At 39.7% G+C, this 461,373-nt stretch carries 403 protein-coding genes, 5 pseudogenes, 3 riboswitches and 2 other annotated features (2 of these 413 only partly in view); of the genes and pseudogenes, 295 read left to right on the top strand and 113 right to left on the bottom strand.

Annotated elements, in window-relative coordinates; all coding sequences use genetic code 11:
• The 17 genes from MKY45_RS21980 to MKY45_RS21900 form a co-directional block, all read left to right on the top strand.
• On the top strand, window positions 1–218 hold the 3' portion of the coding sequence (locus MKY45_RS21980; protein ID WP_052484858.1) for a TRAP transporter small permease. The gene continues 298 nt to the left of window position 1, outside the view; 218 of the gene's 516 nt are visible here — the last part of the coding sequence; its start codon lies beyond the left edge, outside the window; its stop codon occupies window positions 216–218.
• A complete protein-coding gene (locus MKY45_RS21975; protein ID WP_212929207.1) occupies window positions 196–1,467 on the top strand; it encodes a TRAP transporter large permease in 1,272 nt (423 codons plus the stop codon). The genes MKY45_RS21980 and MKY45_RS21975 overlap by 23 nt, the downstream gene beginning before the upstream one ends.
• Window positions 1,468–1,486: 19 nt before the next feature.
• Window positions 1,487–2,563 (top strand): alanine racemase, encoded by a 1,077-nt coding sequence (locus tag MKY45_RS21970; protein ID WP_042528984.1) that lies wholly within the window; start codon window positions 1,487–1,489, stop codon window positions 2,561–2,563.
• A 17-nt stretch (window positions 2,564–2,580) separates the two neighbouring features.
• Window positions 2,581–3,759, top strand: a complete 1,179-nt coding sequence (locus tag MKY45_RS21965; protein ID WP_052484859.1) for a M20 family metallopeptidase — start codon at window positions 2,581–2,583, stop codon at window positions 3,757–3,759.
• Between the two features lie 4 nt (window positions 3,760–3,763).
• A complete protein-coding gene (gene thrC, locus MKY45_RS21960; protein ID WP_042528986.1) occupies window positions 3,764–4,948 on the top strand; it encodes a threonine synthase in 1,185 nt (394 codons plus the stop codon).
• A gap of 13 nt (window positions 4,949–4,961) precedes the next feature.
• The gene (locus MKY45_RS21955; protein WP_212929205.1) at window positions 4,962–5,933 is read left to right on the top strand and encodes a threonine ammonia-lyase; all 972 of its coding nucleotides are present in this window, start codon (window positions 4,962–4,964) and stop codon (window positions 5,931–5,933) included.
• A gap of 12 nt (window positions 5,934–5,945) precedes the next feature.
• A complete protein-coding gene (locus MKY45_RS21950) occupies window positions 5,946–6,710 on the top strand; it encodes a creatininase family protein (protein WP_341173402.1) in 765 nt (254 codons plus the stop codon).
• Between the two features lie 12 nt (window positions 6,711–6,722).
• Window positions 6,723–7,616 carry a dihydrodipicolinate synthase family protein gene (locus tag MKY45_RS21945; RefSeq protein ID WP_042528991.1) on the top strand — a complete coding sequence of 298 codons (894 nt, stop codon included), beginning with the start codon at window positions 6,723–6,725 and terminating at the stop codon, window positions 7,614–7,616.
• A 578-nt stretch (window positions 7,617–8,194) separates the two neighbouring features.
• Window positions 8,195–9,430, top strand: a complete 1,236-nt coding sequence (locus MKY45_RS21940) for an ROK family transcriptional regulator (protein WP_256705319.1) — start codon at window positions 8,195–8,197, stop codon at window positions 9,428–9,430.
• A 10-nt stretch (window positions 9,431–9,440) separates the two neighbouring features.
• Window positions 9,441–10,265 (top strand): sugar phosphate isomerase/epimerase family protein, encoded by an 825-nt coding sequence (locus MKY45_RS21935; protein WP_256705318.1) that lies wholly within the window; start codon window positions 9,441–9,443, stop codon window positions 10,263–10,265.
• A 9-nt stretch (window positions 10,266–10,274) separates the two neighbouring features.
• The gene (locus MKY45_RS21930) at window positions 10,275–11,258 is read left to right on the top strand and encodes a Gfo/Idh/MocA family protein (protein WP_256705317.1); all 984 of its coding nucleotides are present in this window, start codon (window positions 10,275–10,277) and stop codon (window positions 11,256–11,258) included.
• Window positions 11,259–11,471: 213 nt separating this feature from the next.
• Complete coding sequence (locus MKY45_RS21925) at window positions 11,472–12,734, top strand: ABC transporter substrate-binding protein (RefSeq protein WP_256705316.1); 1,263 nt, start codon at window positions 11,472–11,474, stop codon at window positions 12,732–12,734.
• A 32-nt stretch (window positions 12,735–12,766) separates the two neighbouring features.
• Window positions 12,767–13,687, top strand: a complete 921-nt coding sequence (locus MKY45_RS21920; protein WP_256705315.1) for a carbohydrate ABC transporter permease — start codon at window positions 12,767–12,769, stop codon at window positions 13,685–13,687.
• A gap of 14 nt (window positions 13,688–13,701) precedes the next feature.
• Window positions 13,702–14,514: a carbohydrate ABC transporter permease gene (locus tag MKY45_RS21915; RefSeq protein ID WP_042529005.1), complete on the top strand. Its 813-nt coding sequence runs from the start codon at window positions 13,702–13,704 to the stop codon at window positions 14,512–14,514.
• 23 nt (window positions 14,515–14,537) lie between these two features.
• The gene (locus tag MKY45_RS21910) at window positions 14,538–15,551 is read left to right on the top strand and encodes a Gfo/Idh/MocA family protein (protein WP_256705314.1); all 1,014 of its coding nucleotides are present in this window, start codon (window positions 14,538–14,540) and stop codon (window positions 15,549–15,551) included.
• Entirely contained in the window at window positions 15,548–16,525 is a 978-nt protein-coding gene (locus MKY45_RS21905) for a Gfo/Idh/MocA family protein (RefSeq protein ID WP_341173401.1), read from the top strand. The genes MKY45_RS21910 and MKY45_RS21905 overlap by 4 nt, the downstream gene beginning before the upstream one ends.
• A gap of 242 nt (window positions 16,526–16,767) precedes the next feature.
• Complete coding sequence (locus MKY45_RS21900) at window positions 16,768–17,535, top strand: 2OG-Fe dioxygenase family protein (protein ID WP_341173400.1); 768 nt, start codon at window positions 16,768–16,770, stop codon at window positions 17,533–17,535.
• 55 nt (window positions 17,536–17,590) lie between these two features.
• Here MKY45_RS21900 and MKY45_RS21895 read toward each other — a convergent pair whose 3' ends face one another.
• Window positions 17,591–18,553 (bottom strand): L-lactate dehydrogenase, encoded by a 963-nt coding sequence (locus MKY45_RS21895; RefSeq protein ID WP_332094059.1) that lies wholly within the window; start codon window positions 18,551–18,553, stop codon window positions 17,591–17,593.
• Window positions 18,554–18,767: 214 nt separating this feature from the next.
• Window positions 18,768–19,022: a binding site (T-box leader), on the top strand.
• Window positions 19,023–19,089: 67 nt separating this feature from the next.
• Here MKY45_RS21895 and MKY45_RS21890 point away from each other — a divergent pair.
• On the top strand, window positions 19,090–20,310 hold the full coding sequence (locus MKY45_RS21890) for an MFS transporter (RefSeq protein WP_289584496.1): 1,221 nt from the start codon (window positions 19,090–19,092) through the stop codon (window positions 20,308–20,310).
• A gap of 185 nt (window positions 20,311–20,495) precedes the next feature.
• Here MKY45_RS21890 and MKY45_RS21885 read toward each other — a convergent pair whose 3' ends face one another.
• The 4 genes from MKY45_RS21885 to pfkB form a co-directional block, all read right to left on the bottom strand.
• Window positions 20,496–20,999 (bottom strand): hypothetical protein, encoded by a 504-nt coding sequence (locus MKY45_RS21885; RefSeq protein ID WP_042529022.1) that lies wholly within the window; start codon window positions 20,997–20,999, stop codon window positions 20,496–20,498.
• A 178-nt stretch (window positions 21,000–21,177) separates the two neighbouring features.
• Window positions 21,178–22,116: a tagatose-bisphosphate aldolase gene (gene lacD, locus MKY45_RS21880; RefSeq protein ID WP_042529025.1), complete on the bottom strand. Its 939-nt coding sequence runs from the start codon at window positions 22,114–22,116 to the stop codon at window positions 21,178–21,180.
• Window positions 22,113–24,008, bottom strand: coding sequence for a fructose-specific PTS transporter subunit EIIC (locus MKY45_RS21875; RefSeq protein WP_341173399.1), 1,896 nt, complete (start codon window positions 24,006–24,008; stop codon window positions 22,113–22,115). Before MKY45_RS21875 ends, lacD begins: the two co-directional genes overlap by 4 nt.
• Window positions 24,009–24,025: 17 nt before the next feature.
• The gene (pfkB, locus tag MKY45_RS21870) at window positions 24,026–24,946 is read right to left on the bottom strand and encodes a 1-phosphofructokinase (protein WP_341173398.1); all 921 of its coding nucleotides are present in this window, start codon (window positions 24,944–24,946) and stop codon (window positions 24,026–24,028) included.
• A 129-nt stretch (window positions 24,947–25,075) separates the two neighbouring features.
• On the opposite strand from pfkB, the gene MKY45_RS21865 reads away from it, so the two are divergent.
• Entirely contained in the window at window positions 25,076–25,852 is a 777-nt protein-coding gene (locus tag MKY45_RS21865; RefSeq protein ID WP_042529032.1) for a MurR/RpiR family transcriptional regulator, read from the top strand.
• 379 nt (window positions 25,853–26,231) lie between these two features.
• Entirely contained in the window at window positions 26,232–27,476 is a 1,245-nt protein-coding gene (locus MKY45_RS21860; RefSeq protein WP_246529034.1) for a dicarboxylate/amino acid:cation symporter, read from the top strand.
• 1,285 nt (window positions 27,477–28,761) lie between these two features.
• On the opposite strand, the gene MKY45_RS21855 is transcribed toward MKY45_RS21860, so the two are convergent.
• From MKY45_RS21855 to panB, 6 genes are all read right to left on the bottom strand, one after another.
• Window positions 28,762–28,935: a hypothetical protein gene (locus MKY45_RS21855; RefSeq protein WP_256705306.1), complete on the bottom strand. Its 174-nt coding sequence runs from the start codon at window positions 28,933–28,935 to the stop codon at window positions 28,762–28,764.
• Between the two features lie 109 nt (window positions 28,936–29,044).
• Window positions 29,045–29,497, bottom strand: a complete 453-nt coding sequence (locus tag MKY45_RS21850) for a DUF2269 family protein (RefSeq protein WP_042529036.1) — start codon at window positions 29,495–29,497, stop codon at window positions 29,045–29,047.
• 62 nt (window positions 29,498–29,559) lie between these two features.
• Window positions 29,560–29,937 (bottom strand): YbaN family protein, encoded by a 378-nt coding sequence (locus MKY45_RS21845; RefSeq protein ID WP_341173397.1) that lies wholly within the window; start codon window positions 29,935–29,937, stop codon window positions 29,560–29,562.
• A gap of 207 nt (window positions 29,938–30,144) precedes the next feature.
• On the bottom strand, window positions 30,145–30,528 hold the full coding sequence (gene panD, locus MKY45_RS21840; protein ID WP_193064459.1) for an aspartate 1-decarboxylase: 384 nt from the start codon (window positions 30,526–30,528) through the stop codon (window positions 30,145–30,147).
• Window positions 30,521–31,381 carry a pantoate--beta-alanine ligase gene (gene panC / locus MKY45_RS21835; protein WP_341173396.1) on the bottom strand — a complete coding sequence of 287 codons (861 nt, stop codon included), beginning with the start codon at window positions 31,379–31,381 and terminating at the stop codon, window positions 30,521–30,523. The genes panD and panC overlap by 8 nt, the downstream gene beginning before the upstream one ends.
• Window positions 31,378–32,190 (bottom strand): 3-methyl-2-oxobutanoate hydroxymethyltransferase, encoded by an 813-nt coding sequence (panB, locus tag MKY45_RS21830; protein WP_042529042.1) that lies wholly within the window; start codon window positions 32,188–32,190, stop codon window positions 31,378–31,380. Before panB ends, panC begins: the two co-directional genes overlap by 4 nt.
• A 103-nt stretch (window positions 32,191–32,293) precedes the next feature.
• Here panB and MKY45_RS21825 point away from each other — a divergent pair, with 103 nt between their 5' ends.
• The 7 genes from MKY45_RS21825 to MKY45_RS21795 all read left to right on the top strand — a co-directional run bounded on the left by MKY45_RS21825 (window position 32,294) and on the right by MKY45_RS21795 (window position 42,040).
• Entirely contained in the window at window positions 32,294–33,154 is an 861-nt protein-coding gene (locus tag MKY45_RS21825) for an oxidoreductase (RefSeq protein ID WP_341173395.1), read from the top strand.
• A gap of 156 nt (window positions 33,155–33,310) precedes the next feature.
• Window positions 33,311–34,894, top strand: a complete 1,584-nt coding sequence (locus MKY45_RS21820) for a BCCT family transporter (protein ID WP_332094068.1) — start codon at window positions 33,311–33,313, stop codon at window positions 34,892–34,894.
• 132 nt (window positions 34,895–35,026) lie between these two features.
• The gene (locus MKY45_RS21815; protein WP_332094069.1) at window positions 35,027–35,968 is read left to right on the top strand and encodes a nucleoside hydrolase; all 942 of its coding nucleotides are present in this window, start codon (window positions 35,027–35,029) and stop codon (window positions 35,966–35,968) included.
• 1 nt (window position 35,969) lies between these two features.
• On the top strand, window positions 35,970–36,917 hold the full coding sequence (locus MKY45_RS21810) for a nucleoside hydrolase (protein ID WP_332094070.1): 948 nt from the start codon (window positions 35,970–35,972) through the stop codon (window positions 36,915–36,917).
• Between the two features lie 463 nt (window positions 36,918–37,380).
• A complete protein-coding gene (locus tag MKY45_RS21805) occupies window positions 37,381–39,222 on the top strand; it encodes a BglG family transcription antiterminator (RefSeq protein WP_256705298.1) in 1,842 nt (613 codons plus the stop codon).
• Window positions 39,223–39,241: 19 nt separating this feature from the next.
• Entirely contained in the window at window positions 39,242–40,111 is an 870-nt protein-coding gene (locus MKY45_RS21800) for a ketose-bisphosphate aldolase (protein ID WP_341173394.1), read from the top strand.
• A 21-nt stretch (window positions 40,112–40,132) separates the two neighbouring features.
• Window positions 40,133–42,040, top strand: coding sequence for a PTS fructose transporter subunit IIABC (locus MKY45_RS21795; RefSeq protein WP_289584491.1), 1,908 nt, complete (start codon window positions 40,133–40,135; stop codon window positions 42,038–42,040).
• Window positions 42,041–42,225: 185 nt separating this feature from the next.
• Here the strand turns inward: MKY45_RS21795 and MKY45_RS21790 are convergent, their stop codons facing one another.
• Window positions 42,226–42,813 (bottom strand): LysE family translocator, encoded by a 588-nt coding sequence (locus MKY45_RS21790; protein WP_042529051.1) that lies wholly within the window; start codon window positions 42,811–42,813, stop codon window positions 42,226–42,228.
• A 295-nt stretch (window positions 42,814–43,108) separates the two neighbouring features.
• Between MKY45_RS21790 and MKY45_RS21785 the strand changes: the two genes are divergently transcribed.
• Window positions 43,109–44,260, top strand: a complete 1,152-nt coding sequence (locus tag MKY45_RS21785; protein ID WP_212929254.1) for a M20 family metallopeptidase — start codon at window positions 43,109–43,111, stop codon at window positions 44,258–44,260.
• A gap of 105 nt (window positions 44,261–44,365) precedes the next feature.
• Entirely contained in the window at window positions 44,366–45,805 is a 1,440-nt protein-coding gene (locus MKY45_RS21780; RefSeq protein WP_042529056.1) for a YfcC family protein, read from the top strand.
• Between the two features lie 56 nt (window positions 45,806–45,861).
• Here MKY45_RS21780 and MKY45_RS21775 read toward each other — a convergent pair whose 3' ends face one another.
• A complete protein-coding gene (locus MKY45_RS21775; RefSeq protein ID WP_332094073.1) occupies window positions 45,862–46,749 on the bottom strand; it encodes a fructose bisphosphate aldolase in 888 nt (295 codons plus the stop codon).
• A 245-nt stretch (window positions 46,750–46,994) separates the two neighbouring features.
• Here MKY45_RS21775 and MKY45_RS21770 point away from each other — a divergent pair, with 245 nt between their 5' ends.
• From MKY45_RS21770 to MKY45_RS21745, 6 genes are all read left to right on the top strand, one after another.
• Entirely contained in the window at window positions 46,995–47,384 is a 390-nt protein-coding gene (locus MKY45_RS21770) for an RDD family protein (RefSeq protein WP_042529060.1), read from the top strand.
• Window positions 47,385–47,642: 258 nt separating this feature from the next.
• The gene (locus MKY45_RS21765) at window positions 47,643–49,184 is read left to right on the top strand and encodes a solute symporter family protein (RefSeq protein WP_289584490.1); all 1,542 of its coding nucleotides are present in this window, start codon (window positions 47,643–47,645) and stop codon (window positions 49,182–49,184) included.
• Window positions 49,181–50,941: a LytS/YhcK type 5TM receptor domain-containing protein gene (locus MKY45_RS21760; protein WP_193064467.1), complete on the top strand. Its 1,761-nt coding sequence runs from the start codon at window positions 49,181–49,183 to the stop codon at window positions 50,939–50,941. The genes MKY45_RS21765 and MKY45_RS21760 overlap by 4 nt, the downstream gene beginning before the upstream one ends.
• A complete protein-coding gene (locus MKY45_RS21755) occupies window positions 50,938–51,693 on the top strand; it encodes a LytR/AlgR family response regulator transcription factor (protein WP_332094075.1) in 756 nt (251 codons plus the stop codon). The genes MKY45_RS21760 and MKY45_RS21755 overlap by 4 nt, the downstream gene beginning before the upstream one ends.
• Before the next feature lie 416 nt (window positions 51,694–52,109).
• Window positions 52,110–52,457, top strand: a complete 348-nt coding sequence (locus MKY45_RS21750) for a DUF485 domain-containing protein (protein WP_042535655.1) — start codon at window positions 52,110–52,112, stop codon at window positions 52,455–52,457.
• Window positions 52,454–53,998 carry a solute symporter family protein gene (locus MKY45_RS21745; protein ID WP_193064468.1) on the top strand — a complete coding sequence of 515 codons (1,545 nt, stop codon included), beginning with the start codon at window positions 52,454–52,456 and terminating at the stop codon, window positions 53,996–53,998. The genes MKY45_RS21750 and MKY45_RS21745 overlap by 4 nt, the downstream gene beginning before the upstream one ends.
• Window positions 53,999–54,129: 131 nt before the next feature.
• Here the strand turns inward: MKY45_RS21745 and MKY45_RS21740 are convergent, their stop codons facing one another.
• Both MKY45_RS21740 and MKY45_RS21735 read right to left on the bottom strand, forming a co-directional pair.
• Complete coding sequence (locus MKY45_RS21740) at window positions 54,130–55,503, bottom strand: sensor histidine kinase (RefSeq protein WP_193064469.1); 1,374 nt, start codon at window positions 55,501–55,503, stop codon at window positions 54,130–54,132.
• A 58-nt stretch (window positions 55,504–55,561) separates the two neighbouring features.
• On the bottom strand, window positions 55,562–56,272 hold the full coding sequence (locus MKY45_RS21735; protein WP_341173393.1) for a response regulator transcription factor: 711 nt from the start codon (window positions 56,270–56,272) through the stop codon (window positions 55,562–55,564).
• Between the two features lie 211 nt (window positions 56,273–56,483).
• Between MKY45_RS21735 and MKY45_RS21730 the strand changes: the two genes are divergently transcribed.
• From MKY45_RS21730 to MKY45_RS21620, 23 genes are all read left to right on the top strand, one after another.
• A complete protein-coding gene (locus MKY45_RS21730) occupies window positions 56,484–57,251 on the top strand; it encodes an ABC transporter ATP-binding protein (protein ID WP_341173392.1) in 768 nt (255 codons plus the stop codon).
• Window positions 57,208–59,097, top strand: coding sequence for an ABC transporter permease (locus tag MKY45_RS21725; RefSeq protein WP_341173391.1), 1,890 nt, complete (start codon window positions 57,208–57,210; stop codon window positions 59,095–59,097). Before MKY45_RS21730 ends, MKY45_RS21725 begins: the two co-directional genes overlap by 44 nt.
• A gap of 1 nt (window position 59,098) precedes the next feature.
• Window positions 59,099–59,455, top strand: coding sequence for a YxeA family protein (locus MKY45_RS21720; RefSeq protein WP_193064471.1), 357 nt, complete (start codon window positions 59,099–59,101; stop codon window positions 59,453–59,455).
• Between the two features lie 660 nt (window positions 59,456–60,115).
• A complete protein-coding gene (locus MKY45_RS21715; RefSeq protein WP_341173390.1) occupies window positions 60,116–63,763 on the top strand; it encodes a GH32 C-terminal domain-containing protein in 3,648 nt (1,215 codons plus the stop codon).
• 138 nt (window positions 63,764–63,901) lie between these two features.
• On the top strand, window positions 63,902–65,704 hold the full coding sequence (locus MKY45_RS21710) for a cache domain-containing sensor histidine kinase (RefSeq protein WP_341173389.1): 1,803 nt from the start codon (window positions 63,902–63,904) through the stop codon (window positions 65,702–65,704).
• Window positions 65,682–67,277, top strand: coding sequence for a response regulator transcription factor (locus MKY45_RS21705; RefSeq protein ID WP_256705284.1), 1,596 nt, complete (start codon window positions 65,682–65,684; stop codon window positions 67,275–67,277). Before MKY45_RS21710 ends, MKY45_RS21705 begins: the two co-directional genes overlap by 23 nt.
• 14 nt (window positions 67,278–67,291) lie before the next feature.
• Entirely contained in the window at window positions 67,292–68,620 is a 1,329-nt protein-coding gene (locus MKY45_RS21700) for an ABC transporter substrate-binding protein (protein ID WP_256705283.1), read from the top strand.
• Window positions 68,621–68,805: 185 nt separating this feature from the next.
• A complete protein-coding gene (locus tag MKY45_RS21695) occupies window positions 68,806–69,426 on the top strand; it encodes a YesL family protein (RefSeq protein WP_256705282.1) in 621 nt (206 codons plus the stop codon).
• A gap of 306 nt (window positions 69,427–69,732) precedes the next feature.
• Complete coding sequence (locus MKY45_RS21690) at window positions 69,733–70,623, top strand: ABC transporter permease (protein ID WP_256706344.1); 891 nt, start codon at window positions 69,733–69,735, stop codon at window positions 70,621–70,623.
• A gap of 15 nt (window positions 70,624–70,638) precedes the next feature.
• Window positions 70,639–71,529, top strand: a complete 891-nt coding sequence (locus MKY45_RS21685; protein ID WP_256705281.1) for a carbohydrate ABC transporter permease — start codon at window positions 70,639–70,641, stop codon at window positions 71,527–71,529.
• Between the two features lie 23 nt (window positions 71,530–71,552).
• Complete coding sequence (locus tag MKY45_RS21680) at window positions 71,553–73,175, top strand: extracellular solute-binding protein (protein WP_256705280.1); 1,623 nt, start codon at window positions 71,553–71,555, stop codon at window positions 73,173–73,175.
• A gap of 450 nt (window positions 73,176–73,625) precedes the next feature.
• Window positions 73,626–74,615 carry a LacI family DNA-binding transcriptional regulator gene (locus tag MKY45_RS21675; RefSeq protein ID WP_256705279.1) on the top strand — a complete coding sequence of 330 codons (990 nt, stop codon included), beginning with the start codon at window positions 73,626–73,628 and terminating at the stop codon, window positions 74,613–74,615.
• Between the two features lie 104 nt (window positions 74,616–74,719).
• On the top strand, window positions 74,720–75,571 hold the full coding sequence (locus tag MKY45_RS21670) for an ROK family protein (protein ID WP_256705278.1): 852 nt from the start codon (window positions 74,720–74,722) through the stop codon (window positions 75,569–75,571).
• 248 nt (window positions 75,572–75,819) lie between these two features.
• Complete coding sequence (locus tag MKY45_RS21665) at window positions 75,820–77,244, top strand: glycoside hydrolase family 32 protein (RefSeq protein WP_256705277.1); 1,425 nt, start codon at window positions 75,820–75,822, stop codon at window positions 77,242–77,244.
• A gap of 64 nt (window positions 77,245–77,308) precedes the next feature.
• Window positions 77,309–78,556, top strand: a complete 1,248-nt coding sequence (locus tag MKY45_RS21660) for an oligosaccharide MFS transporter (RefSeq protein WP_256705276.1) — start codon at window positions 77,309–77,311, stop codon at window positions 78,554–78,556.
• Between the two features lie 253 nt (window positions 78,557–78,809).
• A complete protein-coding gene (locus MKY45_RS21655) occupies window positions 78,810–80,717 on the top strand; it encodes a beta-N-acetylhexosaminidase (RefSeq protein WP_256705275.1) in 1,908 nt (635 codons plus the stop codon).
• A 12-nt stretch (window positions 80,718–80,729) separates the two neighbouring features.
• Window positions 80,730–81,743 carry a lactonase family protein gene (locus MKY45_RS21650; RefSeq protein ID WP_256705274.1) on the top strand — a complete coding sequence of 338 codons (1,014 nt, stop codon included), beginning with the start codon at window positions 80,730–80,732 and terminating at the stop codon, window positions 81,741–81,743.
• 267 nt (window positions 81,744–82,010) lie between these two features.
• Window positions 82,011–83,627 carry an extracellular solute-binding protein gene (locus MKY45_RS21645; protein WP_193064477.1) on the top strand — a complete coding sequence of 539 codons (1,617 nt, stop codon included), beginning with the start codon at window positions 82,011–82,013 and terminating at the stop codon, window positions 83,625–83,627.
• Between the two features lie 177 nt (window positions 83,628–83,804).
• On the top strand, window positions 83,805–84,740 hold the full coding sequence (locus MKY45_RS21640) for an ABC transporter permease (protein WP_040978049.1): 936 nt from the start codon (window positions 83,805–83,807) through the stop codon (window positions 84,738–84,740).
• A gap of 15 nt (window positions 84,741–84,755) precedes the next feature.
• Entirely contained in the window at window positions 84,756–85,652 is an 897-nt protein-coding gene (locus MKY45_RS21635) for a carbohydrate ABC transporter permease (protein ID WP_042529099.1), read from the top strand.
• Window positions 85,653–85,686: 34 nt separating this feature from the next.
• On the top strand, window positions 85,687–86,301 hold the full coding sequence (locus MKY45_RS21630; RefSeq protein WP_341173388.1) for a YesL family protein: 615 nt from the start codon (window positions 85,687–85,689) through the stop codon (window positions 86,299–86,301).
• A gap of 96 nt (window positions 86,302–86,397) precedes the next feature.
• The gene (locus tag MKY45_RS21625; protein WP_193064478.1) at window positions 86,398–87,516 is read left to right on the top strand and encodes an amidohydrolase/deacetylase family metallohydrolase; all 1,119 of its coding nucleotides are present in this window, start codon (window positions 86,398–86,400) and stop codon (window positions 87,514–87,516) included.
• A gap of 180 nt (window positions 87,517–87,696) precedes the next feature.
• The gene (locus MKY45_RS21620; RefSeq protein ID WP_306432771.1) at window positions 87,697–88,410 is read left to right on the top strand and encodes a GntR family transcriptional regulator; all 714 of its coding nucleotides are present in this window, start codon (window positions 87,697–87,699) and stop codon (window positions 88,408–88,410) included.
• Between the two features lie 47 nt (window positions 88,411–88,457).
• Here MKY45_RS21620 and MKY45_RS21615 read toward each other — a convergent pair whose 3' ends face one another.
• A complete protein-coding gene (locus MKY45_RS21615; RefSeq protein ID WP_042529107.1) occupies window positions 88,458–88,820 on the bottom strand; it encodes a DUF488 domain-containing protein in 363 nt (120 codons plus the stop codon).
• A 164-nt stretch (window positions 88,821–88,984) separates the two neighbouring features.
• Window positions 88,985–90,430, bottom strand: a complete 1,446-nt coding sequence (locus MKY45_RS21610; protein WP_341173387.1) for a processed acidic surface protein — start codon at window positions 90,428–90,430, stop codon at window positions 88,985–88,987.
• 224 nt (window positions 90,431–90,654) lie between these two features.
• Here MKY45_RS21610 and MKY45_RS21605 point away from each other — a divergent pair, with 224 nt between their 5' ends.
• Window positions 90,655–91,377, top strand: a complete 723-nt coding sequence (locus MKY45_RS21605; protein ID WP_256705272.1) for a GntR family transcriptional regulator — start codon at window positions 90,655–90,657, stop codon at window positions 91,375–91,377.
• Window positions 91,378–91,420: 43 nt separating this feature from the next.
• Here the strand turns inward: MKY45_RS21605 and MKY45_RS21600 are convergent, their stop codons facing one another.
• The 4 genes from MKY45_RS21600 to MKY45_RS21585 form a co-directional block, all read right to left on the bottom strand.
• A complete protein-coding gene (locus MKY45_RS21600; protein WP_042529116.1) occupies window positions 91,421–92,110 on the bottom strand; it encodes an ABC transporter ATP-binding protein in 690 nt (229 codons plus the stop codon).
• A 1-nt stretch (window position 92,111) separates the two neighbouring features.
• Complete coding sequence (locus tag MKY45_RS21595; protein ID WP_341173386.1) at window positions 92,112–93,140, bottom strand: ABC transporter permease; 1,029 nt, start codon at window positions 93,138–93,140, stop codon at window positions 92,112–92,114.
• Window positions 93,141–93,372: 232 nt separating this feature from the next.
• Window positions 93,373–94,353, bottom strand: a complete 981-nt coding sequence (locus MKY45_RS21590; RefSeq protein ID WP_042529120.1) for a LacI family DNA-binding transcriptional regulator — start codon at window positions 94,351–94,353, stop codon at window positions 93,373–93,375.
• Between the two features lie 21 nt (window positions 94,354–94,374).
• A complete protein-coding gene (locus MKY45_RS21585; RefSeq protein ID WP_193064481.1) occupies window positions 94,375–95,874 on the bottom strand; it encodes a sucrose-6-phosphate hydrolase in 1,500 nt (499 codons plus the stop codon).
• 197 nt (window positions 95,875–96,071) lie between these two features.
• On the opposite strand from MKY45_RS21585, the gene MKY45_RS21580 reads away from it, so the two are divergent.
• A complete protein-coding gene (locus MKY45_RS21580; RefSeq protein ID WP_193064482.1) occupies window positions 96,072–98,012 on the top strand; it encodes a sucrose-specific PTS transporter subunit IIBC in 1,941 nt (646 codons plus the stop codon).
• Between the two features lie 115 nt (window positions 98,013–98,127).
• On the opposite strand, the gene MKY45_RS21575 is transcribed toward MKY45_RS21580, so the two are convergent.
• From MKY45_RS21575 to MKY45_RS21555, 5 genes are all read right to left on the bottom strand, one after another.
• Window positions 98,128–98,517 carry a hypothetical protein gene (locus MKY45_RS21575; RefSeq protein WP_193064483.1) on the bottom strand — a complete coding sequence of 130 codons (390 nt, stop codon included), beginning with the start codon at window positions 98,515–98,517 and terminating at the stop codon, window positions 98,128–98,130.
• A 71-nt stretch (window positions 98,518–98,588) separates the two neighbouring features.
• Window positions 98,589–99,974, bottom strand: coding sequence for a sensor histidine kinase (locus MKY45_RS21570; RefSeq protein ID WP_042529127.1), 1,386 nt, complete (start codon window positions 99,972–99,974; stop codon window positions 98,589–98,591).
• The gene (locus MKY45_RS21565; RefSeq protein ID WP_193064484.1) at window positions 99,974–100,651 is read right to left on the bottom strand and encodes a response regulator transcription factor; all 678 of its coding nucleotides are present in this window, start codon (window positions 100,649–100,651) and stop codon (window positions 99,974–99,976) included. The genes MKY45_RS21570 and MKY45_RS21565 overlap by 1 nt, the downstream gene beginning before the upstream one ends.
• A gap of 70 nt (window positions 100,652–100,721) precedes the next feature.
• Window positions 100,722–101,969, bottom strand: coding sequence for an ABC transporter permease (locus MKY45_RS21560; protein WP_193064485.1), 1,248 nt, complete (start codon window positions 101,967–101,969; stop codon window positions 100,722–100,724).
• Window positions 101,966–102,673 (bottom strand): ABC transporter ATP-binding protein, encoded by a 708-nt coding sequence (locus tag MKY45_RS21555; protein ID WP_042529131.1) that lies wholly within the window; start codon window positions 102,671–102,673, stop codon window positions 101,966–101,968. Before MKY45_RS21555 ends, MKY45_RS21560 begins: the two co-directional genes overlap by 4 nt.
• Window positions 102,674–102,891: 218 nt before the next feature.
• Here MKY45_RS21555 and csaA point away from each other — a divergent pair, with 218 nt between their 5' ends.
• On the top strand, window positions 102,892–103,224 hold the full coding sequence (gene csaA / locus MKY45_RS21550; protein ID WP_042529133.1) for a chaperone CsaA: 333 nt from the start codon (window positions 102,892–102,894) through the stop codon (window positions 103,222–103,224).
• A 138-nt stretch (window positions 103,225–103,362) separates the two neighbouring features.
• Here csaA and MKY45_RS21545 read toward each other — a convergent pair whose 3' ends face one another.
• Together MKY45_RS21545 and MKY45_RS21540 are read right to left on the bottom strand one after the other, a co-directional pair.
• Window positions 103,363–104,598 carry a serpin family protein gene (locus MKY45_RS21545; RefSeq protein ID WP_193064486.1) on the bottom strand — a complete coding sequence of 412 codons (1,236 nt, stop codon included), beginning with the start codon at window positions 104,596–104,598 and terminating at the stop codon, window positions 103,363–103,365.
• Between the two features lie 60 nt (window positions 104,599–104,658).
• Complete coding sequence (locus MKY45_RS21540; RefSeq protein ID WP_042529135.1) at window positions 104,659–105,240, bottom strand: TetR/AcrR family transcriptional regulator; 582 nt, start codon at window positions 105,238–105,240, stop codon at window positions 104,659–104,661.
• A gap of 166 nt (window positions 105,241–105,406) precedes the next feature.
• On the opposite strand from MKY45_RS21540, the gene MKY45_RS21535 reads away from it, so the two are divergent.
• Window positions 105,407–106,612, top strand: a complete 1,206-nt coding sequence (locus MKY45_RS21535) for an MFS transporter (protein ID WP_193064487.1) — start codon at window positions 105,407–105,409, stop codon at window positions 106,610–106,612.
• Between the two features lie 53 nt (window positions 106,613–106,665).
• Here the strand turns inward: MKY45_RS21535 and MKY45_RS21530 are convergent, their stop codons facing one another.
• Window positions 106,666–107,328, bottom strand: a complete 663-nt coding sequence (locus MKY45_RS21530; RefSeq protein ID WP_042529138.1) for a TerC family protein — start codon at window positions 107,326–107,328, stop codon at window positions 106,666–106,668.
• 376 nt (window positions 107,329–107,704) lie between these two features.
• Window positions 107,705–108,001, bottom strand: coding sequence for a DUF2653 family protein (locus MKY45_RS21525; RefSeq protein WP_193064488.1), 297 nt, complete (start codon window positions 107,999–108,001; stop codon window positions 107,705–107,707).
• A 503-nt stretch (window positions 108,002–108,504) separates the two neighbouring features.
• Here MKY45_RS21525 and MKY45_RS21520 point away from each other — a divergent pair.
• Complete coding sequence (locus tag MKY45_RS21520) at window positions 108,505–108,762, top strand: AbrB/MazE/SpoVT family DNA-binding domain-containing protein (protein ID WP_256705271.1); 258 nt, start codon at window positions 108,505–108,507, stop codon at window positions 108,760–108,762.
• A 77-nt stretch (window positions 108,763–108,839) separates the two neighbouring features.
• On the opposite strand, the gene MKY45_RS21515 is transcribed toward MKY45_RS21520, so the two are convergent.
• From MKY45_RS21515 to MKY45_RS21505, 3 genes are read right to left on the bottom strand one after another with little or no spacing between them, the layout of a single operon-like run.
• A complete protein-coding gene (locus MKY45_RS21515; protein WP_341173385.1) occupies window positions 108,840–109,874 on the bottom strand; it encodes a S66 family peptidase in 1,035 nt (344 codons plus the stop codon).
• 42 nt (window positions 109,875–109,916) lie between these two features.
• The gene (locus MKY45_RS21510) at window positions 109,917–110,540 is read right to left on the bottom strand and encodes a hypothetical protein (RefSeq protein WP_193064491.1); all 624 of its coding nucleotides are present in this window, start codon (window positions 110,538–110,540) and stop codon (window positions 109,917–109,919) included.
• A gap of 55 nt (window positions 110,541–110,595) precedes the next feature.
• Window positions 110,596–110,889 (bottom strand): hypothetical protein, encoded by a 294-nt coding sequence (locus tag MKY45_RS21505; RefSeq protein ID WP_193064492.1) that lies wholly within the window; start codon window positions 110,887–110,889, stop codon window positions 110,596–110,598.
• A 202-nt stretch (window positions 110,890–111,091) separates the two neighbouring features.
• Here MKY45_RS21505 and MKY45_RS21500 point away from each other — a divergent pair, with 202 nt between their 5' ends.
• Window positions 111,092–111,916, top strand: coding sequence for a helix-turn-helix transcriptional regulator (locus tag MKY45_RS21500; protein ID WP_193064493.1), 825 nt, complete (start codon window positions 111,092–111,094; stop codon window positions 111,914–111,916).
• Here the strand turns inward: MKY45_RS21500 and MKY45_RS21495 are convergent.
• Window positions 111,889–112,632: an MFS transporter gene (locus MKY45_RS21495; RefSeq protein WP_319022564.1), complete on the bottom strand. Its 744-nt coding sequence runs from the start codon at window positions 112,630–112,632 to the stop codon at window positions 111,889–111,891. The two genes, MKY45_RS21500 and MKY45_RS21495, sit on opposite strands and share 28 nt — an antisense overlap.
• Window positions 112,633–112,652: 20 nt before the next feature.
• Window positions 112,653–112,952 carry an MFS transporter gene (locus MKY45_RS21490; RefSeq protein WP_319022565.1) on the bottom strand — a complete coding sequence of 100 codons (300 nt, stop codon included), beginning with the start codon at window positions 112,950–112,952 and terminating at the stop codon, window positions 112,653–112,655.
• A gap of 308 nt (window positions 112,953–113,260) precedes the next feature.
• A riboswitch (TPP riboswitch) is annotated at window positions 113,261–113,364 on the top strand.
• Window positions 113,365–113,445: 81 nt separating this feature from the next.
• Here MKY45_RS21490 and MKY45_RS21485 point away from each other — a divergent pair.
• The 3 genes from MKY45_RS21485 (at window position 113,446) to MKY45_RS21475 (ending at window position 116,179) form a co-directional block, all read left to right on the top strand.
• Window positions 113,446–114,714: an acetylornithine deacetylase gene (locus tag MKY45_RS21485; RefSeq protein WP_193064494.1), complete on the top strand. Its 1,269-nt coding sequence runs from the start codon at window positions 113,446–113,448 to the stop codon at window positions 114,712–114,714.
• Between the two features lie 39 nt (window positions 114,715–114,753).
• The gene (gene tenA, locus MKY45_RS21480) at window positions 114,754–115,422 is read left to right on the top strand and encodes a thiaminase II (RefSeq protein ID WP_193064495.1); all 669 of its coding nucleotides are present in this window, start codon (window positions 114,754–114,756) and stop codon (window positions 115,420–115,422) included.
• A gap of 169 nt (window positions 115,423–115,591) precedes the next feature.
• Window positions 115,592–116,179, top strand: coding sequence for a YpjP family protein (locus MKY45_RS21475; RefSeq protein WP_042529152.1), 588 nt, complete (start codon window positions 115,592–115,594; stop codon window positions 116,177–116,179).
• A 116-nt stretch (window positions 116,180–116,295) separates the two neighbouring features.
• Here the strand turns inward: MKY45_RS21475 and MKY45_RS21470 are convergent, their stop codons facing one another.
• Window positions 116,296–117,006 (bottom strand): NAD-dependent protein deacylase, encoded by a 711-nt coding sequence (locus tag MKY45_RS21470; RefSeq protein ID WP_193064496.1) that lies wholly within the window; start codon window positions 117,004–117,006, stop codon window positions 116,296–116,298.
• Between the two features lie 157 nt (window positions 117,007–117,163).
• Here MKY45_RS21470 and htpG point away from each other — a divergent pair, with 157 nt between their 5' ends.
• The 5 genes from htpG to MKY45_RS21445 all read left to right on the top strand — a co-directional run bounded on the left by htpG (window position 117,164) and on the right by MKY45_RS21445 (window position 121,933).
• A complete protein-coding gene (gene htpG / locus MKY45_RS21465) occupies window positions 117,164–119,041 on the top strand; it encodes a molecular chaperone HtpG (RefSeq protein WP_193064497.1) in 1,878 nt (625 codons plus the stop codon).
• A gap of 480 nt (window positions 119,042–119,521) precedes the next feature.
• Entirely contained in the window at window positions 119,522–120,151 is a 630-nt protein-coding gene (locus MKY45_RS21460; RefSeq protein WP_193064498.1) for a TetR/AcrR family transcriptional regulator, read from the top strand.
• A gap of 52 nt (window positions 120,152–120,203) precedes the next feature.
• The gene (locus MKY45_RS21455) at window positions 120,204–120,614 is read left to right on the top strand and encodes a Spx/MgsR family RNA polymerase-binding regulatory protein (protein WP_193064499.1); all 411 of its coding nucleotides are present in this window, start codon (window positions 120,204–120,206) and stop codon (window positions 120,612–120,614) included.
• Between the two features lie 77 nt (window positions 120,615–120,691).
• Complete coding sequence (locus tag MKY45_RS21450) at window positions 120,692–120,994, top strand: hypothetical protein (protein ID WP_256705270.1); 303 nt, start codon at window positions 120,692–120,694, stop codon at window positions 120,992–120,994.
• A gap of 243 nt (window positions 120,995–121,237) precedes the next feature.
• Entirely contained in the window at window positions 121,238–121,933 is a 696-nt protein-coding gene (locus MKY45_RS21445) for a hypothetical protein (protein ID WP_193064501.1), read from the top strand.
• A gap of 42 nt (window positions 121,934–121,975) precedes the next feature.
• On the opposite strand, the gene MKY45_RS21440 is transcribed toward MKY45_RS21445, so the two are convergent.
• The gene (locus tag MKY45_RS21440; protein WP_052484869.1) at window positions 121,976–122,899 is read right to left on the bottom strand and encodes a YitT family protein; all 924 of its coding nucleotides are present in this window, start codon (window positions 122,897–122,899) and stop codon (window positions 121,976–121,978) included.
• Between the two features lie 277 nt (window positions 122,900–123,176).
• Between MKY45_RS21440 and alr the strand changes: the two genes are divergently transcribed.
• The 3 genes from alr (at window position 123,177) to MKY45_RS21425 (ending at window position 125,474) form a co-directional block, all read left to right on the top strand.
• Window positions 123,177–124,307: an alanine racemase gene (gene alr / locus MKY45_RS21435; protein ID WP_193064502.1), complete on the top strand. Its 1,131-nt coding sequence runs from the start codon at window positions 123,177–123,179 to the stop codon at window positions 124,305–124,307.
• Window positions 124,308–124,332: 25 nt separating this feature from the next.
• Window positions 124,333–124,641: an MGMT family protein gene (locus tag MKY45_RS21430; protein ID WP_193064503.1), complete on the top strand. Its 309-nt coding sequence runs from the start codon at window positions 124,333–124,335 to the stop codon at window positions 124,639–124,641.
• Between the two features lie 275 nt (window positions 124,642–124,916).
• Window positions 124,917–125,474, top strand: coding sequence for an NADPH-dependent FMN reductase (locus tag MKY45_RS21425; protein WP_193064504.1), 558 nt, complete (start codon window positions 124,917–124,919; stop codon window positions 125,472–125,474).
• 251 nt (window positions 125,475–125,725) lie between these two features.
• Here MKY45_RS21425 and MKY45_RS21420 read toward each other — a convergent pair whose 3' ends face one another.
• From MKY45_RS21420 to MKY45_RS21405, 4 genes are all read right to left on the bottom strand, one after another.
• Entirely contained in the window at window positions 125,726–126,379 is a 654-nt protein-coding gene (locus MKY45_RS21420) for a lysoplasmalogenase (protein ID WP_193065518.1), read from the bottom strand.
• A gap of 276 nt (window positions 126,380–126,655) precedes the next feature.
• Complete coding sequence (locus MKY45_RS21415) at window positions 126,656–128,254, bottom strand: glutathione ABC transporter substrate-binding protein (RefSeq protein WP_256705269.1); 1,599 nt, start codon at window positions 128,252–128,254, stop codon at window positions 126,656–126,658.
• A gap of 56 nt (window positions 128,255–128,310) precedes the next feature.
• A complete protein-coding gene (locus tag MKY45_RS21410; protein ID WP_193065520.1) occupies window positions 128,311–129,126 on the bottom strand; it encodes a MetQ/NlpA family ABC transporter substrate-binding protein in 816 nt (271 codons plus the stop codon).
• A 23-nt stretch (window positions 129,127–129,149) separates the two neighbouring features.
• Window positions 129,150–130,250: an iron-containing alcohol dehydrogenase family protein gene (locus MKY45_RS21405; RefSeq protein WP_256705268.1), complete on the bottom strand. Its 1,101-nt coding sequence runs from the start codon at window positions 130,248–130,250 to the stop codon at window positions 129,150–129,152.
• Between the two features lie 97 nt (window positions 130,251–130,347).
• A riboswitch (SAM riboswitch) is annotated at window positions 130,348–130,464 on the bottom strand.
• A gap of 252 nt (window positions 130,465–130,716) precedes the next feature.
• Here MKY45_RS21405 and MKY45_RS21400 point away from each other — a divergent pair.
• Entirely contained in the window at window positions 130,717–130,932 is a 216-nt protein-coding gene (locus tag MKY45_RS21400; RefSeq protein ID WP_042529178.1) for a hypothetical protein, read from the top strand.
• Entirely contained in the window at window positions 130,929–131,204 is a 276-nt protein-coding gene (locus tag MKY45_RS21395) for a YolD-like family protein (protein ID WP_042529180.1), read from the top strand. The genes MKY45_RS21400 and MKY45_RS21395 overlap by 4 nt, the downstream gene beginning before the upstream one ends.
• Before the next feature lie 76 nt (window positions 131,205–131,280).
• Here MKY45_RS21395 and MKY45_RS21390 read toward each other — a convergent pair whose 3' ends face one another.
• Window positions 131,281–132,063, bottom strand: coding sequence for a YibE/F family protein (locus MKY45_RS21390; protein WP_042529182.1), 783 nt, complete (start codon window positions 132,061–132,063; stop codon window positions 131,281–131,283).
• Window positions 132,060–133,172, bottom strand: coding sequence for a YibE/F family protein (locus tag MKY45_RS21385; RefSeq protein WP_419880325.1), 1,113 nt, complete (start codon window positions 133,170–133,172; stop codon window positions 132,060–132,062). Before MKY45_RS21385 ends, MKY45_RS21390 begins: the two co-directional genes overlap by 4 nt.
• A gap of 1,213 nt (window positions 133,173–134,385) precedes the next feature.
• Here MKY45_RS21385 and MKY45_RS21380 point away from each other — a divergent pair.
• The 5 genes from MKY45_RS21380 to MKY45_RS21360 all read left to right on the top strand — a co-directional run bounded on the left by MKY45_RS21380 (window position 134,386) and on the right by MKY45_RS21360 (window position 137,943).
• Window positions 134,386–134,586 carry a helix-turn-helix transcriptional regulator gene (locus MKY45_RS21380; RefSeq protein WP_193064805.1) on the top strand — a complete coding sequence of 67 codons (201 nt, stop codon included), beginning with the start codon at window positions 134,386–134,388 and terminating at the stop codon, window positions 134,584–134,586.
• Window positions 134,570–135,127, top strand: coding sequence for a peptide deformylase (def, locus tag MKY45_RS21375; protein WP_193064804.1), 558 nt, complete (start codon window positions 134,570–134,572; stop codon window positions 135,125–135,127). Before MKY45_RS21380 ends, def begins: the two co-directional genes overlap by 17 nt.
• Window positions 135,128–135,159: 32 nt before the next feature.
• Window positions 135,160–136,098 (top strand): aminoglycoside phosphotransferase family protein, encoded by a 939-nt coding sequence (locus tag MKY45_RS21370; RefSeq protein WP_256705264.1) that lies wholly within the window; start codon window positions 135,160–135,162, stop codon window positions 136,096–136,098.
• A gap of 81 nt (window positions 136,099–136,179) precedes the next feature.
• Complete coding sequence (locus tag MKY45_RS21365) at window positions 136,180–137,247, top strand: ABC transporter permease (protein WP_042529192.1); 1,068 nt, start codon at window positions 136,180–136,182, stop codon at window positions 137,245–137,247.
• 6 nt (window positions 137,248–137,253) lie between these two features.
• Window positions 137,254–137,943: an ABC transporter ATP-binding protein gene (locus tag MKY45_RS21360; RefSeq protein ID WP_193064801.1), complete on the top strand. Its 690-nt coding sequence runs from the start codon at window positions 137,254–137,256 to the stop codon at window positions 137,941–137,943.
• 52 nt (window positions 137,944–137,995) lie between these two features.
• Here MKY45_RS21360 and MKY45_RS21355 read toward each other — a convergent pair whose 3' ends face one another.
• The 4 genes from MKY45_RS21355 to MKY45_RS21340 are packed head-to-tail and all read right to left on the bottom strand — an operon-like array spanning window position 137,996 to window position 142,044.
• The gene (locus MKY45_RS21355) at window positions 137,996–138,826 is read right to left on the bottom strand and encodes an energy-coupling factor transporter transmembrane component T family protein (RefSeq protein WP_256705263.1); all 831 of its coding nucleotides are present in this window, start codon (window positions 138,824–138,826) and stop codon (window positions 137,996–137,998) included.
• On the bottom strand, window positions 138,817–140,532 hold the full coding sequence (locus MKY45_RS21350; protein ID WP_193064799.1) for an ABC transporter ATP-binding protein: 1,716 nt from the start codon (window positions 140,530–140,532) through the stop codon (window positions 138,817–138,819). Before MKY45_RS21350 ends, MKY45_RS21355 begins: the two co-directional genes overlap by 10 nt.
• A 56-nt stretch (window positions 140,533–140,588) precedes the next feature.
• Window positions 140,589–141,143 (bottom strand): ECF-type riboflavin transporter substrate-binding protein, encoded by a 555-nt coding sequence (locus MKY45_RS21345; protein WP_042529200.1) that lies wholly within the window; start codon window positions 141,141–141,143, stop codon window positions 140,589–140,591.
• Window positions 141,144–141,192: 49 nt separating this feature from the next.
• Window positions 141,193–142,044: an SAM hydrolase/SAM-dependent halogenase family protein gene (locus tag MKY45_RS21340; protein ID WP_042529202.1), complete on the bottom strand. Its 852-nt coding sequence runs from the start codon at window positions 142,042–142,044 to the stop codon at window positions 141,193–141,195.
• A 159-nt stretch (window positions 142,045–142,203) separates the two neighbouring features.
• Window positions 142,204–142,473: a binding site (T-box leader), on the bottom strand.
• 416 nt (window positions 142,474–142,889) lie between these two features.
• On the opposite strand from MKY45_RS21340, the gene MKY45_RS21335 reads away from it, so the two are divergent.
• From MKY45_RS21335 to MKY45_RS21295, 9 genes are all read left to right on the top strand, one after another.
• Window positions 142,890–143,849, top strand: coding sequence for a PstS family phosphate ABC transporter substrate-binding protein (locus tag MKY45_RS21335; protein WP_042529204.1), 960 nt, complete (start codon window positions 142,890–142,892; stop codon window positions 143,847–143,849).
• An 81-nt stretch (window positions 143,850–143,930) separates the two neighbouring features.
• Window positions 143,931–144,875 (top strand): phosphate ABC transporter permease subunit PstC, encoded by a 945-nt coding sequence (gene pstC, locus MKY45_RS21330; RefSeq protein ID WP_193064798.1) that lies wholly within the window; start codon window positions 143,931–143,933, stop codon window positions 144,873–144,875.
• 1 nt (window position 144,876) lies between these two features.
• Window positions 144,877–145,767 carry a phosphate ABC transporter permease PstA gene (pstA, locus tag MKY45_RS21325; RefSeq protein WP_042529208.1) on the top strand — a complete coding sequence of 297 codons (891 nt, stop codon included), beginning with the start codon at window positions 144,877–144,879 and terminating at the stop codon, window positions 145,765–145,767.
• Between the two features lie 49 nt (window positions 145,768–145,816).
• Window positions 145,817–146,650, top strand: coding sequence for a phosphate ABC transporter ATP-binding protein PstB (gene pstB, locus MKY45_RS21320; protein WP_042529210.1), 834 nt, complete (start codon window positions 145,817–145,819; stop codon window positions 146,648–146,650).
• A gap of 576 nt (window positions 146,651–147,226) precedes the next feature.
• Window positions 147,227–147,487 carry a hypothetical protein gene (locus MKY45_RS21315; RefSeq protein ID WP_042529212.1) on the top strand — a complete coding sequence of 87 codons (261 nt, stop codon included), beginning with the start codon at window positions 147,227–147,229 and terminating at the stop codon, window positions 147,485–147,487.
• Between the two features lie 149 nt (window positions 147,488–147,636).
• Window positions 147,637–148,227 (top strand): SDR family oxidoreductase, encoded by a 591-nt coding sequence (locus tag MKY45_RS21310; protein WP_341173497.1) that lies wholly within the window; start codon window positions 147,637–147,639, stop codon window positions 148,225–148,227.
• Between the two features lie 332 nt (window positions 148,228–148,559).
• Window positions 148,560–149,813 (top strand): argininosuccinate synthase, encoded by a 1,254-nt coding sequence (locus MKY45_RS21305; protein WP_193064796.1) that lies wholly within the window; start codon window positions 148,560–148,562, stop codon window positions 149,811–149,813.
• Window positions 149,810–151,201 carry an argininosuccinate lyase gene (gene argH / locus MKY45_RS21300; RefSeq protein WP_341173384.1) on the top strand — a complete coding sequence of 464 codons (1,392 nt, stop codon included), beginning with the start codon at window positions 149,810–149,812 and terminating at the stop codon, window positions 151,199–151,201. Before MKY45_RS21305 ends, argH begins: the two co-directional genes overlap by 4 nt.
• Window positions 151,202–151,320: 119 nt before the next feature.
• On the top strand, window positions 151,321–152,187 hold the full coding sequence (locus tag MKY45_RS21295; RefSeq protein WP_042529220.1) for a Cof-type HAD-IIB family hydrolase: 867 nt from the start codon (window positions 151,321–151,323) through the stop codon (window positions 152,185–152,187).
• A 41-nt stretch (window positions 152,188–152,228) separates the two neighbouring features.
• Here MKY45_RS21295 and MKY45_RS21290 read toward each other — a convergent pair whose 3' ends face one another.
• A complete protein-coding gene (locus MKY45_RS21290) occupies window positions 152,229–153,290 on the bottom strand; it encodes an NAD(P)/FAD-dependent oxidoreductase (protein WP_341173383.1) in 1,062 nt (353 codons plus the stop codon).
• Between the two features lie 611 nt (window positions 153,291–153,901).
• On the opposite strand from MKY45_RS21290, the gene MKY45_RS21285 reads away from it, so the two are divergent.
• On the top strand, window positions 153,902–155,770 hold the full coding sequence (locus tag MKY45_RS21285) for an ATP-dependent DNA helicase (protein WP_193064793.1): 1,869 nt from the start codon (window positions 153,902–153,904) through the stop codon (window positions 155,768–155,770).
• Between the two features lie 58 nt (window positions 155,771–155,828).
• Here MKY45_RS21285 and MKY45_RS21280 read toward each other — a convergent pair whose 3' ends face one another.
• On the bottom strand, window positions 155,829–156,458 hold the full coding sequence (locus MKY45_RS21280; RefSeq protein ID WP_042529223.1) for an NUDIX hydrolase: 630 nt from the start codon (window positions 156,456–156,458) through the stop codon (window positions 155,829–155,831).
• A 204-nt stretch (window positions 156,459–156,662) separates the two neighbouring features.
• On the opposite strand from MKY45_RS21280, the gene MKY45_RS21275 reads away from it, so the two are divergent.
• Window positions 156,663–157,457 (top strand): carbon-nitrogen family hydrolase, encoded by a 795-nt coding sequence (locus tag MKY45_RS21275; RefSeq protein WP_341173382.1) that lies wholly within the window; start codon window positions 156,663–156,665, stop codon window positions 157,455–157,457.
• Window positions 157,458–157,547: 90 nt separating this feature from the next.
• Here MKY45_RS21275 and MKY45_RS21270 read toward each other — a convergent pair whose 3' ends face one another.
• On the bottom strand, window positions 157,548–158,240 hold the full coding sequence (locus MKY45_RS21270; RefSeq protein WP_042529227.1) for a universal stress protein: 693 nt from the start codon (window positions 158,238–158,240) through the stop codon (window positions 157,548–157,550).
• A gap of 1,296 nt (window positions 158,241–159,536) precedes the next feature.
• On the opposite strand from MKY45_RS21270, the gene MKY45_RS21265 reads away from it, so the two are divergent.
• The 8 genes from MKY45_RS21265 to MKY45_RS21230 all read left to right on the top strand — a co-directional run bounded on the left by MKY45_RS21265 (window position 159,537) and on the right by MKY45_RS21230 (window position 166,793).
• Window positions 159,537–161,951 carry a Na+/H+ antiporter subunit A gene (locus MKY45_RS21265; protein ID WP_084612812.1) on the top strand — a complete coding sequence of 805 codons (2,415 nt, stop codon included), beginning with the start codon at window positions 159,537–159,539 and terminating at the stop codon, window positions 161,949–161,951.
• Window positions 161,938–162,360 carry a Na(+)/H(+) antiporter subunit B gene (locus MKY45_RS21260; protein WP_341173381.1) on the top strand — a complete coding sequence of 141 codons (423 nt, stop codon included), beginning with the start codon at window positions 161,938–161,940 and terminating at the stop codon, window positions 162,358–162,360. The genes MKY45_RS21265 and MKY45_RS21260 overlap by 14 nt, the downstream gene beginning before the upstream one ends.
• 2 nt (window positions 162,361–162,362) lie before the next feature.
• Window positions 162,363–162,695: a Na(+)/H(+) antiporter subunit C gene (locus tag MKY45_RS21255; protein WP_042529233.1), complete on the top strand. Its 333-nt coding sequence runs from the start codon at window positions 162,363–162,365 to the stop codon at window positions 162,693–162,695.
• Window positions 162,688–164,169, top strand: coding sequence for a Na+/H+ antiporter subunit D (locus MKY45_RS21250; RefSeq protein ID WP_193064789.1), 1,482 nt, complete (start codon window positions 162,688–162,690; stop codon window positions 164,167–164,169). Before MKY45_RS21255 ends, MKY45_RS21250 begins: the two co-directional genes overlap by 8 nt.
• Window positions 164,170–164,259: 90 nt before the next feature.
• Window positions 164,260–164,742, top strand: coding sequence for a Na+/H+ antiporter subunit E (locus tag MKY45_RS21245; RefSeq protein ID WP_341173380.1), 483 nt, complete (start codon window positions 164,260–164,262; stop codon window positions 164,740–164,742).
• Window positions 164,742–165,026, top strand: a complete 285-nt coding sequence (locus MKY45_RS21240) for a Na(+)/H(+) antiporter subunit F1 (protein ID WP_042529239.1) — start codon at window positions 164,742–164,744, stop codon at window positions 165,024–165,026. The genes MKY45_RS21245 and MKY45_RS21240 overlap by 1 nt, the downstream gene beginning before the upstream one ends.
• 19 nt (window positions 165,027–165,045) lie before the next feature.
• Complete coding sequence (locus MKY45_RS21235) at window positions 165,046–165,441, top strand: Na+/H+ antiporter subunit G (protein ID WP_244882410.1); 396 nt, start codon at window positions 165,046–165,048, stop codon at window positions 165,439–165,441.
• Window positions 165,442–165,554: 113 nt separating this feature from the next.
• Complete coding sequence (locus MKY45_RS21230) at window positions 165,555–166,793, top strand: cytochrome P450 (RefSeq protein WP_042529243.1); 1,239 nt, start codon at window positions 165,555–165,557, stop codon at window positions 166,791–166,793.
• Between the two features lie 124 nt (window positions 166,794–166,917).
• On the opposite strand, the gene MKY45_RS21225 is transcribed toward MKY45_RS21230, so the two are convergent.
• Window positions 166,918–167,937 carry an LLM class flavin-dependent oxidoreductase gene (locus tag MKY45_RS21225; protein ID WP_042529245.1) on the bottom strand — a complete coding sequence of 340 codons (1,020 nt, stop codon included), beginning with the start codon at window positions 167,935–167,937 and terminating at the stop codon, window positions 166,918–166,920.
• A gap of 298 nt (window positions 167,938–168,235) precedes the next feature.
• On the opposite strand from MKY45_RS21225, the gene rlmN reads away from it, so the two are divergent.
• A complete protein-coding gene (gene rlmN / locus MKY45_RS21220; RefSeq protein ID WP_042529247.1) occupies window positions 168,236–169,303 on the top strand; it encodes a 23S rRNA (adenine(2503)-C(2))-methyltransferase RlmN in 1,068 nt (355 codons plus the stop codon).
• Window positions 169,304–169,387: 84 nt separating this feature from the next.
• Window positions 169,388–169,873 carry a GNAT family N-acetyltransferase gene (locus tag MKY45_RS21215; protein WP_226895110.1) on the top strand — a complete coding sequence of 162 codons (486 nt, stop codon included), beginning with the start codon at window positions 169,388–169,390 and terminating at the stop codon, window positions 169,871–169,873.
• A 93-nt stretch (window positions 169,874–169,966) separates the two neighbouring features.
• On the opposite strand, the gene MKY45_RS21210 is transcribed toward MKY45_RS21215, so the two are convergent.
• Together MKY45_RS21210 and MKY45_RS21205 are read right to left on the bottom strand one after the other, a co-directional pair.
• Window positions 169,967–171,172 (bottom strand): ISL3 family transposase, encoded by a 1,206-nt coding sequence (locus tag MKY45_RS21210; protein ID WP_341172375.1) that lies wholly within the window; start codon window positions 171,170–171,172, stop codon window positions 169,967–169,969.
• Window positions 171,173–171,329: 157 nt separating this feature from the next.
• Window positions 171,330–172,577: a GGDEF domain-containing protein gene (locus tag MKY45_RS21205; RefSeq protein WP_042529248.1), complete on the bottom strand. Its 1,248-nt coding sequence runs from the start codon at window positions 172,575–172,577 to the stop codon at window positions 171,330–171,332.
• A gap of 603 nt (window positions 172,578–173,180) precedes the next feature.
• Between MKY45_RS21205 and MKY45_RS21200 the strand changes: the two genes are divergently transcribed.
• The 5 genes from MKY45_RS21200 to MKY45_RS21180 all read left to right on the top strand — a co-directional run bounded on the left by MKY45_RS21200 (window position 173,181) and on the right by MKY45_RS21180 (window position 179,788).
• The gene (locus MKY45_RS21200; RefSeq protein ID WP_042529250.1) at window positions 173,181–174,347 is read left to right on the top strand and encodes a ParM/StbA family protein; all 1,167 of its coding nucleotides are present in this window, start codon (window positions 173,181–173,183) and stop codon (window positions 174,345–174,347) included.
• 12 nt (window positions 174,348–174,359) lie between these two features.
• On the top strand, window positions 174,360–174,884 hold the full coding sequence (locus tag MKY45_RS21195; protein WP_042529252.1) for a hypothetical protein: 525 nt from the start codon (window positions 174,360–174,362) through the stop codon (window positions 174,882–174,884).
• A 1,220-nt stretch (window positions 174,885–176,104) separates the two neighbouring features.
• Complete coding sequence (locus MKY45_RS21190; protein WP_042529254.1) at window positions 176,105–178,333, top strand: ribonucleoside-diphosphate reductase subunit alpha; 2,229 nt, start codon at window positions 176,105–176,107, stop codon at window positions 178,331–178,333.
• Window positions 178,318–178,764 (top strand): flavodoxin, encoded by a 447-nt coding sequence (locus MKY45_RS21185; RefSeq protein WP_042529256.1) that lies wholly within the window; start codon window positions 178,318–178,320, stop codon window positions 178,762–178,764. Before MKY45_RS21190 ends, MKY45_RS21185 begins: the two co-directional genes overlap by 16 nt.
• Window positions 178,745–179,788, top strand: coding sequence for a ribonucleotide-diphosphate reductase subunit beta (locus tag MKY45_RS21180; protein WP_042529258.1), 1,044 nt, complete (start codon window positions 178,745–178,747; stop codon window positions 179,786–179,788). The genes MKY45_RS21185 and MKY45_RS21180 overlap by 20 nt, the downstream gene beginning before the upstream one ends.
• A gap of 90 nt (window positions 179,789–179,878) precedes the next feature.
• Here the strand turns inward: MKY45_RS21180 and MKY45_RS21175 are convergent, their stop codons facing one another.
• The 5 genes from MKY45_RS21175 to MKY45_RS21155 all read right to left on the bottom strand — a co-directional run bounded on the left by MKY45_RS21175 (window position 179,879) and on the right by MKY45_RS21155 (window position 185,826).
• Window positions 179,879–181,138, bottom strand: coding sequence for a hypothetical protein (locus MKY45_RS21175; RefSeq protein WP_193064788.1), 1,260 nt, complete (start codon window positions 181,136–181,138; stop codon window positions 179,879–179,881).
• 123 nt (window positions 181,139–181,261) lie between these two features.
• On the bottom strand, window positions 181,262–182,416 hold the full coding sequence (locus MKY45_RS21170; protein WP_042529262.1) for an N-acetylmuramoyl-L-alanine amidase: 1,155 nt from the start codon (window positions 182,414–182,416) through the stop codon (window positions 181,262–181,264).
• A gap of 239 nt (window positions 182,417–182,655) precedes the next feature.
• Window positions 182,656–183,198 (bottom strand): flavodoxin family protein, encoded by a 543-nt coding sequence (locus MKY45_RS21165; RefSeq protein WP_042529265.1) that lies wholly within the window; start codon window positions 183,196–183,198, stop codon window positions 182,656–182,658.
• Between the two features lie 470 nt (window positions 183,199–183,668).
• Entirely contained in the window at window positions 183,669–184,898 is a 1,230-nt protein-coding gene (locus MKY45_RS21160; protein ID WP_256705253.1) for an ABC transporter permease, read from the bottom strand.
• Window position 184,899: 1 nt separating this feature from the next.
• Window positions 184,900–185,826 carry an ABC transporter ATP-binding protein gene (locus tag MKY45_RS21155; protein ID WP_341173379.1) on the bottom strand — a complete coding sequence of 309 codons (927 nt, stop codon included), beginning with the start codon at window positions 185,824–185,826 and terminating at the stop codon, window positions 184,900–184,902.
• A 674-nt stretch (window positions 185,827–186,500) separates the two neighbouring features.
• Between MKY45_RS21155 and MKY45_RS21150 the strand changes: the two genes are divergently transcribed.
• The 3 genes from MKY45_RS21150 to MKY45_RS21140 all read left to right on the top strand — a co-directional run bounded on the left by MKY45_RS21150 (window position 186,501) and on the right by MKY45_RS21140 (window position 191,534).
• Window positions 186,501–187,016 (top strand): DoxX family protein, encoded by a 516-nt coding sequence (locus MKY45_RS21150; protein ID WP_042529269.1) that lies wholly within the window; start codon window positions 186,501–186,503, stop codon window positions 187,014–187,016.
• A gap of 166 nt (window positions 187,017–187,182) precedes the next feature.
• The gene (locus tag MKY45_RS21145) at window positions 187,183–188,376 is read left to right on the top strand and encodes an MFS transporter (protein ID WP_256705251.1); all 1,194 of its coding nucleotides are present in this window, start codon (window positions 187,183–187,185) and stop codon (window positions 188,374–188,376) included.
• Between the two features lie 5 nt (window positions 188,377–188,381).
• On the top strand, window positions 188,382–191,534 hold the full coding sequence (locus MKY45_RS21140; RefSeq protein ID WP_193064786.1) for a DEAD/DEAH box helicase: 3,153 nt from the start codon (window positions 188,382–188,384) through the stop codon (window positions 191,532–191,534).
• Window positions 191,535–191,603: 69 nt separating this feature from the next.
• Here the strand turns inward: MKY45_RS21140 and MKY45_RS21135 are convergent, their stop codons facing one another.
• Together MKY45_RS21135 and MKY45_RS21130 are read right to left on the bottom strand one after the other, a co-directional pair.
• Window positions 191,604–192,866, bottom strand: a complete 1,263-nt coding sequence (locus tag MKY45_RS21135; protein WP_256705250.1) for a hypothetical protein — start codon at window positions 192,864–192,866, stop codon at window positions 191,604–191,606.
• Between the two features lie 57 nt (window positions 192,867–192,923).
• The gene (locus MKY45_RS21130) at window positions 192,924–193,712 is read right to left on the bottom strand and encodes a serine hydrolase (RefSeq protein WP_042529276.1); all 789 of its coding nucleotides are present in this window, start codon (window positions 193,710–193,712) and stop codon (window positions 192,924–192,926) included.
• A gap of 271 nt (window positions 193,713–193,983) precedes the next feature.
• Here MKY45_RS21130 and MKY45_RS21125 point away from each other — a divergent pair, with 271 nt between their 5' ends.
• The 8 genes from MKY45_RS21125 to MKY45_RS21090 all read left to right on the top strand — a co-directional run bounded on the left by MKY45_RS21125 (window position 193,984) and on the right by MKY45_RS21090 (window position 201,941).
• Entirely contained in the window at window positions 193,984–194,973 is a 990-nt protein-coding gene (locus MKY45_RS21125) for a TAXI family TRAP transporter solute-binding subunit (protein WP_256705249.1), read from the top strand.
• A gap of 92 nt (window positions 194,974–195,065) precedes the next feature.
• Complete coding sequence (locus MKY45_RS21120; protein WP_256705248.1) at window positions 195,066–195,608, top strand: DUF1850 domain-containing protein; 543 nt, start codon at window positions 195,066–195,068, stop codon at window positions 195,606–195,608.
• Complete coding sequence (locus MKY45_RS21115; RefSeq protein WP_341173378.1) at window positions 195,601–197,595, top strand: TRAP transporter permease; 1,995 nt, start codon at window positions 195,601–195,603, stop codon at window positions 197,593–197,595. Before MKY45_RS21120 ends, MKY45_RS21115 begins: the two co-directional genes overlap by 8 nt.
• 171 nt (window positions 197,596–197,766) lie before the next feature.
• Window positions 197,767–199,107, top strand: coding sequence for an MATE family efflux transporter (locus MKY45_RS21110; protein ID WP_256705247.1), 1,341 nt, complete (start codon window positions 197,767–197,769; stop codon window positions 199,105–199,107).
• A 17-nt stretch (window positions 199,108–199,124) separates the two neighbouring features.
• Window positions 199,125–199,556 (top strand): hypothetical protein, encoded by a 432-nt coding sequence (locus MKY45_RS21105; protein WP_212928751.1) that lies wholly within the window; start codon window positions 199,125–199,127, stop codon window positions 199,554–199,556.
• A complete protein-coding gene (locus tag MKY45_RS21100) occupies window positions 199,546–200,208 on the top strand; it encodes a lysozyme family protein (RefSeq protein WP_256705246.1) in 663 nt (220 codons plus the stop codon). The genes MKY45_RS21105 and MKY45_RS21100 overlap by 11 nt, the downstream gene beginning before the upstream one ends.
• Window positions 200,209–200,382: 174 nt before the next feature.
• Window positions 200,383–200,760 carry a RidA family protein gene (locus MKY45_RS21095; protein ID WP_042529292.1) on the top strand — a complete coding sequence of 126 codons (378 nt, stop codon included), beginning with the start codon at window positions 200,383–200,385 and terminating at the stop codon, window positions 200,758–200,760.
• 11 nt (window positions 200,761–200,771) lie between these two features.
• A complete protein-coding gene (locus MKY45_RS21090; protein ID WP_256705245.1) occupies window positions 200,772–201,941 on the top strand; it encodes an iron-containing alcohol dehydrogenase in 1,170 nt (389 codons plus the stop codon).
• Window positions 201,942–201,985: 44 nt separating this feature from the next.
• On the opposite strand, the gene MKY45_RS21085 is transcribed toward MKY45_RS21090, so the two are convergent.
• Window positions 201,986–202,231, bottom strand: coding sequence for a YuzB family protein (locus tag MKY45_RS21085; protein ID WP_042529296.1), 246 nt, complete (start codon window positions 202,229–202,231; stop codon window positions 201,986–201,988).
• Between the two features lie 76 nt (window positions 202,232–202,307).
• Window positions 202,308–203,516 carry an MFS transporter gene (locus MKY45_RS21080; protein WP_256706343.1) on the bottom strand — a complete coding sequence of 403 codons (1,209 nt, stop codon included), beginning with the start codon at window positions 203,514–203,516 and terminating at the stop codon, window positions 202,308–202,310.
• 979 nt (window positions 203,517–204,495) lie between these two features.
• Here MKY45_RS21080 and MKY45_RS21075 point away from each other — a divergent pair.
• A complete protein-coding gene (locus MKY45_RS21075) occupies window positions 204,496–205,377 on the top strand; it encodes a DUF1002 domain-containing protein (protein ID WP_256705244.1) in 882 nt (293 codons plus the stop codon).
• Window positions 205,378–205,634: 257 nt separating this feature from the next.
• Window positions 205,635–206,501 carry a 3D domain-containing protein gene (locus tag MKY45_RS21070; RefSeq protein ID WP_256705243.1) on the top strand — a complete coding sequence of 289 codons (867 nt, stop codon included), beginning with the start codon at window positions 205,635–205,637 and terminating at the stop codon, window positions 206,499–206,501.
• A 467-nt stretch (window positions 206,502–206,968) separates the two neighbouring features.
• On the opposite strand, the gene MKY45_RS21065 is transcribed toward MKY45_RS21070, so the two are convergent.
• Entirely contained in the window at window positions 206,969–207,106 is a 138-nt protein-coding gene (locus MKY45_RS21065) for a hypothetical protein (RefSeq protein ID WP_175296993.1), read from the bottom strand.
• Window positions 207,107–207,423: 317 nt separating this feature from the next.
• On the opposite strand from MKY45_RS21065, the gene MKY45_RS21060 reads away from it, so the two are divergent.
• Together MKY45_RS21060 and MKY45_RS21055 are read left to right on the top strand one after the other, a co-directional pair.
• Complete coding sequence (locus tag MKY45_RS21060; RefSeq protein ID WP_193064778.1) at window positions 207,424–208,614, top strand: glycine C-acetyltransferase; 1,191 nt, start codon at window positions 207,424–207,426, stop codon at window positions 208,612–208,614.
• A 473-nt stretch (window positions 208,615–209,087) separates the two neighbouring features.
• On the top strand, window positions 209,088–210,038 hold the full coding sequence (locus tag MKY45_RS21055) for an L-threonine 3-dehydrogenase (protein WP_256705242.1): 951 nt from the start codon (window positions 209,088–209,090) through the stop codon (window positions 210,036–210,038).
• 154 nt (window positions 210,039–210,192) lie between these two features.
• On the opposite strand, the gene MKY45_RS21050 is transcribed toward MKY45_RS21055, so the two are convergent.
• A complete protein-coding gene (locus MKY45_RS21050; protein WP_256705241.1) occupies window positions 210,193–210,780 on the bottom strand; it encodes a TetR/AcrR family transcriptional regulator in 588 nt (195 codons plus the stop codon).
• Window positions 210,781–210,985: 205 nt separating this feature from the next.
• On the opposite strand from MKY45_RS21050, the gene MKY45_RS21045 reads away from it, so the two are divergent.
• The gene (locus MKY45_RS21045; RefSeq protein ID WP_256705240.1) at window positions 210,986–212,134 is read left to right on the top strand and encodes a DUF418 domain-containing protein; all 1,149 of its coding nucleotides are present in this window, start codon (window positions 210,986–210,988) and stop codon (window positions 212,132–212,134) included.
• Between the two features lie 264 nt (window positions 212,135–212,398).
• Here MKY45_RS21045 and MKY45_RS21040 read toward each other — a convergent pair whose 3' ends face one another.
• Complete coding sequence (locus MKY45_RS21040; protein WP_042529311.1) at window positions 212,399–214,024, bottom strand: ABC-F family ATP-binding cassette domain-containing protein; 1,626 nt, start codon at window positions 214,022–214,024, stop codon at window positions 212,399–212,401.
• Window positions 214,025–214,713: 689 nt separating this feature from the next.
• Between MKY45_RS21040 and MKY45_RS21035 the strand changes: the two genes are divergently transcribed.
• Window positions 214,714–215,292, top strand: coding sequence for a hypothetical protein (locus MKY45_RS21035; RefSeq protein ID WP_042529313.1), 579 nt, complete (start codon window positions 214,714–214,716; stop codon window positions 215,290–215,292).
• A 63-nt stretch (window positions 215,293–215,355) separates the two neighbouring features.
• Here MKY45_RS21035 and MKY45_RS21030 read toward each other — a convergent pair whose 3' ends face one another.
• The 4 genes from MKY45_RS21030 to rarD all read right to left on the bottom strand — a co-directional run bounded on the left by MKY45_RS21030 (window position 215,356) and on the right by rarD (window position 220,263).
• Window positions 215,356–216,015 carry a YpmS family protein gene (locus tag MKY45_RS21030; RefSeq protein ID WP_042529315.1) on the bottom strand — a complete coding sequence of 220 codons (660 nt, stop codon included), beginning with the start codon at window positions 216,013–216,015 and terminating at the stop codon, window positions 215,356–215,358.
• 17 nt (window positions 216,016–216,032) lie between these two features.
• Complete coding sequence (locus MKY45_RS21025) at window positions 216,033–216,932, bottom strand: SGNH/GDSL hydrolase family protein (RefSeq protein WP_244882322.1); 900 nt, start codon at window positions 216,930–216,932, stop codon at window positions 216,033–216,035.
• A 372-nt stretch (window positions 216,933–217,304) separates the two neighbouring features.
• Window positions 217,305–218,963 carry an O-acetylhomoserine aminocarboxypropyltransferase/cysteine synthase family protein gene (locus MKY45_RS21020; protein ID WP_042529319.1) on the bottom strand — a complete coding sequence of 553 codons (1,659 nt, stop codon included), beginning with the start codon at window positions 218,961–218,963 and terminating at the stop codon, window positions 217,305–217,307.
• Between the two features lie 93 nt (window positions 218,964–219,056).
• A riboswitch (SAM riboswitch) is annotated at window positions 219,057–219,155 on the bottom strand.
• A 196-nt stretch (window positions 219,156–219,351) separates the two neighbouring features.
• On the bottom strand, window positions 219,352–220,263 hold the full coding sequence (gene rarD, locus MKY45_RS21015; RefSeq protein WP_042529321.1) for an EamA family transporter RarD: 912 nt from the start codon (window positions 220,261–220,263) through the stop codon (window positions 219,352–219,354).
• Window positions 220,264–220,512: 249 nt separating this feature from the next.
• Between rarD and megL the strand changes: the two genes are divergently transcribed.
• The 3 genes from megL (at window position 220,513) to MKY45_RS21000 (ending at window position 223,862) form a co-directional block, all read left to right on the top strand.
• Window positions 220,513–221,691: a methionine gamma-lyase gene (gene megL, locus MKY45_RS21010; protein ID WP_341173377.1), complete on the top strand. Its 1,179-nt coding sequence runs from the start codon at window positions 220,513–220,515 to the stop codon at window positions 221,689–221,691.
• Window positions 221,692–221,877: 186 nt separating this feature from the next.
• Window positions 221,878–223,317, top strand: a complete 1,440-nt coding sequence (gene cls / locus MKY45_RS21005; protein WP_042529325.1) for a cardiolipin synthase — start codon at window positions 221,878–221,880, stop codon at window positions 223,315–223,317.
• Between the two features lie 29 nt (window positions 223,318–223,346).
• Window positions 223,347–223,862 carry an acyl-CoA thioesterase gene (locus MKY45_RS21000; RefSeq protein WP_042529327.1) on the top strand — a complete coding sequence of 172 codons (516 nt, stop codon included), beginning with the start codon at window positions 223,347–223,349 and terminating at the stop codon, window positions 223,860–223,862.
• Window positions 223,863–223,927: 65 nt separating this feature from the next.
• Here the strand turns inward: MKY45_RS21000 and MKY45_RS20995 are convergent, their stop codons facing one another.
• The 3 genes from MKY45_RS20995 to MKY45_RS20985 form a co-directional block, all read right to left on the bottom strand.
• Window positions 223,928–225,391: a PH domain-containing protein gene (locus tag MKY45_RS20995; RefSeq protein ID WP_052484870.1), complete on the bottom strand. Its 1,464-nt coding sequence runs from the start codon at window positions 225,389–225,391 to the stop codon at window positions 223,928–223,930.
• On the bottom strand, window positions 225,381–225,863 hold the full coding sequence (locus MKY45_RS20990) for a PH domain-containing protein (RefSeq protein ID WP_042529332.1): 483 nt from the start codon (window positions 225,861–225,863) through the stop codon (window positions 225,381–225,383). Before MKY45_RS20990 ends, MKY45_RS20995 begins: the two co-directional genes overlap by 11 nt.
• Window positions 225,864–226,415: 552 nt before the next feature.
• Complete coding sequence (locus tag MKY45_RS20985) at window positions 226,416–226,748, bottom strand: winged helix-turn-helix transcriptional regulator (protein ID WP_193064735.1); 333 nt, start codon at window positions 226,746–226,748, stop codon at window positions 226,416–226,418.
• Window positions 226,749–226,973: 225 nt separating this feature from the next.
• On the opposite strand from MKY45_RS20985, the gene MKY45_RS20980 reads away from it, so the two are divergent.
• Window positions 226,974–228,212 (top strand): aminopeptidase, encoded by a 1,239-nt coding sequence (locus tag MKY45_RS20980; protein ID WP_193064734.1) that lies wholly within the window; start codon window positions 226,974–226,976, stop codon window positions 228,210–228,212.
• 69 nt (window positions 228,213–228,281) lie between these two features.
• Here the strand turns inward: MKY45_RS20980 and recQ are convergent, their stop codons facing one another.
• On the bottom strand, window positions 228,282–230,444 hold the full coding sequence (recQ, locus tag MKY45_RS20975; RefSeq protein ID WP_256705238.1) for a DNA helicase RecQ: 2,163 nt from the start codon (window positions 230,442–230,444) through the stop codon (window positions 228,282–228,284).
• Window positions 230,445–230,963: 519 nt separating this feature from the next.
• Between recQ and MKY45_RS20970 the strand changes: the two genes are divergently transcribed.
• The 4 genes from MKY45_RS20970 (at window position 230,964) to MKY45_RS20955 (ending at window position 235,938) form a co-directional block, all read left to right on the top strand.
• A complete protein-coding gene (locus MKY45_RS20970) occupies window positions 230,964–232,769 on the top strand; it encodes a cation:proton antiporter (RefSeq protein WP_042529341.1) in 1,806 nt (601 codons plus the stop codon).
• 397 nt (window positions 232,770–233,166) lie between these two features.
• The gene (locus MKY45_RS20965) at window positions 233,167–233,496 is read left to right on the top strand and encodes a DUF3870 domain-containing protein (protein WP_042529344.1); all 330 of its coding nucleotides are present in this window, start codon (window positions 233,167–233,169) and stop codon (window positions 233,494–233,496) included.
• A gap of 179 nt (window positions 233,497–233,675) precedes the next feature.
• Entirely contained in the window at window positions 233,676–234,833 is a 1,158-nt protein-coding gene (locus MKY45_RS20960) for a DUF819 family protein (RefSeq protein ID WP_042529346.1), read from the top strand.
• 43 nt (window positions 234,834–234,876) lie between these two features.
• On the top strand, window positions 234,877–235,938 hold the full coding sequence (locus tag MKY45_RS20955) for a dipeptide epimerase (RefSeq protein WP_042529348.1): 1,062 nt from the start codon (window positions 234,877–234,879) through the stop codon (window positions 235,936–235,938).
• A 136-nt stretch (window positions 235,939–236,074) separates the two neighbouring features.
• Here the strand turns inward: MKY45_RS20955 and MKY45_RS20950 are convergent, their stop codons facing one another.
• On the bottom strand, window positions 236,075–236,260 hold the full coding sequence (locus tag MKY45_RS20950) for an SE1832 family protein (RefSeq protein WP_042529350.1): 186 nt from the start codon (window positions 236,258–236,260) through the stop codon (window positions 236,075–236,077).
• 11 nt (window positions 236,261–236,271) lie between these two features.
• The gene (locus MKY45_RS20945; RefSeq protein WP_193064731.1) at window positions 236,272–237,366 is read right to left on the bottom strand and encodes an AI-2E family transporter; all 1,095 of its coding nucleotides are present in this window, start codon (window positions 237,364–237,366) and stop codon (window positions 236,272–236,274) included.
• A 402-nt stretch (window positions 237,367–237,768) separates the two neighbouring features.
• Between MKY45_RS20945 and MKY45_RS20940 the strand changes: the two genes are divergently transcribed.
• The 3 genes from MKY45_RS20940 (at window position 237,769) to MKY45_RS20930 (ending at window position 240,447) form a co-directional block, all read left to right on the top strand.
• The gene (locus MKY45_RS20940) at window positions 237,769–238,590 is read left to right on the top strand and encodes a TerC family protein (RefSeq protein WP_042529354.1); all 822 of its coding nucleotides are present in this window, start codon (window positions 237,769–237,771) and stop codon (window positions 238,588–238,590) included.
• A gap of 151 nt (window positions 238,591–238,741) precedes the next feature.
• Window positions 238,742–239,191: an OsmC family protein gene (locus MKY45_RS20935; protein ID WP_341173376.1), complete on the top strand. Its 450-nt coding sequence runs from the start codon at window positions 238,742–238,744 to the stop codon at window positions 239,189–239,191.
• Between the two features lie 245 nt (window positions 239,192–239,436).
• A complete protein-coding gene (locus MKY45_RS20930) occupies window positions 239,437–240,447 on the top strand; it encodes an acyltransferase family protein (protein WP_042529357.1) in 1,011 nt (336 codons plus the stop codon).
• 59 nt (window positions 240,448–240,506) lie between these two features.
• On the opposite strand, the gene MKY45_RS20925 is transcribed toward MKY45_RS20930, so the two are convergent.
• Window positions 240,507–241,850 (bottom strand): YjiH family protein, encoded by a 1,344-nt coding sequence (locus MKY45_RS20925; RefSeq protein WP_341173375.1) that lies wholly within the window; start codon window positions 241,848–241,850, stop codon window positions 240,507–240,509.
• Between the two features lie 337 nt (window positions 241,851–242,187).
• On the opposite strand from MKY45_RS20925, the gene MKY45_RS20920 reads away from it, so the two are divergent.
• The 6 genes from MKY45_RS20920 to MKY45_RS20895 all read left to right on the top strand — a co-directional run bounded on the left by MKY45_RS20920 (window position 242,188) and on the right by MKY45_RS20895 (window position 244,877).
• Window positions 242,188–242,523 (top strand): phasin family protein, encoded by a 336-nt coding sequence (locus MKY45_RS20920; RefSeq protein ID WP_193064738.1) that lies wholly within the window; start codon window positions 242,188–242,190, stop codon window positions 242,521–242,523.
• A gap of 82 nt (window positions 242,524–242,605) precedes the next feature.
• The gene (locus MKY45_RS20915) at window positions 242,606–242,941 is read left to right on the top strand and encodes a CHY zinc finger protein (protein ID WP_042529363.1); all 336 of its coding nucleotides are present in this window, start codon (window positions 242,606–242,608) and stop codon (window positions 242,939–242,941) included.
• A 113-nt stretch (window positions 242,942–243,054) separates the two neighbouring features.
• Window positions 243,055–243,648: a lysophospholipid acyltransferase family protein gene (locus MKY45_RS20910; RefSeq protein WP_193064726.1), complete on the top strand. Its 594-nt coding sequence runs from the start codon at window positions 243,055–243,057 to the stop codon at window positions 243,646–243,648.
• A gap of 229 nt (window positions 243,649–243,877) precedes the next feature.
• The gene (locus MKY45_RS20905) at window positions 243,878–244,033 is read left to right on the top strand and encodes a hypothetical protein (RefSeq protein ID WP_175296994.1); all 156 of its coding nucleotides are present in this window, start codon (window positions 243,878–243,880) and stop codon (window positions 244,031–244,033) included.
• A gap of 104 nt (window positions 244,034–244,137) precedes the next feature.
• The gene (locus MKY45_RS20900) at window positions 244,138–244,455 is read left to right on the top strand and encodes a YwdI family protein (RefSeq protein ID WP_341173374.1); all 318 of its coding nucleotides are present in this window, start codon (window positions 244,138–244,140) and stop codon (window positions 244,453–244,455) included.
• Between the two features lie 50 nt (window positions 244,456–244,505).
• Window positions 244,506–244,877, top strand: coding sequence for a DUF423 domain-containing protein (locus MKY45_RS20895; protein ID WP_042529369.1), 372 nt, complete (start codon window positions 244,506–244,508; stop codon window positions 244,875–244,877).
• Window positions 244,878–245,259: 382 nt separating this feature from the next.
• On the opposite strand, the gene gerQ is transcribed toward MKY45_RS20895, so the two are convergent.
• The 3 genes and pseudogenes from gerQ to hemQ form a co-directional block, all read right to left on the bottom strand.
• A complete protein-coding gene (gene gerQ / locus MKY45_RS20890; protein WP_042529373.1) occupies window positions 245,260–245,691 on the bottom strand; it encodes a spore coat protein GerQ in 432 nt (143 codons plus the stop codon).
• 68 nt (window positions 245,692–245,759) lie between these two features.
• Window positions 245,760–246,185 (bottom strand): annotated as a pseudogene (locus tag MKY45_RS20885) (cell wall hydrolase).
• Window positions 246,186–246,312: 127 nt separating this feature from the next.
• Window positions 246,313–247,062, bottom strand: a complete 750-nt coding sequence (gene hemQ / locus MKY45_RS20880) for a hydrogen peroxide-dependent heme synthase (protein WP_042529375.1) — start codon at window positions 247,060–247,062, stop codon at window positions 246,313–246,315.
• Between the two features lie 489 nt (window positions 247,063–247,551).
• Here hemQ and MKY45_RS20875 point away from each other — a divergent pair, with 489 nt between their 5' ends.
• Together MKY45_RS20875 and pta are read left to right on the top strand one after the other, a co-directional pair.
• On the top strand, window positions 247,552–248,835 hold the full coding sequence (locus tag MKY45_RS20875) for an IS110 family transposase (protein WP_341035585.1): 1,284 nt from the start codon (window positions 247,552–247,554) through the stop codon (window positions 248,833–248,835).
• 410 nt (window positions 248,836–249,245) lie between these two features.
• Complete coding sequence (pta, locus tag MKY45_RS20870) at window positions 249,246–250,220, top strand: phosphate acetyltransferase (protein WP_445667631.1); 975 nt, start codon at window positions 249,246–249,248, stop codon at window positions 250,218–250,220.
• A gap of 116 nt (window positions 250,221–250,336) precedes the next feature.
• Here pta and MKY45_RS20865 read toward each other — a convergent pair whose 3' ends face one another.
• Complete coding sequence (locus tag MKY45_RS20865; protein ID WP_042529379.1) at window positions 250,337–251,176, bottom strand: lipoate--protein ligase family protein; 840 nt, start codon at window positions 251,174–251,176, stop codon at window positions 250,337–250,339.
• 167 nt (window positions 251,177–251,343) lie between these two features.
• Here MKY45_RS20865 and MKY45_RS20860 point away from each other — a divergent pair, with 167 nt between their 5' ends.
• The 10 genes from MKY45_RS20860 to MKY45_RS20815 all read left to right on the top strand — a co-directional run bounded on the left by MKY45_RS20860 (window position 251,344) and on the right by MKY45_RS20815 (window position 260,799).
• The gene (locus tag MKY45_RS20860; protein ID WP_341173373.1) at window positions 251,344–252,645 is read left to right on the top strand and encodes an HD domain-containing protein; all 1,302 of its coding nucleotides are present in this window, start codon (window positions 251,344–251,346) and stop codon (window positions 252,643–252,645) included.
• A 6-nt stretch (window positions 252,646–252,651) separates the two neighbouring features.
• Window positions 252,652–253,158 carry a YwgA family protein gene (locus tag MKY45_RS20855; RefSeq protein ID WP_042529382.1) on the top strand — a complete coding sequence of 169 codons (507 nt, stop codon included), beginning with the start codon at window positions 252,652–252,654 and terminating at the stop codon, window positions 253,156–253,158.
• A gap of 64 nt (window positions 253,159–253,222) precedes the next feature.
• Entirely contained in the window at window positions 253,223–253,732 is a 510-nt protein-coding gene (locus MKY45_RS20850) for a YwhD family protein (RefSeq protein ID WP_256705234.1), read from the top strand.
• Between the two features lie 316 nt (window positions 253,733–254,048).
• On the top strand, window positions 254,049–255,413 hold the full coding sequence (purB, locus tag MKY45_RS20845; protein ID WP_256705233.1) for an adenylosuccinate lyase: 1,365 nt from the start codon (window positions 254,049–254,051) through the stop codon (window positions 255,411–255,413).
• On the top strand, window positions 255,406–255,918 hold the full coding sequence (locus MKY45_RS20840; protein ID WP_341173372.1) for a GNAT family N-acetyltransferase: 513 nt from the start codon (window positions 255,406–255,408) through the stop codon (window positions 255,916–255,918). The genes purB and MKY45_RS20840 overlap by 8 nt, the downstream gene beginning before the upstream one ends.
• Before the next feature lie 19 nt (window positions 255,919–255,937).
• Complete coding sequence (locus MKY45_RS20835) at window positions 255,938–256,720, top strand: amino acid ABC transporter substrate-binding protein (RefSeq protein ID WP_341173371.1); 783 nt, start codon at window positions 255,938–255,940, stop codon at window positions 256,718–256,720.
• A 150-nt stretch (window positions 256,721–256,870) separates the two neighbouring features.
• Window positions 256,871–257,548, top strand: a complete 678-nt coding sequence (locus MKY45_RS20830; protein ID WP_042529427.1) for an amino acid ABC transporter permease — start codon at window positions 256,871–256,873, stop codon at window positions 257,546–257,548.
• A 12-nt stretch (window positions 257,549–257,560) separates the two neighbouring features.
• A complete protein-coding gene (locus tag MKY45_RS20825) occupies window positions 257,561–258,310 on the top strand; it encodes an amino acid ABC transporter ATP-binding protein (RefSeq protein WP_042529429.1) in 750 nt (249 codons plus the stop codon).
• Window positions 258,303–259,445, top strand: coding sequence for an amidohydrolase (locus MKY45_RS20820; RefSeq protein WP_341173370.1), 1,143 nt, complete (start codon window positions 258,303–258,305; stop codon window positions 259,443–259,445). The genes MKY45_RS20825 and MKY45_RS20820 overlap by 8 nt, the downstream gene beginning before the upstream one ends.
• Window positions 259,438–260,799 carry an MmgE/PrpD family protein gene (locus tag MKY45_RS20815; protein WP_341173369.1) on the top strand — a complete coding sequence of 454 codons (1,362 nt, stop codon included), beginning with the start codon at window positions 259,438–259,440 and terminating at the stop codon, window positions 260,797–260,799. Before MKY45_RS20820 ends, MKY45_RS20815 begins: the two co-directional genes overlap by 8 nt.
• A 62-nt stretch (window positions 260,800–260,861) precedes the next feature.
• Here MKY45_RS20815 and MKY45_RS20810 read toward each other — a convergent pair whose 3' ends face one another.
• Entirely contained in the window at window positions 260,862–262,874 is a 2,013-nt protein-coding gene (locus tag MKY45_RS20810) for a transglycosylase domain-containing protein (protein WP_341173368.1), read from the bottom strand.
• Window positions 262,875–263,176: 302 nt separating this feature from the next.
• On the opposite strand from MKY45_RS20810, the gene MKY45_RS20805 reads away from it, so the two are divergent.
• From MKY45_RS20805 to MKY45_RS20715, 19 genes are all read left to right on the top strand, one after another.
• A complete protein-coding gene (locus MKY45_RS20805) occupies window positions 263,177–263,608 on the top strand; it encodes a DUF1934 domain-containing protein (RefSeq protein WP_341173367.1) in 432 nt (143 codons plus the stop codon).
• 182 nt (window positions 263,609–263,790) lie between these two features.
• On the top strand, window positions 263,791–265,461 hold the full coding sequence (gene argS / locus MKY45_RS20800) for an arginine--tRNA ligase (protein WP_341173366.1): 1,671 nt from the start codon (window positions 263,791–263,793) through the stop codon (window positions 265,459–265,461).
• 195 nt (window positions 265,462–265,656) lie between these two features.
• The gene (locus MKY45_RS20795) at window positions 265,657–265,779 is read left to right on the top strand and encodes a hypothetical protein (protein WP_276325291.1); all 123 of its coding nucleotides are present in this window, start codon (window positions 265,657–265,659) and stop codon (window positions 265,777–265,779) included.
• A 156-nt stretch (window positions 265,780–265,935) separates the two neighbouring features.
• Complete coding sequence (locus tag MKY45_RS20790) at window positions 265,936–268,044, top strand: (Fe-S)-binding protein (protein WP_341173365.1); 2,109 nt, start codon at window positions 265,936–265,938, stop codon at window positions 268,042–268,044.
• An 88-nt stretch (window positions 268,045–268,132) separates the two neighbouring features.
• Entirely contained in the window at window positions 268,133–269,326 is a 1,194-nt protein-coding gene (locus MKY45_RS20785) for an acetyl-CoA C-acetyltransferase (protein ID WP_256705225.1), read from the top strand.
• A gap of 45 nt (window positions 269,327–269,371) precedes the next feature.
• Window positions 269,372–270,229, top strand: coding sequence for a 3-hydroxyacyl-CoA dehydrogenase family protein (locus MKY45_RS20780; RefSeq protein ID WP_256705224.1), 858 nt, complete (start codon window positions 269,372–269,374; stop codon window positions 270,227–270,229).
• An 11-nt stretch (window positions 270,230–270,240) separates the two neighbouring features.
• Window positions 270,241–271,383, top strand: a complete 1,143-nt coding sequence (locus tag MKY45_RS20775; RefSeq protein ID WP_445667630.1) for an acyl-CoA dehydrogenase — start codon at window positions 270,241–270,243, stop codon at window positions 271,381–271,383.
• Window positions 271,384–271,385: 2 nt separating this feature from the next.
• Window positions 271,386–272,525: an acyl-CoA dehydrogenase gene (locus MKY45_RS20770; protein WP_193064713.1), complete on the top strand. Its 1,140-nt coding sequence runs from the start codon at window positions 271,386–271,388 to the stop codon at window positions 272,523–272,525.
• Window positions 272,526–272,557: 32 nt separating this feature from the next.
• Window positions 272,558–273,163 (top strand): TetR/AcrR family transcriptional regulator, encoded by a 606-nt coding sequence (locus MKY45_RS20765; protein WP_042529447.1) that lies wholly within the window; start codon window positions 272,558–272,560, stop codon window positions 273,161–273,163.
• Window positions 273,164–273,222: 59 nt separating this feature from the next.
• Window positions 273,223–276,453 carry a fused isobutyryl-CoA mutase/GTPase IcmF gene (gene icmF, locus MKY45_RS20760; RefSeq protein ID WP_341173364.1) on the top strand — a complete coding sequence of 1,077 codons (3,231 nt, stop codon included), beginning with the start codon at window positions 273,223–273,225 and terminating at the stop codon, window positions 276,451–276,453.
• A gap of 675 nt (window positions 276,454–277,128) precedes the next feature.
• Window positions 277,129–277,629: a DNA-directed RNA polymerase subunit delta gene (gene rpoE / locus MKY45_RS20755; protein WP_193064710.1), complete on the top strand. Its 501-nt coding sequence runs from the start codon at window positions 277,129–277,131 to the stop codon at window positions 277,627–277,629.
• Window positions 277,630–278,070: 441 nt separating this feature from the next.
• On the top strand, window positions 278,071–279,675 hold the full coding sequence (locus tag MKY45_RS20750; protein WP_042529456.1) for a CTP synthase: 1,605 nt from the start codon (window positions 278,071–278,073) through the stop codon (window positions 279,673–279,675).
• A 567-nt stretch (window positions 279,676–280,242) separates the two neighbouring features.
• Window positions 280,243–280,608: a response regulator gene (locus MKY45_RS20745; protein WP_042529458.1), complete on the top strand. Its 366-nt coding sequence runs from the start codon at window positions 280,243–280,245 to the stop codon at window positions 280,606–280,608.
• 102 nt (window positions 280,609–280,710) lie between these two features.
• Window positions 280,711–281,565, top strand: a complete 855-nt coding sequence (fba, locus tag MKY45_RS20740) for a class II fructose-1,6-bisphosphate aldolase (RefSeq protein ID WP_042529460.1) — start codon at window positions 280,711–280,713, stop codon at window positions 281,563–281,565.
• A gap of 131 nt (window positions 281,566–281,696) precedes the next feature.
• Entirely contained in the window at window positions 281,697–282,338 is a 642-nt protein-coding gene (fsa, locus tag MKY45_RS20735) for a fructose-6-phosphate aldolase (protein ID WP_042529462.1), read from the top strand.
• 112 nt (window positions 282,339–282,450) lie between these two features.
• On the top strand, window positions 282,451–283,737 hold the full coding sequence (locus MKY45_RS20730; RefSeq protein ID WP_042529464.1) for a UDP-N-acetylglucosamine 1-carboxyvinyltransferase: 1,287 nt from the start codon (window positions 282,451–282,453) through the stop codon (window positions 283,735–283,737).
• A 1,048-nt stretch (window positions 283,738–284,785) separates the two neighbouring features.
• The gene (gene rho / locus MKY45_RS20725) at window positions 284,786–286,069 is read left to right on the top strand and encodes a transcription termination factor Rho (protein ID WP_042529466.1); all 1,284 of its coding nucleotides are present in this window, start codon (window positions 284,786–284,788) and stop codon (window positions 286,067–286,069) included.
• Window positions 286,070–286,231: 162 nt separating this feature from the next.
• Window positions 286,232–286,477, top strand: coding sequence for a type B 50S ribosomal protein L31 (locus MKY45_RS20720; RefSeq protein WP_042529468.1), 246 nt, complete (start codon window positions 286,232–286,234; stop codon window positions 286,475–286,477).
• Between the two features lie 222 nt (window positions 286,478–286,699).
• The gene (locus MKY45_RS20715) at window positions 286,700–287,323 is read left to right on the top strand and encodes a thymidine kinase (protein WP_042529470.1); all 624 of its coding nucleotides are present in this window, start codon (window positions 286,700–286,702) and stop codon (window positions 287,321–287,323) included.
• Between the two features lie 370 nt (window positions 287,324–287,693).
• Here the strand turns inward: MKY45_RS20715 and MKY45_RS20710 are convergent.
• A pseudogene (locus MKY45_RS20710) lies at window positions 287,694–288,764 on the bottom strand (RNA-guided endonuclease InsQ/TnpB family protein); the annotation flags it as partial.
• A 135-nt stretch (window positions 288,765–288,899) separates the two neighbouring features.
• Here MKY45_RS20710 and MKY45_RS20705 point away from each other — a divergent pair.
• From MKY45_RS20705 to MKY45_RS20670, 8 genes are all read left to right on the top strand, one after another.
• Window positions 288,900–289,310, top strand: coding sequence for a hypothetical protein (locus MKY45_RS20705; RefSeq protein ID WP_042529472.1), 411 nt, complete (start codon window positions 288,900–288,902; stop codon window positions 289,308–289,310).
• 320 nt (window positions 289,311–289,630) lie between these two features.
• Window positions 289,631–289,885 carry a hypothetical protein gene (locus tag MKY45_RS20700; RefSeq protein ID WP_042529474.1) on the top strand — a complete coding sequence of 85 codons (255 nt, stop codon included), beginning with the start codon at window positions 289,631–289,633 and terminating at the stop codon, window positions 289,883–289,885.
• A 257-nt stretch (window positions 289,886–290,142) separates the two neighbouring features.
• A complete protein-coding gene (gene prfA / locus MKY45_RS20695) occupies window positions 290,143–291,213 on the top strand; it encodes a peptide chain release factor 1 (protein WP_042529476.1) in 1,071 nt (356 codons plus the stop codon).
• 3 nt (window positions 291,214–291,216) lie between these two features.
• Window positions 291,217–292,080, top strand: a complete 864-nt coding sequence (gene prmC, locus MKY45_RS20690) for a peptide chain release factor N(5)-glutamine methyltransferase (RefSeq protein WP_193064709.1) — start codon at window positions 291,217–291,219, stop codon at window positions 292,078–292,080.
• 126 nt (window positions 292,081–292,206) lie between these two features.
• Window positions 292,207–292,800 (top strand): stage II sporulation protein R, encoded by a 594-nt coding sequence (gene spoIIR / locus MKY45_RS20685; RefSeq protein ID WP_193064708.1) that lies wholly within the window; start codon window positions 292,207–292,209, stop codon window positions 292,798–292,800.
• Between the two features lie 76 nt (window positions 292,801–292,876).
• Window positions 292,877–293,278, top strand: a complete 402-nt coding sequence (locus tag MKY45_RS20680; protein ID WP_042529482.1) for a hypothetical protein — start codon at window positions 292,877–292,879, stop codon at window positions 293,276–293,278.
• Between the two features lie 474 nt (window positions 293,279–293,752).
• On the top strand, window positions 293,753–294,781 hold the full coding sequence (locus tag MKY45_RS20675; protein WP_341173363.1) for an L-threonylcarbamoyladenylate synthase: 1,029 nt from the start codon (window positions 293,753–293,755) through the stop codon (window positions 294,779–294,781).
• A gap of 115 nt (window positions 294,782–294,896) precedes the next feature.
• Window positions 294,897–295,445: a manganese efflux pump MntP gene (locus tag MKY45_RS20670; protein WP_042529486.1), complete on the top strand. Its 549-nt coding sequence runs from the start codon at window positions 294,897–294,899 to the stop codon at window positions 295,443–295,445.
• A gap of 191 nt (window positions 295,446–295,636) precedes the next feature.
• On the opposite strand, the gene MKY45_RS20665 is transcribed toward MKY45_RS20670, so the two are convergent.
• Complete coding sequence (locus MKY45_RS20665) at window positions 295,637–297,103, bottom strand: alpha-amylase (RefSeq protein ID WP_042529488.1); 1,467 nt, start codon at window positions 297,101–297,103, stop codon at window positions 295,637–295,639.
• A 269-nt stretch (window positions 297,104–297,372) separates the two neighbouring features.
• On the opposite strand from MKY45_RS20665, the gene MKY45_RS20660 reads away from it, so the two are divergent.
• The 42 genes from MKY45_RS20660 (at window position 297,373) to MKY45_RS20455 (ending at window position 340,214) form a co-directional block, all read left to right on the top strand.
• On the top strand, window positions 297,373–297,972 hold the full coding sequence (locus MKY45_RS20660; RefSeq protein WP_042529490.1) for a low molecular weight protein arginine phosphatase: 600 nt from the start codon (window positions 297,373–297,375) through the stop codon (window positions 297,970–297,972).
• Between the two features lie 219 nt (window positions 297,973–298,191).
• On the top strand, window positions 298,192–299,574 hold the full coding sequence (locus tag MKY45_RS20655; protein WP_042535680.1) for a methyl-accepting chemotaxis protein: 1,383 nt from the start codon (window positions 298,192–298,194) through the stop codon (window positions 299,572–299,574).
• Window positions 299,575–299,665: 91 nt separating this feature from the next.
• On the top strand, window positions 299,666–300,214 hold the full coding sequence (locus tag MKY45_RS20650; RefSeq protein WP_042529492.1) for a TIGR01440 family protein: 549 nt from the start codon (window positions 299,666–299,668) through the stop codon (window positions 300,212–300,214).
• 70 nt (window positions 300,215–300,284) lie between these two features.
• Window positions 300,285–301,520: a serine hydroxymethyltransferase gene (gene glyA / locus MKY45_RS20645; RefSeq protein WP_193064737.1), complete on the top strand. Its 1,236-nt coding sequence runs from the start codon at window positions 300,285–300,287 to the stop codon at window positions 301,518–301,520.
• 237 nt (window positions 301,521–301,757) lie between these two features.
• Window positions 301,758–302,054, top strand: coding sequence for a hypothetical protein (locus MKY45_RS20640; protein ID WP_193064703.1), 297 nt, complete (start codon window positions 301,758–301,760; stop codon window positions 302,052–302,054).
• A gap of 17 nt (window positions 302,055–302,071) precedes the next feature.
• Window positions 302,072–302,701 carry a uracil phosphoribosyltransferase gene (gene upp / locus MKY45_RS20635; protein WP_042529494.1) on the top strand — a complete coding sequence of 210 codons (630 nt, stop codon included), beginning with the start codon at window positions 302,072–302,074 and terminating at the stop codon, window positions 302,699–302,701.
• A 170-nt stretch (window positions 302,702–302,871) separates the two neighbouring features.
• Complete coding sequence (locus MKY45_RS20630) at window positions 302,872–305,091, top strand: S8 family serine peptidase (RefSeq protein ID WP_341173362.1); 2,220 nt, start codon at window positions 302,872–302,874, stop codon at window positions 305,089–305,091.
• Between the two features lie 811 nt (window positions 305,092–305,902).
• Window positions 305,903–306,301: an ATP synthase subunit I gene (locus MKY45_RS20625; RefSeq protein ID WP_042529500.1), complete on the top strand. Its 399-nt coding sequence runs from the start codon at window positions 305,903–305,905 to the stop codon at window positions 306,299–306,301.
• A gap of 46 nt (window positions 306,302–306,347) precedes the next feature.
• Window positions 306,348–307,070: a F0F1 ATP synthase subunit A gene (gene atpB / locus MKY45_RS20620; protein ID WP_042529502.1), complete on the top strand. Its 723-nt coding sequence runs from the start codon at window positions 306,348–306,350 to the stop codon at window positions 307,068–307,070.
• 46 nt (window positions 307,071–307,116) lie between these two features.
• Complete coding sequence (gene atpE, locus MKY45_RS20615; RefSeq protein WP_040978261.1) at window positions 307,117–307,329, top strand: F0F1 ATP synthase subunit C; 213 nt, start codon at window positions 307,117–307,119, stop codon at window positions 307,327–307,329.
• Between the two features lie 189 nt (window positions 307,330–307,518).
• Entirely contained in the window at window positions 307,519–308,046 is a 528-nt protein-coding gene (locus tag MKY45_RS20610) for a F0F1 ATP synthase subunit B (RefSeq protein ID WP_042529504.1), read from the top strand.
• A complete protein-coding gene (locus MKY45_RS20605; RefSeq protein WP_042529506.1) occupies window positions 308,043–308,588 on the top strand; it encodes a F0F1 ATP synthase subunit delta in 546 nt (181 codons plus the stop codon). Before MKY45_RS20610 ends, MKY45_RS20605 begins: the two co-directional genes overlap by 4 nt.
• 18 nt (window positions 308,589–308,606) lie before the next feature.
• Complete coding sequence (atpA, locus tag MKY45_RS20600) at window positions 308,607–310,118, top strand: F0F1 ATP synthase subunit alpha (protein ID WP_042529508.1); 1,512 nt, start codon at window positions 308,607–308,609, stop codon at window positions 310,116–310,118.
• A gap of 80 nt (window positions 310,119–310,198) precedes the next feature.
• Window positions 310,199–311,059, top strand: a complete 861-nt coding sequence (gene atpG / locus MKY45_RS20595; protein ID WP_341173361.1) for an ATP synthase F1 subunit gamma — start codon at window positions 310,199–310,201, stop codon at window positions 311,057–311,059.
• Window positions 311,060–311,092: 33 nt separating this feature from the next.
• The gene (gene atpD, locus MKY45_RS20590; RefSeq protein WP_042529510.1) at window positions 311,093–312,490 is read left to right on the top strand and encodes a F0F1 ATP synthase subunit beta; all 1,398 of its coding nucleotides are present in this window, start codon (window positions 311,093–311,095) and stop codon (window positions 312,488–312,490) included.
• Window positions 312,491–312,572: 82 nt separating this feature from the next.
• Entirely contained in the window at window positions 312,573–312,971 is a 399-nt protein-coding gene (locus MKY45_RS20585) for a F0F1 ATP synthase subunit epsilon (RefSeq protein WP_042529512.1), read from the top strand.
• Between the two features lie 465 nt (window positions 312,972–313,436).
• Entirely contained in the window at window positions 313,437–313,688 is a 252-nt protein-coding gene (locus tag MKY45_RS20580) for a DUF1146 family protein (RefSeq protein WP_256705219.1), read from the top strand.
• A 48-nt stretch (window positions 313,689–313,736) separates the two neighbouring features.
• Window positions 313,737–314,534 (top strand): YwmB family TATA-box binding protein, encoded by a 798-nt coding sequence (locus MKY45_RS20575; RefSeq protein ID WP_052484873.1) that lies wholly within the window; start codon window positions 313,737–313,739, stop codon window positions 314,532–314,534.
• 36 nt (window positions 314,535–314,570) lie between these two features.
• Window positions 314,571–315,902, top strand: coding sequence for a UDP-N-acetylglucosamine 1-carboxyvinyltransferase (murA, locus tag MKY45_RS20570; protein ID WP_042529516.1), 1,332 nt, complete (start codon window positions 314,571–314,573; stop codon window positions 315,900–315,902).
• Window positions 315,903–316,242: 340 nt separating this feature from the next.
• On the top strand, window positions 316,243–317,067 hold the full coding sequence (locus tag MKY45_RS20565; RefSeq protein ID WP_042529518.1) for a M55 family metallopeptidase: 825 nt from the start codon (window positions 316,243–316,245) through the stop codon (window positions 317,065–317,067).
• A 160-nt stretch (window positions 317,068–317,227) separates the two neighbouring features.
• The gene (locus MKY45_RS20560; protein ID WP_042529520.1) at window positions 317,228–318,166 is read left to right on the top strand and encodes an ABC transporter permease; all 939 of its coding nucleotides are present in this window, start codon (window positions 317,228–317,230) and stop codon (window positions 318,164–318,166) included.
• Window positions 318,163–319,119 (top strand): ABC transporter permease, encoded by a 957-nt coding sequence (locus tag MKY45_RS20555; RefSeq protein ID WP_042529522.1) that lies wholly within the window; start codon window positions 318,163–318,165, stop codon window positions 319,117–319,119. The genes MKY45_RS20560 and MKY45_RS20555 overlap by 4 nt, the downstream gene beginning before the upstream one ends.
• Window positions 319,120–319,128: 9 nt before the next feature.
• Window positions 319,129–320,133 (top strand): ABC transporter ATP-binding protein, encoded by a 1,005-nt coding sequence (locus MKY45_RS20550; RefSeq protein ID WP_256705217.1) that lies wholly within the window; start codon window positions 319,129–319,131, stop codon window positions 320,131–320,133.
• 15 nt (window positions 320,134–320,148) lie between these two features.
• On the top strand, window positions 320,149–321,840 hold the full coding sequence (locus MKY45_RS20545) for a peptide ABC transporter substrate-binding protein (protein WP_256705216.1): 1,692 nt from the start codon (window positions 320,149–320,151) through the stop codon (window positions 321,838–321,840).
• Window positions 321,841–322,006: 166 nt separating this feature from the next.
• Window positions 322,007–322,921 (top strand): S66 peptidase family protein, encoded by a 915-nt coding sequence (locus MKY45_RS20540; protein ID WP_256705215.1) that lies wholly within the window; start codon window positions 322,007–322,009, stop codon window positions 322,919–322,921.
• A gap of 39 nt (window positions 322,922–322,960) precedes the next feature.
• A complete protein-coding gene (locus MKY45_RS20535; RefSeq protein WP_256705214.1) occupies window positions 322,961–324,082 on the top strand; it encodes a mandelate racemase/muconate lactonizing enzyme family protein in 1,122 nt (373 codons plus the stop codon).
• A gap of 1 nt (window position 324,083) precedes the next feature.
• Window positions 324,084–325,019 (top strand): C40 family peptidase, encoded by a 936-nt coding sequence (locus MKY45_RS20530; RefSeq protein WP_341173360.1) that lies wholly within the window; start codon window positions 324,084–324,086, stop codon window positions 325,017–325,019.
• A gap of 4 nt (window positions 325,020–325,023) precedes the next feature.
• A complete protein-coding gene (locus MKY45_RS20525; protein WP_256705212.1) occupies window positions 325,024–326,055 on the top strand; it encodes an ABC transporter ATP-binding protein in 1,032 nt (343 codons plus the stop codon).
• Window positions 326,056–326,627: 572 nt separating this feature from the next.
• Window positions 326,628–327,848 carry a stage II sporulation protein D gene (gene spoIID, locus MKY45_RS20520; protein WP_341173359.1) on the top strand — a complete coding sequence of 407 codons (1,221 nt, stop codon included), beginning with the start codon at window positions 326,628–326,630 and terminating at the stop codon, window positions 327,846–327,848.
• A gap of 272 nt (window positions 327,849–328,120) precedes the next feature.
• A complete protein-coding gene (locus MKY45_RS20515) occupies window positions 328,121–328,987 on the top strand; it encodes a M23 family metallopeptidase (RefSeq protein WP_042529539.1) in 867 nt (288 codons plus the stop codon).
• 501 nt (window positions 328,988–329,488) lie between these two features.
• Complete coding sequence (gene spoIIID / locus MKY45_RS20510) at window positions 329,489–329,818, top strand: sporulation transcriptional regulator SpoIIID (RefSeq protein ID WP_042529541.1); 330 nt, start codon at window positions 329,489–329,491, stop codon at window positions 329,816–329,818.
• A gap of 210 nt (window positions 329,819–330,028) precedes the next feature.
• Complete coding sequence (locus MKY45_RS20505) at window positions 330,029–330,616, top strand: TetR/AcrR family transcriptional regulator (protein ID WP_341173358.1); 588 nt, start codon at window positions 330,029–330,031, stop codon at window positions 330,614–330,616.
• A gap of 40 nt (window positions 330,617–330,656) precedes the next feature.
• On the top strand, window positions 330,657–330,779 hold the full coding sequence (locus tag MKY45_RS20500; RefSeq protein ID WP_256705208.1) for a hypothetical protein: 123 nt from the start codon (window positions 330,657–330,659) through the stop codon (window positions 330,777–330,779).
• Window positions 330,780–331,374: 595 nt separating this feature from the next.
• Window positions 331,375–332,661, top strand: a complete 1,287-nt coding sequence (locus MKY45_RS20495) for a purine-cytosine permease family protein (protein ID WP_341173357.1) — start codon at window positions 331,375–331,377, stop codon at window positions 332,659–332,661.
• A gap of 43 nt (window positions 332,662–332,704) precedes the next feature.
• Window positions 332,705–333,799, top strand: coding sequence for a DUF917 domain-containing protein (locus MKY45_RS20490; protein ID WP_341173356.1), 1,095 nt, complete (start codon window positions 332,705–332,707; stop codon window positions 333,797–333,799).
• A complete protein-coding gene (locus tag MKY45_RS20485) occupies window positions 333,799–335,364 on the top strand; it encodes a hydantoinase/oxoprolinase family protein (protein ID WP_341173355.1) in 1,566 nt (521 codons plus the stop codon). The genes MKY45_RS20490 and MKY45_RS20485 overlap by 1 nt, the downstream gene beginning before the upstream one ends.
• Window positions 335,365–335,615: 251 nt before the next feature.
• A complete protein-coding gene (locus MKY45_RS20480) occupies window positions 335,616–336,617 on the top strand; it encodes a rod shape-determining protein (RefSeq protein ID WP_341173354.1) in 1,002 nt (333 codons plus the stop codon).
• An 83-nt stretch (window positions 336,618–336,700) separates the two neighbouring features.
• Window positions 336,701–337,507 carry a flagellar hook-basal body protein gene (locus tag MKY45_RS20475; protein ID WP_341173353.1) on the top strand — a complete coding sequence of 269 codons (807 nt, stop codon included), beginning with the start codon at window positions 336,701–336,703 and terminating at the stop codon, window positions 337,505–337,507.
• A gap of 14 nt (window positions 337,508–337,521) precedes the next feature.
• A complete protein-coding gene (locus MKY45_RS20470; RefSeq protein WP_341173352.1) occupies window positions 337,522–338,340 on the top strand; it encodes a flagellar hook-basal body protein in 819 nt (272 codons plus the stop codon).
• A gap of 99 nt (window positions 338,341–338,439) precedes the next feature.
• Complete coding sequence (locus MKY45_RS20465) at window positions 338,440–338,769, top strand: DNA-directed RNA polymerase subunit beta (RefSeq protein WP_042529560.1); 330 nt, start codon at window positions 338,440–338,442, stop codon at window positions 338,767–338,769.
• A gap of 678 nt (window positions 338,770–339,447) precedes the next feature.
• On the top strand, window positions 339,448–339,867 hold the full coding sequence (gene fabZ, locus MKY45_RS20460) for a 3-hydroxyacyl-ACP dehydratase FabZ (RefSeq protein WP_042529562.1): 420 nt from the start codon (window positions 339,448–339,450) through the stop codon (window positions 339,865–339,867).
• A gap of 122 nt (window positions 339,868–339,989) precedes the next feature.
• Window positions 339,990–340,214, top strand: coding sequence for a hypothetical protein (locus MKY45_RS20455; protein ID WP_042529564.1), 225 nt, complete (start codon window positions 339,990–339,992; stop codon window positions 340,212–340,214).
• Window positions 340,215–340,365: 151 nt separating this feature from the next.
• Here MKY45_RS20455 and MKY45_RS20450 read toward each other — a convergent pair whose 3' ends face one another.
• The 3 genes from MKY45_RS20450 to MKY45_RS20440 all read right to left on the bottom strand — a co-directional run bounded on the left by MKY45_RS20450 (window position 340,366) and on the right by MKY45_RS20440 (window position 343,571).
• The gene (locus MKY45_RS20450; RefSeq protein ID WP_256705202.1) at window positions 340,366–341,574 is read right to left on the bottom strand and encodes a quaternary amine ABC transporter ATP-binding protein; all 1,209 of its coding nucleotides are present in this window, start codon (window positions 341,572–341,574) and stop codon (window positions 340,366–340,368) included.
• Window positions 341,574–342,431: an ABC transporter permease gene (locus MKY45_RS20445; RefSeq protein ID WP_212929177.1), complete on the bottom strand. Its 858-nt coding sequence runs from the start codon at window positions 342,429–342,431 to the stop codon at window positions 341,574–341,576. Before MKY45_RS20445 ends, MKY45_RS20450 begins: the two co-directional genes overlap by 1 nt.
• Before the next feature lie 144 nt (window positions 342,432–342,575).
• Window positions 342,576–343,571, bottom strand: a complete 996-nt coding sequence (locus tag MKY45_RS20440) for an ABC transporter substrate-binding protein (protein WP_193065083.1) — start codon at window positions 343,569–343,571, stop codon at window positions 342,576–342,578.
• Between the two features lie 712 nt (window positions 343,572–344,283).
• On the opposite strand from MKY45_RS20440, the gene MKY45_RS20435 reads away from it, so the two are divergent.
• The 3 genes from MKY45_RS20435 (at window position 344,284) to MKY45_RS20425 (ending at window position 348,692) form a co-directional block, all read left to right on the top strand.
• Window positions 344,284–345,150: an efflux RND transporter periplasmic adaptor subunit gene (locus MKY45_RS20435; RefSeq protein WP_256705201.1), complete on the top strand. Its 867-nt coding sequence runs from the start codon at window positions 344,284–344,286 to the stop codon at window positions 345,148–345,150.
• A 3-nt stretch (window positions 345,151–345,153) separates the two neighbouring features.
• A complete protein-coding gene (locus MKY45_RS20430) occupies window positions 345,154–348,225 on the top strand; it encodes an efflux RND transporter permease subunit (RefSeq protein ID WP_341173351.1) in 3,072 nt (1,023 codons plus the stop codon).
• A gap of 173 nt (window positions 348,226–348,398) precedes the next feature.
• Window positions 348,399–348,692: a hypothetical protein gene (locus tag MKY45_RS20425; protein WP_042529572.1), complete on the top strand. Its 294-nt coding sequence runs from the start codon at window positions 348,399–348,401 to the stop codon at window positions 348,690–348,692.
• A 64-nt stretch (window positions 348,693–348,756) separates the two neighbouring features.
• Here the strand turns inward: MKY45_RS20425 and zwf are convergent, their stop codons facing one another.
• The gene (gene zwf / locus MKY45_RS20420; protein ID WP_341173350.1) at window positions 348,757–350,232 is read right to left on the bottom strand and encodes a glucose-6-phosphate dehydrogenase; all 1,476 of its coding nucleotides are present in this window, start codon (window positions 350,230–350,232) and stop codon (window positions 348,757–348,759) included.
• A gap of 489 nt (window positions 350,233–350,721) precedes the next feature.
• Here zwf and MKY45_RS20415 point away from each other — a divergent pair, with 489 nt between their 5' ends.
• A complete protein-coding gene (locus MKY45_RS20415; protein ID WP_256705198.1) occupies window positions 350,722–351,630 on the top strand; it encodes an Rpn family recombination-promoting nuclease/putative transposase in 909 nt (302 codons plus the stop codon).
• Between the two features lie 135 nt (window positions 351,631–351,765).
• Here the strand turns inward: MKY45_RS20415 and MKY45_RS20410 are convergent, their stop codons facing one another.
• From MKY45_RS20410 to MKY45_RS20400, 3 genes are all read right to left on the bottom strand, one after another.
• On the bottom strand, window positions 351,766–352,209 hold the full coding sequence (locus MKY45_RS20410) for a threonine/serine exporter family protein (protein ID WP_332094117.1): 444 nt from the start codon (window positions 352,207–352,209) through the stop codon (window positions 351,766–351,768).
• Window positions 352,210–352,306: 97 nt separating this feature from the next.
• A complete protein-coding gene (locus MKY45_RS20405) occupies window positions 352,307–353,059 on the bottom strand; it encodes a threonine/serine exporter family protein (protein WP_042529579.1) in 753 nt (250 codons plus the stop codon).
• Window positions 353,060–353,218: 159 nt separating this feature from the next.
• Window positions 353,219–353,632 carry a hypothetical protein gene (locus MKY45_RS20400; protein WP_341173349.1) on the bottom strand — a complete coding sequence of 138 codons (414 nt, stop codon included), beginning with the start codon at window positions 353,630–353,632 and terminating at the stop codon, window positions 353,219–353,221.
• Window positions 353,633–354,020: 388 nt separating this feature from the next.
• On the opposite strand from MKY45_RS20400, the gene MKY45_RS20395 reads away from it, so the two are divergent.
• Window positions 354,021–355,130, top strand: a complete 1,110-nt coding sequence (locus tag MKY45_RS20395) for a glycosyltransferase family 4 protein (protein ID WP_341173348.1) — start codon at window positions 354,021–354,023, stop codon at window positions 355,128–355,130.
• Between the two features lie 47 nt (window positions 355,131–355,177).
• Here the strand turns inward: MKY45_RS20395 and MKY45_RS20390 are convergent, their stop codons facing one another.
• Window positions 355,178–356,488 (bottom strand): nucleotide sugar dehydrogenase, encoded by a 1,311-nt coding sequence (locus MKY45_RS20390; protein ID WP_341173347.1) that lies wholly within the window; start codon window positions 356,486–356,488, stop codon window positions 355,178–355,180.
• 151 nt (window positions 356,489–356,639) lie between these two features.
• Here MKY45_RS20390 and galU point away from each other — a divergent pair, with 151 nt between their 5' ends.
• The 13 genes from galU to MKY45_RS20325 all read left to right on the top strand — a co-directional run bounded on the left by galU (window position 356,640) and on the right by MKY45_RS20325 (window position 374,706).
• Window positions 356,640–357,518 carry a UTP--glucose-1-phosphate uridylyltransferase GalU gene (gene galU / locus MKY45_RS20385; protein ID WP_042529587.1) on the top strand — a complete coding sequence of 293 codons (879 nt, stop codon included), beginning with the start codon at window positions 356,640–356,642 and terminating at the stop codon, window positions 357,516–357,518.
• A 208-nt stretch (window positions 357,519–357,726) separates the two neighbouring features.
• The gene (locus MKY45_RS20380; RefSeq protein WP_264299304.1) at window positions 357,727–357,855 is read left to right on the top strand and encodes a hypothetical protein; all 129 of its coding nucleotides are present in this window, start codon (window positions 357,727–357,729) and stop codon (window positions 357,853–357,855) included.
• Between the two features lie 560 nt (window positions 357,856–358,415).
• Window positions 358,416–359,540: a glycosyltransferase gene (locus tag MKY45_RS20375; protein WP_042529590.1), complete on the top strand. Its 1,125-nt coding sequence runs from the start codon at window positions 358,416–358,418 to the stop codon at window positions 359,538–359,540.
• A 31-nt stretch (window positions 359,541–359,571) separates the two neighbouring features.
• On the top strand, window positions 359,572–360,696 hold the full coding sequence (locus MKY45_RS20370) for a glycosyltransferase (RefSeq protein WP_042529592.1): 1,125 nt from the start codon (window positions 359,572–359,574) through the stop codon (window positions 360,694–360,696).
• 15 nt (window positions 360,697–360,711) lie between these two features.
• Window positions 360,712–361,497, top strand: a complete 786-nt coding sequence (locus MKY45_RS20365) for a glycosyltransferase (RefSeq protein WP_042529594.1) — start codon at window positions 360,712–360,714, stop codon at window positions 361,495–361,497.
• A 439-nt stretch (window positions 361,498–361,936) separates the two neighbouring features.
• On the top strand, window positions 361,937–362,713 hold the full coding sequence (locus MKY45_RS20360; protein ID WP_042529596.1) for an ABC transporter permease: 777 nt from the start codon (window positions 361,937–361,939) through the stop codon (window positions 362,711–362,713).
• Window positions 362,714–362,868: 155 nt separating this feature from the next.
• Window positions 362,869–364,488, top strand: coding sequence for an ABC transporter ATP-binding protein (locus MKY45_RS20355; RefSeq protein WP_212929171.1), 1,620 nt, complete (start codon window positions 362,869–362,871; stop codon window positions 364,486–364,488).
• Between the two features lie 385 nt (window positions 364,489–364,873).
• Window positions 364,874–366,829, top strand: coding sequence for a glycosyltransferase family 2 protein (locus MKY45_RS20350; protein ID WP_341173346.1), 1,956 nt, complete (start codon window positions 364,874–364,876; stop codon window positions 366,827–366,829).
• The gene (locus MKY45_RS20345; protein ID WP_341173345.1) at window positions 366,810–368,942 is read left to right on the top strand and encodes a glycosyltransferase family A protein; all 2,133 of its coding nucleotides are present in this window, start codon (window positions 366,810–366,812) and stop codon (window positions 368,940–368,942) included. Before MKY45_RS20350 ends, MKY45_RS20345 begins: the two co-directional genes overlap by 20 nt.
• Window positions 368,929–370,263, top strand: coding sequence for an ATP-grasp fold amidoligase family protein (locus MKY45_RS20340; RefSeq protein WP_244882325.1), 1,335 nt, complete (start codon window positions 368,929–368,931; stop codon window positions 370,261–370,263). The genes MKY45_RS20345 and MKY45_RS20340 overlap by 14 nt, the downstream gene beginning before the upstream one ends.
• Before the next feature lie 44 nt (window positions 370,264–370,307).
• Complete coding sequence (locus tag MKY45_RS20335) at window positions 370,308–371,930, top strand: acylphosphatase (RefSeq protein ID WP_341173344.1); 1,623 nt, start codon at window positions 370,308–370,310, stop codon at window positions 371,928–371,930.
• A gap of 35 nt (window positions 371,931–371,965) precedes the next feature.
• The gene (locus tag MKY45_RS20330) at window positions 371,966–373,615 is read left to right on the top strand and encodes an acylphosphatase (RefSeq protein WP_341173343.1); all 1,650 of its coding nucleotides are present in this window, start codon (window positions 371,966–371,968) and stop codon (window positions 373,613–373,615) included.
• A 59-nt stretch (window positions 373,616–373,674) separates the two neighbouring features.
• The gene (locus MKY45_RS20325; protein ID WP_341173342.1) at window positions 373,675–374,706 is read left to right on the top strand and encodes a CapA family protein; all 1,032 of its coding nucleotides are present in this window, start codon (window positions 373,675–373,677) and stop codon (window positions 374,704–374,706) included.
• A gap of 66 nt (window positions 374,707–374,772) precedes the next feature.
• Here the strand turns inward: MKY45_RS20325 and MKY45_RS20320 are convergent, their stop codons facing one another.
• On the bottom strand, window positions 374,773–376,458 hold the full coding sequence (locus MKY45_RS20320; protein ID WP_212929164.1) for an ATP-binding protein: 1,686 nt from the start codon (window positions 376,456–376,458) through the stop codon (window positions 374,773–374,775).
• A gap of 553 nt (window positions 376,459–377,011) precedes the next feature.
• Here MKY45_RS20320 and MKY45_RS20315 point away from each other — a divergent pair.
• From MKY45_RS20315 to MKY45_RS20280, 8 genes are all read left to right on the top strand, one after another.
• Window positions 377,012–378,457, top strand: coding sequence for an acylphosphatase (locus MKY45_RS20315; RefSeq protein WP_289585409.1), 1,446 nt, complete (start codon window positions 377,012–377,014; stop codon window positions 378,455–378,457).
• A gap of 19 nt (window positions 378,458–378,476) precedes the next feature.
• The gene (locus MKY45_RS20310) at window positions 378,477–379,679 is read left to right on the top strand and encodes a YheC/YheD family protein (RefSeq protein WP_341173341.1); all 1,203 of its coding nucleotides are present in this window, start codon (window positions 378,477–378,479) and stop codon (window positions 379,677–379,679) included.
• 383 nt (window positions 379,680–380,062) lie between these two features.
• Window positions 380,063–381,514, top strand: a complete 1,452-nt coding sequence (locus tag MKY45_RS20305) for an acylphosphatase (protein WP_341173340.1) — start codon at window positions 380,063–380,065, stop codon at window positions 381,512–381,514.
• 350 nt (window positions 381,515–381,864) lie between these two features.
• Window positions 381,865–382,896 carry a CapA family protein gene (locus tag MKY45_RS20300; protein ID WP_212929160.1) on the top strand — a complete coding sequence of 344 codons (1,032 nt, stop codon included), beginning with the start codon at window positions 381,865–381,867 and terminating at the stop codon, window positions 382,894–382,896.
• A gap of 127 nt (window positions 382,897–383,023) precedes the next feature.
• Window positions 383,024–384,274, top strand: a complete 1,251-nt coding sequence (locus MKY45_RS20295; RefSeq protein ID WP_341173339.1) for a YheC/YheD family protein — start codon at window positions 383,024–383,026, stop codon at window positions 384,272–384,274.
• 151 nt (window positions 384,275–384,425) lie between these two features.
• A complete protein-coding gene (locus tag MKY45_RS20290) occupies window positions 384,426–385,886 on the top strand; it encodes an acylphosphatase (RefSeq protein WP_341173338.1) in 1,461 nt (486 codons plus the stop codon).
• A gap of 385 nt (window positions 385,887–386,271) precedes the next feature.
• Window positions 386,272–387,267, top strand: coding sequence for an ATP-grasp domain-containing protein (locus MKY45_RS20285; protein ID WP_341173337.1), 996 nt, complete (start codon window positions 386,272–386,274; stop codon window positions 387,265–387,267).
• A 54-nt stretch (window positions 387,268–387,321) separates the two neighbouring features.
• The gene (locus tag MKY45_RS20280; protein WP_341173336.1) at window positions 387,322–388,551 is read left to right on the top strand and encodes a YheC/YheD family protein; all 1,230 of its coding nucleotides are present in this window, start codon (window positions 387,322–387,324) and stop codon (window positions 388,549–388,551) included.
• Window positions 388,552–388,612: 61 nt separating this feature from the next.
• Here the strand turns inward: MKY45_RS20280 and MKY45_RS20275 are convergent, their stop codons facing one another.
• A complete protein-coding gene (locus MKY45_RS20275) occupies window positions 388,613–389,623 on the bottom strand; it encodes a YheC/YheD family protein (protein ID WP_341173335.1) in 1,011 nt (336 codons plus the stop codon).
• Between the two features lie 414 nt (window positions 389,624–390,037).
• Between MKY45_RS20275 and MKY45_RS20270 the strand changes: the two genes are divergently transcribed.
• Window positions 390,038–393,409 carry a peptidoglycan-binding protein gene (locus MKY45_RS20270; RefSeq protein WP_341173334.1) on the top strand — a complete coding sequence of 1,124 codons (3,372 nt, stop codon included), beginning with the start codon at window positions 390,038–390,040 and terminating at the stop codon, window positions 393,407–393,409.
• Between the two features lie 72 nt (window positions 393,410–393,481).
• Here MKY45_RS20270 and MKY45_RS20265 read toward each other — a convergent pair whose 3' ends face one another.
• From MKY45_RS20265 to MKY45_RS20255, 3 genes are all read right to left on the bottom strand, one after another.
• Window positions 393,482–393,622 carry a YvrJ family protein gene (locus tag MKY45_RS20265; RefSeq protein ID WP_084612819.1) on the bottom strand — a complete coding sequence of 47 codons (141 nt, stop codon included), beginning with the start codon at window positions 393,620–393,622 and terminating at the stop codon, window positions 393,482–393,484.
• Between the two features lie 137 nt (window positions 393,623–393,759).
• Window positions 393,760–393,972 (bottom strand): DUF2922 domain-containing protein, encoded by a 213-nt coding sequence (locus MKY45_RS20260; protein WP_341173333.1) that lies wholly within the window; start codon window positions 393,970–393,972, stop codon window positions 393,760–393,762.
• A 34-nt stretch (window positions 393,973–394,006) separates the two neighbouring features.
• Window positions 394,007–394,237 (bottom strand): DUF1659 domain-containing protein, encoded by a 231-nt coding sequence (locus MKY45_RS20255; RefSeq protein WP_042529621.1) that lies wholly within the window; start codon window positions 394,235–394,237, stop codon window positions 394,007–394,009.
• Between the two features lie 361 nt (window positions 394,238–394,598).
• Between MKY45_RS20255 and MKY45_RS20250 the strand changes: the two genes are divergently transcribed.
• The 3 genes from MKY45_RS20250 to MKY45_RS20240 all read left to right on the top strand — a co-directional run bounded on the left by MKY45_RS20250 (window position 394,599) and on the right by MKY45_RS20240 (window position 400,417).
• Window positions 394,599–395,162 (top strand): sigma-70 family RNA polymerase sigma factor, encoded by a 564-nt coding sequence (locus MKY45_RS20250; protein ID WP_341173332.1) that lies wholly within the window; start codon window positions 394,599–394,601, stop codon window positions 395,160–395,162.
• A gap of 334 nt (window positions 395,163–395,496) precedes the next feature.
• Window positions 395,497–399,180, top strand: a complete 3,684-nt coding sequence (locus tag MKY45_RS20245) for a peptidoglycan-binding protein (protein ID WP_341173331.1) — start codon at window positions 395,497–395,499, stop codon at window positions 399,178–399,180.
• Between the two features lie 160 nt (window positions 399,181–399,340).
• Window positions 399,341–400,417 (top strand): MraY family glycosyltransferase, encoded by a 1,077-nt coding sequence (locus MKY45_RS20240; RefSeq protein ID WP_341173330.1) that lies wholly within the window; start codon window positions 399,341–399,343, stop codon window positions 400,415–400,417.
• 127 nt (window positions 400,418–400,544) lie between these two features.
• On the opposite strand, the gene MKY45_RS20235 is transcribed toward MKY45_RS20240, so the two are convergent.
• From MKY45_RS20235 to MKY45_RS20220, 4 genes are all read right to left on the bottom strand, one after another.
• Window positions 400,545–401,783, bottom strand: coding sequence for an LCP family protein (locus tag MKY45_RS20235; protein WP_341173329.1), 1,239 nt, complete (start codon window positions 401,781–401,783; stop codon window positions 400,545–400,547).
• Between the two features lie 211 nt (window positions 401,784–401,994).
• Window positions 401,995–402,387: a glycerol-3-phosphate cytidylyltransferase gene (tagD, locus tag MKY45_RS20230; protein WP_289585075.1), complete on the bottom strand. Its 393-nt coding sequence runs from the start codon at window positions 402,385–402,387 to the stop codon at window positions 401,995–401,997.
• Window positions 402,388–402,646: 259 nt separating this feature from the next.
• Window positions 402,647–403,678 carry a YheC/YheD family protein gene (locus tag MKY45_RS20225; RefSeq protein ID WP_042529629.1) on the bottom strand — a complete coding sequence of 344 codons (1,032 nt, stop codon included), beginning with the start codon at window positions 403,676–403,678 and terminating at the stop codon, window positions 402,647–402,649.
• A 197-nt stretch (window positions 403,679–403,875) separates the two neighbouring features.
• Complete coding sequence (locus MKY45_RS20220) at window positions 403,876–404,988, bottom strand: C40 family peptidase (RefSeq protein WP_042529631.1); 1,113 nt, start codon at window positions 404,986–404,988, stop codon at window positions 403,876–403,878.
• A 756-nt stretch (window positions 404,989–405,744) separates the two neighbouring features.
• On the opposite strand from MKY45_RS20220, the gene nagA reads away from it, so the two are divergent.
• The 6 genes from nagA (at window position 405,745) to MKY45_RS20190 (ending at window position 413,666) form a co-directional block, all read left to right on the top strand.
• Window positions 405,745–406,935, top strand: coding sequence for an N-acetylglucosamine-6-phosphate deacetylase (gene nagA / locus MKY45_RS20215; RefSeq protein ID WP_341173328.1), 1,191 nt, complete (start codon window positions 405,745–405,747; stop codon window positions 406,933–406,935).
• 725 nt (window positions 406,936–407,660) lie between these two features.
• Complete coding sequence (locus MKY45_RS20210; protein ID WP_244882326.1) at window positions 407,661–407,783, top strand: transposase; 123 nt, start codon at window positions 407,661–407,663, stop codon at window positions 407,781–407,783.
• A gap of 653 nt (window positions 407,784–408,436) precedes the next feature.
• Entirely contained in the window at window positions 408,437–408,742 is a 306-nt protein-coding gene (locus MKY45_RS20205) for a hypothetical protein (RefSeq protein WP_341173327.1), read from the top strand.
• A 6-nt stretch (window positions 408,743–408,748) separates the two neighbouring features.
• On the top strand, window positions 408,749–409,450 hold the full coding sequence (locus MKY45_RS20200) for a YheC/YheD family protein (RefSeq protein WP_341173326.1): 702 nt from the start codon (window positions 408,749–408,751) through the stop codon (window positions 409,448–409,450).
• 545 nt (window positions 409,451–409,995) lie between these two features.
• Window positions 409,996–411,027, top strand: coding sequence for a YheC/YheD family protein (locus MKY45_RS20195; RefSeq protein WP_042529637.1), 1,032 nt, complete (start codon window positions 409,996–409,998; stop codon window positions 411,025–411,027).
• A 1,307-nt stretch (window positions 411,028–412,334) separates the two neighbouring features.
• Window positions 412,335–413,666 (top strand): UDP-glucose dehydrogenase family protein, encoded by a 1,332-nt coding sequence (locus tag MKY45_RS20190; protein ID WP_084612823.1) that lies wholly within the window; start codon window positions 412,335–412,337, stop codon window positions 413,664–413,666.
• Between the two features lie 667 nt (window positions 413,667–414,333).
• Here MKY45_RS20190 and MKY45_RS20185 read toward each other — a convergent pair.
• The 3 genes from MKY45_RS20185 to MKY45_RS20175 all read right to left on the bottom strand — a co-directional run bounded on the left by MKY45_RS20185 (window position 414,334) and on the right by MKY45_RS20175 (window position 416,350).
• A complete protein-coding gene (locus tag MKY45_RS20185) occupies window positions 414,334–414,708 on the bottom strand; it encodes a hypothetical protein (RefSeq protein WP_341173325.1) in 375 nt (124 codons plus the stop codon).
• Window positions 414,709–414,737: 29 nt separating this feature from the next.
• Window positions 414,738–415,403, bottom strand: coding sequence for a PadR family transcriptional regulator (locus MKY45_RS20180; protein WP_256705168.1), 666 nt, complete (start codon window positions 415,401–415,403; stop codon window positions 414,738–414,740).
• A gap of 368 nt (window positions 415,404–415,771) precedes the next feature.
• The gene (locus tag MKY45_RS20175) at window positions 415,772–416,350 is read right to left on the bottom strand and encodes a TetR/AcrR family transcriptional regulator (protein WP_042529640.1); all 579 of its coding nucleotides are present in this window, start codon (window positions 416,348–416,350) and stop codon (window positions 415,772–415,774) included.
• Between the two features lie 153 nt (window positions 416,351–416,503).
• Here MKY45_RS20175 and MKY45_RS20170 point away from each other — a divergent pair, with 153 nt between their 5' ends.
• On the top strand, window positions 416,504–417,190 hold the full coding sequence (locus MKY45_RS20170; protein ID WP_256705167.1) for an SDR family NAD(P)-dependent oxidoreductase: 687 nt from the start codon (window positions 416,504–416,506) through the stop codon (window positions 417,188–417,190).
• Between the two features lie 390 nt (window positions 417,191–417,580).
• Here the strand turns inward: MKY45_RS20170 and MKY45_RS20165 are convergent, their stop codons facing one another.
• From MKY45_RS20165 to MKY45_RS20155, 3 genes are all read right to left on the bottom strand, one after another.
• Window positions 417,581–417,949 (bottom strand): helix-turn-helix domain-containing protein, encoded by a 369-nt coding sequence (locus MKY45_RS20165; protein WP_332094471.1) that lies wholly within the window; start codon window positions 417,947–417,949, stop codon window positions 417,581–417,583.
• 164 nt (window positions 417,950–418,113) lie between these two features.
• Window positions 418,114–418,425, bottom strand: coding sequence for a helix-turn-helix domain-containing protein (locus MKY45_RS20160; protein ID WP_256705166.1), 312 nt, complete (start codon window positions 418,423–418,425; stop codon window positions 418,114–418,116).
• Window positions 418,426–418,591: 166 nt separating this feature from the next.
• Entirely contained in the window at window positions 418,592–418,984 is a 393-nt protein-coding gene (locus MKY45_RS20155; protein ID WP_042529646.1) for a helix-turn-helix domain-containing protein, read from the bottom strand.
• 260 nt (window positions 418,985–419,244) lie between these two features.
• On the opposite strand from MKY45_RS20155, the gene MKY45_RS20150 reads away from it, so the two are divergent.
• The 15 genes and pseudogenes from MKY45_RS20150 to MKY45_RS20080 all read left to right on the top strand — a co-directional run bounded on the left by MKY45_RS20150 (window position 419,245) and on the right by MKY45_RS20080 (window position 432,273).
• Window positions 419,245–419,961, top strand: coding sequence for a FadR/GntR family transcriptional regulator (locus MKY45_RS20150; protein ID WP_256705165.1), 717 nt, complete (start codon window positions 419,245–419,247; stop codon window positions 419,959–419,961).
• Between the two features lie 247 nt (window positions 419,962–420,208).
• Window positions 420,209–420,583: a TRAP transporter substrate-binding protein DctP gene (dctP, locus tag MKY45_RS20145; protein WP_341173324.1), complete on the top strand. Its 375-nt coding sequence runs from the start codon at window positions 420,209–420,211 to the stop codon at window positions 420,581–420,583.
• Window positions 420,547–421,227, top strand: coding sequence for a TRAP transporter substrate-binding protein (locus MKY45_RS20140; RefSeq protein ID WP_341173494.1), 681 nt, complete (start codon window positions 420,547–420,549; stop codon window positions 421,225–421,227). Before dctP ends, MKY45_RS20140 begins: the two co-directional genes overlap by 37 nt.
• Window positions 421,228–421,278: 51 nt before the next feature.
• Window positions 421,279–421,761 carry a PPC domain-containing DNA-binding protein gene (locus tag MKY45_RS20135; protein ID WP_256705163.1) on the top strand — a complete coding sequence of 161 codons (483 nt, stop codon included), beginning with the start codon at window positions 421,279–421,281 and terminating at the stop codon, window positions 421,759–421,761.
• A gap of 101 nt (window positions 421,762–421,862) precedes the next feature.
• The gene (locus MKY45_RS20130; protein WP_256705162.1) at window positions 421,863–422,783 is read left to right on the top strand and encodes an NAD(P)-dependent oxidoreductase; all 921 of its coding nucleotides are present in this window, start codon (window positions 421,863–421,865) and stop codon (window positions 422,781–422,783) included.
• Window positions 422,780–424,063: a TRAP transporter large permease gene (locus MKY45_RS20125; RefSeq protein ID WP_341173323.1), complete on the top strand. Its 1,284-nt coding sequence runs from the start codon at window positions 422,780–422,782 to the stop codon at window positions 424,061–424,063. The genes MKY45_RS20130 and MKY45_RS20125 overlap by 4 nt, the downstream gene beginning before the upstream one ends.
• Window positions 424,064–424,080: 17 nt before the next feature.
• Complete coding sequence (locus tag MKY45_RS20120) at window positions 424,081–424,593, top strand: TRAP transporter small permease (protein WP_256705160.1); 513 nt, start codon at window positions 424,081–424,083, stop codon at window positions 424,591–424,593.
• A gap of 33 nt (window positions 424,594–424,626) precedes the next feature.
• Window positions 424,627–426,018 (top strand): four-carbon acid sugar kinase family protein, encoded by a 1,392-nt coding sequence (locus MKY45_RS20115; RefSeq protein WP_341173322.1) that lies wholly within the window; start codon window positions 424,627–424,629, stop codon window positions 426,016–426,018.
• Window positions 426,019–426,042: 24 nt separating this feature from the next.
• On the top strand, window positions 426,043–426,333 hold the full coding sequence (locus MKY45_RS20110; RefSeq protein WP_341173321.1) for a class II aldolase/adducin family protein: 291 nt from the start codon (window positions 426,043–426,045) through the stop codon (window positions 426,331–426,333).
• 32 nt (window positions 426,334–426,365) lie between these two features.
• Window positions 426,366–426,566 (top strand): annotated as a pseudogene (locus MKY45_RS20105) (class II aldolase/adducin family protein); the annotation flags it as partial.
• Between the two features lie 300 nt (window positions 426,567–426,866).
• Window positions 426,867–427,178 (top strand): PTS sugar transporter subunit IIB, encoded by a 312-nt coding sequence (locus tag MKY45_RS20100; protein ID WP_256705157.1) that lies wholly within the window; start codon window positions 426,867–426,869, stop codon window positions 427,176–427,178.
• A gap of 3 nt (window positions 427,179–427,181) precedes the next feature.
• Window positions 427,182–428,423, top strand: a complete 1,242-nt coding sequence (locus MKY45_RS20095; RefSeq protein ID WP_256705156.1) for a PTS sugar transporter subunit IIC — start codon at window positions 427,182–427,184, stop codon at window positions 428,421–428,423.
• Window positions 428,424–428,442: 19 nt separating this feature from the next.
• Window positions 428,443–428,787, top strand: coding sequence for a PTS lactose/cellobiose transporter subunit IIA (locus MKY45_RS20090; protein ID WP_256705155.1), 345 nt, complete (start codon window positions 428,443–428,445; stop codon window positions 428,785–428,787).
• An 11-nt stretch (window positions 428,788–428,798) separates the two neighbouring features.
• Entirely contained in the window at window positions 428,799–430,244 is a 1,446-nt protein-coding gene (locus MKY45_RS20085; protein ID WP_256705154.1) for a glycoside hydrolase family 1 protein, read from the top strand.
• A 73-nt stretch (window positions 430,245–430,317) separates the two neighbouring features.
• Window positions 430,318–432,273 (top strand): BglG family transcription antiterminator, encoded by a 1,956-nt coding sequence (locus MKY45_RS20080; protein ID WP_341173320.1) that lies wholly within the window; start codon window positions 430,318–430,320, stop codon window positions 432,271–432,273.
• Window positions 432,274–432,409: 136 nt separating this feature from the next.
• Here MKY45_RS20080 and MKY45_RS23340 read toward each other — a convergent pair.
• The 3 genes and pseudogenes from MKY45_RS23340 to tnpA all read right to left on the bottom strand — a co-directional run.
• A pseudogene (locus tag MKY45_RS23340) lies at window positions 432,410–432,843 on the bottom strand (transposase); the annotation flags it as partial.
• Window positions 432,844–433,062: 219 nt separating this feature from the next.
• Window positions 433,063–433,298, bottom strand: a pseudogene (locus MKY45_RS20075) (IS66 family transposase); the annotation flags it as partial.
• Window positions 433,274–433,534, bottom strand: coding sequence for an IS66 family insertion sequence element accessory protein TnpA (gene tnpA, locus MKY45_RS23335; protein WP_417629147.1), 261 nt, complete (start codon window positions 433,532–433,534; stop codon window positions 433,274–433,276). The gene tnpA and the pseudogene MKY45_RS20075, both read right to left, overlap by 25 nt.
• A gap of 460 nt (window positions 433,535–433,994) precedes the next feature.
• Here tnpA and MKY45_RS20070 point away from each other — a divergent pair, with 460 nt between their 5' ends.
• From MKY45_RS20070 to MKY45_RS20050, 5 genes are all read left to right on the top strand, one after another.
• Window positions 433,995–435,287, top strand: a complete 1,293-nt coding sequence (locus MKY45_RS20070) for an ABC transporter substrate-binding protein (protein ID WP_256705151.1) — start codon at window positions 433,995–433,997, stop codon at window positions 435,285–435,287.
• A gap of 78 nt (window positions 435,288–435,365) precedes the next feature.
• Complete coding sequence (locus MKY45_RS20065) at window positions 435,366–436,280, top strand: carbohydrate ABC transporter permease (RefSeq protein WP_256705150.1); 915 nt, start codon at window positions 435,366–435,368, stop codon at window positions 436,278–436,280.
• Window positions 436,270–437,094, top strand: a complete 825-nt coding sequence (locus MKY45_RS20060) for a carbohydrate ABC transporter permease (protein WP_256705149.1) — start codon at window positions 436,270–436,272, stop codon at window positions 437,092–437,094. The genes MKY45_RS20065 and MKY45_RS20060 overlap by 11 nt, the downstream gene beginning before the upstream one ends.
• Before the next feature lie 14 nt (window positions 437,095–437,108).
• Window positions 437,109–438,245: an ABC transporter ATP-binding protein gene (locus MKY45_RS20055; RefSeq protein ID WP_341173319.1), complete on the top strand. Its 1,137-nt coding sequence runs from the start codon at window positions 437,109–437,111 to the stop codon at window positions 438,243–438,245.
• On the top strand, window positions 438,245–439,045 hold the full coding sequence (locus tag MKY45_RS20050) for a sugar phosphate isomerase/epimerase family protein (RefSeq protein WP_289585025.1): 801 nt from the start codon (window positions 438,245–438,247) through the stop codon (window positions 439,043–439,045). Before MKY45_RS20055 ends, MKY45_RS20050 begins: the two co-directional genes overlap by 1 nt.
• A 446-nt stretch (window positions 439,046–439,491) precedes the next feature.
• On the opposite strand, the gene MKY45_RS23330 is transcribed toward MKY45_RS20050, so the two are convergent.
• From MKY45_RS23330 to MKY45_RS20040, 3 genes are all read right to left on the bottom strand, one after another.
• Window positions 439,492–439,764 (bottom strand): transposase domain-containing protein, encoded by a 273-nt coding sequence (locus tag MKY45_RS23330; RefSeq protein ID WP_445667629.1) that lies wholly within the window; start codon window positions 439,762–439,764, stop codon window positions 439,492–439,494.
• Between the two features lie 20 nt (window positions 439,765–439,784).
• The gene (locus MKY45_RS20045) at window positions 439,785–440,636 is read right to left on the bottom strand and encodes a MurR/RpiR family transcriptional regulator (protein WP_256705146.1); all 852 of its coding nucleotides are present in this window, start codon (window positions 440,634–440,636) and stop codon (window positions 439,785–439,787) included.
• A 118-nt stretch (window positions 440,637–440,754) separates the two neighbouring features.
• Entirely contained in the window at window positions 440,755–441,810 is a 1,056-nt protein-coding gene (locus MKY45_RS20040; protein WP_332094455.1) for an NAD/NADP octopine/nopaline dehydrogenase family protein, read from the bottom strand.
• A 95-nt stretch (window positions 441,811–441,905) separates the two neighbouring features.
• Between MKY45_RS20040 and MKY45_RS20035 the strand changes: the two genes are divergently transcribed.
• From MKY45_RS20035 to MKY45_RS20010, 6 genes are all read left to right on the top strand, one after another.
• Window positions 441,906–442,937: an ornithine cyclodeaminase family protein gene (locus tag MKY45_RS20035; RefSeq protein WP_341173318.1), complete on the top strand. Its 1,032-nt coding sequence runs from the start codon at window positions 441,906–441,908 to the stop codon at window positions 442,935–442,937.
• Between the two features lie 42 nt (window positions 442,938–442,979).
• Window positions 442,980–444,392, top strand: coding sequence for a sodium/glutamate symporter (locus tag MKY45_RS20030; RefSeq protein WP_341173317.1), 1,413 nt, complete (start codon window positions 442,980–442,982; stop codon window positions 444,390–444,392).
• Between the two features lie 465 nt (window positions 444,393–444,857).
• The gene (locus MKY45_RS20025; protein WP_341173316.1) at window positions 444,858–446,912 is read left to right on the top strand and encodes a hydantoinase/oxoprolinase family protein; all 2,055 of its coding nucleotides are present in this window, start codon (window positions 444,858–444,860) and stop codon (window positions 446,910–446,912) included.
• 4 nt (window positions 446,913–446,916) lie between these two features.
• Entirely contained in the window at window positions 446,917–448,572 is a 1,656-nt protein-coding gene (locus MKY45_RS20020) for a hydantoinase B/oxoprolinase family protein (RefSeq protein WP_341173315.1), read from the top strand.
• Between the two features lie 63 nt (window positions 448,573–448,635).
• On the top strand, window positions 448,636–449,613 hold the full coding sequence (locus tag MKY45_RS20015) for a TAXI family TRAP transporter solute-binding subunit (RefSeq protein WP_289585027.1): 978 nt from the start codon (window positions 448,636–448,638) through the stop codon (window positions 449,611–449,613).
• Window positions 449,614–449,729: 116 nt separating this feature from the next.
• The gene (locus MKY45_RS20010; protein WP_341173314.1) at window positions 449,730–451,586 is read left to right on the top strand and encodes a TRAP transporter permease; all 1,857 of its coding nucleotides are present in this window, start codon (window positions 449,730–449,732) and stop codon (window positions 451,584–451,586) included.
• A gap of 665 nt (window positions 451,587–452,251) precedes the next feature.
• On the opposite strand, the gene MKY45_RS20005 is transcribed toward MKY45_RS20010, so the two are convergent.
• A complete protein-coding gene (locus MKY45_RS20005) occupies window positions 452,252–453,736 on the bottom strand; it encodes a xylulokinase (protein ID WP_341173313.1) in 1,485 nt (494 codons plus the stop codon).
• A gap of 609 nt (window positions 453,737–454,345) precedes the next feature.
• Here MKY45_RS20005 and MKY45_RS20000 point away from each other — a divergent pair.
• The 9 genes from MKY45_RS20000 to MKY45_RS19960 all read left to right on the top strand — a co-directional run.
• Window positions 454,346–454,690, top strand: coding sequence for an ArsR/SmtB family transcription factor (locus MKY45_RS20000; protein ID WP_256705137.1), 345 nt, complete (start codon window positions 454,346–454,348; stop codon window positions 454,688–454,690).
• Between the two features lie 16 nt (window positions 454,691–454,706).
• A complete protein-coding gene (locus tag MKY45_RS19995; RefSeq protein WP_341173312.1) occupies window positions 454,707–456,005 on the top strand; it encodes an arsenic transporter in 1,299 nt (432 codons plus the stop codon).
• Window positions 456,006–456,019: 14 nt separating this feature from the next.
• Window positions 456,020–456,439 carry an arsenate reductase (thioredoxin) gene (gene arsC, locus MKY45_RS19990; RefSeq protein ID WP_256705135.1) on the top strand — a complete coding sequence of 140 codons (420 nt, stop codon included), beginning with the start codon at window positions 456,020–456,022 and terminating at the stop codon, window positions 456,437–456,439.
• A gap of 497 nt (window positions 456,440–456,936) precedes the next feature.
• Window positions 456,937–457,275, top strand: a complete 339-nt coding sequence (locus MKY45_RS19985; RefSeq protein WP_256705134.1) for a hypothetical protein — start codon at window positions 456,937–456,939, stop codon at window positions 457,273–457,275.
• Between the two features lie 355 nt (window positions 457,276–457,630).
• Window positions 457,631–458,074, top strand: a complete 444-nt coding sequence (locus MKY45_RS19980) for an SRPBCC family protein (protein WP_212929062.1) — start codon at window positions 457,631–457,633, stop codon at window positions 458,072–458,074.
• A gap of 375 nt (window positions 458,075–458,449) precedes the next feature.
• Window positions 458,450–459,241 carry a MerR family transcriptional regulator gene (locus MKY45_RS19975; protein WP_341173311.1) on the top strand — a complete coding sequence of 264 codons (792 nt, stop codon included), beginning with the start codon at window positions 458,450–458,452 and terminating at the stop codon, window positions 459,239–459,241.
• On the top strand, window positions 459,234–460,169 hold the full coding sequence (locus tag MKY45_RS19970) for an ABC transporter ATP-binding protein (RefSeq protein WP_341173310.1): 936 nt from the start codon (window positions 459,234–459,236) through the stop codon (window positions 460,167–460,169). Before MKY45_RS19975 ends, MKY45_RS19970 begins: the two co-directional genes overlap by 8 nt.
• Window positions 460,166–460,936, top strand: coding sequence for an ABC transporter permease (locus MKY45_RS19965; RefSeq protein ID WP_256705131.1), 771 nt, complete (start codon window positions 460,166–460,168; stop codon window positions 460,934–460,936). Before MKY45_RS19970 ends, MKY45_RS19965 begins: the two co-directional genes overlap by 4 nt.
• A gap of 76 nt (window positions 460,937–461,012) precedes the next feature.
• Window positions 461,013–461,373 carry the 5' end (the start) of a hypothetical protein gene (locus MKY45_RS19960; RefSeq protein ID WP_256705130.1) on the top strand. It continues 719 nt past the right edge of the window, so only the first 361 of its 1,080 coding nucleotides appear in the window; its start codon is at window positions 461,013–461,015; its stop codon lies beyond the right edge, outside the window.

Raw genomic sequence — 461,373 nt, 5'->3', positions numbered from 1 at the left:
TTTTTTTCTCAGTATTGATGTTATTTTCAAGTTATAGATTATCGAATGATGTGGCAAACATTATGGAACCAATCATTAATGTTTCGAGATTTTGGCTATACTTTTCCATGGTTGTATCATTTGCCGGTAGTTCCTTAGTAATAATAGCACAGATTGTTCAAATTATATTGAATAAAGACAAGGAGGAGGAGCTCGATGATTTGGTTAATGATAATTAGTTTTTTCCTTCTCATCGTAATTGGAACTCCAATTGCGTTTGCAATGGGTGCTTCATCGATTTTTTTCATTTTGGTTGAAGGGATTCCGCTTTCTACTGTGGCACAGAGATTCTTTTCTAATACTCAATCCTTCGCTTTTCTGGCAGTACCCTTTTTTGTATTAGCTGGGAATTTGATGGTGTATGGAGGGATAGCTCAAAAATTAATTAACGTAGCAGACTCTTTGGTTAGAAGACTCCCGGGTGGGCTAGGATGCGTATCTGTTGTGACAAGTATGGGAATGGCCGGTGTATCAGGTTCGTCAGTAGCTGATGCGGCTTCTGTAGGAAGTGTATTGATTCCAGAAATGAAGAAAAAAGGATATTCTGCTTCTTTTTCAGCGGCTATTAATGCAACTAGCTCTGTTGTAGGTATTATTATTCCACCTAGCAGTACAATGATTATTCTTGCATGGTTAGCAAACCTTTCCGTAGCAGAAATGTTCTTAGCAGGTATCATTCCTGGATTTCTAATAGGTTTTACATACCTAGCCGTCACAATTATTATAGCAATTAGAAGAGGATATCCGAAGGGTGAAAAAACTACTGTTAAGGAAATTGTTTTATCATTTGTAAATGCTTTATGGGCATTATTGTTACCGCTAGTTTTAATAGCAGTAATTGTGATGGGGGTGGCAACAGCAACTGAGGCATCTGCAGTAGCAGCGATCTATGCAGCTATAATTGCGTTTTTTGTTTATCGTTCATTAAAATGGAGAGATTTTTTAGCTGCATTAAGAGATAGTGTATATTCTACGGCGTCAGTAATGATTATTGTTTGTGCAGCTTCTATTTTCACTTGGGTATTGATTAATGAAGGAGTCCCACAATTAATATCGAATGCTTTACTTGATTCTGGGTTGCCGAACTGGACTTTATTGATAATTATGGTGTTAATTATGTTTTTATTTGGAATGGTTATGGATTTAGTACCTAACTTGTTTATTTTTATCCCAATATTTTTTCCGATTGCAACTGGTATGGGGATGGAACCTATTCAATTCTCGTTGGTTATGTTGGTAACATTAGCATTAGGTCTATTTACACCTCCTGTGGGGACCACACTATTTATTTCATTACACTTAGCAAAAGTAGAAATGGAAGATACCATAAAAGATTTAATACCTTTTGGTGTAACAGGTATTGCAGTAGTAATGTTGATAACCTTTATACCCGAACTAACTTTATGGATTCCAAATTTATTCTTCTAGAGAGGAGTATGGATTTTATATGATTACCCCTTATGTGAAAATTAATTTAAATAAAGTAAAAGCCAATATTCAGTTTATGATTAATCAATTAAGAAAATATGATATTGATCATAGACCACATATAAAGCCACACAAAAATATTGAATTAGCTAAATTACAACTGGATATGGGAGCGATAGGAGTTACTTGTGCTTCTTTATCTGAGATGGAAGTCATGGTTAAAGGAGGGATAAAGAATATCCTTTTAGCTATGCCTTTAATAGGAGATGAACATTGGGAAAAGCTTTACAATGTTCTCCATAGCCATGATGTTGAGTTTATAACAATTGTTGACAGCAAACTTGGGATAGAAGGATTAGCGAAGGTGGGAGAACGTCTCGAACGCCCTCTTCATATCCTTGTGGATGTTGATAGCGGAGGTCATCGGGAAGGCATCCAATCGGAAGATGTATTATCTTTTGTGGAAGAAATAAACAGTAACCCATGGTTAACTTTTAAAGGTCTTTTTACTTACTATGGTCATATTTATCAATATGAAAATAGTTTGCATGCAAAACATGCCAAAAAAGAAGCTTCTATTCTAATAAGTGAAAGAGAAAAGCTAGAAAAACATGGTATAAAAGTGGACGTTTTATCAGGTGGATCAACTGTCTCATCCATGGAGGCTGAACAACTTGAGGGTATAACAGAATCCAGAGCAGGAAACTATATCTTTTTCGATATGAATGCGGTTCATTTAGGAATAGTAGAAATAGAACAGTGTGCACTTAAAGTTATAGCTAAAGTTGTTAGCAAGCCTTTACCCGGTAAAGCGACTATAGATGCAGGATCAAAAGCATTGACATCTGATCAGCCATTAAAAGGTGATGAATACGGCTATATATATAATAGACCCAATTTAAAGCTTCTAAAATTAAATGAAGAACATGGTTTTATTGAATATGATTCAAATAAAGAAAAATTGGAAATTGGAGATGAAATCGAAATAATTCCTAATCATGCTTGTGTTGTTCCCAATCTATTTAATCAAGTGTTTATAGATGATGGAAAAGGATTAAAATCAATAGAAGTGGATGCAAGAGGAAGAAATTATTAAAAAGGAGTCTTTCATACGTGTTGAATCTAACTATTGAAAAGCTTATAGACGATTATAATGAAAAGGAACAGATTAGAATTTTTAAAGAACTTGTTCAAATACCAAGCGAAAATCCAGGGAATTATGAAGAGGGGATAGCGAAAAAAATTCAAAATATATTAAATAATGAGGGAATAAAAAATAAACTTGTTTATATTAATGATAAAAGGCCAAATGTTTATGCGGAATTAGAAGGTTCAGTGGAAGGGAAAACTTTAATTTATAACGGCCATATTGATACAGTACCGGTAGGAGAAGGTTGGGAGCATAATCCTTTTAGCGCTTACGAAGATGAAGAAGGGTATATTTATGGGAGAGGCGCATCAGATATGAAGGCGGGAGTATCTTCCATGTTATATGCTGCTATATGTTTAAAAAAATCAGGCTATCCAAAAGAAGGAAAACTAATACTTTTTTTTAATATAGACGAAGAAATAAGTAATTTAGGAATGAAACAATTTTTAGAAGAAGATATTTCAGCGGATTATGCAATCATAAGTGAACCGACTAACCTTGATATTGCAATTGGACACCGAGGAACAGCAAGATATAATTTAAAAACGAGAGGAATTGCAGGTCACTCCTGTTATGTTGCGCATCCAGATAATGCAATCGAAAAAATGAATAGCTTGTTGCCTCTTTTATTTGATTGGGGAAGAAGAATAAAGAAAGAGAAGATAAATAAATTTTTAGGGAGCGCATTAAGTAATGTCACCACTATTCATGGTGGTACAGCAGGTAATATTATACCCGATGAGTGTATTGTGGAGATAGACAGAAGATTGCTTCCTGGGGAAACCATAGAGGAAGTAAATGAAGAATATACGAAAATATTAACCCACGAGGGCGAAGTAGATTTTGAACTGGAAAATTATATTTTTTTACCTGCTAGCCTGATTGAAAAAGATCATCATTTTGTGAAATTTATTTATGATACTACAAAAAAATATAATGAAAAAGTTAAAATTAAATCATTTGAAGCAACATGTGAAGCGCCTTTTTTTTCCATAAATAAAGGAATACCTACAATTATATTTGGGCCTGGCTCTTTAAGTCAAGCTCATGTTGTTAATGAACGTGTTCACAAATCAGAGGTAATCAAGGCTGGGAAACTATTTATTGAGATTTGTATAAGTCTATTAAACAATAAGGGATGATTATATGTCTTTGAATTACTTTTTAAGCTGTACTGAATGTAAAAGAGAATTTAATCCAAGACCTATTTATAATTGTCTGTCATGCAATGGAATTCTGGAAGTTCAATACAAAAACCTGACAAAGTCTATAGCTGGAATGAAACAAGAATATATTTTTCACGATGAAAAAATTGAAAGTCTTCTTGGAGAAGGAAATACTCCCCTGTTAGAGCTTAGTAAGACTTCTAATCGATTAAGAGAAAATAAGATTTTTGGCAAGTGTGAATTTATGAACCCGACAGGGTCTTTTAAAGACAGGCCTGTTGCGGCAGGCATACAGAAAGCTTTAGATTTTGGTTATAAAAAAGTAATTGTTGCATCAAGTGGAAACGGTGCAGCATCTGTTGCTGCCTATTCTGCTAAATTCGGTTTGAGCTCCACTATTTTAGTCCCGGAGGGTACACCTGATGAGAAAGTAAAACAATCTCAGTTTTACGGAGCTAATATTATTAAAGTTAAAGGACCATATAGTAATAGTTTTGAATTGGCTCTGAAATACAGTGAGGAAGAAAAAGTATATAATTTAACAACAACTTTTATCAATCCTTATACGTGGGAGGGAGATAAAGGTGTAGCTTATGAAATTAATCAACAATCAGATAATTGGCCTGATTATGTTATTGTTCCTATCGGTGCCGGACCACTGTTAGTCGGTATTTATAAAGGTTTTAAGGAGTTAAAAGAGATATATGGAAAAAATGACCCCATCCCCAAAATGGTTGGTATCCAAGCAGAAGGATGTTCACCAATTTCAAGAGCTTTTGAAAATAATGAAGTATATGTAATTTCTGAACCAGATCCTAAAACTATTGCTGGCGGGATTGGAGACGGTTTAAGAGGATATGCGAAGGATGGGACTTATACGTTGAATACGATTCGTAAATCCAATGGGGCATGTTTAAGTATTACGGATGAAGAAATCATAAGGGCACAAGAAAATCTTGCTAAGGATGAAGGGATATTTGTTGAACCATCTGGAGCAGCTGCACTTGCTGGGTTTGAAAAATTTTCAAAATTGGAAAATATAAAAAATGCTTCAGTAACATTGCTGTTAACTGGAAATGGGCTAAAGGATATGAATACTATTAATGAAAGTTATACCATTCCGATTATTGAACCAGTTATGGAAGAACTTAACCGATTGATTTAGGAGGATGCTTAACGTGCTAGGTCAGAGCTTAGAAAATCCTACAATTAATGATATTAAGAAAGCAGAAACAAGGATAAAAAAATATGTGGATGTGTCTACAAAAGTGATAACTTCAGAAATATTAAATATGAAGTATGGCTTTCCTATTTATATAAAACCAGAAGGATTACAGCCTACTGGTTCTTTTAAAATAAGAGGGGCATTAAACAAGATTTTAAAGGCAAAAGAAGATGGACAGGTTAGCCATTGTATTACCGCTTCAGCTGGGAACCATGCCATTAGTCTGGCATCTTCCAGCTTGCTGTTAGGCTTAAAATCCACGGTAGTAATGTCAGAACAAACGCCACAAATTAAAATTTTGACTTGTGAAAGACTAGGCGCAGAGGTTATTATTCATGGGGAAAATTATGATGAAGCTTACAAAGAGGCTCAGAAAATATCTAGTGAAAAAAACTATTATTATATACACCCCGTCGCAGATTGTGAAATTGTTGCAGGTCAAGGTACAATTGGCTTGGAGATATTGGAAGAGATGCCAGATATAGATCAAGTGATTGTACCAATTGGCGGTGGAGGCCTTATATCTGGAATAGCTATTGCTCTTAAATCATTAAAACCAGAAATGAAAGTTATAGGTGTACAGCCCGAAAAATCGAACGCTTATTACAAAAGTTGGAAAAGAAGCTATCTTGTTAACATAGAGAAGCCCAATACGATTGCAGATGGGCTTTCATTAAAACAACCTGAAAAATATCTATTCAATATGATGAAACATTGGGTAGATGATATTGTAACTGTGAAAGAAGATACAATTGAGAAGGCAATAAAGGAATTTTTATTTTTAGGAAAACTATTAGTTGAAGGAGCGGGAGCAGTTACTTTAGCTAGCATAATAGAAAGTAAAATCAATATAGAGAAAAAAACCGTTTTGATAGGAAGTGGCTCCAATATTGATGAGCAGCGTTTTAAAGCTTTACTAAATTAGGGGGTGATAATCTTGGATAAGTACTTATTAAGTGACTATACCACATATGAGCTACAGAATGTTATTAATAAAAAAGACCCCATAATAATTATTCCAGTTGGTGCACTGGAACAGCATGGCGCCCATTTACCTTTGGACACAGATATGGACTTGGTAGAAAAAGTTGCAAAATCTTTAGCGGAAAATTGTATACAAGATATAATAGTTACGCCAACTGTATGGACCGGGTTTTCTCACCATCATTTGGATTTTTGCGGTACCATAAGTATTAGACAAAAAACAATGGTATACGTTATTACTGATATTGTTGAAAGTTTATTGAAACATAAAATAAATAAGATTATATTACTCAATGGTCATGGTGGAAATATTTCAATTTTGAAAACTATTCTAGATGAAATCCAATTAAAGTATAAAAATCTTCAGATGGTGTATTTTACTTATTGGGATTTGCTTAGTGATAAGATAGATGAAATAAGACAGTCGCCAGTAAATGGAATGGCGCATGCAGGAGAACTGGAAACTTCATTAAAGTATTACTTTAATGAAGATGATGTGAGAAGGGATTCTATTCAAGATGTGATGTTGCCTGTTCAGCCGTTTCATAATGTAGATATGTTTGCTCCAAATAAAATTAGTATATACAAGCCCTTTGAAAGTTATAGTAAAGGCGGACAAATTGGAAAACCTTCTGTAGCAAATAAAGAAACTGGTAAAAAGATTGTAGAAAACCTATGTAAAGAATTTAGCGATTTAATAAACTTCTATTTTGTTTGAGGAGTTGAGAAAATGGATAAGTTCTCCGGGATTATTCCTCCAGTAGTAACGCCAATTAGTAAGGAAGGAAACTTTGACCAAGATGTAGCCAAGCTAATAATTGACTATTTAATTGATTCTAATGTAGATAGTCTGTTCTTTCTGGGAAGTATTGGCGAGTTTAGCCAAATGAGTTTAAAAATGAAAGAAGAAATTACAGATTTTGTTGTGAATTACGTAAATAAAAGAGTGCCTGTATTAATTGGTACAGGAAGCAATACAATTACTGAATCAATTCACTTAAGCAAGTTTGTGGAAAAAGTTGGAGGAGATGGTGTTGTATCTATTAATCCATACTATTTTAAATTGAATAATGTAGAGCTCTTAAATTATTTTGAATCTATAGCTGATAGTATTTCTATTCCTATGATATTATATAATTTCCCTGATAGAACTGGTCAGGATCTTTCCCCTTCTTTAATAAAGACGTTAGTAAAGAGGAATTCTAATATCGTTGGAATAAAAGAAACTGTTAACTCGATAACACATATAAAAGATGTTATCACTCAAGTTAAGAATGAGTTCCCATATTTCTCTGTTCTATGCGGGTATGATGAGCATTTAACTAGTACGTTATTTTTTGGAGGAGATGGTGGAATTATTGGTACCGGAAATATAGCCCCAGAATTATTTGTTGGATTATACGAGGCTTTTAAATCTAATGATTTAGAAAAAATAAAGATTTATAGTCAGCAGATTATTCAACTGACTAAGATATACAATCAGGATTATCAAATACTATCTGTGATAAAAGAAGGCCTTAAACTCAAAGGTTTTGATATACAGAGTGATTCTCTCGGACCGTATGAAAGTCTGAATCAAGAAAGTAAAAATTTTATAGAAAGAGCATTAAAAAATATATCCTAGTATTCAAAAATTGTGAAATGGTGATTATTGTATCACTTTAAAAGATAAGTAATAGATTTAAGTTTTATCAAAGTGTTGAATGACGAGCTAAGAAAAATAGAATATACAGTATTTTTCCTGAACTACCTCTATACTTGGATTTACCAAGTATAGAGGTAGTTTTTAATGATTTTATATCATTTTTGTCTACACCTATCGTTTTAAAAAAGATTGAGTAAAAAAAGATGGGGAAAATGATTCGGAAAAGATGGAGTTGTTTTAGTATTTTATTGCTCAGAATCTCAACCTCATTATGATGCTGCTATATCCTTCTCTGATCTGCTACTATAGCAGGCATTAATTAACTCAAATAATTGACTGATTAAAAAATTCTAAAAATTAATTGACAACGCTTACAATTAAATGCTATAGTTTCTATGCTTAATAATTCCATTGGAAAAAGTAATGTTTGTTCATATATTTAAAGTGAATTTATTCTTAAGGGTTTATAAAACAATAGCATTTAGCTTAGATGAATCTTGGGGGAATTCAAATTTATAAAAGCGATTATTTCAATATAGATAGGAATGTGAATAACTATGAAGAGGACTGGAGACCTGAAGCTGATACAAGAATTAAATCGTTCTATCATCTTAGAAACAATTCGAAAATATGGCTCTATATCGAGAAGTGAAATTGCTAAAAAGAATGAGCTCAGCCCTACCACTGTCACATCTGCTGTAGCTGAGCTCATCAATGAAGGCTATGTAGTAGAAGGTGGCACAGGAACGTCCAGTGGTGGGAGAAAGCCGATTCTTTTGAACTTTTCACCAGATAACCACTATTTAATCGGTGTATCTATTTCTTATTCTAAAATAACAATTGCGGATATGAATTTGGAAGCAAAGATAAATATGAAAAAGGTATATCCTACTAACGGTTATACAGGTGCAGATTTAATAAATTATCTGCTTCAATTATTGGAGGATTTCTACGCTGCACAGCAGGACGATAGACAATGTATTGGTATTTCGCTGATTATTCAAGGAATTGTTGATTCTAAAAAAGGTGTAGTCCATTATAATCCAGTTTTGTTATTAGAGGATGTTTACCTGCGGGATTCGGTTGAAGCGCATTTTAATCTGCCAACTTGGCTTGATAATGATACAAATGCATACGTTTTAGCTGAGAAGAATTTTGGTCATTTTCAAGAGGTGGAGAATCTCATTTATATAACGATTGGCGAAGGTGTTGGTTCCGGCGTTATTGTAAACAACATGCTGTCCCGCGGTGAAAGTGGAGGAGCTGGTGAATTTGGCCATACCAGTATTGATTATCATGGTGAGCTTTGCAGTTGTGGAAATAAAGGATGCATCGAAAATTATATAAGCTGGCCAGCTACATCGAAGAAAATAATGAAAGAGATTGAGGCAGGAAAAGAAACTATTTTAACAACTTATTTAACAAGTGACAAGCTGTTTATTACCCCGTCTGAATTTGTTGAAGCAGTGAATACTGGGGATAACTTGGCTGTTGCAATTAATGATGAAATTGCTGAATACTTATCAGCGGGAGTAGTTAATTTAGTTCACCTCTTTAATCCGGAAGTAATTATATTAGGTGGAGATGTTACCAACCAAAATCAAATATTGATAGACGCTGTACAGCAAAAAATCAAAGACAAAACGTTAAAAACGCTTTATCAAGATGTGGATATTACCACATCATCATTAGGAAAAGAATTTGAAATGGTTGGTGCTGCTTCTGTTTTACTTCAAGATAAATTTCAATTTAAGCTTACACATGACAATCGTGGATTAAAAACAAATTTGTAGGAGGAATCGTATGTTAAAGGGTATTAATCAATGGTGTTATCCGGAAGAGACTAGTTTGGAGAAAGTACTGGAATATAGCAAAGAAGCTGGTTTTGAAACAGTTGAATTAAATGTGAATCCCTCAGGTGGAATTGGTTTAACGGTGGACTCAAGGTCAGATGATGCCAAAAAAATTAAAAGTCTCATAGAAACATATGATTTGGAAATTAAAAGTATATCTACAGCATTATTATGGCAGTTTCCGTTATCTTCACCAGATGAGGCTGTCAGAGCACAGGGTAGAGCCATCGTTGAAAAGCAAATTGAATTAGCAGCTGCAATGGATGTGGATACAGTACTTGTTGTACCAGGCATTGTATCTGAGGAAGTTACTTATGATCAATGCTATCAACGCAGTCAAAAGGAGCTGCGGAAAGTGTTGCCGCTGGCAGAAAAGCACCAGGTACATATAGGGATTGAAAATGTGTGGAATAAATTTTTACTTTCTCCTCTAGAGATGTCCCGTTATGTGGATGAATTAGATTCTGAATATGCTGGCGTATATTTTGATATAGGAAATGTTCTTCAGTTTGGTTATCCAGAGCAGTGGATACGAATTTTAGGCAGCCGCATCTGTAAAGTTCATGTCAAAGATTTCAATACAAGCGTGGGAAATATTACAGGATTTGTTCCGTTATTAGCTGGAGATGTTAACTGGCAGGCAGTTAGCAAAGCATTAAAAGATTTAGGTTATAAGGGTCCGCTTACCGCAGAATTATCTCCATATAAGCTGGATACGAAAGCATTAGCAGCCGATACTGCCAAACATATTGAATTAATTATTGACGCAGGTTGATAGGAGGAGATGAAAATAAAGAAATTAAAAGCAGGGTTTATTGGAATAGGAGGAGTTGCAGCTACTCATTTAAATATTTTGAAAAAGCACAAAAGTGTAGATATTATTTCAGTCTGTGATATTGCCGAAGTAAATGCAGTTAGGGCAGCTGAAGAAATAGGAGCAAGAGCTTATACGGATACGGATGATATGTTAGAAAAAGAAACGCTGGATGTTGTTTTCCTTTGTGTTCCACCATTTGCCCACAAAGACTTGGAGCAAAAAATAGTGAGAAAAGGAATTCATTTAATGGTTGAGAAACCTGTCGGGCTAAATATGAAAGAGGTGTACGCGAAACAGGAGGTTATTCGGAAATCAGGTGTTATTTGCGCTACTGGTTATTGCTTACGATACTTGGATACTGTGCAGAAGGCCAAAGAATATTTAGCAGGTAAAGAAATAGCTATGGTACGCGGGTATTACCTATCTTCTTTTGTGGAAACTCCCTGGTACCGTACGATGTCAAAGTCAGGAGGACAATTGGTAGAGCAGGCTACGCATATCGTGGACCTTATTCGTTACTTAAACGGAGATTTTAAGAAGGTTTATGCCAATATGGCATTAAGAGTATCAGAGGATATTGAGGATATTGATATTCCAGATGTGAGTTCCGTCAACTTTACATTCGAAAATGGTGCTATTGGACATTTAGACTGTTCCTTCACTCAAAAGGACCATCGTATGGGCGTAGAATTATTAGGGAAGAATTTTCGCGTAATGATTGATGGAACAAAGCTTACTATCTTTGAAGAGGAGAATGTAATCACCTATAGTTCAGAAGTTGATTTCTATGAAGAACAAGATAATGCGTTTATTGAAGCGATTTTGACTGGAAGGACAGAAAACATTCTATCAGATTATACGAATGGCTTGAAAACTTTAGAGGCAACTCTGGCGGCTAATGAATCTCAAAAAACAGACAATGTAATTCCAATCACTAAAACAGGAAGCTGAATAAGTAATTCTGTTTTATCGAAGTGATAATCAATAGAGGCTGTCACCATGTTAAAAGATTTTGAAAGCGCTTCACGAAAGCGTGTGAATTTGCTATGAAGGAGGACATTCATTTTTTTCTGTCGAAGGCTGTGATTTGAAAATGCTGTCAAACAAGTTGTGGCTCATTATATTCCTGGCAAAACATTATTAAACCCTTTTGGAGGAGATAGAATGGGGAAAAGAGTATGCACCATATTTCTAATGATTACATTAGTCGGTATCTTAACAGGTTGTGGAAATGATACAGAAGGCGGCAGTAAAAAAACGCTGGAAGTAGCCTTGTGGGATGAAAACATAAGCGGTGCAGTGGATGCCTCTATTGAAGAATTTAATAAGGAGCATCCAGATGTTGAGGTGAACGTAACCTATACACCTTATGCCAACTATTTCACGAAATTACGAACCAGTATAGGGGGAGGGAGCGGACCAGATGTCTTTTGGATGAATGGACCTAATTTTTCTGAATATGCCTCTTATGGGCTAATCAAAGATTTGGAGCCATTTATTGAAGAAGATAGTGATTTTTCCAAGGATGCCTATTTCGATTCTATGATAGATTTATATTCTCATGAAGATCACTTATACGCTGCACCATATTTCTCGGATATTGTAGGTTTGTTTTATAATAAAAGACTATTTGATGAGGCTGGTTTGGAATATCCGGATGAAACCTGGACATGGGAGGATATTGAAGAAAAGGGAGATATCTTGGCTGATCGGGAGGAGGGAGTTTATGGATATACAGCCTATGTTGTAAGTAACCAGGCTGGCTATTATAACTTAATTCCACAGGCTGGCGGCTACATGATTGATGAAGACAAGACCCATTCAGGTTTTAATTCACCAGAAGCGCAAGAAGCGCTTACTTTTACACAGGATTTGATAGATAAGGGGATTTCACCATCTGTACAGACACAAATTGAAAACCATCCCCGCGATATGTTTATGTCAGGAATGATAGCAATGCATCCTGAAATCTCTGTGAACGCGGAGATGTTTTACAGTGAGCTTGGGGATGATTTAGGAGTAGCTCCATTACCGGCAGGAAAGGAAGAGGGCTCTATTGCACATGGGATTGGCTGGGCTATGAATGGGGACACCGAGGAAGAAGAATTGGCTTGGGATTTAATCAAGCATTTGACTGGCGAAAAAGGGAATCAGTTTATTGCTGAATCAGGCTTTAGTATCCCAGCTCAGGAATCCATGAGTGATTTATGGGTAGATTCCATGCCTGAATTGGATTTACAGGTATTTATCGACGCACAGGAAGTTTCATTTCCCTACCCTGTCTCCCAAAACACAATACAGTGGCAGGATATTGAGCAGGCAGAAATTCAAGGAGCATTTTTGGGCTATAAATCAATGAAGGAAGCTTTGGACAATGTTGCCAGAGAGATGGATATCATCTTGGAATCAGAACAGATAAATGAATAAAAATCTTTCTGTAAGAAGGGAGTTTCTAATGAATGAGTGATTCAAACGTGCTTATGAAACCGAAAAGAAGCAGGCGTAAGCGTAAGGAAGCGATGTGGGCTTATCTATTTATCGCTCCTGTTGTACTAGGGCTCTTCCTATTTTATTTGATGCCGGCTCTTGCTTCTTTTGGCTTGTCTTTCACTAGCTGGAATGGGATTAACCCTCCCGAGTTTATTGGTTTGGACAACCTGATAAGGCTGGTTCAAACAGATTCTTTTATCAGAAGCATGGTTAACACACTCGTATTTACGCTGGTTTCCGTGCCGTTAGCGGTGATGCTGGCCACGGGGATTGCCATATTGCTGAATCAAAAGATTAAAGGAATGATCGTCTATAGAACCCTTTATTTTCTGCCGGTGGTAACGATGCCGGTTGCTGTTGGGATGGTCTGGAAGTGGTTATACAACACAGATTATGGATTGCTTAATTATATACTAGGCTTACTCCATTTACCGCAGCCTGCATGGCTGTTCAATCCTAATATTGCGTTAATATCGGTTATTGTTGTGTATGTTTGGATGACAGTAGGAAACAACATTATTTTAATCCTGGCAGGTTTGCAGGGGATTTCAGAAACCTATTATGAAGCTGCCGAAATGGATGGCGCTTCAAAATTAAAACAATTATTTACGATAACCATTCCTCTGTTAACACCGACATTGTTCTTCGTGTTTATCACTGGAATAATCAGCTCTTTACAAGTGTTTGATCTGATATTCATCATGATCGGCGACAGCCATGTCTTATTAGAACCATTGCGTACACTTGTATATGGAGTTTATGAGTCAGGGTTTGAGTATTCGCAAATGGGCTATGCTTCTGCACAAGCATTTTTGCTGTTTTTAATGATACTACTCATTACTATTTTCCAGTTCGCGTTCCAAAAGAAATGGGTGCATTATGACGGATAATAAGGAGGAAGCGTATGAATAAGAAGTGGTTGATTCATTTGGTGCTGATTATTGGTGCAGTGATTATGGTAACACCATTTCTTTGGATGGTGTTAACTTCTCTAAAATCATTTGGAGAAGCAATGCAAGTGCCGATTACCATTTTTCCTGAAGAGTGGCTAGTAGAGAATTACCTTGACGTTTTTGCAAGTATCGATATGATGAGATATTACTTTAATACGCTGATGGTCACCTTAGGAAGAACATTGGGACAGTTAATTTTGTGCTCATTGGCTGCATTTGCCTTTGCAAGAATGGATTTTCCGGGAAAAAATGTCATATTTATTGTAGTCCTATCTGTTTTGATGGTGCCAATGCAAATTATTCTAATTCCAAACTACGGAATTTTAACGTCTCTGGGCTGGATTGACACCTTTTATGCTTTGATTGTTCCTGGTATGTTCAGCGCATTCGGCGTCTTCCTGTTAAGACAATTTTTCTTAGGAATACCGAAAGAGCTGGATGAGGCGGCAACGATTGATGGGTGTTCCTTTTTTGGAATCTATTGGCGCATTATTTTGCCGAACGCGACACCAGGATTAATTGCATTAGGTATATTTACGGTCCTCGCTTCTTGGAATGATTTTCTTTGGCCTTTAGTTATGACGAATTCAGAAGAAACGAGAATGCTGTCAGTAGGTATTGCAGCATTTCAGGGGCAATATTCGACGGATTATCCATTGCTGATGGCGAGTGCTGTACTATCTACTATTCCGATGCTGATTATGTTTGTTCTTTTACAGAAACATCTAGTTTCAGGAATTGCTTTACAAGGCGTTAGAAGATAATTAATAGAAAGAGGTGCACAAAAATGAATATTTTAGTTTTAGGTGCAGGGACAATGGGAAATGCCCACGCTGCTGCTTATACAGAAATGAAAGATGTAACATTATGTGGAATTGTTGATGTGAATTTTGAAAAGGCTGCTCAATTGGTTGACAAGTGTGGGACTAAAGCATTTTCTTCTTATGAAGAAGCGAAGCAGCAGATTGTGGATATTGATGTCGTATCTGTTTGTTTGCCTACTCCTTTACACAAAGAGACAGTCTTGCAAGCGGCGAGAGATAAATTTCACGTTATTTGCGAGAAGCCTTTGGCCCGCCATCTGGCTGATGCCAGAGAGATGATCGATTTCTGTGAACAGCAGGGAGTTCGCTTATTCGTAGGCCATGTGGTACGCTTTTTTCCAGAATATGTACAGGCGAAAGAAGTAGTAGATTCACAAAAAATAGGCCAGCCGGTAATTGCAAGAACAACGAGAGGAGGAGCATTTCCAAATGCCTCTAATGACTGGTATGCAAACTTTATTAAAAGCGGAGGTTTGATTTTAGACACAGTTATTCATGATTTTGATTTTTTAAGATGGTGCTTTGGAGAAGTAGAGCGTGTATATGCAAAAACAAGCAGAGGAAGAGCGGCTGGGAAATTAGAATATTCCTTAGTCACACTTCGATTTGAAAACGGAGTAATTGCTCATGTAGAAGGTACCTGGGCACATCAGAACTTCCATACGAAGTTAGAAATTGCAGGGAAGGAAGGGATAATTCAACATGATAGTACTTCGGTGAGCCCTGTCGTAGTAGAAAAAAGCGCATCAGTTGATGAGGTTGTAGGGGTAGCGGTTCCGTCCAGTCCAACGCAGTATAGTCCATATTATCTTGAAATAGAGCATTTTATTTCTTGTATTAAAGAAGGAAAGGAAGCGAGAGTGACCGCAGAAGACGCCTATAAAGCGCTAGAGATTTCATTAGCTGCTTTACAATCGATTGAGTCGGGAGAGCCGGTTTATCTTAAACAATTTTCCAGTTTGGAGGGGGTAAAATGAAGGTAGGTATTATTAGTTTTGCTCATGGACATGCGTATAGCTATGCAAATGCTTTAAACAATTTGCCGGAGATAGAGTTACATGGTATTGCTGATGAAGAGGAAGTGAGAGGGAAAGACGCAGCGGAACAGTTTAATACCAAATATTTTTCGGATTATCATGACTTATTAAAGGAACCGATTGATGCTGTGATTATTACATCAGAGAATCAAAAGCATTTTGAACACGTCAAAGCTGCAGCGAATCATGATAAGCATGTACTATGCGAAAAACCTTTGTCTTCTAATGTGAAGGATGCGGAAGAAATGATTAAGATTTGCCGGGAAAAAGGCGTGATTTTACAAACTGCATTTCCGGTAAGGTTTAATAAACCTGTGCAAAATGCGAAACAAACGATAGACACGGGGGATTTAGGGAATATTATTGCTGTTAAAGGTACAAATAGAGGGACTAATCCTGGAGGATGGTTTGTGCAGAAAGAGAAATCTGGCGGAGGGGCAGTTATCGATCATACTGTTCATGTAGTCGACCTTATTCGTTGGTTTACTAACGCAGAAGTAACAGAGGTATACGCTGAAATAGATGATAAACTATCCGAGGGGGAGATAGATGATACTGGGCTGTTAACCATGGAATTTGATAACGGTATGTTTGCGACATTGGATTGCAGCTGGTCTCGTAATAAGGATTATCCAACTTGGGGAGACGTTACCTTAGAAATAATAGGAACGAAAGGAACGCTCTCTGTGGATGCTTTTGCCCAGAAGCTGGATGTATATAGTTCAGAGGGCGTTAAATGGAATTTCTGGGGAGATGATATGGATGAGGGATTGATAGAGAATTTTATCCAGGCTGTCAAAGAAAACAAAGATCCATTTATTACAGGAGAAGATGGATTAAGAGCTTTGGAAGTAGCTATGGCTGCCTACCACTCATCCGCTAGAAAAACCGCAGTAATGCTAAGTGAATTATGATTTTAATGCTGACAAGACCTCACAAACTAGTTTCAATCTGTGGGGTTTTTCGCTTTTTGGTTTCATTTAACAAACGCTAAGTTTGAAAAGAGATTTCTGCAGTACCGATTCGGTAATTGCTAATATGGTTACATCATCTACATACCCCTTGCTCCATTTGTCTTTTCAACTCAAATCATCTAAAATAATAACTTGGATCCCATTTTTTAAGCAAACCGATGAAGATAAAAGGAGTAATATAGATGAGCAATTTAAAAAAGAATGGCTATGCGCGGTATGATTTAATGCAGCAATTAGACTATGAAGGAATAGAAGCAGATTACCAAGCTTTATTGGATTATTTCGAGGATCTGCCTATCGATGAATATGCAAAAGACTTAAATCGTTATAGAAGATATTCACGCGCTTTGGTATTGCCAACTTCTGGTCAGATTGAATGGCTGCCAACGCTGACGAAGGATGGGGAGGAATACTCTGCGTACTTCCAAGGGAAATTTAATCCGGAATATCCGGGTTCCTATCGGGAATTCCCTTGTATAGATAAGGAAATACAGAATAATAAGCTATTGGAAAAAATTATTCTGTTTGATTATCATGAAACGTTTTGGAAGGAAGAAGACCGGATTATGCCGATTCATGCCGGCGTACATTTTGTAAAGCTGTACGTACAAAATGATACGGATAAGGCTGTTTCTTCCCCGAACTGCTTTCATCAGGACGGAGAACCATTTACCTTTGCCCATTTAATTAAAAGAGAAAATGTCAAAGGCGGTACGAACGCTATTGGTATTCCTAAAGCGGCAGGAGAAACGTTTGATACAGTCAATCAGGATGATGTGATAGAGATTTTTGAGATTACCAAGCCTTTGGAATCTTATGGTGTGGAGGATTCGGCAGTTTCGCATTATGTCAGCCCGATTGAAAAAGGGGACGCGGAAGAAGCTGGAGTACGTTCTGTTATTTTAATTGATTATCAGCAAACTGTTGTTGCTGATGTAGATGATGAGTAAATAAAAAACGTAATGTGAGGCGGGAAAACCTTTCTCACATTACGTTTTTTAAACTTTATATGCGCTTAATCGCAGGCTCATAAATAGATTTCAACGTTTGAACACTATGAGCAAATTTTTCCTGTTCTTCTTCATTCATTGGCACTTCAATAATTTCACGGATGCCAGAACGGTTAATGATAGATGGAACACCGATGCATACGTCTTCTGCACCATATTGACCTTGTAAATAACTGCTTGTTGTCAACACGATATTTTCGTTTCTTAGAATGGCTTCGGTAATTCGTGCTAAGCTCATGGCAATACCATAGAAGGTAGCGCCTTTTTTCTCAATAATGTGATAAGCTGCATCCCGAACCTCTACAAAAATCTGGTCAAGGTCTTCTGCGTTATAATCGTCATGATTATCTAAATACGTTTGCAGGGGAACAGGACCAATGGTTACTCTGCTCCAAAGCGGGAGCTCTGTATCCCCGTGTTCACCGACAATATAGGCATGAACTGCTTTCGGAGAAATATCGAAATACTCTCCAAGCTTATAACGAAGACGGGAAGAGTCTAAGGTTGTTCCGCTTCCGACAACACGGTGAGCAGGGAAACCGCTGAATTCAATAACTGCTTGCGTTAAGACATCTACAGGATTGGTTGCAATGAGGAAAATACCGTCGAAGCCGCTCTCCATCACATCATCCACAATCCCTTTAAATATCTTCATGTTTTTTTCAACGAGGTCTAAGCGTGTTTCACCCGGTTTTTGGTTTGCTCCTGCACAAATACAAACAATATCTGCATCTTTACAGTCTTGATATTCTCCCAGCCAAACATTGGTTGGAGATGGGGCGAACGCTTTCCCGTGGTTGAGATCCCACACATCTCCAAGCGCTTTATCTGCGAATAAATCAATAATAGCTAATTCCTCTGTAATACCCTGGTTTATAAGTGAAAATGCATAACTGACACCGACAGACCCGGCTCCAATCAATACAACGCGATTTACTTTTCCATGATTTGCTGTCATTTTTAACACATCCTTTAAAGTAGTATACGAATCATTCTATACTTAAACAGTGAGCCATTACACAATTTAAGTCAATAGTTTTATAATATTTCGGAAATAGAAGTTTGAAACGAAACTTCGTTCAGTCGGAGTTTTTGTTCTTCTCTGTGATAAAATAACACTTGTCATTTTTATGGAACCATGTATAATATTTCTAAACTCGACATACATCCTATCAAAAGCGTTGAAGAGAAGAGTAAATATAAGGGAAGCATAACAGAGAACTCCGGAAGCTGAAAAGGAGGATGCGGAACTATATTGAAGCAAGCCTCGTAGCTGCACATTGGATTGTTATATGATGATGTGCCGGTGCTCCCGTTATCGAGAAAAGCAATGATTTGCTGTTGCTTATGGAGGTTTCTGCAGCGATGCAGAAACAGAATGAGGTGGCACCACGATCTTCTGTGATATAAGAAGTCCCGTCCTCAAAGTTGAGATAACTTTGAGGGCGCGGGCTTTTTTTATTTTATAAAAAAGCTTAAAAAAGGAGAGATGGAATGGAAGGGACTTGGGAAAGGTGGAAAAACACCTCATTATTGTTAACGGGAATTGGTGTATCTAATCTGGGAGCATGGATATACCTGATTGCATTAAATTTAATTGTTTTGGAAATGACGGGCTCTCCGCTTGCGGTTTCTGTGTTATATATTTTGATACCGTTGGCAGCAATGTTCACCAATTTTTGGGCCGGTACCATGATTGACCGTTGGAATCAAAAGAACATGATAATCGGATTAGATGTATTTCGGGCAGGCCTTATAGGTATACTTCCTTTTTTAGATTCCTTATTGCTCATCTATGTGTTGGTATTTGGAATTAATGTAGCCAGTGCGGTGTTTGAGCCGGCCTCTATTGTCTACATGACCAAATTGGTTCCAAAAGGAGACCGTCAGCGGTTCAATGCCCTTCGTAACTTTATTAATTCCTGCGGGTTTATTTTAGGACCGTCGATTGCAGGGGCATTGTTTATGGTCGGCAGTCCTTCCTTTGCTATATTTATAAATGCTGCTGCATTATGTATTTCTGCCATGATAATCCTTTTCCTTCCCAATTTGCATGAACAGGGAAAAATAAGTGATAGAATCGATATCCATTCTGTCATCCAGGATTGGAAGAAGATTCTTGCATATAGCGGCAATCACAAATATATTACCTTGATTTATATTCTGTTTGGGGGCGTAACAGTTTTTATGACAGGGCTGGACTCGTTAGAGGCAGCTTTTGCAATAGAGGTGCTATTGTTGGATGAAAGCACCTATGGCTTTTTAGTTAGTATTGCGGGCGCAGGGATTATAGCTGGTTCTTTGATAAATGCAATGTTTGCGAAGTACTTAAAAATTAATATGCTGATGGGGCTAGGGGTAATAGGTACGCCCGCTGGTTATTTGTTTTTTGCTTTCTCAACAGATTTTACAACAGCAGCAATCGGTTTCTTCCTGCTGACATTTGCGCTTTCTTTTGCCAACACGGGCTTCCTGACCTTTTATCAAAATAATATTCCTGTAGAGATTATGGGGCGTTTTTCAACGATTTTTGGACTAATCGAAGCGGCATGTATTATATTGTTGACATTAATTATTGGAATAGCAGCTGAAATGATGGACATTAGATTGGTTTATATCGTGGGTTCGTTCTTGTTTTTAGGTCTGGGTCTATTCTCCAATATGCTGGTGCAAGGAAAGAAGAAAAGAAAATATTATCAATTAAATGAAGGGTAATATATTTGTTTTTTCTGCAAGTAATGGTGTACGAGGTAATTAAAATAATATTATAATTACCTCGTACAAAGAGGGGAAACCTGTATAAACATATCATTATTTGCTTATGCAGGGACCTTCATTCGATATATTCAATAAGACTGGTCACAGAAAAGAAGACATCGATTATGCCGCAGCCGAGCAAACTAGCCTTCGTCTTCTTCAAAGAAAGCGTGAAAATAGGCATAAACAGCATTTTCCGTATCCAATACTTTGTATAGCCTTCCTTCCTGATCTGACGGAACAACCCGTATGTATTCATTGGAGAGGTATAGATAGAGCGTATCTCCATCAGACAGGTTCATTTCTGCGGTATATTCCGGGCTGTCGCTTGTAATCCGTCCGCCCTGATAAATATGGACATCTTCAATCAGCATTCGGGTGATATCATTTGATTGATCCAATACAATTTCTTTCTCATTCTCTGATTGTACAGGCTCATCGCTATCTAAGTGACTGGAGTCCGATTTTGTAAGACGAATCGAATCAACATGTCTCCGTTCCCCTTCCGTGGTCAGAACTTCTGTTAAAACAACGGGCAGATTTGTTGGCAGGGAAGTAAAGGATATTTTAAAGAAGAAAATAAGTGCAAGCAGGATAATGATGATAACAGCAAGGATGCTGCTGATAATAATGTATTTTTTAGGCATGGATTCCGCTCCTTATAATAGGAAGTTCAAAAATCAAAATGATCCGTTTAACACGTGCGATAATATCGTTCCATCGTTAGTAGCATGCAACAAACTGAATAATAACATACTATCAATAAGAAGCAGAAAGGATATGACGAAAAAACCCAGTGTGCACACTGAGCTTTTTCTACCTTTGTTAGGAAATAGATGTAGCTGTTTCTTGAACCACTTTATCCAGTTCCTGAATATTTTTAATGCCTTCTGTCTGCAGCCATTTCGCAGCAGCTTCTCCATCCACGTTTTTGAATTCAGATGTTGCGCCGCTCCAAGTTGCTCTGCCGCATAGAACACCGTTAAAGGCAGATTCCGCTTCTTTGGCAAAACGCAATGTTTCCTGGAATAATTCCGGTGTAACGCCTGCACTTAAAAAGATGAATGGCAGGCTGGTCGCTTCTGACTGTTCTTTGAAAACAGCTTTTGCTTCCGCTTGGGTTTGAGCTGTATCTCCTTCTGCATAGCCTTCCACAAAGTTCATATTGACAGGAACCTCTACTTTTAACACATCCACGTTAAATCTTGACTCGCTATAGCGTTTCATTGCTTCAATCACTTTTTTCGGTTTTACTTTAGCAAATTCCAATCCCTTTTCATTGCCAATCGAATCATCATAGGTAAGAATTTCTAAGAAAAATGGAATCTCCTCTGCGACACATTCACTGCCGACGCGTTCTACAAAAGCTTCTTTAGCTTCATTGATTTCTTTACTTTCATCTACATCCACATAGATCAATAATTTAATTGCGTCAGCGCCTGCAGCTTTCAGGTTTTTGACAGAGCAATTCGGAATTAAATCCGGAAAACGTCCAGGCTCTTGTTTGTCGTAGCCTGTTTGTTCATAAGCCAATATTAATCCGCAATTTTCATCTCTTTTCCTTGCTGCTGCTAATCCATATTCAGGGTCAAGCAGGATAGAAGAAGCGTAAGGAGTCAGTTCTTCAGAAACAATCTGTTTGAAGGCTGAAATCTGCTCGCCGGAAATATCCTCGCCCATCATTCTTCTTAGTGCACCACGCTGGTCAATAGCAAGTGCAGAAATAATCCCCTGATCATTTATGAGTTTTTTTAAATTTTTCATTTTTTAACGCCTCCAAGTAATAATTCTTTTATCTCCGCTTCGGATTGAGAAGCTTTTAGCTGGTTAATAAAATCTTGATTCATCAGTTTTCTGGAAAGAGCCGATAAGATATCTAAATGTTCGTTGCTGCTTCCATCTGGTACGAGAATACTGATAACAAAGTCTGTTGGTTTTCCGTCCATTGCAGGCCAATCAATGCCTTCTGTCAATTGAACGACCATTAATTTTGCTTGTTGGATTACTTCACTTTTCACATGAGGAATAGCGATTCCGTTTTCCATACCTGTCGAGCCTTCTGCTTCTCTTTTTTGCAGACCGCTTGCTACTTTTTCTGCATCTGTTGCAATATTTAATGCTGCAGCTTTATCTGCTATAAACGCCAGAACCTCCTCTTTTGAGTGAAGCTTTTGCTGCAGATGAATTTGGTTTGTTTCTAAAAGCTCCCCCTGTTCACGTGGCGCAGGTGTTTCTTGTTGTACTGGCGCAGCCGCTTGCTCAGGATTGCTTTTTCGTTGATGTCTTTTTTGTTCTAATGCCATTAAGAATCCGGAAATCACCGCACCAATCAGAATTGCCAAGACCCATAAGAAGGCATGAGTGACCACAGGCAGAACGATAAATCCGCCATGCGGTGCAGGGACTTCTACTTTAAACATATACGTCAGCATGGCAGCGATAGAAGAACCTACCATGATAATTGGGATAATGGTAAACGGACGTTTTGCTGCAAAAGGTATCGCGCCTTCTGTAATATGCGTTGAACCTAATAGAAAGTTGACATAGCCGGCACTTGCTTCTGCCTGGTTATAGCTGCGTCTCGCAAATAATACCGAGAATCCGGTTGCGAGCGGCGGAACGATACACGCCGCAGAAACACCTGCCATAAATAAGAAATTACCTTGTGCCAGAAGTGCTGTACCTGTTACATAGGCCGCTTTGTTGACGGGGCCGCCCATATCAAATGCACTCATAATACCTACAATCAACCCTAATAAGATCGGGTTAGAATCCTGGAAACTGCTTAGGAAGTCCATCATTCCCTGGTTGATTGCCTCCATCGGAACAGACAGATACCACATCGCAAATCCGCCGATAAAGATACCGAGAACCGGAATTAAAAAAATAGCTTTTAAACCATCTAATGATTTTGGCAGGTTCTTTAGTGCTTTCATAAGCAGTAAAACAAGGCCTCCAGCTAAGAAGCCGCCAACAATTCCTCCTAAAAATCCGGTGCCGTTTGTATCAGCAATCATACCGACAATAAAACCAATAATAAGGCCGGGTCGATTACCGATGGATTGTGCAATATAAGCACTTAAAACAGGAACCATCAATCCCATTGCTAATCCGCCGATGGTATTCATTTGTTCGGCAATAACATTATATTGAGACGATTCAGGGTCAGCTGAATAAATTCCAAACATAAAGGAAACAGCAATCATCACCCCGCCGGCAACAACTAAAGGAAGCATATGGCTGACACCATTCATCAGATGTACATAAAGCTGATGCCATATGCTGGCTGATTCTTGATTGCTGTCGTCATTCGATTGCGCCGCTTCACCCGAACCTTTATAGACCGCTACATTCCCCGATATAGCTCTATCTATTAATTCCTCAGGGTTTTTAATACCTTTTGAAACGGAAACATTGATTACTTTTTTGCCATGAAAACGGTCGATATCCACGTTTTTATCTGCAGCAATAATAATGACTTCTGCGTCTTTGATTTCTTGAGCAGTAAACTGATTTTCTGTTCCTCTTTGTCCATGTGTTTCGACTTTGATGGAAACGCCTTTTTCTGCTGCTGTTTTTTCAAGTGCTTCCGCAGCCATAAACGTATGCGCAATTCCTGTTGGACAGCCAGTAACGCCTAAAAAACGATATGTCATGATGTTCATCCTTTCTTTTAAATGGTTACTACTTGTACTTTTAAGTTTTGCATCAATTGATCGACATCCTCAAAATCGGTTAATCCAGAGCGGAAAGCCGTTGAAGAACCTGCCGCTACAGCTTTTTTCAATGCTGCTTCGGGGGAACTGGTCTGTAAGGTGCTGTAAAAGGCAGCCAGCATCGTATCGCCAGAGCAGGCGGTGTTCACGACATCCCCTTTTGGTGCTGGACAGTAGAGCATTGTGTCTTTATTAACAAAGTAAGCACCTTCGCCTCCCAGAGAAACTAATATATTTTGACAGCCTTGATCTACTAATTTTTGAGCTGCTCTCAATATTGCTTGTTCTGATTCGAGTTCCTCCTCTGGAAACAGGGCTTGCAGCTCTTCGTCATTCGGTTTGATCAAGTAAGGCCGGTAGTGAACTAATTCACTTAAGATCGGATGACTTATATCTAAAATCAATCGAAATCCAATATCAGAAGCATGCTTTGCGATGGAAACCAGAATGGATGGATTTACGCCTTTCGGCAGGCTGCCTGACACAAATAACACGTCATCCTTTGTAAATCTGGCAATTTTAGTTATTAATTCATCAATTTTTACATCTGTAATTTCCGGACCGCCATTAACAATTTTGTACTCACCCTGATTGGATTTTACAAATGCATTAATTCTTGTGACACCATCAACTTCCGTAAAATCAGTGTCGATATTCATTTGGTTTAGTTCATCCTGAATATAATGCCCGCTGAACCCTGCTATATAACCGATAGCTGTCGAGGGGACGCCAAGCTTTTTTAAAATAATGGATATATTGACTCCTTTGCCATTTGGCTGGAATTCATCGTATATGCTTCGGTTCACCTTATCCGGAAGAAAATCTTCCATTTCGATGAACATGTCAATCGCTGTATTTAACGTGCATGTATAAATCATGGTTCATCATCCTTCCTTACTTAAAGTATGACACGTCATGAAATGAAAATGTTTGCATTATATGTGGTATAGTTAGAAAATAGATGAAAAAGATTTCAAAAGGATATTCGAAAAGGGCGGGTGTTAAGCGTGAATTTCCAACAGCGGATTCAGCATTATTACAATGAATTAAGCAGCAGTGACAAGCATTTATTGGATTATATTGAATCACATCATGCGACAATGGGGGAGATTTCCATCACCCAGTTAAGTGAGAAAGCAAATGTTTCCACATCCACGATTGTCCGATGCATGAAAAAACTCCACTATCGGGGGTTTACAGATTTTAAATTTCAATTTGTTTCTGAGAAGTCACAGCAATTCCCGGGAGCATTGGAGAAAATAAAAAATATTGATTCTCAAATCCAATCTGCTATTTTCAAGAATCAGGAGGAAGTAACGAATACCATTAATTATCTGGATTCCTCCATTATCGAAGATGCTTTAGTTGCAGTGAAATATAGTAAAAAAATTACGATATTTGCCAGAGGCTTCTCGGAGCATATCTCCAATGAGATGGCGGTAAAGCTGCAGCTGCTGGAAAAGCATTGTGAAGAGCATACCGACCCGAATATTATTCGTATTAAATCGAAAAAGTTTACGCGTGATGATTTAGTTATCTTTGTATCGCTAAATGGGGAAACAGAAGAATTAGTAGAAGCGGCACAATTTTGCAAGCGAAATAATGTAAAAACGATTTTGCTGACGACAAATAAGGAAAGCAGTCTGTTTCAGTTATGTGATATTAATTTGCTGGGCTATAAGTCGAAGCAGAGCTTTTTCCCGGACTATGAGGTGCGTTCGCGTCTGCCGCTGCAGGTGCTGGCCCGGATATTTCTGGATGCTTATGTGATTCGGTTTAAGTAGTTTTTTTGGGGGGGAACTGGAGTTTAGTAGTAACAATCCAGTATAAGCTGAATAATTTAAAAAACTCGTGAATCAGATTGGTTAATGTTTTATATTAATAAAAACCATTAGAGAGCAGATAAGCATTTCCTAAATGTTAATGATTAGAACCGGAATATATGACATAAGATATTCATAAAATGTAGAAACACTCGTCATCTAGAGTGGGGCTACATTTTTTGGGTTATATGGAAACAAATTTTAATACTTTATGTAGTTATTAGTTGAATCTGGCAGCGACCGTTTCAGGTGATAGGCTTTAAATGGAATCATTTAGCTTTTTATTTTATGGTAGCGCTTTCTTTTTTGTGGAGTTCAATTTGATTAGAGAGGGTGTCTGATGATGAAAGCTAACAACCTAACCAGAAATATACTTATCGCATTAGTAGCTGGTGCCGTGGCCGGGATGGCTCTGACATTTGCTCCTGAAAGTTTTTTTGGTCCTTTGGACAGATATGTGCTGGACCCGGTTGGTCAAATATTTATTAATCTCATTATGATGCTGGTTGTCCCGTTGGTATTTGTGTCCATTGTTTTGGGGACGGCAGGTCTTGGCGAGCCGGCAAAATTGGGGAGAATCGGTGTTTTTACGATTACTTTCTTTTTAACAACTACGGCGTTTGCCATCAGTATCGGTTTAGCATTAGCTTACCTGGTAAAGCCAGGGAGAACGGGTATATTTGAAACATCTAACCTGGGTGACTTTACACCGAGCGAGGCACCGCCGATTATGGAAACATTAGTTAGTATCATTCCGGCTAATCCGATAGCGGCTATGTCTGCTGGGGAGATGCTGCAAATTATTGCCTTTGCCGTGTTTATCGGGGTGGCCTTAGCTTATTTAAATGAAAAGACAAAAGGTATTTTTAACTTATTTGAACAAGCAAACGATATTTTAGGCTGGCTTGTTATGCTGGTAATGCGATTTGCTCCATATGGTGCTTTTGCGCTTATTGCATCAGCAATTGGCGGTGCCGGACTGGATGCAGTTGATTCCATGTTAAGTTATATGTTAACCGTTATTGCAGGGCTGCTTCTACATGCGTTGCTTATTTACTCTCTGGCTATCTGGTTCTTGGGGCGAAGGAATCCAATTACATTCTATAAAGGCTTCTTTCCTGCGATGACAGTAGCATTTAGCACAGCCAGTTCCAATGCAACGCTTCCTGTATCGTTGAAAGCTGCACAAGAAAATCTTGGTGTAAAAAAAGAAATCAGCAGCTTTGTCCAGCCGCTGGGAGCAACCATTAATATGGATGGTACGGCAATTATGCAGGCTGTTGCGACCGTATTTATTGCCCAGGTATATGATTTGCCGCTTACGATGATTGATCTTTTAATGGTCGTGCTTGTTGCTACCTTAGCAAGTGTCGGTACGGCTGGTGTGCCGGGAGTTGGTTTGATCATGCTGGCCATGGTGCTGAATCAGGTCGGTCTGCCTGTGGAGGGTATCGCATTAATTATTGGTATCGACCGTATTCTTGATATGCTGCGAACATCTCTTAATATCTCTGGAGATGCGGCATGTGCGTATATTTTATCTGAACGGGAAAAGCGGAGAGAGAACAAGCAAGTGAAGGGCTAGGAATATAGAATAAAACCTTCTTCACTTATCTGTATCTTCTCAGGAATTGTTTTAAGAAGAAGTATTGTGGAAAAACAGCGTACTCCCAATAGAGAGTACGCTGCTTTTCCTTTATAAAGTCGACGGTATATTTTATCGCAGTGGGGGATGAAAAGAAAACCCCGCTGATTGCAGTTTCACTTTATATGAAAAAAGAGAGTATAAACCTGCATATATAAAAAACAATGGGAAGGATTGAAATAAAGAGGCCGACTCTTTTAATTTTAAATAAATAGTATAAAATGGCTCCCAAACCCCAGACAGCAATGAGTAAAAAGAAATTCAGGCCAAAATAATCATTATCTCCCTCAGCAATAGCTCTCCCCATGAAAAAGAAAGATAAGATGGTGGTGATAAATCCCGTTATGATGAAATAGAGCAGAAAGGAGCGATTGTTGCTTCCTTGTAATTTATTTTCTGAAGTAGACTTCATGTGAAATCCTCTCCTATTCAAGTGATTCGTTATAACTTTGTCCAAGAAGTTAAATGTTTTCCTATTTTTATTGTATACCCTCTAATTATTCTCTGTAAATTGATTGCATTTCATTCAAGATGAAGCTGGTAGAACCCTTTCTATTTGTAGGAATATTTGTGAAGTGTTACGGTGAAACGATAGGAATCATTTTATGGAGGGATCTGAATGAGTGGTAAACTAGATGGGAAAATTGCTATTGTAACTGGTGGAACCGGCGGAATTGTTAAAGCGACTGTAGAATTATTTTTAGAAGAAGGGGCTTTTGCATAATCAGGGTAACCGATTGTGTAGCAGTTCCTTCTTAATTCATGAAAATTTAATAGTTGGTGATTTAAAAAGAATAGGTGTAAATAGAGTTGGGGTTTACAGTCTTAAAATTAAATTTTTATTCATTTACATTAACTATTGGGAAATTCATGAAAAAAGCTAATCAGTAACTTTATTTTTTATAAATGTATAAATTATTCCTATAATAGAAATTAAAACTATAGCAATAATCCCGGTCGTTACTGTGTCTTGAAGAGCAAGCGCCAGGTCAGTCAACCAATGATAGATGAGAAGTAATGTAAATCCTATGATTGCACCGCATAATATTTTTGCAAGCGTCCTTAAATAGGCGATACATGTTCCCTCTTTAAATTAATCCTTTTTATTTACTTCCCTTTATTAATATATACAAACCCAATCAAAAGAAGTATTTAAGATTATTTTCTTCTTTCGATGTTATACATATTTAAAGCAATACGGTTATGCCCCATGGCTTTAAAGTTTTTAATCAAACCATCCTGCTTCCATATCCAGACCGTCTTCATTACTGTCGATGCTTTCTTCATAAATGACTTCATCCATTGTCATGTTTGGAGTGTAGTAAAAGAAATAATAAATGGCGCCGATGATTCCAATTAAAATGACAGCGGATATAGTTATCTTTATACTTTTTCCCACTATATACCGCCTTTTATATAAAAGTACCCTGCATCTTTCCTTTTTCAAACATGAAAAAAGACTGGGGGAATCCCAGTCAGATAGAAAAATAACCCTTTTTCCATAAAACTCAAAAAGGCTTGGTAATCATCAATGCAATAATAATTAAAAACAGCGTATTGATAAGATGCTCATAGAAAAATAGCCGTTTAGACAAAATGAAGTATTCTGCTGGAATGTCTTCTCCTTTATGCTCCTTCAACAATGCCTTAATCGGCTTAGAGCTGGAAACTAATACCGTCGGACCAGACACGAGAGCAAGTAAAAAAAGAATGAGGCTGATCCAAAACCATCCTTGCTGAAAGAGGTATGTATTTAAAAACCCCATCCATAATCCGGTAACGAGTAACAAGGTACCGCCAATCATGACGAATTGATGCAATTTGTTACGGAGGGCATACGCATGCCGCAGTTCTGTCATGTTAGAAGCCTTTTTAGCAATTGGCGTCATCACAAAACCAGGTCCCATCCCTAAAATGGCAGAAAAGATATGTATAAATACGAGTATTTCATAAAATGTCATACTGTCTGTCACCTCCAAATACAAACAGCATGCCATCCTTTATGGCAACAGGTACGCCATTTCTAGACAGCATGCTTTTGAAGTGTTTTTTGTTTCAGGATAAATCCTGTAAAGAAGGCTCCAATCAGTGCAAGCAGGATTTTTACGGCAACGAGTGGAACAACAAAAACGATGGTAAAGGATAAGGATAACCATAAAACCGATACAGCAGTGATTTTTACTTTTAATGGGATGCCTTTTCCTGCACGGTAATTTTTGATATAAGAGCCAAAATATTTATTTTCAAGCAGCCAATGATATAATCTTTCTGAGCTTTTCGCGTAACATGCTGCAGATAATAATAAAAATGGTGTCGTAGGTAATAGGGGTAAAATTATACCGATGATACCCAGTCCCAGTGATAAGGATCCGCAGCTGACAAAAAATGCTTTTTTCATCATAACACCTACTTCAGCTTTAAATGAAATGCTGCCAAGAAAAGCAGCCAATACGTTTTTTCATAAGAGATTACTTCTATTTTACAATATAATTCCTGCCTGTGAAGGAAAATAAAATGACTAATTTGTGTAGATTCTAGAGGACTCTGGGAAATGTGAAGTAACTGCAAAAAAAGGACTTACCAATCGGCAAATCCTTCAAAGCAGCAATTATAAAACCAGCTGATTTTCCTTCTCTTCAATCAATTCCACAATTTCATTCTTCTCATTCATCACAGCCACTTTAGGTGTATGTGTTTTTACTTCATCCTGATCTAACTGCACATAAGAGATAATAATAATCACATCATCAATCTGTACGAGCCGGGCTGCTGCACCGTTCAAGCAAATTTTTCCGCTCCCGCGTTCGCCGGCAATGACATAGGTCTCCAAGCGTGCCCCATTGTTATTGTTTACAATAGCCACTTTTTCATTTGGCAGGATATCAACAGCATCTAAAATGTCGGCATCAATCGTGATGCTGCCGACATAATTTAAGTTGGCTTCGGTCACGCGTGCGCGGTGAATCTTGCCATTCATCATTGTTCTAATCATGGTTGTCTCCTTTTAAAATAATGTTATCAATCAATCTGGCTTTGGAAAATTTCACAGCCAGGGATATAAAAATCTGACCGGTGATTTGCGGCTGCTCCACTAACTCCGGGTAACTGTAGACAGCAATATCCTCTACATTCCCAGAAGTGTTTTTGGTTAGATGGGCTTGGATGGTATTAATCAAAACCGCGCTGTTTCTTTCGCCGGTGTCATACAATTCTTTTGCTTTGATTAAGCTTTGGTATAAGTGAACGGCCTCTTTTCGTTCCTGTTCGGTTAAATAGACATTGCGGGAGCTTTTGGCAAGACCGTCTGCTTCCCGTATCGTATCAATACCGATAACTTCGATGGGGTGATTAAAGTCGGCAACCATTTTTTCAATAATGGCAAGCTGCTGGGCATCCTTTTTACCAAAATAAGCGAAATCGGGACGAATGATATTGAACAGCTTATTGACGACCGTTACAACGCCGTCGAAATGTCCTGGACGATTTGCTCCTTCCAGCACTTCAGCCATGCGGTTTACCTTTAAGGAAATAGCCAGCGGGTCCGGATACATCTCCTCTACACTTGGATAAAATACATAATCAACACTAAGCGGTTCTAGTTTTGCCTGGTCACTCTCGATATCTCTGGGATAGGCATCAAAATCTTCATTCGGACCAAATTGAAGCGGGTTTACAAATACACTGACGACGGTGACATCATTGTTTTCCAACGAGGTTTTTACCATCGTTAAATGGCCATCATGTAGGGCGCCCATTGTAGGTACCAGACCGATTTGCTTTTGTTCTTTTTTTAATGTTCGTATGATAGCGTTCATTTCTTGTATTGTTGTAATTCGTTGCGTCATGCGTCTACCTCATCCATAATTTGTTTCTTATACGTAAATTCAGGGGAAGGGAACAATCCTGCTTTTACTTCTTCATGATAAGCTTTTAATGCATCTACACCTGTTGTAAAGTCTCCATAACGCTTCACAAATTTTGGTTTGCGGTCGACGCCATAGTTTAACACATCATGATAAACAAGGACCTGTCCATCTGTATCTGCCCCGGCGCCAATGCCGATAACTGGAATGGATAACGTTTTTGTGATGGTCGCTGCCAGGTCACTTGGGATAGCTTCTAATACCAGCATCACGGCTCCGCTTTGTTCCATCAGCTTGGCATCTGCAATAAGCTCCTCAGCTGCTTCTTTGGATGCTGCCTGAAGCTTATAGCCGGTGATACCGAAGCTCTGCGGCGTCAGTCCGAGATGAGCAACGACCGGGATGCCGCTTTGGGTGCATCTTTTGATTAAGGGAGCAGTATGAGCTCCTTCCATTTTCAATGCATTCGCATTTGTTTCTTGATATAATTCCACTGCATTTTCCATATCTGTTTTATCATCTACACCAACTGTTCCAAAGGGCATATCTACGACCATAAAGGTATCTCTTGCGCCTCTGCGTACGGCTTTCGCGTGGTGTTTCATGTCCTGCATCGTCACCTGGACGGTGCTTTCATAGCCAAGGACGGTCATGCCGAGAGAGTCTCCGACAAGAATCGTCTCTATTCCAGCCTGCTCTGCCTGCTTCGCGCTTGGGTAGTCGTACGCTGTAAGCATTGTCATTTTTTCTCCGTTACTTTTCATGTTCATGAAATCATGAAGGAATTTCACTTCTAAATCACCTACTATTTTTATTGTTCTTCTTATTATAAAATTATCTGTATAGATTCACAATGGCAAGTTATTAGCTTGAGGAAAAGGTGGAGGATTAAAAATGGATACATTTGGAGTTATTGGTCCAGGTGCCGTTGGTTCTGTTATCGGGGAATCATTACATACCAGCGGCTATCAGGTGACTTTTTTGGGCAGGAAAGCAGGGGAAGTTTATATAGAAAGAGCGTCCGCATCGGAAACGGCTACTTTTCCTGTCGAAGCTATTTCTGAAGCGGAGACAGTGTTTGACTATTTATTTATCACTGTGAAAGGAACACAGCTGGAGGGGTTTATGCCTTATTTAGATAAGCTGACGCATGAAAATACAGTCTGTATTCTTTGTCAAAATGGTTATGGACAGTTAGATAAATTTCACATCCCCAATGCATACCAGGCGGTTGTCTATATTAGCGGACAGAAGAAAGAGCAGGTTGTTACGCATTTTCGTGACAGAATCTTGATTTTACCGGAAAATCCAGTGACGAAAAAATTAAAAGAGGTGATTGCCGCAAGTGACCTCGACATCCGATTAAGCCCGGATTATCGTTATGAGGTCTGGTATAAGCTCCTCGTGAATCTCGCAATCAACTCTGTTACTGCACTAAGCAGAAATACAGCGCTTATTTTAGAAGAGGAAAAAATACAGCTCTTATGTAAACGATTGATCCAGGAAGGCGTAGCTATTGCTGTGGCAGAGGGGATCCATTTTCAAGAGGGAATTACAGAGGAAATCATGCGCATCTATGCCGGATACCCGCCGTATATGGGGACAAGTATGTATTATGATATTATAGCCGGAAAAACAATGGAGACAGCTTATATACAAGGGTATTTATATGAAAAAAGTCAAACGTACGGCTTGGATACACCCTGTTTAGATGCAGTATACAGTTTATTGCTGGCAAGTGAGATAAGGGGATAAAATGAATCAATATATTAACCAAAATATGGTAAAGTGATTTTTTTGCCATACGTAGGTTTTGGAATTTTTCTTCTGTGGAATTACATAGACGTGAACGCAAACGCCATCTTAATAAATATATTTCTAATCAAAAAGTAACAGAGAGGAGAAATTAAAATGGACGTGCCGAAACGGCAGAAGAAAAAAAGCTTCGTTGAGAAGAAAATTGTTATCCCTTCTATCGTAATTATAGCGATTATCAGTGCCCTATTTGCAATGTACACGAGCGAGTCCATGGAATTATTGGATAATATTTTTAATACATTAGTGGATACCTTTAAGTGGGGGTATTTATGGTACGCCTTTCTCATTGTGATAGCTGCATTGTTATTTTCATTTTCTAAGTATGGAAAAGTAGTTTTAGGTGATCCGGCACAGAAACCGAGATACAGCTTATTTGAATATGCATCTATTTTAATTGCCATGGGTCTTGGTTCAACCGTTATGCGGACAGGTTTGACGCAATGGAGCGAGGTTGCGAATGATCCGCCGTTTGGTCTGGATGCGGGATCGATGGAAGCGATTCTTGCCGGGAATTCCTACAGTATGTTTTTATGGACCTTCCAGACCTTTGCCGTCTTTGTGATGGTAGCCCCGGCAATGGGGTATCTGCTGTATGTCCGGAAGAAACCGAGAATGCGTATTTCAGAAGCGTGCCGCGTGATATTCGGTGACAAATTTACAGACGGAATTGGCGGTATTGTCCTTGACGTTCTTTTCTTAGTCAGTATTTTGGCCGGAGGTGCAGTGACCTTAGGTCTTGGTACACCGATTGTTACGTATAACCTGGCAGAACTATTGAATATCGACGTCACCTTTCCTTTTACTCTTATTGTTACATTGGTATGGGTCTTGGGCTTCTCCATCAGTGCTTATGTCGGGATTGATAAAGGCATCAAACGATTAAGCACATGGAATATGTATCTGGCAGGAGCTTTTGCTGTCCTGATTATTGTCATTGGACCGGGAATCTTTATCATGAATTTCTTTTCAGATTCCTTACGCTATTTAATCTCTAATTATATGAATTTTTCACTATATACGAATTCGCTGGATTTAGAAAGCGGGACACATATTGAGAGTCATACTGTTTTCTGGTTTGCTTATAATGCAACCTGGGCTATGCTTCACGGTGTATTTGCAGCGATTGTGTCGAAAGGCAGAACGATAAAAGAAATGATTTTGACATATCTGATGGCGCCTATGCTGTTATCTTGGCTTGCAACAGGAGTTCTCGGCGGATTAAGTGTTCACAGACAAGTGACAGATACCTTGCCAGTGCTGGATATTGTGCAGAATCAAGGAATTGAGGCATCGATTCCGGCTGTCTTAAGTTCGCTGCCGATTTCAGCGATTGTTCTGATTCTTTTTACGGTTATCGCGACGATATTCCTGATTACTACATTAGATTCAACAACCTATACCGTAGCAACCTATATGTCTAATCAGGATATGTCAAAGTCTACACCGTATAAATCATTACGAATCTTAGTGGCAGTACTGATTACGGTTCTTGCTTTGACGCTGATGAGTGTAGGCGGCTTATCTCCGCTGGAAGTACTTTCGGGGCTGATGGGAATACCGATTATTATTATTCAGATTCTGACAGTCTTTGCAGCAAAGAAAATGATGGACGAGGACCGTGCCTGGGTGAAAAATGTCCGGAAAGCAAGGTATTCTACCACCCAACAAAAGGATTAACCAGCAAGGAGAAAATGTACGAATCGGTTCTTCAAAAAAATATAATCTTTTGTTGAGTCATGGTATGCTAGGTGGTAAAGAGCCTGGGTACGTTGGTTGCTCTTGAAACTTTAGTCAAAGAGGAGTTTAGCTATGCAAAAGAAAGTTTACTTAAACCATGACGGCGGAGTAGATGATTTAATTTCCCTGTTTTTATTACTACAAATGGAAGATGTGGAGCTGGCTGGTGTCGGCGTGATTCCGGCTGACTGCTATTTAGAGCCTGCTGTATATGCGAGCCGTAAAATTATTGACCGTTTTGGAAAAGGACAGGATGTAGAAGTGGCTGCATCCACTTCCCGCGGCAAAAATGACTTTCCAAAAGACTGGCGTATGCATGCATTCTTTGTAGATGCCCTGCCACTATTAAATGAGTCTGGAAAGATAGAAGCAAAGCTTGCAGAAGAAGCGGCACACGAGCATTTGGTGAATGTGCTTCGTAAGAGTGATGAAAAAGTAACGCTTGTGTTTGTCGGCCCATTGACCGATTTAGCAAGAGCTTTGGAAATCGCTCCAGATATCGAAGAAAAAATTGAGAAGCTTGTTTGGATGGGCGGAACATTCTTAGAAAATGGGAATGTGGAAGAACCGGAGCATGATGGAACTGCCGAATGGAATGCCTTTTGGGATCCGGAGGCTGTGAAAATGGTATGGGACAGTTCGATTGAGATTGACTTAATTGCTTTGGAAAGCACGAATATGGTTCCGCTGACGCCAGAAGTCAGAGATAATTGGGCTGCTGAACGCCGGGATATCGGAATTGATTTCCTTGGACAGTGCTATGCCATGGTACCGCCGCTCGTGCATTTTCAAACGAATTCAACATATTTCCTATGGGATGTTTTGACGACCGCAACGATTGGAAAACCGGATATGGTGAAGAAAAAAGAAGTGAAGAGTATTGTTCACCCGGATGGGGCCAGTCAGGGAAAAACAGAAATCTCAGAAGCTGGACGCCCTGTTCAGTTTGTTTATGAAGTGGATAGGGATGCGTTCTTTGATTATATTACAGCATTAGCAAGGCAGGAGAAATAAGATGAGAAAAATCATTATTGATACCGATACAGCCGGGGATGACACGATTGCCCTGTTGACCGCAATGCATCATTTTAAAGTGGAGGGTGTAACGATAACCGGCGGAAATGTGGAGTTTAATCAAGAGGTGGAGAATGCGCTCTATACGATTCAGGTTGCTAACCCGGAAGAAAAGGTCCCTGTCTATAAAGGTCTGGAACGGCCGCTGCTTGCAACAGGGCAGGAAAAGCACCGGACTGTAGAAGACGTTCATGGCGATGATGGCATGGGCGGTGCGCATTTTCCAAAGGCAGCACAGCGTCCGGAGGAAGGACATGCTGTTGATTTTATCATTGAGAAAGTAAAAGAATATCCGCGAGAAGTGAGTTTATTAGCGATTGCGCCGCTAACGAATATTGCAATGGCCATCAAGAAGGACCCTTCGATTATCAAGGATATTCCGCATATTTATATCATGGGTGGTACGAATAATACATTAGGGAATATCACACCGGCAGCGGAGTATAATTTCTATGTGGATCCGGAAGCGGCAAGACTTGTCCTGCATTCAGGCATTCCGATTACAATGGTTGGCTGGGATATGTGTATCGATTATTCCATCATGGATGACGAGGACCATGCGGAAATTGCCGGTCTGGAAACAGCTGGTTCCCAATTTTTTATAGATATTAATCAAGTGGTGATGCAGTTTAATAAATCTGTACACCGGCTGAATGGGACAACGCATCCGGATACATTGTTAGTGGCGGTTGCGGCAGACGAGCGTATTATGACGGAAGCGCATGATTATTATGTAGATGTCGAAACAAAGGGCGAGCTTACCAGAGGTTACAGTCTGGTGGATATCAATAACCGTCTGGAGAAAGCGCCCAATGTCCGTGTTTGTGAAGCAGTGGATCGTGAACGATTTAAGAAGAATTTGTTAAATGTTTTAGGGACGATTAAGTAGATAAGTAATGAAAAAGCCACGTCTTTCAGGAGAGAGACGTGGCTTTTTCATTACAGTAAAAACGATGTACAAGGGCGGTTAATTAAAAATTAAAAAATAGATCAGTACTCCCAGTGAGAAGCCCAAAATAAGCCGGATAGCTCTTTTCATAATCATTCTCCTCGCTCTGATGTATGTTCTTACTATCATTGTACTAAAGAGAGAAGATGATGCAAGGCTGGTAATGGTTTGGATCAGGATTTTTAATTATTAGATAGCAACCAAAGATCCGTCTGTAAAAGTTTTCATTCTTCCTGTGATAAATCCTCTTATTTCTGCAAAAATTATTTTGAGAAAAACAAACAAAATCCATTTTAATGAAAACGCCTACAGTATAAATTTCCTCCCTTATAGGAAATTTACCTAATATAGCGACTACTAAAATTATATTATAAATTAGATGTATAGGAAGGTTGGGATTAAGGTGAGTAAGAAGCACAATCAATTAATTAACTTTCTATCAACTCAGGAACAAGAGTATATACCAGCTGTGAAAATCGCTGAAGCTATTGGAGTAACAGATCGAACGATTCGAAATTATATCAAGGAGATAAATGAAAAATTTAATCAAATTTCTATTGTTTCTTCCCCGGAAGGCTATAAGCTTCAAACGGATGATATAAACATGTTGACAGTTAATGAAACTGATTTGGAAGAGACGTTGCTGGATTTTGAAATTATCCAATTTCTAATGAATAGAGATGATTATACTACTTATGATGAAATTGCGGATAAATTCTTCTATTCACCCCAAACAATTCGAAGCAGAATTCAGAAATTAACAATAGATATGGATAAGCTGGGAATTGATGTTGCAATAGATACAAAAGTATTTAAAGGTATTGTGTTGGTCGGCACAGAAATACAAAAACGTGTTTTATTGGAAAAACTTTTCACTTCTATTTCTGTAAAGAAGGAGGTCTACAAAGACTTTTTAACACAGAACTTCTGTGATTGGATTCATGAAGATGTTATAGAACGTGTTTTAAACTTAGTAGAAGAAATTAATATAAAATTTGATTTAAACTTAGAGTTTTTGATGTATAAAAAGATCTCCGTTCAATTGATTATTATGATTTCACGAATAGAACGCGGCAACCATGCTGCTATTGAATTAAGTGAGGAAACAGAGTTTAAAGAATTCAAAGAATTTGAAGTGGCAAGAGCTTTTTGTAACGGTATTCTCAAATATGCCATCGCTTCAGAAAATGAATGCATTTATTTAACAAATTATTTAATGTCGCTACACTTAGACTTGGAAGAGCCTAGGATAGAGAACAAAGACCTGCATACTGTAAAAAAGATTGAAAAGATATTATTCAATATAGAGCAGGTTTACCAAGTACCAACCTATTCTCAAAAGAAGTTTAAAACTAATATTTTAAATCATATTTACCGAATTATTTATCCGGTATCACATAACCTGCTTATCTATAATCCGTTTGTGAAGGAAACAAAATCAGAGTATTTTTTCTCATTTAGCATCGCTTCGAATATTGCATTGGAGATTGAAAAAGAATTCAATGTTGAAATTCATGATAGTGAAATAGCCTATTTAGCTTATCATATTCAAAATATTTTCGAATCTCAAGATAAGAAAAGAATAAAGACAATTATTTTATACAACAGAAATTACGAGCGTACAAAACTTCTTTCATCAAAAATAGCAACTTATTTTAACGAATTGGAAATCTATAAAATAGAGAAATGTACTCAAGACTATGCTTTTAATGAGAACTGTTTGTATATCGGCATCGATTTAGCATTTACTCCAAAAACTGAAAAGGAAGTTATTATGGTTCAAAACGGGCTTCAAAATGGAGAGATAAAAAAGATTCGATTTTTTCTTGAATCTCAAAATTCTATTATAGAACGTGCCAATATATATTGGATAGACGAAAATAATCTAGATCAAGTGATTCAAAAACTGCTTAAAAGCAATCAGCGAGAAGATTTTATTGAAGCTGTTATGAAAAGAGAAAAAATGTCTTATACATCTATGGGTAATTTAGTAGCTATTCCGCATCCTTATTTTGAGATACAGGAATATAAAGAGGAGGTAATCATTGGTATAAATCAGAAAGCAATTGAATGGGGAAACGAATTTGTTCAGTTAATTATTATTTATTTACCTTCTAATGATGTAGAAAGAAATGAATATATATTTACGGAGTTCTTTCAGAAAACGAAAAACATAACTGATGTTAAGAAGCTTGTTCAAATGAAGACAAAAGAGGAATTCGTAAATTGTTGGAATCAAATTTAAAAAACTTGGAGTGATGAAAATGTTATTAAATATGAAAAATTTATTAAAAACAGCTTATGAAAATCAATTTGCAGTAGGATCTTATAATGTAGCTAATAGTGAGTTTGTAAGAGTAGTGATAGAAGCAGCTGAGGAAAAAAAGGCACCTGCTATCATACAAATTCATCCTAACGAAATAGAATTGCTAGGAGATGAATTTATTGCTTATGTTAGGGAGGTTTGTCAGCGCACCTCTATACCGATAGCTATTCATTTAGATCACGGCGCTTCCGTTCAAGATGTGATGCGAGCTATTAGAAATGGCTTTACCTCTGTGATGATAGACGCTTCTCATGCTTCTTTTGAGGATAATATAGCGATTACAAAAGAAGTGGTGCAGTTGGCACATGCTGTGGATGTATCCGTGGAGGCTGAATTAGGAACAATTGGATCCAATGATAATAGTTCAGAGGGTGGAGCAGATGAAATCTTGTATACCGATCCTCAGGATGCAAAAACATTTGTCGAGGAAACAGGAGTTGACACGTTAGCTGTGGCTATTGGAACTTCTCATGGGCAATATAAACATGCTGGAAAACCAGAATTAAAATTAGAATTGCTAAAAGAAATTTATCAGCAAGTAGCAATTCCTTTGGTTCTTCATGGGGGAAGTGACAATAAAGATGAAGAAATCTCTCAGACGTATTTACATGGTGTTTCAAAAATCAATCTTTCTACAGATATGAAAAATGCTTTTTTCCAAGAAATGCGCAACTTCTTAACTAGTAATCAAGGTGCTTATGAACCAGATGTGATTATGCCGGGCGCTCGTAGTGCAGCAAAAGAAGTTGTAAAGAAAAAAATGGATTTATTTAATTCTACAAATCATGCGAACCTTTATTATAAATAAATAGTAGAGCGAGGGAGAGTAATGAAATTTATTGATATTCTCACGAAAGATAATATCATTTTAAATATAAATGGGAAAAATCAAAATGAAGTAATTGATGAATTGGTAGGAAGATTGGCTGACAATAACCTTACTAGTAATCCAGAAGAATTTAAACAGGCAATCTATAAAAGAGAAGGAGAAATATCTACAGCTGTTGGATACAGTGTCGCAATTCCTCATGCTAAAAGCAAAACAATTTCAAAGCCTGCTATTATATTTGGTAGAACACTAGAAGGGATAGATTACGGAGGTCAGCATACGAATCTTATATTTATGATTGCTGCACCTGAAAATGCTTCTGATGATCATCTTGAATTGTTATCAAGGCTATCCACTTTCTTGATGGATGAAACCTTTCGGGCGAAGTTGCTGGTTGCAATATCTACAGAGGAAATCATTCAAGTTATAACAGAATATGAACAACAAAAAAAGAGCGAAAATATAGATAAAAATGATAGCGATAAATATTTAATCGGGATTACGGGATGTATGACGGGCATTGCACATACGTATATGGCAGCAGAAGCGTTAAAAGAAGCAGCCCGAAAAAGAGGAATGAAAGCGAAAATACAGACGAATGGTGCCAATGGACCTGAAAATAGATTAACTTTGAAGGATGTTCAAGATGCAGATGCTATTGTATTGGCGCATGATGTGAATGTGGATACTTCTATATTTAAAGAAAAGAAGTATGTAGATGCGACTGTAAAAAAAGCTATTAACCATGCAGATGAGTTAATTGATCAAGCGCTGTCATATAATATAAAAGAAATGCGTGAAAATGATGCAGAAGTTGTACAAGAAAAGGCAGAAGATTCTGGTGATAAGGGTGGATTACAATTTTATAAGCATATTATGAGCGGCGTTTCCTACATGATTCCATTCGTTGTTGTTGGCGGAATATTTATAGCTATATCCTTTATGTTTGGAATTTATGCCGCAGATCCGGATAGTGAACAGTATAATGTTATTGCACATTTCTTTAGCCAAGTTGGAGGAGAAGCAGCCTTTGCATTAATGGTTCCAATTTTAGCGGGATTTATAGGCTATAGTATTGCTGGTAAGCTGGGATTAGCACCTGCAATGATTGGTGGAATGATGGCAAATATAGGGGAGGCAGGATTCCTTGGAGGAATGATTGCCGGTTTTGTAGGAGGTTTCGCTGCAAAATTAATTGCTAAGTCTATGAGGAAAATACCAAAGTCATTTCAAGGGTTAATATCTATATTAGTTGTGCCTTTATTAAGTACATTAATTGTCGGAGCTTTTATGTTTTTCGTTTTAAATACACCGATGTCAGCATTAAATGAATTTTTAGAGGGTTGGTTAAGAGGATTGACTGGAGTTAATGCTGCAATTTTAGGAGCTTTATTAGCAGGAATGATGGCTTCCGACATGGGAGGGCCTATCAATAAAACAGCATCAGCATTTGGTTTAGCAATGTTTGCAGCAAATATTTTTGAGCCTTCAGCTGCATTAATGGTTGGTGGAATGGTTCCTCCAATTGGAATTGCCCTGGCAACTTCAATATTTAAGAATAGATTTACTGGTCAAGAGATAGAGGCTGGAAAAGCTAGTTATGTACTTGGAGCCAGTTTTATAACTGAAGGAGCAATACCGTTTGCTGCAGCAGACCCTCTAAGAGTTATACCAGCAAATATCATTGGAGCTGCTATAGGTGGGGGGCTTTGTATGGCATTGGATATCTCTTTAAGAGCACCGCATGGAGGGATTTTTGTAATCCCGATAGCCAGTAATAAACCTCTATTATATATTGGATGTATTCTGTTAGGTTCAATTATTACCTGTTTTATTTTAGGTTTCTTGAAAAAACCTTTATCGGACGAAGACAGGAAAAAAGGGAAAGAAATGAGTTCCATCTTTTAATAGTAAATAGATGAAAAGCTAAGTAACGTTAAATCTAAATGTTACTTAGCTTTTTTAATTTTTAAAATTTCCTTCCATGTTGCAGAGGAGAAATTTGAAAAAGATATTATAAAAAATAAACAGAATTAATAAGGAGGGCACAAGGTTCCTTCTTAAGTTTTAATTAATCTTTTTGAAGAAAATAGTCACCCTATCAAAATAGCAAAAGCACTATATACAAGCAATAAGCCCATAACTATGTTAAAGACCTTCTGATAACGGTCTAAGAAATTGTGAAGAACAGAACCAAACAGGCTCCAGGTAATTGAGCTGCAAATACCGACAATCCCTAAGAAAAGACAGAATAGGATATAGCTGAAATAGGATTGGTAATAGGGCAGCAGAAATGTAGACACAACGGCAATGCCATAGAGAATCGCTTTGGGATTTATAAATTGAATCAGTGTACCAATGATAAACAGATTTTTATCTGCTTTGGCTGAAGATTCCTGCTTGCTTCCTGAACTGGTAAATGTTTTATAAGCTAAATAGAGCATATAGAATACACCTGCAAATTTTAACGGTGTTTCAATAACTGGCAGGACTTCAATAAGTGCCCGATTGAAAAAGCTGCAAAGTAAAGCGATAAGAAAGAAGCCTGCTCCTACCCCTATACAAAAGGATATGGTATTTCTAAATCCGTAGCGGTTTGCGAAAGAGATGGCCATAAAATTATTTGGACCAGGGGTAAAGCTGCTGACAAAAACAAATGTAAGAAAAGGCAAAATAGGCATGGATGAATAGCTCCTTTAAAAATGAGTCAGAATAAAACTTATTATACATAATTAAAATCAAAAAATACAGGCTTTTATTGCATATTTTGGAAAGGTTCCTCTATGGACTGTTTCTTGAATAAACATAATCAGAGCACGGCTTCTCTTTAAAAATAATAAAAAATAAACAGCCTATTTCTCTGTTTTTCGACCATTCCTTTTTGAACTATGTTATAATGCATAACAACGCATATTTTTGCATGAAAATACATTTGTGATATAATTATTTTTTCAGTATGAGGAGGTTTATCAGCAAATGTCATTAGAGAAAAACTATGAAGCTATCCAAGAAGAGCTGAATCAAATCAGCAATCAATTATATGAGAATCCAGAGCTGGGAGATCAAGAATTTGAATCGATGAAGTTACTGGTTAATTATTTAAAGACGTATGATTTTGAAGTAGAGACAGGCATTGTTGATCGCCCGACTGCTTTTCGCGCAGAGTATACAAGCAGTAAGCCGGGGCCGACCGTTGCTTACTTGGCAGAGTATGATGCGCTGCCTGGCATCGGACATGGCTGCGGGCATAATTTAATTGCTGCGTTTGCTGTAGGAGCTGGTGTCATACTACGTCAGCATATAGAAGAAATTGGCGGGAAGGTCGTTGTCTTAGGCACGCCTGCAGAGGAAACAAGCGGTGCAAAAGTGCCGATGAGCGAGCAGGGGACGTTTGAAGATATTGATGTCGCGATGATGGTGCATGGCGCCGATGTATCCTCTGAAAGCGGTCCGATGCTGGCCATGGATGCCCTTCAGTTTGATTTTACAGGAAAAGCAGCCCATGCAGCGGCATCCCCGGAGCAGGGAATCAATGCTCTTGATGCTGTGATTCAATTATTTAATGGGATAAACGCGCTTCGGGAGCATGTGCCGGATGATGTGCGAATCCATGGCATTATCACGAAAGGCGGAGAAGCAGCAGGCATCGTACCTGCAGAAGCTACAGCACAATTTTATATCCGTGCCAATGAACGGAAGCTGGTGGATGAGCTTGGAGAGAAGGTAAGAAATATTGCGGAAGGAGCTTGCTTGATGACAGGCGCTTCGGTAGAGATTTCCAACTATGAGCTAAGCTACGATAATATGATTACAAACCAAGCGCTGTCAGACACATTTACGAAGCATATGAAGTCGTATAGTGTGAATCCTGTATATCCGGCTGTTCCGGCGACAGGGTCAGCAGATATGGGGAATGTCAGTCAGGTTGTTCCATCGATCCATCCGTTTGCCGGTTTAAATGAGCCGGGTCTTGTTTTTCATACGAAGGAGTTTGCAGAAAAAACAATCACGCCAGATGGGGAAGCAGCAATTCATGATGCAGTACTGGCTTTGGCACATACTGGGTATGATATTATAGTCAACAAAGATTTACTACATGCGATTAAACAAGAATTTGAAAATCGGTAAGGGTAGAATGAGGTAAGGTCTCATTGTAACAGGTAGTTTATTTCTTTAACAAAGTAGTAAACTGCCTGTTTTTTATTTTAAAAACAGGCAAAAGGAGAGGTTACTATGAGCGGAAATGTAAATACGGCGGAGGAGAACTCTCAGAAGCAGAAGAAAAAATGGGAATTTCCGCATGTTTTTGCTCTCATGTTTGGGCTGATTATTATTACAGCGGTAATGACATACTTTATTCCAGCTGGAGAATACGAACGGGAAACAACTGTCGTCAATGGGACTGAAAGAACGGTTGTTATTAATGACACATATCATGAAGCAGAAGGAAGCCCGACTGGATTCTTTGAAGTCTTTCAAACGGTACATAAAGGAATGACGCAAAGCGCAGACATTATTTTCTTTATTTTTATTGTGGGCGGTGCTTTTGGTATTTTAAATGCAACGAAAGCAATCGAAACAGGGCTCGCCAATCTATCAATGAAGATGGCGGATAAAGAAATATATCTGATTCCTGTTATCATGACGCTATTTGCTTTGGGCGGCGGGACGTTTGGGATGTCAGAAGAAACGATTCCATTTATTATGATTTTAGTTCCGTTAGCAATGAAATTAGGCTTTGATTCTTTAACTGGAGCGGCTATGGTTATTATCGGCTCTGGCGCAGGTTTTACAGCATCCTTTATGAATCCATTTACAGTCGGGGTAGCACAAGGGATTGCCGAGCTGCCGACATTCTCTGGCATGGGGATACGCTTTGCTATGTGGATTATTTTTGTTGCATTTAGTATAGCTTTTGTTATGATTTATGCGAAAAAAGTAAAGAAAAATCCAGAGAAAAGCTTAATGTACAAGATTGATAAACAAAGAAATTTGGATGATTCTTTAGATGGACAATATAAAAAACTGACAGGCAGACAAGCTGTTATTATTGGATTATTAGTAGCAACGATTATTATTTTGGCTATCGGAGTAATTTATTTTGACTGGTTTATTCTGGAGATTGCTTCGCTGTTCTTAATTATGGGAGTGATTGCCGGTTTTGTCGGCAAGCTGCGTGTGAATCAAATCGCCGAATCCTTTATCAACGGCTGTAAAGAGCTGATTGTCGGAGCGTTAGTTGTCGGTTTTGCTTACGGGATTTTAGTTGTTTTAGAGGAAAGTAATACGATTGATACGATTCTATTTGCGGCATCCAATCTGGTAAGCCAGCTTCCTACGGCTTTTTCTGCGATAGGGATGTATGTATTCCAGAGTATTCTAAACTTCTTAGTGCCATCAGGGAGCGGACAGGCTGCTTTAACCATGCCGATTATGACACCATTATCCGACCTTACCGGGGTAAGCAGACAGACTGCGGTAATGGCCTTCCAATTGGGGGATGGGATATCCAACTCGATTACGCCTACATCGGGAGTATTGATGGCTTCCTTGGCAATTGCTAAAATTCCATGGACTACTTGGTTCCGCTGGATTATTCCATGGGTCCTCCTATCCTATCTTGCCGGCGGGATTATTCTTACCATCGTGCATATGTTTATTTGGACGAGTTAATAAAAAAGGCTATGAGCAGTTAACTAAAATGTCTGCTCATAACCTTTTTTTAATTCTTAAGAAATAGAAGCTTCATAGATAGAATCAACCGCTTTTTTCAATGCTGCATCAAATTCTTCTTGAGATTGATTTGCGTTTAGATCCTGACTTAATGCTCTGGAGAAGCTGGCAATAAGTCCTTTATTGTCTTTTAGCTTCGCATTTGCATCATCTGTAGAATAACCGCCAGATAATGCAACAACCCGGACAACATTCGGGTGATCAATTAATTCTCTATATAAATTATTCTGTGTTGGAATGGATAACTTAAGCATAACCAACTGATCCGAATCAAGCTGGTTTAAATGCTCTAAAATCTCTGCTTTTAAAATTTCTTCGCTGTCTTCTTTAGAAGGACTGTGAATGTCTACTTCCGGTTCAATAATCGGTACCAGTCCGGCAGCAATGATTTGTTTTCCAATTTCAAATTGCTGGTCGACCACTTTTTTAATACCTTCCCGGTTATCCTCTTTAATCACAGAGCGCATTTTTGTACCAAAAATATGACGATCGTTGGCACGCTTTAATGTTTCTTGTAAATTATCGATTGGCTTCATCAGCTGAACGCCGTCTGCTTCTTCTGCAAGGCCTTTGTCGACTTTTAAGAATGGGACAATTCCTTTTTCCTCAGCGAGATAATCGCCGGTGTACTTTCCTTCGATTTTACGGTCCATCGTTTGTTCAAAAAGAATCGCGCCAATAATTTGATCGGCATTAAAGGAAGGTGATGTAATAATTCTTGTCCGCATTTCGTGAACCAGGTCAAACATTTCATCTTCGCCCTGATAGGCGTTTTCCGGGATTCCATAGGCAGCCAAAGCCTTTGGTGTACTTCCTCCACTTTGATCCAGTGCTGCTATAAATCCTTTGTCATTTTTCATTCTTTCTAATTGATTTTGCTGCATCACTTTCACTCCTTTTTTAGTTGAGCCAATAATCGGCTATTAAAAAATAGTCTGAAGTAACTCTCAACTTCTATTGTAGCACTAATTAATGATAGATTATAGTATTTTGCGTGAAAGGAAAGGCATAAGAAGGAGCTTTACGCTATCAAAAATAACATATATTTTTTCTTGAAGGCCAGCAATGGAGTTAAAAATAGACACCTTCCAAGTCTTTTAATAGGATAAAAAGAAAAGAGGTGGTTAAGATGCAGGCTATCACGAAAAAAAGGTTGAAAGCTTATCTAATTGATTTAACCGTATCCACAACAGTTACTTTGGCAACAGAGAGTCTATTGGAAAAGAAAATCAAGAGCCCGGTATTCTTTAATTTAGTCAACCCGACGCTGATTATGTGGTCATTGGAATACGCACAGTTAAAATGCGGCGGGCAGACGCTGGGCCACAGGGCAGCCGGGGTAAAGCTGGAGCGTACAGACGGCGGGGATTTAACTGGAAGTCAGATTATCAAACGGATGGCGTATCGTGATACGGTGGGCACATTCGGATATTGGAAGAATCGGGAAAAGTTTGAAGGAAAGGATGGCAGTCAATTTCCTTATGACCATTCGGCTGGAGTCAAGATGAAGGAAGTATAGTTATTTGAACAAAAAATATAGAGTGAAAGCCCGATAATAAAGCTTGAAATAAGCGGATATTATTGGGTTTTTATTTGAATAAAATACACGTTATCAGCCGATAAGCACACCTTTACTTCTCTTCTCGCATAATATACAATTTATAGTAAATGAAAAGATGAAATTTAAACAATTTTTACATATTTTGAAACGTTACCAATCAGGTTAGCAATAGAGTCATTCTGTGAAATAGCTACCTTGAAAATGGAAGGTGAATCTATGAACATTACCTATCTGCTCTTCTTTCTCTGCATTGTTATTTGCACCCTGATTATTACCTATTGGGCGGCGAGGCAAAGCAAAACGACCAATCAGTTCTATATTGCTGCCGGCAGTTTAACAGGGACGCAAAACGGGATGGCGATTGCAGGAGATTATATCAGTGCTGCTTCCTTTTTGGGTATTGTCGGAACGATTGCGATTAACGGCTTTGATGGCTTTTTGTATGCGATTGGTTTTTTAGTTTCCTATTTAATTGTTTTATTTTTTATTGCGGAGCCGGTACATCGTTTGGGAAAGTATTCATTAGGAGATGTTATTTGCGCACGTTTTCCAAGCTATAAAATGCGGGGGATTATGGCTGTCGGAGCTTTAATTATCTCCATCTTTTATATGATTCCGCAATTAGTGGCCGCCGGGCTGTTGATTCGATTATTGTTAGATATTAATTATTCCGCTTCCGTTCTGATCATCGGAATATTAATGACGATTTATGTTGTTTTCGGTGGAATGTTCGCTACTTCCTGGGTACAAATTGTTAAAACAGTGCTGCTTTTGTCCGGTACATTTTTGTTGGCACTGATTGTATTTTCGCGATTTAACTGGAGTATCCGGAATCTTTTAGAGCAGGTTACACTTGGATCGCCCTTAGGAGATCAATTTTCATTGCCGGGGCATTTATTTAACAATCCATTGGAAACGCTTTCCTTACATCTTGCGTTAATACTGGGCACTGCCGGGCTTCCGCATATTTTAATCCGCTTATTTACTGTCAGAAATACCGTAGAAGTGCGGAAATCTCTTTTAACGGCAAGCTGGATTATTGGTGCATTTTATTTAATTGCACTCGTTTTAGGTCTTGGCGCTGTTGCTTTGGTAGGGTTTGAAGAATTGGTGCTACTCGATCCATTTGGAAATTTAGCTGCGCCATTATTAGCGGAGAGCTTAGGCGGAGATTTTTTAATGGCGTTTATCGCAGCCATTGCGTTTACTACAATTGTTGCTGTGGTAGCTGGTTTGGTTATCTCTGCGACGACTGCGTTCTCTCATGATATTTATTTCCATATCTTAAAAAGAGGAAACACTTCGGAAAAGAAACGTCTACGTGCTGCGCGCTGGACCGCATTTTTTATCGGTCTGCTGTCTACACTGCTTGCACTTGGATTGCGGAATATGAATGTAACGTTTTTGGTTTCGTTAACATTTATCGTGGCAGCTTCCAGCAATCTGCCCGTCCTTTTATTCACGATTTACTGGCGGCGCTTCAATCAAACAGGAGCAATCTCGGGGATGCTCTCAGGGCTGACTGTGTCTCTGATACTCTTATTCTTAGGTCCGCATGTGATGAATCCGGATGGCGGATGGATAGCTGCTGAGGCTGTTGTCCCTCTTTATAATCCAGGGATTATTGCGATTCCTGCCGGATTTTTAGGGGCGTATTTGGGAGCTGTTTTATCACGGAATAAGGAAAATACCGTTCCATTTGCATCCTTCTACCTGCAGGCCCAAACCGGGATAGAAGGAAGGAGAAATCGTTCATGATGGATTTGACAATGGTTTTATTCGAACGTTTAGGTCTTTTGTTGGTCATTGCCTTTGTTCTTACACGCATTCCGGGCTTCCGGTCGCTGCTTTACCGCGAATTCAGTTTTAAAATGGCAGGAATTCATGCGTGTGTGTTTGGTATTTTTGGAATTGCCGGAACATTAACAGGTGTCGTTATCGGCAGTGACTTTACGGTAACGCATGCTTTTGTCTGGGAAGTGGAAGCAGACCAGATGGTGGTAAGCTCCAGCTTAGTTGCCATTGTCATGGCGGGGCTGCTAGGGGGCCCGGCGGTTGGTCTGGGAGCAGGAATTATTGCTGGTACGCATTTGTTTTTCCTGGGCGGGATTGGTTTTATGGCTAATAGTCTTGTAAATCCGCTGACCGGTCTGCTTGCTGGATTTACCGCACGGTTTTTCTCGCAGGAGCGTGTTATATCACCGATAAAAGCTTTGTTCATTGGAATATTTCCTCCAATTTTATTGATGCATTTATTGCTTATTTTTGATTCACAGGATCGAACCATGGTAGAGCTGATCAACACGATTGGTTTACCGGTGGTTTTATCCAACAGTATAGCCATTGCTATTTTTACAGCAATGATTGCAATTGTCCTCAGAGAGCAGGAAAATGAAGCTGCCTTTGCAACGAGGCAGGCATTAACGATTGCGGAGGAGGCGTTGCCTTTTTTAAAAGAAGAATCCTTTCAGAAGAAGGCAGAAGGGATTGCTGATTTATTTTATGCGCGTTTGAAATTAGCTGCTGTTACCGTAACAAATGATAAAGAAGTAATGGCGCATAAAGGGCTCGGAGGCGATCATCATCGAATTGGAAATCCGTTAATCACTCAAATTTCACATCAAGCCTTAGAATCCAAAGAGATATTGGTCGCTTATTCCCAAGCAGAAATTCAATGTACGCATAAAAAATGCCCATTAGAGGCTGTGATTATTATTCCAATCTGGGAAGCACAGCAAACGATTGGGCTGATCAAATTATATTTTCGCAAACCCCAGCATATCCGTCCGGTCGAGCTAATGCTGGCGGAGGGTCTCGGTCAATTGATTGCTAATCAATTAAAAACAATCAAAGCAGAACGTCTTGAACTGCATACACGTGATGCAGAATTAAGCAATTTGCAAGCACAAATCAATCCGCATTTTCTATTTAATACCCTGCATATGATAGCTGCCTTATTTCGCAAGGAACCTGAAAAAGCACGGCATATTACAGTGCAATTGGCACATTTTATGCGCTTTAACTTAAAGCTTGTATCAACACAGCTTGTCCCATTGGAAAAGGAAACAGAGCATGTAAAAGCGTATATCGAGATTATCCAGACCCGTTTTACAGGGAGGATGCAAATCCATTTTATACAGCCGGAGGAAATGTCACATCTGCTGATTCCGCCGTCATCGATTCAGCCGCTTGTTGAAAATAGTGTCAGACATGGATTAGAACATGTTTCCGAGGGGGGAAGAGTGGATGTGAAGATGGAGCAGGTCGGCAAATGGATAAAAATAAGTGTCCAGGATAATGGTCAAGGGTTTCCAGATTCAATTTTACTGCAGGCAGGAGAGAAAGTGCTGACAGGGAAGCCGCATGGCGGAACGGGTTTGTATAATGTGAATCAGCGTTTAATCAATCTGCTTGGGGAAGAATCGAGGCTGCATGTGCGGAATTTACCTGGTGGTGGGAGTGAGGTCCATTTTACCATTCCAGCCGTGAACACTAGAAAGGAAGATGATTTATGATGAAAATTCATACGATGATTGCGGAAGATGAGCAATTGGCACGGGAAGAATTGATTTATTTATTGGAAAAGGAAAAAGACGTCAAGCTTCTGCCGAGTGCCGAGACAGGAAAACAGCTGGTTGAATTGTATAAGGAGTATGAACCGGATGTTATTTTTCTGGATGTGCATATGCCAGGCATGCGCGGTGTAGCTGCAGCCAAGAAAATAATGGAGCTTGCCTACATCAGAGCGCCGTTATTTATTTTTACTACGGCATACGAGGATTATGCTGTGGAAGCATTTGAAATAGAGGCAGTAGATTATATGCTGAAGCCATATGATACAGAAAGGTTTCAAATGGCGATGAACCGGCTCCGCAAACGCATGCAGCAATTGAAAAGCAAAGAGGAGGGACCGTCCAACCAAGGGATGACTTCCTCAGCAAAGCTTTTGATCGACAATGATGACCGGACGATTGTTCTGTCTCCGGATGCGATTTATTATGCTATGCCGCATAATCGGGTGTTGGAAATTCATACAGAGGACAAGGTAATTTACAGCAGAATGTCATTGCAGGAGCTGGAAAAGAAACTGCAAGGTCATGCTTTTTTTAGAACGCACCGCAGTTATCTGGTTAATTTAAATCATATTCAGGAAATTACACCATGGTTTAATGGCGCTAGCAATATCACATTACGTGATAAAAAGCAGACAACGATTCCCGTCAGCCGGACTGCAAGAAAGCATCTGTTTGAGTTATTTGGCAGCTAGGAAAGGAAAGACTTTCCTGGCTGTATAAGTGTAGCTAAGGTTTTTTTGAAATGAACCATTCATCACAAGATTCCAACCATTCAATCATTTATTTAAACCGTTGAAGCAAATATACATACGCACATAAGCATCTTCCTTTATAATTTAGAAAGCGTTTACAAAAAGGGATTAAAAAGGATTGAAGGAGGAATGCCAGTCCAAGGAGACAATTGCAGCTGCTGAAGGGATATGAAGAAAAAGGCAGAGAAGCGGTAATTGATTCAGATAGAAAGAAGCTGGTTAACGACTTAAAGGTGATAAAAGGTTTTTTGGCAGTTAAGAAAGTGTATACTTCCTGCATAAGTGCAACTAAGTTTTCTTTAACAGAGGGGGAGCGGTCAGAAAACCTTTTTTTCCGATTTTCGAGGAGGATGCAGATGGGTGCAGAAAAAGAATATAAGCAGAACCCTGCAAAAGAGATTGACTACGTGCAAGTAACAGAAAGCAAGTCTTTTAAAAAGCTGATGCACGATCGAAAAAAATTTATTGTGCCATTAACAATCTTTTTCCTGGTATTTTATTTCTTACTTCCGGTTTTGACTTCGTATACCACATTTTTAAATACGCCGGCGATTGGCGATATTTCTTGGGTGTGGCTGTTTGCATTAGCCCAATTTATCATGACATGGGTATTATGTACGGTTTATGTAAAAAAAGCAGCTGTTTTTGATAAACAGGCAGATGAAATTATAAAAGAAATGGAAGAAGGAGGGGAAGGACGATGAGTGCGACGGTTGTTATCCTCTTCTTGGCAATTGTTATATTAACACTTGTGATCACGTTCTTTGCTGCAAGAAAGACGCAGACAGCAGGAGATTTTTATACTGCCGGCGGAGGACTTACAGGAATGCAGAATGGACTGGCGATTGCCGGTGATTATTTATCTGCAGCCTCTTTTTTAGGGATTGCAGGTGCTATTGCTTTATATGGATTTGATGGATTTTTCTACAGCATCGGGTTTTTGATTGCATATTTAGTGGTTCTCTTCCTTGTAGCCGAACCGCTGCGTAACCTCGGCAAGTTTACACTGGCTGATATGATTAATTCCCGTTTTGACGCCAGTAAGGTTCGGGGAGCAGCGGCGCTGAATACGATAACAATCAGCACCTTTTATATGATAGCCCAGCTTGTAGGAGCTGGAGCTTTGATTCAGCTATTATTTGGTATTCCATATTGGGCGGCAGTACTGATTGTTGGTGTGATGATGACGATTTACGTTTTATTCGGCGGGATGATTGCTACAAGCTGGGTACAAATTGTCAAAGCAGTTCTGCTGATGGCCGGGATGGTCGTTATGACGTTTCTTGTCCTGTTAAAATTTAATTTTAATATCGGGCAAATGTTTACGGATGTGAAGTCTGTAACAGCGCATGGAGAAGCATACTTAATGCCGGGATTGCAATATACAGAACCGCTCAGTACGATATCGCTTATGCTGGCGTTAGTACTTGGAACTGCGGGGCTGCCTCATATTTTAATGCGGTTTTTTACTGTGCGGGATGCGCCGACGGCTAGAAGCTCTGTTGTTATCGCAACATGGGTTATCGGCATCTTCTATGTGTTGACATTATTCTTAGGCTTCGGAGCAGCAGCATTCGTTGGATATGAAAACATATTAGCTGCAAATCCGGGAGGAAATATGGCTGCCCCATTGCTTGCTCAAGTGATTGGAGGGGACATCCTGTTTGCCTTTATCTCAGCAGTTGCATTCGCAACGATTTTAGCGGTAGTAGCTGGACTTGTTCTTTCAGGAGCTTCCGCATTTGCACATGATTTATACGGACAGATTATTAAAAAGGGAAAGGCAACAGAAAGAGAGCAGGTGAGAGCCGCCCGTTACGCATCCTTGGCTGTATCTGTTCTGTCCATTGTTTTAGCTCTATTTGCTCAATATTTAAATGTGGCTTTTCTTGTCTCGCTTGCCTTTTGTATTGCGGCCAGTGCCAATCTACCGGTTATTTTGTACACCATCTATTGGAAACGATTCAATACGGCAGGAGCAGTGACGGCCATGCTGACGGGGTTATTCTCTGCATTAATCCTTGTGTCCATTAGTCCCAGCGTATTTTCACCGGTAGAAGGGGCGGCCTTATTTGTAGGAGAGCCTATCTTCCCGCTGACGAATCCGGCACTTGTTTCGGTTCCGCTCGGCTTCCTGGGTGGTTATCTAGGTACGATTCTATCGAAGGAGACGGATATGAAGCGTTATGCAGAAGTGAAAGTGAAAGCAAATACGGGATATAAGCGCAGCGGTGTAAGCCACTAAAGAGTGTAATAAAAATGCCTGCAGAAATTTTTCTGCAGGCATTATTTATGTGTTTCAAAAAAAGTAACCCATAAGTTGATTTATCGCTTTGATAGTTAACAATAACTCCATTGAACTGCTCTATGATAAAGCTATTGCATCCGAATCTTAAACATCGTCCCTTTCCCAACTTCACTCTTCATTTCCACCATGCCGCCGTGCGCCTGAATGATATCTCTTGAAATAGCCAGACCCAGACCGGTTCCGCGTGAAGTCGTATTCGTGCCGCGGTAATAACGATCAAAAATTTGTGCCTGTTCTTCTTTCTTGATCCCTTTCCCATCATCGCGGATGATAATACCGTCTTCTTGTACTTCTACGGTTACTTTGACGTTCTCATCATTATGAATCAAGGCATTGAAAATAAAGTTAAGTATAGCTCTTTTCATTAAATGCTGATCGATATTCCAAATTAACTCGGGTGCGTAGCTGCTAAAGTCAATGTCACGTGTTTGGAATTGCGGGTCATTTAGTAAATCAATAATCATTTTTCGGACAAAGCCTTCTACCCGGATTTCCTGAAGATTCAATGTCATTTCCTGGTTTCTTAGCCGCATCGTTAAATTAAAATCATCCAGCAGCTCTTTCATATAGAGTGATTGCCGTTCAATGACTTCGGCATATTCTAAGCGTTCTTCTGCAGAGATATCCTCATTGCTTAGCAGCTCCGCATAACCTCGGATGGATGCGAGCGGTGTTTTAATATCATGTGAAACGTTGCTGATCCATTCATTACGCATCTGTTCCAGTTTTTGCCGTTCGTTTTCATGAGCCTGCAAGGTTTCAGATACATCGTTTAAGTTGGAGAAAACGCGTTTAAATACCCCTGGACGCTTCATTTTCTTCGGTTCAAACTTTCTTTCCTTCAGCTCGCTGATTCGTTCTATGATGCGCGAGACTGGTTTGGTCAGCACGGTACTGAATAGAAATCCGACAATAAAGGCGATAATTAAATCGACTATAATAATCGCACCTAGGAATTGGGAAGCGTATGTCAGAAACTGTTGCGGGTCAGCCATAATAATGGTCCGTTGCTGCTTGGAATCCGGAACACCAATAATATAACTGAAGCCCTCATATTCTCCGATAAAGTAGGTATTCAAATCATCATCCATATATTTATATTTATGAACTAAATCAATCGGTGTATAGTGTGTAGCCGCATTATCTGGTGCGAATTCATCGGATAACACATTTCCATTTTCGTCTAATATTTGCAGCCAGGCTCCAAATCGGGTCAGTGCATCCTTTCCTTCTTCGGATACAACAGGTTCGCCGTCTTCCATAGACAAATAGTAAAAGAAGGAACGGGTAAAGTTTTCTCCTGTATCATGAATGATATCTTCTGGATCCTCATTGTGCTGAGACAATATCAACGCAAGCAGAATAACGGTATTCACAATGCTGACGATAAAAACAATACTGAGAATGGAAATAAGGTAGCGAATGGTGAGTTTCCATTTCATGGTGCACTTTCTCCTTTATCAAATAAAAATCTCTTCATCATGTAAACATAGAAGCAGTTTATGGGTTAAAACGATAGCCGAGTCCTTTTACCGTAACAATGTAGGCGGGTTCTGAAGGATTTTCTTCAATTTTCTCCCGCAGTCTGCGGATATGCACCATCAATGTATTATCTGCTCCGTAAAAGTCTTCGCCCCATACGGTTTCGAATAAGGTTTCCTTACTTAAAATATGCTTCGGGTTGCGCAGAAAGCACGCCATTAAGCCGACTTCCTTCGCCGTCAGCTCTAACACCCTGCCATCCTTGCTTATTTCTGTTTCATCCCCATTAATCGTAAATTCGCCAATATTTTTATCTGCTTGCGCTGGGGCGTGCGATCTGGAAGCTTCCATGGAATAGATACCTGCCCGGCGCAGCTGCGCTTTCACACGGTAAGCCATTTCTTTAGGACTGAAAGGCTTCGTAATATAATCATCTCCGCCAATAGCAAGTCCGAGTATTTTATCGATTTCATCTGATTTCGCGGACAAAAATAGAATTGGAATACGTGATATTTCACGGATTTTCCGGCATAAATCATAGCCTTCGCCGTCCGGAAGCATCACATCCAATATCGCCAAATCGGGCTCAAATTTAACAAATTGCTGCCATCCTTCCCGGATAGAGCCGGCTGTTGCAATTTCGGTCATCCCCTCTTTTTGCAGAGCTGTTTTCATTAATTGACATAAGTCCTGTTCGTCATCCACGATTAAAATTTTTGGCTTTTCCATGCTGTGTTCCCGCCTTTCTTATTTATATATAAAGTGAGCTTTTCTTTTATCATTTACTAAAAAGTTGAATTATTACTATCTTAACAGGAATTCGTCAACTATGAGTGAGATTTAAACATTTTGTAAGGTTAGATTGATGGCTGTTTAAGGATGGAGGTCTATAGTAAAAATATAGAACGTTCACAGGAAATATAAAAGAGGTGTAAAAATAATGGAGCATTTATTAAAAGTAAATGGAGTTGAAAAAATATATGGAAAAGGCGCTAATACATTTCAAGCGCTGAAAGACATTTCCTTTACCATCGATCATGGTGAATTTGTCGGGGTGATGGGACCGTCTGGAGCAGGAAAATCAACGCTTCTTAATGTACTGGCCACGATCGATGCCCCGACAAAAGGGGATATTTACGTAGAGGCAGACAATATTGCCAAGATGAAAGAGGATAAACTGGCAGATTTTCGCCGCGATCATTTAGGTTTTATTTTTCAGGATTATAATTTATTAGATTCCTTAACGGTAAAGGAAAATATTCTGCTGCCGTTAGCGATTGCGAAACAGCCGGCGAAGGAAATTGAAGAGAAGGTAAATGCTATTTCCCGTTCGTTTGGCATCGAGGATTTATTGGATAAATATCCGTACCAAATTTCTGGGGGGCAAAAGCAGCGTACTGCTTCCTGTCGTGCACTCGTCTCGAACCCGAAGCTTATTTTTGCGGATGAACCGACAGGAGCGCTTGATTCCAAGTCAGCTACCGATTTGCTGGAGAGCTTAAGCAATTTGAATGAAGCGCATGAAACAACGGTGATGATGGTAACACATGATGCTTATGCAGCAAGCTTTTGCAGACGTATTCTGTTTATAAGAGATGGAGGTCTGTCGCAGGAGCTTATTCGCGGCACGCATACACGAAAGGAATTCTTCCAGATGATTTTAGATGAATTGGCAGGAGCAGGCGGTGACGGGAATGACCTTATTTGATTTAGCATTAAAAAATATTCGCAGAAACATGAAGAGCTATGGATTATATATTGGTTCCACGATTTTCTCGATTATTATTTATTTTACCTTTGCCATGCTGAAGCATAGTGACGATATCAGCGGATTGGCAGAGACTTCGAAACAAATGCAGGCGGTGATGAGCGCTTCCGCATTTGTACTGATGATTTTTGTGGCTATATTTATTCTGTATTCCAATTCCTTTTTTATGAAAAAAAGGAAAAAAGAAGTTGCGCTTTATTCCTTATTAGGCGTACGTAAACGATCGATTGGTTTTTTACTATTCTTTGAAAATATCGTGATTGGACTGATTGCATTAGTTATCGGGGTGGGGTTAGGCTTCTTATTGTCGCAAGCCTTACTAGCTCTATTATTAAAATTAATGGGCTTATCATTATCTGTCGGTTTTGCGTTCTCCATGCAGGCAGTGATTGAGACAGTAGTGGTCTTCTTCCTGATCTTTTTAGTTACTTCTCTGCTCGGTTATCGGGTGATTTATAAATTTAAGCTCATTGATTTATTCCATGCGGAGAAAAAAGGGGAAGCACAGCCAAAAGCACGCATCCTTTCTGCGCTGATTGGTGTACTCGCTCTAGCTGGAGCCTATTGGCTGGCGCTTCAGGATTTAATGACCTCTTCCGCCTGGCGGATTTTCGGCTTAGCGATGCCGCTGATAATCATCGGTTTCACGATTTTAGGGTCTTATCTTTTATTTAACAGTGTGCTCGTTTATGTTTTAAATCTATTGAAAAAGAGTAAGAACTGGGCTTGGAAAGGGCTTAATCTGATGACCTCCTCCCAGCTTCTTTACCGGATTCGAGGGAATGCGAAAACATTAACGATTATTGCGACGTTGAGTGCGACAACGATTACGGCAGGCGGAGCAATATTCGGGACGTATTATAATACCGAAAAAAACGTAGAGCAATTTACACCTTTCTCCTTTATGTGGGAGGGAGGCGAACAGGACATCGATTCGGGCATAGTAGAAGATGCGGTCAGCTTTGAGGCGAAGGACATTACCGTAGAAGGGGAAGTATATGATCAGTCCTATTATGTCATTGACGAAGAAACGTTTATGAAGCTGACAGAAGCGCTCGGCTGGGATGTAGAAAATGTTGATTTAGCAAAAGATGAAGTCATCATGGCTGATCCCTTTTATGATGAACGATTGGAAGAGCAAGCAGAAACGATAGAAGTAGGCAATGACGTGAAAGCGGTGGATCAGTTTTTTGAACAACCGCTGTTTAATATTCAAACCCTGCCCGGAATAACTTTAGTAATGGATGATGCGTCATTTCAAGAGCTGGACGGCGAGGAAGGCACTTATCAGGCCGTGCAAACCGCTGATTATAAGGACCATTTAGAGCTTTCCAAAGAGCTGGAAGCAAAAACAGAGCATTTCTCCAGTGCTGTCCAAAGTTATCAGGATTCCATCGAATCATCGGGGGCGATGTTATTTGTCGGCAGCTTTTTGGGGCTGGTATTTTTAGTGGCTACAGGCAGCATTATCTTCTTTAAAATGATGACGGAAGCGGAAGAAGATAAGGGTAAATATACCGTTCTATATAAGATCGGCGTGTCTAAAAAAGAAATGAAAAAAACCGTCCGTTATCAAGTCGGTCTTATTTTCTTAGCACCGCTGGTATTAGGTCTGATGCATGGAGCTGTTGCTTTAATGGCGTTTTCTAATTTATTAGATATGAACTTATGGGAGCCGGTTATTATTTGGATGGCTGCCTATACATTGATTTATATTTTATATTACGTGGTTACGGTTCGGGGATTTAATAAAACAATCACCCAGACCGCCGCACAGGAGGGGTAAAATGAAGAAAATAATGGCTTTAGTAATTGGTGTTGTAGTTTTATTTGTTGCTGCAGTTGTAGTGTTGATGACGGTAGACTTTAATCGGACAGGGAAGGATAATGCTTACGTTCAAATCGACGAATCAGCATATACGGAAGAAGATAAGCTGGATAATGGTGAAGTAATGAAGACGTATTGGTATGAGCAGCCGGCTTATACAGAGGATGGGGAAGAAATTCAGGTTGAATTTTCCGCCCAGAAGGAATTGCGTCAGGGAGCATATCTGATGCTCTACGTGAATAAGGATAATGAAGTTTCTTCGTATGATGAAGTAAGTGAAGCGGAATTGCCGGATGAGGTGAAGGAAGCGTTGTAGTAAAAGTAAGCCATATAAGGTGCAGGATGCTGCATCTTATATGGTTTTTCTTATGAAGAATAATCAGGGAAAGTATGTCTATCCTTTTGAGAGGTGGATAAGAGTACGTAGAAGCAGCATTACATTCTATTGGTAAAGTTGAAAGATAGTGAAAGTACTTATCGAGAAGTAGCCTATACATTAAAAGAATGAACCGGTGGGTTTATTAAGTCACCAAATGGTTAGAAACATGGTGAAAACAGTAGGGAAATCACAAGCAAAACAGATTAAGAAATGGTGATATAGGTGGGGGAAGCAGCGTCTTTGTCGGATGGAAAAGAAGATGGTTTTTTCTTTGAATCAGCTGATGATGTGTGTATTCACGGACTTCTAAAGTAATAAATTATAAAGGTGCTTTATGTCAGTATTATGACAACCGCTTGACATATGAAAGCGGTTACCTTATGATGGTTTTGTAATTATATATTTATAAACTTTATGTCAACCGGTTGTCATAAAGTGGAAGTAACGAATCAATGTTTTTCATAACTCATAAAAGGAGGAGTTCCTATCGGTTGGAAAATGATAAGCAAACGTTCTCTGTGGATGATGCTATCTATACTAGCTATAATGTTTATTTGTGATTCAGAAATTGATGCCGCCGATAATAAGGAGGAAGAAATGATTAAAGCTAATACCAATCTACAGAACTGGAACTTGGAAGGCACGGGGGAACTGAGGGATACTGTACAAGGTATCCAGCTTATTTCGGAAGGAAATGAGCAAGCTGTTGCATTTTCTGATACAACTGCTGATGACTTTACCTATGAGGCAGATATCAAAATAGCTGAAACGAAGACCAAAGCTGGTCTTATCTTCCGGGCAAGTGCGATAGAGAAGCAAGGTTATATGATTCAAATAGATCAAGAGAAAGGCAAGATTCAGCTCTTAGATCGACAAAATCTAGATAAGCCTTTAGCGGAAGAAGAAGTTGATTTGGAAACAGGAGAAATATATCATCTCAAAGTAAAAGCAGTTGATCAAAAGTTGCAAGTATACTGGGATAATCAGTATAACGAGATATTAGAAGCAGAGTTAGAAAAGGATGCCGCCGGGGTTTTAGGATTGCAAGCAGAGGATGGAACAGCATATTTTGAGAATGTATATATTAGTGATTTTGCTCATGGTTTAGGTGGGATTATCAAGACAGAAGGGCAGTGGCAGCCGGATATTCAAGGGATTAAAGCCATTGAAAAAGGTGAGCAGACCTTTGAAAAACAGGAAGAGGATTTTGTTTTGGAAGGTGATATTTCATTTGCAGAGAAAGAAGGAGCTGCCGGATTTACTTTCCGAACGAATCAGGAGACTGCGACTGGTTACCAAGTGATATTTGTAAAGAACGATAACCAGATTGAGGTACAGTTGCAGTTACGGGATGGCACTGTGCTGGCAAGTTCAGACCAGCTTTACTCTTCTATCAGCGGAACAAGACACCATATGGAGCTTATTGTGAAAGGTAATCAAATAACTGTTTATCTTGATGGTTATCGTGAGCCGGTAATAGAGCATACAGATGACCAACTTGAAGAGGGTCATATCGGGTTGGTTAATTTATCTGGAACAACTTATTTTGAAAACGTATACGCAGTTAAAACCAATGAATATTTTAAAGAAAATTATCGTCCAAACTACCACTATACACCAGCAAGAGGATCAGTAAGTGATCCCAATGGACTTGTTTATTTTGAAGGGGAATATCATCTCTTTCATCAAGATGGCGGTACATGGTCGCATGCTGTAAGCGAAGATCTCATACACTGGAAGCATTTGCCTACCGCTCTGCCTTGGAATGAGCACGGCCATGTCTGGTCAGGATCGGCTGTAGTAGATGAAGATAATGCGTCCGGCCTTTTTTCCGATACAGGCGGAAAGGGGTTAGTTGCTTATTATACCTCTTTCAATCCTGATCAAGAGAATGGAAACCAGCGAATTGGACTTGCCTATAGTTCCGATAAGGGACGTACATGGGAATATTCGGAAGAACATCCTATTGTGATTGAGAACCCTGGTAAAACAGAAGACGATCCCGGAAGCTGGGATTTCCGTGATCCTAAGGTAGTCCGTGATGAAGAAAATAATCGTTGGGTAATGGTAGTATCCGGAGGCGATCATATTCGCTTTTTTACCTCGGATAATTTGATAGATTGGGAGCATACGGACAGCTTTGGATACGATGATTACGTACGAGGCGGTGTTTGGGAGTGTCCGGACTTATTTGAATTACCAGTAGAAGGAACGGACCAGACCAAATGGGTGTTAATGATCAGTACAGGTGCTAACCCTAATACGGAAGGATCGGATGCAGAATATTTTATTGGTGACTTAACAGAAGAAGGAACATTTATCAATGATAATGAAGCCGGGGATGTATTAAAAACGGATTTTGGCAAAGAATTTTATGCCTCTATGTCTTTTGCTGATATGCCAGATGATCGTCGTATCACCATCGCCTGGATGACAAATTGGGACTATCCATTTGATTTTCCAACAGAAGGCTGGAAAGGACAACTAACGATACCGAGGGAATTAAGGCTGATAGATACAGGGCAGGGAATTAGACTTGCTCAAGCTCCAATAGAAGAGTTAGATTCAATTAGTGAGAACATTTTTGAAACAAGTAATCAACGAGTCAATGAAAATAATGCAGAGAATCTTTTGAAGCAAGTTAATGGTGAATCTTATCAGATCGAAGCAGAAATTGAGATTCCAGCTGACAGTGAAGTATCAGAATTTGGTTTTCAAGTTCGTCAGGGCATCGAAGAAAAAAGTGTGATTGGGTATCATCCGGATGAAGAGCAAATATTTGTTGATCGTTCCGAATCTGGACAAACCGATTTCTCCAATCAATTTACAACACGGCATGAAGCAGATTTAGTGCACGATGGTCAACGTGTAAAATTAAATATTTTCGTAGACAATGGGTCGATCGAGGTGTTTGCAAATGATGGGGAAGTGGTTTTCTCTGATGTTATTTTCCCAGAGGCAGCAAGCAGAGAGATGAGCTTCTATACAGAAAATGGACCTGTAGAGATTATCTCACTGAAAGTAAACCAGTTGAAGAATATTTGGGATCGTCATAATGAAGAAGAGCCTGAAATTATAATTGATACAAGTAAAAGAGAGCTGAATATCGGTGATACCATTTCTCTACAAGCTGCTTTAAAAAATGGAAATGGTAATGGCTCCAATCCACTGAAATGGTCTGTGTCTGATTCGGATGTGATTCAAATTCATTCATCGGATCAGCAGGCTGAATTAGAAGCTGTTGGCGAAGGGGAAGCAGAGGTTACAGTTTCTACACCGAATGAAAAAGTCTCACAAACGATAGAAGTTCAGGTATACGGTGGAGAATTTTATACCAATTTGACAGGCTGGCATTCTGACATTGAGACAGTAAAATGGCTGAAAACAGAAGCAGGAATTCGCGGCTCGCATACAAGTGATGCCAATTATATGGCAGAAGAAACAGGGGGGAATTTCATTTATGAAGCCGATATGACACTGAGTTCGGATGGTGGTGCCGGGGCCATTGTGTTCCGGGCGAGTGAAGATGGCAGCAGTGGATATTATTTTAATTTAGACCCGAATATGAAGGCATTCCGTTTATTCTATAAGGTGAATGGACAATTCGAAGAGCGTATGGTGATCGGCAATGTCCCGGCATTTATTGAGCCGGGAAAAACGTATGCTATCAAAATCGAAGCAGAAGGACCACATATTCGGATTGATGTCGATGGTGAGAATATCATGGATCTTCAGGATGGCGCATTTGCTCAAGGACATTTTGGCTTAAATGTTTTTAATGGGGAAGCGACATATCAAAATGTAGAAATAAACCAGGTCTTAGATGCTGATTTAATGCAAACTGCCTTTACGAATGTGGAAACAGGTCAATCATTATCTGCTGCTAATTTACAAAATGGAGAGCAGGTAGTATTGGGAGAAGAACAAATGATATGGTCCCTAATACCGACAGGAGATGAACAGGGATCGTATTCGATTAGAACAGAGCATAATCAGGCATTTGATTTGGATACCAATCAACAAAAAATCCAGCTATATGATTATCTTGGTTATGACAACCAGCGTTGGCTGATAGAACAATTGGATAATGAAGCTGTGATTATTCGTTCTGTTCATAATGAACAAGTATTGTCGGTAACAGAAGACGGAAAACTTACGCTTACAGAATTACAAGGGGAGCAGGCAAGTTCAAATCAGCAGTGGCAAGTATCAGAAGAAGTATTTTTAGATAATGAAAATGAATAATGTGAAAAAAAGGAAGGCCTGACTCGCCTTCTTTTTTCAAAAATCCAGTATTTATTAACTGTATTTTGTTCTCTTCTTCGTAATGTTATAGTGGAAAAATAGATAGGCAGTTTAGAGACTTATTATGGAGGAATTTATATGTTTTTGTCATTACGTAATAAATTATTTCTTGTTTTTTCTTGTGTACTAACCATTCCTTTTTTAATTTTGTCTCTAATCATGCCGAATCTATTTACAAATTATATAAAGGAACAGACACAAGAGTTGACGATTGGTATGATGGATCAATTTTCCCTTTATATAGACTCGGTTACAATACAGGTGGCTGATGTGGGTCAGCAGGTATTAGCCAATTCCATTACACAGGACTGGCTGCGAGTGAAGAATAGCAGCAATAATGATGATGAAACATTGGAGACGGCCAGATTAATGGTGAAAAGTGAATTGAATGACATGCTTAGTTCAATGATGGTTAATAATTCTAATAATATTTCTATCTCTATTTTCACACATGATGGGGAAGGGATTTGGGGCAACTACCCGCAATTGGATGAAACGGAATGGTATCAGGACTTTATGGAAAATAATAAGACTTTTACTCACTCCCACTTTGATACGAACCAGCAATCCGCGTTAATACGGGAAATGCCGATTAATAGTCATCTCATACCGTTAGTTGACTTAAATACCCTTCAGGATAGCGGGATTATTAAAGTTAATTTCTCCACGGAAATGATAGAAAACTCATTGGAAAAAATTAAAATAGGTGAACATGGTCACACTTTTATTATCGATCATCAGGGTGAAAACGTTTTAACAGGTGAGATTCAAACCCCTCAAGCTATCATTGACAAGTCTTTGAAACAGATAACAAACATGACAGGGAGTCAGGGATTGCTTGAAATAGAAGATGAACAGGAAACCTATCTGATGTTTTATCAACAATTATCGGTAGGGGATTGGATTTTAATTAGTGAAGTCACTGAGGATGATTTATTTTCACATTCCAATCAATTACAGAAAAGTCTGTTGCTATTAAGTATTGGTTTATTTTTAATTACTATTATCGCCTCATTCCTTTTTTCTTCTTCGATTACTGATCCTTTAAGAGGATTGATGAAGGCAATGCGTTACTTGGAAAAAGGGGATTTCAACAACGCACAGAAAGTCATGCCAACTATTCGATCAGAGAATAATGAAATTCGTTATTTATTACAAGTCTTTGATCAGATGGTAAATCGTTTAAAACAGCTGATTGATAGTGAATATAAAACCAATATTCGCAGACGTAATGCGGAATATAAGGCTTTATTGCTGCAAATAAACCCTCATTTTCTTAATAACACACTTGAGATTATTGGAGGCTTAGCGGCACAAGGAAAGAATAAAGAGGTGGTAAATGTAAGTGTTTATTTGGGAAAGATGCTCCGCTACGCATTAAACACAGAATCGGATCTGGTGACAATGGCAGAAGAAATACAATATATCCGTAATTATGCTGAAATTCTTAAGCTTCGGTATGGAGGAGACCTTCAGATAACCATTGAAGAGGATCAACAGACAAAAGAATTTCCGATTATTAAATTTATTATCCAGCCATTAGTGGAAAATGCAGTGAAATATAGTTTGATTTCTAAAAATCATGCCAATGTGGAGATAAGAGCCAAGTATCAAGATAATCAGTTAACATTGCAAATTGCAGATGATGGTGTTGGGATATCGGATGAAATGATTCAAAGTTTATCGATTAGTAATCAAGCCGAAACCTTGGAGAGCAGCGGCAACAGTATTGGACTAAAAAATGTGTTGGATCGCTTGCATTTATATTATGGGGATCAATTCAACTATCATATTGAATCAGAATTAAACAAAGGGACGATTATCACCTTACAAATAGCAGAGGAAAGGAAGGCTAAGAATGAGAAACGTCTTGATCGTTGATGACGAAATCCAAATTCGCAAAGGATTACAATGGAAAGTAGATTGGGAGGAATTAGGATTTCAGGTTGTGGCAGAAGCGGCTAATGGGGAAGAAGCATTAGCATGTCTTGAGGAGCAGGAAGTAGTCTTAGTAATGACCGATGTTCGGATGCCAATTATGGATGGGATAGAACTATCCAGACATTGCCAAGAGAAATATCCACATACCAAAGTAATTGTATTATCTGGTTATGCCGATTTTGAATATGTGAAAAGCTCGATGAAAAAAGGAGTAAGAGATTATTTACTTAAACCGGTGGATCCGGAAGAATTGATAGAGGTATTGCAACGGATGAAGGAGGAAATTGATCAAGATCGCAGTAAACAGTCTGAATTGGATCAAGTGAAACGTTTAGCGCGGACACAGTTACAGGAAGTACAAGAACGATATCTATTGTCGCTGGTGAAAGAAGAATGGTTGCAGTTTAGCCTAGTAAAAGAGCGTCTTGAGCAGTTAAAACTTGATATGTTGCTTCAGGAGGATTTAACGGCTCAATTTATTAGCGTTGCAGTGAGAGATTTTAGCAACCAAACAAATCGAGTGAACGAATTGCAGATGACATTTCAAATGCTTTGCAAAGAATTGGCAGAGTCAAAACCGGGTATATTTGCTTTTTATGATCTGAGTTATACGAATATGATGCATTTTCTTGTTGTATTAGATCAAGGTTTTGATAACTATCCAGACCAATTAACGAAAATGATTCAGCATCAAATAAAAACACTTTTAAAATTAGAAACAGTGATTGGAATTGGCAATCCGGTAACTGGTTTGTCAGAGTTGAAGACGGGCTACATTTCCAGTTTGCTCTCATGGAGTCAAAGTCAGTTAGGTCGTCACTCGCAAGTAATTGATGAGCATGGGAGAAAAGAAGAGCTGATAGATTTTTCTCCGTACCTGGAGAAGCATATTATTAATGCTATTGAGCAGACAAATATGTCCAGGTTTCATAAGGAGTTAGAATCTTTGGTGGGTGAAACAACAACCCAATCGGTATTATCCTTTTCAATTGTTGCAAACCGGATTCTATTTTGTCTAGGGTCCATTGCTAAAAAATATAATGTGGATAACAGTAATACACAACGACTTATTTGGCGGTGCCAACAAGTTATTTGGCAATTAAATGTCCAAAGTAAAGTCATAGCTTATCTTACTGAGCTTGCTAATTTAATCGTTGATCAGATTCGCAATACAAGAACAACGGATGGCAAACAGATTGTCGATGGAGTCCGTCGCTATATTGAGCAGTATTATGGGAGTGATATTTCGCTGACAACGTTGTCTGAGCTTTTTCATATTAATAGCGCTTATTTATCAGAAATTTTCAAAGCGCAAATCGGCAAGAATTTTAGTGAATATTTAACAGAGGTACGAGTTAAAGAGGCGAAGAAATTTCTGAAAGACTCGCACTTGAAAATAATTGATGTGGCTAATCTTGTTGGGTTTTCTAGCTCTTCCTATTTTAGTATTGTCTTTAAGAAACATGTAAACGAAACTCCAGCTAATTATAGAAAGACATTCAATTCGGAATAAAAGGGTGATGTATCATGAGGAAAATAATTTATTACAGCTTATTTGTAATATTAGTGAGTGTTGTCATCGGTTATCTGATTGTATTGGTACAACCTTTGTCTATACAAGATGAAGAGGAAGAATCCGAACAGAATGAAGAGCAAGAGGATGTTGTAAAGTTAACGTTTTGGCGTAATTATGGAAATGCGGCAGAGAATAAGGCCTATAATGAGATTATAGAGGATTTTCATCAATCCCACCCTCATATTCGTGTTACTATGCAAAATATTGAGTATTCCAATTATGAAGTAGAGCTGAGGACAGAACTAGTTACTGGTACGGGGCCAGATATTATGGCAATTGACAGTCCCTATACAGCTTTATATGCAGAGGCGGGTCTTCTGATGTCGTTAAATGAATTTTTGACAGAGGAAGATGGTTTAGAAGATTTCTCTGAGAACATTATTGAAGGATTAACTTATAAAGACCAGTTGTATCTAATGCCATTAATAGAATCGAGTATTGCCTTGTATTACAATATAAATCTGCTGGAAGAAGCGAATCTTCCTTTTCCAGATAGTGACCCTGCTAACCCAATGACATGGGAAGAAACTGTCGGGTTATTGAAGGAAGGCCAGCGACCAGAAGAAAGGATTTATGGTATTGATCCAGCCCAAGGATTTGGAAGTGGAGAGGCGCCTGCATATTTCAAACTTCCGATTATCTGGCAATTTGGCGGGGAAGTGGTTAGTCCTGATGTGACAACAGCAAGCGGATACTTAGATTCAGAAGAAACAATGGAGGCACTGCAATTTTATCAGGATTTATATCATAAAGACAAAGTAGCCGTTAGAGAACTTCCAGCTGATGTCTTTGAAAATGGTCAATTGTTGATGACGGTACTTGGTACATGGGCAATAAAGGATTTGGAGGAAAAAGGATTGAAGCTGGGGGAGGACTTTGGCATTGCCCCACTTCCAAAATCAACATATCAAGTTGTTCCCAATGGCAGCTGGGCGCTTGGTATACTGGCCAGCACGGATCACCCTGAGAAGGCATGGGAGTTTATCCGCTATGTAACGAGTTATGAGTCTATGAAGAAATATAGCTCTATCACGGGAGAAGTTCCTGCTCGTTATTCTGTAGCTGAAGATCTACCTGTATTTAATACCTACCCTTATAACATCTTTGCAGAGCAAGCTTATTCTTATTCCAGAAATCGTCCTATCACGCCTGCCTATCCTGATATAAGTATAGCGCTTAAAAAGCTGTTTGAAGATGTCGGTCTGGCGAATAAGGATGTAGAAGCTTCTGTGGAAGAAGCGGTAGAAACCATTAATCAGCGACTTAGGGAAGCCGATTAATTTTTTTAATTCTGAGCCAAAGATTTTATAATATCTATTCCAAAAATATTGCAATCGATCGTCCTGCTTTTTTGATACAGTGATTACAAAGTAAATCTTTAATCAGTGGAGATTTTCTTCGCTGTAAGATAAATGAATCAGCTTATTACTGGCTGTTATTCTGCGATAAAGAAAGGGTGGGCAATGTGATTGAAAAAAGATGGTATATGCGGATAGGTACTCTTGGCTTCAATTTAATTTATTTAAACCTATTATGGGTCGTATTTACTCTGGTAGGCGGTATTGTCTTTGGTATCTTTCCGGCAACAGCAGCTCTGTTTGCCGTTGTAAGGAAAATGATTCTGGAAGACGAAGATGCAGCTGTATTACCAGAGTTTATTATTCATTTTAAAGCTTCATTTAAGACATCGAATATACTCGGGTATGTAGGTTCTTTTATCGGCTTATTCTTGTTAATAGATTTTCGTATTGTCCAGAATATTAGCAATGAGAGCGTGCAAGTATTGTTATTTAACCTTATTGTTGTCATTGGTATATTTTATCTGGTAGCTATGCATTATATCTTTCCGGTATATGTTCATTTTGATTTAAAATGGAATGAATATTTCCGGTATGCTTGCATATTGACGATTGCCCGTCCTTTGCAAACGATTATGTTAGTTGCTTTTGTTGCGGCAGTTGTCTATCTATATATACTCGTCCCGGCATTAGTTTTCATACTCGGTGCCAGCTTTATGAGCTTTGTTATGATGAAAATCGCCTCATTATCATTTCCTAAGAAGCAGATTTTACATGAATCCACATAATTAGATGAGCCTGCGAAGTAATAGTGTCTCTTTTTACTTCGCAGTTTTTTGTTTCTTGCAGTTGTGATAAATCTTCTTTTTCTCCTCATAGTAATATTTCAGAATCTGGGTTATTAACCGAAGATTTTATAATCTATCGCCCTAAAATATTGAAATAAAACGCATACAAACTTTGCTATATTTAGACTATGAAATAGTAACAACAAAATGTAGAGCTTGAGTAAAGGAGGGGTTTAGGTGGCAACGTCAAAGTCAGATACATTACCCAGCAGCACGCCGCCGGTAAAGAAAAAGAAAAATGGACCGCTGGCGTATATCCGAAAAAATTATATTCTTTATTTATTTTTATTACCAGCTATTGTTTTAGTCTTTATTTTTAATTATATCCCAATGTATGGAGTGACCATAGCTTTTAAAGATTTCAGTCCGTTAAGAGGGATATGGGAGAGCGAATGGGTCGGATTAGAGCATTTTCGTAATTTCTTAGAATCACCTAATTTTCACCAAATTTTCATGAATACGATTAAATTAAGTGCCTTTGAACTATTAATTGGATTTCCTGTTCCGATTATACTGGCATTGATGCTGAACCAATTAAGACGAGCAAGTGTTAAAAAGAATATCCAGTTAATTATTTATGCACCACATTTTATATCCGTCGTTGTTATTGCAGGAATGGTTTTTATTTTCTTGTCTCCGGCTGGTCCCTTAAATACTGTACTTGGCTTAGTAATAGATCAACCAATTTCATTTATGTCTGAACCTGAATACTTCCGGACAATTTTCATTGCTTCAGGAATTTGGCAGGGAGCAGGGTTTGCTTCAATTATCTACGTAGCAGCTCTTTCTAATGTTAATCCAGAATTACATGATGCAGCAACAATTGATGGGGCATCTTTATTGCAGAGAATCCGTCATATTGACTTACAGGCATTGAAACCAACAATGACCGTATTGTTTATTTTGGCAGTTGGGGGAATTATGTCAATCGGTTTTGAAAAGGCTTACTTGCTTCAAACTTCAATGAACTTACCAGCTTCAGAGATTATTGATACATTTGTCTACAAGCGGGGGTTACAAGCAGCAGATTGGTCTTTTGGAGCAGCGGTTGGATTATTTAATTCCATTATAAGTTTAATCTTATTGATTACGGTAAACTTTATCGTGAAAAAACTTAATGGAGAAACATTGTATTAGGGAGGAGGCAGTTTCATGGATAATAAATTAATTAATAATTCCAAGTCTGATAGATTTATCTTATTTATTAACAAAGTTTTGTTGAGCCTTATTGTACTAATCGTAACTGTCCCTCTTTTGTATGTGTTGCTGGGTTCCTTTCTGCAGCCAGATGTATTGTTGACCCGGGGAATTTCTTTTGATCCAAATCATTGGACGATAGATGGGTATGTTCGTATCTTTCAAGATGGAACAATTATGAGAGGCTTTCTAAATTCTATTCTATATGCAACTGGATTTACATTGGTATCCGTCGTATTCACAATTATGGCTGGTTACTCCCTCTCTGTGGATGAGTTAGTTGGTAAAAAGATAATTATGATCTTTTTCATTATTACCATGTTTTTTAATGGTGGTATGGTCCCTACGTATTTATTAGTGAGAGAATTAGGCATGCTTAATACTCCTTGGGCAATTATTTTGCCAGGTGCGATTACGGTTTGGAATATTATTCTAGCGAGAACATATTTTAAAGGGTTGCCAAAAGGGTTAATGGAGGCAGCAAGGATAGACGGTGCTTCAGATACAAGAATATTTTTAAGTATTATTCTACCATTGTCAAAACCGATTATCTTTGTATTAGCTTTATACTCTTTTATTGGTCAATGGAATGCCTATTTTGATGCAATGATCTATTTGGAAGATAGAAGTCTGTATCCATTACAGTTAATTTTGCGTGATATTTTAATCCAAAGTGAAGTGGAACCAGGTATGATTGGAGATCAAATGGCAAGAGCAGAATTGCAGCGTTTGGCAGAAATGATTAAATACTCAGCAATTATTATAGCAAGTCTGCCGTTAATGATTATGTACCCATTTTTCCAAAAGTACTTTGAAAAAGGCGTTATGGTTGGATCATTAAAATAATATATAAAGTGAGGGTTAAAAGTATGAGAGGATTATATCATTATTTAGCGGCAGGCATAATTGTTAGTTTGCTAATCATGGCAGGATGCAGCAGCGGTAATCAAGCATCATCAGAGGATTATGAATTAAGTGACATCACCTTTCCGTTAGAGGAGGACGATATCAGCTTAAAATTTATTACGGAAAGTTCGCCAATGGCTCCTGAAGATCCTAATGATAAGTTGATTTTACAACGTTTAGAGGAAGCGTCCGGAGTTCATATTGAATGGAAGAATTTTACTGGTGAATCCTTTGCAGAACAGCGTAATCTGGCAGTTGCAAGCGGTGACTTGCCAGATGCAATTATGAATACGGGTTATAGTGATTATGAATTATTGGATTTGGCTGCTGATGAAGCGATTATTCCAGTAGAAGATTTAATCGATCAATATATGCCTAATTTACAGGCTGTGTTAGAGGAAGCGCCGGAATATCGTGCTATGATGACTGCGCCAGATGGTCATATCTATGCCTTCCCTTGGATTGAGGAATTAGGTTCTGGTAAAGAAAGTATTCATTCCTTAGACGCTACAGGATGGATTAATGTGAAATGGTTAGATGAGTTAGGTTTGGAGATGCCTTCCACAACTGAAGAGTTAAAAGAAGCATTAATTGCCTTCAAGGAAAATGATATGGCGGGAGACGGTCAAACGATTCCGTTATCGTTTATGATTAGTCATGGTGGAGAAGATGTCTCCTTCTTATTCTCACCATTTGGTGAAGGAGAAAACTGGGATCATACCGTAGTAACCAATGAGGATGAGGTCCTTTTCACCTCTGCACAAGAAGGATATAAAGATGCTATTAACTATTTAAATGAATTATATGAATTAGACTTAATTGATATAGAAGCTTTTGAGCAAGAGTGGAATACGTATTTGGCAAAAGGACAAGAAGGGCGTTATGGCTTATACTTTACATGGGATATGGCAAATATCTCTGGCACGGAAGATTATGAAATGCTTCCTCCATTAGAAGGACCGGATGGACGTACGCACGTTGCACGTTCCAATGGAATGGGCTTTGATCGTTCGCGTATGGTTATTACATCCGCCAACCAGAATTTGGAACTAACCGCAAAGTGGATTGATCAGCTATATGATCCGATTCAATCCGTACAAAATAACTGGGGAACTTTTGGCGATGAAGAGAAGCAGAATATCTTTGAATATGACGAAAATGAGGATATGTTGAGACACTTGCCATTAGAAGGTACAGCACCAGTGGAATTACGTGAGGAAACATCTATTGGGGGACCGTTAGCGGTTCTGGACAGCTACTATGACGATGTAACCACTATGCCAGACGATGCCGCGTGGCGATTAGATCAGTTGCATGAAACATTAGTGCCTTATATGAATAATGATAGTATCTATCCGAATGTATTTATGTCTTTGGAAGAGTTAAACCAACTTTCTGATATAGAAGCAGATTTATTCCCATATGTAGAGCGTAAAAAGGCGGAGTGGATTACCAATGGTAGGGCAGATGAAGAATGGGACGATTATCTTGAAGAATTAGACCGTTTAGGTTATCAGGAATGGTTAGAGATTAAGCAAAATGCTTATGATCGAAATGCGGAAGTAGAGGCAGAAGTTGTAGAATAATTCAGGTTTGGTCGATAGTGAAAGTGTAACAAAGCCGGGATTTTATGCAATAATCCTTCAAAAAGGCAATAAAGAAATGGATGGGCATCGTTTTTTGAAAAGATATCAAGAATGAGAAAAAGGTTATTTTCCTATATAAACTGGAGGATGGCCTTTTTGATTTTATAATTATAGAGTTGACTAAAAATAGGTGGGAAAAATGAATTATAGAGGATGTTTAAAAAGTCCATAAATGATAAGTGGAATCTCTACGTTGTTATGATTTTACCGAGAAGACTATGGCTACTCGTCTTATTAAGGCCGTTGTTCTCTTATTAAGACTGCTGTTTTAGGACATTTACTATGTTATCTAGGAAAACAAAATCAAGCATACCGTTCTTTACTTAACTAAAGAAAACTTATATGCTTAAGGAGAGATAACGAAAGCGGGTTTAAAGGAGAAGAGTTTATATGAAACCTAAAATCGAGGATGTCGCGAAGGTTGCTGGTGTATCTCCAACAACAGTTTCTCGGGTATTGAATGACAGGGGGTATATCAGCAGCAAAACGAAAGAAAAAGTGTTTGCAGCGATGAAGGAAATTAACTATGTACCCAATGACCTTGCACGTTCTTTATATAATAAGCGCAGCTACTTAATCGGCGTAATTGTTCCTTCAACTAGTCATCCTTTTTTTGGAGAATTGGTTGCGCATATTGAAAACATTTGTAATGAAAAAAGCTATAAAGTGTTGCTCTGTAACAGTTTACATGAAGCAGACAAGGAAAAAAAATATTGGGAAATGTTACGCCGTAATCAAGTGGATGGTGTTATTGTTGTCACGTATAACCGCGGGTTAGTTGATAAAAATCAGCAATTTCCTGCGGTTGCAATTGACCATTACTTATCAGAGAATATTCATGTTGTTAGCTCAGATAACTTTCAAGGTGGGGAAATCGCAAGTAAGGAACTGATAGAAGCTGGGTGCAAGAAAATTATTCATATTAATGGAGATGCTAATTTGGAAACGCCGGCAAATAACAGACAATATGCTTATGAAAAAGTGATGAAAGAAGCTGGCAGAACCCCAGAAACCTACCATGTTCCAGATGTCGCCTTTTTGGAAAGCAATATTGATGTTATCAAGAAGCTTTTCAGAGAGAACCCAGATGTAGATGGGATATTCGCAAGTGATGATTTATTGGCTATTCGTACATTGCAGTATGCGGAGGGCTTAGGCTACCGTGTGCCAGAGGATTTAAAAATTATTGGGTATGATGGAACTGATTTTATGCGTTCTATTTATCCCAACCTTAGTACGATTATCCAGCCAACCTATCAAATTGCAGAGAATGCCGTAGAAACATTAATCCAAGAAATTGATGGGAATCCGCAAGCGATAAAAGAAAAAACATTACCAGTCTCGTTTTGGGAAGGGAAAACAACAAGACGTGCAACCTAAAGTTATCTTTAAATCTCTCTTTAGAAAAAAGGTGAAATAGCACCTTGTTGCGAAAATCTGCTATAATAATCGAATGATACTAGACGTAAGGAGTGTTATCCAAGATGATAGGAGCAATTGAAGCAGGTGGAACAAAGTTTGTATGTGCAGTGGGGAATCCCGACGGAACGATTTTAGATCAAACTGCTTTTCCGACGACAACGCCTGAAGAAACATTAGCGAAAGTGGAAGAATTTTTTTCAAAGCATCCGATAGAAAAAATGGGGGTAGGAGCTTTTGGACCGATCAATTTACGTGCTGACAGTGAAAACTATGGCGCAATTGAAAATACGCCAAAGATTCCTTGGCGTCATTATCCGCTTTTGCAAGAGCTTAAAAAACGTTTTAATATTCCGGTAGCCATCAATACAGATGTTATTGCTTCAAGCATGGGAGAGTATGAATACGGTATTGGGAAAGATGTCTCCAGCTGCCTTTACATAACAGTAGGTACAGGTATTGGCGCAGGACTTGTTCTGGACGGGAAGCCATTTCAAGGGAAAAACCATTCGGAAATGGGCCATGTTTTATTAAAAAAACATCCAGAAGATGATTTTGAAGGAGCGTGTCCGAGCCATGGGACTTGCTTAGAGGGATTAGCTGCTGGACCGGCAATTGAAGCGCGTTATGGTCGCAAGGGAGCAGAGTTAGCTGATGAGGATCATGTTTGGGAAGTAGAAGCATACTATCTTGCACAGGCAATATTGGATTATTTTGTTATCCTTTCTCCAGAAAAAATTATTCTTGGCGGAGGAGTAATGAAGCAGGAAAAGCTCTATCCAATGATTCGTGAAAAATTTATGGAATTGTTGAACGGCTATATAGAAGTAGAAAATGTAAATGACTTGATTGTTGCTCCAGGATTAAATGATGAGCAAGGCGTCAAGGGCTGTATTGCTTTAGCATTAAAAGAATAGATATTAGCAGAGATGAATCAAAGGCTGGTTAGGCTCCTTGACTCATCTCTTTTTTATACATGAAGAAAGGATATGAAAAAATAAGGCTAGAAACAATACGGAAAGTGTTTTCAAAATAAATTATAAAAATCAATGTCAACCGGTTGACATATTTCTGAAAATATAAGATGATAGTACGTAAGAAATGACTGACACCGTTTTCAATTATTTTCATAAGGATAAATTAAATTTATAGAGAGGGAGATTACATGATATATCAAGAAAAACATCGTCCGCAATTACATTTCACACCAAAGGAAAATTGGATGAATGACCCAAATGGTCTCGTTTATTACGAAGGAGAGTATCATTTATTTTACCAGTACAATCCACACGGCAATGATCACGCAAATATGAACTGGGGACATGCAACAAGTACAGACCTGTATCATTGGGAAGAGCATGGGGTTGCGTTAGCACCAGATGAATTGGGAACGATTTTCTCAGGATCAGCAGTCGTAGATAAAAATAATACGAGTGGTTTGTTTGAAAGCGATTCCGGTGGATTAGTTGCTATTTTCACACATGATGGTGCAAGTCAGCAGCAAAGTATCGCTTACAGCAAGGACAAGGGAAGAACGTGGATCAAATATGAGGGGAACCCAGTTCTTCCAAACACAGAAATAAAAGATTTTCGTGATCCAAAGGTTTCCTGGCATGAAGAAAGCAAGCAATGGGTCATGGTATTGGCTTGTGGGGACCATATCCAGTTTTATGGCTCGCCAAATCTAATTGATTGGACCTATCTATCTTCATTTGGAAAAGAATATCCTTCCTATATCGGTGTCTGGGAGTGTCCGGACCTGCTTTATTTACCAGTAGAGAACAATTCTAAAAAAGAATGGATACTTATTGTAAGCATCAATGCAGACGGTCCTAACGGCGGTTCCGCAGTGTATTATTTTACTGGAACTTTTGATGGGAAAGAATTTCACCCGAATGAAACACCGCAAGATGAACTGAAATGGGCAGATGCAGGAAAAGATTTTTATGCAGCTGTCAGCTGGGACAATACAGAGGATACTTACTGGGTCGGCTGGATGAATAACTGGCAGTATGCGGGAGTTGTCCCGGTCTCGCCATGGCGCAGCGCAATGAGTCTGGCGCGGAAGCTTTCCTTATTTGAAAAAGATGGAAGTCTCTTATTGAAGCAAGAGGCCATCACCGCAGATAATAGCAGGGAAGAGGTTTCTTATAGAGATGAAACTGTTCATCCTGGTAAGCCGGAAAGCTACGAAATTAGTGATACTGCCCAAGTAGATTTGCAGGTTTCAACAGCATCAGCTAGTACGAAGTGGAGCGTGCAATTAGTTACAGATCAAGATGAAGCTTTCCGATTAGAATTAGACTATAAAGAAGATGCTTATACATTCTATCGTACGGATGGGCTGGTTGACTTTTCAGCAGATTTTCCGAAAGAAATAAAAGGCAGTTTACATGGAATGGATGTTCAGAATCTGAAAGTAATTATTGACAGATCATCTGCAGAAATCTTTTTAAATGATGGTTTAACTGTATCAACAAACTTGATTTATCCAGAAGGAACAGTAACAAAGCTGGAAATTTCTACAGTAAATGAAAAGCTGCAATTAGACACTGTCACATGGACAAAGCTGCATTCTATTTGGAAATAAACATAACTGAATGAAGGAGTAAGAAAAGCTCCTTCTTGCTTTACAAAGAAAGGATTTAATAAATATGGATTTTTTAAAAAATAGTAAATATTGGTTCTCATCTGGCTATCTATTTTTCTTCTTTATCACATGGTCTATCTGGTGGTCTTTCTATGCGATTTGGTTGAATAACAGTCTTGGACTAACAGGAGCACAAGTCGGAACAATCTACTCGTTTAACTCATTCTTTTCTTTATTCTTCATGATTCTTTATGGATATATGCAGGATAAATTGGGGACGAAGAAAAATCTTGTCTGGATACAGAGTGTGGTACTTGTTCTTATTGCACCATTTGTTATTTATGTCTATGAGCCATTACTTTTGAATAATTTTTACTTAGGAGCAGCTTTGGGTGCTATCTATTTAGGCGCAGGGTTTATAGCAGGCGCAGGATTTTTGGAATCCTTTACAGAAAAACTCAGCCGTAAATACGATTTTGAATTTGGTAAAGCACGGATGTGGGGTTCATTAGGCTACGCTGTTTCTGCTATTGGCGCAGGGGCATTAATGAGTATTAATCCACATATTAATTTCTGGATTGCATCGGGAACAGGAATTATCTTTCTTTTGATTAATGTATTTTTTAAAGTGGAGGTTACGAAAACAGAAGAAAAAAGTGTCTCCAATATATCAATGAAAGATATTCGCTTTTTAGTTTCAAATAAAGTATTTTGGTTTTTAATTATTTATCTGTTTGGAACCGTATGTATTTATACGGTATATGATCAGCAGCTTTTCCCAGTTTACTTTGTAAGCCTATTCTCCGGGACAGGTACGGATGGGAACACCGTTTACGGAATTCTGAACTCTATACAAGTATTTGTCGAAGCGATTTTCTTATTCCTGGCACCATTTATTGTGAACAAAGTCGGAATTAAGCGCTCGCTTGTATTGGCAGGAAGTATCATGGCTTTTCGTATCATTGGTTCCGCCATGGTAACAGGCGGATTTGGTATTTCATTCATGAAAATGCTTCACGCAGTGGAATTACCGATTTTATTGATTGCGGTATTTAAATATATTGCTGCGAACTTCGATGTGCGGTTATCTGCAACGGTTTATCTCATCGGCTTTAAGGTCTCCAGTGAAATTGGGGTTATCATTTTCTCTGCATTAGTCGGCTGGATTTATGATTTGACCAACTACGAAACGACCTTCTATATTTTAGGCTCCATTGTAGTATTATTTGTTATCTTCTCGATTTTTGCATTGAATAACAATGATAAAGAACAAAAATTAGATGAGCATGAATTTGCGATGGCAAAGGAATAAATAAAGAGCAATGAGCTGTGTTGAAATACATATAGTTCATTGCTTTTTCTGATGCCATAAAAAATAGATAAGAAAAATGTTGTTGAAAAAGAAGGAGTTTCCAAAAAAAAGTCGAAATTAACTACTTGAAAGGGTTTTCAAAACAATAAATTAGAATGCTGCTGTTCTCTTTAAAAGAGATTTTTTATCAAATAATACATTATAACGTTATGATTTAAAGGGAAACAGCATAGATATGAAGGGGTGATGATAAATGGAAATTTCAATTAAAGGGGATGCAGTGAGCTTACACGCAGGAATCGTAGAATTGCAGGAGGCCTATGCATTCCGTCTTGCAGAACAGGGCGGCATTGTACTGACCGGGAGGCAGGATGAGCGTATCAACGGGTTAATAATAACTTTTGATGAAGGGGGCGGCACGGTTACCTACCAAGAGCCATGCCATTTTTTCAGAGCGCTTGGCTTGATTTTAGAACAGTGGAATAAGGGAAATAAACAAATCCATATTCAAGAGACGATGCAATTCTCCAGTGTAGGGCCTATGTTTGATTTATCGCGTAATATGACGATGAAGCTATCTACGCTAAAGGACTTGATCCGGAAATTAGCGGTGATGGGACATAATACGGCAATGCTGTACATGGAGGACACGTATGAAGTAGACGGAGAGCCTTATTTTGGTTATATGCGCGGGCGTTATAGTGAACAAGAGCTGCGGGAACTGGATAATTATGCAAATCTATTTGGTATCGAGCTGATTCCTTGTATCCAGACGTTGGCGCATTTAGAGGAATTTCTGAAATGGGATGCGGCTTATACCTATAAGGATACGCGGGGTGCGCTGTTATTAGAGAGTAATGCTACGTATGATTTGCTGGACCGGATGATTGCTTCTGCGGCCAGGCCCTTCCGGAGCAATCGCATTCATATTGGTATGGACGAAGCGGAAGAGGTGGGACGAGGCAGATATTTAAATATCCATGGTTTCAAGGATCGTTTTGAACTGATGAAAGCACATCTGGATAAAATCGTGGAAATAACGGATAAGTATCAGCTGCGTGTGGTGATGTGGAGCGATATGTTTTTAAAGCTGGCTTCCGAAACGGGGGACAGCTATGACAAAACCACAGATTTACCAGAGTATATCGTGAATCAGCTGCCAGATAACGTGCAGTATATGTATTGGCAGTATGCTCAAGCAGATAGGGAGCATTATCAGCGGATGCTGCAGCAATTAAAACGGTTTGGCAGTACACCGGCATTTGCAGGGGGAATGTGGGTGTGGAATACCTTTGCCCCGAATTATCAAATCTCTCTGACTGCAAGTGAGCCGGCACTTGCTGTCTGCAAGGAGGAAGGTGTAGGCGATGTATTTGTAACGCTTTGGGGAGACGATGGCTATGAGAGCAATGTGTACCATGCACTTTATGGACTGCAATTCTATGCTGAGCATGCGTATCATACCGAAATCGATATAACCCGTGTGAAGGAACGTACGTTATTTTGTACAGGTATGGATCCAGAAGCGCTTTTGGCCTTGAATAAAATGGATCAGCCGCCAGGGGTAGACGAAGGGAACACCTTACAGACGAACCCTTCTAAATTCCTGCTATGGCAGGATGTGCTGCTGGGATTATTTGATAAACATGTCGAAAAAAATCCTGTCGGAAATTTCTATAAGAAGCTGGCGGAGGAAATCCAGCAGTATAACCAGCAGGCGTCAGAGCGCTTTTTTGATGTGCCGGAGAAGCTGTGTTGGGTCTTAGCTAAAAAAGGGGATATCGGTGTCGAACTGAAAGCAGCTTATGATGCAGGGAATCAGGAAAAGCTGCAGGAAATTGCCCGACAGGTTATCCCGGAAGTGACAGGGCGTGTGAAGGAATTGCATGCTGCGCATCGGAAGCAGTGGCTGTCGTTGAATAAACCTTTTGGGTGGGAAGTAATAGATATTCGTTATGGAGGATTATTACAGCGTTTAGATACTGCCCGCTTAAGAATCGAGGAGTATGTAAGAGGAGATTTAGAGGCAATCGATGAACTGGAGCAGGAGCGGTTATATTTCTCTCCGAATGTGGAGGAGTCCAGCGGTTTGGGCTGGTGCAGCTACTATTATCGGATGGCTTCCCCTAACGTATTTTTTCATGTATTGCCAATTTATTAAGGAGGATGCCTCATGGATAAACGGAATACAGAAGTACTTGTCGGCTGCTATGGAGAAGTAGATTTGGCATGTATTCATTGGTTGAATATACATGCTGAATCAGGTGAAGTGACACCTCTGGGGGAACAAGCCGGAATTGCTAATCCATCCTTTTTAGTGAAGCATCCGGTGAAAAACCGTGTGTATGCCATCAGTGAAGCAGCGGATGGAGAGGTAGTTTGCTATGAACTGGACTATGAAGCCCATCGTCTGAAGGAAAGAAGGCGTTTGCCGACACATGGCGGTCCGTGCTACGCGGAGGTGAGTGCCTGCGGAAAGTATTTATTTATCAGTAATTATTCGAATGCAGGTGTTGTTGTTTTTGCACTGGATGATAACGGAGATCTGCAGGAAGAAGCAGAGCATATTGCTTTTGTCTCTGAAAACAGGCAGGCTTCCCGTATCCATACCGTTCGGCAAATTCCAGAAACGTCCCTTTTCCTGCTGACGGATATTGGTAAAAGCAACATCTATCTGTATCAATGGGATGAAGAGCGGAGGAGTTTACTTCCCTTTCAAAGCTTGACAGTCCCGGAAAAAGCAGGACCGAGGCATGTAGCTTTTCACCCGGAGAAGCCAATCGTATATGTGGTCAATGAATACAAATCCACCGTATCTGTCTATCAATATGCGGTTCCGTCGGACTCTTTACAGTGCATTCAAACGGTGGAAACAGTTCGTGAAATAAGAAATTATGGAGCAGAAATTCAATTTTTGGATGGCAAGGTGATTACCTCTAATCGGGAATCAGATACATTGAGTCTTTTTAAAGTAACTGAAAATGGGTCATTGGAAAAGGAAGGCTCTATTTCTGCAGGCGGCGAATGGCCAAGACATTTTTGTAGTAACCAATGGGTAGATAATCAATTATTTGTTTGTCACCAGCACAGTAACAACCTGGCTGTTTTCAAACAAATGAATGGTACCTATTCCATGATAGATAATACATTTTCTATACAGTCTCCAGTTTGTATTGTTGCTTTATAGCATTTTGAATCCATTCTAAAAGAACAAATTGGTGAGAAAATAAGCCATCCGACAAATAAAGACAAAATATTTATATTAATCATTATAATGTTATGTTGACGTTTCAGGATAATAGTGGTACTATTTTGAATAAGCAAAATAATCCGTATGACATCTTAGACATTATTTGATTAAAGGGGGAAGGAACTAAATTAAAAAATGAAGATGGCAGTTGTTTGTTAGAAAAAGTTTGTTTTACATTTTTACCTACTTAAAAGGGGGTTCATTATGTTAAAGAAATGGTTTTTCTTCATCGCAACACTTGTTTTTGTAAGCGCTTTATATGCGTGCAGCAGCGGAGATGACGGTGATAGTAAGGAAGGCGAAGCAGCGGGCGGCGATAATGTCAATGCGACAGGGTTTCCAATCGTAGAAGAGGAATTAGAGCTCACTATCTTTGCGAACAAGCCCGCACAAAATGAAGGCAATGACTGGAATGATATTTTAATCTGGAATACGTACAGAGATTTAACAAACATTAATGTGAATTGGAATTCCGTAAGCCCGGATGCTCTGGAGGAGAATAGAAACCTGGCATTGGGCAGTGGTGACCTGCCAGATGCATTCTTCCTTGCAGAGCTGTCAAATACGGATTTATTACGATACGGTTCCCAAGGGGCGTTCCTGCCATTAAATGATTTGATTGATGAATATGCACCAAATTTAAAAGCTTTAATGGAGAATGACCCAACAATTGAAAAAGCAATTACTTTCCCTGATGGTAATATCTACTCCATGCCATCGCTCATTGAAGATGATTTTCTCTCTTTACGGCTCAGTGCAAGACCTTGGGTGAATGAGGATTGGCTGAATGAGCTGGATATGGATATTCCGGAAACGACAGGAGATTTTTATGAATATTTAAAGGCAGTAAAAGAACTTGATCCAGTAGGAAATGGGGATACGATTCCTTATGGAGGTACAGACATTGCGGAGCTTGTTCAATGGCTGTCTGGATCGTTCGGCGTAATGAACCATGGTGCCTCCAACACAAACTTGGATTTAGATCCGAATGATGACTCGAAGGTGCGCTACTATGCAACCGCTGATGAATATAGAGAGATGCTGGAATACATCCATATGCTGTACGAAGAAGGATTAATTGATCAAAGCATTTTTACCATTGAATGGGGCCAGTTCCTTGCCAATGCATCGGATAATCTATATGGAAGTATGATTTTCTATGATCCAATTGAATTATTCGGGGAAGAGATTGGCTCGCAATATAATAGTTTAGCAGCTTTAGAAGGTCCAGACGGGCATCAGTCTTATAATAAACTTTCATCCTCTGTATGGACTCCAGATAACCTGGTGATTACCAGTGAAAACCCGAACCCGGCTGCAACGGTCCGCTGGATGGATCATTTCTATGGAGATGAAGGTGCAGAGCTTTACTATATGGGTGTAGAAGGAGAAACATTTGAAATAGAAGATGGAGAAGCCGTTTATAGTGATCATATTTTGAATCCGGAGGGTGATATGACATTTGAACAGGCGATTGCCCAGGATTTAACCTGGCTTGGTTCCATCAGCGGAATTATTAAAGCAGATTACTTCCAAGGAGGAGAAACCGCACCGCAATCAATGGAAGCAGCTGAAAAAATTGAGCCGCAAGTCATTGATGAGGTATGGCCGAGGTTTACTTTCACAGAAGAGGAAAACCGTATTCTGCAATCAACAGGTGAGGACATTAATAAGTATGTAGAAGAAATGCGCGACAAGTTTATTACAGGTGATGAAGATTTAGATAACTGGGATAGCTATATCCAAACGATCGAGCAAATGGGAATGGAAGAATTGCAGGAGGTTTACCAGGCTGCATATGACCGCTATCAATCTAATTAAAGCAGAGGTTTAAAAAGGTTCATTCACATCGAGAGGGCAGTAGATCTCATGCCCTCTCTTTTTTTACAAGTGGGTACATCATGAGATGGATTACATAAGAAACAAGAATGGATTTTCGCTGCTGCTGTGTTTCATTTAGCAGGGAAATTCCATAGAAAAAAGGGGGATAACGGAAAGATGGCAAAAAATCAATCCATACAAAAGGGTAGAGGAGCCGTTATCAAAAAGAATTTTCTGCGCAACTGGCAGTTATACCTTTTCATGATGCCAGTCTTTTTGTACTTTTTTATATTTCATTATATACCAATGTACGGTGTGCAGATTGCCTTTAAGGATTATTTTGCAACACTTGGCATTTGGGGAAGCGAATGGGTCGGGTTTGAGCATTTTGAACGTTTCTTCAGCTCCTATTATTTTTGGAGACTGCTCAAAAACACCATTATTTTAAACCTGTATATGCTGGTCTTGTTCCCATTGCCGATTATTTTAGCGTTAGCATTTAATGAGCTCCGAAATGGTGCATTTAAAAAATGGACACAGACGCTGACCTATGCACCGCATTTTATATCGGTTGTCGTTGTTGTCGGGATGCTGGTAGCTTTTCTGGACCCGAATACAGGCTTGATAAATCACTTATTACGTGCGCTTGGAATGGATACGATTCCGTTTTTGACCAGTCCAGACTGGTTCCGCCATATCTTTGTATGGTCCGGTCAATGGCAGACGCTGGGATGGAGCACGATTATTTACCTTGCTGCACTGGCAGGCGTGAACCCGGAATTACATGAGGCGGCTAAAGTAGATGGTGCGACACGGATGCAGCGGATTACAAGGATTAATATTCCAAGTATTATGCCGACAATCGTTATCTTGTTTATTTTGAATATCGGTAATTTCATGCAAATCGGGTTTGAAAAGGTACTCTTAATGCAGAATACGCTGAATTCAGAGACGTCGGACGTTATTCAAACCTTTGTATATGAGACAGGGATATTGGAAGGACAATACAGCTTTGCTGCCGCTGTCGGGTTATTTGAGTCAGCTATTAATATCGTGCTTTTGATTACTGTGAACCAAATTGCACGGAAAGTTAGCGAGAACAGCCTATGGTAAGGAGGGAGATGCGTGATGTCCAGGTTCAGTTTGTCGGATAAAGCCTTTGACCGGCTCAATTTAATATTTGTTTTGCTTGTGACGTTAATCATTATTTATCCGCTGATATTTGTGATTAGTGCGTCCATCAGTGATCCTCATGCTGTAAACACAGGGAAGATGTGGCTATGGCCGGTAGATTTGACGTTTGAGGGTTTCCAGCGTGTATTTCAGAATGATGCGATTTGGACAGGATACAAAAACACCATTCTATATACAGCAGTCGGCGTCATTATTCACTTGTTTGTCCTCCTGCCGGCATCGTATGCGTTATCGCGGAAAGAATTAATGGGCAAAAAAGCCTGGCTTTGGTTTATCTTATTTACGATGCTATTCAATGGCGGATTAATTCCTACGTATTTGGTCGTCCGCAATCTGCAGATGCTGGATACGATGTGGGCGATTGTGATTCCCGGAGTAGTCGGTGCCTGGTCGATTCTCGTAGCGCGGACCTTTTTTCAGCAGACGATTCCCGATCAGCTGGTGGAAGCAGCTAAAATCGATGGAGCCAGTGATATTTATTTATTTTTTAAAGTCGTCTTGCCGTTATCGATGCCAATCATTGCTGTTATGGCATTATTTCACGGCGTTGCGTTATGGAATCAATATTTCAATGCGCTGATTTATTTGCGGAGTGAAGATAAATTTCCGCTCCAGCTTATCTTACGGCAAATTCTCATCCTGAATGAAGTGAGTGCAGACAGTGCGTCCAGTGCTGCCGGAAGCGCGCAGTCCTTTGCAGATCAAATAAAGACAGCTTCCCTTGTGAAATATGCGGTGATTATCGTATCTGCACTGCCGCTGCTGATTGTTTACCCGTTCCTGCAGCGTTTCTTTGTAAAAGGAGTATTGATAGGGTCTGTGAAGGAATAACAGTACATATACACAAAGGAAAGGAGAGGTAATGATGGCAGAGGTAGCTCGCGGATATTATAGCGTTGCGATTTGGATAACACGTTTTGCTTATCTGAATATATTATGGATTCTATTTACGATGGCAGGTCTTCTTTTCTTTGGAGTTATGCCTGCAACGGTCGCGATGTTCGCTGTTGTCCGTAAGTGGCAGCGGAGCGAGGAGGAAGTTCGGATGTTTGCAGTATTCTGGGAAATCTACCGGCAGGAATTTTGGAAAGCGAACGGTCTTGGTATTATATTGTTCGCGCTTGGCTACTTGTTTTCGGTACAATTTCAAATACTTGGTGCACAAAGCGCCTTAGTCTATCAAATGGCCCAATTTTCCGTTGTGATCGCCTTTGCGCTGCTGGCTGTATTCTTGGTTTATTTATTTCCGGTCTATGTCCATTTTAAGCTGCGAACCATACAGTACTTAAAATGGCCGCTAATTCTTGCGATTGTTCATCCGATACTCACGGTATTTTTACTGGTTTGTATTGGTGCAGGCGGTTATTTAATATTTCAAGCATTTCCGGCAGTGCTTTTCTTTTTCGGAGGCAGCCTTTCCGCTTACTTGATTACGTGGGGGGTGTCTAAAACATTTGCCAAGTATGAAGCGGCAGTCTAGAAATAATAAAATAGATAAAACGAAGCGTCATGAAGCGGGAGTTTTACAGGCGGTTTTCCGTGATAAAAAAAAAGCATGGACAGAGGGGGACGGGCGATGGTACAGGTGATTAAAAATGCATTACTTACGAATGGGCAAAAGGCAGATATTTTAATTGAAAATGGGCGAATCAAGGATGTTGTCGCAGATGCAGGCAGCTTTTATCCAGTTCTGGCAGATGCAGAAGGGATGTATGTTTCGCCTGGGTGGATTGATCTACATACACATGCTTTTCCAAAATATAAGCCTTATTGCGCTGTCCCTGATAAAATTGGTTATCAAACAGGAGTAACCACTGTAGTCGATGCGGGAAGCAGCGGAGCAGATACGATAGAGGAATTCCACCAGATTGCAAAAGCGGCAAAAACCAGAGTGCTTGCTTTTCTGAATATCTCAAGGATTGGTTTAAAACAAATGGATGAATTAGCAGATATAAATAATATTTCCTGGAACGCAATACAAAATACGGCAGCTGATTATCCTTTTTTCATTATTGGGTTAAAAGCGAGGATGAGTGCCAGCGTGGTGGGGGATAATGGATTAAAACCGCTGCATTTGGCAATTAAGTACAGCAAAGCGCTCAGGAAGCCGCTCATGGTCCATGTAGGCAGCGCCCCGCCCATGCTGGAGGAGATACTGCCTTTGTTAAAGAAAGGGGATATTCTCACACACTGTTATCATGGGAAACACGCCAATCATATTCTAAAGCCTGGAGGAGAAGTTGCCTCGGCTTTAGCGGAAGCCGTCCAAAGAGGTATCTATCTTGATGTAGGGCATGGGAAATCAAGCTTTTCCTTTCCTGTAGCCAAAAAAGCAATGGGATCAGGAATATCTTTTGATACAATCAGCACGGATATTTATGAGGAAAATCAAGTAAATGGCCCCGTGTACAGCATAGCAGCAACATTGACGAAATTCCTGGCATTGGGTTATTCATTGGAAGCGGTTATCCGTGCGGTAACAGAAATCCCGGCACAGGTTTTAAAGCAGCCGAAGCTAGGTAATTTTCACCGCGGTTCTTATGCAGAATTTACTTTTTTTACTGTCGAGCATCAACAAAAAACGCTGGTTGACTCGATGGGAAATGAAATCATCACGAACCAAGTGATTAAACCGCAGGCTGTTTATCTCGGTAATGAATATATTGAATTGGAAAAGCATTATTCCTATGAATAGCAGGGGGAAGGGACCCCTTTCCGGTTGACTACAAATTTTAGTATGAGCAGGATTCTTGGTATAATAAGAAAGTAGAAAAAGATATAACAAGCATGGGCATGCGTTCATCAGGAGATACAGTGTGAAAGTAAGGGGAATGACGGGCACGCATACAGTGGATTTGGATATAGAAAGGTAGAGATGACAATGAAGCTAAATTTAAGACAGGGATCCTTATACTTACAGGTGAAGGAGATATTGAAGGAACGAATAATTAACGGACAATATCCCAAAAACAGCTTAATTCCTTCTGAACCGGAATTAGAAAAAGAATTCGAAGTGAGTAAAATTACGATTCGCCGGGCGGTGGAACAATTAGCTCAGGAAGGATATGTGGAGAAAAAAAGCGGCATTGGGACGACAGTACTGGCGAACCAGGCTGTTTCGAAGCTTTCCAAAGGACAGCGTTTTTCTGAATATCTGATTGGGGAAGGTCATCAATTAGGTAAAAAGCTGATCGAGGTGGAAAAAGTAGACGCTATCCTGCCTGCTATCCATGATTTAGCTGGGGAAGGCGCTTATTGTGTAGAACGTCTCTATACATTAGACGATAAGCCCTACATTCATTTCAGGCATTATATTCCATCATCGATTTCCCTGCCAAATGATCCCAATGTCTTTGTCAATTCATTATACGATATGCTCTATCAGGAGGGAATCCGCTTCTTTCGGTTCAAGGATGAATTCAGCGTGGCTATCCCGGAGCCGGCTGTTGCAGAGATGCTGGAAATGGAGCTGCAGCCGTTACTGCAGCGGGAACGTTTTTCTTATGACGAGCGTGACAGGCTGGTAGAATATTCGGTTGCTTATTACCGGACAGATATCCATAAGTATATTGTTAATTTTAATGTATAGCGAAAAGCGTACCTGAAGTAAGGTACGCTTTTGCTGTGCTTATAGCATTATTTTGGGAGTTTGCTTTCCAGTACTTCCTTTAATACCAGGGCATGATTGTGTTCTTTATCTTTGGCAGCATACAATAAAATAAGTGTCTGCTGCTTTTGCAGTTTCTGGAGTTCAGCTAATTTCTTTAATTTTTCATCATCATTTAGCAGTTCTTTTTTATATGCTGATTTAAAATCTGCAAATTTTTCAGGGTCATGGTTAAACCATTTTCGTAATTCTGGCGTAGGTGTTACTTCTTTGGCCCAATCATCGAGCTCTGCGTCTTTTTTGGAAATTCCCCGCGGCCAGACTAAGTCCACTAATACACGATATCCAGAGTCGTTAGATTTTTCATAGATACGTTGCAGTTTGATAGACATTGATTATTCCGCCTTTCCAACCAGTTGATTTCTCTTTAAGTTTATCATTTATGCGATTTGGTTTCTATGGATTGGTTCAGGCTGGAATAATTATATCTCAACTTTCGCACCTAAGAATAAGCAAATATATCTTACTTTTTTAATGTGCAAATGTTGATTAATATTTATACGGTTTGCTTGCGCCTTCTTGCTAAAAACAGCAGGAACCCGCCTGCTGCAATAAATGCCAGTCCCCAGATTCCTTTTTCTGCATAATTAGAAGCAGTATCAGGGAGCTTTTCCTTTTTATCCCTATCGCTTTCAACTGTTGAGGCTGCTTCCATGTCCACGTCAGCTTCCGCTGTTTTTGGAGATTCCTTCACATAAGAAGTCTCCTCTGTTGCCGGAGGTTCTTTGTCCGGGCTTGTGATGACGGAAGGCTCTGTTTTCTTGTCTGCTTCCTTTTGAATCGCATTTCCAGTATCTATAATCGTATCAGCGTCAACTATTTCCCCGGAAATAATCAAGTCAGCAAGAAAGTCTCCTTGCAGGTTATAAATATTCGCCTTCAAGTCCGTATTTTCGAGCTTTGTTAAGCTGAATAGTGTCTGCAGGGTGATCGGCTCTTCTCCTTCGTCTGTAACAAGAACAAATTCTACATGGAACTGAAAGATATCAATCAATTCATGGAAAATAGATAATAGCTCCGTAGCTTGTCCAGGCGTTAATTCTGTCGCTTTCTCAAAATCGGAAAAAGCCATCATGCGTTCTGCTAAATTGAGCATTCTAGCAATTGTTTCATCACTGGTGATGTCTGGAATACTCCGAATATGCTCTTCCAAACGAAGCAGTTCATCCTCTGTTAAATCGAACTCCTCCATAAAAAAGCTTAAATCAAAGAAATCCTCGTCCCAAATAATTTCGCCGTCTAAATCGTTGAATAAATCATCTAAGAAAACATAGCTATGGATGTCTAGCCCGTTATCAGAGATAAGCTGCAGAACATCTTCTGTGGCCATTTCAAAATAAGGACCGACATTGCTCAAATCTTTATGGATGATTTCTCCTAAAAAGTCGGACAGCTCGTCGACCGTCTTAAAATCATTTAACTCAGATCCGTAAAGAGCTAATGCATTTTCAACATGGTCAGAAGTAACTTGAAAGCCCCGGATTGCTGTTGCTTCGGCCAGATAATCTGCAAGTTTTTGGTCAAAATCAGGCTCTCTGGGTGTTAAATTGTATAAGTAATAGTCCGTGTTCATATAAAGATCATCTAAAAAAATATAATCCTCTAAGGTTTCGCCAAACTCAGCCAGGGTTGCCCGGAGGGTACTCTGGTCAATATTATAATCACTATAAATCTGTTTTAAATTGTTACCATCTTGATGGATGACCTCTCCTAAGAAGTCTTTTAAATCGGTGACGGTATCAAAGTCCTCTAGATAGAAATCATAAAGCGACAACGAAAATGCGATATCCTCTTTGGTAACTGTAAAGCCGCGTACTTCACTAATTTCCGTTAAATAATTCTCCAAATCTTTTTGAAAGCTGTTTGATTGCGCATCTGCAGTCCCAGGTAAAACGACAAACAAAAATAAGAATAATGCAAAAATTTGTGTCGATTTCCTCATTTCTTCTCCTCTTTTCGATTAAAATAACTAGCTCAATGAGAAAATTATAGCCTTGAAATCCCTTTCTGGCAATCTATTTTTTGAAATATTTTTCAAATTTAAAAAGTATAGAGATTTCACACTGTCAAAAGAAGGATTACATCAGGAAACGTTTACAAAATATAAAGGTTATGTCACTATATTAGTATACAAGTATTCATCGATTGATAAAGGAGATATGCCGCATGAAGACATTTTATCCGAAGAAACAGCTGAGTAAGGAATCTAAGGGTGAGCAAGTGCTTGCAGAATTAAGAATGAGGATTATTTCCCGCGAAGTCAAGGCAGGAACGGTACTATCAGAAAATCAACTGGGGGCTTTATTTGATGTCAGCCGCTCTCCGGTGCGAGAAGCACTGCGTGTGCTGGCCAGTGAAAATCTTGTGCGATCCGAGCGGATGGGTGCAGTTGTTGTCGGTATCTCTGAAAAAAATATTGAAGAAATTTATGATGTCCGCTTAATGGTGGAATCCTTTACGTTTGAACGTCTATTGAAAATGCAGACAGATGTACTGGTTCAAGAATTAAGGAAAACGTTAGAGATGATGGAAATTGCAATCAAATACAAAGATGTAGATCAATTTTCTTTTCTAGATCTGGAATTTCACGAAACGGTTATTAAATACATTGACCATCATCATATTATGATGCTGTGGACGAATTTAAGACCTGTTTTGGAATGCCTGATTATTTTATCGATGCGCTACCGGATGATAACGGATGAAAAAGATTTTGAACGTGTTCTTTATAACCATGAGCTTATCGTGGAAGCCATTGATAAAAAGGAAAAGAATTTAGTGGACCTGGCTTTTGAGAGAAACTTTCATGATGTGCACAATCAAGTAGAACCTATCTGGACAGAGGAAGAGATGATGAAGACGGTAAGAGAATATAGTGCAAAAGAATAGGCAGCAAGCTATTTTAATATAAAATAGCTTGCTGCCATTATCTTCAAATTGTTTTATCTTGGACGATTTTTCCATCTTGCATTTCAATGATATGATCGGCAAAGGTCAACATGTCCATATCATGTGTAACCATTAAAACCGTAATATTTCGTTCCTTTGCGAGCCTTTGGATAAGTGTCATTACTTCTTTAGAGCGTTTGGAATCAAGGCTGGCAGTAGGCTCATCGGCAAAAAGCATTTTAGGGCTGTGAATAATCGCTCTTGCTACAGCGATGCGCTGCTTTTCTCCTCCAGATAAAGAGGCCGGATAAGCATCTTTTCGTTTCCACATATCGACCAGTTCTAAAATCTCTCTGATTTCCTTTTTCTGCGTTTGCTTGGAAAGAGGGGTTTCCGCAGTCTCCAGCATCAGAGACAGTTGTTCCTGGACGGTTAAAAAGGGAACCAGATGCGCAAATTGAAAAATAAACCCAAACTGTTTCGCCCGAATTTGACGGAGCTCTTCCCTTCGCATCGATGTCAGCTGTTGCTGCTCGAAGGAAATCTGCCCATCAGATGCTGTCTGCAATCCTGCTGCAATGGTCAGCAGGGTACTCTTGCCTGAACCGGAAGCACCGGTTAAGGCAGTAATTTTTCCTTCTGGCAGGGTAACATCAATCCCTTTTAATATCTCTTCTTTCACCTCTCCGTGAGTAAATGTTTTTTGCACGTTTTTTATCGTAAATAAACTCATTTTACATCTCTCCTTGCTGTATAGCCTGCATTGGCTCGACACGCTTAATTTGAATCCCGGACAACGTGGCTCCGATAAATCCAATGATGATAAAAACGAGAGAGAGCAGTCCTGTTGCCTGCCATGTTAAATGAAAAGGCATTCCGCTTGGCGCCAGTACTTGGAAAGTCTGGCTAATGACAATAGATAAAATCAGCGAGATCACAGAGATGATAAGCATCTGCGCCCACATCATTTGAAACAGCTTTCCTGTCTTAACACCTAATGCCTTTAATATGCCGTAAATACCCAGCTTTTGAACGTTGATCATATAGAAAAAGATGGCAAACAACATCCCGCTGATAACCAGCAGGAAGATGACAATCATATTCAGTGACATCTGTTCGGCACTGTAGCTCGGGATCGTATTTAAAAATTCACTATTTGAAAAAGCCTGCAGATTTTCGAAGGCTGGTGCATCCCCCGTGATAAATGCGAGCTGCATCGAGTCGGTATGGAAGAACGTTTGAAAATCATCCGGGTTGATAAATGCCGCCGGTGAGTGACTGTATTTTTCATGTTCTACAAATCCTGCTACCGTCAATGTCTGTTCCCACTGTTCATTTGTTATTTCATCTCCTACCGCGATTCCTTCTTCTTCCAGTGATGCATCTAAAATAACATCGCTAGCGTTGACCTCTGGAAAATAGGTGCTGTCCGTTGCTGCTACATAAGCAACGCTGCGCTGTTTATCTGCAGTGTCGATAAAATTCCCCATCTGGATTGAGAAAAACGTGGTCTCAGGCTGTTCTTCTGTTATTTCTTGCTGCTGCTCTTCTGACAGACTGGAGAAGCTGTAGGTTTCGTCTGCTTCTTCCTCCATATAAAACGTCCCGCCCGGCAAATTTTTAATCAGTGAAGCATTGTCCTGCGAGAGCCCATTTGCCAGGCCGGATATAATAAAAGTTAATAAGCTGATTAAAAAAACAATCGAGCCCAGGATGGTATAACGTAATTTATTTTTCTTCATTTCTTTCCATGCCATTTTCATCTTGCTCTAACCTCCTGAATGTTTCGTATATCCAGAAGTATATAGGGCGAATATGAACGCAATATGAACAGGAAATGTCAACAGAGGTGTTGCAAGTATTATAGGAGGGAAATAAAAAAGCCGATTTCTGTCACTTAAGTTTGAATGGAAAGATTCAAAATAAATGAAAGAATATCGACTATGTTTCATAATCTATGGAATTAATTAGCTGCGAAACGATTTACATAAACAATCAGCTGGTCTGGCCTTGCATAAATCTAACAGGTAATTGATAAAGACTATCCAGCTCCACATCTGCATTATTTATCCGTTTCATCAGTAAATCAATCAAGAGATCGACAAATTGATCAATCGGCTGTAAGATGGTCGACAGCTGCGGAAAATAGTTTTGGATAAATTCCGTCCCGTCATAACCAATTACTTTTAAATCTCCCGGGATATTAATCCCTAATTCCTGCGCTTTGTTAAGAACCAAAATGGCTGTTAAATCATCCGTACAAAAAATACTGTCTATATCCTCTTTGGATAATATCTGGCGAATTTCCGTAGCTTTTAAAAATGGAGAATGCTCCAAGGGGAAGTGGTAAACCATTGGTTCTAACTGATGCTCCTTTAATACAGATAAATAGCCTTCCAGACGCTTGTTTGTCGGTGAATCGGATTCATTCGTCCCTGTGAGGATGGCAATTTTTCTGCCGCCTCTTTGATAGAGCTGCTCCGTTGCCAGACGGCCGCCTTGATAGCTGTCGCTGGAGACAATAGGAATACCTTCTGCCAGATGACGGTCAAATGAAATAATAGGCAGCCCCACATTTTCATATTCCGGAATTCCCAGATTATGCGCTCCTGCAATAATACCATCTACTTTGTTAGCAGCGAGCATTTTTAAGTAGTCCCGTTCTTTCTCCTTGTTATTGGCGCTGTCACAAAGAATCGTTTTATATCCTTTTTCAAATAGCTTTGTCTCCATTTTGGATGCTAATTCGCCAAAAAAAGGGTGAGATACAGTAGGGAAGATCAGACCAATCAATTGTGTATCTTTTCCCTGCAGCGAGCGGGCCATCGAGTTCGGCTGGTAATTTAATTCTTCCATCGCTTTGTGTACCTTATCGATGGTTTTCTGGCTTAGGTAGCCATAATGATTAATTACCCGTGAAACGGTTGTTGCTGAAACGCCTGCCCTTTTCGCTACATCTGTCAATTTAACTCCCATGATGCTCTCACCCTTTACTTATTACTCATTCATTTCGCGTAAGGTCCAGAAATCTCCCGTATAATCCCCTTCAAACCCTTGAAGGAAGATATGCGTCTGCTGCGGGTCTTTCACAAAAACACGGCTCGTGATGACGCGATAGCCATCATTAACAAAAACCTCGCAGACAGAACGATCTGCAAAAATATGCAATGTCAGCTTATCCTGTCTTTTGAGTGCAGCAGTTCTAGTGGAACCATAGGACTCTCCAAAAGGGATACCTGCCTTACTGCGGTCCATGCTTATTGTATCATGTTTTGCATCGAAAGAAATCTTCAGACCTTCTTTATTCTGCTTATCTGCAAATAAATATAAAGAGCCGGATGTACCTGCATTTAATTCGAGCTTTAATTCATAAACATTGCTGTCAGGTGAGCTTAATAACGTATCGGATGCTTGTGCAGAACCCTGCAATTCCTGATGATTCTGCCGTAATTCCTGCATTTCTGCAACTGGTTTTTGGTACAGATGATTTTCCTTGATGGACAATTCTTTCACGATACTGAGGCAATGCGCCCATCCTTCTTCAAAAGTAGGATAATCAATTTCCGGCAGCCCAATCCAGCCAACGCTCAATACACGGCCATCCGGTGCCTGGAATGCTTGTGTTGCATAGATATCAAAGCCTTCATCAAGGTTGATTAAATCAGACGTGTTTTCGATCGATACCGTCTCTTTATTAAATGAGGAACCGATGACATACATATTTGGATAGATATTTTGATAAGAGGAAATGTCTTTGTCTAAACCCTGTGGGCAGAACAGCAGCACAGGCTGACCGTCTACCAAAACGAAATTAGGGCATTCCACCATAAAGCCCATTTCTTCTGTTGTATAATCTAATTCACCAAGCAATTCCCAATCTGTCAGATTGCTGCTTTGGTAAGCTAATACCGCACCTTTTTCATTTTTTGTTTGGGCACCAATCATCATCAGGTAATGATTCTGATAACGAAATACCTGCGGGTCCCGAAATTCATGTGTATAGCCTGCCGGCGGACTATCGATTAAGGGTTCCGTTATTTTTTCTACTTCCATTTCCGTGTTCATCCAAGCACCCAGCTGATAAGAATGACGCTCCCACTCCTCGTTACGCACATTTCCTGTATACATTAAAAATAGCTTGTCTTCTACTGTCATCGCTGAGCCTGAATAAACCCCATGACTATCATAAGGAGAATCGGGTAATAAAACGTAATCATGCTGCTCCCAATCAACTAAATTATCCGATACCATATGATACCAGGACTTCACGCCGTGCACAGGTCCAAATGGATAAGCCTGATAAAATAAATGCCACTTCTCATTGTAGAATGAGAAACCGTTCGGATCATTTAAGAGGCCGGTTTTCGGTTGAATATGAAATGCCAGCTTCCAATCTGATTTTTGAATGATTGAAGAGAGCATATCCTGATAGCTTTTCGACCATTGGTGATAAGGTTTATAACGCAAAGGTGTCGTCCATTCTGTTATTAATTCCATACTTTTTCAACTCCTTATATCTATTAAACTTCTTATATAGAACATATGCAATAATCATCAATATGTCAAACGTATAACATAATATTATCTAAATTAAAAGCATTTATATAAATGATTAGTGAAATATATGATAAACGATTGACATATTGGTTTTTTGTTTGTATGATAAAAAAAACGGTTACAGGGAGGAAGAAATCATGAATCATAAGCAGGTTGCAGAAGATATCCTGAAAATGCTTGGCGAAGATAATATACAAGCTGCCGCTCATTGTGCAACTCGTTTACGTTTAGTCTTAAAAGATGATGAAAATATTGACCAGCAAGGATTAGATAATCATCCAGATATTAAAGGAACGTTTAAACAAAATGGTCAGTTCCAGATTATTATCGGTCCTGGTGATGTAAATAAAGTGTATAAAGAATTAACAGATGCAACAGGCATTCAAGAAGTATCCAAAGACGATTTGAAAGCAATATCGGAGGAAGAGAAAAAACCGAATCCAATCATGTCATTTATTAAATTACTGTCTGACATCTTCGTGCCGATTATTCCGGCCTTAGTAGCGGGCGGTTTATTGATGGCTTTAAATAATGTGCTGACATCTCCGGATTTATTCGGCCCGCAGTCGGTTGTAGAAATGTTTCCTGCCATTGAAGATGTAGCCAGTATTATTAATCTGCTTTCTTCTGCGCCATTTGCCTTTTTACCAATTCTGATTGGTTACTCCGCCACGAAGCGATTTGGCGGTAATCCGTACTTAGGTGCTGCAATGGCGATGGCCATGGTTATGCCGGATTTAGTCAATGGCTATGCGGTAGCAAATGCGATTGAGGACGGAACAATGAGCTACTGGAACATTTTTGGTCTGGACGTAGCACAAGCTGGGTATCAAGGGTCTGTATTGCCAGTCTTGGCAGTGTCATGGATTTTGGCTAACATTGAGAAGTTCTTCCATAAACGGCTGGCGAATGCATTTGATTTTACCTTTACACCAATGTTTGCGGTAATTATTACTGGATTTTTAACGTTTATTTTTGTCGGACCACTGATGCGTTCCTTGTCTGACGGATTAACAGACGGTCTTGTGTGGTTATACCAGACCACAGGAGGATTTGGCTTAGGGATCTTCGGAACGTTCTATTCTGCAATTGTTATCACGGGGCTGCACCAAAGCTTCCCGACGATTGAAACGATGCTGCTTGCGGATGTAGCAAACACTGGCGGTTCATTTATTTTCCCGGTTGCTTCCATGGCAAACGTAGCCCAGGGTGCGGCATGTCTGGCAATCTTCTTTGTTACAAAGAATAAAAAGCAAAAAGGTCTGGCGTCTTCTGCAAGTGTATCTGCGATGCTGGGTATTACAGAACCGGCGATTTTCGGGGTGAACTTAAAACTGAAATTTCCATTCATTTGTGGAATGATTGGGGCAGGCATTGCTTCTGCATTTATCGGCTTTTTCCATGTGCTTGCAGTAGCAATGGGACCGGCGAGTGTGATTGGTTTCATTTCCATTGCACCTAATTCGATTCCAATGTTTCTGATCGGTATTGTCATTAGTATGGTAGTTGCTTTTACGTTAACCTTTATCTATGGAAAGCGAAAATTAGCTGCGCCAGAAAATGATAAAAGCCCGGAAGAACCGGCAAATGAAACGAATACGGAAGCTACTTCTGTTCAAGCAGGCGAAGTAACAATCAGCTCCCCGCTTACTGGAAAGCTTATTCCGTTACAGGAAGTGAATGATCAGGTGTTTTCATCAGAGATGATGGGGAAAGGGATAGCTATTTATCCGGAAAAACAGCTGATTGTAGCTCCGGCAGATGGGACGATTACCGTCACTTATGATTCTGGGCACGCTTTTGGAATTCGTACGGATCAAGGAGCAGAAATCTTAATCCATATCGGTATTGATACTGTAAATCTGAATGGAGAAGGCTTTGATTGCAAAGTAAGCCAAGAACAGCAAGTGAAAAAAGGCGATATTTTAGGAGCATTCAACATCGATGGAATAAAAAATGCCGGTTATGATCCAACGGTAATGATCATTATCACCAATACGGGTGATTATGCGGAAGTATTTCCTGTAAATCAGAAAGCAGTTACGGAAGGCGATAATTTACTGCATTTAAATAGATAAACAGTCTATCTCCCTACAAGAGGAAGATTGGTTTCAGACAGTATATTAATAATCTGAAAAAGAGAAGGGACATTTTGTCATCCTTCTCTTTTTCACGTTGGATTAACTCTTTATTTTAGTTTGTTTCTGTGAACAGGGTAAGAATAAAAAAGCAGGCAAAGCTGATTAGAAGTGTGACTCCGCCTCCAATATAAAGAATAAGTGTAAGCAGCTGCGGCAGCTCAAATGGCTGTACCATATACAACCACATTCCAAGCGTTAAACCAATGGATCCTGCTGCTGCACTCCATACATGGAGGGCTGTTAAGAAAGGTGATTTTGGCTGAAAAACTTTATAGAATATTGCCCAGCAAAATAGGGACAGCCAGCCGACTACCAGACTGTGGGCATGAACAGGGCGGAATGCATATGATCCTGAACCTGCCATATGTGCGCCCAGAATGGCACCGATGAGACCGAAAACTCCTGATAAGATTAATAACAAACGACTTGGATTTTTAATCATAATGTCCTCCTTATTTCTTTTGCTTCATCGTAACGAATGAATATGAACGCATTGTGAATAAGGAGAAAAACTTAGTTAGAAATCGGCAAAGTAACAATAAAGATAGTTCCGGCAGTTTCACCAGGTCTGGCTATGACAGTACCGCCGTGTAAATCTATGATTGTAGCCACAATGGATAAGCCCAATCCTGTGCCTTTTACACTCCTTGTACGGGAAGCATCCGCCCGATAAAAACGGTCAAAAATACGTTCTGCTTCCTCTTCAGAAATACCAATTCCCGTGTCTGTAAAAGAAATAGAGCATTGCTCATTTGTATATGTGAATTGAATATCAATACTGCCGCCTGATTGATTATATTTTAATGCGTTGGAAAGCAAATTATCCCAAACCGTATTTAACAGTGAAGGGTCGCCGTAAATTTCCAAGTCAGGGAGTGTGTAGCTCAGCATGATTTCTTTTTCATGAATCAGCCATTGATAACTTTTTAATAGGTTTTTTAATTGACTGCTGACGTTAAAATGCTTCTTTTTTACAATGTGCTTTTCATGATCAAGCGAAGCAAGCAGCAGCAATTGGTCCGTCATGGTGGATAAACGTCCGGTTTCTTCATTAATAATTGAGATATACTGCTGCCTGTCTTTTTCTGTTAATTCGTTATCCTCCAGCAAGTTCGTATACCCTTTGATATTAGATAATGGAGATTGAATATCGTGCGAGATATTAGAAACAAATTCTTTGCGTACTTGTTCGTTTTCCACAATTTGTTTCGCCATCTGTGAGAAACTTGAGGATAACTCTCCAAGCTCATCCTTTCGTTTCGTGCTCAAGGCATTCACCTGGAAATCTCCTTTAGCCAGCTGTTTAGTAGCATCACTAAGCCGGGAAATGGGTTTGATAAGGTAATTTGTGCTAAAAAGAACAAACAAAATACTAAGGATAATTGTTAAAGCAAAGAGCACTCCAAATAATAAATGCATTTCGTTGAAGAGCAGCTTGATGTCTGGTCGGATAAATAGTGCGAAGCTCTCTCCCTGATACGTAAGCGGCACCCCAATGGAATTCTTCAGCTCATTGGCAAAAAAACCTGTTACAAAGGTTTCCTGAGGGAAATGGAGCATGCCATGGTAAACTTCCCCGTTCAGCACATTTTCCACGACAGCTGATTCCAGATTATTTTCCCGGAAGGCTGCTCCGAAGAACTGTTCTTGACTTGAGTTATCCACAAGGTATAGTTGATAACCGACATCTGCTATATTTGATAAATAGTCGCTGATATCGATTTCTGGATTATTTTCAATAAACGCAGCCATATCTAAGGCGATTTCTGTATTTTTTGCATCGTTTTGGGGCTTCAGAGAATGCTGGTAATAGGTATTCGATATGAAAAAGGCAATCACACCACTAAGCAGCATGATACCAATAGTGACAGCAGCAAATTTAACATATAGTGACCGCATTATTCTGCTGACTCCAGACAATAGCCAACACCTCGGACAGTTTTAATGGAAAAAGCAGAAGTCAAGGAAGAAAAACGCTCCCGCAGTCGTTTGACATGAACATCTACGGTACGGTCATCACCTTCATAATCGATTCCCCACACTTTTTCAATCAGTTGTGAGCGGGTAAACACATTTTGTGGATAAGTTGCCAATAATGCTAATAATTCAAATTCCTTTAAGGGAAGTAACAGGGTTTTATCCCCAATCTTTACCTCATAACTATCCAGATTAATTTCGGTATCTCCCAATCGTATGATATGCGTATCGTTCTCCTGATGGTAGCGGCGCAGCAAAGCATGAATACGGAAGCTGAGTTCACGCGGTTCAAATGGTTTTACTAGATAATCATCTGTTCCCGCCAGAAAGCCTTCTTCCTTATCCTCAATTTGCCCTTTGGCTGTGAGTAAAATAATCGGAATATCGTATTGCTTACGAATTTCTTTTGTCAGCTGAAAACCGTCCATAAATGGCATCATTACATCGACGACGGCTAAATCACAGCTGGTTTTATTTAAGAGAGATAAAGCATTTGCACCATCCTTGGCTTCTGCAACGAGAAAACCTTCCTTTTCAAGCTGGATCCGGACAAGCTGTAAAATGCGGGTATCATCATCAACAATTAAGATTCTTTGCATATGGGTAGTCTCCATTCATACTAGTTCATACTTAGTTTAAGCTTACAGCAAATGATAGCAAGCTGCCAAATTATTCTTCGATGCTTACGTGATTAACCGGAACATAACGAATATGCCAATACACCAGCCCTATTCCCGACAACACACTGATAATAGAGAAAATCAGCATCCCGAAAAGACCAAATTTTAAATATCCGAAAAGGAGTCCGATAACGAATAGGATAGGCGAACTCAGCCGTCGTACGCTTGTTTCCAGAGATCCTCGCAGCATGGATTCTCTCCATGAGAAAAGCTCAATAAAGGAGTTAAATCGAAAGCCAAGCCAGCCTGTTTTAGTAATATCCACAATGATATAGATCGAAGCCAGCCAAAATAGATAGCCAGTCCAATGCGGTGCAGATACAATCAACACCGCAATTAGGAGTCCTGTAAGCTGAACAAGCGGCATCAGCACCGGTAAATTGCGGAAGAAGGATTTAAAATAGGCATCGGTGAATATCATTTCACTGCTTTGCTTTTGAAACATAACCTGTGATTCCTTCCAGAGCCTGATTGGTTTTGCAGAAGGAGGTTTGTACCCTTGCTGCCGGACATTGGTAAATAAAAGATTAACCCATTTTCCTCTTGTTTGTTCATCCATTTCAGCAATTTTTAAAAAATGGGTTCCATGATAAGCAAGCTTGTCAGATACAAAAGTAATAGCGATAACACTTAAGGTTATCCACATTATCCACAGAGGTAAATGTAATAAGATACCCTGTGATAAACTTATCCACAGTATAAGGATTAGAATAATGGATATCGAACGAATAATAAAAGAGGAGATATGAATCTGTGCATATTTTTTCCATAGGGTTAGCAAACATACGCCTGAGAGATAGTAAAGCCATAAATATCCCAAAGAAAGCAGAGATAAAGAGAATAGTTTGCTTAGAAAAGGTGCAGCAATGATAAAAAACAACGTTGCGGTAAGTAGCATCATACTAGTTGAATAGACGATTGCATATTGAGAGATGCGCCGCAGCAAGGGAATATTTCTGCTTAAGAAAAGCTGGTCCGCCAGATAAGTAAATAATTTGATATGATGGAAGAAAAAGCTTATTACCAATATCATCATCCAGCCATACCAGCCAATGAAATTTAATAGAAAGGGGATATCCTGCAGCCATTCCATGTAGAAAAAAGCACCAATAGCAATCCCGGGAATCAAGATATAGATAAATAAGGTCCAATCCAGTATCAGCTTGCTGGCTTCCCATAGATTTTTATAATCGGACTGGAGCCGTTTGAGGAACAGCGTGCGTGCAGTTCCATTCATGATACGCCCTCCTCTAATAATTCATAAAAACAATCTAAAAGAGAAGTGCCAGCGGACTGATTTGTTTCTTTTTGTAACTCCAGTAAATCTCCTTGGAAAATCGTGTTTCCTTCGTTTAAAAGAATGAACCGGTCACAGAGTTTCTCTGCGGAATCCAGGACATGTGTAGACATCAACAAAGCGGCTCCGCGTTCTTTTTCCTGATACAGCAGGTTAATCAAATGCTTTGTTGCGATTGGATCTAATCCAATAAAAGGTTCATCAATGATATAAATGTCCGCTTCTGTCATAAAGCTTAGACAAATCAATGTTTTTTGCCGCATTCCTTTGGAAAAATGAATAGGCAGTTCATGTTCTTTACCCGTAAGCGAAAATTTCTTGAGAAGATCCTTTGCGCGGGGCTCCCAAATAGTTTGGGGCATTTCATAAGACGTCGCAGCAAGCCGTAAATGCTCCCAGAGCGTAAGGCGATCATAGAGAATCGGCTCTTCGGGGATGTAGGCCAGCTGTTTGTCTTTTTCTAATTCAATATTTCCATGTACATGCTCCATGGTGCCGATGATTGATTTGATTGTTGTACTTTTCCCGGCGCCATTTGCTCCGATTAAACCGACAATTTCACCGGGACAGATGGTGAAATGAATGTTTTGCAGATAAGGTTCCTTTTGCTGATAACCTGCTGAATCGATATGTACCTGCAGCACAGAATCTCCTCCCTGAGTTATAGAGTGTGTTTCTATTTAAGTAAATGAATTATTCTATAATAGAAATACGGTAAATCAGGAAAAAGGTTTCGTTTTAATAAGAAACATCGGCTTTCCAAAGCTATATTCATTTTATCTGTTTGCTTTCAAGTATGCCTTTCCATTAAGATAGATATAATAGAAATAATTTGAAAATTTGTTCGCTGGAGGAAGATAGAATGGCAACGTTTGAAGAGTTTATGAAGATCGATTTACGTGTAGGTACGGTATTGCATGCAGAACCGCTCGAAAAGGCGCGTGTTCCGGCGATTAAATTACGGATTGATTTTGGCGAGGAGCTTGGTGAAAAGCAATCATCGGCACAAATTACAAAGCGCTATACACCAGAGGATTTGATAGGACGTCAGGTTGTTGCGGTCGTTAATTTTCCGCCGCGTCGAATTGCCGGCTTTAAATCAGAGGTGCTTGTCGTTGGCGGCGTAGAAGAAGAGGGAGATGTCGTTTTGCTTCGTCCGGATGAGCAAGTAACAAACGGGACGAAAATTTCGTGAAGCGCTAAGTTTAAAATCAAAAAAGAACTGTCCAGCTATCTTGAACGGACCTTTGCAACGGTTTGTTCAAAGATGCGTGGAAAGTTCTTTTTTTCGCAGTAAACTGGCTGTGCGGATTCCACTGAATAAAGATTTATTTTATTCTTGTACCGGCTGTTCGATACTTCCCATAAATAAAATAATATCCTCTTCTGTATTGGTGATGGTGAATAGAAATGGACGGTTGATATTCATGGTAAACGTATCTTCCAATACAGCAGAAGTTTCTTCTACCTCCACTGAAGTAGCGCCGGCAGCTTCTGTTCCTTCTTCATCGACGTCGATAAATGTTTTATGAAAAATTCTGCTGATATAAGCGTCTGAAGCATCCGTTCCCTCAAACATGTTGGATAAATCAGCCTGATTCGGGTCAAAGGCCTGTTCCATGCCAAGATGAATGAAAAAGTCATTGAGCTCCGATTCATATTCCAGCGTGAAGGATGGCAGTAATACCGTTCCTATTTGCTGCTCTAACGCATCCATGCTTTCTTGCCATTTTTCCAAAGAAAAGTCTTCTCGGAAATTAGAAAAGCTCGTGTCCTCACTTGGCAGGAAAATCTGCATTTGTATGGTTTCTTCCTCTTCATAAGGCAAGGAAACAACCTGGACATTCTCATCTTCCCAATAATGTAAGTCTTTCTTATACAAAGTCATCATCGGTGTTTCTATAGTGGAGCCATCTTCTAAAGAAAATTCCTGTTCTTCTGTTAAGGTTTCATCGAAGGGATACGTCCAATCTCCTTGAAAGTAAACGGCATTAAGCAAGAATAAAATTAAATCAGGAGAAATATCATCAGCCATATGATCAATCCGGTCATTGGTCTGTTCAGCAACCCAATCATTGATGGCATCAGCAGTTGTTAAAGGGTCTATTTTTGCCTGATAATATGTTTCCAGTGCTACTTGATACGCAGCATTTATTTCCATGTCCTCCCTGAACCATACAGCATTGGCGAGATACAGTTCTACCTCCTGATTATCTGCTGCTTGCTCCATTAACAAATCGTGGTCGGCAGAAAGCAAGGCATCCGAGTCGATGTTTTCCAGGCCAAGCACTTCTTCCATTTCTGCTTTTGTTTTCCCATCTGCGCCGTGATAGGTCATGTTCAGTGCTGTCCAAATACTGATAGGCGAAATAAATACATTACCATCCTCGTTCTTGTCTAATCCGGAGAGTGCTTCAAACCCAAGCTGGTTTAATCCTGCCTGTACGGTTTCTTTGGAAGCATCGTCTGGCGATTCTATATCGGCAGGCGATGGATTTTCTTCAGAATCAGAGGAATTGCAAGCGGTTAAAATAAGAACGATACAAAGACAAAGTAATTTTTTCATCATTTTATCAGCATCTCCTTATATGATTTTGTTAAACATATCATACATGAAAGAGGGGAACAACTATGCCTGAACCCCGCGCCAAAATACCTTCCACATCGACTCCCCATGACTTTCAATAACATCCATTTCATAATAGTTTGTTTCATACGATAGACCGTCCAATAAACCATAAAAAGCGCGAGCAGCTTCTTCTGGAGAAACTTCTTCTGTAACAGCACCATCTGCCTGTGCTTTTTTTATCTCTTCTTTAAAGGACGCCCGTGCCTGCTCCTCGCTGTCACGCAATATTTCTAAAACTTTGTCCTTTAAACCTTTAGGAGGATAAGAGGAAAAACGATTATAAAATTCAATACTGCTGTCGTGATTTGCCATGTCCTTCACATGTGCCTGGAAAGAAAGATACAATTTTTCCTGCGCTGTTTTCCCCTCATTTTTAAAGGCGGACTTCACAAAATCCACGTAATCCGCAGCGATTTTTGTGGTTACATCGAAAAATAATTCTTCTTTACTGTTGTAATGTGCGTAGAGAGAAGATTTCTGCAGGCCAACTCGATCGGCGATTTTTGTCATGGAGGTCCCATTATAGCCAAGCGTTGCAAAAAGCTCCATTCCTTCGAGTAAAATTTTTTCTTTTGTATGCATGATGATTCTCCTTTGACAAAGTAATGATGGTGAGGTAAAATTTCTCTAGAAACGAACGGTCGGTAGGCTATGTTATTTCTTATTATAAAGCATATATCCCTGCCTGTCATGTGAAAATAAACAAAACGCTTTGTTTCATCAATAAAAAAGCCGGAGGAAAGATAGTATGGAAGCACAGCCTTTATTTAAAAATCGTACGTTTGTGTTGTTGTTTGTTGCTGGGATCTTTGGTGTTGTCAGCTTCAGTATGTTTTTGACAACAACGACATGGTTTGTTATCAGTGATAGCGGATCAGCCAGCTCGTTAGGACTTGTATTAATTGCTGCAACCGTCCCGAGAATTTCGATGATGATTTTCGGAGGAGTGGTAGCGGACCGTTACAAGAAGACGACGATTATGTTTTTAGCGAATTTTGTGCAGGCTATTCTTTTGCTTGTGTTATATATACTGATAAAAAATGATGCATTATCACTTACTTTGCTTCTATTGATTGCTGCGGGATTTGGGATGCTGGATGCCTTTTTCGGGCCGGCAAGTTCATCGATGATTCCTAAGATTGTTGAGAAAAGCCAGCTGCAGCGTGCCAATGCTTTATTCCAGGGTGTCGATCAGATTTCATTTGTAGCAGGTCCGATTGTTGCCGGTGTATTAATGGAATCTATCGGTGTCGGCGGCAGTTATTTTGTAGCAATGATTTTGGCTTTGCTTTCTGCGGTCATTATTTATCCGCGCTTCATTAATGAAGGGCCGGTTTCGTTGCAGGAAAAGCAGAAGCCAATCAAAGAAATCAAGGAAGGTCTGGCGTATATTCGCAATTCAAGCTTTCTTATGACGGGGTTAGTTGTACTTATTACACTTAACTTCTTTGTGTTTGGAACATTGCATATTGCGATTCCTTTCCTGGTGGAAAGCTATGGCGGAACCCCGCTTAATCTAAGTTATATGGAAGCCAGTCTGGGGATTGGTCTGGTGGCTGGCACAGGGATACTCAGCTCTGTCTTAGTCAAGAAGAAAGGGAGGACCTCCTTATTTGGATTATTGGGAGCATTAATCGCATATGTCATTTTTGCACTTGTTCCTAATTTAACGATGCTGACAATAGTTGTGTTCTTTATCGGGTTTTCCATGTCATTTGTATTCATCCCATTCTTTACTGCTGCTCAGGAACAGGCGGAAGATTATATTATGGGAAGGGTCATGAGTATTATTTTTCTGGCTATGAATGGATTCGATCCGATTTCTTACGCCCTTGTTTCCGGGTTATCAGCTGCTAATATCCCAATTCAAGCTATTCTGCTTGGTTTTGGAGTGCTTGGCTTGATTATTACAGCAGTGTTATTTACAAAAGCAAAAACCTACAAAAGCATTTAAATCTGCAGAGTTAAAAACCTCTTATGTGACGTTAAGGCCCATAAGAGGTTTTTTTACACCGTCATTTCTAATTGATTTCTGCGCCATTTCCCAATAAAAAGAACGGCAAGAGTAAGAATGTTAAGGAAGATAAGCTGTCCATATTTCAGCGAAGCAAAAAGCTGCTGTACCAATGCTTCTTCTAACAGCATTTTTCCGGCTGTCCAGGCAAGCAGGCCGGCACCAATGTAAATGATAATTGGAAATTTCTCAATGAGCTTCAAAATCAATTCACTGGCTGTTAAGATAATCGGGATGCTTAAAATAATCCCGGCAATAATCAGAAGTAAATCACTATCAGCAATGGCGGCGATGGCTAGTACATTATCCAAGCTCATAATCACATCAGCAAAGATAATAATCGTAATGGCTTCCCGCAAGGAATTCCCGCTTTTCATCTGGCTGTGATCCTGCTTATCCACTAGTAATTTATATGCTACATACAATAGGAGACACCCGCCGATTAATTGGATAAAAGGAAGCTGCAGCAGGTAAATCATAATAAATACAAAGAGAATCCGAAGTGCGATTGCGCCGAACGTTCCCCAGCGAATAGCGCGTGCCTGAAGATGTTCCGGAAGATTCCGGCTCGCCATTGCAATGACAATCGCGTTATCTCCACTCAGTAAAATATTAATCAGGAGAATCTGTCCGATGGTCTGTATAAACTCCAACATATCTCTCCTTTCCTCATCAAGTCATTGGTTAAGTATATGAGCTTGTACGAGAAATCAGAACAGGCGGGAGGAAAAAATGGAGCAGAAAACAAATAGAACAATAATTCTCTTTTACAGAGGATTCATTATCAAACTCAAAATCCTTATTTTCTTCATTCATAAAGAAAATAAGGATTTTTTGGCTATTATGTACATACATGTTTAGAAACGTTTCTTAAGCTTTTTAAACCATCTTAAAAGAAGTGTTCATCCAGTTAAAAATAAAATAATGAAAATAAATACGCTATTCATAGAAGCGGAGGCTACTGCTCCTGTATCTTCAAAAATATGTAAAGAAACTTAAAAATGAAAAATAGGATGAAAGCTTTGTGAACTATTAACTATTGTATCGAAGACGTGCATAAATGCCGTTTCGTCTGTCTAAATCCAATTTTAAGCCTGCATACGGATCGGCGTGGAGATTTTCTTTGATCCATTTTCTTAATGCAGCAATAATTTGCTTGGTCATCCATTCCTGTTTTCCAGATGATGTCACGACTTCTGCTGAAAATCCAGTGTAATCATCATAAAATAACTCTACTTGGACGTCATCTGCACTCATTTTCTGTTCTTCAGCAATGTACATACATATAGCAAGCACAATATCCTCTTCAGGAATAATAAGTTTTTGCATACCTCAAATTCCTCCTGCATATGGTTGGGAGCTTATTTTCAGCTTCCAGTAATGATGCTTACTCTATTCTACTACAAACTCCCTATTTGCATGAAGTAAGAAGTAGTTATAGGGGCATAAACTTTCCCTGGCTTCTTTTCGACCGTTTCTTTTTCCGTCCAGGTAAGTTGTAAATCTTTTTGGAAAAAGAAAAATGCGGGTGAAAGAGCTTACTTTTTACTTTGTGTAACAAACGTTTCTAAAAAGGATTATATGGATAGTATATCACTGTCTCAATTGATTTAATAATAAGAGCGACTTCAAATCTGCTACAGCTTATATAAAACGCAGTATATTTTAACCAATCACCGTTTCTCACCGTATTTATGGATAGTGATATCGATTACTGCTGCCGCTTTTTCACACTGTTAATAAGTTCCTTTGTTGTTTATACATTTCCAAAAAAGGGTAGAGGGGATGATATAGACAGTTATCTTAAGAAATATAAAAAAGGAGCGTGCAGAATGAAAAGCACTGGTATCGTTAGAAAAGTGGACGAACTGGGCCGGATTGTTATACCTAAGGAATTGCGAAGAAGTTTGAACATACAAGAGCGGGATCCGATGGAAATATTCGTAGAGGAAGACCGAATTATCATACGGAAATACGAAGCTGAAAAGACTTGTTTTATCACAGGAGAAGTCAATGATGATAATATACAGCTGCCAGGCGGATTATATGTAAGTCAAAAAGGAAAAGAAATTCTTAAAGAATATCTTTGATGTGAAACAGAAAGATTGAAACGGAAGGGAGACGCAATATGTCTCCTTTTATTTTTGGCAAAGAAAAGCAGCCGGATTTAATCTGTCACAGCTGCTTCCAAAATTGAAAAGGATACCTGATTACAATCAATTCCTGCTAATCTTCCATATGGAATGGGCGTTTTTGGTTCGGTATGTCCAAAAGAAACACCATATAACACTGGGAGGTCATTCAGCCTGTTTTCTGCTAAAACAGATAGAATAACTTCCTTGTACGCCTCGTAATGTACTTCCCCATAAGGCTTGGCAACAATCATTCCATTCGCTTGGTGTAGAATCCCCTGAGCGGCATAATTTCGAAGCCATCTTTTAATTAATTCTGGATCCGTTTTTTCCTCTGATGTTTCAAAAAAGAGAATGCTGTTTTGCCATGCTTCCTGCTGCGGCCAAATGGCTGTTCCTTTAGCAAATTCAAGTACTTCGATACAGCCGCCGATGAGGTTCCCTTTTGCGATACCGTTTCCTTGCAGCAGTTCGTAACCCTGATTAGGGTGCATTGTTCTGGCAATAGACTTATTGGAAATATCCCACTCTAAAAATTCACTTGTCCACTTTTCCGGTGCAGGGATGCCGCCGACCGCTTCTGCTTCAAAAAGCATGCTTTGAATGGCTTGCACCGTATAATCATCCATCGCCACATTTTCTGCAAAATCTGTCATGATTGCTGGTCCGTAGAAGGAGGATAAACCAGCATGGAAGCAGAATAAATGAGCAATCGTCGTATCAGAAAATCCCATGAAAATCTTTGGATTTTGACGGATAATCTCAAAATCGATATAGGGAAGCAGACAAATACTGTCATCACCGCCAATATTAGAGATAATCGCTTTGATTTCAGGGTCTTTGAATGCAGTCATTAAATCTTCGGCCCGTGCCTCGGGATGTTCATCTATATAAGTTTGTCCTTTTAAGCTGTTAGGCATTGGAACGACTTCAAGCCCAAACACGCTCTCTAAGCGTTCCACACCCTGCTGGTAGCGCCAGCTTAAGGAGGGCTCGCCTGCTCCGCCCCAGGAGAGGCTGACAGTCGCTGCCTTATCTCCTGGAGATAATTTTGCCGGCTGCATAAGCATAAGAAATACTCCTCTCTGAAAATGGTATATCTTATGTATTCGTTATTTATTGGAGAAATCCTTTTTCTGTTTCCTATAAAAAGAGCCTGTTTTCTTCTTTCTTCGCATTAAAACAGCTGAATATATTAATAAAGCCGTAACGATGAGAACGCAACTATAAATAATCAAGTTGGATCCAAAAAAATCTCTAAATTTAGTCCCTGCTATGTGTGCTTTATAAGGCTGTCCTTCAGGATATTGAACATCAATGACATGGTTAGCCTGAGAAAATATACGAGAAGATACTTCTTTGGAAGACATAACCTCCTTGTTTATGTCTTCTGCGTAGAAAGATAAATGCAAATAGTATGAACTTGTGCTATAGCGTCCGGCATTATAGTCATATTCCCTATCCGAAATATAGGCTTCGGTTTCTATTTGGTCTCCGCTATGGGACTGCACAATACTAACGATAGATTTTCCCATAAAGACATATGCCATTAAAAATACCAAGCAAATGATTCCCAATAGAGAAAAGAGAAACAGTGAAGCTGCTTTATCGTCTAATTTTTTTAGCAGTGGTATATGTTCGAGATTATAAGCAATGAAACCGAATGGGTAGATACTAAAGACGACGATGACAATAAGATGCTCGATAATCTGTGATTTTTTATCCTTATCTGTCATATAAGAATCGTTCTTCCTAATTGTATCCCCGGCATTAAGCTGTTCAAATTCCTTTTTACTTATTAAGGAAGTTTCTTGAGTAGACATCTTCTGAGTTAATTGCGATAATGCTTCCTCTTCTAACATAGTATTTCAATTTACCGAATAAATCACTGGATACCGTTTTACCAACAACAGTAACCTCCTTTTCGTGTCCGCCTTTATCTTGTAACAGCTGATACAGATTCTTTGATTCATCGACTATGCCTGTAACTAAGACGCAGAAAATAAAAATCCCAATTGCATACGCACCTATTTTTTTTATCGTTCCATGTGTCCCATCCTTATCTTGCGGGGTTCCAAAATGCATTGTAGTATTTTTAGATTAAAAAGTATTTGCTGCAGGATTATTTTTCCTGTGTAAAAATTTTACTATTTCAATTTATACAATGCTTAGGGGAATTTGAACAGCATTTTAAAATCATGAAGGCTGTTCATATGATAGAATTTAAATATCCTTAAGAATATTAATGATTTATTACAGAAATAAGCAAAATAAGGAAGGGAAATCGATGAATAAAATACTTTCAACGGATCAAGGCCTATTCTTATTTAAAACGGAATTTGAACAGGAAAGTATCCGGCGGTCAGATAATTGTTATAAATTCATTTACTCGCTTGGCGGAGACATGACATATCAGCTGCCTCATCAGGATTTGACTTTTCATGCGGATCAAATGCTGCTTTTGACTCCTTATGACCCCCATCGGCAATTAGAGGTAGCGCATCATGAATTTTTAATCGAATTAAATCCAGGATTGATAAATCAAGCTGCCAAAAATTTGATGAATCATCATTCAGCAGATATTCAATTTGCACAAATGCCGCAGCAATCGCTGCAAATAAAGAAGTGGGTGGCATTTATTCTGGATTATATTGATGTAAGTAATGGGGTAATGGATGCGAGTATGAAGGTATTCCTTGATAACAGCTTTACGCAGTTAGCAATCCTTCTGATGAAAGGAAGTGTAAACAGTTATTATCAGGATGTTCAGCCGGAAGCATACACTGCTGCAGGTTTCCCAATTTATAAAGTGCTGGAGGCAATGAAGGAAAGTTATACATCTAACTGGACATTAGATGATATGGCTGCAATTGCCCAGTTAGATAAGTACCGGCTCTCACATGTATTTAAAGAGAAGGTGGGTGTTTCGCCATTTTCATGGCTGCAAATCTATCGTATTCAACGCAGTTTGGATAAACTGCAATTTACTGATACGACGATATTGCAGGTTGCGATGGATTCGGGATTTTCTTCTGTTTCTGTCTATAATCGTCTATTCAAGAAACTGTATGGTATGAGGCCAAGCTATTTTCGCAGGTTAAGCAATACATAAACTCCAGCCAGAATCATCATACATGTCCCGCAGATGATAAAAATCAGGTGGATGGAGACCCAATAAGATACAAGTCCGAAGAAACCTAAAGAAATAAAATTAGAAAAATAAAGCAGGACGGCATTGAAACTGAAACCTCTTCCCAGCATGTCTGGCGGAATATACTTTTGCAGTAAATAGACCCTGGATAATCCAGACAGCGGCAATCCGACTGCTACCCAGATAATTCCCAAAAAAAGCAGGGGGACAGCTGGTAAACCTCCTAAGAATAAAATGCCTGTCCCCCAGATAAGGGAGCTGAGAAGGTAGGTTTTTAGCGTAAATTGTTTAAAGATATAGGGAATAATCAGATTCACAATAATAACAATAATTCCAAACCATCCTGTTACAACGCTGTACCATACTTCTGCATTCGCCATCGTTTCTTGTAACAGTAATAACAGCCCAACCTGCCAAACCCAGGTGTTAAAGAAAACAATAAAAGCTGTCATCTCAAATAAGGAACGGATGGTTTTATGAGAACGGAGCCATATAGCAAATTCCCGGATGGCTGTGAATATATTAAAATGCTTTTTATCTGTCTGCTCTTCCTTTAAGGGAATGAATGATAGAAAAAGCGCGCTCAATAGATAGCTGAGTGCATCCAGCGTGAAAAAGTGGATTACACCAATGGTATTCATGAAGATAATGCTGAAAACAGGTCCTAAAACAGTCATTCCCCTTGTAACAGTGTCCGTTAAACTACTGCGGGCCTCTCCCTTTCACTCGTGATAAGCGGGATGATTGCCCGATGCGCCGGATTATATAAGCATCCGCATAAATGAATCAAGATGCTTACAATAATTAGATGCCAGTAAGCAAGCTGATTGGAGAAGTCTAACAAAACTAACCCGATGAGAAGTGGAGAACGAAATAAATCGATACGAATTAACCATTTCATTTTAGAAATCCAGTCAGCAATAACTCCTCCAATCAATCCGAACAGCAGATAAGGAGCAACTTGAGCGATAGCAATCCCTGTGGGTGGTATACGCATTAGAAGCAGTTAAATCATAAGCAAGAAATAAAAGAGCCATGCCAGTCATCACATTCCCCAAATTGGAACTGGCAGTAGCAAGCAGATAGTTTCGGACACGTTTATTTTTTTTATGATAGTTATGTACACTAGCTGTAACCTCCTTTGTAAGAAGGTTACAACGTATTCCGGATTTCATCTGTATTGATATTGCGCAAAAAAACAGCAATATGTATGCAGACAAGCGGGTATAGAATCATCCTTTCTTAAATTCTGCTTTACGCTTACAAATTCGTATGGTAATCTAAAAGGGATAAATACATACGCAATGGATCCACTAGGGGTGCTTATTAAGCTGAGAGAGGCATATTGTCTTGACCCTTACCAACCTGATCTAGTTCGTACTAGCGGAGGGAAGTGGGCGGATATGCCTTTAGGCAAATGAACCAAACTTTTCTGCCGCTCTCTAAATCAGGAGGCGGTTTTTTTTGCGTGCTGAAAAGGAGGTTTTTGAATGGAGAGGGTAATTCAGGAGATTCGAAATCGAGAAGACGAATTAATAGCGCTTGTCAGTGATTTGATTCGTTTTGAAACACCAGCCCCGCCTGCAAGAAATACAGAGGCTATCCAAGCTTACATTGCGAACTACTTGAAGGAAATGAATTTTGAAACAGAACAATGGGAGGTTTATCCCGGTGACCCGAATGTCGTCGGCTGTTTACGTGGAACTGCTTCCGATACATACAACAGCTTGATTCTTAATGGGCATGTGGATGTCGCTTCTATAGAGGAAGGTGAAAACTGGAAGCATGCGCCATTTCAGCCAGCAGTGGAAGGACGTACATTATTTGGGCGGGGTGCAGCAGATATGAAAGGCGGTCTGGCAGCGTGTTTATTTGCGATGCGCATATTGCATGACCACCAGATTCGCCTTGGCGGGGATGTTATTCTGCAGTCCGTCATTGGGGAAGAGGTTGGGGAAGCAGGGACGAAGCAATGTGGAGAACGCGGGTATACAGCGGATTATGCCATCGTTGCAGATACAAGTCATTGTGAAATACATGGGCAAGGAGGCGTTATTACCGGCTGGATCACAGTGAAAAGTCCAATCACGCACCATGATGGTACACGTCGCCAGCTCATTCATGCAGGCGGCGGGATGAAAGGAGCCAGCGCCATTGAAAAGATGAATAAGCTCCTTATTGCGTTGCAGGAGCTGGAGCGACATTGGGCAGTGACCAAATCCTATCCAGGCTTTCCCCCAGGAACCAATACCATCAACCCGGCAGTGATTGAAGGAGGCAGACATGCTGCTTTTATTGCTGATGAATGCCGCCTATGGATTACCGTTCATTATTATCCCGATGAGACTTCTGAGCAGGTTGCTGCAGAAATTGAGTCCCATTTACGCAAGACGGCTGAAGCGGATGTCTGGATGCGGGATAATCCACCCGCCTTTGAATGGGGAGGCGAATCGATGATTGTGGACCGGGGTGAAATTTTCCCGTCTTTCTCCGTAGATAAAGAACATGCTGCTTTTGCGATGTTACAGGAGAGTCATAGCAAAGCTTTTGGCGAGGAAGCGAAAGTCCGAATGTCGGAAACAGTAACTGATGGCGGCTGGCTTGCAGCATACGGGATTCCGACGGTCTGCTATGGACCTGGTGAATTGAAGCACGCCCATGCCGTGGATGAGCAGGTAAACATCGACGAGTTAGTAGATTATACAGTGTCCCTGCTGCAATTTATTTTGAAATGGTGTCAAACAGAAAAACAGGAATAAGACAGTTACTAAAAATGATAGAAAAGGGAGCGCATATACATGAAATTTACAGAACGTATTCGAAAGTCAGCAGATTCAATTTGGGAGAAAAGCCACCAGCATCCATTTGTGCAGGGAATTGGTAACGGTACACTCGATATAGAGTCATTTAAATTCTACATGTGTCAGGATTACAAGTATTTGATAGAGTACTCAAAAGTAATCGCAATGGGAACGGTGCTTGCAAAAGATTTAGATACTATGTCTGGCTTTGCTAAATCGCTGGATGAAACCCTGAATTTCGAAATGGAGCTTCATCGCCAGTATGCCGAGCGTCTCGGTATTTCCAGGGAGGAACTAGAATCTACGGTTCCAGGGCCTGTAACGCTTGCCTACAGCAGTAATATGCTTGCAGAGGCACAGAAAGGTTCTTTAGCAGCATTGATTGCAGCGATTCTGCCGTGTGCCTGGAGTTATTATGAAATTGGTCTGGAGCTGGCAAAAAAGCCGGGTGCACTGGAGCATGAACAGTATGGAGAATGGGTGAAAATGTACAGCTCGGATGAATTTGGTTCCATCGGCAAGTGGCTGATTGAAAAATTAGACGAGCTTGCGGAAGGCTGTTCGGAAGCAGAACTGGATCATTTAGAAGCTATTTTTCTGAATACGAGCCGCTATGAATATATGTTTTGGGATATGGCATATAAGCGTGAAGGCTGGCCGGTATAAGGTAAAATCACCCTATATGATTTCTTAAGTTGTAAAAAAATGTATAAACAGAATGTTCCGTATAACAAATTATTTTCTTCCAATATTCAAAAAAGTAAAATGGTTGGATAGACAAGAAATGGATTCATGGTAAAATAAAGAAAACGGATACGGAAGATGGGTGAAGCAGATGAAGCTCTGGTGGAGAAAAATAGCAGTCGTATTTATAACAATTTTAACATTGGGTATCTATACGCCAACAAATCTTTTGGAAGTCGACGCCAATAAGCGGGATGACAGCAGTGTGTCTTCTTCATCGGATCTCGAAACAACATCTGTTATCGAGGAAACCACCCAATCATACAATGTAGAAGATCCAAGGGAAGCTTTTCTTGGCCACCTTCATGAAGAGGCGAAAAAATTGAGTATCGAAAAATTTGGAACGAGGATTGCGGGGAAGGTCGAGGATGAATTTTCTGCTATGATTTTACCACAGATGGAATTGGTGCTGTCTGATCTTGTCGAGCATTCTGACATATACAAGGATATAGCGATTACCGAAAAACCTTCAGACGGCTATGGAGAGCGGATTTTCAATGTTTCCAATAACAGCACCAGCAAAACATTGGCAAAGTTTCATGTCCGCCGGGAAAACCGGCCATTGGAAGGGTATTATTTTAATTTTCATTACCATTTAAGTGAGGATGGATTCCAAAAGCATTATCATATCGGGGATATTTATTGGAATAAGAATACACCGCCTAAATGGATGGCCTAAGACCGAAATTTGGGGCTGCGGTTACTCGCCCCGCTTAAAACATTTGCCGCCATATTTATTTTAATCCATCAAGAAAGGCAAGGAAGCGTGCAGCGCCTCCTTGCCTTTTATCTGTTTTATAATAATTGATCCGTTTCTTCTAAATAAGCTCCAATCTTCCGGTCAAAAACAACTTCATCTGCAAACTCATCTAATGGTGTTTTCTCCTGGTTGACAATGACAAGTTTGGCGCCGCTTTGTTTTGCGATTTCCGGGAATTGGTTGGCTGGCGTAACCGATAGAGAGGAACCTAGCACGATAAATAAATCGGCTTTCTTTGCATGCTCAAACGCAGCAGAAAAGGCATCCTCAGGGAGCATTTCCCCAAATAATACAATAGAAGGTCTGAGTATTCCGCCGCAGGAACAGTGATAGTCTTCATTTAAATAAGCAGAACTGTCGTAGATTTTCCCGCAGCTTTGGCAATGCAGCTCTTGCAGGGTTCCATGAAGCTCATGAACGTGTCTGCTGCCTGCAGCCTGATGAAAACCGTCCACATTTTGGGTAATAATCGATTGGATCAGTCCATTCTTTTCCCAATCGGCAAGAATGTGATGTCCTTTATGCGGACCAACTTCTTTGACGCCCAGGACGCGCTCCCGATAAAATTCGATAAAATCCTCTACGTGATGATTTAAAGCATCTACACTTGCGATTTTGCTTGGGTCTTTCTTTCTCCAAAGTCCCCGGTTTGTGGAACGAAAGTCAGGCAGCCCACTCTCTGTAGACATTCCTGCGCCAGTGAAAACGACGGTATGTTTGGAATCTTTTAACCATTCATGAAGCATCGAGACCCCTCCTCTTCTATATATTTTCTATTATACATGTTGTTTAGGCTATATGCGACTAATATTGACAGTTAAAATAGAATATGGTATTCATGTAATAGAGGTTTAGCACTCTGTGAGAGAGAGTGCTAAAAACAGAAAAAGGAGAGAGCGCATTATGGCAAAGCACGAGTTTAAAGCAGAATCACAGAAATTATTAGATATGGTCATCCACTCCATTTATTCACAACGGGAGATTTTCTTGCGTGAATTAATCTCTAACGCAAGTGATGCTATTGACAAGATTTATTATAAAGCATTAACAGATGATGCTTTAACATTCGATCAAAGCAATTACTATATCAAACTGATTCCTAATAAAGAAAAACGTACGTTGACTGTAGTAGATACGGGAATTGGAATGACAAAGGAAGAGCTGGAAGATAACCTCGGTGTGATTGCTAAGAGTGGTTCACATACGTTTAAATCAGAAAATGAAATTAAAGACGGCCATGATATTATTGGTCAATTTGGTGTCGGCTTTTATGCAGCGTTTATGGTTGCGGATAAAGTGACCGTATTAACAAAATCGATTGACAGTGAAGAAGGATATCAATGGGTTTCACAGGGATCAGACGGCTATACGATTACGCCGATTGACCGCGAAGAAGTTGGCACAGAGATTATCCTTGAAATAAAAGAAAACGAAGAAGAAGACAATTATGATACGTTTTTAGAAGAAGCTACTTTAAAACAAATCGTCAAGAAATACTCTGACTTTATCCGCTATCCAATTAAAATGGATGTTACGGAAAGCAAGTTAAAAGAAGGAACAGAAGATGAGTATGAAGATGTGATTGAAGAGCAGACGCTGAACACAATGGTTCCTATTTGGAAGAAAAATAAGAGCGAATTAACAGACGAAGATTATACCAATTTCTATCAGGAGAAACGGTACGGATTTGATCAGCCGTTGCGCCATATTCATATCAATGTAGATGGAGCAGTCCGTTATAATGCAATTCTATTTATTCCAGAGCAAACGCCGTTTAATTATTACTCCAGGGAGTACGAAAAAGGCTTAGAGCTTTATTCAAATGGTGTTTTGATTATGGAAAAATGTGCAGATTTACTGCCTGATTACTTCAGCTTTGTAAAAGGAATGGTCGACTCAGAAGATTTATCCTTAAATATTTCCAGGGAAATGCTGCAACATGACCGTCAGCTGAAAATCATTGCGAAAAATATTCATAAGAAAATAAAACAGCAGCTGTTAAGCCTGCTTCGCGATGAACGTGAAAAATATGAAACATTCTTTAAAGCATTCGGTCAGCAAATCAAATTTGGCGTGTACAGTGATTTCGGCCAGTATAAAGAAGAATTGCAAGACTTGCTTCTATTCTATTCTTCTACAGAGAAAAAGCTGGTAACGTTAGAGGAATATGTATCACGTATGCCGGAAGACCAAAAATATATCTATTATGCTTCTGGAGATTCCAATGAGCGTATTGAAAAGCTTCCGCAAACGGAAATTGTTGCAGATAAAGGTTATGAAATTCTTTATTTCACAGATGAAGTGGATGAATTTGCGATTAAAATGCTGATGCAATATCAGGATAAGGAATTCCGTTCCGTTTCCAGCGGTGATTTAGGAATTGAAGCCGATGAAAAAGAGGAAGAGAAGGAAGAAACAGAAAGTCATAATGAGCTGTTTACAGCAATGAAAGAGGTGCTTGGTGATAAAGTGAAGGATGTTCGGGCTTCCAAGCGTCTGAAATCCCATCCGGTCGTGCTTTCTGCAGATGGTGAGATTTCTCTGGAAATGGAGAAAATTATTAATGCGATGCCGGATAATCAGCAGATTCAGGCAGATAAAGTGCTGGAAATCAATGTAGACCACAGTATTTTTAAAGCACTCGAAGCAGCGCAGGGGAATGATCAGGATAAACTAGCGTTATATACCAACCTGCTTTACAATCAGGCGTTATTGATTGAAGGGCTGCCGATTGAAGATCCAGTGGCATTTACGAATGATATGAGTAAGATTATGGTTTGATGAAAAAGCATCGTGTGGAAGGCATAGCCTTCTATGCGGTGTTCTTTTGTTTGAAGGATAGTGAATTTTATTAATTTTGATACAGATAGCAATAAAACCTATCTAGCGTAGTGTTTTTCCGGAGCGGCTATTTTCAGCTATCTTTATAAACATTCTTATTTTTTAAGCTGATAACTTTTAGAAATTTTCCTATCTTGTTTAATTTTTAAGGTTATGAAATAGCATAGTGAGGGAATACAATGATTAGGTCGGCAGTTAAATGAAGCTGGGAAAGAAGCATTTTTAACTAAAGGTGTTTAGCAGAGGGAGGAAAAGTGTACACTAATGAAAAAGCAATCGTTTGCCTGCCATAGAATCGTCACATTTTATAAATAAAGTGACACGATGTCATAAAAATAATTGACTTATGACATCGTGTCACTTAATATAGAATTATAGGACATGACATTGTGTCACAATAGGTTATGGAGGAGCAAGAATATGCCTACATCAACATTTTTTAATTTAAACGATTCCAAACGGGCAAAATTATTGCAAGCGGTTGAAAAAGAATTTGCAAGAGCACCGTTATCGCAGGCCTCCATTGCGAATATTGTAAAGCTTGCAGGTGTTTCAAGAGGAAGTTTTTATCAATATTTTGATGGCAAAGAAGATGCTTTTTATTATTTATTAAAGCTTCATACAGATAAACGCCGTGCTTATTTTTTAAGCCTGTTGCGCGAAACAGATGGAGATTTGATGGCTTCCATGGATAAGGTTTTTCGGGTAACACTGATAGAATTGTCCGAAGAGAAGCATTTGCAGTTTTTAAAGAATGCCGTATTGAATGTGACACATGAAGTGGAAGATTCATTTACAGAGTTATTCTTAGGAAAGCATAATGAAGTAGACGCAATGAATCAAGTAAAAGATTTAGTTGATTTTAAAAAGCTGAATATCGAAAGTAAACAAGAGTTTTTCCATGTTATGCAGATTTTAACGTCTGTTACATTTCGAAATATTGTGGATCAGCTATCCAGGAATCTTTCTCGTGAAGAAGCTCTAGATAATTTTCGTATTGAAATGGATTTGTTAAGCAAAGGGTTATCAAGTGCTGACAGGCAAGTATAGAACTTTTCTGATGGTTTGAAGAAAGAAACTATATATAAATGGGGTATGATTAATGACAGTTACAATTTATGGTGCAGCATGTTCATCAACAAGAAAAGCAAAACAATGGTTTACGAAAAACGGGATTGAGTATACAGAACGTAATGTAATCAGAGAACCTCTGACCGTAAACGAATTACAAAATATTCTTCGGATGACGGTGGAAGGTACAGATGAGATTATTTCCACACGTTCTAAGATTTATAAAGATTTAGATCTTGATATTGAAGCATTGCCATTGCAGGAGCTGCTGGAAATTATTCAGGAATACCCGCGTCTTTTACGCAGTCCGATTATGGTCGATGCCAAACGTTTGCAGGTAGGATATCATGAAGAGGATATCCGTCAGTTCTTACCGCGTAAAACGAGAGAAAGCCAATGGCTGCAATGGAGAAAGAATCATTTGCGCGTTGCAGAAAACTAATCCATAAAAAAATGTTCAAAAGCGCTTTTTACCGCCCTTAGGGATATAAAGTTTAAGCTGAACTAGCGGAGGAGACAATGCAATTTATTGCCAAACAACCGTATGTAAAAGTAGTCCGTCAAGTAAGTGCATTAGAGCAAAAGGATACAGAAGAGCAACGTTATATGTATCTTTATGAAGACAAAATCGCTACAAAGTACAGGGAATTTCCAATTGAAAATGTAATGGATATTTCGTATCGACTTACTGGGAACCAGACAAAGGGAATGCTTTATTTACACACGCTTAAAGGAGTTTATGCCTACATTATAAAATCTTCACCTGAACAATTTATCGATGCGTTTAAAGCTCGAACACATAGTACCACCCATCGAAATTAGAGAAACAAACGGAACAGCTCGAAGCTTTGCTAAATCCTTTCTTCGGGTTGCTTCTCCTGCTCACAAAACCTCAGCTAGACTTCCCCGGAGCGAGGTATCTTTATCCAAATATAAATAGCAATAAAGAATAAAACCTGAGTGACTATACCGCTTAGGTTTTTTTCCATCTATCCAATTAGGCAGATAACCAAAATTCGTCCTATTTTTTTCTTTGTGCATAAGCTGATTTTAGAGGTGATGTTAATGGTATATCTGAACCAGGAGAAGCACATTTATGCAGAAGATATAAAAGGAGCTTCGCCTAATCAAGAAACGTTTGTTTATGAATATGCAAGTGAGAGAGAGCAAAAGCAGCTGGAAATGCAGAGGGAATCTGTGAAAGTATTGCAGCAGCTGCAGCGGGATACCTTTGCTAAAAATCAGCAATTGGAGCGTATTGCGAAACGATTGAAGGAAATGGACAAAAATAAAAAAGATCAGCAGCAGATGCAGGAGAAGGTATTCAACCGATTAGATGTACTTGATAAAAATATAAAGAAGGAAAACAAGCAGCTCAATCAAATTATTGCTGCTCAAGAAAGTGCAAAAGAAGAGGAAGATGGCTTCAAAGCCAACCAGGCATTGATTCAGGTTAAGCTTGAAAAAATAGATGAAGTAAGTGAAGCAGTGAAGAAAAAAGTGGAAGAACAAGGAAATAAGTTGGATGAAATGGATAATCAAAGAAAAGAGGAACTGGCTGTTCTTCATGAAAGGCTCGATAAGCAGGAAGCATGGCTTGAAAAATTAATACGGCAGGTCCATGATTTGCGGGGCATTATTTATGAAAGAGCAGATGAAGTGATAAAAAAGGTAGAAAAAAGTATTCAATTATTTGGGAGCAAGTGGAATGTTGTCCGCCGCACGGACTCAGAGTCCTCTAAAGAAACAATAAAGAAGTGAGCTGTTTTCTAAGAAGCAGCTCACTTCTTTATTGGTACATCATCAAACATCTGTTTTATCGGCAGTATTATCCGATGAAACCTCCTCCGGTTCAGGAATAATTGCTTCTTCCTCAAATCCGGTAAAGGCTGCTTCATCTTCTGTCGTCGGAGCAAAGAAAGTGCCGCCAGATACATCCTTCACGTTATGGACAACGATAAATGAACTGGAATCGATTTCCCTGATAATTCGTTTAAGTGTTAAGAGGCGGTAACTGGGTACGATAATATAAAGGATATAATGCTGGCGATCTGTATAGGATCCAGAGCCATTGATAAAAGTTGCACTAGACGCCATGACTGTATTAATCTGATGAGCTATTTTTTTAAATTCCGGTGAAATAATCGTGACTGCTTTCTTAGAATCAAAACCGCCAATCACATAGTCGCTGGCGACCTTCCCTATGGATAAAGCAATAATGGTATATAGTGTGTAAAGCGGGCCAATAATGAAAACCCCGGCTAATACGATAACGGCGTCCATGATGAAGGTGGTTAGTACGACATTCCATTCATAGCGCTGTGCGAGCAGACGAGCTATTGTCGAAGTACCTCCAATGGAGCTGCCCGCTTGGATAATCAAACCAAACCCGATTCCCATTGTGAGGCCTGCAAAAATAGCGGCTACCAGAGAATCACCCAGAGGCTGTGTTACGATATTTTCCGTTAAAAAGATAAACAAGGATAGAAGAGGGACATTAACCATTGTTTTTATCACGATGCTTTTAGGAAGAAATTTAAAACTGACGAGTTGTAATAGGACAAAAGCAACCATCGTAACAATCCCGGGCGACCATCCGAGAGAATAAAAGAGTAAAAGTGCAATACCTAGAATGCCTCCATCTGCAATTTGGTTTGGCATGGCGAATATGGTCGTTGCCAGAGCACATAAAATGGTTCCAATCAGCGCCAGAAAGATTTGTTTCATGTTCTCAACCTCCATCGATAAAATAGTTTTCCCTGACAATAGGAATCATACGTATATTTATATTTAGTGTAAAGAAATAAAGGCAATTGGGAAAGATATTTCAATGCTGCCTTCTCGCACTTTTTAGATAAACGTGCTTTCACTATGTCTGTCAAGCAGGCTGAGTATAACTATCCAACACAGAATGGAAGTGCTAAAATGGATATGATGTATTATATTAATCTGAAAAATAGACCGAAAAAATAAAAATGATGATGTTAGACAAGGTGGGAAACACATGATAACAACCAGTTTTCGTGATACTTGGGCAGAAGTATCCTTACAAGCATTAGCGTTTAATGTACAACAATTTAAACAGCATATCCGTGAAGGAGCGCGGTTTATGGCAGTGGTGAAGGCAGATGGATACGGGCATGGAGCTGTGCCGATTGCAGAAGAGGCGCTGGCAAATGGGGCGGACTGTCTTGGAGTAGCAATCTTAGATGAAGCGCTGTCTTTGAGAGAAGCAGGAATTACTGCACCGATATTATTATTGGGCTATACGCCAGCTCATGCCGTTCATAAAGCAGTAGAACAAGATGTCACGCTGACTGTCTATTCAGAAGAGACAATCGAAGCCATCTGTCAGGCTGCAGATACCTTACAGAAAACAGCAAAAGTCCATATCAAAGTGGATACCGGAATGACTCGTATCGGTGTCCGTACCGCAGAAGAAGCTGTGGATTTATGCCGCGCATTAGACCGGGAAGAAATAGAACTGGAAGGAATCTTTACGCATTTTGCGGAAGCCGACAATGGAGAATCCAGTGCTTATACGTATCAGCAATTTGAAAGCTTCCAGAAAATTTATCAGGCAGTAGAAGCAAAAGGCTGTCAGATTCCAATCAAGCATTGCTGTAATAGTGCGGGGACCATTGCCTATCCAGAAATGCATCTGGATATGGTACGCGTCGGAGTCAGCTTGTATGGGCTTTATCCTGAACCGCACCTCAAAGAAATCCTGCCATTAAAACAGGTGATGAGCTTAAAAACAAAGCCGGTTTACATTAAAAATGTTCAGGCTGGACAATCTATCAGCTATGGCAGAACCTATACAACAACGAAAAAAACAAAGGTTGCAACCCTGCCGATTGGTTATGCCGATGGCTTTTCACGTCTTTTATCCAATCAAGGACATGTGACCGTTCGCGGGAAGGAATGCCTGATTGTCGGACGCATTTGTATGGATCAGACCATGGTGGATGTGTCCGATGTAGATGGCGTTCATGAGAATGATATTGTTACCATTTTTGGCGAGCCGAGTGAGGGCTATATTTCTTTAGATATTGTCGCAGAGCAAATGCAGACCATTCATTATGAAACGGTTTGTTTAATTGGCAAAAGGGTACCGAGAAAATACGTGAAATAATAATGTGGAACAGGAATGATAAAGGATGACACCTTTTACGGAAGAAGTTATTAAAATAATACGGGAGATCCCGTCTGGAAAAGTAATGACTTACGGCCAAATAGCAAGAGAAGCTGGCAATTCGAGAGCCGCAAGACAGGTTGTCCGCGTGCTCCATTCCATGAGCAAAAAGCATCAATTGCCCTGGCATCGTGTGATCAATGCAAAGGGGCAATTAGCTATTCCGAATGAAGAGGGAAATTGGGAGCAGCGCACACGTCTGGAAGCAGAAGGTGTCCTGGTGAGTTCCAGCGGATACGTCGATTTAAAAAAATATCAATGGCATCTCGAATGAAGCGCTGCAATTCAGGAAGGCCTCTATGGGTAAGCATCTTATTGTATTTCTGTTAGTTAACTAGGTATAATACAGGTAATAACTGTTTTGAGAAACATTCTCATTCCTATATTTACAGGTTCTCCAAATGCAGAAACGTGCTTCTTTTGAGGCGAGTCTTTGCAGAGCAGGAAACAGCGTAAATACATATTCATATATATGAATAGACGGACGAGAGAATCTAAAAATCGAAACTTCTGAATACAGAATAAGACCACCATATAGGAGGATGCTCCGTGAAGATAGTTGGAATTTCCGGCTCCACGATTGGCTCAAAAACAAGAGTCGCTGTGGACCATGCATTGAAATATATTGAAAAAGAACATACCGGGGTAGAAGCAGAGATGTTAGATTTGAAGGATTATGACATGGTTTTTAGTGACGGACGTTCTTATAAAGATTATACAGGCGATACGAAAATCTTATTAGAAAAAATCATGCAAGCAGATGGTATTTTGATTGGAATGCCTGTTTTCCAAGCATCTATTCCAGGAACATTAAAAAATCTGTTCGACCTTCTGCCAATGGATGCATTTCGGAATAAAGTGGTTGCTATTATTGCAACAGCAGGAACAACAAAGCATTATTTAGTACCCGAGCAGCATTTGAAGCCGATTCTTCACTATATGCACGCATGGGTGATTCCGAAATATGTATTTGTTGAAGAAAAAGATTATACAAACTATGTAATCTCGAATCAAAACGTCATTGACCGCTTAAATAAGCTGTCAGATGATTTGATTCATTATGTAGATCTCATGCAGAAGCACCCAGAGCTAACGTCGCTTATATAAGAAAAGCCCTCTTACTGAAAAATTGTTTTCTTAAGAGGGCTTTTCTTTATTTAAGAAATAAGAAATAGTTGGAGCTAGTCACTCCAACGGGTTTCATGGGGTGAGTAATCTTAGGCCCTAGAAATATACTCCGTTTTCCGTCGCCCTCGAGCTCATCTCCTTTAAAGAAGACTTAGCGATTGGCAAGCCGACAGGCGTAGACAGAGCTAAAGTCGCACTTATGCCCAGAGGGTGAAAAGAAGACTTAGCGATTACCAAGCCATTCCTTTTTGCTTCGAATCAATGGTAAACAAGCTGTGGGCGATAAGAAATTGAGCACTATAATACGTAAGCATAATGACTTCATGAGCGCCTGTAAAGCCGGTGATAAACATGTTCCACGCTAGAACGCTGTCAGAAATAATAAATAGAAGGCTGCCGAGAATAGCCCAGCGATTTCCTGTCATGATTGCTGTGAACGCCATAAGCGTGATAATTCCAATATAGGAAATGACAGGAAAGATGAAACCTGTCTCCGCGTTTGTTTGCAGACTACTCACAAGCTGATAACCAATCCAAACAGCAAAAAGAATAAGCGGAACTGCAGAAAGACTTCTTGGCAAAGAAAAACGCCATTCTTTTAAAAATCCAACGATATATAGTACATGTCCGATAAAAAACGCGGTCAAGCCGATGAAAAACCACTGCAGCGTCGCATCCCCAATCAAGCACAAGCTGATACCGCCAATAATCCAATAATGCGTGGACTTTCGTTTAGGCAGCGATTTTTCAAAAGCATAAATCAGAATCAGCACCATTGGAATCACCTTGAAGAAAATACTAAATGCTAATGGCTCAGATGGTGAAATAAATATATAAACAATTCCAGTCGTCAGAATTAATATGGGTAAACGATAAAGTATCAAAATGGGTACATTCCCTTCGCTTGTTAAAATAAAAATCTTCAGACATGTTTAGTTCCATCATAGTAAAAAAATGCTTAGATAACAAATTCTAGATATATAAACAGAAAACCTTTTTTCAAACCTATTTTTAACTTCGGAAGAGATAGAGGCTTCCGTTGAAGATAGGGAGGCTGTTTTGTATTGTTTGTACATACGAAGCTGAATACTGCTGTAATCCTTTGTTAACAGCATTCAATAAAAAACTCCCCTTGCCCATCATAGACAAGGGGAGATTCTTTATTCTTCAATAGAAACATCTTTTAAATTTAACAGCTGTGTCGGAGACTGTGTCAGTCCTTTTACGCTGTCATCAACACCTAACAAATATTGCTGGTGATGGATATAAACCATTGGCGTGATTTCCGCAAGTAATTCCTGGGTTTGGCGGTAAAGCTCTAATCGTTCATCTGGATCACTTTCCTGGCGGGCTTGATCTAATAAATCGTCGAGTTCTTCATCTTCTGTGAAGGTGCGATTTCCTGGTTCGCCTAAATTATCTGAATGGAATAAAGGATATAGCCCGTTGTCCGCATCACCGGTAACAGTGGTCCAGCCAAAGACAAACATATCATGTTCCCTGTTGGCAGTCTGTTCCAGCATTGTTCCCCATTCCACGGTTCTTACTTCCGCATTGATACCAATTTCCTTCAGCTGTGCTTGGATTGTTGTTGCTGTATCGATGCGCTGACGGTCATCATTTGTCCAAATCGTGGTAGAAAACCCATTTTCATAGCCTGCTTCAGCAAGTAACTCTTTGGCCTCTTCCAGATTATATTCGTGATCCTCTACATCTTCACTGTATCCGAATACACTTGGCGCAATCGGGGTGTGTGCGGGGATCCCGACATCGTCATAGATTCCGGAAAGAATTTCCTCTTTATTAATGGCTTTTGCAATTGCCTGACGGACACGTTCATCATCAAACGGTTCCTTGTCCATGTTAAAACCTAAATACGATAATGCCAGGCTGTCCTGAGACTGCACTGATAAATGATCGGAATTTTCAATTTGAGCTACATCTGACGGACTAAGGGAATTAGCGATTTGAGAAGCACCAGTCTCTAATTCTGCGACACGGGTCAGATCTTCTGTAACTACTTTGAAAGTTACGGAATCAAGCAGTGCCGGTTCGCCCCAATAATCTTCATTGTTAACTAAGCGTACCTGCTGTCCTGGCTTCCATTCTTCGTATTTGAAAGGGCCGGTGCCTTGCGGGTTTACACTGATGACAGTACCTGCTTCTTCGCCATCTTCCATTGCAGCATAGTCTTCTTCAATCTGGTCTTTTGAAATCATCACACCGCCGGGATGAGCAAGGTGTGCCGGTAACGCTGCAAAAGGATATTCTGTTTTAAAATGAACAGTGTAATCGTCAATAACTTCTACCTCGGAAATCATATTGTACATGATCGCCCGTGGAGAACCAATTTCCGGATCAAGCGTACGGTCAATATTTGCCTTTACAACCTCCGCATTAAAATCAGAGCCGTCATGGAAGGTCACATCTTGACGAAGCTTGAATTCCCATGTCGTATCATCAATTTGTTCCCACTCCTCTGCCAACAAAGGCTGATTTTCCATATTTTCATCCTGGGTAACAAGCGTTTCAAAGATATTTCTTTGTACATCACTGGACGGAGTATCATTGGATGCTGCCGGGTCAAGCGATACAGCATCGGCTGGTGTGGTAATAATTAAATCGCCGCCCTGCGATCCTCCCTCTGTCGTATTGCTGTCAGAGGATGCATTGTCATCTGGTTCACTGGCACAGGCGGCAAGTATCAGGCTGAACAGAGCAATAAATGCAAGTACATATATCTTTTTCTGTATTCTCATGATGCTGTTTTCTCCTTTAAGTATAGTAGTCTGGTATATTACCTGAAAATATGGATTTACCAGCCTGGAACAACAGAGCCGTCAAAGTTTTCTTCAATAAATTCTTTCACTTCGTCTGTATGGTAAATATCAATAAACTGCTGAACAACGTCATCATCTTGGTTTTCTGTACGAGCTGCAATCAAGTTAACGAATGTAGAATCCTGCTCGATAAAGAGCGAATCATCATTGGGTGAAAGCCCTGCTTCAATTGCAAAGTTTGAATTGATTGCTGCTGCATCAACTTCGCCAAGCTGTCTTGGAATTTGTGCAGAGTCTAATTCCAGTAATTCAAGGTCTTTCGGATTGTCAATTACATCATTTACGGTTGCATTTACACCCAAGCCTTCTTCTAATGTGATAAGACCAGCTTGTTCAAATAATAATAAAGCACGTCCGCTGTTTGTAGGGTCGCCAGGGAGCCCTAATGTTGCGCCATCAGGAAGGTCCTCCAGAGAATCAACCGATTCGGAATAAACTCCCATCGGGAAAGTAACGGTATCTGCTACCTTCACTATATCCAAGCCTCTTTCTTCCACCATGCTGTCCATAAAAGGCTCTGTCTGGAAGCTGCTGATGTCAATTTCACCTTCATCCAGTGAAACGTTTGGCATCACATAATCACTAAAAACCACAGTTTCAATTTCTAAATCGTCTTCTGCTGCAATTTCAGCTATTTTTTCAACAATTTCTTCATGTGGACCAGCTGTTACACCTACTGTCAATACGCCGTCTTCAAGTAAATCTGAACCGCTCTCTTCCTCATCTCCTCCGCAAGCAGCGAGGAAAACGAATAATAAAGCTGTAATAAGAAGTAAATATTTCTTTTTCATGATGATTTTCCTACTTTCTTTTTTTATTTAGTAACACTCTCAAGTTGTAAAAATGCGTCGATAACGGTATTTGCATTAATTTCTTCTTTCATCAAATGAATGGATTCTTCTTCCCGTGTCACTTTTTTCGCAATGGTTTCCAGCAGCTCCTGATCATCCGTATGTATGGAGAAGTCTGCTAATTTTGTCGGGAAGCCCCATGTATCATAGTAAGCTAATAGCTTCGTAAGCTCGTTTTTATCCTGTTCGATAGCAAGCTGAGCTAAAATGCCGTAGGATACAATTTCCCCGTGAAGTGAATCGGCAATCTGCGGGGCAGCAGTTAACCCATTATGAATGGAATGCGCACCTGCAATTCGTCCAGCTTTTCCGCCGAAGCCGCCAACCATACCGCCTGTTGCGATAATTGCTTCGATAACACGAATAAGAGCATCAGTGACTTGGTTACTCTCACAAGCTTGGATTGCTGCTTCACTGTCATCCAGCAAAATATCCTTGCAGGCACGAGCGGCGAATTGAGATATTTGCAGCCAGACTGGAAGCGTGCCTTCAGGGTAGAAGGCTTCAACTAGAGAGCGAGCTTCATAGAATTTGGCTAACGTATCGCCAATGCCTGCTTTTAAGTATTTTACAGGAGCTTCTGCAATAATTGCTGGTTCTACCACTACGAGTGTATTAGATTCAGGAAACTCAGTGTAATGAGAATGAGCACCATCTTCCTGATAAAAGACGCTTAATGGCGTCCAAGCTGCGCAGGTGGCGGCAATCGTTGGGATTAAGATACTTTTTATTTGCGCATTGGCAGCCGCTGCTTTGGCAATATCCAGAGCTGTTCCCCCGCCGATGCCGATGACAGCATCTATTTGCTGTTCTTCATAAATCGAGGCCAGTCTGTCAGTTCGTTCCACGGTGCAATGCCCATCTGCAGTATGTATATCTTTTTCCTCTATTTGATCCAGCAATGCAGAAGGAAGATATGGTTTTGCTTTTTCCCAAGCAGTACGCCCGGCAACTACAGCAATCCGCTTCACCCGCAAGTCATTCAGATTTTCTATCAGGTATTCCAGAGAACCTTCACCGATTTGATAATGGCTGGGCGATCCCTTTACAGTAACTGTTTGCATGGTAAGATAACCCCTTTTACATGTGTTTAAATGCTACATAAAAAACCTCTCTATTTTGTTCTAGAGAGGTTGAATAAGTTCATTTACGAAACGTCCTCTCTTATTTTCCAAAGCACATTATGCACTTTGCAGGATTTAGCACCTTTTTTAGAACGAGTTCTAGAAAGGTTGCCGGGCTTCATCGGGCCAGTCCCTCCGCCACTCTCAATAAGAGTTCTTATGTAACTGTGGATACATTTTAATATGAAATATGAGAAAAGTCAAATATAGCTTGATGCAAGGGAGCTGGCGGGCTAATTATGTTAATCAGCACCATTTTTGGTCCCAAAATCCAAATACTTGAACGGATTATCGCTCGTTTCTTTTAAAACACATTCATCCATTTATTTCATGTTTACTCTTTCTTATTTTTTGATATAATAAGAACAAATGTTCAGAACAAAAGTTCTTATTTGGAGGAATAAATATGATTGGATTACTTCATCATTCTCTGGATAAAAAGGAAAAAATCATGATCTATTATATCGACCGCCATAACAATGTAACGCAGCGTGTTATTCGCGTCGTAGGTATAGATGATAAAAGGATTCTTGCTTATTGTTACTATAAAAAACAGGTGCGCAGCTTTAAGATAGAAAATATTTTATCCATAGGGTGTGTAAAAAGGAGCGTCGGGGCTTGAATATTGGTGTACAGGAAGAAAGGAATACGAAAGAAAAAACAATGTTAAATGAGCGGCAACGGAAGCAGAATTGCTTTCAATTAATTATCGCACATAAAGATAATTTGCTTATTGAAGTGAAATGCTATCAGGATTGTCATGTTCATCATATAAAAGGATATATAGACAGCATTAACTATCAAGACGAGCACATAGCTATAGTTGATAAGCTGGGTCAAAAGGATTTTACAATCATTAAGTTTAATGATGTAATGGACGTTTTTATATTGTAGATAAAAACCCGAATGTATTCCAAGCGGAATCATTCGGGCTTATTTCTAAACATAAACAGCGTAAGGCTGCTTTTACCTATTTCTGCTCATCCAACGCGATGTCCTTTTTCTGCTTCTTCAAATAATATGCACTCATCAGAGAAGCAATCGGAATAACCAGAGCGATGCCAAGGCCCGAAATAAGGATTCCAAGCATTTCATCATTGAACACTTTGGCATTTATAATTTGGCCAAGAGAGTAATCTAAATCCTTAAACCAGATTAGCAGCCCCATATACCCTCCGAAAAAGGCGAAGAATAGCGTGTTTGTGCTTGTACCTAGAATATCACGGCCAATACGAATGCCGGCGAAGAATAGATTCTTTCTGGAAATTTCCGGATTCTGGTCGTGGATTTCACGCATCGGAGAGGTGATTGAAATGGCAGTATCTACAATCGCCCCAATCGTGCTCATAATAATCACAGCTGTAGCAATTTGAATGAAATTTAATCCAATATGCACATTGAAAGCTGTGATTTCTCCAGATTCTTCTTCCCCAAGTCCATAAATCATGGATTGTTCGGTTAAAATAATAATGAAAAAGATTAAAATAACCATTGTTGCAATCGTAGATAAGAAAGCAAGCATCGTTTTATTATTTACCCGGTTGATGAAGAACAAGCTGACAGCACTGATGAAACCACATGCAATAAGCGTAATAATAATTGGATTCCCGGACGGGTCATTCATGACGAATACAGCCATAAGCACAATGATAAAATTGATAAAGAGGGCAATAAAAGAGCGTACGCCCTTCATACCGCCGACCCAAGCCATTAATGCAAATAATATGATTGCCAGTAATACAAGTACATTCATAATTTCGCCTGCTTTCTCCGGATAAAGAAAATGGAAATATAGATGGCAATCGGAATGGTCAATACAATCCCAATTCCGCCGACTAAAGCACGTGTTAATTCAAGGGAAAGGTTCATTGATATGGTAAAGCCGAACGGTGCTGCATTTTTAAAATAGATTAACAGCATGGGAAGGGACCCGCTGACATAGGCAAAAAATAAAATATTGGTCATGGTGCCCATGATATCTTTCCCGACTTCGTAACCTGCTTTTTTTAATGTTTTTAAATCAATCCGGTTATTTTTCTCATACATTTCAAACATGGAAGCTGATAATGTAATGGCTACATCCATTACAGCTCCTAAGGAACCGATTAGTAACCCTGCCATAAAGATGGTTTCCGGGTTCCTGGTTAAAAAGGCCATTTCTTCATAGCGCAGTCCTTGTTCGCCAGTGAAATGCAGTGCTGCATAAGCAATCATCAATGAAATTACGGTCCCTATTAATGTAGCTAAAATAGCTGTATAGGTTTTTTCGTTAAATCCTGTCGCCATCAATAAGGAGAGAACGGTGAAAATAATAATACTGATTGCAGTAATAACAGAAAGACTGATGCTTGGATTCTGTATATAAATATCTAATGCAAATGACAAAATAGCTGCATTGACAAACAAACTCAGTGCGGATAGAGCACCTCTGGATTTTCCGACTGCTAATAAAATAATCAGGAATATCCATGCGACAAACACGAAATATTTGTCCCGTTTAATATCCCCTGTTGCTTCTCCGTCTTGAGCAAGAAAGATTTCATCGCCTGCAGATAACTCATAGTCCAATGCCAGGGACTGGACATATTCATTATCAAATTCAGTTATTTCTCCTTTATCTGAACCATTTTTTACTTCTCCAACGATATGCTGGGTGACTTTTTCATCTTGATTGCCATGCTCATCTGGCTGATCTTCTCTATTTATTTCTTGAACATCGGTAATGTGAACAATCGTTCTATCATATAAATCATAATTGTTATTGATAAATATCATCGATGCGATAAAACCGATTAGTAATAGACAGACGGTAATATATTCGGTCCTGGTCCGATTTTTTAACCATGCCTTCAATATAATCACTCCAAAAATAGGATTGTCCTATTCGTATTTCCGAAAACATATACTATGATAACACTTTTAATAAGAAGGAGATACATACAACATCACAAAATTTCGGGGAATAAAGGGAAGCTTCATTCCGCGGGGGCCTTTTCATTCCCTGCGAAATGTTAATTAAACCAACCGGGCCGTTATTGGCTGTTGGTTCTCCTGCTTAGAATTTTCAGTTTCTCTCTATGCTTGAAGCGGGCATCATACAAAAGACCTTCGATGGGGCGAGTAATCGCAGCAACGGTTTTAATAGACCGAGTAATCGCAGGTCTCAATGATGTCAGGTTAATGCGACCGCTGCGGCGGACCGTTTTGCTTTCCGACGTACAGGACGTACTAGTGCAGACGTTGCAACAGGACGTTGCGGCCTTAGTCTGCCTAGGGGCACGCTCTTCAGCTAACTTTTGCCAAGAAGAGCACTTGGCAAAAGTGGATCTTCAGATGGTGCTGATCCCTCAGGAGTCAAAACGGTCCGCCTCCGCTAGTAGGATATTCTATACGTGAAAAAACAACTCACCAAATAGATGTTTAATCAGATAGAACATCTTTTTCATGCTGTATGGTAAAATGTTCCGTCAAGATTACTTTCTGAGCATAAATGCTATTCCCTGTATTTCATATTCATGCTGTCATGATTGGGTTGTTCAGACGAAAGTTGCTATTTCCTTCAGCTCATTAAAATCTTATTTCTTTCATTCGCTGTAGAATCCTATCAGAGCGCAGGCCAACCACGCAGACTCCTATGGGAACAGGGCGAGCTGAAGATCCACTTGAAAAGCGGTTTTCTTTTCAAGTTAGCTGAAGCCGTCCCCATGGAAAGCGAAGTGGTTGGCCGGAGCGGAGCTATGCACCATCATCAATTCCAAAAAGGCCGGATATTTCACCAAAATGCAAGCATGGTAATGAAGAACATGTTCATCTTGGAATAGCAAGAAATATTTGCTTATTCTTAGGTGCGAAAGTTGAGTATTTAAGAAAATTCATTAACCTGACAACATTGGTAATCGCAGTCCCAGTCCCAATCAGTTACATTGCAATAAAACAAAAAGTCACCCATAACCTTCTTATTTTAGTATGTACCAAAAGGGAGTGCGTATTTCAACCTGTCCAACTTTTTGGACATTTATAGGAATTCCATGCTACAATTTTGTCAAACGCTTTTGACAAAAAGGAGCTTAGTTTAGTGAAGAATAAGATTAAAAAATTAAGGAAGCAATCGAATATGACACAAGAAAAATTGTCTAAGCTTTGCGGTGTTTCCAGGCAAACCATTAACTGTGTGGAAAATGATAAATACGATCCGACGTTAGAACTGGCATTTAAAATATCCAGAGCGCTTGATAAAAATGTAGAAGAGGTGTTTATGTATGACAAAATTTCATAAAGACTACCGTGTAACGATGAAAGATATTAAAAAAGAGGGGGATTCTATTTTGAGAAAACAGTTAGACCCTGTATCTCTCCCTGTTTCGGAGGAAACGAAAACAGAGCTGGAATGCATGATGACGTATTTGAAAAACAGTCAGGATCCTGAGATAGCAAAGAAATATCAGCTGAGGCCGGGAGCAGGGCTTTCAGCAAATCAAGTCGGCATCAATAAAAGCATGTTTGTCATACGATATCAGACAGAAAAGGAGGAAACAATGGAATTAAAGCTGATTAACCCCAAATTGATCAGCCATGCTGCAAATATAATCTATCTTCCGGAAGGGGAAGGATGCCTGTCTGTAAACAGGGAAGTATCTGGACACGTGCCGCGTTATGAGAGAATAAAGGTGCTGGCCTTTGATACAGAGGGAGAGGAGCATACATATACCTTTAAGGGATATAGCTCTATCTTAGTACAGCATGAAATGGATCACCTGAATGGCATCATGTTTTTTGACCGGATTAATAAAGAACGGCCATTTTTGAATTTACAGTAGGATTCAAGCTTTTTAGGGAAGGGGGAATCGCAGTGAATCCGTTTACTGCAATATTACAGGAAGCGTATGGAGTCCATCCTGTTCACGTACAATCCAAACAGGGAGGATGGGCGTCCCTTGCCTTTGAAATAAAGGCGGAGGATGCTGCTTATTTTTTGAAGGTATATGAAAAGAGACGTGCTTCTACGCCAAAGTTGACCGCGTGGATTGACCAGTATGCTCCCATTGTGGAGTGGTTAGCATATAGCAGTGATTTAAAAGGAAAAATTCCTGTTCCGCTACAGACAAAGGAAGGGAAGTATCAATGTGAAGATACAGAAAATAGTTATTTGCTGTATCCTTTTATTGATGGGGAAACCATTGGTGAACAAGGCTTAACCAAGCAGCAGGTATCAGAATTTGCACATATAATAGCCGCACTCCACTCATTTGGGAAGGAAATCCCTTTTCCAACGAAAGCTCTGAAGGAGGACTTTGACGTGCCTTTTTTAGAAGAATTGGAAGAGGTCATTCATTTCAATGAAAAACATATCCCGGGGGAGCTACATGCCCTTTTTCGTGAAAATCGGGAAAAAATAGCTGCATGGATCAGCAGCATAAAAGAACTTTCAGAAAAGCTGAAATCTGCTTCCTTCGATATGGTCTTATGTCATACAGATTTGCATCATTGGAATTTGATGCAGGGGGAGAAGCTATTATTAATAGATTGGGAAGGACTGAAACTGGCTCCTCCTGAAGCAGATATGATGTTTCTGACAGAAAAGCCTTATTGGAAGCAGTTTATGGAAGTCTACCTTCAGCATCATGAAAGTTATCATATCAATCAAGATGCTTTTGCTTTTTACCAGTTAAGAAGAAGGCTGGAGGATATTTGGGAGTTTGCTGAGCAGTTATTATATGAAGAACCGGATGCGCAAGAAAAGGAGGAAATTATCGGTTATTTGAGGGAATTAACAGATGATACAAATTGACCGCTTGAGATGCCGGGTTAAACATTCTCTAAAAGGGGAATAAGAAAAGGTGTTTGTAATAAAATCAAGGGAAGTGAAGGAATGTTTTTAGCTTGGAATGAAATAAAGAACAACAAGCTGCGTTTCACCTTAGTTATAGGTGTGCTGGTACTTATTTCTTATCTTGTATTCTTTTTATCCGGTCTGGCCAATGGACTGGAGCAGCTTAATCGGGAGGCTGTTGATAAATGGGAAGCAGACGGTGTTATTCTAACAGAGGAATCCGATTTACGTCTGCAGCAATCCATCGTGTCTGCGGATGATTTTGACGGGGCCGGAGTGGATGAATATACCGAATTATCTCAGCTCAGCGCAATAGCGAGTCATGGGGATAAAAAAGAAAATGTATTTATCTTTGCTGTAGATGAAGCGTCCTTTATCATGCCAAATGTGACAGAAGGAAACGCATTCGCGGATGAGGGAGAAGTAATAGCGGATGATACATTAAAAGAAGACGGCTTTGAAATTGGTGATGAGATTTCCTTATCTTCCACAGAGGAGACGTTGGAAATCACTGGCTTTACGGATAAAGCCAGATTTAATGCAGCGCCAGTGCTGTTCACAGACTTAAATACGCTGGAAACATTGCAATATGGGGAAATGGCTGAAGGGGATAACGATGCAGTGAATGCCTTTGTTATTCGTACAGATAACTTAGACAGTGTGGAAGCAGATGAAGCATTGCAGGTGGTTGATACAGAAACGTTTATAGAGAATCTGCCTGGTTATACAGAGCAGAACTTGACGCTGACATTAATGATATACTTCCTGTTTGTTATTTCAGCTGTGGTCCTGGCGATTTTTCTCTACGTGCTTACTATTCAGAAGATAAGTATTTTCGGGGTGATGAAGGCTCAGGGAATATCCTCCCAATACTTGGCCGGCTCTGTTGTAGCGCAGACATTTTTACTTTCTTTAGCTGGGGTGATGATTGGGCTGGTTCTTGCTGTAGTTACAGGATTATTCCTGCCGGCAGCTGTACCGGTAGCCTTTAATTACATTGAAATGCTGGTCTATGGAATGATTCTGATTGCCGTATCCGTCATTGGAGCATTTATTTCTGTACAGACCATTGTGCGAATTGACCCATTACGGGCGATAGGAGGTTAAGGGAATATGGCTATTTTAGAATTGAAAAAGGTGCAGAAAACCTTTGGATCTGGCAGAACAAAAGTAGAAGCAATGAAAGAAACGAATTTTGAGGCGCAACAAGGTGAATTAGTTGCAGTTATTGGCCCCTCTGGTTCCGGAAAAAGTACGTTTTTAAGTATCGCCGGAGGGCTGCAGACACCCACAGCGGGAGAAGTCAGGATGAACGGCACAGCTTTGACTGATTTAAAGGAAAAAAAGCGTGCAGCGTTAAGGCTGAAAGAAGTCGGCTTTGTTTTGCAGGCATCGAATCTGGTTCCTTATTTAAACGTTGGACAGCAGATGCAGCTGCTGGATAAGGTAAAGAAAGGGAATATGTCTAAAGCAGAATCCGAAGCGCTCTATCAGTCGTTAGGCATTGATCATTTGCTTCGCAGCTTCCCAAAAGACTTATCTGGCGGAGAGAGGCAGCGGGTAGCGATTGCTAAAGCACTCTATACCAACCCAAGTCTTATTTTAGCAGATGAACCGACGGCGTCACTTGACTCTGACCGTGCATTTGAAGTGATGCGTATGTTAAAAGAAATTACAGAAGAAAAGCAAACAGCAACAATCGTTGTAACACATGATACCCGACTGATTGAGGATTGTGATAAAGTCTATCAAATGACAGATGGGAACATGGAATTACAGGAAAAAGAACGTTATACGGTATGACAAAAAGGATGTGATTTCCATTCACTGGAACATCGCATCCTTTTTCATTCTGTTACAAAAATGGATTATAAAACCTGCTGCCATCATGAAAGGTGATTATCAACGATACGGTCAAAATGACTGCTCCAACAGCTATCGTGATATAATCTGCCCGTTTAAAATGCTTGATGCTGTACCAGGTTCTTTTTTTATTTTTCCCAAATCCTCTTAACTCCATAGCGTTACTGATTACTTCAATTCTGTCCAAACTGGATAGGATTAAAGGAAGAATAATAGCTCCTGCATTTTTGATCCGCTTAGCTAATTTTTCATTTTTTGATAAATCAATCCCGCGGGCCTGCTGACCTTGGGCAATAGTACGGAAGTCCCGTTGGATATCTGGAATATACCGGAGTGCCAAAGAGACAGAATAAGCGATTTTATAATTGATTCCAATCCGGTGGAGAGAAGCAGCGAATTCACTCGGATGGGTAGTGACGATAAATAGTAACGCAGCCGGAATAACGACAAAATATTTTAATGTAATATTAAATTGATAAAAGATTTGCTCCAGTGTCATATTATAACGCCCGGCTATTTCAAAAAGTACATGATTGGTACCATAGATCCGGACACCTTCCTGAGGTGAAAACAGGTAAATAGCGATATTATTCAACAGTAAAAAGATTAAAATAAAGATTAATACAAAGGCGATGTCCCGGATATGAACCTTTGAAACAATGAATATGGTCATGCTTATAATGAATAAAAATAATAGAATCCTTGTATCATAAGTGAGCATTGCAGCGGAGGACCACATGATAAAAATAATCAATTTAGTGCCCCCTGATAATCGATGGACAGGGGATTCCTTTTCGATATAAGATAACATTTCTACGGCCATGCTTTGCGTACCTCCCTGTCGAAGGCAATAAACCTGGATACAAACTCGACCGGTTCCTCAATACCGGTAAGAACTGCTAAATCAAATAAGGACGTTTCTTTTAAATTAGCTTCCGCCACAATCGCTTCATTGGTTAAGATATTTATAGGTGAATCATCTGCAGTTACTTTGCCATCTGCTATGACAATCGCCCTTTGCGTATATTCCAGCATTAAATGCATGTCATGTGTAATCATCATAATGGTAATACCTTGGGCGTTTAAATCTGCCAGGAATTCCATCATCTCCGTATAGTGATAGAAATCCTGCCCGGCAGTAGGCTCGTCCAGAATAATTATTTCTGGCTTCAGCACTAAAATAGAAGCGATGGTTACCCTCTTTTTCTGCCCAAAGCTTAACGCGGAGATCGGCCAATTTCGAAAAGGATACAGACCGCATATTTTTAATGTGTTTTCTACCCTCTCTCTTATTTCTTCTTCGGAATAAGTTCCCTTCATAACAAGGCCTAAGGCTACTTCGTCATAAATCATATGCTTTGAGATCATTTGATTTGGATTTTGCATCACCATGCCGATCCGTTCAGCACGCTGATAGATAGTGTCTCCGGTAATATCCTTTTCGTGATAGATGATTTTTCCTTGGTTATTTTTTTCAAATCCGCAAATTAATTTGGATAAAGTTGATTTACCTGCACCATTTTTACCGACAATGCTTACCATTTCTCCCTTATCAATGGAAAAGGATACCTTTTTAATGTTATTTTCCTTGCCACTATATGTGAAGGAGACGTCCTCCAGCTGCAAAACAGGATGTGTCAGCGTTCTCTTTTTTGCGGGCGGAGATTGCTCAAACCAATGTAAAAGCTTGTCTTTGAATGCCTCTGTTTGCAATGTATTCAAGTGTGCTAAGCCATGCTGCGGAGTGAGGAGACAACCCGCGTATTTTAATGCTTTGATGTATAAGGGCTCTCGAATGTTATTTCTCTGTAACACATCGGAGGCAAGCAATACATTGGGAGAGGAATCATTTACAATCTCTCCGTCATTAACAACGATAATTCTGTCCACATTCCGGTATAATACATCCTCTAAACGATGCTCAATGATAACGACCGTCGTATTTGTCTCCTTTTGAATCTGATCAATTAAATCTATGGCATGTCTCCCTGTAGCAGGGTCCAAATTGGCCAATGGTTCATCAAAAAGGAGAATATCTACGTCATCCACCATGACTCCAGCGAGAGAGACCCGCTGCTTTTGTCCGCCGGAAAGAGCATGGATAGAAGCATCTAAGTATTCATCCATATCTACAAGGCGTGAGACATCGGCTACCCTTTTCATCATGGTGTCATGCGGAGTAACATTATTTTCTAAAGAGAAAGCAATATCCTCGCCGACAGATAAGCCGATAAATTGTCCGTCAGGATCCTGCAATACCGTGCCAACCATTTTGGATAACGAAAAGATATCGAGCTCTTTTGTTTCCTGTCCTTGGATTTTCAAGCTTCCTGTCATCTCCCCTTTATACGAGAAAGGCACCAGCCCATTGAGGCAATGAGCTAGTGTGCTTTTTCCAGAACCAGAAGGGCCTGCAATTAATATTTTTTCTCCTTGATGAATGGTTAAATCAATATTTTTTAACGTAGGTTCCTGTTGGCTTCGATATTTAAATGTAACATTTTCAAACTGGATAATAGGCTGTTTCATGTTTATCTCCCTTAAAGTATCTGCTGTTCTCAGAAATCAGATAACGGCAACAGATACTATTCTTTGGTAAGACTCCCGCTTTGACTTTTGGTTTTTGTATAAGATGCGATTAGAATCGTACCAAGAATGCCGGTGGTTATAATATTGGCAATACCGGCGAAAGCGCCTTGTACAAATACTTTATTTGCAGGCTCTGCATAAATCAATATGTCTAAAGCTGGAGCAATCAAGAACCAGCCTATCGCTTGTACACCTGCTTGTACCACATTGAACTGAATGATTTGTCTGGAGGCAAATATTCCTGACTCTATATCGATTTTTCTAGTGAATAAGCCGATAAAAAAGCCGATAAATACCGATACAAACACCCAGCTCCACCAAATAGAACCATAAAATACGGCATCCTTTAAGGCGTGACCGATTAAACCAATCAGTCCTCCGGCAATAGGGCCAAAAACGACGCTCATTAAAGCTAAAAAGGCATATGCGGTTTCAATGGTTGTATTTGGTATCCCGGTTGGAATGGCTGCAAAGCGCCCTAAAATAACAAATACTGCTGAACCAATTCCAATTGCTACAATTGTTTTAATAGATAACCCATTTCTCTTCAATTCCCAATTCCCCCTTTAAATGATATGTTCTTATTTTATTAAATACCAATCAGCTTATTTTCGGTGCTTTGCGAATAATAATTTGCCAATGGGGCCCAGTTTCTACGTGATACGCATTGGCAAAGGAGCCCTGGTTAATCGCAACGCCTAAATTATCCAACGAATTCACATACAGCAAAGGCTCTCCGAGGCGAATTTCGGCAAAGGAATGCCGGTATGTCATGATATTTTTATATACCTGCTGGCGGTTATTGGCGATAGTGACTTCGAAAGCATCTCCGTGAGCCACATTAATTTCTTGAAACAACTCTCTGCTGATGTTGGTCCATAGATTGCCGAAGCGAATATCTAATATATCAATATTACCGTAGACGATATCTTCTTCTATATAAGCTTCCGGTTTTGTTAATTCAACAATATCGTTTACATCAACAGGGGCTCCGACTTCTTCAAAGGTAATGGTATTTGATGCTAATCTTGCTCCTGTATAGGCATAAACGTCACGTCCATGAAACGTATAGGATTCCCCTGAGCGAGGTAAACGGTTTGTTTTCTCATCGATGATTCTGGCTTCCTTAATGCCGATGTCCTTTTTAATATGGGTAAGTGTTCCATTATCCGGCGTCACAATATATTGGTTATTCACCGTTTTAACGACGACGCTCAGCCTTGCAGTACCAACTCCTGGATCAACTACAGAGATAAAAACTGTTTCCTCTGGCCAATATGGTAACGTTTGATAGAGGCGATAGGAGCCTTCCCAAATATTATATTGCGGGATATCGTGTGTCAGGTCGAATACCCGGAGCTTGGAATCTACAGAAAGTGCTACCCCATACATGGCACTGACTGCTCCGTCGCTAAGACCAAAATCTGTTTGAATGACTAAATTTCTTCCCATTTTAAATTCCTCCTTAATAATATGTGCTCAAAAATTCGATAAAAATTCGCTGTGTCATTTTTGCTGGACTTTTGAAACTCCTCTTTGTGTTGCTTGCATTTTCGTCGATGAGCAGTTGGTTTTTAAGGAATTAAAAAACCACGCCCATATCGAATAAACGATAAGGACGTGGTTGGAATATACGTGGTACCACCTTATTTTACTGTATGCTCACACATACAGCCTCATCAAGTACGAAAGCAAGAAGCTTTGATACTGTGGTATTGATAACGAGTACCAAATCTCGTCGGAACCTACTCATATCAATCGATATTTTCAGCACGAAGCTCAGAGGCCATTGTTCAGATTCGTATTTTTACTTCTTTTCAGCTGCCGAAGTTCTCTGTGAAAAAATAGTTGAATCTTACTTTTCCTCTTCCACGCTTTTCATAAATAACCTATGCGAATTAATGTCATTATAAATAATCGAAATATAAAAAGCAAGTATTTTTAGAAAAATGATAAAAGTCGAAATAACAGGTCTGGCTTGTTAAAGGAATCATCTATTTCGGCAGTTTTCAAATTTGAATGCTAAATAGATCATCTGTGCATAGAATAAGATAGAGAAGGAAATGATTCTTTTCTTAATGAAATAGGACAAGCTTGAGAAGGGGAAACCACTCGGCGGATTATCTTGTTTTTCCAAAGTACCGCAATCATAGCCCTCTTAAAGTAAAAAACTTAAATTTACATACTCTTTACATTAACTGCAAACTATATTAATAATTCTTCTCTATACTTCAAAGTGAGGACAGAGGAGAAATGTCCAGTAACTATTATGCAGATAAATTTAAGGGGGCACTTTAATGAGCTTTAGACGGTTTACTTTATTCTTTTTTGTTTCTATTTTAATTTTCTTGGCAGCATGCGGTTCAGGCGATGCAGATAGTGCAAGTGATTCTGAATCTGGCAGCAGTGAAGAATTATCAGGTAATGTAGCAATTGATGGTTCAGGTACGGTGTACCCATTAATGGCGAGATTAGCTGAAGATTATATGATAAATGAGCAGCAGGGCGTTTCAGTAGAGGTTAGCCGTGCCGGGACAAGCGCAGGTTTTGAAAAATTCTTAGTGGAAAATGGAACGGACTTCAATGATGCTTCCCGGGAAATAAAAGAGGAAGAACAGGCAAAAGCAGATGAATTAGGCATGGAAGTGCAAGAATTGAAGGTTGCATTAGACGGTTTAACGATTGTGACGCATCCAGATAATGATTGGGCGACAGAGTTAACACCAGAGCAGGTACAAGGAATTTTCCTTGGTGAATATACGAAGTGGTCAGATATTGATGACTCTTGGCCAAATGAAGACATTCAAACGTACGGTCCAAATGAAAATCATGGAACATATGAATTCTTTTACGAAGAGATTTTAGAAGAACAAGATTTAGTAGGTGGAATTGATCTTCAACAAGATTACTCGACATTAGTGACATTGGTTTCAGAAGATAAGAACGCTATTGGATTCTTTGGATTTGGATATTATCAAAGTAATCAAGATGCGATCAACGCTGTATCTATTGACTTTGGTGACGGAGCGGTTGAACCATCTCTAGATACGATTGCAGAGGACGGACCTTATGCAGACTATACACGTCCAGTATTTACGTACCTGAATGTAAATCAAGCACAGGAAAAACCGGAAGTGCTTGACTATGCAAAATACGTTTTAGAAAATACAAATAATGTAGCTGGCGAGACAGGCTTTGCACCGATTCCAGATGAAGAAATCCAGTCACAGCTGGAAGAGTTAGAAGGAATCGAATAAGACAAGAAGACGGATGAGCGGTGTGTAAAAACACCTCTCATCTTCCTCTTATTTTAAGAAATGGAAGGTGGCTCTAGCATCATGGCTGCAAATAATAAGAACCGCATGTCGGTTAGTAAAATGATTGAACAACAAAAACAGAAGCGCAAATTTTTTAATCAATTAGAACGGTTCATACCAATTCTATTATTAATTATTGCTTCGATATCGGTTCTTACCACAGTTGGGATAATTTATACGCTGTTTGCTGAATCGGTTGCGTTTTTTCGGAATGTCCCAATTCTTGATTTTCTTACAGGGACTGTGTTAAAACCGTTAAGCCAAAATCCTGAATTTGGATTACTGCCGTTGTTAAACGGAACCATTATCTCAACAGTGATAGCAATGCTGGTAGCGGGGCCAATCGGGATGATGTCGGCAATCTATTTAAGTGAATACGCGCCTGATCATGTTCGGAGAGTGCTGAAGCCGTTATTAGAGATTTTAGCCGGCGTACCGACAATTGTTTATGGATTTTTCGCCTTTACATTTGTAACGCCTTTACTAAGAATGATTTTTCCATCTATTGAAGCAACCAATATTCTTAGCCCGGGAATCATTATGGGCGTCATGATTATTCCGATGATTGCTTCGTTATCAGAAGATGCCATGTCTTCTGTTCCAAACTCGATGAGAGAAGGAGCGCTAGCACTTGGCTCAACAAAACTTGAGACAACATTTAAAGTAGTTATTCCAGCAGCACTGTCAGGGATTATTGCTTCCTTTGTGCTTGGTATTTCCCGGGCAATAGGGGAAACGATGATTGTAGCTATTGCCAGTGGAAGCTCCAAGAATTTCTCGTTTGATATTACTGGGTCGATGCAGACGATGACTGCTTATATTGTAGAGGTAGCAGGCGGGGAAGCGGCAGCAGGAACGACTATTTATTATAGTCTTTATGCCGTTGCATTAACCTTATTTGTTTTTACGTTAATGATGAATCTATTAGCAAAATATATTTCACGTAAGTTTAGAGAGGAGTACTAAGATGGCTACGAGATATATGGATGCAGTGCTTGTTGAGAAACGTATGTCATCCCGTGTACGAAAAAATACTGGCTTTAAAGGTCTGTTCTTTGCCTCCACATTATTCGGTCTGATTGTGCTGGCTGTATTGCTCGTTCGTATTTTTACGCAGGGAATCGAATATATCAATATCGATTTTCTGATGAATCACCTATCCACAGACGCAAGCAGAGCAGGGATTATGGGAGCTATTTTAGGAACAGCGTGGCTGATGGTGGTAGTTATTCCGGTAACTATGATTATCGGGGTAGGAACAGCCATTTATCTGGAGCTTTATGCAAAGAAGGGCAAGCTTCAGTCCTTTATTGCAACAAATATTTCTAACTTAGCAGGCGTCCCGTCGATTGTGTATGGATTGTTAGGTCTGACGTTATTTGTCCGTACTCTCGAATTTGGCAATGTTATCTTAGCAGGCGGATTAACCTTAGCATTGCTTGTACTTCCGATTGTTATTGTGGCAGCACAGGAAGCACTGCGGGCAGTGCCGGGACAGCTTAGTGAAGCATCCTACGGCATGGGAGCAACAAAATGGCAGACAGTGCGCCGTATTATTTTACCAGCGGCATTACCTGGTATTTTAACGGGAGCAATTTTAGCATTATCACGCGCAATTGGAGAAACAGCTCCGTTAACTGTTCTTGGTATACCTGCATTGTTAATCCCGTTTCCGTCCGGTGTTTTTGATACATTTACGGCATTGCCGATGCAAGTTTATTATTGGACGATTGATTCCTCCCTTGTAGCAGAATATGCAAATCTGGCAGCAGCAACGATTATCGTGTTATTGATTTTACTGTTCTTACTAAACTCTATCGCTATTTTGATTCGGAATAAGTTTCAGCAGCGCTACTAATGGGAGATTACGGAATTAAATTGGTTAAATAAAGAGAGGAGATTATTCTATGAGTACGGTAATGGAGAAACAAATTAATTTAAAGCTTGTAAGAAACCCCAATGAAAGATATGAACCGGAAGTGCCAAAAGAGGTCGTTTATGATACAAAAGGGTTAAACCTATGGTACGGGGAAACACATGCTTTAAAAAATATAAATATGGATATCAAAGAAAAAGAAGTGACAGCGATTATCGGCCCCTCTGGCTGTGGGAAATCGACGTATTTGAAAACATTGAACCGGATGGTGGAACTGGTTCCCATTGTGAAAACATCCGGTCAGATAACGTATAAAGGGAAAAATATTTTAGATAAATCCTTTCGTGTAGAGGATTTGCGTACACAGGTCGGAATGGTTTTTCAAAAAGCAAATCCGTTTCCGAAATCAATCTATGAAAATATTGCTTATGGACCTAAAATCCACGGCATTAAAAATAAGAAGGTCCTTGATGAAATTGTGGAGAACAGTCTGCGCGGCGCATTTATCTGGGATGAGTTAAAGGACCGTCTGGGTGATAATGCATACGGGTTATCGGGCGGACAGCAGCAGCGTTTATGTATTGCCCGCTGTTTGGCAGTGGAACCCAACGTGATTTTAATGGATGAGCCGACCTCGGCGCTGGATCCAAAATCAACCTTGCGCATCGAGGAGCTTGTACAGGAATTGAAGAAAGATTACGCAATTGTTATCGTAACGCATAACATGCAGCAGGCAGCCCGTATTTCTGATAAGACGGCATTTTTCTTAAATGGGGAAATCATTGAATATGATAAAACTGACCACATTTTCAATAACCCGACAGATCAGCGTACAGGGGACTATATTTCTGGACGATTTGGATAAGTGAATAAGACATCGTTAGAGAATGGCTTTCCGGGTCATTCTTTTTATTTTAGAATTTGAGTTTAGTGTTAAGTGACAGTGTTTTTTTATGATAGAAGCATATCGGATTTTTATCGCCAGACTTGAATTAAGAAATAAATGGATAAATGATTTTAAATGCGGGCGGTACAAGAATAACCAAGGCTACAAACAGATGGACATACCTTCTGTTCGTGAAACTGGTATAGGTGAATAACAATAAAATGATAAAAACAGTTAAAGCCAATAGATTGATGGAATATATCCAAATGGTTGAGTAGAACACATGTAAAATAGATATGAAAAAGTAAATAAATGCGCTTGCAATAAAACTTTTTTTAGCGGAAGACACCGTTACCATCCCCTGTTGCTAGAGTTAATTTCATATATAACCATTCTTCCCTTCATACAAAAGAGAAAACCTGATTCTTTGGTTTTGTAAGCACCGCCTATAATCTGTAGATGTTTATTTCTCCGCTCAAAAAGGTAAAGAATAGTAGCATAGAAAAGCCTTTTTAGACGATGAGTAATCATGAGCTAAAGGGGTTTTTTATAAAAATGGATTCTATTACAAGAGGAATGTACATTACTTGGATCGTTTTTATTGTTCTTGCATTCTCCAGTTTAATGATTAATTTTAACTCTGATGGAGAAACATCTCTTATTGTGCCCCTAATCGTATTCATAGGTTTAGCTATTCTAGGATTGATAGAAGGAATCATGAAAATAAATCAAAATAAAAAGCGATACGGAGCAATCGAAATAATGTTAGCCATTCTTCTCTTTATAGTAATTATGATAGCCATAATAACTTCCTAACCTTAATAAAATTCAAAGTACAAATCCGTGTTTGGATATTTTATACAAGGGAACATGATAATATAAAGAATGATTAAAAGGAGTTGTGAGAAATGAAGGTATTTGTCATTGGAGCGAACGGACAGATTGGAAAGCATCTGGTGAACTAGCTGCATGCAAATGAACAGCATGAGGTGACAGCCATGGTTCGCAAAGAAGGACAGAAAAAAGAATTAGAAGATAGAGGTATTCCTGCTGTTCTAGCGGATTTAGAAGGTAGTATTTCAGATTTAGAAAGTGCTATCAAAGATGTAGATGCAGTGGTATTTACAGCTGGCTCCGGCGGAAAGACCGGCCCGGATAAAACATTGCTCATTGATTTAGACGGTGCAGTAAAATCGATTGAAGCTGCGAAAAAAGCCAATGTGAACCGATTTGTGATGGTGAGTGCATTCCAGGCGAATAACCGGGACAGCTGGGCAGACAGTCCAATTAAGCCATATATGGTGGCAAAACATTTTGCGGATGAAACATTGGTACAAAGCGGACTTGATTATACCATCGTCCGTCCAGGCGGATTACAGAATGAACCAGGTACAGGAAAAGTTCTGGCAGGAGAAAATTTGGAGCGGGGCAGCATTCCGCGTGAAGATGTAGCAGCCGTCATTGTGGAAGCACTTGAAGCTGAAAATACGTATCAAAAAGGCTTTGATTTAATTACTGGAGTAGACTCTATTCATGATGCGGTAGGGAAAATATAGAATAAAGCTGTAGCTTTCGGGAATTTCCCGGATGGTTTTCCGTAACAGCGTGGAAAAAAGGCGTTCTTTTCTAGAAAGAGCGTCTTTTTTGTGTAAAAAAAATATACATAATCATTTCCACACAAAAGGATACTTTTTCTATACAAACGCTCATTTATCCCATTATTTATGTTACCAGAAACGAATAAAAAACCTAGAAATTACGTGTCTTGACTGGATAAAAGCGGAATTCCTCAAAAAAATAAAAAAATTTTAAAATACCTCTTGCATTATTATACATAATGATGCATAATAATTCGATAACAGCACATTTACGAGAGGGGATTTTTTAAGTGGCAAAAGACAAGATCGTTTTAGCTTATTCTGGAGGATTAGATACATCTGTAGCGGTGAAATGGTTACAGGATAAATATAATTATGATGTGATTGCAGTAGCGTTGGATGTTGGGGAAGGAAAAGACTTGGACTTCGTGAAGCAAAAAGCATTGGACGTAGGTGCTATCAAATCATATGTGATTGATGCGAAAAAGCTTTATTCAGAGGAATATGTATTGCCGGCATTGAAGGCCAACTTGCTTTATGAAGGGAAATATCCATTAATTTCGGCATTATCGCGCCCATTGATCGCAAAAATATTGGTGGATATCGCTGAAGAAGAAGGTGCAGTGGCTGTAGCGCATGGCTGTACTGGAAAAGGAAATGACCAGGTTCGTTTTGACGTTGCCTTTACAGCGCTAAACCCTGAATTAAAGATTGTTGCGCCAGTTCGTGAATGGGCAATGTCGAGAGAGGAAGAAATTGAATATGCATTAGAGCATAATATTCCGGTTCCAATTAAAAAGGACAGTCCATACAGTATTGACCAGAATCTATGGGGAAGAAGTAATGAATGCGGCATTTTAGAGGATCCATGGGCAGAAGCGCCAAAGGATGCATATGATTTAACCCAAGAACCAGAGGATGCACCAGATGAAGCGCAAACGGTGCAGATTACGTTTGAACAAGGGAAGCCGGTCTCATTAGACGGTCAAAAACTGGATTTAGATGAATTGATTCTAACACTAAATGAAATTGCCGGTAAACATGGTGTTGGCAGAATCGACCATGTGGAGAATCGTTTAGTAGGTATCAAATCAAGAGAAATTTATGAAGCTCCGGCAGCAATGACGTTGATTAATGCACATCAGGAATTGGAAGCATTAACTTTACCTCGTGAAGTAGCGGAATTTAAACCGGTAGTAGAGCAGAAGCTGTCACAGGCAGTTTATTACGGCTTATGGTATTCCCCGTTGACAGAAGCCTTGCAGGCCTTTATTGAGAAGACACAGGAGCATGTTTCTGGTACAGTAAAAGTGAAGCTGTACAAAGGGCATGCACAAGTTGTCGGAAGAGAATCTGCAAATTCCTTATATGACTTTGACTTAGCAACCTATAACAAAGCTGATGCTTTTGACCATGATGCAGCACTAGGATTTATTAAGCTATGGGGACTGCCGACGCAGGTACATGCCTCTGTCAACGGCCCTCAAGGAAATAAATCGATTGAGAAAGTAAAACTAGAGGTAAAGGAAGCTGTTAATCCGTGAAATTATGGGGTGGAAGATTTACAAAACCAACGAATGAACTAGTCGACGAGTATACCTCGTCGATTCGTTTTGACCAGAAGTTAGCGAAATATGATGTGAAAGGCAGTCTGGCTCACGTTGCAATGCTGAAGAAATGCGATATTATACCGGCAGAGGACGCAGAGCAGATTACCGAAGGATTGAAAAAGGTTCTGTCCAAAATTGAGGCTGGAGAAGCTGAATTATCAGAAGCAGATGAAGATATCCATATGAATGTCGAGAGACTGCTGATTGAAGAAATTGGTCCAGTAGGAGGAAAGCTTCATACTGGGCGCAGCAGAAACGATCAGGTAGCGTTGGATATGCGGCTGTATGCAAGAGAAGCGATATCTGAGCTGATTGTGCTCGTGAAATCAGTTCAGCAGGCGCTTATCGGGCAGGCGAAGGCAAACATTGATGTCATTATGCCGGGATATACGCACCTGCAGCGTGCGCAGCCGGTTTTATTTGCCCATCATATGATGGCATACGTATTTATGTTTCAGCGTGATGTGGAGCGTCTGGAGGACAGCTTGAAGCGTGTGAATAAATCGCCATTAGGTGCAGGGGCACTGGCAGGCACAACTTTTCCGATTGATCGTGCTTTTGTAGCAGAGCAGCTTGATTTTGACGGAATTTGTGAAAATAGCCTGGATGCTGTCAGTGATCGTGATTTTGTGGTCGAATTCCTGTCCAATGGCTCGTTGATCGGTACGCATTTATCACGTCTTTGTGAAGAACTCGTGCAGTGGTCCAGTGCCGAATTTAATTTTGTCGAGCTGGATGATTCGTATACAACGGGAAGCAGCATGATGCCGCAAAAGAAAAATCCAGATGTGGCAGAGCTTGTCCGCGGCAAGACAGGTCGTCTTTACGGCAATCTGATTGGAATGCTGACGACGTTAAAAGGCTTGCCTCTCGCATATAATAAAGACATGCAGGAGGACAAAGAGGGGATGTTTGATTCCCATGAAACGCTGAAGGGCGCTTTACAGCTCTTTGCCGGAATGATTGCATCCATGGAAGTAAATAAAGAAAGCATGTATAAGGCGGTTTCGAATGATTATTCCAACGCGACGGATCTGGCTGATTATTTGGTGAATAAGGGACTCACCTTCCGTGAATCGCATGCGGTTGTTGGCCAGGTGGTTTTAAACTGTATTCAAGCCAGCAAGTATCTGCTGGATTTGAGCTTAGCGGAATTCAAACAATATTCCGATGTGGTGGAAGAAGATATATTTGAAGCGCTGAAGCCGGAGACAGTGGTTAATGCAAGAGCTGCTGCAGGCGGAACAGCCAAAAACAGTGTATTAGACCAAATTGAAAAGGCAGAGCAATTATTGGAATCATCTGATGTAAATAAGGTATAGTATATACGAGAAGTAAAATGATTGGAGCCCATAGAGTCAGCAGATGGGTTCCTTTATTTTACGCAAAAAAAATACAATAGATTCAAGTTTTTCTAATGTCGTAAAGGCGGTAATGTATTATGAAATTAATTGCATCAGATATGGATGGAACCTTGCTTAATGAAAATGGCGTAATCAGTGAAGCGAATGCACAAGCAGTAAAAAAAGCAATGGATAAAGGCGTGGAATTTATTGCTGCAACAGGCAGGTCCTATCAGGCAGCGAATACGCCGCTTCAAGCTGCCGGGATTAATTGTCCCATTATCAGCTTGAATGGCGCAGTAACCTATCAGGAAAATGGAAAAGTAATCAATAGTATTCCAATGGATAAACAGGCAGCTGCACGTATTGTCGATGAATGCAGCAAACTGGGGATGTATGTAGAATTATTTACAGATAAAGGCGTCCTTTCTGAAAGCCGGGAACACTTTTTAGATATCCTCATGGATATCCTGCACACAACTCATCCGAATATATCTGAGAGGGAAATGCGTGAAATGGTAGAGCAGCGGTTTCAATTAGAAGAGGTTTCTTTTATTGAAAATCTGCAGTTAGCAGTGAAGGATGAGGATACGGAAGTTTATAAAATCCTTTCTTTTGCTTTTGAGGAGAGTCAGCTGGAGGGCGCAAAAAGAAAGCTTCGTGATGAGACAGGGGCTGTAATTACATCTTCCGGAGAGACGAATCTGGAATTTAATCATCCTAAAGCCCAAAAAGGATTAGCCATTCAAAAGTATATAGAAGACAGCGGCTGGTCTATGCAGGATGTGATGTCAATCGGAGATAATTGGAATGATGCAAGCATGTTAGAAATGGCTGGCCGCGGAGTCGCGATGGGTAATGCTGCAGATAAAATTAAGCAGTTATGCCAATACGAGACGGTGACAAATGAGCAGGATGGTGTTGCCAAAGCCATTGAAGAGATGCTGGCGGAGTTTAATAAATAGAAAAATGCCGGGCTGTTTTACCTTGCCCGGCATTTTTTTATTTAATGGCGTTTACTTAACCATAATACGCCTGATTTTGCGAGTCTTGGCAATAAGCCTGTCATTGGCTTCTTGGCCATATTTCCAAAACCATCTGACTTGCCTAAGGAGCCCAAGGTTCCTTTAAGTTTAATAGGTTTTGGTTTTTTCGGCTGTTTTTCATTTAAAATAGCAAGCAGAATTTCTGCAATTTGTTCTCCCTGCAGGCCGGCCAGCTGTGCACTTGGCGAGTGTTCACTGGATGCGCAATCTCCCAGCACATACACAGATGGATCCTCTGGAACCTGATAAAAATCATTGACAACGACTTTTCTGTGATTATCCTTGCTGTATGGAAGTTCACGTACAAGCCAATTCGGCTGTACACCTGCTGTCCAGATGGTCACATCATTTAAATAACAAACGCCATTATTGCAAACGCCGTCTTGTTCTACATATTCTACCGTTGAATTATGTATCACATCGACATTGTTTTCTGTCAGCCATTTTTGTACATAGGATTGAATTTTGCTGTCCAGTGGTTTTAATACCGTATTACCGCGGTCAAGCAGACGGATGTTTAAGTCTGGCCGGCTTTCCCGGATTTCTGAAGCCACCTCAATCCCGCTTAATCCTGCACCGATAACAGATACTTTTCCATAAGCTTTCAAATTTCCTATTGCCACTCCTGCTTTTCTGGCTTTTGCAAAGGTTTGAACGCTTTCTGTGAATTCTGCTGCCCCCGGGATTCCATGGTAATTGTCTTCACAGCCTAAGCCGATAATTAAATAATCATAAGGAACAATGGAATCTTCATCTTGAATAATAATTTGTTTATTTTCCGTATCGATTTTTATGATTTCCCGAAAAATATAGTTCACCCGGGAATCAGCTGGAAAATCAACACGAACATCATGATCGGCTGAAGTTCCTGCAGCAATCGCATAGAACTCTGTTTTTAGCGAGCGAAATGGATTACGGTCGATAACAGTGATATGTATATCATCGGCTAATGTTTGGCTGAGAAGGCCGAGCAGCGTCTTGATACCGCCGTATCCACCTCCAACAAGAACAACTCTTTTCATTGTGTACACCCCTTATTTAAATTGTGAAGAAATATAAAACGAAACGTCATTCGGCGGGAGTTTTTACGGGTGATTCTCTGCAGGAAATGAAATGTTCCGACAGAATGGTACGGTGATGACGCGCCCCCATCAAAATGATGCGATAAATCACTCCAACAAAACGCAAATAGTAACACAAGGGTATGCACCCGGGGATATGACCGAGCAGCCGCTTCCCTAAAAACTCCTAAAGCAATCGAAGTTATACTGCCAGATAAACGGTAGTAAAATATGAATGCATTTTCATTTAAAAATAACCGCGTTCAGCTCCAAATGTTCTCCACTTTCGACATTTTGAAACAATCTCTCTTCCGTTTACTAGCGTAACAAATTATGAAGGCGATGTCATTAAGATTGAGGCAGCAGTTTGCAATTGAGAAAAGGATAATTTATTCAAAAAAATTAAATTATTTCGCCCGGAATGAATAGCTTGCTAGAGTTTTAGAAATAATGGTACGATTAAGAGTGCTTTTTATTCAATAAGTTTAACCAATCATTCTATGGGAGGGAAATATAACTCCCGTTGAATGAAGTTTCGTTTTCATAGATATAGAAAAGAAAAGGAGTTGCCTATGGCAGGAATGAATTCAATCCCATTTACTGTAGCAAAAAATGAGCATTTTTTTGATCGCCTGGGAGATTATATCGGCGATGTTTTTTATGATATTTTACCAGAACAAGGCTTTGAGCTGCGTGATGAACAGATTTATATGGCGTTTCAGCTGGAACAGGCTTTTAAGCATAAAAAGACCATTTTTGCAGAAGCAGGAGTTGGTACGGGGAAGACAATCGTGTATCTCTTATATGCCATTTGTTATGCCCGCTATCAGAGAAAGCCTGTGATTATTTCCTGTGCGGATGAAACATTGATTGAGCAGCTGGTCAAAGAGGGCGGAGATATTGATAAGCTGGAAAAAGCGCTGGGCTTAGAGGTAGACGTCCGTTTGGCAAAAGCACGCGAAAACTATTTGTGCATGAAGAAGCTGGATCCGTTGTCCGAATATACAGAGGATGAAGAAATTCTTGATGTACATGACTCTGTTCCGGACTTTGTGTTCGATCAAGGTGTCTCGATGCAGTCTTTTTATCCTTATGGAGACAGGAAAGATTATCCATGGCTTTCGGATAAGCAATGGGAACAGATTGGCTGGGACCCGTTGAAGCAGTGTGCGACTTGTGATTTTAGACATCGCAGTGCGCAGACATTGCATCGTGATTATTACCGCCATGCAAAAGATTTGATTATCTGCTCGCATGATTTTTATATGGAGCATGTCTGGACGAAAGAATCAAGAATCAGGGAAGGGCAGCTGCCATTGCTTCCGGAAGCCAGTGCGGTTGTTTTTGATGAAGGGCATTTATTAGAGTTTTCAGCCCAAAAAGGATTGACCTACCGCTTCAACTATCAGAATATCACCAATGTCTTAACTGGCTATCAAGGGCAGGATGTGCGGGAAGAATCACTGCAATTAGCCGAAGATATCATGGCGCTGCATGATGACTGGTTTGATTATATTTCAGAAATAGCTGTGCGTGTAGAAGGCTCCAATCGACTTGAAATTCCAACAGATACGAAAATGCGTGAAATGGCAGTTCAATTAGAGAAGATGGTTCAAGAGCTGTTAGAACAGCTAGTTTTTGATGCGGAATTGTTCACCATGGATGCATACCATACAAAAATTATTGAAGAGTACTTGGAATTTTTCACGTATGGTTTATCAATTTTCTTAAAGGATGATGAGGGAGTTTACTGGTTGGAAGAGGACGGCGACCAAAGCAGTCTGGTTATCATGCCGAGACTGGTAGAGGAGGTGCTTCGGGAAGAAGTATTTCAGAAAAACATTCCATTTATTTTCTCCTCAGCAACACTCTCTCAAAATGGAGATTTTTCATATATTGCGAAGAGTCTGGGTGTGGATGCATATGACTTCTTTTCTGTTGAATCCCCATTTGATTATGAGGAAGTTCGTACCATAAAAGAACATGGGTATTCGGAGGAAGCAGAAAAATACCTCGGGATTGCCACCCAGCTTCAGGAGAATGAAGGGCACAGTCTCATTTTATTCCGCTCGGAAGAAGAGATGCAGGCATTCCGGAAATGGGCAGAAACGCAAGACTGGTCCTTTGATTTCTTGTTTGAAGGGGATAAGGAAATCAGCGAAATTGTCCGCGAATTCCAGTTTAATAAGTCCTCTGTTCTCTGTGCGTATCATTTATGGGAAGGGCTCGATGTGCCGGGAGAGGCACTGACACAAGTCATCATTGCTTCCCTGCCATATCCGCCAGATGATCCTGTGTTTAAAGCAAAACGCAAACATGCAAAGAACGCGTATGATGAAATTGACTTGCCCTATATGGAACTTCGGTTAAAACAGGGCATCGGCCGTTTGATTCGTACAGAGCAGGATAAAGGAATCGTTCATATTTGGAAAAAAGCTTAGCTGTTCTATCAGCATTTTATTTGTTTTTAAAAGGACCGTTGATACGAGAAACCCCGTATCAACGGTCCTTTTTCGTATCAATTAAGCTTATAAAATGATTCAAAACCTTCGCAGTCAGCCCCCAGATGGTATTGTCGTCATATTGGTAGAAAAGCTCCTCCATCGTCCTGATATGCCATTCATAGTCCTCTCCGCCGACAATCAAATGGTATGGGAAATTATCCTCGGGCTTTATTTCTAAATGTACTTTATATTTTTTTGGTTCATTTTCTAAAAAGAAGGAAAGCGGAACGGTGAAAATATGATCCACTTCATCCGGGCTGGGTTGGATATTTTCTATACTCTTCAGCCTTCCGATAAAAGGATATATAATTCTTCCTAAGTCATTCACTACATAATCAAGCGGAATCGGGTCGGAAATATCCTGTTCTGAAATACCAAGCTCTTCCGTCGTTTCCCGTATAGCGGTGTGGGAAGGATGCTTGTCATCCTGGTCTGCACGACCTCCGGGAAAACAAACATCTCCAGGCTGGCTTCTTAGGTTTTTGGACCGGACTTCAAAAAGGATATGGGTTTCTCCATTTAATTCAACCAAAGGAATTAAAACAGAAGACCGTTTAAAGTATTTGTGGCCCATTAATGCCGGAGTGCGATCCCTTAAATGATTCAGAATATTTTCTATCTGCATGCGTATCCTCCCTTTTCATCATTCGTGTCATATATTAATTCTAGTATGCTTTTGGATTACTGTCATGTATATCGATTAACATGACAGATTATGTGTGTAAGTTGACACGTATTCGTAGAGATAGGATGATAATTATATAGAGAACGTTCAAATAGTTATCGCTTTTGATAGAATAAGAATAAATAAGAGAAGGGTGCGTATGCAATGAAACATGCTATTTATCAAATGGATATTGTTCCCGGCGACCCGGAGAGCAATCGCAAACATGTGAAGGAGTGGCTGATAAAACAGGTTAAGGAAGATAAACCTGATATCGTTGTTCTCCCGGAAATGTGGACGACAGCCTATACGTTGGACCAATTAGATCAAATCGCTGATTTGGATGGAGAGCCTACGAGGAGCTTTTTGAAGGAGCTGGCAAAAAGGTATCAGGTGCATATTATTGGCGGATCATTTGCGAATAAAGTAGAGGATGCAATCTATAATACAGCGCTTGTTGTTAATAACGAGGGGGAAGAGGTCTATACGTATGATAAAATCCATCTCGTCCCGATGCTGAATGAACCGGCATATTTAACAGGCGGAAGAAAACAGGCGCGTGTATTTGAGTTAGATGGGATCAAAATGGGGCTGATTATCTGCTATGATCTTCGTTTCCCTGAGTTAGCAAGGGAGTTGGCTCTGGCTGGAGCAGAAGTGATTTATGTTGTCGCAGAATGGCCATCCGCACGCAAGGATCATTGGAAGGCGCTTCAACTGGCGCGGGCAATTGAAAATCAATGTTATATTATATCCAGTAATCGGATAGGAGCTTATGATGGTGTCGCATTTTGCGGAACGTCGCTGATTGTTGATCCGTGGGGAACGATTGTCCAGGAAGGGTCCGAAGAACAGGAAGAAACACTGATTGAAACAATCGCTGCTTCAAACGTGGACCGTATACGTGAGGAAGTCCCTGTCTTTAGAAGCAGAGTGCCGGAAATGTATCAAGGCTGGTAATATAAAAAAGACTCCTTTGTCAGTGCGTCCCTTGAAAAACTGGAAGATAACCGGTTTTCAAGGGATAATCACCGTCGCAGGGAGTCTTTTTTAATGAATTGATTTATCAATATTAGGCGGTTCTTTTAATTCACCTGTACAAACATTTTCTGTGATATGCACTTGGGAAGTCTTCCCTTTGTTGTTTACGAATTTGAATACACCGTTATTAAAGTCCGTACCAATTTCCTTGTAGAAGATTCCCTCGTACAGATTATGCTTGGAACGAGTGAACTTCAGACGATATTGTCCGGGCACTTCGCCGTCTTCCTGAATAAATGCACGTACGCCTTTTTCGTAAATCGTATCATCCGTACTTTTTAATGTACGATCCACAGAAACAATGTGAAGGTCGATAAAAGAAATCTCACGAAGAAGCACGTTGACAAAAGACCCTTTTGTAATCTCTTCCCAACGGTTTTGTGCGCTTTGCCCAATAATAATTTGTGTAATATTGTACGTATGTGCTACGTCTTTAATTGCTTTTACAGAACGTTTCTCTTTGTCACGTATAATAAATTCCTCTACGTCTAATTCCTCGCACAATTCCTTCCAATGTTCAACAAAGCCAGATTTATCTGCATCAAATTCATCATAAGGAAGGGGATCTACTGTTAAAACATATAGTGGGCAATCCATCATTTGTGCTAATTTATGACCGCGGCGGATTAGACGTTCTCCATTAGGACCATAATAAACACATACTAAAATACTTTCATCCATACGACCTCTGATTTTTTTCATCGCTTCTACGCACCTTTCTTTAATAGTCATTTACTTTTTCTTTCGTTTTTAAAACATCTATATATATCCGAATAGGAACAGAATGGTTTCACTTTTAATTTAACCTGTCAGAAGAAGGTTTAATCCCTTTTGTAATAGGTTTTTGAAGGTAGTCATATCCTTTAAACCGTATCATTTTAACATGTATTTTTAGATTCGTATAGTACTAGATGAAAAATATTTATTCTATATGGATTTTTTCACTGTAAAGTCCTTTATACAGGTATTTCTTAGAAGTTGCAAGTAAATTTAATAAAGACGTCTTCGCTGCTGAAGAGAGATAGGAAAATACCTCAAAATGAAATTTTATAGAGGTGTCACAACGTCATGCATGCAAATAAGGATAAATTCTTGTATAATGTCTATGTGTGATTATGAAGACGTCATGTTTAGTGTGTGTTCCAATAAGCTTTGTAAAAATGCCCGAACGACAAATGCTGCAGCATTGCACTGACTTTGTCAGACTTTTTGAACAACCATTTTAACACCTCATAATGCCTTTGCTCTTACTACATGAAAGGCTTATTATTTTACCACGTTTTAACACAGCATGAGTGTCCGTCATTCCCTGCGAGGGTATTGAAATAATAAAACAAAACGTTGATTCAGTGGGAGTTTTTACGAACGGTTCTCCCTTATCAATATTATGGCTGGAAAAACGGTCACTACATTTCCTGATTAACTCAAGCTTCCATTCACAAGGGGAAAAGAAAAAACAGGCGGATTATGTTCCGTTTGATTAAATTGAGTTTCTCTCTATTTTTAATGCATTGGTTCAACCACTTTATCGTCTTTATTCTATTCAGTAACGTAATATGCTGAAGGGGGCCTGCAGCTATTTATATATACTTTCGCCAATAATAGGCTTTCTATTATTAGATTAGCATTTTACGGACAAAATAACCATTGTATATTGCTTGTTTAGAAAGTATAAGAAAAACCGCAGTTTTAAAGAAGCTGTCACAAAGCTCCTTACCTTGTGTCCTAAAATCCAGGCCTGCCCATCCTTATGAAGGCAAAGAACGAGCAATCTCGCCTATTCGAATGGTCGTTTTCTCCCCCGTTTTAAAGGGTAGTTAGTAAATAGCATACTTGTCTGGAGGAAATATGTGCGGACTTTTTAAACAGGTGAGAAATTTTAACCTTTTTTGCTGCTTGAACCCAAACTTTGATTGATGCCTAAACACCTGGCAACCATCTGGTTTTCTAACATAATCACAAAATAAGAAAAACAATGAAATGATAGGAGGTTCTCGTTTGTCGACTTTAGTACTGGCTATTTTTATCCCATTTCTGGCTGCTGCAATTATACCCTTCTTATATAAGTATATAAAAAACATCCATGTAGGCTGGTTCGTCATTCTGGTGCCGACAGGTTTATTCATTTATCTTGCTTCGCTCATCCCGGATATTTCAGGCGGAGAAGCAATTGTGCAGACAATAAACTGGATTCCGAGCTATGGAATCAATATAACGGCTTACCTGGATGGACTTAGTCTGACTTTGGCATTATTGATTTCCGGAGTGGGAGCACTTGTAATTCTTTACTCTATTTATTACCTTTCGTTGAAAGAACCAATAGGTACGTTCTATACATACCTTATGCTGTTTATGGGAGCAATGTTAGGCGTTGTGATGTCAGACAACATGCTGGTTTTGTATGTATTTTGGGAGTTAACAAGTATCTCTTCCTTCCTGTTGATCGCATTCTGGTATCAGCGAAAGCGTTCCAGAGAAGGTGCCAAGAAATCATTGATTATCACGGTTTCTGGCGGGATTTCGATGCTGGTTGGTTTTATCATGATTGGTGCCATGGCAAATACGTGGAGTATCCGCGAGGTAATTGCTGAAGTGGCGTCAATTAGCGATCATGCTTTATTTATTCCTGCTTTGCTGCTTGTGCTGCTTGGAGCATTTACGAAATCAGCACAGTTTCCGTTCCATATCTGGCTTCCGGATGCGATGGAAGCACCTACACCGGTTAGTGCTTATCTGCACTCGGCTACAATGGTAAAAGCGGGTATTTATCTGGTTGCTCGTTTCACACCGGTTTTTGGCGGGGAAGCTGTGTGGTTCTGGGCGGTTACTGGTGTCGGGATATTTACGCTTTTCTGGGGCTCCTTTAATGCTGTCCGTCAGACCGATTTAAAAGCATTGCTGGCCTATTCAACCATCAGCCAGCTTGGAATGATTATGAGTATGTTTGGGATGGGTTCCGCAGCGCTTCATCTTGGATATTCCGATGAATCGATGGTATATACAGGGGCAACCTTTGCGGCGTTATTCCATTTAGTGAATCACTCGACGTTTAAAGGCGCATTGTTTATGGTTGTCGGTGTTGTCGACCACAGTGTTGGTACCCGGGATATTCGCCGCCTGGGCGGACTCATTACACTTATGCCTATTACATTTACGATTGCAACAATCGGCAGTATGTCCATGGCAGGGTTACCTCCGTTTAATGGATTTCTGAGTAAAGAGATGTTCTTTATATCTACTTTAGATATTACGGAAGCAAGCTTCTTCGGCTTAGGAACGTGGGGGATTATTATTCCGATTGTTGCCTGGATAGCAAGTGTCTTTACATTTGTTTATTCCACTGTATTCGTTGTGAAAACGTTCCTTGGTCCATATAAAGAAGAAAAGCTGGAGCATCCGGCACATGAACCAAAGCCGGGAATGCTGATTTCACCGATTGTATTAGGATTGCTTGTAATTATATTTTTCTTTGTGCCAAATGTGATTGGAAAGAATCTGATTACACCTGCGATGAGCGGAATCTTTCCTACCTTTGCTGCAGAAGGTGCAGATTTAGGAACGGATATTTATGCGTGGCATGGCTTTGAACCTGAATTATTTATGACCATCGGTGTCGTACTGTTTGGGGCTCTCTTATTCTTCTCGAGAAAATATTGGTCAGGTATATATAATCTGTTTCCAGAGAAAAGATCAATTAATGTGTTTTATGGATTTGTATTAGACCAGATGGAAGATAAATCAACAGTTATTACAAATAAATATATGACGCGTTACTTACGTGATTATATGGTGTATATTTTTGCTTTCTTTATTTTGGTGGTCGGCGGAACTTTTATTTATACAGAGGCATACCAATTTACACTGCCGGAGAATGCAACGATTTCGGTTTTTGAATGGCTTATTGTGCTGTCTATGATGGCAACCGGGATTACAATTTTATTTGCACAGTCCAGGCTGACAGCGATTGTGTTAAATAGTATTTTGGGCTTTGGAATTGCGATTCTTTTTGTCCTGCTGCGTGCACCTGATTTAGCACTGACACAAACCGTTATTGAAGCAGTAACCACTGTTTTATTCCTTGTAGCGTATTATTTCTTGCCTGAGCTGGAAAAAGAAAATACGTCCAAGAAAACGAAGAGTATCAACCTGTTTATCTCTATCGGTGTCGGTGTCGTATTTACGGCTGTAGCATTAGGTGTTCAAGGGAACAGAGGATTTGATACAATTTCCGGATTTTTTGAGAATTCCTATGAACTTGCTGGAGGAAATAATATGGTGAATGCCATCTTAGGGGACTTCCGTGCATTTGATACGATGTTAGAGGTAGTCGTTCTCTTAATTGCAGGGATTGGTATCTATACAATGATCCGGGTGAAGGCCAAGAAGGAGAGTGATCAGATTGAAGATAAATAACGTCATCCTTCGTACAGTGGCCAAGCTTGTTTTCTTTATCATTCTGACGCTTGCAGTATATTTATTTTTCGCAGGTCATAATAGTCCAGGCGGCGGCTTCAGCGGCGGGCTGGTACTTGCATCTGCACTGGTACTGCTATTTATTGTATACGATATTGAAACCATTCAAAAAGGTCTTCCTATTGATTTTAAATTGGTAGCTGTTTTTGGTGCATTCTTGTCTGTGGGCACTGGGTTTGGCGCATTGGTGTTTGGTGCAAACTTCTTAACACAGGCCTTTGATTATTTCGATATCCCTTTTTTCGGGGAAATAGAACTGACAACAGTGACGATTTTTGAAGCTGGCGTTGCTCTTGCTGTTGTCGGTGTTGTGGTAACAATCTTATTAAGTATTAGTGAGGATGAGTAATTATGGAAACGTTAGTAACCATCCTGGCAGGCGTATTAGTTACAGTAGCAACTTATCTCTTGCTGTCAAAGAGTTTGATCCGCGTTATTATCGGTACTGCGATTTTGACCCATGCAGCCCATCTTCTCATTATGGTGCTTGCAGAATTAAAAACGGGAACAGTGCCGATTGTCGGCGAAGGGGATCCGGTAGATCCACTCCCGCAGGCATTGATTTTAACGTCAATTGTTATCGGTTTTGCGGTAACTGCGGTGTCTCTCGTTCTCGCTTATCGAACATATCAAGAGATTGGAACAGATAAATTAGATGAGCTGAGGGGGGAGCCGGATGAGTAATTTAATTGTTATGCCCATGGCACTGCCGGTCCTGTTTGGGATTATTCTTTTATTTTTGAGGCCTTATGTGAAGGTGCAGAGAGGACTGTCATTGCTCGTATTTGTTGCGAATATCGGAATCAGCGCATATGTGCTGCATCTGATTCAGCAAAATGGCGTCTTACGTCTTGATTTTGGCGGCTGGGAGCCTCCTTTTGGAATCTTATTTGTAGCAGATAGTTTTTCCATGCTGCTGGTACTGGCGGCAAGTATTGTTGCTGCTGTATGTTTAATCTATTCGTTTTCTTCTGTGGAACCATCTTTTGAAAAGAACTTTTATTATTCTTTTGTTTTATTTCTTATCGCAGGGGTAAATGGTTCCTTTCTGACTGGGGATATCTTCAACCTGTTTGTCTGTTTTGAAATTATGCTGCTTGCTTCCTACGTGTTAATCGTATTTGGCGGCAAAAAAAGACAGCTTCGCGAGTCGATAAAATATGTCATTGTTAATGTTGTCTCCTCTTGGATTTTCCTTGTAGCTATTGCATATATATATGGATCGGTCGGAACATTAAATATGGCGCATATAGCAGAGCGTGTTGCAGAAAATGGACAGACTGCGACATTAACTGTTGTCAGTATAGTTTTCTTAACCGTTTTTGCATTAAAAGCAGGTCTGTTTTTATATTTCTGGCTGCCGGGCTCTTATTCTGTTCCAATTACTCCAGTCGCAGCTATGTTCGGAGCGCTGCTGACAAAGGTTGGAATTTATGCGATGTTCCGTATGTTTACCTTGATTTTCTATCACGAACCGCAAATGACGCACACGATAATTGGAATTTTAGCAGGTCTGACCTTAATCGGCGGAAGCATTGGAGCAGTTGCTTATAAGGACCTCAGATTAGTTGCTTCTTACAATGTGGTCATTGCAGTTGGTTTTATTCTCGTTGGCTTGGCTGTTGCAACACCAGCTGCTATAGAAGGATCTATTTATTATTTGATTCATGACATTATTATAAAAGCATCCCTATTTTTACTGGTAGGAACGATGATTGCAGTGACTGGACAGACGAAAATGGATGAAATCAGCGGTCTGATCAAGAACCACCCGCTGCTTGGCTGGCTGTTCTTCCTGACAACATTATCTTTAGCTGGAATTCCGCCATTAAGCGGATTTATCGGTAAAGTCCTTGTTGGGGAAGGTGCTGTAGAAGGCGGCGCATATGTCTTATTAGCCCTTGCGTTTATCTCAAGTATCTTTGTTCTATACTCCTTGATGCGTATTTTCTTAACAAGCTTTTGGGGAGAAACGATTATCAGTAAAGACGAAGAAGCGCCAGCAAAGAAAGGCTGGAGCGTTGCAATGTGTATATTAGCTTTAGGGACGATTGCTTTGGGCTTAGGCGCTGAATCTATGTCTGTTTATGTTCAAGATGCAGCAGAAACATTATTAAACCCGCAAATTTATATTGATGCAGTACTTGGAGGGAATTAGTCTGGATGAAATCCGAATTATCGGGTGCCCTCGGAGCGTGCATGAATACCTCTGAAGCAGTTTTTCTAATAAACAAGGTGGTGATGCTGAATGCCGGCACAGTTTTTATTGAATGTGTTTATTGCTGTATTATGGACCCTGATTAATGATGAATCCGAACTTCGATTTACAACATTTGTCGCAGGTTATCTCGTTGGGATTGGTATTGTGTTTTTAATGCATCGATTTTTTGGAGAACGATTTTATCTTTCTCGCTTTATAGCGCTAATAAAACTGATATTTATCTTTACGAGAGAGCTTATTATGTCGTCAAAGCTCGTTCTTGGGCAAATTTTAAAACCGAAACTTTCGATTAAGCCAGGGCTGTTTAAATACGAAACAGTCTTACACGGAGATTGGGAAATTACGGCTTTAGCACTATTATTAACATTAACTCCAGGTTCTGTTGTTATTGAAGTGACAGATGATGGAGATGCATTTTATATTCATGCGATGGACGTGGAAGAGTCAAAAGATATCCTGTTAAAGTCCATTGATAACTTTGAAAAAGCGATTATGGAGGTGACACGCTAATGATTCAAGGAATGCTGACGATTGCTTTAACGTTTTATGGAATATCGATTTGTATCAGCGTGATTCGTATTATTATTGGCCCGAGTCTGCCTGACCGTATCGTTGCTTTAGATATGGTTGGTGTGACACTCGTATCCTCCATAGCTATTATATCAGTTATGCTGACAACCACTGCATTTTTAGAAGTTATCTTGATTTTAGCTATCCTGGCTTTTATCAGTACCATTGCCTTCTCGAAATATATTGAGAGGGGGGTCATTCTTGAATATCGACGCGACGATTGAATTTATTGCTGCTCTATTTATGCTTGCCGGATCGATTATGGCATTAATCAGTGCGATAGGAATTATTCGTCTGCCGGATGTTTTTACACGTTCCCACGCTGGTACAAAAAGTTCTACACTTGCTGTATTATTGACCCTTCTTGGAGCATTTATTTATTTTGCTTCCAATCAAGGATTTTACAGTGTCCGGCTGCTGCTCGGAATTGCTTTTGTGTTCTTAACTGCTCCAGTTGCAGGGCATCTTATCACACGTGCGGCTTACCGGGCGAATGTAAAAATGGCTGATACGACTGTGGAGGATGAATTGAAAGAAGTGACAGATAAAGTAAAAGAAGAGGCGGAAAAAGAGCGCAGTGAAACTGGAGAAGTCATTATAGAAGACGAAAAGAAAGCAGACAAAGAGCATTCTGAATAGAGTGCTCTTTGTTTATAATTCTAAGATAACGGTGCATACTTTTAAAAGGGAGACAGGTTTTTAAGAGCGTTGAAGAGGGAAGTAGGATAGAGAAGTACATAGGGGGTTTGAAAATGGTGAAACCAATCGTGCAAGATAAAGGAATGGATCATACCATCGATTTTTTAAGAGACGGTTATTTTTATTTTTCTAAACGAATGAACGAGTATCAGGAAGACGTTATCGGTTCGCGTATATTTGGAAGAAAGCTGGTGATGCTGCGAGCGGAGGAAGCAGCAGATTTAGTAAAGGACACGGCTAAGTTTAAGCCTGAGAAAAGTATTTTTGAATTGTCCACCAGCCTGCTTAGGGAAGAAAATGGTTTATTTTATCTGGCAGATATCAATCATCATCAGGAGAAAGCCTGGTTTCAAGAAGTTTTCTCGGCAGAAAAGCGGGAAGAATTGGAGGCAATTATCCGACAGCGCTGGGAAGAAAGAATAGAAGCGTGGAAAATAAACCCGTCTATTGATTTTGTTACGGAAATGGAAGAGATGTGGGTAATTGCTGTATGTAACTGGCTGGGGATTCCGATTCGTGCAAATAATCTAAAGCAGCGTACCACGGATATTCAGGAGTTTGTTCAATTATTTTCAAAGTATGGATTCAATCGCTGGAAAAGAAAACAAGCGAAAAATAGAATGGAAAAGTGGCTTGTCTTTTTAGTACGTCAGCTGAGAGCGGGCAGAATCCATGTCGATGAAGAAAAGATACTATCCAAACTGGCTTGGTATGAAGATGAATCAGGTCAAATTTTACAGACAGGGAAAGTGGTTCAAGAATTATTATTGCTTATCCGGACTTTTGCAGCTTCCAGCAGATGGGTCGTCTTTTGCCAAATAGCACTGCTTGAAAATCCGGGGTTAAGGGATCGGCTGCAAGTAGATCATCAATATGTTGACTGCTTTATCCATGAGGTTATCCGTTACTACTCTATCACACCTTTTGCCGTAGCAAAGACACAGGAGCAGCTTTTTTGGAAGGATATGTTTTTTGATAAAAATCAATTGGTGTTATTTGATATACATGGCGCTAATCATCATCCTGATAAGTGGCTTCAGCCGGACTTATTTCAGCCGGATCGATTTTTAGATATTTTACCTGACTTTGGAGAAGGGGCGGCGAAAGAGCTCGCTTCTGCGAATGAGAATATAACAATGCAGCTCATGAAGGTTAGCTTGTCTTATCTCCTGCGGACCGATTGGATAGCTCCGAATCAGACCTTCACCTGCAGTGGCACGGAAATTCCGGCACGGCCAAAAAATGGCATGCCGCTGGATTTTTACCATCAATCTTTTGTAGAGGATATGTAAAGGCGGTTTTTATTGACTCGGACAGTGATGTAATAAAATACATTTTTCACGGTCAATTGCATTGCGATAAAAAGCCAGCTTGAACAAGAAATAACTTCTTGATCAAGCTGGCTGACGTTATCTATTATTCACTCATCAATTCGCCTACGATAGAATAGGAATAAAGTCTTTCCTTAATACCGTAGATCTGTGAGGTGATTATAATTTCATCTGCATCTGTTTCTTTACGGAATGCTTCTAACCCTTTACGGACAGTTTCTTTGTTGCCGATAATAGTTGTCTTCGGACTTAAAGACTCTTGTACAGCAGCTTTTTCTGCTGGAGACCAGACGGCATCCATGTTCTCAACGGGCGGCTGCAGTTTAGATTCTATTCCTTTTCGCAGATTTAAGAATTGCATCTGATGAGAGGTAGCCAAATAAGCTGCTTCTTCATCAGTATCTGCTGCAATGACATTGACTGCAACCATTGCATACGGTTTATCAAGCGCTTCAGACGGCTGGAACCGCTCACGATAAAGCTCTAATGCAGGAACGGTATATGCAGGTGCAAAATGGCTGGCAAATGAAAATGGCAAGCCTTTTTCCGCCGCTAATCGTGCACTAAAATCGCTGGAACCAAGCAGCCAAATCGGAATATCTAAGCCCTGTCCAGGTATTGCCTTTACTCGGGAAACTGGATTGCTTGAAAAATAATCCTGCAATTCATTGACTTGCATCGGAAATTCCTCGGGGCCGGCATGAAGGGTGCGACGCAGGGCAAAAGCGGTTGCCTGGTCACTTCCGGGTGCACGGCCTAATCCTAAGTCTATCCGATTCGGATAAAGGGATTCCAGTGTGCCAAATTGCTCTGCAATGACCAGACTGGCATGATTTGGCAGCATGATTCCGCCTGAACCGACACGGATGGAGTTGGTGTGCCCGGCAATATGGCCGATCAATAAAGAGGTTGCTGAGCTTGAGATTCCTTTCATGTTATGGTGTTCTGCAAACCAATAGCGGTGAAATCCCAGTTTTTCAACATGCTGTGCTAAACGGACACTTTCCTGAAATGCCTGTTTAGCATCTCCTTCTTCGATAATTGGTGCGAGATCGAGTACAGATAAAGGTATATTTTGAAACTTTTTGTATGATTGAGTATCCATTAAACCCCTCCTTCACTAATAAAAATGATAAAGGTTTCTTAGGGCAGCGTCCAATGTTTAAACTTATGGCGTCAGAAGAAGTTACTTTTTGCCTCTTCATTCAGGGGAGGGGACTGCGTTTACTCGTCCTATCAAATATCGTCGCAGCGGACATCTCCTTGGCAAGAACATCCGGTGTTTTAAAAACCAAGTGATTTTCTTGATTCATCTAATGAAAAGAATGTGAAAACTATTTGCTAACCTGGTCGTAATCAAGTAATATAGGGAAAGCAGAAAAAATGAAATGAGGGTATTTTTGATGAGTCATTCATCTATTTACGGATTAACATATGAACAATTGCAGTCGTGGTTAATGGAACATGGTGAAAAACGTTTTCGTGCTGAGCAAGTGTGGAACTGGTTATATAAAAAACGGATTGACCGCTTTGAAGATATGAATAATGTCAATCAGTCAACGATAGATCTTTTAAAGGAAAATTTTGTCCTGCATACAATGGCTGAAGAAATTCGCCAGGAGTCAAAGGATGGAACGATTAAATTTTTATTCAAGCTGGCAGATGGCAATGTGATTGAGACGGTCCTGATGCGTTTTAATTATGGATTATCTGTCTGTGTGACAACACAGGTAGGATGTAATATTGGCTGCTCTTTCTGTGCAAGCGGGCTGCTGCGTAAGAGCCGTGATTTAAACAGTGGGGAAATCGTCGAGCAGATTATGAATGTACAAAAGCATATGGATGAGCGCGGGGAAGAAGAGCGTGTCAGCCATATTGTAGTGATGGGAATTGGCGAGCCGCTGGATAACTATAAGAATTTAATGGATTTCCTATACATTGTGAATGATGATGGCGGATTAAATATCGGTGCACGTCATATTACGGTTTCGACAAGTGGACTGGCACATAAAATGTATGAATTTGCAGATGATCCGATACAAGTCAATTTGGCTATTTCTTTACACGCTCCAAATAATGAATTACGTACACAAATTATGAAAATCAACCGTGCCTTCCCAATTGAAAAACTGATGAAGGCTGTGGATTACTATTTAGAGAAAAAGAATCGCCGGATTACGTATGAGTATATCATGCTTCATGATGTCAATGATCACAAGAAGGAAGCATTGGAACTGGCTAAGCTGATCAGGAACCACCGCCATTTAGCTTACGTGAATCTGATTCCATATAATACGGTCGATGAGCATATAGATTATCAGCGCAGCAGTTCAGAGAATATCCAGGCCTTTTATGAAACATTGAAGGCAGAAGGAATTCAATGCGGTGTCCGCTGGGAGAATGGTGCGGATATTGATGCAGCCTGCGGTCAATTACGCAGTAAGCAAATTAAAAAGACAAAAGCAGTTTAATATACAGTGAAAGGAGCTTGCTCTGAGACAGGGCAGCTTCTTTCTTTATAAATAGGGCAGGATAGCCGGGGGAGGAGTTATGTATTGGATAAATCAGTTCTCATCAGAGAAATCGAAGCAAAGGATGATAAAGCGATGGAAGCGATTATTAAGCGCTCCTTAGAAAAACATCATCTCGATCATGAAGGGACAGCTTATACAGACCCGCAGCTTGCTGAGCTAAGCTCTTATTATCAAGCACGGCCAAAGGATAAATATTGGGTAATGGAGCTGGATGGGGAAGTCGTTGGCGGTGTTGGTATAGGTATATATAATGAAAAGCAGTCTATTTGTGAGCTGCAGAAGCTTTATTTGGCTCCTTCAGCTCAAGGCAAGGGTTTATCCCGGAAGCTGATGAAAACGGCTCTGGACTATGCTTCTGTGCATTTTAAACAATGCTATTTAGAAACAAGACATGAATTGGAGGCGGCGAGCAGTTTATATGAAAAATATGGCTTTCAATCCTTGGAGAAACCTTTGGAAGGAAGCGAACACTCGGCTATGGACCGGTGGTATATCAAGGTATTATAGAGAAAGGGCAGCTTCGTTCAATTTTAACGAAGCTGCCCTTTCTTATGCGGTTCTATGTCAAATGTGGTGGTGGAAAAACATTCCTCCACCTCTTTATTTATAAGCTTGCTTCAGCACAAGCTTGACCTCTTGTTGCCATAGAATTTTCTTTCTCATTCGTTCAAAATTTTTAATTCCATAAGATAATCGTTTCAATACTTTAATCGTATTATTGACTCCTTCTATGTAGCCATTATTATAAGGATACATAAAAGAATGCAGAATTTCCTGGTGCCATCTTTTAAATGTACGTGCGACACGATGAAATCCTTCTAATGTGGATGCCTCTAACTTTTCCAGACATACTTCTAAACCGGAAGTTACATTGTATGCATCACTTTCTTTAAACCACGTATCTAACGCTTGTTTTAAATCATAGGCTTCTTTTAAACGGGCATCTATTTCTACTAATTGCTGTACTTTTTTCTTCTGATCATCCGAACAGGCTGCCCATGATTTCCAAAGAAGTTTCTTGGAGCGTTTCATTCGAAGCCGATCTTTTTTAGGAAGCTCCTTTTGAACTTCACGGCGCACCTCATCCAAAGCCCAATAGACCTGACGCATGAAGTGGAAACGGTCAGCGATAATCAGGGGATTGCCCAATGCTTTTCGAATGGCTTGTTTAAACGCTTGAGATAAATCCATCACAACCATTTCTACTTTACCTGTATCACATGACTTTAGATACTTCTCAATCGTTTCTACTTTTCGATCAGGTAAGATATCGATGATTCTTCTATTCTCCACATCGACCACATTCAATTGAAACCTCTCTCCATCCGCATCGCCTTTAAATTCATCAATCGCAATGACTCGAGGTAACACTTTACTGGAGGTTAGCTCCTTCCGATCAAACCACCGTAAAACACGATTCACTGTTACACCAGTTACCAGTGCTGCCGTACGAAAGGAACTCACCGCTGCATGCTTCATCGCTGTGGTCTGAACACTTGCTATACACCGTTGATAACGGTGTATCATCTGAAGCCGTTCATAAAAGGTGCGATGACAGGACACACAAATGTAACGCCTTTTCCGTAATGAAATATGAACTTCTTTTGTCGTAAAAGCAGGCCCTTGAATGCTTTGCCAACGGTAACCATGAATCCGTTTGGTTCTTTCTCCACAAAACGGACATTTCTGCATGCGCGGTTTCGTGAATAACTCCGCAACGAAATGACTTTCTTCTTCTCTGAGATCCCAGACATTTACATGAGAATCTTTTATTCCTAATAACTCTGTGATAAAATGATGATGCACTCTTTTCCTCTCCCATTCCTTTTGTCTCGACAACTCAAGGTTATCAGAGAGAGGAAAAGGAGTGTATTTTTTTGCCTCCGTTCCATCTGGCGATGGAACGGAGGACACCACCACATTCAGTATAGAGCCTCTTATGCTTGGTGCACAAAGTAATACGTTATTTCTTGTTATTTAACCTGCCATCCATAGAAATAATCCGATTTTTCCCGCTGTTTTTTGCCTTTAACAGCAATTCATCAGCTTGTAAATAAGCATTCTTAAGCTCCGTCAGACGATCATTATGGATATAATACATTCCAAATGAGGCGGTATAAGGGATGCTGACAGCTTCAGACCGGAATTCTGTCTGGGCAGGGGCAGCCAAAATAGTATCCCTAAGTTCATTTAGAAAAGACTGGCAATCTTCATAGTTTTTATTCCGTAGAATGATGGTAAATTCCTCTCCGCCCGTGCGAAATACATAATCACAGGAATCTATGCTATTCTGCAGTATTTGGGCGAAGTGTCGGATGACATTGTCGCCGACAACATGATTAAACGTATCATTGATAGATTTAAAAGCATCGATATCACCAATAATCAGGGCGATGTCTTCTTCCTTCTCGTCTAACTCCTGCATTACTTTATTCAGATAGGTCCGATTATAAATATTCGTCAGAAAATCGGTATAGGCCATTTTTTTAAATCGTTCGCTTTCCTGTTTTTGGAGTAAAAGCTTGGTATGAAATATCCCTGCGCGTCCTACGATATAACTCAATAGGAAAATAGCAATCACTGCTTCCCATTGCCCTTCGGATATAAATGTGAAAAGCAGCCCGTTTGTCAAAGCTGTTTTAAGCAAATCAATCATGCTTCGCCCGGTAATAAATTCAAATGCTTCCTGTTTCGAATGTATATTTTTAGTAACAAGCATGATTAATATTAAAAAACAGGAAGAAATAACGTCCATTAAAATAATTAACAAGAATACAACCAGCCAGAACGAGAAGGGGAGGCCCTGTACAGCAGGGTATATAGTGTGAAAACCATAGAATCCAATCGTACAGAATAATGTCGGCGCACCAATATTATAAAAGGTATGCAGCAGTTCGTCCTCATCTGCTGTACCGGTGATTTTCCGATGAAAATACACATAAAATCGATTTGCAATTTCAAATAGAAATAAGCCTAATGGACCTGCTAATAAAACGAAGGAAAAGCTATAGGAAATACTATAATCAATATTCATTTTTCCGGCCTTAACAAGTGTCCTTAAATGGACAAAAAGGATAGAAAAGAAAAGGTAGATAGAATAAATCAAAATATAAGAGTTTACATCCAGAAGCAAGGTACCATAGCTGACTGAAAGCAAAGCAGCTATGGTAAAAACCGATAGGATCACTATACGCAGGTATAATCGGACCATTATAAGAACCTCTCCATTTCAAAGAATAGTAATTGGATTTTCCACCGGCCTGATACTCCAAGTAAAAAAGAAGCGGTGAATTAGACCTAATTATATGGCAAGTAAAATCATAGCTGCGTAAGTTTAAATAAATATAAGTAAATAAACGATGTTTTTACTTTCCCCACCGATTATAAAATACAAATATTTACTTATTCTAAGTCAGTAATATTCATATGTATGCAGTTATATTTTATAGAAAATTGTAATATTTAACAAGTATTAATTTTGATTTTGTAAAAACAGGGGAGAGCCACGGGTAGAAAACATCAGTAAACAATTATGTACACAAAAAAACAATATTGTTTACAATGAGTACAAAAATGTTTACTTGTAAACATTTTTGTGTATAAATTGATTTGACAGGTTTTATTGAAGTGTACAAGAAAACAAACATGTAAACATTTCGCTAAAACACTTGAAGAATGGAGAGGATGTGTTTATGCTAGAGTTATAGTTTATCGAAGAAGATAACTATTAGATAGAATGGAAGTCTAGATAGATTGCTCATTCGTTTTATGTTGTATTATATAGAAGAAACGTAATTTTGAAAGGAGAATGAAAATGACAAAGTCAAGAATTGCAGCAATTGATGTTGGAAATGATGCCTTAAAGGGGAATTTTGGTAAATTAGAAAATGAATACTACATACCCAATGTGGTAGCTCCTGATCTAGAAGACAGACCCGTTATTGGAATTGAAGAATTAGATACGAAGGAAGTACTGGATAATATTCATATCCGTATCCATTCCCCTGCCTTATCCGAAAATAACCTTGTTTACAGAGTAGGTAATCTGGCTACAAAAACAACCAACTCTCAGGAACTTGATCCAGGAAGCAGTAAATCAGAAGAGGATCAGACATTAGTTATGTTACTGGCTTCATTAGCATTAGATGCTGTATCAAGTGAAGTATTTAAAGAGAAAAACGGTGTTTATGATGCGCTTTATACATTAGGTACAGGATTACCGCTTAGAGAAGTAAAAGAAGGAAAAGACGTGGGTTATCGTTCCCGTCTATTAGGCTCTGTGCATCAGATAGAATTTTTAGTTACTCCAAAGCATCAGGGGAAAAAAGTAAATATTAAATTTGATGAAGTAAAAGTATATCCGGAAGGTTTTGCTGCATACGTCAATTTAATTATGGATAATGACTTAAAAGTTATCAACAAGGAATTAATTGACAAACAAATTTTAATTCAAGATATTGGCGGTTTATCCACAGATATTGCTGTTATTCGCAATAGAAATGTGGATGACGATAAAGCACAAGGTTTTAATATCGGTGTTTCCGAATCATTAGAACAAATTCGTGAAGAAATCAGATCAAAACACGGTGTAGAACTGGACAGCAGAAGAGATGTCGTGGATATTATCACCAGAAAAAATAATCGTAATCATATTATGGTCAAAGGAAGCCGCACGAATGTCCATGATATAACAGATCATATTCTGTTGGAGCTTGCTAAGAAAGAATATCGTTATTTGCGGAACGTATGGAGCAGGAATTCCCAGACAGAAATTTGCTATTTTGTCGGCGGCGGCTCTGCGGTGCTGAAAGATTACATCAAAGCGATCAATAATAAGCTGGAAGGCTACAATATTGAATTCTTTGAAGATGAGAATGAAAGCATCTGGATGATGGCTAATGCGTATTATAAATTAATTACCGATTTTGTGCAGAAGAACGAAAAGGTTGAGAAGGAAGAGAAGACTACGAAAACGAAGTAAGGTGATTATTCTATGGGAAAGAATATCGAAAGAGGACAAACAATCACATTTCGAATTCCTTCAGATACTCCTGACTACTTACTAAGACAACTGCAGCAATTGAAGGAAACCGAACGGAGAAACTTCTCCAGTAAAATTGCGAGCTTCGTTCTAAAGGGTGTCAATGAAATGACAGTAAGGGAAAAGGAGACGGTTACGATTCCGCTCCCCCGACAGCTGACAAAGGAACAAAAAAGCTGGTTAAAGCATGAGCACTCAGAAGCTCTGATCGGGACGATTCTATATCAATTATTATCCGATCCTATGCGGGCAACGGCACTATTAACTTCTATGAACAGCGGAGTGGAAACTCTATTTAAAGAGATAGAAGAACCAAGCAGCACTGTACCGGAAATAGAGGAAGAAAGCCTTCAGGAAGATTGGAGTATGGACGATTTAAGTGCAGGTGATTTAATGATTCATCCTGCTGAAGAAGAGGAGAAAGAGGAAGAAGAACCCGACCCATTAGGTGACTTCTTTTCAAGTATGAATAAATAAAAAAGGAACAGCTGCCATGAAATATGGAGCTGTTCTTTTTTTATAAGAGTAAGAAAGTATATAAAAAATGCTGAATATTGCCACTCCAACAGGTTTCATAGGGAGAGTAATCTTAGACCCCGGAAATACACTGCGCTTTTCATAGGCCTCGAACTCATCTACTTTAAAGAAGATTATTTGCTGATTGGCAAGCCGACAGGCGCAGACAGAAGCATAGTCGCACTTATATTTCTTCTTAGGTGGGAGCGGACGCCTGCTCGGCTAAAATACCGATATTTTAAAGACCAGGTAGTATTCTTGATTTTTTTGCTCTCATAAAACCCGCTTTTGTTTATGCATATCTGGGGATAATCCTGTGGAAATCTAAAGGATAACTTTTTGGTTATCTACACATTATCCACAGGGGTGAATGTGGATAAAAAATTGCCAATAAAAATCGTTTCTAAATACTTTTATTTCTATTAAATTAAGCTATAATGAGAACTTGAGTTTAATAAAAAATAGCGGATTTTATTTTTGATTGAAATTGTATATCTGTCCATTTAAGTTTAATTATTTAAACTATCTTTTGCATCTGACAAAATAAATTTTTTCTATAAAGAGGCACTCTAACTGGCGTAGCGTATTTCCAGAGTGCAATATAGAAGCTAAAATCTTTATTTCAACTAAATATATCATGTTATATTCAATTAAAAAAACTTATTCGCATCATGATAAATGAATCGAAAGTATGAACAGTTCAAAAAATAACGTTAACCATACGTTGTTTTCCCTTTGTTATTTTAAGCAGATAGTGCAGAAATCAGCTGTTTTTTTGGACAAAAACAGATTTTAGTTATAACATCCTATCTCGAATTAAAATCTTGCGTAGTTGAATAATCTATGATAGTGTTTAATACAAGATATAGGCGAAACGAAAAACGTTTAGCACTACATATTGTGTCTTGTCAAGGTAATGTCTGAATTGCTGAAATGGTGAAGCCTGCTGTAACCTTGGTTTCCTCCATCAACTGATTGTATTTAAAATGGAGTAATCTACTATATATAGTACGGATAACAGATTACTTTTCATCATTTCATTCATCAGCAGATTTACCTCACAAGACGCTTATTATTTTGGAGAAATAAGCAGTAAAGCCGTTGGAAGAGTATAAGTTTATTTTTATTATGATAAATAAATTGATTTTAAATAGATACATATGATTATAGGAGGCATAAAAATGACCATTATTATTAATCCGACATCGATTCAAGAAAAAATCAATCGTGCATCAGAAGGTTTGAAAGTAGATGCTGATGCTTGGTTTCAAAAAGCAGAAAAGCAGACACAGGGGGTTACTTCCAGTACGAAAGTGAATGATACCATTATTCAGACAGCCCTTGAAAATATAGATGAAGCAAATCCGGATTGGACGTATGCAGCTGCACGAATTTACGTGGAGAATTTATATAAAGAAGCTGCTGCCAACCGCGGCTATGACGAAAGAGAAAAATATGGTTCCTTTTATCATTTAATTAACATGTTAACCGATGAAGGCATTTATACACCTTCATTTCTGGAAAAATACTCAAAAGAAGAAATTGATCAAATTGGAAGCCTGATTGTACCGGAAAGAGATAGATTATTTAATTATTTAGGGATTTATACCATTGCTACACGGTATTTAGCAACGGATCATCAGAAGCGTGTATTTGAGCTTCCTCAGGAGCGCTGGCTGATTATTGCGATGCACCTAATGCAGGATGAACCGCAAAATAAACGGGTGGAATATATTCAGGAAGCTTACTGGGCGTTGAGTAATTTATATATGACTGTAGCAACACCAACCTTAACCAATGCCGGAAAAACACATGGCCAGCTTTCCAGCTGCTTTATTGATACTGTAGATGACAGCCTGCAGGCGATTTATGACAGTAATACCGATATTGCCAAGCTTTCTAAAAACGGCGGCGGAATCGGTGTTTACATGGGTAAAATTCGTGCACGGGGCAGCTCAATCAAAGGATTTAAAGGAATGTCCAGCGGTGTTGTGCCATGGATCAAACAGTTAAACAATACAGCAGTCAGCGTGGATCAGCTTGGAACCCGTAAAGGTGCGATTGCGATTTATTTAGATGTATGGCATCGTGATATCGAATCATTCCTTGATTTGAAGCTTAACAATGGGGATGATCGCATGCGTGCGCATGATATCTTCACTGGCGTATGCTTGCCGGACTACTTTATGGAACAGGTTGAAAACCGCGGCGATTGGTATTTATTTGATCCGCATGAAGTACGTCAGGTAATGGGCTATTCTCTAGAGGACTTTTATGATGAAGAAAAAGGAAATGGTTCATGGCGTCAAAAATACGAAGAATGTGTCGCAAATGAAGATTTATCAAAAGAAAAAGTACCGGCGATTGAAATTATGAAGCGTTTGATGCGTTCTCAGTTAGAATCTGGCACGCCTTTCATGTTCTACCGTGATGAAGTAAACCGTCAAAATGCAAATTCACATGAAGGTTTGATTTATTGCTCGAACCTGTGTACAGAAATTACACAAAATCAGTCACCCACTGAATTTGTTGAAGAGTTTTTAGAAAGTGAAAATACCATTGTAAGAAAATATCAGGCTGGAGACTATGTGGTTTGTAATTTGAGCTCGGTGAACCTTGGAAGAGCTGTTTCCAATGATGTATTAGAGCGTCTGATACCGATTCAGGTAAGAATGCTGGATAATGTGATCGATATTAATACACTGCCGATCATGCAGGCAACCATTACAAACCAAAAATACCGCGCTATTGGTCTAGGAACGTTTGGGTGGCATCATCTTCTTGCGCTAAAAGGAATCGGCTGGGAAACAGAAGAAGCTGTTCAATATGCGGATGAGCTTTACGAAAATATCGCTTATTTAACGATTAAAAGCAGTATGGAGCTAAGTAAAGAAAAAGGTGCGTATTCTGTTTACGAAGGAAGTAAATGGAGCACAGGTGCTTATTTTGACCAAAAAGGCTATACTGACTCTAAATGGACTGCATTAAAAGAAGAAGTCAAAGAGAATGGTATCCGTAATGGTTATTTAATGGCTGTTGCACCGAATTCTACAACGGCGATGATTGCTGGTTCGACAGCAAGTATCGATCCGATTTTCCAAGTGTTCTATCATGAAGAAAAGAAGGATTTTAAAATACCTGTTACAGCACCGGCTTTAGACCATAACACGTATAATATTTATCGCCGTTCTGCGTATATTGTAGACCAGCGTTATTCTGTGAGCCAGAATGCAAAACGCCAGCGTCATATTGATCAAAGTTTATCATTTAATATTTATGTACCGAATACAATTCGCGCATCTGTATTACTCGACTTACACTTACAGGCATGGAATGAAGGATTAAAAACGACGTATTATGTCCGTTCCACATCCAACGATGTCGAAGAGTGTGAGTGGTGTCAAAGTTGAGGATTCTCATTGCGTATTTAAGCTACAGTGGTAATACAGAAGAGGTTGCTGCGTATATTGGGGATTATTTAAATAAAGAAGGGATAACAGTTGAGTGGCATCGAATCGGCATCGATGCACTCAGCGATCCTGCTGATTACGACCTTGTATTTTTGGGTACCTTCACTTGGGAAAGAGGAGCTACACCAGATGAGGTAAAGGATTTTGTTTTGGAAGTAGGATATAAACCTGAAAATATGGTTATTTTCGGAACTGGAGATACACAATTTGGCGGGGATGATTTGTTTTGCAAAGCAGCAGATAAATTAGCCCATTTTTATGGAAGCAGTTATCCGGCTCTTAAAATCGAACAATCGCCGCGTGGATCACAGGAGAATAAGATTGAACAGTGGTTAGAAGGAGTGCTGAATCATGCAAAAAGTTACGCTTGAGCGTGCTAAAACGTTAGAACCGCGTTTTCCAAATAAGTCAACCGGCGTATTTGGAGGCCAATCAAGTGGCATTCTAAATTGGAATGATATTGCTTATCCACATTGGTATAAAATATATAAACGACTTGTCGGAAACTATTGGCAGGCCGATGAAATAAATATGTCTAGTGACGTAAAACAGTTTCCTACCCTGTCTGAAGAAGAGCAGGATGCGTATTTGAAAATAATTGGGCTGTTATCCACATTAGACGCACCGCAAACAAGAACAGCATTGTTGATTTCACTCTATGCAACAGATGCTTCTGTCCAATCAATTATGGCGGTTATCGCGCAACAGGAAGCAGTGCATAATGAAAGTTATTCTTATGTTCTATCCTCTGTCGTTTCCTGGAATGAACAGAATGAATCATTCCAATTAGGAAGAACAGATGAATTATTGATGAAACGGAACGAACTGTTAACAGAGCAATATAATACGTTTGTGGAAAATCCGACAATAGAAAATATCCTTAAAACATTAGTATATACTTCACTGTTAGAAGGAATGTTTTTCTATTCTGGATTTGCTTTCTTCTATAATTTGGCGAGACAGAATAAAATGGTAGGGACCTCCACGATGATCAGCTATATCAACCGTGATGAATTGGAGCATGGCCGCTTTATTACAGAATTGTTCCGTGCCACCTTAGCTGAGAACCCGGAACATAATAATAAAGAATTCATTCAATGGGTTTATGACCATTTCCATCAATCTGTTGAATTAGAATTAGAATGGTCACATTACGCGCTTGCGGGTGTGGAAGGAATTGATATGGATGAGCTGGATGGCTATGTCAAATACCGTGCTAATAAAATGCTGCGTATGATGGGATTAGAAGAACTTTATCCAGAACATGTGGATAATCCTATGAAATGGATTCGTGCATATGTGGATAACGTCGATGGAACAAAAACGGATTTCTTTGAACAGAAATCACGTCAATATACGAAAACTAGTGATTTAAATGGTTTTGATGACTTATAAGAAAAGAAGCTTTTACGTTATATAGCGTAAAAGCTTCTTTCGTATTTCAGAAAGATAACCTGTGGATAAAGTTATAACTTATTCACAACATTACTCATCTATCGTGGATAGTTCTCCTGTAACGGCATCGATAGCATAGGAACCGCTTGTTACCTTTCCGCATAATTGATACATTTTCGTTTGATTATCATAAACATATACAGGTTCTACTTCGATATGCTCGCATAAATGTCCGGCAGCTGCTTCGACATCCACTTTTACGGCCTCCGCATCTGCAAGGAAATCAAAAGCATCCAATAGCGCCTCTGTATCCACGTAATTATCAACTTGTAATGTTTCTGGATGAATTAACAGCTTCAAGGATGGATAAAGAACCCTTGGTGTAGGTGTTGCAGGATCCAACCTTGCTAATAAATAGCCTCGTTCCCGTTTTACAGAAGTTAAGCGCCAACGACCGCTGTCATTTGGAAACTCCTTCTGCAGCATATTCGTGATTTCAATCACCATTTTCTCTGCGGTATCATCTGGAATAGGCAGGTTATTATCGGTGACTTTTTCCTTTTGAAAAGCTTCTTCTTCGGTAAATACATGTTTTAAATCGATTTCCTTTTTCTCGAATTTCTCTGTAGAAGGCTCCTCCCAAGTTAAAATTGTATCAAGAGGGGTATAAGAAAGATTATTCTCTACTTGATCGAAATAGATAATAGTATCCGGATTTTGATTGGAAACAAGGAAACTGGATATAACATAGTATGGCTTCCAAGCAGCAGTCGATTCGTCTGGGACTTCAATAAGCTTACAATGCTGCATTGCCAAAGGGTAGATAACCTCATCTACTAAATTAAAGGGCTCCCATTGAATTTGTGATTCATCTGCAAACATTCCATGTACGTAAAAGCTTGATAACATTCCTTCTTCATTAAAAGAAATCGTGACTGTTCCTCCAGGAAAAAGTCTGATATTATCCACAGCAGCGTGGAAAACGATTTTTTCTTTTGTTTCATTTACAAGCTTAAACTGTCTGCCATATTCTAATTGAGTCTGCTCTTCTATCCATTCAATCATTGATTCCATGTTATCCACTTGTGGAAATAATTCAGCAGACAACCGGTTTTCTTTCCCTACAAAAATAATTTCGGTCAGTTTTTTAGATTTGATATCCACAGCTATTACGACAGTTCCATTTGGGTTTAAATCATCGGTTATTGCTAAGCCGTTTGGAATCCAGGTCATACTTAAATGAATCTGATTCGCTTCATGTGGAAGGAAATCATAGCTTTCTAAATAAAAATCAGTCAGTTGAAATTGTTCACGTGTTGTTTCAATTATTTGTTTTGCAGCAGGATGCATAGGTATACCTCGCTTTTTGACTTATAGATTGATTAAAGTATAACATGCTATCTTCTCATTCTAAAGAAATGCATCAGCATGAAAAAACGGCTTCGAAGTATTTTCGAAGCCGTTTCATCCTAATTAATTTAAATGATTAATAAGTCCATTGGTAATTGCGCGGGCTACGCTAGATTGATAGTCACCCGTCTGCACAACGGTCAGGTCATGCGGATTGGTAATATAGCCAAGTTCAATCAGCACAGATGGCGCATTTGTGTTTTCGAGCACTTTATATCCCGCCTGTTGTGTGCCTCTGGATGGCAGAGAAACAGTAGAAGACAGAGTGCTGTTAAGTGAGCTGGCTAAAGCAGTGTCAGAATCAGAATTGTAATAAGTTGTTACTCCGCTCACTGGCACAGCAGAGAAACTATCATAATGTAAACTGATAAAAGCATCGGTATTATAGCTGTTACTGATTCGTGCTCTTTCATCTAATGAAACAAAATAATCACCATTTCGGGTCACGATTACATTTGCTCCGGCTTCTTCCAGCTGCTGCACAACATAATCTGCTGTAGAGGTGACAACATCTTTTTCATAGATATTATTTAATCCGATGGCTCCCGGATCTTTCCCGCCATGACCAGGGTCAATGACAATGGTGTGTCCGGATAGAGAACCAGAGCTGCTGGACTGTGTCTGAGCTGCTTCGACAGTTGGAGCAGTATTTTCTGTTGCTTCTTCATTGCTGCTTCCGTCCGTTGTCAGCCAGGAAGCAATCCATCCTGTTTCGCCGTTGCCTAAGGAAATCTCAATCCAATCTCCTGAAGCAGCGTTGACATCAAAGGAATCTCCCTGATAAGCATAGGAAATAATGGTATCTGATGTGCTCGGGCCGGACCGGACATAAATGCTGTCAGCAGAAACAGTCACTGACCCGGAAGAATTTACAGCGGGCTCTGCAGCCGGTTCCTCATTTACTGTTTCTTCTGCAGCTGGAGCTGCTTCCTGACTCGAGTCGCCAGTTGAAATCAGATGGTGTTTGGCGACCCATACAGGTTCACCGCCATAATAAGTTTGAACCCAACCATGCTGTTCGTCAAACGCATTCACCTTATCTCCCTTTGTAAACTGACCAACCAGAGACGCATCGTTAGACGGCTCGCTTCGGATGTTTAACACAGCAGAACTTACTTCATAACTGTCGCCATTTGCCAAGCTTGCATTCGGCAAGAAAAAACTAAGTATAAATAATATTGCAGCCAATAGATAAATCTTCTTTGTTTTCTTTTCCATTGAATCCTCCTCTAGATGACTAAAATGAATTACATGATTGGATACTAATAGAATAGCCTAAACATAGAAGAGTTTAAACCTGGAAAGGAAAAAATAATTAAATAAGACTAGCATTTTTAGATTCATTTAGGATTAAGTAGTTATTTTGGGAAAATAATAATAATTCTCTCATTAAGGGAATTATTTATATATGATTGATAAATATCCGTTGCAGACATCAATCGGTAAGGATTGTAAACTTAGTCATCCGTAAAAGAAAGCAGGGTGGAAGCAGCTTTAAAAGCTTTTTTATCATATAATATGTCACCGGGTTTACTGGCTTTTCCAATTACATATCCTGCAAAGTGCATTTTATAAAAGTCACATATATATTGAAATTGCTGAATAAGCGGCAGTCCTTTAATAAATGGGTTGTCACCGCCAACAATAATTAGATATACCTTCTTTTGAGACAGTTTTTCTCTGAAATCAGGATAATCGGAATCTCTTAAGATTTGTGACCATCGATCAATAAACAGCTTCATAAGGGCAGACATACTATACCAATAAATAGGGGTGGCAAAAACAAGTGTATCATGTTCTAAAAGCATATCAATAAGCTTTGTATGATCATCATTTACTGGTGTGAATCCATTTCTGTCATGTCTTTGGTCAATGATGGGATGAATAATATAATCACGTAAATAAACGTGCGTGCCCTGATTTTTAGGGACAGCTTCATAGGTTAATATTTCTGTATTACTGTTTTTACGGGTGGATCCATGGAACACAATCGTACTCATAAACATCCTCCTTCTATAATAAAACGAAACTTCATGCAGCAGGAGTTGTTGCTCCTCTCCAGCTGAATTAGCCTGAGTGATTCAGGGAGTCCATATCTGTTCTCTCCCGCTTGAATAAATTTAAATTCACTCTTTATGGTGAGGCGGGGGTTACGGGCAGTTCTCCATGATAAATGAAGAAGCGGGGGAGAGGAATTAAAGATAGCAGCTTGCAATGAATGGAAGTGATTCTATCATTTATTTAGTATGAAGATTTTTAGATTTTCACTTAAAAAAGCAATATGATAAAGAATATGTATGACCTTGTCAGTGTATGCATGAACGAAAAAAACAGAGGCAGGAGAGCAGGATGAACTGCTTCTGTCTCTGTTTTATCATCGCGTGATATTTCTTTCTTAATTAGAATCGGCTGCATTCCGTTCTAGCGTTGAAAAAGGGTGCTGCCATGGTGGTGAACTCGAAATTAGCTTCTACATACGAATCCATTTCCAGATCTCTTTTGGTGTGGCGTTCTTTCCATATAAAAGAATTCCGACTTTGAAAATTTTTCCGGCAATCTTCATAAAAAGAAGGATACTTAAAATAATCACAGCAAAGGCAATCATAATTTCTATCCAAGGCCAATCATCCAGCATGGTCAACCGCATGAGCAATACAGAAGGTGCTGTGAATGGAATGTAGGTGCTCACGGTAGCAAGGATACCATCCGGATTACTGATTACCGGTCCAATAATGATAAATGGCAAAAATGGAAGCATCATTACAAACCCTTGCAGATTACCAGCACTGGACACATCCGACATGGTTGCGCCGACACCGACGAAAATGGCTGCAAACATCAGATAACTCAAAAGAGCGATAAATACAAATAGAAGCGTTCTTGGAACAAGCAGGTATTCTAAAATCGGGATATCTGTCTGCCAGATAATAAATGGCAGCAGGACCGCAATATAGACTGTAACTTGAATAAGACCTAAGATAAAATAACCGATAATTTTCCCCTGCATCAGCTCGGATGGTGTTAGAGAGGATAAAATAATTTCTGCAATCTTATCTTTTTTCTCTTGGGAAGCACTTTGAAAAATAGCCATCCCTGTAAAAGTGATGGAAAGCATAATTACCCCGGCAAAAACACCTGGCAGGATACTTTCCCAAGGATCCTCCAGGGAAGCAATCGCACTGCCTTCGCTTGTCGCTGCTTCATCCTGATGGGTGCCCTCTGCAAAGGACACAGGCTCAAGCAGCTGGTTTATTTCCCGTTCACTGAGACCAGAGTCTTTCGCTTTCATTACCTGGACTGGTCCGCTTAACGCCTGTAATTGCCCAGGAAATAATGGATCAGCTTCCTCGCTTGTATAAGTGGCAATTCGGTTCTCCTCCAAGGACTGCTCATTAATAAACAGATACGCTGTATAAGGCTCATTCACTTCTGTTACTTCGGATTTTAATGTATCAGTAGGGTGAAGCTCCCAGCCAAAATCACGTTCTTCATTAATCGCCTCGATGTCTTCATATATTCCTATGTCATCATTTACATAGACTGTCATATTTTCAGCTTCATCTGAATCTGAAGAAAATAAAGAGGCGAGGAAGAAGAATAAAATAAATAAAGCCGGTGTAATAAATAATCCAATGACAAATGTTTTATTTTTTAAATTTCGTTTTATTTCCCATTTTGCTACTTTCAGCGAGTTCTGCATTTCAGGCACCTCCTTCCTGAGAGATAAGATGCTTATCTGTAGCAATATCAATAAAAATTTCGTGCAGAGAAATACGGTTAATATGTAGCTCTTGTACATCTAATTCTGCAGGTAATTGCTTTAGCCAATAATGAGGGATGACCCCTTTTTGCAGATGGAGAATCGAACGGCTGCCGTTGTATTCGATCCGATCGACTTCAGGAATTTTTTCCAGCAGAGCGGGCGAATTCTCCCCATGCAAAATGCACTTGAAATTGGCATATTGTTTTTTCACATCATCCAATGTGCCGTAAATTACTTTCTGACCATGCTGTATCATAAAAAGCCGGTCACACATCTGCTCCACAAGATTCATTTGGTGTGAAGAAAGCAGAATGGCCGTTCCATTCGCGGCTAAAGAAGCGATTTCATCTTTGAAAATCTCTTGGCTGACTGGATCGAGACCAGAAAAAGGTTCATCCAGAATGAGCAGCTCTGGTTCATGGAGGATAGAACCGATAAATTGTACTTTTTGGCTCATTCCTTTAGAGAGCTCTTCTACAGATGTATTTTCCTTGCCTTCTAAATCAAATTTCTTTAAATAGGTTAAGATGCGTTCTTTTGCTTTATCTAAAGGATAGTTCTTTAAATCAGCAAGATATAAGAGAATATCCATCACCTTGACATCTTTATAGAGGCCTCTTTCTTCAGGGAGATAACCAATTTTAGATTTTGGGATGGCTTCTCCCGACTGCTGATGGAAGTGAACTTCCCCGCTGTCCGGATACATGATACCCATAATATTACGAATTGTGGTAGATTTACCTGCCCCGTTTGGCCCCAATATAGCCATGATTTCACCGCGGTATACTTCAAAGGAAATTCCCTTTAGAGCTTCTTTATCCTTAAAAGATTTCTTAAGGTTCTGAACGGTTAATAAGGTTTTCATATAAAACAACTCCTCGTTCATCCCATTATAAAAACGGAAAATTCTTCTTATTTTATTGTACGGAAACACTGTTTGAATGGTTTCAAAAAATTAATTATTACTGGTAATTTATTACGGAGAATTGTCCGTCATCCTCCTGCCTTTTTGGAATTGATGATTGTGCATAGCTCCTGCAACCAACCACTCCGCTTTCCGACGTACAAATCTTTTCGATGGAATGAGTAATTGCGGCAATGTTGCCAGGTTAGTGCGACCTCTGCGATTACTCATCCTGTCAAAACCGTCGCTAGCTAGTTGTTTTTATCACATTTAAGTATATTTTCCAATCATAGATTTTGGTGTTAGCCCATTAATATGCGGTATTTTTAATTTACTATGAAAGGGTGTAGGGAAATGTACATATTTAAAATTCATGAGGAGTGTGTTTCAGTTTGAAAAGTAAAAGAAAAGAGCTATAAATATCCGTGTTCACACAAATACAGATTATCCATAATTTACCTTCATCATTTATTCATATTTGGGATAAAATGTGAATAAAATCACAAATTAGTATTTACGGATGCGTATCTGCATGATATTATAAAAGTGTACTAAAGGATATCCTCTTTAAATAAATGTGAAATACTGAACAAGTTAAAAACAAATTATTTTATTAAATAAAGGGAGAGATTGACATGATGAACTTTTTAAGAACAAACAAGTACGTTGCGGGGCTTTGGGTGATTATTCGACTTTATCTTGGATTTAGATGGCTGACCTCTGGCTGGGGCAAAATTGTAGGCGGTGAATTTGATGCAGGTGGTTATTTGCAAGGTGCTATTGCACAAACAACTGGAGAAAATCCGGCTGTACAGGGCTGGTGGGCAACGTTTCTTGAAACGGTAGCAATTCCGAACGCTGGACTATTTTCTGTATTCGTTATGTGGGGAGAAGTACTGGTTGGACTTGGACTAATCTTAGGTATTTTTACAAACCTTGCTGCACTTATGGGCGTTGTAATGAACTTCTCTTTCTTGCTAAGCGGAACGTTCTCTACAAACCCGCAAATGGCTATCTTAGGAATCTTCATTGCTATCGCTGGTGCAAATGCTGGAAGATATGGTCTGGACCGCTGGGTAATGCCTTATCTTAAAGAAACCTGGAATCAACGCGTAAGAAAAGGAAAACAACCTGAAACCAATGCAGCTTAAAGCAGTGGATTAAATAAAAATATAAAAAATACAGGAGAGCGGGATAACCCCCGCTCTCCTGTATTTTTTATGAGAAGGAAGAACCTCCTCTAAATTCTTTTCATGTTATTTGCTGAGAAACTCCTGTATAATAGCTTAGGAATGACAAAATGAGAGAAGGATGTTTATGTCGTCGGTTCAAGCGCAAAACGTCCCGCAGTATGATAAGATTTTTTCGCGGGATTTTTTATATATTTGGATAGCGAACTTTTTTATTTTCTTAGGTTTTCAAATGACTATCCCTACCATACCGCTATTTGTGAAGGATCTTGGCGGAAGCGACCAAATGGTAGGTATTATTGTAGGTATTTTTACGTTTTCTGCCCTCCTGATACGTCCCTATGCCGGGCATGCGCTCGAAAATAAGGGGAGAGGGTTTGTTTACTTAATCGGATTAGGGATTTTTGTTCTCTCTGTAGGAGCATTTGCGTTTACAGCGAGCATTTTAATTTTAATTATAATACGAATTATTCAAGGTATCGGCTGGGGATTTTCAACAACAGCCGGAGGAACAATAGCAACCGATTTGATCCCGCCAAAGCGGAGAGGGGAAGGAATGGGCTATTTTGGTTTATCCGGAAATATTGCGTTGTCTTTCGGGCCAAGTTTAGGCCTGACACTGGTTGTGCTTATCTCCTATCAGCAGCTTTTTTTACTATGTGCATTTTGCGGTGTAGTGGCGTTTCTTTTTGCCATGCGCATCCGCTATAAAAAAGTTGATCCGGCTCATCAAACAAAGGTTGCGCGCTTTGACGTACTGGAAAAAAGCGCACTGCAGCCATCAATTCTGCTATTTTTTATTACCTTTGCATTTGGCGGAATAGCGACATTTCTGCCTCTGCATGCGCAGGAAAGAGGCGTAGAGGGGATTCAAATCTATTTCTTTATTTTCGCAGTATTTATTATGGTTTCGCGGCTGTTTTCGGGCAGACTATACGATAGAAAAGGTCATAAAATGATTTTTCTGCCGGCAGTTTCGCTTATATTCCTGTCTATGCTTCTCTTAGCCTGGCTGCCCAACATAACTGTTTTATTGACAGCAGCAGCTTTATTTGGGCTGGGATTTGGGGCAGTTCAGCCTGCCCTGCAGGCATGGGCGGTCAATCAGGCGCCAGCTGACCGGAAAGGAATGGCAAATGCGACCTTCTTTTCCTGTTTTGATCTCGGAGTCGGCGTCGGGGCAATTTTGTTCGGGCAGATTGCAGCAATGCTTAACTATACATCTATCTATTTAACAGCAGCAGGCTCTATCGTTATTTCCATCCTGATTTATGTATTTACTGCCCTTGGGAAATCATCTGACAACATAAAGGTGGGTTAACAGATTTGAAACAAATTAAAGATATCAATATAAAAAATGCGTTTCCTGATAATTTTTACCGTCGTGGTCTGAATTACTTTAGAACCAATAAAGTAAAGGATTTAATGTATAATCCGAATCAGTTGACTTGGTCGGCAACAGTCCAGGGTACAGAGGATTACTTTGTAGAAGTGAATACCAATGATTTGCAGCAGGGTTCCATCGACATGCATTGCGATTGTCCTGCATTTGAGGTGTACGGCTATTGCAAGCACATCGTAGCCGCTTTATTAGCGGTTCAAAGCTATGAAAACAGTGATGTGAAGCCAAAAGTAAATCACTATCGTTTAAATCGTTTTATGGAAGCTATTCGGGGAACGAGAAGTGTCACAGAAAACACTTCTTATCAGCACCCGGTAAAGGTAGAGTATATTGTAAGCTGGTCTTATTTGAGGCACTTGCAGGTAGAATTGAAAATTGGTGAGAAGCACCGCTATGTGGTAAAGAATGCAGCGGACTTCTTAGAAAATTATTTTAGAAAAAGAGATCATTATTTCTCTAAAAAGTTTACATTTCAAGCAGGGAAGCATGTCGTGGAAGAAGCAGATCAAGAGATTTTTGAGCTGCTGTATCAGGCAAGCAAGAGTGCTGACCTGTATGATTCCTATAATTATGCAGGGAAAAGAAGCAGTGAAAGGTATCTTCTGATTCCGCCGGTGCTTGCAAAAAATTTATTATATAAATTAATGGAACGGGAAGCGGCTGTGAAAACGGAGCGGGAAGAATATAAAGAGGTGCAAATCGTTGATGGGGAACTGCCTTTTCAATTTGACGTTATGAAAAACGACCAGCATATCTCGCTTAATCTGCAGCAGGGAAATGAAATGACATTCTTTCCTAACTATGATGTATTATTTTTAGATGGTGCTTTCTATTTTCCTAAACGAGAGCAAGTCCCTGTTTTGAAGGAATTGGAAATGTTTCGTTTAGAGAATATTTACTTTGATGTTCCTGTTGAACAGACAGATACCTTTCTCTCTGAAATTATGCCGGCGCTGGAGACAGTCGGCCAGGTTCAATTAGATGAACGTATTGCAGATGAGGTCATCAAGGAGCCGTTAAAAGCAAGATGCTACTTGGAATTGCGGGAGGATTTAATTGTTGGCCGTCTGGAATATCATTATGGCACACATGTGATTGATCCATTTCAAGGAAAAAAAGATTCGGATGTGATGCTGATCCGGGACGTGGATAAAGAAAGTCTGATTATGCAGCATATCGAAGAAGCAAACTTCAAATATAATGGCAGAGAACTTTATATGTCTGTGGATGAAGAAGACCTCTATTATTTCTTATATAAGATTTTACCTTCCTTAGATAAGGATGTAGAACTGTTTCTGTCAAGCGATTTTAAAAGACTGTTCTTTGATTATGATCCGCAGCCGAGCACGAGTGTCCGCATGGAGGGGCAAAATAATTTATTAGAAATAGGTTTTTCCATTGATGGAGTAGATGATAATGAAATTAATCGAGTTCTTCAGGCAGTGATTGAAAAGAAGCGCTATTTTCGTTTGAATTCCGGTCAAATGCTGGATTTGGATACGGAAGAATTTGCTTCCATTCAGCGGTTTTTTGACGGATTGGGAATGGATAAGGATGCCGTTCAGGACGGTCAGGTACAGATGCCGGTATATCGCGGAGCCCAACTGGATGAGCTGCTCGATACAAAAAAACAGTATGATTCGAATTTCAGAGAATTGTTAAGCCATTTGAAGTCGCCGGAGGAACAGGTTTATGAACTGCCTGAAAACCTGCAGGCATCCTTGCGAACCTATCAGAAGGTTGGTTATCAATGGTTTAAATCCCTTAGCCAGTATCAGCTCGGCGGAATTCTGGCAGATGACATGGGGCTGGGAAAGACCTTGCAGAGTATCGCCTATATTACGTCTGAATCCAAAGGGAATCCTGTCGGCCCGCATTTGATTGTAGTTCCATCTTCTGTAGTATATAACTGGAAAAGTGAGCTGGAGAAGTTTGCTCCGCACTTAACCTCGGTTATTTTGACCGGGCAGCCGGCGGAGAGGCATAAGCGAATGGAAAGCGCCGCAGAGACGGATGTCTGGATTACTTCTTATGCAACCTTGCGTCAGGATATTGACTATTATCAGGAGATTACGTTCCAAACATTATTGCTGGATGAAGCGCAGTATATTAAGAACTACCAGACGAAAACTTCAAAAGCCATCCGTACACTTCATGCGACACGGCGGTTTGCGTTAAGCGGCACACCAATTGAAAATTCAATTGAAGAGCTGTGGTCCATTTTCCAGGTAGTCCTGCCTGGATTAATGCCTGACCAGAAGACGTTTAGGCAGCTTGATTCCAGCAAAGTGGCTGCCATTACAAAACCATTTATTTTACGGCGTTTGAAGCGGGATGTGCTCAAAGAGCTTCCGGAAAAAATCGAATCCGTTCATATTTCCGAATTAACAAATGATCAAAAGGATTTATATGTCGGTTATTTAAGGAAGCTGCAGCAGGAAGCCGCGGTGTCCATGCAGGAGGATTCTTTCCAGCAAAATAGAATGAAGATTTTAGCTGGATTAACGAGACTGCGCCAGATCTGCTGTCATCCTTCCATGTTCGTCGAAAATTATGAAGGAAGATCCGGCAAGCTGGAACAGCTGATGGAAACAGTGGAAACAGCAATTAATAATGGAAAAAGACTGCTTATCTTTTCCCAATTTACCAGCATGTTAGACATTATTCGCGAACGGTTAGAGGCAGCAGGGCATGACTACTTTTATCTGAGTGGCGAAACACCTTCTAAAAATCGTGTCGAAATGAGCGAACGATTTAATCAGGGAGAAAAAGGAATATTCCTTATTTCCCTGAAGGCAGGAGGGACTGGTCTGAATTTGACTGGTGCGGATACGGTTATTTTATATGATTTATGGTGGAACCCGGCCGTAGAAGACCAAGCGACTGGGAGAGCGCATCGATTCGGACAGAAGAATGTGGTGCAGGTTATCCGTCTGGTGACAGAAGGCACGATTGAAGAAAAAATTTATGAGCTGCAGCAAAAGAAAAGAGAATTAATTGATCAGGTCATCCAGCCTGGAGAAACGATGCTTTCTTCTCTAAGCGAGGATGATATTAAAGAACTTTTAAGTTTGTAGACATCAATGTAGAATATTCCTTTCTAAATAACAAAAAAGACGGCCATGCTCCGTCTTTTTTGTTTGGCATTATTGATTTAAACTGAACAGCTTTCTGGGTCTTCCCTTCGAATAGGGACTTTCCTTGCCGGAAATTTTAATAATCTCTCCGGACAGCAATTTTTTCACAGTCCGTTCGGCACTGCGCTTGCTGACCTGATAAAACATTGCAATATCGTTTGATGAGAATGGTTCATTATTGCGTTCAACAATAAATTGAATAAAAAGATAAGATAATTCATTGTTCAGGCGGGCTTGATGAACAAGCTCATGAAATAATTTATTGGTGTCGATATGTTTCCGCTGGCCGATAGGACCAATGATTTCCTGACATTCATTAACCAGATAACTGAGGCTATGCCGATCACTCCGGCAGGCTTCCAGGGCCATAAACGCATTTTTTTGAGAAGAAAGAGGATTCAATCCCAGTCCAAATGCCAGTCCAATAAAACAGCCGGCAAGCTTTTCTACCTCCTCGATAAAGGGAAAGTCGCGATAGTTTTCTTTAATCACTTTAATCAGCTTGCTTGTACCGATGATAAAATAGTGATTATCTTTATTCGGTAAAAGTATAGCCTCATACTTTTGACAAAATGTACTGACATATTTTCTGACTTCTGTATGTATTTGATGATGCATATGGATAGGGAGGCTTTCTTTTAAAAATAAAATACCTGTTACTACAAGGCCGGTTGAATGCTTCTGTACCTCCAGTGTTCGTACTACTTTTTCCAATGCCTGGTAAATACGTTTATCAGGTATTGGAATATAATGAACAGGTAACGCTTCTTGGAAAAGCCCATTATAGACATCTCTTCTCGAGGTCAGAATTAAATCTATTTTTTTCTGCAAAAATAAATCCTTATGGAAATCAATCAGCATTTGCACATTGAAATAACTCTGCTTGGTATAGCTGGCTGAAATAAAATCATATTCTGTCATGGCGATATCATCCTTGAAATCAATGTGCTTGATATCTTCCGGATAATCGATGGATATGCATTTTTTCTTAGAAAGTTGTCCGATACGTAAGATAGATGACAAAATACTATATTCATCGTAAGCGATATAAAGCATGATTTGCTGACGCTTTTGTTTTAAAGCTTCACTGTAGGCACTGTAATCAGTGAAAAGAAGTGCGTCACACATCATGGCTCCCTCTGCTCGAACTGCAGCATTGCATGATTCAGACAATACAAAAGGGAGGACGTCGATAGATGGAAATTGTTCTGCGATTTCCTGTACTCTTTGAACGATTGTTTTTTCTCCTAAAACCCCTAGTGTTATATTCATTTGTTTCCCCCCTTACAGATACCTGTATTTTTTATAGAAAAGAAGAGGCATGGCTGCTTAACCTTTCAAATAATGATAGATATGTGCTCCTGCTCTCTGATGAAATTGCTGTCCCTCTCCATTGTTCGTCCATCCCTCTGTCAGCATAACTGCTTTGAGCTGTTTATCAGCTGTTTGAAAAATAGCCGCATCATGCTCTGCCCCGGTCAGTTCCCCGGTTTTATGAAATGTCTTGATGGAGGAATCATAGGCAGAAAAAGCAGTCAGTTTGCTGTTGAACTGCTGATTTTCCAAGATAGTCAGCATTTGCTCCTGACGATGTTTCGGCAGTATGTTATTTGGCTCTGTCAATAAATCCAGCAGAAGCATGACATCATAGCAGCTCGTCCGATTCTCCAATCCGAGCTTTATGGCTTCTTCATCCATCAGTTTTCGCTCTAATTTCGTGTGCTTTCCGCCTATTTGTTGAATAAATGCATGGATAGTATCTAAACCGATGAAATCAATCAATGCATTTGTTGCGGTATTATCAGAGACAATGATCATTAATTCAAGGAGCTGCTGATAGGTATAGTTCTGCTTATCTGATAAATAAGGAATAACTCCCGCACCGCCAACCATATCGGAGGGGGAGAGATGCACCTGTTTAGATAAATCAATATTTTCTTTTTCTTCTTCATAATAGGCAGCGGCAAGGATAAACAGTTTAATAATACTGGCGGAACGCAGCGGCTTGTTTTCATTAAAAGCAATTTCATTTTCTCCGGATTGGATTAAATAGCATATTTTTACTGGCGGTAAAGGTTTTATGGAATAAATAGCATGCTTTAACATTTTTAATGACAATGTTTTATCACCTCGTTGGAAAGTGGGTTACATTAATATTATGGAATATTCAAAAAGTAGTCAAGAAATACTTGAAAATCGCTTAAAAAAAGAATATACAGCATGTTTTGGCGCTATAAAGCATACAGTAAAAGGAATGTTTAAAGTGATGAATATTTTTAATATTATTTATGTAATCGTTTCCTGTTTTGAGAATAATTTGACGTTTGTGTTACTAATATTGTAAACTTATTACAAGTACGATACTTTTTTGTAAAAGGGGGACTTTTAGATGAAAAAGAATTGGTTAAGCCCACTGGCACTTATTTTTGCATTATTGTTATTATTAGCAGCCTGCGGCGGTGACGACGGCAATGCAGACGATGGCGGCGAGGAAGCTGGAGATCCGGGTACAGATCCGGAAATGATTCAGATTGCTACCGGCGGAACAAGTGGAACATACTACCCGCTTGGAGGAGAAATGGCAACCATTATTTCAAGTAATACAGATGTAACAGCGGATGCGATTTCCTCTAATGCTTCAGCAGAAAATGTTCTGTCCATAGAGAATGGCGATGTAGAAATTGCTTTTGTACAAACAGATGTAGTAGCACATGCTGAGGAAGGAATTAATGCTTTTGATGAGCCTGTCGAAAATGTACAGGCAATGGGTTCTTTATACCCGGAGACGGTTCAAATCGTTACAACAGAGGGTTCTGGAATTGAATCGGTAGAAGACCTGGCAGGAAAAACCGTTTCTGTTGGTGCTCCTGGATCAGGTACATTTATCAATGCCGAACAAATCCTGGAAGTACACGATATGACAATCGATGATATTGATGCTCAAAACCTGGACTTTGGTGAATCTACCGGAGGAATCCAGGATGGCAATATTGATGCTGCGTTTATCACTTCAGGAACGCCTACCGGTGCGGTAGAAGGGTTGGCTGCTTCTGTAGATGTGGCTATTGTCCCGATTGCTCAGGATAAAATCGATGAGCTTACGGAAGCGTATCCTTACTATGCTGCAGATACGATTGAAGAAGGTACTTATAGTCTAAGTGAAGATGTAGAAACAGTTGCTGTATTAGCGGCATTGGCTGTAAACAGTTCTTTATCTGAAGACCTTGTTTATGAGATGACCAAAGCAATCTATGAAAATGCAGAAGGGATGGCGCATGACAAAGCATCCTTCATCACACTGGATACTGCGTTAGACGGAATTGATATTGAAGTGCATCCAGGTGCACAGAGGTACTTTGACGAAGAGGGTATTGAATAAATAAATAGAATAAGCCGGCTCCACCCCAGAGAATGCAGGGATAGGCTGCCGGCTTTTTTTAAGCACAGCTTGTAAAATTAGGTGATGCTAAAATGCGGAGAAAGTGGGTAAAATTCCTTCTTTTATTTCTTTTGATTGGAGGAGGAATTGGACTTGGCGTGAATTATCCGATTCAGACAGCGTTAGTTTTTAACGACGGCGAATCCGGAGAATTGACGGCTTTTTTACCTTTAAAAGAGAATGACCATTTCTCGATTACGTTCACTCACTCGATCCATTTAACAGATGTGGTGGAGAAATACAGGGTGACAGAGGATTTGATGATCGAGCAATATGAAATAATTTATGAAGAGTTTGGTATTGGTATGCCCAATAATGCGGGTGAGGGCGAAGAATTTGTTTATGAGGATGGAAAATACCATATAAAAAATATGGAACATCGATTTGAATCGTTAAATATCCGGAATGGAGAAGTTGTTTCGAATCATCGGCTGGTTTGGGCAGATCATCAGGATATCAAGGAGTGTTGTGAAGTTCCTTTTAATGACTACTTTGTGCCGGGAGATTGGTATAGAGTAAAAATAGATGAAATAACATTGCTTGATTATTGGAAAGGAGAGAAAATCAGTGAGTGAAAAAGAGAAGGATCAGCTTTCAGAAAAAGAACAGCAGGAGTTGTTGGAGAAATATGATGCAGAAGCAAAGACCAGAAATGTAAAGGGTAAGATATATCACGTTATCTTTCTTGGGTTAATTGCCTTTTCTGTATTTCAATTATATACCGGAATTTTTGGTCAGCTGACTGCTTATATTCAACGAACCATTCACTTAGGATTTGCACTTTCACTTATTTTCTTATTATTCCCGGCTGCCCGTGGAATGAGAAAGGATAAAATCCCTTGGTATGATTATATTTTAATGCTGTTATCCATTCTTGTCTGCGGCTATTGGCCGGTGTATTATGATACATTAGTTCAGCAGTTTGGCGGCATTTCTGTCATGCAAATGGTTGTGGGCGGGTTTGGAATCCTGCTTGTGTTGGAAGCAGCCAGACGTGCAGTAGGTCTGCCGATTACAATTATTGCACTATTGTTTCTTAGCTATGCACTACTCGGTCCAAATATACCGGGAATGTTTGCGCATGCCGGTCTGTCGCTGGAGCAGTTGATTCAATCGATGTTCTTTACGACAGAAGGAATTTTAGGAACTCCATTGCAGGTATCGTCTACATATATATTCTTATTCCTTTTATTTGGCGCTTTTTTAGTACAGACAGGGGTAGGAAATTATTTTAATGATTTAGCTATATCCATCGCCGGTAAAAGAGTAGGCGGGCCTGCAAAAGTAGCTATTTTTTCAAGTGCATTAAATGGAACTATCTCGGGGAGCTCTGTTGCAAATACAGTAACAACAGGCTCGTATACGATTCCTATGATGAAAAAGCTGGGATATCGGAAGAATTTTGCCGGAGCGGTAGAAGCAGCCTCCTCTACAGGCGGTCAAATTATGCCGCCGATTATGGGAGCAGCCGCCTTTTTAATGATTGAATTTGCAGGAGAAAGCTATTGGAATATCGCGAAAGCAGCAGTTATTCCCGCAGCTTTATACTTTGCAGGGATTTGGATCATGACACATTTTGAAGCGAAACGGACAGGCTTAACAGGTCTCCCGGATGAAGAGATTCCAAGTAAACTCTCCGTTTTAAAAAAGATTCATCTGCTGCTGCCGATTTTAGCCATTGTCTATTTCTTATTTATCGGTGTGAGCGTTGAGAGAGCAGCTATTTATGGGATTTTAACGACGATTATTGTCAGCTTGTTCCGAAAAGATACGAGAATTACACCGGCTAAATTTATTGTTGCCTTGGAACAAGGGGCCAGAACAGCATTAGGTGTTGCTGCTGCAACAGCATGTGCTGGTATTATTGTAGGGGTAGTGACAAGAACAGGCTTAGGCCTAAAGCTTGGAAACAGTTTAGTATCGATTGCTGGTACGATTGCTTCTACACCGGAAATTCAATTGATGCTGACATTGGTATTTACCATGATTACATCGATTATTATCGGCATGGGCTCACCGACAACCGCCAACTATATTATCACGTCTACAATTGCTCTGCCGGCAATTGTAGCACTAAATGACAATCTGGATGTAGCAATTCCGCTTCTGGCTGCACATATGTTTGTATTCTATTTTGGAATTGTGGCAGATATTACTCCGCCGGTAGCATTAGCTGCCTTCGCGGCAACCGGGATTTCTGGGGGAGAACCGATACGTACCGGAGCAAATGCAGCAAGGTTGGCTATCGCAGCATTTATAATTCCGTATATGTTTGTTTTGAATCCGACACTCCTTATGATAGATGCGAACGTGTTCGAGATTATATTTGCCTTTTTCACGGCTATCCTAGGGATGATAGCGATTGGTGCCGGAATGATTGGTTACTGGTACCGCAGAATCAAATGGTTTGAGCGTATTTTAGCTATTGCAACTGGATTGATGCTGATTTATCCGGAAGGGTATTCCGATACAATAGGCTTTGTATTATTTGCTATTCAGCTTGTGATTCAATTTATGTCGAGGGATAAAAATGCGAAGCGCAGTAAAACGCAAGTAAGTTAAGAAAATAAAAAAATGGGGAAGAAGTTCTTTGAGATAAGAGCTTCTTTTTTTACATTATAGGATGATATTTTAGCAATTTTTACAGTGGAAGAGCAAATACAGGTTTTTCTAATGCTTTCCCTTTATAATAAAAGCAAAGAATAAGGTGAGAAAAATCAGGAGTGCAAATCAATGGCTAAGAAATATGATTTTACAAAAGGAAGTATCGGCAAAAGCCTTTTTTATTTTTCCGGACCCATTCTTTTGGCAAATCTGCTGCAAACCTCATATCAATTTGTAGACAGTTTGTGGGTCGGAAATTTGCTTGGTGCGAACGCCCTAGGTGCAGTTGCCATTTCCGGGAGCATTATATTTGTGGTGCTCTCATTAATTATTGGTTTAAATAATGCTGCTCTGACCATTTTGTCGCAGCAGCAGGGGAAGCAGAATGAAGAGGGGCTGAAGCGTTATTTGAATGCATTTGTTGTTCTGATGACATCGGTTGCATTATTACTTGGCGTCTCCGGGTATATTTTTGCAGAGGTGCTGCTGACCATGCTGGGAACACCGGAAGCAATGGCAGCAGATGCCGCTGCCTATCTGCGGATTAACTTTATGGGGATTCTTTTACTGTTTGGCTATAACTTTATCAGTACAGTACTGCGTTCCATTGGAGACAGTAAAACACCGCTTTACTTTGTAACAGTAGCAGTCCTGCTGAATACCGTATTGGACCCGCTATTTATTCATGTATTTGACTGGGGCATCAATGGCGCAGGCTATGCTACAGTGACATCACAAGGTGTTTCCTTTTTAATTGGATTCTTTTATATTCTGAAGAAGGATTTAGCTCCGTTTACGATTCCAAGTCTGCCAAAATGGAAAGAAATTAAATTGATATTGCATATCGGCATCCCATCCAGCCTGCAGATGGCAGTGATTTCTGCTGGTGCAGCTGCCATTATCGGGGTAGTGGCTGTACATGGAGAAGCAGTTGTTTCAGGGTATAGTGCAGCACAGCGTCTGGATAGTTTATTAATGCTGCCTGCACATGCTTTAAGTATTGCCATTTCCAGTATGGCTGGGCAGAATATCGGTGCACAAAACTGGGGAAGAGTCAGAGAAGTGGCGAAGTTTGGGGTGATATATAATTTTCTTATTATGCTGTTTATCGGTATTATCGTCGCCATTTTTGCTGAATATGGGGTAAGGTTGTTTATTCAGGACGAAGCTTCTGTCCAATTTGGTACAATATATCTTCAGATTGTTGCATTATGCTATCCGTTTTTAGGGATTAATTTTATCTTAAACGGTGTTGTCCGGGCAGCAGGCGCAATGTATCCGATTCTTATATTAAATATCATTTCTTTCTGGATACTGCGTTATCCCCTGGCTGCCTTATTCTCTTGCCTGTTTGGTGAAATTGGCATTGCAATTGGTGTAGGGGCAAGCTTTATCCTAAGCAGCGCGGTTGCTATTCTATATTATCGTTTCGGGAAATGGAGAGAGAAGAAGCTATTCGCAGATGCTTAAACAGGGGAGGATCATGGATGATTTGGATTGTCGGTTTCGTATCCGGCCTTGTACTTGGCGGCTTCTTATATGCTTTGCAGCAATGGACAGCGATTCCTGTTTACACCCTGCTGATGAATGTAGATTATTTTCCCGTAATTGGCGGAATGAATTTTCCTAATTGGGTAGAGTTTTCCTTCCATTTGGGTGTTTCTGTGGCTATTGTCTGGATTCTCTATCGCGTATTAACAAAGAAACATCTGGAGCAGAAGCTGATGTCTTATATATATTGTAATGCTGCGATTGGCCTGCTTATTTTCCCGACAACGATGCTATCTGACCGGACTCCAGAAATAGGCAGTATAGAGGCATGGCTTATCTGGCTGGCCGGACATATGGTATATGGTATTTCTATATGGGGGATGCTGAGGATAGGTGAATGGGTAAAGGAGAAAAAATATGAAACGTAGGAAAAAACGCCAGCTGGCAGAGCTGCTGAAATATTTGATAGTTATATGTCTTGTGTTTTTCTTCGGTTTAGTTTCCCTTTCTTTATTAGTCAATTATGTTGCAGAGCAATCTGAACCAGAACTGGAAGAGTCAGGGCCAAGTCCCCTGCCAGCCTTGAACCAGAAAATATGGGAATATAAACCGATTGTTGAAAAATATGCAGAACAGCATGGAATTGAAGAACAGACCAATACAATTCTTGCCATGATGATGCAGGAATCCGGTGGACGCGGTACCGATCCGATGCAATCCTCGGAAAGCCTGTGCGGGGAAATAGGCTGTATTGATGATCCAGAGCATTCGATTGAGCAGGGCGTATCCTTCTTTGCCTGGGTGTATGAACAAGCAGAGGGCGACACAGCCTTAGCAGTTCAAGCTTATAATTTTGGTCCCGGCTTTATTAACTATCTACAGGAAACGGAAGAACCTTATTCGGAGGACGCTGCCATTGCTTATTCGCAGTATATGTATGAAGAGGCGGGAAGAGAGGCTTCCATTTATGCCTGCCGGAGAGAAGAAGCAGAAGAACTAGATGCATGCTATGGAGACATTTATTATGTTTCTTCTGTCATGTCCTATAAGGAAGCAATAGAAATGGAACTGGAAAACTGATATGATAACAGTATGTGAAATGCTCTTGATTCAGAGCAGCTTTTACATACAGAAGTGTTGTCATATCTTTTTTGTGCATGAAAAGAATCGTTCTACAATGCATATTTCCAAGCAATTAACTGATGATTATGACAACAGCGGATACTAAAAAAACAAGGCGGAGGATGATTTTTTATGAAAGCTATTCAGACAAATAATGCACCAGCAGCAATTGGACCATACTCTCAAGCAATCGAAGCAGGAGATTTTCTTTATATTTCCGGACAAATTCCGATTGATCCGGCAACAGGGGATGTCGTAGAAGGAATTGAAGCGCAGACGAAGCAAGTATTAGCAAATTTACAGGCTATTTTAGATGAAGCGGGGTTAAGCTTTGCAAACGCAGTGAAATTTACGATTTTCTTAAATTCCATGGAGGATTTTGCGACAGTGAATGAAATTTATGGAGCAGCGTTGTCTGAGCCATATCCGGCACGTGCTTGTGTGGAAGTGAGCCGTCTTCCGAAAGACGTTCTTGTAGAAATGGATATTGTAGCATACCGTAAAGCATAAGGAGTGATTATATGGAGAATTTTATCTATCACAATCCAACGAAACTTATCTTTGGAAAAGGACAAATCGAAAAGCTGGCTGGCGAAATTCAGCCTTACGGAAGCCGTATTCTGATTGTATATGGCGGAGGAAGTATTAAACGAAATGGCATCTATAATCGTGTATTGGAAGAATTGAAAAAAATCAATGCGGAGGTGTTTGAGCTTTCTGGTGTAGAACCTAACCCGCGTATTTCTACAGTACGGAAAGGTGTACGTATTTGCCGCGAACAGAGAATTGATTTTATCTTGGCTATCGGTGGAGGCAGCACTATTGACTGCTCCAAAGCAATCGCTGTCGGCGCCGTAACGGATGCAGATATGTGGGATGTAGTGACGAAAAAGGAAAAGCCGGCAGGTGCACTGCCATTTGGAACGATTCTCACCTTAGCTGCTACAGGCTCTGAGATGAATTCGGGCTCTGTTATTACCAATTGGGAAACCAATGAAAAGCATGGATGGGGGTCTCCGTATACCTATCCAAAATTTTCTATTCTGGATCCTGTGCATACTTTCTCTGTACCGCGGGATCAAACCATTTATGGATTGGTAGATATGATGTCGCATGTATTAGAGCATTATTTTCATCATGAAGAAAATACACCGATTCAAGACAGATGGTGTGAAGGTATTCTGTTGACCCTGATTGATGTAGGGCCGAAACTATTAGCAGACCCTGAAAATTATGCCTATCGCTCTACAGCAATGCTGGGCGGAACACTGGCCTTAAATAATATGCTGAATTTAGGTTATCGGGGTGATTGGGCAACGCATAATTTAGAGCATGCGGTTTCTGCTGTCCACGATATTCCGCATGGCGGCGGTTTAGCTATCCTATTCCCGAATTGGATGCGGCATGTACTGGATGAGAATAATGTACATCGCTTTAAGCAGCTTGCTGTCCGGGTCTTTGACGTAGATACCATAGGGAAATCAGATAAAGTAGTTGCCTTAGAAGGAATTGACAAACTGCGTGAATTTTGGAATGAACTTGGTGCGCCATCCAGTTTGACAGATTATGATATAGACGAGTCCACGCTTGAAGAAATGGCGGAGAAAACCGTGGTGGCAAACCCGACATTCGGCAACTATCGTGCTTTAACGAAGAAGGATTCTCTGGAGATTTTTAAAGAAAGTCTGTAATTTCCCGGGAAATCATGTCTGACTATACAAAGAAGAGCTTGCAGTTATTCATAAACTGCAAGCTCTTCTTTAATTTGCAAACGTATTTTATCAAGACATTCTTCCGGTGTCTTGCCAAACACACGCTTATTATTTACTAATGCGTACGGTCGAACGGCACAAAGTCCGCAAAACGACAGGCATTCATTCATAAGAACCGCTACCTCAGGGAATTCTTTCTCTAAGATGGATTCAATATCTATAGTAGTGATGGCATTTCCGTCACATATTTCTACGACAACGATACCCATTGCTATCACTTTCTTTCTATAATAATTAACGCTACTTTGTTAGTTTTAGCATAATTATAGAAACAAATCAATATTTTTATCTGGATGAGAAAGTGTGCGAATGAGAATGCTTTGTATTCGGTTCATGTTCATAACGTAACCAGACAACAAGCATGATAAAGCCGCAAAGAATAAGCAGCAGGCCGGTTGTTAAAAAGACGGAAGAGAATCCCCAGGTTGCAGCGATGGTACCGCCAAGCATGGGACCGATAATGTTTCCGAAAAAGCGTAAACTTGTATCGTAGCCAAGTACTTCTCCTTGTGTAGACAGCGGTGCTTCTTTCCGGATATAAGCCACACGGATTGGGATAACTCCACCAAGGAACAAACCGAGTAAGAATCGCATAATGACTAATTGCCAAATACTCGTAATGAACATACCCGGCAAATAGACCAAGCCGGAAACAAACAGCATGATAATTAATATTTTCGTATAGCCGTGCTTATCTCCGATCATTCCCCAGCGTCTGGTCATCAACAGATTGCCTACCCCTGTGGCGGAGAAGGCAATTCCTGCAAAGAATGCGAGGTTGACCGGACCATGAATTTCTTCAACGAATAATGATAAAATCGGCTGAACGCTGAAGTGAGCAATCTGTACAAGTGCTGACATCAATAAAACAATCAATAAGATTGGTTTACGCAGGATATACTGCAATACTTCTTTTCTGGAGTAATTCTTTGTATCCTCTTCTTTTGAAAAGGTCACCTTCATTTCTTTCACTCCAAATATAACGAGCAATCCGGAGATAAAGATAGTGATCGCTACCCACTTAAAGGTGCTGGAATACCCAAATGCATCTGCCAGCGCCCCACCTAATAAGGGTCCCATCAAAGAACCGGTGATGGTTCCGGTCTGCAGGGTGCCTAATACTTTCCCGGCAACTTCTTTAGGCGTCTGGGTTGCGATAAACGCCTGAGACATTGGAATAAATCCTGTTACGATTCCCATTAAAAAGCGCAAGAGAAATAACTGCCATACGGCTGTGACGAATCCCATTAAAAATACGGAAATTCCGATTCCTAATGCAGACATCACCATTAAACGTTTCCTGCCGAAGCGGTCGCCGACTCTTCCCCAAATCGGGGCAAAGATAAATGCACTGATGAAAGTAACGGCAAAGGTCAATCCAGACCATGTCTGCACATAAGACGCAGAAAAGTTTCCCATGGACTGAATGTATAAGGAAATAAAAGGCACAACCATTGTCATGCTTCCGCTAATAAAGAAATTAGCAAACCACATAATCACTAAGTTACGTTTTACTCCTGGGTGTGTATTAATAACGTTCAAACCTTCTTTCTGACATTGTAAGAACTGCAGATTCATGTACACTTATTGATTCAAGCATACAGCAGGGGAAATCGAATTTGCTGTATGCATTTTCGTTTTGAAATGGGATAAGCGTCTTTAGTACATATGAAAAAGGCATAAGTGCAATGACCCATACCTTCTCTAAAACAATCTGCAGCCGTCCGTTTAAGTTGCATAAATGCATTACGCTATCACCATCTGTGGAATTCCTGCAATCTTAAAAAAAGGAGTGCCGAATTTCCAATAAATAATCCTACATTTATTTCGCTACTCCAAATATACACTAACACGAACTAAATGAAAAGGTATCTGCTTACAAAAAGGATTTATTTTAATGTCTCCATTTTCGCACATTAAAAAGTAACTTCATTTCCATAGAAACAGGGGCTGACCGTTCCTTCGATAATTCCCTTGACAAAGAATAGAAGGTGAAGTGTAAAGCACCGCTGCAGCGAAAAGCGGGGTGGTTGGCCGGAGCGGAGCTACGCAACATCATCAATTCCAAAAAGGCCGAATATGTAACCCAAAAGCAAGCGTGGTAATCGAAAACAAGTTCATCCTGGAATACAAGATATATATGCTTATTCTTAAGTGCGAAAGTTGAGTTAACGTCATAAAAAAACGTTTTATCATAAAAAAGACAGGGAATCAGCAAGGATACATAGACAGTAATCCTATATGATAAAATATAGTTCCAAGCTTTTCCTATAGAAATAAATCAACTGTTAGAAGGCCCGGGGGCTGGCAGCATGTTTTTTTCTGCAGATTGTATTTAGCCGGCAGATGAAATTAATGTTTTAAAAACATGTAAACATTTTTGCTTCGGGTTATAATAGATGACGATAGTTGCTCATCATAAATATCAAACGTAGGAGTTAAAAAACGCTTACGAAGAAAAGGAGTAAACAGAATGAATAAAAAGGTAGTATCCGTGCTGAAATACCTGGCACTAAGCTGCATATTATTTTTTAGTATCCTATTGCCAGTTTCAGCAGCTTCTAATACGACGATTATCTATGGGGAAAAACTCAGTGACAGTCAGCGGGCGGAAGTTCGGGAGGCTTTGGAAATCTCAGATGATGACACATATGAAGAACATGACGTTACAGGACAAGATTATGCTGATTTTATAAATGGAAATCCAGATGCAAATATGTATTCTTCTGCAGGAATTACGCTGGAGTCAAGCGGTTCCGGCCTGGAAGTGAATATATTAACACCCGATAATATTACGGAAGTAACCAGAGAAATGTATATGAACGCACTGTTAACAGCCGGAGCGGAAAATGCGACGGTAGATGTTGTTTCTCCAGTCAGGGTATCTGGTCATTCTGCATTGACAGGAATATACAAAGCCTATGATGTAGAAGGAGTAGAATTAGATCCGGAACGAATGGAATTAGCTAACGATGAGCTAGAAGTAGCAACTGATTTAGCAGATAATGAAGATATTAGTGATGAAGACGTAAGTACACTTTTAACAGAAATCAAAAAAATGATTGCTGAACAGAATCCAGTAACCAGAGAAGAAGTAGAACAAATCGTTAATGAGCAGCTTAACAATCTGGACATTCAGCTGAATGACGCCGACAGGCAGATGCTTATTGATTTAGTAAATCGAATGAGGGATTTAGAAATTGATTTTGGAGAAATGAGAGATCAACTCGAGAGTATTACAAATGACCTTGTCGAAAGAGCAGAGGATTTAGGTTTAGACAGGGGATTTTGGGAGAGAGTGGCGAACTTCTTTAGTGATATCTTCCGTTCCATTGCAAACTTTTTCAGCAGCTAATTGAATACTGGCAAGCAGTTGACGAAGAGCTCTCTAATCATAGAGGGCTCTTTTTTTATATTACAGAAACGAGCCTTTGACGTGGGTTTGTCATAATGCATACGCTTTACCGCTCTTCTATAACAAATATGTTACAAATGTAATAGTAAACAGGGCATATGTAATCATTGTAATTTACACTTAACCCTTCTGTAACTGTATTCTTCTGATTCCTGTGATAGGATAGTCATTGTGAAAAAACATAAGGAGGTTATCAGATGAGAAAACTCGTAGCAGCATTATCTGCTGGAATTATTATAACCGGTACAGCTGCAACAACAGTTTCCGCTGACGCAAATGAACACAAGGTAGAATCAGGAGAGAGCTTATGGAAGATTGCAGCTCAATATGATACAAGCGTGCAAAACTTACTTGATATAAATGATCTTAAATCAGAGGTAATTCACCCGAAAGATGTTATTAAGGTAAGTGAATCTGGTGAAGATGGAGAAGAAACAGTATACACAGTAGAAAAAGGGGACACCCTTTCAGCTATTGCTAAAGAATTCAATGTATCTGTCAGCGATATTAAAGAATGGAATAACCTTTCATCAGATATTATCGTAATCGGTAATGAATTATCAATAAATGGAACAGCTGAAGAAGCTGTAGCAGAGCAACCAGCAGTAGAGGAAGAAGCTGCAGAAGAACCAGCTGAGGAGCCAGCGGTAGAAGAAGAGGCAGCTGAAGAGCCGGCTGCAGAGGAAAGCGAACCTGCTGTAGAGCAAACTTCTAATGAAGAAGCAGCTGCTTCTGAATCAGAAGAACAATCTTCAGATAATGGTTCTCCACAAGGCGAAACAATTTCTGTAGAAGCGACTGCATATACAGCAGATTGTAATGGATGTTCCGGAGTAACTGCAACTGGTGTAGATCTAAATCAAGATCCTAATGCGAAAGTAATTGCAGTAGACCCAAATGTTATTCCATTGGGAAGTGAAGTTTATGTAGAAGGTTATGGCTATGCAACTGCTGCTGATACTGGCGGTGCAATCAATGGAAACAAAATTGACCTTCACGTACCATCCCAAGACGAAGCAGTAAACTTTGGAAGACAACAAGTTAACGTAACAATCGTTGAATAAATCATATAAAAATAGCTTAAGAGTCTATAAAACTCTTAAGCTATTTTTTTAGTTGAGAAAATAAATATAATAAAAAAGGGTCAACACCAAAATCTATGGTTGGAAAATATAATTAAATATGATAATAGCAATTACCAAGCGTAGTGTATTTCCGTAGCGGCCGCTTACAGCAAATTTATATCTACTATGTTACCCATAGATTTTGGTGAAAAGCCATAAAAAAAGCATCATACTTTTGATTATATAAGCATGAGACCCCATGAAGTCCCATGAAGTCATGATATTTAGCTGTCCGTATCTCGTAGTTATCACGCAGAGTTTTTCTGATATACATGCGTTTCATCTATTATCAACGATCATCTGATTTTTTCTTTACATTTTAAAAAGACGAATAAACATTTGCTGATATATTTTACACCCCAGAAAGCCGGCAGTGTTATCTTTATCAAATCCTTGGAATATCCTCTTTAATTCTGAAATTCGGTAGAAGTGGCAGCCGGGCTTTGTTCAATTTCTTCATTACTATCGTTATGAGCACTTGAATAGCCTAAAGCTCCTACTGCAGCAATGACAAAAATAAACAAAGTAAGTAGAACTTTTCGCATGTTTCTTTTCAACCCTCCATCATATATTTAAAGTATGTGTTCAAAAAAAGTTCACTCTATCGAAGCATCATTTTTTAAGAGACTTTTTGAACATCCTTTTTAATAATATTCAACTCTCTTAGTATAGGACAATATGGTCAAATTGGCTAGCAGGAAAAACATTAATTTTCATATATATTCGCTAATTCTGTGAATAACTGGATTGGGTTATTTATATGTTATACTTGAAAGGGATTACATTTTTGACAAAGAGTTGTCCGTAGACCCATGCGGTGCAAAGTTACATTTTACAATGCTTTAAAGGAGGAAAATAGGGTATGACAAGCCGAAAATTAGATCATTTTTTGGAATCAAATATAAATGATTTAAAGGAAAATGGTCTCTATAACGAAATTGATACTGTAGAAGGTGCAAATGGCCCGGAAATTACAATCAAAGGAGAAACATTAATCAATCTTTCTTCTAATAATTACTTAGGGCTTGCGACGCACCATGAATTAAAAGATGCAGCCAAGCAAGCTGTGGATTCCCATGGTGCCGGCGCTGGCGCTGTCCGCACGATTAATGGAACGCTTGACTTGCATATCGAATTGGAAAAGAGAATTGCTGCATTTAAAGGAACAGAAGCAGCTATCGCTTATCAATCTGGATTTAACTGTAATATGGCAGCGATTTCGGCTGTAATGGATAAAAATGATGCGATTCTATCGGATTCTTTAAACCACGCCTCTATTATTGACGGCTGTCGCTTATCGAAGGCGAAGATTATTCGATTTGAGCATTCAGATATGGCGGATTTACGTGCGAAAGCGAAGGAAGCGACAGAATCAGGGACATATAATAAAGTGATGGTAATTACGGATGGCGTATTCTCCATGGATGGAGATATCGCGAAGCTTCCGGAGATAGTGGAAATCGCTGAAGAATTTGATTTGATTACCTATGTAGATGATGCGCATGGCTCAGGAGTAACTGGTGACGGTGCAGGAACAGTAAAGCATTTTGGGTTGCAGGATAAAGTAGATTTTCAAATGGGTACGCTGTCGAAAGCAATTGGTGTTATCGGCGGTTATGTTGCAGGGAAACAATCATTAATCGATTGGTTGAAAGTCCGTTCCCGTCCATTCTTATTTTCTACAGCGGTATCTCCAGCAGATGCAGCTGCAAGCACAAGAGCAATTGAAATGCTCATGGAGAGTACAGAACTGAATGAAAAGCTCTGGGAGAATGGGAATTACTTGAAAGAAGGCTTGAAAAAGCTTGGTTTTGATATTGGCGACAGCGAAACACCAATCACACCTTGTATTATCGGTGATGAAAAACAAGCGCAGACATTTAGTAAAAGACTGTATGAAGAGGGCGTTTATGCGAAAGCAATCGTGTTTCCGACAGTGCCGAGGGGGACCGGGCGGGTTCGTAATATGCCGACAGCTGCGCATACGAAAGAAATGCTGGATCGAGCTATTGGCATTTATGAAAAAATCGGTAAGGAATTAAAACTTATATAAATTGAAGTAATAAATTACACTTTATTTTTCTTATAAAATGACGAAATAATGATTGAAAACGGTAACTAGCGACGGTTTTTGGTGGGGCGAGTAACCGCAGTCCCAGTCCCAGAAGAAAAACACGGAGACTCCTGGTCGACTAAGAACAGTCACGTCCTGTGACCAACGACCGACACTAGGACGTCTTGTCCGTTGTGGGAAGGCGCGGGGCATAAGTGCGACTATGCTTCTGTCTGCACCTGTCGGCTTGCCAATCAGCAAGTCTTCTTTAAAGGAGATGAGCTCGGGGCCCGCGGAAAGCGTAGTGTTTTCTGGGGTTGCGATTACTCACCCCATGAAACCCGTTGTAGCGGTAGCTATTTATTTCAATTTATATATTTAAAAATAAGAGCGCATGTTCAAAAGGTTGATAGAAGAGCGGAGCATCTTTCCAACAGCTTTTTTGAACATCCTCTCAATGGAGGTTTTCCGAGATGAAAAAAATTTTAGTGACCGGTGCATTAGGCCAAATCGGATCAGAATTAACGGAGAAGCTTCGTAGTACATACGGCGAGGATAATGTCATTGCTTCCGATATCCGGAGACCGGAGCAGCCATCAGGAATATTTGAAGAAATCGATGTGACAAAGGAAAAGGAAATTTACGAGATTTCCAAAAAATACAAGGTGGATACGATTATTCATTTAGCTGCACTTTTATCTGCGAAGGCAGAGGCTTTTCCAAAAGTCGCCTGGGAAATTAATATGGGCGGACTGGTAAATGCACTGGAAGCTGCGAAGGAATTAGATTTAAAATTTTTCACACCAAGCTCAATCGGAGCTTTTGGACCAAGTACACCGAAAAATAATACCCCGCAGGATACGCTGCAGCGTCCGACGACGATGTATGGGGTGAATAAAGTAGCAGGAGAAATTCTTTGTGATTACTATTATTCCAGATTTGGGGTGGATACCAGGGGTGTTCGTTTTCCTGGTTTAATTTCCTATGTAACTTCTCCAGGAGGCGGCACGACAGACTACGCGGTGGAGGTGTATTATGAAGCACTTCGGACAGGAGCATATACCTCTTATATAGAAAAAGGAACGCGTATGGATATGATGTATATGCCAGATGCTTTACAAGCAATTATTCAACTGATGGAAGCAGATTCCGATCGCTTAAAGCATCGCAATGCCTTCAATATAACTGCGATGTCTGCTGCGCCGGAGCATTTTGAAGAAGCAATTCGCAAGCACATTCCTGATTTTACAATGGATTATCAGGTAGACCCGGTCAGACAAGGAATTGCAGAGAGCTGGCCGGATTCGATTAATGCAGATGCTGCGAAAGAAGAATGGGATTTTGAAGCAGCATATGATATGGACGCAATGACGGTGGATATGCTGGAGAAAGTTCGTGAGAAAATAAAGAAGAATAGTGCATAACAGGACAAAATGATTCCAGGCTTTCAAGTAAAAAGACGCACTTATATTTCAAACATTTAAACTACTTCTTTTATATCAGAAGCCTTTTTACTATTTTTTGACTGCTGTAAAGGAAGTATCTCAGTATAATTAAAAAAACCGCCTTATGTCCAGGTTAATCGATGACGACCATGGACATAAGGTGGTTTTCAATAATACTACGGATGTAAGACGGGGTATAGCGTTCTGGATTAAATAATGCATGGATAGCCAGCCCATCGAGTAAACTATACAATTTCTCTAATTCAATATCTCTAGAAATATTTTTTTTCAATAAGTCATTTTCTTCTAAAGTCGTTAAAACTAATTCAATAACTTTTAAAACATCATCGTAATTGAGATCAAATCCATCCTCTTTTCGACCATGAGTAATAAAGGCAAACCAAACCTCCATTTCCTTTCTTGAAATGTCATTATAAGGAGTTATCTCCATAAGAAGCTGAACCAATTTTTCTAAAACTGGCAGATCTTTCTCCATAATTTTTTTAATCCTAACCCCCACGTTTTCTTTTAATAATTCCATTGCAAATTTAAGAAGTTCTTTACGAGTAGGAAAATAGTACCTGAGAGTGGATTGAGAAATTCCGGTTTCTTTTGCTATTTTTCGTGTCGTTGCATGTTCAATCCCCTTTTGAGATATAATTTCCCATGTAGATTTTGCTATTTGTTCCCGACGTTTGCTATGATCAACTTTTTTTGGCATAGAATAATTGTATCAGATAAAAAGAGAAAAACAAAATTTTTTCGCTCAATTGAGTTATTAAAATTGCGCGTTCGTTTGTAGCTATGATAAAATCTTTTTAGCTCAATTGAACTAAAAAAGTTTGCTTAGCTAAATACTCAAGTCAAACGATGGAATGAATTTTAGAACAACCAAAAAAGCTTTAGACAGCGAAGGGGCAGATGGGATGAAGGGGCAGGAAAATCGAATAAGATTATTAGATGTGTTAAGAGGCTTTGCGATTATCGGCACGTTAGGAACGAATATCTGGTTGTTTGCTCAGCCGGGGAATATTATGACTGTTTTTTCAAATGCAAATTGGTGGGAAAGCTTAGAGTCTTTTCTGCAAGCTTTCCTATCTGTATTTGTTAATGGTAAATTTTTAAGCTTATTGACTATTATGTTCGGAATTGGTTTGGAGTTGAAATATCGTAAAGCTGCAAGAGAAGGTCTTCCGTGGATTCGCCTGTATTTATGGACGATGTTTCTGCTGTTTTTAGATGGTTTATTACATTTTATTTTTGTGTTTGAATACGACATTCTAATGAGTTATGCAATTACAGGAATGATCGTTGCCTTCATTATTCGTTATCGTGAAGAAATGATGAAGAAAACGATGATAGTATCAGCAATTATTCATCTCACGGGCGTAATGCTGCTGTCGATAGCATGGTTCTTCTTAATAAAAGAAGCGTCATTTCTAAATGAAATGGCGAGAATGTCTCAAGAAACAAGTAATTTATACTCCAATCAGAGTTATTGGCAACAAGTACAATTTAGAATCCGAGACTTTTGGGGGTTAAGGGTAGAGGCTATTCTAATAATCTTTATGAATATCACCTTGTATATTTTAGGGATTCGGTTATTTCGTGCAGGTGCATTTTCAAATAACGAAAATGGGCAGCGTCTCCGAAAAAAATTAATGATATATGGTCTCGGTATTGGAATACCATTAAATTTACTTACGTTAGTACCGGGCGGATATTTTGATATTGCCTCCCGGTATGTATTTGCTCCGATTTTGGCATTAGGCTATATTGGCTTATTCGCTTGGGTACTGAAAATAAAAATAGCTCCATGGCTGATTAATCGATTTGAATCTATAGGAAAAACTGCATTAAGCTGTTATATATTACAAAATATAGTGGCATCAATTATCTTTTATGGCTGGGGGGCAGGGGTGGCTCCGATGTCTTCCGCTTATACTGTAATTGTTTATTGGATTCTTATTACAATAGTGATGATGATAACTGCTGAACTTTTTATGAAGTATTTAGGTACAGGTCCGTTGGAATACTTGTGGAGAAAATTATCATATTCTCCATTTAAAAAATAAAGTGATCCATTATACAATCAAATTTCAAAGCATAACTAAAAGTTTACATGAGGCAATGGGTTGACTCTTTAAACGCAGGGGCGCTAACTCCCTGAATTACTTAGGATAACGCAGTGGAAAAATATATAAATTCTAACTCTAAAATAAGAGGTTATTTACTAATAACAGCTTTTATATGTACTAAAGAGAAAGAAACTGCTGCACAATCATGTAATCGATTGTGCAGCAGTTTCTTTTCTAATGTTTCTTATAACAAGCTTCTATTTATGCCGTTGTATACATTTCATTCACTTGCTTTTGCAGCTTTTTATCCTGTACATATTCATCATAAGCCATTTCTTTATCCACGATGCCATTCGGAGTAATCTCCATAATACGATTTGCGATACTGTTGATAAATTCATGGTCATGTGATGTAAAGACAAGAGATCCTTTGAATTTAACAAGCCCATTATTTAATGCTTGAATGGATTCAAGGTCAAGGTGGTTTGTCGGCTCATCCAAAATAAGCACATTCGCTTCGGAAAGCATCATTTTAGAAAGCATACAGCGGACCTTTTCGCCTCCGGACAGTACATTTGCTTTTTTCTTCGCTTCTTCTCCGGAAAATAACATTCTACCTAAGAAACCGCGCAGAAATGTTTCTGTTTCGTCCTCCGGAGAGTATTGACGCAGCCAATCCACTAACGATAAGTTTACACCGTCAAAGAACTCGGAATTATCTTTCGGGAAATAGGACTGGGAAGTCGTGATTCCCCATTTGTAAGAACCTTCGTCCGGCTCTAATTCTCCGGCAATAATCTGCAATAGCGTGGTATTGGCAATATCATCCTTGCCAACAAGCGCTACTTTATCATTTGGATTTAGTGTGAAGTTAATCTTATCCAGTACTTTCACACCATTAATCGTTTTAGATAAATCTTTTACTTGTAATAAATCATTTCCAATTTCACGCTCTGGGGTAAAGGCGATATATGGATATTTTCTAGATGACGGCTTAATATCGTCCAGCGTAATATTATCAAGCATTTTCTTACGTGACGTTGCCTGCTTCGACTTCGAAGCGTTCGCACTAAAACGGGCGATAAATTCTTTTAACTCTTTAATTTTCTCTTCTTTTTTCTTATTAGATTCTTGAGCCATACGGGATGCAAGCTGGCTGGACTCGTACCAGAAATCATAGTTTCCAACGTAAAGTTGAATTTTCCCATAATCGACATCTGCAATTTGCGTACATACTTTATTTAAAAAGTGACGGTCGTGGGATACAACGATAACCGTATTTTCAAATTGAATCAAAAATTCTTCCAGCCATTGAATTGCCTGAATGTCTAATCCGTTTGTCGGCTCATCCAGAAGAAGAATATCCGGATTGCCGAATAAGGCTTGCGCAAGTAATACTTTTACCTTTTGTTCTTCAGGAATCTCAGCCATTTTTAAATCATGAACAGATTCTTCTACACCAAGTCCTTTCAGAAGCACGGCAGCATCGGACTCTGCTTCCCATCCGTTCATTTCTGCAAATTCACCTTCCAGCTCAGCAGCACGAATGCCATCTTCTTCGCTGAAGTCTGCTTTCATATAAATTGCATCTTTCTCCTGCTTTACATTATATAAACGCTCATGGCCCATCAAGACAGTCTCTAAAACAGGGTGCTCTTCGTAAGCATAGTGATCCTGTTTTAAAACTGTCAGACGCTGTCCGGGTGTCAGTGATACATTACCGGATTGCGGCTCGATTTCACCTGAGAGAATTTTCAGGAAAGTAGATTTCCCTGCACCATTTGCTCCAATCACACCATAGCAATTTCCAGGGGTGAATTTTAAATTAACATCTTCAAAAAGCTTCTTATCACCATATCGTAAACTAACATTAGTTACTGTTAACATATTTTATATTGCCTCCAAAAAATCGTTATCAGAATAAGCTTACGTTATTTGAGATAACAATGCAAGATAAGACGGTTAAATAATTGATGTCGTATCCTATAATTTAAGGTGAGCAGAGAAATAGACCGGAAGGCTTAGTCAAAAATATGACGCTGGGTTATTACAGGAAGGTAAAATAACAGGTATCATCAAAGTAAGTTAAGGAAATATGTTATTCATTATCCTCTAAAACCGGGTTGGGAAGCAAAGAGGTGTGAATGCCAGCAAAAAATGGTACACAAGCGGGATGCCAATTCAGATTATTTTCATATACTAGGAAATAAGAACATGCTGAAGAAATATCGATAGATGAAAGCAAGCGACCGAAAGGAATCTGATGCTGCGATGAAAAAGTACAAGGCGTATCGAAAGCATATTAAGAAAAAATCATGCCGATTTAGAACAGCCAATGAAACTTTTTTTAAATGTAATACGTAAATAAATGGTAGAAGAACAATTTATATAGAAGAGAAAAAAATGAACACGACATTTCCTCATTAATGAAGGATGCAGTGATTTGAAAAAAGCAATTTTGCTGAAAAACGTTAGGTTTACTAGTTTACCTAATTTTTTGTATCAGCTGTTGTATATTAAAAAGCTTTTGTATATATTAATAAAAAGGGGTATGTCCAAAGAGGGGGAACACGTAGATGAAAAGCAAGTCGGTTTATTTGCTGTTTACCGATACAGGAAGCTATCTGTCACGATTAATTCATCTGTATACCCATGAGCCTTTAAACCATGTTTCTATAGCTTTAGATAGAGAATTAACAGAAGTTTATAGCTTTGGGAGAAAACAGCCTAATAACCCATTTATCGGCGGCTTTGTGAAGGAGGATATTTTCTCGCCGTACTTAAATCAGTCCAGGTGTGAAATTTACGAGCTTAAAGTCACTGAAAAAGAATATGAATATATTAAAACCTTTATTCAGCATATAGAGATTGATAAAGAGAAATACCGTTATAATTTTATCGGTCTGTTCGGGGTTATGATGAAAATAAAAATTACACGGCAGACAGCCTTTTTTTGCTCACAGTTTGTGGCAACCATTTTACAAAATGTAACGAGCCTTCCGCTGACAAAAGATCCTTATTTTACAACACCAGAGGATATTCGGAGTGCTCCTAATTTAAAGCTTATCTATGAAGGGGTATTATTACATTATAAAGACATAGATTCGTTATCACTGACAGAACAGCCATCATTATCTTATATTTCTAATTTATAAATGTCATGATAAGGCATCTAAAAAGCACAGCGTCTCACTGGAGGCGCTGTGCTTTTTTGGGTTTCATTCAAACAAGTCCTGCATCGCGTCCATGCTGACATCTTGAATGCCAAGAGTTTCATAAGGGACGACAAGTTTCATGGTAATATTATTTGCTTCTAAGTCCATATGGTGTACAGCAACATCGAAATTCCCCTGTAATTCCATATCAGTAACAGCTACATAAATTTCCTGGCTGTCTGGATCAATAGTTACCCATTCAGGCATTGGCAAAAAGCGATCCATATATTCCATGATTTTTTTGTTCGGCAGCTCTAACAGTCCAACGGATATCGACTTTTGCTGTAGGATAAGGTCCCCATTTGCCTGTTCAATCGGTTCAAAACGGACGGATAAAGGCACCGTAGAGGAGAAAACAGGCAGTTCTCCCATCAGATGCACATCATCTTCAAGCAAAATACGGTAATGATGCTCTGTTCCCTCCAGTAATTTTTCAATATAAGCATTGACTAGATTATTTAAGTTTTGCTTGGTTGTCTGAATATAAAACTCAGAGCTTTCCTGCTCGTCTATCATGGTATTTGGAGGGAATGCATTATTGGAAACCGGCCAAAAAATAAGTACCAGCAGAACCAGCAGGATAAGGCCGTTAAAGATGAGGAGACCGAAAAACCCGGCCCTCCATTTATTATTGATTTTTATTTGTCTGTTCTTTATTCTCATTATGTTTTCATCCCAACTTAATTAAAATATTCCAGAATACGTTCAGCCATTAAATAATATCCGTCATAATTAGGGTGGAAATTATCTTCTGCAAATAAGTCTGCAGCATCGTCATCAAATAAATCATCAATTGGAACAAAAGTGCTGTTTTCATTTTCGCTGACAATTTCTCTTCCGATATCATTCCAATTCAGAACGATTTGATCCAATTCCGGGATATCCTCAAAATAATTTTTAAAAGGATTAAATATACCTAATAGATAAATAGAAGCATCCTCATTAAGGGAACGGATCGTATCAAATATCTCATGTAATCGTTCTTCATAGGATGTTTGTTCTTCATTGAAATAGCTGATCTCTAAATCCATGATATTTTCCTTCAGTACTTGCATAATATCATTCGCACCGATGGTTATGATAATCATATCTGCTTCTTCTAAAGCCTCAGCTAATGCAGGTTCTTCCTCCAGACGGTGAAGCAGCTGGTCCGTTCGGTTTCCGCGCTTTCCGAAATTTTGAAAATGAACGTTGGTATCAAGAACCTGGAGTGTTCTGTCTAATATCCCGACATACCCTCCCTGATCTGTATCGTCCCCTACCCCTTGCGTCAGGGAGTCTCCGAGTGCCACAATATCTACATCTTCCTCCGAAGCAAATTCAAATGTATTTTCTAAATCTTCGTCGACAGCGATTGGAGTATTTTCCTGCTCTTCAACGTCCCCCATAACCTCTTCGCTCTCTTCGGGTGTTTCTTCCTCATTTTCTGTTTCTTCAGGCGTAATTTGTTCTCTTAATGCTTCTTCTTTTTCCCGTTGTTCCGAGTTTAATTGAAAATAGGGCAGCTGTAAAATTGCAAAAACAGCAATAGCGGTAATCAGAGTGGAGCTAATGAGAATAAACCATTTCTTTTTCGTCATTTTCATCATCACACCTACGTGTTCTTTTCTTCTAGTTTATGTTGGAACAAATAAAATTACCTAAGAATACGAAAAGGAAATTAAATTTGTTATATGTGTATTTGCAAAATGGATTGGTAAAGTTTCATAGAATATATGCGTCTTCTTATAGTCTTATTTTAATCAAGGATAATCAATACTAAACAGATTAAATGAAAAACGCCTTCTAATTTTTAAGCTAGAAGACGTAACCACATTATAGTATAACATAAAACGAAACATCAATCAGTGGGAGTGTTGTTTTTCTCCATGATAAAATTACCCGCCTTTCTTAACAATAAAACATGGAAATGTTCTATAAAAGAAAGGCGGGGAAGGATGTTGTTTTTGTATTTAACGTCCGGAGCTGCGTAATTCAAGAGCAAATTGCGCCGGCTGAACGGTCGAAAGAATAAACACTTCAGATGATACTTCAGGAGCAGAAGCTGTGAATAAAATCGTGCCCTGATAAGCTGCGTTTTCTTCTGGTGTCTGTTTACCTTCCTGCAGCCATATTGCATCAGCTCCTGTTAATATATCTGTTGTCACTTCATCGATATCTGCCGCAGGAATTACCTCATAGCCTAATTTATAGAGAGGAACAATTTCTTCGTCCGCGATGCCGACAGTAATAATCCGCTTTTTGCGGACACCTTCGCTGCGGTCAAATGGGGATTGAAGTAAATTTTGCACTGCTATTTCCTCGGCTGATTTTTGATTGCCCTGTGATTTTCCTGTTGCTTTATCAATGGCCTGATCCAAGTCAGCTACAATATCGTCAAATGACTCTAAACCAATGGATAAACGGACCAATTCTTCCGTTGTACCGCTTTTTGCCAAGTCCTCATCTGTCAATTGCTGATGGGTTGTAGAAGCAGGGTGGATAATAAGCGATTTGGCATCCCCCACATTGGCGACATGAGACCAGAGCTGCACATTATCGATTAGAGTACGGCCTGCTTCTCGTCCGCCTTCAATACCAAATGTAATAACTGACCCAAAACCGCCCTTTAAGTATTTTTTAGCAAGCTGATGGGAGGGATGTGATTCCAGCCCCGGGTAGTTGATCCATTCTACAGCAGGGTGATTTTCCAGGTAAGCTGCTATTTTTTCTGCATTTTCGCTATGCTTCCTGATGCGTAAGTGTAAAGTTTCCAGGCCTTGCAGTAATAAAAAGGCATTTTGCGGACTAAGCGCAGGTCCGATGTCACGTAATAATTGGACGCGCAGCTTGGTAATGAATGCAGCAGGACCTAAATCCGCATATTTTAAGCCATTATAGCTCTCATCCGGCTCGATAAAATCAGGGAATTTATCATTATTCCAATCAAATCTGCCGCTGTCGACAACGACACCGCCGATGGTTGTGCCGTGTCCGCCAATCCATTTCGTGGCGGAGTGAACCACAATATCCGCACCCCAGGTTAACGGCTTGGCAAAATAAGGGGCAAATGTATTATCAATAATTAAAGGAATGCGATGATTATGAGCAATATCAGCCACCGTTTCGACATCAAAAACATATAAACTTGGATTAGTGATGATTTCTCCAAAAATTGCTTTTGTTTTATCTGTAATTGCAGCCTCAATAGCATCCGGGTCAGTTCCATCTACAAATTTTACATTGATTCCATAACGGGGGAGCGTGTTGGCAAATAAGTTATACGTCCCGCCATATAGATTGCTGTCCGCGATAATCTCATCACCGGCACGGGTGATATTTAAAATCGCCATCGTAATAGCTGCCATCCCGGAAGCTAGACCTAAAGCACCGACTCCGTCTTCTAATTGTGCAATCCGCTGCTCAAATGTATCTACCGTCGGATTCATAATTCGAGTATAGATATTACCTGGCTCTGCTAATCCAAATAAGTTTTGTGCATGCTCTGTATCACGAAAAACATAAGAGGTTGTTTGATAGATTGGAACAGCACGTGCTCCGGTTGTCGGGTCTGGAACCTGCCCCCCGTGTAACAAAATCGTTTCGTCTTGCTGTACTGGATAGTTTGACATTGTATTTCCTCCCTTTTTATTGAAAACACTCTTTTACCTGAAAAAAGCTCTCTTCTATAATGAAGAGAGCTCTGATAACTGACTTAGAACCCTCTCTTATCTTTCAGATGATATATCTGTAGGATGGAGCACCTGAATGTTCAAGTTGCCGGGCTTCACAGGGCCTATTCCCTCCGCCGCTCTTCATAAGAGATTCTGCTAAATATTTTGAAATTACTTGCGAGTATATAGTTTTACAGGTTAAAAGTCAAGTGTTTTACTAGGGATTAATAGATGAAATAAAGTGAATCTTCCTTCAGCGGGGATTTCTTTCATCCTTACTGAAGGAATTATCACAAAAGTATGACCTAAAGGCCTTTGGACGAACCGGGCCGTTACTGGCTGAAAACTATGCCTTTCTTCTTTTTCTCCGCGGTGCATCCCGGTAAATACTGGCCATATAGATAATAAGTGCAGCCCAAATCAAAGCAAAGGTAATCATATGATGTACCGTAAAGGTTTCATTATATAGAAATACCCCCAGAAAGAACATAATTGTCGGTGCCACATATTGTAAAAAGCCAACCATTGCCAATGGAATCCGTTTGGCCCCTGCAGCAAACAGCAGTAAAGGTATTGCTGTAACACCCCCCGCGCCTATAAGTAAAAGATTGTCCGATGTAAACAAAGGAGAAAAAGTAAAAGATCCTTCTGACGGAACAAATAGTAAATACAATAGAGCAATCGGAGCCACTACAAGTGTTTCAATAGTAAGTCCATACATTGCATGCAGATGGAGTGTTTTTTTAATCAATCCATAAAAGCCAAAGGTGATGGCCAATAACAGCGAAATCCAAGGGAACACACCATAGCTCAGTGTTAAATAAAGTACGCCGATACCGGCAAGGATGAACGATAAGACCTGTCCTTTCGTTGTCTTTTCTTTCAATACAAATACCGCTAATAAAATGCTGATCAAAGGATTGATATAGTACCCTAAGCTGGCCTGCAGCACATGTCCATGCTGAACCGAAAAAATAAATAGAAACCAGTTAATAGATATAACGATGGAAGCTGTAATGATAGCGATGGTTTTCTTTTTATCTTTTTTCAGCTCGTGGACCGTTTCAATCAGTTCACGCCAATTACCTGTCACCAGTACTAAAAAAATCATGAAAATTAAGCTCCAGACAATCCGGTGGGCTAGTACTTCGCCAGCTGGAACATGTTCAAGAAACTTCCAATAGATTGGAAAGATTCCCCATAATAAATAAGCAGCAAAGGTAATAACCGCTCCCTGTTGTAAAGATTTATCCTCCATTATCCATTCCTGCCTTCTGAAAAAATTAAACTAAAACCAATATTAAAACTTTATGAGGCAGGAAGCAATAACTTTTAAATAATGTATTCCGTAAAACGAAGCTTCATGGAGCGGGAGCTTTGTTTTCTTTGTACGAAATATTAGATATTTTTTTGAGCCGGAAACATTTCCAACAGCACAGGAATACTTTATCATAAAGAGAGAGACTTATCTGAATTATTACCTTTATCAGGATCGGGGAGAATATAAATGAGCAAAAAGTTTAAACATATGGAAACAGCAATGATTCACGAAGGGTACGATTCCAAAGAGCTGCTTGGCAGTTTAACACCGCCCATTTTTCAAACATCTACATTTACCTTTGACACAGCGGAGCAGGGGGAGGCACGTTTTGCCGGAGAGGAAGAAGGACATGTCTATACGCGTGTCAGTAATCCGACCGTGCAAATACTGGAACAAAAGCTGGCCGCATTGGAAAAGGCTGAAAAAGGACTGGCATTTGCCTCGGGGATGGCTGCCATATCTGCCGTTTTGATTGCACTCACCAAAGCAAATGACCATATTATTTGCTCGTCCGGACTATACGGCTGTACCTTTGGACTGTTGTCGATGATGGATAAAAAATATAATATCCAGACAGATTATATAGCTATGACAGATGCGGAAAGTATAGAGGGAAAAATCAGGCCAGAAACAAAGGTATTTTATATTGAGACGCCGATTAACCCGACAATGGAAGTAATTGATTTGAAATTAGTGATTGATATTGCTAAGCGGCATAATATTTTAGTTGTGGTGGATAATACATTTTCTACACCGTACCTGCAGCGTCCGTTGGAATTGGGGGCAGATGTGGTAGTGCATAGCGCGACAAAATATTTAAGCGGTCATGGTGATGTGATTGCGGGCATCGCCGCAGGAAATCACGAATTAATGGAGCAAATCGCAGCAACGACGCAAAAGGATATTGGCGGTGTGCTTTCGCCGTTTGATGCCTGGCTGGTTGTTCGCGGAATGAAGACATTGCCGCTCCGAATGGATAAACATTCGGATAATGCCCTGCAAATTACAGAAAAACTAAAGCAGCATCCAAAGATTAAGCATGTATTTTATCCGGGTGATCTGGATGCGGAAGGCTATTCAATTATGAAAAAACAAATGAAATCTGGCGGAGGCACCTTATCTTTTGAGATAGACGGCGGAAAGAAAGAAGCGCAGACTTTTCTGAATAAACTTCAATTTATAAACATCGCTGTCAGTCTTGGAGATACAGAAACATTGATTCAGCATCCGGCAACCATGACACATGCTGTGATTCCTGATGAACAACGCCGGAAAATGGGAATAACAGACGCTCTGATTCGGTTATCTGTCGGAATAGAGGCATGGCAGGATATTTGGGAGGACTTGGAGCAGGCGCTGACATAATTAAAATAGGGGATTCAGTTATTTGCCGGAAAAAGAACGTTTTATATAGAAGAAATAGCAGATACGCAAGCTATGGGTAAAACGAAACTTCATTAACCCTTTCACGCTGAATGAAGTTTCGTTTTGTGCTATGATAAGAGCAGAATTCCCTTTTTTATTGGAAAAGAAGTGATGGGAGCAGGATATATGGGCGTTTACTCAATCATAATTGGATTAATTTTTGTTATAAATATTGCGTTAGCTATATCCATTATTTTTCTGGAAAGGAAGGATCCGACCTCTTCATGGGCATGGGTAATGGTATTGCTGTTCATCCCTATTTTAGGATTTATTCTTTATTTAATTTTTGGACGGCCCATCAGTAATCGCCGGATATTCAAATGGGATCAGCGGAGCCGGATGGATGTGAAGAAGGCTGTACAAAAACAAATCAATGCCATTGAGGATGACGCTTTCCTGTTAAATCATGACGATTTAAAAAAACATCAGGATTTAGTCTATCTTCATCTCCGTAATGACAATGCTGTTTATACAGATAATAATGGCGTAGATATTTTTACAGATGGACATGAAAAATTTGAGGCTCTTTTAGAAGATATCAATCGGGCAAAGCATCATATTCATGTACAATATTATATTATGCGGAGTGACGGGCTAGGGAGCAGGCTTGCGAATGCATTAATAAGAAAAGCAAAAGAGGGGGTATGCGTCCGGCTTTTGTATGATGATATGGGCTCCAGGTCACTTAAGAAAAGCTACATAAAAAAATTAAAAGAAGCGGGCGTTCTGGTAGAAGCATTTTTCCCATCGAAATTTATTATTAATTTTAAAATCAATTACCGGAATCATCGCAAGCTCACGATTATTGATGGAGAAATCGGATACATTGGCGGTTTTAATGTTGGAGATGAATACCTGGGAATGAAAAGCAAATTTGGTTATTGGCGTGATACTCATTTGCGGGTGATAGGTGATGCAGTGCAAAGTATGCAGACACGCTTTGTATTGGATTGGAATCAGGCCTCGAAGCAGAAAATTCCTTACGAAGAAGAGCATTTTCAAACCATCTCTGGAGGGAATATAGGGATGCAGATTGTCTCCAGCGGACCCGATTCGGAGTATGAGCAAATCAAAAACGGATATATTAAGATGATCATGGAAGCAGAAGAGTATATCTATATTCAGACACCTTATTTTATACCAGATGAAAGCTTGCGTGATGCACTGCGTATTGCCGTGCTATCCGGAGTAGATGTCAAAATTATGATTCCCAATAAACCGGACCATCCCTTTGTTTACTGGGCAACCATGTATTATTGCGGGGATCTGCTTGGCGCCGGTGCAGAGATTTTTATTTACCAGAATGGATTTCTGCATGCTAAAACCATTATTGTCGATGGAAGAATAGCTTCTGTCGGTACGGCAAATATTGATGTAAGAAGCTTTCGGCTCAATTTTGAGGTCAATGCATTTTTATATGATATTGAAGTTGTGCGTCGGCTGATGGTCGATTTCGACAAAGATTTGGCGCATTCTACACAAATGACGAAAAAGTTATATGACAAACGTTCTATCGGAATTCGTTTTAAGGAATCCGTCTCGCGTTTAATATCACCAGTTTTATAAGACAAACTAGACAGCAGGAGGCAATATAAATGAAAGCAAAACCTTGTTCCGCATCATTAGCTTTAAAAACAACACATATCCTTCCGCCGGATACGAATCAATATGATACGTTATTTGGCGGAAAATTAATGGCGCATCTTGATGATATCGGTGCGATTGCAGCAGTAAAGCATGCAAATAGCCCGGTGGTAACAGCTTCTACGGATTCTGTAGATTTCTTAGCGCCTGTAAAAGTTGGCCAATATATTTCGATTGAAGCATTTGTGACCTGGACACATCACACCTCCATGGAGGTATTTATCCGGGCAATCACCGAAGATATCCGGACCGGGGAAAGAACAGCATGTACAACAGCGTTTATGACGTTTGTAGCGATTGATGAAGCGGGCAAACCGATTAAAGTGCCATCCGTTTATCCGGAAACCGACGATGAAAAGATGCTTCATGAAAGTGCACCGCTGCGTGCCAACCGCCGTGCGGAGCGGAGAAAGCAATCTAAGCAGCTTGCAGAAACCTTTGGAACCGTCTATGGAACAGAAAAATAAGATAGATCGTAAAAAGCCGGTTAAAATCACAACATATGATTTTAACCGGCTTTTTATATATTGTATTACACTTTTTCCCGATAAGAATACCAGTCAGCAATTGAATAACTATCCGCTGTTCGCAGCTCTTTAATGACAAAATGGCGTCCTGCGCCTTTATTTAAAATAGCCATGTCCAGCGTTGCAAGGGACTGCTTTCGGTGAAGCAGATGCTGTTTCTGCTGCAAGGCCTGGATCCTTCGATGCGGAATAATCGCAGTATCCTTGCTGATTGTTCGTGTCTGAATCGTTATCTGCTGTTCATCAATCGCATAGCCGATGGATTTGAATACAGCAAACCCCATTATCCCGAGGACCAGCATAATAATTGCAGGTATCCAGATATAGGATACGAAGAAAATACCTGTAATGATAACAGCTAATAACGGAAGATTGATGGACCGCCATAGATAATAAGGTAAGGCTTTTTTCGGCGGATGAATCAGATTCTCCGTACGATAGCTATACTCCGGTAAAAATTCACTTAGAAAAGCTGCAAATTCTTTCTTGCGGAGCAGCGGGAAAATAATCGTATTTACTTCCTGACTGCTATTTATCTCTCCGCTTGCAATTTCAACATAAGGTCTGGCAAAGCCAAATAGTTGATGAATAGGGGATTCCTTCATCCCCACTGCCTGTATTCTTTTTAATGGAATGGTTGTTTGTTTTTTCTCTAATAACCCTCTGGTAATAAATAGTTCTTTTTCATAACGGGTAATGGTAAAATTCCAATCTTTAATCACCGTATATAGAATACTTAATAACCATAGAAAGATGAGAACGATAATCGCTAAAATAATGATAATTTGCATGCCGAGAGACAGAAGCCAGCGTGTCGCATCATCGTAAAATTGGTCTGGAATCAAAGTTTCAACCTGAGAAAAGGCAACCCCGAAGAGCCCGATTAAAATTCCGAAGCTTGCTGAGGTGGAGCCGGTAATCAACAGGGCTTGAATTGTTATTGTCCGTTTAGGGAGGTGAGCTTCATCCTGCTCCTGCTGTTCGTTATCTGATACCTCGGTTTCCAGCTCCCCGGTTTCCGGTACGTGTTTCTTGTATTTTAATTCATCATGCAGCATGCGCCCGTCCTCCATACGGACCGCAGACAGCGCGGCATCTGTAGAGGAGTCATTCCCTGCAGTTTCAATGGCTACTTTGGTTAACCCGAAGATGCGGTGAATAACATTCTGTGATAAATCAATAGACTGAATCCGATGCTTGGAAATCGTGCGTTTTTTACGAATGAGAATTCCGCGTTCGATACGTAACTGGTCTTCCTCTAATTGATAGGTGAAACGAAGCCATGATAAAAAGCTGAATAAAATAATTAATCCGATGATTACAAGCAAACCGATTATCAGATAAAAGGTATTACTGTTTCTGATAATGACAATAGCAATAGGTAAAAGCCCAATGATAGATTGTTTCAATGATTGAATAATATTAAATATTACTGCAGCGGGGTGCAGTCGTTTCGGATTAGACATCATCTTGCTCCACCCTTGCTAATTCAGAAATTTGATCGCGTAAATCATATGCTTCCTCTTCTAATAAAGCAGGTATCTGATGTGTTGTCGCTGCCGTTGATATTTCCAGGGTGGCCAGCTTATATTTTTTCAAGACGGGCCCTTGCTGTGTATCGACATGCTGGACACGAATCATTGGTACAATTGTCCGCGTTACTATAAGAATCCCATGTTGTATGTAAATCTCCTGATCGTAGACCTGATAACGCCATCTGCGCCATCTTAATTTTGGAATAATCAAAGCGGTGATGATCCATTCCGCCACGGTAAGACCGGCAATGATGAAAACAATCCAGAGCGGCAGAAAATCGAAAATAATATACACAACAATTGCTCCAATGGTTATCAATAAAAAGATGAGTGCATATATATGTGCTGTAAGCTGCCATGCTTTGATAGCATCTGTAGCAATTTTTACATTAGGCTGTTCCCGCATGCATTTCCACTCCTTGTTTTTTGACTGCTTCTATCATACAACAGATGGGGAGGTTTAGAAAAAAATTTAAGAATAGCTTAAGAAAATCCAAATATATCAGTGAACCGCCGTCTATCCATAAAATCATTAGGAGAAATATAGGATAAAGATTCATCATACATTTGGATTTTTTAAAGAAATAAGAAAGCATAAAAAAATGCTGAATATAGCCGCTCCAACGGATCTCATGGGGTGAGTAATCTTAGACCCCAGAAATACACTTCCCTTCCCGTAGGCCCCAAGCTCATTTCCTTTAGAGAAGACTTGCTGATTGGCAAACCGACAGGCGCAGACAGAAGCAAAGTCGCACTTATGCCCCGCGGGTAGAAAAAAAGAAGTTCGCTTTTTTTTCTGCGGGGTCTTCCCACTGGGACTGGGACTGCGATTACTCGTCCCACCGAAAACCGTCGTAGCGGACATCTCCTTGGCAAGAACACCGATGTTTTAAAGATCAAGTTGTGTTTTTGTTTTTTTATAAGGTAAGAGATTTCTATATCCGGATAAAGGAGAGGTTTACTTCACTTCGTTATCTGCTGCATCATCTGCTGAGACATATTCTTCCGCCCAGCGCTGAATATCTTTAATAACAGGCTCCAGTGCTTTTCCTTTCTCTGATAAGGTGTATTCAATACGAACTGGAAATTCCGAATAGATATTCCGCTCGACAATCCCTTCTTTTTCCAGTAATTTCAAACGATCCGATAGTAAACGGCCGCTGATTGGGAGATCTGCTTCCATCTCTGAAAAACGTTTTGCCCCTTTTAATAGTTCAAATAAAATAAGACCGACCCAGCGTGTACTTAATAAGACCATTGCTTTTTCAAAACGTGGACATAATTGATTCATTTTTCCACCCCCATAAAACAATCTTGTATCTAAAATGCGTGATATATACATTAGTTACGAAAAGTAATCTAATGATAGGGTATCATAAATAGGAGAGGTAGTAAATGAAAGCCGGAATGGGGGATAACGAATTCCATGTTTTCTTTAGAAATATTCAAAGGGATATGAAATAATAGGGTATGATAAGAAAGAAAAATAAATTTGTAAATATGGAGGGACGCATAAATGGTTCAGGCACAGGTACAAGAAAAATATGCAGAATTAACATTGAAAAAAGGGGTTAATTTACAAAAAGGACAAGCTGTCATGATCAATGCCCCGATTGAAGGAGCAGAATTTACACGGATTGTGGCCCGTAAAGCATATGAAATGGGAGCAAAGGATGTCCATATTAACTGGGTGGATGATGAGCTTACCTTGTTAAAATACGAGAATGCACCGGATGAAGTAATTACGAATTATCCGGAATGGAAAGTGAAATTGCATGATACATTTGCAGAAGACGGCGCTGCCGTTGTAAATATTCGCTCCACCAATCCGGATTTATTAAAGGATATTGATCCATCCCGTGTTGCCAAAGCAACTAAAGCTGCCGCTGAAGCAATGGTGAACTTCCGTAAATATACAATGAATGACCGGATTCCATGGACGATTATTTCTATCCCTTCAAAGGATTGGGCAAAGAAAATCTTCCCTGATAAATCAGCAGAGGATGCGGTTGCCAGCCTTTGGGAGGCTATCTTAAAAATTGTCCGTGTTGACCAGGACGATCCTGTTGCAGCATGGGACAAGCATAATGAAACATTAAGAACCGCCAGAGAAGTGTTAAATAAGAAAAGCTATCAAAAATTAATTTTTCAAGCACCTGGTACAGACCTAGAAATGGAGCTGCCGGAGGGGCATATCTGGAAAGGCGGATCGGCCGTAGCAGAGACGGGAGTCACCTTTAACCCGAATATGCCGACAGAAGAGGTTTTCTCCGTACCGCATAAATATGGGGTTAATGGTACCGTATCCAGCACAAAACCATTAAACTATGGCGGAAGCTTAATTGATAACTTCTCCTTAACCTTTAAGGATGGAAAAGTAGTTGATTTTCAAGCAGAGCAGGGAGAAGAGGTCTTGAAGCATTTACTGGATTCGGATGAAGGAGCCCGCCGTTTGGGGGAAATTGCGCTGGTTCCGGACGAATCTCCAGTATCGCAATCCGGGCTTATTTTCTATAACACGTTATTTGATGAGAATGCATCCTGTCATATTGCGTTAGGGAAAGCTTACCCAACGAATCTCGAAGGCGGAGCTGCAATGGACTTAGAGGAGTTAGACAAGCATGGCGTGAACGACAGTCTGGTCCATGTCGATTTTATGATTGGATCAGATAAAATGGACATTGACGGAATTACTGCAGATGGGAAATCAGAGCCGGTTTTCCGTAACGGGACTTGGGCGCTTGATATGAAGTAATTAAACAAAATAGTAATCAAAAAAAGGCAGCAAGATTTTTTAAAATATCTTGCTGCCTTTTTTAATGGCTTAAGAGCTTTTTTCTTTCGCCATAAACTTATCATTCTTTACTAGAACTGCTTTGATTTTGCGATAGGTGTAATCTTCCGGCAGAGCCTCTTTCAGCTCCTTCAATCCAGTTGGATCAATTTCTTCGTGCTTGGATAAAATTTTGCCTTCTTCCTCGGTATTAAAGAATAGATTCCAATTCAGCGTATATCCCTTGTGGAAAGCCTGAAAAATATGTGATTCAATGGTCAGCTCTTTTAAATCCCGGATGGAAGCAATTTCTCGAATCGTTTTTCCTTTTTGCAGGAGCTCATATGATATTTGATAGGACGGCCGGTCATCCGCATCCTTTGCTTTCGCAGCCTTTTGATAATGAATGGCAGTAGGGGCTTTGTAATCCGGGTTTTTTTCTTTCCATTCGGCAACAGCTTCCAGGAAGGCTTCTCCATAGAGGTCATATTTCTTTTGTCCTACTCCTTTTAACCGTAAGAATTCATCCTTATCTTCTGGAAGATAGCGGGCCATTTCTTTTAATGTCATATCTGAAAACAGCACATAAGGTGGCAAATCCAGCTCCTGAGACATCGATCTTCTTAACTGGCGCAGTGATTCAAAGAGATCATCACTGTAATCTGTTTCACTGACAGCAGGGACATCCTGGATAAACATGGTAACATTCTCTTTTCCGGTCAGGATGTCCATGGACTTCCGGTTTAGTTTTAAAACAGGAAACTGCCCTTCCTCTGCGGATAAGCATTCTTCAGCGATTAAGAAGTGGATTCTTTCTGTAATTTCCTTCTCCGTATATTTGGATAAGATGCCGTAAGTAGATAATTTCGATAAGCCAAACTGAATCAGCTTTTTATCCTTTGAACCTTTTAAAACTTTCGCTGTCATGGAAGCGCCAAAGCGTTCACGCATGCGCTTCACGCAGGATAAAATCATTTGCGCTTCTTCGGTAATATCCTCTAACTCTCCTTGCTTCAGGCAATTGCTGCAGCGTCCGCAAGATACAGAAGATGCGGCCGACCCCATCTCGAAATAGTTTAAAATATAACTGTATAAGCAGTTTTGTGTACGACAGTAGTTCACCATTTTATTCAATTTTTGATATTCCCGCTGTGTTCCTTCTTCATCCAAATCGGATTTCTCAATCAAAAATTTTTGAGTATGGATATCTTGAGGAGAGAAAAGCAGGACACAGTTGCTCGGCTCGCCGTCGCGTCCTGCTCTTCCTGCTTCCTGATAATACGATTCCATATTCATCGGAATGGCATAATGAATAATAAAGCGGACATTTGATTTATCAATCCCCATTCCAAACGCAGTCGTAGCAACCATCAACTCTGTCTGGTCAAAGATAAAGGCCGTTTGCGCAGCCTGCCGTTCCTGCTCGGACAATCCGCCGTGGTACTTGGATACAGCATAACCTTTCCCTTTTAGGACATCATAGACATGTTCGACCTGTTTTCGTGTTGCTGCATAAATAATACCGACTTCTCCCTGATGTTTTTTCAGATAGGAAAGAATATAATCTATTTTATTTACCCCTTTTTCGATAAAGAAGGAAAGATTTTTTCTTTCAAAGCCAGTATGCACTGTATTTGCAGGAGCGATATGTAAAAGAGCCTGTATGTCTTCAATTACTTCAGGGGTCGCTGTCGCGGTAAGCCCCATAACCGTTGGATTGCCGCCAATCTCCTGGAGAATAGGAACGATAGAGCGGTAGCTTGGACGGAAATCATGACCCCACTGGGATATACAGTGCGCCTCATCAAAGGCAATCAGAGATATATTAGTCTGCTGCAAGGCTTGAATAAAAGCCCCTGATTCAAAACGCTCTGGAGCAACATAAACAAATTGATAGCGATTTTGCTGCATCGCCATTAAACGCTGATACTGCTCACCTGCAGAAATGGAGCTGTTAATATAAGTTGCTGCTGCCCCGAGGGCATGCAGTCCGTCAACTTGGTCCTTCATCAGTGAAATAAGCGGTGAAATGATAATTGCTGTTCCGTTCATCGCAAGCCCGGGTACTTGATAACAGAGTGATTTTCCGCCACCGGTCGGCATCACAGCAAGGACATTTTCACCTTGATCAATTGTATCAATAACTTCAGCTTGTCCAGGCCGAAAACTGGAGTAACCAAAGTAATTCTGTAAAATATTTAAATACTTTTCCATAGATAAATCTCCCTTATTGAGGTTGGTTGAGGATGCGAATATTCATCCCATTAAACCGCTGGGGCTGGGATTACCATTGTTGTCAGGTTAATGAATTTTCTTAAATATTATTTAGATAGTAATAAAACCTATCTAGCGTAGTGTTTTTCCACAGCGGCCGCATTAACCTGAAAACATTGAGACCTGCGATTACTCGGTCTATTAAAACCGTTGCTACGATTACTCGCCCCATTAAAACCGCTGTAGCATGAATTGCTGATATAGGAAAGAATAGCTTGAGTTTATTATTTCGAGTTTGTATATGTTAGATAATTACATCATTATTCTACTTTCTATCCTAGAACGTTTTAGCCCGAAAGTAAAGTAAGGAAAAAGGGCAAATAACAGCTGGAAATGCTGTCAAAAAGCAAATATGACGTAAGGAAATGTTAATTTTTCGATGGACAACTTCATATGAATTTACATTTCCCTGTTTCATCTTTAAAATATGCTATATCTTTTTGAAAAGGAGGAGGATATATGGTACCTTCTTTGCTGTTTGAATTAATGTTGATTGGCTTATTAGGTGTCGCTTCCCAATGGGTCGCATGGCGCTTTCGTATGCCGGCTATCGTTGTGATGGCTGCTACAGGACTAATCATTGGCCCTGTTTTCGGATTAATTAACCCAGAACAGGATTTTGGGGACTTGTACAGTCCGCTTATCTCTGTTGCTGTAGCAATTATATTATTTGAAGGAAGCTTAAATTTAAGCTTTAAAGAATTACGCGGAATTGGAAAACCAATCTTCCGGATATCTACGGTAGGAGCATTTATTGCCTGGATTTTAGGGTCGCTGACCGCTCATTATATTGCCGGATTATCCTGGGCAGTTGCCTTTGTGATTGGCGGTTTGTTTGTTGTGACTGGTCCGACCGTTATTATGCCTCTTTTACGTCAGGCGAAGCTGAAAGCACGTCCGGCGAAGGTTTTAAAGTGGGAAGGGATTATTGTTGATCCAATTGGAGCGTTGCTTGCGGTTTTTGCTTTTGAAATTATTACGTTTATCACCGCATCTAATCCCGAAGCTAGTCAGATTTTATTATTCTTCGCAGGCTCTCTATTTGCCGTTTTCTTAGGCTGGATATTAGGACGCGGACTTGGCTGGATGTTCGAAATGGGGCATGTGCCTGAATTCCTAAAATCTCCGACAGTTGTCGTTGTTGTCTTATTCTGTTTTACCATTGCGGATGTCATTATGCATGAGACGGGACTTTTATCTGTCACTGCGATGGGAATTACCTTGGCAAATATGGGGATTCGCTCTGTATCGGATATGCGCCATTTCAAAGAAAATATTTCGGTACTGCTGATTTCAACCATTTTTATTATGCTGACAGCCTCGCTGGATGTGGCAACGATTATGCAAATTTTTAACCCTCATATTATTGGCTACGTATTATTGATGATGTTTGCTGTCCGTCCCTTATCTATTTTCTTGTCAACTATTGGAACTGGGCTTAGCCTTAATGAAAAAGTGCTGATTGGCTGGATTGCACCGCGGGGAATTGTTGCACTAACGGTTTCTGGTTATTTTGCCGGGGTGTTAACAGAAGCAGGCTATGAGGATGCATCTATTCTGACGGCATTAACCTTTGCGCTGGTTATCTTTACGGTTATTGCGCATGGATTTTCTATCGGCTGGCTTTCTAAAAAGCTGAATCTGTCGAATAAAGGGAATCCGGGAGCGCTTATTGTCGGAAGCAATCCATTTACGATTCAATTGGCTAAATCATTAAAAGAAGCAAATTATCCGTCTATCATTGTAGATTCTTCGTGGGAAAATCTTTCTCTGGCAAGAAAAGAAGGCCTGCAATTTTATCATGGGAGCATGTTGTCCGAGCAGACAGAGCATCATCTCGATACGATTCCATACGAGTATTTATTAACACTGACGCATGATAAATCGTATAACTCGCTCCTCTGTACAACGTTTCTTCCGGAATATGGAAGAACTAATGTGTTTAAAGTGAGTCCGTACACAACATTCAAGGATAATGGATACTCAACTGGTATGGTTTCACAGGTTGGCGGCCGTATTTTATTTGATAAAAAATTCTCTTTGGAGGATCTAATCGATAAAGCGGAAAATGGGTTTACTGTGCGGCAGACAACACTCACTGATAAATTCACATTTGAACACTACAAACAGGCAAAAGATCCGGAGACGGTATATTTATTCTTAATCAAACCATCCGGACAGCTGAAGTTTTTCTCTGAGGAAATGCGTACTGTACCCGCATCAGGAGATAAGATTGTCAGTTTGACCAAAGGAAAAGTAAAATAAATTTTAAAGAAAACCAAGCTAAAAAAGCGCATGGTCGCCTTGGCAGTTATGCTTATACTTTATTGCTTAAATTTTTATACTCTCGTAAAGTGCAAAAAAGATATAAGATATTATAATTTCTTTATAAGTAAAAAGCTGCCTTTCTGATAGAGCAGTCAGAAAGGCAGCTTTTGCTTAAAATATATTACTTGTTCTCCACGTAAATAACTATAACTAATTAAAACAAAGAAATAATAGTCAAATATTTAAAATGCAGATATTATAAAAAGTAGTTGACCTGTAATTTTAAAAATATTATAATAACAAAATAAGAAAGCGCCTGCATGATATGAGTAACTACGATTACCCTTCGTGGATCCCTTATATTACCTGCATTGTATTAAAGGAGACTTATCTGTTGTATCATTCAAATACAGTCTATATTATCGGCGATGCCAAAGCTTCACAGAATAATCCAATTACAAAAAAGTATAGTCAATTTTTTGTAGCGCTAGTGGTAGACTTTCAAACAGATGAAATTGTGGATTGCGAATGTTCGTCTACCATTCAATTAACGAATCATTTCGTTAAATCTCTGTTTATTGGTGAGGCAATGGGCAACTCTTTAATAGAAGAGTCCATTCGCAAAAGGTATCACGGTTCATCACAAAAAGCCCTGCTCGTAGCCTATCGAGATGCTGAATATAAATATACTCAAGTAAAAGCTGCTTTAACTAAAGAAACCTAGTTGAAATCCAGTCTAACTAAAATTTTATTTTAGTTAGACTGGATTTTTTTTCGCTAAATATGGATGATTCAATAGATTGGTATTTGTGAGGATGGAAATTTTGAAGAAAGGGGCTATATAGAAAACATTAGGGGATTAGAATCATAAAAAAATCTTAAATGAAAGTGAGGAGGAATAATATGATTACGGATGGATTTATTTATATTGCCGTCTTAGTAGCTCTAGCCGCTTTGATGGTAGGGATAGAAAGTAAATTTAGCTCAAATCGATTTTTTAAATTTATACCAGGTATTGTTTTGATTTATATTGGTGCAGCTTTGTTACAGACTATTGGTTTATTTGATAATGAGGCTACAGAATCATCTTATGTAGCAGTGAAAGATGCTTTACTACCCGCTATGTTAATGTTGATGTTATTAAAATGCGATATTCGAAGCATCATTAAATTAGGCCCTCGTATGTTAGGTGGTTATTTTGTTGCAGTAATAAGTATAATTATTGGCTTTACGGTTGTTTATCTTATATTTAATCAATTATATGCTGCCGATACTTGGCGCGCTTTTGGGGCCTTGGCAGGTAGCTGGACTGGCGGCAGTGCAAATATGGTTGCTTTACAAGATATTTTACAAGTTCCGGAAAATATCTTTGGATACATTTTAATGATGGATACAATTAATTATGCTGTTTGGGTGATGTTTATGTTTTGGCTGGTCCCATTTGCTGGTGCATTTAATCGGTGGACCAAAGCAGATATAACGATGATTGACAATGAATATGAAACAAATGAGGCATCATCAGATAATCAGGGGATTGAATTTAAACATATTATTTACTTGCTGGGGATCGGTCTGTTTGTTTCAGCATTAGCAACACTAGCCGGAGATAACTTACCTGAACTCGGCGATGTATTTAGTGCTACAACATGGACTATTTTAATCGCTTCTGTTGTTGGACTGGTACTTGGTCAAACTCGTTTATCTAAAATTCCAGGTGCTTTAGATGTTTCGAATGTCATGCTGTATATCATTATAGCTTTAATTGCTTCCCATTCAGATTTCTCACAAATTGCCCAAGCACCTATTTATATTATTTCTGGTTTCTTAATTATGCTTGTTCATTTAATTATTATGCTCCTGCTAGGTAAATTATTTAAGTTAGATTTGTTTACATTAGGAATAGCTAGTTTAGCTAATATTGGAGGTATGGCGTCGGCACCGATGCTTGCAGCAGCATATAGTAAGACTCTGATTCCTGTGGGGGTCATCATGGCATTGATAGGTTCGTTTTTAGGCACTTATTTTGGAATGCTTGTTGGGAAAATCCTTGAAATGCTTTAAAGAATGATAGGATACGAAATTGACACTAAAAGGAGAATATAAATTGTTTATTGAAGATATAAGAACTTCTCGCAGGAAAATACCGCTGCATACACCATTTAAGACAGCGCTGAGAACTGCAACATATATAGAGAGTATTACTGTGACTATTTATTTAGAAAATGGATTAGCTGGAAGAGGAGAAGCTGCTCCTACGTGGGTAATCACTGGAGATTCATCAGAAAGTATTCAAGCAGCATTAGAAGGACCAATTAAACAGGCGATTCTGCAGCAGGATATACGACATTTTCAATCGTTGCTGGTTGCTATTCAAAATAGTTGTATTGGAAATACAAGTGCTAAAGCAGCTGCTGATATTGCTTTACATGATGTATACAGCAGATGGATGGGGGTCCCGCTTTATCAATTATTAGGAGATTATCAATCACTTAAGACATCTATGACAATAGGCGTGGATGACCCAAAAAAAATGGCGAAAGATGCCGACAAGTGGGTGGAAAAAGGCTATACAAGTTTGAAAATTAAAGTTGGTGCAAAACCAGAGCTTGATATGGATAGAATCCTGGCTATTAGAGAAGTCATTCCTTCTGAAATATTGCTTAGATTAGATGCAAATCAAGGATGGACACCTAAACAAGCAGTACAGTTAATTCAAGAAATGGAGCGTATAAATGCTGGAATTGAATTTATCGAGCAGCCGGTAAAAGCAAATGATTTGGAAGGTCTTAAATTTGTTACAGATAATGTGAAAACACCTATAATGGCGGATGAAAGTATATTCTCTCCACAAGATGCTTTTAAGATTATTCAAGGGCATTACGCAGATTTAATTAATATAAAATTAATGAAATCTGGCGGTATCTATAACGCATTAATCATTGCTGATCTTGCAATGGTCAATCAGGTTCCATGTATGATTGGCAGTATGATGGAATCAAGCTATTCTGTCGGAGCAGCAGCTCATTTTGCAGCCGCCCATCCAAATGTTATATATTATGATTTAGATGCTCCATTATGGTTAACAGAAAAGCCTGAGGTGATTGAATATCAGGGAGAGAAGGTTTCCCTATCAACAGGTGAGGGGATTTCTGGTGTAGATAAGTAGAACGAGAAGAGGCGATAAGAAGTCCCGGCTGTCATAAAATTTCATTTTAGGATTTTTTTCTTGAAAGCGTTGTGAATTGTAAAAAGAAATAACAAAAAAGCTAAAAAGAAAACTTTTTAGCTTTTTTGTTATTCTATCAGTTATTATACTGTTCCAATTCTTTTCTTACCTCAGCAATCTCTCCTTCTAAACGGACCAGTTGTTCTTCGGCAGAGGAGACACGTCCTTTGACGAACTCTAACTTGTCTAAATCTCCTTGGATACGGATGTAATCAGACTTTAATTCATCGAGCTTTTGTTGCAGTTCTGCTTTTGTTGTCAAGAAAACCCCTCCTAAATCAATGCATCGTCTTTATTTTTTCTGGAGTCCACAAAGGTTTGGTAAAAGTGGATTACAATTGTCCGGATTATTGCATACACAGGGATAGCGAATAAAATTCCTAAAAATCCGGCAATACTTCCTGCCGCGAGGATAACTGTGATAACAGTCAGCGGGTGCAGATTAAGCGCCTGCCCCATCACATTAGGAGAAATAAATACACTTTCCAGCTGCTGTGCAACAAACATAATAATAGCTATCCATATGATATTCATTGGATCCTGGAACCCTGCAACCAGGATAGCTGGAACAACAGCAATATAAGGTCCCAAAAATGGGATGACATTCATCATCATACCGAATAGAGCAAGTACGACGGCATACTCTAAACCGATAATCAAGTAACCTATTAACAAGAGGATACCTACTGCAAAACTTACTAATAACTGTCCTTGGATAAACGAGGACAATACATTATCGATTTTACTTAATAGTCCATGTAAGTTTTCTGCTTTTTTCTTGCTGAAAAATTGCAGAATAAAAGGTACAAGCTTCTCTCCATCCTTCAACATGAAGAAAAGGAAGAATGGAACCAGAATTATGCCGGCAATGATACTTACCAATTGACCAATGAAGCTTCCTAAAAAGCCAAAGACATTATTCAATACACTTTCAATGTGTCCGGGAATATCATTGGCAAAATTATTGATGGCATCGATTACCTGGTCAGGAACTAAAGCAATATTTTCCTGCCAATACCCAATCCAGCTCTCGACCGTACTAACCATTCCAGGAATACTGTCCATTAAATTTTCAAACTGATCACGGGCGATCGGCCAGATAAATACAATGAATAGCGTAACGACCCCGATGATAACCAGGAATACGATAATAATAGATAAAATCCGCGGGACTTTATATCTTACCAGCAGATTCATCAATGGCCGGGTTAAGTAATAAAGAATACCTGCACCGATAATCGGAAGAGCTACAGCACCGACTAATTGCAGAACAGGTGTAAAGATAAAATGCGTTATAGAGATGAGAAAAATTAATGTAAACAAACAAATAAAAAAGATAAAAAATTGAAACCAGCGTTTCTGTGTCATTGAATCACACTACTTTCTTTCCAAGTTATGCTATATATTATTTTACATTAACCGAATTCAGAAAGCTATAAACATCTGCGGTCGATTTAAATATAAAGTTACTGTAAAAGATATTGACAAAGAGCATGAAAAAGGTTTTAATAAAGTATACTTAATAAATGGCTGGCAAAAGACAGGAAGGAAACATTTTTGCTGTCTGGGAACGTCATATTAAAAAAGCTTAGTAAACATTTATTTCCTAAAGGGGAGTAGCTGTACACGTAAAGTCGTCATTACGAGATAACCGTCTCCGGCTTTATGTGGCAACCAGAAAAGTTGTTAGCGAGACCTTTACCGATTGCAGGTAAAGGTCTATTTTTATGGCCTTTTCTGCAAAACACATGTAGAAGAGGAGAATACATCATGGGAACTGAACTATTGCTGGAGTATTTATGGGTCTTGCTTGTATTAGTTGCATTAGAAGGCTTATTAGCTGCTGATAATGCGCTTGTATTGGCCATCATGGTAAGACACCTTCCTGAAAAACAAAGGAAGAGAGCATTATTTTATGGATTAGCCGGGGCATTTGTAATGCGTTTTGCGTCTTTATTTGTTATCTCATTCCTGGTCGATTTCTGGATTGTACAAGCGTTAGGCGCTGCCTATCTTTTATTTATATCAGGAAAGAATTTATATGACAGGTTTAAGAAGAAGGAGCCGGAGACTTCCGATGCATCGGCACAAAATGGTAAAAAGGCTGGTGCGGCAGGAAATCAGGAGCCTGAACAAGCATCTAAAAAAGAATTTTGGATGACTGTGGTGAAGGTGGAGTTTGCAGATTTAGCATTTGCTGTTGATTCCATTTTAGCAGCTGTTGCCTTAGCGGTAGCATTGCCTCCAACAGATTTCGGCCATGTTGGAAGCTTGGATACCGGTCAATTTGCTGTTGTATTTGCCGGCGGTATGATTGGCTTGATTATTATGCGATTCGCTGCCAATATTTTTGTAGGTCTCTTGCATAAACGGCCAACATTGGAAATCGCCGCATTTCTGATTGTGGGCTGGGTAGGAGTGAAACTGGCTGTTATTGTATTAGCCAATCCGGATTTAGCTGTGATTCCAGAGCACTTCCCGCACTCTACATTATGGAAAGCTTCCTTCTATATTATTCTTGTAGGAATTGCGTTAATCGGCTGGTTTGCATCTAGTCCGAAATTAAAAAGAAATAAAGAACAGTCCAGATAAATGAGATAATCCCGTACTATGAGGGAAAGTCGTGCTGCCCTGCAATAGGAACAGCACGACTTTTTTAATCAGCAGATTTTAAAATTCTATTTTTTGTAAAAAATCTTCCCGTGCGTCATAATTGAAAGAAAAGAAAAAAGGAGTGATCCGGATGACATTGCATCACTTTCATCTAGAAGGGAAATGGCAAGGCGGTCGTAACAGCGAAGGGTATATCAACGCCGGGAATTTACAAACGAAAATATCCATCCCGCCAGAAATGGATGGGCCCGGTATTGGTACCAATCCAGATGAAATGCTGCTTGGAGCGGCTGCGACATGCTATATTATTTCATTGGCAGCCATGCTGGAACGTGCAGAAGTTCCTGTTAATACCATGAGCATAACCTCTGAGGGGATGGTAGACGTAACAAATGGCATTTTCACTTACGAAAAAATCATCCACCGTCCCCATGTTACCTTAAAAAAAGAGGCGACAGAGCAGCAGATACGCTTAACTAATAAACTCATTGAAAAAGCAGAAGAATCATGCATGATTTCAAGAGCAATAAAAGGAAACGTTCAATTAGGGCTGGAACCAACCGTTCAGATAGAAAAGTAAGAATGTATCAAGGTCATATGAAACAAGGAGAGCTTCAGCTCAAATTGTTATCATATGACTTTTTACTGGGAAATGAAATAACAGCCCGACTCCGTAAAGTTTTGTTTCATGTTACATTTTTTCGAGACACTAACAAATAGATTACAAAACGATAAAAATTCCCTTTTTGGGGAGATTTTTTAAATAAAAGCGAGTAAAGTAGAATATACAACTTTAAAATGGTGTACGAAATAGAGGGATGGTCTATGGAACGAAATGCATTTTTTGATAATGCGAAAGTGTTTTTGATTTTTCTCGTTGTTTTTGGTCATATGATTCAACCTTTTATCAGCGATTCACAATCGACAGAAGCAATTTATATATGGATATATACCTTCCATATGCCGGCGTTCATTTTATTAGCCGGTTTCTTTGCAAAAGGCTCAGGAAATAAGAAATATATATGGAATTTAACGAAAAAGTTAATTGTTCCATATTTTATCTTTCAAACATTATATACGATTTATTATTTCTTTATAGGAAAAGCAGATTGGCAGACTGGAGTTTTCTATCCGCAATGGTCATTGTGGTTCTTATTCAGCTTATTCAGCTGGCATATTCTGCTTGTGTTATTTAAAAAGATACCTGCTGGGTGGAGTATTACTTTATCCATATTGATAGGTATCGTTGTCGGCTATTTTGGAGAAATTGGGCATTCGTTCAGCTTATCCAGAACATTTGTGTTTTTTCCATTCTTCTTGATTGGTTACTGGTTAACCGTCGATCAAATGATGCTGGTGAAGCATCGCAAAGTGAAGATCGCTTCAATTGCTGTGATGGCAAGTATGTTCGTATTAATTTATGTATTCCCGGTTATCGATACCGGATGGCTGCTTGCTTCAAAATCATACAGTAATTTAGGTGTGGAGAGTTTCGGCGGCTTCGTGCGGTTATTTGTTTATGCCATTGCAGCAGTGATGACAATCAGTATATTAGCCTGGATTCCTAAAAGAAACCTGGGCTGGGTAACAGTCCTTGGAACAAGAACATTATATGTTTACTTATTGCATGGTTTTATCGTTCAGTTCCTGCGTGAATTTGATTTATTATCTGTTCATCATTGGTTTGATGTCGTCGGAATCGCCGGCTTGTCAGCGCTGATTGTCATTTCGCTGTCCAGCAAGCCTATTTTGACCATCTCCCAGCCGCTGATTGAAGGTCGCTTAGCCAAGGTTAAATCATTATTTAACCACCGGCACAAAGGAACATCTTCTTAAAAAAATGTAAAATAAAAAATGCGGAGTTCCCGGAAAGGGCTCCGCATTTTTTATTGATTTTAAAATAACAGATGCGCAATAAGGGTGATAATTGGCAGTGTAATCACGGTACGCATTAAAAAGATAATAGCTAAGTGACGGAAGGATACTGGAATTTTAGTACCTAGAATCAGTCCGCCGACTTCAGACATGAAAATAAGCTGTGTTACAGATAAGGCAGCAATAATAAATCGTGTTATTTCTGCCTCTACGCCAGTAATTAAAATGGCTGGCAGGAACATATCTGCAAAACCGATCAGAATGGTTTCAGATGCTTCCTGGGCAAATGGAATCTGCATCAGTTCTAAAATAGGAACGAATGGCATTCCGAGCCACTGGAATAACGGTGTATATTCTGCAATAATCACTGCCAACGTTCCGAACGCCATCACAACAGGTGTGACAGCAAACCACATATCAAAAATATTTTTTCCGCCGTCTATAAAAAAGGTACGGAAGCTCGTTTCTTTCTCTGCACGTTTGACGGCATTTTTGAATCCGTGAGTAAATACATTATCCGATGCAGGGATTTTTTCATTGTCTGTTCTTTCCTTGCCGCTGATATAGGTATTTGGCATCTTAGAGAGCGGCGGAATGCGCGGCATAATGAAAGCTGCAGCTCCTCCTGCAATCAGGATAGTCAGGTAAAAAGGCAAAAACATATGTGCTAAACGAACTTCTTGTAAAATAACTAAAGTGAACGTAATGGATACAACCGAAAACGTTGTACTGATAATAGCTGCTTCCCGCTTTGTATAATAACCTTCCTCATACTGTTTATTTGTCAGCAGTACCCCGATTGTCGCATCTCCGACCCAGGAAGCTAAACTGTCGACAGAAGCTCTGCCCGGGAGACGGAATAAAGGCCGCATGATATTTCTCATGATACCTCCGAAAAACTCCAGCAATCCAAAATTAGTCAGGAAAGGTAAAAAGAGACCGGCGAATAAAAAGGTAACAAACAGGGTGTGCAGCAGGCTGTCCAGCAGCATGCCGCCTGTATCTTCGCTGTAAACAAACTCTGGACCAATTTGAAAGTAAACCATAATTGCAAAAACGGCTGCCAACAGACGTGTAATTGTCCAGAACCATGTGGTATAAAATAATTGATGCAGGAAAGGAGATTTGCTGAAAGTTGATTCACCGGCTAGTTTAGCAAAGGCAGTGAATCCAGCAGTGATGATAATAACGATCATCATAATAAGAGACAGATTGCTTTCAAGTATATCCTGCAGTGTACCGGCTAAAAAGGCAATAGGTATGGTAAACCCTTCCTCTGTCGGTAATGGATATAAAAATAGGAATAAACCTAATAAAGATGGAATAATGAATTTAATAATCTGACTAAAGGAATAGGACTTCATTTATTTTCCTCCTAAATAATATAGAAACTAAAAATTGTAACTGTATGATTATACAATCAAACGTAATTTTATTCAATAGGGCATAGCTAGATAATGATTAAATATAGTAAATAAAGGGAATATAAAAGTATATTAGGGAAATTTGGCGCCAAAATCGTTTACGTGACAGCAAAATGTTTTATATAATAGGTAGTAAGAAAGTTTATTTTATTATATGTACCCAAATAATGTATAGAACATTCCTGTTTCACGTATTGTAAGGATGGCAGGCTGAAAAAGCAAGCTTCATCCAGTTTTAAGGAATCATCATAACAGCATACAATAGGAGGTATAAATGATGAGTGATTATTTACGTAAAGGATTTTTACTGGGGCTGGGTGCTGCAGTAAGCGGGAAAGAGAAATTTGAACAAAAAGTGAAAGAATTAGTAGAAAAGAATGAATTGACACAAGAGCAGGCAAGAACTGTTTTAGATAACTTTATGGAAAAAGGCAGCACTAAAAAAGACGAGTGGGACGAAAAAAGCAGAGAGAAAAAGAAAGAATTAGCTAGAGAATCTGGACTGGCAACGACAGATGATATCGATGAGCTGCGCGCCAGGATTATTGTACTTGAAGATAAGCTGGGCGTTTCCCTGGCAGAAGAAGCTGACACAGAAGAAGATCAGAACTAATGTTTAAAAGCAGGACGCTTTCGATAGAATGAGGGTGTGCTGCTTTTTTACTGGATAATTGCTGACGCGGGGAGGGAATAACATGCCGACAGTTCACGGACCAGTGATTGATAATCAGACAAGATGCAGGCATTATCATACGCAAAAAGATATTATTGCCATCAACTTTAAATGCTGCCAGAAATATTATCCATGCTTTCAGTGTCACGCAGAATGTGAAAATCATAAAGCAGCTGTATGGGGGAAAGATGAATTCGATACGCCGGCGGTTTTGTGCGGTGTTTGTAAAACAGAACATACGATTAAACAGTATTTAAATACGGACAAGTGCCTCCGTTGTGAATCTGCCTTTAATGAAGGCTGCCAACATCATTATCATTTATACTTTGATTATACAGCGGATTGTAAAAGACAATAGCCTATCCGTCGTTGACATCATTTAATTATCATAAACATCTTGTAATTTTACGCTATTTCTAATAGTATCTTATATAAGCACCAGGTACTAAATTTGAAAAAAGGAAGAGACGCATGTATTATTTTGCTGCATATCTATTAAAAGTTATATTAAGTTTATTTGGACGTGTAAAGGTATTTCAAAAAGAAAAACTCCCGCAATCAGACGGGTATATTATCGCATGTACCCATACAGGCTGGGTCGATATTTTGTGGTTAGGAGTCAGTCTATTGCCGACGAAAGTCCACTATATGGCGAAGAAGGAATTATTTCAATCCGGCCCTCTAAGATGGCTGATGAAAAAATTAAATGCATTTCCTGTAGACCGGGATAACCCAGGACCCAGCACGATTAAAGTGCCTCGCAAGCTTTTAAAAGAAGGAAAAGTCATCGGTATTTTCCCCAGCGGCACAAGAACAACGAATCAGGTTCCATTAAAAAGAGGGGCTGTCACCATTGCTGCATACAGTAAGGCGCCGATTGTTCCTGCAGCTTACACAGGTCCAAATAATTTTAAAGAGCTGTTTAAGTTTAAAAAGCCGAAAATTATCTTTGGTGATCCGATTTATTTGCCTGAGGATGTACCTCGTAAAGAGGCGATGGACCAGATGATGGAAATAATGAATGAAAAGTTATACGCTTTGCAATCCACAATAGAGGATAAATAAAACAATAAATAGCTTGATATAAAGGAAGAAATTTCTTCTGACATATTCAATGTAATTAAAGGAGATAATATGTCAGGAGAATCTTTTTCTTGTTAAAATTTGCTGTAATAAGCAGATAAAGCGTTTTCTTTAGAATGAAAACTTGAAAAATTCTCCTATTGAAGATAAAAATAGACAATGCTATAATATTTCTATATTTGACTGCGCAGTATAGGGGGAGTTTTCAAGAATGAAAAACTTTTTTCATCTATATCATCAAACTTCAACACAGCTAGGAAGAGAATTAGAAGAATCTGAGGTTATATTTTTGAAATGGATGTATGAACGCTATACCGTGGAGGAAATATCGGGAAGAAAGCTGAACGTAAATCGTATATTACGTTAAAGAGCAGAGAGACGGCTATCGTCTGAAGCTCTTTTTTTATGTTTTCAGGTTTAAAGGATTTCTGTGCTATAATTCGTAATGAATGCAGAAAAAGGAGGGGTTGTATGGCTGTAAGCAATGAAATAATAATCAATAAAATGATTCATGAGCTGGAAGAAGCCAAAAGAAAAGCCCATCAGGAAGATCAAGTAAAAAAACATATGGAAAATATCCACCTGTTAAGTGAACTGTTTCTTTCAGGGAGCTCTGATTCCAGTGTTGCCAGTCAGAAGCAAGTAAATATAGAAGATACAGAGGAGCGAATTTCGGAAGCAGAGATGAGAGCAATGCTCGGCAAGCAGCCTGCGGACAAAGGGGCTGTACCGGAAAAGAATAAGCTGATAGAAGAAGATGCCAATGGGGATTCTATATTTGATTTTTAGGTTATGGAAAATGTATTTTATATAATATGTTATGATTAGGAGATGAAAAGATGAAGTTATTTTTAATCATTGGAGCTATCCTTGGATTTCTGGCAGTTGCTTTTGGAGCATTCGGTGCACACGGTCTGGAAGGAAGGCTGTCCGAAAGAGCCTTAACAAATTGGGGCAAAGCGGTAGATTATCAAATGTTCCACACCGTAGCCATTGTTGCAGTTGCGCTTCTTTTAGGAAAATTTGAAGGAAGCAGTCTCTTTGCATCCAGCGGCTGGCTGTTCTTAACAGGTATTATTTTATTTTCAGGAAGTTTATATATCTATGCTTTAACCGGCGTCAAAGCGCTTGCGATGATTACACCAATTGGAGGATTGGCCTTTTTGGCAGGCTGGGTTCTTTTGGGGATAGGCGCGATGAAATTAGTATGAAAAAATGCGTTTTAGCCTTTGATTTTTAAGGTTAAAACGTTTTTTATATATAAAAGAAAAGAGAAGTAAGAAATATAAACAATAAAAAAGCCCGAATAACCTGTTTCATGGCATCGGAAGCTCTGTGTGTATACAGCAAAATGAAAACATTACTGAGCATGCTGAATACAAAAAGATAACAAGCTAGGAATAAAAAGAACATCCATCCTGTTATCCAGGCAAAAATCCCGGCAAACAGGCCACCAATTATTGCAAGCATTTCCATGCGTATAAATTTTTCCAGAGGGTGTCTCATTTTAATCTCCTCGCAATACACACATTTTAAGGTAAATAAAGCGTAGACTTCATGAATGTCTACGCTTTATTTACTGCTTCTATTTCTTTATCTTGGATTGTAGTTGGATAATTGGCCCTGATTGCCGCCATATGGGTAAGAATAGTTGATTTCCTCATCAAATAATACATAATCGAGATACACCATTAATAATAAGAAACGACGATTGGAGTCTTCCTCCCGAATTAAAATATGATCCCGTCCGGCTTCCTCAATATAGCCTCGAAATGACGTTGGCTGCTGTCCTTCAAAGGTCAGATAAAAGGTGCCTAATTTTCCGCGGTTCAACCGTAAAATATTCTCAATAAACGATTGCTGGTTGGTTAACTGTCCGCCGCCAGTTCCATTGCTTGGCTGGGCATACTGCCGAACGGAATAAGCTGGATAAAAACTTCCTGTTGCCTGCGGATAATAATAAGGGTTTGGGTAGTAAGCCTGGTTATTATTCACTGGCTGATTTGGATTCATTTGATCACTCATAAGTTCACTCTCCTTCAAAATAAAAACGTGATGCTATACATGCAATATAAAAAGTTATCCATCTCTGTCTACCGAAATACAGTTGGACACTCCTCTGCAGATGGTGCATAAAAGCAATGTGATTTAAACCTTCCCGTATTCCATTGACCGTACCATTGGCCAGGACAGGGTTCTTCAGGCATAAAGAACCAAAGTGAATTGGAAGCAGGATGCTGCATCTTGCCTTGAAGAGCTCTTCTTGTAAGACGTTTTTCGGATTCTCTTGTCCGTTGATAAAAATATCCTTTCTGCGTTGCTTCAAATCCTCCAGGACTCTGAAAAAGCCTGGTCGATATGGTCCGGATATCCGTGAAATCTAAACAATCCGCAAGAACACGGTTAGCCCCTGTATTACCTGCCATCAACATGCCAAGATCGCCGTCTCCCTCTGCCTAAGCACGCATTAGTCGGGCGAGTAAATCAACATCCGCTTCATTATGAGCAATAATAGCCATAGACCGACCTCATTTCTTGAAAATCTTCGGTGCAAGCTCATTAATGATATGTATGTAGGAGAGTGTATTTTCATGATTATTTTTTCACGAAAAAAAGAGGCCGTTTCAGCCTCTTTAATAAGTGAGATTATAATGCAAGATAATTAGCAAGCTCATCTGGTGCTAAGTAATTACCCATGATGAAATCACCAAACTCTGCATATTTTGTGGTTACTTCATCAAAACGCATTTCATAAACGATTTTCTTAAACTGCAGCGGGTCATGAGCAAATAATGTTACGCCCCATTCCCATTCATCCAGTCCAATCGATCCGGTGATGATTTCTTTTACTTTACCGGCATATTTACGTCCGGTCATGCCATGCTCATAAAGTAATTTGGTACGTTCTTCTTTCTCAATAGCAAACCAGTTTGCTTCCGGTTCGCGGCGTCTTGCCATTGGATAGAAGCAAGCATGCTCCCATTTCGGCATAATCGGTCTTAAGCGCTCTTTAACATATGGAGAAAGCTCGCGATCCTCACCGGCTTTCATTGGATCATGCATTGTCATTTCAATAATGGATACATAAGAATAAGCAGGGATTAAGAAGTCACCTAATACCGATTTATTGATAGCTCTTTTGATTTCTTCCAGCTCGTCCATTGTTTCACGTAAGAAAATAAACATCAGATCTGCTTTATTTCCGACAACTTTGAATATACTATGACTGCCTTCTTTATTTTCTTCTACGGTTTCCCATTGTTTGATAAGTTCTTCAAACTCTTGTATTGCTTTATTTCTTTCGTCTTCAGAAATGGATTTCCAAGATGTCCAATCAAATTGACGAGTATCATGTAATGCGGACCAGCCATCTACAGTTACTACTGCTTCTGCCATCGTTCATACACTCCTTCACATAAATTAAATACTGAATCACTATTAACTATAGCATAACCAGAGGGTGTGAATCATATAAAAAAAGGCACAAAATCATGATATTTTACGTATTGTCAAGGGTTTGTCAAAATTAGAAAGAAGTGCAAGACCAATTTTTGAACATACTTGATTGAAGAGGATGGATGAAAAATGGGAGAAGTTCTTCCTCCTGTGAAAGGAAAACAGATGTAATCCTTTACATTGATTTTTCGGGGTTCAAGGCTTTATTTGTGCCGATAAATGGTATATCATTAAAGAGAATTTGAAGGTAAAAACGAATTGTTTTTTCCAAACAAAAAGTCCGTAACTATCATTTAATATGTTAATTATTATAGGAGCATTCCTGTAATGAAGAAATTTGAGGTTTGAACAAAAAAGAGCCCTCTTGGTATAGTACAGGGTGTCATTGCAATGACCCCGAAATTAAAAAATACCAAGGAGGACTCATCCATGAATTATAATCAAAATCACAAAATATCGCAAATCACACCATCTACACTTGTAGTGGGAATAGACATTGCCAAAGACAAACATGTGGCACGAGCACAGGACGACAGAGGCTATGAATTTGGGAAAAGATTGATCTTTGAAAACCGAATAGAAGGCTTTGAAATCCTACTGGAATGGATTTCAAAGCTCCAGAAAGAACACGATAAAAACCATGTCATCATAGGAGCTGAGCCAACAGGTCACTATTGGATGAGTTTAGGTTATTATCTGATCAGCAAGGATACGGATTTTGTATTGGTTAATCCGATGCATGTCAAGAAAGCAAAAGAACTGGATGATAACTCGCCAACGAAAAATGATACCAAAGATGCGCGCGTGATTGCCCAGCTGGTGAAGGATGGGAGATACTCTATACCAAACCTTCTCGACGGCATCTATGCCGAGTTAAGAGAAGCCATGAAACTACGAGATCAACTCATCAAACAGCAGACAGTTACGGAAGGACGTATACAAAATAACATGCAGCGCTATTTTCCAGAGTTTCAGGATGTATTTAAACAATGGAATGGAAAGGCCGCATTATATACGTTACGGGCATTTCCATTTCCATCTGATATTCGTGATAAAACGCCAGAAGACGTACTGGAGGAATGGCAAACGGTCGTTAAACGTGGTGTTGGTATCAAACGAGCAACCAAACTGGTAGACAAAGCGAAGAAGAGTGTTGGCATAGAAATCGGCTTACGCTTTGCCAGACAAGAGCTACACAGCTTATTAGACCAATATGAGCTGTATGCAGAACAATTGAAAGAGCTGGATTTGGAAATAGAGGCGCTCTTAGGAGAGATACCAGGAGCAAAAGAAATGCTGGCTATCAAAGGACTGGGAGTAACAACCGTAGCTACCTTTTTCGCGGAAGTAGGAGATATATCAAATTATCATCATCCGCAACAACTCGTGAATCTGGCCGGCTTATCGTTGCGGGAGCACAGTTCCGGGAAATTCAAAGGGGAAACGAAAATAACGAAACGCGGACGGAAGAAACTGCGAAAGGCGATTTATTTAGCGATACGACCGCTCGTAGCGAATAATCCGACGTTTCAAACCTTGCATAGGTATTACACGACCCGCCCGGAAAATCCATTAAAGAAACAACAATCATTGATTGCGTTGTGTGGGAAATTATTACGTGCCTTGTTTGTCATTGGTCAAAAACAGTGTGAATTTGATGGAAGCAAGTTATTGAAAGGTTTACCTCAGATAGAAACTTTACAGGCAGCTTAAGCTGTAGAAGAAAGAAATAGCAACAAATGACCTTGGGAACTTAGAATACACAAACACCAATAATGCGGAGTCGGAGCTTATTTTTTCCATTCGGGCTAGACCCAGCATAGGAGCTTATTCCGACCTCCACCTTGTGGATACGCAGGACGAGGGAATGTATGGATACCAATCCCGTGATACATGGGAGGGTGAGCGACCATAAGAAGTGTGGAGTTACCAAGCATGGTTACACCATTTTTTACCAAATACTACCTGTTTGGTCGTTAGGATGGCTAGGAGTGCATTAGAATATTCTGTATTCTGACAAACGCTCCACCCCCACTATCCAACCCCAAATTGGATGTTTAAGAAATTCTAAGAAAACAAGAGCATTTCGGAGATATTTTAAGTATATAGAGGGAGGTTTCATCATGGGTTTATTTGAACAATTAACAGAGAAAGTAAAGGGAAACGGCAAACGTATCGTATTTCCAGAAGGGTTAGACGAACGTGTCTTAACAGCAGCAGGACGTCTGGCGGAAGATGCTGTGCTGACACCTGTCGTTATCGGCAATAAAGAAGAAGTAGAAAAGAAAGCGGCAGATCTTGGTGTACAAGCATCTGGACTAGAAATAATTGACCCGGCAAGCTATGAAGGCTTCGGGGAAATGGTGGATGCTTTTGTAGAACGAAGAAAAGGGAAAGCAACCGAAGAAGATGCAAAGAAAATTCTTTTAGATGAAAACTATTTTGGTACGATGCTCATCTATTTAAATAAAGCAGACGGTCTGGTAAGCGGTGCTGCCCACTCTACAGCAGATACCGTACGCCCGGCATTACAAATTATTAAAACAAAAGAAGGCGTGCAGAAAACTTCCGGTGTATTCATTATGGTAAGAGATGAAGAAAAATATGTATTTGCTGATTGCGCGATTAATATTGCTCCAGACAGCAATGATCTAGCAGAGATTGCTGTAGAAAGTGCGAAAACAGGAGCGCTATTCGATGTGGATCCGCGTGTTGCTATGCTCAGCTTCTCAACTGCCGGTTCTGCAAAATCAACAGAAACAGAAAAGGTTACCGACGCTTTAACGATTGCAAAGGAAAAAGACCCTTCTCTTGTAATCGATGGAGAATTCCAATTTGATGCTGCTTTTGTTCCAAGTGTTGCAGAGAAAAAAGCACCGAATTCTGTTATCAAAGGGGATGCTAATGTATTTGTATTCCCAAGCCTGGAAGCAGGAAACATTGGTTACAAAATCGCACAGCGCTTAGGTGGATTTGAAGCAGTAGGTCCGATCCTGCAAGGGCTGAACAAACCCGTGAATGACCTGTCCAGAGGCTGCAGTTCAGAAGATGTGTACAACCTGGCACTTATTACAGCAGCTCAAGCAGCAGCTGAATAATCAATCCATAAAAACAGCCTGACCGGAATAGTTGGTCAGGCTGTTTTTGTATGCATTTTGAACATGTGCTTATCATGTAGAAACGTCTGTAAAACTTTTACGGAAGGAAGCTTCGTTCAAATATTTTCATTCCGTTTTATCATTTGCTGGTACCTTTTATCAAAATTTTCCTGCTCTGTATCCTGCATCGGCATGGTAATGATTTCTTCTGTCAGCCCATTTAATGTATCCATTACACGCTGTTTCACTTCTTCGACTGTTAAAGGAATTCCCAGTAAATCAGAAAGGGAAGCCATCACATCAGGGGTCACCTCTGGATAAGTAAAGGTAGTCTCTTCATTTTGTTTGGCAATATGATAAAATTCCCGAATTAAGGAAGCGCGTGCCTTACTGTTTCCTTCGATATCTAGATAAATTTGTACGGAGATTCCTTTTTTGACCCGGCGCTGAGAAATACCAGCGAATTTTTTTCCGTTAATACTTAAATCATAATCACCGGGACAATAGGAGCCGACAATTTCATAGGCTTCCATAGCATCGGTTAGATCTGCAAACATGGCCTGGACAAACTGAACCATCGCCTCATAACAATCGTAAATGGATAAGTCATTTGCGCCGGGGATAATCAGGGAAATATTAAGCACGCCTTCATCCAGAGCAACCGCAAGGCCCCCTGAATTGCGGACAATCCCTTGATAATTTTTTTCTTCTAGAAATGCCATCCCCGCATCAATATGAGGCAGGCGAGAATCCGGGATACCTAAAACAATGGTATCTGGATGCACCCATAAACGGATAACAGGAGGAGAAGCTGCTTCACTGACGGAAATAGCCAGAGCATCATCCATAGCAAAGGAGGCGAGGGCTGTATTCGGTTTGCCCGCCACCATTGTTGCTGTGGAATGGTCTATATAACGAAATGTTTTATGTCGAATAATTTCTTTCCAATTTTTCATCGTGTTCATCCTAAACCTTTCATCAACTGTTTAACTATATTATAATATATTCAAAGCATATATGGAAAAGAAGTATAAGAGGCTTCTTTAAATATACAGAGATAAACGGAAACTTAACTGGATAACTATACGAAAATTTTTAGGAAACTGCGGATGGAGATAATGATATGGCATATAAAGATGAACAATTAATAGAAGAAAAGGTATTCAAAGATCCGGTCCATCGGTATATTCATGTCCGTGATCGGGTTATTTGGGATTTGATCGCTACACCGGAATTTCAGAGGCTCCGCCGGATAAAGCAGCTGGGAACGACGAATCTGACCTTCCATGGTGCAGAGCACAGCCGTTTTAATCATTCGCTGGGCGTCTATGAAATAGTCAGAAGGATTACCACCAATTTTGCAGACCGGGAAAGATGGGACAGAGAGCAGCGGCTGCTGTGTCTTTGTGCTGCGTTACTGCATGATTTGGGGCATGGGCCATTCTCGCATTCGTTTGAAAAAGTGTTTAAGCTGGATCATGAGCAGTTTACACAACAGATTATCTTAGGGAGCACGAAGGTCAATGAAATCCTGAAAAAAGTATCAGCTGATTTTCCTGTGAAGGTAGCAGATGTGATTGCCAAGACATATTCAGATAAGCTTGTTGTCAGCCTGATATCGAGTCAAATCGATGCGGATCGAATGGATTACCTGCAGCGCGATGCGTATTTTACCGGGGTAAGCTACGGCCATTTTGACATGGAGCGTATTTTGCGCGTCATGCGGCCGATGGATGATCAAGTTGTGATTAAATCAACGGGGATGCATGCGGTCGAGGATTATATCATGAGCCGGTATCAAATGTACTGGCAGGTTTATTTTCATCCGGTTACGCGGAGTGCAGAGGTTATCCTGTCAAAAATTTTTCAGCGGGCAAAGGTGCTTTACGAGGACGAATCGTATCAATTTCAGCTGGAGCCGACACACTTTATTTCCTTTTTTGAAGAAAAAGTGCAGCTGTCCGATTATTTAAAGCTGGATGATATGATTGTATATTATTATTTTCAGCAATGGCAGGAAGAAAAGGATGCTATATTGGCTGATTTAAGCTACCGGTTTATCAACCGTCACTTATTTAAATATGTGGAATACAACCCGGACCCGCAAATCAATGCAGGGATGGAGCTGTATCAGCTGTTTAAAAAGGCAGGGATTGATCCAGACTTTTATTTAGTAGTGGATTCATCGTCCGATTTGCCGTATGATTTTTACCGGCCGGGAGAAGAGGAAGAACGTCTGCCAATCCATCTGTTAATGCCTGATGGCGGTTTAAAGGAGCTGTCCCGGCATTCCGATATTGTTGAAGCAATCTCTGGTAAGAAAAGGACGGACCATAAGCTGTACTTTCCTAAGGACAGCATACAGCGAATAGAAGATACGGATTTGAAGAAACGAATTTTAGATATATTGTACGGGAAGGAATGACCATTTGTGTTAGACAACCATGCGAAACTGCTCTATTTTTTCTCTGAAGCCAGGCAAGTGACAGGAAGAAAGAAATTACAGAAAATGATTTATATCTTACAGCAAAGCCGGGTTCCCTTTGAAGAAAAATATCAATTTCATTTCTACGGACCCTATTCAGAAGAATTAACGTTGCGTGTCGAGGAACTTTGCAATTTACATTTTTTAAAGGAAGAAAAAGAAGAAAAAAGCAATTATCATCAATATCACTATTCCATCACGGAAGATGGGGAAACTTTCTTAAAGCAATTTGAAGTGAACATGCCGGATATCAAGAATCAAATTAACCTTTTACAGGAGTGCAGCGCCCGCTTTTTAGAGCTGGTCTCGACGATGTTATATTTTTCTTATTTGTCAAAGGAAGAAATAATTGATAAAGTGCACACCGTAAAGTCGAAGCTGAAATACACAGATGAGGAGATGACAGAAGCATTCCGATTTATGGACGAGCTGCGGAATAAGTCTTCTCACTAAAAAACCTTTTTAGAACATGGTAGAATGAGACAAAGGTCAGAATGAATGTCAGGAGGGGAATACAATGACGGAAGAAAATAAAAAGAAGAATACATTTACGATTATAAAAGATGATTCAACGGACGGGCACGGCGGTTATGGAGCAGGAACAGTCAGTCTGGAAAATATGTCATCGATTATCGTCGATCCGAATGAAAATAAGGCATATGTGGATATGGATGCGATGCATGCAAGAAGTTCCGTAGAGCGCCGTGTGAAATGGATAAGAGATCGGGAAGAAGTGCAAGGCGGAAAGCTGTATTGGATTGTCTGGGTAACGGTGGAAAAAGGAGAAAATGGGCCTTACTACGCTGGTGTTGCCGGCAGTGAGATCCGCGTGAACCGGGAAATCAAACGTGCGTATAAATCCATGGCAGAGCATGTGAAGCATATGGAGAAATCCTTAAAGGGCAAAATTATTGTAGAGCACATGGATGATCATTCTAAAAAGTTACTGGGCGACTTCTTAAAAGAATTCAAACCAGAAATGTGGGAAAACTCTACTGCAGAGCTGAAAGAGCAATTAGATATTTAAACCAAAACAATGACAAAATTGTGAATGAATTATGAACATATTTAGAAATTCTTGTACTTTTCTCAAATCCTTTGTAAACTATGAGTACATGGGCTGAACTCATGTTTACTAGGACAAAAAAGCGGTTCGTATCGAATTAATTCGATACGAACCGCTTTTTTGTCCTATTTTCATAATAAATGACGAACTATATATAAACTTAAAATAAGTCAGATTAATTTAAAAAAGGTATTGAAATTCGACAATTATTGCTATAAAATACACTAAAACGATAAGAATTATATAATTTATTTCGAAAAGAGGATTAAGAAGATAAATGGGATCACATGTTATTGATTTACGGATGTTGCAAAATAATTTTAGCACAGAGGAAATGCGCCAGATTTGGAATGATGAAAATAGATTACAGAAAATCCTTGATGCAGAGGCCTCTCTTGCGCTGGCTCAAAGTGAACTTGGTGTCATTCCGGAAAAAGCGGGAGAAACGATTGCCGAAGCAGCCAAAATAGAGAATTTTGATGTAGAGGATATTGCGCAGGAGGCAGTAAAATTAAAGCACTCGCTAATGGCTACGGTCAATCAACTGCAGAATCTGTCTGGTGAGTATGGAGAGTTTGTTCACTTTGGTGTTACTACCCAGGATATTACGGATACCGGAACCATTCTGCAATTAAAAGAGGCGCATCAGATACTATTTAGAGATATGAAAGAAACTGCACAATTGCTGGTTGAACTTTCAGATAAATATAAAAATACACCAATGGCTGCACGGACACATGGCATGCAGGGGCTTCCTACTACATTTGGATTTAAGCTGGCAGTGGTCTTAAGCGAATTTGACCGTCACCTGCAGCGTTTGAAAGAAGCAGAGCCACGTACTTTTACAGGTGTTCTTGCCGGCGGAGTAGGTACATATGCAGCGCTTGGCAGTATTGGTCCGGAGGTAGAGACGAAGGCATTGGATAAACTGGGCTTATCTACACCAGATATTTGCTGGCATTCCTCTCGTGACCGTATTTCGGAGTATGGATCCATTCTTGGACTTGTCAGCGGATCATTAGGCAAGCTGGGTAATGAATTCTATAACTTAATGCGGACAGAGATTGATGAACTGGAAGAGCCGTTTCAAGCAGGAAATGTTGGTTCGACAACCATGCCGCACAAACGAAATCCTGCTTTGTTTGAAGGAATTGCGAGCTTGACCAAACCTGTTTTACACAGTGTGAGTCTGCTTCATGAATCATTGATTATGGATCATGAACGGGATGCAAAAAGCTGGAGAAGCGAATGGGTAGCGTTGCCGGAAATTTGTTTATATCTATCTTCTCAGCTTAAAACCACAATTAATGTATTAAAAGGATTGATTGTGAAGCCGGAAAACATGCTTCGTAATTTGAATATGCAAGGCGGCTTATTATTATCCGAACGAATTATGTTTGCGTTGTCAGAAAAGGTCGGCAAGCAGACCGCTCATCACCTGGTATACGAGCTGTCTATGAAATCCTACGAAGAAAATATTCCGTTTAAAACAACGCTGACGGAAAATGAAGTGGTAAGCAGCGTATTATCAGAGGAGCAAATTGAAGATTTACTGGATCCGAGCCAATATACCGGTTTGGCAAGTGAAAAAGTAGAAGAAGTCATTGCGCAAATAAAAAAAGGAGCTCTTTTACATGGGTAAACTAGCATTCTATCAAGCTACTGAAGATAATGTATCAGAAATAAAGGAGCTCACATTAAAAGCTTATGCATCCATTCGCGACCTTGGCATTCATTTTGCTGCCGCAACAGCAGATGATGCACTGGTTAAGAAAAATATAAATGAAAATATATGTTTTTATATGAAAGATGAGGATGCTACCGTAGCGACTGCGTCCATTCGGATGCCTTGGAGTCCGCATCACGGCCCCTATGAAATTCCGCATATTTGGTGGGTAGCTGTCGATCCGCAATATAAACGAAAAGGATATGCATCTAAAATTCTTGATTTTGTGGAACAGGATTATTTAGCTCACCAGCTGCATTGTCCATCGGTGAGTCTAGGAACAGCAAAAGAGCACCCTTGGCTGGCAGATATGTACATCAAGCGTGGTTACCAGCCGGTCGGAGAAGCGGATCTTGGAAAGGGTCATCAGACGGTTTATTTGGAAAAATTATTATTGGGCACAGAATATAAAAGGAGATAAGAAGGCGGGTTATAGAAAAATGAAAAAATTGATATTGCTAGCAGGAAGCATTGTTTTAATAACCATTCTAGCAGCATGCGGGGATTCCGGCAGCTCTGAAGAAGGTTCGGGTGATAACGTACTACAGGCAGGAACAACGGCACAAAGCTATCCAAATAGCTATGAGGAAGACGGCGAATTAGTAGGCTATGATGTAGAAGTATTAGAAACAGCTGCTGAAAACTTAGGCTACGAAGTCGAATGGGTAACAACCGATTTTTCAGGGCTTATGGGGCAGCTGGAAACAGGACGGATTGATACCGTGGCGAACTTTGTGGCTGTAACAGAGGAAAGAGCTGAATCATATGACTTTTCGGTGCCTTATGCGTATGCTGGTGCAACCATTGTGACTCATGAGGATAACGATTTTACAGACTTAGAACAATTTAAAGGAAGAACCGTTTCTGGGGTATTGGGTTCCAATAATGTTAAAAATCTAGAAGCCTTTGATCCAGAAATTGAGCCAAGAACGTATGAAACACGTGATGGTGCGATGAATGATGCTATCAATAACCGTGTCGATGGCTATGTGAATTCGAAGTCTGCCTTGATAGCAGAAATCGAATTAGGAGATTTACCTCTTAAATTTGTTGGAGACCCATTTGTGTACGAAGATATTTCTTTCCCGTTTACAAAGAATGAGGAAGGTGCGGCATTACGTGAAGAATTTGATGAAGAATTAGAAAAGCTTCGTGAAGACGGTACATTGGCAGAAATCTCAGAGAAATATTTTGCCGGAGAGGATATAACCGTACAAGAATAATTTATTTGGCTGAGCATACGAAAACAGAAGTAATGCCGCTCTAAGCATCTGATCTGGATTGATGAAGCAGTCCCAGCTCTGACAGCGGCTTTCACTTTATGATTTGGCTGGTCTTCGTTTTTTGAAGTTTTTCTAACTGGAGGATGACATATGAATTTTAATATAGACTTCGTTTATTTAATAAGTTTGATTCCAGACTTATTACCATTTATACCACTTACATTATTTTTAGCGATTGTTACGATGGTGATTGCAGTTGTTTTGGGGATGGGTATCGCACTGGTGCTGCGCTCAGGTATACCTGTCCTCACGCACTTAGCTATCGCCTATGTTTCGTTTTTTAGGGCAATTCCATCTCTGGTCCAACTTTTCTTAATTTATTACGGGCTGCCGCAGATTTTTCCTGCTCTAAGCGGAATGACGGCGATTGCTGCTGCTATCCTTGGTTTAAGTCTGAAGCAGGCAGCCTATTTAGCAGAAATATTTCGTGCCGCACTCGCTTCTGTTGATAAAGGACAAATGGAAGCTTGTCTGTCTGTTGGAATGACAAGAGTTCAAAGCTTCCGCAGAGTTATTTTGCCCCAAGCGGTACGAAATGCTACGCCTGCAACAGGAAATATTTTTATTGGATTGATAAAGGAAACATCCCTGGCGTTTACATTAGGAGTTGTAGAGTTGTTCGCACAAGGGAGAATACTTGCCGCTTCCTCCCTGCGCTTTTTTGAGACGTATTTAGCCCTGGCGCTCTTATACTGGGCGATGATTATTATTTATACGTTTATTCAACAGGCGCTTGAAAAAAGAATGGAACGGCCATATCAATCATAAGGGAGTACGAATATGATTACGGTAAAAAATTTGAAAAAACAATTTGGATCTAATGTTGTGTTAGACGGAATCAACCTGGAGGTAAAAGAAGGGGAGGTCCTGGCAATTATCGGACCATCTGGCTCAGGGAAATCGACGTTGCTGCGTTGCTTGAATTTATTAGAAAAACCCGATGCAGGGGAATTGATTATTGGAGATAAAAAGATAAACGTTAAAAAAATGTCTTCCAAAGAAATCTATCAATTAAGACAGCAGACGGCGATGGTTTTTCAGCATTATAACCTATTTAAAAATAAAACAGCTTTGGAAAATGTAACAGAAGCGCTGATAATTGCTAAAAAAATGAAGAAGCCAGAAGCTGAAAAAATTGCAATGGAAATACTGAATCAAGTCGGTTTAGGAGACAAAGTACATCAATATCCGGTTACATTGTCTGGAGGACAACAGCAGCGTGTTGGTATTGCGCGTGCGCTTGCAGTGAACCCGTATGCGATTCTGTTCGATGAACCGACATCGGCACTTGACCCGGAATGGATTTCTGAAGTGCTCCAGGTAATTAAAAAAATTGCGGAGCAGAACTCAACGATGATTATCGTGACACATGAGATGCAATTTGCAGAAGAAGTAGCAGACCGCGTTATTTTTATGGCAGATGGAAATATCATTGAGGAAAATACACCGAAAGAATTTTTCCATAATCCACAGTCTCCGAGAACAAAACAATTTTTAAGAAGATTAGGGGCAGGTGAAGAAAATGTTTAAGGTAACAGAAGAACTAGTCAAAGATTTAATCGAAAAACGCAGATACTTGCATCGGAACCCAGAGCTTGCGTTTGAGGAGATAAATACGTCGGCCCACTTAAAAAAATGGCTGGAAGAGAATGAAATCACGATTCTGCCTTTTGATATAAAAACAGGCGTTATTGCAGAAGTAAAAGGGGAGCATGCTGGCCCGACAATCGCTATTCGTTCGGATATTGATGCATTGCCGGTCAAAGAAGAGACAGATGTGCCTTTCCAATCGGAAAGAGAGGGGAAAATGCATGCATGCGGCCATGATTTCCATATGGTTTCTATTTTAGGTGCAGCCATTCTGCTGAATGAACAAAAAAATCAATTACATGGCACTGTCCGTTTTATTTTTCAGCCGGCTGAAGAAGTAGCTCAAGGAGCAAAATATCTAGTAGAACAAGGTGTCTTAGAAGGCGTGTGCGGTATATTTGGCATGCATAATAAGCCTGATTTACCAGTAGGCGCCATTGGCGTGAAATCGGAAGGTTTGATGGCCAGCGTAGATAAGTTTGAAATAACGTTTAAAGGTATCGGCGGACATGCAGGGATTCCGCATAATGCGATTGATCCAATCGTGATAGCATCCCAGTATGTAACGAATGTACAGTCGATTATTGCCAGAAGAATTGATCTTTTCCATAATGCGGTCATCAGTATTACAAGCATTAATGGCGGGAATACGTGGAATGTCATACCTGATCAGGTGAAGCTGCAAGGTACAGTCCGAACATTTCAGCCGGAAGCACGTCAGGCTATTCCGGAGTTTATGCAGAATTTAGCAGAAACCACTGCTAAAGGAAATGGCGGCGAAGTCGATTTTGAGTGGGAAAGCTATTTGCCGGTAGTAAATAATGCATCTCAGTATGAACAAACGGTGCGTGAGGCTGCTGTAGAGGCAGGCTATCAAGCCGTAGATGCTGTACCAAGCTCTGGCGGAGAAGATTTTGCTTACTATCAGAATTATATCCCGGGATTCTTTGTGTGGATGGGAGTCGATGGGCCAAAAGAATGGCATCATCCAGAATTTGATTTGCAGGAGGATGCCATTGAAGTAGCAGCAGCATTCTTTGCCACATTAGCTGTAAAGGTCCTGAAAAATGAATAATATGACAGAAGCCCTCGTTCAGAGGGTTTTTTCTGCTCCTAAGTGGGAAGATTTAAAAGCGGATACAAAAGAAAATTTACAAAAAGGGTTATTGGATTATCTTGTTTGCTGCTACACCACTGTTGCATATGATACGCATTTTCCCAACGTATGGAATGCTCGATTATTTCCAGATGCAGCTCACGAGAACGCACTGGTTATTGGGATACGTGAAAAGGCCCACCCCTACGATGCCTGTTTTTTGAATGGATACGCTGCGCATGCCTTAGACTTGGACGATGTCCACTCGGAAATCCGCGGGCATCCATCTGCTGTTATTCTCAGTTTATTAATGTCCTTGATAGAACAGAAGCAAGATACTGCCCGTTTTTTTGAGGCTTATTTAATTGGAGTAGAAGTGATGACACGCATATCCAAAACAGTGGGGAAATCTCATTATGAAAAAGGATTTCATACGACAGCCACAGCGGGAATGTATGGAGCCGTTGCTGCTGGAGCGTATTATATGACATTACAAGAAAAAGAATTTAACCAAGCACTCGACCTATGTGTTTCGCAAATCAGCGGCTCCAGGAGCCATTTTGGAACGCTTATCAAACCGTTACACGCAGGGCTGACAGCGCAAAAAGCGTGGCAGATTCTGCATCTTGTTAAACAGGGTATTGCTGGTAATGGTAATACAATAACAGCTGAGAATGGATTGTTGTCCATGTTTGGAAATGAAGACAGCAGTATAGACAGTCTGCTTGATGAATGGGGGCTGGAATGGGCTGTTGATAAGCCAGGATTTTGGTTTAAGCTGTATCCCTGCTGCTCAGCGAACGCTCATCCAATTGATGCGACAAAAGCCTTGATGAGGGACTGGGAAGTAGATTTGAAGCAAATCGCTTCGATTCAGCTTTATTTTCCTGAAAACGGTGATGCAGCACTTATCTATACAAATCCGAAAAATGGGGAGCAGGGACGTTTTAGTGCAGAGTATTGTGCAGCATTGCTGTTAACCGGAAGAGAGCTTTCCATGGAGGCTTTTTTGGGGGAAGAGATTCCGGAAGAGGTCAGTGCGTTAATGAATAAAATAACAAGGGTGTATGATGAGAATATTCCATTTGCCTCTGTGAGTTATCCGGCGAATCGATATAGTATGATAGAAATCAGCCTGCGTAATGGGGATATTAAGCAAGCCCGCTGCGATATTCCGTATGGTTCGCCGGGAAACCCGTTGGGACGGGAAGATTTGATAGAGAAAGCAGACAAGCTGCTGCAGCAAAAGGCGATGCCATTTATAGAAGTATTTCAGCAAGAAGAAACAGTCACATTAGAGAAATTGCTTCCGCTGTTAAAAGCAGAAAGCTAATCCAGAAAAAGGACTGCCGGGCAAGGTTTTTTTGAGACCTTGTCCGCAGTCTTTTTCCGCGTTTAGAACAACAAATCAAACCATCTCTCAAGAATCCCTGTGTCCTCGATGGCATCATCCCGCTGATCGACATTTCCGTTATGACAGTAACCAAGCGGCTCAGTGCCCTTTTCGTAAAACATGATTCTGCTTTTTTCACAGCTGGTATCGGCCCGTAATCCGCTGACCGGATCGATTGGAAGACCGACGATTCCGGAAGGCATGGGAAAAACATTTTTTCCGTCTTCGTCAATATTCTCCATATAATTTGCCCATATCTCTTTTGAAAAGGCTGCTTCCGCTACATTGGTCATTTCCCGGTGGTCATCATACCCGACCCAAATTCCGGTAGAGATAACGGGGCTATAGCCAATCATCCAGCTGTCAAAATCCGTTGTTCCCGATTTGCCGGCATAAATATCGGAAAGCTTATTTTGCAGACTTGCTCCGGTGACACTGGTGTAGCTATTTAATGTTTCGTCAAACATCCCGGTTAGAAGCTGGGTTAGAATAAACGCTTTTTTTTCATCAAGAACGGGCTCGCTCTCTTCGGGGCTGTGCGAGTAAAGTGTTTTTCCATCTGCATCGGTAATTTCTTCAATAAGATAAGGCGTGACTGCTTCTCCTCCATTAGCAAGACGGGCATAAGCATTCGTCAGCTCAATGACCGATACAGCAGAAGTGCCGAGCGCCAGGGAAGGAACATTATTCAGGTCACTTTCAATCCCGAATTTTTCTGCTGTCTCAATAAATCGTTCTCCGCCGACATAAAGCGCGGTTTTCACGGCGTAGATGTTATCTGATAGAGCAATTGCCTCCGCAAGCGTGATAGGGGCATCTGCATAATACCCATTAAAATTACTCGGCTGGTAAGCAGAACCGTCTGCAAGCTCAAAAGTCGTTGCTTCGCTGGTTAAGGTCGTACTGGCTGTATAGCCATTTTCTAAGGCAGCATAATATAAAATAGGTTTAAAGGTAGAACCGGGCATCCGTTTGGCGTCCATCGCCCGGTTGTAGCTGCTTTCTTTATAATTGGTTCCGCCAATCATGGCAGTTATTGCACCAGTTTGCGGAACAATAGAAATACCGGCAGCCTGTAAGTCGCTGCCTTCCTTAATGGTTTGTGCAGCGGCCTCCTCCATTTCTTGTTGATAATCGCTGTTCAATGTCGTGTGCAGCTGATAACCGCCGAGCTTTATTTCTTCCACATCCTTCTCCAAAATCCGTGCAGCTTCCTTTAATGCTTCATCCTTAAAATAGGACGCTTCTTCCTCGGCTGGAGCCTGCTGCTGATAAGCTAATTCTTCATTTATCGCCTCTTCGTATTCTGTCTCCGTAATCATTTCATTGTCCAGCATTCGATGGAGGATAAGCTGCTGCCTGTCCGTCGCATTTTCCAGGTTATTGAGTGGTGAATAATACGTCGGTCCCTTTGGAATCCCCGCCAGCATACTCGCTTCTGCCAGGGTTAACTGATGAGCAGGCTTTCCAAAAAAATAATTGCTTGCCGCTTCAATCCCGTGTGCTCCGTGACCGTAATAAATGGTATTCATATAGCCTTCTAGAATTTCTTCCTTGGAATAAAACATTTCTAAACGAATGGCATAGAAGGCTTCTTGCAGCTTGCGGGACCAGGTTTTTTCTGCAGATAGATAGAGATTTCTGGCATATTGCTGTGTAATCGTGCTGGCTCCTTCTTTTAACGAGCCGGAAATAAAATTATTCCACAGTGATTTCGCAATCCGGAAATAATCGAGTCCGTGATGATTAAAGAAACGATTGTCTTCAATCACCAGACTCGCCTGGACAGCGGAATCATCTATATTTTCTAAAGGGACCCATTCATAAGAGTCTCCAAATGTATCCTCAATCTCATTCCCTTCCCGGTCGTAAAACACAGCAGGAGATTGATTGTTGAGACTTGGAGGACCCATGAGATAGGCTAATAAGTAAACAGCTAAAATACCAGTAATAATCAGCAGCACAACGACGCCAATTAACTTATAGATTAGACGCAGCTTTTTTAATGATTTCATCCTTTATCGTCTCCAAAATAAATATGTCTTTACAAAATGGTGATACTGGAGTTTATTTATTCTCTCTATTTATTATGGAAAAAGAACGCCTTTTATAAACGTGTAAAACGAAACTTGATTTAGGGGACTGTTTTTCCCCGCTCATCTTAAACAATTTTTTCCGTATCAGTTAGGGGAAATTACAGACGATCATGCCGTGATAAAGTTTTTTAAGCAGCAAGAGTATTGCTTATCATGGTGTTTTAAAGATATAATAAGTACACTATAAATATAAATTTGTAAACAAGATTAAAGGAGTACGTATGCAACATAATTCCGAACATGTTACTATTACGCTGAAGACAGTGATTTATGATGTAGATTCCGGTGAACAGGAGACGCAGGAACAATCCTTCACGGGAGAATGGACGAAGAAAGGCAGCATCGATGTACTTAAATACGAGGAAGTAAATGAAGAAGCCGGAACGATTCAAAATATCATTATGATTCGGCCGGAGCGTGTCTCGATTAAGAGAACGGGTGTCATCCAAATGAATCAGCAATTTCAATTAGGCCAGAAAACAGAAAACATTTATCAGCATATGCATGGCAATATTCATATGGAAACTTTTACAGAATCGATTTCATTTACAGAGGATGCCATGCCGCGGGTGCTTGATATGAATTATACGATGAAGCTGAATGAACAACTCGAACGGAAGCATCAGCTCAAGCTTCAATTTTCAGCAAAATAAGCAAAGATTTTCCCGCCTTTAAGGAATTGGGAGCAGGTAAGCGGGAGAGAAATTGCCAAAAGTACCCCCGTGACAGAAGTGGCGGAGCGTTAGTGGGATTCCTTTCTGGCATAAGAGCAGTCCACCTGTATGTCGTGTTCCTTAAACTGCCGGCGGGGATAGAAACAAGGAGGAAATAAGGAATGAATGTACTAGCACAAACAGAAGAAATATTAAAAGCGCAAATTCATACAGCTGTTCTTGCTGCAGAGCTTGCGACGGAGGATACGATTCCGGATATTATTCTGGAAACACCGAAGGATAAAGCACATGGTGATTTTGCCACCAATATTGCGATGCAGCTGGCTCGAATTGCGAAAAAAGCACCGCGTCAAATTGCAGATGAAATTACAGCCAACTTAGATAAGCAGGCAGCGTCTGTTGAAAAAATTGATATTGCCGGACCCGGATTTATCAATTTCTATATGAAGCAGGATTTCTTAGGGGAAGTCATTGAAACCGTACTGGGCGCTGGAGATGCTTACGGCACTTCAAAAGACGGGAACGGAGAAAAGGTTCAGGTTGAATTTGTTTCTGTTAACCCGACTGGTGACCTTCACTTAGGCCATGCGCGAAATGCTGCATTCGGGGATGTATTATGTAATCTTTTTGCAGCTGCAGGCTATGAAGTGGAGAGAGAATATTATATTAATGATGCAGGAAACCAGATCAACAATCTTGGCTTATCTGTAGAGGCACGTTATTTACAGGAATTAGGGCAGTCCGTAGATATGCCGGAAGACGGCTATCATGGGCAGGCAATCATTGATATTGCGAAAAACCTTGTGAAAGAGAAAGGGGATGCCTGGGCGGAGAAATCTCATGAAGAGCGTCTCGATTATTTTAAAGAATATGGCTTAAAGGCTTCCCTGCGTAATATTGAAAATGATTTAAAGGATTTCCGTGTTGAATTTGACAGCTGGTTCTCCGAGCGTTCTCTTTTTGAAAACGACCAGATTGATGCTGCTTTACAAGTATTGGAAGATGGCGGCTATACGTATGAAAAAGACGGTGCATTATGGTTTAAGACGACTGCTTTTGGTGATGATAAAGACCGCGTCCTTATTAAGCAGGACGGAGCATATACGTATTTAACACCAGATATTGCTTACCATAAAAATAAATTAGATCGCGGTTTTGACCAAATTATTAATGTGTGGGGCGCAGACCATCATGGATATATTCCAAGAATGGGAGCTGCTTTGCAGGCGTTAGGTTATCCAGTTGAGAAATTCTCCGTGAAAATTATCCAAATGGTTAATCTGTTTGAAGCCGGGGAAAAGGTAAAAATGAGCAAGCGTACCGGGAAAGCTGTTTCCTTAAGAGAGCTGATGGATGAGGTAGGAATCGATGCGGTCCGTTATTATTTCGTAGCGCGTTCCAATGATTCGCAGTTAGACTTTGATATGGACCTTGCCAAATCACAATCCAATGATAACCCGGTTTATTATGTTCAATATGCTCATGCACGTATTTGCACGATGCTGGAACAGGCGAAGAATAAAGGATTTGCAACAGATGGGGATTTTGATGCGTCCTTATTGACCGCAGAAAAAGAACTGGACCTGCTTAAAAAAGTTGGAGAGCTGCCGCAGGTGATCGCTGAAGCGGCAGACAAACAAATGCCGCATAAAGTCACGCAGTATGTATTTGACCTTGCTTCTACACTGCACAGCTTCTACAATGCAGAAAAAGTATTGGATGGAGATAATCCGGAGCGTACCAGCGCGCGTATTGCTTTAATGAAAGCAGTGCGTCAAACACTGGCGAACGGCTTGGGTATCTTAGGTGTGAATGCACCGGAGAAAATGTAAGAAAGAAAATGATATGAAAATCCTGCAGAGAAATGGTTGATTTCTTTGTGGGATTTTTTTAAAACAACATTTTCGTAAAGTATACTGAAAGGAAGTTATTGATCGTATTATCATTATGAATTAAACTATATTATTTCATTAAAAAAATATTCATGCTTGGTTCATGGAACGGTCATCAATAAACGAGTCCTCGTTATGAGAGAGCAGGTAACCAGAGAAAAAATAATTTTTCAGTCTCCTGCTAAAGATTATGAGAGGATTATTTTTGTTTTTATCAGCTATGATGAACGCTATCAACAATCTAAAGGATATTATTAACAGCAAACATAATAAACCGCTAAAAATTATCATAATTTCCTCCAAATAGGTTGACTGAATGTTCATTCATGTTTTAAAGTAGAGATAGAATTATTTTTTACACAGATATGAAAACGCTGTCAATTTATATTATAATATAAAGAGGGGGGAATCATCTTGGATACATTTCTGATGATTAATTGGATAGCATTTATAGCCATAACAGGCTATGCATTATTCTTATTTGCCAAAATCATCGCAACAAGAGTGGCCTATATCAGACTCGGTAAAAAATCAGAGTTTGACGGCGAGATAAAGCTGCGGATCCAACGCATTATAAAAAATGTATTTGGCCAATCGAAGCTGTTAAAAGATAAAAAATCTGGTACGATTCACGTGATGATGTTTTACGGCTTCATTCTGGTTCAATTTGGAGCCATTGATATGTTTGTCAAAGGGCTGTCGCCGGGGAATCATCTACCGTTTGGCGTGCTTTACCCGGGATTTGTCTTTTTTCAAGAGCTTGTTACCTTAATGATTCTGGTGGCGGTGGTATGGGCTTTTTACCGCCGTTATATGGAGAAGCTCGTTCGTTTGAAAAGAGGCTTGAAAGCAGGGCTTGTCCTTATTTTCATTGGAACATTGATGATTTCTGTGCTGTTCGGAAATGGAATGGCAATGATTTGGCATGGACATGAATTAACATGGACGGAGCCGGTTGCCAGTGCTGTTGCCGGGTTATTCGGCGGCATTTCAGCAAGGGCAGCAATGGTTTTATTCTATATTGCCTGGTGGGTACATACGATAACATTGCTTACTTTCTTAGTGTATGTGCCGCAGTCCAAACACGCACACTTAATTGCTGCACCAATCAATGTCTTTTTGACGAAAAAAGTGCCTGGTAAATTAGAAAAAATCGATTTTGATTTAGAAGATATGGATGAAGAAAGTGAAGAAGAAATTGCTTTTGGTGTCGGAAAGGTAGAGGATTTTAAACAGCATCAAATGGTCGATTTCTATGCTTGCGTGGAATGCGGCCGCTGTACGGATGTTTGCCCGGCATCCGGAACAGGAAAAATGCTTTCGCCGATGGATATTATGATTAAGGTTCGTGATCATTTAACCGAAAAAGGCGCAGCCGTTACTGGAAAATCGGCGTGGGTTCCTTCTTATGCCTTTTCCGGAACTGCCGGCAACCAGGCTTCTGCAAGCAAGGAAGCAGCTGCATCGGTGCAAAGCATGAGCTTGATCGGTGATGTCATTACAGAAGAAGAACTAGCTGGATGTACGACATGCCGAAACTGTGAGGATGCTTGTCCTGTTAATAATGAACATGTCGGTACAATTATCGATATGCGCCGTTATTTGGTCATGACAGAGGGGAAAATGGATTCTGAAATTCAGCGTGCTGTCATGAATATTGAACGTCAGGGCAATCCATGGGGCTTATCGAAGAAGGACCGGATCAAATGGCGTGATGAGGATAAATCGGCTTATATTCCGACAGTGAAAGAGCTGAAGAAGGAGGATAAATCCTTTGAGTATTTATTCTGGGTCAGCTCGATGGGGTCCTTCGACAGCCGCAGCCAGAAAATTGCGCTCAGCTTTGCTAAATTAATGAACCAGGCTGGCGTCAGCTTTGCCATTTTAGGAAACACCGAAGCGAATTCTGGCGATACGGCAAGACGAATTGGGAATGAGTTTTTATTCCAGGAAATTGCCGAGAAAAATATCAAGCAATTTACCAAGAATGACGTCACAAAAATTGTCACGATTGACCCGCACGCGTACAATATATTTAAGAATGAATATCCTGACTTTGGATTTGAAGCAGAGGTCTACCATCATACGCAGCTGCTCTATGACCTTGTCATGTCAGGGAAGCTGAAGCCGCAGAAAGCAATCAATGAAAGATTGACCTACCATGACTCCTGTTATTTAGGGAGATATAACGGCGTTTACGATCCGCCACGGGAAATTTTGAAGGCTATTCCAGGCTTAGAGCTGATAGAAATGAACCGCAGCCGCGAGAACGGGATGTGCTGTGGTGCAGGCGGCGGCTTGATGTGGACGGAGGAAACGACTGGAAACCGGATTAATGTGGCCCGTACAGAGCAGGCATTACAAGTGCAGCCATCAATGATTTCCAGCGCCTGTCCATACTGCTTAACGATGCTGAGTGATGGGACAAAAGCGAAAGAAGTAGAAGAGAATATTGGTACAATGGATGTGGCTGAAATTCTGGCACTATCTGTTTTAGAAGAAAATGAAGAAAAAACAGCATAAAGGTATAGAGAGGATTGACGCCCTCTCTATATTTTCTACTGTCTATTGAACGAGCGTTCGTTCGAATAAATAAGGGAGGCTATATCGTATGAGAAAATCGGTTATTGTTTCAGGGGCACGGACCCCTTTCGGGAAATTTGGAGGGGCTTTAACGCCGTTAACCGCGGTAAATCTGGGGGCAAAAGCAATTAAAGCAGCATTGGAACGGGCAGATCTTAACGGAGCAGATGTAGATGAGGTAATCATGGGAACGGTTCTGCAGGGCGGACAGGGGCAAATTCCGTCCAGGCAGGCTGCTGTAGAAGCGGGTGTCCCTTGGGAAGTGAAAACGGAAACAATCAATAAGGTATGTGCCTCTGGATTACGCAGTGTGACCCTGGCAGATCAATTGATTCGCTTAGGGGAAGAGGATGTCATTGTAGCCGGCGGAATGGAAAGCATGAGTAATGCACCGTACTTCTTACCTGATGCCAGGTGGGGAAATCGCATGGGCGATAAAACGGTGAAGGATTTAATGATTTATGATGGTCTTACCTGTACTTTTACAGGAAACCACATGGGCAGCTACGGAAATGACACAGCTGCTTCCTTTGAAGTAACACGTGAACGCCAAGATGAATGGGCAGCCCGGAGCCAGCAGCTGGCAGTAGAAGCGATCGAATCAGGGAAATTTGCAGAGGAGATTGTTCCTGTAGAAATTCCTGTTCGTAAAGGGGAGCCGATTGTGGTCAGCGATGATGAAACGCCAAGAAAAGGAACCACGGTGGAGAAACTGGCAACACTTCGGCCTGCATTTGATAAGGACGGTACTATTACAGCAGGAAACGCACCTGGCGTAAACGATGGGGCAAGTGCTGTCGTCGTGATGTCAGATGAAAAAGCAAAGGAATTAAATAAAACACCACTGGCAACAATTTTAGGTCATGCAGAAGTAGCAGTGGAAGCAAAAGACTTTCCGCAAACACCGGGCTTAGTAATCAATCGTCTGCTAGAAAAAACAGGTGTATCCAAGGAAGAAATTGATCTTTATGAAATCAATGAAGCATTTGCAGTAGTTGCACTGGCAAGCGGGCAAATTGCGGATATTGATGAGGAGAAAATCAACGTCAATGGAGGGGCAGTAGCACTGGGGCATCCAATTGGCGCAAGCGGTAACCGGATTATCTTAACTTTGATTCATGAATTAAAACGCCGCGGCGGAGGAAAAGGTATTGCAGCGATTTGCAGCGGCGGCGGTCAAGGAGACGCAGTTTTAATTGAAGTACCGTCAAGTGAAGCATGAGTTTAAACGATAAGTTTAAAACCCCTTGAAAAGGAGCGTATAATCATGACTGTAAAAGAAGTAATGGTAATCGGAGCAGGGCAAATGGGTGCAGGCATCGCACTCGTTTTTGCCCGTTCCGGCTATGAGGTGAAGCTGTATGATGCGGATATTGAGGCATTGAAAAGAGGAAAGCAGTATATTGAAAAGATATTTGAGAAGGATGTTGCAAAAGGAAAAATGGAAGCGGATACAAAGGGGCGGGCATTGAATCGCCTGCAGCTTGTTGTTGACCTGGAAGCAGATCCAATCACAGCAGATTTTATTATTGAAGCAGTGGTAGAGAAGCTGGAAGTAAAAAAAGATGTATTCCACAGGCTGGATGAACTTGCGCCCGCACATAGCCTTTTTGCAACTAATACCTCCTCCTTGCCGATTACAGAAATTGCAGCTGTTACTGGCAGGGCAGAACAATTTATCGGCATGCATTTTATGAACCCTGTTCCTGTTATGAAGCTGGTTGAAATTATTCGGGGCTTAGAAACGAGTGATGTGACGTATCAAACAGTACAGCAATTGACGGAAGCATTAGGCAAGCAGGATGTGGAAGTGAAAGATTTTCCAGGGTTTGCTTCCAACCGTATCTTGATGCCAATGATTAACGAAGCCGTCTATACCGTCTTTGAAGGGGTTGCCAGTATAGAAGATGTGGACCAGGTGATGAAGCTGGGGATGAATCATCCGATGGGCCCGCTGCAATTGGCAGATTTCATTGGCTTGGACACCTGCTTATCGATTATGGAAATTCTTCATGAAGGCTTTGGAGACAGTAAATATCGTCCGTGTCCGCTCCTGAGACAGTATGTGCAGGCAGGAAGACTTGGGAAGAAGGCGGGTAAAGGGTTCTACTCATATACTGACTAAAGGGGGTGTGCATGTTGATTATCACACAAACAGAAGAACAAAAAATGTTAGTGAAAATGGTTCAGGACTTTGCCCGCGATGAAATTGCAAACGAAGTCGAGCGGATGGAAGAACAAGACCGGTTTCCTGAAGAAATTATCAAGAAGATGGGGGAGCTCGGCTTAATGGGAATTCCTATCCCGGAGAAGTTCGGAGGAGCGGGCATGGATTTCAGTTCCTATATCCGGGTAATCCATGAATTATCGAAGGTTAGTGCAACCGTCGGTGTTATTTTATCGGTACACACGTCTGTCGGCACCAATCCAATTCTTTATTTCGGAACAGAGGAGCAGAAACAAAAATATATTCCGAAGCTTGCTTCTGGCGAATATTTAGGCGCGTTTGCTCTGACAGAAGCGAATTCAGGATCAGATGCAAGCGGGTTAAAGACAACTGCTAAGCTGGTAGATGATACGTATGTATTGAACGGCTCCAAAGTATTTATTACTAATGGCGAATATGCAGATACCTTTATTACGTTTGCCAGAACAGGTGAATCGAAAAATGACATCAGTGCTTTTATTGTGGAAAAGGATAGTCCCGGTCTGTCAATTGGAAAAAATGAAAAGAAGATGGGCTTAAAGGGTTCAAGCACGGTGGAATTAACCTTTGAGCAATGCCGTATCCCGCAGGAAAACCTGCTTGGCATGGAAGGGGAAGGCTTTAAAATTGCGATGGCTAACTTGAACATCGGAAGGATCGGGATTGCGGCACAGGGACTTGGTATTGCCGAAGCAGCTTTAGATTATTCTGTTGCTTATGCGAAGGAAAGAGAACAATTTGGCAAGCCGATTGCAGCCAATCAGGGAATAGCTTTTAAGCTGGCTGAGATGGCAACCAATGTAGAAGCGGCGAAACTATTAACCTATCAGGCAGCCAAACGGATTGAAATGAATCAATCCTGTATCAAGGAAACATCGATGGCAAAGCTGACAGCAACGAAAACGGCTATGCAAAATGCCATTGAAGCGGTCCAAATCTACGGGGGATACGGCTATACAAAGGAATATCCGGTAGAAAGGTTATTTCGTGATGCCAAAGTAACGGAAATCTATGAAGGAACAAATGAAATACAGCATATTGTGATATCCAAAGAGCTTTTGAAGGGGAGATAGGAATGGATTTTCAATTAACGGAAGAACAGGAAATGCTTCGGAAAATGGTTCGGGATTTTGCTGAAAATGAAGTAGAGCCGACAGCTGCAGAAAGAGATGAAGAAGAGCGGTTTGACAGAGCAATTTTTGATCAGATGGCAGCACTGGGATTAACAGGTATCCCTTGGCCGGAAGAATACGGCGGAATCGGCGCGGATTATCTGAGCTATTGTATAGCGGTAGAGGAATTATCACGTGTCTGTGCTTCGACTGGAGTTACCCTTTCTGCCCACGTATCCCTGGCAAGCTGGCCAATCTATAAATATGGAAATGAAGCGCAGAAGCAGCATTTCCTCCAGCGTCTTGCAACGGGAGAAGCGTTGGGAGCTTATGCTTTGTCTGAGCCGGGGGCGGGCAGTGACGTTGTCTCCATGAAAACAACAGCCAAAAAGGATGGCGGCGATTATATACTGAATGGCAGCAAAGTATGGATTACCAATGGCGGGGTTGCTGATATTTATATCGTTTTTGCAAAAACAGATGCGGATCAAAAACATAAAGGCATCACGGCATTTATTGTTGAAAAAGGAACAGAAGGATTTACCTTTGGCAAGAAGGAAAAGAAGCTGGGCATTCGTTCTTCGCCGACGACAGAGTTAATCTTTGAAAATTGCAGGATTCCAGCTGAAAATGTGTTGGGTGAAGAAGGAGAAGGCTTTAAAATCGCCATGACGACCTTAGATGGAGGCAGAAATGGGATTGCTGCACAAGCTTTAGGAATTGCACAGGGCGCACTGGATGCAGCTGCAGCATATGCGAAGGAAAGAGAACAATTCGGCAAACCAATCGCAGCAAATCAGGGTATCTCTTTTAAACTGGCGGATATGGCAACGGAGATTGAAGCAGCCCGTCTGTTGACCTATCAGGCAGCATGGCTGGAATCAGCAGGGAAGCCATATGGAAAGGCATCCGCAATGTCCAAATTATTTGCAGGAGATGCAGCAATGCGCATTACCGTCGAAGCAGTGCAAATTTTCGGCGGCTATGGATATACAAAAGACTATCCGGTAGAACGCTACATGCGTGATGCGAAGATAACGCAAATTTATGAGGGGACGAATGAAATTCAGCGGCTTGTTATTGGGCGGATGGTAACAAAATAAAGCACAATCTCTTTTAAAAGGAGGCTGAAAAAATGAGTGAAGATCAAATCCGCTCTTCTGTAAAAGATCAGGAGCTTGTGATGCGGCGCCGGAAGCAGATTATTGAAGGCGCCATGCGGCTGTTTCAGGAGAAAGGCTTTCACCGTACAACGACCAGAGAAATTGCGAAAGAATCCGGGTTCAGCATTGGCACATTATATGAGTATATCAGAACAAAAGAGGATGTGCTTTTTCTCGTCTGCGAATTCGTGCATGACCGGGTTCGCGATCAGCTGACAGAAACGATTTCTGTAGAAAATCCGACAATGGAAAGTCTGCGTCAGGCGATTCGGCAGTATCTTTACTTTATGGACACGATTCAGCCTGAAATTTTAATGCTCTATCAGGAAACAAAATCATTAAATAAAGAAAAACGTCAATTTGTCTTGGGGCAGGAGCAGAAGGTTGTCGGAATGATGGAGGAATTGTTGAATGTTTGTTTAAAAGAAAAGCGGAGTGCGAAAGAAATTCATTTTCTGGCTAATCATATTGTCGTCAGCGGGCATATGTGGTGTTTCCGCCGCTGGCTCATTCAAAAGGAATTTACCCTCGATGAGTATGTCGAGCTGCAGATGAAGCAAGTGGATTGCTGGCTGTAACTATAGGGAGGATTAGGGATTTTACTATGTTAAGAGCTGACTAAAAGAGGGGGATAAGCATGACAGAAGAACGTTATTCGCCAAAGCATCCTATTCGTTTTGTAACGGCATCGAGCCTGTTTGACGGGCATGATGCTTCCATTAATATTATGCGGCGCATTTTGCAGGCGAGCGGTGCCGAGGTTATTCATCTTGGACATAACCGTTCCGTAGAAGAAGTCGTCTACGCAGCAATCCAGGAGGACGCGCAGGGGATTGCTATCTCATCGTATCAGGGCGGGCATGTGGAATATTTTAAATATATGATTGACCTGTTGAAAGAACTGGATGCGGCTCATATTCAAGTGTTAGGCGGCGGCGGAGGGACGATTCTCCCCCGTGAAATCAAAGAGCTTCATGATTATGGCGTAGCTCAGGTTTTTTCTCCCGAGGATGGGAGAAAGTATGGTCTGCAGGGGATGATTGACCGGATGCTGGAAAAATGTGATTTTCTTCCGCCGATTGATATTGAAAAAGATATGGAGCGGTTAAAAGAAGGAGATCGCTTAGCAATCGGTAAATTCATTACCTTGATGGAGAATGGGGAGGAAGAAACGAAAAAGCAGGTATTAAAAAAACTTTCAGAGCAGCAAAAACAGAAAATCCCTGTTCTCGGAATTACAGGAACAGGCGGAGCAGGGAAAAGCTCGCTGACAGATGAACTTATCCGCCGCTTTTTAAATGAAATTCCAGAGCGGAAAATAGCTATCTTATCTATCGATCCATCCAAACGAAAAACAGGTGGAGCATTGCTTGGTGACCGTATCCGTATGAACGCGATTTTTTCAGAGCGGGTGTATATGCGCTCGCTGGCGACCAGAAATTCTGGAACAGAGCTTTCCGATTCCATTCAGGATGCGATAAATGTCGTGCGCGCATCAGACTATGACCTGATTATTGTCGAAACGAGCGGCATTGGGCAGGGTGATGCTGCGGTAACAGATATTACGGATTTATCCATGTATGTGATGACAGCGGAGTTTGGGGCGCCGACGCAATTAGAAAAAATAGATATGATCGATTATGCCGATTTTATTGTGATTAATAAATTTGAGCAAAAGGGATCGGAGGATGCGCTGAATCAAGTCCGGAAACAATACGAACGCAGCCATATGCTGTTTCATGAGGATAAAAGCCGATTTCCTGTTTTCGGCACAATAGCAAGCCAGTTTAATGATGAAGGAACGAATGCTTTGTTTGCGTCTTTGATTGACCGGATAAAAGCCGATTATCAGTGGGAAGCAGAGGTCTCCTTTCCGCGTCATGTTATCTCCGAAAAGCAAAATCAAATCATTACGAATGAGCGCAGGCATTATTTACGGGAGATTGCTTCCTATGTCCGGAATTATGATAAGCGCGCCGGGAAGCAGCAGGAAATTGCTTCTAAACTTTATCGATTAACCGGAGCTAAGGAAGATGCGGAGGAAGCTATTGCGGCTTCATTGGATCAAATCATTACAAGCTATGAACAGCAATTAGACGGAAACTCCAGACAATTGCTGGAAAATTGGGAGACATTAAAAGAAAGCTATCTTGGGGATACCTTTACGTTTAAAGTAAGAGATAAAGAGATTACGATGGATTTAACAACAGAGTCTCTCTCGGGATTAAAGATTCCGAAAGTAGTGCTGCCGAAATACCAGGATTGGGGAGACCGCCTTTATTGGTTAATGCGGGAAAATGTTCCCGGAGCCTTTCCTTATACAGCAGGCGTATTTCCATTTAAACGAAAGGGAGAAGATCCGACCAGACAATTTGCGGGTGAGGGGACACCGGAACGGACCAACCGCCGCTTCCATTATCTGTCTAAAGGGGAGGAAGCAAAACGACTTTCTACAGCATTTGATTCAGTTACTTTATATGGAGAAGACCCTGCAGAACGTCCGGATATTTACGGAAAGGTTGGCAACAGCGGCGTAAACATTTGTACATTAGAGGATATGAAAAAGCTCTATAGCGGTTTCGATTTAACAGACCCCTTAACATCTGTCTCGATGACAATCAATGGTCCAGCGCCTATTATTTTAGCGATGTATTTTAATACGGCCATTGACCAGCAGGTGGATAAGTTTACCGAGGAGCAGGGACGGCCGCCAACCAGTGAGGAATTTGGTCAAATTAAGACAGATACTGTTTCTGTCATCAGAGGGACCGTGCAGGCAGATATTTTAAAAGAGGACCAAGGGCAGAATACCTGTATTTTTTCAACTGAATTTGCCCTGCGGATGATGGGGGATATTCAAGCATATTTTATAGAGAATAAGGTACGTAATTATTATTCTGTTTCCATATCTGGTTATCATATTGCAGAAGCCGGCGCGAATCCGATTACCCAGCTGGCGTTCACGTTAGCAAATGGATTTACGTATGTAGAATATTATCTAAGCCGCGGAATGGATATTAATAAATTTGCACCGAATCTCTCTTTCTTCTTCTCGAATGGGCTAGATCCGGAATATACCGTGATAGGCCGGGTAGCGAGAAGAATCTGGGCAATTACCATGAAGGAAAAATACGGTGCCAATGAACGCAGCCAAAAGCTGAAGTATCATGTGCAGACTTCAGGGCGGTCCCTGCATGCGCAGGAGATTGATTTTAATGATATCCGCACCACATTGCAAGCATTATTAGCTATTCAGGATAATACGAATTCCCTGCATACCAATGCTTATGATGAAGCAATCACGACCCCGACAGAAGAATCTGTCCGCCGGGCGATGGCGATTCAGATGATTATTAATAAAGAATTTGGGCTGGCGAAAAATGAGAATTCCTTACAGGGATCCTTTATTGTTGAAGAATTAACCGACCTTGTGCAGGAAGCGGTTCTGCAGGAATTTGAACAGATGAATGACCGCGGTGGTGTCCTGGGGGCGATGGAACGCCAATATCAGCGCGGGAAAATTCAGGAGGAATCGCTTTATTATGAGGGAAAGAAGCATTCGGGAGCATTGCCGATCGTAGGGGTGAATACGTATTTAAATCCCAACCCGCCTTCAGAGGAAGACATTGATTCCATGGAGCTTGCCCGGGCAACCGAAGAGGAAAAAATGCATCAAATTAATGAACTGCGTCGTTTTCAATCAGAGCATAAAGATCATGTAGAAGAAGCTCTAAAACGATTAAAACAGACAGCAGTAACAGACGGAAACATCTTCCAAGAACTGCTGCACACTGTCCGCCACGCAAGCCTTGGAGAAATCACCAGAGCACTCTATGAAGTCGGCGGGCAATACAGACGGAACATGTAATATCCAGAAACCCGTCTCGGCATTTGTAATACCAGCTCGTGCTCCTTTAGAAGCAGAAGAAATGGTATGTTTAAATCCAGCGTAGATCTGAACAACTTTCACTGGATAATTGCAATCAAATGTGTTTATAATGTAAAATAGATTTATTGTGAAGAATTGGGGATGTTCATCCAAGTCATTGGTTGATATAAGTGAATAATTATGTTGGCGATACTAGCTAGCGACGGTTTTGATGGGGCGAGTAACCGCAATGGTTTTCGGTGGGACGAGTAATCGCAGTCCCAGTCCCAGAGGAAAAATACGGAGACTCCTGGTCGGCTAAGAACGGTTACGTCCTGTGACCAACGACCGACACTAGGACGTCCTGTCCGTTGTGGGAAAGCGCGGAGGGAAGACCCCGCAGAAAAAAAGCGTACTTCTTTTTTTCTGCCCGCAGGGCATAAGTGCGACTATGCTTCTGTCTGCGCCTGACGGCTTGCCAATCAGCAAGTCTTCTTTAAAGGAGATGAGCTCGGGGCCCACGGAAAGCGTAGTGTTTTTCCGTAGCGGTCACTATGAGTCATGATAACATCTATTTATAAACCATAGATTTTGGTGTCGATCTCAAAATAGCATATATAATAATCATTGATAGCATAGATGGGTATGATTATTTTCTAAAAGGAGTGCATGAGCGTGAGTTTGAAAGAATTAACACAAGAGCAAATTGACGATTTATCCATGATTGAATTAGGTTCCCTCATTCTAAAAGAAAAAAATAAAGCAATCCCTTTTCAAGATTTATTTTCTCAAATAGCAGAGTTAAAAAACTTATCCGAAGAACAGAAAGAAAATTTGATTGCACAATTCTATACAGACATGAATGTTGACGGACGTTATTTAACATTAGGTTCCGGTGTATGGGGACTAAAAAGCTGGTATTCGGTCGAACAGGGAGAAGAAGAAATTACGGAAGAACCGAAAAAGCGTAAGAAAAAGAAGAAAGCTGCAGTGGAAGACACAGAAGATATCCATGATGATTTAGACATAACTGATGAAGACATCGATGATATGCTGGATGATTTCGATGATGACGTAGAAGATGGGGATCTGGAAGAAATTGAAGATGAAGTAGACGACGTTATCGGCAAGGACGATCTCGATGAATTAGATTACGATAATGAAGACGATCGTTAATCATTAATGTACAAAGTTGATAAGCTGGGGCAAGTTGATCATCATTCGACTTGCTCCAGCTTTTTGTAATAAAGCGGGAACGTGACAGGAAAAAAACATGTTTTTTTCAGTGCTTGACATTTACATAGACTAACAGTAGAATCTTTATTGGGCTCTTTGAATATAATTACAAAGCGTTTCCCCTGAGAGATGAGAGGGGAAACGCTTTTCTTGTTAGATAGAGAAATAAATTGAAATAGTTTTGTGTGATAGCTTTTACCATCTATGTAAATGCTACGGACAGGACAATCATTCCAAAGAACGGCCAATTTTATCACGGAGAAGCCTCCGTAAACCTTCCGCCTCAAAATAAATGTATTCGGGCGAGAGATAACGGGCGCTAACTCCCTGAATCACTTAATCAATGCATAACATAAAATAAAGAAAGAAGGATGAGAACAAGTGACAAAGTATATTTTTGTAACTGGCGGCGTAGTATCATCGCTTGGAAAAGGGATTACAGCAGCTTCATTAGGACGTTTATTAAAAAACCGCGGATTAAAAGTAACGATTCAAAAATTTGATCCGTACATCAACGTAGACCCTGGGACAATGAGTCCTTATCAGCATGGGGAAGTATTCGTGACCGAAGATGGCGCTGAAACAGATTTAGACCTTGGACATTATGAACGCTTTATCGATATCAACTTAAATAAATACAGCAATATTACAACAGGGAAAGTATATTCCAGTGTCATCCGCAAAGAGCGTCACGGCGATTACCTTGGCGGAACAGTACAGGTTATTCCGCATATTACCAATGAAATCAAAGACCAGGTATTCCGTGCAGGTGAAGCTACTGGCGCAGATGTTGTTATTACAGAAATCGGCGGAACTGTCGGCGATATTGAGTCACTGCCATTCTTAGAAGCTATCCGTCAAATTAAAAGTGATGTTGGCCGGAATAGTGTGATGTACATCCACTGTACGCTTGTTCCTTACATTAAAGCTGCAGGCGAAGTAAAAACGAAGCCGACACAGCATAGTGTAAAAGAGCTCCGTTCTCTTGGAATCCAGCCAGATGTGATTGTATTACGTACCGAAATGGCAATTACTAAGGAAATGAAAGAAAAGATTGCTTTATTCTGTGACATTAATGAAAAATCGGTTATTGAAATGATGGATGCAGATACGCTGTATCAAGTTCCTATTGCTTTACAGGAGCAAAATATGGATCAGATTGTTTGCAACCATTTTGGGTTAGATTGCCAAGATGCAGACATGGACGACTGGAAGGAACTTATTAATAAGGTTCGTAACCTTTCTAAAAAAGTCGAGATTGGGCTGGTCGGGAAATATGTAGAACTTCCTGACGCTTATCTTTCTGTTGTCGAATCCTTAAAGCATGCCGGGTATGATTTTGATGCGAATGTCAATATACATTGGATCAACTCTGAATTATTATCAGAAGCGGAGATTGAAACAGCATTATCGAAAGTAGACGGGGTTATCGTTCCTGGCGGATTCGGTGACCGTGGTATCGATGGAAAAATCCATGCGATTCGTTACGCGCGTGAAAACAAAATCCCGTTCTTTGGAATTTGCTTAGGCATGCAGCTGGCTACTGTGGAGTTTGCCAGAAACGTAGCAGGCTTAGAAGGCGCACATTCTGCAGAAATTAATCCGGGAACGCCATACCCGATTATTGACCTGCTTCCAGAGCAAAAGGATATTGAAGACTTAGGCGGTACATTGCGTCTTGGATTATATCCATGCCATTTAACAGAAGGCACGAAAACAAAAGAAGCGTATGACGGTGCAGAAGTAGTGGAAGAAAGACATCGTCATCGTTATGAATTTAATAATGTGTATCGGGAGCAAATGGCAGAAAAAGGGCTTGTTTTCTCTGGGACTAGCCCGGATGGACGCCTTGTAGAGACAATTGAAATTCAGGATCATCCTTGGTTTATTGCTTGCCAATTCCATCCGGAGTTCACTTCTCGCCCTACCAGATCGCAAGGATTGTTCAAAGGATTTATCGGTGCGGCTGTGGAAAATAAAAAATAAATGATAAAAGCAAAAAGGAGATATTCATCTATCACAGATGAGTATCTTTTTTTGTATTCACGTTGGGTTAAACAGCAAGTATAAGTACTTTAATCGCTTATCAAAATAAAATATAGGAACAATTTCCTCGACATCTATGCTAAAGTATGGTTAAAGTATTTTCCGTGGGCAGAAATACATCACAGAAGCAATTGCATCTATACTATCCCATAGTGCCGGAGAAAAAACGGCTGATTCACCATTGTGTTATGTAAATCTTATCCCCTGTTTTTTGGAAGAATAAGGTTTATTGAAAAAAAGCGAAAGGAGCTGAATCTCATCGAGACAATGGCTGCTTTGGCTGGCAAAAGGCCGGGAGGAACGATGAGCGGTGGTGTATAATTTTCGCTTGTGAATACACATCTAAATGAATGGTGGAAACTGCCATCAGGTCTGCAGTTTTAGCCGTAAAATGATTCTTGTTAAAATAGGGGGTAAAAAAACAAATCCATATAAATAAGCAGGAATTTAAATAAATATATCGAATTTTAAATTTAAAACAAAAATTAAATATATCGGAGGGTAAGTATGACACAATCAATCCTCATTGTTGATGACCAAATAGGAATTCGCATGTTGCTTCAAGAAGTTTTTCAAACAGCCGGTTATCGTACTTCACTTGCAAAGAACGGAAAAGAAGCGGTTGAACATTTATCAGAGTCCCCTTGCGATTTGGTAGTTCTGGATTATCATATCCCTGTTTACAACGGAAAGGCTGTCATGCAAAAAATAAAGCAGATGAGGGTAGAAGCAAAAACTATCATCATTACTGGACTGCCGGAAGTTGCAAAACAGGAACTGGGGGAAAACTTACCTGAGGAAATTATTTCGAAGCCATTCAATGTTGCAAAACTATGTCATGTTGTGGAAGAAATTTTGAAGAAAAACGAATGAATCACTGCTACTTTGTTGCGATAAAGTCTTGAAATTGGTATTCTTATATTGTAATGAATGTTGTCAGAAATTCATGCGGACAATTTGAAGGAGGAACTTGGTATGCCTTTAGTATCAATGAAAGAAATGCTCGAAAAAGGAAAAGAAAATGGATATGCAGTAGGTCAGTTTAATATTAACAACCTGGAATATATCCAAGGTATTCTCCAAGCAGCTCAAGAAGAAAAGTCACCAGTAATTCTTGGTGTTTCTGAGGGTGCTGGAAAATATATGGGCGGCTACAATGTCGTAGTTGCTATGGTAAAATCTTTAATGGATTCATATGGTACAACCGTGCCTGTTGCCATTCATTTAGATCACGGGTCCAGCTTTAAAAGCTGTGCAGAAGCAATCCATGCAGGATTTACTTCTGTCATGATAGACGGATCGCACTCACCGATCGAAGAAAATATCGAAGTAACAAAGAAAGTGGTTGAACTTGCTCATATCCATGGTGTATCTGTTGAGGCAGAGGTTGGTACTGTAGGTGGAGAAGAAGATGGTGTTATCGGCGGAATCAACTATGCAGATAAAGAAGAATGTCTGCGTCTTGTGACAGAAGCAGGAGTAGATTGCCTGGCGCCAGCACTAGGTTCCGTTCATGGTCCATACCAAGGAGAGCCTAACTTAGGATTCACAGAAATGAAAGAAATCCTGGAGTTAGTTAATGTGCCATTAGTACTTCACGGCGGTACAGGAATTCCTACAAAAGATATTCAAAAAGCAATTTCATTAGGAACTGCTAAAATCAATGTGAATACAGAGAATCAAATTTCCCAGACGAAAGCAATTCGTGAAACATTAGCACAAAAGCCGGATTTATATGATCCGCGTAAATATTTAGGACCAGGTACTGCAGCGATTAAAGAAACCGTAATCGGTAAAATGCGTGAATTTGGTTCTTCTAATAATGCATAATTGATTTCATTAAAAATATGTGTTAAAAAGAGCAGATAAGAAACTTTTTAATCACATCAATAAAAATATATCAGGCAAAAGCTGTACCGATGGTGCAGCTTTTGCTGCAAAATCTCAGGGAGGTAATCTAAATGAAATTTTTCATTGATACAGCTAATATTGAAGATATCAAAGAAGCGAATAAGCTTGGGATACTGGCTGGTGTTACAACCAACCCAAGCCTTGTAGCAAAAGAAGGGGTTTCTTTTCATGACCGCTTGCGTGAAATCACAGAAGAAGTTTCTGGATCAGTCAGTGCAGAAGTAATTGCTGAGGACGCAGAAGGCATGATAGAAGAAGGGAAAGAGCTGGCAGCCATCGCACCAAATATTACGGTAAAAGTACCGATGACCCTTGAAGGTTTGAAAGCGGTTAAGGTGTTCAGCGATTTAAATATCAAAACCAACGTGACATTGATTTTTAATGCGAATCAGGCATTGCTTGCAGCACGTGCTGGAGCAACCTATGTATCTCCTTTCCTGGGAAGATTAGATGATATTGGACAGGATGGAATGGAATTGATAGCTAATGTTGCAGCTATTTTTGACCGTCATCAGATTCAGACTGAAATCATTGCTGCATCTATCCGTCATCCAATTCATGTTACAGATGCTGCATTAAACGGAGCGCATATTGCAACCATTCCATTCAACGTTCTGTCGTCCTTAGTCAAGCATCCATTAACGGATCAGGGAATTGAAAAATTCTTAGCAGACTGGAATAATCAAAAATAATTGCATAGAGTTGGAAAAAAGACAGACAATAAGAAAAGGGTAAAGATGATATGCATCTGAATAAACAAAAACAACTTGTGGATCATAACTTCCATAGGAACGAGGTTTTTACATGCAAAAGTTATTAATTGAGGGTGGGCATGAATTATCTGGAGAAGTTCATATCAGCGGTGCAAAAAATAGTGCAGTAGCTTTATTGCCTGCAGCTATTCTTGCAGATTCTACAGTAACGATTGAAGGATTGCCGGATATTTCGGATGTAGATACGTTAGGTCAGCTGTTAGAAGAAATTGGCGGGACAGTATCCCGGGATGGTCAGGACATGACGATCCATCCAGAGAAAATGATTGCCATGCCATTGCCGAACGGAAGAGTCAAAAAATTACGTGCATCCTATTATTTCATGGGTGCCATGCTTGGAAAATTTAATAAAGCAGTTATTGGTTTGCCTGGAGGCTGCTACCTGGGGCCGCGCCCAATAGACCAGCATATTAAAGGATTTGAAGCATTAGGTGCTGAGGTGACAAATGAGCAGGGTGCGATTTATTTACGTGCCAAAGAGCTGCGCGGTGCACGCATTTATTTGGATGTCGTCAGTGTTGGGGCTACCATTAATATTATGCTGGCCGCGGTAAAGGCAAAAGGACAAACAATCATTGAAAATGCTGCAAAAGAACCCGAGATTATTGATGTTGCGACGCTATTAACCAATATGGGTGCCAAAATCAAAGGTGTTGGAACAGATGTGATTCGTATCGACGGGGTTCCTTCCTTACATGGTTGTACGCATACCATTATTCCTGACCGTATTGAAGCGGGTACGTATGCTATTGCAGCCGCTGCAATGGGGAAAGAAGTGATTATTGACAATGTTATTCCGCAGCATATGGAATCATTGATTGCAAAACTGCGGGAAATGAATGTAAATATTGAATCACACAATGACCAATTATATGTTGCCAGAACAAAATCATTAAGCAGTGTGGATATCAAGACATTGGTTTATCCTGGCTTTCCGACTGACCTGCAGCAGCCGCTTACAACACTATTAACACAAGCGGGGTATTCTGGTGTGATTATCGATACCATTTATTCTGCACGATTAAAGCATATTGATGAGCTCCGCCGGATGAATGCGGAAATAAAAGTGGAGGGCGGATCCGTGATTGTTTCTGGTCCGACTCAATTAGAAGGTGCAAAGGTAAAAGCCAGTGACCTTCGTGCCGGAGCAGCTCTGGTAATTGCCGGACTTCTTGCAAATGGCGTAACGGAGATTACCGGTTTGGATCATATTGACCGCGGCTATGAGAATTTGACGGACAAGCTTTCTTCTCTCGGAGCAACCATTTGGCGGGAAGAAATGACTGAATCAGAAATTTACCAAGATCAGAATACGTAAAAGAGACGGTTAAAAAGCGGAATAAAAGGACACATCGAATTTTTACAGCGCGGGGGCCATCCTCCAACTGCTGTAATTTAAGCCGGCAAGTCCTTTTATTTGCTTTTTAAACATCCTCTAAAAGAGAAGCGGCTTCCTTCTCTTTTATTATATAGCATGTTTTGAGGTATTCGGGCGGCCTGGCAAATACTTCTTATCGATGTATCGTTTTCCTGAATATTTTTAAACGCAGTGATAGAAAAGATACACCTGTCCTCAAATAACTTCTATTGTCGAAAAAGCCTGCAAGATGAGTACATTTTCGATAACTTCAGAATCATAGATAAAAGTCATAGTTAACATGATAAAATTCCTCTATTTTTGACAAAAAAGTCTATTGAATCTTTATTCGTAAAAGAGTATGATAATAGATGTTTAGTCAAACCAAGCAATTTGATAAAAGTCTGACAGGGAAATAGAAAAGGAAGTTTCATTTTACAGAGATATCGTATTCTTACCAAAATACGCAACTCTGATGACCCGCCTTCCTGAAAAGTACTGTCAGTCTAATAAATAACATGGATTGTGTCTGTTATCTCCAGACATCTGCAGCAATATCACAGCTTCTAACTGCTTCTCTCAGCCGGAGCAGGTCTTCTTAGTACTCCTTCCATATCATTATAAGGAAATCCGTTTTGCATACCATGACGAAAATGGTACTTTTACAGTCAAGACGATGATAGATGAAAAAGGAAGTTAGAAAGATTTAAAAATAATACCAGATACATATCGTTTCCGAAAAATAGGAAACGAATGATAAGCTGTCAACGAATCAATCATCCGTTTTTTCTCCATTTGATTAAAATCTTTAGCGGATGAAATTCTAATGAAGCGTATACACGATAAGACAGCAATAGGTAACCAAACGATCAGCTATGGAGAAAGATAGAGATGGTGTACTCCATCAAATTATTTATCATAAAATACAGAAGCTGTATGAAAAGATGGGACAATGTTTATTCGTCCTATTAAAATATATAAAAGAACCTAGAACAGGCGTGGTGATTTAATGGCAACACTGACAATCTCTAGTTTAGAGACAATGACGTTAAAAGAGATTTATGCACTTGCGAAAGATTATAAAATTTCATATTACGCAAAGCTGACAAAGAAAGAGCTAATTTTTGCAATATTAAAAGCGCAGGCGGAAAAAGATGGATTTTTATTTATGGATGGAATCTTAGAAATTATTCCTTCTGAAGGATTTGGTTTCCTGCGTCCAATCAACTATTCTCCAAGTGCAGAGGATATCTATATCTCTGCTTCCCAAATCCGTCGTTTTGATTTGAGAAATGGAGATAAAGTATCCGGAAAGGTACGTCCGCCAAAGGAAAACGAACGTTATTACGGTCTGTTGCATGTCGATGCAGTGAATGATGAAGACCCGGATTCTTCCAAAGAACGTGTCCATTTTCCAGCTTTAACAGCACTTTACCCAAATCGGCCAATCAGATTAGAAACAGAAACAAACCAGTTATCTACACGTATTATGGATTTAATGACACCAGTCGGTTTTGGACAGCGCGGTTTGATTGTCGCGCCGCCAAAAGCTGGGAAAACGATGCTGATTAAAGAAATTGCAAACAGCATCTCTCAAAACCATCCGCATGCCAAACTGATTATTCTACTGGTGGATGAGCGTCCAGAGGAAGTAACCGATATTGAACGTTCTGTAGGTCCGGACGTTGATGTCGTTTCCTCTACTTTTGACGAAGTTCCTGAGAGCCATATCAAAGTGTCGGAGCTTGTGTTAGAGCGTGCTATGCGTCTTGTCGAGCACAAGCGTGATGTCATCGTTCTGATGGATAGCATTACACGCTTGGCCCGGGCGTATAACTTAGTTATTCCTCCAAGCGGACGTACCTTATCCGGCGGTATCGATCCGGCAGCCTTCCACCGTCCAAAGCGATTCTTTGGTGCGGCAAGAAATATTGAAGAAGGCGGCAGCTTTACCATTTTAGCGACAGCGCTGGTAGACACCGGTTCACGTATGGATGATGTGATTTATGAAGAATTTAAAGGAACAGGGAATATGGAGCTGCACCTGAATCGTCATCTTGCAGACCGCCGAATCTTCCCTGCTATCGATATTCTGCGTTCAGGAACCCGTAAAGAAGAGCTCTTGGTAGATAAAGCACATTTAGATAAAATGTGGCTGCTGCGGAAAACCATGCAGGATTCCAATGATTTCTTAGACCGCTTCTTAAAACGGATGAAGAATTCTAAGAATAATGAAGAATTCCTGCAGCTGATGGACGAAGAAATGAAACGAAAAGGAATGAATCGTCAATAGAATCAGATGCATCTTGTCTTTTGTTAATAACTTCTATTGCATTTCATTCTATACACTGTTATAATCTTTCTATGTGAGTTTAGGTAGGGTGCATTGCATCGCGAACGACTCTTCGAATAACTCTGTTTCCAAGGGACTCAGGGCAAAAAGGAGTAGAAGAACATGAAAAAGGAAATTCATCCAGAGTACAGAAAAGTAGTTTTTCTTGATACTAGCACGAATTACAAGTTCTTAAGCGGATCTACAAAAGAATCAGACGAAACAATTGAGTGGGAAGATGGAAACACATACCCTCTATTAAAAGTTGAAATCAGCTCTGATTCACATCCATTCTACACTGGTAAGCAAAAAGCTGACAAAGTCGGCGGCCGTGTGGATCGCTTTAAGAAAAAATATAACCTTAACTAATTTTCTGATGAACCGTCTATCGGTTAAAAAGAATTTTTATAAGGAATGGAATTTGGAAAGGACAGGCAAAATGTCTCATTTTGCCTGTTTTTTTACTTTTAATGAGATAAAATATGAAAAATAAGTTTTTTTCATTTATCATATAATAGAAGATAGTTGAGAGTGCTGCCTGAGCTTCTCATTAAAAATAGTTATACTTATTCGCGAGAGGAGTTTCTCCAAATGCATATAATGAAGCGAAATGGCTGGGTAGAATTAATTTGCGGAAGCATGTTTTCCGGGAAATCAGAAGAATTAATACGTCGTGTCAGAAGAGCAACGTATGCGCATCTAGATGTATGTGTATTTAAACCGGCTATTGATAACCGTTATGATGAAACAGCAGTTGTTTCTCATGATGGCAGAACTACTATTGCAAAATCAATCAAGGATGCGGCTGAAATTTTAGAGGAAATAAAGCCCGATGTAGAGATTGTGGCGATTGATGAAGTGCAATTTTTCAATAACAATGTCATTGATGTCATCGAGGAGCTTGTTCGCCGGGATATCCGTGTCATTGTTGCCGGCCTGGATATGGATTTTCGTGGGGTTCCTTTTGAACCCGTACCGCAGCTGATGGCTTTATCGGAATCGGTGACGAAATTAAACGCCATCTGTCCATTATGCGGTTCGCCTGCCAGCAGAACGCAGCGGCTGATTGATGGAAAACCTGCTTCCTACGATGACCCTGTCATTCTGGTAGGAGCTTCAGAATCCTATGAACCGCGCTGCCGTCATCATCATGAAGTACCTAATAAACCAGAAGTAAATGTAGCACAAAATGTTGTAAAACAAGCAAATAGTTAATACGAAAACTGCCGAATCTATATATTCGGCAGTTTTTTATATAATGAAACCTCATTTTGTTGAGATTCCTCCTCGCCACCTTGCAAGATTAGGTTAGAGTTGGAGAAAGGCGCATTGATTACTCTCTTCCATAGAATGGCTTTTGCGATTACTTACCCAATTAAAACCATTGGCAGTTGAGTGAATCGTGTTGGTACTTGTTGTTGGATTTCCTGTTTAAAAATGATATTTTACTTATTTTGGAGTGAACGCCAAACATTCAGTTATATTGTGGTAAATGGAGTTGGAATAATTTAACGAAATTTCTTCTTACATATATAAGCATGTATCGAAATGGAAGTGTAATAATTCTTGGTATAATCATGATACATAGTAAACGCATTTTCGAAAGGTAAAGCCCGCGTTTGATACGCTTCCCTGAAAATACAACGCTTTGACTCTTTTGGTCATAAATAGGGATTTCATCGTTATCAAGAAAACTTGCTTTCGACGTATAAGATTCTTCTGTCAACATCACCGTTATCCCATGCTTTTCTGCTTCGTATGTGATCATTTGAATAAGCAGGCTGTGCGGGATAGCTGTAAAAGATTGGTTATTCCTTTTTCCTATAGCGGCGTGTTGTTTCCAGTCTTTATTTTGCCCGATGATGATGGTACCAATATCCTCTTCCAAGGCGATTTTCACGATTTGAAAACTGGCTTTATGAAAGAGATCTTTGATTTGAAGAAATCGTTTTTGGCTGATTTTCTCCAAACGTTTGGATGTAAACGGCCCCTCGTTTGTATTTTTTCCTTGACGGAAGATCCCTGTATAATAGGCTTTTAGCTGATTATAGCGTTGATTGACGGATTTGATATTTTTGCCTTTCACTAAAACTGGCCTTTTGCCTGTGTTCGTGACAATGGTTGCAAGATTATCCATACCTAAATCAACAGATAAAAAACGGTTCTTGGATTCTTTCCACTTTGCTTCTGCATGAACTTGAAAAATTAATTCCACGACATATTGACCGTACTTGGGAACGATTCGAACTTGTTTGAGCCTTCCTTCCGAATAACCTAACTTCCCTATATTCAGGCGTGCTTTTGTTTTAGGGAACTTCAAGAATTTATTATCTTTTACCATACAATCCTGATTGGAAAAGGTTATTTCTTTTTCTTTGGAACGACAATATCCTGGTATTCTAGGACGTGCTTTAAATTTTACGGGATTCTTTTTATACTCCCGTAAGCTGCCATAAAAAGATATCCAATTTTGAAAGACCATTTTCATAATGCCTTGACTCGATTGAATCGGTAAGGATTGATAATCGTTCTGTTTCATCGATTTAAACAAAGCATTCAAAAAAGGGTACGGGATATATGGATGATCCTTAGAGGCCATCTCAAATAAATGACATTTGATTTCCGTTTGTTCTGATTTGGCTTTTTCCTGTTCTTCATACTAACCGTCAGAATCCTAATATTATTGAGGAAAAATAATTCACAAATCGGGCTAATTAATCAATTTCAGGTCGTTGCACACATGGAAAGAACGGGCAAATACACTGGATATAGGATGAGAGGAGGTTAACGGATGTCTTTTCACTATCCCTATTCGCCCGGCTGGCACCCTTATCGTCAAAATCAGGGAGGGTATACCCGGCAAAAGGAATATCAGAGCCAACGGAGCAATAGCGCACAGGACGCAGGTGTGGAAACGCAAATACAAGGTGATAACTATGGATCAGGCTATGAACTTCCTGTTCAGGATACAGCCAGCCAAAGACCGGGAAGCAATCTATATAAAGCCCATTCCGCTTCTTATCATGATGCATCACCGGATATGCAATACATGATGCAGATGATGATGGATTTAAGAAGCCAGCTGGAGCAGCTTAACTACTTGATTGCACAGAACAATCGACTGCTGCAATTTATGCATGAGCAAGAAGATACCAAATGTATTCAAGGAAGTGGCGGCGGAGCTGTTATTGTACGGATGTGATAACGCTTGGCCGTTTTTTAAAACGTTGTTATAGGAGTAAGGCTGATGAATAATACAGGCGGAGGAAAAGGTAACATTTATTAAAAAAATAAATAACAATACGATAATTGCAGGTGCAATATTTTACATCAGATTCGTATACCACAAAAGAAATCCAAATTAGCTTGGGTTTCTTTTTGATAAAAAGGGTCTTCTTTCTGGACAAATTCTTTTTCAAAGAAATTGTGAAAGTTATCGTAATTTTTGCACAAGTGCTATTACGCTATTCCTTCTCATGATACAATATAAATATACTATGTATCATTCTGGAGGTGAATACATTGAAATGGGAAGAAGTGCGCGACGCATTTCCGGAACAATGGGTTTTAATTGAAGTAGTTCAGGCGCATACTAATGAGCACAGTGAACGTATTTTAGAAGACATGGACCCTTTGAAAAAATTCTCCAACTCTCCAGAGGCAATGAAAATTTGTCAGGAGATTCACCGATACAATTTAGGAAGAGAGGTATATGTGCTTCATACAAGCCGGAAAAATCCCAATATCATGCAGAAAAAAGAAATAAGTATCAGATAAAGGTTAAAAAAATAAACTTTTCTTTTTAGAAAGATACGGAATTGGAAGGGAAAATAAGCGGATGCTGTATATTAAATTAAATAAAGAAGAAATCAAGAAAGAATGCCTATAGACAGGTCATGTATAAAACGTGCCGAGTTTATGGGTATTTTTTTGTTTATCGGCAACCCTGCCATTACTGCTCATCTGGTGTGCAATTGACCCGGATGCTCCCTTATAATATAATAAGACTGTTATGGAGAAAGAGGTGTATTCTTGTGTTAGATCGTTTGCAAGCACTAGAAGATCGGTATAATAAATTAAATGAAATGTTAAGTGACCCGGAAGTAATCAGTGATACAAAAAAGCTGCGTGAGTATTCGAAAGAGCAGGCTGGACTGGAGGACGTTGTCCAGGCTCACCGTGAGTATAGAGAAGTTACATCACAACTGGCAGATGCGAAAGAAATGCTGGAAGATGAATCAGATAATGAAATGCTGGAAATGGCGAAGATGGAAGTATCTGAATTATCGTCCAGAAAAGAAGAGTTGGAGGAACAAATGAAGATTCTCCTGCTTCCTAAAGACCCGAATGATGATAAGAACGTTATTATGGAAATTCGCGGTGCTGCCGGGGGAGATGAAGCTGCTTTATTTGCAGGTGATTTATATCGGATGTACTCTCGTTATGCAGAAGCGCAGGGCTGGAAAATCGATGTGATGGAGGCTAGCTCCACAGGCGTTGGCGGTTATAAAGAAATCATCTTTATGATCAATGGATCAGACGTTTATTCGAAACTGAAGTATGAAAATGGCGCCCATCGCGTACAGCGTGTTCCGGAAACAGAGTCTGGCGGACGGATTCATACATCCACTGCAACTGTTGCGGTGCTGCCTGAAGCGGAAGAGGTAGAGATAGATGTCCATGAGAAGGATATTCGTGTGGATACCTTTGCTTCCAGCGGACCGGGGGGACAAAGCGTAAATACGACGATGTCAGCAGTACGTTTAACGCATGAGCCTACTGGGATTGTGGTATCGATTCAGGATGAAAAATCACAGATTAAGAATAAAGAAAAAGCAATGAAAGTATTACGGGCTCGTATTTATGATAAATTCCAGCAGGAAGCACAAGCAGAATATGATGAAAATCGTAAATCAGCGGTTGGTACAGGAGACCGCTCAGAGCGTATCCGTACGTATAACTATCCACAGAACCGTGTGACAGACCATCGGATCGGTTTGACCATTCAAAAGCTGGACCAGATTATGCAGGGCAAGCTGGATGAGTTTATCGATGCGCTTGTCATGGAAGAGCAAGCGAAAAAATTAGAGCAGATTGGGGAATAATCAATGACCCAAACAAAAATTCATGAAGTCCTTCACCGGGCTTCTCTTTTTTTAGAAAAGGCAAATAGAGAACCAAAAGTGGCAGAAATATTAATCAGACATCATTTAGGGTTATCCAGACAGGAATGGCTGCTTGCTTTGCGTGACCCCATATCTGAAGAAAAACAAATACAGATTGAAGCAGATATAAAAAAGCATGCTGAAACTGGAATTCCCGTCCAGCATTTGACGGAATCTGAGGAATTTTATGGACGCATCTTTCAAGTGAATAAGCATGTGTTAATTCCCAGACCGGAAACGGAAGAGCTGGTGCTTGCTATAAAGGATTACCTTGCTGCGCAAACCGGACCTGTACGGGTGGTTGATATAGGTACAGGAAGCGGCGTTATTGCGATTACGTTGGCATTAGAATTAAATCATGCAGAAGTCTTTGCTACCGATATTTCAGCTGAGGCGCTTCAAATAGCCAAGCAGAATGCCGATCAATGGGAGGCAGATGTATCATTTCTGGAGGGAGATTTTTTATCTCCGGTTATTCATGAAACCACGCCATTTGATGTGATTGTTTCCAACCCGCCGTATATTGCGAAATCAGAAGCAGCTGCGCTTAGTGATACCGTCCGTGATTTTGACCCGGAGCTGGCGCTTTTTGCAGAAGAGGATGGATTGGCAGCATATCATATGATTATCGAACAAGTGAAACAGCTGCCCTTAAAAAAAGATACACTGCTGGCTTTTGAAATTGGCCATACGCAGGGGGAATCTGTAAAGAAACGGATACAGCAGGTTTTTCCAGGCAGTCATGTGGAAATCAAACAAGATATCAACGGAAAAGATCGAATGGTATTTGCGAGCCATTTAAACTGATGTCTGCATAGCCAGAATAACGAAAAAGTATACCCGGTTTTCAAATATATATTTCTATCAAACTTGTATAAGCAGAAATCTCCTTGTCCAAACTATCTCATAGATAGATGGAAGGGAGATTTTTTTATGAAAAAATTATGGATGGCAATGGCACTTATATTTTTATTATTATCGATTATTCCAGTAGTTAGTATAGCAAAAGAATTGCAAAATAAAGAGCTTGACTATCAGGTTATCCCGGACGAAGCGATCCGGCTGCGTATTCTGGCAAATAGTGACAGCGAGAAGGACCAAGATGTAAAACATAAGGTCCGTGATGAAGTGAATGAAGTCATCACAGAATGGGTGAAGGACATTGATGATATTGAAGAGGCAAGACAGCTGATCGATGACCGGCTTCCGGAATTAGAAGAAGTAGTCAGAGATACACTGGAGAAAGAAAATAGCGATGATGACTTTGAACTGGAATTTGCGGAGGATGTATCATTTCCTGCGAAATTATATGGAGACTACCTTTATCCGGCAGGGGAATATGAAGCGATTTTAGTAACGATAGGAGAAGGTTCTGGCGCCAACTGGTGGTGTGTCCTATTCCCGCCATTATGCTTTTTAGATTTCTTTAACGGCACCTCTGTAGCGGATGGAGATGCAGCAGAAGCAGAAGAGGAAGAAGAGGTCGAAGTAGAATTCTTTTTATTTAAATGGTTAGGCTTGTCATAGATTTGTTCATAGAGGCATACGATGATAGTAAAGCGTAGCTTAAGTTTAATCAAGAAAAAGAATGGAGGATGGAAAAATGCAAATCTACCAAGTTAAAGAAGCAAAACTAGAGCTGATAGAGAAATTTATGGAAAAGAACGGAACGCTTTTCGGCAAAAAATTAACAAAGGAGAGCTATGTTGTAGAAATCAACGGAAGCATGGAAGGCTGCTTTAATCTGGATATGGTAGATGAATCAACGTATTGGCTGAAGCAATTATATTTAAATAAAGAGCATGTAGAAAAATTATTTGTTGTATTTGAATCTGTTCTCGTCATATCTAGAAAAAATAACGTAAAATGTGTATATGTGCATAATCAAAGCCCGGTTGTGGATATCTTATTAGAGTCTTTACAATTCAAAAGAGAAAGCGATGTCACATTTAAAAATATAAATTCAGAAAAAACAGGGAATTGGTGGGCGTATCAGGTATCCTAATTTCTTAAAAAGGAGAGAAGCTTGATATAACTAGCATAGTTTATTTCGTAATTTGTCAAGTGAAAATTATACACACTATTCACAACAGGGTGTGTATAATTAGGGGATATATGTGAATTATCGTCATTTTGTGGATAAAAACTGTGAATAATGTGCATAAGTTTGTAAAAATACTGCTTTTTTGCGTTTCCGTTGTGTATCGACTAAAATAGAAACGTATAAAGTGAAACTTCATGCAGTGGGAGTTTTACAAAAGCCCTTCGGTGGGAAGAGTAATCGAAGCAATATTGTCAGGTTAATAGCCGCTACGGAAAAATACTGCGCTTTCCCATAGCAGTCTCCGTATTTTTCCTCCGCCAGACAGTTTTTTGCTACCTATCTGTAACAAATATAATATTCAATAAAATTTATTAACCTGACAACATTGGTAATCGATCTCCCAGCCTGTTACACTGCGGGAAATGAGGAAAAGTTATGCACACGAAAGTATGGAAAAAGAATGGAACCACTATCATAGACAAAGAGATTCAAGAGGCAGCAAATCTGTTAAAAGAAGGAGAGGTTGTCGCCTTTCCTACAGAAACGGTATACGGATTGGGCGCAGACGCGACGAACGAAGCAGCTGTCCGAAAAATATTTGAAGCAAAGGGACGCCCGCAGGATAATCCATTGATTGCCCATGTTGCGTCAGCGGAGCAGTTAAAAGAGCTTGTCACATATATTCCAGATTATGTGTATCCATTGATGGAGGCTTTTTCACCGGGCCCTTTAACATATATTTTACCAGCAAATGATTTCTGTGCGGAGAATGTAAAAGCGGGTTTATCCACAATCGGGGTGCGAATCCCGAGTCACCCTATTGCGCTTGCTTTATTACAGGTAGCAGGAAAACCTGTTGCGGCTCCCAGTGCAAATGTGTCCGGAAAACCCAGCCCGACTCAAGCGGCACATGTATATGAGGATTTAAACGGAAAAATCAGCGGACTGATTGATGGCGGGCAGACTGGTGTCGGATTGGAATCAACGGTCATTGACTGCACGGGAGAAATACCGGTTATTTTACGGCCCGGCGGAGTGACAAAGGAACAATTAGAGGCGGAAGCGGGCACTGTGATGATCGACCCTGGCCTTGTTACATCCTCCGCGGACCGTCCCAAAGCTCCTGGAATGAAATATAAACACTATGCACCAGAGGTTCCGCTTTATTTATTTGAAGGAAATCTTCAGGCTTTTAGTGCATTTGTGGATAAGGAAAAGCAGGCAGGGAACAGAATAGGCGTCCTGGCATCCAATCAAAGTGCTGAAATTTTTCCAGACGGCACAAAAGTGCATCTGCTTGGCGGGACGATAGAAGAAATCGCTTCTTCCTTATATGATGGATTGCGGTTCTTTAAGCATGCCAATGTGGATAAGATTGTTTGCGAGACATTTCCGGAGCAAGGAATTGGTCAAGCAGTCATGAATCGTCTGCGAAAGGCGGCAGATCAAATTATAAAAGAATAATCTTTTTAATAGTAGAGATATCCACATTGGTCGTCACGAATATTTCTGAAAACATTCATATAATCCTGTTTGGAAGCATAAAGTGTACAAGCATGCTTCAAAGGGGGACGTATGAATGTTTTTTTCTACCGAATTACTTTCACTGGCCTTGCTTGCCGTTGGTTTAAGTATGGACGCATTCTCTATCAGTTTGGGCTTAGGAATGAATAAAATGCGATTGAAACGGATTGCTATTATTGGCCTGGTAATCGGCAGTCTCCACATGCTTTTCCCGATGGCAGGCATGCTGCTTGGACATGCGTTATCAGAACAGGTCGGACAATGGGCAGCGCTGGCATCGGGAATCCTGCTGTTCTTTATCGGCGCCCATATGTTTTTCTCCGCCTTTCATACATCCGAGGAGTACAGATGGCAGCCGGTCGGCCTCGGATTGTGGATGCTTGCGTTCAGCGTCAGCCTCGATAGCTTTACAGTTGGGTTCAGCCTTGGTATTTCTGGCGTCACGATTATTTTTACGCTCCTTATTTTTGGGGCTGTAAGCTGTCTTTTTACATGGATTGGCTTATTATTAGGCAGACGGCTGCAGGGCTTCCTTGGGATATACAGTGAAATTTTTGGAGGGATTATTCTTTCATGCTTTGGGCTTTATATGTTATTCAGCTGAGCGTAAATGATGAATCGAAATAAAAAGTGCTGGCGGCCGAATTTTCAGAACGGGGATAGGGATAAAACGATATATTCCATATCAATCACAGATGAAAAAAGCACACGCCACCCTATTACAAAAAGGCTAAAACCCCGAATTGCACAGGTTTTAACCTTTTTAACACCTAGTTACGGCTTGATGGGACTAAATTATTCGACGTCTTCTTTTGGAAGCGCCCATATGGACACACTGCCTCCATTGACAGGGAAAACGGCAAAGCCATCTTCTTCAATGGAGATATGCTCGGTTCTTGTTCCGGTCAGGTCGACCCAGACTTCTCCTGCACGATCTTTTCCTGCATACATTCTTTTCTCGCCATCATCTCCGTTTGAGATAATGACGGCACAGCCTGATCGTTCTATTTCCGGGGAGCCGCGGCGAACCCAGCCAATCGTGCTAGGGTGATCGAAGTAGTCTTCCTGTTCACCGTACGCTTTATGATAGCGAGCATAGAGAAGCGGATCAATGGCTTCTTTTTTATCCTCGATTGGATTTTCTCCTCCAATCCCAAAATAATCACCGTAAAAAATGCATGGGTATCCGCCTTCCCGCAGTAAAATAAGCGCATAAGCACTTTGTTTAAACCAATCCTCGACCCAGGATTCAAGTGCTTCATCAGGCTGTGTATCATGGTTATCCACGAAGGTCACAGCATGATGCGGATAGGATTGAACCAGTGTATCGTCAAAAATGGCTGTCAAATCAAAATCGTTGCCGGCTTTAGAAGCTTCATGCAGCTTATCATGCAGCGCGACATCAAATAAATCGATATGGTAATCAACTTGTTCTAAAAATTGCTGGCATGCTTCCAAATCATGCTTCCAGAACTCGCCGACGAAATAAAATTCCTCGCCGTACGTTTGGGCAATCTCTTTTGCAAACACGTTAATAAAATCGTGATTAATGTGTTTCATTGCGTCTAAGCGAAAACCATTGCAATGTAGCGTATCTACTAGCCATTTGCCCCAGCGGATCATTTCTTCCCGGACTTCTGGATGATGGTAGTCGATATTCGCAAACATTAAATAATCGTAATTGCTGAATTCATCATCTACCGCTTCGTTCCATGTTTTATTATCGCCTACAATTCGGAATATACCTGTTCTGTCCTCCTTCGCGTCGTAGTCTGTCCCATTAAAATGCTCGAACCTCCATTTGAAAGAAGAATACGTGTCACCACGTCCAGGGAAGGTGAATTTTGTCCAACCTTCTATATCAAAGGGTTCTGAAATCTCTTTTGTTCTGTCATTCGAATCTACTTCAATCACTTGAAATACTTCTGTTTCATCTGCTCCGGCTTTATGATTCATCACGATATCCGTATACACATGGATATCTTCATCATGACACGCTTTTATCGCCTCCTGCAGCTCTTTTTTTGTGCCGTATTTTGTAGCGGTGCTCCCTTTTTGATCAAATTCCCCCAAGTCGTATACATCATAGGGAGCGTAGCCATTATCTTCAGGTGACATGCCCTTTGTAACAGGCGGAATCCAAACAGCGTCGATGCCTCTGTTTTTTAATTCAGGAGCTGTTTCCTTCAGCCGGTTCCAATGGAGAGCGTCTGCTTCTACATGCCATTCGAAAAATTGAATCATAGTGTGATTTCGCTTCATATTATTTCTCCTCGTTTCTATTAATAAACCTATTAAAGAAAGGGTGTATCTTCCCTTTGTCCCAGCTGCGTAATTGTTCTTTTCATGCGAGCTGTTCATTTTTATAATTTATTTCTACCATACTAAGTAGTAGATACACCTTATGAAGAGAAACGAAACCTCATATCTCTTTTAAAGGGCAGTCTGCGTTTTTGATTTAATCATGATATGATGTAAAAAAGAATACGTTTGATAAATATTACCGTGATAAGAACAGGAGGATTCATCTTATGAATGTATTATTTGTATGTACGGGAAATACGTGCCGCAGTCCAATGGCAGAAGCCTTGTTGAAGCAGCGCGCACAATCAGATATACAGGTGAAATCTTGCGGAATCAGTGCGATGCCGGGAGCGCCGGCGAGCAGTCAGACAGAAGAGGTCCTGAGACAGGAAGGGATTGAAATCAATCATCAATCCGCCCCAATCAGCGCCGCATTGGTACAATGGGCCGATGTGATCCTGACTATGACCGCTTCCCATAAAGAAAGAATCTGGTCCGAATATCCCGAAGAAAGAAAAAAAACATATACACTTAAAGAATTTGCACTACATGCCGATATAAAAATATGGGAGCAAATAGAAAAAGCCTATGCGAATTTAGAAGAAAAAAGAAAGCGCTGCGTCAAGCAGTTTGATTCTAAAATGGATCCGATAGAACAGCGCCAGCGGCTGTATGAAATAGGTCAGGAAGAGATGGAAACAATTCGTGATTTAAAAAGACAGCTGACGCATTCTGATATTGCCGATCCTTTTGGCGGGTCAACAGCGCATTATTTGAAGACAAAACAAGAAATTGAAGCCTGTCTTGATCGTTGGCTGTCATCTTAAAAAGACAGCAATGAAGAAGGCAGTGGATGGCAGTCTGTGAAAACTCCGTGGAATCTTTGCAGTGAAAGGGAAAGCGAAAAAATTTGCTTTTTCTTGAAAGCGCTTGTGCCGGAGTTTTTGCATGTTTTGCTTGCTGTATTTTCATCAGATTTCCGCTGTACAGCATGCAAGTCTTATAACCGCAGCGATGAAAATTTTAATTGGGGGAGTGGAAGTTTAATGGGGAATAGGTATCGGTTTAGTCTTAGGTTAAAGCTGGTTGTGTTTACTACTTTTTTAGCGCTTATTACATACTCAACAAGCGCATTTTTTATTTATGTTGTATATGACTATGTGCAATCCCGGGTCAATATATCTCAGCAGGTTTTTGTTATCAGCACGCTGCTGGCCGGGGTGGTGTGGTCCGGGATTCTAGCTTTTTTTGCTGCGAGATGGATTACAAAGCCTTTGCAGAAACTGGAGAAAATTACAGGGGAAGCAGCCAAAGGAAATTTAGAGATGCGGGTGGAAATCCCGAAATCGGATGATGAAATCAAATCGTTATCTGTTGCGGTAAACAGTATGCTGCAGAGTTTAAATAAAATGGTAATAAATATTGACCAGCATTTTGAGGAAACAAATACAACCGTCCATCAATTGAAGGAAGCTTCGAATACGGCTACAAAGCATGCTGCTGCGATTGGTGATTCGATCAGCGAAATTTCAGATGGTGCCGAGAATTCATCACGTGCGACACAGGAGACGGTCGGATCGATTGAAATTGCAACAGAGCTGGCGAACGAAGTACAAAATAAAGCAGAGACCTCCAAAAAGCAGTCCCATGCTATGATTCATATGCTGGAGGAAGGCCAGAACATGGTGAAACAATTAGTTGCCGGAATCGAGCGTATTGCTGTAGAGCAGGAAGTTTCAATGGAAGATGTCAATCATTTGCGCCAAAGCACGATGGAAGTGGAAGGGATCATTACTTTAGTCGGTGAGATTGCAGAACAAACCAACTTACTGGCATTAAATGCCTCCATTGAGGCTGCACGGGCTGGGGAGCATGGAAAAGGCTTTGCGGTGGTTGCAGAGGAAGTGAGGAAGCTAGCCGACCAAAGCGGAAAGGCAGTGAACGATATTTCCGAGCTCCTGCTTTCCATCCAGACAGATGTGAAGCAATTAGCAGAAAAAATGAATACCAATGCGGCATCCGCGCGGAAAGAAGTCGGTCGTGGAGAGGACACGAATCGTACGATTATGGAAATGGGGACAACAGTTACAGAGACCGCCACGCAGGTCGATACGATTTATGAATTGGTGGAGCAGCAGCTGCAATCGATTCAACATACAGCCAATCAATCGCAGGAAGTAGCAGCGATTGCCGAGGAAACATCTGCTGGTACACAGGAGGTCAATGCTGCGGTTCAAGAGCAGATTGGAACAATGGAACAAGTGGACCAATTAGCAGGCCAGATGGAGGAGCATGCCGGAAATCTAAGAGAACAGATTAAGCAATTTAATGTGAAGCAAGAAACGGATTCTGGCAGCGTGATATCCATGGAGCCTTCTGACAGCAGCAGGGGCGGTTTAGAGGAAAACAGGCATCAAGATGTATCGTAATTTTAAAAAAATCATGGTATGCTATAAATGATTCTATTATTTGCTGTGTTAAACGAAGACGCAGAAGGATGATAAGCAGTAAGGGTGTGTCATGATGATAACAAAAGACTTAGAACAAGTTATTGATCAATGGCTGGCGACAAACAGCCTGCAAAAAGGCGAAATCGTTGTTATTGGCTGCTCTACAAGTGAGGTAGCCGGTCAGCCAATCGGGACAAGCGGGAGTACGGAAATTGCTAAAAGTATTTACGAGCAGATGACAAAGCTTCAGAAGCAAACTGGAGTCCATCTTGCATTTCAATGTTGTGAGCACTTAAACCGATCTCTTGTCGTAGATCAACAGACAGCTGTGCAGTATGGTCTGGAGGAAGTTGCTGTGGTGCCTGTTCCAGAAGCAGGTGGATCAATGGCGAGCTATGTCTATAGGCAACTGGAGCATCCTGTTGTTGTGGAGAATATTCGTGCCCATGCCGGGATAGATATTGGCGAAACCATGATAGGCATGCATTTGAAGCCAGTAGCGGTTCCCTTGAAATTGGAACAGCGTACGATTGGCCACGCCAGAGTCAGGGCAGCTCGGACCCGTCCGAAATTGATTGGCGGCCACCGGGCATATTACGGAGAAAACGCAGTGAGATAAGTCATTCTTTTTCGTTTGAACAACAAATAATAATAAATTTTTACCCTATATAGGAGGCTGTGCAGTAATGATGGAATATGTAAAACAAGCAGATAATGAAGTTTTTCAGGCGATGTTGCAAGAGAAGGAGCGTCAGCAAAATAAGATTGAGCTGATTGCTTCAGAAAACTTTGTATCCAAGGCGGTTATGGATGCAATGGGGTCCATACTTACGAATAAATATGCGGAAGGTTACCCGGATAAACGCTATTATGGCGGCTGTGAGTATGTTGATATTGTAGAGGACCTTGCCAGAGAACGTGCGAAGGAAATATTCGGCGCGGATCATGCCAATGTACAGCCTCATTCCGGTTCCCAAGCGAATATGGCCGTATATTTTACTTTTCTGGAGCCAGGAGATACCGTATTAGGAATGAATTTAAATCACGGCGGACATTTAACGCATGGAAGCCCGGTCAACTTCAGCGGCGGGTTGTACAACTTTGTTGACTATGGTGTGGATAAAGAGACAGAGCAGCTGGATTATGATGCTGTCCTGGAAAAAGCAAAAGAAGTCAAACCGAAACTGATTGTTGCTGGTGCAAGTGCGTATTCCCGAAGCATCGACTTTAAAAAGTTCAGAGAGATTGCTGATGCTGTCGGTGCTTATCTAATGGTGGATATGGCACATATCGCCGGATTGGTTGCGACAGGTCACCATGAAAATCCGGTTCCATATTCTGATTTTGTGACAACCACAACGCATAAAACATTACGCGGTCCACGCGGCGGAATGATTCTTTGTAAAGAAGAATATGCGAAGAAAATTGATAAAGCCATCTTCCCTGGAATCCAAGGCGGACCTTTAATGCATATTATTGCAGCAAAAGCGGTTTCGTTCAAAGAAGTATTATCCGATGATTTCAAAGCATATTCCGGAAATATCATTGAGAATGCAAAAGCACTTGGAGAAGCACTGCAAAAAGAAGGCATCCGTATTGTTTCAGGCGGAACAGACAATCATTTATTATTATTAGATGTTACGCCATTAAATCTGACAGGAAAAGTAGCAGAAAAAGCATTAGATGACGTGGGCGTAACTACAAATAAAAATACCATCCCTTTTGATACCGAAAGCCCATTTGTTACAAGCGGCGTACGTATTGGAACAGCAGCAGTAACCACACGCGGATTCGGAATCGAAGAAATGAACGAAATAGCAGCAATTATCTCACTTACCTTAAAAAATTACGAAGACGAAGAAAAACTAAACGAAGCAAAAGAACGCGTACAAGCATTAACAGAAAAATTCCCGCTTTATAAATAAGATATCCCCACTGTGGATAAACTTTATACGTTTAAAGCAGGACAATAGAAATCCACAGAGTTAGGTGCTCTGTGGATTTCTATATTTATTTTTTTCTGTTGGTTAGTATAGAAATATTCTCTAAATTTAAAAGATGCATAAGGTGAATTATTAAATTATATACTTTTCTTTTATAATAGACGTGAATAATCTTTAGTCAGATATTATAACTAGCGGAAGAAATACACGGAGACTCCTGTGGGAAAGCGCGGAGGGAAGACCCCGCAGAAAAAAAGCGAACTTCTTTTTTTCGAGGAGGCTGAGCTCAAGCCCACGGAAAGCGGAGTGTATTTCTGGAGCGACAGCCAGGAAATCTTTTTTATTCCAAAGCATATCTATTATTTGATTTATAGTAAAACCAACTTGATTTCTTCAGGAATCAGCGAGATAATAAAAAACAAAATTATAATTTTTGCAATAAACTATTATTCATTCAGCAAAGAAAATTCACTTGAAAGCATACCTGATTTTCAGTACAATTTGAACGATATATAAATTTAAGGAGTGGTCACGTGAGTAATGTATTTGTATTTGATCATCCGTTAATTCAACATAAATTAACGTATATTCGCGATAAAAATACAGGAACAAAAGAATTTCGCGAGCTTGTAGACGAAGTAGCGATGTTAATGGCATTTGAAATTACAAGAGATTTACCAACATCTGATGTAGAAGTGGAAACACCAGTTACCACATCAAAATCAAAAGTATTAGCTGGTAAAAAACTTGGACTGGTGCCGATTCTTCGTGCAGGCTTAGGCATGGTTGACGGCGTACGCAAACTGATTCCGGCAGCAAAAGTTGGACATGTTGGTTTATATCGTGACCCAGAAACACTAAAACCGGTAGAATACTATGTTAAATTACCCAATGATATTAAAGAACGTGAACTGATTGTGATTGACCCGATGCTGGCAACAGGCGGTTCGGCAATTGATGCCATTGGTGCTTTGAAAAAACGCGGCGCGAAAAATATCCGCTTGATGTGTCTGGTAGCGGCACCAGAAGGCGTGAAGGCAGTACAAGAAGTACACCCGGATGTAGATATTTACTTAGCAGCACTAGATGAACGTCTGGATGACCATGGTTACATTGTTCCTGGCCTTGGAGATGCAGGAGATCGTCTATTCGGAACAAAATAAGAGAATGAAGAGCAGACTGGATATCATATCTAGTCTGCTTTTCATGTTAAAAAGAAGACTGGGGATAACACAGAATACCATAAAAGAACCGTGTGATAAATTTACCCCCGTTAAAAATTGTATAAAATGACCTTTATCCACGAAAACTACTCTACAAAGGTGGAGATGTTATGTGGAAAAAGGTGTTGTACTCTCTCGTAATCTGCTTGTTTTTGATGCAGCTGCAAACCATAACAGTGTATCATGCTGATAATCCTAAGCAGACTCTGATTATAGAAGTAGAGGGAGACCCGCATGAAGTAAAAGAAGAAATAGAAGCTTATCATCCATTTGTGGAGGTTGTAGCGGTATACGATATTGTTTTTGACGGACTTGCTGTCGAAGGAAAAGGAGAGCAGCTGGCAGAGCTTGGCTCCATTGAGCAGGTGAAGACATTCCACCAGGTGCAGACATACGAAACCCTGCCTCAACAGACAAATAGCGCCGATGTAACGGAAGAAATGGATTCCTCTGCACCAGAACCGCAAGATTTGAATACAACTCCTTTTACAGGGGACGGTGTTAAAGTAGGTGTGATTGATACAGGAATTGACTATAACCACAATGATTTACAAAAGAATTATCAAGGCGGCTATGATCTGGTTGATTTCGATGATGATCCAATGGAAACCACACCGGAGGAAGGGCAGCCAACTGCACACGGGACCCATGTAGCAGGAATCATTGCAGGCAATGGGGAGATAAATGGGGTAGCTCCAGACGCAGAGATTTACTCCTATCGTGCTCTTGGGCCAGGCGGTTCAGGCTCCTCTGTTCAAGTGCTGGCTGCTATAGAAAAAGCAATCGAGGATGAGATGGATATTATCAACCTGTCCTTGGGCAATGATGTCAATGTTCCGGATTACCCGACGAGTATGGCTGTAAACCGTGCCAGCGAGCTTGGCATGATTGTTGTTATTGCAAATGGAAACAGCGGACCGGATGCATGGACAGTCGGATCGCCGGCAACAGCAGACAAGTCTGTATCTGTGGGAGCATCCACAACACCCCAAAAAGAGCCTGTGCTTGCAGATACGTTTGAGGAAAAGGAAATTCCTTTAATCGAAGCAATCGGAGCTGAACCATGGGAGCTGGACCGCTCCTATGAGCTGGCGGATATGGACAATCTGGAGCAGGGAGAATCTCTACAAGGAAAAATAGCAGTTGCGAAACGAAAAGAGATTCCCTTTTTTGAATTGGCATTACAAGCAGAAAGTCTGGGTGCAGAAGCCTTGATTATTTATAATTCAGAACCTGGACCTTTGCAGGCATCGGTAGAGAATAACCGTCAGCCTGTAACAATTCCGGTTGCTTCTATCCAGCAAGAAGAAGGAGAATGGCTGCAGACGCAAATAAATCAAGGGAATTATTTTATAGATTCTATTCAAAAAGAATCGTTATTGACGATTGCACCCTTTAGTTCACGTGGGCCGGTGACTGTCCAATGGGCAATCAAGCCGGATATTTCTGCACCGGGAGCTGCCATATGGAGCACGGTTCCCGGAGGATATCAGGCAATGGACGGGACGAGTATGGCCGCTCCGCATGTGGCAGGAGCCTTTGCTGTTTTAAAGGAGGCGCATCCAGACTGGACGAATACACAGCTGATTGGCGCACTTAAAACAACAGCACAGCCTTTTGAAGAACAGGAAGTCCGGCTTAATGCTACTACGCAAGGGATGGGACTGATGCAGCTGGATGCGGCAGTAGATACCCCTGCCATTATTTCTGACCCGCAGCTGGAGTTTGGGAAGCTGAATCAGTATCAGGAATCATTTACAGAAACAGTTACGATTGAAAATAAAACAGAGAAAGAACAAACGTATTATTTTGAAACGCCGGAGCGAAAAGATGGTCTAGTATGGAGCATCCCGCAATCCTTTACAATCGAACCGGGAGAACAAGAGGAAGTAACGATAGAGCTGTCAATGAACCGGGAGCGTCTGGAAGAAGGAGTGCATGAAGGCTGGCTGACACTGAAAGAAGATGAAAGAAGCTATGCTTTGCCGTACATCATTGTCAATCAGGAGGCAGATCAGCCTAAAACGGCAGGCTTTGAATTCTACTTGGAACCGTTTGAAAATGCGGATTATAAGTATCAATTCTTTGTAACAGAACCTGTTAAAAGCCTGGATGTCAGTTTATATCACCCAGAGACATTATTGTTTGAACGGAAACTGCTGGAAGAAGCAGAACTGGAGGAAGGGCGTCATGAGGGAGTTATCAGCAAAGAAGAAGCAGGAGCACCTGGTTATTACCTGGCATTAATCACAGCAGAGCTTGAAGACGGTGAGTTTGAGCAGGTGGAAACGATGGTTTTTATAGAAGATGTTCAAAATGTCCCTCAGTAATAAGCTGCGGGCAAGGATTTCTGTAAAACACAGCACGCAAGAAGTACGGATAGGCTTTTTTCGGCGGGATGTGGGTTGCAATTACCAATGTTGTCAGGTTAATGAATTTTATTAAATATTATACAGATAGTACTCAAACCTATCTAGCGTAGTGTTTTTCCGCAGCGGTCGCATTAACCTGACAACATTGCTGCAATTACTCGTCCCATCGAAAACCGTCGCAGCGGACATCTCTTTGGCAAGAACACCGAGGTTGTAAAGACCTATTGGTGTTCTTGGTCTTTCTGAACATCCATGTATGATAATAAAATGTATTATTTTATCTCAGCTAAAATAAGATGATAAAATCTCTGATTTCTACCTTTTTTATCTAGTAAAAAAAAGCTTGTTCACAAAAATGTCAAATCGATTGGAAGTATTTGTGTGGAAGAGACCTTGTAAAACATTTCACAAACCCTTATACTATAGGAATACGCTTGATTTGAAGGGTTTTATGACGGTTTTAAAAATACCCAGTATATTGCTTGGTACACGTTGACAACTCTTACAGGCGTATTGTAAACTTACTTAGTGTGGAGAAAAGGAGAGAGCGGTAAAAGCCCATTAAAAATCGATGCTTTCTGAAAAATATGCGAAATGCATTTCTCTGCCTTCTATACATAGATGCAAATAGTATGTAACACCTCCGCATCTAAGACTACAAGTAGTATTACCCAGCAAGAAGTTCCCCAACTTGATTGAAAACGGATGCAAATCTATTTTCCTAACACAAGTATCTAAGTTGACGGGCATTAGGAGTGAAATAGCATTGATGTCTAATTTTGATAATATGATTATCCGTCAGCGGAAGTGGATGCTTTACTGGTTAGCAATTTTAGTTCTTTGCGCTGGATTCCTACCCTATACCCGAATTTTACTCGGTCTAATCTTAGGTAGTAGTGTTAGTCTTTATAACTTGTGGTTACTGCAATACAAGTCCAATCAACTTGGCGAAACAATTGCAGCAGGCAGGAAGGCTAGAAGCGGTTTAGGTACATTCTCCAGGATGACAGCCGCCATTTTAGCTGTTGTCATCGCGATGCGATTTGAAGCGTATTTCCATTTATATGCTGTAATCTTTGGAATTGTATCTTCTTATGTGATTATGGCGCTGGATTTTATTTTCTATCAGATTATCGTATACAAACGAGGAGAAGATAGACCACTCTAGTATTCCATTTTTACTTACAAATAGTTTTAGTAAAGGGGTGATAATTTTGGATCACGAAAGTCCGATAGTACATGATGTCTTTGGGATACCAGGTGCGGATTTAAACCTTGCCAATCTTTTAATGACTGTTATTGTATCACTCATTGTGTTTGTTTTTTGTGTGTGGGGAAGCAAAAAACTGCAGATGAAGCCTACAGGCATACAGAACTTTATGGAATGGGCAGTAGAGTTTGTCAAAGGCATTATAAAAGACAATATGGATTGGAAAACAGGGAGACTATTTCTTCCGCTTGGTTTAACGCTTATTTTTTATATCTTAGTAAGTAACCTTGTGGGTGTAGCAACTGTGGGCGTGGTTGGACATGACTTATGGTGGAAATCTCCAACTGCAGATCCAGTGATGACATTGACACTATCTGTAATGGTTATTTTATTAACGCATTACTATGGTATAAAAATCCGGGGCACCAAGGCATACTTAAAAACATTCGTAAGTCCCGTGCCGCTTATGTTGCCATTTAAAATTGTTGAAGAATTCACAAATACTTTAACATTAGGTCTTCGTTTATTCGGTAACATTTATGCAGGTGAAATCTTATTAGGTCTACTTATTGGACTGGCAACATCATCTGTATTCGGATTTTTCGGAGCAGCGATCCCGACACTTGCGTGGATGGGCTTCAAACTCTTTATCGGTACAATTCAAGTTTATGTATTTGTTATGTTAACAATGGTGTACATGTCTCATAAAGTGAGCGAGGACCATTAAATAAAACTATTATATTTTTTTACACATAAAAAGGAGGAAATTATTCATGGGAGCTTTAGCAGCAGCAATCGCAATTGGACTGGCAGCATTAGGTGCTGGTCTTGGTAACGGTATGATCGTAAGTAAAACAGTAGAGGGAATCGCTCGTCAGCCAGAACTAAGAGGACCGCTTCAAGGAACAATGTTTATCGGGGTAGCACTTGTTGAGGCGATTCCGATCATCGCAGCAGTTATCGCATTTATGGTAATTGGCGGCTAATTTTTCAGAAATATAATGGCGAAGTTTATCTCAGGGAGAATCTTCGCCATTCCTTTATGCAACAGTGTTCATTCTAAAAGGTATACGACGTTTTGTATGTAATAAATGAAATAGAGCAGGCAGCCCGGCTGAGCAGCAGCGGTATGCGCTCTATTTTAGAACAAGGTCTTAGCGAAAGGAGTGGAATTCGTGCATTCATATACTGATTTATTGATAGTTGGAGCCCAAATCGGCGGCTTGCAATGGGTAGACATGCTCGTTCAGCTATTTTTCTTCCTTGTACTTCTGGCATTATTGAAAAAGTTCGCCTGGGGTCCATTGATGAATATGATGGAAAAGCGTGAGCAATACGTAGCGAATGAAATCGAAGAAGCTGAAAAAAGCAGAGCTGATGCAGAAAAAGCTTCTAAAGAAGCAGCTGAGCAGCTTAATCAAGTGAGAGCGGAAGCTCAAAAAATGATTGAAGATGCAAAAGCAGCAGGCAGCAAGCAAGAAGAACAGATTATTGCAGCTGCGAAGAAAGAAGCAGAGCGTCTGAAAGAAGCTGCCCAGGCAGATATCCAAAACGAGAAAGAAAGAGCTATCCAAGCGCTGCAGGATAAAGTGGCGTCTCTATCTGTATTAATTGCCAGCAAAGTGATTGAGAAAGAATTAACGGAGCAGGATCAAGAGAAATTAATCAACGAATACATTAAAGAGGTAGGAGAAGAGCGATGAGTAATGTAGTAGTTGCTAAACGATACGCAGATGCTCTTTTCAGACTTGGAGTAGAACAGCAAAAATTAGAACAGCTTACAGCAGACTTTAAAGTCGTGCAGCCTGTTTTTAAGAATGATAAAAAATTAGCTAAATTCCTGACGCATCCAAAGATTGATAATGCAAAAAAGAAACAGCTGGTAGTTGAAGGTTTTCAAGGGGTAGACCCGATTGTATTGAATACACTTCAATTATTGGTGGATCGCCATCGAATATCGATCATTCCAACCATTATCGATGAATTCATTTCTTTAGTAAATGATGCAAAAGGAATGGCAGATGCTACAGTTTATTCGACAAGAAATTTAACGGATGATGAAAAGAGTCATTTAGCACGCTCTTTTGCTGTCCGATTAGGAAAAAGTGCAGTTCAACTTAACAATATCGTCGATCCGTCGATTTTAGGTGGAATCAAAATCAGAGTTGGAAATACGATTTATGACGGTACGGTAAAAGGGAAGCTAAATCGAATCTCCCGTAGTATTGTATCTGCTAATAAATGATGATAGGGGTGAAATGGTATGAGCATTAATGCTGAAGAAATCAGTACGCTGATAAAAAAGCAAATTGAAAATTTTGATTCAGACATAGAAGTTACTGATGTAGGAACAGTTATTGAAATCGGGGACGGGATTGCACGTGCACACGGACTTGATAATGCAATGGCTGGAGAGCTGCTTGAATTCTCTAATGGAGTAATGGGCCTGGCTCAGAACTTAGAGGAAAGCAATGTAGGTATCGTTATTCTTGGACCTTACGAGGAAATCAAAGAAGGTGACGAAGTTCGTCGTACAGGCCGTATCATGCAAGTACCGGCTGGAGAGGAACTTTTAGGCCGCGTGGTGAACCCGTTAGGTCAGCCAATCGATGGACAAGGCGCAATCGAAACGTCAAAAATGCGTCCAATCGAAGCACAGGCACCAGGTGTAATGGATCGTAAATCCGTTGATGAGCCATTACAAACAGGTATAAAAGCAATTGACGCGCTTGTACCAATCGGACGCGGACAGCGTGAGTTGATCATCGGTGACCGTCAGACTGGTAAAACAACGGTAGCAGTAGATACAATTTTGAACCAGGCAGATCAGGATATGATTTGTATCTATGTTGCCATCGGTCAAAAAGAATCCACTGTCCGTTCGACAGTAGAAACATTCCGTAAACATGGTGCATTAGATTACACAATCGTTGTATCTGCAGGTGCATCTGACCCGGCTCCATTATTATACTTATCACCATATGCTGGTGTAGCGATGGGTGAAGAGTTCATGTATAACGGCAAACACGTGCTTGTTGTTTATGATGATTTATCAAAACAGGCAGTTGCTTACCGTGAACTTTCTCTGTTACTTCGTCGTCCGCCAGGCCGTGAAGCATTCCCGGGGGATGTATTCTATCTGCATTCACGCTTATTAGAACGTGCAGCTAAACTAAGTGACGCAAAAGGCGGCGGTTCGTTAACAGCACTACCTTTTGTTGAAACACAAGCAGGAGATATCTCTGCGTATATCCCTACCAACGTTATCTCGATTACAGATGGTCAGATTTTCTTACAATCCGACTTATTCTTCTCAGGGGTACGTCCGGCGATTAACCCTGGTTTATCTGTATCCCGTGTAGGTGGATCCGCACAAATCAAAGCGATGAAAAAAGTTGCTGGTACGCTTCGTCTTGACCTGGCATCATTCCGTGAGCTGGAAGCATTCTCGCAATTCGGTTCTGATCTTGACAAAGCAACACAAGCGAAACTTAACCGCGGTCAACGTACAGTGGAAGTACTGAAGCAGGGTCTTCATAAACCAATGGGCGTTGAAAAACAGGTTGCGATTATCTATGCCTTAACAAGAGGTTTCTTAGATGATATTCCTGTGGAAGATATTCAGCGTTTTGAAGAAGAAATGAATATTTGGATCGAGCATAACCAAAATGATATTTTCACAACAATTCGCGAAACTGGTGCTCTTCCAGATGATAAAGAATTCAGCGGAGCAATTGAAAGCTTCAAAAATACATTCTTGCCATCTAATCAATAAGATGTCTGCGATAAAAGTAAAAGGACTGAATAGCGAATAACTTCGGTCCGCATTCCTTATAGGAAAGTGTGGTGAAAAGCTTGGCATCACTGAGAGATTTAAAAGGAAGAATTGACTCAACGAAGAAAACAAAACAAATCACAGGGGCAATGGAGCTTGTATCGGCATCTAAAATGTCTAAGGCAGAACAAAATGCCCGCGGATTTGTTCCATACGCAGAGAAGCTGCAGGAAGTAGTTAGCAGTATTGCAAATGCCAATACAGACTTACAGCATCCGATGCTTACGAAGCGGGAAGTGAAGAAAACAGGCTATCTGATCATCACTTCTGACCGTGGTTTAGTTGGAGCGTATAATAGTCATATTTTAAAAAACCTTATAAATAAAATTGAACAGAATCATTCCTCAAAAGATGAATATACCCTTATTGTGATTGGGAGAAAAGGATATGACTTTTGCCGTAAACGCGGACTTCCAGTTGCCCAGAGTATATTAGGAATGTCAGACCATCCTTCATTTGCAGATGTGAAAGACCTTGCTTCTGAAGCTGTGCAAATGTATGCTGATGAGGAAATTGATGAACTTCATATTATTTATAATCATTATGTAAGTGCGATTTCTCAAGTAGTCACAAATAAACAGCTTCTGCCGATTGAAAATATAGAAGAACAAAGCGCTTCTGCCTCTGATTATGAATTTGATCCGAATCAGGAGGAGATTCTGGAAGTACTTTTACCTCAATATGCAGAGAGCTTGATTTTTGGCGCATTACTTGACGGAAAAGCAAGTGAGCATGCTGCAAGTATGACAGCAATGCGCAGTGCAACAGATAATGCAAATGAATTGATTGGTGATTTAGAACTTTCATATAACCGTGCACGTCAAGCAGCGATTACCCAAGAGATTACCGAAATCGTCGGCGGTGTAGCAGCGCTTGAATAGGCACGCAGGTAAGTTAAGTTAGGAGGGGAACAGATGACGAAAGGACGCGTAACACAGCTGATGGGACCGGTCGTTGACGTACGTTTTGAAGATGGTCAGCTCCCAGCTATAAACAATGCATTAGTAGTACGCAGTAAACAGTCAGGTGAAGATTTAACGCTTGAAGTAGCCCTTCACCTTGGTGATCATAGTGTTCGTACAATTGCAATGTCCTCAACAGATGGTTTCCAGCGCGGAGCAGAAGTAGAAGATTTAGGTCGACCGATTTCTGTCCCTGTTGGAGATGTTACATTAGGACGAGTATTTAATATTTTAGGTGAAAAAATTGATTTAGATGAGCCGCTTCCAGCAGGCACCCGCTTAGATCCAATTCACCGGGAAGCACCGGATTTTGAGAATCTTTCTACAGAAACAGAGATCCTGGAAACAGGTATTAAAGTTGTAGACTTGCTTGCCCCATATATCAAGGGTGGTAAGATCGGTCTGTTTGGCGGAGCCGGTGTAGGTAAAACCGTATTAATTCAAGAATTAATCAATAACATTGCTCAAGAGCATGGTGGTATTTCTGTATTTGCGGGTGTTGGAGAACGTACCCGTGAAGGAAATGACCTTTACTATGAAATGAGCGACTCTGGAGTTATTGCAAAAACAGCGATGGTATTTGGTCAGATGAACGAGCCGCCTGGTGCCCGTATGCGTGTGGCATTGACAGGTCTTACGATGGCAGAATATTTCCGTGATGAACAAGGTCAGGACGTATTATTGTTTATTGATAATATCTTCCGTTTTACCCAAGCAGGTATGGAGGTATCCGCACTTCTTGGACGTATGCCTTCAGCCGTAGGTTACCAGCCGACACTTGCTACAGAAATGGGACGATTACAGGAGCGTATCACTTCAACGGATAAAGGTTCTGTAACATCAATTCAAGCAATTTATGTACCGGCCGATGACTATACTGATCCAGCGCCGGCAACTACTTTCGCTCACTTGGACGCAACGACAAACTTAGATCGTAAGCTTTCTGAGCAAGGTATCTATCCTGCCGTGGATCCATTAGCATCAACTTCTCGTGCACTTGACCCGGAAGTGGTTGGCGAGGAGCATTATCGTGTTGCGGTAGAAGTACAGCAAACACTTCAAAAATACCGTGAATTGCAGGATATTATTGCAATTCTTGGTATGGACGAGTTAAGTGATGAGGACAAGCTGGTAGTTTCCCGCGCACGCCGTATTCAATTCTTCTTATCGCAAAACTTCCACGTTGCTGAGCAGTTCACTGGGCAGCCTGGCTCGTATGTTCCGGTAAAAGAAACGGTTCAAGGCTTCAAAGAAATTCTTGAAGGAAAGTACGATGACCTTCCAGAGGATGCCTTCCGTCTTGTTGGACGTATCGAAGAAGTAGTTGAAAAAGCAAAAGCTTCGGAATAATAGACAGCAGAGGATGATTCATAAATGAAAGACCAATGTATCATCCTTATGGCTTCGAGGCCAGCTGTAGGAGGGGTAAACATTGAGTACATTAGAAGTAAGTGTCGTCACTCCTGAAGGTCCGATTCTGGAAGATAGCTTTGATATGGTTGTCTGTAAAGCGGAAACTGGTGAAATTGGAATCCTGCCAAAGCATATTCCGCTTGTCTCGCCACTGCAGATTAGTATTGTCCGCTTGAAGAAATCAGGCGATACGAAGCAGGTTACAATCAGCGGAGGCTTTATGGAAGTACAGCCTGATAAAGTAACTATCCTGGCACAGTCTGCGGAAACTGCTGATCATATCGACGTTTTGCGTGCAAAGCAAGCAAAAGAACGTGCAGAGAAACGTCTTCAGGATAAAAGCGATACAGTAGATAGATATCGTGCTGAACTTGCATTAAAACGGGCAATTAATCGTCTGGAAATCGCAAATTCATAATATAAGTTTTAAATAAATAAACTCCCTGCCTAAATGATGGATAGGGAGTTTATTTTATCGCAGTGTAACTGACTGCAGGACTCCCTCTGAATAAAATTGTTTTAAGAAGGGAGTAAACAGTTGAATAATAAATAATTCATATTGGCTGTTATCGATATCAAAAGTACTTCTTATCAAGGAAATAAAACGAAATATGTTATAATTTCCCGGGAAATGATGCATTGAAAATATTATTCCACAATATAAGACAAAAAATAAAAGTGGAATGGTATATATAAATGAAAGTAAGAAATTAGAATTTTGTTTTCTTATAATAATGCCGAGATGGTGATTGAAAAGAGTAATCAGCGAACGTTTTTAGTGGGGTGCGGTTACTGACCACCGTCATAACCATTATAGCGGCAGGTATAAATCCGACAATCATTTAAAAAATAATATTTCAGCGTATAAAGAAAGGAGTTTGTTATGTTTTCAGCAGGACAATTAGCTTTGCTCAGTATCTTCTCCCATATCATGTTTATTTATCTGACTTGGAAAGTAGTTACTGCCATCCGGATTGAAACGATATTTAAAAAAGGAAGATCAGCAGAAGCAAGAGTGTTTCTTCTGTTTATTACGATTATGATTGGAACAGGTGTAAGCAGGTTCTTTCTTGATATATTACAATGGTCTGGTGATTTAATATATCTTTTTTCTTCCATATATGTATTGATATAAAAACTTCTGTCAAAACTGAGATTAATAGATTTGATAGGAGGTTTTTTTATGTTTCATAAAATTCTTTTTCATTCTAATTTCCCTTTTACCCAAGCAAGCCCCCTTCAGGCATTCCAAAATCGAGGTCAGCGAAACAAACAGGCTATTTGTTTTTTGCTGCTTATTTGCTTTTTTGTTAACCAGGCCTTCAGCCAGCCTTATCAGGAGGATGAAATGCAGGACTTAGGTGCATTTGCGATGTCGAACGATTGGAATATCGACTTTTGGGAGGTAACGATGAAGGAACAGATGGCAGCAGAAGAGGCACAACATCTTGTTCAGCAGCTGGAAGCAACGTATACGCTACAGGAGGATAAGGATGAAAACCGGATAAAGTATACTTTTGAGAGTCGTCACAAAGAGGACCCCTTTTACGTAATATATAATGTGATTCTTCCTGTGGATAAGGAAGAGCCGGCAGAGGTAATTGTTGTTATGCATGGGACTGATTGGAATAACCAAATAAGCCAAAAGTATCAAAAAGAGAAAAGAGCTGTACAAAAGAATTATTTAACAAAAGAGACACAACTATATACTTGTCTATCTATACAAGATAGTGATATAATGAATCACGATGTAATTTTAAATGAAGCAGCGACATATTTTAATATAGAGCATATTTCGACTAAAAATGACAATATAGAAAATTCTAGGATTGAAAAAAGTACATACGGGTATACAAAAACATGGGAGCAGTTTTATTTCATGGAGAATGACCCAAAAAATGTGCAAATTACCACTGTTGCAGATCGTCAAGGGGAAAAGAGTTTTATGATAGGAACACCTATCCTAATCAATGAATATTAATAATAGGGAAATTAGATTCTGAAGGGGATTTATGACATGGAAAAAATCATCGTTGGTGGCGGACGAAAGTTAGAAGGCACTGTGCGTGTTGAAGGTGCTAAAAACGCAGTCCTGCCTGTACTTGCTGCTAGCTTAATAGCTAGTGAAGGAAAAAGTATTATTAAAGAAGTACCAGTATTAGCAGACGTATACACAATTAATGAAGTGCTTCGCAACTTAAATGCCAATGTGGAATTTGATTCAACAGAAAAAACAGTAATGATTGATGCTTCTGCTAAGCTGGAGACAGAAGCCCCGTTTGAATATGTAAGAAAAATGCGTGCATCCGTGCTTGTGCTGGGACCATTATTAGCCCGCTATGGACACGCAAAGGTAGCTATGCCTGGAGGATGTGCAATTGGATCACGTCCAATTGACTTACATTTAAAAGGTTTTGAAGCTATGGGAGCAGAGATTCACGTTGGTAATGGTTTTGTAGAAGCTAAATCAAATGGCCGCCTGCATGGCGCGAAAATTTATTTAGATATGCCAAGTGTTGGTGCTACAGAAAATATCATGATGGCCGCTGCATTAGCAGATGGAAAAACAGTGATTGAAAACGCAGCGAAAGAACCTGAAATCGTTGACTTAGCTAACTACTTAAATAAAATGGGCGCAAGAATCGTTGGAGCTGGTACTGAAACCATCCGTATCCACGGTGTGGAAAAGCTTTACGGAACAGAGCATATCATGATTCCAGATCGTATTGAAGCAGGAACATTTATGGTTGCAGCAGCAATTACAAAAGGAAATATATTAATTGAAAATGCTGTGCGTGAACATTTAAGTTCAGTGGTTTCCAAATTGGAAGAGATGAACGTGCAAGTGATTGATGAAGACGGCGGATTACGAGTTATTGGTTCTGATGCGACGCAATCTACAGATATTAAAACATTGCCGCATCCAGGTTTCCCGACAGATATGCAATCACAAATGATGGCATTGATGTTATGTGCGAAGGGAACCAGTGTTATCACTGAAACCGTATTTGAGAACCGTTTTATGCATGTAGAAGAATTTCGCCGTATGAATGCGAATATTAAAATTGAAGGCCGCAGTGTGATTATCGAAGGTCTTTCTAAATTACAGGGTGCAGAAGTGGCAGCGACAGATTTACGCGCAGCAGCAGCACTGATTTTAGCAGGACTTGTAAGTGACGGTTATACACGGGTTACAGAGCTGAAGCACTTAGATCGCGGATATGTTGATATCGTAGGAAAATTAGCGAATCTTGGCGCAGACATTAGACGCGTTGATGAAAATGGTGTTGTATTACAGCCATTAGGTGTAGAAGAAAATGTCGAATTAAGTGAATTTGTAACGGAATAATACTATCGTAATCCTTTCAAAAAAGATGTATCTCATGGAGATGCGTCTTTTTCATTTTTCTGTAATTAACCACTATAACAAGCGGCGGTTTTTGATGGGACAAGTAATCGCAACAATGTTGTCAGGTTACATAGGTATAAAGAATTATTTTTTCAAATCTTATTAAATAGATATGGTTAGTAACAAGTTACGTTAAATCAGCAGTCTATTCGTTTTTCGAAATAAAATGTTAGAAAAAGAAATGAGTGATAATTCATTTTTTTACAATATTTCTCTTCTCACTTTTCATGAAACATGCTATATTTGAGAAAATTACTAATATTTCGATTGGGTGATGAAAATGAAAATGTATATCTCTGTGGATATGGAAGGAATAACAGGACTTCCCGACGCCAGCTTTGTGGATTGGCGGAAGCATAATTATGAAAGAGCCCGCAAAATAATGACGGATGAAGCAAATTACGTGATTCAAGCTGCCTTTGATGAAGGAGCAGAAGAAGTATTAGTGAACGACAGCCATTCCAAGATGAACAATTTACTTATTGATGAGATTCATCCGGATGCCTTATTAATAACGGGAGAGGTCAAGCCCTTTTCAATGATGCAAGGATTAAATGACAGCTATAGCGGTGTTTTCTTTGTAGGTTATCATGCAAGAGCAGGGCAGCGCGGGGTGATGTCACACTCAATGATACACGCTATCCGTAACTTTTATCTGAATGATCATTGTATCGGGGAGATGGGAATGAATGCATATCTTGCCGGATACTTTGGTGTACCTGTTTTATTTGTAGCAGGAGATGACCAGGCAGCGGCAGAAGCAGAGAAATTAATCCCGCATGTCACCACTGCTGTTGTAAAGGAAACAATCTCGAGATCCTCCGTAAAAAGTTTAACACCTAAAAAAGCAGGTCTGTTGCTTAAAGAAAAAGTAAAGCTCGCTCTGGATAACCGCAAGCTTGTATCCCCATTGATTCCTCCAGAAAATCCAGAGCTGACGATCGAATTTAATAACAGCGGACAGGCAGAATGGGCCAATTTAATGCCCGGCACGCTATGGATTCCCGGCACAACCAAAGTGCGCTTCCAGGCAAAAGATATGAAGGAAGCCTATCAAGCGATGCTGGTTATGACGGAACTGGCCATGCAGACAACATTTTCCTAAAGCTTCTAAACCACCTCTTAAAGTGTAATGAATACAAGAAACAAACATATTTATCATTAGTAACAAGCTGATTTATTCTTTTTAATTAACAGGTTCGTTTTTCTTTTCTTTATATACGGAATGTTTTTTTATAAAAAGATATGATAGTGAGGTGAAAGGTATGCTGAAATACATTTTTAAGCGCTTACTTATTATGATTGTTACACTATGGGTGATCATTACCCTTACTTTTGTATTAATGGTAAATATACCAGGATCTCCTTTTAACACAGATCAGTCATCAAATGCAACGGTACAGGCTAACCTGGAGGCGCATTATAATTTAGATCAGCCTTACTACATACAATATTTGCTTTACATTAAATCCATTGTCACCTTTGAATTCGGACCTTCTATCAAGCAGCCTAATCAGACAGTAAATGACCTTTTATCACGGGGTTTTCCAATTTCCTTTGAACTGGGAATCATCACGATTGCCCTGGCAGTCGTTTCCGGCGTATTGATTGGAATAATTGCAGCGCTGCGGCATAACGGCTTTCTTGATTATCTAACTATGGGGATTGCTGTTTTAGGCATCTCGATACCAAACTTTATTTTAGCTACGATTCTTATTCAGCAGCTGGCGGTAAATTTGGAAATATTTCCGGCAGCCACCTGGAGAAGCCCCGCTCACATGGTGCTTCCTATCCTTGCGCTTGCGACAGGACCAATGGCAATTATTGCCCGTTTGACACGCTCTACAATGCTGGAGGTGCTGACACAGGATTATATTAAAATGGCAAAGGCAAAAGGACTGTCGCCTTGGAAGGTCATTTTCAAGCATGCGCTCCGGAACGCGTTAATGCCAGTTGTGACGATTATGGGAACCCTCTTTGCAGGGATCTTGACAGGAACCTTTGTGATTGAACAGATTTTTGCGATACCGGGAATGGGAAGATATTTTGTGGAAAGCATTAACCAGCGTGATTACCCGGTAATTATGGGGACCACTGTTTTTTACAGCGCTTTCTTGATTATTATGCTTTTTCTGGTGGACATTGTCTATGGAATACTTGATCCACGAATCAAGATGCATCAGAAAGGGGGCAGATCAAGATGAAACCAGAGAAAGAAATGGAGCATTTTGAGACACCGGCCGCTATCCCTGATGAATGGTTTTCGTGGAAAGAAAAGGATAAAGAAAAAATGGAGGAAGTGTCCCGTCCATCCTTATCGTATTGGCAGGATGCCTGGCGGCGTCTGGTGAAAAATAAGATGGCCATGCTTGGGCTGATCTTTCTCGTCTTACTGACGATTATGGCTATTTTCGGTCCGGTTATTTCTCCTTATGAAGTAAACAGACAAGACCTTCCGAATCAGTATCAGCCGCCTTCGATGGAGCATTGGTTTGGCACGGATAATGCAGGGAGAGATGTGTTTACACGGACGTGGTACGGCGCCCGTATTTCCTTATTTGTCGGTCTGGTAGCTGCCTTGATTGACGTCACCATCGGGATTATCTGGGGAGGAATCTCCGGTTACAAGGGCGGCCGTACGGATAATGTGATGATGCGTATGATTGAAGTGTTATATGGCTTGCCTTATCTATTAGTTGTTATTTTACTTTTAGTTGTACTCGGGCCGAGTCTTGGAACGATTATTTTGGCATTGACCATTACCGGCTGGGTAGGGATGGCCCGAATTGTGCGGGGACAGGTGCTGCAAATTAAAAACTATGAATTTGTCCTCGCTTCGAAATCATTTGGTACGAAAACATCGCGGATCATCCGGAAGAACCTCCTTCCGAATACGATGGGACCCATTATTGTTCAAATGACCTTAACCGTGCCGTCTGCAATATTTGCCGAAGCATTCTTAAGCTTTATCGGTCTTGGGATTCAAGCCCCGTTTGCCAGCTGGGGAGTGATGGCAAACGATTCATTAGGAGCGATTTTATCCGGAAACTGGTGGACTTTGTTCTTCCCGGCATTTTTTATCTCTTTTACGATGTTTGCCTTCAATGTCTTGGGGGACGGTCTGCAGGATGCACTTGATCCGAAATTAAGAAAGTAGGTGGGCAACTTGGAAAGAATACTCGAGGTAAACGACTTGCATGTGACCTTTACTACGTATGGAGGGACAGTCCAAGCTGTCCGGGGCGTCAGTTTTCACTTGGATAAAGGAGAAACCTTAGCAATCGTCGGGGAATCCGGCTGTGGAAAAAGTGTTACCTCCAATGCCATTATGCGGCTGATTCCGGATCCGCCGGGGAAAATCACGAAAGGCTCCGTTATTTTTAAAGGGCAGGATCTGGCAGCATATTCGGAGAAGAAAATGCGGTCCATCCGCGGAGTAGATATTTCAATGATTTTTCAAGATCCAATGACAGCACTTAATCCAACCTTAACCATTGGCACACAGCTGATGGAGGGGTTAAAGGAACATAAGAAAATATCGGGGACACAAGCGAAGGCAAAAGCGGTTGAAATGATGAACCTGGTCGGAATTCCTAACCCGGAGGAACGTTTAAAACAATATCCGCATCAGTTTAGCGGGGGAATGCGTCAGCGGATTGTGATTGCAATTGCTCTAATCTGTGATCCGGATTTGCTGATAGCGGATGAGCCGACGACTGCACTGGATGTGACCATTCAAGCACAGATTTTGGAATTGTTTGCAACCATCCAGGAGCGGACTGGGGTATCGATTATTTTGATTACGCATGACCTGGGCGTGGTCGCAAAGATAGCAGACCGCATTGTTGTGATGTATGCTGGGAAAATTATTGAATCCGGCAGCAAACGGGAAATATTCTACGAATCGAAGCATCCATACACACAAGGGCTGCTCCATTCTGTTCCCAGATTAGATGCCAAGGAAGAATTAAAGCCGATTGCTGGTACACCACCTGATTTATTCTCACCTCCAAAGGGATGTCCTTTTACAGCGCGATGTCCATTTGCGATGGAGGTGTGTGATAAAGTTTACCCCGCTCCAGAAAAAATCAGCGATACACATTATGTGGATTGCTGGCTGCAAGATGAGCGGGCCAAGCGGCTGTTAGCTGCAAATGTCTTACAAACTTAAAAAGGGGGCAAAACAATGAGTAGAAAGAAGCTTTTATGGGTACTCCTGGTACTTTTTACAGCATTTGTTCTCGCTGCATGTACAGCGGGCGAGGATGCAGGAGAAGAGCCGGATGATGCGGACACGGATACAGCAGAAGAAGCGGATGGCGAGGAGGGCGGAGAGGATGCTGCTGCAGAAGAAACGCCGGATCTGGATGGAAAGACATTATATATCAACAACGGTCAAGAGCCGACCTCCCTCGATCCATCCATTGGCTTTGATCAGGTATCTTGGGATCCTTTGAATAATCTGATGGAAGGGTTGACACGTCTGGATGAGAATTCAGAAGCAGCAGAAGGGGTGGCAGAGAGCTGGGATATTTCTGAGGATGGATTGACGTATACATTCCATTTGCGGGAGGATGCCAATTGGTCTAATGGAGACCCTGTGGTTGCAGAAGATTTTGTCTTTGCCTGGAAGCATATGCTGGACCCTGATACAGCTTCTGCTGCCGCATTTTTAGCTTACTACATTGAAGGCGGAGAAGAATACAACAGCGGGGAAGGTTCGGCCGATGATGTCAATGTCACAGCCATTGATGATAAGACATTGGAAGTTGTTTTAATTCAGCCGACTGGATTCTTCCTGGATTTGCTTACCAACCCGGCATTTTTCCCAATCAACCATCAGGTTGCTGAAGAAACGCCAGACTGGCATGCTGAAGCAGATACGTTTGTAGCAAATGGTCCATACATGTTAGATTCATGGGATCATGATAGCGAAATGATTTTTGCAAAGAATCCAGAATATTGGGATGCAGATGCTGTTAACCTGGATTATGTTCATTTTTCCATGGTTAACGATTCAAATACACAATACCAAATGTTCCAGACAGGCGAGCTGGATACAGCGAGCGTGCCTCCAGAGCTATCTGATGAATTGATAGATGGAGATAATGTATTTATCGGGGAATATGGCGGACTGGAATTCTTTCGTTTTAACCTGACAGAAGAACCGTTCCAAAATAAGAAAATCAGACAGGCGTTTTCATACGCTATTAACCGCGATGATATTGCGGAATACGTCGTTAAACAAGGGGTAGAGCCTGCATACGGTTTTGTATCACCTGGCTTTACCGCACCGGACGGAAACGATTTCCGTGAAGAAAACGGCGATTTAGTAGCATTTGATCCGGAACGTGCCCAAGAGCTGCTCGCAGAAGGAATGAAGGAAGAAGGCTATGATGAGCTGCCGCCGATTGTACTATCCTTTAATACCAGCGACACTATTCAAGCGATTGCAGAAGCCATGCAAAATATGTTGAGTGAAAACTTAGGCGTGGAGGTCACACTGGAGAACCAGGAATGGAATGTGTTTGCAGAAGCGCAGCAAAATCTGGAACTGCAATTCTCAAGAAGCTCATTTATCAATGATTATGCTGATCCAGTCAACTTCTTAGAAAGCTTTGTCTCAGATTCTTATATGAACCGTACCGGGTTTGAAAGTGAAGAATATGACGAGCTGATTCAAAAAGGTAAAAGCGAAACAGATGAAGAGCAGCGCTATGAATATCTATACGAAGCAGAAAGAATGCTGGCTGAAGAAATGATTGCCATGCCAATCCGCTACTATAACGTGGTTGTTCTGGAAGCAGATGGCGTGGAGGGAATCCTTCGCCACCCGGTAGGATACTTTGATTTGAAATACGCAGATAAGACGGAGTAAGGTACAGGGGAACTGCGGTAAACAGGATAGGCTCATTCATATATGAGCCTGTCTCTGTTTTTAGAAAACTTGGTTGTCACTAAGCCCTTAGGTGACAACCTTAGTTACACTTATGCAGTTAAGAAAGTTTATACTTTCTTAACTGCCAAAAAAGGAGGATATATAGATGCTTTCTTATCGTTTGAAAACTGGGGACACCATCGGAATGATTGCGCCGGCCGGTCCTGTAAAAAAAGAAAAACTGGAGCAATCCTTCTCCTTTTTTGAAAATATGGGTTTAAGGATAAAGCTTGGACAGCATGTCTATGATCAATATGGCTATTTAGCAGGAAAGGATACCCATCGGTTAGCAGATTTTCATCAGATGGTTGCCGACCGGAACATCAAAGCGATCATTTTTGCCAGAGGCGGATACGGTACGGGGCGTTTCATTGATAAATTAGATATGGAATTAATCAAAAAAAATCCCAAAATTATCTGGGGATACAGCGATATTACATTTTTACATACAGCTATCCGGCAAGCAACAGGCCTGATTACGTTCCATGGCCCGATGCCGGCATCGGATATAGTGAAAAAAGACTTCGATACGCTTTCCAGTCAGCTGTTTAGACAGTTGTTCGGGCCGACCAATCTCATTTATTCGGAAAGCATTTCTCCGCTGACTGTCTATCGAGAAGGAGAAGCCACGGGCAGCATTGTCGGTGGAAATCTTTCTCTCCTGGTGCAGACAATCGGAACGCCCTATGAAATTGTAACAAAGGATAAGCTGCTGTTCATCGAGGATATTGGAGAGGAGCCGTATCGAGTTGACGGGATGATGAACCAGCTTCGTCTGGCTGGGAAACTAAAGGATGCTGCCGGTATCATTATTGGCGACTTTGCGGAAGCTGAACCGAAAGTCCAGCCCAGTCTGAGGATGGAGGAAGTCTGGAAACATTATTTTAGAAATTATACCAAGCCGGTTGTTGCCGGTTTCCGAATTGGCCACTGTTTTCCGCATTTCTCTATTCCTTTGGGGGCAAAAGCAACGTTATCCAGCAGAACGAAAACACTTCAGCTGTCGCCGGGAGTCCGTTAATGAAAGAGAGAATTACCCACATAGAAAGGGCTGTTTAGCATGAAGATTGTTGATTTGGAACTTTATCATAGCTCGATTCCATTGCATACCCCATTTAAAACAGCGTTGCGCACAGTAACCATTGCGGAAAGTATAGTTGTGAAAATAACCTGCGATAATGGCATCACTGGCTGGGGAGAAGCCCCGCCGACACATGTTATTACAGGGGAAAGCCTGGCGAGCATCCATTATGCAATGGATAAAGTGCTCCGTCCGGTTATAATCGATGCATCATTATGTTCTTATGCAGCTGTATTTGCCCGTTTAGAGAAAGCAATCACAGGCAATACAAGCGCCAAGGCTGCAGTGGATATGGCATTGTATGATTGTCTTGCTCAAGCAGCCGAACAGCCTTTATATCAATACCTGGGAGGCTATCGTTCGCAGATTGAAAATGATTATACGGTCAGCGTGAATGAGACGGAACAGATGGAGCAGGATGCAAAATTATATAAAGAGAATGGGTTTCGGATTTTAAAGGTGAAAGTAGGCAAGGACCCGGCAGAAAAAGATATAGAACGGGTAGCTGCTATCAGGAAAGCTGCAGGAGAGGATGTGCTGATACGGTTAGATGCCAACCAGGGCTGGACGGCGAAAGAGGCTGTGAAAGCTATTACACAAATGGAAGAGCTGGGATTAAATTTGGAATTGGTAGAGCAGCCTGTGCCGGCACATGATGTGCAGGCGCTCAAATATATTACCGAACGTACCACAACACCAATTATGGCTGACGAAGCGGTATTTTCCACACAGGATGCACGCCGTGTGCTGGAAATGGGGGCGGCAGATTTAATCAATATTAAATTGATGAAGTCCGGCGGAATCCATCAGGCTATAAAAATCGCGAACCTGGCTCAGGATTTTGGTGTCTCATGTATGGTCGGAAGCATGATAGAGACCAAGCTGGGCATTACCGCAGCAGCTCATTTTGCAGCCAGTCATCCGGCGGTGATCCGCTTTGATTTTGATGCGCCGCTGATGCTGTCCGATGATATTTTGGAAGGCGGTATCCAGTATCAGGGAAAGGGAAATCAAATTACGTTTTCAAATCAATCCGGACTCGGGATAAAATCAGTGAAGAAAGCTTATCTGCAAACAATCAAAAGGGAAGGGAGCTGGTAGAATGCAGCAGTTGTTGAAGGAGCTTCCGAAAACATTCCATGTAACAAATGTACAGGCTGCAACAATTTGGACCAATCCGCAGGCAGCCAGAGCAGAGGATAAAGATGGAACCTCCCATCCTACAGATATATTAAAATGGGTCAATTCCTTAACCTATGAGGAAAGCTTGGCACTATGTAATGAAAATCGCGTACAATCGCAAACGCTATATGGCGAGCCTGTTATCGTTTTAGAAGAAGAGGGAGACTGGGCGCATGTGATTGCTCCGTTCCAGCCGTCCAAAAAAGATTCCAGAGGCTATCCTGGATATATCCCTCTCCGGCAATTGACAAGCGTGGATAAAGAAGCATGGCTTCAGGATAAATATATTGTGGTGAAGACAGACAATGCCTGGCTGGAAGACCCGGCGAAAGACACGCGCATCCAGCTGAGTTATTTAACGATACTGCCTTATTTAGGGGAGAGGGAAGCACATGTTTATGTACAAACACCATCCGGAAAGCAGCAGATCGCCAAAGAAAAAACAGTCACCGTGACAAAAGAGGACGGGATAAAACAGGGCAGCGGAGCAGATATTGTCACTGCAGCTCTTCCCTTCATCGGATTGGATTATTTCTGGGGAGGAATGAGCTCCTTCGGCTATGATTGTTCCGGTCTGGCCTATGCTGCACATAAAGCAAATGGTTACTGGATTGCCCGGGATGCGGGAGACCAGGCGAGGGCGGGAGAAGAAATTGCAATCGATGCCCTCAAGCCGGGAGATTTGCTTTTCTTTGCCTATCAGGAAGGGAAAGGAGCCATCCATCATGTCGGCATCTATAAAGGAAATGGAGAAATGCTGCATTCCCCGCAAACCGGAAAAGGGGTGGAAATCACGCCTTTAAAAGGGACCGAGTATGAAAAGGAGCTCTGCGCAGCAAGAAGATACTGGAGGTGAGGAGATGGAAGATAAAATCCTGGAAGTAAAAAATCTAGTGAAATACTTTGATGTCGGGAGGTCAGATATTTTAAAAGCTGTTAATGATGTATCTTTTCATATTTTTAAAGGGGAAACGTATGGGCTGGTTGGCGAATCCGGCTGCGGAAAATCTACCATCGGCCGCACGATTCTAGGATTATATGAAAAAACAAGCGGGGATGTTTGGTTTAATTATGAAAATGTCCATGGGTTGACGGAAAAGGAACAATTCGCTCTCTACCGTAAGATGCAGATGATTTTTCAGGACCCCTATGCTTCGCTGAATCCCCGGTCTACCATTAGGGAAATTATCTCTGAGCCGCTGGAGGTACATGGGGTTTTTAAGAAGAAAAAAGACCTGATGAACCGGATATATGAACTGTTGGAAGAGGTAGGGCTCAGCCGGGATCATGTGAACCGCTATCCACATGAGTTCAGCGGCGGACAGCGCCAGCGAATCGGAATTGCAAGAGCGCTCGCGCTAAACCCGGACTTTATTATTGCGGATGAGCCTATCTCTGCATTGGACGTTTCTGTGCAGGCGCAGGTCGTCAATCTGATGAAGCGGCTGCAGCGGGAAAAAGGGCTGACGTTCTTATTTATTGCCCATGACCTATCGATGGTAAAGCAATTTTCAGACCGGATCGGCGTAATGTATCTAGGGAATTTAGTAGAGGAAACAAGCGGAGAAGCGCTCTATGAAAATCCATTGCATCCTTATACCAAAGCCCTGCTATCAGCTATCCCGATCCCAGATCCGGATATAGAAGAAAAGAGAGAGCGGATTATTTTAGAAGGCGAATTGCCAAGCCCTATCAACCCGCCCTCTGGCTGTGTATTTCGAACAAGATGCCCCATGGCAATGGAGATATGCAAGGACGTCAAGCCGGTATGGCAAGAGATAGATCCCGGGCATCGTGTAGCCTGTCACCTCTATGATAAAAATTATCAAGACAGCCTGACAACAGGACCGCAGCGGACAAAAGAAATTGTCGAAGAAGAAATCCAATCATAGCAGGAGAAACCATGGAAACTCTTAAACAATAGAGCCCTTCTATGGTTTTTTGTGTGTATATCATAAAAGCGAAATTTTTTGATAAGTGAGATAATGGAAGCCTGTCCAAATTTCTTGTTGGATACGATGTTTTAATATAGACGATACCATAAATGTTTTTGGCGGAACGCCTGATTGCAATGGTTTTCGATGGGACGCGTAATGGAAGCAATGCTTTTAGATTAGTGAATTTTATTAGTTTTGATACAGATAGTAATAAAACCTATCTAGCGTAGTGTTTTTCTGGGGTTGCGATTACTCACCCCACCAAAACCCGTCGCAGCGGCGTTTTAACCTGACAACATTGGTAATCGCGGTCCGAGAATGTCACGCACCAAGTTTTTAACCCTTATTCCGCAGGGTCGCAAAACCTCCCCGCTGAATAAAGTTTCCTTTTTAATTTTCCATTTGCATAACGTACTTCTCACATTTTTTCTTAAGAAAAGGTCTATTTTGCCGGCAAAATGTATAGATTTAATAGTAGGCATGATAGATATAAACAGCTTATCACTCTTAAGAAAAGGAGGAGGAACGTGTATAACAAAAAATATAAACGGAAAAACACAGCAATTCATAAGAAAATGAAGCAATTGAAGCAGAAAAACAGGATATCGAACCAGCCAATGCAGAAAATCGTACCTTTTTCTAATCGGAAATCAGTGCATTATAAGCCTCAGCGCCCGTCTCCTTGGAAGCAGATAGTCATCACGGTTTTTATGGTTATGATAATTTTTATTCTTGCTGTCCCGACAGTAGTTGTGCAAATGTCTAAGACAGAGAATCAAATTAGCGTAGGCTCAGAGACGGTAGACAATAAGGAGGAAGCAAAGCCAGATGAAGAGGATGAGCCAGAAAATCCTCCAGAAGAGACAGCAACCAGCGACGAAGCAGTAGAAGTCGGGGCTTCTCCATTCAATGTTTCTGTCATGCGCGTGAGTAATGAAGAAGTGGAAAATGTTCCGGTAGAGCAATATGTCGCTGGTGTGGTTTCTTCGGAGATGCCGGCAGAGTTTGAACTGGAGGCATTAAAAGCACAGGCGATTGCTGCAAGAACATTTACAGTTAACTTTTTATTAAACGGCGAGAAAAACGACAGCTATGACCTGACCGATTCGACACAGCATCAAGTATATAAAAGTGAACAGGAGCTCCAAGAACAGTGGGGAGCAGAATATCATGAAAAAATGAACAAAATAAATCAAGCGGTGAAAGAGACAGAAGGGCAGATTATTACTTACAATAGTGCGCCGATTACGGCCTCCTTCTTCTCCACCAGCAATGGATACACGGAAAATTCAGAGGATTATTGGGAAGGCGAGGTTGCCTACCTACGCAGTGTAGAGAGTCCTTGGGATGAAGCGTCACCAGAATTCACCCAGCAGACAACGCTGACTGTCGCAGAGGTATCCGAGGCTTTAGAAATCCCGCTTCAGGATGATAAGGCCATTCCGATGGAGATCAGCCATACAGACAGCGGCAGAGTAGATGAAATAACCGTTGCCGGAAATGCATTTACTGGTCCGGATTTTCGCGATAAATTGGGCTTAAGATCCAGTGACTTTGCCATTGAACAGAGTGACAGCCATTTGATTTTTACAACACAAGGCTATGGGCATGGTGTCGGCATGAGTCAATACGGAGCAAATGGCATGGCGGCAGAAGGTAAAAACTATGAAGAAATCATTCATCACTATTACACAGATGTTGAAATCAGCCAGATAGGTGAAATAGCACCAACCCTCGTTTCTAACTGAGACGGGGGATTTTTTATCAAAAAAATAGGGTAAGCCTATCAATGTCTTTTCTATTCATGTGCAAAAAACTGCTTCATATGGTTTGAGAATCAGATGCTTTTGAAGCTGCTGCGATGAAGCTTTTCCTTCTATCTTAAACCAGGATAAAAGGGAAATAACCTATCTATGAAAACCTCTGCATAAACTACTTATTATGAAAATCAAAAAAATTTTTTCATAGCCATGTATATAATTCTCTTTTTCTGCTCACAATGGTTGCAGAGGTGATGAAAATGAAAGAGGAATTCAAAGGCCCAAAAAATAAATGGAGCCAAATTTTCCGCAAGAAATGGTTTTTCCCAGCAATGTATTTAAGTATCGCAGCTGTTTTATTAGCAGCAGTCGTTTGGTATCAAAATGCAGGATCTGATGTTTCAGAACCGGCTGATCAAAGAAATGGAGAGGAAGAATATCTTCCAGTAATGAATGAAGAAGATTCCGTTCCGGTAGTTGACCAGCAGGAATTGGTAGGAATGCCGCTTGAAAACACAGATGAAGCAGAAATCGTAACTAAATTTTTTGACTACAACGCAGAACAAGAAGACAGAGAAAATGCACTTGTACTTTACAACAATCGTTACTATCAAAGTACAGGAGTAGATATCGCAGCAGCAGATGCAGAATCATTTGATGTTTTGGCTTCTATCAGTGGAACAGTAGAAGAAGTGAAGGAAGACCCATTACTAGGCAACGTGGTTGTTTTATCTCATAGTGAAGATTTAAAAACGTATTATGCTAGTCTTGAAGATGTAGCTGTCACTGTCAGCGATAAGGTTGAACAAGGAGACAAGCTGGGAACAGCTGGAAAAAACTTGTTTGGTAAAGACAACGGAACACACGTGCATTTTGAAATCCGTAAAGACGGCAAAGAAGTGAATCCTGAAAGCTACTTTGAACAGCCGGCATCCAGCATTGTCGTAGAAGAGAGTGCGGAAGAGGATGAAGCAGTAAGTGATGAACCGACTTCAGGAGAAGATGTAACAGAGCCTGAAGAAGATACAGAAGACGCAGAAGAAGCAGAGCAAGAAGAAGTACCAAGTGATGAAGACGAAGAAGCAGATGAAGAAATTGATGTAGAATTGGACAATTCAGAAGAATAATAAAAAATGCTTGGGAAACCAAAAAAACCGGTGATGAATCCTTCATTGCCGGTTTTTTATTGGCTTTTTTGAACATCCTTTAAAGCAATACAGGAACGAACTTTTGAAAATACATCTTGTCCCGGAAATTATTTGTACAAATCTTAAGCATAAAGGAACGTTTTTTTTAATATGATGATATTACAAACCATGCAATCGAACTGTCTGAGGTGAAAAGACATGTGATTTAGAAGTATCCTTCATCTAAAGTGGAACCCTTTTTTTATATACCAATGACTACATAAAAATAGTCAACCGCTTATTATAGTATGTGTTCAAAAAAGTGCAATGAAAAGGACCGAGTCGGCTAAAAACGCAACGTTAGCGGAAAAGCAAGCTAACGTAGAATTTCGATGTGTCATTTTCAGAGGATTTTTTGAACATCCTTTTATAAGTCCTATCCCAAAACATACACCCTGTCCAAACGACACCTCGGAATTACAACTTAGGGGGGCGAACGGTGTGCATGATTACATCAAAGAAAGGACAATTAAAATAGGGAGGCATGTTGTAGAAACCAGAAAAACAGTCCGCACCATTGCAAAAGAATTTGGCGTATCCAAAAGTACGGTCCATAAGGATTTAACAGAGCGCCTGCCGGAAATCAATCCCAAACTGGCACTGGAAGTAAAAGAAATTTTAGAGTATCACAAAGCAATCCGCCATTTACGCGGGGGAGAAGCAACAAGAAAGAAGTATAAAACACCGCCAACGGAAGGGCCGTTAACTGAAACAAAAATCACACAAACATTCCTATCTTCCTCCAGCAGGCCAAAAGCACAGGGAAGCTAGGAAAATAGAGACAATCCAATTTTTAACAAAAAGTTGGATTGTTTTTTGTTGCCATTTCTTTGTACAAAGGAGAATCACGAATAGATCAAGGATGATTCCTATTAATTCAAATTAGGAGAAGATTTTATTTAAATTAAATTATCAAATAACTCATTGACTGAACGAACGTTAGGTAATATAATAATCTAACAATCGTTAGGTGGTGAGGAATTGCAAAAAAAGTTAATTGATGCAGCACTGAAACAATATGCTTTAAATGGGTATCATGGCGCAACAATGAGGAAAATAGCCAATGAGGTTGGTATTAAGCCGGCATCTATTTATTTTTTTTACAAAAATAAAGAAGATTTGTTTATCGTGGCATTCAAGCAATTTTTGGATAACCATTTTGATAAAATGAAAAGTATTTTGAATGAGAAGCGGGAGGAGCCTGCTCAGAATATTTTTTCTGCCATGTTTGAAGGGATTGCAGACCACCATAAAGGAGATATGGAAGGAACGGATGCTTATATTTCATTAGTAACTTCTCCAATACCGGGAATCTCGCAATATTTATATGACCATATGAAGCGATATAATGAATGGCTTGTCGCATCCTTAGATTCGATACTAAGAGATAGTTATCCGAAGATGCAGGCTGATGAAATTGACAGAATTATTAAGCAGTTCGTTTTGATAGGTAACGGCGTCTTTTGGGGGATTAAATTATACGACGGGGCTGATTTTGAGGAGCAGATTATGCTGGCAAGTCAGTTGATGCAATCATTATTAGAGGAATTGCATTTTAAATACATGTAAACAGCGTTATTTTAATTAGTGCAAGGAGCCGCAATGCTTTTTGAGAGGACGAGTAATTGCAACAACGGTTTTAATAGACCGAGTAATCGCAGGTCTCAATGCTGTCAGAGGCATGAATGATGAAATATCAAGCGAAGTATATACCGAGTTTTCTAAAAAATAAGTTATTAACTCAACTTTCGCACCTAAGAATAAGCAAATATTTCTTGCTATTCCAAGATGAACATGTTCTTCATTACCATGCTTGCATTTTGGTGAAATATCCGGCCTTTTTGGACTTGATGATGGTGCATAGCTCCGCTCCGGCCAACCACTCCGCTTTCCGACGTACAAATGTTTTCGATGGGACGAGTAATCGCAGTCCCAGGACGTACTAGTGCAGACGTTGCAACAACTCTTTTCGATGGGGTGAGTAATCGCAACCCCAGGACGTTGCGGTCTTAGTCTGCCATGGGGACGGCTTCAGCTAACTTGAAAAGAAAATCGCTTTTCAAGTGGATCTTCAGCTCGCCCTGCGATGCACAAATGTTTTCGATGGGGCGAGTAATCGCAGTCCCAGGACGTGCAAGTGCAGGCGTTGTGACAGGAGTCACGGGTTTAGCCTGCCAACCACTTAGGAGTCTGCGTGGTTGGCCTGCGCTCTGATAGGATTCTACAGCGAATGAAAGAAATAACATTTTAATGAGCTGGACGAAACAGCAGCTATTGCCTGAACAACCCAATCATAACAGCATGAAATGACGAAGGAGGAATAAAAAATGGGGAATAAAACCAATATTGGAGATGATTATTCACTATCCAGAGTACCCAGATCGGCAAGGCAGTCTCTTTGGAGTATTACGATTATTAGAGTAGGAGCATTAGCAACCATTTCCCAATTTATTTTAGGTGCATCGCTGGGTTATGGAATGACATTCTGGCAAGCTTTTTGGGCAACGATGCTGGGAAGTGTTATTTTACAGGTTATCAGCTTTCTTTTAGGGTATGCAGGTGCTAAAGAAGGTCTCTCCACCAGTTTGCTTTCAAGATGGACAGGGTTCGGCAGATACGGATCGAGCATTATCGGAGGCGTCATTGCTATTTCCTGTATCGGGTGGTTTGGGGTTCAAAACTCTGTGTTTGCCGATGGTCTGGTACAGGCTACCGGAGGAGCACTTCCGCATGCAGCTGCTGCTACGATTACAGGATTAGGAGTTACTGTACTCGTTATCTTCGGTTTTAAATTATTGAGTATCACAGCTACAATTACCGTACCATTATTTCTATTAGCAATGGCTGTCGGTGTTTATTATGTATTTAGTGAGCATTCTATCAATGGATTATTCTCTGCAGCTCCGGCTGGTGATCCTTTAACAATGGGGGCAGCTGCTACAATGGTTGCAGGCGGATTTATCATTGGAGCTGTTATTACACCAGATTTCACCCGATTTGCTAAAAGTGGTAAAGATGTATTCTGGATGGCTACCATCGGGGTACTGATTGGGGAACTTGGAATCAATATGATAGCTGTATTGATGGCACTTGCTGCCCGGACGAATGATGTAGTGAGTATTATGGTACAAGCATCCGGCTGGCTTGGAGCATTTGCTGTTGTTTTATCTACAGTTAAAATTAATAATTTGAATCTGTATTCTTCGTCTCTCGGCTTTACAAATATTTTTGATTCCGTATTTAAAATAAAGCTTAACCGTGCAAAGGTTACATTAGTGATTGGTATTATTGGAACGGTGCTTTCCGTGCTTGGAATGCTGGATTATTTTGTTGATTTCTTAGTGTTCCTCGGCGTACTTGTTCCGCCAATTGCGGGAATTATGGTGGTAGAGTACTTTATTTTAAAAACACACTGTAAAAGTTTGGATGAATCCAGAGAACAAGGGACGCTGCCCACAGATGTTGAAAAAATGCATCCTGTTACACTGATTGCCTGGGCAGCGGGTTTTGCTGCAGGGTATATCATCACAATTGGTATTCCATCCATTAACTCGCTATTGATTAGCGGAATCGTTTATTATATCGGGTCCCTTATCTTTAGAAAAAAGAAATAATACAAATCAAAACTTATATTCTGGAAACATGGAGGCTTAAAAAATGAGAAAAATAGGCAAACAAGAAATTGAAGATATCGCTGTTGGTGCAGCACTGCTTGGAACAGGCGGAGGCGGAGATCCATACATCGGAAAGCTGATGGCGCTGCAGGCAATCGAAGAAAATGGACCAGTAACTTTATTGGATATAGATGAAGTTCCAGAGGATGCTTTGGTTGTTCCCTCTTCCATGATGGGAGCTCCCACGGTCATGCTTGAAAAAGTTCCCAGTGGAGAAGAAGCGATTGAGGTTTTTGGGAAACTGGAAGAATTTCTTGGAGAAGACATTTATGCAACTTTTCCGATTGAAGCGGGAGGAGTAAACTCCATGCTGCCTTTTGCGCTCGCTGCAAGACGGGGATTGCCTGTTGTTGATGCAGATGGGATGGGAAGAGCATTTCCTGAACTGCAGATGGTTACATTCTATTTAGATGGTATCCAGGCTACTCCGGCAGTAATCGGCGATGAAAAAGGGAATACAGCGCTGTTATCCACGATTGATAACGTCTGGACAGAACGCATTGCCCGTGCTTCTGCCATTCAAATGGGCGGCTCTGTAATGAATGCCATGTATTCCATGCGAGGTAAAAATCTAAAAGATAGCGGAATTGCCGGTATTTTAAAGTTGGAAGAGGAAATTGGAAAAACCATTCGCCTTGCTAAAGCAAATAATGTCAATGCGATTCAGGAAGTTTTGAAAACAGTGGGTGGGTTTGAACTATTCCGTGGAAAAGTAACAGATATTGATCGGAAAACAGAAACTGGTTTTGCGAGAGGTACAGCATCCTTTGAAGGAATCGGTGACTATAAAGATGAAATGCTTCAGCTTCGTTTTCAAAATGAGCATCTTCTTGCTCAAACAGATCGGCGATTGCTTTGTGTGACACCAGATTTAATTGCCGTACTTGATGCAGAAACAGGTTTGCCAATTACCACAGAAGGAATCCGTTATGGTTCCAGATGTGTCGTTATTGGTATACCATGCCATGAAAAATGGAGAACGGAAAAAGGGATTGCAACAGTCGGACCCAAATATTTTGGCTACGATGTCGAATATACGCCGGTGGAAGAATTAGTTCGTAAAGGAGAGACGGAATAATGAGTACGTATCGTATTGGAATTGACGTAGGTGGAACACATACGGATGCTGTTTTGCTGGATCAGGATAATCAAGTAATTTCCGAAACAAAATCATCCACAACAGAGGACGTAGAAACTGGAATTTATACAGCGATGCATGAAGTGATTACAAAGGCAAATGTGTCTCCTGAACACATCCGTTATGCCATGCTTGGGACAACGCATTGTACAAACGCTATTGTAGAGCGAAAAGGGTTAAACAACATTGCTGCTGTTCGTATTGGCGCCCCGGCTACATTGGCAGTGAAACCGCTGGTAGGCGTGCCGGAGGACCTTCGTGCGGCGCTTGGAAAGCATGTTTACCTTGTACGTGGAGGACATGAATTTGATGGCAGGGAAATCGTTGATTTAGATGAAGCGCATTTATACAAAATTGCCAATGAAGTAAAAGGAGAGGTAGATTCTATTGCAATCACTTCTGTTTTTTCTCCTGTATCTACCGACCATGAGGAGAGAGCAAAGAAAATATTTCAAGAAGTATTAGGAGAAGACGTATCCATTTCGTTATCTGCTGAAATTGGTTCTGTCGGTCTGCTGGAACGTGAAAATGCAACAATCTTGAATGCTTCCGTAATCCGTGTAGCGAAAACAGCTGCAGACGGGTTCATCAATGCGTTAAAAAGTGAAAATATTGATGCAAAAGTATTTTTTGGACAAAATGACGGAACATTAATGTCTGTTGATTACGCGGTTCGTTACCCGATATTTACAGTTGCCTGTGGTCCGACAAACTCTTTACGCGGCGCTTCCTATTTAGGGAACCTGTCTGATGCTATTGTTGTAGATGTTGGCGGTACAACCTCAGATGTTGGTGTATTAATTCATTCTTTTCCGCGGGAATCTTCTCTGGAAGTAGAAATTGGAGGAGCAAGAACGAATTTCCGTATGCCTGACTTAATTTCTATCGGACTCGGCGGAGGAACAATTATCCATGCAGAAGAAAACGAAGCATTTTCAATTGGTCCGGACAGCGTCGGGTACCGTTTGCCTGAGAAAGCAATGATTTTCGGCGGTGATACACTGACAACAACAGATGTAGCAGTAGCGCTTGGTAAAGTTGATTTAGGTGATGCATCCAAAGTGGCTCATCTGGATAAGTCATGGCTGAATAAAGTTTATGAGAAGATGGTGGAGCTTGTAGAAGAGGCTATTGACAAAATGAAGACAACCGCGGATCCCATTCCTGTTATTCTTGTCGGCGGCGGGAGTATTTTATTACCAACTGAATTAAAAGGGGCTTCACGCGTCCTCCGACCAGAACACTCCGGTGTTGCTAATGCCATTGGTTCAGCGATTTCTCAGGTCAGCGGACAAGTAGAAAGAATCTACTTATTAGATGAGGTAGGACGGGAGCATGCACTGGAATCGGCAAAATCGGAGGCAAAAGCAACAGCAGTAAATGCAGGTGCAGATTCGGAGACTCTTGTGATTGTTGATGTAGAGGACGTTCCTTTAGCTTATCTTCCGGGAAATGCCACACGGGTTAGAGTGAAAGCAGCCGGAGAACTGCAGCGGAACGCATAGCCTAAAAAAATACAAAGAAGTGTTCAGGCAAAGTTGACATAGGAAATATCATGTCAACTTTGCCTTTTTAATTACTCCACTTTCACATTTTAAAGTAGTTTGTCCTCTGGATATTTTGGTGAAGCACCTTAAAAAAATAAAAAAATCTTATTTTCATACAGTTAATTACCGGGTTTTGTGGTAAAATAGTATACTAGTAGCATTTTGTCTTAGGACGGTGCAAGATAGTAACGCTAGGAGGATTTAGATTCATGTTTTCCAGAGATATTGGGATTGATCTTGGTACCGCAAATGTGTTGATACATGTAAAAGGAAAAGGAATAGTTTTAAATGAACCATCTGTCGTTGCCATGGATCGAAATACGAACCGTGTGCTTGAAGTTGGAGAAGAAGCCCGCCGTATGGTTGGACGTACACCGGGTAATATAGAGGCGCTGCGCCCGTTAAAGGACGGCGTTATTGCTGATTTTGATGTCACAGAAGCCATGTTAAGATATTTTATAAATAAAATTAATGTCAAAGGTGTTTTGTCAAAGCCGAGAATGCTTATTTGCTGCCCGACAAACATAACGAAAGTGGAACAAAAAGCCATTAAAGAAGCAGCAGAGAAGTCAGGCGGAAAGCGCATATACTTAGAAGAAGAGCCTAAAGTAGCTGCGATTGGCGCTGGAATGGATATTTATCAGCCAAGCGGAAACATGGTAGTAGATATCGGCGGCGGAACAACCGATGTAGCCGTGTTGTCCATGGGCGGCATTGTTACTTCGCAATCCGTTAAAATGGCTGGAGATAAGTTTGACTGGGATATTCTGCAATATATTAAAAAGGAATACAAACTGCTTATTGGTGAACGTACTGCAGAAGATATTAAAATCAATGTCGCTACGGTGTTCCCTGGATCACGTAAAGAATCCATGGATATCAGAGGCCGGGATATGGTATCTGGCTTACCGAGAACGATAACGATTGAATCAGAGGAAATTTCACAGGCGTTGATGGAATCTGTAGCACTTATTGTTCAGGCAGCTAAAGCAGTTCTGGAACAGACACCTCCCGAATTATCCTCAGATATCATTGACCGGGGCGTTATCCTGACTGGAGGCGGCGCACTGCTTCATGGAATTGACCAATTATTGGCGGAAGAATTAAAGGTTCCTATCTTTGTTGCAGAGGATCCGATGGATTGTGTTGCAAAGGGAACGGGAATCATGCTTGAAAATATTGATAAGCTTGAAAAAAGAAGTGTAAACTAATCATTAATAGAAGCTGGCAGAATGTGTTGCTTATTTTATTACCCTGCCAGCTCTAATCTTTTACATACAGAGGAGGAAGCTTTGTGTTAAGAGGTTTATATGGAGCGGCAAGTGGTATGATAACGCAGCAGCGGCAGCAGGAAGCATTGTCTAATAATATTGCCAATGCAAATACGCCAGGATACAAAGCCGATCAAACGGCAATTCGTGCTTTTCCGGAATTATTGATACAGCAAAGCGGCGGGAACACCATCCCGACCACGCAAGGAGGTTTCAATATTCCTTTATCCCGTCAATTGGGCGGTATGAATACAGGCGTATATGTTCAAGAAACGATTCCTCATTTTGCGCAAGGGGATATCAACGAATCGGGACTGCCGACAGATGTTGCGATCGAGCAGGGAAATGTTCCAGATGAAAATGGGGCTATCTTCTTTGCCGTTCAAAATGAAGATGGAGATGTACGTTATACGCGAAATGGTAATTTTACGATTGACGCAGAAGGTTTCCTTGTGACGAATCAGGGATACTATGTTTTAGATGAAGACGGGAATAACATTCAGACAGACGGAACGATAGAGACTATTACCCCAGAGGGCGTTATTCCGACAACTGGCGGCGATGTGACAATTGGTATGCAGTATGCAGCGGATGCAAACACACTGACGAAAGAAGGAAATGATTTTTTTGAAGGGGATGCAGAGGCTGTCCCGGCAGATGCAGCGTATGTATTGCACCAGGGGGCATTAGAACAATCGAATGTCAATACCGAACAAGCCATGACGGATATGATGAATGCTTATCGGTTATTTGAGAGTAATCAGCGCGTTTTACGGGTATATGATGAGAGTCTCGGAAAAGCTGTTACAGAAGTTGGCCGATTAGGATAGGGGGGGAATTGAACATGTCACGTATTATGAATCAATCAGCAGTAACCATGAACCAAATCCAGCACAAGCTTGATGTTATTGGCAATAATATTTCCAATAGCAACACAACTGGATATAAAAACAGACAAGTTGAATTTTCTTCCTTACTAAGCCAGCAAATTGATAATTTGAATGCTCCTGAAAATGCAGAAGGCAGACTGACTCCCGATGGAATACGTGTGGGAGCAGGGGCGGGTTTAGGTGCTATTAACCTGAACCAGTTGCAGGGAAGCATGATAGAGACAGACCGCAGCTTAGATGCTGCATTAACGGAAGAGAATATGTTTTTTCAAGTGAACCGCGTAGAAAATGGGCAGCAGAATACAGTCTATACGAGAGACGGTTCCTTTTTCCTTTCTCCAGTTGAAGGAGGGGGCGTTGCCTTGACAACTTCCGATGGTCACCCTATTATCGGGACAGAGGGACCGATTGAAATCCAAGACGGGTTTGATGCCATTGAATTAAATGATCAAGGTCAATTGGTGGTCACCAGAGACGGTGAACAGACGGCAGAAGCTGAATTGGCTGTTGTGGAAGCTGTACGGCCCAACGCTTTGGAAGCAGAAGGAGATAATTTCTTTACTGTTTCAGGAGCAGCGGATATAGACGAAATCATACAAGCATATGCTGGTGAGGGTGCTGTAATCCATCCGCAGTCATTGGAGCAATCAAATGTGGACATGTCGCAGCAGATGACAGATATGATGGCAGCACAGCGGCTTTATCAATTTAATTCACGTTCCATCACCATGGGCGACCAAATGCTTGGGTTAGTGAATACCATTCGTTCCTGATTCAGGTTGAGACGATGGCAGTTACATACCGTTAGTGTTCAAGAAGGATGCGTTGTTTGATTGCTCTTTTTGAACATCCATTTGTAAGGAGTTACCGAAATGACGAATAATCCATCTTCACAGAATACCTCACAGGAAGCTGAGCAAGAGACAGCAGCTGGTGAGGAACAAGCAGTACAACAGGATATTTCTAGAAAAACAGATAAAAAAGAAAAACAGCAGCGTAAACGTGAGGAGAAACGCAGCAGACCGCGTTTGCGTATTTTTCCGATTTGGCTGCGTATCATTGTTATCACAATTTTTGCTGCAGCAGCCTTCATCATTGGCCTAATGATTGGTTTTGCTGTACTTGGCGACGGATCTCCATTAGATGTTCTGCGCCTAGAGACCTGGCAGCATATTATCGACATTGTAAATAAAACAGAGTAAAACATATTCGAGGATGGACGAATATGTTTTTGCTATAGTTTAAATAGGTACGTTAAGCAAATTATTACTAAAACTGAATTTGTGCACAGATAAGAAAAAACAAGAACACTACTTGCTCTTTAAATCATCGGTGTTCTTGCCAAGGAGATCTCCGCTACGACGGTTTTCGATGGAGCGAGTAATGCCAGCATTGTTATCAGGTTAATGAATTTTTAAATGTGATATTTGATACAACTAGATAGCCATTTGTTTTCTTATAACATTGACGAAATGATGATTGAGAACAGAGACTAGCGAATGCTTTTTGATGGGACGAGTAATCGCAATGGTTTTCGGTGGGGCGAGTAACCGCAGTCCCAGTCCCAGAAGAAAAATATGGAGACTCCTGGTCGGCTAAGAACGGTCACGTCCTGTGACCAACGACCGACACTAGGACGTCCTGTCCGTCGTGGGAAAGCGCGGAGGGAAGACCCCGCAGAAAAAAAGCGAACTTCTTTTTTTCTACCCTCGGGGCATAAGTGCGACTTTAGCTCTGTCTGCGCCTGTCGGCTTGCCAATCGCTAAGTCTTCTTTAAAGGAGGCTGAGCTCAAGCCCGTGGAAAGCGTAGTGTTTTTCCAGAGCGGCTGTTTTCAGCTATTTTATTAACATTCTTATTTTAAAAAAGGAGTCGAAAAAATATGGATATTCAACAAATCAAAGAAGTTCTTCCGCACCGTTATCCGTTTTTATTAGTGGATCAGGTGAAGGACATAGAAGAAGGCAAAAAAGTGACAGCTATCAAAAATGTCACAGCAAATGAACCATTTTTCCCCGGCCATTTCCCAGATTACCCGGTAATGCCTGGAGTTCTTATTTTAGAAGCATTGGCACAAACAGGCGCAATCGCTGTTTTAGGCATCGAAGAAAACAAAGGGAAAATCGGCTTTTTAGCAGGCGTGGATAAATGCCGCTTCAAACGTCAGGTGAAGCCAGGAGATCAGCTGGAGCTGGTGGTTGAGATTATTCGCATGAAGGGGCCAATCGGCAAAGGAAAAGGCGTTGCGACGGTTAACGGTGAGGTTGCATGTGAAGCAGAAATTACATTTGCAATCAAATAAAGGATTCGTCAGCAATATGTAATAAATTTCCTAAATGATTATGAATAAGAAATGTATGATTCCTCTTTTCTGGGTTAACCTAATTTCGAGCAATAGGTTAATATAGAAGGGAGGAATTTTTTATGAAAAAAGTATTATTAAAAGTTGGTGCTTCCGCTCTTGCTCTTACGCTGGTAACTGGATGCGGTACATCCAATAATGAAGAGCCGGCAGATGATAACCCGACCATTGATCATGAAGAAAGAGAAGATGAATTTAACGGTAACGACGATAATCGTAATGATGATCCCATGGATGAAGACAACTTTGACGAGAGAGAAGAAGACATGCCTCGTAATAACGAATAAGCCGCTCTAAATAATAAAGAAGAAGGCAATGACTTTTTGGTTATCCTCTTACAGTGAGAAGAGAAATAAAAATTCTCTCACGCTGATAGGAGTAAATCCCCCACGTCCATTACCTTCTTCTTATTATTTTTTAAGAAATGATGAAGCCTGCTTAATGAACATATTCTTCACTTTCCGTCACATCATCGGAAGTAAGACCGGATAATACATGAACACGTAAAATATAGCCGGCCAGCTTTTGTTCCTCATTCACTACAGCTAAAGGAAAGCTGGACTCCAATGCTTTCGGGATTAAATCATTGATATATTCATCTCCTGCGACAACCGTAATATCTTTCTTGATCAGATCGCTTAATTGTTTATGCTCTTTGATTCCCTGTATCGCATCATCAATCGTCACAATCCCTTGAAGCCGTCTGGAGCGGTCTACGACAAATACGCTGGAGATGCCATTTTCGCGCATTTCTTTGACAGCCACATTGATTCCATCCTTGATGGAAACAAGCGCATTCGGCTTGGTCATAATATGACTTGCCTGAAATACCTTGGAACGGTCGATATCTTTAATAAACTCAGAAATATAGTCATTGGCGGGGCTGGCGATAATCTCTTCAGGAGTCCCGACCTGCTCCACATGTCCATCCTTCATCACAGCTACGCGATCGCCGATTCGAAAGGCTTCATTCACATCGTGCGTAATAAAAATAATCGTCTTTTGCAGCCGTTCTTGAATGTCTAACAGCTCCAGCTGCATTTCCCGGCGAATCAGCGGGTCAAGTGCACTGAAAGGCTCATCCATTAATAAAATATCCGGGTCATTGGTGAGTGCTCTTGCTAAGCCGACACGCTGCTGCATACCGCCGGATAATTCATCCGGATATTTATCCTCATAGCCCTTTAACCCTACTGTTTCAATATTTTGCATTGCAATTTCCCTGCGTTTTTCTTTTGGGACATTCCGAATTTCTAATCCATACTCGACATTTGCCAAAATCGTCCGGTGGCTGAAGAGACCAAAGTGCTGGAAAACCATCGCAATTTTTTCCTGACGGACTTTTTTTAATTCGTCCCGGCTGCATTTGGTAATATCCTGCCCGTCAATCAGAATCGAACCGTCTGTCGGTTTATTCAGAAGGTTGAAGCAGCGGATTAAGGTGGATTTCCCGCTTCCCGACAGCCCCATGATAACGAAGACCTCTCCCTTTTGAATGTCAAAGGTTGCATCATAGACACCAACCGTATGATTTGTTTTCTTCAAAATTTCTTCCTTCGATAATCCTTCTTTGATCATAGGGATGACAGATTTCGGTTTGGAACCAAATATTTTAGAAACATTTTTTACTTGTATTTGTACAGACATTATTGATTACCTCCACGACGTTGTACTTTTTCTGCGATACCATTGGTAATACGATCAATAATAATCGCCAGAAATACGATACTGATACCAGCTTCAAAGCCGAGCGCAATATCGATCCGGTTAATCGATACCAGCACCTGCTCGCCCAGACCGGAAGCACCGACCATGGATGCAATAACAACCATGGCTAATGCCATCATGGTCGTCTGGTTGACACCGGCCATAATTGTCGGCAATGCTTGCGGCAGCTGAACTTTGGATAAGGTCTGCCATCTGGAAGAGCCAAACGAATGCGCTGACTCCACAACCTCTTTATCCACACCGCGGATAGCCAGGTCGGTTAAACGGATGACCGGCGGCAGGGAATAAATTAATGTAGCGAAGATAGCAGAAACATTACCCAGACCAAAGAAGAAAATAGCCGGGATGAGATATACAAAGCTCGGCATCGTCTGCATCGCATCAAGAATCGGACGCAAAATCATCGAGACCCATTTATTAAATGCCATTGCAACTCCAAGCGGAATTCCAATAATCAAGCAAATGATAACGGCGGTTAAAATGATGGAAATCGTAATCATCATTTCCTCCCACAGACCAAAGCTCCCAATGAGAAAAATAAAGAGGCCGTATAAAACACCTGAGAAAAGCGATTTAAAATACCATCCAAGTAAAAAGATGATAACGATAAACAGCCACCATGGAATAATCATTAGAAAATCAGTGAGTCCGCTGATAGACCTCGAGGTGATGAAAAATATAAAATCAAATAAAACTTCTAAGTTATTGGCAAGAAAGCTGACAAATTCGTCAACATACTTTCCAGCTTCGAATGTAATGTCTGGAAATTGAATCATAAGCATGATAACTGCTAAGGAAGCAGTATTTACCTCTCTTTCTGTAATGTATTTTTTAGTTAAGGTAAAAACGAAATGACGGATTGTGAAAAAGAAAGAGCAGCTAACCTGGTGGCCAGCTACTCCACGTTATTGTTTATTTTTTTATTCCAATGAATCAACTACATCCTGTGCAGTATCTTCTGGAAGCCAGGCTGTCCAAATATCTTCGTGCTCCTGCATCCACCAGATAGCTGCTTCTTCTGCTGATGCGCCATTATCTTCCATATACTCTAACGCTTCTTCGGTTAATGCGCTGCTTGTTTCATATTGTTCTAAGAATTCCACAACCTCAGGTGCTTGTTCAAGAAAATCCGGATGAACGGAAATAACCACATCATTTGGAGGGAATTCGGTTCCTTTTGACTCTTCCCAAATTTCTTCATCATAAGGTGCTTCTTCTAGTAAAATCAAATCATATTTTGCAGTAATCGCTGTAGGTGACCAATAGTAGCCGACCCATCCTTCTCCAGCTTCATAAGCACGGGCTAAATCGGTAATAATAGCTGAATCAGAGCCTGGGCTAAAGTTATTAAAGGTCTCATCTAATTCATAGAAATCGAATTTATCATTAATGGCTTCCTCTACAGCCCATCCGCTCGGCGCATTAATAATACGTCCTTTATCCGGATCTTCCGGATCTTGGAATACTTCCGGATAATCCTTCAAGTCTTCTACGGTTTGTAAATCAGGTGCAAGCGGCTCAATTCCTCGTTCTGGATCACCCTCGATAACGTAGGCAGGAACATACAGCCCCTGATTGTTATCATCAAAATTCACAGATAAGGTTTCAATATCGCCTGCTTCTGTTAATTCCTCATAAATATCGCGGATATTATCTGTCCATACCTCCATATACACATTGATATCCCCATCACTTAACCCCTGTATGGTCGCTGCAGTTGAACCGGAAGTAATATCTGTATCATAGCCGTATCCTTCTTCCATGATTTGTGCCGCAATATAATTGTGTACATTAATACTGTCCCAGCCGGCATCAGCTAAAACAATCGTATCAATTTCTCCCTCGCTTGATGCATCGCTGCATGCAGTTAAAATAAGAACCGATGCAGTTATCAAAGCAAATAATAATTTCTTCATTTTTTCTCCCCCTTTTATTTTTGGAATTTTCAGGTATATATTTCGATGAAAATGAAAGCAAAATAGTGTGTAAAACAAAAAATTTTGCAGCGGGTTAATCAATCAAGCTATTTATTCAAAAGCTGAAAGAAAATGATGTATGAGGATGGAAATAAGCTATGATTCGATTTTTAATTATACCTTATAGTTATAAAATTAAACAAAGCGCTTAAAAGTGGATAAAGATGCATATTTCGATGTATAAAGAGGTGAAGGCAGGTTTAAGCGTGTTTATCTTTGTAATTGTCGAGAATGCTCTAAAATACGTATGCGTTTTCAAAATGATTGATAAAAATCAGTCGAATCTTGTCAGATTCATAGGAAAATAGAATGATGGAGGATTGCGATTACTCGTCCCATCAAAAGCGTTGGGACTGCGATTACTCGCCCCACCAAAATCATTGCTGGAATTATTATGCGGCAATAAGCAGATAAGACTTGCATCTGACGTTCCGTGAGGGGATATGTTATAGAAAAAGTGCATTTAATAACTTCTCTCATCACCTGGCAGACAAACGTTGCTTGGGTATTTTGAAAGGGATATACTTAAATGAGGAATTTTTTGAAACGAATTGCGTGTCACTTTCGTACGAAACAAAGAGACAGAAAAAAAGGTATAAAAACGAGAGCAGGCAAGTGCCAGTTAAAATAAGGAAGGGGTATCTACATAACCATGAAAAAAAGTATTGGAGCAATTGGATTGATTTTGATGCTGTTTGTTTTAGCGGCATGTACAGAGGATGACAATGAATCCGCTGAAGAAACACAGGAGGAGGTAATTACTTCTGTACAGACAGAGGAGGTCGAAGAAGGGGAATTGACGCGGGAAAGAACATTTAATGCCCGGCTGGAGCCTTCACAGACAACCCCGATTATGATTGAACAGCCTTTAGAAGTAGACACCTTAGAAGTAAATGTCGGCGATACGGTAGAAGAAGATGAGACAGTCGCTGAATTAACGCTTGATGGCAATACACAATCTGTGGACGCACCGGAAGCTGGGGAAGTCATTCAGATTCAGGCCGGTGAAGGCGAGAATATCGACCCGGAAGAGCCTTTTATGCTGATTGCGGATACAGATGAATGGAAAGCAGAAGGCAGTGCCTCCGAAAGCATGCTGAACCTTTTGAATATCGATGATGAAGTAGAAGTGACTGTGAGCGGAGAAGAGAAAACAGCTGCGATTACCAATATAGATCAGATTCCGGATGATACCGGATTATATCCGGTTACGGCAGCTTTTGAAACTGGAGATTCGTCCTTTATCTCCGGAGCTGTTGCAAAAATAACCGTCGAGGAAACCGTAGAATCGGATGCCTTATTAGTACCTACAGAAGCGGTTGTAGAGAGTGAAAGGGAGTCCTTTGTTTTTGTGGTAACGGATGAGGAAACGGTAGAGCAGCGCGAGGTTTCTGTTATTACGATGCAATCCCGGCAAACCGCAATCGAGGGAGATATCGAAGCTGGGGAAGAAATCGTCATAACAGGTCAATCCGGATTAGAAGACGGCGATGCTGTCGAAGTAGTGAAAGGGGAATAGATTTTGAAACAGCTTATAAAAACTTCAGTAAAACGGCCAATTGGCGTCATTATGATTGTATTAGCTGTTCTTGCTTTAGGGGTTATGTCCCTGCGAAATCTTGCGGTCGATCTTTTCCCTGAAATAGATTTGCCGGTAGCCGTCGTTGCTACCAATTATCAAGATGCAGCACCAGAAGATGTGCAGAATTTAATCAGCAGACCGCTGGAATCAGCAGTAAGTGCAGTAGAAGGAATCGATACGGTTCAATCTCAATCACAATCTGGGTCCTCCATGGTAATGATGATGTTTCAAAATGGAACAGATTTAGACCAGGCCCTGTTGGATGTGAGAGAACAGGTCGACCAAGTAAAAGGAATGTTACCTGATGGAGCAGGGGACCCGAATATTCTTCGCTTCAGCCCTGATTCACTTCCGGTTATGTACCTCGGGTTAACGGGCGATGATTTAGCCGAGCTGACCGAAATCGCAGACCAGCAAATTGTTCCTTTCTTTGAAAGACAAGAAGGGGTAGCCTCAGTCACGATTGAAGGCGGCTTAGAAAGAGAGATTCAAATTGAATTAGATGAAGCGAGCTTAGAACAATATGGCATCTCGCCTCAAAGTGTCATGGATACACTGGGAAGCGAGAACAGCTCTTCCTCCATCGGTACGGTAGAACAGGGAAATCAGGATTTACAGATTCGCGTCATTGGTGAATTTGACAACATAGAGGATATTGAAAATACACAGATTCAGTCAGAGGCAGGCGGCGTTGTCCGTATTTCGGATATTGCAGACGTGCAGGACGATTTTAAAGAGACTTCCTCCGAAACGATGGTGAACGGGGAGCATGCACTTGTCTTGTCTGTAATGAAGCAGACAGATGCGAATACGGTAGAGGTTGCATCGAATATTACAGATGCGATGCCGGGAATGATGGAAGATTTACCAGAAGGAATGGGTTTAAATACCATCATTGATACCTCTGAATTTATTGAAATGTCGATTGATTCGGTCATGAATAATATTTTAATTGGAGGGGCAATCGCCTTTCTTATTCTGCTCCTGTTTTTAAAGAGCATCCGTGCAACCATTGTGATTGGATTATCGATACCAATTGCGATTATCGCAACCTTTGTATTAATGTACTTTACGGGTCAGACCTTGAATGTACTTTCCCTGGGCGGATTGGCTTTAGGGATTGGAATGATGCTGGATAGCTCCATTATTATTTTAGAAAATATTTATTCCTACCGGCGCAGAGGCTACAGCCTGTTTGAGGCGGCAACCAAGGGATCGATTGAATTAGCACCGGCAGTTATTGCTTCAACAACGACGACATTAGTCGTATTTTTACCAATTGTTTTTGTAGAAGGAATGTCATCCGACTTATTTACACCATTAGCACTGGCTGTTTCCTTCTCCTTAGTCGCATCTTTAGTCGTTGCGATTACATTAGTACCAATGCTCTCCTCGAAGCTGTTGGCAAATGTCATGGAAGGATCGGGAAAAAGGTATTGGTTTGACAGGTTTTTAAATTGGTTGAAAACACGTTATGGAAAAGGATTAGAAAAAGTACTGAGATTTAGAAAAACAACCGTCCTGGTAACGATATTAGCGATTATCGGCAGCCTTTTTCTCATTCCGCGTATCGGGATGGAGTTTATGCCATCAGCCGACCAGGGACAAGCGCAGATCACGGTAGAGACACCGCCGGGAAGCAGCTTAGACTATACGATCGGCATGACAGAACAGGTGGATGACATTTTAGCAGACTATGAGGAATATATGGATGTCAGCTATGTAACCATCGGATCTGCTGACTTTACTGGCAGTATGAATGAATCAACCTATACGCTGCAATTAATACCTGCATCAGAGCGGGACCGGTCAACGGAACAGATTATGGTAGAGATCGATGAACGTGTGCAGCATATTGCAGGTGCTGATATTGCAGCCTCTGCGATGGATGGCGGTATGGAAATGGGAGACCCGATTACGATTCAATTAAATGGCCCTGAAAATGATACCCTGATTGATTTATCCGAACAGGTCCTTGCTGAAATGGAGAAGGTTGAAGGAGTAACCAATACAACCTCTACAGCAGAAGATGGCATTCCGCAAATGGAAATTCGGGTAGATGAGGACGCAGCCTCCAGCTATGGGCTGTCAGGGTCACAAATCACCAGCCAGCTGGAAATGAAATTCTCCGGACAGGTGGTCGGCCAATATCGGGAAGAAGGACAGGAAATCGATATTACCATTGCCTATCCAGAAGATACACGCACAAGTATCGAAGACCTGTTAGACAGCAGTATTCAGTCCCCTTCAGGAGCAACGGTTCCGTTGGATGAACTGGTTGAGATCGAGCAGGCAGAAGGACCGCAGACGCTCCTGAGAGAAAATCAGCAGGCACAAATGAATGTCAGCTCGGGGGTTGTCGGCCGCGATTTAGGAAGTGTCGTATCCGATATTGAAACGAAGCTAAGTCAAATGGACTTTCCTGAAGGCTACAGCTATAGCATTGGCGGCCAGGCAGAAGATATGGAAGAGGCCTTTATGGAGCTTGGCGTAGCGCTGATATTCTCGATTTTCTTAGTGTATATCGTACTCGCTGTACAATTTGAAAATCTCCTGCAGCCATTTATTATTATGTTTGCATTGCCGACAACCATTATCGGTGTTATTGGCGGACTGTTTGTGACAAATATATCCTTAAGTGTGGCCGGCCTTATCGGCATTATCATGCTTGCCGGAATAGTGGTTAATAACTCGATTGTACTTGTAGACTATATCAATATTCTGCGCAGAAGAGGAATGGACCAGATAGAAGCTATTATTGAAGCAGGACGCTCCAGACTACGCCCAATCATGATGACATCCCTTACCACGATTCTGGCGATGATTCCGTTAGGGCTGGGTATTGGTGAAGGGGCCGAGCTGCAGCAGCCATTAGCTGTAACGATAATCTTCGGTTTAACGATTTCCAGCATCTTTACCTTATTCTTTGTTCCTGTTATTTATCTGATCTTTGATAACATAACGAAGAAAGTAAGGGGAAGAAGGAAGCGGAAGAAAGCAGCGAAAAAGTAAACGTAAGTAATGAAAAATGAGGCAGCTCTTGGCAGAGAGACAATCATCTCATTTGCCGAGCTGCCCTTTTCATGACATAAATAATTTTCTTTGATTAACAACAGGCTAGAATTCATTTCATGTCGAAAATCGGGTATGATAAAGACAAAGAAAAGCGAAAGAAGGTAGATAAAATGGTAATATCCCAAGTAATGCAGTTAATCACCGGTGTTTTTGAAGGATTATTGGGTATTCCAGTCTTTGGCGGTATTTATATCATGGGGTCGGGCTATACGCCATTATTCGTCATGCTGATTCTTCATATTATTACATTACTCCTCGCCAGCCGGGATAGAAGATGGATAGCGGGCAGTGTTTTAGGAATTGTAACAAGTATTATTGGCTTTATCCCACTTGTTGGCATGACATTGCATTGGATTACATGTATCGTATTGATTATTTCCGTATTTCAACCAAGAAGATATTAAAAAATAAGCCTCCTGCTACATTAAGAAAGCAGGAGGCTTATTTTTGATAGGAGTAATATATAGTTTATTCCGGCCACCAATGAAAGCCATTTCTTTCAAGCAATTCATCTGCAGCTTTTGGACCCATCGAACCAGATTCATAATTCGGGAAATCCGGTTTTGTATTTGCCCAGCTCGCTAAAAGACGATCAACAAATTCCCATGACAATGCAACTTCATCCCAGTGTGTAAAGTTCGTTGCATCACCAAGCATACTATCGTAAATAAGCTTTTCATATGCTTCTGGAGTATTGATACCAGATTCTGAATCTTGGTGATAAGCCAGCTGAATAGGCTCTGTTAAATTACCATTCCCTGTTTTCTTCGCATTCAAATGAAGTGTAATCCCTTCATTTGGCTGAATGTTAATAACGAGCAGGTTAGGATTTCGTAAATCATCTTTTTTATGATAAAGGTTCATTGGAATATCTTTAAATTCCACAACAATTTTGGTTGATTTTTCTTTCATTCGTTTTCCTGTACGAATATAGAAAGGAACGCCGGCCCAGCGATAGTTGTCAATAACAAGCTTTGCAGCAACAAAGGTTTCTGTTGTGGAGTCTTTTAATGCTTCAGCTTCATCCTGATAACCATTGACTTTTTTTCCGTTGATTTCCCCGGGACCATATTGACCGCGGACAAAATACTTGTGAACCTTCTCTTCTTTGATGGTGCGCAGAGCACGCAATACCTTGATTTTTTCCGAACGAATTTCTTCGGTGCTGAGATTGATTGGCGGCTCCATAGCAAGCAGAGCAACCATTTGCAGCATATGGTTTTGAATCATATCCCTTGTTGCACCTGATGCATCGTAGTAGTGTGCGCGTTCTTCAACACCAAGTGTCTCACTGCTTGTTACTTGAATGTTATTGATAAATTGGTTATTCCATAAGTGCTCAAAGATTCCATTCGCAAAACGGATAACTTCGATATTTTGAACCATTTCTTTTCCTAGATAATGGTCGATTCGATAGATTTGATTTTCATCAAAAGCAGCTTGAAGCTCTTTATTCAGTTTTTTGGCAGAAGGTAAATCATGCCCAAAAGGTTTTTCAATCACTAAACGTGTCCATCCAGACGTTTCTTTTAAGCCATGGTCTTTCAGCTGATTGGCAATAGTCCCGAAAAAGTCAGGAGCCATCGCTAAATAAAACAGGCGATTGCCTTCCGTATGATATTCCCGTTCAAGAGATTCCACCATAAATTTTAAGTCAGTATAGGAATCTGTCGATGTAACATCAAATGATTTATAATAAAAATGAGAAGTGAATTCAGATACATCTTCATCCTCGGAAGTCAACCCTTGGATAGACTGCTCTACCTTCTCACGTATAATGTCATTATCCCATCCACGGCGGGCAAGCCCGATAACCGCGAAATTCTCGTCTAGTTTACCGCTCTTATAAAGGCGGTAAATGGAAGGGTATAGTTTACGGTTTGCCAAATCTCCAGTTGCTCCAAAAATCACAATCGTTGCCTTTGGTTGTATAGTTTCACTCATGATTAGGTTCCTCAATTCTTTAGTTTCTGTAAAGATGTTAAAAAATGCGTGTAAGTATCCTCTAAAATGCTGATTTGAAAACAGATGGAAATGTCCAACAGACTAAATCCATCAAGGTTTTGACCGCGCCAATTTGGATTGAAAGGCACATTTTACAGGGAAGCTTTGGAACACGCACAAACACATTAAAAATTCCCTAAAGATAGAAGGGGATTAATCATTAACTTTACAGAATGAATGGTGGCTTTGTCAATTTATTTACCTCTAAAATGGAGTTAATAAATTAATTTTTCAGAATTTGTTTGGAGTGAACTGGATATAATGGAATTATTATAAAAAAAGAGGGGGGAGTATATACAACTGCTTAGCTTGATGGAATTTATAAAAACCATCTGCAGTAAATATTTACCCAGTTTATCTGAAAAAAGACTGGCTTTATTTTAAAATGATTGGTAAAATATAGACAATTCAAAGAAAGGAAGTGGTCTATTGCTTACAGCACCAGTTATTCTCGAAGAAGAAGCAGACTACATGAAGCATGATCGGCTGACGAAAAAGCTGATTCAAGAGTTTTTTGAAGAGTTTATCGAAGCATTTTTCCCCAATCTCTATCCCTACATTGATTTCTCCAACGTGACCTTCCTCGAACAGGAAGTCTATCTGGATTACCTCAATGGCCGCAAGAAAGAAATAGACGTCCTCGCCGAAGTTAAGCTGAATCATGAAGACAAAATCCTGCATATTCATACGGAAGCACAATCGACCCGTGAAGCAAATTTTCCTGAAAGAATGTTTCTCTATTTTTCTTACCTTTACGCCAAACACCGCAAACCCATTCAACCCATCGCTGTTTTGAGTTATAATAGGGAAAAAGAAGAACCTACGCAATTCAGAATTAATACACCCATCCAAGACGTCCTTCAATTTAACTTTTTACAATTACACTTAATCAAGAAAAACTGGAGAGCTTATATTCAATCAGACAACCCGGCCGCAGCAGCCTTGCTCAGTCAGATGGGATATGAAGAGCATGAGCGGGTTCAGGTGAAGCTGGAGTTTCTGCGCATGATCACCCGGATGAAAATCAACCCGGCGCAAATGGAATTCCTGTATGGTTATTTCGAAACTTATCTAAAACTAAACAAAGAGGAGGAAGCGCAAATGATGGAGCAAATGGAGAACTTGCCGGAGGAGGAAAAAGACATGGTTTTGCAGCTGCCGAATTCTTATTTTGAGAGAGGATTGGAGAAAGGGAAGCAGGAAGGGAGACAAGAAGGAAAACAAGAAGGAAAACAAGAAATAGCTTTAGAATTGCTGGCAATAGGCATGCCAGTCAACCAAATAGCAGAGATCACAAAATTAAGTAAAGAAGAAATTAAAAAGCTGGTAGGCAAGTAAATAAAACGAAGAAACAAACAATTTTCATAAGACAAAAAAGGGAGACATTTAAAAATATACCGTCTCCCTTTTAGAATTGTACGAAGCAAAGCTTTTATCAACGAAGGATTGGTCACTTCAATGAAAATGAAAAAATTACGGCTTTGTCTTCTGCAGCTTCATCATAATCTGATTAATAACCTGGGAAAACATTAGACCAATCGCAATGCCTCCAGCCAGAAGCATCACTTGGGCTGAAAGCTGAATTGCCGTATTATAATCATTTTCAACAAAGTTTCGCATGGCATTATAGGCGACGCCTCCAGGTACGAGCGGGATAATGCCGGATACCGCGAAGATAATGATGGGCCTTTTTAGAATACGGGAACAAACTTGGCTGAGGATGGAGACAAGAATTGCCGCAAAGGTAGTTGCAGCAACGATATCGACATGAAATTCTCTGAGGGTGTAAAAGAGAATCCAGCCAAGCATTCCGACAAGACCGCATGGAATCAATGATTTTTTTGGTGCATTAAATAAAACACCAAAGCCTGCAGATGCAATAAAACTGGCAGCAAGTTGAACAATAATATCAAACATTTGTATTCTATCCTCCATTTAAGCATTCGCAGGGTGTGACGACTTCTGCGTCTGCCACACCGATGAGAGCTGCCTTGTTATTTTCGGATGACAGCAATTAAACTGGAAAAAACCCATAAACCATCGCAATTCCGGCTCCAATCGCTACAGCGGTAAGCAGTGACTCGATTCCCTTGGAAACACCGGAAACAAGATGACCCGCCATTAAATCGCGAATGGCATTCGTAATTGGGAGCCCGGGAACAAGCGGCATAACCGCGCCGATAATAATCATTTCCAGACTTCCGCCAAAGCCGAGCAAAAAACAGATCGCAGCTGTTAAACCAATGAACGATGATCCGATAAATTCTGCGAGGAAGCGGATTTCAATCATTTTATCAAATAGAATCATCGTCGAGTACCCGATACTTCCTGCAAGACAGGCCGGTAAAAAGTCAGCCCACGTACCGCCGAACATTAAGGAAAAACACCCGCTGACCAGTGTGGCTGCAAGCACTTGGAAGCTTAAAGAAAAGGTCGGTACATTTTTTTCTAACGTTTTTAATTTATGATAAGCTGTCTCCAAGGGAAGCTGATACGCGACAATTTCCCGGGAAAGCTGATTCACATCATCAATTTTATGTAGATCTGTAGCACGTTTGGTAATCCGTAAGAAATAACTGCTTTCCGTATAATCGAGCGAGAAGTGCAGTCCGGTTAATGTAGCATAGCTTTGAGGGTTTTCTACCCCATAAGACTGTGCGATCCGGTCCATGGTATCCTCGACCCGATACGTCTCTGCTCCAGAAGCCAGCATAATCTTTCCGGCTAATAAACATATTTTTTCTACAGTAACAGATTGCTTGCTCAAAACATAACCTCCGCATCCGGTTCAAACTAAGTTCTATTATAGGTAAAGCAGCCCCCGAAAGAAAGGTATAAACCTAAACTTTTTTTGAGAAGTCTTCTTATCCTGGTGGATGTAAATGCAAAAAGAAAACCCGATGTGCAAGAAACACATCAGGATAGATTAGCTGACGATTAACAGAATAAAAACAATTGCAATAATAGGAACTGCATTTCCTAAAGCCATCGCCATAAATATAAATGGCTGGATCCGCTGTTTGAGCTCTTTTTCGACATTACCTGCAGGAGAACGCTGCGAGAAGATATAAAAAATATGAATGATCATTAAAAGGCCGATAATGACAATTGGAATCAGCGCATCCGACATGTCCAGCTGTTCACTTGGCGGGAAGATAAATCCCAGCACAATCATCGCAATTGGCAAGATTTCAAGAATAGAAAATTTGGTAAAAAAACGGTTTAAATGCTGCGGGAACTTTTCCGGCTCTGTCAGCATGTTATCCATGGTGGAACGGAATACAACAATCATTCCAAACACAGCGATAGCAGCTGCTAATACATAAAGATATAAAAACATATGAGGCACCTCCTTTTCACAAGCTGATGTTTGTAATGAATGTACCACAGTCGCAACCTAAAAAAAAGATGCGCTTTACCTATTTCTATTCCAGCAAAATCCCTGCCATGAAAGATTCCCGAAGAATAAACGGATAAATCATTGCGCAATATAGGAAGAGTCCTATATAATTTAAAGAAGTCCACAGGAAATGATGTCGAAATAAGGGAAAAATAAACATACAAATTTCGACATGGAACCTTTAAAGTCTGGCACTTGAAGCCAGATGAGCAAAAAGAAACGCAATGGGAACAGAATAGGAAAATCAACCTATCTTCAACCCTGCTGTTGACCAAATGAAAGCCATTCTTTTTAGGAGTATGTGACTTGTAATATTTAGGAGAATACTATGCTAAACTATGTAGATTTAACAATCGCCTTTTTAATTTCTGCCATCTCAGCTTTGCTGATTACCTATCCAGTGAAAAAGCTGGCAGTAAAAATAGGAGCAATGGATAAACCAAACCATCGAAAAATACATCAGAGCGTCACACCAAGATTAGGTGGATTAGCTATTTTTGCAGGTGCTTTATTAGGTATGCTGTATTTGCAGCCAAGGCATGTCTTCATAGATGAAATTTTGATTGGCTCGCTTATTATTTTGATTACCGGAGCGCTGGATGATAAATATACGATACGCCCTTTAATTAAATTATCAGGACAAGTCATTGCCGCGAGTCTGCTGATTTATGCAGGTTTGATTATTGAACGGATCACCATTCCGCTTTTGGGCGTTGTGGAACTAGGCTTTTTAGGTCCGGTGCTGACCTTCTTTTGGATTATCGGAATCACCAATGCCATTAATTTAATTGACGGCTTGGACGGACTGGCCACGGGAGTGACAACAATTGCGATGATCAGTATCTTCGCCATGGCGATTGTGGACACGCAGGTGCTGGTTGCTTACTTATGCATTACCTTTATTGGCGCGAATATCGGCTTTTTATACCATAATTTTTACCCAGCCAAGATATATATGGGGGATACCGGATCTAACCTGCTGGGCTATATCATTGCAATTATTTCGATCTTAGGTCTGTTTAAAAACATTACCTTCTTTAGTTTTATTATCCCGATTGTGATTCTGGCAGTGCCTATTTTTGACACGCTGGTGGCAATGATTCGCCGGCTTTACAATAAGGAAAGCATCATGACAGCAGACCGCCGCCATATCCATTATCAATTAATCGATGCCGGCTACAGCCACCGGAAAACAGTGGTCATTATCTATCTGTTCAGCGGCTTGTTCGGGGTGATCGGGATTCTCTTTTCCGAAGCGGATATGGCCATTTCACTTGTTTTCACAGCTGTGATGATATTTCTATTACATATTTTTGCGGAACTCGCCGGGCTGGTTATGGGAGGGAGAAGGCCTATTGTGACCATTCTCCGGCGGGTAAAGTCATTTATGTTTAAACCGTTCAAGAAAAAGAAGAAAGCAAGAAAAAGCAGTGACTGATCGCATGTCACTGCTTTTTCTTGATGTTGCGCTATAATCAAACTTCCTTATAAGCTCCAGTATTTAAAGCCTTCAGCTTCCAGCGCATCTCTGCCGTAAGCTCCCTTAATATCGATAAATACCTTCTCATCCGAACGGTACATTGGATGGAAGTCACTTACCTGGTATTCCTGATACTCTCGATGGGGTACAGCTAAAACAACCGCATCCAAATCAGTTAATTGATTATCCTGAACCAATTCAAATCCGAAAACCTCTTTGACTTCCTCAGGCTCTGCCTTTGGATCATGAACGAGCACATCGACACCGTATTCCGTCAATTCATCCACAATATCATTGACCTTCGTATTGCGCACATCGGCAACATTTTCTTTGAACGTCAGTCCGAGAATAGCAACACGCGCGCCATCTACCTGCAGCTTCGACTTGATCATTTTCTTGATGATGCTGCTGGCGATATATCTGCCCATGTCATCATTGATTTTTCTTCCCGCTAGGATAATCTGCGAATGATAGCCGAGCTGCTCTGCTTTATAGGTAAAGTAATAAGGATCCACGCCGATGCAGTGTCCACCGACAAGACCAGGAGTGAACTTCAAAAAGTTCCATTTCGTGCCGGCCGCTTCCAGCACATCCTTCGTATCGATATCCATCTTATTGAAAACCATGGAAAGCTCATTCATAAAGGCGATATTGATATCCCGCTGTGAATTCTCAATCACCTTTGCCGCTTCTGCAACCTTGATGGATTTTGCTTCAAAGACACCAGCTTGAATAATGGAACCGTATAAAGCGGAGATTTCCTTTAATGCTTCCTCATCTGAGCCAGACACAATCTTTTGGATAGTGACAAGGGTATTCACCTTATCGCCGGGATTGATTCGTTCCGGAGAGTAGCCTACTTTGAAATCCTTTCCGAAAGTCAATTGAGATTTTTCCTCTAAAATAGGAATGCAAACCTCTTCCGTTGTCCCCGGGTAAACCGTTGATTCATAAACAACAATTGAGCCTTCCGTAAGGTGTTGTCCAACTGTCTCACTTGCTGAAATCACAGGTTTTAAATTCGGCGTTTTATCCGAATTGATCGGTGTCGGCACAGCGACGATATGAAAGGTACAATCGCTGATATCGCTCGGCGCACTTGTGAATTCCAGGGTAGTTTCCTTTAGCGCCTCACTGCCGACTTCTTCTGTTACATCAATGCCTTTTCGATATTGCGCAACCTTTGCTTCATTCAGGTCAAAACCGACCACATCATATTTTTTTGCTAATTCCACTGCCAGGGGCAGTCCTACATAACCCAGACCAATGACGGAAATCTTAGCTTTTCTATCTTGAATTTGTTGAAATAGATTCATTTATTTAGCCTGCCTTTTTAAATGTAAATTCATGTAACATCTACTTGTTCCATATTATACAATTATCTAAATTAGATGTATAGTAAATGGTAGTTAGACTTATTGTAACCTAAGCGATTTATTTCATTAAAATACACTGGAGGGATGCCGTATGACAGTAAAAAAAGCAATTATCCCCGCAGCAGGACTTGGAACAAGATTTTTACCAGCAACAAAGGCGCAGCCAAAAGAAATGCTTCCCATTGTAGATAAACCGACGATTCAATATATTATTGAGGAAGCAGTGGCCTCCGGGATAGAGGATATCATTATTATTTCTGGAAGAGGCAAGCGCGCGATTGAAGACCATTTTGATAAATCATATGAATTAGAAGAAAAATTAGAGCAGAAGCAGGATTGGGAGACATTAGAACAGGTCAGAAGCATCTCTAAACTCGCAAACATTCACTATATCCGCCAGAAGGAACCGCTTGGCCTCGGGCATGCCATTGGCTGTGCCAGTTCATTTATCGGCAATGAAGCCTTCGCTGTCTTGCTTGGCGATGATATTGTGGTGTCCGAAAAACCATGCTTAAAGCAGCTGATTGATGTCCATGAGGAACACCATGCGGCTGTAATAGGCGCACATTCCGTTCCATGGGAGGATGTATCGAAATATGGAATCATCGACCCGAAAAACAAAGAAGAGACGACAGGCAGAACCAGCTTTGTTCATGATTTAGTTGAAAAACCGGATGCGAAGGAAGCGCCGTCCAACTTGGCTATTATGGGAAGGTATATTCTGACACCGGAAATCTTTTCTATTTTACAGACGCTTGAACCAGGCAAGGATAATGAAATCCAGCTGACAGATGCGTTAAAGAAACTCAATCAGACACAGGATGTCGTTGCTTATAATTTTGAAGGTGATCGATATGACGTGGGCAATAAATTTGGTTTTATTGAAGCAACGATTGATTTTGCGCTGGGAAGACCGGATTTAAAAGCAGATGTGCTGGCGTATATGAAAAGGAAATTAGAAGAAGAGTAAGTAGAAGGGGGATGCGGGCTTTATAGTGGTCTGCATTCTTTATTATATGCAGGTAAATTTAATAACTTCTTATTTTCAAACAAAACATTGGGACTTTTCTTAATATTTTGTGGTGGAATTATAAAAGCATAAGGCGGGCAAGCACGTATCTTATGCAATCAAAAACTTCCCCAAGTTGGCAGTAGCTAACTGAAAGGAGGTGAACCCCTTGGGGCAAAAAGAAAATCGCACAATGAAGAAAAAGCGAGAAAGGCAACAAAAAAGAATAGCTATAATCAAAGGTCTGACCACCCTTGCAAAAGATATAGTTGTTCTGATTAAGTTGTGCTTGTCGTAAATAAAAATATTTTTTCGTCCTCATAAATGAGGGCGTTTTTTCAAAAAAAAAGCTGGGAACCACCCCAACTTTTTTATTCGCCCTTGAAGCGAAAATCGCACAATATTTCTTTACACCCTTATTATAGTAGCAATCAATGCTTTGTGTCAAATAATATTCATGCAAGCAAGCATCTATTTCTTAATAAGGGTGATATATATCTATTCCCTGTAGAGCGCTTTTTATTCATGTTATTTTAAAATAGCACAAGCTTAGTTTGCTGTCATTCTGCTAACTAGATTGAATCACAAATTTACAAGGAAAAAGAGAAAATACTTTTCAAGATCCAGTGCTCTTCGATGATAGCATTCATAAGCTATAAAGTCATCATCCCAAATAAGCCCTCCTTTCTAATGAAACAAAGCCCTCCATCCCTTTGTTTCATTTTTTCTGCTTCAGCAACCGTCCTCAAGCCTTTTTTCACAAAATAGTCACTGTCGAAAATTTATTTATCCGCACCCCTATGTTATAATGCTTCTGGGTAAAATATCGACAAATTACTTTGCAGGGGAATGAAAAAAATGGGGGAAAAGAAAAAAATATTTTTCTTTATATATCAGTTGGGTTCCGGCGGTGCGGCGAGAACGATGCTCAATTTATTAAATAACATGGATTTGGAGCAGTTTGAGCCGACATTGATTACCTTGAATTATGAAGGCGATTATGAAAAATACTTAAAAAAAGAAATCACCTTTATCAAGCTGCCGACCAGAAGACTGCGTTCGGGAATCATCCCTTTTTCCAAAATAATTAAAAAGGAAAAACCCGATATTGTCTTCAGTACCATTCCTAACTATAACCTCATTGCCATTGCAGCAAGACTGCTGTCCGGTCACAAAGCTAAAAATATTGTCCGGGAAGCAGCGTTATTAGGAACAGAAGGAAAAAGAAATACGAACCTGAAAATATATGGATTGGCCTATCGATTTTCGAAAAAAGTCGTTGCTCTTTCTGAAGGGGTAAGGCAGAATATCATTCAAAACTACAAAGTAAACCCGAAAAAGGTACAGGTTATTTATAACCCGGTCGATGTGGAAAATATAGAATCCTTGATGAAGCAAGGAGAAATTGCCGAGGAGTATCAATCTATATTTCATGACCCGAAAGAAAAAGTGATTATTACAGCAGGACGCTTGGTAGACGATAAGGACCAGGCGACATTGATTCAAGCTTTTGCTAAAGTACGTAAAAATATTTCAGCCAGCCTTGTCATTCTTGGTGAGGGAGAGCTGGAAGAGAAGCTGAAAAAGCAGGTAAAAGCATTGCATCTAGAGGACGCTGTATTTTTTGCAGGCTTTCAGGAAAATCCATATGTTTATTTTAATCAGGCAGATATTTTTGTATTGTCTTCCAAAAGAGAAGGGTTCGGGCATGTGCTGACAGAAGCGCTCGCCGCCAGAATCCCGATTATCTCCACCGACGCCAGACCGGGCGCAGCAGAAGTCCTGGATAATGGTAAATATGGTGTGATTACACCGGTAGGAGATGCAGATGCACTAGCTGCACAAATGGAAGATGCTTTACATTGGGATGATGAAAAAAGAAACCAGGTCACGGAAAAAGGCTGGGAACGAGCGGTATCCTTCCGTGCAGAGAAGATTGTCAAAGAATATGAGAAGCTCTTTAAACAAACGATTGATCAATAACGATGAATAACCAATAGAGAGGACAGCTGCAATGAATGAAAAAAAACGTGTTGTTCATTTAACAACAGTACATCATCCTCATGATCCGAGAATTTATCATAAGGAATGTAAATCATTAAAAAAAGCTGGATTCGACGTATACTTAATTGCCAAAGAAACAGAAACAGGAATAGATAGAGAGAGCGGCATCAAGCATATCCCAATCAAAGATTACACAAGCAGATGGGAACGCATGACCAAGGGCGCCTGGACACTTTATAAGCAGGCGAAAAAATTAAAAGCGGATGTGTATCATTTTCATGACCCGGAGCTGCTGCCAGTCGCATGGCTGCTTAAAAATCGCCGGAATCATGTGATATATGATATTCATGAAGACTACATCACGAGCATGCTGCAAAAAGAATATGTACCGAAGCCGCTTCGTAAATTTGCTGCCAAAGCATATAAGAAAATGGAGCAGTTTTTTACAAAAAAGATGGAACTAATCCTTGCTGAAAAGTATTATAAGGATATTTATCCGGATGGGGAATGTGTGTTAAATTATCCGATGGTAAATACGGCCTTTATAAAGCATCAGCGCAAAGGGGAAATAGAAGATAAATTGATTTATACGGGCAATGTAACAGATGTGCGCGGTGCATTTCTGCATGCAAAATTGCCTTTAATAGATGAGAAAGTCACCATGAATTATATTGGTAAATGCTCCACAGAATTCGCAGATGAGATTTACCGCATCGCTCGCAGCCAGTCAGACCGGATTCAAATCAAGGGAGTGAACCAATACATTCCCAAAGAAGAAATTGAACAAGCTTATTTGAAGCATAATTGGCTGGCAGGGGTTGCGATTTTTCCGGAAACAGAGCATTATATGAAGAAAGAATTAACCAAGTTCTTTGAGTATATGAATGCCGGTATTCCAATTATTTGTTCCAACTTCCCTGTCTGGAAGCAGTTTATCAATCAATATCGATGCGGTATCACTGTAGATCCGCATAATGACCAAGAAATAAAGGATGCGCTGGATTATTTAAGAAATCATCCGGATGCAGCGAAGCAGATGGGCGAAAACGGGAAAAAAGCTGTCCAGGAACAATTGAATTGGAGAGCGGAAGAAGAAAAATTGATTGCCATTTACCAGCGTTTAGGAAACAAATAGGACGAAGTGAAGTAGGTGAACAACTTGGGAGATAGCAAACCGATAGTCTCTGTCATTACGCCAACCTATAACTCCGAGCAGTTTATTGCAGAAACCATTGAATCGGTGCAGGCACAAACTTTTTCAGAGTGGGAAATGAATATTGTGGATGATTGCTCGACAGACCGGACGGCAGAAATTGTGAAAAGCTATGCCGAAAAAGACGCACGTATCCATCTAACCGTATTAGATAAGAATCAAGGCTCGGCAATCACACGCAACACAGCTATGGACCAGTCGAAAGGACGCTATATTGCCTTTTTAGACAGCGATGATTTATGGCTGCCGGAAAAGCTGGAAAAACAGCTCGCCTTTATGCGAGACAACGGGGTTGCCTTTTCATTCACACAGTATGTGCGTATGAATGAAGACGGCACAGATACCGGTGCAATCAGCACAGCCCCTGCAACCGTGACGTATGAGGATTTAATGAAACGCTGCGTCATCGGCTGCCTGACCGTCATGTTAGATCGCGAAAGAATAGGCGAACGGCGCATGGTCAATATCCGTACCAGACAAGACTACGCTTTCTGGCTGGAAATCACCAGAAACGGCCACTTTGCATATGGACTTTCAGAAGTGCTCGCAAGGTACCGCCTCGTAGGCAACTCCATTTCCAGCAACAAATGGAAAGCAGCCAAACGAAACTGGTACGTATTCCGGGAAGTAGAACAACAAACCCTTCCCAAAACCCTATACTACTTCTCCCACTACGTAACCCGCTCACTCCGGGATTTACTGAAATGGAATGCGAAGAAGTAGGGATAGTTAAAATGTGATAACAGATTAATACAACAGAATAGTTGATATTTCAGGATTGAAAGTATAAACATTTCCTTAGCGGAGGAAAAACACGGAGACTCCTATGGGAAAGCGCCGTGCGAAGACCCCGCAGGGAAAAAGTGCCCTTCTTTTTACCGAGGAGGCTGAGCGCAAGCCCATGGAAAGCGTAGTGTTTTTCCGCAGCGGTTGCCAGGAAGCTATATGACTCCAAAAGCAAAGAGAATAAGTGAAACCATGTAGTTCAACGTATACTATTAAAAAAACAATATAATTTTGGTGTATAATAGTAATTAAGCTCAGGAAACCTTCTAATAAGGGAACCTGATAAAGATATGATTGAAAAAGCCACTTTCCATAAAGGACAACTTACAATATGTCCACAGAAAGTGTTGAAACAATTAGGCGGTGTCAAATTATAATGAAAAACTATATACAAGAGATTTTACGGAGAAAAGATTTACTCTTCTACCTCGTAAAATCCGGACTCAAAGCGGAGCACCGAAACAGCTACCTCGGTTACTTCTGGTGGCTGCTCGATCCGCTGTTAAACGTACTCGTATTTTATTTCTTAGTCGTTATTATCTTAGATCGCGGAGGGCCAAATTTCGGTTTATTCCTGGTAGTCGGTTTAGTTGTCTGGAGATGGGTATCGACAAGCATGAACTCAGCATCTAAATCGATTTTAAGGTACAGCTCGATTATTAATCAGGTCTATTTGCCAAAATCATTATTTCCGATATCCTTTACGCTGACGCAATTATTTAACTTTGGATTTGGATTAATTGTCATTGCAGGATTTTTGATAGCATATGGTGTCTTTCCGGATTGGCATGTTATCTATTTGCCAGCGCTAATCCTGATACAGCTGACCTTCCACTTAATGCTGGGACTTGTATTAGGATACGCTACAATATTTATTCGGGATATTGATAATTTACTCAGCTATGTGACGAGACTCTTTTTCTACGCGTCACCAATCATTTGGGAAGGCGGACGCTTGCCTCCTGAATACAGTTTCTTTGTCGATATTAATCCGATTGCGATACTGGTAACATCCTACCGTGATATTTTAATGTTTCATCGGGCACCGGACTTTCTAGGCTTGAGCATCATTTTTGTTGGAAGCTTAGCAATATGTGTCTATATGATTTATTATTACAGTAAGAACGAACACAAGATTATTAAAGCATTGTAATCCATGATGCGCCTTTAGCAGAATGGAATGAATCAAGCACGCAGCATAGGATAAAAATTCCCTCTCTCTTTTTCGGGGAGAGGGTTTTACAGAATACTGGAACATGACCTCATGGTTCAGATAAAAAGCTATCGTGCGATAAAAGAGGTTTTATTATGTCAAATCATGATAATGAAAAAATCGATAAACAGTCGAAAGAAGAGGTTGTTGTTTCGAAAAATATAGCCGTATCCTTTCATGATAACCGGCATGCCGATGATTTAAAATCGACCCTGACGAATCTTTTCAAGAAGAAAAAAAATAAGAAGAAATCGGAAAAGGTGTGGCCGTTAAAAGATATTACATTTACCGGCTATCAGGGAGAAATTTTAGGAATTATCGGTTCAAATGGTGCCGGAAAAACGACGTTGAGCAAAATCATTACCGGTATTCTTACACAAGATGAAGGAATAATGAACGTTGATGGAAATGTAACAGCTCTTTTCTCTTTCGGGATGGGCTTTAATAAAGAACTGACAGGAAGAGAAAATGTCTATTTAAATGGAATGATGCTCGGCATTAATAAGCAATTAATTAATGATTATATTGAAGATATTCATGAATTCTCGGAGATTGGGCAGTTTTTTGACCAGCCGATGAAATACTATTCCAGCGGGATGAAGGCGCGGCTTGGTTTCAGTGTCGCCTCTCACCTTCAGCCGGAAATCCTCATTTTGGATGAGGCATTAAACACAGGAGACGTGAAATTTGGCAGCAAGGCAGCAGCAAAGCTCAAGGAGCTGGTTGCGAATGCGAAAATGGTAGTGATTGTTACCCACAGTCTGCGTTATGCCCAAAAGAACTGTGACCGCTTGATTTGGCTGGACAATGGATATGTCAAAGAAATTGGAGATCCCAAAACCGTCATTGAGCATTATAAAGAAACGGTTCCCCCCGTTGCGCGTCAAAGAAGGCAAAAACGCAGTCTGAATGTGACTAAGACAGAAACAAATGTCGGTAAGGAATCGATCGTAAAAGCAGAAAATGTCGGCATCTCCTTCAAGCTTCAAAATAAAAAAGAAGACTACTGGGCATTAAAAAATGTCAGCTTCGATATTAAAGAAGGAGAAGTCGTCGGCATCATCGGGCATAACGGCGCCGGGAAAAGTACACTCTGTAAAGCCATTACAAATATTTTGAGACCCGATGAGGGAACCTTGACGGTAAATGGCCAGACATCTTCCCTGCTCGGCTACGGTACAGGTTTTAACGCACAATTAACCGGAACAGACAATATTTATTTAAATGCGATGCTGTTAGGAATCCCAAAGGAACGTGTGGATGAAAAATATGAGGAAATCATTGAATTCTCCGGTATCCGAAAAGCAATCGATAAGCCGGTAAAGCATTATTCAGCAGGGATGAAATCACGCCTTGGCTTTAGCATTGCAGCAATTTTAAAGCCCGATGTATTTATCGTCGATGAAGCCCTGTCAACAGGCGACCTTGCCTTTCAGGAAAAAGCCAGTGTCCGCATCCAAGAGATGATGGACCACGCCAAAGCAGTCATCATCGTATCCCACAGCATGGGCTTTGTCGAAAAAGTATGTACCAGAGGCATCTGGATGGAACAGGGCCAAGTGAAATTCGACGGCACTGCAGAAGAAGCCGTCGCAAAATACCGCGAAGCCATGGGCGTCCAAAAAAAGCCAGCAAAGAAAAAATCAAAAGTCATCAACGCCAAACAACCAGTCAAAGCAAACGCAGCAAAAACAAAAAGCGCAGAACAGAAATAAAGCAATGAATTAAGTAATTCTATAATTTAAAAAGAAATTCTTTTAATAATGAAATATAATTTTGGGTTAGAAATTTGGGGGTTAGAAATGACCACCAGCGGAGGAAAAACACGGAGACTCCTGCGGGAAAAGCGCCGTGTGAAGGCCCCGCAGAAAAAAGTGAACTTCTTTTTTTCTACCCTCGGGGCATAAGTGCGACTTTAGCTCTGTCTGCGCCTGTCGGCTTGCCAATCGCTAAGTCTTCTTTAGAGGAGGCTGAGCTCAAGCCCACGGAAAGCGTAGTGTTTTTCCGCAGCGACGGCTAGAAAGTAAATTAATAATTTCAACCTAAACAGGTTAATTTTTAAGCTTTAAATTCAACGGAATGAAAAATGGTGGTGTCATAATGGCAGGAGTTATTAAAAAAATAGTGGCAGAACCAGTAGATTGGTTTATCTACTCGGTTTTAGGAGAGAAACAGCGCAAATACCTCTTAAACATCTTAAGCAACCAGCAGAAAGACGCCATCAAACGCGTCTTGCTCGGCAAAAAAGAAGCAGAGAGACAGCGCCTGAAACAAATCAAGTTCCATTTATATAATCTGGGCTTTATCGAGAAAGGCTTAGCCGATTTAGAAGCCTATATACAGGAAGCGAACGATCCATCCTTAAAAAGAACAGCAGCCTGGGAAAAAGTACTCTGGCATGCCAATCAATATAATGAAAAGGATGCGGCGATTGCATTAGAATATCTTCCGCTTGCCGAAGAAGGCGAAGTGCAGCCGGACCAGCAGCGCCGTATCGCTATTATCAAAGCAGAGCTGCTGGATGAAACGGGCGAGCGTGAAAAAGCGAGAAACGTCTTACAGGACGCTTTAAAAGCAGGAGAACACGCAGATATCTATCTGGCGTTAGCAAATTTAGAAGCGGATATCAAGGATCGATTTGTCTATATCAATAAAGCATTTTCTCTCTATGACCTGGATAACATTGCCACCGATGAAACAGGCCAATATGACGGCCTCCATACCATCAAAACACATGAAAATATTTCAGATGGACCGCTGATCTCTGTCATTATTCCTGCCTATAATGCCGGGGATGGAATCAGGGTAGCAATTGAATCGATTCTGGAGCAGACATGGCAGCATATCGAATTAATTATTGTCGATGACCATAGCCCGGATAATACGATGGAAATCGTACAGGAATATGCAGCAACAGACAGCCGGATTAAAGTCATGCAGACTCCGCAAAACAGCGGTCCCTACATTGCACGCAATATTGCCCTGGAAGCAGCGGCTGGCGAATTTGTGACCGTGAATGATTCAGATGATTGGTCGCATGCCTCCAAATTAGAGATTCAGGCGAAGCATCTATTAGCAAATACAGAGGTGGTTGCCAATACCTCCGAACATGCGAGAATTACCGAAGAGATGACGTTGTATCGCAGGGGAACGCCAGGAAAATACATCTTCCCGAATATGTCATCGATTATGTTCCGCAGAGCGCCTGTATTGGAAAAAATCGGTTACTGGGATAGTGTCCGCTTTGCTGCAGATGGCGAATTTAAACGCCGTTTGTTAAAAAGCTTTGGCACACGGGCTTATGTTGACTTAGCTTCTGGTCCGTTATCCCTGCCAAGACAAGCTGTCACCTCCTTAACAGGAAGCTCTGCCTTTGGCTATAACGGCTTCTTTATGGGTGTGCGCAAGGAGTATGTGGAATCATTGGAGAATCATCATCAACGGGCAGAGGATGTCCGCTACACTTATCCAATGACGGAACGGCCATATCCCGTGCCGGAGCCAATGTGGCCGGCCAAGGAAGAAAAAACAGAGGGTTTCCGGAAGTTTGATGTCGTTATTGCCACAGATTTTCGGGCATTGAACGAAGCAGATTGGCAGGTATTCAACGACTGCTTACAAGCGACAGGGACCCGAATCGGCCTGGTGCAAATCAACGCCTATGATTTCGCGCTTCCGAAAAAAATCGACGAAGGCATTCGTCAAAAGTTAGATGGAGATCGTCTGCAGATGCTGGTGTATGGAGAAAAGATTGATGCGGAGAAAACCGTATGCATCAAGCCGACCGTGTACCAATATCAGCAGAAGTACCTGCCAACCTTGACGACGAAGCAGTTGGCGGTTGTACTGACAGAAGCACCTGACAATCAGGCAGCTCTAAACAATGCCGCCAAGCATATCGAAGAATACTTTGGTCAGCTGGGAGCATGGTTCCCGGCGGATGAACAGATACAGCAGGAAATCAAAAATACTATTCCAGCAACGGAAATCAAACAGGCATATGCCGACCGTGTATGGGAAAAGAGTTGTCTAGAAAATGAAACAACCAATCGATAAAACCGAGCTTCACACACGTCTGCAGCACGCAGAAGAAGAGCTCGATACCAAAAGAAAAGAAGAAGCAGCATTAAAGGAGACTTATAGACGCTATAAGTCTGCCTTTTTGTTTGCAGAAACCTTAAAGCAAAAGGCTGCCGGCTGGAAGAAGGACGGTATCTCGCTGGCAAAAGCAGTGCCTTCCTATGCTCTGGGACGGAGAAATATCAAAAAGCTCTACAGCACTTCTTATAAGCAGAAGGACGCCATCAACCAATTGAAGCCGGTCAAAACTTATTTATATGACCTCGGCTTTGAAGAACGCGCTCTCAGCAATTTACAGGATATGCTGTATCAATCCAACAATAAGTATCTTGTCAAAGCAGCTGCATGGGAGCTGGGGTTTTGGTTTGCCAATAAACTGACTCCAAACAGTGCAGAGCAAGCCGTCATCTATCTGGAAATTGCGCTCGAGGGAGAGCAGAATATAGACGTGCGCCGTCGTATTATCATCCTGCTTGCCGAAGCTTATAAAATACTGGGGCAGCATGCAAAAGGGATACAGCTGATTAAAGAAGCACTGAAACAAGCGCAGCATCCCGATTTACTGCTGGCATTGGCCAACCTGTGCCGAAAACAGGAGGACCGCCTGTATTGGATCAATGAAGTGCTGCATGCGTATCAGCTGGAGCCGCTTTATATCAATAACGAAATCTCAGGCGCTTATCTCTATGATCAATTAGACACCCACCCGATTCAGATAAAAGAAGAGCAGAATGAACAGCCTAAAATTACGGTCATCATTCCAGCATACAATTCGGAATCGGGCATTTCTGTTGCATTAAGATCATTGACAAAGCAAACGTGGACAAATCTGGAAATCATCGTTGTCGATGACTGCAGTCCGGATCATACCGCAGCTGTGGTCAAAGAATGGATGCAGCAGGATGGCAGAATTAAGCTCTTACAAACCGAAACAAATTCAGGACCGTACGTAGCCAGAAATATCGCACTCCAGCAAGCAACAGGAGAATTCGTGACCATTAATGATGCGGACGACTGGTCCCATCCGCAAAAAATAGAAATCCAGGCACGACATTTGCTGGAAAATCCATCTGTTATCGCCAATACATCGGAGCATGCCAGGCTGACAGAGGATTTATATCTGTATCGCAGGGGGATGCCGGGAAAATATATTTTTTCCAATATGTCATCCATTATGTTTCAGAGAATTCCAGTTTTAGAGAAGGTCGGCTATTGGGATGCGGTGCGTTTCGCCGCAGACAGTGAATTTAAAAAGCGGCTGGCGCTCACCTTTGGAACAGAGCAGGTGAAGGATCTGCCGACTGGGCCGCTTTCCTTCCCGATGCAATCCTCTGGTTCGTTAACGGGGAATTCCTCCTTTGGCTATAACGGCTTTCTTATGGGAGCACGCAAGGAATATGCCGAGGCACATAACCGGATGCATCAGCAAGCAAAGGGTGTATATTTTCCGTATCAGCAGCAGAAGCGTCCATTTGCCGTGCCGAAGCCGATGCTTGAAAAAGGAGCCCGGCATCAGGTGGATGTTGCGTATATAGCAGATTTTCGCCAATATGATGCGGAGATAGGCAAGGAAATCAAATGGCTGAAGGAAAATGGCTTTACGGTTGGTTTGATCCAGCGCGGGATATATGATTTGAAGCAATCCAAGTTTATCCATCACAAGGTAAGGGACTTCGTAGATGGAGAGCAGGTATGCATGCTCGTTTACGGAGAAAAAGCAGAAGCGCAGCTCACTATTATCAAAAATCCACTTATCTTTCAGGAGAAGCAGCGCTATGTGCCGGAGCTCAAGACAACCGCAGCCAAGGTCATTATTAATAAAATACCGAAGAAAAATAATCCGGAATACAATATGCGCCAATGTGCAATGAGGTTGCACCGCTATCTGGGACAGGCAGCCGCATGGTATCCGGCGAGCATAGAAATCAGAGAACAGCTGATTGAGGAACAGAGCCATAGCCTCCGCTATTATCCAGTGGCGGCATCCAATTGGATAGAGGAAGAGCAGGCCTTTAGAAAGATGCTGAAAGATAATTTTGTCGTTCCAGGCAAATGGAAGGAAGGAGGGCATGAAGATGCCAGAGGATAAATCGTATGAAGAACTGATTGATCAGCTTATCGAAAAAGAAGCGCAGGTAGATGATACCAAAGCAAGTATTGCCAAGACAGATAAACAAATTAAAAAAATCATGAAAAGCAATACGTATCAAAAAACAGCTTCTATTCGCAAACTCCTTCCTTCCGGAAAAGAAAAAGATAATTATATCGCTTATCTGGAAGAACAGCTTCTTCACTATCAATCGGAAACCGTTTTGTTGAAGGAGCAGTTAGCAGAACGCGAAAAAGCGCTCGAGCAATTTGATTATAATACCCTTTGGAGATATATCAAAGAAAAGAAAGACAAAGGAAAAATCATTGCGGAATTAGATAAACGCATCGAGCAGAAAAAATTAGAAGACCGTCATTTCCGGGATTTGCTGGAGGCAGCTGCACGGCAGTTCCAGCAGGAAGAAACTGCCTTTAAACAGCGGATTTTCACCAAAGTATTAGCCGGAGCCAAAGGGCATGCTTCTGAATTCATGGCACGCGCAGGACTTACGGAAGACCCTGTCAGCCTGGCGGACGTCGCTTCCTATCGCGCCTGCATGAATATGCGTGTCAGACAATATCAGCTGTTAGGAACGCTCCCAGAATACGAATTAGACGATAAGCAGACAGCGTATCGCTTTATGGAAAAACAAGCGATACGCACGCCTGGCAGCCCGGAGGATATCTACACGATAGAATCCCTGCCGGAGGAAGAAAATATTGTTATCAAGCCGGCAAATGGCGCTGGAGGACGTGGAGTTTACATTGTATATGCATCTAGTGATATAATAAGTGTAAAGACAGGAGAGAAATTGGCGAACTGGTCTTTACTCAAGCATCGCATGGAAAAGGATCTGCAAGAAAATAAAGTGGATCAGGATGCCTGGCGCATCGAAGAATTAATTCTCGAGGATACGGCCAACAAGGTTTCTGGACGCGATGTGAAGTTTTATTGCTTCTATGGCAAGGTCGGCGTTATCCTGGAAATCATCCGCACGCCAGAGATGAAATACTGCTGGTGGGATGGACAGGGGAAACGCATCCAGACAGGAAAATATGAGGACAAAGCCTTCGAAGGCAAAGGAGTCTCCAAGGAAGAAATCGACATGGCAGAGAGAATCAGCAGTCTGATTCCCAGCCCCTTTATGCGAATCGATTTTCTGCGATCCGAAAATGGATTGGTTTTTGGAGAATTTACACCAAAACCGGGCAATTATGATGAATTCAATGATAAAATAGACACATATTTAGGAAATTTATTTATCGAAGCACAGGGGAAGTTAGATAGAGACCTGCTTCAAGGAAAAACATTTAAAATATAAATGCAGAATAACGTACTAAAATGGATTAATCAGGAGGATCAGGCATGAGTGAGAATAATGCTGAATGGCTATCGCATTTATCATCAGAAGTTATTTCTGATGTACACGGAAGTTTATTAGACGCATACGTAATTGCGCTGGAAGGCTGGCGGAGAGGTCTGAAATTAAGGTGGCATGTTGAAAATTCAGAGAAATTCAGTGAAATGGTTACATGGTTCACCGAGAGACCTGGACAATTATTTTCATTAAGTTCAGATAGCAGGACACATTATTTCTTCCGTTCCAGAGGAGATAAAGTAACCAATGAGGCTGTATCTATTGGAAAAGACAAAGGGAGCTCCAAACAGCACTTAAGCGAGCATGACGTTCCAGTGCCGCAGGGAGGAATATTCACCAGCGAACACACCAAAGAACAAGTTCTGGAATGCGGCAGTAAAATCGGGTTTCCCGTTGTGCTGAAGCCAAAGGATGGAAGCTTTGGCCGCGGCGTCTTTGTTAACATTACCAGCACAGAAGAATTAGAGGCATGCTATGACTACACCAAAGAGCTGGGGACCACCGATGACATCATTATCGAGCAATATATCGCCGGAAAAGATTACCGCCTATATGTTGTCGGAGATGAAGTTGTCGGAGCAATGCACCGCCAGCCGCCAAACGTTGTCGGAGATGGTGTACATACGATAGAACAGTTGATTCAATTAAAAAATGCAGAGCGAGAAAAAAATCCGCGTTTAGTAAGCTGTCCAATTATCGTAAATGATGAATTAACAGATTTTATCGCGAGAAAGGGTCATACGCTTTCTTCCATTCTTGAAAAAGATGATTTGATCTATTTAAACTTTAAAGGAAATATCTCACTTGGCGGCGATCCAATTGATGTATTAGACAGCCTGTCCCAGGAAGTGAAGGACACAGCAGTAAAAGCGCTGCGTTCCGTTGCAGGATTGACACATGGGGCCGTCGATATCATTATCAATGAGAAGGATGACAAAGCCTATGTATTAGAATTAAACCCTACCGCACAGCTGGGCGGGCTATTATATCCAATCGAGGGCAAGTCAAGAGATATTCCCAAAGCAATCATAGACTTTTATTTTCCAGAAACAAAGGACAAGAATGTTGCACAAATCAATACATTCTTTGATTTCCATGATGTACTGGACCCGCTCCAAAATCGGGACGCAACCGTGACCACTGTCACCCCATGTCCGCAGCAAAAGGTCTATATGAAGAAATATATCGTGGTCGGCGATGTCTTAGATATCGGTTACCACCGCGGCCTTCGCAAGCAGGCATTTGAACGGGAATTGCATGGATATATCATGACGAAGGAAATCGGCGATATCGAAATCGTCGTAGCCGGTACAGATCTGGAAATGGTAGAAGACTTTAAACATGGTATCTGGGAAGATGAAGAAAGAGCAACCGTGATGGAAGTATTAGAAGAAGATGTCGATGAAGCAGTGAAAGTCGGCTTTGAGATAAAAACAGATTTAAAAACACAGGTAGAAGAATTAAAATGGTACAAGCGTGAACTGGAAGAAACCGAGCTGGCCTTGAAAAAAGCTGAGCTGAAACGGAGAAAGTACTACGAAAGCGTCTCTTGGAAGGCAACCTCGCCAATCCGGGCGGTTGGGTCGATCTTTAAGAAGTTTAAGGGATAATGATGAGTTGAAAGAAGCTACAGGAGGATATGAATATGAAAGACAATCAGTTAGGGATAAGTCTTCCACATCTGAATAATGACATTGTACGAAATGCGCGAAAAACACGTCTGGACGCATTTTCTGTTGCATTAGAAGGATGGAGAAGAGGTCTGAAGCTAAAATGGTACACGAAGGATTCCGAGCACTTTGAGAATATGGTTATTTTTGGAGTGAACCCGCCCGGACGTTTATTTTCATTAACCTCAGAGAAGCAGACACATTACTTCTTTAGAACAAGAGGAGACCTGGTTTCCAGCGAAGCAGTAGAAATTGGATCAGAAAAGGATGATACCAAAATCTATCTCGGCAATGCAGGCGTGCCTGTACCAAAGGGAAAAGGCTTTGAAGCAGAGGCAACCAATGAAGAGATTATCGAATTTGCGGATACAGTCGGCTTTCCATTAGTTCTCAAACCAACCAACGCGAGTCTTGGAAATGGTGTTGTAACGAATATTAAAAATAGAGAACAATTAATCAAGGCGATTCATTATGTCCGCCGGGAATTAGAGTATGAAGAAGTCGTGCTGGAGCAATATGTCAGCGGGAAAGAGTATCGTGTTTATGTCGTGGGCGACGAAGTAATCGCAGCGTACAACCGTGTACCTGCGAACATTATGGGCGATGGGGAACACACCATTGAGCAATTAATCGATATCAAGAACGCGATACGCAGAAAGAATGCCCGCTTAAACAGCTGTCTGATTCATATGGATGTCGAAATTCTCGAGTTTATTCAGGAAGCTGGCTACACATTGGAAAGTGTCCCGGAGAAGGACAAAGTAATTTACTTGCGGGAGAAAACGAATGTATCCTCCGGCGGAGACCCTGTTGATGTAACAGACACTCTGCCGCAAGAGTATAAGGAAATTGCCATCAATGCGTTAAAAGCAATCGATGATTTTCCACAGGGCGGCGTCGATATAATTGTCAATGACCGCGAAGACCTGAAAGGGGAAGCCGTTGTTATTGAATTGAACCCTACCGCACAAATTGGCGGGGCGCTTTTCCCAATCGAAGGAAAAGCAAGAGACATTCCGAAAGCGATTATAGACTATTATTTCCCAGAAACCAAAGGGAAGGTAGACACTACAAAATCGAGAGTCTCTTTTAATTTAATCAATGTTTTGGAGCCGCTTGAAAATAGAGCAGCACTGGAAGTAGAAGTTGCTCCTGCGCCAATCGGAGAGCTTTATATCCGGAAATATATCGTGAATGGAAATGTGCAGCGATACAATTACCATAAATGGCTGAAGAGACAAGCTCTTGCTCAAAACCTGCATGGTTATGTGAAAAGCATGGTCTTTGATGAAATTGAAGTCGTTGTAGCTGGAACGGATCAAAAAGCAGTGGAAGACTTTAAAGAGGTTATCAAAGGCTACCCGCAAGGATCGGAAGTAACCCGTATTAAAGAGGAAGACTATGACAGCTTTATTACGGTAGGCTTTGAAATTTCCGAGCGGTATAATACCAATAATATAAAATCCGTGCAGCATGCTTTAAGACGAATGGATAAAGATTTGCAGGAACTTAGAAAGAAAAAAGACAGAGCGGATAAGGACGTTAAGCATATTTTGAATAGTACTTCTTGGAAGGTCACAGAGTCTATACGGAAGGTCGGCTCGAAGGTGAAGAATAAAAAATAATCATTTATCTAGTCTAGTATCGATGAGATAAGATGATAAATAATTGTGGAGGAATGTTCATGTCACAAATTAAATTAACAGCTACTGGTGACGTGCTGCTACACTCTAGAGTGTACGATATCAGCAAAAAAAATGGGAAATATGATTTTAAAGATAAAATGGCTCCTGCGAAAAAACTGCTGCAAGCAGGAGATATCTCTGTTGTTAACTTAGAATCGATTGTAGCCGGAGAAGAATTAGGCCTTATCTCTTTCCCAGAATTTAATAACCCGGTAGAATTAGCGGAAAACTTAAAAGAATTCGGCACAGACATTGTCACAAATGCGAATAACCACAGTCTTGATTTAGGCGAAGAAGGCGTGCTTAAATCAATTGAAAACCTTGAAAAAATAGGGCTTCCTTACGTTGGTTCACATAAGTCAAAAGAAGACCAGCAAAAATTCCGTATTATTGAGAAGGAAGGAATTAAGGTAGCGATTCTATCTTATACGGCTGTCACGTTAGGCAAGAATCCGCCTAAAAATAAACCGTATCTTTTAAATCGTATTGTGGCCGGCTCTACGAAGGAAGTAAGACGGGATATTGAGCGCTTGAAAAAAGAAGAAAGCCCGGACGTAGTTGTTGTTGCAGCGCACTTTGGAAGAGAATATGCGCTTAATCCGCCAGCTTCTCAGGTAGATATTGCTACATCTTTATCAGACGCTGGTGCAGATATTGTTTTAGGACATCATCCGCATGTCCTTCAGCCTGCACAGTGGATATTGAATTCCAGAGGGAAAAAGACCTTTGTCATCTATTCTTTAGGAAACTTTTACAGCGGTCAAAAAGGATTGTATAGACAAATAGGCGGCGTATTGTCTCTGAATATCAGCAAAGATGAAAATGGTAAAGTGGCAATTAACCATCCGGAAATGGATCTGACCTTTGTAGATGCTAATCGTAAAAACAATTATCAAATGCATTTATTAAGTGATTATATAGCTAAAAATCCATACATTGAAACAGACCATGATAAATTCGACAGTCTGGAAGTATATAGCGAATTAACAGAGCGGTTAACGCAGTGGATGCCAGAGTTTAAATTAAAATAATAATAGATTAATAAAGCCATAAGCAGTCAGGAATACTAAATCCCGAGTGCTTATGGCTTTATGTTGTTATTTTTTCAGTTTTTCTGTAAATGCCCGAATAGGCTTCGTCATTTTCCAAGAGTTACTTTCTTCCATTTGCTGCAGGCGTTTCTTTAATTGTTTATTTTGTCGCTGGGTCAATTCTAGAGTCCGCTCGTCCCGCTCATATTTTGCTAGACGGTTCACGGCATATTGATAGTCTGATTTTAATTTAGCATAGTCTTTGATATATTTATTCAACGCAGCTTTTTCTTCCGAATTACTATTCTCACTGCTGGCAGCTTTTTCATTTGGCGTTTCAATATGAAACCCATGCATAATAGGGCTTGAACGTTTCTTTTCTGTTATTGTTGCCGACTTGCTGATTCGTTTTGTATATCTTTCCAGTCTTGTTTGGAAATCATTGATTCTTTTTTGACTGGAACCAACAATAATAGAGATATCTCCATTATTTAGGGGTTTTATATAACCATGGACTTTAGCATGATATGCCAAACGACGCACACGTCCGGAAAAAGCTTTTGTATATTCACAGCCGCTGACTACATAACGAGTAAGCTTTAATGCTCTCAAAGGCAATACAGGAATACCAACTTCTGTTGCATTTCCATTCATACAAGCATCGAAAATAAAATCAAAATCTAAGAAGAAGTTTTGAGCATTTGTCCGGTCGTAATCCACTGTTTCTGGAAAATAAAAATCAATTAATTTCGAAGGGATATCCTGCGCCTTTCCTTTCATTGGAAACAAATGTTGCGTAATATGCGCCCGTGTATTCAACTCAATAACAGCCGCTGTATCATTTTCTTCATCCACCATCATATCTACACCGCATTGAGGTAAATCGTCAAAAGCACTTACTGCATTAACGGCAATCTGTTTGATGTTATCAGACAGGTCATCTGTAACTTCGATGGAATCGCCGCCTGCAGATACATTATTTTTTGATTTGATATAGACTAATTCCCCATCTGGGATAACAGAGTTCAGATCATAGCCTTCTCGGCGTAACATATTTCTCAGCTCATCATCGATTTTTATTTTTCGATTTGTAAGCGATGGAAGTTTAGCGCGTTCTTCATTCTTTTGATCAATTAATTGCCTGACTGTACTTTTACCGTCACCAACAACGTTTGCCTTTATTCGTTTTAAAGCTCCGATTACTTTGCTGTCTAGAACATAAACACGATAATCTTCTCCAGCAAAATACTTTTCTAAAATAATATGAGGAGATTTTAATTTCACTCGAACATAATTTAAAGCTTCAATCAACTCTTCTTCATTTTGAATACCAGCGATAACGCCTGTTCCTCCAGTTCCCGCTAGGGGCTTTACCACAACAGGGTATTGAATCTCAGCAGCATACTGTATTATTTCAGAATCACTGATATCGGCACTAAAGTCTTTTCCTCCAGGCGTAGACACATTATTTTTCTCTAGAACCTCTTTCGTTTTAACTTTGTTTTTTGTTAATTCTTTCGTTCGTTTAGAAACTAAATCGCCACGAGTGGCACTAAAATGATGGCTTTTATTACCATCTGTAATAACATAAGAGGGTTCAAATTTACCTGTTCCTTCTTTTACAATACTGAAAGAAATGGTTAATCCTCTTCGCCAGGCTTCTAATATAATACTATAGGTACTCAACATATAATTATTTGCTTTTTCCGGTATAGGGTGGTCTAAACTTTTTAGAAATCGATTTTCTGTCATAATCAATTCTCCTAACATAATTTCGCTTAAATAGTTATTTATCATTATAACATATTTCTTCAACTGGCTTCTCAATAAACACCCATCAAATTCACTTGGGAACAATGGAATAATCCCAAAACTGATTTTGAAGCAAAATAAATAACATTTTCCTTGTTTCTTGAAATGAGAGTCATACAATCAATACTCTTTCGACAAAATTTTTAACAATTTAACTATCTATTTTCAGGATTAATTTATATAATATTAATAATCTGAAAAACAATGGCTATAAAATGAATCCATGCTTCGAATTTCTTAAAATAAGCTATGTTGTTTTAGATTTGCATGCGAAAAATATTTTTTAGGGTAATTCTTATGCTGTTAAATGGTTAAAAGTTAAAAATCGGGTAAATTAAGTAAAAAGATTGAAATAAAATGATGTTTCAAGAAATATATTTTGTTGGGATTTAGATAATCAGTAGAACGAACAACAGCAGGAAACAAGCTGATTGGGAAAAGAAATATGCATTTTTTTCTAATTAGTCATTAAACAAAAAAGAGGAGAATGATTATGAAATCTCAAGAGGTAGAGCTTTTACCTGCACTGAGTAAAAAAGTAGTGGAAGGGATAACTGGCTTCCAATTATGTTCTTATTTAGTAGCGTTGGAAGGCTGGAGAAGAGGACTGGAATTAAAATGGTATCGAGACGAAACAAGTCTTTGTAAATTAGACAGAATGAACAGCAGTACACATGGAAAGTTCTTTTCACTAAGTAATGGAGATAACCTGCATTATTTCTTTCGCTCCAGAGGAGACAAAGTAGCGAATAAGGCAGTAAGAATTTGTCAGAATAAAGAAGAAACAAAAGCGCTTCTTGAACAGAGTAATGTGCCTATTCCTATAGGAAAGACATTGGAAACAGATGCAGATATGATTGCTTACGCGAATGAAATTGGCTATCCTGTAATTATAAAACCATTAAATGGAAGTATGGGTAAAGGTGTCTATACAAATATATCCAATGAAAATGAGTTAGCAGGAGTTATTAAAGAATTAAGGTCGAAATATGCTTATCGTCAGTATATTGTGGAAAAGCATTATGATGGCAATGAATATCGAATTTATGTGGTTGGAGATAAAGTTATTGGCGCGACGAACCGGATTCCGGCAAATGTGGTTGGTGATGGAATAAACACGATAGAAAAATTGATTGAACTCAAGAACGAGGAAAGAAAACAGAATCCATATTTAGCACCGAAACCGATAAAAGTAGATTATGAAGTAACCTACATGCTGGAACGAGCCGGTTACGCGCTGAATAATATTCCTGAAAAAGGGGAGCAGGTTTTCCTGAGAGAAAAAAGTAATCTGTCCTCTGGCGGGGATCCTATCGAAGCTACCGATGAACTTTCAGAAGAAGTGAAGCAGATTGCTGTAAATGGATTAAAAGCGCTGCCTTCTCTCCCTCATGCCGGAATAGATATTATTGTCGACCCGCGTGACAATCGAAAGGGAGTAGTGCTGGAGATAAATGGCACTGCAGAGATTGGTTTTCACTTATACCCATTAGCAGGGAAAGCAAAGGATGTTCCCGGAGCAATCATCGATTATTACTTTCCGGAAACAATAGGGGAAAATAAAACCCAATTTTACTTTGATTATCTCAGCTTATTAGGACCGTTAAAGCAATGCGCAGCAGATGAAATAAAAGTTGCCAAAACGCCAGTGAAGGAAATGTTTGCTAAAAAATATACCGTCAGCGGGAAAGTGAACCGGGTAGGGTATATGAATTATATCAAAAGGCAGGCACTAAGAAATAACCTTTTTGGCTATGCGAAGAAAATAGATAACAATACGATTGAAGTTTATCTTATCAGTGAGAAAAAAGATGGGCTGGATACATTCAAGAAGTTTGTCAGCAAAGGGTCTAAAAAATCCATTGTTGAACAGATTGAGGAACGAAATCTGGAGTATTCAAACAGACCCAGAAAAATAGGTTTTCAAATAATAACTTAGTAAGAGAGAAGGATTGGACATGCAAGAAATCGGGATGTTGACCAATTTTAATAAGCCGACGGAATTAGCGAAAATGACTTCTCTAGTAGCAAAAGCATACGGCATGGAGCTAATCTACATGCGGCCGAAGGATATTAATATAGAAGAGAAAAAGGTGTATGGAAAAGTTCTAGTGAATAATAAATGGGTGGATAAAACAACAGATATCCCCCCTTTCATTGATGCTGCTCCATATTGTTTTATGAGAAAAAATAAAGAGAAAATGGATTTTTTAAGAAAAACAACCTTTTTATCAGATAATCGAAGAAACGTGGTAACAAAGGAGATGTTACAAAATACGTTAAGCAAGGATGAGCAATTTTCTCATTTGATGATACCAACGCATAAAATTAAGTCTTTCCAGGATATGGACAGCTATCTGCATGATTATCAGAAGATTGTATTGAAGCCAGGGAAAGGACTGCGAGGCAAAGGCATCTATATTATTGAAAAGAAGGATAACGATTTATTTACAATCGGCTTTAATAAAGAAAAATGGGATGCTGATGTAAATGCACTGGAGGAATTTTTTGATAACACGGTAAGAGGAAAGAATTATATCCTCCAGAAATACGTTACGTCCAGAACCCCGCAAGGAGATCCGTTTGACTGCCGGGTCCATGTAGAAAAAGACGGAACAGGCAAGTGGGCGGTCGCTAAAATTTATGTGCGGATCGGTATCGGTCAGTCTGTTATATCTAATGTGAACCAGGGCGGAGGAATTAGTGATCCAAAAGAATTTCTCAAGGCAAACTTTAATAGGCAGCATGAGGAAATCTATCAAAATTTATTAAAACTCGGAACACAGATACCAAAAAAAATGGAGCAGCTGAGAGGAACACATATTATGTCCCTGGGGCTGGATATTGGAATAGATACAAACGGCAAATTATATCTATTTGAGGTAAATGATGGACCAAGTACCAAGGCAGTTATATCCGAAGTGGCATTTTTAAGAAGTAATTACTATTTGTATGTCTTAGAGAATCGATTAAACAGAAAAGTAAAAGTAAAAGTAAAAGATTCCACGGATGAATTGGAAAATAACCAGAAGGAAATCCGTGAATTAAAAGAAATGATTGCAGAAAAAGAGAAGCAATTAAATAGCATATTAAATAGTAAATCCTGGAAGCTGACAGGTGTTATGAGAAAAGCGAGAAGGAAGATGACCAAGAAGAAATAGCGGCGAATCGTGACGTTTTCTAACCTTCTATCATAAAAAGATAAGGACTTACGTATTTTAGCTGAAATGCCAGCTGGAATCGCAGGCAATAGAAATAAGAAAATGCTGTAAAGCGGCCGTTTTCCTGAATTTTATAGGGGAAGGCCGCTTATTTAATGGCGTTTTTTCTTCACGCTGATTCTAATTTGTAAGCAGCCGTAAAAAAGATGTGAGAATAAAATTAGATTTATGATAAGATGTGTATAGAAAGCATGGAAAAAAATAGAGTCATATATAGAGCAGATAACAAATAATACGAATACATATAGCAGCCGCAGATTGAAATATACCTGTTCACATGTATGATGAGAAACAAGTGAATACAAAGATGAAGGAGAATGGTTATGAAATCTCAAGAAGCAAAACTTCTTCCCGACCTGTCCAAAAAAGTAGTGAAGGATATAACAGGCTTTCAATTAGACGCTTATGCAGTAGCTTTGGAAGGCTGGAGAAGAGGCTTAGAATTAAAATGGTACAGTGATGAAACAAGCGTATGTAAATTGCACCGAATAAACAGCACCACACACGGGAAATTTTTCTCTCTAAGTGATGGAGAAAAAACGCATTATTTCCTGCGCTCCAGAGGCGATAAAGTAGCCAATAAAACGATAGGTATTTGTCAAAACAAAGAAAAAACCAAATCCTATATGCGAAAACATGATGTGCCGGTGCCGCTTGGAGCAGCTTTGGAAAGCGATGAAGAGATTATTAACTATGCGAATGAGATTGGCTATCCTGTTATTATCAAGCCGTTAAGCGGAAGCATGGGAGTAGGCGTATATACCAATATCTCGGATGAACAAACATTGGTAACTATTCTGAAGGAAGTAAGAAAAAAATATTCCTACCGCCGATATTTAGTGGAAAAACATTATGAGGGCAATGAATACCGCATCTATGTCGTCGGAGATAAAGTGATTGGCGCCACAAACAGAGTCCCTGCAAACGTCACAGGGAATGGGGAAGACACGATTGAAAAATTAATTGAAATCAAGAATGAAGAAAGAAAACAGAATCCGTATTTGTCGCCAAAGCCGATAAAGGTAGATTATGAAGTGACCTATATGCTTGAAAGAGCCGGCTATACTGTAACCAGTATTCCAAAAGAAGGCGAGCAAATATTTCTGCGGGAAAAAAGTAACCTTTCTTCCGGCGGTGACCCGATTGAGGCAACCGATGAACTGTCAGATGAGGTGAAACAAATTGCGGTCGACTCGTTAAAAGCACTTCCTTCCATCCCGCATGCCGGAGTAGATATTATTGTCGAATCGAAGGATAATACAAAAGGGGTCGTATTAGAAGTAAATGCAACCGCTGAAATTGCCTTCCATCTATTTCCGCTGATTGGGAAAGCGAAGGACGTTCCTGGAGCGCTCATCGATTACTATTTCCCGGAAACAGCAGGTGCTGAAAGAACACATTTTTATTTTGATTTCCTGAGCATCTTAGAACCGATAAAAACGGGAGCGATTGAGGAAATCAAGGTGGCTGAAACTCCATTGAATAAAAAATATGCAAAGAAATATACGGCAACTGGAAAATTAAACAGAGTAGGGTATATGACAAAAATAAAAAGATTTGCATTGGAAAGAAATCTATATGGCTATGCGAAAAAAATAGATGACAACACTGTCGACATATTTCTTATCGGAGAATCTAAAGAAGAATTGGATGCATTTAAAGAATATGTGAAAAAAGGATCGAAAAAATCTGTCGTCAAAAATATTAGAGAAAAAGATCTTGAACTCTCTAGTAGACCTAGAAAAACAGGGTTTAAAATTATAACGTCATCCTGATAGAATAGGAGAAGTATTCTTGTGAGACTTAATTAAAGGGATGTTATTATAAAATGAACTATTTGGAGTATATATACGCTGAATAGTTCATTTTTCTTTTGAAAATAACAGACAAAGAGAGTTTAAAATAATCTGTTTTTAACCAATATTTTCCTTATACTTATACAAAAAGCCGTTCGGTTTAAATCAATGCTAAGTAAAAAGAGACATCCAATCAGCCAATAGAAATTTTTGAAAAATACATAAAATCATGTCAAAAAGTGTCTTTTTTGGTACAGTATATTTACAAACAACAGTGTGGAAGCACAGATTCATAGAAGGTTTAAATAACGGATGGCGGAGGTATAAGTATGTCACAGATGAAATTAGTAGCTACTGGAGATGTTCTGCTACATGACAGGGTATATGATAAATGTATAAAAAACGGAAAATATGACTTCCGGGATAAGATGGCTCCCGTAAAGGAATTATTACAAGCGGGAGATTTGTCGATTGTTAATTTAGAATCAATCGTAGCTGGGGAAGAATTTGGGCTTGCGACGTACCCAAGATTTAATAACCCGATTGAGATTGCAGAAAACTTAAAGGAATTTGGCACAGACATCGTTACCAATGCCAATAACCACAGCTTTGACTTTGGAGAAGAGGGCGTATTGAAATCCATTGAGAACCTTGAAAAAATTGGTTTGCCTTATGTAGGTTCCCACAAGTCCAAAGCAGACAAGGACACATTCCGGATATTTGAGCGAAATGGTATTAAAGTGGCCGTGCTGTCGTATTCAACGGTTTCCAATAATAAGGATTTTCCTAAAGGAAAAAGATATTTATTAAACCGAATCATCGGCGGATCAACCATCCCTGTCAGAAAAACAATTGAGCGCTTAAAGGAAGAAGAAAAGGTGGATGTGGTAATTGCAGCCGTGCATTTTGGACCAGAGTATGCTTTAAATCCATCATCATTTCAAGTGAATCTAGCTACATCTCTATCAGATGCTGGCGCAGATATTATCCTTGGACATCATCCGCATGTCTTGCAGCCGGCGCAGTGGATACTGAATTCCCGGGCAAACAAATCATTGGCGATCTATTCTCTCGGGAATCTGTATACCGGGCAATTTGGGGTCTACCGGCAAATCGGAGGGGTGCTCTCTCTGGACATAAGCAAAAATGAAGACGGACAAGTTACAATCGGACAGCCTGAAATGGATTTAACCTTCGTCGATGATGTGAACAATACCGAGTTTCAAATGCATTTATTCCGGGATTATATCGAAGAAAATCGCCATATCAAAACAGACTTTGGCACATTTGACAGTTTAGAGATATATACCGAGCTAAAAAACAGATTAACACAATGGGTTCCAGACTTTAAACTCAGGTAAGCAAAGCAATATGTTTCCTTTCATAGGTTAGATTTCATCACTTTAATTGGAAAATTGTATTTGGATCAAAATATCTATAATCATAAATACACTCGATTTTATCAAACAACAGGAAGAAGGATTGTAGATGATAGTAGGCTATATGCGCAATTTAAAAAAACCGGATTCACTGGCTAGAACAACGTCACTCATTGCCAAGTCATATGGAATCGAATTGCTCTATATGAACCCGGCAGATGTCGATATAAAAAAGAAAAAAGTATATGGAAGATTACTGGTCAATAATAAGTGGGTAGATAAAGAGACGGATATTCCCCCTTTTATCGATGTCGTTCCGTATTGCTTTAAAAAGGAATCGAAAGAAGTCATGGACTTCTTAAAAGAAACGACGTTATTATCCGAAGATCGACAAAATGTCATCACGAAAGAATATTTACAAGAGGTATTAAGTAAGGATGAGGCGTTTTCTCATTTAATGATACCTACGCATCCGATGGAGACGGTTGAAGATTTACATCATTACTTGAATCAGTACCAAAAAGTCGTGCTGAAGCCGGAAAGCGGGCTGCGCGGTAAAAATATCTACTTTATAGAAAAGGTAGAAGCGAATGTACTCCAAATCGGTTTTAATACAGAAAAATGGAAGATTCCTTTAAATGAACTGAAATCATTTTTCGATACTACGTTAAAAGGGAAAAATTACTTCCTTCAAAAATACGTTGTATCAAGAACGCCCCAGGGCGATCCATTTGACTGCCGGGTACATGTAGAGAAAAATGGCAGAGGCCGGTGGACAATCGCTAAGATTTATGTGCGGATCGGCATCGGACAGTCCGTTATTTCCAATGTGAACCAAGGCGGAGGAGTCAGTGATACCCGAGAATTTTTAAAAGCAAATTACGGGGATAAATGGCAGGAAATCTATCGATATTTAAAAAAACTCGGAAAAATAATCCCGGAAAAAATGGAAGAACTGCGAGGAAAGGATATTATGACGTTAGGGCTGGATGTTGGCATCGATCAAAGCGGCGAACACTTTTATTTGTTTGAAGTGAATGACAGTCCCAGCTCCAAAGCATTAAAATCCGATGTAGCCTATTTTAGAAGTAATTACTACTTATATGTGTTAAAAGAAAAATTAAATATTCATGTGAAGGATGCAAAGGAAGAGGTAGAATCCCTTTCGGACATAATCGCTCAAATGCAAAAAGAAATAAGAGAAAAAGACAGGGCACTCGCCGGCATGGAAAAACAAATAGTTCAAAAAGAGAAAGAACTCACCAGCAAAGAAAAACGGCTGAATAATATGCTGAATAGTACCTCCTGGAAAATGACAGGCATTTTGAGAAAAACTAAAAAAATATTTGTAAAGAAGTAGCCATATGAGTGTCACAATATAAAGAAAACTTAATAGAATTGAAATCGTTCAAAGCGTATGATATGTCCCTAAAACCCGGACAAGCAGCGAATTGTATTCTATTACATGCACTTTAAAATAAAACAAAAAGTAGAATAAGGGGACTGTTTTTATGAAAACACAACAAGTAGAACTCCTTCCTACACTGACAAAGGAAGCTGTAAATGATGTGACTGGCTATCAGCTATGCGGTTATTTAATCGCTTTAGAAGGATGGAGAAGAGGATTAGAATTAAAATGGTACAGAGACGAATCCAGTCTTTGCAAACTGCATCGTATGTTCAGCAGCACGCATGGGAAATTCTACTCTTTAAGCAACGGAGATACGCTGCATTATTTCTATCGTTCCAGAGGGGATAAAGTAGCGAATGAATCAGTCACAATATGTCTGGATAAAGAAGAAACAAAAGCTTTTCTTGAGCAGGGGAATGTACCTGTCCCTAAAGGGAAGACATTAGAAACAGATGAAGCTATCATTGATTACGCGAATGAAATTGGTTATCCGGTTATTATCAAACCATTAAAAGGCAGCATGGGTAAAGGCGTCTACACCAATATTGATAATGAAGCGGAGCTGACTGCTGTTTTAAAAGAATTAAGAAACAGCTATTCCTACCGTCAATATATTGTAGAAAAACACTACGACGGCAAGGAGTACCGTGTATATGTTGTCGGCGATAAGGTTATTGGAGCAACGAACCGGATTCCTGCCAATGTGGTTGGAGATGGGATAAACACCATTGAAAAATTGATTGAACTAAAAAATAACGAAAGAAAAAAGAATCCGTATTTAGCAACCAAGCCAATAGAAGTCGATTACGAAGTGAATTCCATGCTGAAAAGAGCCGCCTATACAGTAGAAAGTATTCCGGCAAAAGAAGAGCAGGTCTTCTTAAGGGAAAAAAGCAATCTGTCTACTGGCGGAGACCCGATCGAGGCCACGGATGAATTGACAGACGAAGTGAAACAGATTGCCGTAGATGCATTAAAGGCACTGCCGTCGCTTCCACATGCCGGGTTAGACATTATTGTTAATCCAGAGGACAATCGGAAAGGCGTGGTGTTGGAAATCAACGGAACTGCAGAAATTGGTTTTCACCTGTTCCCCTTGGAAGGAAAGGCAAAAGATGTACCTGGTGCTATCATGGATTATTACTTCCCGGAAACAATTGGGAAAGAAAAATCTAACTTTTATTTTGATTATCTCTGCATGTTAGAACCATTAAAAAAATATGCCGTAGATGAAATGAAAGTGATTCGGACACCGGCAATTAATATGTATGCAAAAAGATATACCGTAACCGGAAAAGTGAATCAGGTAGGATATCTGGGTTTTATCAAAAGACAAGCACTGAAGAACGATCTCTTTGGCCATGCGAAAAAAATAAATAAAAATACGGTGGAAGTATATCTTATCGGCGAGGAAAAAGAAGTGCTGGACACATTTAAAAAGACAGTAGCGAAAGGAAATAAAAAGTCCTCTGTCGAGAATGTAGAAGAACAAGACCTAGTCTATACAAATGAACCAAGAAAGACCGGATTCCAGGTCATCACAAAGACAAACCGTCGCTGAAACCGTCAAAAAAATAATTAGGTAGTTAAATAGCCTGCCAGAGAATGAGAAAAGTGTGTTTTACCTAAAAAAATAAACAATTTTCCGATATACGTAAATTAAAGTAATGAATTATACTTTTGTTTTACTCATAAAGATGAGTGAATGATGATTGAAAACAGTAACTAGCGGAAGAAAAACACGGAGACTCCTGTGGGAAAGCGCAGAGGGAAGACCCCACAGAAAAAAAGCGAACTTCTTTTTTTCGAGGAGGCTGAGCTCAAGCCCACGGAAAGCGTAGTGTTTTTCTGTAGCGGTAGCTATTAATTTCAATTTATATAGCGGAGAATGAGCTGGATAAAACACATTTTCTTCCTTCTCTGGCAGATACATAAGGTGGGAGATTATGAGGGCAAAGGATTTAACGGGAAGAATATTAAATCGATCGAATCGAATGATTGTCTTGGAAGCACATAAAAGAGGGGTAGAGATTACCCCGATGCCAAATAAAAGATTTAAAATGGCGTACAATGGCAAGTCGTACCTCATTAGAAGAGGAATGATTGTAAACAGCTATAATACCTCGCTGGCCATTGAAGTGACAAACCGAAAAGAAATCACAAGCAGAATGCTGAGAGGGAAAGGCTTCCCGGCTCCGGAGAATATCGTATTTTCAAATACAGATGTCGAACGGGCATGGGATTGGGCGCAGCCGATTTTACCAGTCGTGATAAAGCCGTATAACGATGCAAAAGGTACAGATGTATACGTTAAAATCACAGAATATGATGAATTTGTTCATTGCTTTCATAAAGTTGGCGAAAAACATAAAGAAGTGCTTATTGAAGAATATATCAGCGGAAAAGAATATCGTTTTACGTATGTAAATAATGAAATTGTAGGTGTAGCGCACCGAATCCCGGCCAATGTGACAGGAGATGGTGTATCGACTATCACTGAACTGGTAGAGAAGAAAAACAAAGAGCGGGAAAAACGAAAAAATCCGATTCACATCAAAATAAAATTAGATGAGGAAATTGAACGGGTATTATCTAAATTGAATTATACATTTCAGACTATCCCGGCCGACGGTGAGATGGTATACTTAAGGTCGAATTCCAATGTGTCAACAGGCGGAGACGCCATTGATGTAACGGATGAGATCAGTTTTGAAATCAAAGAAACTGTAAGAAAAGCGGTTCGGGCTATCCCGGGAGCAAGAATATGCGGCGTGGATGTTTTAATCAATGGAGAGGATATTCATATTTTGGAAATGAATGTCGGTCCTCTGGGTCCTATGCTTACCATGCATCATTTTCCGTGGGTTGGAAAAAAGAGGGATGTCATTGGGAAAGTAGTCGATGCATTATTCCCGGACACAGCAGAAGTAAAAGTAGAATAGCGATGAAGAATATAGCAAATAGCATGTTAAAAGAATGAAAAGGTGGGAATATCCATGTACGAAGTAGGTATTATGACTAATTTTAAAAAACCTACAAAACTGGCAACAATGACAGCATTAATAGCGAAATCATACGGAATTGAAATTATTTATATGTCACCGAAAGATGTTAGTATCGAAGAAAGAAAGATTTATGGGAAAGTAATGGTTAATAATAAATGGGTTGATAAAAAAACCGATATTCCACCTTTTATTGATGCAGCTATATATTGCTTTAAAAAAGATAATAAAGAAGTCATGGACTTTTTAAGAGAGACGACATTTCTTTCGGATAAGAGAGAAAACCTGATAAATAAAGAGAAATTACAAGGAATATTAAAGGAAGATCCGAAATTCGCTCATTTAATTATTCCTACACATAATGTAAAGACATTTGATGATGTTTATCCCAATTTAATGGAATATAATAAAGTCGTGATTAAGCCTGGAAATGGAATAAAGGGCAAGGATATCTACTCTATTGAAAAAATTGGAGAAGATCTCTTTACAATAGGCTATCAGCGAAATGAGTGGGACGTTCCATTAAATGATCTGCGAGAATTTTTTGATGAGGTCTTGCAGCAAAGGAATTATATTCTTCAAAAATACGTTGCGTCCAAAACACCGCAGGGTGATCCTTTTGATATTCGGGTGCATGTGGAAAGAGACCGCTCCGGCAAATGGTCGATTGCAAAAATCTATGTACGGATCGGAATCGGGCAGTCTGTTGTCTCGAATGTCAGTCAAGGGGGCGGTGTCAGTGAACCTGTTGCCTTTTTAAAAGCATTCTATGGAAATAAATGGGAGACGATTTACAGTAATTTAGTGACGATAGGAAAGACACTGCCGAAGAAAATGGAGGCGTTAAGAAAAACACATATCATGTACCTCGGAATAGATATCGGCATTGAATCGAACGGTGATCTGTATTTATTTGAGACAAATGATGGACCGGGCACCAAGAACGTTATCTCCGAAGCAGCCTTCCATCGAAGCAATTACTATGCCTATGTCATGAAAGAAAAATTAAATTATCCAGTAAAGCAGCTGGTCGATGTAATCGAGGATGACCAACATAAGATTGCTCAATTGGAAATAGCGAATTCCAAATTAGAAACAGCAGTAAGTAAAGAAACGAAGAAAACAGAGAAAAAAGAAAAACAGATTCAGGATATGATAAACAGCACCTCATGGAAGGTAACCGGGTTCCTCAGAAAAGCGAAGAAACTGGTAAAGAAAAGTTAAACAACGCAATGCAAAAAGGAACGATGCATGACACTGATAAGTCATACATCGTTCCTTTTAATTATTCACCTGCTGCTTGTTGTTGAAGATAATGATAATAATCGGCTTTCAGGTTAATAATTTCTGCTTCTCCAAACTCCACACCGGGAGCAGCATTAACCTCAAATATATAGATTTTTCCATCCGTATCAATCCCGATATCGATGCCAAGGCAGGAGGTTTGTTTTTGATAGAGTGCCTCCAATTTGGGAGGAAGATATTCTGCGACATAGTCACATTCCGCTTTAATATCCTTCCAATACTCTGGATAGTGAAATTTAATAAATGGAAGCAGTTTTTGTACGCCGCCACCTTGGGCCACATTCGAAACAACTTTATTATTGGAGCCGATACGAATCAGAGGAATGGCTACAGCCCACTTTCCCTCTCCATTTTTTTCTAGCCGTATCCGGCAGTCAAAAGGACTGCCCTCTGTGGTCAGGGATTGAATATATTGTTGTGCTAAATATACTTTGTCATCTATTAATTCTTCGATATAAGTTTTGAGTTCTTCCGCAGACAGCATTTTTTCCGAATTATTGACGTATAGCTGATAGGAATCTTCATCGATCTGATGGACCAAATAGACCCCGATTCCTTTGTGACCGACTCTTGGCTTGAGAATAGCCCGTTGATGCTTTTGGATAAACTGCATAAAAGAGTCGAAATCCGTGATTTGTACCGTATCCGGAATATATTTTGCAAACTGGCCATCTTCAATCAATGTATTGTAGAGCTTCAGTTTACTGCCAAATCCCTTCAGATTTAACAGCGTGCTTTTCTTTTTTAGGAAAGCAGCCACATTTTTATATTTATAGCAATAACTGTTCAAGTCAATAAATGCAGGAACAGGGATTTCTATCTCACGCCATTTATTATCATGCAGCGTAAACCCGTTAATCACCTCTTTATCTACATCCACGTTTTTCGGATGACTGTAGATAACCTCAATTTGATAGTACTTCGCGGCTTTTGCTAATAATTTTACATATTCGGGTGGTTTGTTGAAATTCCTCATATAACATATATACATGTCGCGCCTCCTGTAATCTTGGTGTTAAATAGGATGGTGTTTCCTCATCATGCTGCTTAGTTAAGAAAATAGCATAAGCCCATACATAAGTAAAATTTAACTTCCAAAAAATGTTGTTAAAAATCAAATTTTCTGTTAGTCTTATCTGTGATTCACATTTTTTACATAAGTCTGTCTATTTTTCGAATAAAAAAATAGGTAAAATATAATAGCAATTACATACGATAAATCATTTTTAAACTATACATATAATTAAAATTTAGGTACATTGACTTATTTTTGGGTTTAACGATCCTTCGTGAATCAGTTCTTTTGGTAGAGTAGTATTTATTTTTGTGATTTTTATACTAAATAAATACCTGTTTTCTGCCGATACAAAGAAAGGAAGTAAAATTTAATAGGAGGTGCGGCAGTTTGAGGAAAAAATGGATTCCTCTTCTAGTCATTGCTTTATTGATTATTTCACCATTTTCCACTGCGGGTGAAGTGTACGCGATGAGTAATAATCAATCGAAGGAAAGTCAGCAGAGCGTTGAGCACATAGAAGAGGAAGACAACAACAGAATAGACGCGGAACAGGACGCTTCGGACGATGAAGCAGAGCCAGAAGAAGTACAATTTCAGCTGGGTGATGAAGAGGAAGCAATTCAAGAACTGAAAGAAGATTTAACAGAGCTTGGATTTGCTGCATTAGAGGCCCCGACTGAATATTTCGGCTTACATACAGAAGAATCTGTAAAGATATTTCAAGTTTTTCATGACATAGAAGAGACAGGAATCGCGGACGAAGAAACACTGCAAATGATAGAAGACTTGCTATCGGGAGATTCCTTTGATCGTGAAGCGCATCTGGAGTTCAGTAAGCCAGAAGAATTTGAGACAGAAGCGGAAGAAGTCGAGCAAAATGCTGAGGCAGAAGAAGACGCTGAGTCCGAAGAAGGCACAGAATCTGAGGACGAGCAGAGCTCTGAAATAGAGGAAGGCGCAGAATCCGAGGAAGAGCAGGGCTCTGAAATAGAGGAAGGCACAGAATCCGAGGACAAGCAAGGATCTGAAACAGAGGAAGGCGCAGAATCCGAGGAAGAGCAGGGCTCTGAAATAGAGGAAGGCGCAGAATCCAAGGACGAGCAAGGATCTGAAACAGAAGAAGGCACAGAATCTGAGGACGAGCAAGGATCTGAAACAGAGGAAGGCGCAGAATCCGAGGACGAGCAAGGATCTGAAATAGAGGAAGGCACAGAATCCGAGGAAGAGCGGGGCTCTGAAACAGAGGAAGGCACAGAATCTGAGGACGAGCAAGGATCTGAAACAGAGGAAGGCGCAGAATCTGAGGACGAGCAAGGATCTGAAACAGAGGAAAGCACAGAACCTGAGGACGAGCAAGAATCTGAAGTAGAGGAAAGCACAGAATCGGAAGAAGGCCAAGAATCTGAGACAGAGGAAGGTGCAGAATCGGAAGAAGGCCAAGAATCTGAGACAGAAGAAAGCGCAGAATCCGAGGAAGAAGACCAAGAAATTGGTGAGCAGCGTTTGGACGAAGTAGAAACATTTGCTGCCCAAAGTACGTATCAGCAGGGAGATAGACACTCAGAGATTGTACAGTTTAAGAAAAAATTAAACGCAATCGGCTTTGGTTATATTACAGAAACGACGCTCTTTGGCAGTTTCATGGAAACACAGGTAACGCGATTCCAAGAATACTATGGTCTTCCGGCTAACGGCCAAATGGACCGGGCTACGAGAGAAAAGCTCGACTCTGTTTATAACAGTCCATTCCAACAAGGAAAACGTCATGATGATATTCCAAATATCAAGCAGAAGCTGAATAATCTAGGATATGGTTATATCAGTGTTACGACGCTCTTTGGAACTTTTATGGAACAAAAAATAGAGCAATTTCAAAGAGATCATGGTCTTCGTGTCAGCGGAATTGCGGATGAAGTAACGTTAGCCAAGTTGAATGAACTTGCTCCGCAGGATACGTACCAGCGGGGAGACAGACATGAAGATATGATTCAATTCAAGCAGCAATTGAACGCGGTTGGCTTTGGTTATATCACAGAGACCACACTCTTCGGCAGTTTCATGGAAACACAGGTTAAAAGATTCCAAGAATACTATGGACTTTCCGTTAATGGTCAAATCGACGAAGTAACGAAAGAAAAGCTGGACAGCGTTTATAACAGCCCATTCCAGCAAGGGAAACGTCACGATGATATTCCGGATATCAAACGGGATTTAAATAATCTTGGCTACGGATATATCAGTATCACGACACTCTTTGGCAGCTTTATGGAGCAGAAAGTAGAGGAGTTCCAAAGCGATCAAGGGTTACGTGTCAACGGAATCATAGATGAAGTAACGTTAGCGAAGATAGATGAATTGGCTCCATTGGATACGTACCAGCGCGGGGACAGACACGCGGATATTGTGACGTATAAGGAGCAATTAAACGGTACTGGCTTTGGCTATATCACAGAGACGACACTCTTTGGAAGTTTCATGGAAACACAGGTTAAAAGATTCCAAGAATACTATGGACTTTCCGTTAACGGTCAAATCGACGAAGCAACGAAAGAAAAGCTGGACAGTGTCTATAACAGCCCATTCCAGCAAGGAAAACGCCATGATGATATTCCGGATATCAAACGGGATTTAAATAATCTTGGCTACGGATATATCAGTATCACGACGCTCTTTGGCAGCTATATGAAGCAAAAAGTAGAGGAATTCCAAAGAGACCATGGTTTACGGGTAAACGGAATCATAGATGAGGTAACGTTAGCGAAATTAAATGAGGCAGCGCCACAGGACACGTACCAGCGTGGAGACAGACATGCAGATATTGTGACGTATAAGGAGCAATTGAACGCGGTTGGCTTTGGCTATATTACAGAAACGACACTCTTTGGAAGTTTCATGGAAACACAGGTAAAGAGATTCCAAGAATACTACGGACTTAACGTCAATGGAACAATCGATAATGCTACAAAAATAAAGCTGAACAGTGTATCTAATAGTCCATTTCAGCAAGGGAAACGTCATAATGACATCCCGGATATTAAACAAAAATTAAACAGTTTGGGCTATGGTTATATTAGTATTACTACGTTGTTTGGCAGCTATATGGAACAAAAAGTAGAACAGTTCCAAAGAGACAATGGCTTACGTGTTAATGGAATCATAGATGAAGTAACCTTAAGCCGAATCAATCAAGCTTTTGATCAGCAATCGAATGTAAAAATCTTTCTTGACCCAGGCCATGGAGCGCATGATCCAGGCGGCCAAGGCTATGGATTAAACGAGAAAGACGTTGTATTAGATATTGCGCTGGAAACAGAGCGAATACTAACGAGTAAGTATCAGGGTGTTGAAGTAGAAATGTCGAGAAGATCAGATGTGTTTGTTGAATTAACAGAACGGGCAAACCATGCAAATAGATGGGGTGCTGATTATTTTGTGAGTTTCCATAACAACGCCTTTAATGGGTCAACAGGCGGATTTGAATCGTATATCTACAATGGGGGCGTTTCTCAGGAAACAAGAAATAGACAAAATGACATTCATTCGTATATTTCTTCCCGTTTAAATGTTTCCGACAGAGGACAAAAGTCAGCGAACTTTAATGTTCTGCGGAACACAGATATGCCGGCGATTCTTATTGAATATCTGTTTATCGATAATTTCACAGAAAACGCATTGCTGAAAAGTGACAGCTATAAAAAGCAGCTGGCACAATATACAGCAGATGCCATTGCGCAATCTTATAATCTGGAAAGAAGATAAGAAACAGCATTTTTCCAAGAATAATAGAAAAGAGGATTTTCCCACAGGCGTAACATGGGAAAATCCTCTTTTTTAATGTAATCGTTTTGGAATAGAAATCGAGTAGATGGACTCAATCAACTGATTCAGCTTTCCTTCGACCCGGTGTAATAAATAGAAGGTTACCGCAGCAGGAAACCCAATATCGGTTAAAAGAGAAATCCATGCCTCCATCGCATTCACCACCTTTGACTTTTTAGACAAATTTTAAAAACAAGCTTTCAGACGAAAAACAGAAGAATTTTCTAGAATAAAAGACAATGCCGTGAGGAGAGCATCCTCACGGGCCAAAGTCTATTACGATAAAAGGATTATAATTCAATATCTTCCACAATACGTTCCACGATACGGGCACTGTGAATTTCAGTTAATCCGCCGCTTGCGGAATACAGGGCGTCCTGCTGAAGAATGGTATCCATTGCTTCCTGGACAGCTGCTGGATCAGCTGGTTCCACAGGATGATCGAGCGTGTAGGTTACCACACGGCCTTCTTCATTTACAAATTTCAATTCAAGCTTGCGCATAGGTTCTCACCTCCTTTCTTTACTAAATCCCCCATTAAGCTTCTCTTTCATGAATTTCGGAAACATCACGACGGCTGATTGCGTACAGGGTATGCTGCTGAACAGATGCGAATGCATTTGCTGTTAATAAGAGCTGTTCAGCAGTAGCGTCTGGTTTCACATAATTGAATCGTTTTTGCTTTAGGACAAACTCGCCGGTAATCGGGTCCACACCTTCATTCAGCGTAAGCTGCAACACCGATTCAGTTAATTCTGCGACTGCCATGGTCATCACCTCCTTTCACACTTATATTCAATTCTCAGAGACAAAAAGGGGCATGTATAAAAGATTTTATGTTTTGATAAAAAAATTACTTGTTTAAAAAGGGAAGAATTAACCCTATAAAACGCTCTATATCAGACTTTATAGCAGGGTCCATACAGAGAATGTCGAAAAATGTCATTAAAAAGGTCAAATAAGCTATAAATTACCGTTTGTAGCGTTAAACGGTAGCATATTTATTAAAAAACGACAGTTTACCCGGACAAACTACGATTTTACTCCGAGAAAATCCTAGTTTGGCAATATGACATAATTTTTAACTTCTGCTAGATTAAAAGCAATCTATTGAAAGGGGAGTTCAAAAATGACAAAGAAGAAATGGGAACTGGAGGATTTTATTGAACAGAATCAGCGTAGGGTGTACTACCAAATGGCAAGGCTGCAAATTAATGATAAGGATGGGGAATATTTTCAAGAAGGACTTGTAGCCATGTGGAGAGCGTATGAAAACTATAATCCGGATAAAGGACCATTAGCGACATACATGAATTTTGAAATTCGAAATCGTTTGGTGAATGTATTTCATAAATCCATTTTGGAAAGGAAATACATAGAGCAGCTTGGGCATCAGCAGGAAGTAGAGACGCAGGCAGGAAATTATATGGATGGGAAAAAGAAAAAAATACTCTCTAAAAATGAAGGAGGAACGAATCCGCAGGAAAAACTGGATCAGGAAAATGAAACCGATTTCTCCCAATTCACATCGATACTGACGGAAAAGCAAAAAGTCTGGTTTAACTGTGCAATTATAGAAGGACTATCCAATCAGGAAATTGCAGAGAAAGAACAGGTAAGCTTGGAAGCAGTAAAAAGCTGGGCAAAGAGCGCCAAACGTAAACTTCGGAAAATGGATTGGGATAGAGACTAAAAGGAAATCAGCACACACATTATAAATGGAAGGGCTATAATTATTATTTTGGACGATTATAGTCCTTTCTATTCTAAGGAAAGAAATTTAGAAGATTTATATTCATATAACAAGGAATAAATCCCTAAGTGAAGTTTTCAATTTATTTTACTTAAAAAACTGCAAAAATCAGGACTTTTGCCGCTAATAAAAAAATCTAGTAAAATAGTGAACCTTTCGTGAACGTTTTACCGCGGTAAAACGATTTCAATTTAAAAAAAATGACTTAAGAAAAGATTAGGTATTGCCGATATATAGATAGAAAGCTAGAATTAAATATAGGAGGTGGTAAGATTTGAGAAGAAAGTGGTTTCCTTTCTTTTTGGTGATTTTATTGGTAACTTCTCCATTTGCTTCCGTCAGTGAAGTATATGCGATGAGTCATTCATCTAAAGAAGATGAGCAAAATAATGAGCCAGAAGATAGGGATAAAGAATCAGATGTTGATGAACAGGATTCTTCCACGGACGAAGCGGTGTCAGAAGAAATAAAGCTTAAACTAGGGGATTACGATGAACAAATTCTAGATCTGAAAGAAGATTTAACAGAGCTTGGATTTGCAGCATTAGAAAAACCTACAACTTATTACGGCCTACATACAGAGGAAGCTGTAAAAGCATTTCAAAAGTTTTATGACATAGAAGACACGGGAGTTGCAGATGAAGACACACTACTACAAATAGAATACATTTTAGCAGACGATTCATTCGACCGTGAAGAGCACCTGGAGTTCAGTAAACCTGAAGAATTTGTGACGGAAGAGGAAGAAGTCGAGGAATTGCCGGCAGCCGATGCGGAAGAAGACGCTGAAGCCGAAGAAGCAACAGAGGAAGAGTCTGAAGCAGATACAGAAGAAAACGCTGAGGAAGCAACAGGGGAAGAAACTGTAGCGGACACAGAAGAAGAGTCTGAAGCGGATACAGAAGAAAACGCTGAGGAAGCAATAGAGGAAGAAACTGAAGCGGATGCAGAAGAAAACGCTGGAGAAGCAACAGAGGAAGAAACTGAAGCGGACGCAGAAGAAAATGCTGGAGAAGCAACAGAGGAAGAAACTGAAGCGGATGCAGAAGAAAACGCTGGAGAAGCAACAGAAGAAGAAACTGAAGCAGACACAGAAGAAAATGCTGGAGAAGTGACAGAGGAAGAGTCTGAGGCGGACACAGAAGAAAGTACTGAGGAAGCAACAGAAGAAGAAACTGAAGCAGACACAGAAGAAAATGCTGGAGAAGTGACAGAGGAAGAGTCTGAGGCGGACACAGAAGAAAGTACTGAAGAAGTAACAGAGGAAGAGTCTGGAGCAGACACAGAAGAAAATGCTGAATTAGAAGAAGAACAAGAAATCAGCATACAAAGCTTTGCCAGAGCAACCGTATTTTCTGCAAACAGCACTTTTAAACAGGGAGACAGGCATCAAGAGATTGTTAAACTGAAGAAGCAGTTAAACGCCATTGGTTTTGGTTATATTACGGAGACTAACCTTTTTGGAAGCTTTATGGAAACACAAGTAAAAAGGTTCCAATCCTACTATGGACTGACCGCTAACGGTCAGATGAACCAAGCAACAAAAAATAAACTAAATAGTGTGTATAATAGTCCATTGCAAAGAGGGAAACGTCATAATGATATTCCAGAAATCAAACGGCAATTAAACAGCCTTGGATATGGTCACATAAGCGTTACGACACTATTTGGGAGCTTTATGGAGCAGAAAATAAAGCAATTCCAAAAAGATTATGGTCTGCGTGTTAACGGAATAGCAGATGAAGTAACAGTCGGTAAATTAAAAGAACTTGCCCCTAAAGACACATATCAGCGTGGAGACAGGCATGCAGAAATTGTCCAATTTAAAAAACAGTTAAATGCCATTGGGTTCGGCTATATCACAGAGACCAACCTATATGGAAGTTTCATGGAAACACAAGTAAAAAGGTTCCAATCCTACTATGGATTAAGTGCCACTGGGAAGATGAACAAAGCGACAAAAGATAAGCTGAACAGTATATACAACCATCCACTCCAAAGAGGGAAACGTCATAATGATATTCCAGAAATCAAACGGCAATTAAACAGCCTTGGATATGGTCACATAAGCGTTACGACACTATTTGGGAGCTTTATGGAGCAGAAAATAAAGCAATTCCAAAAAGATTATGGTCTGCGTGTTAACGGAATAGCAGATGAAGTAACAGTCGGTAAATTAAAAGAACTTGCCCCTAAAGACACATATCAGCGTGGAGACAGGCATGCAGAAATTGTCCAATTTAAAAAACAGTTAAATGCCATTGGGTTCGGCTATATCACAGAGACCAACCTATATGGAAGTTTCATGGAAACACAAGTAAAAAGGTTCCAATCCTACTATGGATTAAGTGCCACTGGGAAGATGAACAAAGCGACAAAAGATAAGCTGAACAGTATATACAACCATCCACTCCAAAGAGGGAAACGTCATAATGATATTCCAGAAATCAAACGGCAATTAAACAGCCTTGGATATGGTCACATAAGCGTTACGACACTATTTGGGAGCTTTATGGAGCAGAAAATAAAGCAATTCCAAAAAGATTATGGTCTGCGTGTTAACGGAATAGCAGATGAAGTAACAGTCGGTAAATTAAAAGAACTTGCCCCTAAAGACACATATCAGCGTGGAGACAGGCATGCAGAAATTGTCCAATTTAAAAAACAGTTAAATGCCATTGGGTTCGGCTATATCACAGAGACCAACCTATATGGAAGTTTCATGGAAACACAAGTAAAAAGGTTCCAATCCTACTATGGATTAAGTGCCACTGGGAAGATGAACAAAGCGACAAAAGATAAGCTGAACAGTATATACAACCATCCACTCCAAAGAGGGAAACGTCATAATGATATTCCAGAAATCAAACGGCAATTAAACAGCCTTGGATATGGTCACATAAGCGTTACGACACTATTTGGGAGCTTTATGGAGCAGAAAATAAAGCAATTCCAAAGAGATAATAACCTGCGAGTAAATGGAATAGTAGATGAAAGAACCTTGGCAGCTTTGGATGAAGCAGTCAGCAATCGCTGGGTTGTTAACCATGAAACATATGACGTAACATTCAATCAAGCGTTGAACACCCAAATGAACCAATTACAGCAGACTGATATGTATCGAAATGATCCTGCATATGTGCATAAGAATTATGTGGATGGTTCAAACAGAACAACTGCAAATGTAAATGTCCGCTCCTCTGCAAGCAGCTCGAGCCATATTTATGGACAGATAAGCAGCGGAACACAGGTTACGATTCTTGGTTCAACAGGTAATTGGTACAGAATCAGCTACAATGCTTGGAGAAATCCAACTAGAAGTGATGTAAGCAGTTATCTAAATCCAGAGAATAATGATATCTTCCAGCATTTAGATTTAACCAGCAGTGTTGGTGTCACAGCCTCTTCCTTAAATAACGATATTCTAAAAGGGAAAGGCATTCTTGCCGGCAGAGGACAAGCCTTTATAACAGCTGGCAAACAGCATAGCGTTAATGAAATCTATTTGATTTCACATGCGTTACTAGAAACTGGTAATGGAAGCTCTGCATTAGCAAAAGGAATTGAAGTAGGTTTAAATAGCAACGGAAATCCTGTTGTAGTTACTTCATCTAATCGAAGCGGTCTTCGAAATATCAGAACCACATACAATATGTATGGTATTGGTGCGGTAGATGGCAATGCGCATAACGGTGGAGCCATCAGAGCTTATAATGAAGGCTGGTTCTCACCAGAACAGGCTATCATTGGCGGCGCCCAATTTATTGGAAATAGCTACATTCATAATCAATATAACCAAAATACGTTATATAAAATGAGATGGAATCCTGCGAACCCTGGATACCCGCAATATGCAACAGATATTGGCTGGGCAGTGAAGCAAGTTCCAAGCATTAAAAGATTATATGATATGCTGAATAACCCGGTATTCAAATTTAACATTACGCAATATCGTTAATATTTATTAACACCCGAGTTTCTTTCTCCGGAAAGGGATTCGGGTGTTTTTTTGCTTTTTTATATAACAGTTCATATCAAATTATGGTATGATTAACGAAAGAAAGGGTAATAGAAAACAAAGGTAAGTTTACTAGAGTAAAATAAGTAGGTGAACAACTATGTGGAGTGCTGCTGAATTGCTGATCGCATTTGTTATCGCTTTGCTGACAGCAATTATCACGACACCAATCATTATATGGATTTCTAAAAAATGCAATCTAGTAGATCAGCCTGATCAGAGAAAACAGCATCAAAAAGCTGTAGCAAGCATTGGCGGTCTGGGCATCTTCTTTGGTATCGCCGCAGGGTTCTTCTATCTGCAGCCAGAACATCCGCAAATGACAGCGATTATTATTGGCGGAATCATTATGCTATTGACAGGGCTTCTGGATGACATTATTGATCTTCGCCCCAGCACCAAGCTGTTAGGGCAAATAGGAGCTGCTTCGGTAGTAGCTTATTCCGGATTAGTTATTGAGAAATTGACATTACCTTTTATGGGAACGGTTTTCTTAGGAGAGTATGTTGGGATAGCTCTTACGATTTTATGGATTGTTGCTGCTGCAAATGCCATTAATCTGATTGATGGATTAGACGGTCTGGCTGGCGGCGTATCAACCATTGCTTTTATCAGCATTTTGGTGATGGCCATCATGGATTCTCGTATGATTGTCATTGGATTATGTGTTCTGTTAATTGGCGGAACACTGGGTTTTTTAGCATTCAATTTTCATCCGGCGAAAATCTTTATGGGAGATACGGGAGCGTTATTTTTAGGATATTCGATTGCGATTATATCGATGCTCGGCTTATTCAAAAATGTAGCCTTCTTCAGCTTTGTTATCCCGATTATCGTGATTGCACTTCCGGTATTTGATACACTGCTCGCCATTATCCGGAGAATCAGCAATAAACAAGGTATTTCGGTAGCGGATCGAAATCATATTCACTATCTATTATTAAAGAACGGCTACTCACATAGACAATCTGTATGGATTATCTACGCATTCAGCATGTTCTTCGGTGCGATGGGTATCGTCGTTAATAACGCACAGCTGATGACGTCCCTGGCTGTCTTCTGCTTCGTTATTCTGGGGATACATCTATTCTCGGTGGTATGTGGAATCCGATCGAGAGGAAGTATTATTTCTCTATTTCATAAAAAAGAAGAATTGCATAAAAGAAGGTTAAAATAAGATAAGCAGGTCTCTTTATTCTTGGATGGTACAAGAATAGGGAGGCTTTTTTTCATGTATAGGACGGGTGAATACATACAGACAGCAAAAAACTCTTTCCCGATAAATCTGGGAAAGAGTTTCGTGTTTATAAAGGATTTCCATATTCGTCCGTTTCTTCTTGAGGTACTTCCTCTTGAGGCACTTCTTCCTGATATGGGTCCTGTTCCTCTTGATATGGCTCTTCTTCATAGGATTCACCAGGCTGCTCTTCTTGATAAGGTTCTTCCTCCTGATAAGGATCACCTTGTTCTTCATAGGAGCCTTCCTCTTCGTACGTTCCTTCTTCGGTCGGTTCCTCCGAATTAGGATTCTCATAAGTTTCTCCTGATTCCTCCGCAGAGGAACCGGAGATTTCTAAGTGATCCTGAAGCAATCTTTTCGTTTCTTCTAATGCCGGCTCGTCAAGCAGCCAATAATACGTAGAACCTGGCTGATAATCGCTGCCTTCTAAGGTCATATCTTCAATATCAAGACCGCCGGTAGCGTACTTAATAAAAGTCATCATTTCATTAAACGTCATGTTCGTATTCATGTTGTTGCCGACAGCGGCAATCAAGTCATCAAATTGAAACACAGAGCTGAGGGATGCTGCTTTATCCGCTACGGCATTGACCACTTCCATTTGCCGTTTTCCGCGTTCAATATCATTATCCAGCTTACGGGTCCGGGCAAACGCTAATGCTTCTTCTCCATCAACTGTTTGTTCTCCAGCAAGCAGATGGATAGCATCTCGTTTATCCATGGAATCAGATTCTGTCAGTTCATACGGCACATCAATATCAATACCGCCAATAGCATCGACCACATCAACAAATGCATGGAAATTAACACGGACATAATAGTCAACCGGAATATCCATTAAATTTTCGACTGTTTCGATGGTTGCCTTTGGTCCGCCATAGGCATGAGCATGTGTGATTTTATCTTCGCGACCTACTTCAGGAACATATAGAAGGGTATCACGAGGAATACTTACTAATTTAACGCTGCCTTCTTCTCTATTAAACGTCGCTAACATAAGCGTATCAGATCGGGAGGTTTCTGCATTATCCCGGTGTTCATTTTCATCGACGCCAATAATAAGGATAGACACGTTGTCAATATTCGGGTCCACTTCAAAATCCCGTAAATCCGAACCTTCACGACCATCATCTTCATAAGAATCAGAGACTGCATTATTTGCTTTAACATATAAATAACTTCCATAACCAACAACACTGACTAAAGCCAAGCCTATTATAATTAAGGTAATTAAGACACCTTTACGGAGTTTACGCTTTTTTCGCGTAACCCGGCGGCCTCGCATATTCTTTTGTTTTACCATTACAAATCTCCTTTTTTTACAAGAAATATCGACGGATTTCTTGATAAAGCCCATTTAATTTTACTATGGAATGAACTATTAGTAAATTTACAATTGCATTACATATTCATGATGATGTAACAGGAAAAATCAAACATCTATCCATCGCATAAGTACAGCCGAGACACACGTAAACGGCGCCAGCTTTATTTATATGACAGAGTGCCTATTTTCAGCTGTCGTCTCTTAAATTATCCTTAATCAACGTAGAAGAGATGCCATCTGTCCGAGGGAGGTAAACCACTTCACAAAAAGAGCGCAGGGCATCGAATTTTCCTTTCCAATCATTCCCCATAACAAATGTATCGACATGATAGGTTAAAATATCATCTTTTTTTTGCTCCCAGGAGATTTCAGGGATAACCTTATCAACATAACGTACAGATTCAAGAATGATTTTCCGGTCTTCATAGGAATAAAAAGACTGCTTATGCTTGAGTATATTAAAATCATCGGTGGATAATCCTACAATAAGATAATCACCCATTTCTTTTGCACGCTTTAATAAATTCACATGGCCTACATGCAGTAAATCAAACGTTCCATAAGTGAGAATAGTACGTATCATTTCCACCTCCTAAAACCGTATTAACGTAATAGTAACATAAGAAAACAACCAGGAATAAATCTGAGGACAAAAAATATGTTTTTTCGCTATAAAAAAAGGGGATTTAGAGAATGAAGTTCTGTGCAAAAAGCATCTTGCACGGTATAAGGTAAGCTGAACGTACAGATAGCTGAAATGGATATAGGATTGCCAGGAATGTCGCTGTGACATTCCTGGCGGGATACATCATTAAAAAACATATAGAGAACCGAGCTTCTTAAGCTAATTCCTTGGGAAAGTTATTCGCATTTTGTTCAGCTAAGTAAACATAATAGTCTGTTCGTAATTGTGCTACTTCTTGATGAAGCAGTGAAGAATCAGGGGCACTGATAGATTCAAAGAGCACAAGGTTCTGGTCCTTATCGATTCCAATATCCAGACCAAGTGTAGCTAATTCTTTTTTTCGTGTTTTTTCTATCTTTTTTGCAACGTTTAAGGCAAACGAATCCAGATGCTCATCCACTGCAGAGGCATCCTCAGTAAATTTTAATGTTAAAAACATACCTGCATCAAAGGTGACGCCGCTTTCTTGATTGTTGGGAGAAACTTGTTTTTCCGTACCAACGCGGATATATTTTTTCACAATGACCCACTTACCCTCTTTATTTTTTTCTAAATGAACACGGCAATTAAAGGGCTCACCTTGTTCCGTTCTGGAAGGTATGTATGGCTGGACAATACATTTACGTTTGGAAATAATAGATTGAAAGAACGCAAAGGCTTCTTTCAATGTCATGTTCGTAGTGGATTCCTGGTGACTGACCAGGAAGGAATCTTTATCTGCCTGTACGATTTTATAAATGTTTTCTCCGGATTGACTGTAGACAGGCTTCACAACGACTTCTCCATACTTTATTAAGAAGCCTTTAATGATAGAGAAGCTTTTACAGCGCAAGGTTGGAATGGCATACTTTTGAAACTGCGGATCCTTTGTTAACATTTCCTGGACACTTTCCTTGGAGATTTTATTTCTCCCATCCTCGGTTAAGTAGGCGCGATCTTGTAAATAGGCTATTTTTTGTTTGGATTTTAAGCAGAATGCAGAAACATCAATAATCTTTGGAATAGACATCTCGGCATTTTCCCACGTATCTTCCTTTAAAACCATCCCGGAGGTCATATGGTCATCTTCGTTGATATCGCTTGGGTTCATATACAGAATCTCGATTCCTTTGGATTGTGCTTCGATGGATATCTCTTTTGCCAGATCGGTTGGTTCTTTGAAAGGTTGCATTAGTCCTACTAACATGGAATCAATTCTCCTCCTAATTATTCGTATTTCTAATTATTTATTTTTAATTTTACCATAATCTATTGTGTTATGAAGTACCATTTTTTGAAAAGACATGAACATGACCGGTTTGTCAAGCGGGAGGCAAAATAAAAATCTGTACCTGCTGTTCGACTGGAACAGGCGGGTACAGATTTTTCAATAATGCTCGTATTTTAATAAAAACGTTTAAAGCTGTCGAAATGAGAGCTCCAGTAAGGGTTATCCAATGATGTGATGGTAACACCAGTAGATGAACCTGCATGAAGGAACTGATTATTTCCAACATAGATACCCATATGAGATGGACCAGATTTATACGTTCCAGAGAAGAATACTAAATCTCCTACTTGCGGATTGCTAATCGTCTGTGCTCTATCATAATAGCCTGCAACACTGGTACGAGGGATATTTTTACCTGCCTGATTATAAGCGTAATAGATGAACCCACTGCAATCAAACCCGCCAGGAGAACTTCCTCCCCATACATATGGGTCACCCTGCTGGCTTTTTCCAACAGAGATAAGGGTATCTACATTATAACCTGCACTGGATGATGAGCTGCTGGAAGAGCTGTTGGATGATCCAGAGCTGCTATTTGAGCTGCTGCTGTTAGATGAGCTGGAACTAGAGCTGCTGGAACCATTTACTTTTAATGTCTGGCCGGCAATAATCAAATCAGATGACAAGTTATTGAGTGATTTTAATTTAGATACAGTCGTTCCATGCTGGCTTGCGATTTTAGAAAGGCTGTCGCCAGATTTCACTTTATAGGTGCTGGAAGAGCTTGATCCAGAACTTGAATTGGAACTAGAGCTGCTAGAATTACTAGAGCTTGAACTGCTGGAACCGCTGTTGCTGACAGTTAATTTATTTCCAGGGTAGATTAATGTCGTAGATAGATTATTCCACTTCATTAAGTTATTTAAAGAAATACCATGTCGAGAGGCAATACCGCTTAAAGTATCACCAGATTTCACTGTATATGTACTTCCGCTGGAATTGCTTGAACTGGAATTCGAGCTGGAACTAGAAGAAGAACCAGAGCTAGAATTCGAACTGGAAGACCCAGTTGTTTGTAAAACCTGATTCGGGAAAATAATATCCGAAGAAAGGTTATTGATAGATTTTAATTTGGACACGGTAGTTCCTTGACTTTGGGCGATTTTCCATAGGTTGTCGCCGCTTTTTACTTTGTAAGATGCTGCGTCGGCACTGTCTGTTGCTACAAAGGCAGATGCAATTGCTGCAGATGCAGTAACAGAGAAGATGATTTTTTTGTTAGCCATGTGTGCGTTTCCTCCTTAGATTTTAATGTTTGGGGTTTTATAGATGTGTTTGAATATGATTTGTAAGGAGACCAAGGAGGAGTGCATCAAGAAAATAACTGTGTGTGACAGGTATACTTTCTATTAGCTTTGTCCGTACGTTATATTAATGAAGAAATAAATCCATAAACGATGTACGCAACAATCCCGGTATAAGTACAAATCCCATATTCCATAAACGAACAAGATGTATTTTACTTCCAGATGTTTGTTTATTGTGATTGATAGAATGTAGTTTGTTAGTTTTAAAGAAGTATTACTAGTTTATTCCATTACGGCATAGTACAAGTATGTAATCTAGCACATCTGTCTATGAAAAATAATCCAATAAATACATCTTTATAGAATTATATCGTTTTATAGATAATAATGGTAGGTTATATAGAGAAATGTAACATGTTTGTAATGTTTTAAATAATAAGGTCGATAGAACTGTTTTGATAACACTTTCATTTAAATCTCAGGTATATAACCGTGTTGAAAGTATTGTTAATAATAACAGAAATAGTCATATTGATATAGAAAAAGTAATTAATTACATAATCATTCTTGGCAAATAATGTTAATAAACATTGAACAGACGTTTACTTGTAACTTTCCATTGAATTTATTTCGATAAATCATATCATTTCCCGGGAAATAACAACAAAATATACATTTATTAAAGAGATAGCGTTATAATAGAAGAAATAGATAAATGATTAATTGGAGGAATAGATGGTGGAACAATCAACATTGCTTATAAAAAACATTCAAGAAGCTTATCTGCCGGAAGAAGTTATAAAAAATGCATCGGTTATATCAGAGAACGGAAAAATAACACAGATTCTGACACAAGAACAAGCAACTAATCTATCCTTTTCCGGGAAAGTCATCGATGCAGAGCATAAATTAAAATTGCTGCCGGGGTTTATTGATGGGCACATTCATGGTGGCTATGGCGTTGATATCATGGATGCAACACCAGAAACCTTACAGACACTTGCGGATAAACTGCCATCAGAAGGAACGACCAGCTATCTCGCTACGACCATTACCCAATCAGAGGAAGAAATCTCTAATGCTTTAAAGAATGTTGCTGCATGGACAGCTGGCGGACAAAAATCGGGAGCAGATTTAGTCGGTGTTCATTTAGAAGGTCCTTTTGTAGAAGTTTCCAAAGCAGGAGCACAGCCGAAGCAATATATTACAGAGCCTGATTTAGCTAAATTTCTAGCCTGGCAGGACGATGCAAACGGACAAATTCGGACAATTACCATGGCTCCTGAGCATGATAAAACAGGGGAATTTATAGAAACACTAAATCAATCTGGCGTGAATGTATCTGCAGGTCATACTGATGCTTCCTTCCAGCAAATAAAGGATGCAACGAAATTAGGTGTTAGACAGCTGACGCATCTATGTAATGCAATGAATGGCATACATCATCGGGATATTGGAGCGGTTGGAGCTTCCTTTCAGTTGGAAGATTTACGCGCAGAGTTGATTTCAGACGGTATTCATGTTGTGCCAGAGATGCTGCAGCTTATTTTTGATAATGTCGGGTCTGATCGTATTATTATGATTACAGACGCGATGCGGGCAAAAGGATTAGATGAAGGAGAATATGAGCTTGGCGGACAGCCTGTTTTTGTGAAAAATGGAGAGGCTACCCTGGATAATGGTTCATTGGCTGGAAGTATTTTGAAAATGATTGATGCAGTGAAGATGATGCTGAAGCTAGATGGGGTAACATTACAGGATATTGTGAAGATGAATGCAGTTAACCCGGCAAAACAAGTTGGGATTTTTGATCGAAAAGGCAGTGTTGAGGTTGGAAAGGATGCAGATTTTGTTTTGTTAGATGAGCAGATGAATATTGCTTACACGGTTTGTAAAGGGGAAGTCGTTTATCAGGATGGAAAGTGAAGCAGTTTTCTATACTATTAAATAGTAATATCCATGTCTGCTATAAAGAAAGAGTGAATGAATGTTAGTTTTAAATCATTTGGTCAATAACTATTTTTATTTTTAGTAAAGGTATTTTAAGTCAAAATACCTTTACTTTTTTCGATTCTATTCCTTACCTCCCTGACTCAATTGTTAGTTTGTTTAACATTCAGATAATTAGTGTTTTCTTTAGATATTCTGCTCATATTTTTCTTTTATATGGTGCAATATAAAAGAAAAGCAATATATACAGGTAAACAGTGACCCTGTTTGCAGTTGGCTGTGAAAGGTATATTATCAATAAACGCGGAAAAATAAATTTAATTACCTGTGTAAATGCAGATGTATTTAACGCTACAATAAAAATATCTTCATAAAGCGACAAACCATTTGGGAATAAAGATATGTATTCTCCCTAGACTTGAAATATGCACGCGCGAAGTTTACTCCTTACTAGAAAGGCTTTTAATGAAGAACCCAAAGATTATAGCAAATAGTAACATTAATAAAGCATAATTAATAGCTCTTTATGGACCTGTCAACTCCATTCAATTGACGTACTGTACAAAAAAGCTGATTGTTGATCTTAAAGCAAATGCTCAGTTCGATTGTGATTTAATTTCCAAATACGTGGTCTAACTCCATTATCTATAGATGGTGTTGGCTTTTAGGCTTATCTTTAGCTGCTCATACTAAGAGATGAGATGAAAAGTAAGGACGGATATAAAAAGAATAGCCGCACCGTATATGATATAAAATATCACGTTATTTTGGTAACCAAGTATCGATATAAAGTATTACGTGGAGAAATCGCAGTAAGAACATAGGTATTAATAAGACAAAGGTGTGAAGGAAGAGGAATAACCATCTTGCAAGGAATTTTGGGGGGAATAATATTCATATTTACTTCTAAAATGTTTTACTAATCTAGTACCAAGTAAAATCATGCAGTACCTAAAAGAAAGACTTTCTTGATTACTTCAAAATTAGTTTCCAGAGATAAAAAAAGAGATGCTGGGGGCAGCATTTTTTGGCGTCAGTAGGTAAAGTAAATGAGGGAACGGTTAGAAACTATAATAACGAAGAAAAAACATTTCGAATAGAAGGTTAAGTTCAGTCTTAGTAACGACATTAGTCATCGATATTTATGTTCAGATCAACATGCTTTAGCAGGGTAGGTCGTTTAATTGTTTTATACTTTGTTTCCTGTTCCCCTTTATAGATAAACTACTTTTTTATTCTAATTTCTATCATGTATTACTGCACATTAAAAAATTCAAAACAAATCGCCTAATAAATTCTAATTGGTATTTCTATAGTAACTTGAATAAAACCAATACTTTTTACATGTTTTGATAAGAGATAGTTTAAAATGAATGAAGAATATAACTCATTGAAATTTATCATGTATAAATTAAAATAGTGTAGTATAGTAGACTTTAATTTTTAAGTAACAATGAATTTGGAGGCATAGTAAATTATGAGAATTGGGTACTTACGTAACTTTAAACAACCTCAACAATTAGCAGGTTTAATTGCTTCAGTTGCACAAACTAAAAGAGTAGATATATTATATTTCACCCCTAAAGATGTTGACGTAAGGAGAAGCAGGATTAGAGGATTGCTTTATAAGGACGGTGAATGGAAGCTCGTAAAAGCAAAAATACCTAAAATCATTGATGTGAATTCTAATTGTTTAAAACATAGGGAAGTTATCAGACACTTGAGAAAGCGAGCTCATCTAACTGAAAATGGAAAAAATCGTTTATCAAAACTATCATTGTAAGAACAATTGAAGGCAGACTCAAACTATCAAAAATTTACTATACCCACAAAGAACTGTTCTTCCTTCTCGGAAATTGAAGAATTTCTTAATGAATACGACGATATTGTTTTACGACCTATACACAGTAAACAAGCAGAAGGTGTATATAAAATTACAAAAATTAGCCCGATGAAGTATATTTTAGACTATTACAACACTTCAATAGAAGTCTCTTATGAAGAGCTCGCCACATTTTGTAAAAACGAAATTCTCAAAAAAAATTATATTATACAAAAATACATAGATTCAGTAACGCCAGAGAAAAATTCCTTCGATTTGCGAATTCATTTCGAAAAGACTGGATATGGAAATTGGCGAATTATTAGTAACCAGATTCGCATTGGTCTCAATCAAAAAACTACAACAAATTGGAGACAAGGGGGAGGAATTATTGATACAGATATATTTATGAAATTAAAATACGGCAGTGAAGCAGAAATAAAACTAGAGCAAATGAAAGAATATGGACTTCAATTAGCAGCAAAAATAGAATTACTTAGAAAAACAAAACTAGCTACTTTAAGTATAGATTTAGGGATAGATCATAATGATGATATATTTATATTTGAAGCAAATGATGCTCCTGTAACGACAAATTTACTTGGTGAAATAGCTATGTTAAGAACAGATTATTACCGATATTTATTAAAAACAATTAAAGATAATTAAACTAAAAGAGGAAGGACAAAACGACTTCTTTCTCTTCCTCAGTGCAAATTGCTTAGTGCATTTCGTTATAGAGTAATTGTAAAGCGTGCTGCTTTTACGACTGCAATTTGATACAATCTCTGTATGAAAATATGACAAAGCTAATTGTGATGCTACAAATCTCAATTGAGACAAGAATTTAGAACAGGTATGAAATTTATTTCCCTAAGGAAGTCTGGTATCCTAGACTCTCTTATCCACACGTTGATAATGAAAATCACCAAACGCTTTTTGTGGACAACAAGATACGTATTTCCTTTTCGGGGCCGGATTTTCAGAAAACATTTGATGCGTTCTTTCCCGATTGAAATATTGGAGAAATATATATTTTCACGAAAAAAGCCTTTATTTTTTGATAGTAAATAGTAAAAATGGTACATCTTAAAACTTGACAAATGCGTCACTATCATTTTTTAAAAAAATTTATACTTCAAATTAATTTCTATTGTGGTAGAATTATATCTAGATAACTAGGATAACGAATGATTAGGAGGAGAATTGATTCCATGTTAGTAGGACTACTGCAACCTTTCAAAGAACCAACAGATCTGGCAAAAGAAATATCCATCGAAGCACAATCTAAAGGAATCGAGATTCTGTATATGAACCCAAGCGATATCAACGAAGATGACCATATAGCCTCCGGGTTGGTTTTAAAGGGAGATACATGGGAAGATACAGAGATGCCTATCCCAGAAATTATTGATGTTTCTGCATTCTGTTTAAAATCCAAACAAAAAATAGCCTATTTACAAGATCGCGCATACTTAACTGAAGGTGGGAGAAATAAAATCTCAAAAGAGAAGGTACAGAAAGTAATGGAGCAAGATGAACATTTACAACAGTATGCCATTCCAACATCCAGATGTAAAACATTCTCTGTTATTAAAGGCTATTTATTAAAATATGGCGAAGTTGTTGTCAAGCCTATCTATAGTCAATTAGGGGAGAAAATATATAAAATATCACAAGTAAATAAAGATGAGTTCATTATCGGTTACAATAAAACTAGCCAAAAAATGAATTTACAGGAAACTTTTTCATATTTTCAAAATATCATTTCAAAAGATAAATTTATTGTTCAAAAATACATTCCTTCCAGAACACATTTTGGGGATCCCTTTGACTGTCGTGCCCATTTGGAGAAAAATAAAGAAGGAAAATGGGTAATTGCAAAAAAATATATTAGAGTCGGAATAGGTCAGCAGGTTGCTTCCAATATTGGACAAAATAGCAGCATGCTGGATACCGGTATGTTTTTTAAACTAAAATTCGAAAAAGATGCACAATCAATTAATGATCATATAAATTCCTTTGCATTAAATATGGCCAAAAAAATAGAAACAGTACGAAAGCAGAAGTTGGTAACACTTGGCCTAGATATTGGAATAGACGATAGTAAAAGACTCTTTCTTTTTGAAGCAAACAGTGCTCCAGACACTTCTTTACTACAAGAGGAAGTAGCTAAATTGCGTACGGATTATTATACTTATTTATTGAAAGCAAATGTCGAGCTTATTCCAAAGGAAATTGTTTAAAATTCAAGGATTTTCTTTTCCTATTCAACCAGAAGTTCTAGTGCTTATTCCAAATCATTAAAACGATACAAGGCGCAAAGTTGCTGATGAATGTGCATGACTTGGGCCAATTCAGGAGATATCTCTCCCATTGACCCAGCCGTTTCTGTTCTTATTTTGTTAAATCGTCAAAGGCTCCGGTGAACAGGTCTTTATCTCGTTTCAGGTCATTACGTTGTTGCTTGCTCATCGGTTTAAACGACTTTCCGAACTTCGTCCCAATCCTTGGTAAATGCTGCTTGGATAACATGGAATGCATTGATTACCACAATAGCGCTTTGGGAGGTTTGAACAGCAATTTTATAATCTTACCACATATCAATGGCAGCCGCCATGACATGTTCGGGCTGAGCTAATTCCCGAAGGATCTTCATGACTTCATTTTTGAGCTGGCTTTCATGCACCAGAAACAATTGTGGACGCCATGGAACAGAGAGAGTCTATATGACAAGACGATATTTGTCTTTTCCTTTCGCCAAACTAACCTTGTCTATTTCAATTAACGACAGCTTAGAATGCTCAGCAAGACCGGGGTGCTCCGAATAGTTCTCCAACGCATGAATTCGTTCATTTTGACCGCTGCGATGAATGACTTCCCTAACAGCTATAAAAGTACGATCGGCAGTGGCGTGCAGAAATGCTTTGTAACCGATCTTGGGAATGCATTGATATCGTTCCAGCCAAGGCAAAGGCTACATAAACGTATGATGGTAAGTTTCACATAAAAAACGATGGTGATGGAAATAATCAATAATAGGAGTACCATTGTGAGAACTGGCAATAACCTGTTTACGATGATATTCATGTACTTTGGTGATCCAAAAAACGATCGGGACAATGAACTCCCTGATTGATTAACTGAATGTGATGGAATACTCTTGCGTTTAGATAGCTAAATGGAATTTCTTCTTGATAATAAATAACAAAAGGCATTTCATTTCCATTATTCATTATGATATAATAGTAAAGTATCCATATCATCCTTTTGTTGGTATTTGTGTGAATACTTTACCAATATGACAGATGGTTTGGATTTTTCTTTTTTTAATCTAATTTGTCGGATTATGTTCACCATAAGTTGTAACTGAATGAGAGCATTAAAATTTGATAATAATAAACCTTGTATTCCTTTTATTTAGTAATGAGAGGATGAGCGATAGTTAAGTTTGGTGAATATATTGCTATTCCTATAAACATTAAACATACTCCAACAAAATAACCTACCATATGGTAGAAAAACATAAAGTGATTTTATAGGAGGGAACTTCTTGAAAAACATAGCAGTAGCCGGCACCGGTTACGTCGGTCTCGTAACCGGCGTGTGTATGGCAGAAAACGGACATAACGTAATATGCGTTGATATAGATGAACAAAAAGTAAAAATGATGCGAGAAGGAATCTCTCCAATCTATGAAGTAGGACTGGAAGGATTGATGCGTAGGAACATTGAAGCTGGCCGATTGCATTTTACCACTGATTATCCATCTGCGTATAAAGAAGCGGATGCTGTATTTATTGGTGTTGGTACACCGGAAAAAGAAGATGGGTCAGCGAACTTGCAATATGTAGAAACAGTGGCAATACAAATTGCTGAGTCTGTTGCAAAAGATTGTTTAGCTGTAATTAAATCAACGGTACCAATTGGCACGAATGATAAAATTGAGGAGCTTATTAATAAGTCACTTGTTAATGATGTTAGAGTCGAAGTGGCATCTAACCCTGAATTCCTTGCACAAGGATCTGCCGTAAAAGATACATTAGAGGCAGCTCGCATCGTTATCGGTACGGAGAGTGAATGGGCAGAGAATCTTTTAACAGAGATTTATACACCGTTTAACCTGCCAATTGTATCTGTCAATCGTCGTTCTGCTGAGATGATTAAATATGCTTCTAATGACTTTCTTGCTTTAAAAATCTCTTACATGAATGATATTGCAAACCTATGTGAATTGGTTGGTGCAGATATTCAAGATGTTGCTGAAGGAATGAGTTATGATGACCGTATTGGCAGCAAGTTCTTAAATGCTGGTATTGGTTATGGGGGATCTTGTTTCCCGAAAGACACTAGTGCTTTAGAGTATCTTGCAAGACAATATGGATATGACTTGAGGACAATGCAAGCAACGATTAAGATAAATTCTGAACAAAAATTGAAATTGTATGATAAAGCGAAGCAGCGGTTAGAAACGTTTGAAGGTATCAAGGTAGCAGTACTGGGTTTAACATTTAAACCAGGTACAGATGACCTTCGTGAAGCTCCGTCACTTGCAAATGTCCCATTGCTTTTAGAACAAGGGGCAGATATCTATGCATATGATCCAATCGGGGTCGATAACTTTAAACAGTTTTATTCAGAAGGAAGTCATGGGCAGGGGAATATCACTTACGTGGATAGTCCGGAAGATGCTTTAAAAGGAGCAGCTGCATGTCTCATCTTCACAGAGTGGGGAGAGATTAAAGCTGTTACCCCAAATCAGTATAAAGATTTAATGCAGACTCCATTGGTGTTTGATGGTAGAAATATTTATAATGTTCAGGAAATGGCTGATAATGGAGTGGAGTATCATTCTATTGGCAGACCGGTTAAGAATATAAATTAATTAGTGCATTTTGATTTAACTAGCATATTTATTAGCAGCAGTTTACGGTTGGGCATATAGATATTATTATGAATTGAAGAGTTGATAAGTAGGAGGGCCCTTGATATTTAGAATGAGGAATATCAAGGGTCGTTTCTATACTTATAATATGTGTATATGTTGATCTCTCATTTTACATTCATTGTTTATGTAGTAAGTAGAACAAACATTAAACTTACTGAATTAAAAGTAATTTGAGAAAGCACTTATTTGGGGCTGCTTTTATATGGATCAATCTTATGAACTGGAGTGTGGGATCATTTCTTTTCACCTGCTAAAATATGTTAAATAATAGTCATGATATAATCCTTTATTGCATCTAGGTGTATTTTTTCAAATAGATAGTCTTACTAAACTAGCTATTAAGATAAAGAGAGTCACTGCATTTTGAGACAACATAATAGAAGTAAAAAAGAGTCTGTATGATTACGGCCAAGGAAATGTACCACTTGTGCCATCTTTTTTACCAGTGATTGCCACAGAACTTACCACCTGTTGCCACCGCATTTACCAATTGGGAGATTTAAGATAACGTAGGCTTTTGATGTTCAACAATCGCGCCCGATTGAGGCAGAATCAAAGAGTCCATATTTGCAATATCCAACGTTTTTATCAACATTGATTATGGCTAATCAGTCATAACTTCAAATAGGTAACCATCTAAATTGGTCCAAAACAACCCACGGGAAGCAAATGGGTGATCTGTGCGTCGATTTTCTGTTTCAAACGGGCTGTTCCCAAAGGCTACATTCCTTTTACGAAGTTGTTCATGAATCTGGTCAAAAGTATGTCCATCAACACTGAAAGCCAAATGCTGTTGTGGAGTATCATCCTCGATTGTCATAAAGAAAACAGAAAGATCGTCATTAACTTGCACTTCTGCAAACTTATTGTCTATCCCTTCATAAACATTAAGTTTTAGGCCCATATTCTCTGCAAATTCGTGTGCAGCTTTATCATTATTTTTAGCGAATACCACTGTGTGGTTAAGTGTAATTGTCAATTTAAAGTCTCCTTATATATTTTTAAAAATTATTGTCCATCTGATTTTTTCTCTTCGTCATCAACTATTTTCAAAAGCTCTGCCCGTGTTTTTTCGAGCAGGTTTTGTAGTTGTTCCTTCTTTTCGGGCTTTTCTATAGCTTGACGGCCCACCTTGAAAAATTCATGGAATAAACCCTGAATGTCAGATCTTAAAGTCTGAATTTCGTCCAGGTCCACATTTTCAAGCACATTCATTCTTGAGTTAACAGGATCTTCATCTTGGTTTTTTTTCAAAAAGGCTTGCCCCTCATCTGTAAGATGATAAACTTTTTTCCGACCTTCTTTGATTACATTAACTAAATCTTGATCCTCAAGCATCTGTAGAATAGGATAAACGGAACCGGGACTAGGCGAATAAAGCCCCTTAAACTTTTCCTCAAGCTCTTTGATTAATCCATATCCATGTCTTGATTGTTCTTGTAACAATTTTAATAAGACAATCTTGAGATCACCACGCCCGAAGAAACGTTCACCACTAGTATCCTCACCAGATTCTTTGCCTGCGAAGATATGAGGTCTGCCTTGCCCGTCAAAGTTACCGTTTCCTATCCCAACTTCCGCGTCGAATCTGTTGCCTCTAAAGACACCATGATGATAAAAATGACTCTGTCCTTTTAAAAAAGGATATTGGGCCATATCAGGTCTTTTGTACACATTCAAAACCTCCTGTTAATTTTATTTTAAGTTAACGATATATCGTTAACTGTCAAGTTGGTGAATATACTTTCTTCAGTTCATTTTACCTATAACACGCTTTACTTAGAATAATGCCCTCTCTTATTCAGGTCCTACAATGAAAAATAAGCGCTTATCCTTATTTAAGGATAGCGCCTGTTTGTTGGAAAACTGAACCGTCAATATTTTAACGAATGTATACTCTACGCCCCGGCCATGTTCGACTTGGCGTTTCTCTATGCTCTAACGACATTCTCGTCCGAGCAAAATAACTTAAATGGACTCGAAAAAAAGCAGTCATTGACTAGACACACTAACCTAGAAAGTCACGGAACTAACGTTACCTGTTAGCGTGACACTCCTTTAAAAGACTGAGATCCACCAACTACAAATGATGCAATCTTTTTGGCTACTTCTTCCTTTTTTAAGGTATGTTTACCAAGATACAATTGCAATCCACCTTCATGAATGATTTGTGATAAGATTGGCACGAACATATCCTTTTCAATATCTGAATACTTATAATCCAAACTTTTTGATAAAAAACTCTTTAATTCATTTAGTATTTTTTCCTTCATTTGAGGTAAGGCCCATTTACCATAGCTGCTGCGACATTCAATATTCGGTTGTTGGTAAAAATCGTATACTGCAAAAATGAGTTGATGTATGGTCTCCTCACCGAATTTCATATCATCTAAAGTATGACTTTCGATAGATGCTGAGGCAAAATCCCCCATAATATAGTCAATTAAATCGTATTTATCATTAAAATGTGCATAAAATGTAGCCCGGTTAACCTGCGCTTCCTTTGTTATATTAGCTATTGTAATTTTTTCAAAATCCTTTTGAGAAGCTAGATTGTAAAAAGCATTAATTAAGAACTGTTTTGTTTGTGTAATACGTAGGTTCCTTACTTTCGATGCCATTGTCTCACCTCCCACCCGACAATTTCGTAATGTTGTTGCTATAGCAACATTCGGCAGTAGATTGTTGGTTGTTGTAAAAATGTATTGGCTGTATAGTTTTCATTAAAGCAACACATGTTGTTTTAATATATCACAGATTGGAGTTTATAAAAAATGAAAACTATTGCTATCGTTGGTGCAGGCCCTGGATTAGGATTGTCTATAGCAAAAAAATTCGGAGAGAAGGGTTTTAGGGTAGCGACCATTGCAAGGAATCCTGAGAAATTAGCAATTATCGAACGTAAACTCAAGGAACTAAATATTGAAACACAATCTTTTGTAGCCGATGTTACGAACTTAGCTGCCTTAAAACAAGCTATTCAATCAGCTAAAAAAGCATTCGGTTCGATTGATGTACTAGAATTTAGCCCCTATGCTAAGGAGGATATATTCACTTCTGTGCTTGAAACGAAGCCGCAAAGTGTAGTAGATATTATGAACAGCTATTTGTTGGCTGGCATTCTTTCCGTGAATGAGGTGCTACCAGATATGATAAGTAACGGTTCTGGTGCCATATTATTCACAACAGGCGTATCTACTATTTTCCCTTTACCATATGCGGGAAATGCCGGAATCGTTGGGGCTGGTATGCGTAATTATGCCTTAAACCTGCACAATGAGTTGAAAGAAAAAGGGGTGTTTATCGGACATCTTTCAATCGGGGCCATGATACAACCTGGAACAGAAGGAGACCCAGATCTTATTGCTGAAGCTTGGTATAACTTATATGAGAATAATGACCATTTTGAAGAAGTATTCCCTCCAGGACTCGATCCAACTATACTTCTTGGCGGAAATTAATATAAAGGAGATAAGACAACTATTGAAATGATAGTTGTCTTATCTCTTTTTCCCGTACTTAGTGCTACATTTAGCTATTTACCTCTCTGTCAAAATTAACATGAGTATCCTGTTTTATTAGGAAGTATTATTCAACTAAATGGCCCGATTGTTGAATACTGTTCTGATTGAAAACCAATCAAATTCGTACAACAAGCATAACATTTATAATTTAATATACGTATGTTTTTTATGTGAAGTGGTAATCACCTGTCATTTACTGGTACATTCCGTGTCATTCAGTGGTAAAAACTATGTCAGAGGTGGTACATTTCAATGGCTGTAATCAGTCTGTATTCCAATGCCTTCGCATTAAAAGTAGACTCTTTTATTATCTGTATATAACACACGTTATTTATCATCAATCGCTAACTCATTCTGCAAAAAATCCCAAAAACGGCTTAAACGCTCTGCATTCTCCATAGGATTTTCACCAATCTTTTCAAGAAGCTCTAACTCCTTCATTCTTTGTATAGCCCTCAATTCAGATTCATTCAAAGCCAAATCATCAGAAACGGAATAGTAGACAGGATGCTGAGGAGTATCTATTTTACCCAATAAATAATCAATGGATACCTGAAAGAATTCCGCAATCTTATAAAGTGTCTCTAATGAAGGTTCGTTTCTGCCTTGTTCATAATAACCATACCCGCTTGCTGACACATTCAATTTCTTAGCTACCTCTTCTTGACTATACCCGTGTTCAATACGAAGGTCTATTATTCTTTCACTAAATACATCTATATATAAATCCCCTCCTAACTATCAGTAAAATTTTACTTTCACTTACTTGATTCCATTGAAACAAGTTTTCTATTGAGTGTAACTGGCAGAGCAGAGTTTGAAATCATTTCATTGAAATCACCAGATTCTCTTAAGCACCTCTATTCCCTCACTATCTCCAAAAACTCATTCAATTTCCTCCGAGCTTCCGGACTCAATGTTTTCACCGTATTAATAAGCAGAATTAAATCATCCGGCATCTCTTCTAATTCCGATGCGAAAAAGCTTGAAAGATTGGTATCAAGTGCTTTTAATATATTTTCTAGCATTTCTATATCTGGTTTTGAGCGCCCATTTTCAAATTTACTTATATATGATTGTGAAACGCTAACTTTATCAGCGAGTTCTTGTGTAGACATATTTTTTGACTTCCGAAGTGCTCTTAATTGTTTGCCAATTTTATTGTTATTCATCGTACCATGCCCCTTTTAGAATCATCTAACTGCTAAATTAACTAAGAAAAAGAAAGGAGACAATATTTTTTTAGAAGCATAGTAAGTATAGAAGTAAAAAACGAGTCTGCATCCAAATATCTTCCTATTAAGAGCGGGCTCGTTTCATTATCAATAATAACTTGCTTTATTTTTCATCAATTGCTAACTCTGTCTTTATAAATTCCCAACAGCGGTTTAACCGTTCTGTATTTAATTTAGAGTTTTCACCGACTTTTTCAAGAAGATTTAATTCCTTCATTCTTTGAATAGCACTTAATTCCGACTCATTCAAAGTTAGTTCATTGGAAATTGGATAATAGACAGGATGTTGAGGAGTATCTATTATGCCTAATAAATAATCAATGGATACTTGAAAGAAATTAGCAATTTTATAAAGTGTTTCTAATGAAGGTTCGTTTTTACCTTGTTCATAATAACCATATGCGCTTGTTGTTAGATTCAGTTCTTTGGCTACATTCTCTTGCTTATATCCAAGTTCAACTCGAAGGTCTATTAACCGTTCTTTAAACACGTCCATGTATAGATTTCCTCCTTACTATTAGTAAAATTATATCGTCATAAAAGGTTTATTTTTTCTTGAACAATAATTAATTGTTTTTATGTATATACAAACAATATTTGTTTGTATATAATGAATTTTAATAGCTAGAATAGTTAGTTGATATTGAGCTACTCTGTGTTGAGATAAAAGGTTAGTAGAGTAGATAAAAAAATTTAAATACATAAGCTCTCAAAGGTCAGACCATGAGACATACTACCATTAACAGGAGAAAACCAATGAAACCACTATTTGAAAAAATACCGCAGCGAGATTCGATACGTGAGATTATAATGAATCAGTTTACGAAAATGATTAAAGAAGGGGAGCTGTCCATAGGTGATAAAATCCCTCCTGAACGAAATCTGGCAGAACAGTTTGGCGTCGGGAGGTCGACGATCCGAGAAGCGATTAAAAGTATGACCTCCATGGGGCTGCTTGAGGCAAGGTTAGGGGAAGGCACCTTCGTAAGAAAAGTAGACTCGGATGATATTAAACAACAGCTGCAATGGGGGCTGTACCTTGATCCGGTTCCTTTTAACGAATTGATTGAATTAAGAAAGGTTTTAGAGCTGGAAACTGTGAAGCGGGCTGCTTTAAACAGGACAGCAGAAGAGATCATCGAATTAGAATCCTGGATTAATGAAATGAAGCAAGAAGGTAAGGTACATCACAATAAGAAAAACGATTTGATGTTTCATATGACCATAGCTAAGGCGAGTAATAACAAAATGATTTACAATTTGCTGGATTTAATTCGAATGTCGCTGGAAGAATGGTTTGAAAATGTACTGAAGAATCCTGAGCATGTGAAGAACTCGATTGCGGAGCATCAATTGATATTAGAAGCGATTATACAACAGGATGTTGCGCAGGCGGTAAAGGTGATGGAAGCACATCTGGAACGCGGCGAACAGAGGTTGTTTGAGCAAATTAATCAAAATAAGGATAGCTAAGTAATTAATCTATGATTTATCACGGAGATGCGTTCGTAAAACTCCCGCCTTCAAATAAAGAGTAAACACAAATTTATTTTGGCGGGAGATAACGGACGCTAACTCACTGAATCACTTAGGCTAATTCAGTGGGAGAAGAACAAACACTCCCACTGAATGAAGTTTCGTTTTATATCCTTAAAGGGGGTGATGCAAAGCTATATTGTCTGGAAAATAAAAAAATGCAAAAGGGAGGGAAATACGTTTCGTGAAAAAACTCATTTTTATTTTAGGGCTGTTTACTGTTCTCGTCATGTATGGTTGTGGGGATTCCGGCAATGAAACGAATGCGGAAGAAGTAGTAGTAGAAATCAGTATTGGGCATGTTGGGGCTCCGGTCAGTCCGCAACAAGGAGCAGCAGATATCTTTACGGAATTGGTAGAAGAAAAAACAGGCGGATCCGTCGAAATTAAAATTTATAATTCATCCCAGCTCGGTGACGAAAGAGAGCTTGTGGAAGGGGTGCAAATGGGAACAATCGATGGAGGGATTATTTCCGCAGGCTTGTTTGCTTCCAGCTACAATGTAATGGAAGCGTTTGAAGTATACCGTTCTTATTTGAAGATACCGAGCATACCTTAACGGTCAACAATGGAGAGATTGGCAGAGAAGTCTTGGATAATCTCGAAGCAAACGCAGGATTGAAAGCCCTTTCTCTATGGGAGCATGGATTTAGACAGATTACCAATTCAAGAGGCCCTATTGAAACACCGGAGGATTTACAAGGACTTAAAATAAGAAGTCCAGAAGTACAATCGTACAGCGTTGCTTTACAGGAATTTGGAGCGAACCCGATACCGCTATCATTTTCAGAGTTATATGTAGCGATGGACAGGGGAGTTGTGGACGGCCAGCATAATCCGTTAATGCATATTGAAGGACAGCGGTTCTATGAAGTACAGGATTATCTGACAGTCATGGATTTTGCTTACACACCCAATGTACTGGCGTTGAGTGATTCGATATGGGAGCAGCTGTCAAAGGATCAGCAGAATGCATTGGATGAAGCGGCATTAGAAACGGCAGAGCTTTGGGCAGAAGAAGCTGCCGAAGAAAATGAAGAAATCCTAACCGAATTAGAAGACAAAATAGAAATTATTCATAAGGAAGATTTGGATTGGGAGGCGTTTAAACAAGTTGTAGAGGACGTTTATCCAGTCTATGAAGAAGAGTATGGCAGCGAATTTGTTCAATTCTTAGAAGAAGTACAAGCTGCAGCAAATTAAATAGACATGATTTTATCAGAAAATAAATTGCTAGAAAGGATGTATCACATAATGAAAGAAACAAGAGTACAGTATGCAACTGGAGAAATTGGTAAAACCGTAGCAGGGAGATTATTGCCGGGAACGGATTTAATTACTGGGATCGAAGAAATCTGTAAAGCAAATGATATTACGTATGCGTCTATTGCCAATTGCTTTGGCAGTTTTCAAGAAGCGGCCTATATGTATCTCGTTCCGCAAGAAGAATCTGTCGTCGGTGCCGGATATGGCGAATTATTTGTGGCAGACGGTCCAGTCGAGTTTTTAAATGGTACGGGCGTTGTGTGTCAGCGAGACGGAGATTATGACACACATTTTCACGCTACGATGTGTGATAAAGAGGGAAAGGTATTCGGCGGGCACATGGTGAAGGATAAAACACCAGTTCTGACAACTGTTGATCTGGTCATTAATGAAGTGAAACATGTGCATATGTATCGTGGTTATGATAAAGAGACAGAGCTAATTCAATTTAATCCGAAAGCAAAAGAATAGATGGCTAAAATAACACATTAAAAAAGACATAGCCATCTGAACATCTCCGACAATGTTGTTCAGATGGCTATGCAAATCAATTTATAAGGAGATTATACGATATGAATAACAAAAATTCAATTGGTTTCATCGGTTTAGGTGTCATGGGTTTCCCCATGGCCAGCAATTTATTACGGGCAGGTAAAAAACTGGTCGTTTTTGATATTAATGCTGAACAGGCGGCGCGGCTTCCATATCAAGAGCGTGTGACCATTGCATCCTCGAAGGAAGAATTAGCAAAACAGGTTGATATGGTTCTGCTTATGCTGCCAAATAGTCCGCATGTGAAAGAGGCAGTGACTGGAGATGGCGGGCTAATAGAGAGTTTGCCGGCTGGAGCTTTACTCATTGATATGAGCAGTATTTCTTCCACGGTTACAAAGGAAATCAATAAAAAGCTGGAGGAAAAGAACATCGACATGCTCGATGCGCCTGTCAGCGGCGGCCAGAGTGGAGCTATGAATGGAACATTGACCTTTATGGTTGGAGGAAAAAAAGCGAATTACGATAAAGCACTTGAATTGCTGCAAATCATGGGAGAAAAAATTATTCATTGCGGGGAAGTTGGGAGCGGTCAGACAGTGAAGATTGTTAACCAGCTGATGTCTGCAGTAAACCTGGTCAGCATGTCAGAAGGATTTACATTGGGTGTCAAAGGAGGCGTCGATCCGGAAATTATGCGTGAGGTTATTTTGAATGGCTCTGGAAGATGCTGGGCGCTGGAGGATAGAATGCCGGTTATTTTAGATCGGAATTTTGAACCGGGCTTTACGGTCGATTTGCATACAAAAGATATCTCCTTAGCGCTGGAAGTGGGGAAAGAGCTTCAAGTACCGTTATATGCCACCTCGCTTGTCCATGAACTATTTAAAACATTGCAGGCGAAAGGGGAAGGCGGGAAGGATAATTCCGCAGTGATTACGTTATACGAAGCGTTAGCAGAAACGGAAGTAATCAAACGGAATAAGGCGGTAATACAATGACTTCGGCCGTCGTTTTATTTGTATCTTTTCTTATCTTTTTGCTGCTGGGAATACCAGTCGCTTTTGGGCTGGCAGGAGCCTCTATCCTATCCTTGCTGATGATAGATTCTGGTATGATGACACAAGTGTTTTCAAAGATGTTTTCTGGTGCGAATTCCTGGCTGCTACTAGCCATCCCGTTTTTTATCCTTGCCGGTAATATCATGGAAAAGGGCGGTGTAACCAGACGTCTGGTAGATTTTGCAGATGCGCTTGTCGGATTTCTGCCAGGCGGTCTCTCAGCAACAAATGTGACGGCCAGTATGTTTTTCGGAGGAGTCTCTGGTTCCGCTGTAGCTGATACGTCTGCGACAGGAACGATACTGATACCAGCGATGGTCAGGCAGGGCTACAGCTCCAAGTATTCAGCAGCCATTACAGCTGCTTCCTCGCCTATTGGGATTATTATTCCGCCAAGTATCCCAATGATACTATGGGGCTTCACAGCCGGGCTTTCGGTAGCGGATTTATTTTTGGCAGGTATCGGAGCAGGGATTTTAGTCGGTGTTGCTTTATTAGCAGCTTCTACGGTGGTTTCGATAAAAAGAGGATATAAGTCATCCATTCCTTTCTCATTTAAAAATGTGTTCGGGAAAGGAAAAGAAGGTATTTTAGCCTTGGTCACTCCAGCGATTATCATTGTTGGGATTATTACCGGGGTTGTTACCCCAACGGAAGCGGCAGTTGTCGCTGTGCTTTATTCGATGGTACTTGGTTTCTTTGTATACCGAGAATTAAAAATCAAGCATCTGAAGGATATTATTATTAATTCCGGTAAAATGACGGCGACGGTCATGATGATTATTATTAGCGCATCAGCTTTTTCTTACTTGTTGACTATTAACGATGTACCGAGCAGTTTGGCTGGTTTTGTGATTGACATGAATCTATCACCCTTTTTGCTGATGCTTATGTTTATATTGTTATTCCTGTTTTTAGGAATGTTCTTGGATGCCAATGCAGCTATTATTATGACGGTTCCCGTGATTGCTCCAGTAATTGTAGCCTCCGGAATCGATCCGATTCATGCCAGCGTTGTATTAATTGCAACATTAGGGGTAGGGTTGCTGACGCCTCTAGTAGGCTTATGTACGTATGTAGCAGCCGGGATTGCAAATTTAAGATTTGACGAGCTGATGCGAGATCTTGTTCCGTTTGTCATCGTGTTATTAACATGCGTTATTCTTATGCTGGTATTTCCGCAAATTATTACATTTATACCAAGCTTATTAAATGGTTAGAAAAGAGGTGGAACTACATGTTGATTTCAAAGGTAAGTAAAGGCTTGGACAGACTGTGCATGCTCTTGTTAGTTGTAATTACAGCAGTGATGACAGGCAGCCTGGTCATCATGATTTTTGGAAGGAATTTCTTTAACACGTCCTTTGCATCCTTGGAAGAAATTTCAAGATATACGTTTGTATGGCTGACCTTTATCGGTGCAGCGATTGCTTTTAAACGAAAAGAGCATATGGGGATGGACTTTATCGTCAGTAAATTAAGAGGGAAAGCAGCAAAATATGTGGAAGCCCTGCAGGATATTTTTGCGCTGATTCTATTTGCTTTATTTATCTATTATGGATCCGAGTTAGCGGTACTTAATATGAATGTAGTCAGCCTGCAATCAGGGATTCCCATGGGGTACGTCTATTTCATCATTCCGATATCCGGTTTCATTATGGCAGTACATGCCGTAGATCATATGATAAAAAGAGCGAATAAGAAAGATAGTCATTATGAGATAGTAAATAATGAAGCATCTTCTATATAGGAGATAGTATATTCCTGATGGAGGGATTGACAAATGCAGTTAGAAGAAAGACTCTTAAGCTTCTATGGAGATGATTTTACCGGTTCAACCGATGCGATGGAAGCATTGACACTTAGCGGTTTACGAACTATTTTATTTTTGGAACCGCCTACCAAAGAATTGCTTGATGAAAAGTTTGCAGATGTACCATGTATCGGAGTTGCCGGGACCAGCCGAACAATGAGCCCAGAGCAGATGGAGAAAGATTTGAAGCCAATATTAAAACAAATCCAAGAACTCGGTGCATCGATTAATCATTATAAAATATGCTCTACCTTTGATTCTTCCCCGACGGTGGGGAATATAGGGAAGGTACTGGAAATGATTTTAGAAATAAATCATACACAAGACTTTGTCCCTATCATTGCAGGAGCAACACCATTACAGCGCTATACCGTGTTCGGCAATCATTTTGCCAGCATGGATAGTAAAACGTTTCGTCTGGATGAGCACCCTGTGATGTCGAGGCATCCAATTACACCGATGCAGGAAGCAGATTTAATCAAACATTTGAGTAAACAAACGAGTTATCCGATTGATTTGGTAGATGTTTTATCCATGGATGATCATTTTACCGAGCTTGAAGCAACGGTGGAGCGAATCGTTACAAAGCAAAAACCAAAGGGACTTCTATTTGATATGCTGACAAGCAATCATTTAACGAAAATAGGAAAGTTTATTTACGAAGAATCGAAAGAGAAGCCACTATTTGTCATAGGCTCCTCTGGGGTGGAATATGCGTTGACGAATTATTGGAGTTCTATGCAGGGCCTGAAGAAACAGGAAGCTAACGTGGATAAGATAAATAAGACAGAAAAAGAGCAGGTACTGGTTGTTTCAGGAAGCTGTTCTCCAATTACTTCTGAACAGATTAAACATGCTTTAGACAATGGGTTCACTGGTCTAAAGGTTTCTCCTGTTAGATTGATTGATCCAAAAACAAGTTCATCTTATTTTCATGATCTTATGAATACAGTTACGGAATTGATTAATGCGGGGGAGAACGTCATCGTTTACTCAGCACTTGGATCGGATGATTCATCGATTGAGGAAACAAGAGAATACCTGCAATCTATCGGAGCAGAACCTACCAGCAGCGGACAGCTGCTAGGCGAGCAGTTTGGAAAATTAATAAAAAAGACAGTAGAAAATACATCCTTAAACCGCATCGTCATTGCCGGAGGAGACACATCAAGCTATGCGACACAGGAAATGCGTATTTATGCATTAGAAATGATACGCAGTGTCGCTCCAGGTGCGCCTCTTTGTAAAACGTATTCAAATACGCAACGATTTGACGGATTAGAGATTGCCTTAAAGGGAGGCCAGTTGGGTCAAGTCGATTACTTTTCTAAAGTGCATCTGGGAAGCAGCGTAACTGTATAGAGGAGATGATTGGAGGGAGGATTAATGGATATAGAATCAAAAATCATTCATACCGGAAATGAATTACTGCAGAAGCATCTCACATGGGGAAATTCTGGAAATATGAGTGTCCGCAACAACGAAAATCAAATGATTATAACTGGTTCAGGGACAAATATGGGCAATCTGACAGAAGGTGATTGTGTTCTTGTTAATATCGAAACGCAGGAATGGGAAGGGACAAGGAAGCCTTCTAAGGAAATACCAATGCATCGCGCAATATATAGGAATCGGCCTGATGAGTCGGATATTTTCATCCGGGCAGTACAGCTTTAGGAGAAAAAGTTGGAGAAGCAGCTAAGAAGGCGAATATTCTATTTTTGAAAAATCATGGGATTATTGTTTTTGATGATAGTGTGGAAGAAGCGGTGATGCGGTTGGAAACGCTGGAGTTTACTTGTCGGATGATGGTGATGGCTAAGGCTTCGGGTGTGGCATTGAGCGTGTTGCCGGAAGAGGTTGTGGAGGACTTTTTGGAGAATTCGGGGTATAAGAAGAGAGATAAGTAATGAAAAGGAGCTATTCATTCTAGTGATTTTTGGCCGGGTTGGGTAGCAGGGGGGGGATGAAGTATGAGAAGGCGGATTAGGGTTTGTTTTAGTTGATGGGTAGGAAAAAAATTTTTTAAGACACCTGGATTGAAGAGATTTGATTCAGGTGTTTTTGCTATGGAGAGAAAAGAAATACATAGTGGTCTGAATTCATTTCATATTCAAGTTATTTTCCTATCACTAGGAAAAATATAAGTTTGTAAGCGAATTCAGGTAGATATAAGATAAAAGTAAGAAAAGAGAAAGGGGAGGTTAATTATGAAAAATATATTTTTAGTTTGTGGTTCTGGAGCTTCAAGTGGATTTATGGCAGCTAAAATGCGGAAAGCTGCAAAGAAAAAGGGAGAAGAGGTAACTGTTAAAGCTGCAAGTGAATCTCAATTAGATAATGTAATTGACCAAATAGATTATCTATTAATTGGACCTCATTTGGCATATAAAGAGGACGAAATTAAAGAGAAAACAAAAGGGAAAAACGTTAAGGTTGCCATCATTCCTCAAATAATCTATGGATCATTAGATGGAGAGAAGGCTTTGGATTTAGTTCTCAGTTTGGAAGAGAGTGAATAAATAATGATGGAAAAAATAATGAACTTTATGAGTAATAAATTTGCCCCTCGAGTAAATAGGATTGTTGCAAATCCGTGGGTGTCTGCTATTCAAAGTTCAATGCTTACTGGTTTGCCATTAGTATTTGTAGGCTCTTTAATTACTATTATTTCTATATTAAATAATTTCTTTGAATGGATGCCCGACTTGTCATTAATGAGTACATTCTCGTTTGGAATGTTTGGCTTAATTATTGCTTTTTTTATTCCCTATTTTGTGATGGAGAATAAAGGTCATTCTAATAATAAACTGGTTTCTGGAGCAACATCATTAGTTTTATATTTATTGCTTTTGTTCCCGGAAATTAATGATGGGCAAATTACATTTAGCTTGTCACGCTTTGGTATTGAAGGAATGCTGGTAGCTCTTGTTACAGGTTTATTTGTGGCAGTTATAATGAATTTCATGGCATCAAAATCATTTTTTGATGAAGATTCCGCTATTCCTGATTTTGTAGTTAGCTGGTTTGATAATCTTCTACCAATTACATTTATTCTTTTTGTTGGCTGGTTGGCTACAATTCAATTTGGGATAGATTTATTCCAAGTTATCCAAGCTATTTTTCAACCAATTGCTGGTATTGTTTCAACATATCCTGGGTTTGTTTTATCCGTGTTTATTCCAGTATTTTTATACTCATTTGGGATTTCAGCATGGGCAGTTTTCCCAGTATTTTATCCGATGTACATGGCAAACTTGGCAGATAATATGGATGCTGTAGCAAGTGGTGGAGTTGCAACTAATATTGCTACCCAAGAAACACTATATGCTTTAATTTCTATCGGAGGGGTAGGTACAACATTAGCGTTAGCAATAATGATGGCATTCATAAGTAAATCACAACAATTAAAGGCGATTGGTAAGGCAGTGATTGTTCCATCTGTTTTTAATATTAACGAACCAGTGGTATTTGGAGCACCAATTGCATTTAATCCATACTTAATGGTTCCTATGTGGATAAATGGTTTACTTGTTCCAACTATTGTATACGGAATTATGGCTTGGGGCTGGGTCGCTGTTCCTTCGTCAACTTTCTTGTTGTGGTATATGCCTTATCCGATTGCTTCCTATTTTGCTACGCAAGATGTAATGGCAATATTCTGGTGTATTGTGATATTGATCATAACGTGGGCCGTATACTATCCATTCTTTAAAGTATATGACAACTCTTTACTAGTAAAAGAGAAGGAAGAAAATAATCAATAATAAAGGGAGAAATTTGGTTATGTCAGAAAATGATTATAATGAAGAAATTGATGAGTTAACGCAAGTATCTATGAATATCTTAATGCATGCTGGAAATGCACGTGATAATTTAGTTAAAGCGTTTGAAAGCATTCATAATGAAAATTTTGAGGAAGCAAAAGACTCTTTAAAAAAAGCTAGGGAAGAAATTACAACTTCTCACGGAATTCAAACGAATACTTTACAAAAAGAAGCATCAGGAGAACAAATTAGATATTCAACGTTATTTGCTCACGCACAAGATACAATGATGACTGCGCAAAGTGAAATATTGATTGCCGAAAATTTATTGAAAATTTTCGAGAAAATAATGAAAAAAATTTAGGAGGTTTTATAGTGTTAAAAAATTATCAGATACCAAAAGATTTTCTATGGGGTGGAGCGATTGCAGCAAATCAAGCAGAAGGTGCGCATGATAAAGGAGGAAAAGGAAAGAGTATAGCAGATGTCCATAAATATTACCCTAATAAATCTAATTCAGAGATTCAAATGGAACAACAGAATGGTATGACAGTATCTCAAATTGAAGATAATTTGGCTGATAAAGAAGGTTATTATCCTAAAAGGCATGGTATCGACTTTTACCATACGTATTATGACGATTTAGCGCTACTCGCTGAAATGGGATTTAAAAATTTTAGAACTTCCATTGATTGGACAAGAATCTTCCCTACAGGTGAGGAGGAAGAGCCGAATGAAGAAGGACTTAAATTCTACGATAAGCTGATTGATAGAATTATTGAATTAGGTATGGAACCAATTATTTCAATATTACACTATGAAACACCAATTAATATATCTTTAAAATATGGTGGTTGGCACAATCGGAAAGTGGCAGATTTGTTTTATAAATACGGTAAAGTAGTATTGGATCGTTATAAAGACAAAGTGAAATATTGGATTGTTATTAATCAAATTAATTTAGTTGGTTTTGAGCCATTTAATTCTACGGCGATACCTTACGATGCCGTTGATGATTATGAAGAAGCAACATTTCAAGCAATTCATAACCAATTTGTTGCCAGTGCAAAGTTGAAAAAATATGCTGAAGTTGTTAATCCTGAAATGCAGATTGGGACAATGGTTTCTGATGTAACTGTTTATCCAGCTTCATCTAAACCAGATGATGTTGAGCTGGCATTTAAGAAAAATCGTATGGAGTATTATTATACGGATGTGCAGTTTTTTGGAGAGTATCCTCAATATGCATTAAATTATTTTAAAGAGAATAATATTCATATCGATATAACTGAAGAAGATAAACAAATATTAAAAGAAAACACAATGGATTATTTAGCGATTTCTTATTACTATACAGACACAGCGGATGCTTCGAAAAATACACTGAAGCAAACATCAACAACTCCTAACCCTAATGTAGAATCAAGTCCATGGGGATGGGCAATTGATCCGCAGGGATTGTATATTTCTCTTTCAACTTACTGGGATCGTTATAAAAAACCGCTCATGATAGCTGAAAATGGTTTAGGTATGTACGATGAGATGGAAGATGGGAAGATTCATGATGATTACCGAATTGAATATCTTTCTGCTCATTTATCTGCCATGAAGGAAGCAATGTATGATGGAGCTGATATCTTTGCGTATTGTGCCTGGGGCCCAATTGACATTGTAAGTTGTTCATCTGCTCAAATGAATAAACGTTATGGGTTTATACATGTAGATTTGGATAACGAAGGTAAGGGTTCAGGAAAAAGGATGAAGAAAGATAGCTTTGACTGGTATAAAAAAGTGATTGAAACGAATGGAGCAGAGTTATAATAAATTGTAAAATAAAAGTAGGTTATTGTTTTCAATAATCTGCTTTTATTTAATTCAAGGAGATTGAATGAAAGTGAATAAAAAGCAGAGAGAATTATTGGATATATTGAGCGAAAAAAATGATGAGTGGGTTAATTCTAAAGATCTGGCAGAATACTTTAATTGTTCAACTCGAACAATTAGAAACTATGTTTCAACAATTAACAGCGAATTATCGCATGTAATTGAATCAAGTAATATTGGTTATAAACTTAATAAAAATGCTCTGCACAAAGATCAACAGAATTTAAGTGAATCGAAGTTAAAACTCAATGACCGTAAATCAAGAATATTCTTAGAAATGCTTAAAAATTCATCTAGTGGAATTGATTTGTTTGAACTAAGTGAAAAACTATTTATTTCAGAATCGACGTTAAAAAATGATATTCAAGAGTTGAAACAAAGTCTTCCATCACAAACTCTTAAAATTACAATTAAAGGTGATTTAGTAAAACTTGAAGGATCGGAGCATTCAAAAAGAAAATATATGGTAGATCTATTATATGATGAGGGTAATTCTGTTTATGATGAACTAAAATCAAGTATTGAACAAATGATAGAAGATATATCTTTAGATGAGATTAAGAATATTATTCGCTCTACCTTATCAAACCTTAATATATTTATTAATCAGTACTCTCTTAATAACATTGTCTTACATTTTGCAATCAGCATGGAGAGAATTCGGCAAGGATACATTTTAACAGAAAATGATCAAGACATATTAAAAGATAATTTGGATAAACAAGAACTCACATTGACAAACGAAATAACGAAAGTTTTAGCTAGAAAGTATGGTATTCATTTTCCAGAATCAGAGATATATAAATTAGCTTTACAATTTGTTGGATTATATGATAAGTCATTAATTGAAAACAATAATGAACAACAGGTAGAAGCTTATGTTGATAGTACCATTTTATCCGTATTAAGAGATGTACTGCGCAGAGCGGAAGATATATATTTAATTGACTTTGAGGATAATGATTTTATCAATAAGTTAGCCATACATTTACAAGGATTATTCTATAGATCACAGTTTCAAAAATTTAATAGAAATAGTAATTTGCTTGATATTAAAATCAGCTACCCAATTATTTATGATATATCAGTTTATATTGCTTCATTAATTCAGGAAAAAATTGATATTACATTTAATGAAGATGAGATTTCGTTCATCGCGCTTCATATAGGTTCTCTCCTTGAAAAAGAAAAGGCTATTGATAAGAATTATATTAGGATATTATTGATTGCTAATGATTACCATGGTATAAGAGACCAAATAACAAAAAAATTAAAAAATCGTTTAGGGTCTTCTGTGCAAATTCAATCAGTCTCTGATTATAATGATAATCAATTCTTTCATTATGATTTATTAGTAACGACGGACAGGAAAGTGGCGACTACTTATGAAGGTTCTGTGTTTATTAAGCCATTTCTTACAGATAGAGATTTAATTAAAATTGAAAAACGAGTTGATGTAAAGAAAAAACAACATCAGAAAGTTTTAATAGATAAGCTTATAAAAAGATTCTTTAGTGAAAGCCTTTACTTTAATCAAATTGATCCTTCAGGATTGATGGTTTCAGATATCATAAAACATATGAATCAAATGATGATAGCAGAAGGATATGTTGGTGAGAACTTTTATTATAGTGTGCAGCGGAGAGAGAAGATGTCTCCAACAAGTTTTCCATCGGGAATTGCTGTGCCTCATTCCGTTGAGCTGGATGCACTAAAGAGCGGGATATCCATATTAACATTACAGGAACCAATCATATGGTCTGATCAAGAAATTAAAGTAGTTGCACTGGTTGCGATTAATAAGAAGGAATCAAAAAAGTTTAATAAATTTTTTGAGCTCTTTATTGAAATTGTATCCGAATCATACAATGTTGAACAACTAAGAAAATCGGAAAATTGTGATGAATTTATTACAAAGCTTAAAATGATGGCAGATGAATTGATTGATAAGAACATTTTAATTTAAAAAATGAGGGTGAGGATAAAAATAAAACCAACTGTTATCGGGCAGCCTTTCCTTTAGTGTCAAATTAATATTATTTTAGTAGGGAGACTCTCCAATAAATGTTTAAATTATCTGTTCATGCACTACGTAAAACCTACGTGATTTTAAAACTTCCATATCTTTTTTTGGATGCGATAAATATACGTTTGATTTGAGCTATCAGTTTTTTTTGCGTTTGGATTGATCGCTGACAAGGCGATCAATCCACTCATAATAGCCGCTCTTGGAAACACCTGACACATCTTCTTTACACGAAATTCGTGACGGTGTCGTTGGATAAATACATAGATTATTCCGGCTTATTGGCGAAGATGGACCATAGCCTTTTTTAGAATAGCTACCATCTTTTCCAAATCACGAATTCGTTTACCTTTGTTTATCCAGCTTGATTATCAGGACTGCGATTCCTACAAAGCTGTTCTCTTGGTACGCTTTATACTTCGTTCCCCATTTTTACAGCGTCTATGGAACTAAAGCTAATTCTCTTGCGACTTCGGCTGCTTACCTTCCATGTTCCACTACCAGTTTCACTGCGTATAATTACCATCCTAGTTCGATGAAAGCTGTAGAAGTAACCCCGATAGATGGTAAATACGCACTATTTAATAGAACTCGAATTGGATGGTTCATAATATCTGTCATCATTTGACACCGAACTCCCCAAAATGGATACGTCTGATAAAGAAAAAGTTAGCTCACCTCTTACCTTGGTCACCGACACTTCCTGAGGAATGTCGCATTCCCAATCCATCCGTTTTCCTCGGCTGTCTCTACAACACTATAGATAATGGCACTAGCTTTAGCTAATTTAGCGGTATTGCTAAATAACCAGTTTTTTTGCGACCGATCACGAATGGTTTGATCAATCGCTCTCCCCGGTTGTTATCTATTTCGAGACGACCATCCTTCATAAATGCTTCTAAATGATCCCATTGGTTACGACAATATTTAATAGCCTGACTTAGGGCATTTTTAGGCAGTACACGTGCTGTTTGTCGCAAAGCCATATCCGTACCAGGGCGTACTTCGACAGAAAGAGTGTCAAAATAGATGAATACAGGCGCTGACTGGAGAGGATAAACGGAATCATTCCTCCATATGGACTGGTGTCCATTATTCTTTCATCATGTGTAGGCGCAACATCTTTTTCATACTTTCGAATCCAATAATACATTTGACTCGCTTTAATACCTTGTTCTCGACACCATGCGGCAACTTGCATTTCACTAGCTTTCTATGCATCTTATCTTGTTTTCCATTTTATTCTTTTTTCTTTGTCATCGTATAACCTCTGAATTATTTTCTATGAAGATTATCTCATGCGTGATTTATAACTTATAGGTGGGAGGGATTTAACGCTTACTTTTAAATTAATTTAAAAGAAGATTAATAATTGTTTACAATACCTTTATTCCTTATTAATAATTGAACGTTACAATCAGTAGTGAAAATGAAATAAACAATCTGTGCAGCCAGTTGTGTAGTCTAAAAACATATAGATAGAGTTATTAATAGTATACATAATACATTTTGATTCGTTTTTAATGGCTAAGTGTTAATTAATTGGCGAGCAAATGGAGGGGATTTCTTGTTAATCTTTGTTAAAAATATGGTGCTTTAAGTCAAATAAGAACTTATCTCTTTTGGAAGGAATACAAAACAAAATGAACGGAGGAAAGTAAATGAAACGGTGGTTGCAGATAGCTTTATTTATCATTCTTATATCTTTCCTTACTGCATGTAATAGTGAAGCTGCAGGAAATGAAAGTAACGAAGATGGAAAAACAGTTATTGAGTATTGGCATGTTAACGCGGAAACACAAGGAGGACAAACTGTCGCAGAGCTTGTGGAAGAATTTAATGCCCAAAGTGATACTGTAGAGGTTGTCGCTAAATATAATCCGGATATGTATAAAGGCTTGATGCAGAATATGCAAGCTGAAGCTGCTGCAGGTAATTCTCCAGCTGTTGTACAAATCGGGTGGGCTTTTATGGATTATTTCTCTGAAAATTTCGAGTATATACCTCCGCAACATGTAATTGAGGAACATTTTCCAGATGACGCAACATTTTTGGAAGATCATTTCCTGCCAAATGTAATGGATCTTGCGAAGAATTCAGATGGAGAACAGGTTGGTATTCCTTATTCTCTCAGTACACCCGTTTTGTATATTAATAAAGATATGCTAAGAGAAGCAGGACTGGATGAAGATGGTCCACAGACATGGGAAGAGGTAAAGGAATTTTCTAAAGTGATTAAGGAGGAAACAGGAAATTACGGACTTTATTTTCAAGAACCTGCTGATAACTGGGCAACACAAGCCTTACTTGAAAGTAATGGGGCATCGTTTATTGAGGATGGCCAAGCAGCATTTGCATCCGAAGAAGGAATCGAAGCATATCAGTTCCTTACAGATATGATTGTAGAAGATGAGACGGCATTGCATATAGGCTGGGATCAGGGTGTGCAGAGCTTTATTGATGGGAGTGTAGCAATGACTTATACAACGATTGCGCAGCGCTCCAATATTCAGGATAATGCACAGTTTGATGTCGCAGCAGTAGAATCACCTGCATGGGAAGGAAAGGAAGTAAGGCTTCCTGCTGGAGGAGCGATGCTGGCTATTACTGCTCAAGAGGAAGAGGAACAAAAAGCTGCGTGGGAGTTTATGAGTTATCTATATAGCGTAGAAGCAATGGCTGAATGGACGAAAGGGACAGGCTATGTACCGCCACGCCATGATGTAGCGGAAGCAGAAAATGGGTTAAAAACTTATTTAGAAGAAAATGAAATGATGACTCCTGCAATCAATCAGATGGATGGGGTGGTTCCTTGGGCTTCTTTCCCTGGTAATGCTGGATTACAAGCAGAGCAAATGCTGCTTGACTTGCGGGAACAGCTATTAGAAGGGAGCATTTCTCCAGAAGAAGGATTGAAAACAACACAAGATGAAATCAATGCTTTACTGCCATAACTATGTAAAAGGGCTTCGGAAGAGGGGCAACCTTCTTCCGATTTCTTTAAAAACTGAAGTAAGTGGAGGAACAATAAAATGAGTTCGTTAACTGTGGCAAAGGGAAAACTGCATATTAACAGAGAGAATGCGTTTGGTTACTTATTGCTCATCCCTTCTATTATTATTTTTGCTGTTTTTACTTTTTGGCCATTTATCTACACCATATATTTAAGTTTTTTTGAATGGAATATGATTAGTCCCACTAAAGAGTTTGTTGGGTTAAAAAACTATACGGAAGTTCTTAGCGATCCAAGGACCTATCGTATCTTAGGAAATACGTTCCTCTACATTGTATTACTGTTAATCATTAATTGCGTCATTCCATATATTTTTGCATTTGTGATTGATCTTGTACTGCGTAAATATAAAAACTTTTATAAAGGTGCCTTGTTTTTACCAGCATTTATTTCGCTTGTAGTAGGCTCTATTTTATTCACTTGGATATTAAATCCGGTTTCAGGTCCTGTAGCTATTTTATTTAACTGGTTTGGTTTGGAAATTCCTAATTGGACAAAGGCAGAAGGCTGGATCATTGTTGTGTTGAGTTTGATTACATCCTGGAAGGTTTTTGGATACAATTTCATCCTTTTATATGCATCCATTAATGGGATATCCAGAGAAATCATTGAAGCAGCAAGGATGGATAACGTTTCGCTCGTACGTATATTCTTCCAAATTATTTTGCCGATGAGTAGTGCAACAGGGATATATGTATTTATTATCACCATTGTTCAGAGCTTGCAATATGTGTTTACCCCCGTAAAAGTTATTTCACAAGGCGGTCCGGATTACGCGAGTTCTAATTTGATTTATCATGCTTACCATGAAGCTTTTGTTGTTTATCGTACAGGGCATTCAGCAGCTATATCTATTATTACCATGGCGTTATTTTTATTACTGCTGTTTCTTGAATTTAGATATGTAGAGCGGGGGATTTATTATGAAAATTAATCGGCGTGTAGAAAATGTTTGGCATATTATTTTCATAATAACAATCCTGATTATGATTTTACCAGTTATCTATGCGGTTGGGATGTCTTTTAAACCATTACAGGATGCGTATAATAACGTTCTAAATATCATTCCAATCCATGCCACTTTGGAAAATTATATAACGTTATTTGATACGTTGCCGATTTTTCAAATTACATGGAATACATTTGTAGTTGCTACAGTTGCTACCATTTTTAAATTAGTTACCGCCTTTTTAGCAGCGTATGCTTTTGTTTATTTTTCGTTTAAAGGAAAAGAGATCCTGTATTTTCTATTAATTGGTACCATTTTTATACCTTTTACCGTAACGATGATACCAAACTATCTAATCATTTCAAATTTAGGAATGCTTGATAATGTTTGGGGGGTTATTCTTCCACAGTTGGCAGATGCCGTGGGGATTTTCCTGATTCGCCAATCGATGAAAAATATTCCCCTTTCTCTGATTGAAGTATCGAGGCTGGATAATATGAGCCATGGAAGAATTATGAAAGATATTGTATTGCCGCTCGTGCGTCCAGCTGTCACTTCGGTAGGTATTTGGTTCTTTATTAGTACATGGAATGAGTTTGTATGGCCTGTGCTTATTTTAAAGACAACAGAGAATTTTACGTTGCCTTTAGCGTTGCAAATGTTCATTAGCTCTGAAGGTGGAACTAATTTCACCGTTGCAATGGCCGTATCCGTGATTACAATGATTATTCCACTTATTTTATATTTGTCATTCCAAAAGTATATTATTGGAACGTTTACGTCATCTGGTATTAAGTAATGGAGGGGAATGCAGTGAAGGAAATAAAATTTGAGAATGTAAGGAAGGTATATGGTGACACAGAAGTAGTAAAGGATTTGAATTTTACGGTGAGAGAAGGAGAACGATTAATCTTGCTCGGTCCTTCTGGATGCGGGAAGTCAACTATATTAAGAATGATTGCTGGGCTGGAAGAAATAACGTCAGGAAATTTATATATGAATGGACAAAGGATAAACGATACGCCAAGTGGAAAACGAAATGTTTCAATGGTATTCCAAAATTACGCTTTATATCCGCATATGACCGTGAAACAGAATATCATGTATGCCTTGAAAGTCAAAAAGGTTGAAAAGAAAGAAATAAAACGGCGGCTTGATTTTGTACTAGAAATGCTCCAACTGAAAGGGTATGAAAATCGTTTGCCAAAACAGCTTTCAGGTGGGCAACGACAACGGGTAGCGCTGGCTCGTGCAACGGTGAATAGAAGTGATTTTTTCCTTCTGGATGAACCATTATCTAATTTAGATGCGCAGCTTCGGGTTTCTGCACGTAAGGAGCTGATGAAAATTCATGAAATGTTTGGCCAGACCATTGTTTATGTAACACATGATCAGATAGAAGCAACCACATTTGCTGATCGGATTGTGCTGATGTACAACGGGGAATTACAAATGATCGATACACCTGATAATGTATATCATCGGCCTGCTAATGTATTTACTGCTAAATTTATTGGTTCTCCACCAGCAAATATTTTGAATATAGAATATGACCATGGCGCAGTCAATATAGGGAGTCAATCTTTCTTACTAAATGAGATGTGGAAACAGTATGTGAACCAGACAGGAACGAATCAGCTACTATTCGGTATTCGACCAGAACATATTGAATTATCACCTGTATCTTCTCAAAAAGGAGTTCGGGGCCAAGTGAAATATATTGAAAATCAGGGGAATAACTATGGTGTATATATAAATGTGGAAGGACAGGAAATTATCGCAATGAGTGAGAGTAAGAATTGGACACAAGGCCAGAATGTATATGTTTGTCCTGTTATGGAGAAAATTCATTTCTTTGATAAAGACACGAAAAGAAATATTGGTTATCCCCAAGGGTTAGAAATGGAAGATGATAACACATATTCTAATGAGAGAAAGGTGAATGTATAATGAATAATCAAATCACATACTCTGATTTAATTTTATTGAATGAGGATATTCTAACAAACGCTCATGAATTGATTGATTGTGGGGCGGATAAGATTGAATTGATGATGGATGGACATGCTTGGAATGATATGGAAGATATTTTTGAAGTACTGGCAGAAGAATTAAGAAAACTTCCTGTCGATTTTAGTGTTCATCCTCCAGCTTGGGATATTAATTTAACAAGTGAAAATAAAGCTGTTAGAAAGACGGCATTTGATGAATATAAAAAAGCAATTGAATTTGCCGGAATGATTGGTGCGAAACATGTAGTGATTCATCCAGGGTTTTGCTTTTCTCCAGTTTTTGATAAAAAGCAGGCACAACAGCGATCTGCTGCATATATCAAACAATTATGTGATATTGCCAAACCTTTGGATGTGCATCTTGCTGTTGAAAATGTCGGTTATCAAGGGAGCGCTCTTTTTAGCGAAGAGGAATTTGGTCATTTTCTAGACGAGATAGATGATACAGCGGGCTATTTAATTGATATTGGACATGCCCAGTTGGATAATTGGAATATACCTAAAGTTATCCATACTGTAAAAGGTAGATTATTAGGGCTTCATATTCACGATAATTTTGGAGAAGCAGATGAACATCTCCCAATTGGAAAGGGAAAAATCAATTGGGATGACATTTTAGATGCTTTAAATGATATTCATCCAGACTGTGAATTGATTTTAGAATATGCACCAGGAACACCTTTAGAACATCTTCGTCATGGGAAGGCATTTTTGAAACAAAAACATATTGTAGGTTAAAAAGAAAACAGAATATAAAAGGCGAATGATAAACGAAGAAGGTATTATTATTCGCTTTTTTATATAAGCTAATAAGAAGATATTCTGTTACAGCTCTTGTTACTTATTGATATCATGATAACCCTAACAATGCCAATTTTGCCTCCGTATATTGATGAAAAACTTATGTTTAAAAGGAAGTTAAATGAAAATATTGGAAATTATGTAATTTGGTATACACCCCCTTTAATTTTACGGGGTATCCTGCATTGACAATGCCATCTGGAATGAAAGAAGATGACTTGTCAGTGGAATTTCAGATGATTGCGGTAAGCGGGAAATAATATGACGCAATGATAAATAGCCCTAAAAGGAGTAAACTTTTTGTAAAGAAGCTCCTTTTAAGGCTGTTATGCTCGTTTTATATGTTTGAAAAGTGGCTTCACTTTGGCTTGGATATAAGCACTTCACGGAAAATAGTTTTCCCATTGTTCCGAATGAAAAATATCAAGCTGAGGAAGTTCTGTAAATAAAACGGTTAAGTATTCAAATGGATTAATTCCATTTTCTTTAGCTGTTTGGATGATACAATACCCAATGGTGTTCGCTGGAGCTCCAGCCATCCTGGTAGAAAAATACCAGTTTTTGCGTCCGAAGGTGACGGCCCGAATGAAACGACCTGCGAGATTATTACTTATGAAAAGGCGTCCGTTTGTTAAAAAGCGTTGAAGAGATATCAACGCTAAGAAAAGTATTTTGTTTATTCTGTTATGCCAAATCGTTCATTAAATAATTTAGTGTCCTCAATATACTTCAATAATTCGCTTTTATTATTTTCAGTAATTAAATAAATAAGTATATCAATGATAAAAACTGTCCCCAGATGTGAATTAGAATAAGAATAGGAATGGATACTAGTTAATAATAAAAGGTCTGCATTTTGTCCAATATTATGGGATCGTGAATTTGTAATTGCAACTTGAGGAATTGCTTTTTCTTTTAGAAAGTCACTGTATAATCGCATTCTTTTAGAATATGAAGGAATAGATATAAAGATTACTAAATCATCTTTTGTTAAACCTCGTATATAATCTAACGCTTCTACAGATTCTCCGTCTATGAGGTTGGACTTAGAAAATACTTCATTTAAATGAACATTTAACATAGCAGCTGGACCGTAAGAATTTTGTCTTGCTAGTATCAAAATCTTTTTTGCATCTACTATTTTATTCATGAAATTAACAAATGTATCCAATGAATTTTTATTAAATACTTCGTCGATATTTTTAATTGATTTATTATATATCTTTAAAAGATCTTTATTATGATTTTTAAAATCTACTTTGTCATTATTAATAATTTCATCTTTTGGATTTGCGAGTCTAGATTTAAGGATTACCTGTAATTCTTTCTGAAATTGGGGGAAGCCCGAATAGCCCAAATCCTGAGAAAATCGAACAACAACTGATTCACTAACGTCAGCACTTCTAGCAACTTTTGAAGCAGGCAAAAAAGCTGCCTCTAGCCAGTTATCCAGGATATAATATGCTACTCTTTTTTTCGCGCCACTTAAAGTATCTAAGGAATTTTGTATTTTCTCAAACAATGACATATTTCTCTCTCCAGTTAGTTTATGATTTTGAATTTCTTTTCTATTTAACCATATCATAATTTGAATAAGTATTGATTAATAAATTAAAATTATTCGATAGTTAAGATTAATAAATGCTTTATTTAGTAGGTGTGGTGCGTAAAGAATTTAATTTCATATGTTCTATTCGCCTTCCATTACAAATAAAGTCATAATTATATAACTTTGATGCTGTATTGACAATAGAATCGATTAAAGGGGTTTTTATGTTAGCTAACTTTGCAAGCTCCCTCATAGGTACCAAGCTCATTGGTATATCCTCCATAACATACCTTGAATGAATATCAGTTGGAGCAGAAATATCTTTATAACTGTTATTCAATTGAATTGCCTCATACAATGTTTTTCCGTTAACTTCGTAATTAAAGTTAACCCATTCTTTTGCAGATTGGATATCCAAGCCAAATCCTTGTGCTATAGTCAATCTCTCTTTATCAAGTGATTCCAATAATTTGGAAATTGATGGCGTGATACCTTCATGGTAATACTTAAAATTCTCTTTACATTCTATTCTTGTTAAATTAAATAAAAATGGCACAGGATGAAAAATAGCTCCTATATTGCTCAGACTAGTTGTTATAACGCTTTCGCTATTATGGAAATAAGGAAGATAATTATTTACCTGATCCGTTATTTTCTGGGACATGGATGTAGGGATTGAGGCAAGGCCTACACTTTTCTTTACTCCATGAATTTTTATTTCTGTTGGATTATCTTTTCTAGCAGCAAATAGCATTGTTTCTGCCTCAGCGATTATATTTTCTTTTCTTTTTGAAGTAAAAATATTTTTAAATTCTAATGCGCCTCCAGTCCTGCCGGGATGCAATACAACAATTTGATTCTCTATAATAGTTTCTGATAACTCTATTGCAATTGAATGATGGGCAAAAGCAGGAACTACAACAAATATAAAATTCATGTCAATAAGAGTTTCTTTTAGGTTATTTGATACGAAATTAAACCTAAGTTTTTTTGTTCTCCCATTTGAAATCATTGTTATCTCGTTATTGTTTTCTTGAATAGGATTGATAGCGCTATCAAATTTATCATATAAATTAACTTTTATACCCCTTTCAATTAATTTTGCACCAAAAGCAAGACCGCCATTTCCAGCCCCTATAATGAGAACTCCCATTCTTCTTTTCCTCCTTTGCAAAAAATATTGTTGCTTAGCAAGAATAATTGTGATAATTTAAATTATATATTAATTCTGAAAAGGAGGAAAGTATTTTGAAAACAAATTTATTAATTTTAAACCAAGAAGAAGTTAAAAGAAGTGGTGGTGAGGACATATCTCTTGCTATTAAAACGATGGAAGAAGTTTTTTCATTGCATCAAAAAGGAGAGTATGTACTACCAAATAAAAATGTATTGCGTTGGGGGGATATAGAAACGGAGACTACAAGAGGCAGAATAAATTCAATGCCAGCAGCAATCGAAGGAGATTTTAATTCAGTAGGTATAAAATGGATTTCCAGTTCGCCAACAAATCCTGATAAATATGGGTTGCCAAGAGCATCTGGGATTATAATATTAAATGATTATGAGACATTATTTCCTAAGGCAATTATGGATGGAATGTTGCTAAGTGCAATGAGGACTGGAGCAAATTCAGGGGTAGCCGCTAAACATTTAGCAAAGAAAAATTCTAAAGTATTAGGTTTAATTGGAGCTGGGGCGCAAAATAAAACACAGCTTTTAGCAATGAAACATGTTTTAGAAGATTTATCTGAAGTAAAAATAAATGACTTAAATATTGAACGTGCAAAGCAATTTGCAGAGGAAATGAGTGAAAAAATTAATTTACCAATAACTGTAGTTAATACAGCTGAAGAAGCTGTTAGAGGATCAGATGTATTTATAACAGCTACTGTTTCAAAGGTTCCGATAGTGAAATATGAATGGATTGAAAAAGGAGCATTATATTTACATGTAGGAAGTCATGAATGTGAATTTGAAGTTATAGATAAAGCAGATAAGATTGTTGTAGATGATTGGGAAGAACTTAAGCATCGAGGAGTAGAATCTATTTCTATTATGTATGCAGAAGGAAAGTTTGAAGAAAATAAAATACATGCTCAACTGGGTGAGGTGGTTAATGCCGTAAAATCATCAAGGACAAGTGATGAGGAATTTATTTATTTTAATAGTGTTGGAATGGGTATTCAGGATGTAGCGTTAGCATCTGTGATTTATGAGAAAGCAATACAAGAAAATATAGGTACTAATTTTGATATGTGGGGAAACCCTACTTTGGTGTGAATTTGTAAGGGTTTACATTAGTTGTGAGAGGGAGGGAAAAGGATGATACCAACAGAAGCTATAACGTCAGAAAATCTTAATAGCTTATTATTTTATTTTACAGTTATGGGGCTGCTATTAGTATTAGCTATATTCGTAAGATTAAAGATAAAAATATTTAAAAAGTATTTTATTCCAGCATCATTAATAGCAGGGATTTTGGGTTTGTTTTTAGGTCCTTACGGTGCTAAATTGTTTTCGGAAGAAATGGTTAGCACATGGGGAGCATTAGCAGGAATATTGATATCAGTTGTTTTTGCTCCAATGCTTATTGGAATGAAAAAAGAGAAACAAGATGGTACAGGGAAATTGATTGCAAGACATTTAATATATAGCTATACGGGTAGTTTATTACAAATATCCATCCCATTGATAGTAGCTTCATTAATTTTAATTCCATTATTTGATTTAAATGAAATGTTTGCTTCGATAATTGAAGTAGGATGGGCTGGCGGTCATGGAACAGCAGCCGGTATGATTGAAGTATATAATGATCTGGGATGGACTGATGGAGCATCATTAGGCGTTACGGCGGCTACTTTTGGAATCATAATAGGTATAATTTCGGGAGTAATAATGATAAACCATGGTGTAAGAAAAGGATACACTTCGATTATAAAAAAATCGGAAGAATTGAGTGGAAGTAACGACAGTGATGTAATACCAATAAAAGCTCAAAAGTCAAACTCTGTAAATACTTTAAACCCGGATTTAGTAGAGAGTTTTGCTTTTCATGCAGGTCTTATTTCAATTGCAATTCTTATTGGATGGTTTATCCAACAAACAATTGCCTTATATATTCCTGGTATACCTCTTTTCCCTCTTGCAATGATTGGAGGACTTATAGTTAATTTAGTTATTTCAAAAACGAAGTATGTCGATATGATAGACGTTAATACCCTGAATAGAATTCAGGGTATCGCATTAGATTTTTTAGTGTTAGGAGCAGTAGCTTCCATTCAAATTCCAATTGTATTAGAGTTTGCTGTGCCGTTAGCAATTATAACAATTATAACGGTGGCTGTTATGATTTGGTACTTTTATTTTCTTGGAAAAAGATTTTTTCCTAAAGATTGGTTTGAAAATTCGATAGTACATTATGGAGCATATTCCGGAGTGACAGCTATTGGTTTAATGTTATTAAGAACCGTAGACCCAGAAATGAAAACGGATGCTGCTAAAGGTTTTGCATTAAGAGCTCCATTTTATAGTCCGATCTTAGGCGGGGGATTAATAACTTCTATCATTCCAGTGCTCATGTTAAATAGCAGCTCATTAATAATAGGGGTATCGGCTTTAGGTATATTAGTATTGTTACTTGTTGTGAGTAAATTATTTGGATTATTTGAAAAACCTCAATCTCCTCAATCTAATGAGGAAAAAGTATCTTCTCAATCAAAGAGAGATATTGTCTAACTATATAACTGATATAGGGCGTGAATGGATATGGTATAAGCTATAGAGATGAAAATATTTAAGTATACGCGCGTTTACTTTACAAGATAATCTTTTTAAGATAATAAGTTAGTAGTTTGGGGCTAGAAAGTACGGTGAAGGAACAGTGATATAAAGAATCATTTTACACAATAGCAACATTTAGTGTTGTTAAGCAATATATATTGTTGTATTATGAACTGTAACATATTAACTCAATGAAGTTGGGGAGTACAAACAGCAATGTGTTTATCTATATAGGCAGCGTTGATTAAGGGATTTAAGATGTAATCAACTCTTATATATCACTAAGCTAAAGAGACAAATAGAAGCCAAAAAGGGAACCTACTAGAAAAACTTATTATTAATTAACGTAAATCTGGTTATTTTTAAAAAAATATATTGTTAGCGTTTACAATCGATGAGTATAAAAGAGGAGGAAGAATTTTGGGATATAGAATAGGAATAGATGTAGGAGGAACTTTTACTGATGTTTGTATTTTTGATGAACAGTCTGGAAAAATATTAATCTATAAGCTATCTTCTACAAATAAAGACCCCTCTACGGCTATTATAGATGGTATTAATACAATTATGGAAGAAAACAATTTATTAAAAAGTGATATTAATTATCTTGTTCATGGAACAACAGTAGGGACGAATGCTGCGATTCAAAGGACAGGTGCTAAAACTGGTTTATTAACTACATCAGGCTTTCGAGACATCGTAGAAATTGCTCGACAAACGCGACCATCTTTATATGATTTGACAGAAGATAAACCAGAACAGCTTATTAAAAGAAGGCTCCGGAAAGAAGTGGATGAGAGAATACTGCATGATGGAAGTATTTATAAAAAAATTGATGTCGAGGAAGCTAAAAAAACTGTGACTGAGCTAATAGAAGAGGGTATAGAGTCTATCGCGGTTTGTTTTTTACATTCTTATATAAACCCTGAACATGAAAAAGTTATTAAAAATATTATCAATGAAACGTACCCCAATGTATTTGTGTCAATATCTAGCGAAGTATTACCCGAGTATAGAGAGTATGAACGTTTAAGCACAACCATTCTTAACAGTTATATAGGTCCAGTTGTTAGTGATTATATTAATAGATTTGAAAATAATTTAAAAAATAATGGGATAGATGTAAATCCTTATATTAGTCAATCAAGTGGTGGAACGATGTCTACTTCCACAACGAAAAAAAATCCGGTACGTACTGCTTTATCAGGTCCTAGTGCTGGGGTTTCTGGCGCTATTTATGTCTCCGAGTTAGCTGGTTTTGAAAATATTATTACATTAGATATGGGAGGGACAAGTACCGATGTTTGTTTGATTCAAGATTTAAAGGCTAATAGTGCTACTGGCAAAAAAGTGGCTGGTTTTCCAGTAAACTTACCTATGATAGATATTCATGCGGTAGGTGCAGGAGGCGGAAGTATTGCTTGGATTGATAGTGGTGGAGTACTTAAAGTTGGTCCACACAGCGCCGGGGCTGAGCCAGGTCCTGTAAGTTATGGATTGGGTGGTGAAGAGCCTACAGTAACTGACGCAAATATACTATTGAGAAGATTAAATCCTAAAGAAATATTAGGCGGGAAAATGAAGGTCGACTCAGCAGGAGCTCATCAAGCTGTAGATAATAAATTAGCCAAACCGCTAAATATGGAAAATAATGAGGTTGCTCAAGGAATAATTAAAGTAATTAATTCAAATATCATGAGGGCTGTTCGAGTTGTTTCAGTTGAACGTGGACATAATCCTAGAGACTTTACGTTGGTGGCATATGGCGGGGCTGGGCCATTACATGCGGTTGATGTTGCAAGAGAGCTCGGTATGAAAACAGTTTTAATACCAGAAAGTCCCGGGATTTTATGCGCTCTCGGATTATTAGTTGCAGATTTAAAAATGGATTATGTACAAACAAAAATAATGATGGCTGATTCAACCAACTTAAATGATATTCAAATAGAATTAAAAAAACTAGATAGTAAAGCCGGTAAATGGTTTGAAAAAGAAAACATTGAAGAAAGCCATAGAATTGTTAACCGTTCATTAAACATGCGTTATAAAGGACAGAATTATGAATTATCGGTTCAACTTACAGGTGAACTCGAGAACGAAGCTCAACTTAATCAAATAATTGATCGTTTTCATAAGACCCATGAAAAAAGATATGGTTATGCAAATTATAAGGAAGAAGTTCAAATCGTAAATTTTCGAACGGTCGTTTCAGCTGAAAAAAAGAAAGTCTCTTTGAAAAAATATAAAACGGATTCAGAGTCAGGAAAGGGCATAGTAGACAAAAGGAATGTTTATTTTGAGGAGTGCGATGGATATGTAGAAACAAATATATATGACCGAAATTTAATTGGTGTTGGTGAAGAAATACAAGGGCCATGTATTATTGAACAGCTTGATTCAACGATTGTTGTTCCACCCAATGTCACTGCCAAAATGGATGAATATAGAAATATTATTCTAAATATAGGAGGTTAGAAGATTGGGTAAAAAAACTATAGATCCGATTATGATTGAAGTATTAAGTAATGCTTTACTTTCCGTCGCAGAAGAAATGGGGGTTACATTAGTAAAAACATCGTATTCTACTAATATTAAAGAGAGGAAAGATTCCTCTACAGCTATTTTTAATGAAAAAGGTGAAACTATTGCCCAGGCTGCAGCAATACCTATTCATCTTGGCTCTATGCTGGGCATTTGTAAAGAAATTCTAAAGAAATTTGATTTGGAGGATATTCATCCTGGAGATATGTTTATTGCAAACGATCCATATAATGGCGGGGGCACTCATCTTCCGGATATAACTATCGCAGAGCCTGTATTTAGTAATGGTAAGATAATAGCCTTTGTCGCTAATATAGCGCATCATTCTGACGTTGGAGGAATGGTTGCTGGAAGCTCTTCTGGTAATTGTACAAGCATTTTCCAAGAAGGTATTCGTATTCCGCCAGTTAAGTTAATTGAGAGAGGGGAGTTATCTCAATCTATTATTGATATGATTTTACTAAATTGCAGGATCCCCAAAGAAAGACTTGGAGATATAAAAGCTCAAATTGCTTCTAACAAATTAGGGAGTAAGAGAGTTAATGAACTTGTAACTAGATATGGGTTGGATGAATACCAAAGTAGTTTAGATGAATTATTATTATACACGGAAAGAAAGGTAAAAGAAGGTATTAAGAAAATACCTAATGGAACATATGAATTTATAGATTATTTAGATGACGATGGGATAAATTTAAATACTAAGATTCCTATTAAAGTTAGAATTATTGTCGATAATGAATTCATTCATTTGGATTTTACAGGAACAAGCAAACAGGTCACAGGAGGAATTAATGTTGTATATACAGCGTTATTAGCTACTATTTACTATGCGTTAAAGGTAGTGATTGATCCAACTATTCCTTCAAATTCAGGATACTATGGAGCAATAAAAGTTACAGCTCCGGAAGGAACAATCGTTAACGCTGTTTCACCTGCTCCTGTTGGTGGAAGAACAGATGCTTGTCAAAGAATTGTTGATGTTATCTTTGGAGCTCTCTCCGAAGCGGTGCCTGAGAAAGTTGTAGCTGGTTGTAATAGTGCTGTTACAACAGTATTATTTTCAGGATATGATAATGAAAGAGATAAATATTTTGTTTATCCAGAGTCAATAGGAGGAGGGTTAGGCGCGAGGCATAATAAAGATGGTTTAGATGGAGTCCACGTGCATGTTACGAATTCATCTAATCTTCCTATAGAATCTATGGAAATGGAATATCCTTTACTTCTTGATAAATTTGAATTACGAAACGATTCAGGTGGTGCAGGTAAATTCAGGGGCGGTCTTGGAATTAGAAGGGACTATAAAGTACTGAATGATGTTGATTTTGCCACTCATGGTGATAGGCAAGTCATTCCTCCCTGGGGGCTATTTGGAGGCAGAGAAGGGCAATGTGGAGAGTTTGTTATTAATCCAGATACTAAAAACGAGAAGAAATTAGAAACTGGCAAGGTTTCTGATGTCTCTTTAAAATCTGGAGATATTTTGAGTGTACGAACTCCAGGTTCTGGCGGTTATGGAAATCCGGAAGAAAGGGATAAGGAATTGCAGGCAGAAGATGCTTTAGAGGGGAAAGTCACTAATGATGTTTAGAAAATTGTTAATATGCAGATAACCCTAATAAAAACTACTTTAAATCAATTTGGAGGTAAGTGAATGAAGCGGATAATTTTATTAATTATTACTATATCCTTAACCCTAATTGTTGCTAGCTGTTCTAATGATTCTGAAGGTTCTTCAGGTATGTCAAATAATTTATCGATTGCTGCAGGTACAATAGGGGGAGGCTTTCATTCTGGTGCAACTGCTGTCTCTAGTGTTATTAATGATAATATCGAAGGAGTTCAGGCAAATGTCGAGGTCACTGGGTCATCTGTAAATAATGTTGAACTTTTACAAGCTGGTGAAGTAGACCTTGCTTTTTCTTCAACCGAAGTTGCATGGGAGGCTTATCATGGTAAATTTACCTTTGAAGGAAATTCTCATGAAAAATTAAGAACTCTTTTGCCCGGATGGCCGGGGGTATGGATGTTTGTCACTTTGGAAGGAAACGGAATTGATTCTATACATGATTTGAATGGAAAAAGTTATAGTTCTGGTCCAAAAGGGAGTGGTAATGAAGTATTTGCAAGTAGGGTATTTAATACCTTTGGGATTAAACCAGATATACAAAACTTACCGACCTCTGATGCAGCGGATGCTTTAAAGGATGGTCTTATAGATGGTTTTTCAATAGCGTGGCCTTCAGAAGCAATTACTGAATTAGAAACTAGTGAAGAGGTGAAGATTGTTACTTTATCTGAGGAAGAAAATGAAGCATTTTTAGAGGAAAATCCCCCTTATCCTATTTTATCTATTCCTCCAGATGTTTATAATGCAGTACCTGATGGTAGAGAGGCGCTTGGATTATACAATTTATTGCTAGTTAGTCAAGATATATCTGAAGAGCAAGTATATAATCTTCTAGAAACTATCTATGAAAATGAGTCACAAATTGAGCAAACATGGCCACAGATGGCAAGTGGTATGTTATATGAAAACGTAGAAGAAACTACAATTCCATATCATCCTGGAGCAGTTAAGTACTTTGAAGACCAAGGCATAGAAATTCCTGAAGACTTGAAACCGGAATAAATAAAAGATAAGTAAAAGGTTCCTCTCTTTTAGAAGGAGGAACCTTAATATAATTTGATTAAAGTATTATAAGGGGTATTTTACTACTAAAATATGTGAACAGGTGGTGAAAGAGCTTGAATTTTATAATTAAGGTAATAGGAATTTCCTTGCCAATTTTAATTGTGTGGTCATTAAATTTTAATCCTTTATCGCCAAGTCTTTTCCGACCATTAATTATCCTTTTGTCTGCTGTATTAATTTTTGGAATATTTAAATCTAAATATCGTTGGCTTGATATTTCTTTAATGATAATATCAGTTGTTACTTTTTGCTATGCTATTCAAGAAGTCGAGGGAATATTAGGAAGGGGAGGAATTCATACAACAACTTTAAATTTAATATTTGGAACATTAGCTATTTTGTTAGTTTTGGAGATAACCCGCAGAACGGTAGGAATCGCTCTTCCGATAGTAACAATAGCATTTCTTTTATATGCTCTATTTGGTGAATTCATACCGGGAAATCTAGGTCATGGTGGATATTCTTATAACAGAATCATTACTACTCTGTTTACTTATGATGGTATGTTCGGTACCCCAATCGCAGTAACGGTAACATTTGTGGCGATGTTTATCGTATTTGCAGCAATTTTAAATTTAACCGGTGTAGGAGATGTATTCTTAAATCTGTCCAAATCTGTAGCTGGCAGTTATCGAGGAGGACCAGCAAAAATGGCAACAATTGCTAGCGGTTTGTTTGGAAGTATATCCGGAAGTGCAGTTGCAAATGTAGCAGCAACTGGATCTCTAACAATTCCTATGATGAAAAGATTGGGTTATAGTAAGACATATTCAGGTGCAATAGAAGCAGCAGCATCAACTGGTGGTCAATTTATGCCACCTGTAATGGCAGCAGGCGCCTTTCTTATGGCGGAAATTTTAGGTGTTCCGTATTTAGAGGTAATGTATGCGGCCTTGATTCCATCGATTATATTTTTTGTTACTATTTGGTTTTCTATAGATTTTCGTTCCGCTAAGCTAGGATTGAAAGGGCTGTCTAAAGATGAAATTCCGAGTTGGAGAAAACTTTTAATAAATAGCGGTTATCTATTAACTCCGCTTGTTATTTTAATAATTATGTTGGTAGTCTTTCAGTATTCACCAATTAGAGCAGCATTTTATTCCTTAATCAGTTCAATAATTTTAAGTTTTATTAAGAAGGAGACAAGACCTAACTTAAAAACTTTAGGTAATTCTCTTTTTGAAGCTTCAAAAGGACTTATTAGTATCGTTGCTCCGGTAGCTGCAGCCGGATTAGTGATTGGGGTCATAGGTTTAACAGGACTAGGTGGCAAAGTTGCGAGTTTGGTTATTGGTATGTCTGGCGAGAGTATTTTGCTGGCTCTTGTATTATCAATGATTACAGCCATCATTTTTGGTATGGGATTACCTACTACCGTATCCTATTTATTAGTAGTATCCATTCTAGCACCTGTTTTATCAGAATTAGGAGTAATTCCAATAGCAGCTCACTTGTTTATCTTTTATTTTGCTAGTTTATCTGGAATTACTCCACCAGTAGGATTAGCAGCATTTACTGGAGCAAATATTGCTGGATCACCTCCTATTAGAACAGCGTTTATGGCTAGTAGATTGGCTATTGCTGCATTCATACTGCCGTTCCTGTTCGTATTTAATAATTCATTACTGATGATGGGGAACTGGTTTGATATTATACTTAGTGCTATTACCGCAATCATTTCAGTAATGGCTTTAGCTGCAGCTTTAGAAGGTTGGTTTATAACTAATCTCAACGTATGGGAGAGAATCTTTTTACTAATGGTTGCATTTTTGCTTATTTACCCATCTTATGTAACAGATATTTTAGGGGTCCTTGCGATCTTAGGAGTGTTTTTATATAAGAAGAATCATAATAAACAAAAGAAGGAAGATATTGGTGAGATAGATGATTCTTATTCTGTGAATAAATAAGATAGAATATTATAATTTGGGGATAAGCTATAGTTAATAGTTTCGCTTCAACGATAAATATTTTCTTTAAGGAGCTTAATTAGGAGCTTAATTAACTGTAAATGGAAATAAGTATGAAAAACCAATCTTAGATACTAGGATTGGTTTTTTCATACTTGTAAATAGTTGAAATTTCTATTTAATGTAAAAACTTCTAATTACTATAAACGTTCAATAAAATTTTTAAATACACTAGTTTATAAGTTGTCTACAGTTGAATTAATATAAAAGAACTTCTAGGTTAGCATATCTTATGGAGATTATTCTTGCTACAATCACTGCTTTAGCTGGTGCCTTTATGTTAGCCAGCGCGGTAGAAGGATGGTTTTTGGCAACTATGTATTACTGAAGTTTTTTTAATTTGTGTTAGAGTCCAATTATTTTTTTAAAGTAAAGTGGTTGTCGATAATTGAAAAGATGGTGAAAATCATATAAGATGTTCTAAAATGCACAGAAGGGATTATTTTTTGTTGAATTATTATAATGTGGCTGTTACCAAATAATTCATTTAAGTTCAAAGAGATTACTATCCAAGAGGACAGCATGTAACGTAAAATCTAGTCAAGCGCTAATTTCTAATGAAGAAAATTCAACCTAAACAGCCACAAAACAGCCCCAAAGCACATTCACCTATACACCGACTGCAAAGCAGGATGTAATTTCTTAAAAGTCTCATATTGTGCTGCATAAACTGCTACTCTTTCTTGATTCGGCGTATAGTCTTTACTTGGGATGTTTCTGACAAACGTATTCACAAACTGCCGATAAGATTCACACCATCCCAGCTCGATAAAAGCTGTAGACGCCACCCCAATAGATGGCAGATACTCACTATTTAATGGAACTCGAATGGGATGGTTCATAATATCTGTCATCATTTGACACCAATGATTGCTCTTTGACACGCCGCCAATTAATGTAATCGTACGTTGATCCTTTAAATCATACATTTCTAATGTTTGTTTTAAGGAGAAAGTTACCCCCTCCAGAGCTGCACGTGCTAAATCTTTCCGCTCTGTATGCGGAGTGATTCCCCAATAGGCCCCTTTTGCCTGTGGGTCAATCATTGGGTTCCGCTCCCCGTTCAAATAAGGCAAAAATAATACACCGCCGCTGCCTGGCTCCGTTTGTTCGATTAACGTTTCAAACGTTTCATATTTATGTGCAACATGTTGGTCAATATACAATTGAGCTGCCCATTGGTGGACATTCCCCACATTAAGTAATGGTGCCACCGATATACGATGTGATTTTTCCACAAAAGCCAGATTAAAATGACTTTCTGATAAGGATTCTAACTGTCCTTTATTTCTTTCTACAATGGCTAGCCAGCCGGTTGTCCCCATATAAAAATAACAATCATTTTCATGAACTGCCCCAGCTCCGAGGGTGGTTGCTCCCGCATCTCCTGTTCCATTGATGACAATAGTAGATGTCGAAAATCCGGTGAGTTTACTAGCTTCTTCGGTGATTGTTCCTACGACACTATCTGCTTCTAGTAATTTAGGTAATTTTTCTTCGTTAATCCTGCAAGTTTGAGAGATTGTCTCGTTCCAGACACGATTTTTAAGATCCATCATTCCCGTAGTTGCTGCAGTTATTGGATCGGTGACTGCTTCATTCGTCAGTTTATAAATAACATAGTCCTTTGAACTAAATACAAATTTCTTTGTATTCTCATACTGGTTAGGGGAATGCTTTTCCAACCATTTTATTTTAGCCAGTGGTGTTGAGGCACTCACATTATTCCCTGTATGACTGCGAATTTCCGGACACTGCTTATGTACCCATTCCGCTTCTTTTCCAGCTCTCATGTCAGAGTATAAAATAGCGAGATACGTATCCGCTTCACTAATGGAAATGACATCTTCCATTTGACCAGAAAAGGTTATTGCCCGAACAGATTCAGGAGAAATGCCGTTTTTCCACCAAAGCGATGTAATCTGTATGACCGCTTTCCACCAATCTGCCGGTTGTTGTTCGATTAATCCCTCTTCAGATACAAAGGTTGTTAACTCAACCGAATGTTCTTCCATAAGCTGCACGTCTTTACCCACCAAAATTCCTTTTACTGCTGTTGTTCCAATATCAAAAACAGCTACATATGTCATATTACCCCTACTTTTCTATGATTGTTTTTATTCACCAATACATTGATATCATGCCGCTTCCTCTTGTAAAGCAGCAAGCCGGACGAATTCACTGCCCGCAACTGTCCCATCATGACCCTGCTGTAGAATACTTCTTAGATTATAAAGCTGCATGCAAATATGTATGAAACTATTATACATGATTTTTTAATGATTAATTGTCAGAAGACTCTGGAGTTATATTCGTAGAGAGCGGTCAAAGAATAATTTATTCTTGAATATTGTGTTATGTAGGCAAGTGAAAGGGTGGAGCGTCTTAAATTATGCAATTGCAGAACTAGTAATAGGAGCGGCACTTGAATGTAGGAGTTACTTATACACTCAAATTTTTGATTGGGGAGTCTATTCATTTATACTTTAGCAGCATTAAGCTACTACATATCTTTACTTTATTCTGAAGGCGTGGTTAAAAGATTAGAGGATAGATATTCCTAAAATAAATTGAAGAGAGCAGGTCATAGGGGATTGCTGTACGGATATTCAGCAACTGTGGAAAAAGTGTTTTTATTGTATATATAAGTGAATAGTTATATAATTATATAACATTAGGATAGTGAAAGGGGAATCTAGATGTTACAAACAACAATCAGCATGGAGAAGGCTGCCGGGATTTTAAAATTACTTGGTGATAAAACAAGGCTGACTATGTTGAAACTAATGGATGAACAGACTTGTTGTGTTTGTGAGTTCGTTGAAATATTTCAATCGAGCCAACCATCCATTAGCCAACATTTACGCAAACTGAAAGATTTGGAGTTAGTGAAGGAAGAAAGAAAAGGACAATGGATATTTTATTCGGTCAATAGTAAGAGTGAGTATTATTCATTCATCAAACCAATTTTGGATCAATTACCGAATCAAAATGATAAATTAAAAGAATTGGAAGAAAAAGGAATACGTATTTCTTGCTGTTAGGTTTGGAGGTTTTATTTTGTCAGCAACACTTCTACTCGCCATTTTAATATTTGTATTAACCCTCGTTCTGGTCATTTGTCAGCCGAAGAATTTAAATATCGGCTGGTCTGCCATGGGAGGAGCTGTTATTGCTTTACTCGCAGGAGTAGTGGGATTTAGTGATGTACTTGAAGTTATAGGCATCACATGGAATGCAACATTATCATTTGTCGCCATTATTCTTATTTCGTTAGTATTAGATGAAATTGGATTGTTTGAATGGGCAGCATTACATATGGCACGAATTGCAAAAGGGCATGGAATCAAGATGTTTGTCTATATCAGCATTTTGGGTGCGATTGTCGCAGCTTTATTTGCGAATGATGGTGCAGCACTTATTCTAACACCGATTGTACTTGCAATGGTACGTCACTTGAATTTTAAAGAAAAAATGATTTTTCCATTTATCATGGCAAGTGGGTTTATCGCTGATACAACATCCCTGCCGTTTATTGTTAGTAACTTAGTTAATATCGTTTCAGCCGATTTCTTTGGTATTGGATTTGTCGAATATGCTTCAAGAATGATTATTCCAAACTTATTTTCTTTAATCGCCACGATTTCGGTATTATTAATTTATTTTAGAAAAAACATCCCTAAAAATTATGATGTATCGAAATTAAGAACACCAAGTGAAGCGATTAAGGATTTAAAAATGTTTCGTCTATCCTGGTTTGTACTTGGTTTATTAGTAATTGGGTACTTTACGAGTGAATTTATCCATGTACCTGTTTCCATTATTGCTGGAATCATTGCGATTTCCTTTATCATCATGGCAAGACGCAGTACCGCTGTTAATACGAAAGAAGTGATGAAAGGTGCACCATGGAATATTGTATTCTTCTCTATTGGAATGTACGTGGTGGTCTACGGTTTAGGTAATGCTGGGCTTACTTCTGCACTTGCAAGTTTGATTCAAACAGTTGCTAATCAAGGATTGTTTGTTGCAACGGTTGGCATGGGATTTATTGCAGCCTTTCTGTCCTCTATCATGAATAATATGCCTACCGTAATGATTGACGCTTTAGCCATTGCGGAAACCAATACATCCGGTGTGTTACGAGAAGCACTTATTTATGCGAATGTAGTCGGTTCTGATTTAGGACCCAAAATTACACCGATTGGTTCTTTAGCAACATTAGTATGGTTATATGTCTTATCACAAAAAGGGGTTAAAATCTCATGGGGAACTTATTTTAAAACAGGGATTATTTTAACACTTCCCATCTTATTGATTACATTAGCAGGTTTATATTTAACATTGATTCTATTTTAAAAAGGAGAATGATTATGTCTAAAAAAACAATTTATTTCTTATGTACTGGAAACTCTTGCAGAAGTCAGATGGCTGAAGGCTGGGCGAAAAAACATCTTGGAGATGCTTGGGAAGTGAAAAGTGCGGGCATTGAGGCACATGGCTTAAATCCAAATGCAGTAAAAGCAATGCAAGAGGTCAATATTGATATTTCTAACCAAACATCCGATATGATTGATTCGGAAATCTTAAATAATGCGGACTTTGTCGTCACTTTATGCGGTGATGCTGCGGATAAATGTCCAATGACACCGCCACAAGTGAAACGTGATCATTGGGGTTTTGATGATCCAGCCAAAGCTCAAGGAAATGAAGAGGAAAAATGGGCTGTATTCCAAAACGTCCGTGATCAAATAGGAGAAAGAATTAAACGTTTTTCGGAAACAGGAGAATAAAATAATAATATCTGCGAAAATAAAACTAGAAAAGGTATAGTTCATTTCGAATTGTTCATCAATTAATGACAAAAGAAAACATTCTTCGATTAAAGCGATAGATGTATTGCTTTAATTCTGATAAATTTAATAGAGAACAAAAATAGAAAAGAGCGTTTACTATGTCGACGTAGGCTTTTTTAATTCCCCAGCATTAACATTCTCGATTGACTTCGGTTGAGCTACCGCACACGAATTAGGTGTGCGGGGAGTTAAAGAATTATTAAAAATAACTAGTAACCAAGATTTAGAAAAAATATAAAGACTATATATAAACACCAACTATGGCGAGGCAGTCCATAAAACAATTATGACTAATATTTTTTTCTAATATATTTGAAATACTTAATCAATCAACGAAGATATAGTATATAAGACAGACACATCATTTAAAGATAAATTTCTCGCTTTTTACGACTAAAAATAATAATGGTAATTACTTGTCTTGGAAGAAAAATGTGTTATCTACTATTAGCTTTGTCCAATCTCCTTTTCTGAAATTACGTATATTGAATACGAAAGGAGTGATAAAGCTATGTGTTATAATTATGATCCATGTAAAAAGAAACACGATAATCATTGTAAGTGCCGCTGTCACAAGAAGAAAGAGCGTCATCATGATTGGTGTTGGAGAAATGATTACTATGGTAACCAAGACCATGATAGATGCCGGAAAGATAATCGTTATGATAACCGAGACTATGATAGATATCAAGGAAATTACTATCGTAGCAAACGATGTAAGAAAAAATTCTGTCATTGCTGTAACAGGTATTATTAAAGATAAACAGTTGTGACCCTCTAAAAGTTATCATTTTAATTAGGCTGGTAATTGGCTGTATTATGTTCGGATTGGACTCCCCTTAATACAGCCAATTTTCTACCTATAACTTTTCAGCTACAATAAAGCTGCGAAATTCTATCCCTTTGGATTCTTTCTTGTCCAAAGGGACTTATTATGGTTAAAATAAGGGAGCTGACCAATAATTTGGCAATATTACCGAAAATGGATATGAAATATGTTGGTAAAATAAATAGAGATAGTGACAAGATATACTTATACTAACCGTTAATTTAGTAAAATAAGAAAGAGCCTCATAGGGTATAATGATAAAGAAATATTAAATCATTTGAAGGAGAGTTGATTTTATTATGGATACGCAAGTAACTACAAAACTTAAAATACATAAGCCGGCTAATGAGGTGTTCGAAGCTATCGTAGATCCTTTGAAAATCGGAAACTTCTGGTTCTCCTCAAGTTCCGAGAGATGGGAAGAAGGCAAGTCCATTACGTTGAGATATGATGAGTATGGAGCAGAAGGTAAAATAAATGTATTAACCATTGAGGAAAACAAGAAAATCAAATTTTCATGGGGCGAAGAAACCAATGAAGAAACAGTTGTTAGCCTTACCCTGAAAGAGTTTGAAAATACAAGTACCATTATTGAAGTGAACGAATCAGGTATTAATGAACATGATCCGGAAGCAGTAAACAAAATGCTGGGTCAAAAAGAAGGCTGGGTATATACGTTAACTTGTTTAAAGGGCTATTTGGAACATGGAATTCGTGATTTGAGAGCATCTTTAGTTCATTAGGTAGAAGCATCTTCTGTAATTATCTTGCCTTATGGAACGAATGGATGAATTAGCTTAAATTCCGTAAATTGTCATGATGCAAAGTTAAGAATTATCCGCTGATGCTGCGTGTGGATGGTTATGTTAGGTATCGTAAAATAAAAAAGAAACCTGGCCAAAAAACACGGAGGCAAGGTCAGCAGCAGAATAACCCCTTCCTGTTTTGAAATGCAGAGAAGGGGTTATTTTTTTGTTGGATTTTTTAAATGGGAATGTATTTTTGATTACAACATTTCGCTTAAACCGGTACATAATGAAAAAATAAAATAATTCCATTTTATCTGCTTGCAAATGACGTTGCGTAATGTGATTTAATATTAATTAGGAGGTGTATTCATGGAAAAGAAAAGGAAGTTTTCGATTGGCGAAATTTCCAAACTGACTGGTGTCACCGTCCGGACGTTACAATATTACGATAATATTCAATTGGTGCCATTACAAAAAAGCGAAACAAGCAGACGGAGATATTACACAGAATCAGACTTAACCAGGCTCCAACAGGTTCTGTTCTATAAATCATTAGGATTAAAAATCAAAGATATTACGAAGCTGTTAGAAGAAACCACAACTGCTGAGCAGCTTCGTCACGTATTAGAAAAACAGCGGGAAATTTTTTATTATAAGCTGCATGATATCAAAAGCAATATTGCGATGATTGAAGCGAGCTTGGCCGGGATTGAAAAAAATGATTCTCTTCCTTTAGGGAATTTGGTGCAATTAATTATCTCTTTAAACAAGGACACCGTTTATCAATATAAAGATGTTTCCTTTGATAAAAAATCAGAAGATACCTTTATAGAGCACTATCAGAACGAGGAAGCGATTTTAGAAGTATATTGGGACTGGAAAGCGCTGATATTAGAAGCGGTCGCGCACATACTGAATGCTATTCAGCCAGAGAGTGAGCAAGGACAAGATTTTGCTAAAAGGTGGATTGAGATGGTAGTAAATATTTCAGACGGGAGCCAGGATCTGCTTGATGTTTATAAAGATTCCTATAAAAATCGGGAGCAATGGCCAAAGGAGGATCGGCAGCTGATTGACTTTACCAATACGTTTATCGATAAGGCGGTAGAACACTATTTATCCTCAGGTAAGTCTGACGATGGGAGGAACCAAAATGATTGAAATGAAGCATTTAACCAAAACATTTAAGGATAAAATCTCCGTCAATCAATTATCACTGGTCATTCAGCCAGGTGTGGTGACAGGCTTTTTAGGTCCAAATGGTGCAGGGAAATCCACAACGATGAAAATGATTTTGGGACTGATAAACCCGAGCAGGGGCAGTGTAACGATTGATGGAAAGGCCTATAAAGATTTGAAGCTTCCTATTTCTAAAGTAGGAGCTTTAATTCATGGAGACGCAGTAAATCCAAAACTAACTGCCAAGCAGCATTTAGAAATCCTCGCTTCAGCTAGCGGTATTTCCAAAAAACGAATAGATAGCATACTGATGGAAACGGGATTGGAAAATGTAAAAGACAAACCAATCGGTACATTCTCCTTAGGAATGAAACAGCGCTTAGGAATTGCTGCTGCTCTTTTGGGAGATCCGGAAACAGTCATCTTAGATGAACCCTTTAACGGATTGGATGTAGACGGCATTCATTGGTTGCGTAAATTAGCAAAGAGGCTGGCAAGGGAAGGAAAAGCAGTACTTGTGTCCAGTCATCTCATGAGTGAAATGCAAATGATAGCGGATCGAATGATTATCCTAGCTCAAGGAAAATTAATTGCGGATATGACCATCGATGAATTAGCACAAAACAGCCTCGGCTCCTTTGTAAAAGTAAGCTGTGAAGATAATCATACATTACAGCGTTTATTAACTGCGAAAGGAGCAGAGGTGAAACAGGTAAAAAATGACGCGCTGCAGGTTTATCAATTAGATATAAAACAAATTGGATTAACAGCGAAGGAAGGACAGCTTGCTTTATACGAATTAACGAAGGTACAGCCTTCCTTGGAACAATTATTTGTAGAATTAACGGAAGGAAAAGCGGATTACGTTTCAACGGATAAGCTGATGACAGAAGGGAGGGAAAGCGAATGAGGAATATCATTCAAGCGGAATATAAAAAGATTTTCTTTCTTACCTTTTCCAAAGTCTTTTTGACTTTTACCATTGGAATCAGTTTATTGATAGGAGTTATCTTTGCTGTAACAACCAACGTCACACAGGGTACGGCAATTACAGATTTATCTGTTATGGAGGTTGTTTCCGCAAATATGCTAGGCGTGGATTTAGCCAGTATTTTGCTGATTATTTTCACTGCGTTAACGATATCGAGGGAATTCACCGCAGAAACCATTTACACTTCTTTAGCAGCCGTTCCGAATCGGAAAAAACTGTTTTTGGGAAAGTATCTCATCTTTTTTCTACTGTCCATAGCAATGAGCGTCTTAATCGTAGCACTCACTTACCTGTCCAGCCAACTCATTCTTATGGCAAATAACATGTCCTTTGCCAGCTTAGCAGATTCGGATATCCGGCAATTTGTTTTTGGAGTCTTGCTGATGCCAATATTTTATTGCCTGCTTACCGTTGCGGCAACGATTCTTTTCAAAAACAGCGGTGGAGGAATTGCATTTTCTATCATCATTTTGGCAATCCCGGCTCTGATTCAAATGTTTCCCGATTCGCTCCAAAAAATCTTTCTTCCGCTTTTGCCTCAATCGGCAATACACAGTTTATCTGGTACAGCTGGAGCAGAATCGTTTGAAGCAACCGATGCGATTACCAGTATGGGCATATTGATTATCTGGTTAGTCATAACATCTGTCATAGCTATCTTTTCATTTCAGAAAAGGGATTTTTAATCTATTCTAGTAATAGGAAGAAATAATTTTTCATATAGATTATCATTCATAAAACTTATTTAACATGGAGAGAACAATGAATATAAAGAAGATATATCAACTTTTATTAAATTTGCTGCTTGTATTCTTTTTGATATTTTTGCTTTCTGTAGAGCAATTAAACTTATATGCAGTCATCTATGCTGTGGTGACGGTGCTTCTGATTGCCCATCTTTGGTTATCGCAGAATAAAAAAACAACAAAAATCATTTTGACAATTATTTATTTACTCATTATGTCTGCGCAACAGGTGTTTAATACCTTATTTGTATTTTCCGGTATCGATACAGGCATGGTATTTCTAATAAAGAAAATGATTGCGGTTATTTTTATGCTGGTTCCTTTTTTTGTTTTGTATTTTAATTATCTGTATACGATACAAAACGTCTTTTCCCAAT

The organism is Oceanobacillus sp. FSL K6-0251, assembly GCF_038004725.1.
GTDB classification, from domain to species: Bacteria; Bacillota; Bacilli; order Bacillales; family Amphibacillaceae; genus Oceanobacillus; species Oceanobacillus oncorhynchi.
This window is presented reverse-complemented; position numbering and strand designations above follow the sequence as displayed.

Coding starts and splice junctions, on each gene's coding strand:
- MKY45_RS21975 (WP_212929207.1), top strand. CDS start 196: ATGATTTGGTTAATGATAATTAGTTTTTTCCTTCTCATCGTAATTGGA.
- MKY45_RS21970 (WP_042528984.1), top strand. CDS start 1,487: ATGATTACCCCTTATGTGAAAATTAATTTAAATAAAGTAAAAGCCAAT.
- thrC (WP_042528986.1), top strand. CDS start 3,764: ATGTCTTTGAATTACTTTTTAAGCTGTACTGAATGTAAAAGAGAATTT.
- MKY45_RS21945 (WP_042528991.1), top strand. CDS start 6,723: ATGGATAAGTTCTCCGGGATTATTCCTCCAGTAGTAACGCCAATTAGT.
- MKY45_RS21940 (WP_256705319.1), top strand. CDS start 8,195: ATGAAGAGGACTGGAGACCTGAAGCTGATACAAGAATTAAATCGTTCT.
- MKY45_RS21935 (WP_256705318.1), top strand. CDS start 9,441: ATGTTAAAGGGTATTAATCAATGGTGTTATCCGGAAGAGACTAGTTTG.
- MKY45_RS21930 (WP_256705317.1), top strand. CDS start 10,275: ATGAAAATAAAGAAATTAAAAGCAGGGTTTATTGGAATAGGAGGAGTT.
- MKY45_RS21925 (WP_256705316.1), top strand. CDS start 11,472: ATGGGGAAAAGAGTATGCACCATATTTCTAATGATTACATTAGTCGGT.
- MKY45_RS21920 (WP_256705315.1), top strand. CDS start 12,767: ATGAGTGATTCAAACGTGCTTATGAAACCGAAAAGAAGCAGGCGTAAG.
- MKY45_RS21915 (WP_042529005.1), top strand. CDS start 13,702: ATGAATAAGAAGTGGTTGATTCATTTGGTGCTGATTATTGGTGCAGTG.
- MKY45_RS21910 (WP_256705314.1), top strand. CDS start 14,538: ATGAATATTTTAGTTTTAGGTGCAGGGACAATGGGAAATGCCCACGCT.
- MKY45_RS21905 (WP_341173401.1), top strand. CDS start 15,548: ATGAAGGTAGGTATTATTAGTTTTGCTCATGGACATGCGTATAGCTAT.
- MKY45_RS21900 (WP_341173400.1), top strand. CDS start 16,768: ATGAGCAATTTAAAAAAGAATGGCTATGCGCGGTATGATTTAATGCAG.
- MKY45_RS21895 (WP_332094059.1), bottom strand. CDS start 18,553: ATGACAGCAAATCATGGAAAAGTAAATCGCGTTGTATTGATTGGAGCC.
- MKY45_RS21890 (WP_289584496.1), top strand. CDS start 19,090: ATGGAAGGGACTTGGGAAAGGTGGAAAAACACCTCATTATTGTTAACG.
- MKY45_RS21885 (WP_042529022.1), bottom strand. CDS start 20,999: ATGCCTAAAAAATACATTATTATCAGCAGCATCCTTGCTGTTATCATC.
- lacD (WP_042529025.1), bottom strand. CDS start 22,116: ATGAAAAATTTAAAAAAACTCATAAATGATCAGGGGATTATTTCTGCA.
- MKY45_RS21875 (WP_341173399.1), bottom strand. CDS start 24,008: ATGACATATCGTTTTTTAGGCGTTACTGGCTGTCCAACAGGAATTGCG.
- pfkB (WP_341173398.1), bottom strand. CDS start 24,946: ATGATTTATACATGCACGTTAAATACAGCGATTGACATGTTCATCGAA.
- MKY45_RS21860 (WP_246529034.1), top strand. CDS start 26,232: ATGATGAAAGCTAACAACCTAACCAGAAATATACTTATCGCATTAGTA.
- MKY45_RS21850 (WP_042529036.1), bottom strand. CDS start 29,497: ATGACATTTTATGAAATACTCGTATTTATACATATCTTTTCTGCCATT.
- MKY45_RS21845 (WP_341173397.1), bottom strand. CDS start 29,937: ATGATGAAAAAAGCATTTTTTGTCAGCTGCGGATCCTTATCACTGGGA.
- panD (WP_193064459.1), bottom strand. CDS start 30,528: ATGATTAGAACAATGATGAATGGCAAGATTCACCGCGCACGCGTGACC.
- panC (WP_341173396.1), bottom strand. CDS start 31,381: ATGACGCAACGAATTACAACAATACAAGAAATGAACGCTATCATACGA.
- MKY45_RS21825 (WP_341173395.1), top strand. CDS start 32,294: ATGGATACATTTGGAGTTATTGGTCCAGGTGCCGTTGGTTCTGTTATC.
- MKY45_RS21820 (WP_332094068.1), top strand. CDS start 33,311: ATGGACGTGCCGAAACGGCAGAAGAAAAAAAGCTTCGTTGAGAAGAAA.
- MKY45_RS21815 (WP_332094069.1), top strand. CDS start 35,027: ATGCAAAAGAAAGTTTACTTAAACCATGACGGCGGAGTAGATGATTTA.
- MKY45_RS21810 (WP_332094070.1), top strand. CDS start 35,970: ATGAGAAAAATCATTATTGATACCGATACAGCCGGGGATGACACGATT.
- MKY45_RS21800 (WP_341173394.1), top strand. CDS start 39,242: ATGTTATTAAATATGAAAAATTTATTAAAAACAGCTTATGAAAATCAA.
- MKY45_RS21795 (WP_289584491.1), top strand. CDS start 40,133: ATGAAATTTATTGATATTCTCACGAAAGATAATATCATTTTAAATATA.
- MKY45_RS21790 (WP_042529051.1), bottom strand. CDS start 42,813: ATGCCTATTTTGCCTTTTCTTACATTTGTTTTTGTCAGCAGCTTTACC.
- MKY45_RS21785 (WP_212929254.1), top strand. CDS start 43,109: ATGTCATTAGAGAAAAACTATGAAGCTATCCAAGAAGAGCTGAATCAA.
- MKY45_RS21780 (WP_042529056.1), top strand. CDS start 44,366: ATGAGCGGAAATGTAAATACGGCGGAGGAGAACTCTCAGAAGCAGAAG.
- MKY45_RS21775 (WP_332094073.1), bottom strand. CDS start 46,749: ATGCAGCAAAATCAATTAGAAAGAATGAAAAATGACAAAGGATTTATA.
- MKY45_RS21770 (WP_042529060.1), top strand. CDS start 46,995: ATGCAGGCTATCACGAAAAAAAGGTTGAAAGCTTATCTAATTGATTTA.
- MKY45_RS21765 (WP_289584490.1), top strand. CDS start 47,643: ATGAACATTACCTATCTGCTCTTCTTTCTCTGCATTGTTATTTGCACC.
- MKY45_RS21760 (WP_193064467.1), top strand. CDS start 49,181: ATGATGGATTTGACAATGGTTTTATTCGAACGTTTAGGTCTTTTGTTG.
- MKY45_RS21755 (WP_332094075.1), top strand. CDS start 50,938: ATGATGAAAATTCATACGATGATTGCGGAAGATGAGCAATTGGCACGG.
- MKY45_RS21750 (WP_042535655.1), top strand. CDS start 52,110: ATGGGTGCAGAAAAAGAATATAAGCAGAACCCTGCAAAAGAGATTGAC.
- MKY45_RS21745 (WP_193064468.1), top strand. CDS start 52,454: ATGAGTGCGACGGTTGTTATCCTCTTCTTGGCAATTGTTATATTAACA.
- MKY45_RS21740 (WP_193064469.1), bottom strand. CDS start 55,503: ATGAAATGGAAACTCACCATTCGCTACCTTATTTCCATTCTCAGTATT.
- MKY45_RS21735 (WP_341173393.1), bottom strand. CDS start 56,272: ATGGAAAAGCCAAAAATTTTAATCGTGGATGACGAACAGGACTTATGT.
- MKY45_RS21730 (WP_341173392.1), top strand. CDS start 56,484: ATGGAGCATTTATTAAAAGTAAATGGAGTTGAAAAAATATATGGAAAA.
- MKY45_RS21725 (WP_341173391.1), top strand. CDS start 57,208: ATGAATTGGCAGGAGCAGGCGGTGACGGGAATGACCTTATTTGATTTA.
- MKY45_RS21720 (WP_193064471.1), top strand. CDS start 59,099: ATGAAGAAAATAATGGCTTTAGTAATTGGTGTTGTAGTTTTATTTGTT.
- MKY45_RS21715 (WP_341173390.1), top strand. CDS start 60,116: ATGATTAAAGCTAATACCAATCTACAGAACTGGAACTTGGAAGGCACG.
- MKY45_RS21710 (WP_341173389.1), top strand. CDS start 63,902: ATGTTTTTGTCATTACGTAATAAATTATTTCTTGTTTTTTCTTGTGTA.
- MKY45_RS21705 (WP_256705284.1), top strand. CDS start 65,682: ATGAGAAACGTCTTGATCGTTGATGACGAAATCCAAATTCGCAAAGGA.
- MKY45_RS21700 (WP_256705283.1), top strand. CDS start 67,292: ATGAGGAAAATAATTTATTACAGCTTATTTGTAATATTAGTGAGTGTT.
- MKY45_RS21685 (WP_256705281.1), top strand. CDS start 70,639: ATGGATAATAAATTAATTAATAATTCCAAGTCTGATAGATTTATCTTA.
- MKY45_RS21680 (WP_256705280.1), top strand. CDS start 71,553: ATGAGAGGATTATATCATTATTTAGCGGCAGGCATAATTGTTAGTTTG.
- MKY45_RS21675 (WP_256705279.1), top strand. CDS start 73,626: ATGAAACCTAAAATCGAGGATGTCGCGAAGGTTGCTGGTGTATCTCCA.
- MKY45_RS21670 (WP_256705278.1), top strand. CDS start 74,720: ATGATAGGAGCAATTGAAGCAGGTGGAACAAAGTTTGTATGTGCAGTG.
- MKY45_RS21665 (WP_256705277.1), top strand. CDS start 75,820: ATGATATATCAAGAAAAACATCGTCCGCAATTACATTTCACACCAAAG.
- MKY45_RS21660 (WP_256705276.1), top strand. CDS start 77,309: ATGGATTTTTTAAAAAATAGTAAATATTGGTTCTCATCTGGCTATCTA.
- MKY45_RS21655 (WP_256705275.1), top strand. CDS start 78,810: ATGGAAATTTCAATTAAAGGGGATGCAGTGAGCTTACACGCAGGAATC.
- MKY45_RS21650 (WP_256705274.1), top strand. CDS start 80,730: ATGGATAAACGGAATACAGAAGTACTTGTCGGCTGCTATGGAGAAGTA.
- MKY45_RS21645 (WP_193064477.1), top strand. CDS start 82,011: ATGTTAAAGAAATGGTTTTTCTTCATCGCAACACTTGTTTTTGTAAGC.
- MKY45_RS21640 (WP_040978049.1), top strand. CDS start 83,805: ATGGCAAAAAATCAATCCATACAAAAGGGTAGAGGAGCCGTTATCAAA.
- MKY45_RS21635 (WP_042529099.1), top strand. CDS start 84,756: ATGTCCAGGTTCAGTTTGTCGGATAAAGCCTTTGACCGGCTCAATTTA.
- MKY45_RS21630 (WP_341173388.1), top strand. CDS start 85,687: ATGGCAGAGGTAGCTCGCGGATATTATAGCGTTGCGATTTGGATAACA.
- MKY45_RS21625 (WP_193064478.1), top strand. CDS start 86,398: ATGGTACAGGTGATTAAAAATGCATTACTTACGAATGGGCAAAAGGCA.
- MKY45_RS21620 (WP_306432771.1), top strand. CDS start 87,697: ATGACAATGAAGCTAAATTTAAGACAGGGATCCTTATACTTACAGGTG.
- MKY45_RS21615 (WP_042529107.1), bottom strand. CDS start 88,820: ATGTCTATCAAACTGCAACGTATCTATGAAAAATCTAACGACTCTGGA.
- MKY45_RS21610 (WP_341173387.1), bottom strand. CDS start 90,430: ATGAGGAAATCGACACAAATTTTTGCATTATTCTTATTTTTGTTTGTC.
- MKY45_RS21605 (WP_256705272.1), top strand. CDS start 90,655: ATGAAGACATTTTATCCGAAGAAACAGCTGAGTAAGGAATCTAAGGGT.
- MKY45_RS21600 (WP_042529116.1), bottom strand. CDS start 92,110: ATGAGTTTATTTACGATAAAAAACGTGCAAAAAACATTTACTCACGGA.
- MKY45_RS21595 (WP_341173386.1), bottom strand. CDS start 93,140: ATGAAAATGGCATGGAAAGAAATGAAGAAAAATAAATTACGTTATACC.
- MKY45_RS21590 (WP_042529120.1), bottom strand. CDS start 94,353: ATGGGAGTTAAATTGACAGATGTAGCGAAAAGGGCAGGCGTTTCAGCA.
- MKY45_RS21585 (WP_193064481.1), bottom strand. CDS start 95,874: ATGGAATTAATAACAGAATGGACGACACCTTTGCGTTATAAACCTTAT.
- MKY45_RS21580 (WP_193064482.1), top strand. CDS start 96,072: ATGAATCATAAGCAGGTTGCAGAAGATATCCTGAAAATGCTTGGCGAA.
- MKY45_RS21575 (WP_193064483.1), bottom strand. CDS start 98,517: ATGATTAAAAATCCAAGTCGTTTGTTATTAATCTTATCAGGAGTTTTC.
- MKY45_RS21570 (WP_042529127.1), bottom strand. CDS start 99,974: ATGCGGTCACTATATGTTAAATTTGCTGCTGTCACTATTGGTATCATG.
- MKY45_RS21565 (WP_193064484.1), bottom strand. CDS start 100,651: ATGCAAAGAATCTTAATTGTTGATGATGATACCCGCATTTTACAGCTT.
- MKY45_RS21560 (WP_193064485.1), bottom strand. CDS start 101,969: ATGAATGGAACTGCACGCACGCTGTTCCTCAAACGGCTCCAGTCCGAT.
- csaA (WP_042529133.1), top strand. CDS start 102,892: ATGGCAACGTTTGAAGAGTTTATGAAGATCGATTTACGTGTAGGTACG.
- MKY45_RS21545 (WP_193064486.1), bottom strand. CDS start 104,598: ATGATGAAAAAATTACTTTGTCTTTGTATCGTTCTTATTTTAACCGCT.
- MKY45_RS21540 (WP_042529135.1), bottom strand. CDS start 105,240: ATGCATACAAAAGAAAAAATTTTACTCGAAGGAATGGAGCTTTTTGCA.
- MKY45_RS21535 (WP_193064487.1), top strand. CDS start 105,407: ATGGAAGCACAGCCTTTATTTAAAAATCGTACGTTTGTGTTGTTGTTT.
- MKY45_RS21530 (WP_042529138.1), bottom strand. CDS start 107,328: ATGTTGGAGTTTATACAGACCATCGGACAGATTCTCCTGATTAATATT.
- MKY45_RS21525 (WP_193064488.1), bottom strand. CDS start 108,001: ATGCAAAAACTTATTATTCCTGAAGAGGATATTGTGCTTGCTATATGT.
- MKY45_RS21520 (WP_256705271.1), top strand. CDS start 108,505: ATGAAAAGCACTGGTATCGTTAGAAAAGTGGACGAACTGGGCCGGATT.
- MKY45_RS21515 (WP_341173385.1), bottom strand. CDS start 109,874: ATGCTTATGCAGCCGGCAAAATTATCTCCAGGAGATAAGGCAGCGACT.
- MKY45_RS21510 (WP_193064491.1), bottom strand. CDS start 110,540: ATGACAGATAAGGATAAAAAATCACAGATTATCGAGCATCTTATTGTC.
- MKY45_RS21505 (WP_193064492.1), bottom strand. CDS start 110,889: ATGCATTTTGGAACCCCGCAAGATAAGGATGGGACACATGGAACGATA.
- MKY45_RS21500 (WP_193064493.1), top strand. CDS start 111,092: ATGAATAAAATACTTTCAACGGATCAAGGCCTATTCTTATTTAAAACG.
- MKY45_RS21495 (WP_319022564.1), bottom strand. CDS start 112,632: ATGACTGTTTTAGGACCTGTTTTCAGCATTATCTTCATGAATACCATT.
- MKY45_RS21490 (WP_319022565.1), bottom strand. CDS start 112,952: ATGCGTATACCACCCACAGGGATTGCTATCGCTCAAGTTGCTCCTTAT.
- MKY45_RS21485 (WP_193064494.1), top strand. CDS start 113,446: ATGGAGAGGGTAATTCAGGAGATTCGAAATCGAGAAGACGAATTAATA.
- tenA (WP_193064495.1), top strand. CDS start 114,754: ATGAAATTTACAGAACGTATTCGAAAGTCAGCAGATTCAATTTGGGAG.
- MKY45_RS21475 (WP_042529152.1), top strand. CDS start 115,592: ATGAAGCTCTGGTGGAGAAAAATAGCAGTCGTATTTATAACAATTTTA.
- MKY45_RS21470 (WP_193064496.1), bottom strand. CDS start 117,006: ATGCTTCATGAATGGTTAAAAGATTCCAAACATACCGTCGTTTTCACT.
- htpG (WP_193064497.1), top strand. CDS start 117,164: ATGGCAAAGCACGAGTTTAAAGCAGAATCACAGAAATTATTAGATATG.
- MKY45_RS21460 (WP_193064498.1), top strand. CDS start 119,522: ATGCCTACATCAACATTTTTTAATTTAAACGATTCCAAACGGGCAAAA.
- MKY45_RS21455 (WP_193064499.1), top strand. CDS start 120,204: ATGACAGTTACAATTTATGGTGCAGCATGTTCATCAACAAGAAAAGCA.
- MKY45_RS21450 (WP_256705270.1), top strand. CDS start 120,692: ATGCAATTTATTGCCAAACAACCGTATGTAAAAGTAGTCCGTCAAGTA.
- MKY45_RS21445 (WP_193064501.1), top strand. CDS start 121,238: ATGGTATATCTGAACCAGGAGAAGCACATTTATGCAGAAGATATAAAA.
- MKY45_RS21440 (WP_052484869.1), bottom strand. CDS start 122,899: ATGAAACAAATCTTTCTGGCGCTGATTGGAACCATTTTATGTGCTCTG.
- alr (WP_193064502.1), top strand. CDS start 123,177: ATGATAACAACCAGTTTTCGTGATACTTGGGCAGAAGTATCCTTACAA.
- MKY45_RS21430 (WP_193064503.1), top strand. CDS start 124,333: ATGACACCTTTTACGGAAGAAGTTATTAAAATAATACGGGAGATCCCG.
- MKY45_RS21415 (WP_256705269.1), bottom strand. CDS start 128,254: ATGAGAATACAGAAAAAGATATATGTACTTGCATTTATTGCTCTGTTC.
- MKY45_RS21410 (WP_193065520.1), bottom strand. CDS start 129,126: ATGAAAAAGAAATATTTACTTCTTATTACAGCTTTATTATTCGTTTTC.
- MKY45_RS21405 (WP_256705268.1), bottom strand. CDS start 130,250: ATGCAAACAGTTACTGTAAAGGGATCGCCCAGCCATTATCAAATCGGT.
- MKY45_RS21400 (WP_042529178.1), top strand. CDS start 130,717: ATGATTGGATTACTTCATCATTCTCTGGATAAAAAGGAAAAAATCATG.
- MKY45_RS21390 (WP_042529182.1), bottom strand. CDS start 132,063: ATGAATGTACTTGTATTACTGGCAATCATATTATTTGCATTAATGGCT.
- def (WP_193064804.1), top strand. CDS start 134,570: ATGACAAAATTTCATAAAGACTACCGTGTAACGATGAAAGATATTAAA.
- MKY45_RS21365 (WP_042529192.1), top strand. CDS start 136,180: ATGTTTTTAGCTTGGAATGAAATAAAGAACAACAAGCTGCGTTTCACC.
- MKY45_RS21360 (WP_193064801.1), top strand. CDS start 137,254: ATGGCTATTTTAGAATTGAAAAAGGTGCAGAAAACCTTTGGATCTGGC.
- MKY45_RS21355 (WP_256705263.1), bottom strand. CDS start 138,826: ATGGCCGTAGAAATGTTATCTTATATCGAAAAGGAATCCCCTGTCCAT.
- MKY45_RS21350 (WP_193064799.1), bottom strand. CDS start 140,532: ATGAAACAGCCTATTATCCAGTTTGAAAATGTTACATTTAAATATCGA.
- MKY45_RS21340 (WP_042529202.1), bottom strand. CDS start 142,044: ATGGGAAGAAATTTAGTCATTCAAACAGATTTTGGTCTTAGCGACGGA.
- MKY45_RS21335 (WP_042529204.1), top strand. CDS start 142,890: ATGAGCTTTAGACGGTTTACTTTATTCTTTTTTGTTTCTATTTTAATT.
- pstC (WP_193064798.1), top strand. CDS start 143,931: ATGGCTGCAAATAATAAGAACCGCATGTCGGTTAGTAAAATGATTGAA.
- pstA (WP_042529208.1), top strand. CDS start 144,877: ATGGCTACGAGATATATGGATGCAGTGCTTGTTGAGAAACGTATGTCA.
- pstB (WP_042529210.1), top strand. CDS start 145,817: ATGAGTACGGTAATGGAGAAACAAATTAATTTAAAGCTTGTAAGAAAC.
- MKY45_RS21315 (WP_042529212.1), top strand. CDS start 147,227: ATGGATTCTATTACAAGAGGAATGTACATTACTTGGATCGTTTTTATT.
- MKY45_RS21295 (WP_042529220.1), top strand. CDS start 151,321: ATGAAATTAATTGCATCAGATATGGATGGAACCTTGCTTAATGAAAAT.
- MKY45_RS21290 (WP_341173383.1), bottom strand. CDS start 153,290: ATGAAAAGAGTTGTTCTTGTTGGAGGTGGATACGGCGGTATCAAGACG.
- MKY45_RS21285 (WP_193064793.1), top strand. CDS start 153,902: ATGGCAGGAATGAATTCAATCCCATTTACTGTAGCAAAAAATGAGCAT.
- MKY45_RS21280 (WP_042529223.1), bottom strand. CDS start 156,458: ATGCAGATAGAAAATATTCTGAATCATTTAAGGGATCGCACTCCGGCA.
- MKY45_RS21275 (WP_341173382.1), top strand. CDS start 156,663: ATGAAACATGCTATTTATCAAATGGATATTGTTCCCGGCGACCCGGAG.
- MKY45_RS21270 (WP_042529227.1), bottom strand. CDS start 158,240: ATGAAAAAAATCAGAGGTCGTATGGATGAAAGTATTTTAGTATGTGTT.
- MKY45_RS21255 (WP_042529233.1), top strand. CDS start 162,363: ATGGAAACGTTAGTAACCATCCTGGCAGGCGTATTAGTTACAGTAGCA.
- MKY45_RS21250 (WP_193064789.1), top strand. CDS start 162,688: ATGAGTAATTTAATTGTTATGCCCATGGCACTGCCGGTCCTGTTTGGG.
- MKY45_RS21245 (WP_341173380.1), top strand. CDS start 164,260: ATGCCGGCACAGTTTTTATTGAATGTGTTTATTGCTGTATTATGGACC.
- MKY45_RS21240 (WP_042529239.1), top strand. CDS start 164,742: ATGATTCAAGGAATGCTGACGATTGCTTTAACGTTTTATGGAATATCG.
- MKY45_RS21235 (WP_244882410.1), top strand. CDS start 165,046: ATGCTTGCCGGATCGATTATGGCATTAATCAGTGCGATAGGAATTATT.
- MKY45_RS21230 (WP_042529243.1), top strand. CDS start 165,555: ATGGTGAAACCAATCGTGCAAGATAAAGGAATGGATCATACCATCGAT.
- MKY45_RS21225 (WP_042529245.1), bottom strand. CDS start 167,937: ATGGATACTCAATCATACAAAAAGTTTCAAAATATACCTTTATCTGTA.
- rlmN (WP_042529247.1), top strand. CDS start 168,236: ATGAGTCATTCATCTATTTACGGATTAACATATGAACAATTGCAGTCG.
- MKY45_RS21205 (WP_042529248.1), bottom strand. CDS start 172,577: ATGGTCCGATTATACCTGCGTATAGTGATCCTATCGGTTTTTACCATA.
- MKY45_RS21200 (WP_042529250.1), top strand. CDS start 173,181: ATGACAAAGTCAAGAATTGCAGCAATTGATGTTGGAAATGATGCCTTA.
- MKY45_RS21195 (WP_042529252.1), top strand. CDS start 174,360: ATGGGAAAGAATATCGAAAGAGGACAAACAATCACATTTCGAATTCCT.
- MKY45_RS21190 (WP_042529254.1), top strand. CDS start 176,105: ATGACCATTATTATTAATCCGACATCGATTCAAGAAAAAATCAATCGT.
- MKY45_RS21180 (WP_042529258.1), top strand. CDS start 178,745: ATGCAAAAAGTTACGCTTGAGCGTGCTAAAACGTTAGAACCGCGTTTT.
- MKY45_RS21175 (WP_193064788.1), bottom strand. CDS start 181,138: ATGCATCCTGCTGCAAAACAAATAATTGAAACAACACGTGAACAATTT.
- MKY45_RS21170 (WP_042529262.1), bottom strand. CDS start 182,416: ATGGAAAAGAAAACAAAGAAGATTTATCTATTGGCTGCAATATTATTT.
- MKY45_RS21165 (WP_042529265.1), bottom strand. CDS start 183,198: ATGAGTACGATTGTGTTCCATGGATCCACCCGTAAAAACAGTAATACA.
- MKY45_RS21160 (WP_256705253.1), bottom strand. CDS start 184,898: ATGCAGAACTCGCTGAAAGTAGCAAAATGGGAAATAAAACGAAATTTA.
- MKY45_RS21155 (WP_341173379.1), bottom strand. CDS start 185,826: ATGAAAACCTTATTAACCGTTCAGAACCTTAAGAAATCTTTTAAGGAT.
- MKY45_RS21150 (WP_042529269.1), top strand. CDS start 186,501: ATGATGAACTTTTTAAGAACAAACAAGTACGTTGCGGGGCTTTGGGTG.
- MKY45_RS21145 (WP_256705251.1), top strand. CDS start 187,183: ATGTCGTCGGTTCAAGCGCAAAACGTCCCGCAGTATGATAAGATTTTT.
- MKY45_RS21135 (WP_256705250.1), bottom strand. CDS start 192,866: ATGAATATAACACTAGGGGTTTTAGGAGAAAAAACAATCGTTCAAAGA.
- MKY45_RS21125 (WP_256705249.1), top strand. CDS start 193,984: ATGAAAAAGAATTGGTTAAGCCCACTGGCACTTATTTTTGCATTATTG.
- MKY45_RS21120 (WP_256705248.1), top strand. CDS start 195,066: ATGCGGAGAAAGTGGGTAAAATTCCTTCTTTTATTTCTTTTGATTGGA.
- MKY45_RS21110 (WP_256705247.1), top strand. CDS start 197,767: ATGGCTAAGAAATATGATTTTACAAAAGGAAGTATCGGCAAAAGCCTT.
- MKY45_RS21105 (WP_212928751.1), top strand. CDS start 199,125: ATGATTTGGATTGTCGGTTTCGTATCCGGCCTTGTACTTGGCGGCTTC.
- MKY45_RS21100 (WP_256705246.1), top strand. CDS start 199,546: ATGAAACGTAGGAAAAAACGCCAGCTGGCAGAGCTGCTGAAATATTTG.
- MKY45_RS21095 (WP_042529292.1), top strand. CDS start 200,383: ATGAAAGCTATTCAGACAAATAATGCACCAGCAGCAATTGGACCATAC.
- MKY45_RS21090 (WP_256705245.1), top strand. CDS start 200,772: ATGGAGAATTTTATCTATCACAATCCAACGAAACTTATCTTTGGAAAA.
- MKY45_RS21085 (WP_042529296.1), bottom strand. CDS start 202,231: ATGGGTATCGTTGTCGTAGAAATATGTGACGGAAATGCCATCACTACT.
- MKY45_RS21080 (WP_256706343.1), bottom strand. CDS start 203,516: ATGTGGTTTGCTAATTTCTTTATTAGCGGAAGCATGACAATGGTTGTG.
- MKY45_RS21075 (WP_256705244.1), top strand. CDS start 204,496: ATGAATAAAAAGGTAGTATCCGTGCTGAAATACCTGGCACTAAGCTGC.
- MKY45_RS21070 (WP_256705243.1), top strand. CDS start 205,635: ATGAGAAAACTCGTAGCAGCATTATCTGCTGGAATTATTATAACCGGT.
- MKY45_RS21065 (WP_175296993.1), bottom strand. CDS start 207,106: ATGCGAAAAGTTCTACTTACTTTGTTTATTTTTGTCATTGCTGCAGTA.
- MKY45_RS21060 (WP_193064778.1), top strand. CDS start 207,424: ATGACAAGCCGAAAATTAGATCATTTTTTGGAATCAAATATAAATGAT.
- MKY45_RS21055 (WP_256705242.1), top strand. CDS start 209,088: ATGAAAAAAATTTTAGTGACCGGTGCATTAGGCCAAATCGGATCAGAA.
- MKY45_RS21050 (WP_256705241.1), bottom strand. CDS start 210,780: ATGCCAAAAAAAGTTGATCATAGCAAACGTCGGGAACAAATAGCAAAA.
- MKY45_RS21045 (WP_256705240.1), top strand. CDS start 210,986: ATGAAGGGGCAGGAAAATCGAATAAGATTATTAGATGTGTTAAGAGGC.
- MKY45_RS21040 (WP_042529311.1), bottom strand. CDS start 214,024: ATGTTAACAGTAACTAATGTTAGTTTACGATATGGTGATAAGAAGCTT.
- MKY45_RS21035 (WP_042529313.1), top strand. CDS start 214,714: ATGAAAAGCAAGTCGGTTTATTTGCTGTTTACCGATACAGGAAGCTAT.
- MKY45_RS21030 (WP_042529315.1), bottom strand. CDS start 216,015: ATGAGAATAAAGAACAGACAAATAAAAATCAATAATAAATGGAGGGCC.
- MKY45_RS21025 (WP_244882322.1), bottom strand. CDS start 216,932: ATGACGAAAAAGAAATGGTTTATTCTCATTAGCTCCACTCTGATTACC.
- MKY45_RS21020 (WP_042529319.1), bottom strand. CDS start 218,963: ATGTCAAACTATCCAGTACAGCAAGACGAAACGATTTTGTTACACGGG.
- rarD (WP_042529321.1), bottom strand. CDS start 220,263: ATGGAGGATAAATCTTTACAACAGGGAGCGGTTATTACCTTTGCTGCT.
- megL (WP_341173377.1), top strand. CDS start 220,513: ATGAGCAAAAAGTTTAAACATATGGAAACAGCAATGATTCACGAAGGG.
- cls (WP_042529325.1), top strand. CDS start 221,878: ATGGGCGTTTACTCAATCATAATTGGATTAATTTTTGTTATAAATATT.
- MKY45_RS21000 (WP_042529327.1), top strand. CDS start 223,347: ATGAAAGCAAAACCTTGTTCCGCATCATTAGCTTTAAAAACAACACAT.
- MKY45_RS20995 (WP_052484870.1), bottom strand. CDS start 225,391: ATGATGTCTAATCCGAAACGACTGCACCCCGCTGCAGTAATATTTAAT.
- MKY45_RS20990 (WP_042529332.1), bottom strand. CDS start 225,863: ATGCGGGAACAGCCTAATGTAAAAATTGCTACAGATGCTATCAAAGCA.
- MKY45_RS20985 (WP_193064735.1), bottom strand. CDS start 226,748: ATGAATCAATTATGTCCACGTTTTGAAAAAGCAATGGTCTTATTAAGT.
- MKY45_RS20980 (WP_193064734.1), top strand. CDS start 226,974: ATGGTTCAGGCACAGGTACAAGAAAAATATGCAGAATTAACATTGAAA.
- recQ (WP_256705238.1), bottom strand. CDS start 230,444: ATGGAAAAGTATTTAAATATTTTACAGAATTACTTTGGTTACTCCAGT.
- MKY45_RS20970 (WP_042529341.1), top strand. CDS start 230,964: ATGGTACCTTCTTTGCTGTTTGAATTAATGTTGATTGGCTTATTAGGT.
- MKY45_RS20960 (WP_042529346.1), top strand. CDS start 233,676: ATGATTACGGATGGATTTATTTATATTGCCGTCTTAGTAGCTCTAGCC.
- MKY45_RS20945 (WP_193064731.1), bottom strand. CDS start 237,366: ATGACACAGAAACGCTGGTTTCAATTTTTTATCTTTTTTATTTGTTTG.
- MKY45_RS20940 (WP_042529354.1), top strand. CDS start 237,769: ATGGGAACTGAACTATTGCTGGAGTATTTATGGGTCTTGCTTGTATTA.
- MKY45_RS20935 (WP_341173376.1), top strand. CDS start 238,742: ATGACATTGCATCACTTTCATCTAGAAGGGAAATGGCAAGGCGGTCGT.
- MKY45_RS20930 (WP_042529357.1), top strand. CDS start 239,437: ATGGAACGAAATGCATTTTTTGATAATGCGAAAGTGTTTTTGATTTTT.
- MKY45_RS20925 (WP_341173375.1), bottom strand. CDS start 241,850: ATGAAGTCCTATTCCTTTAGTCAGATTATTAAATTCATTATTCCATCT.
- MKY45_RS20920 (WP_193064738.1), top strand. CDS start 242,188: ATGAGTGATTATTTACGTAAAGGATTTTTACTGGGGCTGGGTGCTGCA.
- MKY45_RS20915 (WP_042529363.1), top strand. CDS start 242,606: ATGCCGACAGTTCACGGACCAGTGATTGATAATCAGACAAGATGCAGG.
- MKY45_RS20910 (WP_193064726.1), top strand. CDS start 243,055: ATGTATTATTTTGCTGCATATCTATTAAAAGTTATATTAAGTTTATTT.
- MKY45_RS20905 (WP_175296994.1), top strand. CDS start 243,878: ATGAAAAACTTTTTTCATCTATATCATCAAACTTCAACACAGCTAGGA.
- MKY45_RS20900 (WP_341173374.1), top strand. CDS start 244,138: ATGGCTGTAAGCAATGAAATAATAATCAATAAAATGATTCATGAGCTG.
- MKY45_RS20895 (WP_042529369.1), top strand. CDS start 244,506: ATGAAGTTATTTTTAATCATTGGAGCTATCCTTGGATTTCTGGCAGTT.
- gerQ (WP_042529373.1), bottom strand. CDS start 245,691: ATGAGTGATCAAATGAATCCAAATCAGCCAGTGAATAATAACCAGGCT.
- hemQ (WP_042529375.1), bottom strand. CDS start 247,062: ATGGCAGAAGCAGTAGTAACTGTAGATGGCTGGTCCGCATTACATGAT.
- MKY45_RS20875 (WP_341035585.1), top strand. CDS start 247,552: ATGAATTATAATCAAAATCACAAAATATCGCAAATCACACCATCTACA.
- pta (WP_445667631.1), top strand. CDS start 249,246: ATGGGTTTATTTGAACAATTAACAGAGAAAGTAAAGGGAAACGGCAAA.
- MKY45_RS20865 (WP_042529379.1), bottom strand. CDS start 251,176: ATGAAAAATTGGAAAGAAATTATTCGACATAAAACATTTCGTTATATA.
- MKY45_RS20860 (WP_341173373.1), top strand. CDS start 251,344: ATGGCATATAAAGATGAACAATTAATAGAAGAAAAGGTATTCAAAGAT.
- MKY45_RS20850 (WP_256705234.1), top strand. CDS start 253,223: ATGACGGAAGAAAATAAAAAGAAGAATACATTTACGATTATAAAAGAT.
- purB (WP_256705233.1), top strand. CDS start 254,049: ATGGGATCACATGTTATTGATTTACGGATGTTGCAAAATAATTTTAGC.
- MKY45_RS20840 (WP_341173372.1), top strand. CDS start 255,406: ATGGGTAAACTAGCATTCTATCAAGCTACTGAAGATAATGTATCAGAA.
- MKY45_RS20835 (WP_341173371.1), top strand. CDS start 255,938: ATGAAAAAATTGATATTGCTAGCAGGAAGCATTGTTTTAATAACCATT.
- MKY45_RS20830 (WP_042529427.1), top strand. CDS start 256,871: ATGAATTTTAATATAGACTTCGTTTATTTAATAAGTTTGATTCCAGAC.
- MKY45_RS20825 (WP_042529429.1), top strand. CDS start 257,561: ATGATTACGGTAAAAAATTTGAAAAAACAATTTGGATCTAATGTTGTG.
- MKY45_RS20820 (WP_341173370.1), top strand. CDS start 258,303: ATGTTTAAGGTAACAGAAGAACTAGTCAAAGATTTAATCGAAAAACGC.
- MKY45_RS20815 (WP_341173369.1), top strand. CDS start 259,438: ATGAATAATATGACAGAAGCCCTCGTTCAGAGGGTTTTTTCTGCTCCT.
- MKY45_RS20810 (WP_341173368.1), bottom strand. CDS start 262,874: ATGAAATCATTAAAAAAGCTGCGTCTAATCTATAAGTTAATTGGCGTC.
- MKY45_RS20805 (WP_341173367.1), top strand. CDS start 263,177: ATGCAACATAATTCCGAACATGTTACTATTACGCTGAAGACAGTGATT.
- argS (WP_341173366.1), top strand. CDS start 263,791: ATGAATGTACTAGCACAAACAGAAGAAATATTAAAAGCGCAAATTCAT.
- MKY45_RS20795 (WP_276325291.1), top strand. CDS start 265,657: ATGAGAGAGCAGGTAACCAGAGAAAAAATAATTTTTCAGTCTCCTGCT.
- MKY45_RS20785 (WP_256705225.1), top strand. CDS start 268,133: ATGAGAAAATCGGTTATTGTTTCAGGGGCACGGACCCCTTTCGGGAAA.
- MKY45_RS20780 (WP_256705224.1), top strand. CDS start 269,372: ATGACTGTAAAAGAAGTAATGGTAATCGGAGCAGGGCAAATGGGTGCA.
- MKY45_RS20775 (WP_445667630.1), top strand. CDS start 270,241: ATGTTGATTATCACACAAACAGAAGAACAAAAAATGTTAGTGAAAATG.
- MKY45_RS20770 (WP_193064713.1), top strand. CDS start 271,386: ATGGATTTTCAATTAACGGAAGAACAGGAAATGCTTCGGAAAATGGTT.
- MKY45_RS20765 (WP_042529447.1), top strand. CDS start 272,558: ATGAGTGAAGATCAAATCCGCTCTTCTGTAAAAGATCAGGAGCTTGTG.
- icmF (WP_341173364.1), top strand. CDS start 273,223: ATGACAGAAGAACGTTATTCGCCAAAGCATCCTATTCGTTTTGTAACG.
- MKY45_RS20745 (WP_042529458.1), top strand. CDS start 280,243: ATGACACAATCAATCCTCATTGTTGATGACCAAATAGGAATTCGCATG.
- fba (WP_042529460.1), top strand. CDS start 280,711: ATGCCTTTAGTATCAATGAAAGAAATGCTCGAAAAAGGAAAAGAAAAT.
- fsa (WP_042529462.1), top strand. CDS start 281,697: ATGAAATTTTTCATTGATACAGCTAATATTGAAGATATCAAAGAAGCG.
- MKY45_RS20730 (WP_042529464.1), top strand. CDS start 282,451: ATGCAAAAGTTATTAATTGAGGGTGGGCATGAATTATCTGGAGAAGTT.
- rho (WP_042529466.1), top strand. CDS start 284,786: ATGGCAACACTGACAATCTCTAGTTTAGAGACAATGACGTTAAAAGAG.
- MKY45_RS20720 (WP_042529468.1), top strand. CDS start 286,232: ATGAAAAAGGAAATTCATCCAGAGTACAGAAAAGTAGTTTTTCTTGAT.
- MKY45_RS20715 (WP_042529470.1), top strand. CDS start 286,700: ATGCATATAATGAAGCGAAATGGCTGGGTAGAATTAATTTGCGGAAGC.
- MKY45_RS20705 (WP_042529472.1), top strand. CDS start 288,900: ATGTCTTTTCACTATCCCTATTCGCCCGGCTGGCACCCTTATCGTCAA.
- prmC (WP_193064709.1), top strand. CDS start 291,217: ATGACCCAAACAAAAATTCATGAAGTCCTTCACCGGGCTTCTCTTTTT.
- spoIIR (WP_193064708.1), top strand. CDS start 292,207: ATGAAAAAATTATGGATGGCAATGGCACTTATATTTTTATTATTATCG.
- MKY45_RS20680 (WP_042529482.1), top strand. CDS start 292,877: ATGCAAATCTACCAAGTTAAAGAAGCAAAACTAGAGCTGATAGAGAAA.
- MKY45_RS20675 (WP_341173363.1), top strand. CDS start 293,753: ATGCACACGAAAGTATGGAAAAAGAATGGAACCACTATCATAGACAAA.
- MKY45_RS20670 (WP_042529486.1), top strand. CDS start 294,897: ATGTTTTTTTCTACCGAATTACTTTCACTGGCCTTGCTTGCCGTTGGT.
- MKY45_RS20665 (WP_042529488.1), bottom strand. CDS start 297,103: ATGAAGCGAAATCACACTATGATTCAATTTTTCGAATGGCATGTAGAA.
- MKY45_RS20660 (WP_042529490.1), top strand. CDS start 297,373: ATGAATGTATTATTTGTATGTACGGGAAATACGTGCCGCAGTCCAATG.
- MKY45_RS20655 (WP_042535680.1), top strand. CDS start 298,192: ATGGGGAATAGGTATCGGTTTAGTCTTAGGTTAAAGCTGGTTGTGTTT.
- MKY45_RS20650 (WP_042529492.1), top strand. CDS start 299,666: ATGATGATAACAAAAGACTTAGAACAAGTTATTGATCAATGGCTGGCG.
- glyA (WP_193064737.1), top strand. CDS start 300,285: ATGGAATATGTAAAACAAGCAGATAATGAAGTTTTTCAGGCGATGTTG.
- MKY45_RS20630 (WP_341173362.1), top strand. CDS start 302,872: ATGTGGAAAAAGGTGTTGTACTCTCTCGTAATCTGCTTGTTTTTGATG.
- MKY45_RS20625 (WP_042529500.1), top strand. CDS start 305,903: ATGTCTAATTTTGATAATATGATTATCCGTCAGCGGAAGTGGATGCTT.
- atpE (WP_040978261.1), top strand. CDS start 307,117: ATGGGAGCTTTAGCAGCAGCAATCGCAATTGGACTGGCAGCATTAGGT.
- MKY45_RS20605 (WP_042529506.1), top strand. CDS start 308,043: ATGAGTAATGTAGTAGTTGCTAAACGATACGCAGATGCTCTTTTCAGA.
- atpA (WP_042529508.1), top strand. CDS start 308,607: ATGAGCATTAATGCTGAAGAAATCAGTACGCTGATAAAAAAGCAAATT.
- atpD (WP_042529510.1), top strand. CDS start 311,093: ATGACGAAAGGACGCGTAACACAGCTGATGGGACCGGTCGTTGACGTA.
- MKY45_RS20580 (WP_256705219.1), top strand. CDS start 313,437: ATGTTTTCAGCAGGACAATTAGCTTTGCTCAGTATCTTCTCCCATATC.
- MKY45_RS20575 (WP_052484873.1), top strand. CDS start 313,737: ATGTTTCATAAAATTCTTTTTCATTCTAATTTCCCTTTTACCCAAGCA.
- murA (WP_042529516.1), top strand. CDS start 314,571: ATGGAAAAAATCATCGTTGGTGGCGGACGAAAGTTAGAAGGCACTGTG.
- MKY45_RS20565 (WP_042529518.1), top strand. CDS start 316,243: ATGAAAATGTATATCTCTGTGGATATGGAAGGAATAACAGGACTTCCC.
- MKY45_RS20560 (WP_042529520.1), top strand. CDS start 317,228: ATGCTGAAATACATTTTTAAGCGCTTACTTATTATGATTGTTACACTA.
- MKY45_RS20555 (WP_042529522.1), top strand. CDS start 318,163: ATGAAACCAGAGAAAGAAATGGAGCATTTTGAGACACCGGCCGCTATC.
- MKY45_RS20545 (WP_256705216.1), top strand. CDS start 320,149: ATGAGTAGAAAGAAGCTTTTATGGGTACTCCTGGTACTTTTTACAGCA.
- MKY45_RS20540 (WP_256705215.1), top strand. CDS start 322,007: ATGCTTTCTTATCGTTTGAAAACTGGGGACACCATCGGAATGATTGCG.
- MKY45_RS20535 (WP_256705214.1), top strand. CDS start 322,961: ATGAAGATTGTTGATTTGGAACTTTATCATAGCTCGATTCCATTGCAT.
- MKY45_RS20530 (WP_341173360.1), top strand. CDS start 324,084: ATGCAGCAGTTGTTGAAGGAGCTTCCGAAAACATTCCATGTAACAAAT.
- MKY45_RS20525 (WP_256705212.1), top strand. CDS start 325,024: ATGGAAGATAAAATCCTGGAAGTAAAAAATCTAGTGAAATACTTTGAT.
- MKY45_RS20515 (WP_042529539.1), top strand. CDS start 328,121: ATGAAAGAGGAATTCAAAGGCCCAAAAAATAAATGGAGCCAAATTTTC.
- MKY45_RS20495 (WP_341173357.1), top strand. CDS start 331,375: ATGGGGAATAAAACCAATATTGGAGATGATTATTCACTATCCAGAGTA.
- MKY45_RS20490 (WP_341173356.1), top strand. CDS start 332,705: ATGAGAAAAATAGGCAAACAAGAAATTGAAGATATCGCTGTTGGTGCA.
- MKY45_RS20485 (WP_341173355.1), top strand. CDS start 333,799: ATGAGTACGTATCGTATTGGAATTGACGTAGGTGGAACACATACGGAT.
- MKY45_RS20480 (WP_341173354.1), top strand. CDS start 335,616: ATGTTTTCCAGAGATATTGGGATTGATCTTGGTACCGCAAATGTGTTG.
- MKY45_RS20470 (WP_341173352.1), top strand. CDS start 337,522: ATGTCACGTATTATGAATCAATCAGCAGTAACCATGAACCAAATCCAG.
- MKY45_RS20465 (WP_042529560.1), top strand. CDS start 338,440: ATGACGAATAATCCATCTTCACAGAATACCTCACAGGAAGCTGAGCAA.
- fabZ (WP_042529562.1), top strand. CDS start 339,448: ATGGATATTCAACAAATCAAAGAAGTTCTTCCGCACCGTTATCCGTTT.
- MKY45_RS20455 (WP_042529564.1), top strand. CDS start 339,990: ATGAAAAAAGTATTATTAAAAGTTGGTGCTTCCGCTCTTGCTCTTACG.
- MKY45_RS20450 (WP_256705202.1), bottom strand. CDS start 341,574: ATGTCTGTACAAATACAAGTAAAAAATGTTTCTAAAATATTTGGTTCC.
- MKY45_RS20445 (WP_212929177.1), bottom strand. CDS start 342,431: ATGATTCAATTTCCAGACATTACATTCGAAGCTGGAAAGTATGTTGAC.
- MKY45_RS20440 (WP_193065083.1), bottom strand. CDS start 343,571: ATGAAGAAATTATTATTTGCTTTGATAACTGCATCGGTTCTTATTTTA.
- MKY45_RS20435 (WP_256705201.1), top strand. CDS start 344,284: ATGAAAAAAAGTATTGGAGCAATTGGATTGATTTTGATGCTGTTTGTT.
- MKY45_RS20425 (WP_042529572.1), top strand. CDS start 348,399: ATGGTAATATCCCAAGTAATGCAGTTAATCACCGGTGTTTTTGAAGGA.
- zwf (WP_341173350.1), bottom strand. CDS start 350,232: ATGAGTGAAACTATACAACCAAAGGCAACGATTGTGATTTTTGGAGCA.
- MKY45_RS20410 (WP_332094117.1), bottom strand. CDS start 352,209: ATGTTTGATATTATTGTTCAACTTGCTGCCAGTTTTATTGCATCTGCA.
- MKY45_RS20400 (WP_341173349.1), bottom strand. CDS start 353,632: ATGTTTTTATATCTTTATGTATTAGCAGCTGCTATCGCTGTGTTTGGA.
- MKY45_RS20395 (WP_341173348.1), top strand. CDS start 354,021: ATGCTAAACTATGTAGATTTAACAATCGCCTTTTTAATTTCTGCCATC.
- MKY45_RS20390 (WP_341173347.1), bottom strand. CDS start 356,488: ATGAATCTATTTCAACAAATTCAAGATAGAAAAGCTAAGATTTCCGTC.
- galU (WP_042529587.1), top strand. CDS start 356,640: ATGACAGTAAAAAAAGCAATTATCCCCGCAGCAGGACTTGGAACAAGA.
- MKY45_RS20375 (WP_042529590.1), top strand. CDS start 358,416: ATGGGGGAAAAGAAAAAAATATTTTTCTTTATATATCAGTTGGGTTCC.
- MKY45_RS20370 (WP_042529592.1), top strand. CDS start 359,572: ATGAATGAAAAAAAACGTGTTGTTCATTTAACAACAGTACATCATCCT.
- MKY45_RS20360 (WP_042529596.1), top strand. CDS start 361,937: ATGAAAAACTATATACAAGAGATTTTACGGAGAAAAGATTTACTCTTC.
- MKY45_RS20355 (WP_212929171.1), top strand. CDS start 362,869: ATGTCAAATCATGATAATGAAAAAATCGATAAACAGTCGAAAGAAGAG.
- MKY45_RS20350 (WP_341173346.1), top strand. CDS start 364,874: ATGGCAGGAGTTATTAAAAAAATAGTGGCAGAACCAGTAGATTGGTTT.
- MKY45_RS20345 (WP_341173345.1), top strand. CDS start 366,810: ATGAAACAACCAATCGATAAAACCGAGCTTCACACACGTCTGCAGCAC.
- MKY45_RS20340 (WP_244882325.1), top strand. CDS start 368,929: ATGCCAGAGGATAAATCGTATGAAGAACTGATTGATCAGCTTATCGAA.
- MKY45_RS20335 (WP_341173344.1), top strand. CDS start 370,308: ATGAGTGAGAATAATGCTGAATGGCTATCGCATTTATCATCAGAAGTT.
- MKY45_RS20330 (WP_341173343.1), top strand. CDS start 371,966: ATGAAAGACAATCAGTTAGGGATAAGTCTTCCACATCTGAATAATGAC.
- MKY45_RS20325 (WP_341173342.1), top strand. CDS start 373,675: ATGTCACAAATTAAATTAACAGCTACTGGTGACGTGCTGCTACACTCT.
- MKY45_RS20320 (WP_212929164.1), bottom strand. CDS start 376,458: ATGACAGAAAATCGATTTCTAAAAAGTTTAGACCACCCTATACCGGAA.
- MKY45_RS20315 (WP_289585409.1), top strand. CDS start 377,012: ATGAAATCTCAAGAGGTAGAGCTTTTACCTGCACTGAGTAAAAAAGTA.
- MKY45_RS20310 (WP_341173341.1), top strand. CDS start 378,477: ATGCAAGAAATCGGGATGTTGACCAATTTTAATAAGCCGACGGAATTA.
- MKY45_RS20305 (WP_341173340.1), top strand. CDS start 380,063: ATGAAATCTCAAGAAGCAAAACTTCTTCCCGACCTGTCCAAAAAAGTA.
- MKY45_RS20300 (WP_212929160.1), top strand. CDS start 381,865: ATGTCACAGATGAAATTAGTAGCTACTGGAGATGTTCTGCTACATGAC.
- MKY45_RS20295 (WP_341173339.1), top strand. CDS start 383,024: ATGATAGTAGGCTATATGCGCAATTTAAAAAAACCGGATTCACTGGCT.
- MKY45_RS20290 (WP_341173338.1), top strand. CDS start 384,426: ATGAAAACACAACAAGTAGAACTCCTTCCTACACTGACAAAGGAAGCT.
- MKY45_RS20285 (WP_341173337.1), top strand. CDS start 386,272: ATGAGGGCAAAGGATTTAACGGGAAGAATATTAAATCGATCGAATCGA.
- MKY45_RS20280 (WP_341173336.1), top strand. CDS start 387,322: ATGTACGAAGTAGGTATTATGACTAATTTTAAAAAACCTACAAAACTG.
- MKY45_RS20275 (WP_341173335.1), bottom strand. CDS start 389,623: ATGTATATATGTTATATGAGGAATTTCAACAAACCACCCGAATATGTA.
- MKY45_RS20265 (WP_084612819.1), bottom strand. CDS start 393,622: ATGGAGGCATGGATTTCTCTTTTAACCGATATTGGGTTTCCTGCTGCG.
- MKY45_RS20260 (WP_341173333.1), bottom strand. CDS start 393,972: ATGCGCAAGCTTGAATTGAAATTTGTAAATGAAGAAGGCCGTGTGGTA.
- MKY45_RS20255 (WP_042529621.1), bottom strand. CDS start 394,237: ATGGCAGTCGCAGAATTAACTGAATCGGTGTTGCAGCTTACGCTGAAT.
- MKY45_RS20250 (WP_341173332.1), top strand. CDS start 394,599: ATGACAAAGAAGAAATGGGAACTGGAGGATTTTATTGAACAGAATCAG.
- MKY45_RS20240 (WP_341173330.1), top strand. CDS start 399,341: ATGTGGAGTGCTGCTGAATTGCTGATCGCATTTGTTATCGCTTTGCTG.
- MKY45_RS20235 (WP_341173329.1), bottom strand. CDS start 401,783: ATGGTAAAACAAAAGAATATGCGAGGCCGCCGGGTTACGCGAAAAAAG.
- MKY45_RS20225 (WP_042529629.1), bottom strand. CDS start 403,678: ATGTTAGTAGGACTAATGCAACCTTTCAAAGAACCAACCGATCTGGCA.
- MKY45_RS20220 (WP_042529631.1), bottom strand. CDS start 404,988: ATGGCTAACAAAAAAATCATCTTCTCTGTTACTGCATCTGCAGCAATT.
- nagA (WP_341173328.1), top strand. CDS start 405,745: ATGGTGGAACAATCAACATTGCTTATAAAAAACATTCAAGAAGCTTAT.
- MKY45_RS20210 (WP_244882326.1), top strand. CDS start 407,661: ATGAAAAGTAAGGACGGATATAAAAAGAATAGCCGCACCGTATATGAT.
- MKY45_RS20205 (WP_341173327.1), top strand. CDS start 408,437: ATGAGAATTGGGTACTTACGTAACTTTAAACAACCTCAACAATTAGCA.
- MKY45_RS20195 (WP_042529637.1), top strand. CDS start 409,996: ATGTTAGTAGGACTACTGCAACCTTTCAAAGAACCAACAGATCTGGCA.
- MKY45_RS20175 (WP_042529640.1), bottom strand. CDS start 416,350: ATGGCATCGAAAGTAAGGAACCTACGTATTACACAAACAAAACAGTTC.
- MKY45_RS20170 (WP_256705167.1), top strand. CDS start 416,504: ATGAAAACTATTGCTATCGTTGGTGCAGGCCCTGGATTAGGATTGTCT.
- MKY45_RS20160 (WP_256705166.1), bottom strand. CDS start 418,425: ATGAATAACAATAAAATTGGCAAACAATTAAGAGCACTTCGGAAGTCA.
- MKY45_RS20155 (WP_042529646.1), bottom strand. CDS start 418,984: ATGGACGTGTTTAAAGAACGGTTAATAGACCTTCGAGTTGAACTTGGA.
- MKY45_RS20150 (WP_256705165.1), top strand. CDS start 419,245: ATGAAACCACTATTTGAAAAAATACCGCAGCGAGATTCGATACGTGAG.
- MKY45_RS20135 (WP_256705163.1), top strand. CDS start 421,279: ATGAAAGAAACAAGAGTACAGTATGCAACTGGAGAAATTGGTAAAACC.
- MKY45_RS20130 (WP_256705162.1), top strand. CDS start 421,863: ATGAATAACAAAAATTCAATTGGTTTCATCGGTTTAGGTGTCATGGGT.
- MKY45_RS20125 (WP_341173323.1), top strand. CDS start 422,780: ATGACTTCGGCCGTCGTTTTATTTGTATCTTTTCTTATCTTTTTGCTG.
- MKY45_RS20120 (WP_256705160.1), top strand. CDS start 424,081: ATGTTGATTTCAAAGGTAAGTAAAGGCTTGGACAGACTGTGCATGCTC.
- MKY45_RS20115 (WP_341173322.1), top strand. CDS start 424,627: ATGCAGTTAGAAGAAAGACTCTTAAGCTTCTATGGAGATGATTTTACC.
- MKY45_RS20110 (WP_341173321.1), top strand. CDS start 426,043: ATGGATATAGAATCAAAAATCATTCATACCGGAAATGAATTACTGCAG.
- MKY45_RS20100 (WP_256705157.1), top strand. CDS start 426,867: ATGAAAAATATATTTTTAGTTTGTGGTTCTGGAGCTTCAAGTGGATTT.
- MKY45_RS20095 (WP_256705156.1), top strand. CDS start 427,182: ATGATGGAAAAAATAATGAACTTTATGAGTAATAAATTTGCCCCTCGA.
- MKY45_RS20090 (WP_256705155.1), top strand. CDS start 428,443: ATGTCAGAAAATGATTATAATGAAGAAATTGATGAGTTAACGCAAGTA.
- tnpA (WP_417629147.1), bottom strand. CDS start 433,534: ATGCAAGTTGCCGCATGGTGTCGAGAACAAGGTATTAAAGCGAGTCAA.
- MKY45_RS20070 (WP_256705151.1), top strand. CDS start 433,995: ATGAAACGGTGGTTGCAGATAGCTTTATTTATCATTCTTATATCTTTC.
- MKY45_RS20065 (WP_256705150.1), top strand. CDS start 435,366: ATGAGTTCGTTAACTGTGGCAAAGGGAAAACTGCATATTAACAGAGAG.
- MKY45_RS20060 (WP_256705149.1), top strand. CDS start 436,270: ATGAAAATTAATCGGCGTGTAGAAAATGTTTGGCATATTATTTTCATA.
- MKY45_RS20050 (WP_289585025.1), top strand. CDS start 438,245: ATGAATAATCAAATCACATACTCTGATTTAATTTTATTGAATGAGGAT.
- MKY45_RS20045 (WP_256705146.1), bottom strand. CDS start 440,636: ATGTCATTGTTTGAGAAAATACAAAATTCCTTAGATACTTTAAGTGGC.
- MKY45_RS20040 (WP_332094455.1), bottom strand. CDS start 441,810: ATGGGAGTTCTCATTATAGGGGCTGGAAATGGCGGTCTTGCTTTTGGT.
- MKY45_RS20030 (WP_341173317.1), top strand. CDS start 442,980: ATGATACCAACAGAAGCTATAACGTCAGAAAATCTTAATAGCTTATTA.
- MKY45_RS20015 (WP_289585027.1), top strand. CDS start 448,636: ATGAAGCGGATAATTTTATTAATTATTACTATATCCTTAACCCTAATT.
- MKY45_RS20005 (WP_341173313.1), bottom strand. CDS start 453,736: ATGACATATGTAGCTGTTTTTGATATTGGAACAACAGCAGTAAAAGGA.
- MKY45_RS20000 (WP_256705137.1), top strand. CDS start 454,346: ATGTTACAAACAACAATCAGCATGGAGAAGGCTGCCGGGATTTTAAAA.
- arsC (WP_256705135.1), top strand. CDS start 456,020: ATGTCTAAAAAAACAATTTATTTCTTATGTACTGGAAACTCTTGCAGA.
- MKY45_RS19980 (WP_212929062.1), top strand. CDS start 457,631: ATGGATACGCAAGTAACTACAAAACTTAAAATACATAAGCCGGCTAAT.
- MKY45_RS19975 (WP_341173311.1), top strand. CDS start 458,450: ATGGAAAAGAAAAGGAAGTTTTCGATTGGCGAAATTTCCAAACTGACT.
- MKY45_RS19970 (WP_341173310.1), top strand. CDS start 459,234: ATGATTGAAATGAAGCATTTAACCAAAACATTTAAGGATAAAATCTCC.
- MKY45_RS19965 (WP_256705131.1), top strand. CDS start 460,166: ATGAGGAATATCATTCAAGCGGAATATAAAAAGATTTTCTTTCTTACC.